Genomic DNA, 450,779 nt, shown 5'->3' on the forward strand with positions numbered 1-450,779 from the left:
TACCTCTCCGGCGGCGAACAGCAGATGCTCGCCATCGGCCGGGCGCTGATGGCCTCGCCGAAGCTCCTGCTGCTGGACGAGCCCTCGCTCGGCCTCGCGCCCAAGCTCGTCGAGCAGGTGCGGGACATCATCGTCGAGATCAACGGCCAGGGCACCAGCGTCCTGCTGGTCGAGCAGAACGCCGTGATGGCGCTGTCGATCGCCGGGTTCGGCTACGTGGTGGAGACCGGGAAGGTCGTCAAGGACGGTCCCGCCGCCGACCTCCTCGCCGACGAGGACATCCGCGAGTTCTACCTCGGCGCCGCCCAGCACGGACAGCGGCGCAGCTTCGCCGAAGTCAAGAGCTACCGGAGGAAGAAGCGATGGAGCGCGTGACCACCAGCGACCCCGCACCCGCCCGGGAGGACGAAGCCGATACCGATCGCCCGATCCTCGAGGTCCGCGACCTGACGCTGCGGTTCGGCGGCGTCACCGCGCTGGACGGCGTCAGCTTCGAGGTCGGCCGTGGTGAGCTGTTCGCCGTGATCGGCCCGAACGGCGCCGGCAAGACGTCGATCTTCAACTGCCTCAACGGCGTCTACCGCCCGCAGGAGGGCTCGATCACGCTCGACGGCCAGCGTCTCGTCGGCCGCCACCCCGCCGCGATCGCCGCGATGGGCGTGGCCCGCACCTTCCAGAACCTCGGCCTGTTCGAGCACCTCACCCTCATCGAGAACCTGATGCTCGGCCGCCACCACCTGATGCGCACCGGCTTCGGCACCGGGATGTTGTGGTGGGGCCGGGCCAAGCGCGAAGAGGTCCGGCACCGCGCGGCCGTCGAGGAGATCGTCGAGCTGCTCGAACTCGAGCCGTACCGCCGGATGCCGGCCGGCCTGCTCCCCTACGGCGTGGCGAAACGCGCCGAACTCGGCCGGGCCCTGGCGATGGAGCCGTCGCTGCTGCTGCTCGACGAGCCGGTCGCCGGCATGAACCTGGAGGAGACCGAGGACACCGCGCGGTACCTGGTCGAGGTCCGGCGGGAGCTGGGCCTGGCGATGATCCTCGTCGAACACGACATGCGCCTGGTCATGGACCTCGCCGACCGGGTGCTCGCGCTGGACTTCGGCGTAGCGATCGCCACCGGCAAGCCGTCGGAGATCCAGAACCACCCCGCCGTGATCGAGGCCTACCTGGGCGGTGCGCGATGAGCACGACACTGGCCGCGCCGGCCGAAGTGAAGACCCTGCCCGCGCGGCTGCTGCAACACGCCCGCACGCTGGGCGACCAGACCGCGATGCGGGAGAAGCACCGCGGCCGCTGGCGCGAGTGGACCTGGGCCGAATACGCCGAGCGGGTCGCCAACGTGGCCGCCGGCCTGCGGGAACTGGGCGTCGAGCCGGGCGACCGGGTCGCCATCCACGCCGAGAACCGGCCGGAGTGGGTGGTCGCCGACCTGGCCGTGCAGGGCATCGGCGCGATCAGCATGGGCGTCTACCCGACCTCGCCGGAGACCGAGGTGGAGTACCTGCTGTCGCACTCCGGCGCGAAGGTGCTGATCGCCGAGGACGAGGAGCAGCTGGACAAGGCGCTGGCCGTGCGCGGCCGGCTGCCCGAGCTGCGGCACCTGGTCGTGATGGACCCACGTGGCGTGCGGGTCGAGGCGCTGCCCGACCTGATGACGTTCGAGCAGCTGGAACGCCCGCGGGACAACGCTCTCCGCGACTACGCGGACGCGGTGGCGCGGCTCGATCCGGCGGCGACCGCGATCCTCGTCTACACCTCGGGCACCACCGGACCGCCCAAGGGCGCGATGATCTCGCACGCCAACCTGGTGGCGGCCGGGCGCACGTTCCTCACCGCGCTCGGCGGCGGGCCGGACGACGAGGTGCTGTCCTACCTGCCGCTGTGCCACATCGCCGAACGGCTGACCTCGGTGATCGACTCGGTGTGGGCCGGTTCGGTGGTCAACTTCGGCGAGGGCGGGCCGTCGTTCCTCAACGACCTGCGCGACGTGCAGCCGACCGTCTTCCTCGGCGTGCCGCGCGTGTGGGAGAAGATGCTGGCCGGCACCGAGATCCGGATGGCCGACGCCTCCCGCCTCAAGCGCGGGCTCTACCGGTTCTGGCTGGCGCAGGGCCGCCGCATCGCGCCGCGGCGGATGACCGGGCGGCTGTCCGCGGCCGACCGGATCCGCCTGTGGCTGGCCGAAGTCCTCGTTTTCCGCGCCCTGCGGGAGAAACTCGGCCTGGTCCGGGTCCGCACCGCGTTGTCCGGCGCCGCGCCGATCGCGCCGCAGGTCCTGGAATACCTGTGGGCCATCGGGGTGCCGGTGCGCGAGGGCTACGGGCAGACCGAGAACACCGCGCTCGCGACACTGACGCCGGAAGGCGACGTGCGGCTCGGCGCGGTCGGCAAACCGCTGGCGGGGGTGGAGGTGCGGATCGCCGGCGACGGCGAGATCCTCACCCGCTCGGCCGGGGTCTTCCAGGGCTACTACCGCAACCCGGAGGCCACCGCGGCGGCGGTCGACGCGGAGGGCTGGCTGCACACCGGCGACGTGGGCGAGATCGACGACGACGGCTTCCTGCGGATCACCGACCGCAAGAAGGACATCATCATCACCGCGGGCGGCAAGAACATCTCGCCGTCGGAGATCGAGAACCGGCTCAAGGTCTCGCCGTTCGTGCGCGAGGCCATCGTGATCGGCGACCGCCGCAAGTTCCTGACGGCGTTGATCGGCATCGAGGCCGAGACGGTCGGCAACTGGGCGACCCGGCGCAACCTGGCGTACACGACGTACGCGGACCTCTCGGCCAAGCCCGAGGTGCGGGCGCTGATCCAGCAGGTGGTCGACGAGACCAACCGGGAGTTCTCGCAGGTCGAGCAGATCAAGCGGTTCTCGTTGATCGGCAAGGAACTCGATCACGAGGACGGCGAGCTGACCGCCACGCAGAAGGTCAAGCGCCGCGCGATCGAGCAGCGGTTCGCCGACGAGATCGAGGCGATGTACCGGTGACGACGTTCCTGCAGAACTGCTTCGCCGGGCTCGCGCTCGGCTCCACCTACGCCCTGGTGGCGCTGGGTTTCGTGGTCATCTACAAGTCGACCGGCGTGATCAACTTCGCCCAGGGCGGGCTGCTCGCGCTGGGCGCCTACCTGGGCTTCACCTTCGCCAACAACCTCGCGATCGCGTTCGCGGTGGCGATCCTGCTGGCGTGCGCGTCGGCCGCGCTGGTCGGCGCCGGGTTCGAGCGGATCGTGTTGCGGCGCATGGTGGGGCAGCCGCCGTTCGCGGTCATCATGATCACCATCGGCCTGCTGTTCGTGCTCGAACCGCTGATCACCGCGATCTGGGGCTTCGAGAACAAGCAGGTGGAAAACCCGTGGAACATCCAGACCGTCGAAGCGGGCGGGATCGTCTTCGGCGTGCGGGACCTGTGGACGATCGGGCTGACCGCGGCGGTGGTCGTCGGGTTCTTCCTCTTCTTCCGCTTCACCTCGCTCGGCCTGGCGATGCGGGCCACCGCGTTCGACCCGGAAGCGGCGCTGGCGCAGGGGATCAGCGCACGCCGGGTGTACGCGGTGTCGTGGGCGATCGCCTCGGCGCTGGCCGCGCTCGCCGGGATCACCATGGCGGCCGGGCCGGGCGGGCTGTCCCCGTCGATCGGGTTCATCGCGCTCGCGGCGTTCCCGGCGATGATCCTCGGCGGGCTCGACTCGCCCGCGGGCGCGGTGCTCGGCGGCATCGTGATCGGGCTGGCCGAGGCGCTCACCCGCGGCTACCAGGACCAGCTGTTCTCCTGGGCGGGCGACAACGTGTCGATCATCGTGCCCTACCTGCTGATGATCGTGATCCTGCTGATCCGGCCGTACGGCCTGCTGGGAACCAAGGACGTCCGGAGGATCTGATGCCCAAGCCGCACCGCAACCTCGTCCGGGACTACGCCCAGGACCTGCGCCTGTTCGGCTCGCCGATGTCGAAGTTCGGGCTGGCGCTGATGATCGCGGTCTTCCTGGTGCTGCCGACGGTGGTGCAGGACGACTTCTGGCTGTCCGTGCTCATCTACGCCGGCATCACAGCGGTCGGCGCGATCGGCCTCAACCTGCTCACCGGCTACTGCGGGCAGATCTCGCTGGGGCACGCGTTCTTCATCGGCGCGGGCGCCTACGTCACGGCGAAGGTCGGCGGCGACTTCGGCCTGCCGTTCCCGTTGTGGCTGCTCGCGGCCGCCGGGATCGGGGCACTGCTGGGCGGGCTGATCGGGCCGTTCACGCTGCGGCTGCGCGGCCACTACCTGGCGATCGTGACGCTCGGGCTGGTGTTCGTCGGCGAGCACCTGTGGCGCAACCTGAAGGACTTCACCGGCGGCAACTCGGGCACCTCGGTGAACGCCGGTGCCGCGATCGGGCCGGTAAACTTCTCCGACCTGTCGATCTTCGGCGAGAGCTACTCGCGCAACCAGGGCTGGTTCTGGCTGGTGTGGGCGCTGGTCGGGCTGGTCGCGCTGCTGGTGAAGAACCTGGCCCGCACCCGCCCCGGCCGCGCATTGCAGGCGGTGCGGGACCGCGACCAGGCCGCCGAGGTGATCGGCGTGCGGGCGGGCCGGTACAAGATCGGCGCGTTCATGATCTCCAGCGGGATCGCGTCGGTGGCCGGCGCGTTGTTCGGGTCCTACCAGCAGTTCGTCAGCCCGGACGAGTGGAACCTGCTGCTGTCCATCCAGTACATCGCGGTGATCATCGTCGGCGGCCTGGGCACGGTCTTCGGATCGGTGCTCGGAGCGCTGTTCGTCGGCGCGCTGCCCGCGTTGATCGACCGCTACAGCGACGTCATACCCGGCGTCCAGACGAGCGTGGGCGATTCGGGGTTCATCAGTGTGTTCGCCCTCAACCAGGCCATCTTCGGGTTGCTGATCGTGCTGTTCCTGGTGCTCGAACCACGCGGGCTCGCGGGCATCTGGCTGCGCGTCAAGACCTACTTCAAGGCCTGGCCCTTCTCCTACTAGTCCTGGAGGCGTCCATGAAGAGAACGCGGACCGCGGCGGTGCTGGCCGCGGCGACACTCGTGCTCGCCGCGTGCGGCGGCGCGGGCGACGACAAAGGCGGGGGCGGCGGGCAGGCCGGCAACCCCGGTGCCACCACGGGGTTCGACGGCACCACGATCAAGCTCGGTGTGCTGTCGCCGCTGTCCGGGCCGGTCGCGGTCATCGGGCAGCCGCTGACCTCGGGCAACAAGGTCTGGTTCGACGCGCTCAACGCCCGCGGCGGCGTCGCCGGCAAGTACAAGGTGGAGCTGGTCCAGGAGGACACCCAGTACAAGCCGGACGTCGCGGTGCAGCAGTACAACAAGGTCAAGGGCGACGTCGTCGCGTTCACCCAGCTGCTGGGCACGCCGTCGACGCTGGCCGTGCTGCCGCAGCTGCGCGCGGACAAGATGCTCGCCGCGCCCGCGTCGCTGGACGCGTTGTGGGTGCGCGAGGAGAACCTGCTGCCGGTCGGCGGGCCGTACCAGGTGCAGGCGATCAACGCGATGGACCACTACCTCACCGAGGGCGGCGGCACCAAGGACTCGAAGATCTGCACGATGATCCAGGACGACGTCTACGGCGAGGCGGGTCAGGCCGGGATCGACTTCGCCGCGAAGAGCTACGGCTTCACCGTGGCGAACACGCAGCGCTTCAAGGCGGGCACGGAGAACTACGCCGGCCAGATCGGCGCGCTCGCCGGCGCCGGCTGCCAGATGGTGTTCCTGACCGCGACCCCGACGGACGCGGCCAAGATCTGGGGCACCGCGGCGCAGGCCCGGTTCGCGCCAAGGTGGTACGGGCAGTCGCCGAGCTACACCTCGGCGTTCGCCAAGTCCGCGATCGCGCCGTACCTGCAGCAGTACGTCACGATCGTCGCCGAGGGCACCGAGTGGGGCGACAACTCCGTGCCGGGCATGGCCGACATGGTCAACCGGAAGAACCAGTTCGCGCCGCAGCAGGAGCCGGACTACTACTTCGCGTTCGGCTACAACCAGGCCCGCGCGATGACCGCGGTGCTGGAGAAGGCCGTCCAGCTGGGCGACCTGTCCCGCGACGGCATCCTCAAGGCGTCCAGCGAGCTGGGCACGGTGTCCTTCGACGGGCTCACCGGCGACTACAAGTACGGCCCGGCCGACACCCGCAACCCGCCGCGGTCGAGCACGCTGTTCAAGGTCGACCCGACGAAGCCCTTCGGCCTGGCCACCCTCAAGTACAACTTCAGTTCACAGGCGGCACAGCAGTACCAGTTCACGAAGGCCAACCTGTAACCGGGTGGCGTGACGCAGGTCACTGCGCACGCCTGGGCGGGCCACCTCCGGAGCGTTCCGCGCGACGGAGGTGGCCCGTCTGTCACTTTCCGGCAGGTGAGCGCGCGCCTGAACGACAGACTGTCGGGGGGTCGTCGTTCGGGCTTCCGAGCGTTTCCCCAGCTCAGGGCCCGCTTTCACAGCAACAAATCAGGCGCGGACCTGCACTCGCGGGCCTGGTTCGTGTCAGGATGTTCCCCGTAAGCCGTCACGGCCGACGGCTGCCGCGCTTCGGACCCGAATCGTCGGTGGCCGCCGGTCAGCCATCAGCGGCCGCCACAAGCGGCCTCGTGGCAGGACACCGAGGAGAACGCGCATGCCGTCCCCCGAACAGTGGACGCACCCGGAGCCCGGCGAAGGACCGGCCGCACAGGCCGCCCAACCATCGCGGGAGCAGGTGATCGCCGGTTTGCGAAACACGGACGCGGGTGGCGCTGAGGTGACTCAGCTGCTCACCCCCGAAGGCGAGCGAATCGCTTCGCCGCAGTTCGACCGCTACATCTCCGACATCGACCCGGAAGCGCTGCGCGGGCTCTACCGCGACATGGTGCTGGTCCGCCGGGCCGACCGGGAAGCCAACGCCATGCAGCGCCAGGGCCAGCTCGGCATCTGGGTCCCGCTGCTGGGCCAGGAGGCCGCGCAGGTCGGCTCCGGCCGCGCGCTGAAGCCGCAGGACATGGCCTTCCCGAGCTACCGGGAACACGGCGTGGCCTACACCCGCGGTGTCGACTTCAAGGAACTGCTGGGCATCTTCCGCTGCACCGACCACGGCGGCTGGGACTTCAAGGCCCACGGCTTCCACCCGTACACCATCGTGATCGGCAACCAGGTCCTCAACGCGGCCGGCTACGCGATGGGCCAGAAGTTCGAGGGGCGGGTAGGCAACACAGACGGTGACGGGAACCCATCGAGCACTGACGAAGCGACCATCGTCTACTTCGGCGACGGCGCCACCTCGCAGGGCGACGTGCACGAGGGCTTCGTGTGGGCCGCGGTGTACGACGCGCCGCTGGTGTTCTTCTGCCAGAACAACCAGTGGGCGATCTCCGAGCCGACCGAACGCCAGTCCCGGCTCCCGCTGTACCAGCGCGCCCGCGGTTACGGCTTCCCCGGCATCCGCGTCGACGGCAACGACGTGCTGGCCTGCCTCGCGGTGACCCGCTGGGCGCTCGAGGAGTGCCGCCACGGCAACGGCCCGGTGCTGATCGAGGCGTTCACCTACCGGATGGACGCGCACACCACCACCGACGACCCGACGCGCTACCGGCTCTCCGAGGAGCTGGAGGTGTGGAAGCACAAGGACCCGATCGAGCGCGTGCGGGTGCACCTGGCCCGCAACGGGTACGCCGACCAGGAGTGGTTCGACCAGATCCAGTCCGAGGCCGACGCCTTCGCCGCGGACCTGCGCGAGTTCTGCTTCAACATGCCGGAACCGCCGCCGGAACGCGTGTTCGCGAACGTCTACGCCGAACCGTCGCCGGTGCTCGACTCCCAGCGCGACGAGTTCCTGTCCTACCTGGCCGGTTTCGTGGAAGCGGGTGAGCGCTGATGGCCGCCCCGGTTCGGTCCCGAGTGGACGGTGAAGTGCCCGCCGTGCAGAAGCTGACCATCGGCAAGGCCCTCAACATGGGCCTGCGCGCCGCGATGGAGGCCGACGACAAGGTCATCATCCTCGGTGAGGACGTCGGCAAGCTCGGCGGCGTCTTCCGCATCACCGACGGGCTGCAGAAGGACTTCGGCGAGCAGCGCGTGCTGGACACGCCGCTGGCCGAGTCCGGCATCATCGGCACCGCGGTCGGCCTGGCCGTGCGCGGGTTCCGGCCGGTGTGCGAGATCCAGTTCGAGGGGTTCATCTTCCCCGGGTTCGACCAGATCTCCTCGCAGCTGGCCAAGCTGCACTACCGGACGCAGGGCAAGATCAAGGTGCCGGTGGTCGTGCGCGTGCCCTTCGGCGGCGGGATCGGCGCGGTCGAGCACCACTCCGAGTCGCCGGAGTCGCTGTTCGCGCACATCCCCGGGCTGAAGGTCGTGTCGTGCTCCAACCCGACCGACGCGTACTGGATGATCCAGCAGGCCATCGCCTGCGACGACCCGGTGCTGTTCTTCGAGCCGAAGCGGCTCTACCACAACGGGCAGCTGAAGTCCGAAGTGGACACCACGACGCCGGGCGGGCCGCTGTTCGCCTCGCGGGTCGTACGTGAGGGCACCGACTGCACGCTGGTCGCCTACGGGCCGTCGGTCAAGGTGTGCCTGGATGCGGCGGCGGCCGCGGCGGAAGAGGGCCGGTCGCTGGAGGTCATCGACCTGCGCACGATCTCGCCGCTGGACCTCGGGCCGGTGTTCGAGTCGGTGCGCCGCACCGGACGGCTGGTCGCGGTCAGCGAGGCGTCGTCGGAGTCGTCGATCACCTCGGAGATCGCCGCGCGCGTGCAGCAGGAGTGCTTCTACTCGCTGGAAGCGCCGGTGCTGCGCGCCACCGGGTTCGACACGCCGTACCCGCCGTCCAAGCTGGAGGAGCACTTCCTGCCGGACCTGGACCGCGTGCTGCACACCGTCGACCGCGCGATGGGCTGGTGAGGCGAGGTGCCCGAGTACAAGCAGTTCCTGCTCGCCGACACCGCCGAAGGCCTGACCGAAGCCGAGATCCTGAACTGGCGCGTCCAGCCGGGTGACGAGGTCAAGGTCAACCAGATCGTCGTCGAGGTGGAGACCGCGAAGGCCGCCGTCGAGCTGCCGATCCCGTGGGCCGGTGTGGTCACCGAGGTGCTGGCCGAGGCCGGCGACACCGTCGAGGTCGGGGCGCCGCTGCTGACCGTGGACGTGGACCCCGGTGGGTCGTCGGCGGCTCCGGCGCAGGCGGTGAACGGTTCGTCCGCTCCCGCTCCGGCCGCCCCGGCGGAGGAGGAGATGAAGCCGCTGGTCGGCTACGGGTCGAAGGCCACCGAGGCCCGGCGGCGGCCGCGCAAGGCCGCTGCTCCGGCGCAGGCGGCACCGGCTCCGACTCCGGCTCCGGTTCCGGCCGCTCCGGCGCCCGCGGCGGCTCGCGGCGGGTACGTGCCGCTGGCGAAACCGCCGGTGCGCAAGCTCGCCAAGGATCTCGGTGTCGACTTGTCGACGCTGACCGGGTCCGCCGAGGGCGGGATCATCACCCGCGAGGACGTGGAGCGGGCGGCGCGCCCGGCCGCTCCCGCGGTGGCCGCCGGTGACCGCGAGCGGCGGGTGCCGATCCGCGGCGTCCGCAAGGCGACCGCGTCGGCGATGGTCTCCAGCGCCTTCACCGCGCCGCACGTCACGGAGTTCCTGACCATCGACGTCACGCCGATGATGGAACTGCGGGAGCGGCTGAAGAAGCACCCCGACTTCGCGGGCGTGAAGCTGACGCCGCTGGCCTTCGCCGCCAAGGCCGTGTGCATGGCGGTGAAGCGGACGCCGGACGTGAACGCGTCGTGGGACGAGGCGGCCGGCGAGATCGTCTACAAGGACTACGTGCACCTGGGCATCGCCGCGGCGACGCCCCGGGGGCTCGTGGTGCCGAAGATCCGGGACGCGGACGCGATGTCGCTGCCGGAGCTGGCGCGGGCGCTGGACGAGCTGACCACGACCGCACGCGAGGGCAAGACCCCGCCGGCGGACATGGTGAACGGGACGATCACGATCACCAACGTCGGCGTGTTCGGCGTCGACACCGGCACGCCGATCATCAATCCGGGCGAGGCCGCGATCCTGGCCTTCGGCGCGATCAAGGACGCGCCGTGGGTGGTCGACGGTCAGCTCGCGGTGCGGAAGGTGCTGCAGCTGTCGCTGAGCTTCGACCACCGGCTGGTCGACGGGCAGCAGGGCTCGCAGTTCCTGGCCGACGTCGGCGCGCTGCTGGCCGATCCGGCCATGGCGATCACGTACTGAGGGCCGGGGCCGCGTCGCGTTGGCGCGGCCCCGTTCTTCACCCGCTTGACGGAGTGAGTGCTCACTCCGCACACTGGAGCGCATGACCGCTCCCCCCAGACGCCGGGCGCCCGGCATGAGCGTCGAAGACCGTCGCGGGATGATCGTGCGGGCCGTGCTGCCGCTGGTCGTCGAGCACGGCGCGGCCGTGACGACCGCGCAGATCGCGCGGGCCGCCGGGATCGGCGAGGGCACGATCTTCCGCGCGTTCACCGACAAGGACGAGCTGATCGACGCGTGCGTCGCCGAAGCGCTCAACCCGGAGGGCGTGCTGCAGGCGATCGCCGAGATCCCGCTCGACCAGCCGCTGCCGGACCGGCTCACCGAAGCCGCCGAGGCGTTGTCGGCCCACCTGGAACGGATGGGCGCGCTGATGTCGGCGTTGCACTCGTCCGGCCGGCTCAAGCGCGGCGGGCACCGGAAGGGCTCGCGGACGGAGTCGTTCACCGTGATGCGCGAGGCGATCACGGAGTTGTTCACCCCTGAGGACCGGTTGCGGCTGCCCGCCGAGAAGCTGGCGGCGGTCTTCATGTCGCTGCTGTTCTCCCGGCGCCGCGACGACCAGGCGGGGTTGTCCACGGCGGAGCTGATCGACGTGTTCCTGCACGGGGCGGTGAGCGCGTGATGCACGGCGCGCCGATCGGCCTGCGACGGCAGATGCGGCGGGCCAGCAGCACGGTCGCGGAGAGCGGGTTGACCGGGCCGGTCGACATCCCGGACCCGGTGCGGGACGAGCCGAAGGACCTGCGGTCGCGCCTGGCGCGGTTCCGGCAGTCGGCGAGCGGCACCGTGCGGGGTCTGCCGCGGGTGGTCCGGCTGGCCTGGCAGGCCAGCCCGATGATCACAATCCTCATCGGACTGTCCACACTGGTCAGCGGACTGCTGCCGACGACCACCGCGTACGTCGCGAAACTGCTGCTGGACGCGGTGGTCGCGGCGGTGCAGGGCCACGGCTCGACGACCCGGATCGTGCAGCTGGCGGCGCTGGAGTTCGGCGTGTTCACCGCGACGGCGATCAGCACGGCCTTGACCAACGCCGCGCAGCAGCTGCTGCAGGAGCGGATGACGTTGAGCATCCGGCACCGCGTGATGGACCACGCGAGCAAGCTGGACCTGCAGTTCTTCGAAGATTCGGAGTCCTACGACCAGCTGCGGCAGGCGTCGCAGGAGGCGCCGCAGCGGCCGGTGGCGATGCTGACCTCGGCGTTGGGGCTGGTGCGGACGTCGATCACGTTCGGGAGCATGGTGGTGCTGCTGGTGTCGGTGAGCCCGCTGCTCGCGGTGGTGGCACTGGCCGCGCCGGTGCCGGCGTTCATCTCGCAGTCGAAGTACGGGTCGCGGGCGTTCATGCTGACGCTGTGGATGTCCCCGATCCGGCGGCGGATGGACTACCTGAACTCGCTGGTCACCACCGACACCTACGCCAAGGAGACCAAGCTGTTCGGGCTCGGGCCGTACCTGGTGGACCGGTTCCGGCGGCTGGGGCAGAACTACTACGCGCGCGAGCGGCGGCTGACCACGCGGCGGAACCTGGTGGGAACGGCGTGGAGTCTGCTGTCCACTTTGGCCGGTTCGGGGATCGCGTTGTACATCGCGCTGGAGGCGGTGGCCGGGCGGTTGTCGATCGGGGACCTGGCGCTGTACACGGCGGCCGCGGCGGCGGTGCAGACGTCGGTGCAGGGGCTGTTCAGCGGGTTCTCCGGGATGTACGAGAACAACCTGTACCTGGACACGCTGTATCAGTTCCTGGCGACCGAGCCGCGGATCGCGGCGCCGGCGGTGGCGCGGCCGGTGCCGGAGCAGGTGCGGGGGCATGTGTCGTTTGAGAACGTGTCGTTCAGCTACCCGGGGGCCGAGGAGAAGGCGCTGGACGGGGTGTCGTTCGAGATCCGGCCGGGTGAGACGGTGGCCGTGGTGGGGCGGAACGGGGCCGGGAAGTCGACGCTGATCAAGCTGCTGTGCCGGCTCTACGACCCGACGGAGGGCCGGATCCTGCTGGACGGGGTCGATTTGCGGGAGTTCGCCCCGGACGAGCTGCGGGCGCGGATCTCGGCGATGTTCCAGGATTACGTGACGTACCAGGGGACGGCGGCGGAGAACATCGGGCTGGGGCAGCTGAGCGGGTTGGACGACCGGGCGCGGATCGAGGAGGCGGCGGAGCGAGCGGGGGTCGCCGGGCGGATTTCCCGGTTGCCGCGGGGGTTCGACAGCCCGCTGGGCCGGTGGTTCGACCAGGGGGTGTCGCTGTCCGGCGGCGAGTGGCAGAAGATCGCGCTGGCGCGGGCGTTCATGCGGGACGCACCGGTGTTGATCCTGGACGAGCCGACGTCCGCACTGGACGCCGCGGCGGAGCACGACCTGTTCACGAGGCTGCGAGCGCTGTCCGAAGGCCGGACGACGCTGTACATCTCGCACCGCTTCTCGACGGTGCGGCAGGCGGAGAAGATCCTGCTGCTCGACCGGGGCCGCCTGGCGGAGGAAGGCACGCACGAGGAGCTGATGTCACAGGGCGGGGACTACGCGTCGCTGTTCACCCTCCAGGCGGCGGCGTACCTGGAGGAGGCCGCGTAGCTGAGTTGTGACAGCGCGGCGCGCCGGACGCGATACCGTTCTGACCGGAGCGAGGGGAGGTCCCATGCCTGAGAACGTGACCAACATCGCGAGCCAGGTGGCAAACGTCTTCGGCGGCGAGCAGCAACTGAACACGATGACCGCAGACGCGAAGCGCATGCTGGCGGACGCGCAGGCGGGCCGCTGGGCCGTGGACGAGGAAACGGGCTCCCACCTGCGTCGCGCGGTGAGCCACATGCAGGATCAGCTGACCGACGTGAGCCGCCGAATCTACTTGCTGAAGCAAGCGCCCAAATTCGGTAATGATGAGTACGCAAAGATGGCCAGCACGCATTTTCTCCATGCCATGAACGGCGATGACCGATCACTTGTCCAGGTGTTCGAGGCTGCACGAGAAATGTTGACGACACTCAATCAGGCCATAGAGATCGCAATCAGCAAGTACGACAGCGCCGACGAGGCGGCTTCACAGGCCCTCGGCAAGTTCAAGGACCAGGGAGCGCGGTGAGCAGCAAAAATCGTACCGCCCTAGTGCTCGCGGGCGTGGCATGCGCGGCCTTGACAACAGCCGCCTGCACCAGCACGGTGAGCGGCACCGCCACCCCCGCCTCCAGCGCGCCGACCACAAGCAGCGCAGATGTGTTCGCCGGCCTCAACGCGTGCCAGGTTCTGGATCAGCTTTACGCCGGGCAGGGGTTCAATCCCGGCGAGAACAAAACTCGACGCAACGAGTGCGGGATTTTGAAACCCCAGTTCGGCTCGTACGGTCTCGCGCTCGACCCCTCGCAAGGGTTGAGCGAGTTCGCTGCCGCGAACACCGAGGTGCAGGACATCTCGATCAACGGACGCAACGCCATGCAAGCGAACATCTTGGGCGGTGGCTGCGCGATTGCCATCGAGGTGACGGAACACGCGCGAGCAATGGTGACGGTGAACATGTCCAACACGACCGACGACCCAAAAGCATGTCCGAATGCCAGAACACTCGCCGAAAAGGTGGAACCTCTGCTGCCGAAGGTCCAGTAGGGGATCGCCTTGATCAGGCGCGTTCATTGCCTCTTGGCAGGTGTGGCATCGGTGGCCCTGGCAGCAGCAGCGTGCACCAACACGGTGAACGGCCTTGAGGCCCCCGCCTCCAGCGTGCCCACCACACGCAGCACGGATGTGTTCAACGGCCTTGACGCTTGCCAACTCCTGGACCAGCTCAACACCGGGCAGGGGTTCAATCACGGCGAGAACAAAAGCGCACGCAACCAATGTGTCGCACTCAAGTCCGGTTTCGCGACCTACGCCCTGGCACTTGATTCTGTGCAAGGCCTGAGCGAGTTCGCCACGACGAACACCGGGGTGGTGGAGACCTCGATCAACGGACGCGATGCGATGCAGGCCAACACTTCGGCCAGTGGGTGCGCAATCGCGATCGGGGTCGGCGAGCACGCGCGTGCCCTCGTGATCGCGACGATGGTTCGCTTCGAAGACAACCAGCAAGCCTGCCCGAACGCGCGATCTCTCGCCGAGAGGGTGGAGCCTCTGCTGCCCAAGGGGTAGGCGGGCGGATCGGACACATCCGCCCCCGCTGGGGGCTTGATCGCGCTATCTTCTCGGTGACGTCCACCGCGCGCAAGTTGACCGAGGAGCCCCGGGATGAGTTGGCAGGATGAGCTGCGCCGTTTGGACGCTGAGCTCGCCAACGGCACCATCACCCAGCACCAGCACCGCAAGATGCGGGACGAGCTGCTCGCCGCCGCGTCTGGGAATGTCGCTCCGGCCTCGGTGTCGTCGCCGCGGGGGCGGGTTGACGGGGCGCCCCAGTGGCAGAGTGCGAATCCGGCCAATCCGGGGTTCGCGCCGCAGCCGGGGCAGGCTCCGTGGCCGGCGCAGGGTCAGGTGACGCAACCCGGAGGCGTGCCGGGGCAGGCGCCGTACGACGGGGTGACTCAGCCGCATGGCGCGCCGGGGCAGGGTCCGGCGCCCGCCGGGCACGGGCAGGCCGGGCAAGGCCAGCCGCAGGGTGGGCAGGGCCCGGCCGGGGCTGCTCAGGGACAGGCGCACGGCGGGCACGAGCAGGTGCACGCCGGGCAAGGTCAGCCGCAGGGTAGGCAGGACCCCGCCGAGGCTGCCCAGGGGCAGCCGCAGGCCGGGCAAGGCCACGCGCAGCCGCAGGGTGGGCAGGGTCCGGTCGGGGCTGCCCAAGGGCAGGCGCCCATCGCGCAGAGCCAGCCGCAGGGTGGGCAGGGTCCCGCCGGGGCTGCCCAAGGGCAGGCGCACGGCGCGCAGGAGCAGGCGCCCATCGTGCAGAGCCAGCCGCAGGGTGGGCAGGGTCCGGCCGGGGCTGCCCAAGGGCAGGCGCACGGCGGGCAGGAGCAGGCGCCCTTCGGGCAGAGCCAGCCGCAGGGTGGGCTGAATCCCGCCGGGGCTGCCCAGGCGCAGGCGCCGGGCCAGGCGGAGCAGGTCGAGACCCCGGCGCAGGCCAGTGCCCTCGCCACCGAGGAGGGCCCCACGCAGAGCATCTCGGCGCAGTTGCTCGCCACCAAGAAGCCCACCAGCGCCCCCAGCCCGGCCGACGAGCGCGCCACCGACTCGATGCGCTTTCCCTCCCTCGAGGACGCGCCCACCGTCATCACCAACCCCGTGCCGCCGCCGGCCCGGGCCCTGCCCAGCATGGCTCCGCCGCCTCCCCTGCACGCGCCCCAGCAAGCGCCACTCCCCTTCGACCCGGCGCCGCGTCTCCAGGCTCCTCCGAAGCGCAGGCCGACCTGGCTGTTCATCACCCTCGGCGTCGTCGTCGTGATCGCGTTGGTCGCCGCCGGCGTGTGGTTCCTGCGCGACCAGAACACCACCACCACGACCGCCCAGCCGACCACCTCCGGCGCCAGCTCGCCGGAGGCCGTCGAGGCTCGGTTGCCGACCCTGCCGGGCACCCCGAGCGCCAACAACGGCACCCTGACCGTCGAACAGGGCATCGACCTCAAGCTGTACTCCCGCGAGGAAGGCCAGCTCTTCAAGGACAACGGCGCCGGCCAGGTAATCTTCCGCGGCTCCGCGCAGGGCCCGCAGGGCTACCTCGTCCTGGTCGTCCCCGCCGGCTCGCCCGCCGCCGCCGCCACGATCACCCGCGGCCTCTACGAGCACTCCCTCACCGCCGGCCTGCAGACCGTCCCCTCCGGCTCCACCGACGCCAAGGCCGTCACCGGCAGCAACTCGGCCGGTCAGATGAGCGGCACGTGGTACACCTCGGGCAGCTACGCCGTCGCGATCTGGGTCTCCCAGGGCCTCGACGGCGACCCGGCCGCCCTGGCCGAACGCCTCGCCCAGACCAAGACCTCCCTGGCCACCGCCCTCCCGCCGAACTAGGGCACCTGGCCGGGCCGCAGCACGTCACCGCACCGGCCGGTCACGGACGCGGCCCGCTCGGCCTCCACCCGCGGCACGGTCACCCGCGCGTACGCGCGCAGGTTCACCAGGTCGTCGCCGTCGAGGGCGTCCAACCGCACCCAGTCGCCGTTCTTGCCCGTCCGGTCCAGCACCACCGCGGCGTAGTCGACGGCCAGGCGCGCGTCCGACGTCAGCCCCGTCAGGTCGCTCCACGGCACGTGCGTGTGGATGAACGTCGGCTTGGCCTCGTCGAACACGTGGTCCCGCAGCCCCGCGAAATCGCCCGCGGACACCAGGTCCGCGATGCGCGCGTCGGCCAGCCCGACCGAGTCCACCACCCGCAACCGGCTGGTCAGCGCGGTTCCGCCGACGTCCGGCAGCAGCACCGAACCCTCGCGCAGGCCGATCGTGTCCGCGTACCCGTTGAACAGCCGCCCGTACCGCTCCGCGATCTGGCACAGCGGCACCACCGGCCCGCTCGCGAAGCCGCGACCGGAATCGGCCAGCGCGGGCGCGCTCGGCACGGCCGCCGCCACCAGCACGACCGCCAGCACCGCCCGCCACCGCACCGACAGCGCCCGCATCACCTCGACCGCCGTCAGCGCCGCGACCAGCGCCGCCATCGTCCACAACGGAGTCGCGAACCGGAACTCGCCGCCCGGCTCCGGGTTGAGCACGCAGTACGCGGCCAGCGCCAGCACCAGCGGCACCAGCCACGCGACCAGCGGCCGCCGCAGCGTCGGGACCAGCCACAACGCCAGCGCCACGGTCACCAGCCCGGCCAGCACCACCGGCCAGCCCAGGTACTCCACCGGCTCCACCACGCGCCCGGCGTTCGCCAGCGACGGCGGCTGCTGGTTCTTCGCCACCGCCGTGTTCGGCACCCACCGCCCGAACTCCGCGTGCCGCCACAGCAGGTAGCCGGCATACGGCACCGCGAACGCCAGCACCGACACCCCAGCCGGCACCAGCACCCGCCACCGCCGCGCGAACACCAGCGCCACCAGCGGGTAGGCCACCACGAAGATCGCGCCGTCCGGCCTGGTCAGCGCCGCCAGCACGGCCAGCAGACCGGCGGCAAGGCCGACCCGCAGGAACTGCACCCGCCTGTCCGCGACGGCCGCGAACAGCAGCGCCGCGAGCCACGCCACTGCCAGCGCATACAGCGGGTTCTCCAACCCGGACAGCGACCAGATCACGAACGACGGGATCGCAGCCAGCAACCCGCCGGCGAACAACGTCACCAGCCAGGCCCACCGCGTGACGCGTTTCACCGCGAAGTGGCACGCCGCGAGAATTCCCGCGCAACACGCCAATCCGAGCGCTTTCGGGAACAGCACGTAATCGGGCACGCCGAAGATCGCGCCCGTGTCGAACAGCCGCAGCACCTTGCCCAGCATCAACAGGACGAGCCAGGCCGGGTTGGAAAACCCCTCGACCGGCTCCGCACCGGGCTGGAGCACCGGCCCCGCGCCGTCGACCAGGTCACGCGCGTACGCGAACGTGATCGCCGCGTCGTCGTTGATCCAGTTCCCGTACGACCACCCGTGCAGGCCGATGAGCGCGGTACCCCCGGCGACCGCGGCCACGGCGGGCCAGCGTGCCGCCATTACGCCCCCTCCTCGATCCAAAAGCCTCGCAGAACAAGGTCACGAAACGACCCTCACCGGCGATGAGCAGGGTAGGCGTGCACAATGTGCGTCGTCACCGTAGCGCTATCCGGCGGACGCGTTCCGCCTCGTCCAGAGCAGATTAGGGGGCTACCGGGTGTCCTGGCAGGAGGAGTTGCGCAAGCTGGACGAAGAGCTTGCCTCGGGACGTCTCTCCGCGGACGACTACCGCATCCGCCGGGACCAGGTGCTCTCGTCCGCGGTGTCCTACAGCGAGAACACACCGCAGCCGCAGCAGCCCCCGCAGCAGGACAACTCCGCCGATTCGACGCAGGTGATCGCGCCGATCAGCCCGCCGCAGGGCACGCCGCAGCAGTCCCAGCCGCAGAACTTCTCCGCCGAGCCGACGCAGGCCGTCTCGCCGAACTGGCAGGCCCGGCCGCCGGCCGACCCGGAGCGCACCCAGTACGTGGCCAACCCGCCCGCGCCGCAGTCGCCGCCCGCGGGCTTCCCGGCCTCGCCGCCGGGCGGTTTCCCGCAGTCCGGTCCGCAGCCGGTGCAGCAGCCGTGGAACGCGCCGGAGTCCGACGTGAGCCCGCCGTGGGGCGGCTCGGACTTCCCGCCGATCAGCCCGGTCGCGCAGGGTCCGGAGGCGTTCGACGACAAGCCGTCCAAGGGCAAGGGCAAGGTCGTCTGGATCTCGCTCGCGGTCGTCGTGGTGCTGGTCGCCGCGGGTCTGACGATCTTCCTCACCACCTCGGGCGGTGACGACGACCAGGCCGGCCCGACGACCACGCAGGCCCCGGCCACCTCCAGCGCCGCGAGCAACTCGCCCAACCAGGCGCTGCTGGACAAGATCCCGCCGACCGAGGGCACCGCGGACGGCCAGAGCGGTCTGCTGCCGGTCACCCGGCTGGTCGACCTGGGGATCATGGACTCCGGCGAGGCCGCGCTGCTCAGCGGCCGCTCGGTGGACGAGGTCGCCTGGCGCGGTTCGCAGCGCCAGCCGGACGCCAGCGGCCCGGGCAACGAGAAGATCTCGGTGACGGTCATCCCGCTGGACAGCTCGGCCACCGCGACCGCGCTCGCCGGCCAGCTGCGCCAGTACTACGTCCGCAACGGCCTGGTGCTGATCAACGACCAGCTGCCGAACATCCCGCCGCAGGTGGTGTTCCACAAGCTGGTCGCCTCGCCGATCGTGTACCGGGGCACCTGGGTGTCGGGCAACAACCTGATCCGCGTCAACGTGACCCAGGGCGACCTGGCCGACGAGGCCGCCCTGTCGGGCGCCTACCAGCGGACCGTCCGCTCGATGCTGCTGCCCTATCCGGCGGGCTGATCGTGGCATGAGCGACCTGGTCGCCGAGATCATCCGCCACGCCGCCGACCACACCGCGCTGTCCGACGAGCTGCACTTCGCGGCGCTGGCGCCGGCCGAGCGGGACCAGCTCGACCACGGCCGGGCGAACGTGCTGCGGGCGCTCCGGTTGCCGCCGGACGCGCACGTGCTCGAGGTGGGCGCGGGGTACGGCGCGGTGACGCGGTACCTCGGTGAGCGGGTGGCGCGGGTCGACGCGGTCGAGACGGACCACGCGGAGGTCGTGCGGGCCCGGACCGCCGATCTGCCGGGCGTGCGGGTGCTCGACGAGGTCCCCGATGAGCGCTACGACCTGGTGGTCGCGTCCGATGTCGAACACGCGGACCGGCTGAAGCCGGGTGGTGTCCTGTGCCTGGTGGTGCCGAACCGACTGGGTCTGAGCCGGCCGGGCGGGCAGTCGCGCCGCCACTGGGAGCGGCAGCTGACCGGGGCCGGGCTGACCGTCCACAAAGTACTCGGCTGCCTGCCCGATCACCGCGTCACGCGTGCTGTGATCACCGCGGAGCTGCTCGAGCGGCATCCGCGGCTGGCGATCGAGCTGGCCGGCCGGGACGAGCGCTGGGCCGAGCTGGTCGAGGGCGGGCTGGGACTGGACACCGTGGACAGTCTGCTGTTCCTCGCCTCGGCGGGGGAGCCCGCCGTCCATCTGTGGCCGGCGGACGTGCTCGCCACCTACTTCAACACCGACCGCGCGGCCCGCTGGTGCACCCGGGCGGACGTGGTCGGCGACGAAATCCACCGCACTCCCCTGCTGCCGCAGGAACCCGGCCCGGTCGCCGTGCGCGAGTGGACGGACGTCGTGGTGGACGCCCCGGCCCTGCCCGAAGTGCTGATCGAGCAGCCGTGGCGCGCGGCGGAGCTGCTGACCGCGTGGGCGGACCTGGTGCGCGCGAACCCGTCGTGGGACCTGGTCCCGGCCAACGTGCTGGCGACCGACCCGCCGCGGGCGATCGACCTGGAGTGGGAGCACGCCGGGACGACCGCCGAGCAGGTGATCGACCGCGGCCTGCTGCTGCTCGCCGACGAGCTGGCCCGGGCGGGCTGGACCGGTGCCGCGCCCGGCACCACGGTGCGGGACCTGGCCGCGTGGCTCGGTGTCCTGCTCGACCGGCCGACCGCGTTCGTCGACGAGGCCGCCGAGCGCGAGGCGGAGTTCCAGGCGATCCGCCGCTGCGGTATCACCGCGGGGCCCGGTCTGGACCACGAGCGGGACGCGATGCGCCTGGCCTGGCGCCGCCGTCTCGCCGAAGAATCCGGGCAACGAGCCGCCGGACCGACCGAACTGGACGCGCAGGTCGCCCGCACGATGGCGCGCGTCGACCGGATCATCGCGCCCGGCGATTCGATGTTCCGCGGCAACACCGAGCACTACTTCGCGGTGGCCGGGCAGGCGTTGCGCGCGTGCCTGCTCGGGCTGCAGGCCGCCGGACGGCCGGCGCCGCGGCGGGTGCTCGACTTCGGCTGCGGCTACGGCCGGGTGCTGCGCACGTTCCGGGCCGCGTTCCCGGACGCCGAACTGGTCGCCTCCGACATCGAACTCGACGGCGTCGAGCACTGCGTGCGGTTCTTCGGCGCGATCGGGCTGCCCGCGTCGGTGCGCATCGAGGAGATCCCGCAGGTCAGCGACATCGACCTGATCTGGTCCGGCTCGGTGCTGACGCACCTGGACATCGCGGCGTGGGACGCGCTGCTCGGCTACTTCGAGCGCGCGCTCGCCCCGGGCGGGGTGGCGGTGGTGACCACGCACGGCCGCCGCGTCGCGTGGCGCATGGGCAACGGCGGCGAATACGGGCTGACGACCGAGGACCACGCTCGCGTCCTGGCGGACTACCGTGACCGCGGGTTCGGCTACGCCGACTACCCCGGCCAGCCCGGGTACGGCATCTCGCTGAGCACGCCGGAGTGGGTGGCCGGGCACGTCCTCACCCCGCGCTTACGCCTGGCCGGGTATGTCGAGGCGGGCTGGGACGGCCACCAGGACGTGCTGATCCTGGTCAAGGACGCCGAAGAGACGTTGAAGGCGGGACGATGAACACAGCGGCCGGGTTGGTGCGGCCGGGACGGCCGGTGGGGCACCTGTTCGAGCTGCGCGGCTGGGTCACCGCGGGCGACGGTGTGACCGTCCACATCGGAGCGTCCGAGGCCGAGGTGCGCCGTCACGACACGGGCACCGAACCGCCGGGCACCACCGGTCTGCTGATCCGCACCCCGGACCCGGTGCCGACCGGACGGCACGAGGTCGTGGTCCGCGCCGTGAACGGTGACGTGCTGACCAGCGCCGTCGTCGAGGTCGGCCGGTTCGGCGACGAGGAACCGCTGCGGCTGTACGAGATCGACACTCCCAAGCACGGCGACAACCCGCAGGGCGACGTGGTGTTCGTGCGCGGCTGGGTGCTGCTCGATTCGCGGGCGCCGTCGCTGGTCGAGGTCCTGGTCGACGGCGGCGAACCGGTCCGCGCGCGCACCCGCCTGCCGCGGCCGGACGTGGCCGACCACCTGCCGGACTTCCCGGACGCCGGGGTCAGCGGGTTCGAGGCGCGCGTGCCGATCGACCTGCCCGCCGGGGAGGACCGCGCGCTGTCGGTGCGGGTGCGCGTCCGGGGCGAGCTGTCCGGCGAGTGGACCTCCGAGGCGCGCGAGGTCGTGCTCTCCAACCCCGCCGCCGAGGACGCCGATGTCAAGCTGGCCGCCCACCTCGCGGAACGCACGCGCAAGGCGCTGACCCGCCCGCGCGGCACCACCGATCCGCGGCACGTGCTGGTGTTCACGCACAGCCTCGCGGTCGGCGGCGGGCAGTTGTGGTTGCAGGAACTGCTGGACCGGCTCGCGACCCGGCACGGCTGGCACATCACCGTGATCACGCAACTGGACGGCGAACTGCGCGCCGACTGCGAGGCGCACGGCATCGACGTGCACCTGACCTCGCCGTACCGGGTGCACGACGTCGCGTCCTACGAAGGGCACATCGCCGAGCTGGCCCAGTTCGCGCGCGGCACCGATGCCTCGGTCGCGCTGGTCAACACGCTCGGCGCGTTCCCCGGCGCGGACGCGGCGATCCGGGCCGGGTTGCCGACCGCGTGGGTGCTGCACGAAAGCTTCGACCTCAACGACTTCTCCTACCAGAACTGGGGTCCGGCCGGGCTGCTGCCGCCGGTGCGCGACCGCTGGGTGCGCACGCTGCGCGAGGCTGACCGGCTGCTGTTCGTCGCCGACGCCACCCGCGAGATGTTCCTGCCGTTCTCCAGCCCGGAGCGCTGCCGCACGATCCGCTACGGCACGCCGATGGTCAGCTACGGCGGCCAGGTGTCCGAACGCGACCGTCGCGCGGCGCGGCGCAAGCTCGGGATTCCGGAGGACACCACGCTGCTGCTCAACGTCGGTGTGCTGGAGCCACGCAAGGGCCAGGGTCTGCTGATCAGCGCGATGGACCGCGTCCGCCGCGCGCACCCGGGGATCCGGTTGAGCATCGTCGGCCACCACCCGTCGCCGTACGGGCTGGCGCTGGCCGAGTTCACCGAGCGGAGCGGGCTGACCGACTGGGTCGACCTGGTGCCGATCCAGCGCGATCCGACACCGTGGTTCGAGGCCGCGGACCTGTTCGTGAACAGCTCCGACGTGGAGTCGCTGCCGCGGTCGATCCTGGAGGCCGTGTGCTGCGGCCTGCCGGTCGTGGCCAGCGACGTGTTCGGCGCACGCGAGATGATCACCGACGGGCACAGCGGCTGGCTGTTCGAGCCCAACGACGCGGACGCGCTCACCGTCGCGCTGCTGCGCGCCCTGGACACCCCGGCGGACCGGCGGCGCGTGATCGCCGCGGCCGCCTACGAGAAGCTGCACGGCTGGCTGGACCCGGCGGGCTACGCCGCCGAGTACGCCGACGTGCTCGCCGAGCTGGTGAAGGAGCGGGGATGACCGACGAGCTGCCCGATGAGCTTCCCGGTGCGGTGCGAGCCGAGCTGACCCGGCTGCGCGCCGAGCGGGTCGCGTTCACCGAGGAGCGCGAACGGTTGCGCACCGAGCTGCGCGAGTCCGAGCTGCAGATCCGTGAGCTGGCCCGGCACCGCGACGAGCTGGTGAAGCAGGTCGAGAAGCTCTCCGGCGTCACCGAACGCGCCGAGCAGGCCGACGCGCTGGCGCGGGACGTGCTGGTCGCGCGCGCCGAACGCGATTCGCTGCGCGCCGAGCTGGCCGAGACCCGCGCCGAGCGGGACCGGCTGCGGCTGCGGCTGCTGGACGCCGAGCTGCAGCTCTCCGGCGCGGTTCCGGCCGAGGCGCCGGTCGCGGAGAGCGGGACGCTCGCCGCCGAGCAGCGGGCCGCCGAGCTGGCGCGGGAACTGGACGCGACGCGGGCGACGGTGAGCTGGCGGGTCACCGCGCCGCTACGGGCCGTGCGGCGGCGGACTTCATGACCGTCCAGCTCTGCTTCGTGTCCGCGACCGGCGGCTCCGGGTTCATGGCCGAGCTGCTGGAGGTGGTCGCCGACGCGGTGCGCCGCGCCGGGTTCCGCGCGACCACGGCGACCGGCCGCTACCCGGACGCGGACGCCGACACCGTCTACGTCGTGGTGCCGCACGAGTACTTCGTGGTGACCCCGGAGGCCGACCAGCCGACCGAGGAGCAGCGCCGCCGCACGATCGCGTTCTGCGTCGAACACCCGGGCACGGCGACGTTCGAGCGCAGCGCGTCGCTGGTGCCGACCCTGGCCGGCGCGGTGGACATCAACCACGACTCCACCGCCGAGCTGCGCCGCCGCGGCATCCCGGTCGAGCACTTCCAGCTCGGCTACTCGCCGCTGTGGGACGCGTGGGGCGGCGACCCGGACAGCGCCCGCGAGATCGACGTGACCTACCTCGGCACGGCCGAGCGGCGCCGGTCGATGCTGCTCGCGTCCTACGCATCGGACCTGGCGGACCTGCGCGTCCGGCTGCTCACCCCGCCGCACGAGCCGATGGGCCCGCAGCGGGTCGACTTCCTGCCCGGCGAGGCGAAGTTCGCGCACCTGGCGAACTCGCGGTTCCTGCTCAACCTGCACCGCGAGCGGTCGCGCGCGCTGGAGTGGGTGCGGGTGCTGGAGGCGCTGTGCAACGGCTGCGTCGTGCTGACCGAGCCGTCGACGGACCTCGCGCCGCTGGTGTCCGGCACGCACCTGGTCGTCACGCGGCCGGAGTCGCTGGGCGCGGCCGCGGCGGCCCTGGCCGCGGACCCGCAGCGGGAGCGCGACCTGCGGATGGCCGCCTACGAGTTCGTGCGCACCGCTCTGGACCCGCTGGCGTCCGCGAAGACGCTGGTCGAGCTGGCCGAACGGGTGCTGACCGCCTCGCCCGGGGTGCCCGCGAGCCCGCCGCCGTCCGAGACCTCCGCGCCGGAGCCGCCGCGGCCGATGGCGATCGACACCCCGTCGTGGGACGTGCGGTTCGCCGGCACCCGGTCGCTCGGCGCCCCGTCGGAGAACCCGCCGCTGGCCACCCGGATGGGTCAGCAGACGGTGGATGCGCGCCGCACGTCCGGGGTGGAATGGCTGCCCGCGGTGGTGCCGACCGTGTTCCCGGACGCCGAGCGGGCCGATGTCGACGTGCTGCTGGTCCGTCGTCCGGGTGAACCGGATCCGGACCCGCTGGTGCGCGACCTGCTCGCCGGCACCGTGCTGCCGCGCCGGATCCTGGTCGGCGAGGACGGCGTCGCACCGCGGCCCGCTCCCCGACCGGCTGACCTGTTGCGCCACGAGCTGCCGCTGGGCCGCGGCTACACCCGCAACCAGCTGCTGGAGCGCTCGTCCGCGCCGTGGCTGCTGGTGCTCGACGGCGGGATGCGGGCCATGCGTCGGCTGCTGGAACGGCTGGTCGCCGCGTCCGCCGACGTCGACGTGGTGCACTGCCCGGTCGCCGACCCGATCGAGGGCCTGGTCGCCGCGCTGCCGCCGGAGGAGCGCCGGCTGGCCGAGCTGCCCTACCTCGGCAGCGGGTACCTGGTGCGCCGCGAGCTGCTCGACTCCTTCGGCGGCTGGACCGAGGATCCGCTGGCCGACGGGCTGGAGGACCACGTCTTCTGGCGGCGGCTGGCCACCCGCGGCGTGCCGACCGCGCTGGTCCAGCAGGTCCTGCTGAGCCGGCTGCGGCCCGATCCGGCGCCCCGCCCGGTGGACCTCGACCCGCACCGCGTCTGGTCGCTGACGCGCATCCTCGCAGGTGAGCCGGTCGCCCCCATCGGGTGAGATCGGCGTGTCACGCAACCTCCTCCCACCCTCGCGCGCCTACTGAGCAGAGCATCGAGGGCGGGAAGGAGGCCCGGGATGTGGATGCAGATCGGCCTCGTCGGCCTGCTCGGCGTGGTGTTCCTGGTGCGGCTGGTGGTGGTGCTGCGTCACCGTGAGCCGCGCGGGGTGACCAAGCCGGACTCGTAGGCGAGCACCACGAGCTGGGCGCGGTCGCGCGCGCCGAGTTTCGTCATGATGCGGCTGACGTGCGTGCGCGCGGTGGCCGGGGAAATCACCAACTGCGCGGCGATCTCGTCGTTGGACAGCCCGCCGGCGACCAGGGCCAGCACCTCGCGTTCCCGGTCGGTGATCTGGCGGACCGCGCCGGTGTCGACGCGCCGGTTCTCCGGGCGGCCGACGAACTCGCTGATCAGGCGGCGGGTGACGGTCGGCGCGAGCAGCGCCTCGCCGGAGGCGACCACCCGCAGCGCGTGGAGCAGTTCGACCGGGTCGGTGTCCTTGAGCAGGAACCCGCTGGCGCCCGCGCGCAACGCCTGGAAGACGTACTCGTCGACGTCGAAGGTGGTCAGGACCAGGACCTTCACGCCTTCCAGCTCCGGGTCGCCGGTGATCTCGCGGGTCGCGGTGAGGCCGTCGACGCCGGGCATCCGGATGTCCATGACGACCACGTCCGGCCGGTGTTCCCGGGCCAGCGCAAGCGCTTGCGCGCCGTCCGCGGCCTCGCCGCAGACCTCGAACCCGTCCTCGGTCTCCAGCAGCACGCGGAACCCGGCGCGCACCAGCGCCTGGTCGTCGGCGAGCACGACCCGGATCATGACTCCTCCAGGGGTAGTTCCGCACGGACCTCGAAGCCGCCGTCGACCACGCGGGCCTCGGCTTTGCCGCCGAGCGTGGCGGCCCGCTCCTGCATGCCGCGCAAGCCGTTGCCGATGGTGGGCGTCTCCGCGCCGCGGCCGTCGTCCCGCACCACGAGGGAGAACCGGCCGTCGTGCCGCGCGAACCGGATGTCGACCGTGCGGGGCTGGTTGGCGTGCCGGACCACGTTGGTCAGCGACTCCTGCAGGATCCGGTAGGCCGCGCCGTCGACCGGGGCGGGCAGGTCGCCGGGCGAGCCGTGGACGCGGACGGTGAGGCCGGTCGCGCGGGTGTGGTCGAGCAGCTCGTCGAGCTGCTGCAGGCTGGGCGCGGGTCCGAGGCCGTGGCCGGAGCGCAGGACGGTGACGGTGGCGCGCAGGTCGGCGAGCGCGGCGGCGCTGGCCTCCTTGATCGCCTGCAACGCGGCGACGGCCTGGTCCGGCCGCCGGTCCGCGACGTGCACCGCGACGCCGGCCTGGACGTTGATCATGGCCAGGCTGTGCGCGACGACGTCGTGCACCTCGCGGGCGATGCGCAGCCGCTCCTGCTCGGCCAGGCGGGACTGCCGCTCGGCCGCCTCCTGCTCGGCCGCGCGTTTGGCCGCGACCCGGTTGCGCACGGCGGTTCCGATGCCGACGACGGCCACCAGCCAGACGACGAACAACCCGGCCCGTGCGTCGAGCACGAGTTCGCCACCGCGGGCGAGGTAGACGACCAACCCGGCGACGATGACGACCGCCCCGGCGACACCCGCGACGAGCGGACCCCGGACGCGGGTGAGCACGAACAACGCGACGGTCGGCACCACGATCGCCGGCCCGCCCGGCTGGTCCGAGCTGTAGTAGACCCAGGTCAGCGCGGCGGTGACGACGAAAACCGGCAACGGATACCGCCGCACGGCGACCAGCGGCAGGGCGGCGGCGGTGAGCCACAGGTAGCCGGGCAGGTCGAGCGGATCGCGCTGGAACCGGCCGGCCACGGTGGTCACCCCGAGGACGAACGCCAGCGGGACAAGGGTGAGCCCCACGTCCACGAAGGCCGGCCACCGGCGCGGATCACGCACGTCCCCGAAGCTACGGCAGACGGCAGCGCGGCGCGTCCGTCGAAAAGCGGCTCTTGGATTACGACTGCGGCGGTACCGAGGCGCGGGCCTCCAGCTTGGCGGCCGTCTCGCTGTCGGCGGGTGTGTAGGTCGTCAGGCGGACCTCCGAGCGGCGGCCGAACCACAGGTGCGTGTAGTCGAAGCTCAGCAGGCCGGCCTCGGGGTGCACGAAGACCTTCGTGAGGTTGCGCATCGGCTGGACGTCGTGCTGGTTCCACAGCGCCTCGAACTCCGGGGACTCCCGGCGCAGCCGCTTGACCAGCTCCTTCCAGCCCGGCTCGGCGATGTGCTCGGCCATCGACGCGCGGAACTGCGCCACCGATCGCGGCATGCCGTCCGCCCAGTCGCGCAACCGCGACCGCCAGCGGGGGTTCGTGAAGACCAGCAGCATCGAGTTGCGCTCCTCGAACGGCACGCTGTCCACGTCCATCAGCCAGTTGTAGGTGCCGTTGTAGGCGAGGATGTCGGTGCGCGCGTTGTGCACCGCCGCGGGGAACGGCTCCAGCTGGTCCAGGATCGCCCTGATCTGCGGCGAGACGACCTTGCAGTCCTTCTCCAAGGGCGGCTCGGGCGCGCCAGCGAGGGTGAACAGGTGGCTGCGCTCGTACGGGTCGAGCTGCAGCGTGCGCGCGATCGCGTTCAGCACCTGTTCCGAGGCGTGGATGTCACGCCCCTGCTCGAGCCACGTGTACCAGGTGACCCCCACACCCGCGAGCTGCGCGACCTCCTCGCGGCGCAGGCCCGGCGTGCGACGGCGGCCGCCCGCCGGCAGGCCGACCTGCTCGGGCGTGATCCGCTCGCGGCGGCTGCGCAGGAACGCTGCCAGCTCGCCGCGGCGGATCTCGTCGGCGGACGCGCGCACAGCGGTGGTCATGCTGCCAGACTGGCACGACCGCGAACCTGTTACCAGGTAGTCCCGATACCTGGATAACCACACACTGGTACCAGGTTCCGCGCGGGCCGACCGTGGGATTCATGACGACAACCCTGGCGCCGGCCGAGACCCGGCCGTCCCTCACCCGCGGTGGCCTGGCCACCGTCCTGCTGGGTGCGGCGCTGGCACCCATCGACCTGTTCATCGTCAACGTCGCACTGCCCACGATCAACGCCGACCTGCACACGACCACCGCCACCCTGGAGTGGATCGTCGCCGGGTACGGCATCGCCTTCGCCCTGCTGCTCGTCATCGGCGGGCGGCTCGGCGACGCGCTCGGCCACCGCCGCGTGTTCTCGCTCGGCCTGGCCGCGTTCACCGTCACCTCGCTGGTCTGCGGCCTCGCGCCGAACGCGACGGTACTCGTCGCCGCCCGCATCGCTCAGGGCGCCGCGGCCGCGCTGATGGTGCCGCAGGTGCTCTCCATCATCCAGGCCACCACGACCGGCGAGCAACGCTCCCGGACGATCGGCTACTACGGCGCGACCGGCGGCATCGCGATGGTCGTCGGCCAGCTCCTCGGCGGGGTCCTGGTGTCCGCCGACCTGGCCGGCAGCGGCTGGCGGCCGATCTTCCTGGTCAACGTGCCGATCGGGCTGCTCGGCCTGGTGCTGGCCCGTCGCCTGCTGCCGGAGACCCGGACGCACAACCCGCTCGGCGTCGACGGCTGGGGCACCGGCCTGCTCGGTCTGGCCCTGCTCACGCTGCTGGTCCCGCTGATGGAGGGCCGCGCGCTGGGCTGGCCCGCGTGGTGCTGGGCGCTGCTCGCCGCGTTCCCGTTCGCCGCGGCGGCGTTCGTGACCGTGGAACGGCGGCTCGAAGCGCGCGGGGTGACGCCGCTGCTGCCGCCATCGCTGGTGCGGATGCCGAGCATGCGCCTCGGGCTGTCCGTCGCCGTGCCGTTCTTCGTCGGCTTCGGCGGGTTCCTGTTCGTCTACGCCCTCGTGCTGCAGGACGGGCTGCACCTCGGCCCGCTCGCCTCGGGCCTGGCGCTCACCCCGATGGCCGTCGCGTTCCTGGTGATGTCCCTGCTCAGCAGCCGGTTCGTGGCGCGGCTCGGCCGCAACGTCATCGTCCTCGGCGTCACCGTGCAGGTGCTCGGGCTGCTCGCGTTGATCGGCGCGGTGCTGCTGTCCTGGCCGGACGTCACCTTTCTCGCCCTCGCCCCCGGCATGCTGGTGACCGGCGCCGGGCAGGGGCTGGCCGGGCCGACGCTGTTCCGGGTCGTGCTGTCCCGCGTTCCGGCGGACAGCGCGGGCGCGGGCAGCGGGATGCTCACCACGACCCAGCAGAGTTCGCTCGCGCTGGGGGTCGCGACGCTGGGCACGTTGTTCGCCGCGCTGACCGGCGCGTGGGGCGTGGAGGGCGCGTTGCTGCTGGTCACCGGCGTGCAGGCGATCATGATGGTGGGCGTGGCGATGAGCGCGCGCCGGTTGCCGGACCCGCGCGGCTGAAAAATCCGCGAAGAGGCGTCGGAACAGTGCCGCCCCGGACGACGATGGGGGTGTGAGCGAACCGCGGGTACGACCGGACCCGGCCTTCGCGCTGCTCGACCTGTACGAGACAGCGCTGCCGGAGGTGTACGGCTACCTGCTCGCGCGCTGCGGCGACCGGGGCGTGGCCGAGGAGCTGACCTCGGAGACGTTCCTCGGCGCCGTCAGCGCGTGCCGCAACCCGGGCGCGCCGCCGGTGAGCACGCCGTGGCTCATCGGGGTCGCCCGGCACAAGCTGGTCGACCACTGGCGTCGGCGGGAACGCGAAGAGCGCGGGCTGCGCGTGGTCCACGAAGCGGAGGCCGATTCGGTGGACCCGTGGGACGCCGAACTGGACGCCCTGCTGGCCCGCGAGGTGCTGGAGTCGCTGGGCGCGCACCACCGGGCCGCGCTGACGTTGCGGTACCTGGACGGGCTGCCGGTGCCGGAGGTCGCCCGGCTGCTGGGCCGCACGGTGCACGCGACCGAGGCGCTGCTGGTCCGGGCGCGATCCGCGTTCCGGGCCGCCTACCGGGAGAAGGAGGTGCGTGATGACTGACCCCTTCGACTCCCTCCGCGCCCCCGTCCAGCCGGTCGACCCGGATCCGCGGTTCGCCGCCGAGCTGCGCGAACGCCTGCGTCGCGCTGTGTTGAACGGAGGAGAGATGACCAGCACGGAAGCACCCGTACGGGCGGAACTGCACTCGCTGACCCCGTATCTCGCCGTGTCCGACGCGCGGCGGGCCCTGGACTTCTACGTGGAGGTGTTCGGCGCGCAGCGCCGCGGCGACCCGATCGTGATGCCGGACGGCCGGATCGGGCACGCCGAGGTCGCGATCGGCGACAGCGTGCTCATGCTCGCCGAGGAATACCCGGAGATCGGCCACGTCGCCGCCGCCGGTGGCGCGACCATCCGGATCGAGGTGTCCGATGTGGACGCCGCGGTGGAACGCGCCGTCGAGCGGGGCGCTCAGGTGCTCGACCCGGTCGACGACCGCGGGCACGGCCGGTCCGGCTCGATCCGCGATCCGTTCGGTCAGCGGTGGCTGCTCGCCCAGGCGCCGGTGCGGGCCAGCGGGCAGGACACCGCGCGGCACGGCCAGGCCATGTACTTCACGTTCCAGGTCCCCGACGACGAGGCCGCGAAGGCGTTCTACGGCAGCGTGCTCGGCTGGCAGTTCTCGCGCGGTTCGGTCGAGGGCGCCTGGCGGTTCGAGGGCCCAGGCCTGGAGGGCGGTTTGTGGGGCGGGCCGCGGCAGGTCGGCTGGAAGCTGATGTACGCCGTGGACGACGTCAACGCCGCGGTGGAGCGGGTCCGCGCCGCCGGCGGCCAGGTGACCGAGGTCGAGCGCAAGCCCTACGGCCTGACCGCCGACTGCGTGGACAACCAGGGCATCGAGTTCTGGCTCTGGCAGCCGTGACTCAGCCCGGCAGGGCGACGCGTGCCGGACGGCGCCGGCCGAGGCCCACATAGGACAGTCCGGCGTCGAGGATGGTCCGCGGTTCCAGCAGGTTCCGCGTGTCCACGACCCCGTCGCCCTGCATCAGGTCCGCCATGTAGCCCCAGTCCAGCTTGGTGAACTCGGCCCACTCGGTGAGCACCACGATCGCGTCGGCGTCCTTGGCCACCTGGTACGGGTCGTCGACCACGGTCATGCCGGGCAACGCCTCGCGCACCGCCGGGTCGTAGGCGGTGACCTCGGCGCCGTGCGCGGCGAGCATCGAGGTGACCGACAGCGCGGGCGAATCGCGGAGGTCATTGGTGCCGGCCTTGAACGCCAGGCCCAGCACGCCGATCCGGGCGGCGGCCAGGCTGCCACCCACCGCACCCGCGATCTTCGCGACGATCCGGTCCCGCTGCGCGATGTTCTCCACGATCGCCGCGGTGAGCAGCGAGAAGTCGAACCCGACGGACTCGGCGACCTGCACCAGCGCGTGCGTGTCCTTGGGCAGGCACGAGCCGCCCCAGCCCGGGCCGGGCTTGAGGAACGACCGGCCGATGCGGCGGTCGTAGCCCATCCCCTCGGTCACCGACACGATGTCCGCGCCCAGCCGCTCGCACAGTTCGGCGATCGCGTTGACGTAGGACAGCTTCATCGCGAGGAAGCAGTTGGCCGCGTACTTGACCAGCTCGGCGCTGGCCGCGTCGGTGATGACGTTCGGCGCGGACAGGTCGCGGTAGAGGCCGGCGATGCGCCGGGCGGCGGCCTCGTCGTCGGAGCCGACGACGATCCGGTCCGGGTGCATGAAGTCGCCGACCGCGGTGCCCTCGCGCAGGAACTCCGGGTTCGCGACCACCGGAATATCGTCGCGGCCGAGCAGGGCGCGGATGCGCTGGGCGGTGCCGACCGGGACGGTCGACTTGGTGACCACCGCGCACCCGGCCGGCAGGACGTCGGCGATCTCGGCGATCACCGCTTCGACGGCCCGCAGGTCGGCGGCGCCGCCCGCGCCCATCGGCGTCGGCACGCACAGGTAGACCGCTTCCGCACCGGCCACGGCGGCACGCGACCCGACGACGAACCGCAGCCTTCTCGCCGCGAGCCCGCGCGTGACCAGTTCCTCCAAGCCGGGTTCCAGGATGTCCACCCGTCCCGCGGCGAGCCGGGCCACCTTGACGTCGTCCACGTCCACGCAGGTCACCTGGTGTCCGAGGGCGGCGAGGCAGGCCCCGGTGGTCAGTCCGACGTATCCGGTGCCGATCACGACGATGCGAGCTCCGCTCATGAGCCGACGGTGACAGCCGGAGTTGACCGCAGTCCTAACGGAAGTCGTCCGCGCCGAATACGTCGCGCGACGGGTGAGGAGGGCCACGCCAGTGCCGCGCGAACGAGCGTTAACCTCGGGGCAGAGCAGAGTGGCCGGCCACGGAAGGAACCGTTCATGCAGATCAAGGACACTGCCGCGATCGTCACCGGTGGCGCGTCGGGCCTCGGCGGGGCGACGGCGAAGGCCCTCGCCGCGCGGGGCGCGCACGTGTTCGCGCTGGACCTCGCCGCCGGGATCGAAAAGGCGGAGAAGGTCGAGGGCATCACCTACGTCGAGGCGGATGTCACCGACGGTGACCAGGTGGCGGCCGCCGTGGAGCAGGCCGCGGGCGGCTCGGTGCCGCTGCGGGTCGTGGTGAACTGCGCCGGGATCGGGCCGTCCGCGCGGATCCTGTCCAAGAAGGGCACCCACGACCTGAACCTGTTCCGCAAGGTCGTCGAGGTCAACCTGATCGGCACCTTCAACGTGACGACCCTGGCCGCCGAGGCGATCGCCAAGACCGAGCCCGTCGAAGACGGCGCGCGCGGCGTCATCATCAACACCGCTTCGGTCGCCGCCTTCGACGGGCAGATCGGGCAGGTCGCGTACTCCGCCTCGAAGGGCGGCGTGGCGGGGATGACCCTGCCCGCCGCGCGCGACCTGGCCTCGCACGGCATCCGGGTCATGACGATCGCGCCGGGCATCATCGACACCCCGATGCTGGCCACGGTCTCCGACGAGTTCCGGGCCGGCCTGGCGGCGGGCGTGCCGTTCCCGAAGCGCCTCGGCCGGCCAGACGAGTACGCCCAGCTCGCGGTGAACATCGTGGAGCACGACTACCTCAACGGCGAGGTCATCCGCATGGACGGCTCCCTGCGGATGGCTCCCCGCTAGCCACGCAACGCCAGGGCCTGGGTGTCGGTGCCGGCGCTGACGTGCAGGATTGCGTCGGCGCCGTCCACCGTGTCCTGGTCCAGCGGGAAGTAACCCTGCATCGGGTTGGTGTCGGTGCGGACGTCCGCGGGCGCGATGTCCCGCGCCGGCACCAAACCCCAGGTGCCGATGCGCCGCTGCAGCAGGCCCTCGAACGTCTCCGGGCGCGGCTCACCCAGCTCGATGGCCCTGCTGCGGCCCAGGCTGCCGACGATCAGCCGGTACCGCTCACCCACCAGCGACGACACGATCGCCCCCGCGCTGGACCAGTTCATGTCCATCGGCCCCATGCGCATGTGGCTCTCGTTGCGCTGCAGGTGGCGGTTCTGCGCGAAGACCAGCACCGGACCGCGCTCGATGTCGCGGATGTCGAGCAGGTTCTGGGCCATCATCGCGTCGCGGAAGGCGCTCATCCGGGTCCACCGCGCGGTGTCGTCGACGGGTTCGGCGGCCTGCCGGTGGTAGCGCAGCAGGCCGAGACCGGCGGTGAGGTGGATCCTGGCCCGGTGCCACGCGGCGCGTGAAGTCGCCGCGATCAGCATCGGCGCGCTCGCGTGGAGGGTGACGAGCATGTCGTCGGCGAGCACGCGGAGCCGGTCGGCCTCCGGTGTGGCGCCGGGCGAGGAGGCCGCGTTCATCACCGCCTCCGTGCGGCTCCACCGTTCGTCGTCGCCGGTGAGGCTCGCGATGTCGTGGTCCAGGCCGAGGTAGTCGCGGGCGTGTTCGAGGTAGGGGCGCGGGCTGGGCGCGTTCATCATCTCGGTGGAGACGTCGAAGCCGTGGAAGGCGAGGGGCCGCTCGGCGGTTTCGTTGTACTCGCGCATCCAGGCGACCAGCCGCCGGTTGGTGTCGAGTTCGCCGAAGCGGTGCGAGAAGCCGTCGCGCAGCACCGCGTCGAGCGTGCCCACGCCGTGCTGGACGTAGTCGTTCACGGTGAGCGCGGCGACGCGATCGGTCTCCAGGGCGATCCCGGCGAACCCAAGATCGGCCAGCTCGGCGAACAGCTCGTTGCGGATCCGGGCGAAGGCCGACTCCAGGTGGGTGGGCTCGCCGAGCGCCAGGAAGTCGACGGCCGGGTTGAGGAGTTCTCGAATATCCATGAGCCTCAATCGTATCTTTGAAACAACGTTTGAGACTTCACCAGCGGTTTCCCCAGAGAAGGTGGGGTAAAGTCTCCAACGTGTGGTCACCTTGAAACCGGCCGACCTCGCGCGCGAGCACGGCATCTCGACCCAGGCGGTCCGCAACTACGAGCGGGACGGGTTCCTCCCGCCCGCCGACCGCACCCCCAGCGGCTACCGCATCTACACCGAGGCGCACGCGGCGGCGCTGCGGGCGTTCCTGGCGCTCGTCCGGGCCTACGGGCACGCGGTGGCGGGGCAGATCATGAACGCGGTCAACGAGGGACGACTCGACCACGCGCTGACACTCGTCGACCGCGGCCACGTCCAGCTGTTGCGCGACCGGGAGACCCTGGATTCGGTGCGCAAGGCGATCGGCCACCTGACCGAGACACCGTCCGTTCCGGACGCGACGACGCGGACGATCGGCGAACTCGCGCGGAGGCTCCGCGTCACGCCGGCGACCCTGCGCAAGTGGGAGGAGGCCGGCATCGTCGCGCCCACCCGGGATCCGGCGACCGGGTACCGCCTCTACCAGGCCGCCGACGTCCGCGACGCCGAGCTGGCGCACCTGCTGCGGCGCGGCGGTTACCTGCTGGAGCACATCGCCGCGGTGGTGCGGCAGATCCGGGCGGCCGGCGGCACCGAGGCACTCGCCGACGCGTTGACGGCGTGGCAAGGGAAGCTGACCGCACAGGGGGTGGCGATGCTGGACGCGGCCACGCACCTCAGCGCTTACCTCCGCGTGGCCGAGGCTTCCGCCTGACGGGGATCGCGCGGCGGGGACGGCGCGGCCCGGGTTGGCGAGCCCACAAGCCGAGACCAGGATGGCGCGCCCCGGGCAGGCGGGCCCGCGAGCTGAGCCGATGACCTCCCGACCAGTGCACGGTCAGCGGCGCCACGGCGCCCGCAGGCGGGTCACCGCCAGGGTCACGCCACCAGGCCGGCGTGCCTACAGGTCGCCCATGAACGGGATGCTGTTCGCGGTGGTGGTCATCCAGTCGCGCAGCGCGTGGGTGGCCCGCACGTCGTCCTCGTTGTAGCGCAGCAGCCGGTCGCGCTGGCTCAGGTCCGGCTCGTCGCCGTCCATGCCGACCGCCTGGCGGTACCAGCGCATCGACGCCTCGCCACCGGCTTCCGGGTCGCGCCAGGTGAACCCGGCCACCGGGGCGACGACCTTCAGGCCCTTGCCGCGCGAGCACAGGAACTGGTCGGACACGCTGCGGAACAGGTCCACCCACTCGTCGGAGTCCACAAAGGACTGGATCTCCTGCTTGGCCGGCATGCCGGGGTAGTCGGCGAACCGCTCGACCGAACCGAAGAGCCAGCGGTTCTCGGCCATCGCGTTGTAGCAGTAGGCCCGGAAGGTCAGACCGGCGGCGAGCGTGCGCTCCCGGACCTCGCGCAACCAGGTCCAGAACTCGGTGAACGACCGCGCCTCGTCGCCGGTCGGCAACGGCTGCCAGGTGACGAACGCGCGGTAGCCCTGCTCGATGCCGATGTCCGCGCCGCTGAGCAGGCAGCCCCACAGGTAGGCGCCCGACTCGCCGAAGGACTCCATGTCGATGTCGACCTCGACGTCCGCGCGGGCCACCTCGACCTCGCGCATGCGGCGCACCATCGTCAGGTCCGCCAGCCACGCCCGCGCCAGGGCCACGGCGTCGGCGAACGGGCCGGACGTCCAGACGATCGGCGGCTCGTCGTCCGGGTCGAGCGCGGCGAGCTTGTCCACTGTGGAAACCCCGGCGCGGCGCAGCTCCATCGCGTCCTCACCGCGGACGACCAGGCTCACGTCCCGCATCGCGGTGAGCTCCGCCTCGCACGTCGGCCACCACGGGCACGTGCGGCACTCCAGCACGCGGGACGGTTCGGCCAGTGCCGGCCCGCCGGAGCGGGCGGCCTCGGCGATCGCCAGCCGGTCGGCGAACCGCAGGTCGTACTCGGTCAGCGCGGTGCGGCCGTTCGGCCAGGTGGCGGCGTTCAGGTCGTGCCAGAGCACCACGTCGGCGTCCAGGCCGATGACGCCACCGACGAGACGGCCGGACGCCACCCCGTGCGCCTCGAGCATGCGGCGCAGGTGGGCCAGGCGCATCAGGTCACGCGGGTGGGAGCGGACCCGGCGCGCCGGGTCGGGAATCGCGTGCCGCGGGTCGAGGTCGTGCGGCGGGGTGGTGACCGCACCCGCGCCCGGGTCGGTGATGCGGTGCCGGACCACCAGCACCGGCAGGTACCCGCCGTCGGCACGAACCAGCAGCTCGGACCCGCCGCGACGGTGCCCGGCGCGGTCGGCGGGCAGCAGCGCGCCCCAGATGTAGTCGGCGCCCTGCGCCATCGCCTGCTGGGTGGCGGCGGCGCGCTCCGGCGGCGGCAGCTCGCGGTCGACGACCACCCAGCTCGCGCCCGGGTTCGCCGCGATCAGCCGCTCCCGGATCTCCACGCGGTGGGCGGCCGCGTCGGCGATGCGCTGCTCGGCCGACGGGTCGGGCGGGGCCAGCGGCACCTCGCGCATCGTCGGGTCGTGTTCGAGGTGCACGCGACGACGGCAGCGGCTCACCGCGCCGGCCTCGAGCAGCACCTCAGGTTCCATGACACCTACTTTAGAGAGGACCACCGACAGTTCCGCGCCGAGTGTGAGCGGCGCATTACGTGTCGGACATGCCCAGGCTCGTGCCTGCCGCTACATTCAGCCCATGGCTCGCAAGAAGACCAGGACGCCGGCCGAGACGGGCATCACGCCGAAGAAGGCCAAGAACGCCGTCGCCGTGGCGAAGATCGTGGTACCCGCGGTGGCCCCCGCGCTGGCACCGCTCGCGGTCAAGGCCGCGAGCGCGGTCCGCGACGCCTACGACCACTACCAGGCACGACGGCTCGGCGTGCCGATCGACCAGCTGTCGGAGTTCACCGGCCGCGGCGCGCACCTGCTGGCCCGGATCGCCGGCACGTCCGAGGCGCTGGCCGAGGTGCGCAAGTCCGAACGCGCCACCGAGGACGACGCCCGGTTCGCGAAGGACTCCCAGGCGACGCTCGAGCAGCTGACCGCCGCGGTCCGCGCGGCCGAGCGCATGCCCGGATCCCGCCGCAAGGCCGCCCACCAGGCGGTCGCGGCCGAGCTGGAGCGGATCGAGGGCCAGCTGCTCAAGCGCCTCGGCGTGTGAGCCCGGCTACTGGATGAAGCCCTTCGAGACCATCCAGTCCCGCGCCACCTCACCGGCGTCGCGGCCGTCCACGTCGACCTGCTTGCACAGTTCGATCATCTGCCGGTTGTCCAGCGCCTTCGCGACGGGTTCCAGCACTTCGCGGACCGCCGGGTGCGCGTCCAGGAACTCCTTCTTCATCGTGACCGCCGCGTTGTACTGCGGGAAGAACCGCTTGTCGTCGGTGAGCACCCGCAGGTTCAGGCCCGCGATGCGGCCGTCCGTCGTGAAGATCTCGCCGAAGTTGCAGGTGCCGCTGGCGACCGCGGAGTAGATCGCGCCGGTGCCGAACGTCTTGACCTCCGTGGCCGGGAAGCCGTAGGTCTTCTGCACGCCCGGCATCCCGTCCTGGCGGCTCGCGAACTCCGTCTCCACGCAGAAGATCGCCTGCTCCGGGTGCTGCTTCAGGAACTCCGTCATGTCCGAATTGGACCGCAGGTTGTGCTGCTGCGCGTACGCCTCGGTGGTGGCGAAGGCGTAGGTGTCGTTCACCGGCGAGTAGTCCAGCCAGGTGATGCCGAACTTCTCCTCGTCCGCCTTCTTAGCCGCGTCGAACTGGGCCTTCTCGTCCGGGATCGGATCGGTGTTGCCCTGGTAGGAGATCCACGCGGTGCCGGTGTACTCCCACGAGATGTCGATCTGCCCGTTGATCAGCGCCTGCCGCGCCGAGTTGGACCCGCTGATGTTGGTCAGGTCGGTGATGTCCGCCCCGGCCGCCGACAACGCCAGCTCGGCCATGTAGCCCAGGATGATGTTCTCGGTGAAGTCCTTCGACCCCACCGCGATGTTCACGCCGGCCAGGCTCGGCACCGGCCGGATCGACCCGGGCTTGACCTCGTACGGCAGCGCCGCGTTCACGTCCAGACCGCACGCGGTCAGCGACGTCGTCAACAACGCGGCGCCCAAGATCGCCTTCAGCCGGTGCTTCACGACAACCCCCTCGGTCCGAAGACGCGTTCCATGACCGCGCCGAGCCAGTCGATCAGCAGCGCCAGGCCGACCGCCAGGATCGCGCCGGTGACCAGCACCGGGACGCGGTTGAGCTTGTACCCGGTGTCGATCAGCTCACCGAGCCCGCCGCCGTTGACGAAGAACGCCAGCGTCGCCGTGCCGACCGCCAGCACCAGCGACGTCCGCAGCCCGGCCAGGATCAGCGGCACCGCCAGCGGCAGCTCGATCCGGAACAGCACCGCCCGGCCGGACATGCCGATCCCGCGGCCGGCGTCGATCAGCGCCGGGTCCACCGAGTTGATGCCGACGATCGTGTTCCGCAGCACCGGCAGCAGCGAGTAGAACGCGATCGGCAGGACCGCGCACCAGAACCCTTCCCAGCTGGTCCAGAGGAAGAACAACACGATCACGCCGAGCGCGGGCGCGGCCTGCCCGATGTTGGCGATCGTCAGGAACACCGGCGCGACCGGCCGCGCCCAGGACCGGGTGAGCACGGCGCCCAGCGGCACCGCGACGCCCACCACGATGATCGCGACCGCGACCGTGATCAGCAGGTGCTGCCAGGTCGCCTCCAGCAGCCGCGACGCGTTCAGGTTCTGCGCCTCGATGGCGTCGTTGTCCCGCAGCAGCGCCCAGGCCACGACCGCGCCGACGACCACCACGACGACCGCGGGCTGCACCAGCAGCCGGGCCCGTTCCGCGCGGCGGGAGCCGGATTCGGTGGTGAACCCCTTGTCGACGGTCGTGGTCACGCCGGTCCCCCGTCGTCGGAGTGCTCCTCGCGCAACCGCTGGATGGTGCCCATGACCGTGTCCAGCTCGATCATCCCGGCGTACTCGCCGCGCGCGCCGGTGACCGGCACGCCGCCGCCCTCGACCAGCATCGCCTCGAGCGCGTCCTGCAGCGTCGACTGGAGGCTCACGTAGTCGCCGATCGGCTTGCCGACCCCCTCCAGTGAGGTCGCGCTGCCCAGGTCGCGGACGTGCACCCAGCGGACCGGGCGGCGGCGGTGGTCGAGCACCAGCGCGTACGTGCGGCGCTGCTCGGTCATCTGCCGCCTCAGCTCGGCGGGCGAATCGCCGATCGTGGCGGTCACCGTGTCCTGCTTCAGCTCGACGTCACGCACCCGCAGCAGCGTGAGCTGCTTGAGCGAGGCGCCGGCGCCGACGAACCCGGCGACCGTGTCGTCAGCCGGGTTGGCCAGGATCGCGTCCGGGGTGTCGTACTGCAGGATCTTCGACTGGTTGCCGAGCACCGCGATCTTGTCGCCGAGCTTCACGGCCTCGTCGAAGTCGTGGGTCACGAACACGATCGTCTTGCCCAGCTCGGACTGCAGCCGGAGCAGTTCGTCCTGCAGGTTGCCGCGGGTGATCGGGTCGACCGCGCCGAACGGCTCGTCCATCAGCAGCACCGGCGGGTCCGCGGCGAGCGCGCGGGCCACCCCGACGCGCTGCTGCTGGCCACCGGAGAGCTGGCGCGGGAACCGGTCGTGGAACTGCGCCGGGTCGAGCCCGACCAGGTCGAGCATCTCGTCGACGCGGTCGGCGATCTTCTTCTTGTCCCAGCCGAGCAGCCCGGGCACGACCGCGACGTTCTGCGCCACGGTGAAGTGCGGGAACAGCCCGGCCTGCTGGATCGCGTAGCCGACCTTGCGGCGCAGCCGGTCCGGGTTGAGGCTCAGCGCGTCCTCACCGCCGATGGTGATCCGGCCGGACGTCGGCTCGATCAGCCGGTTGATCATGCGCATCGTGGTGGTCTTGCCGCAGCCGGACGGGCCGACCAGGATCACGATCTTCCCGGCCGGGATCGTCATGGTGACGTCGTCGACGGCCGGCTGGCGTGAGCCGGGGTAGCGCTTGGTGACGTGCTCGAGCTGGATCTCGACGCCGGACACCGCGCCGGAGTCCGCCTGCGCGGGCGTTTCGATGGTTTCAGACACGGACACCCCTCGGGACGGTGAAACGGGCGATGAGGACGTAGATGCCGTCGAGGATCAGCGCGAGGACGACCACGCCGATCGTGCCGGTGAGGGCCTGGTTCATGGAGTTGGTGCTGCCGGCGTTGGTGAGTCCGGCGAACACCTCGGACCCCAGGCCGGGGCCCTTCGCGTAGGCGGCGATCACCGCGATGCCCATCAGCATCTGGGTCGCGACGCGCATGCCGGCGAGGATCGCGGGCCAGGCCAGGCGCAGCTCGACGCGCGTGAGCACGCCGAACCGGCTCATCCCGATGCCCTTGGCGGCGTCGGTGACCGCGGGATCGACCCCGCTCAGCCCGACGATGGTGTTCCGCACGATCGGCAGCAGCGCGTAGAGCACGAGCGGGATCACGCTCGGCGCGACCCCCAGGCCGACGATCGGGATCAGCAACCCGATCAGCGCGAACGACGGAATGGTGAGGACCGTGCTGGCCAGCGCGGTGGCCAGGGCCGATCCGATGGGGCTGCGGTAGACCGCGACGCCGATCAGGACACCGATGAGGGCGGCGATGATCGTGCACTGCACCACGGCGCTGACGTGGAGCCAGGCCTGCAGCCCGAGCCTGCTCCAGCGATCGGCCACGTACTCGAACAGGTTCATCCCGTGCGGCCGCCTCCTCCCGATCCGTCGTTCACTCGTCCGGCCTACTTACCGTTGCCGAAAAACGTGGAAGTCTCAACCACCGACACCGGCTGACGGCCCGATCGAGGCCGATCCGGCTGGTCGGCGGCGTTCACCACACGGGACACGGTCGCGGTGATCATCAGCTGTCTCATACCCTGGATCGGTGAGCAGACGACCCAGGCGACACGGTGCGTTACGCAGCGTGCGCGGAGTCCTGCTCGCGATCAGCTCCGGCGGCCTGGCCGTCAGCGCGCACGCGCTCGCCCACGGCGGACTGCCGGACACCGCGCTGACGTTGCTGCTCGTCCTGCTCGTCGGCTGGATCGGCACCGCGCTGGCCGACCGCACCCGTGGCCCGCTCGGCGTGCTCACCGTGCTCGGCTCGGCCCAGCTGCTGATACACGTAGTGCTCGACGAGCTGATGCCGCACTCCACGTCGATGCCTGGCGCGATGCTCGCCGCGCACGTCGCCGCCACGCTGCTGACCGGTCTGCTGCTGGCCCACGCCGAAGCGCTGCTGCACGTCGCCGCCGCGCGGCTGGCCCTGCTGCTGCCGGTCCTCTTCGGACCGCTTCCCCCACCGGTCCCGCTGCCCGCCGCGCCCGCTCCGGCGCCAGGCGTGCCGCAGGTGAGGGTGTTGTTGAGCCGCATGCACTCCAGACGCGGACCGCCCGCGTTCGCGACGCACAACCCCCTTCACCTCAGCGCATCGCGCTGACCCACTCTCTTTCTTTCAGGAGCATCATGACGAACAACGCCGTCATCCGGCGCGGCCTCGTGCTGGCCGGCACCGTCGGCATCGCGGGCCTGCTCGGCGCGGGCGTCGCGTCCGCGCACGTCACCGCCAACGTCCTCGGCTCGGAGCCGCAGCAGGGCGGGTACGGGGCGATCACCTTCCGCGTGCCGAACGAGGAGGAGAACGCCGCCACCGTCAAGGTGGAGATCGACTTCAAGCCGGAGTACGCGATCAGCTCGGTGCGGTACCAGCCGATCCCCGGCTGGACCGCGGAGGTCACCAAGACCCCGTTGCCAGCGCCGGTCAAGAACGGCAAGGGACTCGACGTCACCGAGGCGGTCACGAAGATCGTCTTCACCGCTCAGCCGGGCACCAAGATCGGCCCCGGCGAGACCCAGTACCAGGAGTTCGGCATCACCGCGGGCTCGCTGCCCGCGGTCGACGAACTGGTCCTGCCCGCCATCCAGACCTACGACAACGGCTCGGTCGTCGCGTGGGACCAGGTCCAGGCTCCCGGAGCGGAGGAGCCGGAGCACCCGGCGCCGACCGTGACGCTGGCCGCGGCCTCTGGCGACGGGCACTCGCACAGCGCGGTTACCACCTCCGCGACGACAGCCTCCGAGGACTCCACCGACGACACGGCCCGCTGGCTGGGCGGCGCCGGACTGGTCGTCGGCGCGCTCGGCCTCGGCGTGGGCGCCGGAGCGGTCCTGCGCGGCCGGAAGGCGACGAAGTAATGCGCCGCCTGCTCGTCACGATCGCGGCCGCGCTGGTCGCGATGGTCGTCACCGCCACCCCGGCGCTGGCGCACAACGTGCTCGTCTCCTCCGACCCGGCCAAGGACGCCGCGCTCGAGACCGGGCCGTCGCAGGTCACGCTGACCTTCGACGCGCCGGTGCAGGGCGGGAACGTCAACCAGGTCTCGGTCGTCGGTCCCGGCGGCACCCAGTGGGCCGAGGGTGACGTGCGGGTCAGCAGCAACACCGTCACCGTCGCGGTGCGGCCGCTCGGCCCGGCCGGGCAGTACACCATCGGGTTCCGGATCCTGTCCGCCGACGGGCACCCGGTGACCGGCGACGTGCCGTTCACCCTCACCAAGGCCGGCACCGGCACCCCGGCGACGGCCAGTGCCGCGACCGGGTCCGACACGGCGCAGCCCGCCGCGCAGTCCGGCGGCGGGGTCCCGGTGTGGGTGTGGATCGTCGGCGCGGTGGTCCTGCTGGCCATCGGGCTGACCTTGGCGCTGCGGATGGGCAGGGACAGGGCATGACTACGGCGGCCGGGGCCACTTCGCAAGTCCGTTACCAGGCGATCGTCGCGATCGTCACCGCGGCGCTGGCCGGTGCGCTGATCGGCGTCGCGCTGACGGCCACCGCGCCGGTGCCGGGGGTGGCGGAGGTCAGCGAGGTGGTCTCGGCCGCCATCCCGATCGTCCGCGTGCTGCTCGACCTGGCCGCGGTGACGACGATCGGGATCGCCCTGCTGTCCGTGCTGGTCGGCTACGACCGGCCGAACCTGACCGAACCGATCCTGCGGCGCGCCCGGCCGATCGCGCTGGCCGCGTCGCTGGTCTGGACGATGACCGCGCTGGTCACGCTCGTGCTGCAGACCGCCGAGTACCGGCCCCAGGTGCGCACGGTGAGCTTCGCCGACATCTGGGACTACGTGGTGCGGGTCGGCGCGGGCAAGGCGCTGCTCGTCGTCGCCGTGCTCGCGCTGGTCCAGGTCGGGCTCGGGCTGCTGACGCTGCGGCACGGCGAGAAGGTGCCGGCCGAGGTGCGCGTGGGGCTCGGCCTGTTCGCCCTGCTGCCGCTGCCGGTCACCGGGCACGCGGCGAACTGGGACTACCACGACTACACGATGATCTCGATGGAGCTGCACGTCATGGGCGCGGTCGCGTGGACCGGCGGCCTCGGCGCGATGGTCGTGCTGCTCGCCGGCAACCGGACGCTGCTCGCGCACGCGCTGCCGCGGTTTTCCAAGCTGGCCACGCTGTGCCTGGCCCTCACCGTGGCGACCGGCCTGTTCAACGCGGTCGTGGAGATCCTGCTCAACCCGACGATCGGCCTGGTCACCGCGCTGTTCACCACGCCGTACGGGCAGCTCGTCGTGCTGAAGATCGTGTGCGCGGCGGGGATCGGCGTGCTCGGCGCGATGGTCCGGTGGAAGCTGATGCCGCGGATCGTCCGGCACGAGCGGACCGCGCTGGCGACGTGGGCGACGCTCGAGCTGACCGTCATGGGACTGGCCTTCGGCTTCGCCGTCGTGCTCACCCGCGCCCCGGTCAGCTAACCGTCAGTAGCTGCAACTTGCACATGTGGGGGACCGATTAATCCAGGCAGGGTGACTAGCCGGGCCGAATTTCCTACCCCGCGCACATGCCCCCGCACATACGACGAGCGGTCTTCTGCGGTCGGTAAATGTCCCCGTTTTTCCCAGGATGTGGACTAGCGGTAGCGGGCCCACTCGGTGCCGGCGCGGCCCGCGCGCAGGTCGCCCAGGCGCCGCCGCAGCTCGCCGCGCACGTGCGGGTGGCTGCGCAGGATCGGCAGCACGCTGGTCACCAGCTTGAGCTCGCGGGCGGCGCGCAGCACGGCGAACCCGTCCCAGCGGGTGACGTCGAAGCCGTAGACGTCGGCGAGCATGCGGTAGCGGCCCGCGGGGTCCCCGAACCGCTCGCGGCCCACGGCCAGCGGCGTGAGGTCCCATTCCGGCGGCCCGACGCACGAGGAGTCGAAGTCGCACAGCACCGGGCCGTCCGGGCCGACGATCACGTTGCCCGGGTGCGCGTCGCCGTGGATCAGGCTCCGTTCCAGCGGGAAGTCCAGCTCGCCGAGCGCGGCTTCGACCTCGGCGCTGCGGCGCAGCAGGAACCGCCGGTCGTCCGGGTCGAGCTCCTCGGCGTCGGCCACCCGGGCCCGCACGTCCGCCAGCGGCGCCCACTCGCCGACGCCGTCGGGCGCGGGCAGGGCGTGCACGCGGCGCAGCAGTCGGCCCAGGTCGGCGGCCGTTGCGCGGCGCTCGCCGGGCGGCACCCGGACCCACGCGGTGACGACGTGCTCGCCGACGTGGATCGGCTGGTCGACGCCGGGCAGCAGGCGGATCGCGGGCACGTCGTGGGCCTCGAAGTGCCGCGCGACCCGGACGACCTTGGCGACCCGGTGGCGCAGCGCCCGCGACCCGACGATCCGCATCACGACGGGCGCGCCGGCCAGCTCGTAGACGGCGTTGTTGGTGAACCGGAGCAGCTCGGCGCCCCGGTGGTCCAGACCGAGCAGGGCGCACGCCTCGGCCAGCGCGGCGGCCAGTTTCTCCTTGGTGAACCGGCCGCCCAACTCGTCCGCGACGGTGCGCATCTTCCTAGGCGGCGAAGAACGAGCTGATGCGCTCGTCCAAGTCGCGGGCGTCGGGGTTGTTTCGGCGCTTGGCCGCCTCTTCCCGCATCGGCATCATGCGGTCCTTCACGCGGGCCGACTTGAGGCCGTCCGCCGACTCCAGCGCCAGGCGGCCGATCCGGGCGCCGTGGTCGATGTCGCCGTCGATGAGGTGGTTGGTGGCCAGCGCCGCCTGGTTGAACACCTTGCTGCGCTGCATGTCCTCGCCGTAGGCGTCGATCGCCCTGGTCAGCGCCGGGATCGCGTACTGCGTGTGCTTCGGGTCGACCCCGCGCGCCAGTACCGTGTGGACGGTGCCGATCATCGCGTAGACGTCGGTCTCGTTGAAGAACTTCACCCAGTCCTCGGCCTCGGCCACGTTGGCGCGGGCGAACTCGTCCTTGGCCAGGCCGAGCAGCTTGAGCGACTGCTCCTCGTTGCCCATCATCGCGTAGGCCCACGCCTGGTTGGCCGCGAGCACGGAGATCGCCAGCTCGGAGCCCGATTCCTGCGCCGCGATCTGTCCCAGCTGGAACAGCTTGAGCGCGTCGTTGGGCGCCTCCTGGTGCAGGTAGACCCGGCCCATCCGGTACAGGATGTTGGCCACCAGGTGGTCGTTGTTGCCCTGTTTCGCCAGCTCCAGCGCGTTGGCGAAGTGCCCGCGCGCGGAGTCCATCAGTCCACTGTCGAACGACGTCCAACCGGCCAGGCTGTGCAGGTCGGCCAGCGCCACGAACAGGCGCGAGCGGACCGGGGTGGCGGCCGAGGAGTCGAGCATCTGCTGTCCCCAGGACAGCTGCGCCACCACGGCGTCGCGGCAGAACCCGCCGCCGTACTGGTAGTCGAGCGCGCGCAGCGCTCTGGTCGCGGCCTCGACCTGGCGCACATCGGTCATGCCGATGTGGCCGGGTGCCGGCGTCCTCGCGGGGCTCGCCGCCCATGCCCTCGGCGACGATCCCAGGATGGCCGCCCCCATCGTGACCTGGGCGGCGTGCGCGAGGAAGTTCCGCCGCTTCACGGACTCGTCCTCCTCAGCCTGCTGCTCGTCGGCGGCGCCGACGACCTGAATCTCGGTGGCCTCGTCGTAGGCGAGGCCCATGTATCCACGGGGGACACCGAGGCCATCGGCGATCCGGGCGAGCACGTCGTAGGCCATCACCTGGCGGCCCTTGAGGATCTCCGAGACCTCCGACTGGGACTGACCGGTGAGCGCGGCGATCTGGCGCTGGGAGATGCCCTCCTTGCGCAGGTTCCGGTACACGGCACTGATGTTGCGGGCGGCCAGGGCCTCCCTCATCTCCCGCTTCTCCCAGGCATCCGGAGCTATCGGATGTCCCTGGCGGGCATCAGTGTTCTCACCGGCGTCCATTGCGCCCCCTCACCGTCCTGTCCGGGCGTCGATTCGCAGCGTAGGCATACCCATTGAACCCTGGGAAACGTCGTTTCGGGACCCCTGATCGGTCGGGGTGAACTCCGGTGACCGTTCACCGGTCCGCCCGCGCCGGTCGCCGCTGTGACCGCCGTTCGCCTTCTCTTCGGCTGCGGTTCATCGCAATCTAGTTCTCGGGTTCGGCGTGACCGAGCGGATACGCCCAGCGATCACGCAGAGCTACGACGAACACGGACAGCAAGCCCGACAGAGCGGAGACACGCGGTGGAGTTCATGAACTCGATCTCGGCACCACGCGCCCAGGTCCACCGGCGGTCCTTCGCCCCGTCCGGAGCGCCGGTCGCGAGCCGGTCGGCGATGCCGGCCCCGGACCCGCGTGCCGCGCAGCTGCGCCGCTACGAAGGCGGTCAGCTGGTGTGGCGGGTGCAGTGCGGCGACCTGATCAACCGCGACCGCTGCGTCACCGTGCTCGTGCAGGACGACCAGGTGGTCCTCGTCGGACCGCCCGGGGAAACGGCCCGCCTCACCGCGGGTCAGCTCGGCCAGCTCCAGGCGGCGCTGAACGAAGCCGCCAAACTGGCGGAAAGGTGACGGTGAGAGTTCCGTGGATCAGATCCTTGGGCAGGTCCTCCGCAACGCCGTGTGGGAGCGCCTCGACATGCTCGCCGATCTCGCCACCAGGGCGGACGCGCAGTCCCTGGTCTCGGTGGCCCGGTCGGAACTGCCGCGGCTGACCGAGGGCTGGCGCGCGATGCTGACCGCCCACGAGCCCGACGAGCGGGGCGACTGCCCCACCTGCTCCACCCGGTGGCACCGCTGCAAGGCGCCGTGCTCGGTGTGGCAGGTCGCGCACGAGCACCTCGTCGCCGGCGGCCTCGCCCCGCAGCGCGACCTGCGCCGCCCGTGGCGCCGGAAGACCAGCCAGGTTCCGCCCCAGCCGCGCGGTACGACGCCCGGCGAGTCGACCGGTCGCCACGCGCTGATGCCGCAGGTCGCGAACCGCTGACCACTCGGCGATTAATCGAAAAAATTCGGTCACAACCTCTGGCGGAGCACCCCCGTCCCCGCTATGTTGTCGATCATGGTCGAGGCCGCGAACTTGCAGATCGCACCTTGACCGACCCCGCCCCCGGGGCCCCGAAACTCCGCGGACCGGTGCCGTTGCACTCCCCTCCCCCGACCGGCACCGGCCCGCGGGCCCAAAGGTACGGAGCCGAAGGCTCCTCCGGACTCCGGAGGAGCCTTCGGTGATTTCAGCGGACCGAGCGGACACCGAGGACGGACGCGCCGGCCGCGAGCGTCGCGACGGCCGACGCGGTGAACAGCCCCGGGTAGCCGCCCAGTTCGGCGAGGATGACGGTGGCCGCGAGCGGTGCGATCACCTGCGGCAGCGCGTTGGCGATGTTGATGACCCCCAGGTCCTTGGCGCGGTCCTGCGCGGCGGGCAGCACCTCGGTGAGGATGGCCAGCGCGACTGCCCAGTAGGCGCCGAACCCGATCCCGAGCAGCGGGGACGCCGCCAGCGCCGCGGGCCAGGTCTGCCACAGCACCAGCACGACCGCCGCCGCGGCCATCACCACCGCCGCGCCCAGCACGAACGGTTTGCGGCGTCCGCTCCGGTCGGACAGCGGCCCGACCACCAGCCCGCCGATCACCAGCGCGACGCCGTAGAGGCCCATCATGATCAGCAGCCCGGTGTCCGGATCCGGGTAGTGGACCGCGTCGGCGAGGAAGAACAGCAGGAAGAACGTGCCGAGCGCGTTGCCCAGGTTGATCAGGAAGTGGCAGCCCCACGCCCACGCGAAATCCGGGTGCCGGCGCGGCGACACCCACAGCCCGCGCAGGTCCACGCGCCATCCGGTGGACGGCCGGCCGGACGCGACGGCCGTGTGGTCCTTGGTCCGCAGCACGAACGCCCCCGCGCCGAGGACCACGACCACGGCACACGCCAGGTAGCCGCCGGGCAGGCTGGTGACCAGGACCGTCACCAGCACGGCGCCGAGCACGGTGCCCAGCATCTGGCTGATGCCGACCAGCCCGCCGATCCGCGCGCGCTGGTCGACCGGGACCCGGTCCGGCACCGCGGAGGTGAGCGTCGCGAGCATCCCGCCGAGCCCGGCCTGCACCAGGCACCAGCCGGCGACCATGACCACCACGTTCGGCGCCAGCGCCAGCACCACCAAGCCGAGCGCCCCGCACACCGCGCCGGCGAACGTCCACGGGTGCCGTCGCCCGAACCGCGAGCGCGTGCGGTCCGAGGCCAGCCCGACCAGCGGGTTGGTGAGCAGCGCGACCACCGCGCCGACGCCGGTGACGATGCCGAACACCAGTTCCTTGTTCGCGGCGTCCAGGTGCTCGGCCTGCTCGGGCAGCAGCACCTGGATCGGGGCGTAGATGCCCAGCCACAGCCCGACGTTCGCGCCGAAGAGCAGGCTGATCCAGCCGGCTCGGACGGGGACCGTCGGCTCGTCGAGCGCGCCGGGCGTCCGGGTTTCCGTCATGACCGCACCAGCTTCCGGTACCAGAAGAAGGAGTCCTTGAGAGTCCTGCGCTGGGTTTCGTAGTCGACGTGCACCAGGCCGAATCGCGGCGCGTATCCCTTGGACCATTCGAAATTGTCGATCAACGACCAAACGAAATACCCACGGACTTCAACTCCCGCCGTTATCGCAGTGGCGACGGACCGCAGGTGCGCGTCGAGGAAGTCGATGCGTTCCCGATCGTGTATGCCGTCGAAGCTCGCGCCGTTCTCGGTCAGGTACACCGGCGGCAGCTTCTCGCCGTAGCGGTCGCGCAGTCCGACCAGCAGCTCGTGCAGGGCGGCCGGCACGATCGGGGAGTCGTTGGTGGTGCGCGAAAAACCCTCGATCGGGCGAAGTTCGAACGGCAGCGGATTGCCCTCCCCGGGCGCCGCGGCGCCGTGCGGCTCGTAATAGTTGACGCCGTAGAAATCCAGCGGTTGAGCGATGTTCACCAGGTCATCGGCATGTCCGGCGGGAAGGTACGGGACGATTTCCGCGGGATAAGTCCCGAGTAGCACGGGGTCGGAAAAGGTCCGGTTGAGCAACGCGTCCAGCCAGCGCGCGGCATCATGATCAGCTGACGCGTTTGAAGTAGGCCAAACTGGACAATGATGGTTGGCGGTGCCGATGTTCGACGCACCCGCGGCCCGCAGAGCCTGGACCGCGAGGCCATGGGCGAGGTGTTGGTGGTGTGCGGTGGGGAGGGCGTCCAGCAGGAGCGTCCGGCCGGGCGCGTACTCGCCGATCGCGTACCCGAACACCGTCGTCACCATCGGCTCGTTGAGGGGGATCCACATTCGCACGCGATCCGCGAAACGCTCGCCGAGGACCGAGGCGTACTCGGCGAACCGGTACGCCGTGTCCCGGTTCAGCCAGCCGCCGGCGTCCTCGATCGGCTGCGGGGTGTCCCAGTGGTAGACCGTCGCCACCGGCGCGATGCCCGCTTCGCAGAGCGCGTCGACCAGCCGGTCGTAGAAGGCCAGGCCCTTCGGGTTCGGCGCGCCGGACCCCGTCGGCTGGATCCGCGGCCAGGCGAAGGAGAAGCGGTAGGCGCCGACGCCCAGCTCGGTCAGCAGCGCCACGTCCTCCGGCCAGCGGTGGTAGTGGTCGCACGCGACGTCGGCCTGCCCGGGGGCGAAGGTGTCCCAGACCGACGGGCCGCGCCCGTCCGCGCTGGTGGCGCCCTCGATCTGGAAGGCCGAAGTGGACACGCCCCACAGGAACCCGGGCGGGAAGGCGAGGTTCTCCACGATCGAGGTCCCTTCATCGGGGCTAACGTGAAAATCTCTCAAATGCTAGCCCTTCCCTCCGCCGGGGGGAAGCGGTCCGGCGCGCTAAAGTCCCTGTTCAGAGCACCAGAAGGAGCACAACGTGTCGGAGACCCAGGCGACGACGACCCCGCTTCGCCGGCAGCCCGTCCAGCAGCGCAGCGCGAAACGGGTCGAGCAGATGCTGGACGCGAGCGCCGAGCTGATCGACGAGGTCGGTTATGACGCGTTGACCACCACCTTGATCGCCAAGCGCGCCGGGGTCGCCGTCGGCTCGCTCTACCAGTTCTTCCCCGACAAGCGGGCGGTCGTGCGGGCGCTGACGCAGCGCAACCTCGACCGGTTCGTGCACGCGGTGAGCGAGCGCCTGAGCCGCGAGGACCCGCGGCACTGGTGGGACGTGGTCGACTCGGTGCTGGACATCTACCTGGAGATGCACCGGACGGTGCCGGGCTTTTCGAAGGTCCACTTCGGAGACGTGGTGGACCGTCAGCTGCTCGACGACAGCCGGGACAACAACCGGGTGATCGCGGACTCGCTGGCCGACCTCGTGGGGAAGTACATCGACCTGAACACGCCCCGGCTGTCGCTGGCGATGACGGTCGCGATCGAGGCCGCGGACGGGCTGCTGAAGCTCGCCTTCCACCGCGACCCCGACGGCGACGCGGAGATCGTCGGCGAGACCAAGCACCTGATCAAGCTCTACCTGGCCTCGCGCCTCGGGGAGTAGCTCAGGCCTGGAAGTAATGGCCCTCGTCGAGGTCGGCGAGCAGGCCGGGGTGCTCCGGCTTCCAGTCCAGCAGCCGCTGGGTGCGCTCGCTGGACGACGGGTTGTCCATCGCGGCGAACCGGGCCAGGAAGCCGAAGTGGGCCTCGGCCTGCGCGTCGGGGATGCGCTCCGTGGGCACGCCCAGGTGGCGGCCGATGGCCTCGGCGATCTCCCGCATCGGCACACCCTCGTCGCCCACGGCGTGCAGCCGCGAGCCGGCCGGGGCCTTCTCCAGCGCCAGCCGGTAGAGGCGTGCCGCGTCCAGCGTGTGCCCGGCCGGCCAGCGGTTGGCGCCGTCGCCGAGGTAGCCGGACCGGCCCGCCTTTCGCGCGGCGGCGATCAGGACCGGGACGAATCCGTGCTTGTCCAGTGAGCTGTGCACGCTCGGCGGGAGGCGGACGACCGAGGTCCGGATCCCGCGGTCTGCGTAGGCGACAACCTCGTTCTCCGAGTCGATCCGGTAGCCGCCGGGGAGCACGTCGTCCTCGGTGGCGGTGCGATCCAGGCCGAGCCCGGCCAGCATCCCCGTCCCCGACGTGACCACCAGCGGCTTTCCCGTGCCGGCCAGCGCGTCGCCGAACGCCCGCACCGCGGCCAGGTCGGCGTCGCCCGCTGCCGCGAAGTCTCCGGCCACCATGGCTTCGTGGTCGAAGGCGAGGTGGATGACGCCGTCCGCCTCGGCGGCGGCTTCGCGGAGACCGTCGGTGTCCCGCAGGTCACCGCGCCGCACCCGGGCGCCGGCGGCGGTCAGCTTGGCGGCCGATGCGTCCGACCGCGCCAGGCCGACGACCTCGTGACCAGCGGAAAGCAGCTCGGGAACGAGCGCCGAACCGACGTGCCCGGACGCCCCCGTGACGAAAACCCGCATGAGATCCTCCTGAACTCAGTGATGTCACCTGGTGCCATCACCATAGCACTCGATGACACTTGGTGTCATCGCCTAGACTGGGGCCATGGGCCGGTGGGAGCCGAACGCGCACGAGCGACTGTCGCTCGCCGCGCTGGAGCTGTTCACCGAGCGGGGCTACGACAGCACCACGGTCGCGGAGATCGCGGAACGAGCCGGGCTGACGAAGCGCACCTTCTTCCGGCACTTCGCCGACAAGCGCGAGGTCCTGTTCGGTGGTCAGAACACGCTGAGCCGGCTCATCGCCGAAAAGATCACCGGCGCGGACGAATCCGCGTCGCCGCTCGAAGCGATCGGCGTGGCGCTGGAGGCCGTGGACGTGATCTTCAGCCCGGAGCGGCGGCAATGGGCGCAACAGCGTCAGGCCGTGATCGCCGGCAACTCGGAACTACGCGAACGCGAACTGCTCAAGAGCACCACCATCGCCGCCGCCATGGCCGCGGCCCTGCGCGAACGCGGTGTCGGGGACCTCGTCGCGGACCTGGCCGCCGAAGTCGGGAACCTCGCCTTCCGGACCAGCTTCGAGCGGTGGCTCGAACCGGCCAACGAGCAGGGCTTCGCCGAGCTCGTGCGTCAGACGATCAAGGAGTTGCGGGCAGCGGCCATCCACATCTGAGTTGTCCACAGGAGTGTGGACATGTGGACAACTAGCCGAAGTTCTGGCGTTCGCCCCGGTAGGTGGGCACGGTGCGCTCCACCCGGCCGTCCACCACGATGTGGTAGGTGGTGAACCGCTCCGCGAGCTCGCCCGCCTTCGCGTGGCGCATCCACACCCGGTCGCCGACCCGCAGGTCACGCGCTGCTTTTCCGGTCACCGGCGTCTGCACCTCGCCCGCTCCTTCGAAGGGCAGCAGGCGCAGTCCCTCCGGCAGGTGCGGGGACGGCAGGCGGGTCACCGAGGCGGGGCCGGAGGCGACGAAGCCGCCGGAGTAGAGCGTGGCGATGGTGCGGGCCGGCTTGTGGACAACCGGGAGCGCGAACAGCACCGCGGGCTGTGGACGGAAGCGGGAGTACCCGTCGAACAGGGTCGAACCGATCAGCCCCGACCCGGCCGCGACCTCCGTGACCACCCGGTTCGCGCGGGTCAGCTCGATGCTGCCGCTGCCGCCGCCGTTGACGAACTCCAGGTCGGCGACCTCCCGCACCGCGGCAACGGCGGCCGTCCGGCGGCGCGCCAGCTCGGCCGACGACCGGCGCTGCATCCAGCGCACGACGACGTCGTGGACGCGGCTCCCGATGGAGTCGCCCAGTCCGGCGATCTGGCCCTCGTAGGCCATCACGCCGACCAGGCGGAAGCCGGACCGCGCCGCGATCTTGCGTGCCAGCGCTCCGGCCTGCTTCGCGGTGAAGACCGGCGAGCGGCGGGTCCCGACGTGCACGAACGGCAGCGGGCGCCAGGACGCGTCGAGTTCCAGGCACACCCGGATCTCCGGGTGGTCGTGGCCGAGCGCGGCGTCCACCAGGTCCAGGTGCTCGGTGGAGTCGACCATGATCGTGATCGAGTCGCGAGCCCGCTCGTCGGCCGCGAGCGCGCGCAGAGCGCCGAAATCGGCGGTCGGGTAGGCGACCAGGATGTCGTCGCTCGTGCCGAGGCCGGCGTGCCAGAGCGCCTCGGCCAGCGAGTAGCACATCAGCCCGGCGAATCCGTGCGTGCCGAGCGCGCGCTCGATCAGGTAGCGACAGCGCACCGACTTGCTGACCAGCCGGATCGGCGTGCCCGCGGCACGCTGCACCAGATCCGCGGCGTTGGCGTCGAACGCGGCCAGGTCGACGACGGCGAGCGGCGGATCGAGATCCTTCGTCGCCGTGTCGTACGTGGTCGCGGTGGTCGCCATGCTAGGACCGTACGTCAGAAACACTTGAAACGCGAATACCTTTCACCTACGGTTTCGACACTCGACACGGACGGGTGAGCACTTCATGAGCCGGTGGCAGAACTGGGCGGGAACCGCGAGCGCGGACCCGCAGCGCATCCACACCCCGCGCAGCGCGGCGGAGATCGCCGAGGTCGTCACCGGCGTGGCGGTGAACGGCCGTCGCGTCCGCGCGTGGGGCAGCGGGCACTCGTTCACGCCGATCGCGGTGGCCGACTCCGACGCGATCGACCTCCGTGGCTGGACCGGGATCGCCGCGGTCGACGCCGAAACCCACCGCGTCACGGTGCGGTCGGGCACCACGCTCCGGCAGCTCAACGCCGAACTGGACGGGCTGGGCCTGGCGATGACGAACCTCGGCGACATCGACGCGCAGACCATCGCGGGCGCGGTGTCGACCGGGACGCACGGCACCGGCGCGCGGCTGGGCGGCCTGGCCACGCAGATCGTCCAGCTGGAACTGGTGCTCGCCGACGGCTCGGTGGTCACGTGCTCGGCCGACCGGCAGCCGGACCTGTTCGCCGCCGCCCGCGTCGGGCTCGGCGCGCTCGGCGTGATCACGCACGTGACCCTGCAGTGCGAGCCGGCGTTCGCGCTCGCCGCGCAGGAGCGGCCCGAGCCGCTGGAGCAGGTGCTGGAAGGCTTCGACACCTTCGCCGCGGAGAACGACCACTTCGAGTTCTACTGGTTCCCGTACGGGAAGAACGCGCTGGTCAAGCGCAACAACCGGCTGCCGGCGGGCGAGGTGACCCGGCCGCTGAGCCGGGCCAGGGAGTTCTTCGACTACGACATCGTGGAGAACGTCGCGTTCGGCACGTTGTGCCGCATCGGCCGCGCGGTGCCGCGACTGGTGCGGCCGCTCGGCCGGTTCGCCTCGGCGGTGCTGTCCGCGCGCGAGTACTCCGACACCTCGCACCGGGTGTTCGTGACGCACCGCGGGGTGCGGTTCGTGGAGTCGGAGTACGCGGTTCCACGTGAATCAGTGCACGAGGTGCTGCGGGAGCTGCGGGCGCTGGTGCCGCGGCTGGAGAACCCGGTGGCGTTCCCGGTCGAGGTGCGGGTCGCCGCGGCGGACGACATCTGGCTGTCCACGGCGCAGGGCCGCGACTCCGCCTACATCGCCATCCACCAGTTCGCGGGCATGCCCTACCGGGAGTACTTCGCCGGCTTCGAGTCGATCGTCGCGGCGGTCGGCGGGCGCCCGCACTGGGGCAAGATGCACAGCCTGGACGCCGCCGCGCTGCGCGAGCGCTACCCGCACTTCGACGACTTCGTGAAGGTGGCGCACCGCTGCGATCCGGCCGGGGTGTTCCGGAACTCCTATGTGGACCGGGTGCTGGGGCCGCTGCCCTGACCGTCCGGTGTGGACGCTTTACAAGCGGGTGATCGCCTCGTCGATCGGGGTGTTGCCGGTCACCAGTTCCAGGGTGCGGCGGAACGAGCGCGGCTCCTCGAAGAGCGCGATCAGCACCGCGGCCACGTCCTCGCGCGGGATCTCGCCGTAGTCGACGGTGTCGGCCAGGTGGACCTCGCCGGTGGCGGGCTCGTCGGTGAGGCGGCCGGGGCGGAGGATGGTCCAGTCCAGGTCGCGGGCCCGCAGGTCGTCCTCGGCGGCCTTCTTCGCACGCAGGTACGCCGCGAACACCTCGTCGGTGCCGGGGCGGGGCGAGCGGCCGACGCCGAACGAGCCGATCTGGATGTGCCGCCGGACGCCCGCGCGCTCGGCGGCGTCGGCGAACAGCCGCGCGGCGCCGAAATCCACGGTCTCCTTGCGGGCGGCGCCGCTGCCGGGGCCGGCACCCGCGGCGAACACCGCGACGTCCGCGCCCTTCAGCACGTCGGTGACTTCGTCCACCCCGGCGGACTCCAGGTCGAGCACGACCGGATCGGCGCTGAGGTCACGCAGCGCGGGCGCCTGCTCGACGTTGCGGATGATGCCGACCGCCTCGTCCCCCGTACCGGCCAGCAGCCGCTCCAGGTGACGCGCGATCTTCCCGTGCCCTCCGGCGATGACGACTCGCATGGCACCCAGCCTAGGACGAACGGCACCGGGGTGCTCTTCAGAAGCGGCGGAGCCGCTTGCGCCGCCCAAGCAACTGGCACCGCCGCGGGTTCTCAGAGGTCTTCTCGCGAGGACAGCGCCGACGTGGTGAATTGGGCATTCATGAGGAGGCGATCCCGGAGCGAGAAGGCCTCTGAGGTTCCGCTACCCGCACCGGCTCGCAAGCCGCCCCAACTGTCGCCTAGGCCACCGGCAGGTCGTAGGACGCCAGGAGCTGCTCGTAGACCATCTCGTTAACCCAGCGGGACACGGCGTCCTCGGGGAGCAGAATCCGCTCGCGGCGCACGTCGATGTCCAGGTCGACCCGGGCGTCCTCGTCGGCGGTGACCACGGCCACGCCGTAGGAGCGGGCGCGCGGCAGGCAGTTGTCGAGGTAGTCGCGGCTCAGCACGGCCGAGGTCGGCAGCACCATGGCCGCGTCGCCGTAGCGGCTGAACGGCACGGCGGAGGCCATCCCGGTGCGCCAGTGCCGGGCGACGGCCAGGACGCCGACGATCTCGGCGGCGGGGGCCGGCGCGGTCGGCGCGAACTCCGGCCAGGTCCAGGTGGCGACGGTCGCGCGGTCGGTCACCGGTGCGACGCCCATCGCGATCCGCTCGGCGTGGGTGTCGGTGCGCAGCTTCGCCACGACGCAGACGCGGCGGCCGAGCATCGTCACCTCGGGCAGGACGACGCCGTGCCAGCCCAGCTGGGCGGCGGCGTCGCGGGCCAGCTGGCTGACGCTGGCCGGCAGTTCGACGGGCGGCACCACGCGGGTGGGGAACGATCGTCCGCCGGCCACCACCGAGTTTCCGGTGTGCCCTGGTGTAACCGCCACGATCCGCCTCCTCTTACCGCTGATTCCCTACCCGCACCTCGTGAAAAGAGGCACATGGAAAGAGGTACCAGGGGTGGCCCGGTTGATCTGTGGACAACGGGAGCGCCTGCGATCGGCGGCGCTCAACGGTCGGTGACCGGTCGATGAGCGGCATCGGGACTTCAGCCCGACCCTGCTTCCGAATGGGTGATGGACCGCTGAACGACGTCACGCCCAGGGTTTCCGTACCGCCAAACGGAGCAACTTCTTTCACGTTCCACTATGGACAACGCGCGAGTCACGGCAGGAGTTCCCGTCCCAGCGGGGTCATCAGGTCGGCGACCTCGGCGTAGGGCACCACGACCTCGTGGTACCCGCACGCCATCGGATAATTCCGCGCGTCCGTGGCCAGGCCGAACACCACGCCGTCGGCGCGGAAACCGATCTGGAGGGCCGGCACGTCCAGCACACCCCACGGCCGGAGGTCCTGCGGTCCGAGCGGGGTGCGCTCGCCGAACGGTTCGCCGCCGTCGCAGTAGCCGCCGGGCGAGCGGGCGAGGATCCGGGACTCCAGCGCGCTCATCGCGTTCTGGTCGGCGGCGATGCCGTCGAAGACGTCCCCGGCCGTGACCACCTGCCCGGTCGACAGGTCGATGTTGAGCCACATCGTGGCGTAGCCGCCGTGGTTGCCGAACTGGCTCGACTCGACCATGAGGTCGTAGCGCACCGAGACCACCTTCTGGTCCTGTCGCCCGATGGTGGCCGTGTTCCGGATGACCGGGACCTCCGTCGGGTCGACGAGCCCGGACCGCACGTAGGCGATGAAGGCGTCGAGCGGGTGCACGAGCGCGGCGTTGATCCGGTCCTGCAGCGCGCGGTCCGGCACGCCGCTCACCGCGGCGTACTGTGCGTCGACGCGGTACTGCGGGCTGCCGTAGGTGGTCGTGAGCCCCCTGACCCGCACCGCCGTCTGCTGCTCGGCCGGTGGCGCCGCGGCGACCGGCGGCGTGGTCTCGCCGTTGCCGATCACCGCGATCGTGCCGACCACCGCGCCGACCCCGACCGCGACGGCGACCAGCGTGGCGCCGATCTTCGCGCCCAGGCTCAGGCCGGTGCCGACGCCCGCCAGCCCGCCCGCGGCCGCGCCCGGCGCGGCCGCGGTCCCGGCGCCGAGCAGGGCCAGCGGGGACAACGCCAGCAGCGCCCCGGCCCGCTGGGCCAGCCTGCCCAGACCGCGCTGCTCCCAGTCCGGGCCGTACCCGGCGACCGCGGCGGTCTCCAGCTCGGCGACGAACTCGGCCGCCGCCGAGGGCCGCCGGTCCCCGTCCTTGGCCATGCCGCGCGCGATCAGCCCGCGCACCGGTTCCGGCACCGCCTCGACCGGCACCGGCGCGTGCTCGTGCAGGTCCTGCAGCTCACTGGTGGTCGCGCCGTCGTACGGCCGCCGCCCGGTGATGCTCTGGAAGAACACGCAGGTCGCCGCGTACACGTCGGTCGCCGGGGTCGCGGGCGCGCCGCGCCACTGCTCGGGCGCCATGTACGCCGGAGTGCCCGCGGGCACCCCGGGTTGCCCGGCGAGCACGGCGATGCCGAAGTCGACGAGTTTGCTCTCCCGGTCCGGCCCGACCAGCACGTTGGCCGGTTTGTAGTCGCGGTGCACCACACCGGCGCGGTGCGCGTCGGCCAGTCCGAGCAGCGAGCCCTTCAGCACCGCCAGCGCCGATTCGGGCGGGAGCACGCCGTCGTGGCCGAGCACCTCGCGCAGCGAGATGCCGTGGATGGCCTCCATCACAATCGCCGCGCCGTGCGGGCCCTGGTGGAATTCGTACAGCCGGGTGACGTGCGGCGACCGCACGCGGCTGAGAAGCTCGGCCTCGTGCCGGAACGCGGCGAGCCGCGACGGGTCGCCGAGGTGCTGCGTGAACAGGTACTTGATCGCGACGAGCGCGCCGGACGGATCGTGTCTGGCGAGCACGACCTCGCCGAATCCGCCGTCACCCAGTCGCCCGAGTTCGGTGTAGCCCGGCACCACCCAGTTCCGCGTTCGCACGTCACTGTAGAGGTGAGCTTCACCGCAGCGGTTCCCCTAGATTCGTGGTTAGGGTTACCCGCCGGTCACACGAGCCGCCGCCCAAGGGAGGACCGATGCGCTCGCCGAAGGACTTCTTCGCGCCCCTCGCCGTGGGGGCGCCGGATCCCGTTCGCGAGATCCCCGCGCTGCCGTCGCGGATGATCCACTTCTTCGACCCGAGCAACGAGAAGATGGCGGCGAAGGTCCCCGACCTGGCGAAGAAGGTCGACGTCCTGCTCGGCAACCTCGAGGACGCGGTGCGCGCCGACCGCAAGGAGGCCGCGCGCCAGGGCCTGGTGCAGATCGCGAAGGCCCACGACTTCGGCTCCACCCAGCTGTGGACGCGGATCAACAGCCTCGACTCGCCGTGGGTGCTGGACGACCTGATCACGCTCGTCACCGAAATCGGTGACAAGCTGGACGTGATCATGGTGCCGAAGGTCGAGGGCGCGCAGGACATCCACTACGTCGACCGGCTGCTGGCCCAGCTGGAGGCGCGGGCCGGGCTGCGCAAGCCGCTGCTGGTGCACGCGATTCTGGAGACCGCCAGCGGCGTCGCGAACGTCGAGGAGATCGCCGGTGCGAGCCCGCGCATGCAGGGCATTTCGCTCGGCCCGGCCGACCTCGCCGCGAGCCGCCGGATGAAGACCACCCGGGTCGGCGGCGGACACCCCGGTTACCTGGTGCGGACCGACCCGGTCGGCGAGGACCTGCACTCCGGCCGGACGACCTACCAGCAGGACCTGTGGCACTACACGGTCGCGCGGATGGTCGACGCGTGCGCGATGCACGGGATCCTGCCCTACTACGGGCCGTTCGGGGACATCCGCGACGTCGTGGCGTGCGAGGACCAGTTCCGCAACGCGTTCCTGCTCGGCTGCGTCGGCACCTGGACGCTGCACCCGGTGCAGGTGGACATCGCGAAGCGGGTGTTCTCGCCGGAGCCGAAGGACGTCGCGTGGGCGCGGAAGGTGATCGCCGCGATGGGCGACGGCACCGGCGCGGTGATGATCGACGGGAAGATGCAGGACGACGCCTCGGTCAAGCAGTGCCGGGTGGTCGCCGAGCTGGCGGACAAGCTGGCCGAACGCGACCCCGAGCTGAAGCAGGCGTACGACGAGGCGACGAAGGAAGCGCTGGCATGAGTGACGTGAAGCCGCGCCGGTCGGTGCTGTACATGCCCGGCGCGAACGAGCGGGCGCTGGAGAAGGCGAAGACGCTGCCGGCGGACGCGCTGATCCTGGACCTGGAGGACGCGGTCGCCCCGGACGCGAAGGAGGCGGCGCGGGAACGCGTGTGCGCCGCGGTGGGTTCCTACGGCGCCCGCGAGGTGACCATCCGGGTGAACGGCCTGGACACCGAATGGCACGACGCGGACCTGCGGGCGGCGGCCCAGGCCGGCCCGGACGCGGTGGTCGTGCCGAAGGTGAACTCGGCGGCCGAGGTGCACAACATCGAGCGCGCGCTGGAACTCGGTGGGGCGCCGGAGAAGACGAAGATCTGGGCGATGGTCGAGACCCCGGTGGCGATGCTGCACGCGGAGGAGATCGCATCGGCCAGCGAGCGGCTGACGGTGCTCGTGATGGGCACGAACGACCTGGCGAAGGAGCTGCACGCGGAGTTCGTGCCCGGACGGGCGCCACTGCTGGGCGGGCTGTCGCTGTGCCTGCTCGCCGCGCGGGCGACGGGCAAGGTGATCCTGGACGGCGTCTACAACGATGTGAAGGACCTGTCCGGCTTCGAGGCGGAGTGCCTGCAGGGCCGCCAGTTCGGGTTCGACGGCAAGACGCTGATTCATCCGGGCCAGATCGAGCCGTGCAACCGGGTGTTCGCGCCGTCGGAGGACGAGATCGCCCAGGCGCGGAAGATCATCGCCGCGTTCGAGGAGGCCAAGGCCGAGGGCCGCGGCGTGGTGACGGTGGACGGGCGGATGATCGAGAACCTGCACGTGGAGAACGCGCAGCGGATTCTCGCACTGGCAGAGGCCATCACGGCGAAGGGCTGATTCCTTACGCCACAACGCAACCGGCGGCCGACGGGCTACCGAGGCGCGAGCAGCCCATTTTTCCAGGCCCACCAACAAAACGCCGGCCGGCAACGGAAGAAGACCGACTACCCCAACCAGACCTCCCCCGCCCCCGATCCACAGCCGATCTTTGGTCGCCGATCAGGCGTGTCAAGGTACTCTTTCCCGCCTTGACACGCCTGCTCGGCGACCGAAACACAATCAAGGAGCGGGGGCGGGGGTGGTCGTAAGGTGACCTTTGGCGCCGTAAGGCGCTTTTTATCCGCCCGCAGGGCGGACTCTTCGCTTGCCCAAGGGCAAGACTAAAGATCAAGAGATGTCCTCGCCGGACGGGCAGGCTCCGGGATGACGGGGAATGCAGGCACGTCACCTTGTCGAGGTGGGAGCTGGGTGCGAAGCTTGGCGCTGCGCGCTAAAAGGGCTCGTCGTGGAGCCAGTCCAGTGCTTTGCGCGCCGCGTTCGACACTGCGCGGTCGGGGTGGGCCACGACGACCGACTCGAGTACCTCGCGGGCGCTCGGGTGGCCGCAGATCGTCGCGCCGGCCAGGAACAGCAGTTGGTCCGGGCGGGGTTGTGAAGCGAAGTCGGCGAGGGCCTTCTCCCGGCCTTCGGTGCGGATGTCCGCCGCCAGGAGGTCCACCTTGCTGTACGTGCGGTCCCGGCCGGCGACCTCGCTGCGGTCGATCAAGCCCGCGTCGAACAGCCACGTCAGGGCCGCGGGTCCGGCGGCCGAATGGTCGCGCAGCCCGGCGATCGCCGCGACGCCGTCTCCGCCCAGGCGCGCCAGCAGGCGGAACGTCAGCATCCGGTGCTCGAAATCGTCCGTTCGCCGGGCCAGCGCGGACAGCTCGGCGATCGCGCGTTCCGGGTCTCGGGCGCGCAGCCACGTCGCGGCGCCCTCGTCCAGCACCTGCGCGTCCAGCGGCGCCAGACGCGCGAACAGGACCTCCGCCGTCTCGCCCGCCAGGTCCGCCACCGTCAGCACCGGCTCGCCCTCGGCGACCCTCAGCTCGTACGCCGCCTGCACGCCGAGCGGCAGCAGCTGCACGACCTGCCGCTCCTCCTCGGGCACGTCGTCGAGGTAGTCCACCCCGGCGAAGTCCAGCAGGTCCTCCTCGTGCTCCTCGCCCGCCGGGAAGATCTCCACCAACCCGTACTCGGCCAGCCGGGCCACCACCCGCAGGATCGTGCTCCCGTCGCCGCCCAGCATCTCCACCAGCATGGGGATCGTCGCCGGCTCCGAGGCCAGCTCGGTGACCATCTCGGCCGCCAGCGGGTTCGCCAGGATCGACCCGACCGCCGCCCGCCACAGCTCGACCGGATCGGCCAGCCGTCGCGCGGCCTTCTTCACCGGCACCAGCCGTCCGCGGTAGACGCGCACCACCCCGGCGCGCTTGGCCATCGTGACGAACTCGGCCGGCGCGCTGATCTCGGCCAGGTCCCGGCCCTCGCCGACCCACTCGACGAACCGGCGCAGCTGCGGCACGACCGCCGTGACCTCGGCCTCCGCCGCCAGCCGCTCCGCCGAGGCGAGCGGGAACACCGGGGACGGCGCGGCCGCCTCCGCGTCCGGATCGCCCTGGTAGTGGCGGTAGGCCAGGTCGTGCAACAGGGTCTGGTCGACCTCGACCTCGCCCCGCCGCACCCGGTCGATGAACGCCTGCGCCGCCACCTCGTTCAGCGGGTCGATGCCGTGCTCGGCCATCGCGACCGCCCAGAACTTCGCCAGCCCGAAGTTCGACGGCTCGTTCATCGCCGAGTCGAACCGGTCGGCGATCGCGGTCAGGTAGGTCCGCAGCACCGCGGGCTGCTCACTGCGCTCGTCCAGCAGGTCGGCGTCGTCGAAGAAGTCCATCAGCGCCTCGACCGTGGACAGCACTGCCGAGGAGTGCGGGTCGAGCAGCACGACCTTGCGCGGGAACCACACCAGCAGCGCGTTGCGGAGGATGTCGCGCGTCCAGCGGCCGAGCAGGCCGTCCCGTTCGAAGCGGAAGTCCAGCATCGCACCGGCGACCACCGGGTCCACCACCCGTTGCCGCATCTGCGACCACGCGTCCAGCTCGACGAGCAGCCGCTGCCGGGCGTCGATGAACTCTTCCTCGTCCGCTCCGGTGTACACCATCCGCATGGGTCGATCGTCCCCCAGATGGCGCGTAATCACACCCCCGGCGACCGCTGCGGTCCGCGAATTCCTTCGAATGCCGCTACCACCTGCAGCACACCGAGGTCGTCGAACCGCCGTCCGGCGATCTGCAGCCCGACCGGCTGTCCCCCACTCGTATAACCGCAGTTCAACGACACCGCGGGCTGCCCGGACATGTTGTAGGGCACGGTGAACGCGATGTGCTCGAACGGCCGCGCGGGGTCGTTCGTCGGCGAGGCCCACTCGGCGGGCGGGGCGGACACCGGGCAGGTCGGCGACAGGACGAAGTCGTACGGCTCACCGGCGCGCAACGCGGCGACGGCGATCGCGTCCATCTGGGCGAAACCGCGGTAGGCCGCGACGCCGGAGACCTCCGCGCCGCCCTGCGCCCAGGCGGCGATGTAGGGCAGCACCAGCGCCTGCCGTTCCGGCGGCAACGCGCTGATGTCGCACCACGCCCGCACGCGCCAGAAGTCGTCCAGCCCGTCCAGCATTTCCCTGGTCAGGAACGGTTCGACCGGTTCGACGATCGCGCCGGCCGCCTCGAACCGCCGTGCCGCGTCGAGCACCGCGGCCCGCACGTCGTCCTCCACCGGCAACCCGACCCCGGCGTCCAGCTGCAGCCCCAGCCGCAGTCCCGTGACGTCGAAATCCAACTGTGACCAGGCGATTTCCGCCGGGGGCAGGCTCAGGTGGTCCCGGCTGTCCGGAGCGGACAACACACCCATCAGCAACGCCGCGTCGGCGACCGTCCGGGTCATCGGGCCGACGACCCGGCCGGGGAACGGCGGGTGCACCGGCACCCGGCCGAAGCTGGGCTTGAGCCCGACCAGCCCGCACCACCCGGCCGGCAGCCGGATCGAGCCGCCGATGTCGGTGCCGACGTGCAGCGGCCCGTACCCGGCGGCGGCCGCGGCGGCGGCGCCCGCGCTCGACCCGCCGGGCGTGCGCGACAGGTCCCACGGGTTGCGGCTCGCGGTGTGGAAACTCGACAACCCCGAGGTCAGCATCCCGTAGTCGGGCATCGTCGTCTTGCCGAGCAGCACCGCGCCCGCCTCGCGGACGCGGGCGGCGGCGGGCGCGTCGGCCGGGGCCGGGAGCAGTTCGGTCGCCGCGGTGCCCAGCGGCACCGGCGTGCCCCGGGTCGCGATGTTCTCCTTCAACGTGAGCGGCACGCCGTCGAGCGGCCCCGCCTCCCCCGCGGTCCACCGCTGCTCGGACGCCTTCGCCGCGTCCCGCGCCTGTGACGGGTCGTAGGCGTAGAGCGCGTGCAGGGACGGCTCCAGCGCGTCGATGCGGCTCAGCACCGCCTCGGTGACCTCGACCGGGGACAACGTCCCGGCGCGGTAGGCGGCGAGCAGTTCGGTCGCGGACAGGCCGGTCGGCTCCACGGGGTCCCTCCTCATTCCGGCGGTGTGTAGCGGCCGTCGACCGCGGTCCAGCCACCGTCGACGGCCAGCACGGCCCCGGTGACGAAACTCGCGGCATCGGAGGCCAGGTAGACGACGGCACCCGCCAGCTCGGACGCCTTCGCCCAGCGGCCGAGCGCGCTCTTGCCGGCGTAGGCGGCGTACCAGTCGGGGCTGGCCTTGATCTGCTCGGTCAGCGGCGTCTCGACCACGCCCGGCGCGATCGCGTTGACCCGCACCCCGGCCGGCCCGAACTCGGCCGCCGCGGTCCGGAACAGCTGCACGAGCCCGGCCTTCGTCGCCGCGTACGGCCCCTGACCGGGTTCGACGGTCGTGCCGCGGATCGAGGAGAACCCGATGATGCTGCCGCGCCCGCGCTCGACCATGCCCGCCCCGAAGGCCCGGACGACGTCGAACGTGGCGCCGAGGTTGAGCGCGACGACCCGGTCGAACTCCTCGCGCCGGTAGTCCAGCAGCCGTTTGCGCACGTTGGTCGCCGCGGTCAGCACGACGACGTCGACCGCGCCCAGCTCCGCGGCCGCCCGCTCGACGGCCGCCGAGTCGAGCACGTCGATCTCGTAGGCCTCGCCCCGGATCTCGCGGGCGGTCTCCCCGGCCGCGGACGCGTTGCGGTCGGCGCAGATCACCTCGGCGCCGTGCGCGGCCAGGGCGAGCGCCGACTCCCGGCCGATGCCGCTGCCCGCGCCGACCACCACGGCCCGCTTGCCGTCGAGCCGGAACAGCTTCTCGTAGTTCACGCCCGGATCACCGCCATCCGCGTCACGGTCAGCTCCTCGATCGCGAACCGCGGCCCCTCGCGTCCGATACCGGAGTCCTTCACGCCGCCGTAGGGCATGATGTCCGACCGGAACCCGGGCACCTCGTTCACCACGACACCACCGACCTCCAGCTCGTCGATCGCCCGCATGGTCGTGCGCAGCGAGCGGGTGAACACACTCGCGTGCAGGCCGTACCGCGATTCGTTGACCAGCCCGAACGCCGTTTCCACGTCGGGCACCCGGCGCAGGCACACCACCGGCCCGAAGATCTCCTCGTCCCAGCAGTCCACGCCGTCGGGCACGTCGGTCAGCACGGTCGGCCGGACGATCCCGTCGACGGCCTCGCCGCCCGCGGCCACCTTCGCGCCCGCGGCGACCGCGGCGGAGATCCAGTCGAGCACGCGACGGGTGGACCGTTCGTCGATCAGCGCCGACACCCGGGTCTTCTCGTCCCGCGGATCGCCGATGACGACCTCCGGCAACCGGGCCAGCAGGCGCTCGGTGAACTCCTCCGCCACCGCGTCCACGACCAGCAGCCGCTGCACCGAGATGCAGGCCTGCCCGGACGCGTAGAACCCGCCGCGCAGCACGGCGTCCACGGCCGCGTCGAGGTCCGCGTCCTCGGCGACCACCAGCGCGGCGTTCGAGCCCAGCTCCAGCAGCGTCTTGCGGGGCGCGGCGTCCCGCGCGATCCGGTGCCCGACCGCCGCCGAGCCGGTGAACGACACCGCGCCGATCCGCGGGTCGGTGACCAGCGCCGACCCGACCTCGGCGTCCCCGGTGACCAGCTGGACCATCGCCAGCGGCGCGTCGACCGCCGCCGCGGCCTCACGCACGAGGTGCACCAGCCACAGCGTCGACAGCGGGGTCTGCGGCGCCGGCTTCACGATCACCGGACAGCCGGCCGCGATCGCCGGGGCGATCTTGTGCGAGGCGAGCAGCAGCGGGTAGTTGAACCCGGCGATGCCGACCACGACACCGATCGGCTTGCGCACCCAGAACCCGGTCAGCCCCTCACCGGACGGCGCCACGTCCAGCGGCACGGTCTCCCCGTGCAGGCGGGCGACCTCCTCCGCGGCGGCCTGCCAGGTCACCAGCGTGCGGGCCACCTCGACACGGCAGTCGACGAGCGGTTTGCCGGTCTCCACGACCAGCAACCCCTCCAGCTCGTCGCGCCACTCCAGCAGCGACCGGTGCACGCCCAGCAGGACCTCCCGGCGCACGTGCGACGGCAGCTTCGCCACCTGCCGCGCGACCAGCACGGCCTCGTTGACCGCGAGGTGCGCCAGGTCAGGCGTGCCCACCGGCGCCCGCGCCACCACGCAGCCGTCGTAGGGGAACCTGATCTCCGTCGTGTCCGGTGTGGACACCCAGTCGGACCCGATCGGCAGCCCGTCGGGATAGGGGTCGAACATCATCGTCCTCCCTGCAGCCTGGCCAGTTCCGCACGCAGGTTCGGCGCCGCCGCGACGAGTTCCCGCGTGTAGGGATGTCGCGGATCGTCGTAGACCTGTTCCACCTCGCCCAGCTCGACGAGCTCCCCGTGCCGCATCACGGCCACCGTGTCGCAGACCCGGCGTACCACGGCCAGGTCGTGCGAAACGAACACCAGCGTCAGCGCGAAGCGCTCGGTCAGCTCGGCGAGGAGGTCGAGGATCTGCTTGCGCACCGACACGTCCAGCGCACTGACCGGCTCGTCCGCGACCAGCACCCGGGGTCGCGGCGCGAGCGCGCGGGCGATCGAGATCCGCTGCCGCTGCCCGCCGGAGAACTGGTGCGGGTACCGGCCCGCCGCGTCCGCCGGCAGCCCGACCGCGGTCAGCAGCTCCGCGACGCGGTCCGGATCGCGGCGGCCCAGCGGCTCGGAGATGATGTCCCGCACGCGCATCCGCGGGTCGAGCGAGCCCATCGGGTCCTGGAACACCACCTGCAGCGCCTCGCGGAGGAAGCCCAGCTTCCGCTCGGGCAGGCCGTCGATCCGCTTGCCCTCGAAGGAGATTTCGCCGGAGGTGGGCCGGTCCAGCCCGGCCAGCAGGCGCACCAGCGTCGACTTGCCCGAGCCGGACTCGCCGACGATGCCGAACCGCTGCCCGGCCTCGACGGTGAACGACACCCCGCGCAGCGCGTGCACTTCGCGTGGCCGCCGGTAGCGGCGGTGGACGTCCCGCAGTTCGATCACGCCGCCTCCAGGTCCGACGCGGCCAGCAGCTTCTTCGTGTACTCGTGCCGAGGCTGGGTGAGCACGTCCGAAGTGGACCCTTCCTCCACCACCCGGCCCTCGTACATCACGAGCACCCGGGTGCACACCTTCGCCACCACCGCGAGGTCGTGGGTGATGAACAGCAGCGCGGTGTCCCGCTCGGCGACCCCGGTCAGGATCAGGTCGAGCACCTGCGCCTGCACCGTCACGTCCAGCGCGGTCGTCGGCTCGTCGCAGATCAGCAGCGCCGGGTCGTTGGCCAGCGCGATCGCCAGCATCACCCGCTGCCGCTGCCCGCCGGAGAGCTGGTGCGGATACGCCCGCGCGAGCTGCCCCGGATCGGGCAGCTTGACCGCGTCCAGCAACGCCACCGCGGCCTCGTGGGCCGCCCGCCGCGACTTGCCGGTGTGCAGCCGGATCGACTCGGCGACCTGACGGCCGACGCGCATCAGCGGGTTCAACGCGGTCATCGGCTCCTGGAACACCATCGCCAGGTCCTGCCCCCGCCGCCGCGACAGCTCGCGCTCGGACGCGCCCAGCAGCTCTTTGCCGGTCAGCTTCGCCGAACCGGTCGCGCGCAGCCCCTCCGGCAGCAGGCCCATCACCGCGGACGCGGTCAGCGACTTGCCGGACCCGGACTCGCCGATCAGCCCGACCCGCTCACCCCGGCCGACCGTGAACGACACCTCGCGCACCAGCGGCTGCGCGCCGGCGTGCACGGACAGGTCCGACACTTCGAGGGTCATCGCCGCTCCAGACGGGGGTCGAGCCGGTCTCGCAGACCGTCGCCGAGCAGGTTGAACCCGAGCACCGCGATCGCGATCGCCAGCCCGGGGACCAGCGCCAGCCGCGGCTGCACGGTCAGCAGCTCCTGGGACTCCTGCAGCATCCGGCCCCAGGACGGCGTCGGCGGCCGGGTGCCGAACCCGAGGAACGACAGCGCCGCCTCGGCCAGCACCGCGATGCCGAACGACACCGAGCACTGCACGATCACCAGCCCGCCGATGTTGGGCAGCACGTGGCGGCGGGCGATGAAGAACCGCGACCGGCCCGCCGAGCGCGCGGCGAGCACGTATTCGGTGCTCATCACCTGCAGCGTGCCGGAGCGGGCCACCCGCGCGAACGACGGGATGGTCGCCACACCGATGGCGATCATCGCGGTGACCGTGCTCGCGCCGTAGACCGCGCCGAGCATGATCGCCAGCAGCAGCGCGGGAAACGCGAGCACCAGGTCGTTGACGCGCATGACGAACTCGCCGAGCCACCGCTTGGACATCCCGGCGAGGATCCCGAGCGGCGTGCCGACCAGCGCCGCGACACCAACCGCGATCACCCCGACGTACAGCGTGGTGCGTGCGCCGACCAGGATCTGGCTGAACACGTCCCGGCCGAACTTGTCGGTGCCGAACCAGTACTCGCCGGCCGGGCCGAGCAGCCGCGCGGTCGACTCCACCTTCAGCGGGTCGTGCGGCGTCCACACGAACGACACCAGCGCCGCGAGCACCACGAGCCCGACCAGCACCGCGCCGGCGACCAGCGTCGGCGACGTCCGTCCCTTGACCGGTGCACTCATCGCGCCGCCCTCAGCCGGGGGTCGATCACCACGTACAGCAGGTCGACCACGAAGTTGACCACCAGCACCGCGACCACCAGCACGAGCACGATGCCCTGCACCGACAGCAGATCGCGCGCGGACACCGAATCCAGCAGCATGCTGCCCAAGCCGGGCAGCACGAACACCCGCTCCACCACGACCGCGCCGATCAGCAGCGTCGTCAGCTGCAGCCCGAGCACGGTCACCACCGGCACGGCCGCGTTGCGCATGCCGTGCCGCATCAGCGCCGGGTACGGGCGCAGGCCCTTCGAGCGGGCGGTGCGCAGGTAGTCCTGGCCGAGCGTGTCCAGCACCGCCGAGCGCACGTACCTCGTGAGCACCGCGCCCTGCACGATCCCGAGCGACAGCGCGGGCAGGACCAGCCCGCGCAGGAACTCGCCGGTGTTCTGGTTCGGCGGCGTCCACCCGCCCGAGGGCAGCCACCGCAGCTGCACGGCGAAGACCTGCACCAGCAGGATTCCGGCGAGGAACGCCGGCACCGCCACGCCCAGCTGGGACAGGCCGGAGATCGCCGTGCCGCCGAAGCGCCGGTGCCACACTGCGGCGAGCGCGCCGAACGGCACCGCGAGCACGACCGCGACCAGCATCCCGGCCCCCACCAGCCACAACGTCACGCCCAGCCGGTCCACCAGTTGCGGCCCGATCGCCTCGCCGGTCACGTAGGAGCGGCCGAAGTCGCCCTGCAGCACGCCGCCCATCCAGCTCAGGTACTGCTCGACCAGCGGCCGGTCCAGCCCGAAGTCGGCGCGGGTCCTGGCGAGCAGCTCCGGGGTGGCGTTGATGCCGAGCGCGACCTGCGCCGGATCGCCCGGCAACACGGCCATGAACGCGAACACCACGATCGAGGCGACCAGCACGCTGACCACCAGGATCGCCACGCGGCGCAGGATCGCCACTGCCATCAGCCCAGACCTCCCATCAGCCCAGACCCCCCATCAGCCAAGTCCCGTCAGGTCGAAGGACTCGCTGACCTGGTTGGCGGCCAGCCCGGTCACCTTCTTCTTCGCCACCACCACGTTCGGGTACAGGAACAACCAGTCGGCAGCCGCGTCGGCGGTGATGGTGCGGGCGACCTGGCGCATGTTCGCGGCCTGCTCCTCGGGCGTCCCCGCGTCCGCGGCCGCGATCAGCTGCTTGACCTGCGGGTTGTCGTAGCCCCAGTAGTACTTGGGGTTGCCGAAGGTGGTGATGTCGCGGGCCTCGACGTGCTGGACGATCGAGGCGTCGAAGTCGTGGTCGGTGAAGACCTGCTTGAGCCACACCGCCGGGAAGTCCAGTGGCTCGATCGTGACGCGGACGCCGATGTCGGCCAGGTCGGAGGCGACGACCTGCGCGGCGGCCGTGGCGTAGGGCAGGTTCGCGATGCGCAGCCGGATCGACAGGTTCGACTGCCCGGCCTCCGCGAGCAGCGCCTTGGCCCGCGCGGGGTCGTGCGGGTAGTAGCCGGAGAGGTCCTCGTACCAGGGATCGGTGGGCGGCACCATGCTGCCGAGCACCGTGCCGCGGCCGGCCCAGGCGGTGTCCAGCAACGCCTTCCGGTCGATCGCCAGCGTCAGCGCGCGGCGGACGCGCACGTCGTTGAACGGGGCCTTGGCGCCGTTGAAGGAGAGCACGACCTCGCCGTTCGTGGTGCCCTGCAGGACGGTGAAGCGGGTGTCGTTCTCGAACTGCGGGATCGAGTCCGGCGCGGTGATCTGCGCGATGACGTCGATGCCGTTGCTGAGCAACGCGTTGTTCAGGGCGGTCGGATCCTTGATGTACTTGAGGATCACGGTTTTGTAGGCCGGTGACCTGCCCCAGTAGGCGGGGTTCGCGGCGAGGACGATCGAGTCGCCGCGCCGCCGGGACTGGACCTGGTACGGCCCGGTGCCGACCGGCGTGTTCGCCAGGTCCGCGACCCCGGTCGGGCTGAACATCGCGCCGACGCGGCCGGTCATGTCGAACAGCCAGCCGTTGCTGGGTTTCTTCAGCACCACGCGGGCGTGCAGCGGATCGACCACCTCGACGTGGTCCACGACGTCCATCTTGGACTTGATGGAGATCGTCCAGTCGGTCTTGACCCGGTCGATCGAGAACTTCACGTCCGCGGCGGTGAACGGCGCGCCGTTGCTGAACTTCACCCCGGGCTGGAGCTGGAAGTCGTAGGTGCGCCGGTCCTCGCTCACCGTCCAGGACCGGGCCAGCAGCGGCACGATCTTGCCGCTCGAGTCGAGCTTCACCAGGCCCTCGTAGACGTTGTAGAGCAGGGCCTGCGGGATGGCGGTGCCGTCGGTGCGGGTGAAGTCGAAGTTGGCCGGCTCGGCGGTGAACCCGACGGCGAGGGTGTCCGGGCCCGATCCGACCGAGGCCGTGGACCCGGCGGAGCAGGCCGAGATCACCAGCAGAAGCGCCAGTGCCGCGGAAATTCGGACTTTCATCCTCACCCCGAGTCAGTATGCTGGTCCGACCAGTAGCCTAGGTTTGCACCAGACGGGGTGAAGGTCAAGACGACGATGGAGTTCGAGCCGGTCAGCCCGGTCCGCGCGTACGAGCGGATCGTGGAACAGATCGAGCAGGCCGTGCTCACCGGCCGGCTCCGGCCCGGCGAGCGCCTGCCCGGGGAACGCGAGCTGATGGCCCAGTTCGGCGTCAGCCGCTCCACGATCCGGGAGGCGCTGCGGGTGCTGCAGGCCGGCGAGGTGATCCGGTCGCGCCCCGGTGATCCACGCGGGCCGGAAATCCTGCCCGCGTCACCGGCGCGGCTGCGGAAGTCGCTGGACCGGCTGGCGCGCGCGGAGACGCTCGGGCTGGCCGAGCTGCTGCAGTTCCGGATGATCGTGGAGGGTTCGGCCTACCGGCTGGCCGCGGAGCTGCGCACCGAGGAGGACCTGGCGGAGCTGCGTGCGGCGCTGGCGGCGATGACCGAGAGCCTGGACGACTACGCCACCTTCAGCCGCGCCGACGTCGCCTTCCACGACGTGGTCGCGCGGGCGGGCCGGAACACGCTGATCGTGGTGTGCGGCAACGTCGTGCGTGGCGTGGTGCTGGACCTGATCGCGGGCAAGCTGGAGAACTCGTCGAACCGGCAGGCGCTGATGGAGGCGTCGGTCGCGCACCACAAGGAAGTGCTGCGCGCGGTGGAGGACGGCGACGGCCCGCTGGCGGCGCGGCTGGCGCGGCGCGCGTTGTACGACTACTACGCGGAGTATGTGAGCGCCGACGAGCGGATCGTGCTGGAACACCTGCTGGACTGAGAAAATCCGTGGCCCCCGTCGTCGGTTGATCGTTACCGTCCGGGCGTGGCGTACGAACATCCGCTGGCCTACGTCGTCGGGCTGGAAGGCCTGGCGCTGCTGCGATCCTTCCGCGGCGAGCATGACCGCGCGTTCGTCGCGGAACGTCTGGCCGAGATCCAGCACCTGCTGGACGAGTCCCCGGACGGCGTGGAGGTCACGCACATCGATCCCGCCGAGGGCTACGACCTCTGGGCGCCGACGTACGACTCGCCCAATCCGGCTTTCGACTTCGACGAGCCGTTCGTGCGGTCCATCGCCGGTGCGATGTCCCCCGGCGTCGCCCTGGACGCGGCCTGCGGAACCGGTCGTGTGGCCGCGGTGCTCGCTGAGTGCGGGCACCGGGTGATCGGGGTGGACGGCTCGTCCGGGATGCTCGACCAGGCCCGGAAACGCTTGCCGGACGCGGAATTCCACCTCGGGAGCCTCACCGCGCTGCCGGTCGCCGAGGTCGATCTGGTCACGTGCTCGCTCGCGCTGACGCACGTGCCGGACCTGCGCCCGGTGTTCGCGGAGTTCGCCCGCGTGCTGCGGCCGGGCGGACGCCTGGTGATCGCCGACGTGCACCCCGAGCAGGTGGCGCGCGGGCACGTCCCGGCGGTGCGCCGCGCGGACGGTTCCCCGGCCCGGGTCCGTTCGCACTGCCACCGCACCGGCGACTACCTGCGGGCCGCGCTCGCCGCCGGGTTCGACCTGCTCCGGTGTGAGGAACCGGTGGCGCCGTCGCGGGAAATCCCGGCTTCGGAAGCGGGACCGTGGGAGGCGTGGCCGTGGTCGCTGGCCGGACTGGCGCCGGCGGCCGCGCGGGCCGCCGGCGCCGGAGTGCCGTCGATGATCCTCTGGGAGTTCCGGAACTAGTCCTCGGCGAGGATGGCGTCGATCTGGCCCTCGGCGAGCTTCATGCCCTCCTCCATGCCCATCTCGATCAGCTTCTCCAGCTGCTCCAGGCTGTCGAAGGAGTTGACCGTGGTCATCCGGGTGCCGGAGCCGTTCGCCTCGAGGGTGACCGCGCAGTGGATGACCGGCATTTCGCTGTTCGGCTCGCCCTTGTCGTCGGCGAACCCGTCGTCGAACTCCAGCCGGCGCGGGGCGTCGACCGCGGTGATCTCCCACCAGCCGCGGGACTTCGTGCCGTCCGGGCCGGTCATGAAGTAGCGGGAGCGGCCGCCGACCTTGAAGTCGTGCTGCTCGAAGGTCGCCGGCCAGGTCGGCGGGCCCCACCAGCGCTCGAGCTTGCGCGGGTCCTCCCACACGCGCCACACGCGGTCCGGCGCCGCGTCGTACTCGGCGACGATCGTGAGGGTCAACGCCTCGGTGTCCTTGTGCGAGCTGATGACAGTCATTCGTCCTCCTCGGACAGGATGTCCGCGATGGCCTGGGCGCGGTGGCGCCAGATCTGTTCGTATTCGTCGAGCAGGCGGGCCGCCTTGCGCAGGACCTCGGGATTGCCGTGCACGAGCTGCTCCCTCCCGCTCCGCTGCTTGACGACGAGCGACGCCCGCTCGAGCACCGCCACGTGCTTCTGCACGGCGGCGAAACTCATGTCGTACCGCCGGGCCAGCCGCGAGATCGACTCCTCGCTCCGGAGCACCCGGGTGACGATGTCGCGGCGGGTGGCGTCCGCGAGTGCGTGGAAGATCCGGTCGATCTCCGCGTCGTCGAGGTGACTTACAACCACATGGTTGTACGTTAGTGGCTGTGTGGGCGCGTGGCAAGGGGTCCGGAGCCACCAGCTGTGCCGCGACAGCTAGCCGAGCAGCTCCTCGAGGAGGTCGGCCGCCCGGGGCGAACCGCCCTCGGCGCGGGTTTCGTCCCGCAGTCGGGCCGACGCGCGGGCGACCTCGGGGTCGGCGACGAGTTCGGCTGCTCCGCAGCAGGTCGGCCGTCGCGTCCGCGGTGTCGATCCGCCGGGCCACGCCGAGTTCGACCAGGCGGTCGGCGTTCATGAACTGCTCGGCGGCCTGCGGCACAGCGATCATCGGCACGCCGGCGTGCAACCCCTCGGCGCTGCTGCCCATGCCCGCGTGCGTGACGAAAGCGTCGGCCCGCGCCAGGATCGCCGGCTGCGGCACCCAGGACCGGACGTCCACGTTCGCCGGAACGTCCCCGAGGTCGGCCGGGTCGACGTACTTGCCGATCTGCAGCACCACGTGCCACCCGGGCAGGTCCCCGAACGCGGCGAGGCACTCCCGGTAGAACCCGGCCTGCCGCGTGAAGGCCGAGCCGAGCGACACCAGCAGGACCTTCTCGGCGTCCGCGGGCCGCGTCCAGCCGCCCTCGTCCGCGCGGGCGCCGAGGCACGGGCCGACGAAGGTCACGCTGTCGTCCACCCGGTCGGCGCTCGGCTGCATCGCACGGGGGATCAACGCCAATGCCCGCGGCGGACGGCCGGAGAAGACGTCGCTGTCCAAAGTGGTCGCACCGCACCCGGCGAGCCACTCGGCGAACTTCGCCCGGTGCGCGTCGGCGCCCGGCAGTGCCCACAACTGCTTGGCGACCTCCTCTTCGTAGCCGTTCCAGGCCACGAAGGTCGGCGACAACTGCACGAACGGCCGGCCCTGCGATTCGGCCAGGGCACGCGCGGCGTACGCGCCGATGTCGTAGAGGTAGAGATCGGCCGGATCCGCGTCGTAGGCGGCGCGCAGCTGCGGAAGAGCCTGGATCTGGTCGTCGAGGAACACGCCCATCGCGGCGATCGGATCGGACGGCCAGTCGTTGGCGTAGGTGACCCGGTGGCCGCGGGCGACCAGTTCCCGGATGACCTCGAGGCTGGGCAGGACGTGGCTGCGTTGACCTCCAGTTATCTGAAGGTTCTACCGTGGGCTCCATGATCTTCACCGAGCGCGAACGCGCTTACCTGACGAGCCAGCGCCTCGGCCGGATGGGCACCGTCGACGCGAAGGGGCGTCCGCAGGTGCGGCCGCTGGGGTTCCAGCTCAACGACGACGGCACGATCGACATCGGCGGCCCGGACCTCAGCAAGAGCCAGAAGTGGCGCAACCTGGAGCAGAACCCGGAAGTCTCGTTCGTCGTCGACGACATGACGCCGGACGAGCCCGGCGCGATCAAACCCGGCTGGGGGCGGGGCATCGAGATCCGCGGCACGGCCGAACTGATCACCGGCATCGAGCCGCCCGCCTACGGCGGCCCGTGGTTCAGCAACGAGCGGATCCGGATCCACCCGCGTGTCGTGCACGCCTGGCACCTGGACCCGGACCCGCTCGTCCGGCGGGCTCAGGTCAGCGCCTGAGCCAGGTCCCGCCAGAGGTCTTCGGGGTCTTCCAGCCCGACGCTGAACCGCACGAGGCCGGCCGGCACGTGCGCGTCGCCCGGCCACATGGCGCGGCGTTCGACGATGCTTTCCACCCCGCCGAGGCTGGTGGCGTGCCGGATCAGCCGCAGCGACGCGCACAGGCGGTCGGCGGCGGCCGCGTCGGCCAGGTCGAACGCGATCATCGTGCCCTGGCCGGGGTAACGCACCTTCGTCACCGCCGGGTGCTCGCCGAGCCGCTCGGCGAGCAGGGCCGCGGTGCGCGACTGCTCGGCCAGCCGCACCGGCAGCGTCCGCAGCCCGCGCAGCGCGAGCCACGCCTCCAGCGCCCCGGGGGTCGCGCCGTTGCGGGTGCGAGCGTCGCGCAGCTCCTGCGCCACGCCCGCGTCGGCCGCGATGGTCAGGCCGAGCAGCAGGTCGCTGTGCCCGCCGATCAGCTTGGTCGCGCTGTGCACGACGATGTCCGCGCCCAGCGACAGCGGCTGCTGCCCCAGCGGGGTGGCGAACGTGTTGTCCACCACGACCCGCGCGCGCTGCCCGGTCAGCGGCGCGATGTCGATCAGATCGAGCGTCGGGTTGGTCGGCGATTCGACCCACACCACGTCGGCCTCGCGAGCGGCGGCCAGCCAGCCCTCCCGGTCGGACGGCTCGATGCGCCGCACCTTCAGCCGCCCCTTGCCCGCCGCGTGGTCGAGCAGCCCCCGGGTGCCCGCGTAGCTGTAGACCGGCACGGCGACCTCGGCGCCCACGTCCAGCAGGTCCAGCACCGCCGCCGCGGTCGCGATACCGGACGCGAACGCCGTCGCGTGCCCGCCTTCGAGCGCGCCGACGGCCTCCTCCAGCGCCACCCAGGTCGGCGTGCCGTCCTCGCGCGCGTACTTGAAGCCCGCCCCGGCGAGGTAGGTGCTCGCCGGCACCAGCGGCGTGTTCAGCGGCTCACCCGGTTCGTCCGGCCGTCCGGCGGCCACCGCGCGCGTGCGCGGGGCGAGGTCGTCGAGGTTCACGCGTTCTCCCTGATCAGTTTGCGGGCCACCGTGGCGCCCGGGGCCAGCGCGGTCAGCCGCGACACCAGGTCGTCGGCCGCGTCCGACAGCGCGTCCAGCGACATCGGCTCGAGCCGTTCCAGCAGGAACAGACCGCGCTCGCTGTCCTCCCGCAGCCGGGTGCGCACGCACTGGCGGTGGTTCCAGCGACGGCAGGTCACCCCGGCGTCGTCCCGCCACACGACCTCGCCCGCGTCGGCCACCTCGGTGTCCGGCTCGCCGCCCCGAACGGTGTCGAAGGCCTCGTCGCCCCGCGCCCGGACCAGCCGCGGCAACCCAACGTAACAGTCGAGGTCCTCGCCGCCGACCGGCAGCCGGTGCTGCACCGACACCGCGTTGTAGAGGTCGACCACCCGGTTGACCTGCGGCAGCCCGGCACCGGCGCGGCGCAGCAGGGCGTCCACCGAGGGCCGGGTGCGGTTCGGCTTCGCGCCGAACGCGCGGTACGCCTCGCGCCACGCCTCGACGTGCGGATCGTCACCGGCCGATTCGGCCGCGACGGCGAGCGCCTTGGCGGAGTCCTCGTCGCTGGGACCGCTGGGCAGGCCCTCGACCACGACGGCCAGGACCGCGAAGTCCGGCCGCAGCGCGAAGACCTCCGGCGCCACCCGGATCCCGTGCAGAACGTCGCTCATCCGGTCATTCTAACCATCCGTGCGGTGCAGTAGAGTGACCGACCATGACCGAGCCCGCCGCCGTCCTCGCCCGCAACATCCGCGCCCACCGCTCGGCGCGGCAGTGGAGCATGGACGCCCTGGCCGCTCGCGCCGGGCTGAGCAAGGGCGTGGTCGTGGCACTGGAGCAGGGCCGCGGCAACCCGAACCTGGCCACGCTGATCCGGGTCAGCGACGCGCTCGGCGTTTCGCTCACCGCACTGCTCGAAGGCGGCGAACCACCCGCGATCTCGGTCACCGACACCGACACCGTGCTGTGGGAAGGCCCCTCCGGCGGCACCGGCCGCCTGCTGTCCGGCACCGACGCGCCCGCGCCGGCCGAGCTGTGGCGCTGGCACCTCGAACCCGGCGAACGGCACGACAGCGAGGGGCACGCCCCGGGCACCCACGAACTCATCCACGTCCTGTCCGGTGAGCTGCACCTGGGTGTCGGCGACCGGTCCGTCACCGTGCCGGCCGGATCGACCGCCCGGATGACCGCCGACGAGCCGCACAGCTACGCCAACCTGGGCGAAGTGCCGGTCGACTACGTCGGCGTGGTCGTGGTGCCGAGCTGAACATGCGTCCCCCGCGGCCGGTGGGTACCGTGCAGCGACCGCAACGACAGGGAGGAAGACGCATGGCACTCGAACGCCCCGAGGTCGACAAGCCGACCGGGCCGCCCCCGGCCGAGCTGGAGGTCACCGACCTCACCGTCGGCGACGGCGCCGAAGCCGCCGCGGGCAACGTCGTGTCCGTGCACTACGTCGGGGTCTCGCACTCGACCGGCGAGGAGTTCGACGCGTCCTGGAACCGGGGTGAGCCGCTGCGCTTCCCGCTCGGCGCCGGGCACGTCATCCCCGGCTGGGACCAGGGTGTGCAGGGCATGAAGGTCGGCGGCCGCCGACGGCTGGTCATCCCGCCGCACCTGGCCTACGGCGACCGCGGCGCGGGCGGCGTCATCAAGCCGGGCGAGACGCTGGTCTTCGTGGTCGACCTGGTCGGCGTCAACTGAGGCGGGACGCCACCCGCGTCAGCAGGCCGACCACGGCCGAGGTGTGCGCGGCCGGCCGGGGGCGGTGGACCGCGTAGACCTCGCGGTCCAGCGCACTCCCGGCCAGGTCGCGCACCACGATCCCGGCGGCGCCGCGCACCACGCTCGCCGGCACCAGCGCCACGCCCAGCCCGGCGCGCACCAGCGCGAGGATCGCCCCGTAGTCCCGGGTCTCATACGCGATCCGGGGCTCCACCCCGTCCTTGGCGGCCAGCAGGTCCAGGCACGGGCGGTCGGCCGAGATCCAGTCGTCGTCGGCGAGGTCGAGCAGCTTCACCTCGTCTGTCCGCGCCGCCGGGTGGTGGGCGGGCAGCACCAGCCGCAGCCGATCGGCCAGCAGCGGCACCCGGGTCAGGCCGCGCGCCGGCGGTAGTCGCCGCCCCGGGTAGCGGTGGGTGATCAGGAGGTCGAGTTCGCCGGAGACGACGAGGTCGTAACCGTCCGGCGGTTCCAGGTCCACCAGCCGCAGCCGGGTCGCCGGGTGTGCGCGCCGGAACTCCCCCACGACCTGCGGCAACAGCACCTGCCCCGCAGTCGCGAAGGTGCCCACGGTCAACGCGGCGGGCGGCTCGTCGCGCAGGGCCGCAAGCGCTTGCTCCGCCTCCCGCAGCTCCCCGACGATCGCTTCGCCGTGCCGGACGAGCCGCCGCCCGGCCTCGGTGAGCACGGTGCCGGTCGCGCGGCGGTCCAGCAGCGCGCACCCGGCCTCGCGCTCCAGCCGGGCCAGCTGTTGGGACAGCGCGGAGGGGGTGAAGCCCATGTTCCGCGCCGCGGTGGCGATGGATCCGGCGTGGGCGACCTCGACCAGGACGCGCAGCCGTTCGGCGACGAGCATGCCGTAAGTATCGCTAATGCCGGGCAATCGGAAAGCGCTGGCGGCTTACGGCCGGGATGCGCACAGTGGAGACATGACAACCACCGTCGTCCCCGACGTCGCCAGTGCCGCGGAGCGCATCCGCCCGTACGTCCGCCACACCCCGATCCTGCGCGCCGAGGTCGACGGCCGTCCGCTCGTGCTGAAGCTCGAGCACCTGCAGCGCACCGGTTCGTTCAAGCTGCGGGGCGCGCTGAACTCCCTGCTCACGGGCGAGCGGCCGGAACGAGTGGTCACCGCTTCCGGCGGCAACCACGGCATCGGGGTTGCGACGGCTGCGTCGATCCTCGGCCTGCCCGCGACGGTGTTCGTGCCGGAGGGTGTGCCGGCGAGCAAGGCCCGGCGGATCGAGGCGGCCGGTGCCCGGCTGGTGCGGGCGGGCACGCGCTACGCCGAGGCGGCGGCCGCCGCTCACGAAGCCGCCGCCGCTCCCGGCGTGCGTTATGTCGAGGCGTACAACGACCCGGTCGTGGTGGCCGGCCAGGGCACCGTGGCGGCGGAGATCGTCGCCGACGCGCCCGAGGTGGACTCGATCGCGGTGGCCGTGGGCGGCGGCGGGCTGGCGGCCGGTGTGGCGCTCGGCTCCGGCGGGCGGCTGACGGTCGCGGTCGAGCCGGAGCGGTGCTCGTGCCTGCACCAGGCGCTCGCCGCCGGTCACCCGGTGGACGCGGAGGTGGACTCGATCGCCGCGTCCGCGCTGGGCGCGACCCGGGTGGGCGAGGTGCCGTTCGCGGTGCTGTCCGGGCCGGACGTGCGGTCGCTGGTGGTCGGCGAGGCGGAGATCGTCGCGGCGCGGGACCGGCTGTGGGAGGAGTTCCGGCTGGCCGTCGAACCGGCGGCCGCGGTGCCGTTCGCGGCGTGGCTGGCCGGGGCCGTGCCCGGGGAGATGCCGTGCGTTCTGCTCTGCGGCGCCAACGCGGACTGGACGCCGTGACTACGCTGGGATCATGCCGGAACCGATCTTGGTGTCCATCGCCACCGCCGCGGCGACGAAGGCCGTGCAGGGCCTGTACGAGCTGATCAAGCGACGGTTCGCCGACGACCCGGAGGCGACCGCGGTGCTGGAGACCGCCACGCCCGAGGCGCCGGAGACCGTCGAGGTCCTGGCCGAGCGTCTCGACCAGGCCGGCCGGGAGGACCCGCGGTTCGCCGAGGCGCTGCGCGAGGCGTGGAGCCAGCACGGGGACGGGGCGAACAACCAGATCTCCGGGACGGTCCACGGCAACGTCGTGCAGGCGCGGGACGTCCACGGCAACATCAGCTTCTGAGATCACCGGTCGTGTCGGTCGGGTGAAGCAGTGTGCGCACCGTGCTGGCGATCGTGCACAACACCACGGCGGCGACCTGCACAAGGTGAAGGCGCCGCTGATGGTCGTGCCGCACGGCATGGGCTACAACAAGTACTTCGACTCGGAGGGCCGCGGCGGGTGTTCGGCCTGTCGGCGGACTGGCTGAACCACGAAGGACGCGTCGTGCCGTCCGTGATCGTGCTCTCCCACGAGGAACAGCTGGACCGGCCCCGCACGATGACCACGATCGGGCGACCGGTGCGCCGCCCGAGCTTGCGGTCCAGTTGCCGCAGCGGGGACTCGTGGTTGGTGAGCTGGCTGACACCCACGGCGCGGGCCGCGCCCCACCGCGACGAAGAACACCGATCAACAGCAGCCGGACCTGCGCAACGAAAAAACCCGGGCCCTGGAATTCCAGAGCCCGGGTCATCGGGTGGGCGAGGAGGGAGTTGAACCCTCACGTCCTTTCGGACACACGGACCTGAACCGTGCGCGTCTGCCATTCCGCCACTCGCCCGAGTTGCTGCGACAGCGAAAGGAACTTTAGCAGGCCGGTTCGGGGCCCTTCACCGGGGGTCGTGTCGAAGGGCGCGGATCCCGATAGGATCGATGCGAAAGCACATGGTGCGAAGGAGGCGAGGGGTTCGTGGGCCGCGTTGAGCGCTTCGATCGACGCCTGGAATCCCTGGTGGGGAACACCTTCGCACGCATGTTCGGCGGCAACGTCGTCACGCAAGAGGTGGCGCAGGCCCTGGAACGCGAAGGTGAGGACAACGTTCGTGAGCTGGCCGGTGGCAGGCTGCTCGCCCCCAACCACTACACCGTGTCACTGGGGCCGACGGACTACGACCGGATGGCCGGCGATGAGTTGCGCGTCACCCGGGTGCTCACGGAAGCCGTCAAGGAGCACCTCGCCGAACACGGTTGGGACACCTATGGTGACGTCGTAGTTTCGCTCGAGCGCAACGACGCGCTGCATACTGGACAATTCAAGACCCGTTCATCCGTCGACCCCGACGTCAGCGCGCGTAACGTCGCGGGTGCAGGACGGTCAGCACGACCCAGCAACGCAGGAGACCCAGCAATGAGCCAGCCCCCCGGCTACGGCCAAGGCCAATACGACCAGGGTGACCCGTACGGCCAGCAGGGCCAGTACGGCTACGGACAGCAGGGACAGCCCGGTTACGACCAGGGTGGCTATGGCCAGCCGGGTTACGACCAGGGCTACGGCCAGCAGCCCGGGTACGACCAGGGCGGCTACGGGCAGCAGCCGGGCTACGACCAGGGCGGCTACGGCCAGCAGCCGGGTTACGACCAGGGCTACGCGCAGCAGCCCGGCTACGACCAGGGCTACGGCCAGCCCCAGGGCGGGTACGACCAGGGCTACGGGCAGCAGCCCGGCTACGACCAGGGCGGCTACGGCCAGCAGCCGGGTTACGACCAGGGCTACGCGCAGCAGCCGGGCTACGGCACCCCGCCGGGTGGCTACGGGCCTCCGCAGGGCGCGCCGGACCCGTACGCGCAGCAGGGCTACGCCCCGCCGCCGGCCGCTCCGGGCGCCGGCCGTCAGGTCCAGGCGGTCCTGCAGCTCGACGACGGCTCGAACCGGAACTACACCCTCAAGCAGGGCGGCAACGTCATCGGCCGCGGCCAGGACGCGGACTTCCGCCTGCCCGACACCGGGGTCTCCCGCCGCCACCTGGAGATCACCTGGGACGGCCAGAGCGCGACGCTCGCCGACATCGGCTCCACGAACGGCACCACGGTCAACGGCACCCCGGTGCAGACCTGGCAGCTCGCGGACGGCGATGTGATCCGGGTCGGTCACTCCTCGCTGGTGTTCCGCACGCAGGGCTGACACGCGCGCCGGTAACCTGCGCCTGACCGGGTTCGCACCCGAAATCCCGTGTCCCGCAGAATGACTCCTGCGGGACGCCGCGGCGCACGCGTGCCACGGTCGGGAGAACAGAAGGCGGAGACACGTGCCGGAGCTGGTCGTTCAACTCACCAGAGTGGGCTTTCTCGTGCTGCTCTGGCTGTTCGTGCTGGCCGCCCTTCGGGTGGTGCGCTCGGATCTGTACGCCGCGTCGGGCCTCAAGGTGGCGATGCCCGGGCTGCGCCGGGCCAAGGAGCAGAAGAAGCCGCGGGGCGGCGCGAAGACGCCCCGCCAGCTGCTCGTCACCCACGGGGCGCTGGCCGGCACGCGCATCACGCTCGACGGCAGGCCGATCACGATCGGCCGCGCCGACGACTCCACCCTGGTGCTGGACGACGACTACGCCTCGACCCGGCACGCCCGGCTGTCGCTGCGCGGCACGGACTGGTACGTGGAAGATCTGGGATCGACCAACGGCACCTACCTGGACCGGGCTAAGGTCACTGCACCCCTCCGAGTTCCGCTCGGTGTCCCCATCCGGATCGGCAAGACGGTGATCGAGCTTCGCCCATGACACTCGTTCTTCGCTACGCGGCCCGCAGCGACCGTGGCCTGGTGCGGTCCAGCAACCAGGACTCGGTGTACGCGGGTCCCCGCCTGCTCGCACTCGCCGACGGCATGGGTGGCCATGCCGCGGGTGAGGTGGCCAGCAAGGTCGTGATCGCCTCCCTCGCCCCGCTCGACGACGACGAGCCCGGCGACGACCTGCTGACCATGCTCAGAGACGCGGTGGCCGGCGGCAACGCGGCCATCAGCGAGCTGGTGGCGAACGACCCGGACCTCGACGGCATGGGCACCACGCTCACCGCGATGCTGTTCTCCGGCTCGCGCCTGGGCATGGTCCACGTGGGCGACTCGCGGGCCTACCTGTTCCGCAACGGCCAGCTCACGCAGATCACCCGCGACGACAGCTTCGTCAACGAGCTGCTCGAGCAGGGCCGCATCACCGCCGACCAGGCCGCGACCCACCCGCAGCGCTCGCTGCTGCTCAAGGCCCTCACCGGGCACGAGGTCGAGCCGAGCCTGACCGTGCGCGAAGCCCGCGCCGGCGACCGGTACCTGCTGTGCTCCGACGGCCTGTCCGGCATGGTCAGCGACGAGACGCTGGCCGAGGCGATCCGCATCCCGGACCCGCAGGACTGCGCCGACCGCATGATCGAGCTGGCGCTCAAGGGCGGCGGCACCGACAACGTGACGGTCATCGTCGCGGACGTGGTGGACGTCGACTACGGCGAGAACGCCCCGATCGTGGGCGGCGCCGCCGGTGACGGCAGCGACCAGTACGAACTCCAGGGCGACTCCCCCGCGGCCAGGGCCCGCGCGCTGACCCAGCCGCCCCCGCCACCGCCGCCGCAGATGATCGCGCCGCCGGAAGAGCCGAAGAAACGCCGCAAGTGGCGCTGGATCGTCGGCATCCTGCTGGTGCTCGTGGTGCTCGGCGCGGGCGCGATCGCGACCCGCTACTTCGTGCTGAGCCAGTACTACGTCGGCGAGGGCGCCAACCAGGAGGTCGCGATCTTCCGTGGCGTGCCCGGCAGCATCCTCGGCGTCCCGCTGCACCAGCAGGCCGAGGGCTCGTGCCCGTCCGGTGACCAGGTGTGCGACAAGCTGACCGTGCCGCAGCTGCAGCAGGACGCGCAGGCCGCGGTGCGCAACGGCGTGAAGAAGGACAGCCTGGCCGACGCACGCGACTACATCGACAACTTCCTGCGCTACAAGACGCTGCGGGACTGCACCCAGACCACCATTCCCGGCGTCCCCACGGTGCCGAGCGAATCGACGAGCCAGCAGGCGGGGAGGGACTGCGCGACGACGACGGTGCCAGGTGGCGGTGGCTGATGAGCCAGCCATCGCTGTCCGATCCGGCAGCCGCCCTCTACGCGACCAACCCCCCGCGGGACATGCCGACCCGGCGTGGCACGGAACTGGCCATGCTGGGTTTCGCCGCGTTCATCGTCACCTGCGCGTTCGTGCTCGTGCAGGCCAACCAGGAGCAGGAGCTGTCCTGGTCGATCGTCTGGTACGGGCTGGCCTACCTGGGGTTGTTCGCGGTCGCCCACGCGGCCGTGCGCAAGTGGGCGGCCTACGCCGATCCGCTGATCCTGCCGTGCGTGGCCCTGCTCAACGGCCTCGGCCTGGTGATGATCTACCGGATCGACCTGGCCAACGCGGAGAAGGCCACCCAGTCCGGTTCGGACTTCACCGCGGACGCGCCGAAGCAGGTGCTGTTCACCGCGCTCGCGCTGGCGCTGTTCCTGGCCGTGCTGATCATCGTCAAGGACCACCGGACACTGACCCGCTACGGCTACACCGCCGGCCTGGTCGGCATGGTCGCGCTGGCGCTGCCCGCACTGCTGCCCAGCTCGCTGTCCGAGGTCAACGGCGCGAAGGTGTGGCTGAAGCTGCCCGGCTTCTCCATCCAGCCCGCGGAGTTCTCGAAGATCCTGCTGATGATCTTCTTCGCCTCCTTCCTGGTGGCCAAGCGCGACCTGTTCATGATCGCCGGCCGGAAGGTGTTCGGCGTCGAGCTGCCGCGCGCGCGTGACCTGGGCCCGCTGCTCATCGCGGCCGGGGTCTGCCTGCTGGTCCTGGTGTTCGAGAAGGACCTGGGCACCTCGCTGCTGATCTTCGGCATCGTGCTGGTGATGCTCTACGTCGCCACCGAGCGGGCGATCTGGGTGGTCACCGGGCTGAGCTTCTTCATCCTCGGCTGCCTGATCGCCTACCAGCTGTTCACGCACGTCGAGCAGCGCGTGGCGAACTGGATCGACCCGCTGGAGACCTACTCCGACCCGGGCGGCGGCTACCAGATCGCGCAGGGCCTGTTCGGCCTCGGCACCGGCGGGGTCGGCGGCACCGGGCTGGGCGCCGGCCGCCCGGAGATCGTGCCGGAGTCCAACACCGACTTCATCACCGCCGGCCTCGGCGAGGAGCTCGGGTTCGTCGGCCTCGCCGCGATCCTGATGGTCTACCTGCTGCTGGCCACCCGCGGCATGCGCAGCGCGCTGGCGGTGCGGGACACGTTCGGCAAGCTGCTCGGCTGCGGCCTGTCGTTCGCGATCGTCATGCAGGTGTTCGTGATCGTCGGCGGGGTGACGAAGCTGATCCCGATGACCGGTATCACGACGCCGTTCCTGTCCTACGGCGGCTCGTCGCTGCTGGCCAACTACATCCTGATCGCCCTGCTGCTCCGGATCTCGGACGCGGCGCGGCGGCCTGCCCAGAAACCCCGGCCCAAGCAGCCGCAGCAACAGGCTCCGCTGGCCGAGGCGCACACGGTGATGGTGCAGCGGCCGCCGGCCGGGGGCAACGCGACAGGGGAACCGACGGCATGAACAAGCCCATGCGCCGCGTCGGCATCGCCATGATCACCATGGTGGTGCTGCTGCTGGTCAACATCACCTACATCCAGGTGGTGAAGGCCGACGACTACCGCACCGACTCGCGCAACCAGCGCGTGCTGCTGGACCAGTACTCCCGGCAGCGCGGCAGCATCGTGTCCCAGTACGACGGACAGGTGCTGGCCGACGTGGTGGCCACCAACGACAAGCTGAAGTTCGAGCGCCGCTACACCGACGGCCCGATGTACGCGCCGGTCACCGGCTACTACTCGGTGCGCTACGGCTCGGGCGGCCTGGAGCGCGCCGAGGACGAAATCCTCAACGGCGAGGACCCGCGGCTGTTCGTGCGCCGCCTGTCGGACATGGTCACCGGGCGGGACCCGCGCGGCGGCAACGTCCAGCTGACCATCAACCCCGCCGTGCAGTCGGCCCTCTACAACGCGATGACGTCGAAGGGCTACACCGGCGCCGCGGTGGCGATGAACCCGAAGACCGGCGAGATCCTCGCGATGGTCTCCACGCCCTCCTACGACCCGAACGCGCTCGCCTCGCACGACGGGACCGAGCAGCAGGAGGCGTGGACCCGGTTCAACGACGACCCGAAGAACCCGATGCTGAACCGGGCGATCTCGGAGACCTACCCGCCGGGGTCGACGTTCAAGCTGCTGGTCGCGGCGGCCGAGCTGGAGAACGGCGCCACCGCCGACACCCCGGTGAGCAACGCGCCGAACGTCAAGCTGCCGGGCACCAACGTCACGCTGGAAAACTACGGCGGCGCGGCCTGCCCGGGCACCACGTTCAAGGACGCGCTGGCCCACTCCTGCAACGTGCCGTTCGCCACCTTCGCCGGCCAGCTGGGCGCGGACAAGCTGCGTCAGACCGCGGTCAACTTCGGCATCGGCGCGCCGCTGTCGATCCCGATGAACGTGGCGCCCTCCAGCCTGGGCGACCTCGACTCGCAGGCCGCGCTGTACCAGAGCGGCATCGGCCAGCGCGACGTGCGGCTGACCCCGCTTCAGGACCTGATGCTGTCCGCCACGATCGCCAACGGCGGCATGGCGATGAAGCCGCAGCTGATCAAGAAGCTGCTCGCGCCGGACCTGTCCGACCTGGAGACCTTCTCGCCGCAGGAGCTGACCGGCACGCCGGCGCTGTCCGCGGAGAACGCGGCCGTGCTGCGCGACATGATGATCGCCTCCGAGGCCAACACCAAGGGCGGCGGCAAGCGCGGCAACATCCAGATCGCGTCCAAGACCGGTACCGCCGAGCACGGCACCGACCCGAAGGCCACCCCGCCGCACGCCTGGTACACCGCGTTCGCGCCGGCCGCCGACCCGCAGATCGCCGTCGCGGTGATCGTCGAGTCCGGTGGTAACCGCGGCCTGGAGGCCACCGGTGGCACCGTGGCCGCCGAGATCGGCCGTGCCGCGATCAACGCCCAGCTCGGGGGTGGGTAGCGCATGCTGTCCACCGGTCAGCTCCTGGCCGATCGTTACCGGCTCGTCCACCGCATCGCCGTCGGCGGCATGGGCGAGGTGTGGCAGGCCAGCGACACCCGGTTGGACCGGATCGTCGCGGTGAAGGTGCTCAAGGCCGAGCTGTCCCAGGACGCGGAGTTCCTGCACCGCTTCCGCACCGAGGCGCGCACGACGGCCTCGCTGAACCACCCCGGCATCGCGGCGGTGCACGACTACGGCGAGACGGTCGCGGGCGAGCACGCGATCGCCTACCTGGTGATGGAGCACGTCGACGGCGAGCCGCTGGCCGGGATCCTGATGCGCGAGGGCAGGCTGGCGGCCGACCGGACGCTGGACATCCTCGAGCAGGCGGGCAACGCGCTGCAGGCCGCGCACGAACGCGGGCTGGTGCACCGGGACATCAAGCCGGGCAACATCCTGGTCACCCCGAACGGCACGGTGAAGATCACCGACTTCGGCATCGCGAAGGCCGCCGACGCGGCGCCGGTGACCAGGTCCGGCATGGTCATGGGCACCGCGCACTACATCGCGCCGGAGCAGGCGCTCGGCCACGACGCGGAACCGGCGAGCGACGTGTACTCGCTGGCCGTGTGCGGGTACGAGTGCCTGGCCGGGCACCGGCCGTTCCTGTCCGAGAACGCGGTGACGGTCGCGATGATGCACATCCGCGACCTGCCGCCGCCGCTGCCGCCCGACGTGCCACCGCACGCCCGCGCGGTCATCGAGGCGACCCTGGTCAAGGACCCGAGGCAGCGCTACAACAGCGGCGGCGAGTTCGCGGCCGCCATCGCCGCGGTCCGCAACGGGCACGCGTTACCGACGCCGTCCGGACTGGTGCAGACTTATGCCCCGGTCGTCGGCCCGGTGGCAGCCGTCGGCCCGGTTTCGCAGCCGGCGATGCAGCCGGTCAGCCCACCCGGCGTGCCGCACCCGAGCGGGGTGCTGCCGATGCCGGTGCCACCGCGGCGGCGGGTGCCGATCGCCGTGTGGGTGCTGCTGGCCCTGCTGGTGGCCGGGATCGTGGTGGTCCTGCTGGTGCTCCTGCCCGACTGGGGTGGCGGCAGCGGGACCGGCCGGATTCCGGGCGGCCAGGTCGGCACGACCGACATGGTTCCCGGCACGCGGCAACTCCCTCCCCCCGAAGAGACGACCTACGAGGCATGATGAGCACACCTTGGACGGAACGGAACGGCTTTCTCCGATGACTGCACCCAGGATGCTGTCCAACCGCTATGAACTGGGCGACACGCTCGGTTACGGCGGCATGTCCGAGGTCCACCACGGCACCGACGTCCGGCTGGGCCGCGAGGTCGCCGTGAAGATCCTGCGTGCCGACCTCGCCCGCGACCCCCAGTTCCAGGAGCGGTTCCGCCGCGAGGCGCAGAACGCCGCGGCGCTGAACCACCCGGCGATCGTCGCCGTGTACGACACCGGTGAGGCGCAGACCGAGTACGGTCCGCTGCCCTACATCGTGATGGAGTACGTGCGCGGCCGGACGCTGCGCGACATCGTCAAGACCGAGGGGCCGCTGTCGCAGAAGCGGGCCATGGAGGTCATGGCCGACGTCTGCGCCGCGCTGGACTTCTCGCACCGGCACGGCATCGTGCACCGGGACGTGAAGCCGGCCAACGTGATGATCACCGACCAGGGCGCGGTCAAGGTGATGGACTTCGGCATCGCGCGGGCGATGCACGACGGCCAGGCCGCGATGACGCAGACGGCCGCGGTGATCGGCACGGCCCAGTACCTGTCGCCGGAGCAGGCGCGCGGCGAGGGCGTCGACGCGCGCAGCGACGTCTACGCCGCCGGTTGCGTGTTGTTCGAGCTGATCACGGGCGAGCCGCCGTTCACCGGTGACTCGCCGGTCGCGGTGGCCTACCAGCACGTGCGGGAGGACCCGAAGGCGCCGTCGGCGGTGAACCCCGCGGTGTCGCCGGAGCTGGACGCGATCGTGCTGAAAGCGCTGGCCAAGGGCCCGGCCAACCGCTACCAGTCGGCCGCCGAGATGCGCGCCGACCTGGTCCGGACGCTGTCCGGGCAGCGGCCGTCGGCGCCGATGGTGATGACGGCCGACGAGCGTACGCAGGTGATCGGCGGGGCGCCCGGGCACGCGGCCGACTACGACCCCGAGGCGTTCGAAGAGGACGAGAAGCGCCGCAAGCGCAGGCGCGTCACCGCCGCGGTGATCTTCACGCTGATCGCCCTCGGCTTGATCGCGTTCATCATGTGGCTGGCCGGCGTGTTCGAGTCGAAGCCGGAAACCGCGATGATCCCCGACGTCAGCGATCAGCAGCAGGTGCAGGCCGAGCAGACGCTGCGGGACAAGGGCTTCACGAACATCGCGCTCGCGGACAAGCCGTGCTTCCGCCAGCCCAACGGCGTGGAGACCTGCTCGGCCGACCAGATCGGCAAGGCGATCAGCACCGACCCCGCCGCCGGGGTGAGCGTCGCGCTGGACCAGAAGATCACGCTGTTCATCGGCCGGGCGCCGGCGAACGTCGCGGTGCCGAACCTGCTGGGCAAGACCCAGGAGGAGGCCGAGGCGCTGCTCAACCAGGCCGGGCTGCTCCTGGACCCGAACGTGCAGCAGGTCGACGTCGACGACGAGGACCAGTACGGCAAGGTCCAGAGCCAGAACCCGAACGCGAACGCGCAGATCGCGCAGGGCAGCACGGTGGCCATCAAGGTCGGCAAGACGCCGAACATGGTGGAGGTCACCGACTACACCGGCCAGCAGTACGACGTGGCGAAGGCGGGTCTGGAGGCCCTCGGCTTCAAGGTCAGCAAGCAAGAGGCCGACTCCGACCAGCCGGAGGGCCAGGTCCTCAACCAGAAGCCGAACGCGGGCCAGCAGCGTGAGGGTTCGACGGTGACCCTGACCGTGTCGAACGGGTCGCAGCAGAAGATCTCGATGCCGGACCTGCGTGGCCTGACCCAGAACGAGGCGCTGCAGCGGCTGCAGCAGCTCGGCTGGGACGGCCAGGTGAACTACCAGGCCGACAAGCTCTCCGACGAGGACATGGACGGCAAGGTCACCGGCAGCGTGCCGACGGCCGGCACCCAGATCACCAAGAGCGAGACGATCACGCTGCTCATCGGCGAGTCCAACAGCGGTGGCGGTGGTGGCGGCGACAACACGACGTCGCCGACCAGCTCGCCGAGGTTCCCGGGCATCCCGTAAGGCTCGACCGACAAGGGCCCGCTTCCCCACCGGGGAGGCGGGCCCTTCGCTATGCCCGCCGCCGCATCGCCCAGGCGGTGCCCGCGGTGCTCACCGCCAGCAGGAGCACCCCGCCGAGCAGGCCGAGAGCCACCGCGGAGCCCGGCGCGGAACCCAGCAGCCCGCGCAGCATCGGGTTGACCACCGGCACCCACCGGACCAGCAGCACGATCCCGAGCAGCGCGAGCGCGGCGAGCACGGTGTAGCCGACGCGCGGGAGCAGCAGGCGTGAGCACGGCAGTCCGATGGCGACACCGGCCGCGGCGCAGGCGATGTGCGCGACCACCCCGTCGACCAGCACGCCCGCGGAGAAACCGGGGTGCACCAGCGCGGCCCACACCAGCGGGATCACCATCACGCCGGCGCAGCACAGCGCGACCGCGCCGACGATGCCGGAGAGCACAGTGGACAGCCGGCCGGCCTGCACCTGCGTGATCAGGCGTTGCGTGGGGTCCTCGGCGTCGACCAGGGCGATCGTCAGCCAGCACGCCACCACGGTCAGCGCGCCGGAGCTGACCGCGAACAACGGGCGGGCCTGCGAACCGGCGTCGCTGTAGAGGACGCCCAGCAGGATCAGGTAGGCCAGCAGCGGCGGCAGCCAGCGCTGGGAGTGGGCGAGCAACGCGAGCTGGTAGCGGATCACGGGCGCACCGCCGGGGTGTCGACCCGCACCACCGACCAGCCGCAGCTCAGCGCCTTGAGCAGCAGTTCGTCCGTCCGCTCCGCGGCGACGGTCAGTTCGACGTGGTCGCCGTCGCGGTGGGTGGCGAGCACCCCGGGCAGGTCCACCGCGCCGGAGCCGCGCAGCACCACGCGGGCCGCCCGGTCCACCACCCGCAGCACGCCGCCGGTCAGGCGGAAGACCTCGGTGGCGTGGGCGTGGGCGCGCTCGTCGCGGTGCTCGGTGAACACCACGCTCGCCCCGCGGGCGCTGGTTTCGGCGATGATCTCGCCGAGCACCTCGTGCGCGTCCGGGTCGAGCCCCGACCAGGGTTCGTCCAGCACCAGCAGGTCCGGTTCGGTGATCAGCGCCTGGGCCAGGCCGACCTTCTGCGCGTTGCCCTTCGACAGGTGCCGCAGCGGCGCGTTCGGGCCGCCGGCCAGCGCCAGCCGGTCCAGCAGCGCCCGCGGGTCCACTTCGGACGTTCCGGAGATGCGGCCGAGGTGGCGCAGGTAGGCCACGGCGCTCATCCGGGTCGAGGCCGGGAACCGGTCGGGCACGTACCCGACGCGCGGACGGCCGGTGACCGTGCCCGACGAGGGCCGGGACAGCCCGGCGATGATTCGCAGGAGCGTCGACTTGCCGGACCCGTTCGTGCCGACGACGCCGACCACGCTGCCCGGGCGCACCTCGAGGTCCACCCCGGTCAGCACCGGGGCGTCACCATAGCGCTTGCCGACCCCCAGCAGCCGGATCACGCAGCGGCGGCCTTCTGCAACGCTGCGACCTCACGCTCCAGGGCGTCCACCACGAACGGCTCGACCGGGTGACCGGCGGTCGCCATCCAGTTCGCCAGCATCCGGTGCCCGCCCTGGGTCAGCACCGACTCGGGGTGGAACTGCACACCCTCGACCGGCAGCTCGCGGTGCCGCATGCCCATCACCACGCCGGACTCGGTGCGCGCGGTGACCTCGAACTCGGCCGGGATGGTGTCCGGCAGCACGGTCAGCGAGTGGTAGCGGGTCGCGGTGAACGGGTCGGGCAGGCCGGCGAGCACGCCGCCGCCCTGGTGGTGCACCTGGCTGGTCTTGCCGTGCAGCAGCTCGGGCGCGCGGTCGACGGTCGCGTTCCACGCCACACCGATCGCCTGGTGGCCGAGGCACACGCCGAGCATCGGGGTGTGAGTGTCGGCACACTTGTGCACCACGTCGATGCTCTGGCCGGCGCGCTCCGGCGTGCCCGGGCCCGGCGAGACGAGCACGCCGTCGAACTCGGGCACGCGGTCGAGGTCGACGACGTCGTTGCGCCAGACAGTGCATTCGTTGCCGAGCTGGGCCAGGTACTGGACCAGGTTGTAGACGAAGCTGTCGTAGTTGTCGACGACCAATACGCGCATGCCGACCACCCTACCGGCGTCCACATGCTGGACCGCAATTCATATCACAGTGAAAGTAAGGGTCACCTATCTTTACCGTGGCAAGGGTGAGCCGTAGTCCTCTTCGCGTCGCCATCGTGGGCGCCGGCCCCGCCGGCATCTACGCCGCCGACATCCTCGACAAGTCCGACACCGACGTCAGCATCGACATCTTCGAACGCATGCCGGCGCCGTTCGGGCTGATCCGGTACGGCGTCGCCCCCGACCACCCGCGCATCAAGGGCATCGTGACCGCCCTGCACAAGGTGCTCGACCGACCGGGCATCCGGCTGCTCGGCAACGTCGACTACGGCACCGACATCAAGCTCGACGACCTGCGCGAGTTCTACGACGCGGTCATCTTCGCCACCGGCGCGATGAGCGACCGCGCGCTGGACATCCCGGGCATCGACCTGCCCGGCAGCTACGGCGCCGCCGACTTCGTGTCCTGGTACGACGGCCACCCGGACGTCCCGCGCACCTGGCCGCTGGAGGCCACCAGCGTCGCCGTCCTCGGTGTCGGCAACGTCGCGCTCGACGTCGCCCGCGTGCTCGCCAAGACCGCGGACGAGCTGCTGTCCACCGACATCCCGCCGAACGTGTACGAGGGCCTGAAGTCCAGCAAGGTCACCGACGTGCACGTGTTCGGCCGCCGCGGGCCGGCCCAGGCCAAGTTCACCCCGCTCGAGCTGCGCGAGCTGGACCACTCGCCGAACGTCGAGGTCATCGTCTACCCCGAGGACATCGAGTTCGACGACGGCTCGATCGCCGCCATCCGCGCCTCCAAGCAGGTCGACATGGTGGTCAAGACGCTGCAGGAGTGGGCGATCCGCGACCAGGGCGACCGGCCCAAGCGCCTGCACCTGCACTTCTTCCACTCGCCGACGGAGATCCTCGGCGACGAGCGGGTCACCGGCCTGCGCACCGAGCGCACCGAGCTGACCGGCGACGGCAACGTCCGCGGCACCGGCGAGTTCCACGACTGGGACGTCCAGGCCGTGTACCGCGCGGTCGGCTACCTGTCCTCCGAGCTGCCGGAGGTCCCGTTCGACCACGACAGCGGCACGGTGCCGAACGAGGGCGGCCGGGTGCTGGACATCGACGGTGACCACGTGCCCGGCGTGTACGTGACCGGCTGGATCAAGCGCGGCCCGGTCGGCCTGATCGGCCACACCAAGGGCGACGCGGCCGAGACGATCCGCAACCTGCTCGCCGACGCGGACTCGCTGACCGCGCCCAAGCAGGCCGCCCCGGACGCGATCACGTCGTTCCTGGCCGACCGCGGCGTCCCGTTCACGACCTGGGAGGGCTGGGGCAAGCTCGACGCGCACGAACGCGCCCTGGGCGAGCCGCAGGGCCGCGAGCGCGTGAAGGTCGTCGAGCGCGAGGAGATGATCCGCGTTTCGCGCGGCTAGTTCACCGACACCTGGTTGAACGGGAGCATCGGCTCCAGCCAGGGGAACACGACGAACAGCAGCAACGCGATCACGCCGAGCACCAGCACGAGCGCGGTCACCGCCTTGACCCCGGCCGGGCCGGGCAGCCTGCGCCAGATCCAGCCGTACATCACACGCCTCCGATCGCCTGCAGCAGCTGCTCGTAGGTGGCACCCGGGGTCTTCGGGTACTGGTTGGTCAGCACGGCGTGCACGATCAGCCGCTGCTTGTCGGAGAACCGCGGGTGGCACGTGGTCAGCGTGAGCAGGGAGACCTGCTGGGCCGTCGGCAGCACATCGGCGCTGCGGTGCGGCACCGGGGCGACCACCTCGCCCTGGTCCGGCGTGACGATCTCCCGGCCGTAGGTCTTGCCGTACGGGCCGCCGTCCGGCGCGTCGGTGCGCAGGGTGCCCACGTTCGCGCACTGCGGGCGGGCGGCCTTGTCGGCGTTCCAGTTCGCGAGCTCATCGGAGTGCGGCAGGACGCGGTAGACGAAGAAGTCGCTCTGCGTCTCGATCACGATCGCGTCACACGAGGCGAGCAGGTCGAGGTCGTTGAACGGCGCGCCCTTGCCGACGCGGTGCCCGGCGACGGCGAAGTTGCCCGGCTCGCCCGGCAGCGCGGTGCCCTTGTAGTGCCCCGGCCCGACTTCCAGCGCCTTCGCGTCCGTGCCCTCCTGGATCGTGAAGTGGTAGTCCGCGCCGAAGCTCGGGATGTACATCTTCGCGAACGCCTCGCCGTCGATCAGGTCGGCGTGCAGCGTGCGGCCCTGCGCCCAGTCCTGGTCCAGCGCGACGGTGGCGCTGGCCTGCTTGCGCGCGGAGAACAGGTCCGTGATGTACAGCTCGTAGACGACGAACAGGAGCACGACGAGGCCGGCGGTGATCAGCAGTTCGCCGATCGTCCGCACGGTCCTGGCGAAACCGCCACCGGTTTTCCTCGGTGGCGGGGCGTCGAGGACTGCCACGCGCGCTCCTCTCTCGGGGACGCTTACGTTAACGTGTGAACGTAGAGGTGGATGCGCACCACCTGGCCAGAGACGAACACCGCGAGGTTCCGATGCCCAAGTCCAAGGTCCGCAAGAAGACGGCGTACACGCCGCCGGCCGATCGGCGCACGCCGGTCAAGGTGCGCGCCGCGGGGCCGTCCAGCCTGTTCTACAAGATCGTGATGTTCGGGCTGATGGTCCTCGGGCTCGTCTGGCTGGTCGTGAACTACATCGCGGGCGACAAGATCCCGTTCATGGCGGATCTCGGCAACGGCAACTTCGCGGTCGGCTTCGCGCTGATGATCGTCGGTCTGCTCATGACGATGCGCTGGCGCTGAGCGGAAGATCACAACGATTGCCCCGAACAGCCGCTTGACCCGTAATTACAGCACTGTGACTCATCCCCAGTGTGGATAACCACTGTGGATAACTCGTCTCCTCATTGGGCTCCGCGACCTGTTCTGGTCGGAGCCGGTTGTGCCGCGGCCGTTTTCGCCGCGGCCGCGGCGATCCTGGCGAGCGACCGGATGGGCACGGTCCTCTTCGCCGTCGCGGCGGTCGCGCTGACCGCGTTGTCGCTGCACGGTTTGCTCGTGCGCCCGCGCCTCACCGCGGACCCGCGCGGGCTGCGAATCCGCACCACGACCGGGAAACACGACCTGCACTGGCCCGAGGTGACCGCCCGCGTCCGCACCACCCGCCGCCTGGGCCGCGACTCGGCGACGCTGGAAATCGAGGCGGGCGAGGCGCTGTACGTCTTCGGCTGGCTCGAACTCGGCGCCGATCCGCGGGACGTGCTCGACACGCTGACCGCGTTGCGGCCCTAACCGGTCGGCTCGACGCAGACCAGCTCGTCGCCGCGGTACCAGCAGACCAGGTTCGCCAGCTGGGCGTCGCGCACGAACACCAGCACCAGCAACGCGACCAGCAGCACCGCCACCGCGCCGCCCTGCCAGTACTGGCGCCCCTTCGCCGGGGCGTACACCATCGCCGCGGTGACGGCCGCGCCGACGACCAGGCCGCCGAGGTGGCCGAGCAGCGAGATGTTCGGCAGCGACACGGTGATGATCAGGTTCAGCACGATCGTGCCGATCGCGTACGCCGGGTTGAGCCGCAGCCGGATGACGGCGACGAGCATCGCGCCCAGCAGGCCGTAGATCGCGCCGGACGCGCCCGCGGTGCCGCGGTCCACGTCGTCGAACAGGTACACCGCCACCGCGCCGCCCAGCAGCGACACCACGTACAGCGCCGTGAACCGCACGCGGCCCAGCAACGTCTCCATGTCCCGCCCGAGGATCCACAGGGCGAGCATGTTGACCGCCAGGTGGATCGGCCCGTAGTGCAGGAAACCGGACGTGGCGAGCCGCCACCACTCGTCCGCCCCGGCGATCGCGCGCGGCCACAACACGCCGTCGCCGAACAACGGCGCGGTGTCGTTGGCGGTCAGGCTCCCCGACTGCGCCACCGTGACGACGTACGCCAGCACGTTGAGCGCGATGAGGATCGGCGTGACCACCGGCCGGTGCGAGACCTGGGCGCCGGCGACCGTGCGCGGCGTGTACCGCTGGACGTTCTGCTCGCGGCGCCCGGTCTGCACGCAGTCTATGCACTGGTAGCCGACCGACGCCTCACGCAGGCAGTCCGGGCACGCCGGACGGCCGCACCGGACGCAGCTGAGCCCGGTGGGTCGCGACGGGTGCCACCAACAGCCGGGCAGGGCCGACTGCTGGTGCGGCTGTGAGGCAGGCGGGTGCGGAGGCATGTTCACGATGCCTCCAACCTACCCTGGCTCAGCCTTCGCGCTCGATGTCGATCTTCTCGATGACGACGTCCTGCAGCGGCTTGTCGGCGGGCCCGGTCGCGGTGTTCGCGATCGAGTCCACGACGTCGCGCGACTGCTGGTCGGCCACCTCGCCGAAGATCGTGTGCTTGAAGTTCAGGTGCGGCGTCTTGGCCACGGTGATGAAGAACTGCGAGCCGTTGGTGCCCGGGCCCGCGTTCGCCATCGCCAGCAGGTACGGCCGGTCGAACTGCAGTTCGGGGTGGAACTCGTCGCCGAACTGGTAGCCCGGGCCGCCGCGGCCGGTGCCGGTCGGGTCGCCGCCCTGGATCATGAAGCCCGAGATGACGCGGTGGAAGATCGCGCCGTCGTAGAACGGGCCGGAGTTCTCGCCCTTGGCGTTCGGGCGCTGGTACTCCTTCGTGCCCTCCGCGAGGCCGACGAAGTTGGCCACGGTCTTGGGGGCGTGATCAGGGAAAAGGTTGATCCGGATGTCCCCGGCGTTGGTGTGCAGGACGGCGGTCGCCTTCGCACCAACGAGGGATTCACTGCTCTGGGTCACCGCTTCATCGTGCCATCCGCAGCGAGATCGGCCGGAAACGGGCAGGATGGTTACGGGGATGGAACGTGAGACGAAACGATTGACGAGGTGAAAGGCCATGACCCGAGCTGCGGACTCGGTGGGTGAGTCGGTCAAGGCCGGCTTGCTCGGCCTGAGCAAGCGGGCCGTCGAGGTCGGCAAGGCAGGCGCCGAGGTGACCGCTCAGGCCGCCCAGGCGGCCGAGAAGCGGCTTTCCGAGAGCACCGAGGAGGCTCGCAAGGAGGCCGCCAAGCGGGGCCGGCAGGCCCGCAAGGACCTGGCCAGGGCGAGCAAGCAGGCGCGCAAGGAGGCCGCGGCGCGGCTCGCCGAGCTGCGCAAGCCGGGCCGCAAGGCCCGCAAGGCCGCCGTGCAGGCCGCGAAGGCCGCCGGTGAGTCGAAGCGGAAGGCCAAGAAGGACTTCAAGCAGGCCAAGAAGGACTTCCGGGCCGCGCTGGAGGAGGCGAAGCTCGCCGCCAAGGGCACGAAGAAGAGCCGCAAGTGGCCGCTCTTCCTGGTGCTGGGCGTGCTGGCCGCCGCGGGTGCGGCGGTCGCGCTGCGCGGCAAGCAGGAGCCGCCGGTGGCCACCGAGCCGCCGCGGGCCGCGCCGAAGCCGGCCACCCCGGAGTCGACGGCGAACGGCCAGCACGCGCCGAGCCCGTCGCCCGCGGAGAAGCAGAACTAGACACGTTCCACCGGAGGTGCCGCTCGACCGCGAGGCCGAGCGGCACCTCCGCCTGCGCTGACCCGGTCACGCCCGACCCCGCACAGGCGAACGGCCGCTTTCCCAACAGGTACCGATGGGAAAACGGCCGTTCTGCGCGACTGCCTCAGGCGGCGGCCGCGTGCTTGTCGATCAGCTTGCCCAGCCGGGGCAGCGCCTCTTCGACGTTCTTCTTGCCGTTCGGGCGCAGCTTCTCGTAGACCTTCTTGATGCTGTCGCGGCTGCTCTTGGCGGCGCGCGCGTCGGTCACGCTCAGCAGCGCGTCGGCGGCCTCCGAGCCACGGCCGGACAGGTAGGCGCCGAAGTCGCCCCCGCCCTGGCCCTTGAAGTCGGCGTAGAACGGCTCGAGCGCGGCGGTGAAGTCGTCGAGCAGGCTGTCCACGGCGGAGCCGATGATGCCCGGCTTGATCTTCTTGACCGCGGCGAAGCCGGTCTTGATGACGGCGCCGGACACGCCGCCCTTGTCCGAGACCTCTTCGTCGACCAGCGTCTCCAGGTCGGTCACAACGGCCGGACGCCTGCTGGAGTCGAGCAGGATTTCCTTGAGGGTGTCAGCCACGAATGTCTGTCCTTCTTCACATCGAGGTACACGGGGGGCTCTCGCAGCCCGTGGCACGCCGGCCGCAGGTCTCGACCGTCCCGTGCTGGTCCTCCCCGGCTGCGAGGTGCGATCAGGGTAATACAAGATCAACTTGACACTGCACCCCGCCGGTCTTAAAGGTGCGAGATCGCCTGCCGGGCAACGGTTCTCGCCTTCACCGTCTGTTGCTGGTTCGTGGTCACGATGACCGCCGTACCGCCCTTGGCCACGGCATATACCGCGCCGTCCGGTTTCGCTGCGTAACCACCCTGCCACCCTGGCGGCTCGGTCGCGGGGTTGCTCGTGGCCACCGGCGCCGCCTGGTCGACGAGCGCCTTCGCCACCGCCGGATCCCCGGTGTAGACGCGCACGGTCAGCTGGAGCTTGCCGGACAGGGCGTAGAAGAAGCACGTCGGATGCGGCTGGTCGGCGGAGACCTCGACCTTCGACACGCGCTGTCCGTTGGAGTCCGCGACGAACGAGTTCTCCAGGTACGGGCAGGGCGCGGTGCGGGCCGGGGTGGGCTCCGGGGGCAGCTGCACGGCCGTGGTGGCCGGCGCGCTCGAGGACGGCGGCGCCTCCGGTGCCGGCTGGGCGGAGCAGCCGGCCAGCGCGGCGGCCGCGAGCAGTGCGGGCAGGACTCGTCGCATAACCCGATCAGTGAACCACCCGGCCTCCGCCGGGTTGTGGCGGGCGCGCCGCTACAGCAGGGTAGAAGGAACTACTCTACGTGTTCGTCCGGAGGCGAGATGTATTCAAGTCGGGCTGCCGGTGGCGTGCTGGCCCTGCTGACCGGAGCCGCCCTGCTGGCCGGGACCACACCCGCGTCGGCGGTCGCGGCGGACTTCCCGGCCGGCGACGAGGGCTACCACACCTACGCCGAGGTCACGACGGAACTCCAGAAGGCGGCCGCCAACCACCCGGACATCGCGGTGCTGTCCAGCGTGGGCAAGTCCTTCGAGGGCCGCGAGCTGAACCTGGTGAAGATCAGCGACAACGCCGCCGCCGACGAGGGCGAACCCGAGGTGCTGTTCACCTGCAACCAGCACGCGCGCGAGCACCTGACCACCGAGATGTGCCTGCACATCGTGCAGCGCTTCACCGACGGCTACGCGAGCGATCCGAACATCCGGTCGCTGGTGGACGACCACGTGATCTGGGTGATCCCGAACGTCAACCCGGACGGGGCCGAGTACGACATCTCGGGCGCGGACTACAAGTACTGGCGCAAGAACCGCAGGCCGGTCGACGGCGACAAGATCGGCACCGACCTGAACCGCAACTGGGGCTACAAGTGGGGCTGCTGCGACGGCTCCAGCACGCGGCCGGCGTCTGAGACCTACCGCGGTCCGTCGGCGTTCTCCGAGCCCGAGACGCAGGCGGTGTCGCGATTCGTCGACTCGCGCGCGGCCGGTGGGCAGCAGCGGATCAAGACGCACATCGACTTCCACACCTACTCCGAGCTGGTGCTGTGGCCGTTCGGGCACACCGAGGACGACACCGGCGAGGGCATGACGGCCGAGGAGAACGCGCGGTTCCGCGACGTCGGGCAGCGCATGGCCGCCACGAACGGGTACAAGGCCCAGCAGTCCAGCGACCTCTACGTCACCGACGGGGACGTCAACGACTGGATGTGGGGCACGCACAAGATCCTCAGCTTCACCTTCGAGATGTACCCGACCGGCCCGTTCCCCGGCTTCTACCCGCCGGACGAGGACATCGCGCGGGAGACGACGCGCAACGACGCGGCCGTGGACATCCTGATCCGCGAGGCTCGCTAGACAATCGATCCAAGTTCTGTACATCATGCCCAGGTGACCGATGCCGACGCGGTGCTCTCCGCGCTCCGACCCGTGCTCGACGGCCTGGCCGCCACCTTCGGCGGCAACTGCGAGGTCGTCCTGCACGACTACCGGCGGCCGGAGGGCTCCGTGGTCGCGGTCGCCGGCGACGTCACCGGCCGGGCGCCCGGCGGCGCGATGAGCGAGCTCGGCCTGAGCCTGCTCAAGCAGGGCCGGGACGCGCGCGACCAGATCAACTACCTGACGCGCACGCCGGCCGGGCGCGTGATCAAGGCGTCCACGATGCTGTTGCGCGACCGCGACGGCGAGGTGTTCGGGGCGCTGTGCGTGAACGTCGACGTGACCGATCTGCGGCACGCGGCCGTGCTGCTCGGCGAGCTGGCGGCGGTGACCTCGCTGCCCGACGCGACCACGACGTTCACCAACGACGTCGGTCAGCTGATCCGTGCGGTGGTGGCCGAGGAGGAGCTCAAGCTCGGGCGGCCGGTGAGCCGGATGACGCGCGCCGAGCGGCTGGACCTGTTCCGCGCTCTGGACGAGCGCGGGCTGTTCGCGCTGCAGAAGGCCGTGCCGGAGGTGGCCGCCGCGCTGGGGATCTCCCGGGCGTCGGCCTACAACCACCTGGCCGAGATCAGGTCTTAGGCGGCAGGCCGAAGACGTTCCACGGCGGGCGCGGGGTGTCCAGCGCCTCGGCGTCGGTGATCGGCGTGGCGGTGCCGCGGAACCGGTCGAGGTCGGCGCCGCTGGCGACGCGGGCGGGGAACGCCGCGGACGCCGCGCGGCGGCTGATCGCGTCGAGGGGCAGTTCCGCGCGCGAGGCGACCAGCACGAGGTTGCCGAACCGGCGGCCGCGCAGCACGCCGGAGTCGGCGAGCATCACGACGTGCGGGAAGACGGCGCCGATCGTGGCGACGACCCGGCGGGCGAACTTCAGGCCCGGCCCGTCGGCGACGTTGATCAGGTAGGTGCCCGCCGGCCGGAGTACCCGGGCGACGTCGGTGGTGAACTCCAGGGTCGCCACGTCGCCCGGCATCTTCGCGCGCTGGAAGACGTCCGCCACGACGAGATCGGCCGAGGCGTCCCGGCGCGTGGCCACGCCTTCGCGGCCGTCGGAGATGCGCACGCGCAGGTTGGGCACGCCGCGCAGGTCGAGCTGCTCGCGGACGAGGTCGATGAGCTGCTCGTCCGCGTCGAAGACGAGCTGCCTGCTGCCGGGCCGGGTGGCCGCGATGTAGCGCGGAATGGTGCAGCCGGCGCCGCCGAGGTGCAGCGCGTCGACCGGCCCGTCGCCCAGGCAGTCGATCACGTCCCCGATGCGCCGCACGTACTCGAACTCCAGGTGCGTCGGGTCGTCGAGGTCCACATAGGACTGGGCGACCTCGTCGACGGTCAGCAGCCAGGCGTTGGGGCGGTCAGCGTCGGCGAGAAGCTCGGCGAGCCCGAAGCGGACCGGGTAGCGGCCGGGAACCGGACGGGCGGGACCGCGCCGCCGGTTGGTGCCTCTGCCTGCCATCGCCGCAACTCTACGTGAGCACCAGCCACCCGCGGCTCCGTGCCGGTCACCGCCGCAGCCTCGGATCGTGCGAAGGGTCGGCGTACATGGGCGGGCAGCCGTGTTCGATGGCTTCCGGGCGCAGTTCGTAGTGCCAGGGTTCGTTGCGGTAGATCTGGCACAGCCCGTACCCGGCGCCGTGCTCGGACAGCCACGCCCGGGCCTGGGCGGGTCCGATGTCGACCGCGTGCCCGGACACGTGCGGAGACGTGTCCGGGGTGGCCACCCATCGGGCGGCTTCCTCCTCCGAGCCGTACTTCGCGATCGCGTCACGGAGCAGTTGTTCCTGGTACGCCGGGGACCGCCAGCCGCTGTTGACGATGAACTCGACGCCGTCGTGCGCGGCATCCGTCGCGGCTCGGCGCAGGGCGCCGAGCAGATCGGGGTCGAGGTTGGCCACCGCCGGGACGTCATCGAAGACCGTCACACCGCCCGGGACGACGCCATCCGCCTCGCCGACGGCGCGCCGGCTTGCTGGTTCGATGCAGGTCATGCCGGGAAGTCAAGGCGAGGCGCTGTTGCCGGCGCGTATCCGGTTTTCGATATGCCGCGGATATGCTCCGGCTCCTAGGATTCCCCAGTGTGCGTGTGCTGATCGTCGAGGACGAGCCCTACCTGGCCGAGGCCATCCGTGACGGCTTGCGTCTGGAAGCGATCGCCGCCGACATCGCCGGTGACGGTGACACCGCTCTGGAGCTGCTGAGCATCAACTCCTACGACATCGCCGTGCTCGACCGCGACATCCCCGGCCCCTCCGGCGACGAGATCGCCAAACGCATCGTCGCCTCCGGCAGCGGCATGCCGATCCTCATGCTCACCGCCGCCGACCGGATCGACGACAAGGCCTCCGGGTTCGAGCTGGGCGCCGACGACTACCTCACCAAGCCCTTCGAGCTGCGCGAGCTCGTCCTGCGGCTGCGGGCACTGGACCGCAGACGCGCGCACCACCGGCCGCCCGTGCGGGAGATCGCAGGCCTGCGGCTGGACCCGTTCCGACGGGAGGTCTTCCGCGAGGGCCGCTACGTCGCGCTCACCCGGAAGCAGTTCGCGGTGCTCGAAGTCCTCGTCGCGGCCGAGGGCGGGGTGGTCAGCGCCGAAGAGCTCTTGGAGCGGGCCTGGGACGAGAACGCCGACCCGTTCACCAACGCCGTGCGGATCACGGTTTCGGCACTGCGCAAACGCCTCGGCGAGCCGTGGATCATCGCCACCGTGCCCGGCGTCGGCTACCGCATCGACACCGCCGCTGCTCCGTGACCGCGGTGAGCACGTGCCGGGCCAGGACGTCGCCCGCGTCCGGGGCGCCGGCCGCCGAAGCGTGAGCCGACATCGCCGCGATCCGGTCGGAATCGGTGAGCACCGGGATCAGGGTGCGCACGATCCAGGCCGGGTCGAGGTCGGCGTCGTCGACGAGCAGCGCCCCGCCTGCCGCGACGACCGGCTCGGCGTTCAGCCGCTGCTCGCCGCCACGCAACGGGAGCGGGACGTACGCCGCCGGCAGGCCGACAGCGGCCAGTTCGGCGCACGTCATCGCACCCGAGCGGCAGATCACGAAGTCGGCCGCGGCGTAGGCGTACTGCATCTCGTGGACGTAGGGGACGGCGACGTAGGGCGGGTCACCGTCCGGCACCTCGACCGCGTGCCGAGGCCCGGTGATGTGCAACACCTGCACACCGGCCGCCCGCAACGACGCGGCCGCGCCGGACACCGCGGCGTTGATCGTGCGGGCGCCCTGCGAACCGCCGGTCACCATCAGCACGGGGGCGTCGGATCGCAGGCCGAACCGCCGCCGGGCCGCGTCGCGCAGCGCGGCCCGGTCGAGTCCGGTGATCGCCGGCCGCAACGGGATCCCGATGGCGGTGGCGTGCGGTAGCCGGACCCTCGGCGATGCGGTGAACACGTGCCTCGTGATCCGGGCCGCCAGCCGGTTCGCCACGCCGGGCCGGGCGTTCGCCTCGTGCACGACGATCGGCAGGCCCCGCCCGCGGGCGGCGAGGTAGGCCGGCATGGCGACGTAGCCGCCGAAGCCCACCACGACCTCGGCTCGCACGCGGTCGAGCACCGCCCCGGCCGCCCGCACCGACGCGCGCAGCTTGCCCGGTGTCCGCAGCAGGGCCCGGTTCAGGTCACGCGGCAGCGGCACCGGCGGGATGAGTTCGAGCGGGTAGCCGCGGGCCGGGACGAGCGTGGTGTCCAGTCCGCGGACGGTGCCGAGGGCGGTGATCTCGGCCGTGGGCTCCAGCCGGCGCAGCGCGTCGGCGAAGTTCATCGCGGGCTCGATGTGCCCGGCCGAATGGCCGCCGGCGACGACGACGCGCGGTCGCCTAGGCGATGGGGAAGTCAAAATAGGTGTCCGGATGAGGTTCGTCGTTCAGCGTGTAATGCCACCACTCGCGGTCGTACCGGTTGAACCCGCAGGCCTCCATGACGGCACACAGGTTTTCGCGGTTCCTCGCCTCGACCGGCGTGATTCCCGTTGCTCCGTGGTGTGAGACGGGATCCATCAGATCGTGGCCACCACCCATCGGAGCGAGTTCGCCGGTGGCCAAGTAGTAGAGCGTCACGTCGACGGTGCTGCCCCGGCTGTGGCCCGACTTGGCGGCCACATAGCCCTTCTCGAACATCTCGGACCGGTCGATGTTCGGATAGTGCCGTGACTTCGTGCGGCCGTCCTCCGGCTGCGTCGACCAGCGCAGGAAGCAGTCCACGGCGCGTTGCGGACGATAACCGTCCCACAGCAGCAAGCCGAAGCCGAGGGATTCGGCCTTTTCCCGCGCTTCGTCCAGGGCCGCGCACAACGCCCGTGTACCGACGATCCGGTTCACCAGATATCCGTCCACCGGTTTGCCGGTGAAGTTGTCCCAGGTGGCGTACTTGGCGTCCCACCGGATTCCGGGCACCACCTCGTCCACGAAGACAAAGTCCTGGTGCATCGTCATTTCCCCGTCAACGCCAAGGAGACCATCCGGTCGATCACTTCGGCCGGCGGCACTCCGGCGGCCGCCATCATCCTCGGGTAACGGCTGTAGGAGGTCATCCCGGGAAACGTGTTGACCTCGTTGAGCACCACGCCGCCGTCGTCCGTGAGGAACATGTCGACCCGCGCGAGTCCCCGGCATCCCAAGGCGCGATAGATGTCCTTCGCCGTTTCCTGGACCAGCGAGCGCGACTCGGCCGGAATGTCCGCGGGGACGATGAACGTCGAGTTTTCGGATCCGGTTTCCGGGCTTTCTTCCTGATGGATTCGGAAGAAGCCGTGGGACAACGCGACCCGGTCCACCTCGGCGGCGAACAGATCCAGATCGTTGCCCAGGACGGCGCATCCGATTTCACTGCCGGCGACCGCCTCCTCGATCAACACCTTCGAGTCGTACTTCCGTGCGGTTTCCACCGCGCTCGGCAGTTCTTCTTCGCCAGACACCTTGCTGACGCCGAACGACGACCCGGAACGGGCCGGCTTCACGAAGACGGGATAGGTGAGCCCGTCGACGTCGATCTGCTCGTCCGCCGTGAGGGTCCGGAAGTTCGGCGTGGCGATCCCGGCGCTGCGCACGATGGTGTAGGTAAGGGATTTGTCCATGCACAGAGCGGAACTTTGCACATCGCAGCCCACGTACGGGATGCCGGCGAGCTCCAGCAGACCCTGGATCGCACCGTCCTCGCCGAGTTTGCCGTGCAGCACGGGCAACACGACGTCCAAACTGATCGTTCGGTACCGCCCCTGCTCCAGCACGAGCAATCCGCGGACGCTCCGGTCCGGCGACAGCACGACCGGTCGGCGATCGCCGTCTTCCCAGTTCGGGCCGGGACCGTCGCACAGCTGCCAGGCACCGCTCTCGGTGATCCCGATGTAGAACGGCTCGTACTTCCCGGTATCGAGGTTCTTCGCGATCTCCTGCGCGGATTTCACCGAGACGGGATGCTCTTCGGACACGCCGCCGAAAATGATTCCGATCTTCAACCTATCCACGCTGGTTCCCGCTTTCGAATTTCCGGCAGTTGGTGAGGGAGTTTTCCACGGTGTCGCTCAGGGCGTGATCCGTGTAATACGCGGTGTGCGGACTGACCAGGACGTTCGGCAGTTCTTGCAACCGCAGGAGCAGTTTGTGTTCGATGGGCTCGTGCCGTCGGTCGACGTAGAAGATTCCTTCCTCCCCTTCGAGCACGTCCAACGCGGCCCCGCCCAACCTGCCGCTTTCCAACGCCGCGACAAGGGCCTCGGTGTCGACGAGTGGGCCGCGTCCGGTGTTGATGACGAACGCTCCGCGCTTCATCCGCTCGATGCGCCGGCGGTCGAGCAGGTGGTGCGTATCCGCGGTGAGCGGGGTGTGCAGGGTGACGATGTCGCTGCGCTGCACCAACTCGTCGAGCGGCACGTGACCGGGAGCGGACTGCGGACGGATGTCGTGGCACAAGAGGTGGCAGCCAAAACCGCGCAGCCGGGCCATGACCGCGGCGCCGATGCGCCCCGTGCCGACCACCCCGACGGTCAGATCGCGCAGCTCTTTCCCGCGAACCTCGTCCAGCCGGTAGTCATGCACATCCGTACGGCGGATGAGGGATTTGGCGTTTCGCACCGCCATCAGCATCAGCATCAGCGTGTAGTCGGCCACGCTGTCGGGCGAGTAGCCGACGTTCTCCACGAGGATGCCGACGCTCGCCGCGTATTTCACGTCGATGTGGTCGAACCCGACGCTTCTCGTGGAGATGTACCGCACGCCGACTTCTCTGAGCGCGCGAAGGGTGGAATCGGTGAGCCGGGTTTTGTGACCGACGCTGACGCACCGGTTTCCCGATGCCAGTTCCGCGTTGGCTTCGGATACCGCCGCGCCGGTGATGGTCGGCACCACACCGAAGCGAGGCGCCATCTCGCGGAACAAGACGGCCTCGTCCTGGCCGCACCCGTAAATCGTGATTCCCATCGCGGGGACGGCCGATGCGGATGTCATGCCTGCCAGTCAAGACAGGGCGATGTTGCCGGCACGTATGCGGTTTTCGATACGCCGACGATATGTCACCGGCGGAAGGCGGGCATCAAGATCGAGTGGAGGCCGGGGGACCTTGCTCGAACAAGGCGACCACCGACCGGGGTCCGGGGGCTTGCCCCCGGCTGGAGAGTGGGGGCTTGGCCCCCACAGAACACGCGGAACGCGAAAGGCTCGTGCTCTCCGCGAGCACGAGCCTGCCATGCGTGGAGCTGAGGGGAATCGAACCCCTGACCTCTGCCTTGCAAAAGCAGCGCTCTACCAATTGAGCTACAGCCCCGGACGCGGGCCCCCAAGCCCGCGGGAAGTTCAGTTGTTCGTGCCCGCCTCGGCGGTCTTCGCCGGGGCGCTGCCGTTCGTCGAGACCGCGGCCAGCGGACGCTCGGTCGGAGCGGTGGCCTCGCGCCACAGGTCGGCCTCAGCCTTCGCGTCCTTGTTGCGCTTGATCACGAACAGCACCCCACCCGCGACGACTGCGAGCGCCAGCAGCTTCTTCACGTTCCGGCCCCTCTTCGACGGTCCAGCTGACCTCCCGATGCTACTGCACCCGCCAGGGGGAGGTTCGCGCGGTGCGGGCGGCGCCCGGCCGAGTGGTTAGCGACCGGACCGCCCGGGTAGCCGGATTGTGACGAAGACGAAGGAGGGGCAGGAAATGACCGACAAAGAAGACCGCCAGGAAGGCATCAAGGGCGCGGTCGAGGGCCTGAAGGGCAAGGTCAAGGAGACGGCAGGCACCTTCCTCGGCAACGACTCCGCCCAGCGGGAAGGCCGCGCGCAGCAGGAGAAGGCGGACGCGCAGCAGCGGGTCAGCGAGAAGGAAGCCGAAGCCGACCGGGCGCGGGAGGAAGCGGCCCTCGGTGAGGCGCGGCAGCGCAGCGAGCAGTAACCCCACCCCAGACACGGCCAGGTCAGACGCGGCAGCGTTCCCCGTCTGTCCTGGCCGTTCCACGTGGAACAAAGCTTGACCTTGCCCCTGGGGCAACCCCCACAGTCGCTTCCGCCGGGCAACATGCCTGGTACGAGGAGGGTGACATGGGGCTGCTCACGATCGGGGCGTTCGCCCGCGCGGCGGGACTGTCCCCGAAGGCGCTGCGCCTCTACGACGAACTGGGCCTGCTCCCGCCCGCGTCGGTCGATCCGGTGTCCGGGTATCGGCGGTACGCGCCGGATCAGCTGGAGCGGGCCCGGCTGATCGGCCTGCTGCGCCGGACCGGGATGCCGCTGGCGCGGGTCTCCCTGGCGCTGTCCGGGCCCGACCCGGCCGCCGAGGTCCTCGCCTACTGGCGCGAAGTCGAAGCCGACGTCGCGGCACGCGGGCGGCTCGTCGCCTTCCTCGTCGAGCAACTGTCCGGAAAGGACACTGCGATGCCGGGACTCGTCCACGCTGTGCGCGCCGACCGCGGTCTGGTGCGCGAAACGAACCAGGACGCGGCCTACGCCGGGTCGCACCTGCTGGCCGTCGCCGACGGCTTCGGGCCCGGCGGTCACCAGGCGAGCGTCGCCGCGATCGAGGCGGTCAAGCCGTTGGACGCGCTGACCAGCGGTGATCCGCTCGACGCCCTCGGCGAAGCCTTCCGCGTGGCCGGCTCGGCCATCCGGCACCTCGAGGACGCCGGCACCACGCTGACCGCGCTGCTCTGGTCCGGTTCGCGGCTCGACGTCCTGCACGTCGGCGATTCGCGGGCGTACCTGCTGCGCGAGGGCGAGCTGTTCCAGCTGACGCGGGACCACGTGCACGGCACCGCGGTTCCGGCGACGCTGGCCCGGGCTCTGCACCGGCAGCCGGCCGAGCCGGACCTGCTGCTGCACGACGCCCGGGACGGCGACCGGTACCTGTTGTGTTCCGACGGCCTCTACGCCGCGGTGCCCGCCGACACCCTGAGCGGGGAACTGCGGGCCGCCACCACCCCGGGCGACGCCGTTGGCACGCTGGTCGACCTCGCCAACCGGCGCGGCGGACCGGACAACATCGCCTGCGTGGTCGCCGACGTGGCGGCCTAGACGCCCCGCACGGCCTGCACGTCGAGGCGGAGTTCGATCGTCGAGCCGACCACGACCAGGCCCTTCGCCAGCGTCTGCTGCCAGTTGATCGTGAAGTCCTCGCGGTGCAGCTCGGTCTTCGCGATCGCGCCGAGCCGGTCGCCGTTCCACGAGCGCAGGCCGAGGTAGCTCGCGTCCAGGCGCACGCCCCGGCTCGCGCCGCGCAGGTTGAGCGTGCCGTCGATGTGCCAGCGGTCACCTGCCACGCGCTGGGCCCGGTCGCTGAAGAAGTGGATCTTCGGGAAGCGTTCGACGTCGAGGAAGTCGGGCGAGCGCAGGTGCTCGTCCCGCTTCTCGGCCGCGGTGTCGATGCTGGCCGCGTCGATGACGACCTCGATCGAGGAGTTCTCGATCCGCTCCCCGACGTTGATGCTGCCGTGGAAGCGCGTGAAGCGGCCGTGCACGCGGGACAGGCCGATGTGCCGCGCGACGAACCGGATCGACGTGTGGTCCGGGTCGATCACCCAGCGGCCCGGCCCCGGCAGGCGGACGCTCGCGTCCGGGTACAGCTCCACGTCACCGAGCGAGGTGTGGTCGCCGCTGGCGACATCGACGGTGTGGGTGACCTCGCGGTACCCGCCCGCGCCGATCGTGACCTGGTAGGTGCCGGTGGCCGCGGTGACCACCGCCAGCCCGTAGTCGTCGGAGACGGCGCGGAACACGCGCGGGCCGCGTTTGTGTCGGAGGGTCATCTCGGCACCGGCCAGCGGGTTGCCCGCCTCGTCGCGCAGCCGCGCGCTCACCAGGCCGGCCCCGGCCGCGAAGGTGACCGGCTCCCCCTGTCGGCCGTCACGGCGACGCAGGCGGCTGAACATCGGAAACGCTCCCATCGGTCGGTGGTCCGTGGGGGACCCTAACCAGCGGATTCCCGTTTCGTGACCCCGTCGTTACCAGAGTCACCGCACCGATGTGTCCGAATCACCCTTGGCGGGGGTGCCGTGCCAGTCCAGGCAGATCACGCAAGCGTCGTCCTTCGGGTGCCCGCCGGCGGCGTCGACGACGGCCGAGGTCAGCGTCTGCACCACCTCGCGCGGATGCAGCGCGGCGGTCTCCCGCACCAGAAGGCGCACGTCCACCGACGCCGCCTCCCGTTCCAGCATCCCGTCGGTCAGCAGGAACAGCCGGTCTCCCGGCCGCAGGTGCACCGTCTGCACCTCGTGCGGCTTCTCCTGCAGCCCCGTGCCGAACGGGATGTCCCGGTGCAACGGCAACTCCCGTACGGCGCCGTCGCGCAGGAGCAGCGGCAGCGGGTGCCCCGCGTTGACCACGTCGGCACGCCCGTCGGCCAGGGCGATCCGGAACAGCTGCCCGGTCGCGTACGGCGTCTTCGCGTGCTCGCGCACGGCCTGGTCCGCCGCCGCGGCCTGGTCGGCGAGGGGCCGGTTCGCCCGGCGGGCGCCGCGCAGGGCAGCCAGCAGCAGGGTGGCCACCAGGCCGGACTGGACGTCGTGGCCGACCGCGTCGGTGATGGACAGGTTCAGGGTGTCGTGGCCGAGGGCGTAGTCGTAGGTGTCACCGCCCACGTCGTCGGCGGGCACCAGCGCGCAGGCGACCGTGAACTGGGCCGCCTCGCAGCAGGACGCCGTCGGCAGCAGCTGGTGCTGGATCTCGGCCGCGAGGCTGACCCGCGTGGTGCGCTCGCCCCACTGGTAGAGGTCGGTGAAGCGGCGGTCGGTGACGATGAGGTAGGCGAGCGCGAGCGCCACCTCGCAGATCTGCTCCAGGGCCGTGTCGTCGAGCTCCGGAACGGTCATCTCGAGGAGGCCGACGGTGTCGCCGCGGTTGGTGACCGGAACGACAACGTGCCACTGGTCGCGGCGCTCGCGGTAGGGCTCCTGGCTGTACAGGACCTGCTCGTAGACGCTGCCCGCCAGGCTGAGGCGCTCGGCGTCCTTGCCACGCAGCGACTTCCCGCGCGCGGTGAACCGGACGAGCTCGCGGCCCACGAGGTCGACCAGCAGGAAGGAGACGTCGGACGCGGCGAAATGCTCCTCCAGGTACCCGGCGACCACGTCGACCGACTGCACCGGCGCCGCGCGCTCGGCGGCGGTGAGCACCGCGGCGAGACCGGACGGTTGAGCGGACATCCCGGACTCCCCTCAGACACCGCCGATGCGGCCCTGCGCCGCCGGCACCACCCTGCCGATCGTAATGGCGAGTGTGGCTCCGAGGGCGCTGACGCCGGCCAGGGTCAGCCAGATCGCGGCCGCCCCGGCGGACAGCAACCCGGAGAGCGCGGCCGGGGCGACCGCGCCGGCGACGGTCACGGCGAGCTGGTTGAGGGACAGGTACCGGCCGCGGAGGGCGTCCGGGGCGCTCTCCGCGGCGACGGTCGACGTGATGGGGCCGCCGAGGATTTCGCCGAAGGTGTAGCTGCCCGCGCCGAGCAACACGACAACGACCGCGAGGGTGAGCGCCGTCATGCGGTCGGCGGCGAGGAACAGGAGGTAGCCGGCCGCGAAGCAGGCGTGTCCGGCGACGAGGACGCGGCTGCGGATCCGGCCCCTGAGCCACCGGATGACGACGCCCTGGCCGAAGCCGACCATCAGGGTGTTGAGCGTGAACACCGCGCCGGCCGTCCAGCCAGGCAGTCCCAGCACGTCCACCGCGTAGACCGGGATCGCGATGTTGAGGGCGAACAAGGAGATCGCGAAGCACAGTTGGTGCGCCACGAGGGGCCGGAACCGCCGGTCCCGCAGCACGCGCCGCCAGCCTCCGGCGGTGTGCCGGCCCGCCTCCGGGCGGACGTTCGGCACGGCGCGCATCAGCACGAACGCGGTGGCGTAGGACAAGGCGTTGACGACCACGATCGCGGCGTAGACGCCACGAGTGCCGAAACCGACCGCGACGGCGGAGAGCAGCCCGCCGAGTGCGTAGCCGAGGTTGCGCACCGAACCGAGCAGGCCGAACCAGCGCTCGCGTTGGCCGGGCGCGGCCAGCGCCGTGACGGTCACGCCGTAGCAGCCGAAGAACACCGCCCGGCCGGCGCTGTTCAGCCAGGCGCACAGGGCGATCTGCCAGGTCTGGTCCACGACGAGGTACCCGGCGAAGCCGACCGCTTGGGCCAGGTTCGCCGCCTGCAGCACCGGTTTGGCGCCGTACCGGTCGACCAGCCCGCCGACCAGCGGACCCGCCGGGAGCGCCAGCAGCCCGGCCGTCGTCAGCGCCGCGCCCACCTGGACCAGCGTCAGTGAGGTCGTGGCCAGGAAGTACAGCATCGAAACGGGGATGAAGACGCCGGTGCCGATCGAATCGATGACGATCGCCGCGACGAAGCGAATGGACACCGCCCGGACGGTATAGATTCTATACCGGTATCCACAACGCTACCGGGAGGCCGCCATGGGCAAGGCGTACAACGTGATGGCCGCGACCTGTCCCAGCCGCACCGTGCTGCACCGGATCGGGGCGCGCTGGACGGTGTTCGTGGTCAACGCGCTGGACCGCGGCCCGATGCGGTTCACGGAGCTGAAGGCGCACATCCGGGGCATCACACCGAAGGCCCTGACGGAGACGCTGCGCGCGATGGAGTACGACGGGCTGATCTCGCGCACGGAGATCCCGGCGAACCCGCCGCACGTCGAGTACGCGCTCACCGACCTCGGCCAGTCACTGCTGATCCCGCTCCGAGCGGTCCGCGAATGGGCCGAGCGACACGTCCCGGACATCGAACGAGCCCGCGCCCGCGCGGACGCACGAGGGTGACGGCCGCGACCTGGTCGCTGCGAAGGTAGTCGATGATGGCCGTCGCGTCGTTCCGCGCTCAGGCCGAAGCGCCCGAGCGGCAGACGTGGCTAGCGCTTGATCACCCCTTGCCACCAGGGCGCCAAGTCGTCAAACCACAGCACCCACAACGTCACCTCGCACACGAACAACGCGGTCGTGAGGATCGCCGCGACCAGGAGCGCCCGCGCGAAGCCGGGTGAGGTGGCTCGGTCGGCATGGACAAGAGCCTCACACACCCGGTCCCGGTCGCACGGGACCGAACGGAGCAACCGATCATGCTCGCAGCGTGCGTCTCGCTGGGCCTTCGAGCGAGGTTCAGTCGCCGGTGCGCGAACTGCGGCCCCCTCACCTGGGGGATTTTTGCTGCCAGCCTCGCGCCAACCGGTGAGCTGCGAGCGATGCGCAATGACGCAGTTCAGCGAGTTCGACGAGGCGTCGTGCACGGTGGCGGGCGCACCAACTGCCGGGGAATCGACCCGCGCGGCGTCGTAGCACGAAGGCGAGCGCGTTGGTCACCCAAAAGATACATTGCGGTACCGAAGGAGTGACATTGCAACTCGATCCGCGGCGTTCTACACACGTGCCGCAGCGCTACTGACTGTGGCCCGTATCACCTGCGGGCCGGTACCCGCGATCGGGTCGACCGCGTAGGGGGCGCAGCGTGGAGGAGGTATCGGCGGCGAGCAACCCGCAGCCGGGCGCCGGCGACGCGGCCTCGACGTGCACCCGGTGGCTGCTTCGGCTGTTCGTACTGGTCGGCCTGCTGGCCGGTGCCTGGATCGTCGCGAGTGCACAGGCGGACGCGGCCGGGGCCACGCATCCGGTGCGCGTCCTCTCGGCCGATCGAGGGGATGACGCGGCTCCCGACGGGAACGTCCCCGATACCGGCCGACCGACCCTCGACGTGCCGGCGCTGACCGGGTCCGCTCGGCACCTGACCCCCGGGCTCGAATCCCTCGTCGCGCGCACGCCCCGCACCTCTCCCCCTGACGAGAGCCTCGAGCCGCCTGTCCACCCGCTGCCGACAGCCGTCACCGTGACGGAAGCCGCGCGGGGTGCCCTCCAGAACGCTGGCGAGGTGACGGCCGCCGCAGTCGATCCCGCCCTCGGCCTGCAGGTCGACGCGCGCGCCACGGCGCGGCCCGCCTCGGCGGTGGTCCGTGGCCTGCTCCGGCCGGTCACCGCGGCACCCGCCCCGGCGAGAGCAGCACCGGCGGACAGGGCGGGCCTGGCCGCTGGAACCACCGCGCGGGCAGGGGCGGTACGGCTCGGTCCGCCGCCCGGCCGCCCCTCGTTGCCGAGCCACCTCCGTGATGCCGGCGGACGTGCGAGCGCGGCCGGCGCCCACGCGATCGGTGGCAGCCCCCCAGCGGCGGACTCTCCGCGCGGCCCGGGACCGGCGCCGCTCCTCGCGGCCAAGGGCACGCCAGTGTCCGCTCAACCGGGAGGTGGGGGCGCCGGGATCGCCGCGGCGCTTTCTCCCGGCCCGCGGGCGGTGTCGCCGTTCGCTCCGCGCGCGTGGTTGACCGGCAGAGGCGCGGCTCACGTGCGCGCTTGGCCGGAACGGCCGCTCTTCTCCCCCGATTGACGCAACGGTTGCCAGGAACCATGGCTGAACATCCTCCGACTGGAAAGGGATGGCCACCGGCATGCGCTGGAACCTGAGGATGACCGCCGCCCGCCGCGACATCTGGACCGCCACCGAGTTGCGCGCTCGGCTGGCGCAGCACGGGCTCACGGTCTCGGTGGGCAAGATGTCGAAGTGGTGGTCGGGGCAACTGGCCAGCATCAAGCTGGCCGAGCTGGATGTGCTGTGCACTGTTCTCGACTGCGGCGTCGAGGAACTCCTCGCGCCTGACCGCAACACGCGTCCGCGCCTCACGGCGGCGCGAGGCGTGCCCGACCCGCATCGCAGGGCGCGGTGAGTTCACGAAGGATGAAAAATACTCGGGCGAAGCCAACTTTTTTGGGAAATTTGGCGGACGCGGCGAACCGCCCGCTGGCCGGGAGCCGAGAAAGGTCGGTCTCACTGCTTTTTCAGGAAGCGTGAAGAAGCGTCACGGAATAGCCGGAAACAGCTGACGAGGCCGAAACAGGTACCCACGACCAACAGCGAATAACCTGATCGAAAGCGGTGAGTCGGGCCACACGCCGCTTCAGATCCGTATTGCTTGACGAGCTGCCCTTCTGTTGCCGCGCCGCCCCCTTGCCGCGTCCGGGGGCGGATGTTAGAAATTGATTTGTCACACCGAATCCCGCAGATTTCTCGCGAGATATCGGTATGGCGGAAGTGCAACCGAAAGAAAGGGAGCATCATGAACGACCTCAACCTGGCGGACCTGACCGGCGAGGTGTTGCCCGAGCGTGCCGTCCTGGGCGTCGTGGCGACTCCGTTCAGCGGGGGCAGCTCCGCGAGCAGCAGCTCTGCAGCTGCCGCCGGTGGCAACACCGTGATCTACGACGGTGGCAATCACGGTGCCGTGAGCACGTCGGCCTGCCAGGCGACGCACGCGGAGGGCACCCCGGGCCTGGTGGGCTCGCTGGGCCTCGGCTCCAACAACCCGAGTGAGAGCCTGACCTGCGTGCCGGCCTCGACCGCCACGTACTGAGCGGTTCTGCTCAGCTTCACCTCGGCCGGGGAGGGGCTGGTCGGCGTCCAGCCCCTCCACCGGCTCCGGTAGCACCCCGGAGAAACCGGCGCACCGGTCGCGAACTCTACCGTCGCGACGGCGGGTGGCCGCTGCTTGGTTCCCGGCGCCCGGCACGGGCGCTGTCCGATTTCGTTCAGGAAGCGAATGCCGTGGCCACTACCGATGCGTCTACTTTGCACAGTTTTCTGCACGCGCTCGAGGGGGACCTGCTGCCAGAACGGGCGGCGTTGTCCCTGATCACCCCGAACGTCCTGTCTCCCGCCGCCGACGGCGGCACCGGCCCGGCCCCGGCGCCCGACCCCCAGGGATACGTGGTCTCCGACGGGCACGGCGGAACGGTCTACTACGCCTGCCAGACCACGCACACGGACGGCACCGGCGGTGTCCTGGGCGCCGTGGGCGTCGGCCGGCCCGCGTCGACGACCACCACCTGCATGCCGGCAGCCGTCACCAGCCACTGATCCAGCAGGGAGTTCCATGTGCTCACCGCAGGTAGCGCCGTCGCCGGTCAGCCGGGACGCCGGACTGGTCGAAGGCACCGAACTCGTCGGGGCGTTCCGGGGTTCGGGATACCGGGAAGCGCCGCTGCTCGTGCAACGCGCCGACGGTCAGCTGGTCCGGCTGCCGGAACTGCTCTACCTGGTCGTGCGACTGCTGTCCGAGCACGGCGGTGGTCCGGCCCGGGGCGGTGACCTGCTCGCGGTGGTGGCCAGGGACGCGGCGGCGGCGAGCGATCTGCCGCTCGCTCGGAGCCACATCGCTTACCTGCTGGACCACAAGCTGGCCCCGCTCGGGCTCACGACCTACACCGACGGCACCGCACCGGAACTGGCCGTCCACACGCCGTTCCTCGCGCTGAAGGCGCGGCTGCAGCTGCTGGGCCCCGCAGCGACGTGGGTGGTCGGCGGCCTGCTCGGGTGGTTGTTCCACCCGCTCGCGATCGCGGTGGTGCTGGCGGCCACCGGATTCGCGCAGTGGTGGGTGTTCGCCAACCAGAACATCACCCAGGCGATGCAGGACACCCTGGTGGACCCCGCCGGGGTACTGGCCGTGCTGGCCATCGCGGTGGCCTCCACCGCGTTCCACGAATGCGGTCACGCGGCCGGCTGCCGGTACTCCGGCGCCGTTCCCGGAGGCATGGGCTTCGGGATCTACCTCGTCTGGCCCGCCTTCTACACCGACATCACCGACTCGTACCGTCTCGGCCGGGCCGGGCGCCTGCGCACCGACCTCGGTGGGGTGTACTTCAACGCACTGTTCGTCGTTGGCCTCGTCGCCCTCTACGCCGGAACGGGGTGGGCACCGCTGCTCATCGCAGTGCTCTCGGTCAACCTCGAGATCGTGCAGCAACTGCTGCCCACACTCCGGTTCGACGGCTACTACATCGTCGCCGACGCCGTCGGCATCCCCGACCTGTTCCGGTACATCCGCCCGATCCTCGCTCACCGCGTGCTCCGCCGTCCGGCCGACGAGCGGTTGACCGAGCTCAAGCGCTGGCCGCAGATCGTGGTGACCGTCTGGGTACTGGTGATCGTGCCCGTGCTGATCGCGGAACTGGCCTATCTCGCCTGGCAGGTGCCCACCATCCTGCGTGCCGACGTCCAGGAGATCGACCGGCTCTTGGCCGCGGCCGCGGACAGCATGCACCCCGTTCTGGACGGGCTGTCCGCCACAGCGCGCATCCTGCTGCTGCTCCTGCCGGTCGCCGGAATCGGAGCGATGCTCTGGCACCTCGCCCGGCTGGTGTGGCGGCGGGCCGCCCCGCTGCGAACTCCGGTGGCGGCGTTGATCGCGGGGTTCCGCCACCCGGCGCCACGGGTTCGCCACGCGGCCGCGGTGAGTCTGGCCGTCCTGGCGGGTCTCACCTTCGTCGGCGCCGCCTGGGCGGTCACGGCCCGCGTCCCGGAGCCCGGCCGCACCGCGGCGGCCGCGCTACCAGCGCCACGCCCCGCGGCGGTCCTCCCCGAGCCGCTGCCCGCACCGCCCCCGCCGGCCACCTCCGCCGCGCCGACGAGCGGAACGGGCGGACGAACGGCCGGCGGCCACGAAGAGTCCGCTGATGACGCGGTGGCCACCGAAGACCGGAAGCCGACATCCACGCGGCCTCGCCCCAGGCCGGCCGCGCCGACCTCCACCAACGGCGTCACACCTCCGCCCCCGGCCACACCCGGCCCGCCGACGGAGGCACCACCGCCAACCTCCCAACCCAGCACTCCGACGTGCACGCTGCTGGGAATCCTGTTCGGCTGCCCGTAGAGCCTGTGGCCGGCCTCAATCCAGCGGCTCAGTCAGGCACTCAGACAACAGGCCCCGCCTCCCTGGTTCGGGAGACGGGGCCTGCTCGCTCGCCGCCGCGAAGCGGAATCGGATCAGGAAAGGCGGGTTCGAGTCAGCGGACGAGGCGTGGGAGAAGATGGCCGAAGCACAGGCCAAGCTGCGGGAGCGTCCGAGCGCTGGCTCAGGAAGTCGGCGTAACCCACGATGCGGCCTACTTGAGCAGGAAGACCGTGCACTCAGTGCACATCATGCTCAGGTCGGCGTTCGCCGACGCCGTGACATGGAAGTACGTGTCCACGAACCCCGTTGCGGCCGTGACGGCTCCGCCGCTGGAGAGCCGCGACGACCTCTACACCGCTGACATCCCAGCGCTCGACCGGGCAGCAGCTCAGGAAATCAGCAACCTGTTCCGCGGCAGCCCGGGCTTCGGAACGGATGCGATGGAGGTCACATTGGAAGCCGCGTGAGCCCCGCTCCGGAGGCGCAAAGCGGGCTGTTTGGCCACGACATTGGCCACAAGTCCGGCGCGCGCCCACTAGAACCACAAAACCCCGGTGGCGCTGTTTTGCCTGATCAGCGCTACCGGGGTGGTGGTGGGCCCAGGAGGACTTGAACCTCCGACCTCTTCGTTATCAGGCCAAGATCAAGACTTTTCTAGCTCACCCGGAATCGCATTCATGCAGGTCAGAAGCGTCCACGCATGTCGGCTGACGTCCGCCCGTGTACGGGACGGTTGTCACTCAGTTTGTCACCCTGCGGCAGCGCTCTGACCAGGAGAAAGAGGCTGAACCATTGGGGGCAGCACCCCCTATGTTCCAGCCTCAGTGACCCTGTGACAGGAAATTAGTGTGGGGACTACTGTCACACCCCCACTGTCACTCCCCTGTCACTCCTGTTTCCGCAGCTCAGGGCCTGTCGAGTGACAGAGTGACAGGTGTGACAGCGATGAGGTACCGGTGTCACACCCTCAGCTACCCCGCTGCTCATCGAGCGCAGCGAGGCACCGGAGCGTCGCCTCCCTGAACTGGTTGATCAACTCGAAGGAGTTCGGGCGATTCAGCCCTCGACTGGAGGCGGGACCAGGCCGGGCGCGAAGTGGTTGCTCAGGTCGTCGAGGAACTCGACGAACAGTCTGGGATCGACCGTGGTCCAGGTGGCCTTCTTGCCGTGCAGGTCTGGAGTGAGGACTAGTTCTCGGCAGGCCGCCCGGGCCCTGGGTTCGCCCCTGGCGAAGTGCCAGCGGTCGCCGTGAGCACACGCGTTGCGGAAATGCCGGGCGAACTCCAGCAAGGGAACGTCGCGGTTGCGGAGGCCACCTTGAATGATCATGTCTCCGAGTTGGATAGCGGCCACGAACATTCCCGACGCCGTCAGGTCGACGATGATCTCGCCCCGCAGGGTCGCCGCAGCGGCCATAATCCGCGAGCTAGAAAAGGACAGCACCGTGTCGGGGTCACGGCTCCCGCGCACCTCCAACGGCAGGTCCTCGCCAGCGGGAGTCCCAGTTACCGCACGCATAACCTGGAGAAGGGGAAGACCCGGGTGCAACATCGCCACTAGAGCCTGCTGCTGCGCCAGGTAGGCGAGTTTGAACTCTTGGGCACGGATCGCGATCTGTTCACCGGTCAAGTCAGCCACTCGAGGTCGTCCTTTCATGGTCAGCGGGTCTGAGCTTCTGGTGGCTTAGACAGCTACCAGGGGGTCCAGTCCAACCAGGTAGCGATGGCGACCCCCAGACCGAGCACAGTCGCGATGCTCACGGCGATGCCGCGGTTTCGCCAGCGTGCGAACCAGCCTTCCTTCTTCGGCTCGTCCTCCTTGGCCATTCCAAAGTTGACGGTGTTCTTTCCGCCCTCGCCGGCCTGCTGTGGGCTGTAGTTGATGACGGATCGGTCGCCGTTGATCACGAACTGGATCGCCTGATCTGCGGCCCCCTTAGCCGGTACCTCCTGCCCCTCGGGGGTTCGAGAGATCAACTCGGAGACCAGCTCGGTGAGCGCCGTGCGGATGCGGGTCAAGGTGCCCTCGATCCCGGATACAGGTACTTCCCAGTACAGCGTCGCGACGCGAGTGTTCGGTGATGTGTTGGCGTGGTTCAGGATCTCAACCATGTGCCCGGCCCACGCCGGGCTCAGCTTCACCGAGTTGTCCTCGGCCCGCGCGATCATCGCTTCGAGGTCCCCCACGCTGGAGTCGAGCGGGATCTGCTCCCAGTCGACCTTCTGCTCGCGGAGGAAGTTCTGGATCTGTTCCGACAGGTCGTTCAAGAAGAGCTGTTGGCTGAAACCGTGGTACCCCGCCGCGTTGGTCACCCGGGCGAAGATCGGAGCCGCCACCTTCCTGTAGTTGGGCGGCTCCTGGCCGGCGTAGCCGTTCAGCTCGCGACGAGCCCACTCGCGAAGCTTCTCCGAGCCCGAGCGCCCGCCAAGGATGATGCACTTCTGCAACAAGGTTGTGAGCGAGGTTCCGTCAATGATCCCCGCCTCGATGTCGGCCAGCAGGCCGTCGCGTCTACCAGACATGTTGAACAGTGTGATGGGCGGCACCGACACAATCCGCACTGCCCTCCTGCAAGGAGCTGACCGGCGTTCGTACGTCTTCCCGCGGTACCGGCCAGTCATGACGGCCGTGGCCGCTAAGATCGCTCAATGGCAGTAGCGATAGACAATCCCGCCGGACGCCTGCATGCCGTCTTCAGGGAGTTCTCCGAGCAACAGGAGAATCTCTCGCTTGACCAGGCGTGGGCGAACACCATCGGCTGCTCTGAAGCTGATCGACGAACGATGAGCGAGCACCTCACGGAGATCGCTGCGCTGTTGCACGAGTGCCGCGCTGCTGCCCAGAGCATTGAGACCGACGTCGAAGAGTCCGACCTGCTCTATCACTTTCCAGAGTGGGGAGGCGCCATCTTCGGTTTTAGCCACCACCGAGCTGGTCAAATTAAGCCAAAGGCGATAATGCCACCCGCAGCGCTGAGTTCACTCGGCACTCTTGCCCGACTTCTTCATCTACATGTTCCGGAGTGGTCGTGGGACCCCACCAAATATTCCCAAGAAGCACTATCGGAAGCTCGATCCACCCTTGAAGGACTTATAGAAGAAATCAACGGGGACGACAGCATTCCCGAAGCAATGCGTGCGCGAATATCTCGCAGAGTCGGCGAGGCGGTAGACTCCATCAAATTCGTTCGGTATCGAGGAGTCGAACGCCTTCGCGAAGACCTCGCAATCGCCAATAATGCATTGCATCTTCAGCCCCAATCTCGCGACATGTGCTCCCCCGGCGTACTGCAACGTATCGACAACTTCGCTCATAGAATGGAAGTCGTAGCCAGCCGGGTATGGGCGATGATCTCTCCACCCGTTGGAGCTATATACATTCTTCACTCAGGAGACGTAATGGGCGGAGCGGCCATAATGGCCTCCAACCCCCGGGTTTCCGGCATGATGCAGCAACTTATTTCGAGTTACAAATCAAGCCACGAGCTTCAAAATTCTCGCGGCGTTGACAACGAAGGCAACCCTAAACAGATTGAATCGTAGTCCGAACTGGGCCCCTGTTACGCATTATGCTCGTCCAGTTGCGCTCGCGGGCACTTCAGTACGCCACGCATCGCTGCGGAACGACTGCCTGTCCCACAGCGTTGATATGCGAGACTATGCCTGCCGTCAACCACGGAGGTTCATCGGCGTGAATGCACGCGACGCTAGGTCGGAAGAACACATCCTCCGCAACAACGCCCGCGGGGAGAACGAACGATGGATCGTGCACGGCGAGCGTCCTGTCTATGAGACGGAGTGGGTCAAAGTCGGCTTGGCCGACATCTCACAGCCGTCAGGCCAGCGTTTTGAGCACCATACTGTGTGGTTCCCGCCAGTTGCCATGGCGATCGTCTTCGACAACGCCAACGATCGCGTCTTGATGGCCTGGCGACACAGGTTCGCACCGGACATCTGGAGCTGGGAGGTCCCTGGCGGCATCATCGACGGCGACGAGTCGCCGGAGGAGACCGTCGTGCGCGAGATCGAGGAAGAGACCGGCTACCGGCCGCGGTCGATCGAGCCGCTGATCACGTTTGAGCCCGCGGTCGGCATGCTGCGCAACCCGAACCACCTTTTCGTCGTTCGAGGCGTGGAGCGGGTCGCGGAACCGACCGAGCAAAACGAAGGCACCTTCCAGTGGGTGCCCTTCCGCGAGGTTCCCGACCTCATCCGAGCAGGTCAGGTCGGGAACTCAGGCGCTCTGATCGGCCTGCTTCACGTCCTCGCGCTAGGCGGCAAGTAGCTCCGCGATCCGGGCTCGCTGCCGGGCTGAGCCTGTTGTGCCGGCCAGCTCGGCGGCTTGTCGGGCCTGCACGCGCGACTCGTCCAGGTCGCCGCGCTTCCGCAGGGCAAGCGCGAGGTCCACACGAAGCCCCGCCTCTGCTCGCCGTGAGGTGAGCGTGGTGAGCCCATCGAGCGCGGCCGTCAGGTCCTCGATCGCCTGGTCTTCGCCGAGCCGCGCCAAGCAGTTGCCCCGCCACCGGGCGAGGTGCGCGCCGTTCAGCATCAGGTACGGCAACTCAGGGTCGTTGTCGCCATCTGGCAGCACGTCGGCCGCCTGATCGAGCCGCCGCATCGCGCCGGATCGGTCCCCCGCCGCGGCCAGGAACTCGGCGTGCGCCGCGGCCAACCACGACCGAAGGCGTGCGGGGACCCGTCCGAGCAGGCCGGGTTCGCTCGCGTACTCGACCAGCTCCACCGCGTCGGCGGCCCGGCCGGCATCGAGCAGCACGTAAGCCTGCTGCGCCGTGACGTGCGCGAGCACGGCTGGGTTCTCCCCCTGCCGTGCTGCGGACTTCGCGATGTCGTGCAGGTCCCACGCTTTCCGGAGATCACCCGCATCGAGCGCTTGCCAACCGGCGAGCGCAGCCGCCTCAGCGAGCGTCACCGCCGCTGTCGGAAGGTGGCCGCTCGGCAGCGCATTTCGCAGCATCTGCTCAAGGTTGCGGACGTGGGCTTCGGTCTGCGGAATGATCGCCGCCCCCAGCAGCCGGTCCTGCAGCCGGTAGAAGTTCGTCTGCTGGTCTAGCAGCGAAATCACCGCTGGGTCGAGCCGGACCACCTCGAATGCGCTCGGGAGGTCGAGCGCAGGTGGCGGTGTGGTCTCGACCAACCCGAGCGCTGCCGGTGGAAGCTCGAATACCTCGCACAGTTCGTCCCGCCAGTCCGTCGGGATCACCGCGCCGGTCTCCCAGGACGTGTACATCCGCTTCAAGCTGGCTTCCTTCGGGGGCATCTTGCCCCGGCGACGGCGAGCCTGCGTGAGCTTGGCCCGGACCTCGCCTTGCGTCATCCCGGCGGCAAGGCGAGCACGGCGAAGCTTGCTCTCGGTTGCCCCGCTGTCCCCCACGGTCACCTCCCTTGCGGGCATTGTGCCTGGTCAGCCCCTGGTGAGTCGAGCGAATCACCAACGACTCACCAGGGACTCATCTCCCCAAGAAGCCGGAACCAGACGAATCTTGAGGCATGGCAACGGAAACCGCCGAGCCACAGAACCTGGGAGGTAGCGATGGGCAAGAAGGGCAACATGATTCCGGTCCCGACTGGTGGGAGCGGGCTGCTGCCGAAGGTGCTGGGCGCCCTGATCGCGCTCGCGCTACTGGTCTTCGTTGTGAAGCACCCGACCGATGCGGCGAACTGGGCCAAGGCACTCGCCGCGGGCATCGGCAGCATCATCGACGGGATTGCCGCCTTCACCCGGCAGCTCGCCGCATAGCCGAGCCTGTTGACTCGTCACGAGCCGAGACGCCCCAGGGCAGCAGACAACCGAAGCTCCAGGTCTTCGAACTGGTGCCTGATCGTGCGGACTTCGTCGCGAAGTTCCAGCAGCTCAGTCCGAGCGTCAGCAAGCCGGGACTCTGGCGTCTTCCCGGCATCCTCGGGAGCGAGCACAACCGCGGCACTCTTCTCCCTCAGGGCGACAAGACCTTCCGCAGCGAGCAGCCGAAGTGCCTGATTCGCCGTGGTGCGAGAACCGCCGTGCTGCGCGACCAGCTCGCGAGTGCTGGGCAACCGCTCCCCCGGCTTGAGATCACCCGCAAGGATGCGCTCACGTAGCTGACCGGCGATGTCTTCCCTGGTCACGACCATCGAATCCCCTTCCGCAGCGCACCCAGTCTAGCGCTGTCCTAGGCCAGACCCTTGACAAGCACATCTGTCCTACTTACTGTCTCACTCAGGCCAACTGGCCTAGGACAGAAGTCCTCGAAGTTCAACGAACAGGAGAGCAATGAAGTTCGCACGGATCACCAGCCCCGCGGCCGTCGACGCGCTGTTTCCGCTGGTCGATGAGGACATTGCCGCTGTGGCGCGGGATGAGGCGATGGCGGCTGAGGTCGCCGAGATCGAAGCGCTGATCGAGGAGGCGGAGCGCGAATGGGCCGCCGCGGAGCGGGTCGAGGCGTTCCGGGTGTCGCGAGAGCTGACCGACGTGGTGAGCGCGCGCCGGGCGACGCGTCGGGCGACCCGTGAGGCCCTGCGGTCCCGCGTCCGGATCAACGGCGTGGCGGCGGCCTGATGAGCGTGGCACCCGTTTCGGCTGACCCCGGCACGGCGGCTCACTCCGCCAAGAACGCGCACGCCGCGCCGGGACTCCCCAACCACTCGCGTAACGACTCGAAGGGAAGGACCCCGATGGTAGGCAAGGCCCGCGCCCGGATCAGCACCGCGGCCGCCCGGCTGGCTCTAGCGATCGACGATGAGCTGGTCACCTACACCCCGCAGGCGCTCAACGAACTGATCTCGACGGTGGTGGCCCGGGAGGTCGCCGGACGGCTGCGCGAGCGGGCCGCCTGGCACCGGGAGCAGGCCGCCAAGCAGGCCGAGATCACTCGCCAGGTTCCGCTGGGCGCCTCGCAGCCTTCGTTCCTGCGCAGCCGGGATCACCACCGCGAGGCCGACGCCCTCGAGGCGCTGGCGCTGCGCGAGCTGGACGGGATCGGGCGGGGTGAGTCCTGATGTCGATGTTCGAGGTTCTGCGCCGGTTCGGGACGTTCGCGCTGCTGGTGTTCACCGGGTCGGTGCTGCTGTTCCTGGTGCTGCACCTGGTCCGGATTCCGCTGGTGCTGATCGCGAAGGTGCTGGAGATCAGCATGCGCCGCTTGGACGCGTTCGTGACGCGGCACGCGAGCAAGCCGCCGACCGGCCCGGTCAACCAGTTCTTCCACCCCACCCCCGTCTCGCGAGAGGAGGCCATCAATGTCCACGCCTGAGCACAAGCCCAATGCCGGCCACAGCGGACAGACGACCGATGTCGAGGCGCGCCGCGCGGCTGACCTGGCGATCTACAACAACGCCACCAACCCGACCCGCACTACCCGGGCGGTGTCCTGGATCGGTTGGCATGCCATCGAGTTCGCCGGTGTCGCCGTGCCGCTGGGGCTCGCCCTGACTGTGTGGGACGGCTTCTACGCCGTGTCCGGCCTGGCCGCGCTCGGCTGGGCGGCTAACGAACTGCGTCTGCGCCGCCAGCAGATCAGCGGGTCCGATGAGGACGGTGAGGCGTGATGAGCTGGGCCGAAGAGCGCCGCGCCAACAAGCTCGTCGACGCGCAGATTCAGCGCGAGCAGGCTGCCGCGGCGGCGCAGGTGCGGATCGCCGAGCGGGCCGCGCTCGCGCAGCAGCGCCGGGAGGACCAGGCCGCTGCCGCTGAGCAGGCGCGGATCGAGCGGGAGCAGCGGGCGGCTCGCCGGAAGGCCGCGTGGCGGGCGCTGGGTTCCTGGTGTGGGGCGAACGTGGTGGAGCTGCTGATCTACCCGATCGCGCTGCTGTCCTTCGTGCTGGCCGCCCCGGCGATGGCCGCCTACGGCCACGACGTCTACCGGTCCGGGCTGGGGGTGCTGCTGCCCGGCATCACCGAGCTGGGTATGTGGGCCTTCGCGGTGGCGGTGCTGGTCGCCCGCCGTCGGCACCCGGGCCGCCCGGTGGGCTGGTTGCAGGTGGGGGTTTGGACCTTCGCCGGGTTCGCCTTCGCCTCGAACCTGCTGCACGGCCTGACCACGGCGTGGGAGTCCGGGGTGGTGATGGGCTTGGTGTCGGTCTCCGGGGTGGTGGCGCACCAGCTCACCCTGGCTGCGCCGCCGCGGTCGCGGGCGGAGCGGCAGACCGCGCGGATCGAGCGGGCCGCGGCGCGCAAGATCGGCCGTGTTCGCAAGGCTGCGGTCCGGCAGGCCGTTGCCGAGATCGACGCGGACGGGTCCGCCCGGCTGGTGTACGCCCCCGGCCGCTACGTCATCACTCGCTGGCGCCGGTTGGAGACCGCGGTCGTGCCCGGCCTGCCGGTCACGGAGTCGGCCGACTGGGACCGCGAGCTGGCCGACCTGCTCGCCACCACGGCGGCCGGTGCACGGCCCGTGGGCGAGCCGGACCCGACGCCGCGGGACTCGATCGAGGGCGGGACGGTCGCGACCCTCGACCACGGCCCTGACCTGCGTGAGTCGAGGCCGAATCGACCGGTGATCGACCGCAAGCCCGGTCGCTCGCTCGACCAGCTCCGCGCCGAGCTGGGCGCCGCGATCGAGGCCGGGCAGGTGGACCCGACGTCGGCGGAGTCGATCCGCAAGACCTTGAAGATCGGCGCGGCGCGCGCCCGCCAGCTCCGTGACGACTACAAGCGAGGTGAGGCCCGATGACCACCAACCACGAGCAGGACGCCGAGCTGGCCCGCGTGCACTACCTGCCGACTCACCGCCCCGACTCCGACCCCGTGGAGTCCGGCACGGAGGTGCTGGAGGGCGAGATCATCACCGATGCCGACTACCGCGCGCTCCAGCGCGAGAAGGCCAAGCAGCGCTACGCCCTCTACCGGCAGGACGCGTTGACCGTCTACCGCGGGGTGAAGACGGCCGCCACGCACCAGGTCACCAAGTCGGCCGGCAAAGCCGTCCTGGCCGCCGGGGTGACCACGGTGCAGGGCGTGGAGTCGTGGGCCAAGCGCGCCTGGGACGCCTCCACCATGGGTGTCTACCGGCGGCAGATCAAGGCCGCGGAGGCGATGGGCGACCGTGAGGCCCTGGCGGAGTGGACCGAGCGCAAGGAGGCCGCCGCCGAGCGCCGTCACCAGCGGCTCAAGGACCTGCCCGGCGTGGCGTTCGGGGTGGCGAAGGTGCTGCTCGGCAGCCTGGCCGGGTGTGTGGCGCTGACGCTGCTGGTCGGCATCTTCGTGCAGCTGTCGGGGTCGGGCGCGTTCATCGACGTCATCACCGGGGTCCTGTCCGCGATCCGGTGGATCTTCACCGCGATCGCCGTGGCGTGGACGCCGTTTTTGATGGCGCTGCCGGTGTTCGTGCTGCTCGCGGCTTACCGGGAGGGCCGCAAGCGCGGGCAGTCCCCGGCCTGGCTCGCCACCGCTCGCGAGGCCGACCTGGACGCCGCGATCGACGAAACCACCATCGCCCGGGCGCTGGAGGCGCTGCGGATTCCGCAGATCACCGCCTACCTCAAGCAGGGCCTGCCGCTCCAGTACCTCACCACCGCCCGGGCGGACGGGCGCGGCACGCACGCCGTGATCCGGCTCCCGGCCGGGGTCACCGCGGAGAAGATCGCCCGCCGCCGCGCCGACCTGGCGACCGGGCTGCACCGGCTGGCGAAGGAGGTCTGGCCCACCACCGGCAGCGAGGCCGGGATTCTGGACCTGTGGGTGGCGGACAAGGGCGCCCTGGCGGAGGGTGCGGGACCGTATCCGCTGCTCAGCGACGGTCTGGTGGACGTGTTCAAGGGGGTGCCGTTCGGCAAGACCCTGCGCGGCACGCCGATCAGCGCCCCGCTGATGGAGCGCAACACCATCACCGGCGGCATGCCCGGCCAGGGCAAGTCCTCCGCGGCCCGGGTCATCATGGCCGGTGCCGCCCTCGATCCCACGGCTGAGCTGCGGATCTACGTGCCGGACGCGAACTTCGACTTCGAGGCGTTCAAGCCGCGCTGCTCCCGCTACGTGATGGGCGCCGAGGACGAGAAGATCGAGCAGATCCTGGCTGACCTGCGGCAACTGCACGCCGAAGTGCAGGCCCGCGGTGAACTGCTGATCAAGTTCGAGGTCCCCGCGGTCACCCGGGAGCTGGCGTCCAAGAACGTCGGGTTGCACCCGCTGTTCTGCCTGCTCGAAGAGGCCCACGTCGCCATCCAGCACCCCAAGCACGGCAAGGAGATCTCCAAGCTGCTGGTGGACATCGTGCGGCTGGGCCGCAAGCGCGGCATCCACATGCTGGTCTCCACCCAGGCCCCGACCAAGGACTCCATGCCCCGCGACGTGACCCGCAACTGCTCCAACGGCATCGCCTTCGCCGTCGGTGACCACGTCGCCAACGACGCGCTGCTGGGGCAGGGCGCCTACGCGGCCGGCCACCGCGCCACCGAGCTCATCCCCGGCACGGACAAGGGGACCGCCGTGGTGAAGGGCTTCACCGGCGAGCGCAGCGACATCGTGCAGGTCTACTTCCTGGACGTGTCCCGCGACAACGACCAGGTGACCCCGATCATCGAGCGCGCGATGGCCGCGATCGAGCAGGACGGCCGCGGCCTGCCCGGTGGCGACCGGCCCGCCCCGCAGATCGAGGCGCCGGTGTCCCGCGACCTGCTCGAAGACCTCGACGAAGTCCTGGGGGACGACCCGATCCCGGCCGCGAAGGTGGCGCCGCTGCTGTCCGCGCTGGCCCCGGACTGGCCGCCCTACCAGGGCCTCACCGGCACCCGGCTGTGCGCCGAGCTGGCCAAGGTCGGGGTCAAGGTGCCCAGCTCGAAGAACCGCTACCCCATCGATCCGGTCACTATCCGTGAAGCTCTCGCCGCCGCAGCCATCGAAGACCTGGACGAGAACGAGTAACCGACCACCCGGGTTAGACCCGGCCGCACCCCTGCCGAAGCCCACGAAATCCGGCCCGAAACCCGGGTCTGGGAGCTGACCTAACCCGCCTAACCCGCCTAACTTCCCGCAGCTCACCGCTGGTCCAGGCCATCTAACCCGCCGGGTTAGAAACCTAACCCGCTCTCGATGACCTAACCCCGCAACCTAACCCGCCCGACGACACCAACCGGAGGTGATCGCCGTGACCTCTCACGCCCTCATGTCATCACTCACAGTGACTTTCGGAGGACCGTTGACCACCCGCCTCGCTCGCCTGATCGCCCGGTTCGTCGCCACCTGCTCCGACTGCGGCGCCCGCATCCCCGCCGACCAGGTCATGTGCTCGATCTGCGCCAACAAGTAGACCCACCGTCGCGAAAGGACACACCACCGATGGCAAGCAACAAGCCGCTCGTGCACCGCGGAACCAAGTCCTGGTGGACCGGCGACGTGAAGACCCTCTGCGGACTCACCATCCCCGGCCGGGACGCGAAGTCGCCGTGGTTCACCAGCCCCGCCTGCCCGGAGTGCGAGGCCAAGCACAAGGCCCGCAAGGGCAAGTAACACGCCGAACCCTGCCGGGCCGCCCGTCCGACACGCCTCCGGGCGGCCCGGCAGCACCAAGCCACCTCATCCCGAAAGGGCTCTCGATGACCACCCGCACCGCTGACGCTCTGCTCGCCGCCGCCCTGGACGCCGCGTCCCGCGGCTGGCACGTCTTCCCGCTCGCTCCCGGCCGCAAGTACCCCGCCCTGCATGGCGCCACCGACTGCCCAGGCACCGGCGCCTGCGCCGGAGGGCACCTCGGTTGGGAGCAGCGCGCCACCACCGACCCCGACCGCATCCGCGCCGCCTGGTCCCGCGCCCCGTACAACATCGGCGTCGCGACCGGCCCGTCTGGGCTGTGCGTGATCGACCTCGACACGCTCAAGCCCGGCGAGACCGAAGCCGACATCCCAGAACCGTGGCGCTCCAACGGTGACCGCTCCGGTGAGGACGCGCTCGCCAATCTCGCGGTGCGCGCCGGGGAGGAGCTGCCCGGCGACACCCTGACCGTCCGCACCCCCTCGGAGGGCCTACACCTGTACTACGCCGCGCCGGACGGGGTCGAGCTGCGCAACACCGAAGGGGACCGCGGCCGCGGGCTGGGCTGGAAGATCGACACCCGCGCCTGGGGCGGCTACGTCGTCGGCCCCGGCTCGCTCATCACCGGCCGCGCCTACGAGTTCATCTACAACGGGCACGTGGCTCCGCTCCCGGAGTGGCTGGCGGACCGGCTCACCCCCGCGCCGCTGCCGGCCGCGCCCGTGACACCGATCCGGCCGAAGGCGTCGCGACCGCGCTACCTGGAGGCCGCGATCCGCGCCGAGTGCGCCAAGGTCCACCAGGCCCCGAAGAACCAGCGCAACGCCACGCTCTTCGCCGCCGCGGTCGCGCTCGGACAACTGGTCGCCGGTGGCGCGCTGTCCGCGGAGGAACACGAAACCGCGCTGCTCACGGCAGCCGGGCGGCACGTTGCCGAAGGCGCCTACACCGAGCGGCAGGCCCGCAAGACCATCGCGTCCGGCCTGAGGACCGGCCACAACCGGCCGCGCCGCATCGCCTGACCCTCACCCCTGCACCACTGGAGGTCCGTCACTCATGGCTGCACCCCGCCCGCTGTCCTCCGTGCCCGACCAGCCCGCACGCAAGACCCGGTGGACCGACGCCGAACTCATGGCCGTCGACTTCCCGGAGCCGCGGTGGGCCGTGCCCGGCCTGCTCTGCGAAGGGCTCAACCTGCTCGCCGGGGCGCCGAAGCTCGGCAAGTCCTGGCTGTCCCTCGGGCTCGGCGCGGACATCGCCAACGGCGATCCGGTCCTGGGCGGCATCGAGGTCGAGCGCGGGCCGGTGCTCTACTGCGCCCTGGAGGACACCGGACGGCGGTTGCAGCGCCGCCGCCGTCAGATGCTCGCCGCGGGTGGCCGGGCCGCGCCGCTGCTCACCCTGGAGACCGCGTGCCCGACGATGGCTCACGGCGGTGAGGCGCTGCTGTGCGAGTGGCTGGACGCGAACCCGCACGCCCGCCTGGTCATCATCGACACCTTCGCCAAGATGCGCGGCGCGGACCCGGCCGGCATGTCCGCCTACGCCGCGGACTACGCCGCCGCCGTCCGGTTCAAGACCCTCGCCGACCACTACGGCGTGCCGTTCCTGCTCATCCACCACGTCCGCAAGCAGAGCGCGGAGGACTTCCAGGACACCGTGTCCGGCACCAACGGCCTGACCGGAGCCGTGGACGCCACGCTGGTGCTCAAGCGCGCCCGCGGCCAGGCGGACGGGGTGCTGCACGTGACCGGCCGCGACGTCGAAGAGGCCGAGTACGCCATGAGCTTCGACGCCACGTCCGGCGCCTGGACCAAGCTGGACGGCCCGGCCGCGGACTACCAGATGCACGACACCCGCGCCCAGATCAAGCGGTTCGTCCGCGACTACCCCGGCCAGAAGCCCGCAGCGATCGCCGACGCGTTGCAGCTCAACCCGAACACCGTCCGTCAGACCTGCACCCGCATGGCCAAGGACGGGCAGCTCCGCGCCGCCCCGGGCGGCACGTACTACCCCGCCGAACCCGCGAGTGACAGTGACAGCACCCCGGAGCTGTCACACCTGTCACTCCGTCACTCAACCGCCCCTGACCAGCAAGAACAGGAGTGACACCACCAGTGACACCCGCCGCCGCTGTCACTCAGCCCGGCAGTGACAGCCACAGGACCACCCCAACCTGTCACAGCTGTCACTCTGTCACTCAACCACGTCTGACCTGCGAGAACAGGAGTGACAGCAGGTGTGACACCCCGACCGGCTGTCACACCACCCCGGCCCTGACCACCCGCGCGAAGGAGGAATGCGATGGACACGCCACCGGTGCCTGAGCGGCAGCTCTACCGCATCACCGAGGCCATGCGCCTGCTCTCGATGAGCCGATCCGTCATCTACGAGCAGATTCGCGCGGGACGCCTCCGCTCGGTCAAACAGGGTCGGGCCCGGCTCATCCCCGCCCAGGCCATCAGCGACTACGTCCAACTCCTCATCAACGAATCGGAGGGCATGAATGACCAAGCGGCGTAGCCGCGGTGACGGCAGCATCTACTGGGAGGAGTCGCGCCAGCGCTACGTAGCGGAAGTCACCGTCGGGTACACCCCGGCCGGCAAGCGCCGGACGCGGAAACGGTTCGCGAAGACCAAGACCGACGCCAAGGAACTGCTCAAGGAGTTGCAGCGCGAACTTGAGGACGGCGTCACCGAGGATCGGAAGTACACCGTCGCCCACGCCGTTCGCGACTTCCTCGAGTACGGCCTGCCGCGGCGCAGCAAGAGCACGGTCGACAAGCTGACGACCTTGGCGGAAACACACATCATCCCCCGCCTGGGTGCCCGGAAGCTCCGCGAGCTGACGGCCGACGACGTGGATCGATGGTTGAGCGAACGAGCACAGGTGCTGTCTACCCGCTCGCTCCGGGAGGTCCTGTCGCTGCTCAGGCGCAGCATCGAGCGGGCGCAGAAACGAGAGAAGGTGCGGCGCAACGTCGTGCTTCTCTGCGAGGTTCCTGAGGGCCGTGCTGGGCGCCCCTCGAAGTCCTTGACCTTCGAGCAGGCAGAAGCGGTGCTGCGGGCCGCTGAGGGCACTCCAATGCGCGCCTACGTCGTGGTGTCCTTGCTCACCGGCGCACGGACGGAGGAGATGCGGGCGCTCACCTGGTCCCACGTCGATCTCGTCGGGCGGCCGGATGCAAGTCCGCCGATTCCGCCGCACATGATGGTGTGGCGCTCGGTCCGCGAGCATGGCGACACCAAGACACGGAAGTCGCGCCGCTCGCTCGCCCTGCCGAAGCGCTGCGTGGAGGCCCTGCGGGCGCATCAGGTCAAGCAGGACTACATGCGGACGCTGGCGCGCGAGCGGTGGCAGGAGACCGGCCTGGTGTTCTCCTCAGCCGTGGGGACCGAGCTGGACGCGGCCAACGTCCGCCGGGCGTTCCGGAAGGTGGTCGAGAAAGCGGGACTGGAGGCCAAGGACTGGACACCCCGTGAGCTACGGCACAGCTTCGTCTCGCTGCTCTCGGACAGCGGCGTACCGATCGAGCAGATCTCGCGCCTGATGGGCCACAACGGGACGGCCGTCACCGAGCTGGTCTACCGGCACCAGCTCCGGCCAGTGATCGAGCACGGCGCCGAAGCAATGGATCGGATCTTCCTCGCCCACGGCTGACAGAGGCACCTTTGATCGGGCGGCCCGGTTGCACGAGAGGCCCGGGCCGCTCATTTATGTCGACGTGGCGTAGATCACTGAGGAAAATACGCTCGTGCCCAGTCCATCCCCGGCAACTATCCGGTCCCTAAAGCGTCTGCAGGCTTTGGTTAGGAAGCCCTCGACGGGTGAGCCCTCTGTGCTGAGGAAGCGTCTTCCCGCAGGCATCGACGCCGACAACAAGATGCTCGCCTACACGCAGCGCGAGGTAGAGGCGGTGAAAGCCACCTCCTCCCAGGTCTCCTCAGACCTGTGCTTTGAACATCTCACCAACCCCGAGAGCGTGGTGTGGGACTTCGCGGCAGAATGCTGGGCTGACCGGCACACTGATCACGTCAAGAGGTTCGTCAATGCTCACGCGATCGAACCGAGAACGAGCGTCTGCCGCGTCTCAATCGATCACTTGTCAGTCGAGGAACCCCTCGACTTCATGGGCATCCGACTTGCACCCCTAGACGTCGATCTGGCCTCCGAGGACGAGTGGCCCACAGCCGGGGATGCAGCCTGCTGTCAGGCAGAGGTGACAGTACGAGGTACCAACCACCGACGGATGGCTGAGCGAGCCCGTAGGCAGGTTGCACGGGTGTTGCGAGCTATTCGAGTAGTGATCGAGGATGAGCGGAGCGCAACGGCCCTGCAGCTGCGGTTCCAGCTCGGCCGCCTCGCTGTCCCCGAAGAGGGGGTCAGGGTCTGGACACCGCCATCCGGCGATGCCGGCACTCTGACGCTTCGGGGGGAGGACCTGGATGTCCTGCAGAATCACCCAGTCGCCCAGCTCAGCCGAGAGCCGTCGGATGACATCGAGCGGAAGGCGGACGTCGCTCTGCGCTGGATCGAGCGATCGACGCTCGCGACAGAGCCGTTGGTGTCGCTGCTCTACCTGTTCTTCGCCCTCGAAGCCCTGCTCGGAGACAGATCTGAGGGGCTGAAGGGTCCCCACCTAGCGTTTCGTCGGGCAATGCTCGGCCACATGGTCACCGAGCAGTTCGAGTTCCCGACAAGAACCCTTTGGCTGTACAGCGACGTGCGAAGCCACGCGGTGCACGGCGCCAGCATGCCAGAGGTCGACCAGACCACGCTGCGCGGCTTTGCATTCGACGTCCGCCTTGCGCTGCGGGAGTACCTCACGCTCGCGCGGACGCTTGGCGTCACCAAGCGGAGCAAGCTACTGGCCGCGATCGACAACCATCCCGACCGCGCCGAACTCATTGATCTGCTTGAGCGCTTCGGTGGGGATCGGTGGAGTGACTACCTCGCGAAGGAAGGTCCTCCGACCGACACGACCGCGCCTGGCTGAGGTCGGCGCTTAGTCACCCACTTAGTCACTCAGGCCCCGCCTCCCTGGTCCGGGATACGGGGCCTGACCTGTTGTGGGCCCAGGAGGACTTGAACCTCCGACCTCTTCGTTATCAGCGAAGCGCTCTAACCGCCTGAGCTATGGGCCCTCGAACGGAGAGAAGACTACAACATGCCTTCTACTCGCGTTCCGACAGGGTCACCTCTAGGCCTCCGGCCAGGTCGGCGGACACGTTGTAGATGAACGCGCTCACCGTGGCCAGCGCCGAGATCAGCACGATGTTGATCGCGCCGAGGATGGCCGCTATGCCGAACACCCGGCCGGCGCTGATGAGCGGCTCGTTGGTCACCCCGGCGCCCTCGCCGGACACCAGGGACGAGTACGTGCCGTTCAGCTTGTCCCAGACGCCCATGCCGTCCAGCACCGTGTACAGCACGCCGACGGCCACCAGCCACACGAAGAACAGCGCGACACCGAGAACCAGCGACAGCTTCAGCACCGACCACGGGTCGAACCGCTTGATCTGCAGGCTCGCCCGGCGTGGGCCGCGGCCGGGGCGGCGCAGTGCGCTGGGCGCCGAACGTCCCTTGGTGCCGGCACTGGCCACGCTCACCGTCTCCTGCCCCCTCAACCCTGCCAACGCGTCGTCGCGCGCCGCAGGGTTGCCGAACAGACCCTGCGCCGCCGAACCGCTGACGACCGGCTTGTCGTCACCGTTCGAGTACAACACAGTTTTCTCGGCCTGGCCTTCCGACGACCACCCGTCGCGGTAACCGCCGCTCGACTCGGTGGTCGTGCCCTGGCCGGCGTCACGGCTCAGCCGCTGCCAGGGCGGCGTGCCCGCGTCACCGGTCTGCGCACCGTGCTGTTCGGGGTTCTCCGGTGTCGTCACTTAGCTCTCTTCCGAGACGGGTTCTTCGGTTCCTCCGTTGCCTTCACCATTACCGACGCCCGAGGGCTCATCAGCGTTGCGTGCCACCGCGAGAAGAGTCGTCCCCTCGCCGAGGTTGATCAGCCGCACACCCTTCGTCTGCCGGCCCGCCTTGCGCACCTGGTCCGCCGGCGTGCGGATGACCCCACCGCTGGAGGTGATGGCGTAGAGCTCGTCGTCGGCGTCGACGATGAGCGCCCCCACCAGCCTGCCACGCTTGCGGTCGTGCTGGATGGTCAGCACACCCTTGCCGCCGCGGCCCTGCACCGGGTAGTCCTCGATCGGCGTCCGCTTGGCGTAGCCGCCGTCGGTCGCGACCAGCAGGAACTTGTCCGGCTTGACCACGTTCAGGGCGAGCAGCTCGTCGCCGTCGTTGAACCGCATGCCGAGCACACCCGAGGTCGGGCGGCCCATCGGGCGCAGCGTCTCGTCGGTGGCGTGGAACCGGATCGACTGGCCCTCGGCCGACACCAGCAGCAGGTCGTCCTCCGGCCCGGCCAGCACCGCGCCGACCAGCTCGTCGCCCTCGCGCAGGTTGATGCCGATCAGGCCGCCGGAGCGGTTCGAGTCGAACTCGCTCAGCCGCGTCTTCTTGACCAGGCCCTTCTTCGTGGCCAGCACCAGGTACGGCGCGACCTCGTAGTTCGGGATCTCGATGATCTGCGCGATCGTCTCGTCCGGCTGGAACGCGAGCAGGTTCGCCACGTGCTGACCACGCGCGGCGCGGTTCGCCTCGGGCAGCTCGTAGGCCTTCGCGCGGTAGACGCGGCCCTTGTTCGTGAAGAACAGGATCCAGTCGTGCGTCGAGCACACGAAGAAGTGCTGGACGATGTCGTCCTGCTTGAGCTGCGCGCCCTGCACGCCCTTGCCGCCGCGGCGCTGTGAGCGGTACAGGTCGGTCTTGGTCCGCTTCGCGTAGCCGGTGCGCGTGATGGTGACCACCACGTCCTCGACCGCGATCAGGTCCTCGACCGAGACGTCGCCGTCGAACGGGATGATCTGGGTGCGCCGGTCGTCGCCGAACTTGTCGACGATCTCGGTCAGCTCGTCCTTGACGATCTGCCGCTGACGCTCCGGCTTGTCCAGGATGTCCTGCAGGTCGGCGATCTTCAGCTCGATCTCGGCCAGTTCGTCGACGATCTTCTGACGCTCCAGGGCAGCCAGGCGGCGCAGCTGCATGTCCAGGATCGCGGTGGCCTGGATCTCGTCGATGTCCAGCAGCTCGATCAGGCCGGTGCGCGCCTCGTCGACCGTCGGCGAGCGGCGGATCAACGCGATGACCTCGTCCAGCTGGTCCAGTGCCTTGACCAGACCACGCAGGATGTGGGCGCGTTCCTCGGCCTTGCGCAGGCGGAACCGGGTCCGCCGGACGATGACCTCGATCTGGTGCTTGACGTAGTGCCGGACGACCTGGTCCAGCCGCAGCGTGCGCGGCACCCCATCGACCAGGGCCAGCATGTTGACGCCGAAGTTGTACTGCAGCTGGGTGTGCTTGTAGAGGTTGTTCAGCACGACCTTGGCGACCGCGTCCCGCTTGAGGGTGACCACGATCCGCATGCCGCGACGGCTGTTGGACTCGTCGGCGATGTCGGCGATGCCGGTCAGCTTCCCGTCGCGCACCAGGCTGGCGATGTTCTCCACCAGGTTGTCCGGGTTGACCTGGTACGGCAGCTCGGTGACGACCAGGGTGGTGCGGCCGCGGGAGTCATCCTCGACCTCGACCACCGCGCGCATCCGGATCGAACCGCGCCCGGTCCGGTAGGCCTCCTCGATGCCGGAGGTGCCCAGGATCAGGCCCTTCGTCGGGAAGTCCGGGCCCTTGATGCGCTGCATCAGGGCGGCCAGCGTCTCGTCGTCGCCGGCCTCCCAGTTGTCCAGCGCCCACACGACGCCGTCGGCGACCTCGCGCAGGTTGTGCGGCGGGATGTTGGTCGCCATGCCGACCGCGATGCCCGACGTGCCGTTGACCAGCAAGTTCGGGATCCGCGCCGGCAGGACGTCCGGCTCCTGCGTGCGCCCGTCGTAGTTGGGCGAGAAGTCGACGGTCTCCTCTTCGATGTCCCGCAGCATCTCCATGGCCAGCGGGTCGAGGCGCGACTCGGTGTACCGCATGGCCGCCGCGGGGTCGTTGCCCGGCGAGCCGAAGTTGCCCTGGCCGTCGATCAGCGGGTAGCGCATCGACCACGGCTGGGCCAGTCGCACGAGCGCGTCGTAGATCGCCGAGTCGCCGTGCGGGTGGTAGTTGCCCATCACGTCGCCGACCACGCGCGAGCACTTGTTGTACCCGCGGTCCGGCCGGAACCCGGAGTCGTACATCGAGTAGAGGACGCGGCGGTGCACCGGCTTGAGGCCGTCCCGCACGTCCGGCAGCGCTCGCGACACGATCACGCTCATCGCGTACTCGATGTACGAGCGCTGCATCTCCTGCTGGATGTCGACCGGCTCGGTGCGGTCGTGTTCCGGCGGCATGGTTTCCGTCATGGGGTCCTTCTACTGACGAATCGGAAATCGGAGGCGGGGCGCGCTACACGTCGAGGAAGCGGACGTCCTTGGCGTTGCGGGTGATGAACGAGCGCCGGGCTTCGACGTCCTCGCCCATCAGGACGCTGAACAGCTCGTCCGCCGCCGCGGCGTCGTCCAGCGTGACCTGCAGCAGCAGCCGGCGGGACGGGTCCATCGTGGTTTCCCACAGCTCTTCGGCGTTCATCTCGCCGAGACCCTTGTACCGCTGGATGCCGTCTTCCTTCGGCAGCTTCCGCCCGGCTTCGACGCCGGCGGCGAGCAGGCCGTCGCGCTCCTTGTCCGAGTACGCGTACTCCGGCTCCGACCGCGGCCACTTGATCTTGTAGAGCGGCGGCTGCGCGAGGTAGACGTGGCCGTGCTCGATCAGCGGGCGCATGAACCGGAACAGCAGCGTCAGCAGCAGGGTGCGGATGTGCTGGCCGTCGACGTCGGCGTCGGCCATCAGCACGATCTTGTGATACCGCAGCTTGGACAGGTCGAAGTCGTCGTGGATGCCGGTGCCCAGCGCGGTGATCAGCGACTGGACCTCGTTGTTCTTGAGCACCCGGTCGATGCGGGCCTTCTCCACGTTGATGATCTTGCCCCGGATCGGCAGGATCGCCTGGAACCGCGACTCCCGCCCCTCCTTGGCCGACCCGCCCGCGGAGTCACCCTCCACGATGTAGAGCTCGCACTCCTCCGGGTTGGTCGACTGGCAGTCCTTGAGCTTGCCGGGCAGGCCGCCGATCTCCAGCGCGCCCTTGCGGCGAACCAGGTCGCGGGCCCGGCGGGCGGCCATCCGCGCCTGCGCGCTGGACAGCGCCTTGTTGATGATCGTCTTGGCTTCGCTCGGGTTGCGCTCGAACCAGTCGGACAGCCACTCGTTCGTCTTGGACTGGACGAACGACTTGGCCTCGCTGTTGCCCAGCTTGGTCTTGGTCTGGCCTTCGAACTGCGGCTCGGCCAGCTTGATCGAGATGATCGCGGTCAGGCCCTCGCGCACGTCGTCGCCGGAAAGGTTCTCGTCCTTCTCCTTGAGGAGTTTCTTGTCCCGCGCATACGCGTTGACCACCCGGGTCAGCGCGGCGCGGAAGCCCTCCTCGTGGGTGCCGCCCTCATGGGTGTTGATCGTGTTGGCGAAGGTGTGCACCGACGGCGTGAACGAGTTGTTCCACTGCATCGCGACCTCGACCTCGAGGCCGTCGCCCTTGGCGTCGAAGCAGATGATGCTCGAGTGGATCGGGTCCTTCGAGCCGTTGATGTGCTTGACGAAGTCCTCGAGCCCGCCCGGGTAGTGGTAGACGCGCTCCTTGACCCGCGCCTGCTTGCCGTCCGCGTCGGCCTCGGTCTCCTCCTCGGTGACCCGCTCGTCGCGCAGCGTGATGCTCAGGCCCTTGTTCAGGAAGGCCATCTCCTGCAGGCGGCGCGAGACCGTTTCCATGTTGTAGGTGGTGGTCTCGAAGATCTCCGGGTCGGCCCAGAACGTGGTGCAGGTGCCGGTGCCCTCGGCGGGGCCGACCTCCTGCAGCTGGCCGGGCTTGGAGTGGTCGTAGTGCTGGCGCCACTTCTTGCCGTCGCGGGAGACCTCCACGTCGAGCGCCCTGGACAGCGCGTTCACCACGGAGACGCCGACGCCGTGCAGGCCGCCGGACACCGCGTAGCTCTCGCTGTCGAACTTGCCGCCGGCGTGCAGCACGGTGTGCACGATCTCCAGCGTCGACTTCTTGTGGACCGGGTGCTCCTCGACCGGGATGCCGCGGCCGTCGTCGACGACGCGGACGCCGCCGTCGGCCAGGAGCGTGACCTCGACCTTCGTCGCGTAGCCGGCCATGGCCTCGTCGACCGAGTTGTCCACGACCTCCCAGATCAGGTGGTGCAGGCCGCGTTCACCGGTGGAACCGATGTACATGCCGGGTCGCTTGCGGACCGCCTCGAGACCCTCGAGCACCGTGATGGAGGACGCGTTGTAGTCGTTCTGCTGAGCTGCCACGGGCCTGCTTTCTCCTCAGTCTTGCCCAAGGGACTCCCCACTCGCTTCCATCCTACTTGGCCAGCTCCGCTGACATGCCGCAAGGACACCCCTGATTTCGTCACAGAGGCCCGAACGCGAGCGAGGACGGGTCCGGTGCTATCCGGCGCGGGTCGGGCCGCGATACGACGCGCTCAGTCACCCATAGGTGTCGCGCGGCCCGCGGCCGGGCACGTGCCGTGGGCCCTTCCGCCAGCTCGGGGCGGTCGGACCGTGGATGCGCATCCGCTTGACCACGCCGTGACCGACCCCGGCCGCGATCTTGGCGATGAGCTGACCCTGCAGCAGGCGCAGCTGCGTGGCCCAGGCGGTCGAGTCGGCGCGGACGGTGAGTTCGCCATCCTTCAACGTCACCGGCTGGGCGTGCTCGGCGACGTCCTCACCGACCAGGCGCGCCCACTCGCCGAAGACACGGCTGCTGGTCACGCGCTCCTGCCAGCCGCGCTCGGAGACCAGCCTGCCGACGAGTCGGCCGAGCGGCTGCGGGTCGCGGGCGTCCGGGCCCGGCCCCGACCAGCGGCGGCGGCGCGGGTTCTGGCCGGTCAGCTCGAACTTGCGACGGCCCGGCTCGGTGCCCCGGGCGTCGGCCTTCGCGCGAGCGGCGGCCAGGGCGGAGCGGACGAGGTCACGTCCGGTAGTGTTCCCGTTCGGCCCAGCCGGGCCTTCACCGTCTGTATCCGATCCACTCTTCTGGGGAGTTCGCGCAGCTTCTGGCGCGGTTGAAGATCGCTCGTTCGGCCGCTTGGTCACGCGGGGCGATAACGCGTTCACCGTGTTATCCACACTATCCACAGAGTTGTCCCCAGATCGGTGGGTAACTCCTGTGGTCCCGGTCACTCGCCGTTGCTCATCAGGCACGCTTGACCTCCCCGTCGGCGACGGTGAACCGGACCCCGGCCAGTTCCCCGGGCACGTCCTCGTCCACCGCCGCGGTGACCAGCACCTGTTCGGCACCGGCGGCCACCTCGGCCAGCCGCGACCGGCGCCGCCGGTCCAGCTCGGCGAACACGTCGTCGAGCAGGAGCACCGGTTCCCCCGCTTCCCGCCGCAGCAGCTCGTAGGAGGCCAACCGCAGCGCGAGGGCGAACGACCAGGATTCCCCATGGCTCGCGTAGCCCTTCGCCGGGGCCTCCCCCAGGATGATCTCGAGCTCGTCCCGGTGCGGGCCGACCAGGCTGATCCCCCGCTCCAGCTCCTGCTGCCGCACCTGCGCCATCGCCTCGACGAGGATACCGGTCAGCACCTCCGGTTCCGCGCGTTTGCCGTCCGGCACCCCGTAGCCCTCGGGCAGCGCGGCGCCCAGGCTCGACCGGTAGGAGATCGTCGCCGGCCGCGAGTCGGGCGCCACCCCGGCGTAGGCCGCGGTGGTGTGCGGCCCGAGGTCGGCGACCAGGTCGAGCCGCGCGGCGAGCAGCTGGGCACCGACCACCGAGAGGTGGTTGTCCCACACCTCGAGCGTCGACAGCGCGTACGGGTCGTCCCGCGCGCCACCTTTCTTCTTGCCCGCCGTCTTCAACAGCGCGTTGCGCTGCTTGAGGATCCGCTCGTAGTCGGCGCGCACCCCCGCGTACCGGGGCGCGCGCTGCACCAGCAGGTCGTCCATGAACCGGCGGCGCTCACCCGGGTCGCCGCGCACCAGCGCCAGGTCCTCCGGGGAGAACAGCACGGTGCGCAGGATCCCGAGGATGTCGCGCGGCTTGCCGACCGCGCCGCGGTTGACCCGGGCGCGGTTCGCCCGGCCGGGGTTGATCTCCAGCTCGACGGTCAGCTCGCGGTCCTCGTTGACCACGGCCGCCCGCACGAGTGCCCGCTCACAGCCGTGCCGCACCAGCGGGGCGTCGGTCGCGACCCGGTGCGACCCGAGGGTCGCCAGGTAACCGATCGCCTCGAGCAGGTTGGTCTTCCCGCGGCCGTTCTGGCCGACGAGCACCGTCGGGCCGGGTGTGAGCGGCAGGTCCGCGTGCTCCCAGGAGCGGAAGTCGGTGACCTGCAGGTGCCGTACGTGCACGGCGCAGTGCCTACTCGCCGACCTTCTTCACGGCGTGACCGCCGAACTGGTTGCGCAGCGCGGCGACCGCCCGCATCGCGGACGAGTCCTTCCGCCGGGAGGCGAACCGCGCGAACAGGGCGGCCGAGATGACCGGCGCCGGCACCGCGTGGTTGATGGCCTCCTCCAGCGTCCAGCGGCCCTCGCCGGAGTCCTCGACGTAACCCTCGAGGTCGTCCAGCTCCGGGTCCTCGTCCAGCGCGCGCACCAGCAGGTCGAGCAGCCAGGACCGGACGACTGTGCCGCGCTGCCAGCCCTTGATCACGGCCGGCACGTCCTCGACGACCTTCGCCGCCTCGAGCAGCTCGAAGCCCTCGGCGTAGGCCTGCATCAGGCCGTACTCGATGCCGTTGTGGATCATCTTCGCGTAGTGACCGGCGCCGACCGAGCCGGCGTGCGAGAAGCCCTCCTCGCGCGGGCCGTCCGGGCGCAGAGCGTCGAAGATCGGCATGGCGCGCTCGACGAGCTCCTTGTCGCCGCCGACCATCAGGCCGTAGCCGTTCTCCTTGCCCCACACGCCACCGGAGACACCGCAGTCGAGGTAGCCGATGCCCTTCGCGGACAGCACTTCGGCGTTGTGCGTGTCGTCGGTGAACCGGGAGTTGCCGCCGTCGATCACCAGATCGCCCTCGGCGAGCAGCTCACCCAGCTGCGCCACCGTCTCGCGGGTCGGCCCGCCTGCCGGGACCATCACCCAGACGGTGCGCGGCGCGTCCAGTTTGGACACCATGTCGGCGAGCGAGGTCGAGTCCGAGACCGCCTCGTTGCGGTCGTAGCCGACCACCTCGTGCCCGGCGGCGCGCAGCCGCTCGCGCATGTTGAAGCCCATCCGGCCGAGGCCGACCAGTCCCAGCTGAACCATGGAACTCCCCTTCGTGCTTTCTCCGTCGCGGTCAGCCGGGTAGGCGGACCGGCATCAGTAGATAGAGGTAACCAGGAACGACCTGGCCCTGCTCGTCGGCCGGCTTGATCAAAGCCGGACGGTTCGGGGTGGTGAAGGTCAGCTCGGCCCGGTCGTGGTGCAGCGCGCCCAGGCCGTCGACGAGGTAACCCGGGTTGAACGCGATCGTGACCGGCTCGCCTTCGTACTCCACCGGCAGCTCCTCTTCGGCGCTGCCCTCGTCGTCGCCGCCGGCCGACAGGCGCAGCGAGTTGTCACCGAACTCCAGCCGGACCTGGGTACCCCGCTCGGCCACCAGCGACACACGTTTGATCGCCTCGGAGAGCGGGGACACCTCGATCACCGCGCGGGAAGAGTGCTGGTTCGGGAGGAGCTGCCGGTATGGCGGGAACTCGGCGTCGAGCAGCCGGGTCGTCGTGTAGCGGCCGTTGCCGGACAGGCCGAGCAGGCCCTCGCCGCTGGCGAGGCCCACCGAAACCTTGTTGCCCGCGGTGCCGAGCGACTTGGCCGCCTCGGCGAGGGTGCGCGCCGGGACCAGGACCGCGGCGTCGGCCAGCCCCTCGGCCGGCTCCCACGCGAACTCGCGCATCGCCAGCCGGAAGCGGTCGGTGGCCACGAGGGTGAGCGAGTTGCCGGAGATCTCCAGCCGCATGCCGGTCAGCATCGGCAGGGTGTCGTCCTTGCCTGCCGCGACGGCGACCTGGGTGACGGCCTGGCCGAAGGCCTCGCCGGCGACCTCACCGGCGAACGTCGGCTGGGCCGGCAGCTGCGGGTAGTCCTCGACGGGCATGGTCGGCAGGCTGAACCGGGCGCTGCCGCAGGTGATGGAGGCGCGGGAGCCGTCGACGGAGATCTCGACCGGCTGGGCCGGGAGCGCCTTGGTGATGTCGGCGAGTAGCCGCCCGGACACCAGGAGTCGTCCGCCGTCGGCGATCGTCGCCGGGACGCCGACCGTCGCGGAGACCTCGTAGTCGAAGCCGGAGACGGTGAGCGCGTCGGTCGAGCCGTCCGATCCGGCGTCGAGCAGCACACCGCCCAGGACCGGGACCGGTGGCCTCGACGGCAGGCTGCGTGCCACCCACGCGACGGCGTCCGCGAGCCCGTCGCGCTCGACGCGGATCTTCATGTGCCCATCCTTTCGACAGCCGAGCCCCTCATCGCGGCCCGAGAAGATCGACAAACGTCCCCGGGCAGGCCTCGAGCAGCGCGCTGACCAGGGATCTCGCAGTGTGGTGTGGCCCGGTGCCGATGTCGCCAACGACGTGCGGGCTGGGTGTGGATACCCACGTTAGAACGTGGACGGCACCGCCGTCACTCGGGGCACGCCATCGATTTGTCGACAAGACGATCTCGTCCGGAGCTTTGTCCCCATGTCCACAGCCCCCTGTTTTTCTCCGAAGGACTTCTTGAGAAAAAACCAAGGGCAGTGACAGTAATAGGGGCTGTGGATTCTGGGGACTACTGCCATCGCCGCAGGTCCGTTCGCGTGGCGGGGTGTGGACAGCTGTGGAGTACTTCCGGTGGACAACTCGGGCCCTCCGTGGACAACTTCGGGCGCTCCCCAGATGATCCACAGTTGTCCCCAGCTGTCCACAGAACTGTCCCCAGTTGTGGGGATGTTCGTCCCCATGGCCGCGCACAGACGCGGTCGCCGCAGAACCCACCCAGTGGGTGACCGGGGTCGCGGCGATCGATGCGTTCTCGTTACTGGGATCACAGATTCCGCGTCGCAGCGCGGCCCGCCGCGGCCGCACTCGCTGTCACACAAGCGATTCCGGCCCACGCGGCGAACGACAGCCGCTCGCCGAGCACGAGCGCGCCGGCCACGCCGGCCACCGCCGCTTCGAGGCTCTCCAGCACCGCGACCGTCCGCGGTGGAACCCGGCGCAGCGCGGCGAGATCGAGCGAGTACGGGATCACGGCCGACAGCACCGCGACGCCGAATCCCGCCAGCAGCAAGGAAGGCCGCCACACCGGTGCGGTCACGCCGAACGGCAGCGCGAGCACCGCGGCCACTGTCACGGCGAGCGCGAGCATCGATCCATCCGGGACACTCGTGCCGACTTTCCGGCTCAGCACCAGGTATCCGCCCATCGACGCGGCGGACAGCAGAGCGAGTGCCACACCGGCCGCCGGAAGCGTCGTCCCGGACGGCGAATGGAACAGCCACACCCCGAAGGCGGCGACGAGCGCGAAGCCGATGTCGCGCGCGCGGCGTGCGGAGACCACCGCGACCGTCAGCGGGCCGAGCAACTGCAACGCGCTCGCCACACCCATCGGCAGAAAACTCAGCGCCGGGTAGATCAGGTTCATCCCGGCGATCGCGGCGCCGAAACCGAGCACCGGCGGCAGCTCCCGCCACGACGGCCACGCCGGGCGGTGGATCGCCAGCAGGACGAGCGCGGCGAAGGCGAGCCGCAGCGCGACCACCCCGCCCGGCCCGGCCGCGGCGAAGAGCTGCTTGCCGAACGCCTGCCCGGTCTGCACGCTGACGACGCTGCCGAGGACGAGAAGTGCGGCTCCCATGTCTTCCGAGTCTTGGCGCGGAACCGGTGAAGATCCATCGAGACTTCGTGCACGCGACTCTTTAGCCTCGACTACATGATCGACCTCCGGCGCCTGAGCGTCCTCCGGGTCCTGGCCGAGCACGGCACCGTCACGGCCGCCGCCGACGCGCTGCACCTGACCCCGTCGGCGGTCTCACAGCAACTCCGGTTGCTCGCCAAGGAGGTCGGCGTCGAACTGCTGCGCCGCGAGGGACGCCGCGTCCGGTTGACCCCCGCCGCGGTGGTGCTGCTCGAGCACGCCGATTCGCTGTTCGCGCAATGGGAACGGGCACGCGCCGACCTGACCGCCGGCGAAGAGGTCGGCGCCGTGCGCATGTGCGGTGTCTCTTCGGCGGTCGCCGCGTTGCTGGGGCCGGCGGTCACGCGTCTGCGCGCGGAGCACCCGCGGCTGACGGTGCGCGTAATAGAAGAGGAAAGCGCTGACTGCTACGAGCTGCTGCTCGCCGAGGCGGCCGACATCGCCGTCGTGCTGCCCACGCCCCGAGCGCCGCCCGCCGACGACCCGCGCTTCACGCAGTGGCCGTTGCTCGACGACCCGCAGGATCTCCTTGTCCCAGCGGGACATCCACTGACGCGGCAGGACGCGGTCGAACTCGCCGACGCCGCGCGCGAGCCGTGGATCGTCAAACCGCGGCACAACGACACGTACGCGGTCCTGCAAGTCGCCTGCGCCGCCGCCGGTTTCACGCCGCGCATCGCGCACGAGGCCAAGGAGTGGTTCGCGGTGTCCGCGCTCGTCGCCGCCGGGCTCGGCGTGTGCCTCGTGCCGCGGCTCGCTCCCCTGCCACCGCAGCACGAGGTGGTGCGCCTTCCCTTGCGCGGCAACCCGCGTCCGTCACGGCGCTTCGTCGGCTGCGTCCGGCGCGGCAGCGAAGAGCAGTGGCCGATCGCCCGCGCGATCGCGGCCGTCGAAGCGGAGTGCGCGGAGCGGGCTACTGGCGGGCGCGCTGTTTGATGCGCGCGGTGAGTTCCTGGACCTGGTCGTAGATCCGCCGCCGCTCGGCCATCTCCTTGCGGATCTTCTTGTCCGCGTGCATGACCGTCGTGTGGTCGCGGCCGCCGAACGTCTGCCCGATCTTCGGCAATGACATGTCCGTCAGCTCGCGGCACAGGTACATCGCGATCTGCCGCGCCGTGGCAAGCGCTTTCGTCTTGCCGGGGCCGCACAGGTCGTCGACCGTCACGTCGAAGAACTCGGCCGTGGTCGCCATGATCGTCGGCGCGCTGATCTCCGGCGCCTGCGAGTCCGGGATCAGGTCGCGCAGCACGATCTCCGCGAGGCCGACGTCCACCGGCTGCTGGTTCAGCGAGGCGAACGCGGTGACGCGGATGAGCGCGCCTTCGAGTTCGCGGATGTTCGCCTCGACGCGCGAGGCGATGAACTCGAGCACGTCACCCGGCACGGCCAGCCGGTCCTGCGCCGCCTTCTTGCGGAGGATCGCGATGCGCGTCTCCAGTTCGGGCGGCTGGATGTCGGTGATCAGGCCCCACTCGAACCGTGTGCGCAGCCGGTCCTCCAGGGTCTCCAGCCGCTTCGGCGGCCGGTCCGAGGACACCACGATCTGCTTGTTCGAGTTGTGCAGCGTGTTGAAGGTGTGGAAGAACTCCTCCTGAGTACCTTCCTTGCCCTCCAGGAACTGGATGTCGTCGACGAGCAGGATGTCGATGTCCCGGTAGCGCCGCTGGAACGCCACCTTCCGGTCGTCGCGCAGCGAGTTGATGAAGTCGTTGGTGAACTCTTCGGTCGAGACGTAGCGGACGCGCATGCCCGGGAAGAGCCGCTGCGCGTAGTGCCCGACGGCGTGCAGCAGGTGCGTCTTGCCCAGCCCCGACTCGCCCCAGATGAACAGCGGGTTGTACGCGCGGGACGGTGCTTCGGCGACGGCGAACGCGGCCGCGTGCGCGAAGCGGTTGGACGCGCCGATGACGAAGGTGTCGAACGTGTACTTCTCGTTGAGCCGCGTCTTCGACGTCTCCGGCTGGGCCGGGGCGGTGTAGGGCTGGCCGGCGCTCGGCTGGCCGGAGAACATCGGCCAGATCTCGTGCGCGGCGGCCAGGGCCTCGCCCTCTTCGTCGACTTCCTCGTCGCCGTCGTCCTCGGGCAGGACGGGCTTCACCGGTTCCGGTGGGTGGGACCGCACGCGGCGCAGCGGCGGCAGCATGCCGTCGTCGAGCGGTGGCATCTTCGGCGGCATCACCGGCACCTCGGTGGCGGCGGGCGCCGGTTCCACCCGGGTGGGTGACGGGTACGGGGCCGGCGGCGGAGGCGGCGGGCTGACTTCGGCGGTGTCGACCTTCACGGCCAGCGAGACGGGGCGGCCGAGGCGGCGCGAGAGCGCGTGCGTGATCGGGTCCCGCAGGGCGCGCTCGATCGCTTCCTTGGCGAAGTCACTCGGAGCGGCGAGCAGGGCCGTGCCGTCGAGCAGGCCGATCGGGCGGGTGACTCGCATCCAGGCCCGCTGCTGCGGCGACAGAGTGCCGTCCGACAGCTCCCGGACCACCTGGTCCCAGACCACGCCCAGATTCAACTGGTGCTCGGACACCTACTTCGTCCCCTCCCCTCGTCACCCCAGAAGACCCCACCGACCTGCGGAAATCACCGAGGCGGGCGGTCGGCTCACCCCGTCGAGCGGTATCGCGCGGGCCCCCTGGTCACCGCGCGCAGCAAGTATCCACAGAGTTGTCCACAACTGTGTACTAATGTACGGCGGCCCGCAGTCACTCCACCTGCGGGTGCGAACCTACGCCAGCCAGAGCCTCCACACCTTCCGACGGCGGCGCCGAGCACCTCGAACGGTGACTCAAGAGGAGACACGCTAACAAAGGCCCGTGCCGTCCCACAAGGCACCGTGCAGGCAAGGATTCCATGCCTCACGCGGCGTCGCCACTCGGTCCCCCGGAGTGGTTCCGGGGGCCGGTTGCCGGGCCTCCGAGCGGGGTGCGTACTCTCGATAGGTCTCCCGTGCGCGACGGGTTTGTTCGCATGCGCGCGATTCGAGACACCCCCGAGCTGATCGGTGGCTCCAGCTTGCCGCCGAGTATGTCGAGACCAGGAGTAAGCAGTGAGCAAGGGTAAGCGCACCTTCCAGCCGAACAACCGTCGACGCGCCCGGACCCACGGCTTCCGGCTGCGGATGCGTACCCGTGCCGGTCGCGCGATCCTGTCGGCCCGCCGTCGCAAGGGCCGCGAGAAGCTGTCCGCCTGATCGCGCCGCTTCGAGGCGCGTCGTGCTGCCCCGTGCCGCCCGGTTGCGGCGCAGTGAGGACTTCCGCGAGATCATGCGCAGGGGTGCTCGGGCAGGCCGGCGTCGCCTCGTGGTGCACGCGGTGCAGTCCACCGACCCGTCCGCGGGAACGCCGCGGGCGGGTTTTGTGGTGAGCAAGGCCGTGGGCAACTCCGTGGTGCGCCATCGCGTCAGCCGGCGCCTGCGGCATCTCGTCCTGCAGCGCCTCGGAACCGTGCCGCCCGGCAGTTCGTTGGTCGTGAGGGCCCTGCCGCCGGCGGCCACCGCGTCCAGCGCCGAACTCGGCGCCGATCTGGACGCGGCGCTGAAACGGCTGAGCCTGCTCCCGGGCCGCCCGTCCGACGGCCCGGCGACACCCCGGCCGGGGACGGCCGCGGAGACGAGGGGCCACGCCGGTGAATGACGCCACCACCGATGCATCGCAGAAGGTCGAGCGCCCCGGGCCGGTCGCCCAGGTCCTGCTGCTCCCGCTGCGGTTCTACCGCCGTTTCATCTCGCCCTACCTCCCGCCGAGCTGCCGCTTCTACCCCAGCTGCAGCACGTACGCGGTCGAGGCCCTGACCCGTTTCGGCGCCGCGAAGGGCAGTTACCTGGCCCTCCGCCGGCTGCTGCGCTGCGGCCCGTGGACCATGCCCGGCCGCGATCCGGTGCCTGAGGTGTTCTCGTGGCGCCACCAGAGACCTGGTTTGTCAACCGAGGAGTAGCTCAGTGCTCGACTTCATCTACTACCCCGTGTCCTTCATCCTGTGGTGTTGGCACAAGGTCTTCGGGTTCGTCTTCGGGGCCGACAACGCGATCACCTGGCTCCTGGCGATCATCTTCCTGACCTTCACGGTTCGCGGCATCATGTTCAAGCCGTTCGTGAACCAGGTCCGGTCGATGAAGAAGATGCAGGAGTTCGCGCCGGAACTGAAGAAGATTCAGAAGAAGTACGCGAACGACCGCCAGCGCCAAGCCGCGGAGATGCAGAAGCTCCAGAAGGAGCACGGCGTCAACCCGCTGGGCAGCTGCCTGCCGATGCTGCTGCAGATCCCGGTGTTCATCGGTCTGAACTGGGTCCTGCGTGCCTTCTCCATCCAGCCCGCGGACGGCAGCCCCAAGACGGAGAACTACTTCTTCGACCAGGCGGGCGTCGAGTCGTACGTGCACGCGAAGCTGTTCGGCGTCAACATCGGTGACGCCATCCACAACGCTTCGATGCTGGGCGGCCAGGGCGGCGGCTGGCACTGGCACGTCGCGCCGGTCGCGATCCCGCTGATGATCCTCGCGTCGGTCCTGACCCACCTGACCGCGCGGCACTCGGCGCAGCGGCAGAACCTGAACCCCGAGGCGATCACGCCGCAGACGCAGATGATGCAGCGGCTGACGATGTACATCTTCCCGCTCGGTGTGCTGGTGTTCGGTGCGTTCTTCCCGATCGGTCTGCTCGTCTACTGGCTGGCGAACAACGGCTGGACCCTGATGCAGCAGCGCCTGGTCTACACGCGGATCGACAAGGAAGAGGCGCAGAAGAAGGCCGAGGCGGCCGAGAAGCGCAACTCGCTGGCGCCGCGCCCGGGTGCGAAGCCGAAGCCGGGCCAGAAGCCGGTGCAGCAGAAGAAGGCGGACGACGGTGACGGCGCGGCCGACAAGCCGGCTGCCGACGGCAAGGCGAGCGGGCAGAAGCCGTCTTCGAAGGCCGGCTCGCCGCACCGCTTCCCGCAGCAGGGACAACGCCCGCAGAACGGCTCCGCGCAGAAGCGCAAGAAGCCGGCGCAGGGCGGCAAGAACTCAGGACAGAAGGGCTCGGGGCAGAAGCGCCGCTGAGCGCTGGAGCCCGGTGAAAGGAGATGACGATGGCGGAGACGGTCGAAGCGATCGACGCTGACGACGAGGCGCCCGCTGCGGAGGCGACGGGTTCGTCGACGGAGGACTTGCTGGTTCGCGAAGGCGACATCGCGGGCGACTACCTGGAGCGGCTGCTCGACCTGCTCGACTACGACGGGGACATCGACCTCGACGTGGAGAGCGGTCGCGCGATCGTGAGCATCGACGGCGGTGACGACCTGGAGAAGCTGGTCGGTGGACGCGGCCAGGTGCTCGAGGCGCTGCAGGAACTGACGCGGCTGGCGGTGCAGCAGGAGACCGGCACGCGGAGTCGGCTGATGCTCGACATCGCGGGCTGGCGGGCCGGCCGGCGCGCCGAGCTGACCGAGCTGGGCCGCACGACGGCCGAGACGGTCAAGGCGACCGGCGAGAAGGTGCGCCTGCAGCCGATGAGCCCGTTCGAGCGCAAGGTCGTGCACGACGCGGTCGCCGCCGTGGGCGGGGTCAAGAGCGAAAGCGAGGGCGAAGAGCCCAAGCGGCGCGTGGTGGTGATGCCGGACGCGTAGGCGCTCCGGTTGAGGAGGCGGCCCACTTCGGTGGGCCGCCTTTTTCTTTGCCCTGCGGGAGGGAGGCCGGCTGGCGGCGGTTGCCGCGGTGGCGAGACGGGCCCGAGAGGGAGATGGCGGACGCGCGCGCGGCTGCTTGATGGGCGGGCCGCTTCGGCGGCCGCGGGGACGCGAGACCGGCCCCCGCCGGCCCCCGCTTGATGGGCGGGCCGCTTCGGCGTCCGTGTTCTGGTTGCCCGAGAGGTGAGGGCGGCTGCCCCCGTCGCGTCCGCGCTGTGTTTCACGTGGAACCACATCCACTCCTCGTAGTTTCACGTGAAACCGTCCACAGTTGTGGTCTGCCTCCCCGTGTTGATGTTCTCGTCGTGGAGAATTGGGGGCGTTGGTCGTTTCACGTGAAACCCGAGGAGTGGCGAGTGGTGCCGGTGCCCGAGGTGGCGGGGCGAGTGTTCGGGGACGGGCTGGAGCGGGCCGTCCAGTTCGCCGAAATGCTCGAGCGGTACGGGGTCGAGCGGGGGCTCATCGGGCCGCGGGAGGTCGAGCGGCTCTGGGATCGGCATCTGTTGAACTCCGCCGTTATCGGTGAACACATCGACGCAGGGGCGCGGGTCATCGACGTCGGGTCTGGGGCCGGCTTCCCGGGTGTGCCGCTCGCGATCGCGCGGCCGGATCTCGACGTCGTTCTCGTCGAGCCGATGGCTCGGCGGGCCGACTGGTTGAACGAAGTCGCCGAGAGCATCAAACTGGACGTCACCGTCGCGCGTGGCCGCGCCGAAGAACGGGCGCTCCGGGAGCGGGTCGGCGCGGCCGATGTGGTCACTTCGCGTGCCGTGGCTCCCCTCGCGCGATTGGCGGGCTGGTGCCTCCCCCTCGTTCGGGAGGGTGGCATGATGCTCGCAGTCAAGGGAGCTAGCGCCCGGGACGAAATTGCCCGTGATGCGAAGGCGGTTGCCCGCGTCGGTGGGGGTGCTCCAACGGTCTCTGAGTGCGGGGTCGGCGTGCTCGAAACGCCGACGACCGTGGTGCGGGTGGAGCGCGTACGAAGTGCCCGTCGCCCGCGCCGTGCGGGATGACAGGATGGCTTGGAGAGGCCAGATCAGCATGATGCGACTCATGTTCCACGTGAAACCAACAGCGTCGATTGCGGAAAGGTGGCTCGGCCGGTGACCCCGCCTGCGTCAGACTGGACCCCCATTGCCGAAGAGGCCGAGCGTGCCGCCCGCGTGCTGCACCCGGACCCCAACTCCCTCCCCCGCCCAGATCAACGCCGCGTCCTGACCGTCGCCAACCAGAAGGGCGGCGTCGGCAAGACGACCAGCGCCGTGAACCTCGCCGCGGCCCTCGCGGTGCACGGGCTCAAGACCCTCGTGATCGACCTCGACCCGCAGGGCAACGCCAGCACCGCGCTCAACGTGGACCACCGCTCCGGCACCCCCTCCATCTACGACGTCCTCCTCGGCGACCTCCCCCTCGGCGAGGCGATGGCCGTCAGCGAGCAGTCCCCCAACCTGTTCTGCGTCCCCGCCACGATCGACCTCGCCGGTGCCGAGATCGAACTCGTCGAGATGCCCTCCCGCGAATCGCGGCTCAAGGAGGCGCTCGCCGGTGACGTGGTCGACCAGCTCGGCATGGACTACGTCTTCATCGACTGCCCGCCCTCGCTCGGCCTCCTCACGGTCAACGCCATGGTCGCCGCCCGCGAGGTGCTCATCCCGATCCAGTGCGAGTACTACGCGCTCGAAGGTCTCGGTCAGCTGCTCAGCAACATCGAGCTGGTGCAGAAGCACCTCAACCCCGCGCTGGCCGTCTCCACGATCCTGCTCACCATGTACGACGGCCGCACCAAGCTGGCCGACCAGGTGACCGCCGAGGTGCGCGACCACTTCGGCGACGTCGTCCTCAAGACCGTCATCCCCCGCAACGTGAAGGTGTCCGAGGCGCCCAGCTACGGCCAGACTGTGCTGGCGTACGACCCGGGCTCGCGGGGAGCGATGAGTTACGTCGACGCCGCACGTGAGCTGGCCGAGCGCGGCAGCAGCAACGGATCGAGGAGGGGCACGTTATGACCGAACGCAGGGGTGGCCTCGGGCGCGGCCTGGCCGCGCTGATCCCGACTGGACCGCCCGCCGGCGAGAACGCCCCCAGCCCGGCCCGCCCGGAGACGCCGTCCCGCAACGGCGACAAGGACTGGTTCGCGGCCAACAGCGAGGTCGTCCCGAGCGGCGAAGTGGCCGGCGCCGTTTACCGCGAGATCCCGACCAGCGCGGTCAAGCCCAACCCGAAGCAGCCGCGGCAGGTCTTCGACGAGGACGCCCTCGCCGAGCTGGAGCACTCGATCCGCGAGTTCGGCCTCATGCAGCCGATCGTGGTCCGCGAGCTCGGCGGCGGTGAGTACGAGCTCGTCATGGGCGAGCGCCGGCTGCGTGCGTCCCAGCGCGCCGAGCTGGAGAACATCCCGGCCATCGTCCGGCAGACCGCCGACGAGGCGATGCTGCGGGACGCCCTCCTGGAGAACATCCACCGCGTCCAGCTGAACCCGCTCGAAGAGGCGGCCGCCTACCAGCAGCTGCTCGACGAGTTCGAGGTGACGCACGAGGAGCTGGCCTCACGCATCGGCCGCAGCCGTCCGGTCATCACCAACACCATCCGCCTGCTCAAGCTCCCCCTCGCCGTGCAGCGTCGCGTCGCGGCCGGGGTCCTCTCCGCCGGGCACGCCCGCGCGCTGCTCTCCCTCGAAGACCCCGAGGCGCAGGAGGAGCTGGCGACCCGCATCGTCGCCGAGGGGCTCTCGGTCCGCGCGACCGAGGAGGCGGTGACCCTCAAGAAGAGCGAGGCGCCGGCCAAGCCGAAGGCCGCTCCCCGCAAGCCGATGCAGGCGCCCGGTCTCCAGGATCTGGCGAACCGGCTGTCCGACACCTTCGACACCCGCGTGAAGGTCGACCTCGGCCGCCGCAAGGGACGCATCGTCGTCGAGTTCGGTTCGATCGACGATCTGGAGCGGATCGTCTCGATCATGGACCCGAATCGGGCAAATCAGGCGCTGAAAACCGATGAGGAATGACCCCAGGTCGTTTCGTCACGGTGATGATTTGATCTGACAACACTGAGGGCCACCTCCCGCTCGGGAAGGTGGCCCTCAGTGGTTTCCGGAAGCGTCTCAGCCGGACCGGCGGATCGCCCGCGCGACGAGATCGGCGAACACCGCGCCGAGCGACGTGCCCGCGGTCTCGATCGCCATCGGCACGATCGACGTCTCGGTGAGACCCGGCGAGGAGTTCACTTCGAGGAACTGGACCGTGCCGTCGGCGGCCACGATCGCGTCGGTCCGCGAGATGTCGCGCAGACCGAGCAGCTTGTGCGCGGCGACGGCCAGCTCGCCGACCGCCTTCGCGGACTCCTCCGGCAGCCGCGCCGGGGCGAAGAAGTCGGTCAGCCCGGCCGTGTAGCGCGAGGTGTAGTCGTAGACCCCGCTCTCCGGCACGATCTCCACCGCGGGCAGCGCCTCCGGCTCCCCGTCCCGCTCGACGACCCCAACCGCGACCTCGACACCCTCGACCAGCCGCTCGGCCAGCACGGTGTCGCCGTAGGCGAAGCACCCGACCATCGCGGCGGGCAGCTCGGCGGCGTCCCGCACGACCTGGGCGCCCAGCGCGGACCCGCCCTGGTCGGGCTTGAGGATCAGCGGCAGGCCCAGGTGGTCGACGATCGCGTCCAGCACGCCCTGCGCGCCCAGCTCCCGGAACGTGCTGTGCGGCAGCACGACCCAGTCCGGTGTCGCGTACCCGGCGGCGGACAGCACGGCCTTCGCGGTCGGCTTGTCCCACGCCCGGCGGCACCCGCGCGAGCTGGTGCCCACGTAGGGCACCCTCAGCATCTCCAGGACGGTCTGCACCGACCCGTTCTCCCCCTGACCACCGTGCAGCGCCACGACGGCCGCGTCGGGCCGCTGGGACCGCAACCGGTCGAGCAGGCCCGCGTCGGTGTCCCACTCCTCGACGGTCAGTCCCTGCTCCCGCAGCGCGGCGGACAGCCTGCGGCCGGACCGCAGCGAGACATCGCGCTCATGCGAAAGCCCGCCCGCGAGAACGGCGACGGTCGGCATAACCACGCCGGCACTCTCCTCAATCGACAGTCTAAACAGGACTCAGCAGCGCGGCGATCAGGCCGTGTCCGGCGACGGCGTCTCCAGCCCGGGAATCGCGCGCATGCTGACGTTACCGAACGTGCGCACCAGGTCCATTTCGGACTCGAGCACCGCGGCCAGGCGCCGCACGCCCTCCTTGATCCGCTCCGGCGTCGGGTAGCAGTACGACAACCGCATCTGCCTGCTGCCGAAACCGTCGGCGTAGAAACCGGTCCCGGACGCGTACGCGACCCGGGCCGTGACGGCGCGCGGCAGCATCGCCTTGGTGTCGACGCCCTCCGGCACCGTCACCCACACGTAGAACCCGCCGTCCGGGTTCGTCCAGCTGCAGCCAGCCGGCAGGTGCTGCTCCAGGGCGGACAGCATCGCGTCCCGCCGCTCCCGGTAGTTCTCGCGGAAGGTCTTGATCTGGCCCTTCCAGTCGTGCGTGGCGAGGTACCGCGACACGATCAACTGGTTGAACGTCGGCGGGCACAGCGTGGCCGACTCGGCGGCCAGCACCAGCTTCTCCCGCACCGCGTGCGGCGCCAGGACCCAGCCGACCCGCAGGCCGGAGGCGAACGTCTTGGAGAACGAGCCCAGGTACACGACGTTGTCCGGGTCCAGCGACCGCAGCGCCGGGTAGGTCTGGCCGTCGAAGCCGAGCAGCCCGTACGGGTTGTCCTCGACCACCAGCACCCCGTGCGCGCGGCAAATCGCGAGGATCTCGGCCCGCCGCTCGACCGCCAGCGTGACGCCGGCCGGGTTGTGGAAGTTCGGGATCGTGTACAGGAACTTGACCCGCTGGCCGGCCTTCTCGGCCTGCGCGAGGGCTTCCCGCAGCGCCTCCGGCACCAGCCCCTGGTCGTCCATCACGACGTGCACGACCTTCGCCTGGTAGGCGGCGAACGAGCCGAGCGCGCCCACGTAGGAGGGCCCCTCGGCGAGCACGATGTCGCCCGGGTCGCAGAACAGCCGGGTGACCATGTCCAGGCCCATCTGGGAGCCGACGGTCACCACGACGTCGTCGGGGTGCGCCGTGATGCCCTCCATCGCCATGACTTCGCAGATCTGCTCCCGCAGCACGGGCACGCCCTGCGCGGAGCCGTACTGCAGGGCGACCAGGCCGTCTTCCGCGATGATCTCCCCGACCTGCGAGGACAGGCTGTCCAGCGGGAGCGCGGCGAGGTTCGGCATGCCGCCGGCGAGCGAGACCACCTCCGGGCGGCTGGCCACCGCGAAGAGAGCTCGGATCTCCGACGCCGTCATGCCGGCCGTGCGGGCGGCGTAACGGGCGAGGTGGGGATCGAGGTCTCGGCGGCCAGTGTGCTCGGGTGGGTTCGCAGTCATCGCACTTCGCTCTGTCGGATGGTCAGTTTCCCGAGTGTAACCACTCGTCCTTGTGATATTCCCGGCCTTTCGGCGTGGGTCACAGGCGCCTATCCTCGGATGCGGCCGAGCAGGCTGTGGCGATCCGCCACGCCCTGCCTCACCTCAGGCCGGCCGCCGCGAATCCGGGGAGGGGATCAGGTGTCGCGTCGAGTCGTGGGCGTCACCCTCGACAACCTGGAACACCTGCCCAAGAACTGCCGCCGGTGCGTGTACTGGGAGCTCGCGCCGCACCTGCGCGCGCAGGCGGAGGAGTTCGGCCAGACCGAGGTCGAGAAGGAGGCCTGGGTCTCCTCGGTGCTGCTGGAGTGGGGCTCCTGCGGCCGGATCATCTACAGCGACTCGCTGCCCGTCGGGTTCGTGCTGTACGCGCCGCCGAACCTGGTGCCGCGCTCGGTCGCGTTCCCCACCTCGCCGCCCAGCGCGGACGCGGTGCTGCTGACGAGCTTCCAGGTGCTGCCGGAGTTCCGCGGCGGCGGGCTGGGCCGCACGCTGGTCCAGGCGGTCGTCAAGGACATGACGCGCCGCGGTGTGCGGGCGATCGAGGCCTTCGGCGACGCGAGCCCGGACGACGCCGACAACGAGCTGCTGGGGCACACCTGCGTGGTCCCCGCCGACTTCCTCACCGCGGTCGGGTTCAAGACCGTGCGGCCGCACCCCAAGTGGCCGCGGCTGCGCCTGGAGATCCGCTCGGCGCTGTCCTGGAAGGAAGACGTCGAAGCGGCCCTCGAACGGCTCCTCGGCCAGGTCACCATCACCACGGCGGAACCGAGCCCGGCACGCGCCTGAGCCGAGTTATCCACAGAAACCGTCCACAAGGCAGGGGTTGTCCACAGCTTCCTGTGGACAACCCCTATGGCCCGGTGACTATTCGGCCTTGGCGAGCTCGTGCGCGAGCACGTCGGCGAACGTGAAGGTGCCCGTCGGCTGGTCGCCCTCGCCGAGCAGGTACAACCGCTTTACGGCGATCAGGATGCCCTCGGCGACGATGTCGCGGAACGCCGGGTCGGACAGCTTCGCGCGGTCGCCCGGGTTGCTTAAGTAGCCGATCTCCATCCGCACCGCGGGGCACCGGGTCAGCCGCAGGATGTCCCAGGTCTTGGCGTGCGTCCGGCAGTCCAGCAGGCCGGTGCGGGCGGCCACCTCGCGCTGCAGGTAGCCGGCCAGCAGCTCACCCACGGTGGACGTGGTGCCCAGACCGTTGCCCCAGTGGAACGACGCGACGCCCTGCGCGTGCGGCGAGGAGTTGCGGTCGCAGTGCAGCGACAGGAACAGGTCGGCACCCGCGTTGTTGGCGAACGCGGCGCGCTCGGCCTCGGCCGGGCCGTGGTCCGGGCCGCGCGAGATCAGCGCCTCCATGCCGGTGGCCTTCATCCGGCCCTCGAGACGGCGCGCCAGGTCCCACACGATGTCGGCCTCGCGGAGGCCGCCGATCTCCACCCCGGGGTCCGCGCCGCCGTGACCGGGGTCGATGACGATGCGCTTGCCCCGCAGCCGCGGACCGGACTGACGGACCTGCTCCTGCTCACGCAGCAGCACCGGACGGCCGCCACGGGCCCGCGGCGAGAGCTGCCGCAGCGCGCGGACCGTCGCCGGGCCGCAGATGCCGTCGATGACCAGGCCGTAGTCGCGCTGGAAGCTGCGCAGCGCCTGCTCGGTCTTCGGGCCGAACATGCCGTCCGGCCGCCCCGCGTCGTAGCCCAGCTCGGTCAGGCGGTCCTGCAGCGCGAACACGTCGTCGCCGTGCACCGGCGAGGAGATCAGGTACGCCAGCGGGCGGCTGCCCAGGTGGAAGGTCGCGCCGCGCAGCACGTGGTAGGTGGCCGGGCCCACGACACCGTCGATGAGCAGACCCCGGCGCTGCTGGAAGCCGCGGACGGCCCGTTCGACCTCGTGGTCGAACAGGTTTCCGGCGTCCGGCCGGAGCAGTCCGATCGAGGCCAGCATCGACCTGATCTCAGCGACGTCGTCCCCGACGTCGCCGCGGCGGAGCACCCGCATGCACTCCTCGCTCTTTCCTTGGGCATCGATCGAAAACCGATGCGGCACAAACAGATATCGGGCTAGCCTCGGGTACCCATTCTGCCCTGAGAACTCTCCGTGACCGCGTAGGGCCGGTCGGTGCGTCATCCGGGCGGGTGGCATGGAAAAACCCGGGGGCCCGTCTGTAGAAGACGTTCACCCCCGGGTCGAGGTTGCCTCGGTCAGGCGAGCACGTCGGACAGGTCCGACAGCAGCGCGGCCTTCGGCTTGGCGCCGACGATCTGCTTCACCGGCTTGCCGCCCTGGAACAGGATCAGCGTCGGGATCGACATGACCTGGTAGTCGCGGGCGGTGCCCGGGTTCTCGTCGATGTCCAGCTTCGCGACGGTCAGCTTGTCCTTGTGCTCGGCGGCGATCTCCTCGAGCACCGGGGCGACCATCTTGCACGGCCCGCACCAGGTCGCCCAGAAGTCGACGAGGACCGGCTTGTCGCTGGTCAGCACGTCGTCGGCGAAGGACTGGTCGGTCACCTTGACGGTGTCGGACATTTCATCTCCCTAGTTCGGTACGGGCTTGCGGTCGGTCAGTTCGCGGAGCCGTAGCCGCCGCCCACCAGCTCGGGCGCGACCTCGGCGTTCGGGTTTCCGGCGTGCTCGGCCAGCCAGCGCTCGGCGTCGATGGCCGCGGAGCAGCCCGAGCCGGCGGCGGTGATGGCCTGCCGGTAGGTGTGGTCGACCAGGTCACCGGCGGCGAACACGCCCGGCAGGTTGGTGTAGGAGGTGCGGCCCTTGGTCAGGACGTAACCCTCCGCGTCCAGCTCGACCTGGCCCTTGACCAGGTCGCTGCGCGGGTCGTGGCCGATCGCGACGAAGAACCCGGTGACGTCGAGCACCGACTCCTCGCCGGTGACGGTGTCCGCCAGCTTCAGCCCGGAGACGGTGGTGTCGCCCAGCACCTCGACGACCTGCTTGTTCAGCGCCCACTTGATCTTCTTGTTGGCGCGGGCGCGTTCGAGCATGATCTTGGAGGCGCGGAACTCCTCGCGCCGGTGCACGATCGTCACCGATCGGGCGAACTTGGTCAGGAAGGTGGCCTCCTCCATCGCGGAGTCGCCACCGCCGAGCACGGCGATGTCCTGGTCGCGGAAGAAGAAGCCGTCACAGGTGGCGCACGCGGAGACACCGCGGCCGAGCAGCTCCTGCTCACCGGGCACGTGCAGGTAGCGCGCCGCCGAGCCCATGGCGAGGATGACGGCCTTGGCCGCGTAGCGCGTGCCGTGGGCGGTGACGTACTTGACGTCGCCCTCCAGCTCGAGCTTCTCCACGTCCTCGGCGCGCAGCTCCGCGCCGAAGCGCTCGGCCTGCTTGCGCATCTCCTCCATCAGGTCGGGGCCCTGGATGCCGTCCCGGAAGCCCGGGTAGTTCTCGACCTCGGTGGTGGTCATCAGCGCGCCGCCGAACTGGGAACCCTCGAACACCAGCGGTTCCAGCTGGGCGCGCGCGGCGTACACCGCCGCCGTGTACCCGGCCGGACCCGACCCCACGATGATGAGGTTCCGAACGTTTTCCGCTGCCACCCGTAGACCTCCGCTCGTCGTGACCTGCGTACCAGGCTCAACACGATCGTAGGGTCCGGTGTTCCCGGAGTGACACGGCTCGCCCGTGTCACGGAACGCGGCTAGCCGATCACCTTGTCCATGAGCACTCCGGCGTCGTTCGCGCCGCAGGTCGGGGCGAACGCGACCAGCCGGAACTTCGCCAGCTGGCCCGTGGTCAGCAGGGTCAGCACGGCCGGCTGCCCGTCGATCGAGCCCTGGCGGACCCCGATCGGCTTGGCGGTGTCGGCGAAGCCGGCGGCGCGCAGGCACGCCTGCAGCGCGTCGGCGTTGCCCAGCGGCCCGTAGTCGAACGTGCCCTGCAGCTGGCCCACCGCGCTCGCGGTCTGGTCGCTGCGCAGGTTCAGCGGCGGCTGTGCGGCGGTCTGGCTCGGCGCGGCCACGTTGCCGCCCGGGGACGGCGACGTGCCGCTCGGGATGGCGATCGCGACGGCGGCCACCGCGGCGGCGGCCACGGCCACCACCCCGCTGATCCAGCCGATGCGCTTGTTCCGGCGACGGCGGGCCGCGTCCAGGCTCACCACCGGCGCCAACCCGGGTTGCTGCTGCGGGAACGCCCGGCGGGCCTCCTCGGCGAGCGCGGCGTCCAGGCGGGCGACGTACTCGGCGGGCATCGGCGGGACGTCCGCGCTCAGCCCGGCCAGGTCGGCGGTGGTCGCCTCCAGGGCCTCGATGATCGCGCGCGCCTCGGGATCGGCCTGCACCAGCGGCCACAACCGGGCGGCTTCGTCGTCGTCCAGGACGCCGGCGTGCAGGTCCGCGAGCAGGTCGACAGACCAGGGCGGGCCGGCGGCCTCGATCCCCCGACTCTCGTCCGTCATCGTCCCTCCCTCTCGCGCTGTGCCCCAGACCGGCCGCCGCGCTCCCGTTTGCTTTCGGAAGTTGGGACGTTCGCTATTGCATCCGGGTTCCGGAGATGGCCGAGAACTTTGGCGAGTTTGGCGCGGCCCCGCGCGCACCGGCTCTTCACCGTGCCTTCGGCGATCCCGAGCATCCGCGCGGTCTCGCTGACCGAGTACCCCTCGACGTCGACCAGCACGATCGGCATCCGCTGGTCCTCCGGCAGCTGCGCCAGCGCCTCCTTGATCACCAGCCGGGTCTCCCGGTCGGCCATCGAATCGCGCGGGGTCGCCGGCTCGTTCACCCCGGTCTCGGGCAACGGCACCGTCGGGCGGGCCTGCCTGCGCCGCACCCGGTCCAGGCACGCGTTCACCACGATCCGGTGCAACCAGGTGGTGACCTGGGATTCCGCGCGGAAGTTCCCGGCGGCGCGGAAGGCGGAGATGAAGGCGTCCTGCAGGGCGTCGGCGGCTTCCTCGGGGTCGCGCAGGGTGCGCAGGGCCACCGCCCACATGCGGTCCCGATGCCGCCGGACCAGTTCGCTGAACGCGTGCGGGTCACCCGACGCGTGCGCCGCGATGAGGTCGGCGTCCGTTGGTGCAGCTGCGGTCACCCGCAGCACACTACTGGGCGGGGAGGAAGGTCAATTCGCCGATCTGGGACTGGTAGCCCTTGTCCGTGTCACTCAGCTGAGCGATCCAGATGATCACGTACTGCGCCTGCTGGGGCTGCGGAAGGGTGATGTCGGTGGTCTGCCCGTTCAGCGTGGCCGTGCCGACCACCCGGGTGTCGGCGAGCTCGGGGTTGCGCGAGTCGGCCACCCGGACCTCGATCGAGGTGCCCGGGCTGTCCGCGGCCACCGTGATCTTCGCCAGGTTGATCGGCTTGTCGAAGCTCGCGAGCAGCCCGACGCCCTCCTTGATGGCCGGGAACTGCTGCCGGTACTGGTCGGTGCGCCAGATCGTGCCCGGGTCGCCGTCCACCGTGTTGCGGGCGCGGCTGGTGTTGTCGCCGTTGCCGTCCGGGTTGTAGACCGTCACGCTCTCCGGCCCGACCGCCGCGCCGATCTGCGCCTGCCCGCCGGTGGACGGGGGCGGGTTCGGCGACGGGTTGACCGGCGCCGACGCGGACGCCGTCGGGGTCGGGTTGGCCACGTTGATCGGCGGGCCGCCCGAGCTCGGGTCGTCCTGGAAGAAGCTGATCGCGAGCATGCCGAGCCAGGCCAGGATGGCGACCGCCGCGACGACCAGCACGGTGACGCCGAGCGCGAGCTTGCGGCGCCGCGCGCGGTCCTTGACCGGCTTCTTCGTCGTCCAGATCGTGCCGTCGCCGTCGGCCTCCATCTGGGCCTTGATCAGCTGCGTGCGCTCCTCGGCCTCGGCGGCCATCTCCAGCGCGCGCACGATCGCCGCGCTGGTGCGGATGCCGCCCGGGCCGCCGTCCTCGACGGTGCGCACCGCCAGCGACGACAGCTCCTGCGGCACCGACGGCTGCAGCGAACGCGGCGGCACCAGCCGTCCGTTCGGGGCGTGCGGCGCGGCCGGGATCGCGGCCGGCCCGCCCGGCAGCGGCCAGCGTCCGGTGAGCAGCAGGTACAGGATGCCGCCGATGGCCTTCACGTCGTCGCGCAGCGTCGCGTCCGGCAGCGGGCCGGGGAACGCCAGGCGCAGCGAGCCCTCGGTGGTCAGGCGCAGGCGCTGCGGGTGGTCCAGGCCGAGCACGAGACCGGAGTGGTGGGCCCGCTCCACGGCCTCGGCGAGCCGCTGCACCATCCGCGCCGCGGCGAGCGGCTGGACCGGCCGGTCGGCGACCAGGTCGATCAGGTCGGTGCCCTTGGTCCACTCGGTGACCACCACGCCCAGCAGGCCCTCACCGGAGGTGATGCCGTTGCCGAGCGTGAGCACGTCCAGCACGCGGGCGACCGCTTCGTGGTCGAACTTGGCGGCGTGGGTGGCGCGCTCCAGCGTCTTGCGGGCCTGACGTGCGGCTTCGGCGTCCGCGGGGTCGCCGACGAGCAGCGTCAGCGCGACGTCCCGCCGCAGCTGGCCGTCGCGCGCACGCCACAGGTGGGCGCCCGCCCGCTCGTCGATGCCGAACTGGGCGAGCAACCGGTACCGGCCGTCTCCGACGACGCTGCCCGGCGCGAGGGAGCCTCCCCTCGCGCGGACACCCGTCCGGATCGGACCGGACTGCTCGCTCCGCTTCTCGTTCACCCCACGCTCTCTTTCCCGCGCCTGAGGTCGAGGGTACGTGAACACACGGGGTGAGACAGGGTTATCCGTGAGTGGTTCGTTACCCGCGCTTGATCAAACGGGTGATTCTCTTCGTGGCCGGCGCCAGCTCGTCCACCTTGAGCAGCGCGAGTACGCCGAAGGACACACCGAGGCCGACGATGCCCTGCAGGATCAGCTTGATCCACGCGGTCAGCCGCTCGCCGAAGTCCGGGACCACCCAGCCGATCGCGACCGCGGCCAGCACGCCCAGCCCGCTCGCCACGACGGTGAACAGGATGACCCCGAGCACGCGCCTGCTGCGCAGGTTGCCCAGGCTCACCCACAGCCAGACCTGGCCCATGATCGCGCCGACCACGAACGTCAGCGAGTTCACCATCATCGCGCCGAGCACGATGTTCTGGTCCGACAGCAGCACCGGGCACAGGTACAGCAAGGGGATCTTGACCAGGGTCATCACGACCATGATCAGCGTCGGCGTGCGGGCGTCCTTCATCGCGTAGAACACCCGCAGCTGCAGCATGACCAGCGCGTACGGCAGCAGGCCGAACGCCGAGATGGCCAGCGCCTCGCCCAGCCGCGACGCGTCCGTGGTGGAGTTCTCCCCGCCGCTGAACAACGCGACACCGACCGAGGTGCCGATCACCGACATCACCGCGGCGATCGGCACGAGCATCACCGTGGAGATGCGCGAGGCGTAGGACAGGTCGGCGACCACCTTGCGGGTGTCGCCATCGGCCGCGTTGCGCGACAGCCGCGGCATGATCGCGGTCAGCAGCGAGACGCCGATGACGCCGTACGGCAGCTGGAACAGCAGCCAGGCGTTGGAGTAGATCGTCACACCGCCCGGGTCACCGCTGGTCAGCACGCGCGTGTTGACGGTGAAACCGATCTGGCTGACCGCGACGTACCCGAGGATCCACAGCGCGAGCCCGCCGAACTCCTTCATGCGCTTGTCGATGCCCCAGCGCCACTTGAACCGGAACCCGCTGCGCAGCAGTGGCGGCACCAGCATGATCGCCTGCACGACGATGCCCATGGTCACGCCGATGCCGAGCAGCAGCAGCTTCGGCTGGCTCATCTCGACCGGGTTGAAGGTGATCTCGCCCGGGGTGAGCATGAACACGGCCAGCGTGAAGATCACGACCAGGTTGTTCACCACCGGCGCCCAGGCCGGCGGGCCGAAGACCTGCTTGGCGTTGAGGATCGCCGACAGCAGCGCGAACAGGCCGTAGAACAGGATCTCCGGCAGCAGCAGCCGCGCGAACGCCGTGGTCAGCTCCGGGCTGGTCTTGCCCGGTGTGCCGTCCAGGTACAGCGAGGTCAGCCACGGCGCGGCGGCCACCGCGGCCACCGAGCCGATCACCAGCAGCACGAACGCCACGGTCAGCATCCGCTGCGTGTAGGCCAGGCCGCCGTCCTTGTCGTCCTGCGACCGCACCAGCAGCGGCACCACGACACTGCTCAGCACGCCGCCGAGCAGCAGCTCGAAGACGATGTTGGGCAGCGTGTTGGCGATGTTGAACGAGTCGTTCACCACGCCGGTGCCCACGGCCCAGACCAGCATGATCTTCCAGAGGAACCCGGTGATCCGGCTGATCAGGGACGCGATCGCGATCCGGCTGCTGGACTTCGCCAGCGACGGCGCGGCCGGCTTCTCCGGCGCCTCGACCGGCGCGTGGAACCCGGTGGCGTCCAGCCCCGGCCCCTCGCCGAACGAGGTCGACGGCGACGCCGTGATCCGCGGCATCATCCGCGTCGCGAGCGCGTCGTACGGGCGCAGCACGTCCGGGTCGGCCACCGGCCAGCGGTTGCCGCCCTGCACGCCGCTGATCCGCGGGATCAGCATCGTCGCGTCCGGGTCGTTCGGCGGCAGCGGCGGCGCACCGAACGGCATGCTGTCCTGGTGGCGCGGCCGCTCCTGCCGCCACGGGCGCACCGGCTGGCGGCGGTCGGGCGGGGTCTGGCGGCCGGTCGGCGGCGGTTGCCTGCGATCCGGTTGCGGTGGCTGGCGGCGCGGCGGCTGCGGCGGTGGCAGCCGGTCCGGCGGCAACTGGCCCTGCTGGCGGTTCACCTGCCGCGGCCGTGGCTTGCCGTTCGTCGCGGGCGGGATCCGGCGGGTCTGCTCCTGCCGACCGGGATCCGGCGGCGGGCGCCGTGGTCCGCGGTCGGCGGGACGCTCGGGTGGCCACCCCGGGTCTCTGTCCAACGCGCGCCCAATCCTCGCCGGTCCGGTTCTGGCACCCCAGAGTAGTCGGTCAGGCCTTGCGGGCCCGGACGCGACGGTAGATCTGGCGCGCGGAGAGCAGCACCAGGGCCGCGGCGCCGGCGATCGTGAGGACCAGCGTGACCACGCCGTACTCGTTGGAGCGCAGCTCGAAGCGCGCCGGCTGGCCCAGCGGCGTGCCGCCGGGGGTGGTCAGCGAGACGGTCACGTTGAACACACCGGCGCGCAGCGCCTCGGCCGGGATCCGCTCACTGCCGGCGAGGCCTGCCGGGAGCAGGCGGTCCGGCACCTGCTCGACACGCAGGCCGGGCGTGTTGTTCAGCTGGATCCGCACCGCGATCTGCACCGGCAGCCGGTTGTCGAACGACACCGGCAGCGGAGCGGACCCGGACGCCATCGAAATGGGCACGGGCGGGGTGTCCACGGTGACGCGGCCGAGCAGGTTGTCCAGTTCGGTGCGGGCGTCGGCGGCGGCCGCGTCCGCGGCGCCCCGCTGCGCGCGCCAGGCCCCCGACGTGCTGCGGACCAGCGCGAACCGCAGCGGCTCGAGCAGCTCGGCCGGTTCCACCTGGGCGGCCGGGTCGATCTGCATCGCGCCCTGCAGGTCGGTCATCGTGGTCTCGATCGAGGACATCTCGTCGGTGACCGACGCCGGGGTCGCGGTGGCGAGGTCCTCGGAGTCGTAGCTCATCCGGGCGCTGCCCGTGCTCGCGGTGGCCAGCAGCGCGGGTAGCGACTGCGGGGTCAGCATGTTGCGGTCCACGAAGTCGCCGACGTTGCGCAGGAAGCCGGTGAGCTCGTCCTGCGTCGCCGTCCACCGGCGGGGCGGCGCGACCAGCACCGGGCGGGACGTGCCACCGGCCAGCCCACCGCGGAAGGCGAGCGCGGCCAGGCCGTTCTGGGTCGCGATGTCCGGGTCGTCCACCGGCGTCGCGGTGGTCACCTCGGTGCTGCCGGACGTACCGGCCAGGCCGGACAGGACCAGCGAGTCGACCTGCTGGGCACGCAGCGTGGTGCCGTCCAGCGTGACCGCGCCGGCGGACTGGCTGCCGGTCGACGAATCGACCGGGTCGGTGATCAGGGTGCGCACCCTGGCCCCGCTGAGCGCGGCCAGCGTGCTCTGGTCCAGCGCGCCGTCGGCCCACAGCACGCCGTTCTGCGGCGTCACGCCGAGCAGCTCCTGCACCCGGGCGCCGGTGTCCAGCGCGAACGGCAGCAGATCGCCGCCGCGGACCTTGGTCAGCGCCGTCAGGTCGGCGTCGGCGTAGGGCAGCTGGACCAGGCACTGCCCGGTGACCAGCTCCCGCAGCGACCCCAGCCAGGCCTTCGCCGCCTCCGCGCCGGTCCCGCCGACGGTGCCGGTCGCGGTGCGGACCTGGTAGCCGCGGGACATCGCGTCGACCGTGTCCAGCAGGTCGGGGTCGATGGCGTAGCAGAGCGCGCGGCTCACCTGCGGGTCGTCGCGGACCGCGCTCGCCGACTCGACCAGCCCGTACAGGCGGCCGCCGGGACGCAGCTCGGCCGCCAGGACGTCGTCGGACAGCACCGCGGTGCCACCCAGGGGCGCGGCCACGATCCGCGGCCGGGTGTCGGCGATCGGCCACAACATCGTGAACGGGGCAGGCGAGGTGTTCTGGCCGGTCACGCTCTTGCCCGGGGCGGACAGGACGGGCAGCAGCATGCTCATCGACGCCAGCCGGGCCGCGCCGCCGTAGGCCGGGGTGCCGTTGACGTTGACCAGCAGCGGGTACAGGCCCGCGCTGTTCACGCGCAGGTTGCCGCGCGTGCCGTCGAGCCGCACCGTGACGCTGAGCTGGGCGCTCTCCCCCGGCTCCAGCGTGGCGGGCTCGACGTCGACCCAGTCGGTGCTCGACGCGGCGGCCGCGGCCGCGCCGCTCATCGCGGTGCGCACCTGGCGCTCGGTGGTGAGCCGCTCGCCCAGCTCGAGCCGGACCTGGAGGTCGCTGATCCGCCGGTCGCCGACGTTGGTCACGGTGCCGGTGACGTTGAGGGTCACCGAGTTCGTGGTGATCACCCGCGGGTTGAGCTGCGTCACGTCGAGCCGGAGCCGACTGGGCGCCTCGGTCTGGGCACTCGCCGTGACCGGGACGAACATCGCGAGGAGGAACGCAACCAACCCGGTGGCGGCGAACCGCTTCACTCCGACGCTCCTTCTGTCGCTCGCGTGTCGTCGTCGAACAGTTCCCGCGCCTTGCGCACCAGGGACCGCTCGTCGGTGTAGGCGAGCCGGGTCTCCAGATCGGCGATCGGCACCCAGGCCACCTCGGTGACCTCCGAGTCCTCGTCGGACAGCTCGCCGCCGGTGGCTTCCAGGAGGAAATGATGCACCGTCTTGTGCACCCGCCGTCGCTCGGCCACGAACCAGTAGTCGATCGTGCCCAGCGGCCGCAGCACGTCCGCGGAGATCCCGGTCTCCTCCTTCACCTCGCGCACCGCAGTCTGCTCGATCGTCTCGCCGTCCTCGATGTGGCCCTTGGGCAGCGACCACAGCAGCTTGCCGTGGCGGTCCAGCCTGCCGATGAGCACGGCGTTCTCCCTGGCGGGATCGACCACCAGGCCGCCGGCGGAGGTCTCCACGGAGGTCGTCATCCGCCGGCCGCGGCGGCGTCGCGACCGGCGTCGCGGCTTACCCCCGCCGGAGCGACCGGCCGATCCAGACATGCTGCGATGCTAGTGCGTGGTGGCCGATTCCGGCCGCTACTGCGTAGTTGACTGTTCACTCCTGGTCGATGGGTAGGCTGGTTCCTCGTGTCTGTCATGGTTGAGTGGACCCCTGAGGCGGTTCGATCCCGGTGAACGAACTGACCGCGAAGCGGAACGCGGTGACCGAGCTGATGCGGATCTCGCCGCTGGCTGACGAGCTGGCCGCGCGGTTCGCGACGGCCGGGCACCGGCTGTACCTGGTGGGCGGCAGCGTGCGGGACGCGCTGCTCGGCCGCCTGTCCGCCGACCTCGACTTCACCACCGACGCGCGCCCGGAGCAGATCCTGAAGATCGTCCGCGGCTGGGCCGACGGGGTGTGGGAGGCGGGTATCGCCTTCGGCACCGTCGGCGTCACCAAGCGCGGATCGACGCTGGAGATCACGACGTTCCGGGCGGACGTCTACGACCGGGTCAGCCGCAACCCGGAGGTGACCTTCGGGGATTCGATCGAGGGCGACCTCAAGCGCCGCGACTTCACGGTCAACGCGATGGCGATCGACTTGTCGACCAAGCAGTTCGTCGACCCGCACGACGGGATGGACGCGCTGCGGCGGAAGGTGCTCGACACGCCCGCGACCCCGGAGGAGTCCTTCGCCGACGACCCGCTGCGCATGCTGCGGGCCGCGCGGTTCGCCGCCCAGCTCGGGTTCGAGCCGGCGCCGCGCGTGGTCACCGCGATGACCGAGATGGCGGGCGAGATCCAGCGGATCACCGCCGAGCGGGTGCAGACCGAGCTGTCGAAGCTGCTGCTCGGCCGGTTCCCGCGGCGCGGGCTCGAGCTGATGGTCGACACCGGCCTGGCCGAGCACGTGATCCCGGAGGTGCCCGGCATGCGCCTGGCGATCGACGAGCACCACCAGCACAAGGACGTCTACCAGCACTCGCTGACCGTGCTGGAGCAGGCGATCGCGCTGGAGCGCCGGGACGACCCGGAGGCCGAGCCGGACCTCGTGCTGCGTCTGGCCGCGCTGCTGCACGACATCGGCAAGCCGGCCACCCGCCGGTTCGAGCCGGGCGGCGGGGTGAGCTTCCACCACCACGAGGTGGTCGGCGCCAAGATGGCCCGCAAGCGTTTGCGCGCCCTGAAGTACCCGAAGCAGATCATCGAGGACGTCGGCCAGCTGGTGTTCCTCCACCTGCGGTTCCACGGCTACGGCAAGGGCGAGTGGACCGATTCGGCCGTGCGCCGGTACGTGACCGACGCCGGTGAGCTGCTGCCGCGGCTGCACAAGCTGGTCCGCGCCGACTGCACCACGCGCAACAAGCGCAAGGCGGCCGCGCTGCAGCGCACCTACGACGAGCTCGAGGAGCGGATCGCGCGCATCCAGGCCGAGGAGGACCTGGCGAAGGTGCGGCCCGACCTGGACGGCAACGAGATCATGAGGATCCTCGGCCTGGCGCCCGGCCCGATGGTCGGCAAGGCGTGGAAGCACCTGAAGGAGCTGCGCCTGGACCGCGGGCCGCTCGACCACGACGAGGCCGTCGCCGAGTTGCGCCGCTGGGCCGCGGAGAACGGGCTGTAACTTCAGGGGTCGTCGAGACGACCGGGAGGTCGTGATGTCCCCACCGCGTGCGGCGAGTTACCTGGGCACCCTGCTGCGGCGCGGCGCGCCCGCGATGGCCGGGGCGACCGGCGGGCTGGACGACGAGATCGCCGATCCGGCGCCGGTGTCATCGCTGGCGCGGTTGCGGCGGATGGCCGGGCCGGTCGACCTCGCGGCGCGCGACAACCTGCTGCTCCGCGCCACGCGGTACGTCGCGATGGTCCCGCTGGTCTACCGCGTGCTGGCGGTGGCCGGGTCGCTGGTGGCGTTCCTCGTCCGCGGGCACGGCGGGGTGGCGCCGGTGGTGGCGGTCGCGGTGTGCTCGATCGCGCTGAATCTGTACGGGCTGCGGTGGCTGGTCCGGTCGGCGCCGTTCCACGGTCATGGTGCGGCGCGGCTGCTGGTGCTCGACGTGGTGTTCACGATCGCGGCCAACCTGGTGGTTGCGGCGACGGTGCCGTCTCCGGCCTTCGCGGCGGCGATGGCGGTGCCGGGCAAGCACCTGCTCGGCGGGGTGGCGCTGCTGACGCTGGCGCTGGGACTCGGGTACGGGCTCGCGTTGACGGTGCTGAGCGTGCCGCTCGCCGGGGTGGCGTGGTGGCTCAGCAGTGGCGTGTTCAACGTGAAACAAGCGTTCGCCGGGGTCGGGACGATCGTCGGTGTCCTGGTGACGGCGACCGGCGCGCTGGTGCTGCTCGGCCTCGGCACCCGGTTGGCCTTGGCGTACGGCATCCGCCACGGGCGGGAGGCCGAGCGCGCGCGGCAGCACCGGATGCTGCACGACACGGTGCTGCAGACGCTGGAGACGATCGCGCTGCCCGGCTCCGGCAGCAGCGAACACCAGCTGAGCGAGATGCGACGGCTGGCCCGCGCGCAGGCGATCGAGGTGCGGCAGACGATCGAAGGCGCGGAAGGCAGCGGCCCCCTCGGCGAGAAACTGGCGGCCCTGGCCGCGGAAATGGCCCGCGACGGCCTGCGCGCCCAGCTGGTCATAGCGGAGCTGGACGCGGACACCCTGACGGAGGTCCGGCAGGTCGCGATCCGCGACGCCGCCCGCGAGGCGCTGCGGAACACGCTGAAGCACTCCGGAACCGACCGGGTGGTCGTGCGAGCCGAGGAACGGGACGGCGGGGTGGCGGTGATCATCCGCGACCACGGGGCCGGCTTCGACGAGTCGGACCGCCCACCGGGCTTCGGCATCAGCGAGTCGATCACGGCCCGCCTGGCCGAAGCCGGCGGAGAGGCACGGGTGGAGTCGAGCCCGGGCAGCGGAACTCGCGTGACACTCTGGATGCCGCGGTAGACCGCGTTCGCGGTCCGGGCCACACGCGGGGGAAGAATTGCCCGCCTGGAGCGCAAGATCGACGAGGGTCTCGCTTCGATCGCTGCCGACCTGGCGCGGATCGTCGCGTTGTTGAAGTTGCGCGGCTAAAGCCGCTCCAGCCCGCCAACCTCCACGTGGTGCCCGACGGGGTGCGGCAGGAAGTACGCCACCGCCCCGCCGGGCATTCCTCCCCAGGGTTGTGTCACGCCGGTCAGCGCGCGAACCGGGCGCGTCACCCGGTACCGCGCGCGCTGCCCCTCCCGCTCGGGTAGCAGCGACGTCTCCGGGAACCGCGCCGCCTCCTCGTGCACCAGGTTTCCGCCCTCGCCGCCGAAGCGGATCAACACCGTTCCCGCGGGCAGCGTGATCAGCCGCTTCGCGCGGTAGAACGTCAGGGGCGGCTCTCCGCGTAGCGGCGCGATCGGCCAGTCGCCCTCGTCGTCGACCACCCGCACCGGGTACAGCAGCAGCGACCCCAGCAGGAAGCGCGCCGCCTCCTCGACCCGCGCGAACGCCGCCGGCTCCGCGCCGTCCGGGCCGGTGACCTCCCAGCTCGACTCCGTCCGCCGCAGGCTCCACGCCCCCTCCGCCCGCGCGCCGATCCGGTACGCCGACGGCGCGATCCCGTACTCCGCCAGCCGCCGCTCCAGCACGGTCAGCACCTCCGACGCCCGCAGCCCGTACGGCGGGTCGCCACCGCGGTCGGTCAGCGTGACCGCGTCCACCTCGCCGGCCTCGGGCTGCGGCGGCAGCGGCCGGCCCAGCAGCTCCGCCTCCGCCGCGGCGAGCACGTGCGACGGCACGGCGGGCACCCGGTAGCCCCGCGCCCGCACGTGCTCGGCCAGCTCCGGCTGCGGCGGCAGACCGTATTTCCGCAGGTAGTGCGGCACGGCGGCGGCCCAGATCCAGGTGCCGTCGGTGTGGAAGGCGTCCGGCACGTCCGGCGGGGCCGCCGGCGCGAACAGGTCGGGCAGGCGGTTCGGCCTGGCCACCACGACCGGCGCCCGGTAGAGGTAGTCGAACAACGCGCGGGCCTCTTCCGGCGGCAGCGCCTGCCGGTTCACGACGGGCGGCTCGCCGGGCCCGTCGACGACGGCCGCGTGCCGGAACGCCACGTCCACCGGCAGCCCGGCCTTCGCGGCGAGCCAGTCCGGGACCTGCTCGCGGTCGCGCGGGAAGTGCTCCAGCTCCGCTTCGTACGCCCGCGCGGTCGGACGGCCCGCCGGCGACTGGCGCCAGTTCGGCTCGGCGGCGGAGTCGTAGTCGAAGGTGAACTCGGCGGGCGCGACCAGCGTCAACGTGCCCTTGAACCACGTCCCGGCACCCGGCTGGTACATCGCGGCCCGCAGGTCGCTGAACAGCTGCCCGAGCCGCGGCGACGCGGGCAGCGACACCGACTCGCCTTCGCCCACCGCGCGGATCTCGATCTCGGCGTAGTCCCCGACCTGCCGGAACTGCGCGGCGATCCGCTCCCAGCCGTCGGGTACGACGTCGCGCAGCAGCCGGGCGATCTCACGCACCAGCTCCTGCGGATCCCCGGCGCCGAGCTGCCGCACACCGACGGCGAAGTCGTGCCGCTCCTGCCAGATCGCGGTGATCTCGGCTTCGGTGGCCTCGACGCTGAAGTCGTGCAGGCCGAGCTGCTGCGCGCGCACCTCGTCGGTGCCGTTCCAGCGCAGCGTCAGCCCCTTGCCCGGCGCGACGCGGTAGATGTCGTCGTCGAACAGGCAGTGCGTCTGGAGGCTGAACATCGCCGCGACCTCGGCCTCCAGCAGGACCTTCGCCGGCCGCCCGGAGAACTCCTCGTCGAAGTCCGGCGGCGCGTCCTCCCCGGACGGGGTCACGAGCAGGACGGTGCCGTCCGCGCTGGAGCGTTGCGCCGGGAAGACGCGCCCCTGCCACACGGCGTACAGCCCGTCCGGGCGCTCCGCCAACTCCACTCGATACCGCACGACATCCCCCTGCGTCCGGAAAGCAGCCCGTCAAACTTAACCGGGCGGGTAGCGCTGGGGCCACGCATCCTGCAGAGACCGGCTCCGCGCGACGCCGTACAGGTTGAAGTACAGGTAGACGTCGCCGGCGAGGTTGTCCAGCAGCCCCAGCGGCGTCAGCGCTCCGACCAGGTCCGCGGGCAGCCCGGGCACGCCGGCGCGGGCGCCGATCAGCGCCCCGGTGAGCGCGGCGGCCAGCGGCGGCTCGGCCGACTGCAGGCCGGCGACCTGGATCGCGGCGAACGGGTCGTAGTGCCGCTTGGCGGCGGCGAACACCGCCCGCCCGGCCACCGCCAGCGGGCTCGCCGGGTCGCCGAGCGTTTCGATCTGCTCGGCGTCCGGGATGTCGCGGCCGTCGCGCAGCGCGAGGACGATCGCGGCGATCTCGTCGAACGGCGCCTGCCCGGACTTCCGCAGGTCGCCCAGGACGGCGTGGAACGGCCACGGCGGCTCGCCGTTGACCAGCACCTTCGTGAGGATCCGCACGAGGAGTTCGATCGCGGTGGCGGTCTCGCCGTCGGCGCCGGTCAGTGCTCGCGCCACCGCCATCTGGTACGGCAGACCGGTGCTCTCCAGCTCCAGACCGCCGGTCATGGTCGCGGCGAGCACGGCGGTCAGCGCGTTCGGCGGCGCCTCCGGTCCGGCGCCCAGCGCGACCGAGAGCCAGCTGTCCGGCTTCGGCGCGGGCGGGAACCCGGGCGGCAGGTCGCCCGTGGTGTTCATGAACGGCAGGCCGCGCAGGACGGTTTCGGTGTGCCGCAGCATCTGCCGGGTCATCGGGCCGAGTGCGTCGCCGTTGCCCAGGGCGAGGCACTCGCCGACGGCGAACCCGACGTAGGCGCCGACGACGCGGTGCCAGGCGAAGAGCCCCGAGGGCGTGCCGGTGTCCTGGAACTTGCCCATGGTCCACGGCCGCGGGGCGGGCCGTCCGCTGTCGTCGTAGTGGTTGACCAGGCCGTTCCCGGCGAGGTCGGCGGGCCACTCGACCGGCCGGCCGTCGTGGCGCAGCCGCAGGTTGCGCACCCACCGGGCGTATCCGCGGGCGTAGCGCTCGCACTCGTCGGCGCTGAGTTCGTACCCGTTCTTCCGCGCCCAGCCGGCGACCGCCGTGAGCCGCTGCGTGACCAGCTCGCCGCCCAGCTCGAACTCGGCGCCGAGGCGGGTGGCCAGCTCGGTGATGTGCGGCGAGACCTCGGGCGCGACCTCGTCGACATATCGGCCTGGCTCGGGCTCGACGCTGGTGATCTCCTCCGCCAGATCGACCGCCATGGACAGGGCGTGCCCGGGGTCCAGGTCCACCCGGGACTCCCCCGATCCGGGCCGCAGCAGGTCACGGGGCCGGATCCGGCGCCACCGGTGGATGCCGGCCGGGATCGTGACCGTCGCGCTGTATGCCGGGATGACGACCCGGCCGTCGCGGGTGCGGCTGCGGACCGGCTCGCCGTCCGCGCCCAGCGGAACGAGGACCTCGCAGTCCAGCAGCTGCCGCCGCAGGGCCGCGTCGTCGATCCAGCCGACGCGGCGCATGCCCATCAGCTTGGCCACGGGCGTGGTGGCCTTCGGGCCGCCGAACCACTCCGGACCGGGCCGGTGCGCGGGGTTCTCCCGGACGTTGCCGGTCGGCTGCTCGCGCTCGTCGACCTCGATCCACCGCACGATCGCCGGCTCCGGCGTGGCGAGCCCGGGGAACTCGTTGCGCCGGAACTCGGGGTCCAGCACGGCCTTCCAGTCGGTGAAGTGCTGTGCCGTCACGGCCGGATCGCCGGATAGCGCCGAAGCCATCGCTGTCCTTCCTCCCCCTCCGGGATCCCCTCGAACCGGCGGGCGACGTCGGTGACGACCCGCTCGATCAGCGGTTTGAGCTCGAGCTGGTCCACCCACTTCGGCGGCAGGCCGGGCACGCCGTTGCGGGCGCCGGCCAGCGCACCGGCGATCGCGCCGGTCAGCGCGCTGCGGCCGGAGTGGTTCACCGCGCGCAACAGCGCGGCCTCGGGGTTGTTCTCGAACCCGGTCACCGCGGCGAGCGCGCGGCCCAGGACGGACGGGGTGTCCAGGCCGTCGCCGATCTCCTCCGGGTCGGGCAGGTGGTACATCCCCTGCTCCGGGATGGCGATCAGCGACCGCCCGGCCAGCTCACGCACCGCGTCCCAGCCGGGGCCCTCCCGGTCCCGCAGCACCGCGCCGGCCGACACCCACAGCGCCGGGCTGAACTCGCGCTCCAGCGAACGCTCGAACAGCAGGCCGAGGAAGACGGCGAACGTCAGGTCGCTCTCGTCCGACTCCGGCAGCGCCGCGAAGGTCCGGACCGCCGCCTCGGACGCGCCGAAGGGCACCTCGCCCCGGCCGCCGATGGTGAGCACCCCGGGCAGGGCGCCGAGCAGGACCGCCGGGCCGGAGCGGAGGTCGGCCGGGTCGGGGTCGCGCACCGAGTGCAATTCGCGCAGGTTCGGCAGCCACCCGTCGATGCCCGGCACCGTCTCGCCCTGCGTGTGCCGCCACCGGGTGATCGCCTCGTGAGCCGCGTCGCCGCCGCCGCGCAGGACGGCCTCGGTGAGGAACAGCAGTCGTTGGGTGAGCGGGCCGATCTGCCCTGGCGCGGAAAGGTCGGTCACCTGGTCCGGGCCGTGCGCGCGCACGATCTCCTCGCGGCTGAGCCGGTCGACCGGCGCGCCGAGCGCCTCGCCGAGCGCGAAGCCGACGTACGCGCCGAGCAGCCGCTGCCAGCTGAAGTTGGTGTTCTGCCCGACGTCGGCGAACTTGCCGAAGGAATCGACGCGCACCGCGGGTTCGCCGTCGTCGTCGTAACCGGGCGTGAGGCCGAACGCGGCGGGGTCGTACGGCGGCCGCGGCGGCAGAGCCATCGCCATGCGCCGCACCCACGAGCGTCCGGTGACCACCCGGTAGCACTCGTCCGCGGTCAGCTCGAAGCCGTGGGCGCGGGCGCTGTCCCCCGCGTCGACCGGCGGCTCGATGGGCTCGGGCAGGCCGATGCGCGCCGCGGTGTCCGCCGCGAAGCGCCTGAGGTCCGCCGACGCTTCCACGCATTCGCCGGTGACCTCGATCTTGTCGCTGTAGCGCGGGAACTCGGCGTGCGCCGCGCGGATCTCCTCGGTGGTGACCTCGACCGGCAGCTGCCAGGGGCCGTGGATGATCAGGTCGGCTTCCGGCACGTGGTCGAGGAGGGTGACCGGGTCGAGCCAGAACCATTCCCGGCTGCCGGGCGGGAAGAAGCGCGTCGACGTCCACAGCTCGACGGTCCGGCGACCGTCCTTCGTGGACTGGTGCCGCACGCGACCGTCGGTCAGCGGCACCAGCACGCTCTCCTCGAGCAGGCCGAGAACGAACTTCCGCTGGTCCAGCCAGCCGATGTGGCGGAACTCGACGAGGGAGTCGAGCGTGGTCGACGGCATCGGGTAGCCCCGGCGGCTCGGACCCGTCCGGTACTCCGGGTTGGACCGGGTTTCGTCGGTCTCCGTGCCGTCCGGCAGGTAGCGCCGCCAGCCCATGATCGCCGGGAGCGGCACGCCGAGGCGGCCGAGGCCGGAGTCGGCGTACTCGGGGTCGACCATTTCGGCCCAGTGGTCGCGGCCCGGGTACTGGGCGGGGACGCTGAGCCCGCCGAAGACCGGGGACGCGTGGCGCAGGTCGCCCTCGGGGTCCCGCACGATCAGGGCCGGGGGCGGGACGATCCGCTCGCCGAGGTCGCCGCCGTCGAGGAACGCGGCCGAGTTGTAGGGGACGTACCAGCCTTCCGGGCGCCGGACGAGGTTCGCCTGGTCGACGCGCAGGTCGGTGCCCGGCCCGTGGACCTCGCGCAGCCACTGCTCGACCTTCGCGACCGCTTCTGCCGCTTCCACTACTCGATCCTTTCCAGGCTTGCGTCGGCCACGTGCTCGCTCAGCGGTTTCGGCAGGACGTACGCGACGCCGCCACCGGGCAGGTTCGCCCAGGGGATCGCCACGCCGATCACGACCGCGAGCGTGCGCCGGAGCCGGTAGCGCCGCTCCTCGCGATCCCGCTCGATGGGCAGCGAGGTCGCCGGGAAGCGGGTTTCGTCGTGGTGGACCAGGTTGCCTGTCTCGTCGCCGAAGCGCAGCACGACCGTGCCGGCAGGCAGGCGGACCACGCGTTTGTTGCGCAGCAGGGTCAGCGGCGGGTCGCCCTCGGCGGGCTGGATCGGCCAGTCCGCCAGCTCGGCGGAGGTCTCCAGCGGCGTTTCGGCGCCGCCCGTCATCCGCGCCGGGTGCAGCAGCAGGGCGCCGAGCAGGTGCTGCGCCGCGTCCTCGGCGCGCTCGAAGTACTGCGGCCGCACCGGAACTCCACCGGCGTAGCGCGCGACTTCCCAGCCGCGGTCGGTCGGGTTGAGGCACCACGCGCCGTCGGCCCGCGAGGCCAGCCGGTAGGCCGCGGGCCAGATGCCGTGCTCGGCCAGCCGCTGCGCCAGCACGACAAGCAGTGCCGGGTCCTCCAGCGCCGGATCGGTGCGGGTTTCCAGCTCGGCGGCGATGTCCCCGGTGGTCGGCAGCGCCTCGTCGGGATCGGCCTTGGGACGGGACCGCCCGAGCAGGTCCGCGGCCGCGGTGCGACGGGTCAGTTTGTCGACGTACGGCGGCTGGAAGTCCTGGTCGCGGATGTGCGCGAGGAAGTCCGGCTCGGGTGGCGTGCCGTACTTGCGTAGGTAGTGCGGCACCGACGCGTGCCAGATCCAGGTGCCGTCGGTGTGGTAGCTCTCCGGCACGTCGGATTCCGTGCCGCCGCTGAAGATGTCCGGGCCCAGACCGCTGCCGACCAGCACCGCGGGCTGGCGTTCGAGGTAGCGCAGGAGGGCGGGCACCTCGTCCTCGGGCACCGGCGGACGGCCCATGACCGGCGCGTCACCGTCGGCGTAGGAGTCGACCACGCGGGCGTGCCGGAACTTCGTGCCCAGCGGCAGGCCGGCGGCGCGGCGCCACCAGTCCGGCAGGTGCTCCGGGTCGCGGGGAAACGCTTTCAGCTCGGCTTCGAGCGCGGCCGCGAGGTCGTCCGGCGGGGTCTGCCACCACGGTCGCGTCGTGGTGCTGACGTCCAGGTCGAACTCGCCGGACGGGTGCAGCGCGTAGCGGGCCTGCAGCCAGGCGCCGGCGCCCGGCTCGTACATGGCCTCCCGCAGTTCGCCGAACAGCGCGGTCAGCCCGGCCGGTGCCGGGTAGACGCGGCCGGAGCCGCGCGTGAACGCGATCGGCTCCAGCTCGGTGTGGTCGCCGACCTGGCGGAAGTGCAGCTCGATCCGTTCCCATCCGGACGGCGCGTCGGCCCGGGCGAGCGTGCCGATGCGCACGAGCAACGGACGGTGCGGCTCCATGGTCGCCGTTGCCTCCCTGCGCGTCTCCGTAGTGCCGCTCACTGTAACCAGCTCACGCGAGGATGGAGGTGCACGGGAAACCAGCGGGCTGCGCCTCCCACATGCCGAAGGTGCGCCGCTGCACCGAGGCGATGAAGGACTCCTCCTGGGCGGTCAGCGCGCGGCCCTCTTCCTTGGCCTGCTTGCGCATCCCGTCGACGGTGGCGTACAGCGCGAACACCGTGCCCTCGCCCCGCAGGTAGAAGGCGCGCTCCCGCTCGGTTTCCGCGATGAACTCCGCCTCGGTGAGCGTGCGGAAGTTCGACGGCAGCTCGTCCTGGAGGACCTTCTCCAGGTGCGCGCTGTTCTCCTCGAACTGGCCGGTGCGCACGTTGAGCAGGAAGCCGGTGAGGTTGCCCTCGCCGTCCCGGTCGACCTTGTAGGTCTTGTTGAAGCACTTGAAGTACTGCGGCGTGGGCACCTCGGCCACGTCCTCGACCAGGGGTTGCTGCGGGCCGTCGAGCTTGCGGTGCCGACCGCCCCGGCTCGCGCCGCCACCGGCGCCCGGCGCGGGCATGCCCGGCAGCGGCGGCATCATGCTCACCGCGCCGACCGTGCCGTCCGAGGTGCGGACCTGCATGTCCAGTGGGCCACCCTGGGCGAGGCGGTCGTCGGCGGAGACGACCTCCAGGCCCGGGGTGCCGGCGAGTTGTGCGGCGGCGCGGTAGGCGTCGTCCGCGCTGCCGACCTGCATGCCCGCCGACGCCAGCCCGGTCAGGCGGGAGGCGTCACCGTCGAAGCCGGCGAGGTCGCGCCGGAGCTCGTCCCAGCTGGGCGAGGACGCGGGGACGGGGGTGCCCCCGACGGCGTTGGCGATCCCGCCGAGCGCGGAGTCCAGCTCCTGCCGCGCGGCCGTGGCCCGCGCGAGCTGATCGCGCAGGTAGGCGTCGGAGTAGGCGGGATCGGCGGCGCGCGAGTGGTCGAAGCCGGGATGCGACTGGTCGCCGATGCCGGCGGTGTTGGGGGTGCTCGCGGTGCTCGGGTAGCCGGCCGGCTGGGGCTGTTGCGGCTGGGGCTGTTGCGACTGGTCTTGGGGCGGGATGCCGAAGTCGGCCTGGACGTGGTCCGGGATGTTCGGCATCGGCAGCTGTTCGTCCCAGGCTTCCTGGACCACCGGGATCGCGTCCGGATAGGTGATCAGGTTGACGAGGAGGCCCAGGTTGGTGAGCAGCAGGCGCCGGAAGCCCGGGTTGTTGTCGACGGCGTCACGGAGCTCGGGGTGCTCGTCCAGCAGCCGCCGGAACGCGTCGTCGATCCGCATGGTCTGCCCATCGACGACGACGGTGTCATCCCCGGGCGCCAGATCGTCGGAGGTCCGGTTTTGGTCCGGTTCGTCCCCGCGCCGTTCCGGTTCGGAGGTGCCGTCCCGCGACGGCTCCGGCTCGGCGGGGCTGTCGTCGCGGGCGCGTTCGGGTTCCGCGGGGGTGTCGTCACGCGGCCGTTCCGGTTCGGCCGGTGCGTCCTCGCGGGACGGTTCTCGCTCGACGGATGCCTCGTCACGGGCGCGTTCGGGGGTGGCTGTTGTCTCCTCGCGGGCGCGCGCGGGCTCGGCGGGGGTGTCGTCGCGGGGCCGTTCTGATTCCGCCGGCGTCTCGTCGCGCCGAAGCTGCGGTATCTCCCGGCCCTCGCGGCCCGGAAGCCCGTCTTCCGGAAGCCCCGCCGCCCGGCCAGGCGCCTGCGGATGCTGCGGCCCGACAGGCACATCCGGCGCCGTGACCTGCGACGACTGCCCATAGGCCACCCGCGGATCAACCGGAGCCTGCGGCGATCGCGTGTACGCCACGCGCGGGTCAACGGGCGCCTGGCCCTGCTGCACAGGCTGCTGAACCGGCGGCTGCTGATGGACAGGAGCCTGCGGCGGCTGCTGCTGAACCGGCGGCTGTTGGTGCACCGGCGCCTGCGGCGCCTGCTGAACCGGCGGTTGCTGCTGTACCGGCGCCTGCGGCGCGTGCTGAACCGGCGGCTGCTGCTGCACCGGAGGTTGCGGGACCTGCTGCTGAACCGGAGCCTGGTGCACCGGCGCCTGCTGAACCGGCGGCTGCTGGTGCACCGGAGGTTGCGGGACCTGCTGCTGGACCGGAGCCTGCGGTACCTGTTGCACGGGCGGCTGTGGCGGCTGCTGCTGGACCGGCGGCTGTTGCTGTACCGGCGCCTGCGGCACCTGCTGCTGAACCGGCGCCTGCTGCACGGGCGGCTGCTGCACAGGCGCCTGCTGCTGCACCGGCGGCTGCTGGTGCACCGGCGAGAACGGCCCCACCGTGACCGGCGTGGTCGGCGTCGGCGAGCCGTGCTGCAACGGCGTCGTCGGCGTGTGGTGGACCTGCGGGATCTGCTGCACCGGCGTGTTCGGCACGTGCGGGGCAGGCGTGTGCGGCGCCTGCGACTGCCCGTACGGCAACGCCATCTGCGGGTTCGCCGCGATCCCGTTGCTGGTGGCGAGCGACCCGAACGGCAGGAGGCTGACGCTCGTCGGCTTGGTCGGCAGCCTCATCAGCCCGCCGTTCTGCGGGTCGATGAACGCGACGCCTTCGGGCGTGTTCACGGCCAGGGCCACGTGCGCGGCGTCTGTACCGTCCGGCTGCTTGAACGACACGTAGATCACGCTGTGGTCGCCGTGCGGCATGTTCGAAACGTGGGCGATCGCGTTGTCGTACGTGCCGATCCCGTGCACCCACTTGGCGCCGAGCTGGTTCTCCAGCCACTTCATCCGGTCGAACGCGCCGAGGTCCTTCGGCAGGACCGGATCGGCCTGCGAGTCGATCCCGATCAGCCGCTGCGCGTAGGCCACGACACAGCGGGTGCAGTTGTGCCAGTAGCCCTTGTCGACAGCGTTCGGCACGTTGCGGTTCGGGTTGACGTTCGGCAGCTCCGGGTGCCGCGCCGCGACGTAGGCGCCCTCGTGCGGGCCGGTCGTGCCGGCGTGGATGGCGGGCAGGCTGTGCAGCCCCGGGGTCGTGCCGGCCATGTTCGACCACGGCGCCGGCTGGTTCTGCACCAACGGCACGCCCTGGTGCGCCAGCGGGCCGGGGTGCTGCTGGAACGGCCCTTGCTGCTGCTGGGGCCAGCCGTGCTGCTGCGGCGGCGGCGCGGGCTGCTGGTACGGGTTGTGCACCGGCGGCTGCTGGTGCGGCCCGCCCTGCTGGTACTGCCCGTGCTGGACCGGCGGCCCCTGATTGGGGTGCGTGGGCGCGGGCTGCAGGTAGGGGTTGTTGGGGACCGGCGCCTGCTGCTGGGGCCAGCCGTGCTGGACCGGCGGCCCCTGGTTCGGGTGTGTCGGCGCGGGCTGCTGATACGGGTTGTTGGGGACCGGTCCCTGCTGCTGCCAGCCGTGTTGAACCGGCGGTCCCTGGTTCGGGTGCGTGGGCGCGGGCTGCTGATACGGGTTGTTGGGGACCGGTCCCTGCTGCTGCCAGCCGTGCTGCGGCGGCGCGGGCTGCTGGTAGGGGTTGTGGACCGGCGGCTGCTGGTGCGGCGCGCCGTACTGCCCGTGCTGAACCGGCGGCCCCTGGTTCGGGTGCGTGGGCGCGGGCTGCTGGTACGGGTTGTGCACCGGCGGCTGCTGGTGCGGCGCACCCTGCTGGTACTGCCCGTGCTGGACCGGCGGCCCCTGGTGCACGGGTCCGCCCTGGTGCGGCGGCTGCTGCTGGTGCCCGTGCGTCGCGGGGGGTTGTTCCGACCGGCGGAACGGGTTCCAGCCGCCGGGCTGCGGCATTTCGCCGTCCAGCCGGTTCCGCAACGCGCTGCCGTCGGCGGCGTTCCAGACCGGCTCACTGCGCTCGGGACCCCCGCCGAGCAGCTCGCTGATCCGGGTGCTGGCCGGCGGCTCCGGCTGGGCGGCCGGGGTCGGCTCGCTCCGGTTGGCCAGCGGTGTGCCGTCCCCGGTGTGGGTCGGCATCAGGTGCACACCGGACGGGTTCGGCGGCAGGTCGGCGAGCCGGTTCGTCATCGGGTCGACCAACGCCACGCCGTGCTCGGTGTTGACCACGCTGAAGGCGCGCTGCCCATCCGGCGTGTCGACCGACAGCACGGCCCGCGAGCCGACCGGCTGCCCGGCCATCTCGCGCACCACGCTGTTGTAGTCCGGCACCTGGTGGAACTCGCCACCGAGCTGCCGGGACAGGAAGTCCCTGCCGCGCGGATCGTCCAGCTTGCCCGGTTGCGCCTCGACCTGGAGGCCGTCCATCCGCATCTCGAACGCGAGCACGGACTCGGCCGAGTTGTTCCGGTAGGCCTCCGGCATGCCGTCGGCGTAGTAGCCGCGGGTGTTGACGTCCGCGATCTCCGGCAGGTGCTCGCGGAGGAACCGCACCTCCTGGTGGGCGTTGCGGGTCGGGGCGCTGGGGCCGGTGCTCTGGACGCTCGCGTCCACGGGGTCGGTGCTGCGCGCGTGAATCGCCGGCTCGCCGACGACGTCGGACGACCGGCGGATGTCGCCCCAGCCGTTCACCGGCTCGCCGATCTTCCGGGGTTCCGGCGTCTCCGTCTTGGGGCCGGTGTCCGGTTCGGACTTCGGCGGGAGGTCGGCCACCGCGGCCTCGCCGCCGAACGCCCGCGCGAAGTCGCGCCTGGTCGCGTCCGCGATCTCCGCTTCCTGGACGTCGGCCAGATCGCGGTTGCGGTCCATCTGCTGCTTGGCGGCCTCCGGCGGGAGGTAGCGCGGGTCGTCCGGGGTGATCTCTTCGAGCCGGATCACCCACTTCTTGCCGCCGCCGGGGGTCTCGACCTCGATCTTTTCCTTGACGACCAGCTGGGTGCCGGGCTTGTACAGGACCTCGTGTTCCGCCTTGTTCGAGGCCAGCGACTCGATGTACCGACCGGTCTTGCCCTCGATGATCATCTCGACGTCGCCGGGCCACTTCGCCGAACCGAGGTCGGCGCGGCTCGAGCTGAGGAACTGCGACTCGACCACGACCGCACCGGGCTCGTACCGGCCGGCGACGATGGCCGCCGCCTCGCCGCGCACGTTCACCCGGCGCACCGTCTCGCCCTGGTAGGTGGGCATCTCGTTCAGCCCGGACGCGAGCGCACGGACCATCGGCATGACCTCGTCGAGGCTCCGGCCGGTGCGCAGCGCCTCGTTGATCTGGTCGAAGACCGCGCTCGAGGTGTAGCTGTGCACGGCGTAGGCGCCCTGGTCGCTCATGTGCCGCAGGGCCGCGTCCAGGTCGCGCATCGCCAGCGCTTCGAGGAACTCGTGCTCGTGGGTCAGCCGGCCCGTGCGCTCGTCGACGATGCCGGTCTCGAGCTGGGCCTCGCCGAGGGCGTCGAAGTCGGCGCGGTCGTAGGTGCGGAAGTTCGGGTCCGCGATGTACGGCTCGTCGACCACCGGACGGTCGCGCTGGGGCGCCGCGTCGTCCGGGGCCCGCTCCGGCTGGGGTGCGCTGTCGTGGGGCGGGCTCTGGTCGGTGGACGGTGTCTCGTCGCGGACGGGGCTGGGTGTCTCCTCCGTGCGGGGAGGCGCCTCGTCGAACGGGCTCCGCTCGGAGGTGGGAGCCTCGTCACGAACGGGGGTTGCGCTGTCCCGCGCGGGGTCGAACGGGGTCCGCTCGGCGGTGGGAGCCTCTTCGCGGCGTGGGGTGGCCGTGTCTTCCGCGGGGTCGAACGGACTGCGTTCGGTGGTGGGTGCTTCCTCGCGCGCCGGGGTGGCCGTGTCTTCCGTCGGGTCGAACGGGCTGCGTTCGGTGGCGGATGGCTCCTCGCGGCGTGGCGTCGCGGCGTCTTCGGCCGGGTCGAACGGGCTCCGCTCCGAGGTGGGGGTCTCGTCGCGGACCGGGGTGGCCGTGTCCTGCGCGGGATCGAACGGGGTCCGTTCGGCGGCAGGCGCCTCCTCGCGGCGTGGGCCCACGTCGAACGGGCTGCCTTCGGTCGCGGGCGTCTGCTGGGTGGTGGGGGTGCGCTCGGCGGGCGGGCCCGCCTGGTGCACCGGCGCCGGCTGCTCCGGCGGGCGCGCCAGCATCCAGCGCGGATCGACGGGCGCGCCAGGACGGCCACCGTGCGGCGGCTGTTGCGTCGGCGGGCCGTACCCACCCTGCGGCGGACGTTGCGTCGGAGGCCCGTACGCCGGCGGCTGCCCACCTCGCGGCGGCGGTTGCTGCGGCGGCGGACCGTAGCCGCCCTGCGGCGGTCGCGGCGGACCACCGTTCGGCGGCGCACCCATCGGGCCGCGCGGGCCCTGCGGCGGCTGACCTTGGAACGGCGCCCCCTGGATGGGGCCGCCTTGGGACGGGCGGTTCGGCCCGCCCTGGACGGGGCCTTGAGGTGGTTGCGCCGGGCCGCCCTGCACGGGGCCGCCTTGGAAGGGACCGCTCTGGAGCGGCCGGTTGGGTGCGCCTTGTGTGGGGTTGCCTTGGAAGGGCGTGCCCTGGGTGGGGCCGCTTTGCGTGGGGTTGCCTTGGAACGGGCCACCCTGGACGGGGCCGCCCTGCGGCCGGTTGGGTGCGCCTTGTGTGGGGTTGCTTTGGAACGGTGTGCCCTGGGTGGGGCCGCCTTGCGGTGGCCGGCTCGGGCCGCCTTGGAAGGGGCCGCCCTGGGGTGGCCGGTTGGGTGCGCCTTGTGTGGGGTTGCTTTGGAACGGTGCGCCCTGGGGCGGGCCGTACTGAGGGGCGCGCGGTGGCTGTCCGCCCGGGCCGTAGCCCTGCGGTGCGCCCCCGGGATAGCCCTGCATCGGCGCGGCGGGAGGCGTCTGCGGCGACGGCTGCTGGGGCCCTCGATCGCCCGGGTGGGGGGCGCCGGTCGGGCCGAAGCCGCCGGGGGTGTAGCCGGCGGCGGTCACGCCGTCCGGACGCGTCGGCGGCGGGTCGTTCGGCCCGAACCCGCTGCCCGGCTGCAGCGGACTCGCGCCCGCCGGGACCGGCATCCGGTCCGCGCCGCTCACCGGGGCGCCATCCGACCCCGCGGCCGAACCACGAGACGACCCAGCGGAGGACGCGGAACCAGCCGACGAACCCACCGGCGATCCGGCGGAGCCCAGCGAGGAACCGCTGCCGATCGAGGAACCGGCCGCGCCAGCCGAGGAACCCGCCGAACCGGCAGAGGAACCGGCCGAAGAGGAGCCCGCGGAGCTGGCTGCGCCTGCCGAAGAGCCCGCCGAGCCAGCCGAACCGGCTGACGAACCCGCGGAGCTGGCTGCGCCTGCCGAGGAACCGGCCGAACCGGCCGAAGAGCTCGGCGAGCCCGCCGAGGATCCTGCCGAGCCCGCCGACGAACCTGCAGAGCCGGCTGCGCCGGCAGAGGAACCGGCCGAGGAGCTGGCTGCGCCTGCGGAGGAGCCTGTGGAACCGGCCGAACCGGCCGAACCGGCCGACGAGCCTGCCGAACCGGCCGACGAGCCTGCTGAACCGGCCGACGAGGCAGCCGAGCCCGCCGACGAGCCTGCCGAACCGGCCGACGAGGCAGCCGAGCCCGCCGGTGAACCAGCCGACCCGGCCGGTGAACCGGTCGACGAAACGCCCGCCGTCGCCGCTGGGGAACCGCCGGCCTGGTTCGACGCCGCGGCCGGCGCCGCTGTCGCGGGGGGCTGGCTGCCCTGGTGCGTGGCGCCACCGTCCGAAGTGGACCTTGGTGCGTCCGTCGTTGCGGTGGCCGGGCGGTCCGCCACCACGGCGGACTGGCCGCTCACCCGGTCGTTCGCGATCGCGTTCGAGACCGAGCCCGACGAACCGTCCGAGTGGGACGACGACGCGCCCGCCAGCGCCGGCTCGCGGCCACCCGACGAGCCACCCGAAGACGAACCAGACGAACCCGACGAAGAACCGGAGTCCGAGCGCGACGAACCGCCCGAATCCGACGAACCCGACGACGACCCACCGGAATCCGACGAGCCCGAATCCACCGGCGACCCGTCGACCTTGATGTTCCCCGCCCGCACGTCGGCGTTGAAGCTCTTGATCTCGTTGATCTGGTCCTTGGCGCCCCCGGTCGCGCGGTCCACGGCCCCCGCGGACGCGCCCATCGCCAGGTCCTGCATCTTCAGGTTGCCGAGGTCACCGGTCAGCGCGGCCTGCCCGACCGTCGTGGCCACGCCCTCGACCGCGCCACGCGCACCCTCGCGCACCGCCCGGTCCGCGATCTGCCCCGCGACGCTGTCCTGCAGCCCCTTGGTCGCACCCTTCGGAATGGCGTGCCCGGCCGCGCCGGCGACACCGCCCGCCACACCGCTGGCCAGCGCACCGGTGGTCTTGTTGAAGTCCCAGTCCTCGAGCTTGCGATCGCCCTTGGCGACCTGCAGCCCCTGGATCCCCACGTCCAGCGCCAGGTTCATCGCGACGTTCATCGCGACTTCCTTGGCCAGCCGCTTGAGCACCTGCAGCGCGACCTTGCGGAAGCCCTCCTGCAGCATCTTCTGCACGAGCTGCTTGAAGACCATCTGCACGGTCATCCGCGTGGCCATCTGCGCCGGCACGATGCCCGCGGTCGACCCGCCGAACGTCACCACCGCGGCCGCGATCATCGCCGCGATCTGGATCGCCAGGATGATCAGCGACGCGATGATCATGTACTTCGTGTACTCGACGTCCAGCGCCGTCGAGTCCGCCGACTTCGCCAGCGCCTCGCACGCCTTGGTCAGGTTGACGAAGTACGCCTCGTCGCCGGTGACGAACTTGTCCCACATCTTCTGGAACTCGATCGCCGGCTGGCCGGTCCAGGTGCTCAGCACCTCCGAGGCGGCCCCGTTGGCCTTGTCGACGATCGGCCCGAGCGCGTCCCGCGCGGCCAGCCACGCGTCGCGCACCTCGCGCAGCTTGTCCTCGTCGCCCTCCGGCCAGTGCTCGCCCACGACGATGGGCAGCAGCCACTTGACGTTCTCGGGGAACTCCATCCCCATGGCTAGGCCTGACCCGCGGCGTTCCGCACGGCCTTCCCGGCCTCCGTGTGCGTGCCCTCGGTGGCGTCCGCGGCCGACTTGACGGCCTTCGCCACGTCCTTCAGCGCCTTGTCGAGGCTGCCGAACGCCTCCACGCAGTTCTTCGCCGCCGGTTCGTAGTCCTTGGCGAACGCCTGGCCGGACTCGTCGTTGCCCCAGCAGGCGCCCTGCGCCGCGAGCGCGGCCTTGAGCGCGTCGCCGGCCGCCTTGAGGTCGTCACCGGCAGGCGGGAACTTCCCCGCGCCGCTGCGGACCGTGTCCGGGTCCATGTCATGGCCGGTGCCAGGTCCGGTCATCGGTCACCCCGCGTCATCCAGGTGTCGGGCATTTCGTCGTCGTCGGCGGTTGGACGCGGGCGGCGCGCCACCGGTTTCGGTGCGGGCGGAGGAGCCGGCACATCCCGGCGCATGATCGACTGCGACTCCGGGTCCGGCGCGGGTTCCGGCTCCGGCTCGGGTTCGAGGAAGTCCGGGATGTCCGGCATCAGGCCGGCCAGCGACGGTGCGCCCTCGATGAACTCGGACAGGTCCGGCAGGTCCGCGGTCAGCGGCCGGAACAGCTCGGCCTGCTGCTGCTTGACCTCCAGCATCCCGCGGCGCACCAGGTCGCTGATCGTCCGCGCGAGCACCTCCGGCCGGGTGCGGTCGAACGTGGTCGGGGCGAGCTTGAGGTCGGCGAGCGTGCCCTGGGCGTCGATGGTGACCTTGACCAGACCGTCCGGCGAGGACAGTTCCGCGGTCAGCGCGGACGCGGCCTGTTGCGCCTCCCGCAGCTGGGCCGTCTGCTGGTTGAACTTGTCCATCAGCTGGTCGACGGTCTCACGCATCGCCGCGTTGCGGGCTTCCTTCTGCGCGCGGTCGTCCCCCGGGGTGCTCACCCGGGCCACTCTAGTGGGCCGTCTTCGTCCGGTCGGCGTAATCGGGCAAATTCCGTCACTCGGTACGCCTGCGCCGCGCGATCACCAGGTATCCGGCAGCGCCGAACAGGTACAACGCGGTGGCGACGAGCAGCAGCGGCACCGACCGCCCGCTCAGCGGCACGATCGTGGCGGCGAGTGAGACGGCGATCACCTGCGTGATGTTGAACAGCGTGTCGTACAGCGAGAACACCCGGCCGCGGGCCTCGTCGCGCACGTCGTGCTGGATCGAGGAGTCCACGCACAGCTTCACGACCTGACCGGCGGCGGTGATCACGAACGACGCGACCAGCACGGTCGGCAGCTCCATCGGCAGGCCCAGCCCGGCCTGAGCGACCGCCGCGATCACCAGCGCGCCCGGGATCGCGCGGCGGCGGCCGAGGCGGCGCACGAGCCGCGGCGTGAGGAACCCGGCGAACAGGATCCCGGCGCCGGCCATCGCGGCCAGCTGTCCCAGCCCGGGCAGCCCGGCCCGGAGCAGTCCGTGGTCGGTGAAGCTGAACCGCAGCAGCAACACGGTGATCAGCAGCGAGATGCCGTAGGACGCCCGGTGGGCGAGCAGCGCGACGAACCCGGCGACGACGCTCGGCGCGTCCAGCGCGGCCTTGGCCCCGTCGACCAGGCCGCGGGCCACGGCGAGGAACGCGTCGCTGGGCTCGTCGACCGAATCCGGTCCCAGCGCGCCGCGGGCGAACCGGCGGGCGATCGCGGCCGACACCAGCGTGCCGAGCATCGCGACGGCCGTCGTCCAGCCGGACCCGCTGTTCCCGGCGCCGATCAGCGCCCGCACCCCGATCGCGACACCGCCGCCGAGGACCGCGACCAGCGAGCCGAGCGTGGTCGCCAGCGCGTTGGCGGTGACCAGCGTGCCCGGCGGCACGACGTGCGGCAGCGACGCGGACAGCCCGGAGCCGACGAACCGGGAGATGCCCTCCACGATCAGCGCGAGCACGAACAGTTCGAGCCCGGCGAACCCGAGCCCGACCGCGACGGCCGTCGCGACGATCGCCGTGCCGCGCAGCAGGTTCGCCGCGATCAGCACGCGGCGCCGGTCCCACCGGTCCAGCAGGGCGCCGGCGAACGGCCCGATGAACGAGTACGGCAGCAGCAGGACGGCGAACCCGCCGGCGATGGTCAGCGGATCGGCGCCCCGCTCGGGGTTGAACAGCACCGCCCCGGCCAGCCCGGCGCGGAACATGCCGTCGGAGAACTGGGCGGCGAAGCGGGTGAACAGCAGCGTCCGGAAGCCCGCCATCGCGAAGAACGCGCGCGGTGACACCTTCTGGACCGGCTGTGCACTCGCTGTCACGGCTCACCAGCTTACGGTGCCGAACCGCTGCGCAGGAGGGGAAGATTTGGAGGCCGGCGCACTTGGTCGCCTCTCGGCGGCATCGCGCAGTGTGGCTCCTGCCGAACGGTATTCCACAAAGGCTTTTCTTCAGTGAGCCCGGGGGACACGGAGTGCGCCGGCCACCCAGTCCAACGGGCGGGGCCCCCGCCTTGTTCCCGGCGATGCGGTCCGGTTTCGCGGCGAGTGGGATCATGGGGTCGTGCCAGCGGACGCCGAGGTTGAACCGGGATCGCTCCTGGTCGCCGCTCCTACGATGTTCGATCCCAACTTCCGCCGCACGGTGGTGTTCATCATCGACCACCGGGAGGAGGGAACGCTCGGGGTCGTCCTGAACCGGCCGAGCGACGTGCCGGTCGACGACGTGCTGCCCAGCTGGGGACGGCACGTGGTGGAACCCCAGTCGGTGTTCGTCGGCGGCCCGGTGGAGAAGAAGACCGCGTTGTGCCTGGCCGCGCTGCGCGCCGGGGAAACCGCGGCGGGCGTGCCCGGGCTGATCGGCGTGCGCGGCCCGGTGGCGCTGGTGGACCTGGACGCCGATCCGGACGCGCTGGTGCCGAAGGTGCGCGGGCTGCGGGTGTTCGCCGGTTACGCGGGCTGGGACTCCGGCCAGCTGGACGGCGAGATCGAGCGCGGTGACTGGCTCATCGTCCCGGCGCTGCCCAGCGACGTGCTGGCCACGCCGGAGCGTGATCTGTGGGGCCAGGTCCTCCGCCGTCAGGGTGTGCCGACAGCGTTGCTGGCCACCCACCCCGGTGATCTCCAGCGAAATTAAGCGCGCTGCACCGCGCAACCGCCACAAGCGCAGCCGGAGCAGCCGGCCGGCGCGGCGGGCGCGGGCGGCGGCACGGCCGCCGCGGCGCGGTGACCCAGCACGCCACCGCCGGCGACCAGCGCGAACATGCCGGCCAGGCCGATCGCGGTGGCGGTCAGGACACCCGCGGTGCCGGGCATGAGCAGGCCGGCGATCCCGGCGACGATCCCGACCACCCCGGCCACCATCGTGGGCAGCCCGGCGACCCGGTTCGCCAGCCGGAAGGCTTCGTCGGAACGCAGCGTCGCAACGGTGCGCACGCCGGCGCCGCGGTCGCGCGGCAGCTTCTCCCGCCAGCCGAGCAGGCCACCCCAGCCGACGACGACACCGAGCACCAGGGGAATCAACGCGACAACGAACACGCTCCCGAGAATAAGCGTGATGTTCGCGCTACCTACTGGACACCCGTATCCGCTGTGCTGCACGCCATGTCCAAGCGACTCCTCACCGGCGCCATCGCCGGGTGCCTCCTCCTGACCGCGGTCCCCGCCGAGGCCGCCCCGTCCCCGGTCCGGTTCCTCGGCGAGCAGCACGTGCCGCACGCGCTCGCCTTCGACGGGACGACCGTCGGCGGGCTGTCGAGCATCGACTACGACCCGCGCACCGGCCAGTACGTGTTCCTCAGCGACGACCGCTCGGCGTTGCAGCCGGCCCGCTTCTACACCGCGCGGTTCGACGTCACCGCATCCGGCGTCGGCCCGGTGACCGTCACCGCCACGCACCCGCTGCGCCGCGCCGACGGCACCACCTACCCGGCGCAGAGCGTCGACCCCGAAGAACTGCGCGCCGACCCGTGGACCGGCGACTACTTCTGGAGCCAGGAGGGCGACCGCACCGCGACCGTGCTGGCCGACCCGTCGATCCGGGTGGCGCAGCCGGACGGCGACTACGTCCGCGACCTGCCGATCCCGGACAACGAGCGGATGCTGCCGGACTCCGGTCCGCGGCAGAACCTGGTGCTCGAAGGCCTGACCTTCGCCGCGGGCGGCACGCTGGTGGTCAGTGCGCTGGAGGGCCCGCTGCTGCAGGACGGCCCGGTGCCCACGGCCGAGCAGGGCGCGCTCTCCCGGATCACCGTGCAGACCCGCGGCGGCACGGTCCTCGCCCAGTACGCCTACCCGCAGGAGCCGGTGTTCGCGCCGGGCGCGGGCGGCAGCACCGGAGTCTCCTCGATCCTCGCCGCCGACCCGCTCGACCCGTCGCGCTACCTGGTGATGGAGCGCGCGTTCGTCTCCGGGGTCGGCAACAAGGTGCGGATCTACGAGATCGACACCCGCGGCGCGACCAACGTCCTGCACACCGCTTCGCTGCAGGGCGCGAAGGTCCAGCCGGTCCGCAAGAAGCTGTTGCTCGACCTGTCGGACCACCCGCTGTCCAAGGTCGACAACGTCGAGGGCATGACCTGGGGGCCGCGCCTGCCCAGCGGTGAACGCACCCTGGTGCTGGTCAGCGACGACAACTTCTCGGCGAACCAGATCACGCAGGTCATCGCATTCGCGGTGCGCCGATAGGCGGGTCGGCCGGGCCGCTTACCATGGTTGGGTGAGTGAAGCAATCGAGGAAACGCCCGGCCACCGGTACAACGCCGACCTGGCCGGTCGGGTCGAGCTGCGCTGGCAGAACTACTGGGCCGATCACGGCACCTTCCACGCACCGAACCCGGCCGGCTCGCTGGCGACCGACTCCAGCGTTCCCTCGGACAAGCTCTTCGTGCAGGACATGTTCCCCTACCCGTCGGGGGCCGGCCTGCACGTGGGGCATCCGCTGGGCTTCATCGCCACCGACGTCTACGCCCGCTACCACCGCATGATCGGGCGCAACGTCCTGCACACCATGGGCTTCGACGCCTTCGGCCTGCCCGCCGAGCAGTACGCGGTGCAGACCGGGCAGCACCCGCGCAAGACCACCGAGCAGAACATGGAGACCTACCTGCGGCAGATCCGCAGGCTGGGCCTTGGCCACGACGAGCGCCGCCGGATCGCGACGATCGACCCGGACTACTACAAGTGGACCCAGTGGATCTTCCTGAAGATCTACAACTCCTGGTACGACGAGAAGCAGGGCAAGGCCCGGCCCATCGTCGAGCTGGAGGCCGAGTACGCGCAGGACAAGCGCCGCACGCCCGACGGCCGCGGCTGGTGCGAGCTGACCCGCGCCGAGCAGCTGAAGATCCTGGACGAGCACCGGCTGGCCTACATCTCCGAGGCGCCGGTGAACTGGTGCCCCGGTCTGGGCACCGTGCTGTCCAACGAGGAGGTCACCCCGGACGGCCGCAGCGAGCGCGGCAACTTCCCGGTGTTCCGCCGCAACCTGCGCCAGTGGATGATGCGCATCACCGCCTACGCCGACCGCCTGGTCGACGACCTGGACCGGCTGGAGTGGCCGGAGAAGGTCAAGTCGATGCAGCGCAACTGGATCGGCCGGTCGCACGGTGCGCGCGTCAACTTCGCCGCCGGTCAGCACAAGATCGAGGTCTTCACCACCCGGCCGGACACCCTGTTCGGCGCCACCTACATGGTGCTGGCGCCCGAGCACCCGCTGGTCGACGAGCTGACCACCGACGCGTGGCCGTCCGATGTGGACGAGCGCTGGACCGGTGGCGCCGCCACCCCGGCCGAGGCGGTCGCGGCCTACCGCCGCGCCGCGTCCCGCAAGTCCGAACTGGACCGCCAGGAGAGCAAGGACAAGACGGGCGTCTTCGTCGGCTCGTACGCGGTGAACCCGGTCAACGGCAAGCAGATCCCGGTCTTCATCGCCGACTACGTGCTGATGGGCTACGGCACCGGCGCGATCATGGCGGTGCCCGCCCAGGACCAGCGCGACTGGGACTTCGCGGAGAAGTTCGGGCTGGAGATCGTCCGCACGGTCCAGCCGAGCGAGGGCTTCGACGGCAAGGCCTACACCGGTGACGGGGTGGCGATCAACAGTCGCCAAGAAAACGGACTCAGCCTGGACGGCCTGAACGTCGACGACGCCAAGAAGACGATCATCGCCTGGCTGGAGGAGAACGGCCACGGCGCCGGCACCGTGCAGTACAAGCTGCGCGACTGGCTGTTCTCGCGGCAGCGGTACTGGGGCGAGCCGTTCCCGATCGTCTACGACGAGGACGGCCAGGCGCACGCGATCCCGGAGCACCTGCTGCCGGTCGAGCTGCCCGAGGTGGACGACTACTCGCCGCGGACCTTCGACCCGGAGGACGCCGACAGCGAGCCGTCGCCGCCGCTGTCCCGCGCGAGCGACTGGGTCGAGGTCGAGCTGGACCTGGGCGATGGCAAGAAGACCTACCGCCGCGACACCAACACGATGCCCAACTGGGCCGGCTCGTGCTGGTACCAGCTGCGGTACATCGACCCGGACAACGCCGAGCGGTTCGTCGACGCCGGCAACGAGCAGTACTGGATGGGCCCGCGCCCCGGCGAGCACGGCGTGAACGACCCCGGCGGCGTCGACCTGTACGTCGGCGGCGTCGAGCACGCGGTGCTGCACCTGCTGTACTCGCGGTTCTGGCAGAAGGTGCTGTTCGACCTGGGCTACGTCAGCGCCGAGGAGCCGTACCGGCGGCTGTTCAACCAGGGCTACATCCAGGCCTACGCCTACACCGACGAGCGCGGCTTCTACGTCCCGGCCGAGGAGGTCGAGGAGAAGGACGGAAAGTTCTTCCACCAGGGCAAGGAAGTCAAGCAAGAGTACGGGAAGATGGGCAAGAGCCTGAAGAACGTGGTCACGCCCGACCAGATGGCGGCGGACTACGGGGCCGACACCTTCCGGTTCTACGAGATGTCGATGGGCCCGCTGGCCGACTCCCGGCCGTGGGCGACCAAGGACGTCGTCGGCGCCCACCGGTTCCTGCAGCGCGTGTGGCGCCTGGTGGTTTCGGAGCAGACCGGTGAGCTGCGCGTGTCGGCGGCCGAGGCGACGGACGAGGACCGCCGGATCCTGCACAAGACCATCGCCGGTGTCCGCGACGACTACTCCGGCCTGCGGTTCAACACCGCCGGCGCGAAGCTGATCGAGTACAACAACCACCTGACCAAGGTCTACGGCGCCGCCGAGTCGACGCCGCGCGAGCTGGTCGAGCCGCTGGTGCTGATGCTGGCGCCGCTGTGCCCGCACATCGCCGAGGAGCTGTGGCACCGGCTGGGCCACGAGGGCTCGCTGGCGCACGGCCCGTTCCCGGTCGCCGACGAGAAGTTCCTGGTCGAAGACACGGTGGAGTACCCGATCCAGGTCAACGGCAAGGTCCGCGCGCGGATCCAGGTGCCCGCCGACGCGGGCAAGGACGCGGTCGAGGCCGCAGCCCTGGCCGACGAGAAGATCGTGGCGTTGCTGAACGGCGGCACGCCGCGCAAGGTCATCGTCGTGCCGGGCCGCCTGGTGAACGTGGTCCTCTAGGAGGCGTCGAGGCCGATCTCGCGCGCGAGATCGGCCAGCAGCGCGTCGAACACGGCGTCCGGCTTGGACATCGGGATCGGGTAGTTGCCGAACACCTCGAGCGTCACGTGCCCGTAGAGCCGCGCCCAGAACTGGATCATCACGTACGTGGTGCCCAGGTCGAGCTTCTCCGGCGGGAAGTCGACACCCGATTCGCGCAGGACGGCCAGCAGGTCGTCCTGGAACGCGGTCAGGTCGTCGTGCAGCTCGACCGGCACCGCCTCGGCCGGCGGGATCTCCAGCTGGAAGTTGGCCAGCAGGTGCCCGGCGGCGGTGAGGAAGATCCGGCCGAACGGCTCGTTGGCCCGGTTCAGGGTCGCCACGCTGCCCGCCGCCGAGCCGACCTCGCCGGTCGGCGACGCGAACACGAGCGTGAACTCCTTGGTGTGCGTGAGCGCCCAGCGCCGGAAACCGCGGCAGATCGCGAAGAGCTGCACCGCGCCGTCGTCGGGCAGGCCGGAGATTTCCTCGGTGAGTTCGGCGGCCAGGTCGGCGACGACGTCGAGGCGCAGGTGCTCGACGAGGTCGTCGCGTGAGCCGTAGTACCGGTAGAGGGCGGGTGCGGTGATGCCGAGTTCACGGGCGATGGCCCGCAACGTCACGGCTTCCGGTCCGCGCTCGACGAGGAGCTTGCGCGCGGTGCGGCGGATGTCCTGATCGGTCGCCGCGCGCTCGCGACCCCGTCGGGTCGGCTTGTCCATTCCGGCATTCTAGAAGGTGACCACGGCATTTCCGACGGAATCGGGCGCCGCCGGTACCGATCGCTCGGGGGGCTACGCGATCGGTACCAGCGACCCGATGCCCGGCCTCCGGTGGCGCAACCGGGTGCCGGACGCCAAGTGAGAGCCCGCGTGAACCCTGGCGGGACGCCCCGATGTCGAGATTGCCCCAATCGGGTGAACGCCGCGGACGCTCACCCTAGTGTCGCACCGTTCGCCCCAGAAGTTACAAGAAACTTCACGTTTGCATAGAGAAGAATGCCCGGATGGCTTGCGACGTTCTGGTGGTCGGCTCCGCCAACGCTGATCTCGTGGTCCCCGCCGAGCGCCGGCCCGGGCCCGGCGAGACCGTGCTGGGCGGCGACACGGTGGTCTCCCCCGGCGGCAAGGGGGCGAACACCGCGGTCGCGGCGGCCCGGCTCGGCGCCGGGGTCGCCCTGCTCGGCGCGGTCGGTGAGGACCCCTACGGCGATCTGCTGCTCGATTCGCTGCGCGACGCCGGTGTCCGCACCGATCTGGTGCGGCGGGTGGCCCGGCCGACCGGCATCGCCTACATCACCGTGACGCCGGACGGCGAGAACTCGATCCTGGTCTCCCCCGGCGCGAACACCGCGCTCGAACCGTCCGTGGTGGACAGCGCGCTGGACGGGGCGAAGGTGGTGGTCGCGTCGATGGAGATCCCGCTCGCGACGGTCGAGCGGACGGTCGCGGCCGCCGCCGAGAAGGGCGTCTGCAGCCTGCTCAACCTGTCCCCGGTCGCCGCGGTGAGCGCGGAGACCCTCGCCGCGCTCGACGTGCTGCTGGTCAACGAGCACGAGGCCGCGTGGCTGCTCGGCGACGGGGTGCCGCCGGAGCGGCTGCTCGACCTCGGGCCGTCCGCGGCGGTCGTGACACTGGGCGCGCGCGGGGCGCTGGTGCTGACCGGCGACGGGGCCACCGAGGTCGCGGCGCCGAAGGTGACGCCCGTGGACACCACCGGCGCGGGCGACGGGTTCGCCGGTGCGCTGGCCGCGGCGATCGCGGAGGGCAAGCACCTGGAGACGGCGGCGCGACGGGCGGCGCAGGTCGCCGCGATCTCGGTCACCCGGCCCGGCGCGCAGCCCTCTTATCCGACCGCTGCGGAAGTCGCGGGTTCGTGAAACGCTGGTCCGGAACGGATCCGGAGAGGGTATGGTCTAGACCATGTCGGAAACGAGGCTGTCCGGAGTACCGGTGAGCCCGGGGCGCGCGAGCGGTCCGGTCGTCGCCGTGGCCGAACCCGCCGCCGCGCCCGCGAGCGGGCCGGCGCCGTCCGATCCGCAGGCCGAGGCCGCGCGGATCGCGCCCGCCGCACAGGCGGTCGCCGCGCGGCTGGAAGCGCTTGCCGGGCAGGCGACCGGTGACGCCGCGACGATCCTGCTGACCACCGCGGCGATGGCCGGTGACCCGGCGCTGGTCAGCGAGGCGGAACGGCTGGTCGTCGCGGAGGGCAGGCCGGCCCCGCGGGCGGTGTACGAGGCGGCGAACGGCTTCGCGAAAGCGCTTGCAGCCGCTGGCGGGTACATGGCCGAGCGCGTGCGCGATGTCGAGGACATCCGGGACCGCGTGATCGCCGAACTGCAGGGCGTGACGCCGCCCGGGGTGCCGGAGCTGACCGGCCCGAGTGTGCTGGTCGCGCGGGACCTGGCGCCTGCCGACACGGCGGGCCTCGACCCGGCGCGGGTGCTGGCATTGGTGACCGAGGAGGGCGGGCCGACCAGCCACACCGCGATCCTGGCCCGGTCGCTCGGGATCCCGGCGGTCGTGGCGGTGCGCGGGGTCTTGGCGGTGGGCGCGGAGGCGCTGCTCGTGGACGGCGACACCGGCGTGGTGGAGGTCGTCGCGGCGGACGCGCCGGTGGTGGCCGCGGTGCGCGAGGGCGCGGCGGAGTGGAACGGCGTCGGCGCGACGGCGGACGGTCACCGGGTCAAGGTGCTCGGCAACGTCGGTTCACCCGCGGACGCGACCGCCGCGGCGGAGGCGGGGGCCGAGGGCGTCGGCCTGTTCCGCACGGAGTTCTGCTACCTGGACGCCCCGGCCGAGCCTTCCGTGGACGAGCAACGCGCGGCGTACGCCGCGGTGCTGGCGCCGTTCGCCGGGAAGCCGGTGATCGTGCGGACGCTGGACGCGGGGGCGGACAAGCCGCTGGCGTTCCTGTCCCCGGAGGCGGAACCGAACCCGGCGCTCGGCGTGCGCGGTGTGCGTGTGGCGTTCGACCGGCCGGACGTGCTGGACCGGCAGCTGGAGGCGATCGCGGGCGCGGCGGCGGATTCGGGCGCCGAGGTGTCGGTGATGGCGCCGATGGTGGCGACCGCGACGGAGGCGGCGTGGTTCGCCGAACGCGTCAGGGCCGCGGGAATCGCGCGGGCCGGGGTGATGATCGAGGTGCCGGCGGCGGCGCTGGCGGCGGAGGAGATCCTGGCGGCGGTCGACTTCGTGTCGGTGGGCACGAACGACCTGGCGCAGTACACGTTCGCCGCCGACCGGCAGCTGGGCGCGGTGGCGGCGTTGAACGACCCGTGGCAACCCGCGCTGCTGAGGCTGATCGCGCTGATCGGCCGAGCCGCCGCGGCGACCGGCAAACCGGCGGGCGTCTGCGGCGAGGCGGCGGCGGACCCCCTGCTGGCCCGCGTGCTGACGGGCCTGGGAATGACCAGCCTGTCGATGAACGCGAGCGCGATCCGCGCGGTGGGAGCCGGCCTGGCACAGGCGACGCTGGCGGACTGCGAAGCGGCGGCCGAGGCAGCCCTGGCGACCCAATCCCCAGCCGAGGCGCGCAGCGCCGCAAGAGGCTGACAGGCGGGGCCGCCCCACCGACGGCGATCTCCCACCGCCGCGCCGCTGAGCGGCGCACCCGCCCCGCACTGACGGCCGGCTCGCGCCGCCGCGCGGGGCGACGGGCGACCCCGCACCGCCCCCGGCGGCAGCCCTTAATGCCCGAAGAACCCCCGCCGCGGGTGGCGGATCACCAGCGAACCTCCGTGCAACCGGCCCGCGAACACCAGCCGTGGGTTGCCGGGCTTGCCGTCCGAGCCCGTCTTGTCCTGCAGCGAGCCGTACTTGATCTCGGTGATCGCGTTCAGGTCGACCGCCGCGTGGTCCGGGATGATCACCTCGACCGAGCCCCACTTGCAGTCCAGCTCGACGCGCACCACCGGGGCCGTCACCTGCGCGTCGCTGAAATCGAGCTTCGTGGAGCCGTACCGGTTGCGCACCACCACCTCGGGCGGGACCAGCCACCGGCCGTTGCGCACCAGCGCCGAGTACTTCGCGTTCAGCTCGAGCCGCTGGTCCGGCGCGTACGACACCGTCGGCGCCGCCGGGTACACCTCCGGGTGCACCAGCCCGGGCAGGTCCGCGAGCACCGCGTTCAGCTCACCCCGCGTGCGCGCCGCCAGCGCCGTGTCGGTCCGCTCGGTGAACTCGTCCAAGTCGATCATGCCGCGGCCGATCGCCTTCTGCAGCACCTCGACGACGTGCTCGCGCTCCGCGTCCGACACCCGCAGGTCGCGCGGGCTCATCGGCTTGGTCCCGGTCTCCTCGCCCATGCCACCACGCTACGACCGGAGACCCCGGGACGAGATCCGGGAAAATCCCTAGTCTTCGTCCAGCCCGTGCTCGATCGCGTAGCGCGCCAGCTCCACCCGGTTGTGCAGCTGCAGCTTCCGCAGCGTCGACTGCACGTGGTTCTCCACCGTCCGGTGCGACAACACCAGCCGCTCGGCGATCTGCCGCGCGGTGAGGCCCTTCGCGACCAGCCGCAGCACGTCGGTCTCCCGCTCGGTCAGCCGCGGCGGCGCCACCCCGCCCGCCGGCGCGTCCGCCATCCGGCGGTACTCGCCCAGCACCAGGCCGGCCAGGCCGGGCGTGAACACCGGGTCGCCCTCCGCGGTCCGCCGCACCGCCTCGACCAGCTCCCGCACCGACGCCGACTTCACCAGGTACCCGGACGCCCCGGCCTTGACCGCCTCCAGCACGTCGCTGTGCTCGCCGCTGGCCGACAGCACCAGCACCCGGGTGTCCGGCAGCGACGTGGTGATCTCGCGCGTCGCGTCGACCCCGGAGGTGTTGCCCAGGTTCATGTCCATCAGCACGACGTCCGGCCGCACCGCGGTCGCGATGCGCACCGCGGCGGTGGCGTCCGGCGCGGTCGCCCGCACGTCGAACCCGTTCTCGGTCAGGTCGCGGGCCACACCGTCCCGCCAGATCGGGTGGTCGTCGACGACCATCACGCTGATCATGTCCTCGGCACCCGGATCTCCCATTCGGTCCCCTGTCCTGGCGCGGTCTCCAGGGAGATCGTGCCACCGAGTTCGGCCACGCGTCCCCGCATCGAGCGAACAACGCCCATCCGGCCCTCACTCTCCGCGTCCGCGAGCCGTCCCTCGGGGATGCCCGGACCGTCGTCCCGCACGGTCACCACGACCTCGCGGCCGACGTCCTCCAGCAGCACCCACGCCTTCGCCGCCGGGCCCGCGTGCTTGTCGACGTTGGACAGGGCCTCGCGGACCACGGCGACCAGCTCCGCGGTCGTCTCGGACGGCAGGTTCACCTCGCCCGCCGGCGCCGCGACCTGCACCTTCGACGATCCGAGCAGCTGCAGCGCGGCCCGCAGATCGGTCTCGCCGGTGCTGTGCCGCCGCGGCCCGGAGGAAACCAGCGCGCGCAGCGCGATCTCCTGTTCACCGGCCAGTTCGGCGAGCTCGGCAGCCTCCCCGCCCAGTTCCGCGCCGCGCCGCCGGACGCGGGCCAGCACCTGCAGGACGCTGTCGTGGATGTCGCGCGCCAGCCGTTCCCGCTCGGCGTTGGCGACCTCGGTGCGCAGCGCCTCGGCGAGCACGGCCGCCGACTTGCGCGCGGTCGACGCGCTCATGCCGATCAGCAGCCCGCTCGCGACCAGCAGCACGCCGTCGCGCGCCACATCGAGGGTGAACCCCTGCCGGGCGACGCCCGTCGCGGCCGCGATCACCAGCCCGGCCGCGACGCCGCCCACCCCGCCGAACCGGGTGCCCGCCGCGACCGGCGCGCCGGCCACCCACACCGTCGTGATCAGCGGAGCCACCGCCGCGTTCTGCTCGTCGGTCAGGATCCACGGCGAGGTCAGCATCAGGGCGCACGTGACCAGCACATCCGCGAAGACGAACCACCGCCACCGCCACCGCAGCGCCTCGCGCGCGTAGACCAGAGCGGTCGCGACCGTCCACAGTGTCATCCCGCCGAGCACCGCCCACGCCAGCCACGGCCGCTGGTAGCCGTCGCTGTGCACGATCACCGCGCCCACCGCGAACAGCAGCGTCAGCACCCGCAGGCCGATCGTGCCCCACCACAGCGGGGTGGCCGGTTCGCGCGCGGTGGGCCCGAACCGGCGGCTCACGACTTGTCCGGTTCGCCGGGCTCCTCGTCCGACTCGGCGGGGTCGGCGTTGGGCACGGCCTCGATGTCGTGCAACACGTCGACGTCCGCGGGGTCCGGATCGACCTCGTGCAGCAGCGACCGCACACCGGCGTTGACGATCGACATCAGCGGCACCGCGAGCAGCGCGCCCGGGATGCCGTAGATGACCAGGCCCGCGGCGATGCCCAGCACGACGGCCAGCGGGTGCAGCTTGACCGCGCGGCCGAGCAGCAGCGGCTGCAGGATGTGGCTCTCCAGCTGCATGACCGCGATCAGGATGGCCAGCACGATCAGCGCGGTCACGAAACCCTTGGTGACCAGCGCGACCAGCACCGCGACCGCGCCGGTGATCACCGCGCCGAAGATCGGGATGAACGCGCCGAGGAACACCAGCGTGGACAGCGGGATCGCGAGCGGGACGCCGAGGATCGCCAGCCCGATCCCGACACCGACCGCGTCCACCACGGCGACCGCGGCGGTGGCGCGGACGAACGCGACCAGCGAGGCGAAGCCGCGCCGCCCGGCGACGTCCACGCGCTGCCGGACCTGGCCCGGGATGCCCAGCATCAGCCAGCTCCAGATCTTCTCGCCGCCGGCGAGGAAGAAGATCGTGACGAACAGCGTCAGCACGAAGCCGGTGAGGATCTCGCCGACCGTGGTCGCGGTGGTGACCGCGCTGCTGGTGAACGCCGCCTGGTTGTCCTGCAGGAAGCTGATCGAGTTGTCCAGGAACTGCTGGATCTGTTCCTGCTTGAGGTGCAGGTCGTTGATCAGCCAGTCCCGGATCTGGTTGAGGCTGTTGTTGACCTGGCTGGTCAGCGCCGGCAGGCCGTCGGTGACGTTGATGACGACGAACGCCAGCATCCCGCCCAGCACCGCCAGCCCGCCGACCAGCACGATCGCGGTCGCCAGCCCACGCGGCACCCGGACCTGCACGAGCCGCGCCACCGCCGGGGCGAGCAGGGCCGCGAGCAGCAGCGCGATCGCCACCGGGATCACCACGACCGACAGGAAGGCGAGCAACCGCAGGATGAGGTAGCCGGCCGCGGCCACCACCAGCAACCGCCAGCTGAACGCGGCGCTGACCCGGAGCCCGCGCGGGACGACCGAGTCGTCGCTGAGGAATCCGTACTTCGGAGGCTGCGGCTCACTCACGGATCCACCCTATCGAGCCGGACGAATACGGCAGCGCAACGCGCGCGAACCGCGGCCGCGGGGGCACGGTCACCCGATCAGGCGCAAGTGCCGTCATCGAGTCAGCGCAAGTTCCGGCGGTATGTCAATCTTCAACCAAGATCGACACTGCGTGATCGCGCCGCCCACCCAGCGCGACGAGAGGACGTGGCAGCTTCTCCATGACGCGACCGACCACGGCCGGGAACATCCTGGTCCGCGTACTGCTCGGCATCGCCGGGGCGTTCGCGGTCACCCTGGTGTCCTGGCTCGTCGCGTCGTCGGCGTCGGCGGACGAGGCGCCGGATCCGCTGTCGCCGTTGCTCGGCCTGGTCGGTGAGACGACCGAGCCGGTGCACGAGGTCGTGCGGCAGGTCACCGAGGTCGTCGTGCCGCCGCTGCGGACCGACCGGATCGTCGCTTCGCTGACCGGCACCGCGCCGGTGTTCGCGGAACCGGTGCGGCACCGGGCCACCGGAACCACCCGCGCGAGCGCTCCGAAGCCACCGGCCGTGCCCGACCGCCGGGCGACCGCGGTGGCGCCGCGACCGCCGGAGCCGCAACCGGTTCCGGCGAAGGTCACGTCACCCGCGCCGCGGAAAGCCGCGCTGGTCTCGCTTCCCGAGCGCGTGCCGGATCCCGTTCCGGCCGAGCCCGCATCCGACAAACCCAAGCCGGATGAGCCCAGACCGGACGCACCCGAACCGGCGGCGCCCGTGCCGCCGGAGCACGGCGTCTGCGTGGCTCCGGGGCACGCCACGGACACGGCCGCCGCGTGCCCGGCGCGTCCGGCGCCGCCGCCGATACCTTTCGCCGTGGTCGCCGAATCCCGTTCCGTCGTCGCCGGATTCTTCCGGGCCGAGCGCGCCCAGGTGTCTCCCGACTGATTCGCCGGCACGTCCGCGCGACTTTTCCAATTGTTTTTCCTCGTGTCCTGTTCAGCCGCTCTGACCAGCAGTGGAGCGGCTTTTCGTGCTACCCGAAAACGCGTTCTTCACACTTCCGGGTAATCGATCTGGTGAATTCTTCCATTCCACGTTTAACGTCATTTGCGACGGGAGTGCGTGGAACTTCCGGCTGAATGAAGAAGGAGTGCACTGACGATGTTCAGCAAATTCCGCAAGACGACGGCCGCGGCGGTGCTGGTGGGGGCCGGCCTGCTCGCGATGGGTGTCTCCGGTGGGACGGCGTCGGCGGCGACCGGCGCGGAACCGTCCGGCCTGACCTGCCCCGCGCAGGTGCCCGCGTACCCGACCGGCGCCGACTACGTGAACGCGTGGAACCAGTCCGGGGCGTGTTTCGGCGCCGGTGCCGCGGGTCTGGTCAGCTCGGCCTGGGCCGGCGCCATCCCCTCGATCGTGCAGGGCGCGGCTGGTTCGGTCAGCGGCCGGGACGACAGCGGGCTGAGCGCGCCGGTGGTCGTCCCGTCCGACCCGACGGGCGCGGACTACGTGAACGCCTGGAACGAGTCCGGCGCGCTGGCCGGTGCGGGTGCCGCGGGCCTCGTCAGCTCGGCGTGGGCGGGCGCCATCCCGTCGATCGTCCAGGGCGCGCTCGGATAGCGCTTTCACCCATCCCACAACGCAAGGAGTGCACGTCATGCGCAAGACCCTGATCCGCGGCACCGCCGCTTTCGCTCTCGCCCTCGGCGCGTTCGCTTTCGCCGGAACGGCGTCGGCCGACGAGCTGACCGCTCCGGTGGTGGTGCCGTCGCACCCGACCGGCGCGGACTACGTCAACGCCTGGAACGAGTCCGGCGCGCTCGCCGGCGCGGGTGCCGCCGGTCTCGTCAGCTCTGCCTGGGCGGGCGCGATCCCGTCCATCGTGCAGGGCGCGCTGGGCTGATTTTCCTTGGTGCGCCCAGGATCTCTCGCATCCTGGGCGCACCGTGGCCCGGTCACCTCCCGTGAGGCCCGACCACACCCACGGTTCTTCACACGATCGTGCGATCAAGTCGTGTCGAAGGTGCGAGGGCCACCCGAGTTTTGGTTATCTCGACAGCGCAAGCGATCACCGCATCAATGCGAGCACGTTTCGGACACGGCTCGGCGGGGAAATCGCGATCAACTTCTTCGACAGGAGACGGTGTTGCAGGCGAACGCGGCCATGGGACGGGGTACGGCTTCGGCCGTGCGCTGGCTCGTCCGCGCCCTGCTCGTGATCGCCGGTGCCGCCCTCGGCACCGCGGCCGCCTGGCTGATCGGCGACGCCACCGCCTCCGCCACCCAGCTCGCGCCCGCCCCGGCGGACACGCGCACCAGCGGTGACGAGGCGACCCCGGTCACCGACCGCGTGGTCACCGCCACCGACGACCTCACCTGGGGCGCCTCCGACCTGGTCGGCAACGCCACCGCCACCGTGCTGAAGTACGGCATGGCCGGCGGCCCGGTCGACCCGGCCCGTGGCGAGGCGGCCGCGGCGGACCTGCGGCAGACGGTCCACTCGTTCACCCGGGACGCGGTGCTGCGTCCGGTCGAGCGCACCCTCGGCACCGCCGAGCACATCAGCCGCAAGCCGCAGGACGCGCCGCAGGTGATCGGCAAGGCGCTGACCCCGCCGCCGTCGGTCGCGCAGTTCGGCGACAAGGTGTGGGGTTTCCTGCACCCGGCGGGCAAGAGCCTGATCAAGCTGCCGGGCCTGGGTGGCTCGGACGACGCCGAGCACGCGGTCGCGGTCCCCGCGGCCGATGTCCTGCTTGCCCCCGCCGCCGACACCGTGATGGGTCCGGTGGCGAAGGCGGTGCCGGAACGCCCGCACGGCTCGGCGGCCGGAGCCGGTCAGCACGACCGGGACGCCGACCGTTCCTCCGGCGACCAGCGGGACCAGTTCCCGTACTCGCCGCTGCGCGGACCGCTCGCACCCGCGGGTGTTCCGTTCGCCCCCGGTGGCGCTGTCACCGGTGGTCACATCGACGGCCTGCTGTTCGGCGTTCCCGCCGGCGGCCCGGCCGTGCGTGGTGTGGACGACCGCAGTGCCGTCCGCATCGTTTCCCGGCACACGCCGGTTCAGCCGGGCGAGCAGCCCGGTGTCACTCCTGACTGATTTTCGCGCGGGGTAGCTCGAAGCGCCGCCCTGTTCGCCGTGCCCTCTTCTTCGGACCGGCGTCGCGCGCACAGCCAGAGCACCCCGCTTTTCCAGCCCTCGCGGGCTTCCTCACCCATGCCCGCGATCCCCGGTGCTCTGTCAGTGCACCGACCTCAAGCCCCGCAAGGGAACCCGAAGAAAAGGAGAAACCCTCGATGCAGACCTGGGCAAAGCGCGGATTCCAGACCGCGCTGGTCACGGGTGGCTTGCTGATGCTGGGTACCGGCATCGCATCTGCCGACGAGAACGTCAACCCGGACAGTCCTGCCGGGCCGCTGGACATCCACCTGAGCGTGCCGGTCGACATCCAGGACAACGCCCTGGGCACCTTGGGCAAGCAGGTCAACCTGCCTGAGTTCCACAAGGAGATCAGCACCACGCCGGTCACCGACGCGGCGAACAAGGCCGCGGCCCCGGTCACCAAGACCGGCGCCCTGAAGCCCGCCGCCCCGGCCACGAGCGCCGCCAACGGCGTCGTCGCCAAGGCCACCGACGCCGCCAGCGGTGTGGCGCAGCGCGTCGGCCAGGCGACCCACCCCGGTTCGCAGCGCGCCACCGTCGCCCAGGACGCCGCCCCCTCGGTGCAGGACAACGGCGACCCGTTCCACGGCAACAAGGTCTCGGGCAACATCGCCGTGCCGATCTTGATCAGCGGCAACGCCCTCGGTGTGCTGGGTGACGCGGCCGTCGAGTCGGACGCCACGCAGACCTACGAGCACAACTCGGACGTCAACACCGACGGTTCGCACGGCGGTCTCGCCGGCAACGTCGTCGCGCTGGACTGGGCCGCGCCCATCCAGATCTCGGGCAACGCGCTCGGCCTGGTCGGCAGCGGTCACAGCTCCGGCAGCGCGACGCAGGAAGCGTCGACCACCGGTGACATCGTCACCGACGGCACCAACGGTGGCCTCGCCGGCAACGTCGTCGCCCCGCAGGGTGCGACCCCGCTGCAGGTGTCGGGCAACGCGCTGGGCTGGTTCCTCGGCCACGCCGAGACCGACTTCGAAGGCTCCAGCGAGGCGGAGTCCGGCGGCTCGATCGAGACGCACGGTTCGAAGGGTGCGGGCACCGGTAACGTCGCCGGCGTCCCGGTGGCCCTGCCCGCCAAGGTGTCCGGCAACGCCGTCTCCTGGGGTGGCGACGCCGACGTCCCGGCCGGCTCGTACGACGCCGAGGCCGAGGCCGGCGACACCGCCGACGGCCCGCGTGGCCCGAGCTACATCCAGACCGACGGTGACGACTCGTTCCTGGCGGGCAACGTCGCGCAGCCGCAGCCCGCGGTGCCGGCGACCGTCGCGGGCAACGCCGCGGCCTGGATCGGCAACTCGCTCGTCGGCGGCGGCGCGGACCGCCAGTCCGGTGGCGTGGACCTCGGCAGTGAGGCCACCTCGGGTGGGACCACCAGCACCAGCGGTGAGAACGCGGCCGGCTCCGGCAACATCGCCGACGCGCCCGTCGCCCTGCCCGTCGAGGCGTTCTGCGTCGGTGGCACGTGGATCGGCAACGCGCACGCCAACGGCTGCGACAACGAGACCGAGGCGCAGGCCGGTTCGGACACCTTCACCTCCGGCAACGGCAGCTTCCTCGGCGGCAACAGCGTTTCGGCTCCGCCGGCCGGCACCGTCGAGGTGTTCGGTGTGGGTGGTTCGTGGATCGGCAACGCCTCGGGCAGCGCGACCGAGACGAAGGACGTCAAGGCCGGTGGCTACACCGGGACGCTGGGCAACGACTCGGCGGGCTCCGGCAACGCCGTGCAGGTCCCGGTGGCTGTGCCCGCCGAGGTCTTCGGCGTCGGCGGCTCGTGGATCGGTCAGGGGGCCGGGGAGGCTTCCGAGACCAAGACCGTGACCTCCGGTGGGGACGGCAACACCCAGGACGACAACGCCGCGGCCTCCGCGAACCTGGTCCAGGTTCCGGTGTCGGCCCCGGTTCAGGCGTTCGGCATCGGTGGCGCGTGGATCGGCCAGGGCTCCGGCGCGGCCACCACTGACACCACCTCGACCGCGGGTGGCGACGGCAAGGCGACCGGCAAGGGCGGCTTCGCGGCGGGGAACATCGGCGCGGTGCCGGTGTCGCTCCCGGCGCAGGTGCACGGCCTCGGCGCCGCGTGGATCGGCAACGGCTTCGGCGAGTCGGAGAACGTGACCGACTCGACCGCGGGCGGTGACCTGAACACCACCGGTGAGGGCGGCTCCGTCGCCGGCAACATCATCGAGGCGCCGGTCGGCGCCGTGGCCACCGTCTTCGGTGACGCCGCGGTGTGGGGCGGCGTGGTCAAGGGCGACGCGTCCAACGACGTCGTCTCGACCGCGGGCGGCGACGCCACGACCAACGGTGACGGCGGCTCGATCGCCGGCGACGTGATCGCGGCGCAGGCCCTGCCGGTGGCCCAGGTGTTCGGCAACGCGGCCAGCCTGGTCGGTGTCGCGCACGCGGCCGGCCTCAACAGCACCGAGGCCAACTCGGGTGGAGACATCACCACCTCGGGCGAGGGCGGCGCGCTGTCCGGCGACATCTTCGACGTCCCGGCCGCGGCCGTGGCGCAGGTGTTCGGCAACGCCGTCTCGCTGGGCGGTGTCGCGCACGCGATCGCCGACAACACCACCAACGGGACCGTGGGCGGCACGGACACCACGTCCGGCCCGACCAAGGCCCTGTCCGGGATCAGCAAGCAGGTTCCGGTCGGTGTCGTCGCCCAGGTCTACGACATCCCGCTGGGCCTGATCGCGGTCACCAGCACGACGGTCAGCAACGCGACGGACATCTCGGTCGCCGGCAAGGAGCCGCAGATCGACCTGCCGATCACGATGCCGGAGATGGGCGCCACCGCCCTGCCGACGCTGCCCGCGCTGCCCGCCCGCTCGGAGCGCTCCGCGCTGCCGCAGGTGAACACGCTGCCGGTCGAGCTGCCGGGTGCGGGTCTGCCCGAGCTGCCGGAGCTGCCGACGAGCGTCGAGGGCGTCCTGCCCACCGGCGACGTCCCGGCCATCGCGCAGCTGGACAGCAACCCGACCGCCGTCTTCGAGCAGGTCAGCGACCTGGTCAGCGGCAAGGGGATCAACATCCGGGGCTGACGCCCTGATCTGAAGCGGGCCCGGGAGCGTGTGCTCCCGGGCCCGTTTTTCGTGTGTGGATCAGCCGATCTGCACGGATCGCTTCGCCAGGCCGTACCAGTAACCGTCGATGACGGTCTCCGGCTCGGTGTCCGCGGAGCCGGCGCCGAGGCTGACGAACAGCGGCGCGAAGTGCTCGATGCGCGGGTGCGCGAGCGTGGCGGCGGGCGCCTTGTGGCGGAAGTCGAGCAACGCGTCGATGTCGTTGGCCCGCAGCGTTTCCGCACCCCACTGGTCGAACTCGGCGGACCACCGCGGCGGGGTGCCGTCCACGCCGACGCCCATCGCGGAGAGGTTGTGCGTGAAGAACCCGCTGCCGATGATCAGCACGCCTTCGTCCCGCAGCGGCCGCAGCTTGCGGCCCAGCTCGAACAGCTTCCGCGGGTCGAGCGTGGGCATGGACATCTGCAGCACCGGCACGTCCGCGTCCGGGTACATCTCGACGAGCGGCACGTAGGCGCCGTGGTCGAGGCCGCGGTCGGGGGCCTCGTGCACTTCGGTGCCCGGGCCGGTCAGCAGCTTGCGCACCTTCGCGGCCAGCTCGGGCGCGCCGGGCGCCGGGTAGGTGACGGTGTAGTAGTGGTCGGGGAAGCCCCAGAAGTCGTAGACCAGCGGAACCGTCGTGGTCGCGCCGACGGTCACCGGCGCCTCCTCCCAGTGCGCCGAGACGACGAGGATCGCCTTGGGCTTGGGCAGGTTCGCCGACCAGTCGGCCAGCTGGCGGGTCCACAACGCGTCATCGGCGAGCGGCGGCGCGCCGTGGCTCAGGTAGAGCACGGGAGTCGCACTCATCGCAGCCTCCATGTTTGAAAGTTCAACTACTACGGTACCTGACGCTCCGCGGGCGCGCAGTATTCCCGGGCGCGGAACCGGTACAGACTGGCTCGGGGTGGCGGGCGCGCGCCTATCCTGAGCCATGGTGGTGAACGTGGCGATCTACCTGGTCGTGTGTGCCACGCCGCCCGTGTTGTTCTGGCTCGCGAGCAAGACACCCGCGGCGGTCGCCGCCCTCCGCCGCCGCCGCGAACCGGAGCCGGCCGGCCCGCCGATCGAGCGGCTGGCCGCGGACCTGCGCCGCGTGCACCGGTGCCTGGCGGACCTCGCGCCGGACGCGCCGATGCTGCGCCGCCGCGCGACCCACCAGGCGTACGACGCGCTGCTGGTCCAGGCGTGCGCGGCGCTCGGCCTGCCGCACTGGCTGGACGAACTGCCGGAGGGCGTGGAACGCGACATCGAGCGGCTGCGCGTGGAAGAGGCGCTCCGGCGGGCCGGCCTAGCGGTCCCCTGACAGCCGGGCCAGGTGCCGCCCGGTCTTCGACCCCGGCTGACGCGCGAGCTCGGCGGGCGGCCCCTGGAACAGCACCCGCCCGCCGTGCCGTCCGGCGCCCGGGCCCAGGTCGACGATCCAGTCGGCGCGGGCGATCACGTCGAGGTTGTGCTCGATGACCACGACCGTCGACCCGGCCTCGACCAGCCGGTCGAACAACCCGACCAGCCCCGCGACGTCGGAGGGGTGCAGCCCCGTGGTGGGTTCGTCGAACACGTAGGTCCGGCCCGGACGCGAAAGCTCGACGGCGAGCTTGAGGCGCTGGCGTTCCCCGCCGGACAACGTGTTCAGCGGCTGGCCCAGCGACAGGTATCCGAGGCCGACGTCGACCAGCCGGTCCAGCATCGGCTCGTCCGGGAACACACCCCGTGCGTCCCGCGCGGACAGGTCGAGCACCTCGCTGATCGTGTGCCCGCGGTAGGTGTAGCGCAGGACGTCCTCGACGAAGCGGCGTCCCTGGCACTCCTCGCACGTGGAGACCATCGGGTCGAGGAAGGCCAGGTCGGTGTAGATCACGCCGAGGCCGTTGCAGCGCGGGCAGGCCCCCTCCGAGTTGGCGCTGAACAGCGACGGGCTCACCCCGTTCGCCGTGGCGAACCGCTGCCGGATGCCGTCGAGCATCCCGGTGAACGTGGCCGGGCTGGACCGGCGCGATCCGCGGATCGGACTCTGGTCGACCGACACCGCGTCCGGGACGAACCCGTGCACCAGCGTGCTCTTGCCGGACCCGGCCACACCGGTGACGACGGTCAGCACCCCCAACGGGATGTCCGCGTCGACTCCACGCAGGTTGTGCCGAGTCGCGCCGCGGATCTCCAGGAACCCGTGCGCCGGCCGCGCGGTCTCCTTGATCCGCGGACGGTGCCGCAGGTAGCGGCCGGTCGGCGTGTCCGCGAGCCCGGCCACGGTGCCCTGGTAGACCACCCGGCCGCCGTCCTGCCCGGCGCCGGGGCCCAGGTCGATCACGTGGTCGGCCGCGGCGATCACGTCCGGGTCGTGCTCCACCACCAGCACGGTGTTCCCCTTGTCGCGCAGGCTCTTGAGCAGGGCGACCAGCTGCGTCACGTCGTCCGGGTGCAGGCCGACGCTCGGCTCGTCGAAGACGTAGAGCATGTCGGTGAGGCTGCTGCCGAGGTGGCGCACCATCTTCACGCGCTGCGATTCACCGCCGGACAGGGTCGAGGTCGCGCGGTCCATCGTGAGGTACCCGAGCCCGATCGACACGAGCCGCTCCAGCTGCGCGACCAGCCCGGCGACCACCGGCTCCGGTTCGGTCAGCGTGCGCACGAAGGCCAGCAGGTCCTCGGCCTCCATGGCGGCGCACTCGGCGATCGAGCGTCCGGCCACTGTGGACGCCAGCGCCTCCGGGGACAGGCGGGCGCCGTGGCACTTCGGGCAGGTCTCCTGGGTCACCACGCGTTCGAACGCTTCACGGGTGCGGCCTTTCAGCGAGTCGACGTCCTTGGGCAGCCAAATGCGTTCGAAGCGCGGCAGCAGGCCTTCGTGATCCGGCGAGCCGTGCAGGAACGCGTCCCATTCCGCCGGCGTGTAGTCGGCGAGCGGTTTGTCCAGGTCGAACAGGCCGGAGTCGGCGAAGGTGCGCCACATCCAGCCGCCCGGCTGGAACGTGGGGAACCGGATCGCGCCCTCGTTCAGCGAGCGGCCGCGGTCGACCAGCTCGTCGACGACGATCGTCCGTGCGGTGCCCAGGCCGGTGCAGCGCGGGCACATCCCCTGCGGATCGTTGAAGGAGAACGCGTTCGAGTACCCGGCGAACGGCCGCCCGGCCCGCGACCACAGCAGCCGCATCAGCGAGTAGATGTCGGTGACGGTGCCGACCGTGGACCGCGGGCCGCCGCCGAGGCGTTTCTGGTCCACCACGATCGCGGCGGACAGGTTCTCGATGGAGTCCACGTCGGGCTGGCCGTAGCGGGGCAGCCGGTTGCGCACGAAGGTGGTGAACGTTTCGTTGAGCTGCCGCTGGGACTCGGCCGCGATGGTGTCGAACACCAGCGAGGACTTGCCCGATCCGGAAACCCCGGTGACCACGGTGAACGCGTGCTTCGGCAGCGCGACGGTGACGTTGCGGAGGTTGTGCTCGCGGGCGCCCACGACCCGTAGTTCTGTCATGCCACCGACGCTAGGGAGAATCGCGGCCACATCCTGGCCGCGATTCCTGCCACCATCGAACCCGTGCACGGACCGAGCGCGCGGATGCTGGAGCTGCTGTCGTTGCTGCAGACCGGCCGCACCTGGAGTGGTGCCGACCTGACCGGACGGCTGGGCGTCTCGCCGCGCACCCTGCGCCGGGACGTGGAACGGCTGCGTGAGCTGGGCTTCCCGGTCGAATCGGTGTCCGGCCCCGGCGGCCGCTACCAGCTCGTCGCCGGCCGCGCGATGCCGCCGCTGCTGCTGACCGACGAGGAGGCGGTGGCCACGGTCGTCGGCCTCCGGTTCGCGGCCCTGGCCCAGGTCGACGGCGCCACCGGTGCGGCCGAGGGCGCGCTGCGGAAGCTGGAACAGGTGCTGCCGTCGCGCCTGCGGTACCGGATCGCGGCGGTGCTGGCCTCGACGGAGGCGATGTCCCGGGCGGCGGGCCTGCTCGACCTGCGGGTGCTCCAGCAGCTCGCCACGGCCGCCCACGCCCACCAGGACGTGCGGTTCGGCTACACCACGCGCGCCGGGGAGCGGAGCGAGCGCCGGGTCGAGCCGTACCGCCAGGTGCTGCTCGGCAAGCGGTGGTACCTGCTGGCCTGGGACGTCGACCGGCGGGACTGGCGCACCTTCCGGATCGACCGGATCAGCGGCCTGGCCGTGCCGGGCACGACGTTCGTCCCGCGGCCGCTGCCGCCGGACCCGGTGAGCTTCGTGCAGTCCAGCGCGAACCTCCCGCTCAGCAGGCACCGCGGGGTCGTCCGCTTCGAGGCGCCGGCTTCGGTGGTCGCCGAACGGCTGATGACCGAGGCCGGCACGCTGGAGCCGCTCGACGAGCACAGCTGCCGGTTCGTCACGCCGGTCGACTCGTGGGAGTGGCTGGCGATGACCTTGCCGATGATCGGCGTGCCGTACACCATCGAAGGCCCACCGGAACTCGTCGAGCGATCCCGCGAACTCGCCGACCGAATCCGCGCCGCGACGGAAGGCTGAGGCGGGAGCGCCCGCCGCGGGACGGCCGCGCAAGCGTTTGCGCTGCTGGTGGCGGCACGCCCTCGACCCAACCGGTGAGTCCACGCGGGCGGCCCGGCTGGAGCTGCTCGGCCTATGCGGTGAGGAACTCGCCGATGGCGTGGCCGAGTTCGGGTTGCGCGACCGCGCTGAGGTGGTTGCCCGGCACGCTGACGTACCGCCCGTGCGGCAGCACCTCGGCGAGGTCGGGCGCCGTCTTGTCGTGCGGGTCCTCGGTCCCGGCGACCACCAGCGTCGGCGTGTCGAGGTGCTCCAGCGCGCCGCGGGGTGTGTCGACCGAGGTGTTCAGCACCTGCAGCAGCGGGTCGCGGTCCCCGCCGATCTGCTTGAAGAACGCCTCCGCCCGCCACTCCGGCGTGCCGCGCTCGAAGGTGCCCAGGCCGGTCAGCACCTTGCGGAAATGGGCGTTGCCACCGCTGGTGTGCTCGATGCCGTGCAACCCCATCCCGGCGACGACCGCGCGTCGCGGGCGGGCGCCGCGCACCAGCATGCGGATGGTCGTCCGCCCGCCGAGCGAGTAGCCGCCCAGGTCGTAGTCGCTGAGCCCGAGGTGCTCGACCAGGTCGAACCCGTCGTCGGTGAGCACGTCCGGCGGGTAGGCGGCCGGGTCGTGCGGCTTCGCGCTCTCCCCGTGGCCGCGCAGGTCCGGCATGATCACGCGGAACCCGAGCCCCGCCAGGTGCTCGGCGTGGCCGTAGGTGATCCAGTTGACCCGCGAGGTGGAGAAGTAGCCGTGGATCAGCACGAGCGGCCGCCCGGCCCCGACCTCCCGGTAGGCCAGCTCGGCCCCGTCCCGGGCGGTGAAGTATCCGAGCATCAGCCTTGGGCGAGGTCGGCGAACCGGCTGTAGTGCAGCTGGTGCGCGACCACGATCGTGCTGGTCGGGCCCGCACGGTGCTTCGCCAGGATCAGGTCCGCCTCACCGGCGCGCGGGTCGTCCCGCTCCCACGCGTCCGGGCGGTTGATCAGGATGACCATGTCCGCGTCCTGTTCCAGCGAACCGGACTCACGCAGGTCGGACAGCATCGGGCGCTTGTCGGTGCGCTGTTCCGGACCACGGTTCAGCTGGCTGATCGCCACCACCGGCACCTCGAGCTCCTTCGCCAGCAGCTTGAGCTGCCGGGAGAACTCCGAGACCTCCTGCTGCCGCGACTCGACGCGCTTGCCGGAGGTCATCAGCTGCATGTAGTCGACCACGACGAGCTTGAGGTCGTTGCGCTGCTTGAGCCGCCGGGCCTTGGCGCGGATCTCCATCATCGTCATGTTCGGCGAGTCGTCGATGAACAGCGGCGCCTCGCTGATCTCGCTCATCCGCCGCGCCAGCCGCGTCCAGTCGTCGTCGGACATGCGGCCGCTGCGCATGTCCGCGAGCCGGATCCGGGCTTCCGCGGACAGCATGCGCATCACGATCTCGATGCGGCTCATTTCCAGCGAGAAGATGACGCTGCTCATGCCGTGCTTGATGGAGCACGACCGCGCGAAGTCCAGCCCCAGGGTCGACTTGCCGACACCGGGCCGCGCCGCGACGATGATCATCTGACCTGGGTGCAGGCCGTTGGTCACCTCGTCGAGGTCGGCGAAGCCGGTCGGCACACCCTGGGACACGCCGCCGCGCGAGGCGATCGCGTCGATCTCGTCCATGGTCGGCTGGAGCAGTTCCTCCAGCGCCACGTAGTCCTCGCTGGTGCGCCGCTCGGTGACGTCGTAGATGGCGGCCTGCGCGCGGTCGACGACCTCGTTGATGTCGCCGCCGTCGTTCGCGGCGCCGTAGCCGTACTGCACGATCCGCGTGCCGGCCTCGACCAGCCGCCGCAGGATGGCCTTCTCCCCGACGATCTGCGCGTAGTAGCCGGCGTTCGCGGCGGTCGGCACGGTCGCGATCAGCGTGTGCAGGTAGGGCGCGCCGCCCACCCGGGCGAGTTCACCGCGTCGTTCCAGTTCCGCGGAGACGGTGATCGGGTCGGCCGGTTCGCCCCGCGCGTAGAGGTCGAGGACGCAGTCGTAGACCGCCTGGTGCTTGGGCAGGTAGAAGTCGTTGGGCGAGAGCACCTCGACGACGTCGGCGATGGCGTCCTTGGACAGCAGCATGCCGCCCAGCACGGACTGTTCGGCCGGGATGTCCTGCGGCGGCTGACGGTCGAACTCGCCGTACCGCGGCCCCGGGTCCTCGGGGCCGGGATCGGACGGATAAGCCGGACCACGGTCGTCAGTCAGCGCCACCGCGCGGATACCTCCCAGACAGCGAACACCAGTTCGATTATGCCGGATCTCCGGCCGGAGCGTGGGACCCCGCCGCACCGGCGAACCGTGTCTTGCGGCCACTGAGTGCGACTACTCCCGCGGGAACCGTAGATCGCTCGGACGGAGCAGTGCAAACCTGCTTGGGGACCGCTCTGTGGACAGCTTGTGGAGGAGCGGGGCGAACCAGTCACAGGCAGGCCTTTGGCTGTGGACAACCTGGGGGCAACTCATACGACCGCCAGGAAAACCGCAGTTCAAACCCTGTGGGTAAGCTGTGGAGAACTCCGTTGAAAAAACTTCGGCGTGTCGCCGCGAACCCGATCTTCGGCGTGTCGCGCCACTCGGCAGGCTTCGACCTGTGGATGAAGGCTACGGACAGTAGAAGACCCCCCGCTCGGCCGAGCGGGGGGTCCGGTGAGCTGATCAGCCCAGTGCGCGCATCGCGTTGTGTAGTCGTTCGCCGATCGCCTGGGGCGTACCCGGAGTGAGCACGATGAGCGACTCGCCCGTGCCCGGTCGCTCCTCCAGCAGCCAGCGGCCGTCCGGGGTGTCGATGAAGTTCAGCGCGCGGTCGCACCGCTTGCGCGTGCCGGCCCGGGTGCGCGCGGCCGCGTACAGGCTGCCGGCCGCCACCCGCGGCCCCTCGAGGATGCGCTTGATCTCCTTGCCCGGCTCGGCCACCGACCGGCCGCCGCCACCACGCATGATCGACATGTCCTCGCCCGCCGGCCGTCGGGCACCGCCGTAGACCTCGCTCTTCGGCGCCACCAGCGGGCTGCTGCCGCCCGGCGGCACCCGCGGGATCTGGTCCACGAACGCCGGGAGCAGCTGGTCCGGCCGCTGCGGACGCATCACCACCACATCCTCCTTGATGTGGCGGGCGAGCACGAACCCGCCACCGGCGCCGCTGCCGGCCAGCACCGTGAAGTTCTGCGGCGCGTCGTCCGGGAACGTGCCCTCGAACCAGCCGTAGAACTCCACGTTCGGCCGGGCGATCGACTCGATCATCGCGGCGAACTCGCGGTCCATGCCCCGCGGCCCCATCAGGCCGTGGTGCGTCAGCACCGCGTTGACCTGCTGGTCGATGATCCGCTGGGCCGTCTCGTCGTACCAGGTCGCGGTGGGCGAGAGCGTGTTGTGCGGCTCGGCACCCCGGCGCTGCAGCAGGTTCAGCAGCGTCGGGGTGGTGATCGTCAGCGGCCGGCTCACCGGCATCGTCCCGGGCCTCATTCGCCGATGACGGGCGGAGCCGTCAGCTCGTCGGTGCCGAACAGCTCGTTCGGGTCGTCACCCACCATGTACTTGTTCTCGTGCTCTTCGTCGTCCTCGCCGTTGGCGTGACCACCGCGGCCGCCCATGCCCGGCGCCCCGGCCATGCCGGCGCGGCCCGCACCGCGCCCGGCCCGTCCGCCCGCGCCACCGGCGCCCGTGCCGCCTGCTCCGGCACCCGTGCCGGCCGTCGCACCGGTACCGATTCCCGCGCCCGGGCCGAACCCGGCGCCGAACCCGGAGGCGCCCACACCGCCGCCACCGGCACCGGCACCGGCACCGCCGCCGGCACCGAAGCCGGCCCCGCCACCGGGGCCGAACCCGCTGGTGGAGGTCGGCGTGTACCCGGCCGCGGTGGTCGCGTCGAAGGCCGGGTTGTACGCGCCCGAACCGGTGCCCGGCGTGTACCCGGTGCCGGTGGGGGGCTTCGGCAGGTTGGCCGACGGGTCGGTGGCGCTGAACTGCGGCAGGTTGCCGGTGCTGGCCGGCTTGAAGTCACCGGGCATGCCGGACGCGCTGGGCATGTTCCCGGTGCCGCCGACGCCGCCGGGCACCCCGCCCGGCACCCCGCCGTTGGAGAAGACGTTGCCCTGCCAGGCCGTGTACTGCGGCATCCCGCCCGCGTTGGTCATGCTGGCCTGGTAGTAGTTGTTGAACGCGTCGACGTTCGCCTTGCCGCGCTGGTTGTACTGCTCGATCTGATCGTCCACGTCGGACATCGGGTTGATGCCGTCGAGGAAGTTGCCGTCCGGCGGCTGGGCGGGCACTTCCTGGACCTTGGACTTGACCGTGGCGAACGCGCTGGCCTGGTCGTTGAGGTAGGTCTCGCTCTTGCCCAGGTTGGTGGCCGAGTCCTGCAGCCAGATGCCCAGCGGGTGCGCGCCCGCCTGCGCCTGACCCGAGGCCATGCCCTTCCAGGCGTTGTCCATCAGGTCGTTGATCTGCTGGATGAGCCGTCCGCGTTCCTCGTGCACGCTCTTGAGGCTCTTCGCGGCGTTGGCGCCGGACACGAGCGAGGACGCGTCACCCGGGCTGATCTGCTCCCAGATCTTGCGCGCGTCGATCGTGCGGCCACTGATGTTCGCCTCGTGGTGCTCGGCCTCGGGCGTGCTCATCAGGCCGACGAGACCGCCCACCACGGCGCCGCCGACGGCCCCCACCGCCGTGCCGACACCCGGGACGACCGACCCGATCGCCGCACCGACAGCCGCGCCGGTCGCGACGCGTCCCGCTGTGTAGTCGTCAACCATGGCTCAACCCCTCCTGCTGCCGAATCTGATCTGGACGTGCATCACGCGGCCCCCTTCAGGTGCCGCACCATCGCGACGGCGACCTCTTCGACGATGGGACACGGGTCGGTGGCGTTCGGGCCGACGAGGATGCTCGAGGTGACCCCGACCGCCAGCTGGTCGGTGACCCCGACCCACAGCGCGCACGAGCCGTTGGGCCGGAGGTCGGCGTTGTCCGCGTAGACGGCCGGGTAGCCGTCGACGGTCGTGGGTTCGAAGTACTTCGCCGTTCCCCTGGTGGCGTACACGCCGCTGAGGCCGTTCCGCGCGACCGCGAGCGGCGAGATGAAGATCTTGTTCGCGTCGTGCGCCGCCGACTGCCACTGGCACCTGGATCCGGTCTGGCCCGGGATCACCTCACCCGGGGTGGCGAGCCCGATGGCCGTCGCCTGCGCGTCCGCCAGCCCGGCGCACGGGTTGCCGGCGAGCGCGTCCGCGGCCAGCGGTGCCGGCACCCGCAGCGACGGATCGATCGAGGGTGCCGTGCTCGACGGCGCGGCGCCCTCGCCGGTCGACGAGCACGCGGTGAGGAGCGCCGCGGCGGTCAGGGTGACGCCCAGCAGCGACGTGCGGATCATGCTCAGACTTCCCGGTACCGGCCAACCGCCTGGTGGGTGTCGGCCTCGTGCTCCTCGACGATGCCCGCGGCCTTCTGCAGCGCCTCGATGTAGTTCTGCACGTAGTCGACCATGCGCTGGTGCTGGAGCAGGAGGGTCTCGCCGGAGACCTTGGCCGCCCGGTTGACGAAGTCACCGCTGGCGAACTCCCGACCGGGAGGCGCGACACGCGCGACCGCCTGGGCGTTCGCCAGGTCCGTCTGGAGGTCGTCGCGCAGCTCTTTCCACTTGCTGATCACGCCGCGCACCTCGTCCGGGGAGAACTGGTACCCGCCGGGGCTGCCGTTGCCGCCCACCTGGATCGGCGCTGGCGGCGGTACCTCCGTGAGCCTGTCGGTCGGCTTCTCACCGGTCATGGCCAGGAACCCCCTACGTTCTCGCCTCGGCGTTGATCGCCCGCTTGGATGCTAGCGCAGGGCCGCCGGTTCCCGCGGCCGAACAGCAAAAACCGGGCAGGCCCCGCGAGCTGCGGAAACCTGCCCGGTTGGTACTGCGTGACGACCTACTGGCCGGCCTTCACCTCGAGGCGGACCGAGGCCTGCACCTCGGGGTGCAGGCGCGCGTTCACCGCGTGCTTGCCGACGGTCTTGATGTGCCCGTCGGTCTCCAGGACGCGCTTGTCGAGCAGCGGGCCGCCGGCCGCCTTGATCGCGTTCGCGATGTCGGCGGTGGTGACCGAACCGAAGAGCTTCTTCGAGCCCGCGGCGGCCTTGGCGGTCAGCTCGACGGTGCCGAGACCCTCCAGCGCGGCCTTGACCTCACGAGCGTGGTCGAGGTCGCGGATGCGGCGGGACTCCTGCGCGCGGCGGATGGTCTGCACGTTCTTCTCGGCGCCCTTGGTGGCCTGGATGGCGTAGCCGCGGGGCAGCAGGAAGTTGCGCGCGTAACCGTCCTTGACCTCGACGATGTCGCCGGGGCCGCCGAGGTTCGCCACGTCAGTGGTGAGGATGATCTTCGCCATGATGTGGTCCCTCCTCAGCGCGCGGTCGAGGTGTAGGGCAGCAGCGCCATCTCGCGGGAGTTCTTGACCGCGGTGGCGATGTCGCGCTGGTGCTGGCTGCAGTTGCCGGTGACCCGGCGGGCACGGATCTTGCCGCGGTCGGAGATGTACTTCCGCAGCAGGTTGGTGTCCTTGTAGTCGATGAGTTCCGGGTGGCCCTTCTGCTCGGCCTTGCAGAACACGCAGACCTTCTTCTTGGGCTTGCGGATGGGTGGCTTGGCCACGGTGATGCTCCTGGGAATTCAGTACGAGTGGTTGGTCAGAAGGGGGGCTCGTCGGCGAAACCGCCGCTGTCGCCTGCCGGCGGGGCGGAACCCCACGGGTCGTCGGCGGGGGCACCACCGCCGCTGCCGCCGCCGTAGCCGCCGCCACCGCCGCCGCTGCCGCGGCTGACCTTGTTCACCTTGGCGGTGGCGTAGCGCAGCGAGGGACCGATCTCGTCGACCTCGAGCTCGACGACGGTCCGCTTCTCGCCTTCCTTGGTCTCGAACGACCGCTGCTTGAGGCGGCCCTGCACGACCACGCGGGCACCGCGCGTCAGGCTCTCCGCGACGTTCTCCGCCGCCTGCCGCCAGATGTTGCAGCGCAGGAACAGCGCCTCGCCGTCCTTCCACTCGCCGGTCTGGCGGTCGAAGGTGCGCGGCGTGGACGCGACGGTGAAGTTGGCGACGGCGGCGCCGGACGGGGTGAACCGCAGTTCGGGGTCGGACGTGAGGTTGCCGACCACGGTGATGACGGTGTCTCCAGCCATGGGCTATTCGCCTCAGGCCTTCGCCGCGGCCTTGGCGGCCTTGCGCGGGACCGGCTTGCGGACGACCTTGGTGCGGAGCACGGTCTCCTGCAGCGACAGCTGCCGGTCGAGCTCCTTCACCGCGTCGGGCTCGCTGTTGAGGTCGAGCACGGCGTAGATGCCCTCGGCGTGCTTCTTGATCTCGTAGGAGAGCCGGCGACGGCCCCACACGTCGACCTTCTCCACGCTTCCGCCGGACGTGCGGATGACGTTGAGGAAGGTGTCCAGGGTCGGGGCGACCTTACGCTCGTCGAGCGTGGGGTCGAGGATGACCATTACCTCGTAATGGCGCGACACAACCACTCACCTCCTGTGGGCTCGCGGCCACGGGCTTTCCGTGGCAGGAGGGTTTGTCAACGGCCGAGTCTACTTGGCGGCTACGACAGTTTGCGCAGCACCCAGGTCCGCACCAGCGCGGCGCTCACGCCGGCCAGCGCGACGACCGCCAGCAGCATCGGCAGCTGGACGTTTCCGGACGCCGGTTCGCCGGCGATCGCGCTGGCGTTGCCCGCGTTGCGGACGTCGGCCTGGCCGCCGGCCGAGGTGGACTGGCCGCCCAGCACGCCGACCTGCGGCAGCGCCTGGTCGGGGAGCGTCGCGGAGGACGGGTAGAGCGCGCCGGGCGGCACCGCGACGCCGGCCACGCCCGGCACGGCGGCCGGGATGTTGCCGTAGTTGCGCGGCGGGGCGGTGGCCGAACCGGTGCCTGCGATGCCCGGGCTGGTCGTGGCCGGCGAGGTGCCGGGCGCGGGGGTGGCGGTGCCGGGCTGCTGCGTCGTGGGCAGGCCGGGCTGGGTGTAGTTGTTCGCGTAGGTGGTCAGCCCGCAGTTGCCGGAGACCTTGTGGGAGATCGCGTCGAGGGTCTTCTTCTGCTGGTCGGCGCCGATGCCGAGGCCGACGGCGTACGGGTCGCCCGCGTTCTTCAGCGTGGTCGCGACGGCGGTGGCGATGGCGTCGCCGGCGATCGTGCCGCTGGCCGCGTTCGCCGGGATCTGCCCGACCGTGATCGCGCCGGCCTTGCTGACCGTGTCCGCGACCTTCTGCGGGTCCACGCCGTTGAGGTGCAGGAACCACTCCTGCTCCTGCGCACCGGCCTTGACCACGCCCGCGAGGTCCTTGCCCTGCACGGCGACGCTGTCGCTGAGCGCGCCGATCACGGTGCCGGTGCAGGCCTGCGACAGCACGGTGCTCGCCGACGCGGTCCCCGCCGAGAGGAGCGAGCCGCCGGCGATGGCCGCGGCGACGGCGGTGACGGTCAGCGCTCTACGGGTGGTCTTCATCAGGCCGGTGTTGCGCACGAGCGCGGTCCTCCAGTGATCGCAGGCGTGTCCCCGGAAGGGATTAACGACGAGCGGACCCGAAGGATACTAAGCGGTAGCTCCCCGTAAGACCCACGCGCGTACGAGACCGGCGCTGACACCCGACAGAGCGACAACGGCGATGAGCATTGGTAGCGCCACGTTGCCGCCACCGCCCGAGCCGCTCGGAAGCGCCTCCGCCCGGCCCGCGTTCTGCACCGACTGGCCGGACTGCGCGGGCTGGCCGAGCGCGCCGTACTGGGGCGCGTACCCGGGGATCTGCCCGCCGTACTTCAGCCCCGGCGAGGGCGCCCACAGCGCGGACACCGCGAACGGCAACCCGGCGTAGTTGCGCATCGGCGCGTACGCGCTGCCCGACCCGAACGGCAGGAGGCTGAAGGTCGCCGGGTCACCGCCCAGGACGGGGCTGGTCGATCCGGGGATCGCGGCGGGGGCGACGCCGCCGGTGCGGCCGGGCGTGCTGCCGGGTGGGGTCTGTTGGTTGCCGCCGCTGCTGGGCGGGTTCTGCGGCTGCGGCTGAGCCGCGCCACCTCCGCTGAGCGCCCGGCCCGCCTGGTCGACCGTGCTGGTGAGGCCGTTCGTGGTGCCCGTGACGGCGCCGTTGACCGCGCTCGCGGCCGGGGCGCCGACGGCGGGCAGCGGCTCGACGACCGTGTCCACGACCTTGACGGTGATCTGGCACAGCCCGCCGAGCAGGCCGCCGACGATCGAGGTGAGCCCGTCGGTGACGGTCTTCAGGCCGAGCGGGGTCTTGATGACGTCGCCGGGCTTGGCCGTGACGGTGTCGCCGCACTGGGCGGTGAGCGTTTCCGCGCTCGCGGTCGCGGGGAGGGCGAGCGCGGCCGATCCGGCCAGTACGAAGGCGGCGGCGCCCGCCGCGGCGGTCCTGCGTGTCCGACCCTGCATGTTCGTCCTCCAGCGCGTCGCTACTGGTTCAACGAAGCTAGGGCAGGTGCGTGACGCGCGCACGCCGGAAAGTAGCCGTCAGGCGCGGCGCATCCAGGCGCGGGTGAGCGCGGCGGCCACGATCGCGAGCGCGAACACCGCGATGATCAGCGGCAACCGGTCCGGAACGGACGACGACGGCATCGCCTCGGCGGTCCCGGAATTCTGCGTGACCAGCGGCGGCTCCGTCCCAGCCGGTGGGACGAGCGCGGGTGCCGCGGGCGGGACGACGCCGGGCTGGATCAGCGCGGACAGCGGCGTGGTCGACGGGATGATCCCGGATCCGATGAGGAAGCCGCCCGTGACGAACGAGGCGGGCACGATCCCGCCGGTCGCGCCGGGGGCCGGGGTGCCGGGAGTTCCGGGTGCCGGGGTCTGCTCGCCGGGCTGCGGTTCGCCGGGCGACGGGTCGCCGGTGGACGGCGGGTCGAGCGGCTTGCCGGAGACGAGGCTCTGGGTGGCCGCGGACAGCGTGTTCACCGTGCCCTGCACGCCGGGGCACAGCTGCTCGGTCGCCAGGTCGCCGACGACCGGCGCGTCACCCAGGTTCAGCGCCTTCGCCAGGTCGGCCACCGGCAGCGGCAGCAGCGGGCCACGCTGGTCCGGGCCGGTGGGCGCGGACTCGCTGCCGGTGCCGACGGTGAGCACGCCGGGCTGGTCGAGCGGGGCGCCCGCGTCGAGGGTGAGCGCCTTGCCCGGTTCGTCGCGCAGGGTGGCGTCGCAGCTGCCGGCCAGCGCGGGGTCGGCCTCCTCGGCGAACGCGGCCGGCGCGGTCAGCGTGGCCGACAGCGCCAGCACGAACCCGGCCACTCCGGCGCGGCGCGCGGTCTTCCCCATGCGTCCCCCAGCACTCAGGTGTGTCACGGACCGCGCTCACGGTACTTCATAGCGTCGGTGCGGTTGGGGAGAACCGAGGCGATTCCGCCGGTAGCGTGGCCCCCATGCAGATCGGTGCGCACGTCCGTGACGACGACCCGCTGACCGCGGCCAAGGAACGCTCGGCCGACGTGGTGCAGTTCTTCCTCGCCGACCCGCAGGGCTGGAAGAAACCCGTGGCGCAACCGCCGCGGGCGGACATCGAAGCGGCCGGGGTGGAGGTGTTCATCCACTCCCCCTACATCGTCAACGTCGCCTCGCTGAACAACCGGATCCGCATCCCGTCGCGCAAGCTCGCCGCCCAGCACGCGGCGGCCGCGGCGGAGATCGGCGCGAAGGGCCTGATCGTGCACGGCGGCCACGTCGGACGGGGCGAGGACGTGGCGGAGGGCCTGGCGAACTGGCGCAAGCTGTTCGAACGGCAGGCGGCCGACGGCGGTTTCGCGGTGCCGATCCTGATCGAGAACACCGCGGGCGGCGACGGCGCGATGGCGCGGGAGATGGACGTGCTGGCGCGGCTGTGGGACGAGGTGGCCGAGTTCGGCGCCGGGTTCTGCCTGGACACCTGCCACGCGTTCGCCGCGGGCTGGGAGCTGGACGACGTGGTCGACAAGGTGCTGGCGATCACCGGCCGCATAGACCTGGTGCACCTGAACAACTCACGCGACGAGTTCGCCTCGGGACGCGACCGCCACGCGAACGTGGTGCACGGCGGCGGCACGATCGACCCGGAGGCACTGGTGGCCGTCGCAGCGGCCGCGGGAGCGCCCGTGGTGGTCGAAACCCCGGCCGACGGCCAGGCCCAGGACATCGCCTACCTGCGGGAGAAGCTCGGCTGACCGCTGCCGGCCGCTCGCGTTCGAGGGGATGGTGGCTTCGGCAGCCGGTGGTGGTCGAACACCCTGTGTGACGGGCAGCCCCGGACATCACTTCCCCGCGGAGCAAGCTGGGCTGCCCCCGCCGGCCACGCGCGTGATCGAGCGGGATGGTACGGAGGCGCTGGTGGCCGCGGCAGCCCCGAGGTGGTCGAAACACCGGCCGTCCGACGTGCGGACCTGGTCGAAGGCGGACAAGGAGCGGTTCGCCAACGATGACCGCTGCTGCGGAACTGCCGACTCAGACCGCGTGCCGGGCCCGGCGGCGCTGCCACACCACCACGTCCCGGGCCCGGTCCAGCACCCCGCCGGCGGGGTCGTCGTCGCCGGAAACCCGCACCAGGTCCTCGGCCGGGCGGTAGATCTCGCGCACCACCAGCACGCACAGCCCGATCACGGCCAGGTCCCGCAGCGCGACGAACCCGAGGAACCAGTCCGGCGGCAGCCCCTTGTGGTCGGTGCCCAGGTAGTAGAACATCCGCGGCACCCACACCAGCGCGTCCAGCAGCATCCAGCCCAGCAGCAGCCGCCAGCGCGGGATCGCCAGCACCGCGAGCGGCACCAGCCACAGCGAGTACTGCGGGCTCCACACCTTGTTGGTCAGCAGGAACGCCGCCACCACCAGGAAGCACAGCTGCGCCAGCCGCGGCCGCACCGGCGCGGACAGCCCGACGTAGGCGATCCCGGCGCAGCAGGCCAGGAACAGCGCCCCGCTGACGATGTTCAGCCAGGTCGGCGTCTGCCCGGCGGCGAGCGGCCCGTCGAAGCCGGCCCAGCCGGTGAAGTACGAGATCACGTTGTAGATCGAGTCCGGGTCCATCCCGCGTTGCGCGTTGAGCCGGAAGAACTCCTGCCAGCCCTCGTTCAGCGTGAGCGCGATCGGCAGGTTCACCGCCAGCCAGGTGCCGACCGCGGTGCCCGCCGTGACCGCCCACGGGCGCAGCTTCCCGGCCCGGACGCACAGGATGAGCAGGGGCCCGAGCAGGAACAACGGGTACAGCTTCGCCGCCGCGCCGAGCCCGATCAGCAGCCCCGCGAGCACCGGTTTCCGCCTCGCCCAGGCCAGCAGGCCGGTCGCGGCGAACGCCGTCGCCAGTGCGTCGAAGTTGGTGAACGCGTGCACCAGCACCAGCGGTGAGATCGCCGCCAGGCACGCGTCCCACGGTCTACGGTTCGCGGTGCGGCCCACCGCCCACACGGTGACCAGCCAGGCGAGCGCGAGCCAGAACGCGGTGATGTTGAAGTAGATCGCCACCGGCAGCGCGCCGGGCAGCCAGCCGGTGTCCGAGATCGCCTTCCAGCCCTGCGCGAGTTTCGCGTTCGCCCACTGGAACAGCCCGGTCAGCACCGGGTACTCCATGTACCGGACGTGCGCGTTCGGCGTGCCGGCGTCGTCGATCCAGCTCGTCCGGTACGGGAACGTGCCGGGCTGGTCCAGCCGCTCGGCGCTGAACAGCGGGACGACGTCGGAGTAGCACATCGCCACGTACGGGCGCCCGGATCGCCAGTCCAGCTGGGTCTGCCCGTTGTCGTCGACGTACTGCTGGATGCAGCTGGCCTTGCCGAACCAGCACAGCATCAGCGCCAGCGTGGCCAGCGCCAGCCCGACCCGCTGCGGCGTCCAGAACCAGTGCCGCCCGACCGCCGCGTGCTCGCCGAGCGGGCCGCCGAGCGGTCTGCTCGCGGCCGCGACCAGCGGCTCGGTCCGGGACGGCGCGACCCGCTGACCGGCGTCGAGTGACGCCGGCGCGGGTTCGGCCGAGGTGGTCTCGTCGGTCGGGCTGGACACCCGCGCGATGTTACGGCTTGCCGCGTGAGCCGGGGATCAGCCGCCGTTGCGTGTGCTCGTCGGTCCGAAGTTGTCGCCGCCCGGGATCGTGAAGGTGGGCGTGTTCCGGGTCTTGGTGGGCGAGGTCTCGGTCGACTCCGGGGTGCTGGTCGGCGTCGACGGCGGGGTCGACGGCGGCGTGTTCGAGCTCGACGTGTTCGGCCGGCTGCTCGGCGGCTTCGTCGAGGACGACGCGTCGTCACCGGCGGTCGCGGTCTTGCCGATCGGCGAGACCGTCGGGAACTTCTCGCTCGGCTTGCCCTTGAGGTAGTCGTTCATGAACTGCTGCCAGATCTTCGCGGGCAGACCGGTGGACGAGATCGACTTGCCGTCCTTGTCGTGCAGCGGCTGGTTGCTGCCGGTGCCGACCCAGGCCGCCGCCGAGACCGACGGCGTGTACCCGACCATCCACACCTGCGAGTTGTCCTTCGAGGTGCCGCTGGCGTTGGCGCCGCTGGCGTCGTACTGCTGCGTACCGGTCTTGCCCGCGCACTCGTGTCCGCTCGGGCAGCTCAGCTTCGAGAACTCGATGACCGGCTTGAGCGCGTTGGTCACGTTGCCCGCGATCTGCTTGCTCTTATTCGCGTCGCCCTCGGCGAAGGCCGGCTTCGGGTTGCTCGACGGCTGGTACACCACGTCCCCGCCGGGGGTGGTCACCTTCTGCACGAAGTGCCGGTCCAGGTAGGTGCCGTTGTCGGCGAAGGTCGCGTACCCGGCAGCCATGTCGAGCGGCGTGACCTCGGTCGTGCCACCACCGAGCGAGATGTTGTTGTCGACGGCCTTCAGCGACGTGACACCGGCCTCCTGGGCCGCGTCGGCGACGGCCTGCGGGCCGGTCACGTTGGCGACCATGTCGAAGAACACGGTGTTGGTCGAGCGCATCATTGCCTCGGCGACCGTGCACTCCTTGGAGCAGCTGTTGGCGTCGCCCGCGTTGTTGATGTATCGCGGATTGCCGTTGGGCAGCACGCCGAACTGGCGGTGGGTGGACCCGTCGAAGGTCTCGCCGAGCCCCTTGCCCATCTTGAGGAACGCGGCCAGGTCGAACGGCTTGAACGACGACCCCGGGTTGCGCTTGGTGTTGGCCCAGTCGCGCTGGTCGGCCTTGTTGTTCGGGCCGCCGTAGTAGGCGATCACGCCGCGCGTCTTGGGGTCGACCGCGACCAGCGCCTCCTTGAGCGTGTCGGGCTGGCCCTGCATGACGTCGTTGACCGCCTTCTCCGCCAGACGCTGGGCGTTCGGGTCGATCGTCGTGTAGACGTTGTAGCCGTTGGCCTGGATCTTCTCCTTGGAGTAGCCCGCGGCTTCCAGCTCGGCCTCGACCTGGCCCTGGATGAACGCGTTCGGCCCGGTGATCGCCTGCGGCTTGGTCTGGTCCTTGGGCAACGGCGCCGGGTACTGGGCGGACTGGCGATCGGCCTCGGTCATCCACTTGTACTTGACCATCTGGTCCATCACGTAGTTCCAGCGCCACGTGGTGTACTCGGCGTTCTCCGACTTGCCGGGGCCCTGGATCAGACCGGCCAGCAGCGCAGCCTCGGACTGGGTCAGCTCCGCCGCGGTCTTGTTGAAGTACGCGTGCGAGGCGGCCTCGATGCCGTAGGCGCCACGTCCGAAGTAGACGATGTTCAGGTAGGCCGTGATGATGTCCTCTTTGGACTGCGTCTGGTTCATCTTGAACGACTTGACCAGCTCGGTCGCCTTGCGGGTGAGCGTGGGCGCCTCGTTCTCGGTGGCCTTCTTGATGTACTGCTGGGAGATGGTCGAACCACCGCCGGAGCCACCGGTCAGGTTGTTGTAGACGGCGCCCAGGATGCCCATCACGTCGAACCCGTTGTTGGTCTCGAAGGTCGCGTCCTCGGCCGCGTACACGGCGTGCTTGACGGTCTCCGGGATCTGGCCGGGCTTGAGGATCTGGCGGTTCCCGCTGTCCGGGATCTCCTTGCCCATCACCGTGCCGTCGCTGTAGTAGAAGGTCACCACCTGGTCCTGCTGGGCCAGGACCTCCTCCGGTGTCGGCACGTCGACCAGGAAGTAGGCGATCGTGAACGCGATCGCCGGCAGCACCACGAACACACCGAAGAAGGCGTACAGGGTGCGCCGGATGATCTTCCACCGCCGCTTCTTGCGCTGCTTCGGCGTCAGGGCCGCCTTGCCCTTCTTCCCCTGGCCGGTCTCCTCGGGAGCGTCGTCGTCCTCGGGGCCGGAGTCGTTCAGGGGCTCGTCGACGTAGTCGTCGTAGTCGTCGTCGTACCCGCTGGCGCGCAGCTCGGCGTGGGTGAGCAGGCCCGGCTCGGAGTCACCCATCCCGGGACGGCGGCCGGCGGCGCCCGCGGCGGCACCGGCACCCGCCGCCGCGGCGGCCGGGCCGGCGGGCGGGCGGTAGCGGCCACGCATCGGCCGGTCGCCGGCGTTCGTCGGACCACCGTTCTGCGGACCACCGTTCTGGGGACCGGGGTTCTGGGGGCCGGGCGGCGGCCCCGGACGGCGCGGCGGCGGCGGAGGCACTCGGTTGCCCGCGGGCGGGACGCGGCGGGCGCCACGGGGCGCGTCCGGGTCCTGACCACCTGGCCAGCCCGGACCACCGCCCTCGCCCGGCCACTGCGGGCTCTGGGGGCCCTGCGGACCACGGGCCTGCGGGCGCTGGGGAGGCGCGGGACGTCGTGGCGGTTCGTCACCGCTCGGCCAGGCCGGGCCGCCGCCCTCGCGCGGCCACTGGGCACGACGGGGTTCGTCAGGCTCCTGACCAGGCCAGGAGCGATTGCGGTGGTCGTTCACGAGTGAGCCTCCCAGACCGGCGGTACACCGGGCGCCGTTCTGTGATCGAGTGCCAGCGCTGCGCTACGTCCCCTCACTGCCCGGCCGTCCTCCGGGACGGGCCGTGCGGGGTTCCGTTGCCCGAGACGTACGAACGCACCAGGTGGTTCCACCGGCACGTCCGGCACACCTCCACCACATGGACGTTGAACTCCCCGACCAGGTTGGCCAGGCGGGCCAGTTCCACCGGTGTCCGCGCCGAGCCGGAGACGTGCCTGAGCTGTTCGCCGAACACCCAGGACACGTTCGTCAGGCCGTCCTTCCCGCACAGCGGGCAGGGGGCCCCGCTCGGTTCACCGTGGAACCGCGCAGCTCTGAGCAGGTACGGATCGGCGTCGCAGACGTCGCGCGTGCCGACACGACCGGAGCGGACGCCGGCGAGCAGCGCGCGGCGCTGCAGGGCGTAGTCCACCACCTGTCGCTGGTTCTGCACGGTGACAGAGTACGTGTCCGCCGTGTGTCCGCCATGAGCTGTGCGGACTAACGGTCTGGACCGCGTGCGCGACACGCCGACCGTTCCATAACGCTCTGGTGAACTTCACGGGTGTGGTTCAGGTCGCATTGGGTGATCATTGGTGTTGGCTACACCACTTCGATGTATCGGCCCGATATAATCGGGCGTTAGGTTGCCGGAGTGTCGTGGGAGTCTGGGAATCCTCGGAAGGGGGTGCACCGTGCTGGAGTTCGCCATCCTGGGGCTGCTGCACGAGGCACCGATGCACGGCTACGTGCTGCGCAAACGGCTGCACGACACGCTCGGCATGTTCCGCACCTTCTCGTACGGTTCGCTGTATCCGACCCTGCGCCGGCTGCAACGGGCGGGGTTCATCGAAGAGGCCGACAGTGACGTCGGAGGAGCCGGGGAGCCCGTCAAGGGCTGGGGCCGGCGGGCTCGGACGGTGTACAAGCTCACAGCGGAGGGAAAAGAGCACTTCGCGAAGCTGCTCGCCGACGCCGGGCCCCAGACCTGGGAGGACGAAGGGTTCGGGGTCCACCTGGCCTTCTTCTCCCGGACACCGGCTGATGTCAGGATGCGGATCCTGGAGGGCCGGCGCCGCCGGGTCGAGGAACGCCGTGAAGGGCTGCGGGCGGCGCTCGCCCGTGCCGAGGAGAAGATCGACCGCTACACGCGTGAGCTGCACCGCCTCGGGCTGGAGAGCAGCGAGCGCGAGGTGCGCTGGCTGAACGAACTGATCGCGCACGAGCAGGACGAGCAGAACCGCGGGCTTCAGAGCTGAGACCGCATCCGAAATCGGGAAGACATCACTGAACGAAGGAGAAACCGGCATGGGCGACAACAGCGGCCGCGTACGGGTGGCCATCGTTGGCGTCGGAAACTGTGCGGCGTCGCTGGTGCAGGGGGTGCACTACTACCGCGACGCCGACCCGGCCTCGCGGGTGCCCGGCCTGATGCACGTGCGGTTCGGCCAGTACCACGTCGGTGACGTGGACTTCGTGGCCGCGTTCGACGTCGACGCCAAGAAGGTCGGCCAGGACCTGTCGTCCGCGATCCTCGCCAGCGAGAACAACACCATCAAGATCACCGACGTGCCGCCGCTGGGTGTGCCGGTTCTCCGTGGCCCGACCATGGACGGTCTCGGCCGCTTCTACCAGGAGACCATCGAGGAGTCCGACGAGGAGCCGGTGGACGTCGTCGCCGCGCTGCGCGAGGCCGAGGTCGACGTGATGGTCTCGTACCTGCCGGTCGGCTCGGAGGAGGCCCAGAAGTTCTACGCCCAGTGCGCCATCGACGCCGGCGTGGCCTTCGTCAACGCGATCCCGGTGTTCATCGCCTCGAACCCGGAGTGGGCGCAGAAGTTCACCGACGCGGGTGTCCCGATCGTCGGTGACGACATCAAGTCCCAGGTCGGCGCCACGATCACGCACCGCGTGCTGGCGAAGCTGTTCGAGGACCGCGGGGTCCAGCTCGACCGCACCATGCAGCTGAACGTGGGCGGCAACATGGACTTCAAGAACATGAAGGAACTGGAGCGCCTGGAGTCCAAGAAGGTCTCCAAGACCCAGGCCGTCACCTCGCAGATCGACCGCGACCTCGGCAAGGCCAACGTCCACGTGGGCCCGTCGGACTACGTGCAGTGGCTGGAGGACCGCAAGTGGGCCTACGTCCGCCTGGAGGGCCGCGCCTTCGGTGACGTGCCGCTGAACCTGGAGTACAAGCTCGAGGTGTGGGACTCGCCGAACTCGGCGGGCATCATCATCGACGCGGTGCGCGCCGCGAAGATCGCCCTGGACCGCGGCATCGGCGGCCCGCTGCTGTCGGCGTCGTCCTACTTCATGAAGTCGCCGCCGGAGCAGTACGACGACTCGACCGCGCGCGACTCGGTGGAGAAGTTCATCGCGGGCGAGATCGAGCGCTGAGTTTTCCCGGAAGGCCGAACCGCTCCCCGGGGCTGGAGCGCGGGGAGCGGTTTCGTGCCTGAGATGTCCCGTCGTTCCACCTCATTGCGGACGGGATGTGTCCTGATCTCTTCTTACGGTGCTGATCCTGAGCCGATGAAGGGAAGGGATCGCACCACATGTCGTCCATCGTCCGCACCGGATCCGGTCTGCCACGCGGGGAGCGCACGCTCAATCCGTTCGCCATCGTCGACGGGGCAGCCGGCCTGATCACGTTCGTCGAGGAGGTCTTCGACGGCGAGGAACGCGTGGCGGCGCGCACACCGCTGCCCTCGGGTTCGCTGATCCACGCCGAGGTGGCGCTCGGCGACTCGGTACTCCTGGTGGCCGACAGGCAGCCGGGCTGGCCGGTCATGCCTGCCCTGCTGCAGGTCTACGTGCACGACGCGCGGCAGGTTCTCGACCGTGCCACCGCACGAGGTGCCGTGGTAGTCACCAAGGTGACGCCGTTCTACGGCGGCGAGGATCTGGCGCGGATGCGCGACCCGTGGGGCAATTTCTGGTGGTTGTACGCGCCGGCTCAGGGCGCGGGAGCCGTGCCGTCGTGGGAGGGGGGTTCGGCCTACGTGTTCGACTCCCTCGACACGGCGTTGCGCGCCCGCACCGGCTGACCGCTCGTCGAAGGCGCGGCCGGATGAGGCCACGCGGTGCTCACGCCTGGAGCGCGGCGGGCAGGTCGGCGACGGTGTCCAGCACCCGGTGCGCCCGCTCGAGCACGGCCGGATCCGGCGGGAAGTGCGGGTTGGGCACGGCGTAGACGGTCATGCCCGCGGCCATCGCCGACTTGAGCCCGTTCGTGGTGTCCTCGACCGCCGCGCACTTCGCCGGGTCGACGCCCAGCCGGCGGGCGGCTTCCAGGTAGACGTCCGGCGCCGGCTTGCCCGCGGCGACCTGCTCGCTGGAGATCGCCACCTCGACCAGCCCGGTCAGGTCGGTGGCCTCCAGGAACGCCGTGATCAGCACCGGTGGGGACGAGCTGGCGATCGCCACCGGGTACCGCTCGCCGACCGCGCGCACGGCCTCCGCGGCGCCGGGCAGCACCGGCGGGCCGCTCGCGTAGCGCCGGGCCATCCCCTCGATCACGACCTCGGCGATCCGCTCCGGCGTGAGCCGCGCGCCGAGGTGATCAACCAGGTAGCGCGCCCATTCCGGGGTGCTCATCCCCTGCATCGCGCGGGTGGCCGTGGCGGTCCAGCTGCCGCCGTACTCGGCGACGACCACCCGGCGCACCTCGTCCCAGGTCTGCTCGGAGTCGACGAGCACCCCGTCGAGGTCGAAAACCACCGCGTCCATGCCCGTGACCGTACCTACTCCTCCGCCGCCAGGCGCAGGATCGGGTCGAGCAGGCCGGGGAAGCGTTCGCCCAGGTCGTCGGTGCGGACCTGGACCCGGCGGTGCCTGCCGTCGACCGTCATGGTGATCACCCCGGCCTCGCGCAGGATCCGCCAGTGGTTGGTCAGCGTCGACATCGGCACGTCCAGGCCGTCGGCGAGCACCGCGCACGTCGATCCGGGGTCGTCGGAGGCGCGTCGCACCAGCTCCAGGCGGACCGGATCGCCCAGCGCGTGCAGCACCGGCGCGAGGGCCAGCGACTCGCGCGCGGGATGGGGTAGCGATCGCATGCCCCGAGCCTAGCAAACAGTTCGACAGTTCGGGATTATCGAACTATCTTTCCTGGCATGACGAAGACCGAAACTCCCGCCGTGAGCCGGGCGGCGTTGCTCACCCTGACCTGCCTCGGCCAGTTCATGGTGCTGCTGGACAGCACCATCGTCGGGGCCGCGCTGCCCGACATGCAGGAACGGCTGCACGTCCAGCTCAGCGGGCTGCAGTGGATCGTGGACGCCTACGTGCTGCTGGTGGCCATGCTGTTGCTGTCCGGCGGGGTCTTCGCCGACCGGTTCGGCCGCAAGCGGGTGTTCCTGGCCGGTGTCGCGGTGTTCACGGTCGCGTCCGTGGTGTGTGCCGCCGCGCCGTCGATCGGCTGGCTGATCGCCGGGCGGGTGCTGCAGGGCGTCGGGGCCGCGGCGCTGAGCCCCGCGTCGCTGGCCCTGCTCAGCGCCGCGTACCCGGTGCCGGCCGAGCGGGTCCGGGCGATCGGGCTGTGGGCCGGGTTCAGCGGGATCGGCCTGGCCGCGGGACCGCTGGCCGGCGGCATCCTGGTCGAGGCGTTCTCCTGGCCGGCCATCTTCCTGGTGAACGTGCCCGTCGGCGCGGTCCTGCTGGTGGCCGGCGTGCGTGTCCTGGGCGAGTCCCGCCACCCGGACGCGCCGGCGATCGACGTGCCGGGCACGGTCCTGTCGGTCGTGGGGGTCGGCGCGCTGACCTACGGCCTGATCGAGGGCGGGTCGCGTGGCTGGACCTCGCCGGTGATCCTCGGCAGCTTCGCGGTCGCGGTGGTGGTGCTCGCCGGGTTCGTCGCCGTGGAAGCCCGCCGGGCGGCGCCGATGCTGGCATTGCGGCTGTTCCGGGAGCGCCTGTTCACGGTGTCGAACACGGCGATGGTCGTGGTCGGTTTCGCGCTGATGGGTTCGTCCTTCTTCTTCTCCCAGTTCTTCGTGCACGTCCAGGGCAGCTCGATCCTGGTGGCCGGCCTGCGGACCCTGCCCGCGTCGCTCGGCATGGTGATCGTGAGCCCGTTCGCCGGCCGGCTCGCCGCGCGGCACGGGTTCCGGGTGGTGGTCACCAGCGGACTGGTGCTGGCCGGGCTGGGCCTGCTGGTGCTGGGGTTCGTGGACGCCGGCACCGGCTACGGGAACGTGTGGTGGCGGCTGGCCGTGGTGGGCGTCGGGTTCGCGCTGGCCATGTCTCCGCTGACCGGGGCCGCGATCCAGGCGGTGAGCCCGCGGGAGGGCGGGCTGGCGTCCGGGATCAGCAGCACGACCCGGCAGATCGGCGCGGTGCTCGGGGTGGCGGTGCTGGGAGCGGTGGTCCAGACCGGCGCGGGCCTCGGCAGCGCCTTCGTCGTGGCCGGGGCGGTCACCCTGGCGGGCGCCGTGCTGACCGGACTGTGGCTGGTGAAGTCCGGGACGCGGTGATCGCGGGTCAGCCGACCTGCTCGGCCAGGGCGAGGAAGATGCCGGCGGGGCCGCGCAGGTAGGCGAGCCGGTGGCTGTTCCCGTACCGCACCACCTCGCCGACGAGTTCGGCGCCGTGCGGCTTCAGGCGGTCGATGACGTCCTCGATGTCGTGGACGGCGAACATGACGCGGTGCGCGCCCAGCGCGTGCACCGGCTGGTCGCCGCCCGGGCTCGCCGGCGAGTGGTACTTGGTCAGCTCGATCCGCCCGGAGCCGTCCGGGGCGCGCATCATCGCGATGTCGGTGCGCACCCCGTCGAGGCCGATGAGGCGGTCCACCAGGCTGCCCTCCGTCGTCGCCTCGCCCTCCAGCTCCAGCCCGAGTTCGAGGAAGAACGCCTTCGCGGCGGCGAGGTCGTCCACGACGATGGCGACGTTGTCCATCCGCTGGAGGGCGCCGCCCTGGTCGGTGTGGGTCATGCGTCTTCCTCCGCGATCGTGTGAGCCGTTTAACTTAGACTACCTAAGTAAAAAAGCTTAGGATAGCTAAGTGAATCCAGGAGTTGCCGAGCTCGCGCACGAGCTGCGCCCGCTGGTCTTCCGCCTGTACTACATGGTCCGGAGGCTGACCCCGCAGCACCAGCTCACCCTGACCCAGGGCTCGGTGCTGAGCGAGCTGGTCCACGGCGGACCACGGCGGATGAGCGTCCTCGCCGAGCTGGAGGGTGTGCGCCAGCCGTCCATGACGGACCTGGTCCGCCGGCTCGAGCGGCTCGGCCTGGTCAGCAGGCGTGCCGATCCGGACGACCGGCGCGCGGTGCTGATCGAGGCGACCGAGTCGGGCACGCGGTACGTGACCGCGCTGATCACGGCCCGCGAGGAGTTCTTGCGCGAGCGCCTGGCCGCCCTGGATCCGGCCGACCGCGACGCGATCGACGCGGCGCTGCCGGCCCTGCGGAGGCTCATCGATCCGGTCAAGAAGGAGGAGTTGCTCGCATGAGCAACCAACACGGGAGCCTGCTGGACGCGCTGAAGAACCAGCCCAAGCAGGTGTGGATCACGGCGTTCGCCGCGGTCATCGCGTTCATGGGGATCGGGCTGGTGGACCCGATCCTGCTGTCCATCGCCGAAGGGCTGCACGCCACGCCGTCCCAGGTGACCCTGCTGTTCTCGTCCTACCTGGGCGTCCAGGTGATCGCGATGCTGGTCACCGGCGCGGCGAGCGCGAAGTTCGGTCCGAAGCGGACGGTCCTCACCGGGCTGACGCTGATCGTCGTCGCGACCGCCCTGTGCGCCGCGGCTGGGTCGATCGAACAGCTCGTCGCGCTGCGCGCGGTGTGGGGCCTGGGCAACGCGTTCTTCATCGCCACCGCGCTGTCGGTGATCGTCGGCGCCGCCACTGGCGGTCAGGCCGGCGCGATCCTGCTCTACGAGGCCGCGCTCGGCGTCGGCCTCGCGGTCGGGCCGCTGCTCGGCGCCCTGCTCGGCAGCATCTCGTGGCGCGGCCCGTTCGTCGGCACCGCCGTGCTGATGGCCGCCGCACTGGTGCTGTGCTCGATCTTCCTGGCGAGCGACAACCACGAGAAGCGGGACCCGATCCGGCTGCTTGACCCGCTGCGGGCGCTGAAGCACCCCGGCCTGCTGCGCACTTCGATCGGCTCGGCGTTCTACACCGCCGCGTTCTTCACCGTGCTGGCCTGGACCCCCTTCGTGCTGGACTGGAGCGCGGTCGCGGTCGGGCTGATCTTCTGCGGCTGGGGCCTGTGCGTCGCGGTCGCCGGGGTGGTGCTCGCGCCGAAACTGGCCGGACGGCTCGGCGAGCGGCACGCGACCGTGGTGTCGGTGCTCGGGTACGCGGTACTGATGGTGGTGCTCGTGGTGCCGAGCAAGCCGGTGATCGTGGTCGGCGTGATCGCCTCCGGGCTGGTCTCCGGCCTGCTGAACACCCTGTTCACCGGCACCGCGATGTCGATCAGCGGCGCACCGCGCCCGGTGGCGAGCGCGGGTTACAACTTCTGCCGCTGGCTCGGCGGCGCCGTGGCCGCCACCCTCGTCGGGCACGTCGCCGAGTGGCTCGGCTCGGAGCACGCCCCGTTCGTCATCGCCGCGGTCCTGTGCCTGCTGGCCGGCGGGCTCCTCGCGATCCGGACGAACAGCCCGGATCCGCACCGGGTGCCGCGTGAGGCAGCTCTCGTCGGGGAAGAGCTTTGACTGCCGTTCACCTGTAGTTTGAGGACACCTGGCCTCCGTCGCTTAACGTCACCAGCGTTTCCCCTGACTGAGTGACTGGAGACCAGGTGTCCTTCACCCCCGGGCGGCTGCTGCCCCTCCTTACCCACACGAGCGGCAGAGCCGCGACCACGTGCATCTACCGTTGCGGCAACCAGTGTGCTCACGAGGCGCCCAACGAGTCGTCGAACGAGTACTTCGGTGACGTCGTCAAGGGCATGTCCCGGCGCGGCGTCTTCAAGGCCAGTGCCGTCATGGCCGCCGCGGCGGGCGGGTTCGCCGCGCTGAACGCCGGTGCCACCGCCTCCGCCGCCGTCCCGCCCGCGCTGGCCGGCAACCGGCCCGGGCGCCCCGTGCCCGGCACGGACTTCACCCCCGTCGCGCCGAACAAGGCCGACGCCGTCGTCATCCCGGACGGCTGGGAGCAGAACGTCGTGATCCGCTGGGGCGACCCGGTGGTCACCGGCGCGCCGGAGTTCGACATCGCGAAGCAGACCGCGGCCGCGCAGGCGAAGCAGTTCGGCTACAACAACGACTTCGTCGGGCTGATCCCGCAGGACCCGCAGGGCAAGCGCTTCCTGATGGTCGTGAACCACGAGTACACGACCGAGACGCAGATGTTCCCGGCCGGCCAGTACGACGCGGCCAACCCCACCGAGGAGCAGGTCAAGATCGGCTGGGCGGCCCACGGCCTGTCCGTCGTGCTCGTGGAGAAGCAGCGCGACGGCGGCCTCGAGGTCGTGCCGAGCCACTACGGGCGCCGCATCACGCTGGACACGATCTTCGAGGTGCGTGGCCCGGCCGCCGGGTCGAAGTACCTGAAGACCTCCGCCGACCCGACCGGCACCAAGGTGCGCGGCACCCAGAACAACTGCTCGGGCGGCGTCACGCCGTGGGGCACGGTGCTCTCCGGCGAGGAGAACTTCCACCAGTACTTCGCCAACTCGGAGAAGGTCACCGACCCCGTCGTGCAGACGCGGCTGACCCGCTACGGCATCGGCAAGGGCACCACGACCCGCAAGTGGGAGCGCTTCGACAAGCGCTGGGACGTGCCGCAGGAGCCCAACGAGGTCAACCGGTTCGGCTGGGTCGTCGAGATCGACCCGAACGACCCGAACTCGACGCCGATCAAGCACACCGCGCTCGGCCGCTTCAAGCACGAGGCCGCCACCGTCAAGATCACCAAGGACGGCCGGGTCGCGGTCTACTCCGGTGACGACGAGCGCTTCGAGTACATCTACAAGTTCGTGTCGAAGGGCAAGTACAAGCCTGGCACCAGCGCCCACGCCCGCCGCCACAACTCGGCACTGCTCGACGAGGGCACGCTGTACGTCGCGAAGTTCACCGGCGACAGCCCGGCGAGCCAGATCGACGGCACCGGCAAGCTGCCGTCCGACGGCGAGTTCGACGGCCGCGGCGAGTGGATCCCGCTGGTAAGCGGCGACAAGTCCTTCGTGGACGGGTTCACCGCCGAGGAGGTCTACGTCTTCACGCGCCAGGCCGCGGACAAGGCCGGCGCGACCAAGATGGACCGCCCGGAGGACATCGAGCCGAACCCGGTCAACGGCCGCATCTACGCCGCGCTGACCAACAACAGCGACCGCGGCGCGGCGGGCAAGGCCGGTGTCGACGAGGCGAACCCGCGCGTCGGCAACAAGAACGGCCACGTGCTGGAGTGGGAGGAGGACCGCGGCGACGCGGCCTCGACGACGTTCTCCTGGCGGCTGCTGCTGGTCTGCGGTGACCCGGCCACGGCCGACACCTACTTCGGCGGGTTCCCGAAGGACCAGGTCAGCCCGATCTCCTGCCCGGACAACGTGGCGTTCGACCCGTACGGCAACCTGTGGATCTCCACCGACGGCAACGCGCTCGGCATGAACGACGGCCTGTTCGCGGTGCCGGTCGACGGCCCGAACCGCGGCCAGGTCAAGCAGTTCCTCACGGTGCCGATCGGCGCGGAAACCTGCGGCCCCAACGTGACGAGCGACTTCGTCACGGTCGCGGTGCAGCACCCCGGCGAGGGCGGCACCGTGACGAACCCGCAGTCGCACTGGCCGGACGGCGGCAACAACCTGCCCCGCCCCGCCGTCGTCTCGGTGTGGCGTAAGCGCTAACGGCTCGACCGCGGACGGGCACCCAGCGCGAGGGCGACGCAGGCGCCGGCGACCATGCATGCGCCGACGACCCACAGCCCGCTGCGCTGGGTGCCCGTCAGGTCCCGCAGCCATCCCGTCACGTACGGCGCCGCGAAGCCGGAGATGTTGCCCAGCGAGTTGATCAGCGCGATGCCCCCGGCGGCGGCCGTGCCGGACAGGAACGTCGACGGCAGCGTCCAGAACGTCGGTAACGCGGCACACACGCCCACGGCGCAGATCGTCACCGCGACCATCGCGGCGTACGGGTTGCCGAGGTACAGCGCGATCGGGATGGCCACCCCGCCGACGATCATCGGCAGCGCCACGTGCCACTTCCGCTCGCGCGTGCGGTCGCCGTGCCGCGCCCAGAACACCATCACCACAGCGGCCACGACGTACGGGATCGCGGTCACCAGACCGGCCTGCACGGTCGACAGCTTCGTCCCGAACTGCTGCCCGAACCCGGCGATGATCGTCGGCAGGAAGAACCCCAGCGCGTAGAGGCCGTAGGCGATCGCGAAGTACACGAACGCGAGCCCGAGGATGCGCGGATGCGTCAGGGCCTTGCGCAGCGGCCAGTGGTGCTCGGCCTCGGTCGCCTTCCGCTCGTTGTCCAGCTCGGTGGCCAGCCAGCGGCGTTCGTCGTCGGTGAGCCACTTCGCCTGCGCCGGCCGGTCGGTCAGGTAGAACCAGGTCACGAACCCGAGCAGGATCGCGGGGATGCCCTCGACGAGGAACATGAACCGCCACCCGGACAGTCCGAGCGCGCCGTGCCCGTGCGCGATCAGCAGGCTGGACACGGTCGACCCGATCGCCGAGGACACCGGCACGGCGACCATGAACAACGCGATCGCCTTGGCCCGCTGCGCCGCCGGGAACCAGTACGTCAGGTACAGGATGATGCCGGGGAAGAAGCCCGCCTCGGCGACGCCGAGCAGGAACCGCATGATCACCAGCGTCGTCGGGTTGGGCACGAACGCCAGCACGGTCGCGACGATGCCCCAGGTGACCATGATCCGCGCCAGCCACCGCCGCGCGCCGAACCGGTGCAGCGCGAGGTTGCTGGGCACCTCGAGCGTCAGGTAGCCGAGGAAGAAGATCCCGGAGGCGAACCCGAACGCGGTCGCGGACAGGCCGAGCTCGGTGTTCATCCCGTTCGGCCCCGCGAAGCCGATGTTGACGCGGTCCAGGTAGTTCACGAAGTACAGCAGGGCCAGGAACGGCATGATCCGCAGCGCGACCTTGCGCAGGATCCGGTCACCCTCGGCGATCGTCCTCGTCGACATCCCCGCATTGCATGCCACTTACGGGTGGTTCGTCAAGATCAGTCCAGAAGGTGCTCGATCACGTTGCGCGGATACGGCGCTCTCCGGGTCTCGGTGTGCAGGCGGAAGTAGAAGTCGTTGACCACGGCGGCGACCGGGGCGTGCCGTCGCACGACATCTGCCGCCGCGGGCGGCAGCGCGGGGAGGTCGCCGGTGCGGATGGCCGCGTTGCGCCACTGGACGTCGGAGATGCCGCCCAGTTCGCGCACGATCCAGTTGACCAGGTGGGTGAGCACGTAGCTGCGATCGTGGGTGGCGTGGTCGGCGAGGAAGCGCCGCTCGTCGCCGGTGAGGTCGAAGCGCGGACTGGACGCCAGGCCGAAGTCGGTGAGGTAGAGCCGCTCGCCGTCGGTGAGGGTGTTGCCGAAGTGCGCGTCGAAGTGCCACAACCCGACACGGCTCAGCGCCCCGGCGATGGCCGTCAGCTCGCGCTCGGCCATCTCGCACGCGTCCTCGTGCATCCAGGTGAGCAGGTCGTGCGGCATGTGCTCGAGGAACACCACAAGGTCCGCCGGCGCCGCGCCGAGCGCCTCCAGCCTCTGCCGCACGCCCGGGTGGCCGTGCCAGAACGCGATCGACTCCTCCCGCTCGGCCGCGGTCATCGCCGGTCGCGCGCCGCTTCCGAGGATCCGCCAGTGGTGCAGCAGCAAGAAGTTCTCGCTGCCGCCCGCCAGCACGTCGTCGCTGGTCAGGACGTGCGCGGCCAGCTCACGCCAGGCGCCGCCGCCCGGCGAGCCGACCCCGTAGTGCGACCAGACCGGCAGACCGAAGAGGTCGGCGGTCGAGCGCGGGTGCGCCAGCTCCACCTCGGTGACCGGCACCCGCTTCACGAACACCGGCACGCCCTCGACGTCGGCCAGCCAGGTCGTGCCGCCGATGCCGGTGCCCAGCGGACGGGCGGCGGCCAGGAGCGCGGCGAGACTCGAAGCGCTGAGCTGGGACAACGCCGCGGACACCCGACCGTGGCGGGCCCGCCGCGCCGCGAGTGACTGCCTCATCGGGATCTCCTCCAGCCGGCCGGGAACAACCGCCTAACGTAGGGGCATGCCGGAAAGTCCCCTCGCTCTCGTCACCGGTGCCTCCCGCGGGATCGGTGCCGCCGTCGCCCGCGCGCTCGCCCCCACCCACCGCGTTCTGCTCGGCGGCCGGGACGTCGACGCGCTCGCCGAGCAGGCCGCCGAGTCGGCGAACGCCGAGCCGTGGCCAGTGGACCTGAGCGACCTCGACGGCGTGCGCGCGGCGGTCGCCGGTATCGACCGGCTGGACGTCCTGGTCCACTCCGCCGGCACGGCCGAGCTGGGCACCGTCGAGCAGTCCGCGCCCGCCGCGTGGCGGAAGAACTTCGAGGTCAACGTCGTCGCCGTGGCGGAGCTGACCCGGCTGCTGCTGCCCGCCCTGCGCGCCGCGAACGGGCACGTCGTGATCATCAACTCCGGCCAGGGCCTGTCCGCCCGCGCCGGCTGGGGCCCCTACGCGGCGAGCAAGCACGCGGTGCGCGCGTTCGCCGACGCGCTGCGCGATGAGGAGCCGGGCATCCGCGTCACCTCGGTTTACCCGGGTCGCACCGACACCGAGATGCAGCAGGCGATCATCGCGGGCGAGGGCAAGGAGTACGCCCCCGCGGAGTACCTGCGGCCGGACTCGGTCGGTGCGGCGGTGCTCTCCGCCGTCACCGCGAGCGCCGACGCGCACGTCACCGACATCACCGTCCGGCCCCGCCCGCACTAGACGTCGGGGCCGAGCGAGCCGACGAACTCCCGGAAGTCGCCGGCCAGCGCGTCGAACTCGGCCCGGGTGCAGGTCAGCACCGCGCGGACGACGGCGCGCTGACCCGCCCCCTCGCCCATCGCGAGGTACACCTCGCTGCGCACGAACGTCTCGTCGCTGACCGTGAACCGCAGCTCCTGCACGAAACCGCCGCCGCCGATCTCCTCGCCGCTGAGCACGGTCACCTCGTCGGCGGTGTCGCGCAGGTCCGCCGCGGACTCGGCGGCCACCTCGCGCAACGGCACCGCCCGCGGCCACACCCCGCCGGTCAGCATGATCCCCGCGGTGTCCGACCGCACCGCGGCGAACGCGGCGTCCCGCGCGGGCACCGGCTCCCAGCCGTCCGGTAGTCCGAAGTGGACGGAAACGGGCAGTGTCATCCGAACAACCCCTTGAGCGACTTGCCGACGTCGGTGACGTCCTCGCCGAAGTCCTTGATGCCTTCGCCGGCCGCCTCGATGCCGTCGCCGATCGCGTTCGTCGCCGACTTCGCGGTCTCGGCGACCTTGTGGCCGTCGACCTGCAGGTCGAACCCGAGCTCGCCGCCGAGCCCGAGCGCCAGGCCGGCGTTGCCCTTGATGTGGAACTTGCCGTCCTCGCCCTTGCCGACGGTGAACCCGGCCTCCGCGCCGAGACCGGCCCAGCCCTCCGCGGTCCCGCCGGCCCCGACACCACCGACGTCGACCGCGCCGCGCACGCTGCCGCGCGCCCCGGCGAACACCCCGGCCTTGGCTTCGAGCACCTCCTTGGTGGCCTTGAGCCCGGCCCGGCCGCGGACGCCGAACATGGCCTCCGCCTTGCCGTCCAGACCGAGGACGCCGTAGTCGACGCGGCCGGTCGCGGTGCTCTTGATGCCGTCGATCGTCTCCAGTTCGAGGATGAGGCCCTTCTTGTTCAGCGCCGCCTGGAAGTTGCTCTCGATGCCGACCATCGTTTCCAGCTTGCCGGTAAGGGTGAGATCGCCCTTCTGGAGCTTGCCCTCGGCGACCTGGTGCAGCAGGTAGGCGTAGTAGCGGTAGCGGCCAAGCTTGCCGTGCTCGGGCGGGATGTACTTGTTGCCGTACTCCCAGGTTTTGATCGACGAGCTGCCGCTGGCGTCCCAGCCGCTGGTGATCGCGTCGACGAGCCCGCCGATAGCGCTGCCGGTCGCGGCCTCGATCGTGCCGATGACCCGCGCGGCGTCGGCGGCCTGGCGTTCCAGCTGCTCACGGGCGCGGTCGAGGACGTCCCGCGCCTGCTGCTGGAGTTGCTCGCCCTGCTGCCGCAGCTGCTCGGCCTGCCGCACCGCCTCCTCGGCGGCGTCCTCGACGGCCTGCTCGGCGGCCCGGTCGAGGGCGCGGCGGCCGGAGTCCCACAGCTCGATCGCCTCCTGGGCCTGCTCCTGGGCCCAGCGCAGCGTGTCGGCGTAGTGGTTCAGACCGCCGGCGGCGGCGGCGAGGCTGTCGGCCGCCTTCAGCCACTGCGGGGGCAGCCAGTCGACCAGCTCGCCGAATGCGTCGGAGGCCGCGCCCTGCCAGCCGGGGACGCTGAACCCGGCGAGCTTCGACCCGACGCCTTCGAATTGTTTCGCCTGGTCGAGCAGGGTCCGGACGTGCTCGACGATGGTCTCCGGCGATCCGGGAACCAGCGCGCGGGGGTCGTTGGTGGAGCCGAGCTCCGCGCTCACCGCCCGGCCCGGCGGATGGCGGCCTCGTTGTCGAGCTCCATCTCGCGGAACAACGCGGCCGTGTCCAGCAGCGCGGTGCCCGTCAGGTCGACCCGCTCCTGCAGCACACGCGCGGCGATGCGCGCCAGACCGGCGAACTCGCCGAGCTTGCTCGCCAGGCCGGCGTCACCGTAGACGTCCGCGGTCGGCACGATCCCGGCGAGCGCCTTGTTGTCCAATTTGGTCAGTAAGTCACCGATGTGACTTGCGGCTTTGTCGAGTCCCGCAGGCTCGGCGTCGAGAACTCCCCACACGTGTCCCGATGTAAGACACCGCGCGGGAACGCGAGGTGAACGAACGCGTGAGAGCCGGTTAAGCGGCCACGAAGATCATGATCGACCGTCGTGCCACCCGCTAGGCGCGCAACCGCGCAGCGGAGTCGCGCGCGGTGGATTGGGCCTTGCTGCGCTCGACGCGCACCGTTTCGCCGTCGGTGACCACCTGTTCGCCGGCCACCCACACGTCCCGCACCTGCCGGGAGCCCGACGCCCACACCAGGTTCGAGATCACCTGCTCGTCCGGCTCGTCCAGCCCGGTGGCGAAGGCCGGGCCGTCCGGGTCGACGTGCACGAAGTCGGCCCAGCGGCCGGGCTCCAGCGCGCCGAGGTCGTCGCGGCCCAGTGCGTCCGCGCCGCCGCGGGTGGCCATCAGCAGCGCGTCCTTCGCCCGCAGCGCGGTCGAGTCCTTCGTGGACAGCCGGGCGAGCATCGCGGAGAGCTGGATCTCCTCCCACAGGTCGAGGTCGTCGTTGCTGGCCGGGCCGTCCGTGCCGAGCCCGACCGCGACCGCGGCCGCCCGCAGGTCGGTCAGCCGCGCGATGCCGGACGCCAGTTTCGCGTTCGACCCCGGGCAGTGCGCCACCCCGGTCCCCCGCGCGGCGAACAACGCGATGTCCTCATCGGACAGGTGCACCGCGTGCGCGGCGAGCACCCGCCCGCGCAGCATGCCGATCTCCTCCAGCAGCCGCGGCACCGAACCGAACTCCGCGCGCTGCCGGGCGTCCTCGTCCGCCGCCTCGGCGACGTGGATCTGCACCAGCGCACCCCGCGCCGCGGCCGATTCGGCCACCTGCCGCAGCGCCTCGACCGGCAGCATGTACGCCGAATGCGCCGCGTACGACAGCTCGATCCGCTCGCCGGGGCCGAACCGCAGCCCGTCGGTGTCGATCCAGCGGTCCGCCACCTCGATCATGCGCCGCCAGTCGACGCCGGGCAGGTCGATGATCGGCCCGCCGAGCACCGCGCGCGCGCCGGTCTCCAGCACCGCCTCGGCCATCTGCTCGGCGAAGAAGTACATCTCCGCGCTGGTCGTCACGCCGTGCCGGAGCATCTCCACCGACCCGAGCAGCATGCCGGCACGCACGTCCTCGGCCCGCAGCTTCGCCTCGGCCGGCCAGATGATCTCGTGCAGCCAGCGCAGCAGCGGCAGGTCGCCGCCCATCCCGCGCAGCAGCGTCATCGGGCTGTGCGCGTGCGCGTTGATCAGGCCGGGCAGCAGGATCCCGGTCAGCTCGGTGACCGGCAGATCGCCGGGCGCTTCGGCGGCGGGGCCGCAGAACGTGATCCGCCCGTCGTCGCCGACATCGACCACGCCGTCGCGGATGACGGAACAGTCCGGATCGCAGGGCAGGACGACGGGGGCACGAAAGCGCTGCGGCATTCCGGGATTCTAGGTCTCCTGCCGGGAGGTCGCGGCGAGCGACCCGAGCAGGGCGAGTGCCGCGCTGCTCGGTGAGCCCGGTTCGGCGTGGTAGACGACCAGCTCCTGCCCCGGACTGGACCGCACGTCGAAGGTCTGCATGGTCAGCGTCAGCGGACCGACCTCGCGGTGCACGAACTCCTTGTGCGCCAGGCTCTTGCCGCGGGCGTCCTGACCGGTCCACAGCTCGGTGAACTCGGGGCTGCGCTCGAGCAGCTCGGCGAGGACCTGCCGGACCCGCGGATCGTCCGGGTTCTTGCCGTAGCCGAGCCGGAAACCGGCGACCGAGTTGCGTGCGACCTCGTGCCAGTCCCGGTAGAACGTGCGCGCCGCCGGATCGGTGAACACGACGTGCATCAGGTTGCGCGAGTGCGCCCAGTCGTGGAACAGCGCGTCGGCGATCGCGTTGGAGGCGAGCACGTCGTAGGCGAGGTTGTAGACGATCGCGGGGTTGTCCGGCCAGGCGCTCATCAGCTGCAGCAGGCTCGGGTCGACCCTGGCGGGCACCGCGGCGAGCCGGGTCCGCGGGCCGAGCCCGGCGAGGCGGAACAGGTGCTCGCGGCCGTCCTCGGCGAGCCGGAGCGCGGCCGCCAGCGCGTCGACCACCTGCGCCGACGGGGTGCGCTCGCGGCCCTGCTCCAGGCGCACGTAGTAGTCCACGCTGACGCCGGCCAGCAGCGCCACCTCCTCGCGCCGCAGGCCGGGCACCCGGCGCTGCCCGGTGCTGGGGAGGTTGACCTCGTCCGGGCGCACCTGGGACCGCCGGGCGGCGAGGAAGTCGCCGAGTTCGGACCGTGCCATGCCGCGATCGTAAGCCGCCGGCGGCGGCGCTACCTGGGTGCGGCGCTCCCAGGAAGACCGTGCCCTGCCACGTCCCGCTCCGGGAGGCCACCGTCGGTGGCATGAACAACTTCGATCTCACCGGACGGGTCGCCGTCGTCACCGGCGCCGCCCGCGGCATCGGCCGTGCGTGTGCCGAGCTGCTGCGTGTGCGGGGCGCCCGCCTCGTCGTCACCGACCTGCGGGAGTCCGTGCACGAGCTGGCCGCCGACGACGTGGCCGTGCTGACCGGTGACGTCGCCGACGAGGAGCTGGCCGCGGCGACGATGACGTTGGCGGTGGAGCGGTTCGGGCGGCTGGACGTGCTGGTCAACAACGCCGGCCGGACGCTGAACAAGCCGATCACCGAGACCAGCGTGGCGGACTTCGAGGCGATCCTGCGGGTCAACGCGCGCGGCAACTTCGTGCAGGCGCGGGAGGCGTTCCGGGTGATGGCGGCCGCGGGTGGCGGCTCGATCGTCTCGATCGCGTCGGTGTCGTCGGTGGTCGCGTTCGAGACGCAGACCGCCTACGCCGCGTCGAAGGGCGCGCTCGCCCAGATGACCCGTGTGCTGGCGATCGAAGGCGGGCCGGCCGGGATCCGCTCGAACGCCGTCCTGCCGGGCGTCATCGACACCGACATCATGGACGGCGTGGTCGACAACGGACGCGAGATGCTCGCCTCGTTCGGCCCCGCCCACCCGATCGGCCGCATCGGCCGCCCCGCCGAGGTCGCCGAAGCGGTCGCGTTCCTGGCCTCCGACGCGGCGAGCTTCGTCACCGGCGCCCTGCTCCCCGTCGACGGCGGCTGGACGGCGCAGTGACTCACCGCGGCAGCAGCGGTTCCAGGCTCGTCGCCAGGTCTTCGGCCGCGGCGCACGCTTCGTCCTGCAGATCGCCGGAGAGCAACACGACGGTCGTCGCGGCGCGGGCGTGTTCGGTCACCTCGAGCACGACCTCGCACGTCCCGGGGCCGGTGAACTGGCCGATCAGCGCCTTGCGGCCGTTGACCTCGAGCGGTGTCCCCGGGGCGTCCGCCCGCTCCGGATCCAGCGCGATGCTCACCGTGCCGTAGCCGGGTTTCGTCGCGCCGCACTCGTTCCCGGCGCCGATCCGCTGGCCGGGTGTGAACCCCTGCCCCGCGAGCAACTGGTCGAGCACGGCGCACGCGTCCAGCGAATCCAGCGGGGTGGGTGCCTGGCTCGTGGTCCGCGGCGCCGGCGTCGGCCTGCCGCTGACCGTGGTCGAGCAGGCGGCGAGACCGGTTGTCACGACGACCGCGGCCACCAGCGCCGCACTGCGCTTCACGGTCGCCAGCCTGCACCCCGCGCGGCTAGTCCATCAACCCGCTGCGCCACGCCCAGGCTGCGACTTCGACGCGGTTGCGCGCCCCGACCTTGCCCTGCACCGCGGCCAGGTGCGTTTTCACCGTGGACAGGGACATGTACAGCTCGGCGCCGATCTCGGTGTTCGTCAGGCCCCGCGCCGCCGCCTTGACCACGTCCAGCTCGCGCGCGGTCAGCGGTTCCTTCGGCGGCTTCGCCGACCGCCGGGCGGACGCGCCTTCGAAGTGCTTCAGCAGCCGCACCGTCACCTGCGGCGACACCAGCGCGTCCCCGCGGTGGGCGGCCCGGATCGCCTCGATCAGCAGCGCCGGGCCGGCGTCCTTGAGCAGGAAACCGCTCGCGCCGTTGCGCAGAGCCGTGTGCACGTACTCGTCCAGGTCGAACGTGGTCACCACGACCACCTTCAGCGGATCGGCCACGTCCGGCCCGGCCAGCTGGCGCGTCACCTCCAGGCCGTCCAGCCCGGGCATCCGGATGTCCAGCAGGCACACGTCCGGCCGCAGTTCGCGTGCCTTCGTCACCGCCGCCACGCCGTCCTCGACGTCGGCGACCACCTCGATGTCGTCCTGGGCGTCGAGGATCATCCGGAACCCCATCCGCACCATGCTCTGGTCGTCGGCGATCAGTACGCGAATCAAGCTTCTTCCTCCACCGGCAACCACGCCTCCACGACCCAGCCCCCGTCCGGCGCCGGGCCCGCGGCGAGCCGGCCGTGCAGCAGCTCGACCCGCTCGCGCATCCCGACGAGACCGTAGCCGCCCGATCCTCCCGCCGGTCGCGCCGCCACCTGGCGGCCGTCGTCGGCCACCCGGATGTGCAGCTCGCCGTCGCGGACCTCGGCCAGCAGGCACGCCCGCGTCGCACCGGCCGCGTGCTTGCCGATGTTCGTCAGCGACTCCTGGACCAGCCTCAGCGCCGATCGGGCCACCTCCTGCGGCAGGTCCCTGGGCACCCGCACGTCGGCCCGCACCGGGACCCCGTGGTGCCCGGACTCCACCAGCCGCCGCAGGTCCGCGTCCAGGTCCATGGTGGCGTGGTCGGTGACCGCGTCCGCGCCGGCGCGCATGCTGCCCACCAGCCGCCGCATCGCGGTCATCGCCTCGGTGCCCGCCGCCTCGATGCGTTCGATGACCTCCAGCGCGACCTTCGGGTTCTGGTCGGCGATCACCTTCGCCGCCTGCGCCTGCACGATGATGCCGGTGACGTGGTGCGCCACCAGGTCGTGCAGTTCCCGCGCCAGCGCCATGCGCTCGGAGTTCTGCGCGTCGGCGACCGCGGCCTCGACCACCTTGCGCCGCTCGGAGTCGCGTGCCCGCAGGTACAGCCCGGCGGCCACCGCGATGCCCAGCACGAGCACCGCGGCGATGACGGCGTCCCGCAGGTCGGCCATGTTCATCCGGCCGCGACCGCTGGCCAGGTTCGTCAGCGTGGTGAACGCGACCGCGGCCGACATCAGCGTGATCGCGCCCCACGCCCGCTTCGGCTCGACCGAGCGGACCAGCAGGACCACGATGATGATCCCGGCGATGACCTCGGTGAGCGGCAGCGCGCCGTAGCCCACCAGGTACTGCCGCGGCGCGACCCACAGCGCCGCCGACGTGACGAAGATGATCCCGGCGAGCAGCAGTCCCGCCCGCAGCGGGCGCCGGGTCGCGTACACGGTCGTGGCGGCCGCGGCGAGCGAGCAGGCCAGGGCGGGAAGCGCGCGGACGTCGCTGTCCAGCGCCTGGTACAGCTCCAGGAACACGGGCAGGCTGAGCCCGCCGATCAGCGGCCACTGCTCGCGCACCAGGTCGCGCATCGGGCTTTCCGCGCGCGGGGCATCGCCGCGCCGGAAGTGCAGCGCCGCGAGCACCGTGGCGACCAGCAGCACCATCCCGAGCAGCAGCGTCTCGCCCAGGCTGCGGCTGCCCGAGCCGGTGCGCTGGAAGGCCGCGAACAACCCGGCGAGCACCAGCGTGCCGGTGCCGATGAGGGATTCCGCCCACCGCACCCGCCGGACGCAGAAGAACACCAGCTCGAGGCCGGCGACGGTCTCGCTCAGCGACACGTTGCTCAGCAGCGTGGTGTAGGCCGCCGCGTCGGTCACGCGGATCAGGAACGTCGACGCGAACACAGTGGCGGCGCCGGCGAACACCGCGACCGCGGGCCGGGTCCGGGCCCACAGCGCGCACGCGCCCAGCACGATCATCCCGGGCAGCAGCAGGAGGTCCCGCCCGCGTGGCCCGGCCAAGTCGACACTGGCCGGCAGCACGACGGCCAGATCGCACACGAAGGCGGCGACCAGTAGAACGCCTTCGAGCCCCAGCCATCGCCAGGCCGAGGTCACGCGATCGGAGAACGGCACAACCGAACGGTAGCGGCTGCGCCCGCCCGCGCACCTTGGCCGCCCGGCCACCCGGTATCGGCCGATCGGCCGATCCGGGCACCCCGCCCGGCCTGTGAACCTGCTCTGCGGGAACACCGAAAGGGGATACGTTCATGACTCCACAAGGGAGCGTCGTGCTGTCCGGGCGGGGGCTCGTCAAGCGGTACGGCGAGCAGGTCGCGCTGGCCGGGGTGGACATCGACATCCACGCCGGGGAGGCGCTCGCGGTCGTCGGCCCGTCCGGATCGGGCAAGACGTCGCTGCTGCACGTGCTGGCCGGGATCCTGCGGCCGGACGGCGGCCAGATCACGCTGAACGGTCAGCGCATCGAGCAGCTGTCCGAAACGAAGCGCAGCGAGCTGCGGCGCACCGAGTTCGGGTTCGTGTTCCAGCAGGGGATGCTCGTCGCCGAACTGTCCGCCGAGGAGAACGTGGCGCTGCCGATGCTGCTCGGGGGCGCCAAGCGGCGGGACGCGATCGGCGCGGCGCGGGAGTGGCTGGGCCGGCTCGGGCTGCGGGGCCGGGAGGGGTCCCGCCCCGGCGAGCTGTCCGGCGGCCAGGCCCAGCGCGTGGCGATCGCCCGCGCGCTCACCCACCGGCCGAAGGTGATCTTCGCCGACGAGCCGACCGGTGCGCTGGACACCCGCACCGGCAAGGACACCATGGACGCCCTGCTGGTCGCGGCCTCGGACGCGGGCACTTCGGTGGTCATCGTGACGCACGACGTGGAACTGGCCGCGTCGCTGCCGCGCACGGTGACCATCCGGGACGGGCGGATCGCGGAGCAGGTGGGGGTGCTTTCGTGAACCCGGTCCAGCTGGCGTTCAAGGTGCTGCGGGCCGACCGCCGGACCCGGACCGCCACCCTGCTCACCGCGGTGGGGGTCGCGGTGGCCACGGGTCTGGTGCTCCTGCTGCTGAGCCTGCCCTTCGCCACGCAGGCGCGCGCCGAACGCGCGGTGTGGCAGGAGGCGTACGGCTCGCGCGTCGACGGCGCGCCGACCCTGTCGATCTCGACCAGCACCGACTTCTTCGACGGCAGGCAGATCGACCGGGTCGACGTGGCCCAGCTCGCCGGCGGGGTGAGCCTGCCGGCCGGGGTGCCGAAGTTCCCGGCGCCCGGTGAGGTGCTGGTGTCGCCGGAGCTGTTCCAGGCGATGCACCGGCTCCCGGCGTCGCAGCTGGCCGACCGGTTCCCGGGCAAGGTGGTCGGCACCCTCACCGAGGACGCCCTGCGTTACCCGGACCAGCTCGTCGCGCTCGTCGGGCACACGCCGGAGACGATGCCGGTGTCCGCGAACCAGCGGAACGGGTTCGTCCCGCCTTCCGACGCGCAGGTGGACGGCCTGCTGACCCTGCTCGCCGGCGTCGGTGTCGTGGTGCTGCTGGTGCCGAGCCTCGTGCTGGTGGCCTCCTCGGCGCGGCTGATCGCGGCCCGGCGGGAGCGGCGGCTGGCCGCCCTGCGCCTGGCGGGGGCGACGCCGGGGCAGGTCGTGTCGATCACCGCGGCCGAGACCGGGATCGCGGCCGTCGCGGGTGCGTTGATCGGCTGGGCGATCAGCCCGTTGCTGTGGTCGCTGGCCCGGCTCGTGCCGTGGGACGGCGGCACGTGGCTGGCGGGCGACTTCCGCGTGCCGATCGGGCTGACCGTGTTCGTGCTGGTCGCGGTGCCGGCGCTGGTGCTGCTGGCCGCCGTGTTCGGGCTGCGGCGCGTGGTGAGCAACCCGGTCGGGGCGGTCGTGCAGCACACGCCGAAACCGCTGCGGTGGTGGCGGCTGCTCTCGTTGCCCGCGACCGCGCTGTTCTTCTTCGTCGCCATCGAGCAGGGCCACGACGTCAACCTGATCCTGCTCGGCCTCGGGCTGATGATCGCCTCGGCGATGCTGGTCGGGCCGTACGTCACGGCGGTGATCGGCGGGTTCTTCGTCAGCCGGTGGCGCAAGCCGTCCGCGCTGCTGGCCGGCCGCCGGCTGCGCAACGACCCACGCGGCGCCTACCGCGCCTCGGCCGGGGTCGTGCTCGCCGTGTTCACCGGATCGATGGCGCTGACCCTGATGCCCAGCTTCGACGCGATGACCGGCGGCGGCGGGACCTTCCGCGACTCGGTGCTGTCGGTGGACGCCTCCGGTGAACGGTCCGTGGCGATCGCCGGCCAGGCCAACGCCACGCTCGAGCGGTACAACCTGCCCGCCCGCGTGGTGTCGATGCCGGAGGTGACGCTGAAGTCGGTGAACGGATCCAGCTACACGGGCGTGGTCGTCTCCTGCGCCGACGGGGTCAAGCTGTACCGCCTCTCGGCCACCTGCACCGGGCCGGGGATCTACAGCACCTACGAGCTGGAACTGGGCGGCTTCCAGGTGTCGGGCACCTACGACGCCCCTGGCGTGCCGTTCGCGCGGGGCACCACGGTCAAGCCGGTCATGCGGAACGACGGCGACGGGTGGGCGCCGGTGCTGATCGACCCGGCCGTGATGCCGGCCGGGATCGTGCCGGAGTACTCGAAGATCGCCGTCGACACCACCCCGGCCGACCGGGAGATGGTGCGGACCGCGCTGGTCGGCGCGGCCGGCGGGGAGGACGTGTACAGCCGGGAGCTGTACCTGGACGGACAGCGCGACCAGCTGGACGACCTGCGTCGCGTCACGGTCATCGGGGTGACCGTCGCGGCGATCCTGGCCGGGTGCAGCGCGGCGATCGCGACCGCCGGATCGGTGATGGACCGCCGCCGCACGTTCGGGGCGCTGATGGCGGCGGGCACGCCGACCCGGGTGCTCGCCAGGGCGCTGCGGATGGAGGCCGCGCTGCCCGCGCTGGTCGCCACGATCGGGTCCGGGGTGCTGGGAATGATCGCGGGGCTCGGGTTGTTCTCGATCATTCAGGAATCCCGGAACGCCTCGGCGGTGATCAGCCCCTGGCTGGCCGCGCCGGTGGTGCTCGGGTTCGCCGTGGCCGTGCTCGCCGCGTCGGTCTGCACGCCGGCCCTGAACCGGGTGCGCGCGGAACCGCTCGCCGACGAATGAGCGCCTCCGGCCGCCCCTTCGTCGGGGGAGGGGCGGCCGGTCAGCCCACGCGTTCGAAGATCAGGTCGCGGCTGATCCGGCCCTCCTGGTCGGCCCGCTGCTCGAACTTCGTCACCGGACGCCAGCCCGGCCGCGGCGCCCAGTCGTCGAACCGGTTGCGCAACGCGGGCTCGGCCGAGCACACCTCGAGCATTTGCTCGGCGTAGTGCTCCCAGTCGGTGGCCAGGTGCAGGATCCCGCCGGGCGCGAGCCGCGACGCGACCAGCTTGACGAAGTCCGGCTGCACCAGGCGGCGCTTGTGGTGGCGCTTCTTCGGCCACGGGTCGGGGAAGAAGATCCGCACGCCGGACAGCGAATCCGGCGCGATGTGCTCGGTCAGCGCGATCACCGCGTCACCGTGCAGCAGGCGCAGGTTCTCCAGGCCGAGGCGTTCGGCCCGCAGCATCAGCTGGCCGAGACCCGCCTCGTATACCTCGACGGCGACGTAGTTGACCTCCGGCTCGGCGGCCGCGAGCTGCGCGGTGGTCTCCCCCATGCCGGAGCCGATCTCCAGCAGCACCGGCGCCGGGCGGCCGAACCACTCGGCGAAGTCGATCGGACCGGGCGGCAGCTCGGCCACCTTGCGCCCCATGTCCGCCCACTGGCGTTCCCAGGCGCGCTGCTGGCCGACCGTCATCCGGCCGCCACGCTGCACGTAGCTGACGACACTCCGCAGGCGGGGTTGCTGCTCGCTCTCCACCCGCCCAAATTAGCTGGCCTAGCGGACCGCCTCGAACTCCCCCAAGCGGGAGCGCAGGCCGCCGACCCCGGCGACCGCGATCGGCGACGGCGTGGTGCCCGTGTGCGCCGGCAGCACGTCGATCCACCCGTCGTGGCGGCTGGTGTTGAGGATCGTGGTCGGGATCTTGTGCCCGGAGCGGCCGTTCTCCGACGGCATGAACTCCCAGTACCCGGACTCGCCGTCGGCGGCCCACGGCACGTACTCCCAGCCCGGGCGGCGGGACAGCAGCTGCGCGATCCGGTCCTCGATGCGGAAACCGGTCTCCCGCGAATCCAGCCTGCCCTCGGCGAGCGCCCGCAGCCACCACGGCGCCGGGATCATCTCGCCCCGGGCACTCACGGCGCGGAACAGCGCGAGCACTTCACCCTCGGCGGCGCGGTGGATCCACGCGCGCCGGATCTCGGCCGGTCTGGTCGCGGTGGCCGCGATCCGGGGCAGCTCCACCGCCTGCGACCACTCGAGCGCGTCGAGCGGTTCCAGAGCGGGCGGATACGCAGCGGTGCGCGGGGCGGCGATTTCGGCATCAATATCCACCGTCAAGGGTCACCTCCGTGGAGTCGCCTGACGTGGTATTTCCAGAATGCCTGGTCAGAGGCGGTGCGTCCGCTTCCTGTGAGGCCGACCACAGCAGCTTTACGCGGTATTAACCCAGCGGTGGTAACGGCATCATCCGATTAATCGATTCGACCTTTCCGGCGGTCACCGGATGCGGTAACGGCGAAGGCCCGGGCCACCCCCCGAAACTCGGTGGCCCGGGCCGTTCTCTTTCCCCGTGCTCCGGTCCCCACCGGAGCTTTCCCTGTGGTGGTCTGTCCGTCTCAGGCGTCGCGTCGTCGGGCGGTGCCGATCGCGATGGCGAGCAGCGCCACGGCGACCGCCGCGAAGTAGGCCAGCGACCAGCCCTGCGACAGCACGGCGGTGGACATCGGCGCGCCCGCCTCGGCGTTGCGGCCCATGTTCGACAAGCCGTCGCCGGTGAGGAACTTGTTCGCCACGTTGAATGGCAGCCACTGGTAGATGTCGTCGCCGATGCCCGGGATCAGCCGGATCAGGTCCTCGACCGCGAGCGCGTAGATCAGCAGCAGCGCGATGGCGCCGGCGCTGTGGCGGAGCAGGATGCCCACGGCCACCGCGATCACCGCGGCGAGCGCGTAGACCGCGCCGACCCCGGCCACGTTGATCCAGTCCGCGCCGGTGTCCAGCGCGAGCGGGGCGTTCGGCTTGAGCACCAGCGCCAGCGCCCACGAGCCGAACGCGCTCAGCTCGCCGATGGCCAGGGCGACCAGCGCGACCACGGTGGTCTTCGCGAGCAGCGCGGCGGCGCGGTTGGGCACCGCCTGGAAGGTCGTGCGGATCGTGCCGAAGCGGTACTCGGTGGTGACCGCGAGCGCGGCCAGCACCATGATCACGGCCATGCCGAAGCTGTAGCCGAACTGGGTCGAGGCGACGGTGGCGGTGAACTCCCCGCCGTCGTCGGCGTTGCCGACGATCAGGGCGGAGAACCCGATCGTGGTGGCCAGCGCCACCAGGGCGCACCACCACGGCGATCGGGTGGTGAACAGTTTCATCCGTTCCACGGCAAGCAAAGTCATGATGTTCGCGTCTCCCCTAGTTCGCCGGCTCGAGAGCGTGCCGGGCCGCGGTCTCCAGACCGGTGTGGTACTCCACGGAATCGCCCGTGATCTGCATGAACGCCTGCTCCAGCGAACCCGTCTGCGGGCTCAGCTCGTGCAGCACGATGCCGTTGCCGGCGGCCAGCTCGCCGATCTTCTCGCTGTCCAACCCGGACACCAGGATGCCGTCGTCGGTGTCGGTGGCGCTGTCGGCGGGCAGCAGCGAACGCAGCTTGTCCAGCTGCGGGCTGCGCACCTTGACGGTGTTCTCGCTGGCCCGGGCCACGAACTCCTTGGTGGTGCTCTGCGAGATCAGCTTGCCCTTGCCGATGACCACCAGGTTGGAGGCGGTCAGCGCCATCTCCGACAGCAGGTGGCTGGAGACGAAGACGGTGCGGCCCTCGTCGGCCAGGCGGTGCATGAACTTGCGGATCCAGAGGATGCCTTCCGGGTCGAGGCCGTTGACCGGCTCGTCGAACAGCAGCACCTCCGGGTCGCCGAGCAGGGCCGCGGCGATCCCCAGCCGCTGCGACATGCCCAGCGAGAACCCGCCCGCGCGCTTGCCGGCCACGCTGGTCAGGCCGACGATCTCGAGCACCTCGTCCACCCGGCGCATCGGCAGGTGGTTGGACTTCGCCATCCAGGCCAGGTGGGCGCGTGCCGAGCGGTTCGGGTGCACCCACTTGGCGTCGAGCAGCGCGCCGACGGTCCGAAGTGGATTCTTCAGTTCCGTGTAACGTTTCCCGCCGATGGTCACCTGGCCGCTGGTCGGATTGTCCAGGCCCAGGATCATCCGCATGGTCGTCGATTTCCCGGCACCGTTGGGACCGAGGAAACCGGTCACCTCGCCGGGGGCGACGTCGAATGACAGATCGTTGACGGCGAGCGTTTTGCCGTAGCGTTTCGTGAGGCCGCGTGCCTCGATCATGGTTGCTCCCCTGCTGGTCAAAGCCTGTTGTTTCCCCGTGCGGCTCTCATGCTGACCGATCGGGGTACGCGTGCGCGTCATCCTGTGGTTGCAACTTCCCACCCGACTGCGGTAGTAGCCTCCCGCGATTTCCGCGCGCGGGGGATCGGTGATGACCCTGAATCGCCCCTGAGCTTCGGCACCCGTTTCGTCGGGGTCGGGCGGGCGCGTACGTCCGGTGACGTACACCGTCGCGCCGCGGTGCGGCCTCAGGCTTGGCCCGGCCGGATCAACCCCGTCTCATACGCCAGCACTACCGCCTGCACCCGGTCCCGCAGCCCGAGCTTCGCCAGGATCCGGCCCACGTGCGTCTTCACCGTCGCCTCCGACAGGAAGAGCTTCTCCGCGATCTCCACATTGGACAGGCCCTTCGCGATGAGCACCAGCACCTCGCGCTCCCGCTCGGTCAGCGCGTTCAGCTCCGCCTCGTCGCGCAGCGGGCCGCCGCCGCTCATGAACCGGTCCAGCAGCCGCCGCGTCACCGACGGCGACACCACCGCGTCCCCGGACGCCACCGACCGCAGCGCCGACACCAGGTGGTCCGGCGGCGTGTCCTTCAGCAGGAACCCGCTCGCCCCGTTCTGCAGCGCCGCGTACACGTACTCGTCCAGGTCGAACGTCGTCATCACCAGCACCCGCGACGTCCCGGCCTCGACGATCCGCTTCGTCGCCTCGACGCCGTCCATCACCGGCATCCGCACGTCCATCAGCACCACGTCCGGCCGCAGCGACCCGGCCAGCGACACCGCGTCCGACCCGTTCCCGGCCTCGCCGACCAGGTCGATGTCCTCCTGCGCGCCCAGCACCATGCGGAACCCGACCCGCATCAGCTCCTGGTCGTCGACCACCACCACGCGGATCACGGGTCGAGCCTCACCGGGAAGCTCGCGTGCACCCGCCACCCGCCCCCGGGCCGCGGCCCCACCTGCAGGATCCCGCCGAACAGGTGCGCCCGCTCGCGCATCCCGATCACCCCGTTGCCTCCCGGCAGATCCGGCCCGGGCACCAGCGCCCTGGCCTTGCCCGCCCCGTCGTCCACGATCTCCACGTCCACCAGGTTCTCAGTCCGCCGCACCCGCACCCGCGCCCGCGCCCCCGGCCCGGCGTGCTTGAGCGTGTTCGTCAGCGACTCCTGCACGATCCGGTACACCCCGAGCGAAACCCCGGCCGGCAGCCCGGCCAGCTCGCCGTCGATCGACAACTCCACCGGCACCCCCGCCGCCCGCACCCGGTCCGCCAGGTCCGCCATCGATTCCGCCGTCGGCTGCGGGATCCGCGGCTCCCCGTCCACCTCTTCGTTGCGCAGCACCTGCAGCAGCCGCCGCAGCTCGGTCAGCGCCTGCCGGCCCGTCTCCGAGATCGTGCGGACCGCCCGCTCCGCCTGCTCCGGGTTCGACCGCAACGCGTACGACGCCCCGTCGGCCTGCACCACGATCACGCTCACCGCGTGCGCCACCACGTCGTGCAGTTCCCGCGCGATCCGCCCGCGTTCCTCGGCCACCGCGATCCGCCCGGCCTGGTCGCGCTCGGTCTCCAGCAGGTGCAGCCGCGCCTCCACCTCCGCGTGGTAGGCCCGCCGCGCGCCGACGAACTCGCCGAGCACCCAGCACAACGCGAAGGTCAGCCCGATGAACACCAGCGGCGCCCACCCCTGCGGCGACCAGCCGGCCCACATCTGCAGCAGGCTGACCACGGCCTGCGCGACCAGGTACAGCGCCGCCTGCTTCCGCCCTACGTAGACGACCACCGTGTACAACGCGACGCAGCTCGCCGTCGCGCTGCCGACCCCCAGCTCCAGCGCACTGTGCGGCCCCGTGATCGCGAGGATCACGTAGGCCGTCACGAGCGGGTACTTCCGCCGGAACGCCACCGGCGCGACCATCGCGACGTCCAGCGGGATCGCCACGTACCACGGCTGGCCCTCGTCCCGGTTCGCCTGCGCGACCAGCATCAGCAGGTCCAGGAACAGCAGCAACAGCGTGAGCAGGACGTCCCCGACCATCGGGTGCGCCCGCATCCACAAGCTCAGTCGCCGCACGCCGTTCACCCTAGGTCGGCGGGGGTCCACTCCGCGTCATCCCGGGGTATCACCGGACGTGGGACTTGGGGCCGAGCTTCATGGCAGGATTCGAGGGCACAACCGCAGGCACCGGAGGGGGCGACGTGACGGCGACGACGGATCAGGGCCGACTGGCCGGTCCGCTGTCGGTGTCGGTGGCCAACCTCTGCCGCCGCCTGCAGCCGCAGGTCTCCGCCCGCACCGCCGCCGGGTTCGCCGAGGTGCTGCGCCGCCTGGGCGCCCCGCTGCAGGTCGCGGTCGCCGGGCGCATCAAGTCCGGCAAGTCGACACTGGTCAACGCGCTGATCGGGCGACGGGTCGCGCCGACCGACGTGGGCGAGTGCACCCGCCTGGTGACCCGCTTCCAGTACGGCACGGTCGACCGCATCGAGGTCGTGTTCGCCGGTGGTCACAAGCAGGTGCTGCCGTTCGCGCCGGACGGGTCGATCCCGGCCGAGCTGGGCGTGGACATCAGCAAGGTCTCGCACATCGAGGCGTACCTGACCAGCGCGGTCCTGCAGGACATGACGGTGATCGACACCCCGGGTCTCGGCTCGCTGGACGCCGCCTCGGTGTCCCGCACCGAGCAGCTGCTCGGCGCCGCGCGAGCCGAAGAAGGCGGCGACGAGCTGGACGAGACCTCGCGCAACGCGGTCGCCGGCGCCGAGGCCGTGCTCTACGTCGTCACGCAGGGCGTGCGCGCCGACGACCAGCAGGCGCTCGCCGCGTTCACCGCCGCCACCGCGAGCCGCGAGGCGGGTCCGGTCAACGCGATCGCGGTGCTGAACAAGGCCGACACCATCCCGCCGGAGTCCGTCGAGGGCTCCGACGGTGACGTGTGGAAGGCCGCGTCGATCCTCGCCGAGAAGCAGGGCCTGCTGCTCAAGCCACGGGTCGCCGACGTGCTGCCGGTGATCGGGCTGATCGCCGAGTCCGCCGAGTCGGGCAACTTCACCTCCGCCGACGCCGACGCGCTGCGCCAGCTGGCCGCGCTGGACGACGCGACGCTGGAGACCATGCTGATGGCGGCCGACATCTTCACCAGCTGGGACTGCGATGTCCCGGCCGGCACCCGGTTGCGGCTGCTGGAGAAGCTCGACCTGTACGGCATCCGCCGGGCCATCGACGCGATCCGCGCCGACGGGACGATCACCGCGGGCGCGCTGCGCAGGCTGCTGCTCGCCGCCTCCGGTCTGGACGCCGTCCGCGCCCGCCTGAACAAGGTCTTCGCGGCCCGCGCCGACGGGATCAAGGCCGCCGCCGCGCTCGCGTCGGTCACCGCGCTGGCCCACGCGTCCGGCGATCCGGCGGAGCGGCAGCGCGTGCACGACGCCATCGAGGTGCTGCTGGCCAAGCCCGAGGCGCACCAGCTGCGGCTGCTGGAGGCGCTCACCCTGGTCGTCGCCGGCGCGGTCGACATGCCCGAGGACCTGGCCGAGGAGGTCCTGCGGGTGGGCAGCAACGCCGACATCGACGAGCAGCTGGGCCTGCCCGGCGCGTCCCGGCCGGAACTCGCCGCGCACGCACTGGAACGCGCCGGCTGGTGGCGGTCGTTCGCGTCCTTCGGCGCGACGCCCGCGCAGAGCCGCGTCGCGCACGTCGTGCACCGGGCGTACTTCCTCATCTGGCAGCAGCTGAGATGACACCGATCAGGAGGGGGTGAGGAGCGTGGCTTCCTGGTTCCGGCGCCGGTCCGCGGACGACTCCCCGACCGGGCAGATCCCCGGCGCGCAACTGGCGAAGATCATCGACGAGGTCGAGGGAACCACAGCGGCGCAACCCCCGTCCAACACCGATGTGAACCGTGTATCCGATCTGGCCGCCGCCGGCCCGGAAGCGCTCGAACAGGCGCGGGCCGACCGGCAGGAGCTGATCCAGCTCTGCCTCTACGCCCTCGACCGGGCGCGCAGCGGAGGCGTGGTCGAGCGCCTCGAACAAGGGCTGGCCCGCGTCGGGGTGGAGGCGGTGCGGCCGGACGGGCAGCGGTTCGACCCGTCGGTGCACGAGGCCGGCGGCGCGATCAAGACCGACGACCCGGCGCTGGACGGTGTGGTCGCCGAGACCGAGGTGGTCGGGTTCACCGACGGTGGCCGCCTGCTGCGCGCGCCCGTCGTGACGGTCTACACGAAGCGCTAAGGTCCGCTGGTGACCGCTCCGCCGCTTTCGTCACTGCCCAACCAGGTCAAGCAGGCCCGCGAAACGCTGCTGGCCCTGCTGCGGGAGAGCGATCCGAAGGCCGCGGCCTGGGTCGAGGAGGTCCGCCGGTCCCGGCCGAAGAAGCCGCAGGTGGTGGTGGTCGGCGAGACCAACCGCGGCAAGAGTTCCCTGGTCAACGCCCTGCTGGCCACGCCGGGCCTGTCCCCGGTGGACGCCGAGGTCGCCACCGCCGGCTACCTCGTCTTCGACCACGCCCAGGAGTGGGGCGCGCAGGCCTGCTACCCCGGTCAGCTCGCGCCGGTCGCCGTGCCGTTGCCCGAGCTGGTCCGCTGGGTCTCGGCCGCGCACGAGCTGCCCGACGGCCAGCTGCCGCCGCGGTACGTCGAGGTCACCGGCCCGGTCCCGATCCTGGAGCGGCTCTCGCTGGTGGACACCCCGGGCGTCGGCGGGCTCGACTCGATGCACGGTGAGCTGGCCGCCGAGGCCGCGGCCAACGCGACCGCGCTGTTGTTCGTGGTCGACGCCTCGGCCCCGTTCACCGCCGGTGAGCTGGAGTTCCTGCGCCGCGTCGGCGGCCGCGTGGAGACCGTCGTGTTCGCACTGTCCAAAACGGACGCCTTCCGCGGCTGGCGGGAGGTGCTGGAGGCCGACCGGCGGCTGCTGGCCGAGCACGCGCCGCGCTTCGCGGACGCGGTGTTCCACCCGGTGTCGGCACGCATGTTCGAGATGGCCGCGAAGGCGCCCAACGAGCAGGCCGCGGTGATGCTGCGGGAGCGGTCCGGCGTGATCGAACTGCAGGCCGCGCTGCAGGAACTCGTGGTCGGCCGGTCCGCGATGCTCGGCGAGGCCAACACGCTGCGAGCGCTGTCCAGCGCGCTGGGCGAGGTGCACGCCGGCCTGCTGGCCGAGCAGCGGGCCCTGTCCTCCGGCGAGGCCGAGGCCGAGCGGCTGCGCGAGCGCCGCGACGAGCTGGCCGCCGAGCGCAAGACGTCCACCCGCGGCTGGCAGCTCAAGCTGCGCGGCGAGATCCAGCGCGCCCGCGTCGACCTCGGTCACGAGACCAGCAGGCAGGTCCGCGACGCGCAGTCCTACTTCCGCGCCCAGATCGACAACGCCAAGCGCGACCAGCTGGCCCAGCTGCCGCAGCAGGTGGACGCGGCGCTGCAGATGATCTCCCAGCGGGTGTCGGCGACCATGGCGCAGCGGCTGAACCGCGTCACCGAGATCGCGCTCGCCGAGCTGTTCGCGCCCGAGGAACTGGACGTGATCCGCGCCCAGTTCCTGCGCGCCGGCGGCCCGCCGGTGGTGCTGCGGCCGCCGGACCGCAAACCGTCCACGCCCGAGGACAAGCTGCTGATCTTCATGGGCATCTCCGGCGGGGTCGGCGCGGGTAAGATCGCCGCGCTGCCGCTGGCCGGGGTCGCCCTGCTCAACCCGGTGGTGCTGCCCGCGACGATCGTCGTCGGCCTGGGCGCGGGCTGGTGGATGGCCCGCACCCGGCGGCACGCCGCGGACAAGCAGCACCTCAAGCAGTGGCTGGTCGAGTCGATCGCCGAGGCGCGCTCGATCCTCGACCAGCTGGTGGCCGAGCAGCTGATCGAGGCCGAGCAGCAGCTCTCGCTGGCGCTGGACGAGGCCCTGTCCCGGCGGATCGACGCGATCGAGTCCGAGCTCAAGCAGGTCGACAAGTCGATCAAAATGGGCGCGCAGGAGCGGGCGAAGAAGCTGGCCGCGGTGAGCCGGAAGCTCAAGGAGGTCGGCGACGGCCGTGATCGCGCCGAGACCCTCCTCGGGCGCATCCGCACGCTGCGTGAGCAGGGCTGACGTGCTCGGTTGTGCCGGGGAACCGAACGGGAATAACGTGAGTCGAACTGTGTGACCGTAGTGGTACGAGACTTGGGAGTTCGGCGTGTGGATCGATGAGACCGGCGGGGTTGAGCCCACCGACGCCACGACCTCCGACGGTGACCTGGAGATCACGGTCGAGGGGCAGACCTACACGGCCGAAGAGAACATGGACCTCAACCACGACGGGGTGAACGAGACGGTCCGCCTGGACAACGCCGACGGCACGATCACCGCGTACGTCGACACCGACGACGACGGGCACGCCGACCAGTACGTGCACACCGACACCGAGGGCAACGTCGTCGAGCTGGCGCGCTACGACGAGACCACCGGCGACTGGGTGGCCGACCACGACTCCGACGCGGGCGAGCCGGACGCCACCGAGACCGGGCGCGCCGGCGAGATCACCGCGGACATGTCCGACGGCACGGTCGAGGTCGGCCCCGCCACGGTGGACAGCGACAACGACGGCACCGCCGACAGCGCGGTCGTGACCGACGACCAGGGCAACACCCGGGTGTTCACCGACGTGGACGGCGACGGCCGGGCCGACGTGCAGACGATCATCACGCCGGACGGCGAGACGACCACCTACCAGCACACCGGTCCCGGCGAGTGGACCGAGACCACGAGCGGCTTCACCGCCGAGGTGCCGCCGGACAGCGACCAGCTCTGGGGCGGCAGCGGCGCCCAGGCGGTCGAGGGGGTCGCCAAGATCGACTCCGGCACCGGGCAGTGGATCTCCCAGAACTGAACTTCCCAGAACTGAACGGAATCGGGCCCCGGTCGTCCCCCGCGGACGGCCGGGGCCCGACCGCGTTTCCGGGCAAATCGCCCACCCCCGGATATCAGCAAGATCACGGGCGAGCCGAAGAACTTTCTCCGCTACGCCGGTTCAGCGATATCTGAATCGATTCCCTGATCGTTCTTGTGAGAGAACCGACAGGTCAGGCCTCGGTTACCTGCCGTCCATCCGGCTACCCTCGGGGAATCCCAGTATTTCCAGCACACCGGTAGGGCAGCCGGTGTGCGAAGCCATTCGGTCGCCGGCGACGGAGCGCTTTCCCGGACGAGATTCCGGGCGGGCGTTCCTGCCGTCGAAGTCAGGAGAAGGAATGACTGCAGTAGCCATCCCGGGACTGGACAAGGCGCCGACGTCGCACAGCGGTGTGCTTGCGTGGGTACGGGAGGTCGCCGAGCTGACCACCCCTGACCGAGTGGTGTGGTGCGACGGCTCCGACGAGGAAGCCGAGCGCATCAACAACGAGCTGGTCGAGGCCGGCACGTTCGTCCCGTTGACGGCGAAGCCGAACTCCTTCTGGGCCGCTTCGGACCCCAGCGACGTCGCGCGGGTCGAGGAGCGGACCTTCATCTGTTCCGAAAAGGAAGAAGACGCCGGGCCGACCAACAACTGGATGCACCCGGACGAGATGAAGGCGACCATGACCGAGCTCTACCGGGGCTGCATGCGTGGTCGGACGATGTACGTCATCCCGTTCTGCATGGGCCCGCTCGGCGACGAGAACCCCAAGCTGGGCATCGAGGTCACCGACTTCGCCTACGTCGTGGCGTCGATGCGGGTGATGACCCGCATGGGCACCAAGGCGCTGGAGAAGTTCGTCACCGAGGACGGCACGGAGCGCGAGTTCGTGCCCGCCCTGCACTCGGTCGGCAAGCCGCTGGAGCCGGGCGAGAAGGACGTGCCGTGGCCGTGCAACGACACGAAGTACATCTCGCACTTCCCGGAGAGCCGGACGATCTGGAGCTACGGCTCGGGCTACGGCGGCAACTCGCTGCTGGGCAAGAAGTGCTACTCGCTGCGCATCGCCTCCGTCATGGCCCGTGACGAAGGCTGGCTCGCCGAGCACATGCTGATCCTCAAGCTGATCTCGCCGGAGAACAAGGCCTACTACGTGGCGGCCGCGTTCCCGAGCGCGTGCGGCAAGACCAACCTCGCGATGCTGCAGCCGACCATCCCGGGCTGGCGCGCCGAGACCATCGGTGACGACATCGCGTGGATGCGGTTCGGCGAGGACGGCCGCCTGTACGCGATCAACCCCGAGTTCGGCCTGTTCGGTGTCGCGCCCGGCACCGGCGAGAAGACCAACCCGGTGGCGATGAAGACCATCGAGGCGGGCAACACCGTCTTCACCAACGTCGCGCTGACCGACGACGGCGACGTGTGGTGGGAGGGCATGACCAAGGAGCCGCCGGCGCACCTGACCGACTGGAAGGGCCGCGACTGGACCCCCGAGTCGGACGAGCCGGCCGCGCACCCGAACTCGCGGTTCTGCACCCCGATCGCGCAGGTCCCGACGCTGGCGCCGGAGTGGGACGACCCGAAGGGCGTGCCGATCTCGGCCATCCTGTTCGGTGGCCGCCGCGCCACCACGGTCCCGCTGGTGACCGAGGCCCGCGACTGGCAGCACGGCGTGTTCATGGGCGCCACCATGTCGTCGGAGAAGACCGCGGCCGCGGCAGGCAAGGTCGGCGAGGTGCGCCGCGACCCGATGGCGATGCTGCCGTTCCTCGGCTACCACGCCGGTGCGTACTTCCAGCACTGGCTGGACACCGGCAAGAACGCCGACGCCGGCAAGCTGCCGCGGATCTTCTACGTGAACTGGTTCCGCCGCGGCGACGACAAGCGGTTCCTGTGGCCGGGCTTCGGTGAGAACTCGCGGGTGCTCAAGTGGATCGTCGAGCGCCTCGAGGGCAAGGCCGGTGCCGTGGAGACCCCGGTCGGCCTGGTGCCGCGCGCCGAGGACCTCGACCTCGAGGGCATCGCCGAGCCGATCGAGGACGTCCAGGAGTCGCTCGCGGTCAAGCCCGAGGAGTGGCGCCAGGAGATCCCGCTGATCGAGGAGTGGTTCGCCAAGATCGGCGACCGGGTGCCCTCCAGCCTGCACGACGAGCTGGCGGCGCTGAAGCAGCGTCTCGGCTGATCGCCTGACGCGAACACGGGAGGCCACCCCTGGCGAGGGGGTGGCCTCCCGTGCTTTTGTCGGACCATGCTGGGGATGCGGTTCGGCGTGAACATGATGGAGCCCGGGACGCGGGCGGAGTTCGTGGACAAGGTCCGGCGGGCCGAGGATCTCGGGTTCGACGTCGTGACCGTGGCCGACCACCTGGGGATGCCGGCGCCGTTCCCGGCGCTGGCGCTCGCGGCGGAGGCGACTTCCCGAGTGCGGCTGGGCACCTTCGTGCTCAACGCGCCCTTCTACCACCCCGCCGTGCTGGCGCGGGACGTCGCGACCACCGACCAGTACTGCGACGGCCGTCTGGAACTCGGCCTCGGCGCGGGGTACGTGCGCGAGGAGTTCGAGGCGGCCGGGCTGCCGTGGCCCGGGCGCCGGATCGACCACGTCGAGCGGACGGTCGTGGAGCTGCGCAAGCTGTTCGCCGACCCGGAGTACCAGCCGCGGCCGGCGCAGGACGGCGGACCGCCGCTGCTGCTGGGTGGCTGGGGTGACCGGATGTTGACGCTGGCCGCCGAGTACGCCGACACGATCGCGTTGACCGGGGCGCCCGCGGCGAAGGAGGGCGGGCTGGTCGGACTCGCCGACGCGGACGCGTTCGCGGAGCGGGTGGCGTTCGTGCGCTCCCGGCTGGGCGCGCGCGAAGCGGAGCTCAACGTGCTGGTGCAGCTGGTCGTGGTGACCGACGACCGGCCCGCGGCGCTGGCCGACCTGCAGCGGTTCGCGCCGGAGATGCCTGTCGAGGCGATCGGTGAGCTGCCGACCCTGCTGGTGGGCTCGGTGCCGGAGATCGTCGCCCAGATCGAGCGGATCCGCGACCGGTTCGGGATCACGTACGTGTCGATCCTGGAGCGCAGCATGGCCGATTTCGCGCCAGTGCTGGAGCAGCTGAAGTAACCGCGAGTCCCACCCTCCGCGCCGCGAGTCCCCCGCTCCGCCGCGTGAGTCCCGCGCTCAGCCGGTCGGTACGCCGGTGATCGCGTCCCGCAGGGCGTCCAGTGGTAGTCCGACCGCGTCCGCTAGCGCGACCACCGTGAAGAACGCCGGCGTGGGAATCCGGCCGGTTTCGATCTTCCGCAGCGTTTCCACCGAGACCCCGGCTTCCAGCGCCACCTCGGCCATGCTGCGCGAACCCCGCGCGGCTCGCAGTGCGGCACCGAGACGCTCGCCGCGTTCGCGTTCGGCTTCGGTCAGCGGGACTCGCACCATGTCCACAGTCTATCCGCCCACCTGTCCCCAGCCTGTGGACAACTCTGTGCACAGGCTGGGGACTACCAGAGAAAGTGGGCATGAAAACCGCCGGACCGGCAACTCTTCCGCTGTGTCGCACGTCTCAGTGGGTACCTGGCAGAGAGGAGGTCGTGATGTTGCTGGCCGGCGGACTGATGTTCGTGTTGACCCTGGTCTACCTGGTCCTGTGCACCTGCACGGGCCGGTTCCGCGAACTCACCGAAGAACTGGAGAACCCCGCCGAGAACGAGCCCGGCGGGGTCCTCGAGACGAAGAACTAGGCGGTCGGGTCGGGCAGCGGCATACCAGGCAGCGTCTGGTCCCGCGGCACCACCCCGTCCACGAGGAAGTCCTCCACAACCTTGTCCACCGCCGCGTTGCCCCCGGCGTAGATCCCGTGGTCGCCCTCGCCGGTCACGGTGATCATGCGAGAACCCTGGAACGCGCGGTGCGCGCGCTCGGCGCCCTCGATCGGCGTCGCCGGGTCGTGCGTCGACTGCACCATCAGCACCGGCGGGACACCCCGCCCGTCGAGGACCGGCAGCGGCTCCGGCTTGTTCTTCCAGAAGATGCACGGCTGGATCAGCCAGCCCCAGCCCAGCAGCGGGTACTGCGGCCCCAGCTGCGCGGACTGCCGCACCGCCGTGTTCCGGTTGCCGAACCACGGCCCCTCGTTGCAGGGGATCGTCCAGAAGCTCGCGTCGTAGGCGTCGTCGTAGTCGCTCGGCACCATCAGCGGCTGCGGTCCGACCGCGTCGGTCACGGCCTTCACCTGGTCCAGCAGTGCCGTCCGCTGCTGCGCCGACGCGGTGCCCTGGGTCAGGTTCCGCACGTTGACCAGGTAGTCGGCCAGCTCCGGGAAGTACCGCTTGTTGTACAGCTCGGAGGCGATGAACGAGTCCAGCGCGTTGGCCGACAGCTTGATGCCGTCGACCTCCACCGGGTTCCGCGTCAGCGCGTACCGCACCTGCTCATACGTCTGCCGGGCCATCTCGGCGGTCGTGCCGAAGTGGTAGCGGCTGTCGTAGGACGCCATCCACGGCAGGAAGTCCTCGCGCCAGCGCCGCTCGAAGCCCAGCGGCTGCCAGTCGAACGACTTCTGCCAGGTGGTGGTGAACTCGGTGTTCGAGTCGAGCACGAACTTGCCGGTCCGGTTCGGGAAGGCCTGCGCGTAGTGCGCGCCCATCCAGGTGCCCGCCGAGTACCCGACCCAGTTGATCTTCTGCCGCTTCAGCAGCACGCGCAGCAGGTCGAGGTCGTTGATCGTCTGCCGGGTGTTGATGAACGGCCCGAGCTCGCCCGACTTCACCTGGCACGAGTCGGCCGCGTACTCGGTGGCGTCCAGGATCAGCTTCAGGTTCTCCCGGCTGCGGTCCCGCGGGTCCAGGTCGCCGCCGGTGCCGATCGCTCCACCGCAGGTGATGTTCGTGCTCTTGCCGGTGCCGCGCGGGTCGAACCCGATGATGTCCTGGTGCTCCCGCACCCGGGTCTGGTTGCGCAGCCGCGCGGCGAACATCCGGCCTGGCGCACCCGGCCCGCCCGGGTTCACGAACGTGCTTTCCGTCGCCTCGCCGGTCGCCTTGAGCCGGCTGACCGCGATCGTCACGTCGATGCCCTGGTTGGGCGCCGACCAGTCGCGCGGCGAGGAGTAGGTCGCGCATTCGATGCCCTCGGCGCCGGCCGGCGGGGTCTGCCCCGACAGCTCGTCCGTGGTGCAGGTGTGCCAGTCCAGCGTCTGCTGCGCGTAGCGATCCGGGATGCCGGTCGAGTTCAGCGCGGGTGCGGCCGGTGCCGCGATCGCTGGTGTGCCCGCCGCCAGCAGGGTGCCGGCCAGAGCCGGGATCACCACCGCCCAGCGCGTCCGTGTCATGCTCGCCCCTTCGTCACTGCCCGCAACCGCGTGCGTACGCCGCGGCGGCTCATTCATATCGGTCGCACCGAACGCCGGGCAACCTGCCTTCGTCGGGTGTCGCCGGCGATCAAATCGATATAGAGGGAGCGTGACGACCGGTGGTCCAGGACTTAAGGTCAACCCGCCCTATCCCGTTCAAGTGAGGTCACATGTCTGGCAAAGCCGCCGGGAAGGTCACCGGGCTCCAGATCAGCCCGTGGAACCTGGTCCTGCTGATACCGCTGCTGATGCTCGTCACGCCGTGGTTCAACTTCGACAAGCCGAGAGTGCTGGGGCTGCCGTTCTTCTACTGGTACCAGTTCCTCTTCGTGTTCGTCGGTGTGATCTCCGTGGCGATCGTCTACGTCATGACCAAGGACAAGCCCGTCGTGAAGGGCAAGCCGGACCGGCTCGCCGCCGAGGAGCTGGACGAGGGTGAGAAGCGATGACTCTGGCACAGGCGCCCGGCAGCGGTCTGCAGTGGACCGAGCTGAGCATCTTCATCGTGCTGTTCCTGCTGGTCAGCGTGATGGGTTTCGTCGCGTCCCGCTGGCGGGCGGCGGCCTCGCTGGACCACCTCGACGAGTGGGGTCTGGGCGGCCGCAAGTTCGGCTCGTGGATCACCTGGTTCCTCGTCGGTGGTGACCTGTACACCGCCTACACGTTCGTGGCCGTGCCCGCGCTGGTGTTCGGCGCCGGCGCGCTGGGCTTCTACGCCCTGCCCTACACCGTGATCCTGTACCCGATCGTCTTCCTGCCCGCGCTGCGGATGTGGTCGGTGTCCCGCTCGCGTGGCTACGTGACGCCGGCCGACTTCGTGCGCGGCCGCTACGGCTCGCCGACCCTGGCGCTGCTGATCGCGATCACCGGCATCGTCGCGACCATGCCCTACATCGCCCTGCAGCTGGTCGGCCTGGAAGCGGTGCTGCGGACGATGGGTCTCAACGGCGGTGGCATCGCCGGTCACCTGCCGCTGCTGATCGCGTTCCTGGTGCTCGCGCTCTACACCTACCAGTCCGGCCTCCGGGCGCCGGCGTTGATCGCGTTCGTCAAGGACGGCCTGATCTACATCGTCATCCTGGTCGCGGTGTTCTACCTGCCGTCCAAGCTGGGCGGCTGGTCGCACATCTTCGACACCAGCGCGCAGGCGCTGTCGCAGCCGAACCCGAACACGGGGAAGCCGAAGGGCTCGATCGTGCTGACCGGGACCAACCAGCTGCAGTACATCACCCTGGCGCTGGGCTCGGCGCTGGCGCTGTTCCTGTACCCGCACTCGCTCACGGGTGTGCTCGCCTCGCGCGGCCGCAACGTGATCAAGCGGAACATGATCGCGCTGCCCGCCTACTCACTGCTGCTGGGCCTGCTCGCGTTGCTCGGCTACGTCGCGCTGACCGCGGGCGTCAAGCCGATCACCAACGCGGCCACCGGCAACGCCGACTCCAACACCGTGGTGCCGGTGCTGTTCGACACGCAGTTCCCGTCGTGGTTCGCGGGCATCGCGTTCGCCGCGATCGGCATCGGGGCGCTGGTGCCCGCCGCGATCATGTCGATCGCCGCGGCGAACCTGTGGACCCGCAACATCTACAAGGAGTACCTGAAGCGGGACGCCAGCCCGGCGCAGGAGGCCAAGCAGGCCAAGATCGCGTCGCTGGTCGTGAAGTTCGGCGCGGTCGCGTTCATCCTGTTCATCGACCCGCAGTTCTCGATCGACCTGCAGCTGATCGGCGGTGTGCTGATCCTGCAGACGCTGCCGGCGGTGGCGATCGCCCTGTACACGCGGTGGTTCCACCGGATCGGCCTGATCGCGGGCTGGGCCGTCGGCATGGTGTGGGGCATCATCATGCTCTACAACATCCCGAACCCGAACACCAAGCGCGCTCACTTCGGTGGTTCGGCCCTGCCGCTGGACAAGCTGTCGATCTTCGGCTGGCACCCGTTCTCCGGCTCGGCGATCCAGATCTACCCCGGGTTCGTGGCGCTGATCGCGAACCTCGTGGTAGCCGTGATCGTGACGATCATCGCCCGCAGCCTAAAGGTGTTCAACGGAACCGACGACACCGAGGGCACCGACTACCACGCCGACGAGCACGACAAGGACCTGCGCCCGATCGGCGCGGCACACTAGGAGGAAACCGTGGACAGCCGGTTCGGTGTCACCGAGCTCGAAGACCTGCCCGAGGACCTGCGCGAGCGCATCGGCGTGATCGCGGAGAAATCGGGGTTCGTGCCGAACGTCTTCCGGGCGCTGGGGCACCGGCCGGCTGAACTGCGGGCCTTCCTCGACTACCACGACGCGCTCATGGAACGCACCGACGGCCTGAGCAAGGCCGAGCGGGAGCTGGTCGTGGTGGCGACGTCGGGGGCGAACCACTGCACCTACTGCGTGGTCGCCCACGGCGCGATCCTGCGGATCCGCAGCAAGGACCCGCAGCTGGCCGACCGGGTCGCCACGAACCCGTGGCAGGTCGAGCTGGACGAGCGGGGCCGCGCGATCGTCGACCTGGCGCTCGCGCTGGCCCGCGAGCCCGAGATGTTCGGCGAAGCCGATCTCGAAGCCGCGCGCAAGGCGGGGCTGACCGAGGACGAGATCTGGGACGTCGGCGCGATCACCGCGTTGTTCGCGATGTCCAACCGGCTGGCGCACCTGACCGCGCTGCGGCCGAACCCGGAGTTCTACACGATGGGCCGCGATCAGAAGCGGTAGAGCGATTCGTGCAGGTCGCGCTGGATCTCGTACTTGCGGAGCAGGCGGCCGAGCAGCCGGGCCCACCACTTCGCCGGGTGCCGGTAGGCGCGCACCCACAGCGGCGGGATCCGGTCCGGGATGCGTGGATCGGCCTTCGGGCGGAACTTGTCGCCGGTGAGGACGACGGTCGGGTGCCCGCGCGGGCAGGCGGTGGTCACCGAGATGACGCCGGGCATCAGGTTGTGCACCCACTCCACCTCGTCGATGCCCATCAGGGTCCGGGTGTCGCAGGTTTCGCAGTAGACGACGAACATCGGGTCACAGCTCCCGCCGCCAGGTTTCGCCGACGAGGTCGTGTCCGAAGCTGTGGTGGGGTTGCGAGTCGACGAGTTCGAACCCCGCCCGCCGGTAGATGTGCCGCGCGGCGACCAGGACGTCGTTGGTCCACAGTTCCATCGCGGTGTAGCCGTGCGCCCGCGCGAAGGCCAGGCACTCGTCCACCAGGCGCTTGCCGACGCCGTGACCGCGGGCGTGCGGTTCGACGAGCAGCAGGCGCAGTTTCGCGGTCTTCTCGTCCGGGCCGCGCACGCAGAACACGCAGCCGACGCGTTCCCCGCCCAGCTCGGCGATCCACCCGGCCTCGCGGGCCGGGTCGTGGTGGTCGACGTAGTCGGCGATGATCCGGGCGACGAGGGCTTCGTAGGTGGCGTCCCAGCCGTACTCCTGGGCGTAGATCGCGCCGTTGCGCTGCACGACCCAGCCGAAGTCGCCGGGCCGCGGCGGGCGCAGCACGAGGGCCGGGGCGGGCTGGCGGTCGCCGACGAGGTGGCTGATCGTGCGCATGGACGTGACCAGGCGGTGCTGGTCGTCGTCGGTGAGGCGGCTCAGCAGCTCGCCGATCTGCTCGGTGGTGCGGTCCTCGAGGACCTGCTGCTCGGCCCGGCCGGCGTCGGTGAGCCGCACCAGCTGACGGCGGCCGTCGGTCTCGTGCCGCTCCCGGACGAGCAGGCCGCGACCTTCGAGGCGCGCGAGCAGGCGGCTGGCGTACCCCGGGTCCAGATCGAGGCGGCGTCGCAGCTCGGCGACCTCCGTGACGCCCTCCTGGGCGAGCTCGTAGAGCACCCGGGCCTCGCCGAGGCTGTAGTCGCTGCCGACGAGCCCTTCTTCGAGGACCCCGATGAGACCGGTGTAGAGCCGGTTGAAGGCCCGAACCTGTGTGACGCGGTCCCGGAGTGCCTGGTCGCTCATTGACCACCTCAACAAACTCGTTGACTGAGTCAAACGCTACTCACACCGGAGGTGGGCGCAAGTGGTTTTTGGAGGTGGTCGGCCCGAGGCACTCGCTCCGCGGCTGCGGGCAGCCCGGGAAATTGGAAACCCCGTGATGCTGCCAGGTCGGGGGTCCGCCAGCATCACGGGGTCATCTGGGGTATCGCCACTTCCCCTGGTGGCGTTACAACCTGATCTATTTGTGGCCTAGCTCACGCGTCAGCGCAAGTTGGACTGCCGCGCCTGGGCGATGGCGATCAGCTCCTGGCGGACCGTCACGGAGCCGGCGGTGTCGATCGCGCGGCTCAGCGCCCGGCGGGTGCGCGCCTCGGCGCGGCGGGCTCGGAGCTTGGCGGCGATGTTGCTCATCGGTGTTCGCATCCCTCGTGCATCTCGGTGGCTGTGCTTCTAGTATGCACCTTTTTTCACAAGGTCGCCAACGATTGTCCGGTGACGTAGGGCACTGGCCTACGAATCATCGGCCACAGCTCGATCTCGCGGAAGATCGCCATTTCTAGCTTGATCACTAGAAAGCGGTAGAGAAGGACAGATGCGGCTGCCCGGGGGTCGTACCCGGCGCCCCGCGGGCTGGTGCGGTGTGCGAAGGACGCGACGACCCGGCTCATCGGGCCACCCGCAGTCCGAACGCGCTGATCAACGCGGCCACCGCGGCGGCCGCGATCGGCACCGCCAGCGCCGTCCGGTAGCCGTCCACACCCGCCGCCGCCCCGGTCAGCACCGCCGTGCTGGCGGCGAGCCCGAGCGCGGCGCCGAACTGGAAGGACGTGTACAGCAACCCGCCGGCCAGCCCCTGCTCGCTCTCCCCGACCCCGTCGGTGGCGCTGATCGTCAGCGGGCCGTAGGCCAGGGCGAACGCCACCCCGATCACGATCATCGTCGGGAACATCGCCAGGTACACCGTGTCCGTGCCGATCGGCAGGAACAACGCGTACGACACCACGGCGAGCACCAGTCCGGCCACGATGACCTTCGCGTTGCCGAACCGCTCGACCAGCCGCGGGGTAAGGGTCGGGGCGAGGACGGCGTCCGCGCCGATCGCCAGCATCGTGAAGCTGGTCTGCAGCGAACTCCAGCCCCGCAGTTCCTGCAGGTACAGCACGGCGATGAACTGGAACCCGAAGAACGCCGCGGCGAACAGCAGCCCGGCCAGGTTGGCGCGCACCAGCGCCCCGGACCGGAGCAGGCCCAGCCGCACCAGCGGGGCGCCGGACCGGCGCTCGACCAGGACGAAGACGGCGGCGAGCACGAGCCCGGCGGCGACGGTCGCCGTGGTCCAGCCCGCGGAGACGTGCGTGGAACGCTCGACGCCGAGCACCAGCAGCACGATGGCGGCCGTGATGGTCACCGCGCCGAGCACGTCGATCCGCCGGTCGGTGGTGCGCTCCCGGGCCGTGGCGGGGATGAACGCGACCCCCAGCACCAGGATGACCAGCGCCAGCGCGGCGGGCACGAACAACACCAGCCGCCAGTCCAGCGCGCTGAGCAGCCCGCCGAGCACCAGCCCGAGCGAGAAGCCGCCCGCGGCGGTGCCCGAGTAGACCAGCAGGGCCCGGTTCCGCTGCGGGCCCTCCTCGAAGGTGGTCGTGATGATCGACAGGCCGGCCGGGGTCATCACCGCCGCGGCGACACCCGCCACGAACCGGGCGACGATGAGCAGCCAGCCCTCGCCGGCGAGCCCGCCCACGGCGGAGACGACCAGGAACACCGCCAGCCAGACCAGGAACATCCGGCGCCTGCCGAACAGGTCGGCGGCCCGGCCGCCGGCCAGCATGAACCCGCCGTAACCGAGCACGTAGGCGCTGACCACCCACTGCAGCTCACCGGTGGACAGGCCGAGGTCGGCCCGGATGGCCGGCAGCGCGACGTTCAGCATCGCGACGTCGATGCCCTCCAGGAAGATCGCGCCGCACAGGACGAACAGCATTCCCCAGGTCCGGGGTGTGAAGCGCGGTCGCGCTCGGTTACTGCACGGGAACCGAGGACGACCAGGTCAGGCAGTGGGACACCCGCGCGGAGTGCGAAGTCCGGCACATCCTGGACCGGGTGGCGGACAAGTGGTCGCTGCTCGTGATCGCGTTGCTCGACCGGCACACGATGCGGTTCTCCGAGCTGCGGCGCGCGATCGACGGGGTCAGCCAGCGGATGCTCACCGTGACGCTGCGGCACCTGGAGCGGGACGGGATCATCAGCCGGACGGTCTACCCGGTGGTTCCGCCGCGGGTGGACTACGAGCTGACCCCGCTGGGCATGTCGCTGCACCAGGTGATCAAGTCCCTGGTGACCTGGACCGAGGAGCACCAGCAGGAGATCGCCGCGGCGCACGCCGCCTACGACGAGCGGGTCGCCCGGGAGGAGCCGGAGCTGGTCAGTCCACGGCGCGGCTGAGCAGGTAGTGCCCGAAGTGCGGCACGGTGAAGGCGATGTGCCCGCGCTCCGCGGAGTACACCAGCCCCTTCTTCATCAGCGAATCCCGTGCCGGGGACAGTGACGAGGGCTTGCGGCCCAGGTAGACCGCCACATCCGAGGTGCCCGCGCTCTCGTCCCGGCCCTGGGTCAGCTCCGCCATCGCCCGCAGGTACTCGCGCTCGGCCGGGGTGGCGCGTTCGTAGCGGGACCCGAAGAAACCGACCGCGAGTTCCTGCTCGGCCTCCGGCGCGGCGACCTGCACGTCCTGCACGGTGATCGGGTCGTCCGGCGCGGCGTCCCAGGCCGCCTTCGCGTAGGCCTGGATGAAGTACGGGTAGCCGCCGGAGGCGTCGAACAACGCGTCCAGCGCCTCGGCCTCGATGCCGGCGTCCTCGCGCTCGATCGGCGCCAGCACCGCGCGGTCGGCCTCCTCGCGGTTGAGCCGGTCGATGCGCACGTACCGGAACAGCCGCTCGGAGTAGGACTTCGAGGCCGACAGCACCGCGGGCACGTGCGGCAGCCCGGCGCCGACCACGACCAGCGGCGCTCCGGACTGGGACAGCTCGTGGCACGCCGCGCACAGCGCCGACACGTCGTCGGGCTGCAGGTCCTGGATCTCGTCGATCAGCAGCGCCACGCCGGTGCCGACGTCCGCGGCCAGCTCGGCCACGTCAGTGAACAGCTCGACCAGGTCGATCTCGATGTCCCCGGAGTCGGCGCGGCCCTGCGCGGCGGGCACGTCGATGCCCGGCTGCCACCGGTCCCGCAGCTTCGCGTCGGCCTTGTTCGACCGCAGCGCAAACGCTTTCAGCACGCCGAGGACCTCTTCGACCCGGTCCGGCGCGCGGTGCCGCACCGCCAGGTCGCGGATCGCGCGGTGCAGGGCCGCCGACAACGGCCGGCGCAGCTCCGCATCCGGTCTCGCTTCGATCTTGCCCGCGCCCCACTTGTGCTTCACGGCCATCGACCGCAGCTCGCCGAGCAGCACGGTCTTCCCGACGCCTCGCAGGCCGGTCAGCACGAGACTGCGTTCCGGGCGGCCGCGGGCGACCCGCTGCAACACCACCTCGAACGCGGTCAGCTCGCGTTCGCGGCCTGCCAGCTCCGGCGGCCGTTGCCCGGCGCCCGGCGCGAAGGGGTTGCGGATCGGGTCCACTCTGCCAACGTATCGGCGTGTCTAGGGCGACCCCGATATTTGCGGAGATTCGGGTATCGGCGTGTCGCTATCTCTCTATAAGGCTCTATAGCCTCTCAGCTAGAAAAGCTTAGGGATGAAGAGACGCGGGAATGGGTAGATCCTCGACGTGACATGTCGCATCCGAGGAAGGCGAGGATCGTGATCTTGCGTCGACTGGCCCGCCCCATGCTGGCGAGCATCTTCATCTACGGCGGTATCAACGCCCTGAAGCAGCCCGAGGGGCACGCCGAGGCGGTCAAGCCCGTGCTCGACAAGGTCGGTGAGCAGCGGGACAAGCTGCCCGACGCGGTCCCCACCGACCCGGTGAGCCTGGTCAAGATCGACGCGGGGGTGAAGATCGCGGCCGGGACACTGTTCGCGCTCGGCAAGTTCCCGCGGCTGTCCGCGCTGGCGCTGCTGGGCAGCCTGGTGCCGACCACGGTCGCCGGGCACCCGTTCTGGGAAGCCAAGGACCCGCAGGAGAAGCAGCAGCAGCTGATCCAGCTGCTCAAGAACGCCGGTCTGGCCGGCGGGCTGATGATCGCGGCCGCCGACACCGAGGGCAAGCCGTCGCTGGGCTGGCGCGCCCGCCGCGCCGCCGACAAGGCCAGCAGGCGGGCCCACAAGGCGACGGAGAAGGCGAGCAAGCAGGCGCACAAGGCGACCAAGCAGATCCAGTCGACGGCCGCGTCCGCCCGCGACGTCCTGCCGGTCTAACCGAGCAGGCGGATCACCAGGTCCCGGCGGCTGCGCACGCCGACCTTGTCGAACACGGCCTTGAGGTGGTCCTGCACGGTGTGTGCGGAGATGTGCAGCTCGTCGCTGATCGCGCGGGTCGGCAGGCCACGCAGGACCAGCGTGGCGACGTCGGCCTCGCGCGTGGTCAGGCCGTGCGCGGCCAGCACCAGCGGAGCCGCCGCACGCGCGTCGGCCGGTTCGACCACCACGGCCAGCTGCCGGGTACCGGTGAGCCGGGAGGCGTGCAGCGTGAGCCACGAGCCGTCGGCGCCGCGCACCCGGGCACTCGGCAAGGCGCTACCGGACCGCAACGCGGCCGCGACCGCGTACACCGGCAGGGGCAGCGGAGCGCCGGGCGGCAGCAGGGCCAACAGCTGCTCGGCGTCGGGGGTGAGCGAGACGAGCCGCAGGTCGTCGGTCAGCAGCACCACGCCGGGACGGTGACTCGCGGCGGCCGGGCTGTCCACGAGTGCCGCCGTGCGGATGGCATGCGCGAGATGCGGGGCGAGACGGGCGAGCGTGGTCTTCTCGGTGGCGGTGAAGCCGAGCAGGCCGTCCTCGCGGTGCAGGCACAGGTAACCCCAGCAACGCCCGCCGGCGACGAGCGCCGCGCGCATCTCGTCACCGAGCCCGAGCGGGCGCATGATCTCGCGGTAGCGCTCGCTGGCCCAGCGATCCCGTCCGGTGGCGCCGTCCAGGGTGGCGACCGGCCTGCCGGAGGTGACCAGTCCGGCGAAGGTGTTCACGTCGCCGCCGCCGAACTCGTTGTCCAGGAAGAGCGGTGCGGCGGTGTCCAGCGGCGGGTCCGGCCAGGCGCCGGTGAACAGCAGGGTGTCCGGATCGGCGGTCGCGAAGAACGTCGCGTCCGAAGGCACCACGCGGCGCAGCGCCCGCAGCACCTCCCGCCGGACGCCGGTGGTGTCCAGGCCGCTGTGCGACAGGCGGATCACGTCGTGCTCGGCGCGGACCGCACTGGGCGATCGCCGCATGTGCCCAGTGTGCGCCCCGGCCGTGTCCCACGGAAATCCCAGACGCGTGGGATGGTCCGGGGGTCATCGCCGCCGCAGGATCACCGCATGACCACTGACCAGCTCAGCAGCAACAAGCAACTCGTCGAGGACTTCATCCAGGACCTGTTCACCAAGGGCGACTCCGACGCCGTCGACCGCTACCTCGACCCCGCGTTCGTCAACCACGACCCGCCGTTCCCGGGTGCTCCCGATGGTCCGGACGGCATGCGCGCGGCCGCCATGATGTTCCGGCAGGCCATGCCCGACTGGCACAGCGACGTCGAGCGGCTCGTCGCCGAAGGTGACATCGTGGTGGAGGTGTTCACCGCGCGCGGCACCCACCGGGGCGAGCTGATGGGCGTGCCCGGCACGGGCGAAACGATCACCCTGCGCGGGATCAACGTGTTCCGCGTCCAGGGCGATCGCATCGTCGAGCGCTGGGGCAGCCTCGACCAACTCGGCCTGCTCCAGCAGCTCGGGCTCACTTCTCCAGGATCGCCGTGATGCCCTGGCCACCCGCCGCGCAGATCGAGATCAGGCCCCGGCCCGAGCCCTTCTCGTGCAGCAGCTTCGCCAGCGTCGCCACGATGCGGCCGCCGGTCGCCGCGAACGGGTGCCCGGCGGCCAGCGACGAGCCGTTCACGTTCAGCTTCGACCGGTCGATCGGCCCCAGCGGCTGGTCGAGCCCCAGCTTCTCCTTGGCGAAGGCCGGGCTCTCCCACGCCTTCAACGTCGCGAGCACCTGGGACGCGAACGCCTCGTGGATCTCGTAGAAGTCGAAGTCCTGCAGCGTCAGGCCCGCCTTCGCCAGCATTCGCGGCACCGCGTAGGCGGGGGCCATCAGCAGGCCCTCGCCGCCGTGCACGTAGTCCACCGCCGCGGTCTCCGAGAACGTCAGGTACGCCAGGACCGGCAGCTTCCGCTCGGCGGCCCACTCCTCGGTCGCCAGCAGGACCGTCGACGCGCCGTCGGTCAGCGGGGTCGAGTTGCCCGCCGTCATGGTGCCGTCCGGGCCGCCGAACACCGGCTTGAGCTTGGCCAGCTTCTCCGCGGTCGAGTCCGGCCGCAGGTTCTGGTCGCGGGACAGGCCCAGGTAGGGCGTCACCAGGTCGTCGAAGAACCCGCGCTCGTAGGCGGCGGCCAGGCGCTGGTGGCTGGTCGCGGCCAGCACGTCCTGCTCCTCGCGCGAGATCTCCCACTCCTTGGCCGTCAGCGACGCGTGCTCGCCCATCGACAGCCCGGTGCGCGGCTCGGCGTTGCGCGGGATCTCCGGCACGATCTGGCCCGGACGCAGCTTGGTCAGCAGCTTGAGCCGCTGGCCGAGCGTCTTCGCGGAGTTGAGCTGCACCAGGATCCGGCGCAGGTCGTCGTTCACCGCGAGAGGGGCGTCCGAGGTGGTGTCGACGCCGCCGGCGATCGCCGAGTCGATCTGGCCGAGCGCGATCTTGTTGGCGACGTTGACGATCGCCTGCAGACCGGTGCCGCACGCCATCTGGACGTCCGCGGCCGGCGTCTCCGGCGAGAGCTTGCTGCCCAGCACGCTCTCCCGGGCCAGGTTGAAGTCCCGCGCGTGCTTGAGCACCGCGCCCGCGGCGACCTCACCGATGCGCTCGCCCTGCAGCGCGAAGCGGCTCACCAGGCCGTCCAGGGCGGCGGTGAGCATGTCCTGGTTGGACGCGTTGGCGTAGCGGCCGTTCGACCGCGCGAACGGGATGCGGTTGCCGCCGACGATGGCGACGCGACGAACGTCCATCAATTCCTCCCACTGCGGTGGTGAGCCTCGGATGACAGTGTAACCTACTCGTGAGTAGGTAAGCTCGGTAAGGAGGCACGTGATGGCCGACCGGTATCAGCAGTTCACCAAGACGCCGATCGGGAAGTTCCTGGTGCCCAAGCTCGGGCTGCCCAACCCGCCGGTGCTGCGCCGGTACCGCCCTGGCCAGCCACCGCTCGATGGTCCCGCACTTTTCGGCTCCGCGCCCGGTGGGCGGCTGGAGAAGACCGTGCCGAACCAGCTCGCGGCCGCCGGGATCGAGGTGCTCACCGAGCAGGCGGGCGGCGACCAGCGCTACGGCGGCCTGGTGTTCGACGCCACCGGCATCACCGACCCGGCGCAGCTGCGTGAGGTGTACCTGTTCTTCCACCCGGTGATCCGCAAGATCGGCTACTGCGGCCGGGTCGTCGTGCTCGGCACCCCGCCCGAGCTGGTGGACGGCCGGGAGCGGATCGCCCAGCGCGCGCTCGAGGGGTTCGTCCGCTCGGTCGGCAAGGAGCTCAAGCGCGGTGCGACCGCCCAGCTCGTCTACGTCGCGCCCGGCGCCGAAGAGGCCGCCGAGTCGACGCTGCGGTTCGTGCTGTCCGCGAAGTCGGCGTTCGTCGACGCCCAGGTGATCCGCGTCGGCGCCACCGGCACCCCGGCGGTACCCGCGATCGAGAACTGGGAAAAGCCCCTCGACGGCAAGGTCGCCCTGGTCACCGGCGCCTCGCGGGGTATCGGCGCGGCGATCGCCGAGGTGCTCGCCCGCGACGGCGCGCACGTGATCGGGTTGGACATCCCGGCGCAGGGCGGGGACCTGTCCGCGGTCGCGAACAAGGTCGGCGGCTCGGCGCTGCAGCTGGACATCACCGCCGCGGACGCGCCGGACAAGCTCGCGTCCTACCTCAAGGAGCGGCACGGCGGCGTGGACATCGTCGTGCACAACGCCGGCATCACCCGCGACAAGACGCTCGGCAACCTCACCGAGGGCGCGTGGGACGCGGTGCTCACCGTCAACCTGGTCGCGCAGCTCGCCGTCAACGACAAGCTGCTGAGCGAGAAGGTGCTCCGCGAAAACGGCCGCATCATCGGCGTCTCGTCGATCGCCGGCATCGCGGGCAACGTGGGCCAGACCAACTACGGCACCAGCAAGGCGGGCGTGATCGGCATGGTGGCCGACGGTGCGCCGAAGCTCGCCGAGTACGGCGCCACCATCAACGCCGTCGCGCCCGGGTTCATCGAGACGCAGATGACCGCGGCGGTCCCGCTGTTCATCCGCGAGGCCGGGCGGCGGCTGTCCAGCCTGGGCCAGGGCGGGCTGCCGGTCGACGTCGCCGAGACGATCGCCTGGTACGCCAATCCGGCGTCGGCCGCGGTGAACGGCAACGTGGTCCGCGTGTGCGGCCAGGCTCTGCTGGGGGCGTGATGACGGTCAAGGAAATTCGCGAGGCGCCGAAGCTGGCGCCGTTGTACGCCAAGGCGTTGCTGCCGCACAGCGGTGGCGGCGGCCTGCCGGACACCGAATACGTGCGCGCGGGCATCGAGTTCGACCCGGCGCACGTGGCGGCCTACAACCAGGTCTGCGGGTTCCGGCTGGGCGACGAGCTGCCGGTGACCTACCCGCACATGCTCGCGTTCGGATTGCAGATGGCCCTGATGACGCAGCCGGACTTCCCGTTCCCGCTGCTGGGCATGGTGCACGTCGCCAACCGCATCACGCAGCGCCGCCCGGTGCGGCTGACCGACACCGGCACGATGCGGGTGCGCGCGGAGAACCTGCGGCCGCACGAAAAGGGCCGCCAGTTCGACGTGATCAGCGAGTACACCACCGCCGACGGTCCGATTTGGACAGAGGTGAGCACGTACCTGCGGCGCGGTGGCGGCGAGGGCGGCGGCAAGCGCGAGCAGCTCGCCGCACCCGCGCCCAAGGCGATCTGGCGCGTGCCTGCCGACATCGGGCGCCGCTACGCGGAGGTGTCCGGTGACCGCAACCCGATCCACCTGCACCCGCTGACCGCGAAGCTGTTCGGCTTCCCGTCGGCCATCGCGCACGGCATGTGGACCAAGGCGCGGGTGCTGGCCGCGTTCGAGGGCAGGCTGCCGGACGCTTACACGGTCGACGTGAAGTTCAAACTGCCCGTGCTGCTGCCGGCGAAGGTCGCGTTCACGTCGTGGCAGACGGGCGACGGGTGGGCTTTCGAGCTGTGGGCGGCGAAGAAACCGAAGCCGCACCTGGAGGGGACGATCACTCCTCCGGACGCCACACCGAACCCTCGATGAGGTCGTTGAACCCCAGCCACACCAGGTTCATCAGCCACGACGCGAGCACTCCGTCGGATACCTCGGAGTGATCGAGCCACCAGTCGGCCAGCGACTCGGCGGCGCCGACGAGCGCCACGGCGAGGGCCGGGCCGGAGAACTCGGCCCGGTCCCCCAGGCCCTTCTTCATGCCCGCGGTGACCACGAGCGCGGTGACCACCTCGATGGCCCGCGAGCGCAGCATGGTGATCTCGTCGGCGAACCGGCCGCCGACGGTCAGCGCCTGGCGGTGCAGCACCGTCCACGAGTCCCGGTACTCGGCGACGAAGCGGTAGAACGAGCGCAGGCCGTGCCACAGCTGCATGTCCGGCGGCAGTTCCGAGCGCAGGCCGTCGCGGACCGCCTCCAGCAGCCGGCCCGCCTCACGGCGGATGCACTTGGCGAACAGGTCCTCCTTGGCGCCCAGGTAGGAGTAGATCATCGGCTTGGAGACGCCGGCGACCTCGGAGATCTCGTCCATCGACGCGGAGTGGTAGCCGTGCCGCGAGAACACCTCGACGGCGGCGTCCAGGATCTGCCGTTCCCGCACGGCCCTGGGCAACCGCCGCGAACGCGGGGCCTTCACGTCTTCCGTCACGCCGAAACGCTACCTCTTCACCCGTTCGCCGGTAGAATCTCCGCCTGTGTCCGGCACAGTCGTCGACGCGTTCGCCCGCCAGATCGATCTGAGCAGGTTGTCCGCGGAGCAGTTCATCCAGCTGCTGGAAACCCTGCACATGCTGGGCTCGGCCGGGACCGGGGTGCACCTGAGCGGGCTGTCCACCGAAACCCTCGCCGACGTCGTGCGCCGCGCGTCGAAGGAGCAGCTCCGGGCGATCGCCGAGCACCCCGAGCTGCGGATGGTGTTCCTGGAGGAGATCTTCCGCCGGATGTCGGACCACTTCCTGGCGGAGAAGGCGCGGTACTCGAGCCTCGTGGTGTGCTGGCGGTTCCCGGGTGGTTCCGGGATCGGCGGGTACGACCGGTTCCAGACGGTCATCGAGGACGGCCGGTGCCACTCGGGGAAGGACCTGGGGCGCGAGCCGGACACGACGATCACGATCGCGCCGGACGACTTCTTCCGCGTGGCGACCGGCAACGCCGCGGTGGCGGCGATGTTCGTGACCGGGAAGGTCAAGGTGAAGGGCGAGTACGCGCCCGCGGTGCGGCTGTCGGGTTACTTCGATATACCGAAACCTGCTTAGCCTTCGATGATCGGGCGGTTGGTGGTCTCCTTGTCGACCACCTCGCTGTCGACGACGATCAGCCGGTTCGGCATGCGGCGTTCGGCGCGCTTGAGCCAGGCGCGGCGGACGACGCCACGGGTGGGCGGCAGCAGCAGGGCCAGCCCGGCGAGGTCGGAGAGGAAGCCCGGGATCATGATGAGCAACCCGCCGAACGCGACGAGCATGCCGTCGGTGATCTCGGCGTGCGGGGACCGGCCGGCCCGCGCGGTGGCGAGGAACGCCTGAGCGGCGCGCGCCCCTTCCCGCCGGGCGAGCCACGAGCCGAGGAACGCCCCGACGACGAGCAGCCCGAGCGTGCCCAGGAAGCCGATGAGCGAGCTGACCGCCCAGACGGCAGCCACCTCGGCGACGATGTACAGCAGCAACACGACAGCCATACCGGTTCAACGTCCGGAACCGGCGGATTTCTCCCGCCCAGGGCGGCCTCGACGGGGGTAGTGCCGGAGGTTCCAGATCCAGGCGGAGAACGCCAGGTCGAGGTGTTCCGGGCAGCCCGGCGCAGGCCGTCTGGCCGGGCCGGTTCAGCATCACGACGGTGTCCGCGGCGGCGAGCCGGATCGGGCTGCCGCCGTGCTCCCGCGGCGTGCCCCGAACCTAGCCGACCTGCCGTAGCACGGCCGCCAGTTCCGCCGGCGGCGTCAGGAACGGGTGGTGCCCGCACGTCATCTCGACCACCGCGCCCGCCCGTTTCGCCTGTTCGCGCTGCACCTCCGGCGGGGTCGCCGGGTCGTCGGTCACCACTCCGCCATAGGAGTGCCCGCACACCACCGCGGGGCCGTCGTCCAGCGCCGCCCGCACCGCCGCGACGTCCGCGTACAGGTCACCCCCGCCGCCGCAGCTGGGCAGCTCCACCGCGACGCTCTCGGGCAGCAGCGGAGCCATCCGGCTCCACCACCACGCGGCGTCACCGACCAGGGCGCCGTGCACGAACACCACCCGCATGTCCCCAACCTGGCACCGCCCGGCGACCGCCGGAAGCGTGTTCGCTCAGGGCTTGCGGGCCACGCCCCCGATGACGCGCGACTCCGAGGGCGTCCGCTGGAACAGGGTGTTCCGGTCCGGGTGCCACGACGGCGCGTACACCAGCCCCGGCTCGAGCAGCTCCCAGTCGCCGAAGAAGCGGGCGAACTCGGCGCTCGTGCGCAGCTGGCCGGGGTTGGTGGTGCCCTCGTAGTACTCCACCAGGTCGGCCAGTGCCTGCCGCTCCTCGTCGCTGCGCGGGTTCTCGTTCGTCATCTGCGACAGGACCAGCAGCGATCCCGGCGCGAGGCGGCTCCGGAAGTACGCCACGCGGCTGTCCGGGTCGTCGGCGTCCTTGATGAAGTGCAGCACCGCGTTGACGACCAGCGCGACCGGCTGCCGCGCGTCGATCACGCCGGTATCCAGCACCCGTTCCCACAGGTCCTCGGCCTGCATGAAGTCCGCCGCGATCGCCACGTGCCGCGCGGGGTCGGCGGTGTCGGCCAGCAGCAGCTGGGAGTGCGCGAGCGCGACCGGCTCGTTGTCGACGTACACGACCCGGCTGTCCTTCTGCGGGCGCGCCTCGTCGGCGACGTCGTGCACGTTGCCGGCCGTCGGCAGGCCCGAGCCGATGTCGACGAACTGCCGGACCCCCAGCCGCGCGCACTCCCGCACCGCGCGGCCCAGGAACTGCCTGCTGGTCTTCATGTACTCGCCGATCAACGGCAGCCTGCGGCGGATCTTCTGCGCGAACTCCCGGTCGATCGCGTAGTTCGTCGTCCCGCCGATGAAGTAGTCGTAGACGCGCGCCGCGGACGGGCGGTCCAGACTGTTCTCGACCGCGCGCAACGCCTCGTCCATGCACCTCATGGTAGTGATCAACGAAGTGTGGATGTAGCTCGCGATGAATTGTCTGATTGGACTCTGATGAGTGATTTCGTCCTGGTGCACAGCCCGCTCGTGGGGCCTTCGACCTGGCAGCGGGTCGCGGCCGAACTGCGCTCGCGGGGTCACCGGGTCGCCACGCCGTCGCTGCTCGGTGCGCTGGACGGACCGGGCCCGTACTACCCGAGGCTCTTCGACGCGGCCGCCGAACCGGGCATCCTCGTCGCGCACAGCGGCGCCGGAGCGCTGGTGCCCGGCATCGCCGCACGGACGCACGCGCCACGCGCGATCTTCGTCGACGCCCTGCTGCCGCACCCCGGCCGCGGCTGGTTCGACACCGCACCGCCCGAGCTGGCCGAGCGCCTGCGCGACCTGGCGACCGACGGCCGGCTCCCGCCGTGGCACGAGTGGTTCCCACCGGGCACGATCACGGACCTGCTGCCCGACCAGCGAATCCGCGAGGAGTTCCTGGCCGAGCTCCCGCGCGTCCCGGTGGCCTACTTCGCCGAACCCGCGCCCGAGGCCGGCCTGCCGCCCAGCGCCTACCTCCAGCTCAGCGCCGCCTACGACGAGGAGGCCGGACAAGCCGCCGAGCGCGGCTGGCCGGTCGAACGGCTGGATGCCCACCACCTCGTGCCGCTCACAGAGCCGGCGGCTGTCGCTGACGCCCTGGAACGGTTTGAGTAGAAGCACTCAAGATTTCCGGATCGCCACGCGCGATTGTTGGGTCCATGACGACGAAGACCACCACTTCGCCAACCACGGGCGCGTTCTTCGCGCAGTCGGCGATCTCGTTCGGCATCTCCCTCGCCGCGGTCGCGGTGGGCGTCGCCTACCTTCCGGTCAACGGCTGGGTCCGCGCTTTCCTCGCGATCGCGATGCTCTACGCCATCACCTCGGCGTTCACGCTGGCGAAAGTCGTGCGCGACCGGCAGGAGAGCAGCTACCTGATGAGCCGGGTCGACCAGGCTCGGCTGGAGAAGCTGCTCGCCGAGCACGACCCGTACCGGGAGCCGGCGTTGTGAGATTCCACATCGTGGACCATGGGAACAACCGGATTCGCGCAGGTCGTTGAACCGTTGCGTGGCATCAGAGCAACGCCAGGCGCGCGTGCGCGCGCCCGAACTCGCCGGGGACGTGTGGCTGAACACCGGCGGCGAAACCGTCACCCTGGCGCAGCTGCGCGGCAAGATCGTGCTGCTCGACTTCTGGACCTCGGGCTGCATCAACTGCCTGCACGTCCTCGACGAGCTGCGCCCGCTGGAGGAGGAGTTCGCCGACGTGCTCGTCACGATCGGCGTGCACTCGCCGAAGTTCCTGCACGAGGGCGAGGCCGCGGCCATCGAGGCGGCCGTGCGCCGCTACGAGGTGCACCACCCGGTGCTCAACGACCCGGAGATGACCACCTGGTCGCAGTACGCCGTGAAGGCCTGGCCGACGCTGGTGATCGTCGACCCGCAGGGCTACGTCGTGCACACCGCCGCCGGTGAGGGGCACGCCGAGGCGCTGCGCCGGGTCATCGCCGAGCTGGTCGAGACCCACGACGCGCAGGGCACGCTGCGCCGCGGCGGCAACCCGTACGTGCCGGTCGAGGAGCAGCCCGCCGACCTGCGCTTCCCGAGCAAGGCCGTAGCCACCGCCGAAGGCCGCATCCTGGTCGCCGACACCGGCAACCACTCGATCGCCGAGTTCGCCTCCGACGGCGAAACCCTGATCCGCCGCTTCGGCAGCGGCACCCGCGGCCGCGCCGACGGCGCCTTCGACGTGGCGAGCTTCGCCGAGCCGTCCGGCCTGGCCCTGCTGCCCGCCGAGGTCGCCGACCAGGCCGGCTACCACCTGCTCGTCGCCGACACGGCCAACCACCTGCTGCGCGGCGTCGACCTGGTCACCGGCGAGGTCACCACCGTGGCCGGCACCGGGAACCAATGGCGCGACGGCGAAACCGACGGCGACGCCCTGTCCATCGACCTGACCAGCCCGTGGGACGTGATCTGGTGGGAGCCAGCGGGCGGCGCGGTCGTCGCGATGGCGGGCAACCACACCCTCGGCCTGTTCGACCCGCGCACCGGCCGCATCTCCCGCTTCGCCGGCACGACCGTCGAGGGCCTGCGCGACGGCAAGCTCGCCGAATCCTTCTTCGCGCAGACCTCCGGCTTGGCCGTGCAGGGCGACCGCCTCTGGCTCGCCGACGCCGAAACCTCCGCGCTGCGCTACGTCGAGGACGGCGAAGTGCACACCGCGATCGGCACCGACCTCTTCTCCTTCGGCCACCGCGACGGCGACGCCGCGGACGCGCTGCTGCAGCACCCGCTCGGCGTCGCGGTACTGGCCGACGGCACGATCGCGATCGCCGACACCTACAACGGCGCGGTCCGCCACTACGACCCGGCGAGCGGCAAGGTCGCCACGCTCGCGGAGAACCTCGCCGAGCCGTCCGGCCTGCTGGTCACCGGCGAGGCGCTGCTGGTGGTCGAGTCGGCCGCGCACCGCCTGACCGCGCTGCCGCCGACCGCGGACGGCCGGCAGGTCGCCGGTGGCGCGCTCGCCGTGCGCCGCCCGCCGACCGAGCTGGCCGCGGGCACCGTCGAGTTCTCCGTGGTCTTCACGCCGCCGCCGGGCGAGAAGCTCGACGACCGGTTCGGCCCGTCGACGCGCCTGCAGGTGACCGCCGCGCCGCCCGAGCTGCTGGCCGAGGGCGAGGGCACCGGCACCGGGCTGACCCGCACGCTGAAGATCGCCGAGGGGCACACCGAGGGCGTGCTGCAGGTCGTCGCCCAGGCGGCGAGCTGCGACTCGGACGCCGAACACCCGGTGTGCCGGGTGACCCGCCAGGACTGGGGCGTGCCGATCCGGATCACGCCGGACGGCTCGGACCGCCTTCAGCTGATCCTCGCGGGGGCGTGAAGGCGCCCGCAAGCACGTCCATGGCCTGGTGGAACAACGTGACCAGGTCCGGATCCGAACCGGGCTGCCAGCACCCGATGGCGGCCCGGTTCGCGCCGATCGCGGCCGCGGCCGTGGTCCGCACGTACAGGTCGTCCACCGCCAGCCCGGTACGCGTGGCCAGAGCCTCCGCCACGGCTTCTTCCAGCGCGCGGTTCGCCTGCGCCACGCGCGGCATCAGCTCCGGGTGCTCGCGCAGCAGCAGCGTCCGCTCGGTCCACACGTCGGTGGCGGCCAGCTCGGCGAACCGCCCGGCGAACACCTCCCGCAACGCCGTCAGCGGCGGCTCGTCCGCGGGCCGATCGATGATGCGCTGCCTCAGCCTGGCGGCCGCGATGTCCAGCGACAACACGGCCTCGTCCTTGGTCGCGAAGTAGTTGAAGAACGTCCGCGGCGACACGCCGGCGGCCGCGCAGATGTCCTCGACCGTCACCCCGTCCGGCCCGTGCCGGCGGTACAGCGTGACGGCAGCGTGGCGCAGGGCTTCGCGGGTGGCTTCCTTCTTGCGCTCGCGCAGACCGGTGGGCGGGCTCACGATTCTTACAGTACTGCATTTTTGCAGCGGGTGCAAAAAGTGATAAGATGACAGCATGGCGGAACATGTCGAAACCTCGGAACGAGTGGCGGAACTCGAAGAACCCGGAAAGATCCGCACCCTCGCCGAGAGCCTGTGGTTCCCCGTCTTCTTCGCCCTCGGTTTCGTGTTCTGCTACCTGCTCGCGTTCCACTCGCCCGCCCCGCACCACATCGAGGTCGCGGTTGCCGACGAGACCGCCGCGGCGCGCATCGGGACGGCGCTGAACCACGCGAGCCCGGGCGCGTTCGACATCCAGCCGGTCGCCACCGCCGACCAGGCCCGCCAGGCGGTGCTCGACCGCGACGCCACCGCCGCCTACTCCGCAGACCCGGCCCACCCGACGCTGTTCGTCGCCAAGGCCGACGGTTACCTGCTCGAATCGGTCCTCAACCAGGCGTTCGCCCCGGTCGCCGCGCAGACCGGGCACGCGCTCACGGTCATCGACCTCGCGCCCACCGAGCCCGGCGACGCGATGGGCACCGGCATGTTCTACCTGGTGCTGATCTGGAACATCCCCAGCTACATCGTCGTGATGATGTTGCTGCGTGCGGTCACGCTGAGCCGCCGCGCGAAGGTCGCCACGCTGGTCGGCTTCGGCGCCCTGCTCACCCTCATCGGCTACGCCGGGGGCGTGGCGATGGACGTCATCCCGAACGACCCGGTCGCGATCCCGGTGGCGTTCCTGCTCACCCAGGCGGTCTCGCTCACCTCGTTCGGCCTGGTGCCGCTGGTCAAGCAGTGGTTCCCGGGTGTGGCGATGGGCCTGTTCGTGCTGCTGTCGATGCCCTCCAGCGGCGGCGCGGTGCCGATCCAGATGGTGCCCGGGTTCTTCCGCGCGCTGCACCCGATCTTCCCGATGGGCAACCTCATCGAGGCCCTGCGCGGCCTGTTCTACTTCGACGGCGAGGGCGTCCTGCGGCCGATCCTGGTGCTGTGCGCGTGGGTCCTGCTCGGCGTCGTCCTGATCGCCGGGCACAGCCTCCTGCAGCGCCGCAAGGCCGGCGTGGTCGAGGAGTCGCCGGTCGAGGACCCGGCCCTGGAAATGCCGCGCCCGACCGCGATCCCGGTGCACGACCGGCACTTCGGTGAGCCGGTGCCGACGCTGACCGGTGCGGTCCACGCCGACGACGGGCGGCCGGTGCCGGGTGCCGCGGTGACGGTGATGGACGGCCGCGGGCACCAGCTCGTCCGCACGACAACCGACGGCGAGGGCCGCTACGCGGTCGCCGGGCTGCCCGAGCAGTTCGTCGATCTGGTGGTTTCCGCGCCCGGTTTCGAGGCGACCGCGAGCCGCGCGCTCGTGCGCGAGGGCGGGACCGCGCACCGGGACTTCACGCTGCGTGGACGGCAACCGCTGATCTCCGCGGCTCGCTGAAGGCACGTAGCATTACCGGCGTGTCGGAAGCCAAGAACTTGCCGGACGACGCGGCGAAGCTGGAAATCCAGATGCTGCACGACCGCGTCCTCGTCCGGGTCTCCGCGGAGGAGGGTGAGCGCCGCAGCAGCGGTGGCATCGTGATTCCGGCGACGGCCCAGGTGGCGCGCCGTCTCGCGTGGGGCGACGTACTGGGGGTAGGCAGTAATGTGCGTAACGTGAAGGTCGGCGACCGCGTGCTGTTCAACCCCGAGGACCAGCTCGAGGTCGAGGTCCAGGGTGAGGCTTACCTGGTGATGCGGGAGCGCGACATCCACGCCGTGGCCACCGAGCGCACGGAGCACGGGACGGGCCTGTACTTGTAACGCGTCCGGGAGGAAGCGTGAGGCGGGAGGACCAGTACTGGCCGGAGCGGGACCCCGATTCCCTCCGGGACGCCGAGACCGCGGTCGGCCCGCGTCCGCCCGCCGAGTTCCTGCTGGACGAACCGCTCGACGCGACCGAGGACGCCCTGGTCGGGGAGCTGCTCGAGGTCGGTGACGCGCCCGCCGCGCCGCCGTCGCCGGGCAAGCGCTTCCTGGCGCGCGCGTTCATGGTGGCGGGCTGCCTGCTGGGTGTCGGGGTCGTCCTCTACGCCGCGGACCTGATCGTCAGCGCCGGGGACGTGCCGCGCGGGGTCACGGTCGCCGGGGTCGAGGTCGGCGGGCTGAGCCGCGAGGACGCCGAGGCGAAGCTGCGCCGCGAGCTGGGCCCGCGGCTGAACGCACCGGTGCCCGTCGAAGCCGGCGACGTGCGCACCACGCTCGACCCGGCGCGGTCCGGCTTGTCCGTCGACTGGTCCTCGACGGTGGCGCAGGCCGGGCGCCAGCCGCTCGACCCGCTGGACCGGATCACCTCGTTCTTCCGCACCCGCGAGGTCGGGGTGGCCACGTCGACCGATCCGGACAAGCTGCACCAGTCGATCGCGCGGCTGGCCGCCGAGCGCATCAACCACCCGCCGACCGAGGGCAGCATCGGGTTCGTCACGCTACCCGGCACGGACGGCGGCGTGCAGCCGTACCCGATCGAGCCGCGCGACGGGCAGGACCTGGTCGACGTCAAGGGCGCCGGGGACATCCTGCGCGCGACCTGGCTGGACAAGAGCGGCGTCCGGTTGCCGGTCGTGCTCACGCCGGTCAAGGTCACTTCGGCCGGGGTCCACTCGGCGCTGGAGCGGTTGGTGGTGCCCGCGGTCGCGAAGCCGGTCACGCTGCACGGCGAGGGCGCCGACGCGGTGCTCAAGCCCAGCGCGATCGCCGCCGCCCTGAAGTTCAGCCCGGCCGACGGCGGTGCGCTCCGGGTCGAGGCCGATCCGGTGAAGCTGCAGCAGGCGGTGCGCGATCCGCTGGCGGTCACGGAAAAGCGCGGCAAGGACGCGCAGATCGTGTTCGCCGGTGGCGTGCCCGCGGTCCAGCCGTCCGAGGACGCGCGGCGGATCGACTGGAACCGGACGTTCCACCCGCTGATGGACGTCCTCGCCAAGCCGGACGGCCGGGACCTGGCGGTGCGCTACCAGACGACCCGGCCGGAGACGACCACCGAGGACGCGAACGCGCTGGGCGTCAAGGAGGTCATCGGCGAGTTCAGCACCGGCGGCCTGTCCGGTCCGGCCGCGACGAACGCGCGGGTCATGGCGGAGAAGGTCAACGGCACGATCCTCCGGCCCGGCGAGACGTTCAGCCTCAACGCCCACGCCGGCGCGCGCAGCCAGTCGCAGGGCTACGTGCCGGCGCCGGTGCACGAGGACGGGTCCGGGCCGGAGGTGATCGGCGGCGGCTCGTCGCAGCTCGCCACGACCCTCTACAACGCGGCGTACTTCGCCGGCCTGACCGACGCCGGGCACACCGAGCACCCCTACTACCTGGACCGTTACCCCGCCGGCCGGGACGCGGTCGCGATCACCGCGGACGGGTCGGCGGTGGACCTGAAATTCACCGACAACCTGCGCAGCGGGGTGGCGATCCAGGCGTCGGTGTCCGGCGGCAGCGTCACGGTGAAGATCTGGGGCACCAGGCAGTACCGGGTGGAGTCCTCGACCGGCTCGTACTCGGACCTCCGGCCGCCCCCGCTGGAGCCCGGCGGCCCCGACTGCCGCCCGTCCAGCGGCCGCCCCGGCTTCACCACGAGCGACACCCGGGTGCTCTACGACGTGACCACCGGCGCCGAGGTCCGCCGCGACACGCGGACCGTCACCTACGCCCCGAAACCGGCCGTGATCTGCGGGTTCGGGGTGAGTTCCGAGCCGGGGGACGCGACAACTCGGTAGCGGTGACGCCGGGGGCGATGCCAGCATCCGGCGGCATGGAGATCTTCGGTCCGGTGCTGGACGTGCGGCCGCTGTTCGGCCGCGAGCGCCACGAGTTGCTGACGTTGCTGGAATCGCTGAGCGCGCAGGAGTGGTCGGCGCCGACGGTGTGCCCCGGCTGGACCGTGCACGACATCGCCGGGCACATCCTGAACGACTACATGCGGCGGTTGTCGGGTAGCCGCGACGGCTTCGCCGGCGCGAAGTTCGCCAACGACGAGACCCTGCCCGCCTACCTGGCCCGGGTCAACGACGAGTTCGTCCGGGCGATGCGCCAGTGCAGCCCCCAGTTGATCGTGCAGCTGCTCACCGTCCTCGGCCCGGAGCTGGACCGGCTTTGGGCGACCTTCGACCTGACCGCTCCGGCGGCTCTGGACGTGTCCTGGGCCGGGGACGGCCCGAGCCCGGCGTGGCTGGACATCGCGCGCGAGTACACCGAGTTCTGGGTGCATCAGCAGCAGATCCGGGACGCGGTGGGACGTCCCGGCGCCGACCAGCTGGAGCTGGCCGGTCCGGTGCTCGACGCGTTCATGCGCGCACTGCCCCACACGCTGCGCGACGTGGTTCGCCCGGAGGGCACCGCGGTCCGGGTCACCCTCGACGGCGCCGGTACCTGGCACGCGCGGTCCGACGGCCACCGGTGGCGGATGGCCGCCGAGGGCGAGCCCGCGGCCACGGTGACCATGCGCCCCGGCGACTTCTGGCGCCTCGCCACACGCGGCATCTCCCCCGACGAGGCCCGCCGCCGAGCGACCACCACCGGCGACCCCGAACTCGCCGAGGCCGTGACCAGCCTCGTGGCCGTGGTCGCCTGAACTAGCGCAGCACGAGGCAGTCGTCGAGGTCGTTCAGCCACGGCGGGGTCTCCAGCCACCGGTTCCAGCGCAGGTCGAGCTTCACCAGTGGCAGCTCGGCGAGCCCGTCCGGCAGCGTGCGCAGCTCGTTCTCCCGCAGGTCCAGGTACCGCAGGTCGCGCAGCTTGCCGATCGAGGCGGGCAGCTCGGTCAGGTGGTTGCCGCGCAGGTGCAGCTCGCGCAGCGCGCTCAGCTCGCCGATGCTGTCCGGCAGCTCGTGCAGGTCGTTGCGGTACAGCCGCAGTTCGCGCAGCTCACGCAGGCCGGACAGGTCCTCCGGCAGGGCGGTCAGGCCGTTGTCGGTCGCGCTCAGGTACCGCAGGCGGCCGAGCCGGGTCAGCTCGTCCGGCAGCCTGGTCAGGCGGTTGTCCGAGAGGTACAGGTACTCGGTCAGGTTCGGCAGGTCGCCCAGTTCGGCGGGCAGCTCCGTGAGCTGGTTGTGGCCGAGGTCGAGCGTGTGCAACGCGGTCAGTCGCGCGATCGCGGCCGGGATCGAGGTCAGCCGGTTCGCGGCGAGGTTGAGCACGCCCAGCCGGTCGAGGCCCCACAACTCGTCCGGCAGCTCGGTCAGCTCGTTGTCGTAGGCGCTCAGGTACTCCAGGCCCGCGGGCAGCGGGGGCAGCCGGGTGAGGCCCTGGTGGTCGAGGTCCATCGACGGAACATACCCGCGCGATCACTCCGCGTACGTTCCGATACCCTCCGTCACCGTTCTCGAGAGAGGGAGGATCTCAATGAAGAAGTCCCTGGCCGTTTTGGTGGCGGCCACGGCGATGGTGGTGTTGCCCGGGACGGCGGTGGCCGCCGAGGGCGAACCGGCGCTGGTGCACGCCTCGCCGCAGAACAGCTGCAAGCTGAACATCCGCGCCGGCGCGGATGTCGGCTCGGCCCTGCTGCACACGCTGACCTGCACGAACTACACGACGTGCGTGCACACGCCCGAGCGGGAGCTGCCGTGCGGGCAGGTCGTCACGGGCGGCACGTACACCTGCGTCGGGTCCGATGGCAAGCAGCTGACCGACAACCGGTGGGCCGAGGTGCTGTGGCGCTCGCCCCAGCAGTCGTTCGTGGCCGTGGGCTGCGCCGCGTTCCGGTCCTGAACACGAACGTGCCCCGGGAGGGCGGACCTTCCCGGGGCACACGTCCGTGTGCGTTACCTACTCAGTTTCCGCCGGCCGTACATGCCACTGACCAGCGAGACCCCGATCGCCGCGATGACCACCTGGGTGATCAGCTCGAGCCAGTCGAAGCCCTTGGTGTCGGCGTAGCCGATGCCCCGCGCGATCGCGGTGCCGATGAACGCGGCGACGATACCGACGATGATCGTGAGCCAGATCGGGATGCCCTGCTTGCCGGGTGCGATCAGCCGACCCAGCGCGCCGATGATCAGACCCACGACGATCGCGCTGATGATTCCACCGATTGTCATCGCAACTCCTTCAGCTTCGGTGTGCTCAGGGAGTACCTTCCCGCGCCGCTTTCAAACCCGCATATTTGCGCACGCTTATATACGTTTCGTGTGATACTTCGCAGGTGGACGTGTTCGAAGCGGTGGCCGAGCCCAGCCGGCGTACGCTGCTGGACCTTCTGGCCCACGGCGAGCGGCCCGCGGGCGATCTGGTCGCGGCGCTGCCCGGCCTGACCCAGCCGGCCGTGTCCCGCCACCTGCGCATCCTGCGGGAGGCCGGCCTGGTCGAAGTTCGCCCGGACGGGCAACGCCGGATCTACGCGTTGCGCCCGGAGGGCCTGTCCGACATCGACAAGTGGCTCGCCCGCTACCGCCGCTACTGGGCGCGCCACCTCGACTCCCTCGAGCGCCACCTGGCGCGCAACCAGGAAGGACACCAGGAGTGAGTTCCGAACCCGGCACCATCGAAACCGACGGTGAGACGGCGGTCATCCGCTTCGAGCGCCACCTGCCGTACCCGATCAAGGACGTGTGGGCCGCGATCACCGATCCCGCGCGGCGCCGCGCGTGGTTCGGCGAAACGGTGCTCGACATCGAGGCCGGCACCATCGAGATGCTGCCCGAGGACCCGCCGGCCGCCCCGGACGCCAAGCGCATGACCGGCCGCATCCTGGTCTGGGACCCGCCGCGCGTGTTCGAGCACGAGTGGCGCCAGCGGATCGTCGAAGACGGCGTGGTCCGGTACGAGCTGTCCGAAACCGCGACCGGCACGCTGCTCGCGTTCACCCACCGGGGGCTGTCCGTGCGCAACGCCCGCGGGTTCATCCCGGGCACGCACGCCTTCTTCGACCGCCTCGACGCGCACCTGGCGGGTGCCGAGCCGCCCGCGTGGTCGGAGCGCTACACGGCCGTCGCCCCGGCCTACCCGTCCTGGTCCTGACGCGGTGCCCGTGCGTCCGAACGGTCATTCGTGGCAGGGGGCGACATTGGGCTGGGGGCCCAGGAACGGGCGCACCTCCAGCCATTCGTGGATCGGCTTGCCACCCGCTCCGGGCGCGGCCGACAACTGCCCGGCCAGCTCCAGTGCCCGGTCGTAGCTGTCCACGTCGATCACCATCCAGCCGGCGATCAGGTCCTTGGTCTCCGGGAACGGGCCATCGGTCACCGGCGGGCGCCCCTCCCCGTCGTAGCGCACCCACGTCCCCTCCGCGGCCAGCGCCTGACCGTCGACGAACTCCCCGGTCTCCTCCAGCCGCGCCGCGAAATCCCGCATGTACTGCACGTGCGCCGTGATCTCCTCCGGCGACCACTGATCCATCGGCACGTCGTTGACCGCCGCCGGAGCGCCCCGGTAGTGCTTGAGCAACAGGTACTTCGCCATCGTGAACTCCTCGCCCTTGTGCGACCCATTCTGATCGCGATCACCCCCGGGACGGAGCCGTTCACCGGATCTCGACACGACCGCCGGACTTTTTTCTCCCGAACACGCGAAAGGCCCCCTCACACGGCGCGAGGGGGCCTTCCACAGGGGATTGCGGGGAGATCAGAACGCCGACTCCGGGACCTCCATGAGGTCGTTGTCGGCGGCCTCGACGACCGCGCGGCGCGCGGTCAGCTCGGGCAGCACCTGCTTGGCGAAGAACGACGCCACCGCGATCTTGCCCTGGTAGAACGCCTGGTCCCGGGCCGAGGCGCCGTCCAGCTTGGTCAGCGCGACCTCGGCTTGGCGCAGCAGCTGCCAGCCCACCAGCAGGTCACCGGCCGACATCAGGAACCGGACGGTGTGCTGGCCGACCTTGTACAGGTTCTTGACGTCCTCCTGCGAGGAGGTCAGGTAGCCGATCATCGCGCCGAGCATGCCCTGCACGTCCTCCAGGGCGCGCTTGAGCAGCTCCCGCTCGTTCTTCAGCCGGCCGTTGCCCGCCTCGGACTCGATGAACTTGGTGATCTCGCTCGCGATGTAGCCCAGCGCCTGGCCCTTGTCGCGGACGATCTTCCGGAAGAAGAAGTCCTGCGACTGGATGGCCGTGGTGCCCTCGTACAGCGAGTCGATCTTCGCGTCGCGGATGTACTGCTCGATCGGGTAGTCCTGCAGGAAGCCGGAGCCGCCCAGGGTCTGCAGCGACTGCACGAGCTGCTCGGTGGCGCGCTCGGAGCCGACGCCCTTGACGATCGGCAGCAGCAGGTCGTTGACCCGCTCGGCCAGCTTCAGCGAGTTCTCGTCACCCTCGCCGGTCCACACCTGGTCCTGGAAGGACGCGGTGTAGAGGTAGACGGCGCGCAGGCCCTCGGCGTAGGCCTTCTGCAGCATCAGCGACCGGCGCACGTCCGGGTGGTGCGTGATGGTGACCCGCGGCGCGGTCTTGTCGGTCATCTGGGTCAGGTCCGCGCCCTGCACGCGCTCCTTGGCGTACTCCAGCGCGTTCAGGTAGCCGGTGGACAGCGTGGCGATCGCCTTGGTGCCGACCATCATCCGGGCGTACTCGATGACCTGGAACATCTGCGCGATGCCGTCGTGCACCTCGCCCAGCAGCCAGCCCTTGGCCGGGGTGCCGTGCTGGCCGAAGGTCAGCTCGCAGGTGGTGGAGACCTTCAGGCCCATCTTGTGCTCGACGTTGGTGACGAACACGCCGTTGCGCTCACCGAGCTCGCCGGTGTTGGTGTCGAAGTGGAACTTCGGCACGAGGAACAGCGACAGGCCCTTGGTGCCCGGCTTGGCCTCGATGCCGGGGCCCTCGGGGCGGGCCAGCACCAGGTGCATGATGTTCTCGGTCATGTCCTGGTCGGCGGAGGTGATGAACCGCTTCACGCCGTCCAGGTGCCAGCTGCCGTCCTCCTGCAGCACGGCCTTGGTGCGGCCGGCGCCGACGTCCGAACCGGCGTCCGGCTCGGTGAGGACCATCGTGGCGCCCCACGCGCGGTCGATCATGATCCGCGCCCAGCGCTTCTGCTCCTCGGTGCCGTTGCGGTCGAGGATCATCGCGAAGTTCGGGCCCGCCATGTACATGAACAGGGCCGGGTTGGCGCCGAGGATCAGCTCGGCGGCCGCCCACTGCACGGTCGGCGGCAGGCCGAGGCCGCCCAGGTCGTTGGTCAGGCCCAGCCGCCACCACTCGCCGTCCCAGAGCTGCTGGTAGCTCTTCTTGAACGACTCCGGCAGCTTGGCCGAGAACGTCTTGGGGTCGTACACCGGCGGGTTGCGGTCGGCGTCGGCGAAGGACTCGGCCAGCGGGCCGACCGCCAGGTTGTTGAGTTCCTGCAGCGCGCCGCGCGCGGTCTCCTCGTCGGAGTCCGCGAGGACCCCCTTGCCGAGGCGCTCCTGGACGTTCAGCACCTCGAACAGGTTGAACTCGAGGTCTCGCACGTTGGACTTGTAGTGGCCCATGTCGTCGCTCCGTTGTCGATCGGGTTTCCGGCTGGGCGCATGCTGGTCCCCTACTGGCCGGTAACATCAGGATATTACCTGTGGGTAACCGCGGCAAGCGAATCCAGCCGGTTGTGACGCACGGATCGCGCTATCGGGAGCGGTATTTGACCACCCCGGGGGCCGACGAACCGGGCGTGAGCCGCTGCTCGGGGCCGTCGTCGGGCTGGGCCACGAGGATCCCGGCGCGGAAGGCGATCGTCACGGCGTGGGTGCGGTCGCGGGCGGACAGCTTGCGCAGGATGCTCTTCACGTGCGTGCGCACGGTTTCCACGGACAGGTAGAGGACCTTGGCGATGCCCGCGTTCTCCAGGCCCTCGGCCACGAGCTGCAGCACCTGGTACTCGCGGCGGGACAGCGGCATCTGGGCGCGGCGCACCGCGGCGGCGCTGGCGGACTGGCGGGCCGCGGAGACCAGCGTCGCCAGCGACGGGTCCACGTAGCGGCGGTCCAGGTAGGCGCGGCGGATGCCCTCGACGAGCCGCCGCGACTCGGCCGAGCGCGGGATCGCGGCGTGCACACCGGCCGCGATGGCGTCGTGCAGGAAGGCGGGTGTGCGGTTGGCCTCACGGACCAGGGCGATCACGATGAGTGCCGGATCACCGGCGATGAGCAGCTTGCTGAGGTGACCGTGCGGGTCGAGCCCGGAGTCGACGAGGATGACGTCGGGGTGGATCTGCTCAGCCAGCTGCAGCGCCCCGTGCGGGTTGATGGCCTGCCCCGCCCAGTGCATCCCCTGCGTGCGCTGCACGAGCCCGGAGAGTCCCTCGCGGTAGATGGGCACCGGGTCGACCGCCGCGACACCCACACTGCGGCCGGCCGATGGTCCCTGCGGCACCCGTGTGGGGTCGTTACTGCGCGTCATCACAAAACTCCGTCTCGGCAAGGCCGGTCGTGGGAGCACGCACGGCCCGGGCGACCCGCCCCCCTCGACGTCCGCCCGGGCTCACTGTGGCGCCTCGACCCGATCCTCCCTGCTGGAACCGGCCACGACCGACACCCGTCAATTGTGTGACCCGCCGGGGCCGTCCGCGTGACGCGGGTTCACCCGCTTGTGTCGCGAACTACTCTGAGTAAACCGCGTGGCGCAGGTCGGCGAAGGCTTCCGCGAGCGTCGTCGGCGTCCAGTGTGCGTTCAGACCACTCGGATTGGGCAGCACCCACAAGCGTGTTTCACCGAGCGAATGCGGCTGCCGGCCCACCGCCGCGCGCGGACGGCCGAACGCCGTCCGGTAGGCGGTGATCCCGACGACCGCGAGCCAGCGCGGCCGGTACCGCGCGGCCTTCTCGGCGAGCCGGAGGCCGCCGGCGCGGAGTTCGTCTCCGGTCAGCTCGTCGGCGCGCGCGGTGGCCCGGTTGACGACGTTGGTGATGCCGAGACCCAGTGCGAGCAGTTCGTGCTGCTCGCTCGGGTCGAAGCGGCGCGGCGTGAAGCCGGACGCGTGCAGCGCCGGCCAGAAGCGGTTACCGGGGCGGGCGAAGTGGTACCCGGTGGCGCCGGAGTAGAGGCCGGGGTTGATCCCGCAGAACAGCACGTCGAGGCCGGGTTCGATCACGTCCGGGATCGTCGTCCCCGCTGCTGCGGCGAGTTGTTCTCTGGTGGGCCGGGAGGAAACCATGCGAAGCCGGATACTAGCCGTCGCCGTGGACTGCCACGACGCCGAATCGCTCGCGCGGTTCTGGTCGCGCGCGCTGGGCTACGAGGAGATCCGGCGCTGGCAGGACGACAAGGGCGTCGAGTACGTCAACGTCGGGACCGACGAGGTGTGCATGCTGGTGTTCCAGCCGGTCGGCGAGGACAAGGTGGTGAAGAACCGGCTGCACCTGGACCTGGCGCCGGAGGACGGGACCCAGGCCGACGAGGTCGCGCGGCTGACCGAGCTGGGCGCGCGCGTGCTCTCGGACGATCCGGACCTGCCGTGGGTGGTGCTGGCCGACCCCGAGGGCAACGAATTCTGCGTGCTCCCGCCGCGGGAGGTGGGCTAGGCTGCGGGCGTGTTCTGCGTGTGCGTGGCCCTGGACTGGTGGGCGCCGTCCGAGTGACGGCCGTTGTGAACCCCACTTCGAGCCGTCTTCGGACGGCCGTGCGTTCGAAGACGGCTCCCCGCACTGGAGCCTCTCGTGGAACCCCCGATCGAAGTCGGCGCCGACCTGCGCCCTGAAGTCGCCATCCGGCTCGCCTCGCAAGGCGTCCGTCTGTTGTGGCGCGACGATTTCGTGGCCGCGCGCCGCCTGCTCGCCGCGATGGGCAAGCGGTTGCCCGCGCGGGCGCCGGATTTCTACCGCTACCGCCAGTCCCGCCGGAACCGGGCGCGCGTGCTCGGCATGCTGCTGGTCGAGGTCGGCCCGGACCTGCGCGTCGACCTGCCGCGGGCGCCGGACGTGCGGGCGGCGGTCCGTGCCGCCGGTGGTGAGCCGGGCCTGGTGCCGCTGACCGAGCTGCTCGGGATGCTCAGCGCGTACGAGTGGCGGGTGAAAGGCGTGCCGGTCGAGGCGCTGGGCGCGCGGATCCACCCGCACTACGGCGTGTTCGCCCCGACCCGGCAGGACTACGTGTCACTGGTGGCCCGCGCGCCGCTGTCCGGCGTCCGGAGGGCGTTCGACATCGGGACGGGCACCGGGGTCCTGGCCGCGGTCCTGGCGCGCCGCGGGGTGCCGGAGGTGGTGGCGACGGACATCGCCCCGGCCGCGGTGGCGTGTGCCCGGGAGAACGTCCGGCGGCTCGGATTGCCGCAGGTCAGGGTGGTGGAGGCGGACCTGTTCCCGCCGGGCCGCGCGGACCTGGTGGTGTGCAACCCACCGTGGCTCCCCGGCGCGGCGCGTTCGGCGCTGGACGCCGCGGTGTTCGACCCGGGCTCCCGGATGCTGGCGGGTTTCCTCACCGGAGCGGCCGCGCACCTGGCCGGTGGCGGTGAGGTGTGGCTGATCCTGTCCGACCTGGCGGAGCTGGTCGGCCTGCGCACGCGGTCGGAGCTGCTGGCTCGCTTCGCGGCGGCCGGCCTGACGGTGGCGGACCGCCTGGACGCACCCCGCCGGCGGCACCCCGGGGCGGACCCACTCGCGAAGGCCCGCTCGCAGGAGGTGGTGTCGCTCTGGCGCCTGCACCCCTGACCGGCGACCCGTCATGGCGCCGACGATTCTGCCGAGATGCCGACGCACATCGACGGCGCCGAGACGGTCCCCGCCCGCGTCGAGGAGTTCGACCTCGGGCGGGGCTTTCCGCCCCGGAGAGCCGTGTCTGAGTGTCCCCACCGGCACCACCACCAGGAAGGCCGCACGGCCACGCCTCCCGCCCCAGGAGCGCATCTGACCGAGGTGGCAGCCGGGCAAGGCCCGCACCGTCAGCCGGCCCGAGCCGCGCCAATCGGGCGAAGGTGGCGGATTCACCACGACCCGGGTACGGTATGTGATCTGCCACACAAGCACGACGCCAAAGGAGGCGGCGTGGAGTTCGCGATCGTCCTCGGGCTCGTCGTCCTGGTCTTCCTGACCGCCGGCGTGGTCGTCACCTGGGAGGACCGCCGGGCGGCCCGGCGCAAGGCCCAGCAGCGGGCCGCGGCTCTAGCGCGCCTCGGTGAGGTGGGCCCGCTCGCGCCGCGCCGGCTCGCCGACCGGCTGGACGGCTGACCGCAGCACGAGGAACAGCGTCGCGGCGATCCAGCCGAGCGCGGCGCCCGTCGTGTTGGTGATCAGGTCGTCGACGTCGAAGATCCGGTACTGGAACGGCGCGGTCCCGAAGTTCGCGGTCAGCTGCGTGATCTCCACGGCCAGCGAGATCCCGAAGCCGAGCAGCACCGCCCCGGTGAACCCCCGCTTCCACAGCAGCCGCGCGAACAACCCCAGCGGCACGAACAACAGCACGTTCAGCGTCATCTGCTCGAACGCCGTCGTGGACAGCGCGTTGATCCCGTCCTCGACGGCCTCCCGCCGCGCGTCGGCGATCCACTGGAACGGCTCCAGCTGGATGGTCTGGGCCAGCCGCCGCCCGCCGGCGCTGGGCAGCGGCAGGAACGTCACGGCCAGCGCGAACGACGCGTAGGCGATCACCGTGGCGGTCGTCACGACCCGTCCCGGCCGGACCCGCCCGAACCGGGCGTGCTGCAGCGCCAGCTGCGGGACCAGCACGGTCCCCCAGATGGCGAGGAACCCGATCAGTCCGAAGTGGAGGGCGGTGACCTGCGCTGTCGTCATGCTTCGACGCTATGGCGGTGACCCGGTCCGCCGAATCGGCCGAGAAGCCCGCCCGCGATCACCGCCCTCGGCCGAATGGCCGATCAGGTGCCCGACTTTTAACCGGGCTTCCACCTTTCGGGCCTGGTGAGCGTTGCGCGGCGGAGGTTAGATCGCGCCGGTATGCCCCTTACCGGAGGAACGATGTCCCCTTCATCTCGCGTGCTGCGACGCTGCGTAGCGGTCACCGCCGCGACGCTGGCCGCTGTCACGGTCACGGCCGCGCCCGCGTCCGCCGCCCAGCCGTCCGGCACCACCGACGTCCGGCTGATCACCTTCAACGACTTCCACGGCAACCTCGAACCGCCGACCGGCTCGTCGGGCCGCGTCACCCTGCCCGACGGCTCCACGGTGAACGCCGGCGGCGCGGCGTACCTGGCCACGCACGTCAAGCAGCTGGAGAGCGAGGTCCGCAACTCGGTCCTGCTGTCCGCGGGTGACAACGTCGGCGCTTCGCCGGTGGCCTCCGCGCTGTTCCACGACGAGCCGACCGTCGAGTTCCTCAACGAGATGGGCGTGCGGGCCTCCGTCGTCGGCAACCACGAGTTCGACGAGGGCTACCGGGAGCTGCAGCGCATGCAGTTCGGCGGCTGCCACCCCACCGACGGCTGCCAGTTCCGGGACGATTACCCGGGCGCGGACTTCCCGTTCCTCGGCTCCAACGTGTACTTCGACAACGGCGCGCCCGCGCTGCTGCCGTTCACCGTGGAGTTCTCCGGCGGCCAGCCGATCGGCGTCATCGGCGCCACGCTGAAGGACCTGCCCACGGTCGTCTCGGCCGAGGCGATCAAGGGCCTGGAGTTCGGCGACGAGGTCGAGGCCATCAACCGCACCTCCGGCTGGCTCGACCGCCTCGGCATCAAGGCCCAGGTCGTGCTGCTGCACCAGGGCGACGAGACGCGAGGCGGCGGCCCGGACTCGTGCACCGTGAAGCCCGGCCCGGCCGGCCAGATCGCCCAGCGCGTTTCGGCGAGCGTCGACGCGATCTTCACCGGCCACAGCCACCAGCAGTACAACTGCTCGATCGCCGACCCGGCGGGCAACCCGCGCCCGGTGATCCAGGGGCTGTCGTTCGGCCGTCTGCTGTCGGTCGTCGACCTCAAGATCGACAAGAAGACGCGGGACGTCGTGCGCAGCGCCACCGTCGCGCACAACCACCTCGTCACCCGCGACGTCACCCCCGACCCGGCCGTGGTCAAGCTGGTCGACGAGGCGGTGACCAAGGCCGCGCCCATCGCCAACCAGCGGATCGGCTCCATCACCGGTGACCTGAAGGCGGCCGGCGCCCCGTCCGGTGAATCCACCCTGGGCGACGTCATCGCCGACGCGCAGCTGGAGGCGACCGCCGCCAACGGCGCGCAGATCGCGATCACCAACCCGGGCGGCATCCGCGCCGACCTCAACTACGCGTCCTCGACCGCCGGTGAAGGCGACGGCGTGGTCACCTACGGCGAAGCGTTCACCGTGCAGCCGTTCGGGAACATCATGCAGACGATCACGCTGACCGGCGCGAACCTGAAGAACGTGCTCGAGCAGCAGTGGACCGCGAGCAGCACGCGGATCCTGCAGATCTCTTCGACGCTGCACTACACCTACTCGGCGTCCGCGCCGATCGGGTCGAAGGTGCAGAACATCACGGTCGGCGGCGTCCCGGTCGACCCGGCGGCGACCTACCGGGTGTCGGTGAACAACTTCCTCGCCGGCGGCGGGGACGGCTTCACCGAGTTCACCAAGGGCACCGACCTGGCCGGCGGCCCGGTGGACCTGGACGCGCTGATCGCGTACTTCGGCGCGCACTCGCCGATCGCGCCGCCCGCGGCCGACCGGATCACCGTCGTCGCGTAGTTCCCGGTGTGCGGCCCGGTTTTCCGGGCCGCACACCGGTCACGCTCCGCGGGCCGGTTCCAGCCGCGCGCGGTCGATGTCCGGGCTGCGGTAGAAGCTTTCCGGGATCTGCGCCAGTTCCGATCGGCGCAGTTTCCCGCCAAGGCCGTAGAACTCCTGGAAGCTCATGATCAGCGGCCGCCACCGGTCCGGGTCGATGCGGTCGGTGGTGCCGGGCATGCGGATTTCGTCGTGCACGTGGACTTTCCGCACCCGCAGCTCGAAGCACAGGATGTTGCCGCACTGCTGTTCGTCGTCCGCCGCGACCGGGTGGATCGCCTCGACCACGGCCTCCATGGCGACCGGGCATTCCGCGACGCGCGGGGGCGCCACCGTCGACGACGGCGCCGGGGTCAGCCCGGAGACGCCGAACTTGTCCGGCTCGTAGCGGTATCCGCGCCGCAGCTTGGATTCCGGGACCTCGGCGGTGCCGGTGGTGCGGGCGAGCCGGTCGACCGCGTCGACCTCGTGCACGGACGGCAGGTTCAGCACGCATTCCCCGGTGCGCCGCAGGTTCCGCGCGGTCTGCGAGCGGGCGCCGATGCCGATGATCGCGCGCCAGCCGAGCCAGAACGCCGACGAGATCGGGGCGAGGTTCACGGTGTCGCCCGCCGTGCTGACGAGCACCACCGGCGTGCCGAAGTACAGGATGTTCGGCTCGATTTCCACGTGTGTCACACGTTCAGCTTCACGATCAGCCGACCGTGCCGCTGGCGGAAAACAGACGCGTCGTTCGGCCGCCCGGACGACCCGACCGCCACGGAGAGCGATCCCTGGTCGTCCCATTGAGCGATATTCGTGTTGGCCCGTATCGATTGCTCAAGGCGCACCTCTAACCAGACGACAAGACTGGAATGACGGAGGTGGAACGGGTGACCTCGGAGCGGGCGCGGCCGGACGAGACCGACCTGCTGAGCCTGCACGAGGGTATCGCGGAACTGCACGCCTCGCAGGGCGACTTCCGCACGGCCTACGAGCACCTGAGGACGGCGCTGGGCATCGCGCGCACCGCCCGGCCGACGATCCCGGAGCAGTTGCGCCGCGAGTTCGACCGTCTCCGCCGGGAGCGCGCCCAGGCCCGCGAGGAGAGCCTGCGTGACGCGCTGACCGCCGTCTACAACCGCCGTTATCTGGACAGCAGGCTCGCCGACCTGCTCGGCGACGCGCGCACCCCGCTGGCCGTGGCGTTGATCGACATCGATTTGTTCAAACGTGTCAACGACACGTTCGGTCACCTCATCGGTGACCAGGTGTTGCGACGGGTCGCCGAGTTGTTGCGCGAAGGCGTGCCGGCGCCGGGATTCTGCGCGCGCTACGGCGGTGAAGAATTCATGCTCGTGCTGCCGGAGGTCCAGCCGGGGACGGCGCTGCGGATCGCCGAGCACGCCCGGCGGCGGGTGGCGCAACACGCCTGGTCAGAGATCTGTCCGGGACTGGGCGTGACCATCAGCGTGGGGCTGTCGCACGAACCGGTGAGCGGGCCGGAGCAGCTGCGGATGGCCGACGACCTCCTTTACGCCGCGAAGCACGCCGGGCGCAACCGGGTGGCGTACCGGGAACGCGGTGGTGTCCGCGTGCTCGAGCACTGTCAGTAATTGCGACGGGGCGATTCCCCGTTTTGCCGGTGTGCGGCATCACCCCGTTTGTCGCACTCGGCCCGCTTTGGCGCACGCTATGTAAAAAAATCAGCAGGAGGGTGTCGTCAGGACCGGCGAGTATCTCTACGATAACGATGCTCGCCGTCCCGGCGATGATCACTGAGACGGTCCCCTCCCGGCGGGCCGCCGTGACCCGAGAGAGAGGAGACCGGGTGCCAGACGACCACGCCGCAGGCCCCGGTCACAGAGCCGACGACGGCTCCACCTCGAACGGCCGGCGACGCCGACGCTCACTGGACACGCACGGCGGCATCAACGTTTCGGACCTGGTCGCGCAGCACACGGGGTACCGCCCCCGGTTCGACGGCGCCCGGTCGAGCGCCCACACGGCCCCGCCGGAGCAGGTCCCGCCGGTATCGCGCCGCACGGCGCCCCCGGCTCGCCCGGAGCCCCGCGCGCCCGAGCCGCCGCCCCAACGCCGCTCCCCAGCCACGGGACGCACGCCCGCGGCGCCGGTACCGCCCACACAACAACCCCGACGAGCCGTCCCCCCACGCCGACCCGCGGCACCGGAGCCGCCGACCAGCGCCGGTTTCGGGGAGGCGCCGCAGCCGTCGAACGGAGCCGCGCACCCGAGCGGCAACCGCGCCGAGCCTCGCCACCCGAGTGGGTTCGCGGAGGCGCCCGAGCCGTCGAACGGAGCCGCGCACCCGAGTGGATTTGCCGCCCCCACTCGCGCCGAGTCCCGCCACGCGAGCGGTTTCGCGGAAGCGCCGGAGCCATCGAACGGTGCCCCGCACCCGAGTGGTTTCACCAAGGCCCCCATCCGCGCGGACTCTCGCCACGCGAGCGGTTCCGCGGCGGCACCCGAAACATCGAACGGAGCCGCGCACCCCAGCGGTTTCGCCAAGGCGCCCAACGGTGCCGAGCGCCCGAGCGGCCCCCACGCCGAGTCCCGCCACGCGAGCGGCCTCGCGGCGCCGCCAGAGACCTCCAGCCGAGCCGCGGCGCCCGGCCGTCACGCGACCGGTTTCGCCGAGGCGCAGCCCTCCAACCGAGCAGACGCGCCGGCCCGCCACGCCGACGCACCCCACCTGAACGGCGCCGAGGCACCAGCGCGTCCCGCAGGCCCCCCACAGCCGTCGGCCCGCCCCGAGGCCCGCCACCCCAGCGGCTTCGCGGAAGCGCCCCAGCCCAACGGTGCCCGCCGTGCGGGCGCGCCCGCTGACGTGCCACGCCACCCCAGCAGCTTCCTGGAAGCACCGCAGCCCTCGACCCCCGCCGAGGCACCCCACCACCCGAGTGGCTTCACCGACGCACCGAACGGCGCCGTTCCCGCCCGCCGCGCTGGCGCTCCCCAGCCGTCCAGCCGCGCAGAACCGCGCCCCGCGAGTGGCTTCGCGGAGGCGCCGCAGCCTTCGGGTCGTGCCGAGGCGCCCCGCCACCCGAGTGGTTTCGCCGAGGTACCGCAGCCTTCGGGCCGTGCCGAGGCGCCCCGCCACCCCAGTGGTTTCGCCGAGGTACCGCAGCCTTCGAGCCGTGCTGAGGCGCCCCGGCATCCGAGTGGTTTCGCGGAGGCGCCGCAGCCCTCGGGCCGCCCGGAGGCGCCCCGCCACCCCGGCAGCTTCGCCGAGGTTCCGCCGCTGAACGGCGCCGATGCCTCCCGCCACCCCACTGGCTTCGCGGAGGCGCCGCAGCCCTCCAGCCGTGCCGAGGCGTCCCGCCACCCGAGTGGTTTCGCCGAGGCGCCGCAGCCTTCGGGTCGTGCCGAGGCGTCCCGCCACCCCAGTGGCTTCGCCGAGGTGCCGCAGCCGGACGGGGCCGACGCTCCGCCCCGGCCCGGGCCGGCCACGCCCCCGCCCGCCAGCCGTCAAGGCGTCGAGCCGTCCGCGAGCCATCCCGAGGCCGCCGCCACCCAGCTCCGCGAACCCGTCGAACGGCCCGGTGGCCCGCGCCGTCCGCCGCGGGCTCGGCCCGTTGCCCCCGCGGATCGGCTCACCATGACCGACGAGCTGGAGCCCGTCGGCGATCACACCAAGGTCCGCCGCAAGATCGACAACACCCTGGCGCGCTTCGCGGCCGCCCACGAGGAACTCGCCGCCGAGGAGGCCAAGCGCCAGGAGCGCCGCGAGCGGTTCATCGCCCGCCCGGTCGCCCTCATCGAGCAGACCCGTACCCGCCTGCAGCGCGTCGTCGCTCCGGTGAAGTCCGACGGCGACGGCGAGAAGGCCGCGCCGCAGACCCGCCTGCAGGAGAAGAAACAGCGCCGCAGCGACCGCTCCATCCGCATCACCCGGATCACCTGCGCCGTCCTCGCCGGCCTGATCTTCCTCGCCACCGGCGCCCTCTGGGGCACCAAGACCTGGTTCAACAGCAAGTTCACCGAGATCGCCGCCCTCGACGAGAACTCCTCCGACATCCAGAACGCGGCCGGCCAGACCGGTGACGAGAACTTCCTCATCGTCGGCTCCGACACCCGCGCCGGCGCCACCGCCGAGGAGAACGTGGGCGACGCGGACGCGGTCGGCGGCGCCCGCTCGGACACCGTGATGCTGGCGCACGTGCCGGCCGACCGGAAACGCGCCGTCGTCGTCTCCTTCCCGCGCGACCTGGAGATCTCCCGGCCCGCGTGCGAGCGCTACGACGCCAACACCGGGCAGTACTCCAGCGAGGTCGTCGCCGCCGCCACGAAGGTCAAGCTCAACACCGCCTACGCGATCGGCGGCCCTAAGTGCCTCACCAAGTGGGTGCAGCAGCTGACCGGCCTGCGGGTGAACCACTTCGTGGGCATCGACTTCGGCGGGTTCAAGGACATGGTCGACGCCGTGCACGGCGTCACCGTGCACGTGGACAAACCGATCAAGGACTCCGTGCTCGGCATGGTGATCGCGGAGACCGGTGACGTGACGATCTCCGGTGACCAGGCCCTCAGCTACGTCCGAGCCCGGCACGTGCAGGGCGACCCGACGTCGGACTACGGCCGGATCAAGCGGCAGCAGGAGTTCCTCACCGCCCTGCTGCAGAAGGCCATGTCGCAGGGCGTCATCACCGACCCCACCCAGCTCACGAACTTCGTCACCGCCTTCGCGCGCGCCACCTTCGGCGACAACATCGGCGTCGACCAGATGCTCACGCTGGCCCAGTCGATGAAGGGCATGGACACCACCAAGCTCAAGTTCCTCACCGTGCCGACCACCGGCGAGTCGAACTCCCGCGGCAACGAGGTGCTCCTGGAGACCAAGTCCAAAGAGCTGTTCCAGGCCATGATCGACAACACCCCGCTGCCCGGGACGCCCGAGTACGAGGCGGCGCAGGCGGCGTCCAGCGCGGCCCAGACCCCGCCGCCGAGCATGTCGAAGAAGTCGAGTTCGGACTCGTGACAACTCGTTAGCCCCGGTTCATTCCCGGTTCACTTCGCGATGCGGCGATCGCCCCGAACGGGTCGTAGAGTGAGGCCATGCGCGAGGCTTACCACGTCGAACTCGAAGACCTGGCCGCGAACCTGGCGGACATGTCGCTCCAGGCCGCGGCCGCCATGAAGAAGGCGACGCAGGCGCTGCTCGAAGCGGATCTGTCGCTGGCCGAGCAGGTGATCGGCGACGACCAGAAGATCGACGACGCTCGTGCCGAGAGCGAGGAGAAGGCCTACGCCCTCCTGGCGCTGCAGGCTCCGGTCGCGACCGACCTGCGGACCGTGCTCGCCGTGATCCACGCCGCCGAAAGCCTGGAGCGGATGGGCGACCTGGCCCTGCACGTCGCCAAGGCGGCGCGCCGCCGCCACCCGCAGGCCACGCTGCCCGAGCCGGTGCGGAACTACTTCGCCGAGATGGGCGAGCTCGACGTCCGCCTGGCGGAGAAGGTCGCCGACGTCATCAAGAGCCGCGACGTGGAGGCTGCCCGTGCGCTCGAGGAGGAGGACGACCGCGTCGACGAGATCCACCGCCACCTGTTCACGGTGATCATGGACCCGGACTGGAAGCACGGGGTGGCCGCCGCCGTCGACATCACCCTGCTCGGCCGGTTCTACGAGCGGTTCGCCGACCACGCGGTGTCCGTCGGCAAGCGCATGGTGTTCGTGGCCACCGGCAAGATGCCCGGCTACGCCCACGACGAGGACCTCTGAGGCAGAGCTAGGACTGACCGCCCTGCAGGCGCTGGTGCAGGGCGGTCATCCGCGCGTCCAGGTCGGCGGCGGTCTCCGCGGCGGCGCGCAGCTCGTCGGCGAAGTCGGCCGGCGCGGTGCCGGCGTACTTGTAGAACAGCTTGTGCTCAACCGCCGCCCAGAAGTCCATCCCGACCGTGCGCATCTGGATCTCCACCTTGACCCGCTCGACCCGGTCGGACAGGAACACCGGGATCCGCACGATCAGGTGCAGGCTGCGGTAGCCGTTCGGCTTGGGCGCGGCGATGTAGTCCTTGGTGCGGACGATCTCGACGTCGTCCTGGCGACCGAGCATCTCGGCGACCAGGTAGACGTCCGGCACGAACGGGCACACGACGCGGATGCCGGCGACGTCCTCGATGTGCTCGCGGATCGCCTCGATGCTCGGTTCGATGCCCTTGCGGGCGAGCTTGTCGAGGATCGCCTCGGGCGACTTGACGCGGCTCGCCAGGTGCTCGATCGGGTCGTGCTGGTTGGCGAAGTCGAACTCCTCGGACAGGATCCGCAGCTTGGTCATCAGCTCGTCGATGCCGAACTTGTAGACCATGAGTTCGCGCTGGAGCGTCCGAAGCAGCGCAGCTGAGTGGCTGACTTCGTCGAGCACGGTCATGCGACCAGCCTACCGAGACCGATCAGGGCGCATCGCGCACCGAACGGGTCGCCCCGATCGAGGCCGCCACCACGCAGCAGATCGCCAGCCACTGCAGCGGGTGCAGGGCCTCACCCAGCACCAGCAGCCCGGACAGCGCCGCGACGGCCGGTTCGAGGCTCATCAGGATGCCGAACACCCGCGGCGGGATCTTGCGCAGCGCCTCCAGCTCGAGCGAGTACGGGACGACCGACGACAGCAGCGCCACCGCGAGACCGATCAGCAGCACCCACGGCGACAGCAGGTTCGTGCCGCTGTCGATCACGCCCGCCGGCATCGCCGCGACCGCCGCGACGGCCATGCCCAGCGCGAGGCCCTTGCCCTCCTCGGTGCGCTTGCCCAGGGACGCGCTGAGCAGGATGTAGAGCCCCCAGCAGGCGCCCGCGATCAGCGCGAACACGATGCCGAGCAGCGACAGGTCGCCCCGCGTCTCGGCGAGCAGAACGACGCCGCCCGCGGCGACCACCGCCCACAGCACGTCGAGCCAGCGCCGCGACCCGGCCAGCGCGACCGCCAGCGGCCCGAGGAACTCGATGGTGACCGCGATGCCCTGCGGAATCCGGGCGAGCGCCTGGTAGAAGGTCAGGTTCATGGTGCCGAGCACGACGCCGTAGGCGAGGACCACCGGCAGCGCCCGGCGGCCCAAGCGCAGCACCGGACGCCACACGAGCAGCAGCACGAGCGCGGCGAAGAACAACCGCAGCGTGACCGTGCCCGCCGGCCCGGTGACCGCGAACAGCTGTTTGGCGAGCGAGGCGCCCACCTGCACGCTGACGATCCCGATCAGCACCTGCAGCGGCGGCGGGATGACGCCCAGGGCACGCCCGGCCGCGGCGAGCACCCGGGGCTTGGGCAACCGCCCGCCGACACCGTCCACGAAAACCTGAACCACGACCCCGACGCTAGCGGCACCCACCGACAGTTCCCACCGGATTTGCCTCACGTGCCGGCGAACCAGTCGCGGAGCACTCGATCAGCCGATGCCGGTTAGCCGGTGCGGTTGGTGGAGGGCGGCGCGGTGGGCCCACTCCGCCTGGGGGCTTGCGGGTGCCGGTTGGGCTGGTAGCTCAGGCAGCTTCACGTGCCGGGGAACCGCCCGCGGAGCACTCGATCAGTCGATGCCGGTTAGCCGGCGCAGGGTGGTCGAGTGCGGCGCGGTCGGCTCACTCCGCCTGGGGTCTTGCGGGTGCCGGTTGGGCTGGGAGCCCAGGCAGCCTCACGCGCCGGGAGACCGCCGGTGAGAACTCGTTCAGGCCACATCGGTCAGCCAGCGCAGGCTGAACGGCTCGGCGACGACCTCCTCCAGGCCCGTGCGCCGTGCTCGAAGTGTGGCGGTGACTGGTGGAGGGCGGCGCTGTCGGCCGGCCGCGGGACGGTGATCATGCGGCTGCGTTGTTCTCACTCGCCACGTCGGTCAGCCGGCGCAGGGTGAACGGCTCGGCGAGGATCTCGTCCAGGACCCGCGCCACGTGCTCGAAGTGCGGCAGCGAGAAGTGGTGGTCGAGCGCGGCGCTGTCGGCCCACTCCTCGACGATGATCATCCGGCTGGGGTCCTCCGGGTGCGGGTAGGGCTGGTAGCCCAGGCAGCCGTCCTCGGCCAGCGACGGCTCGATCATCGCGGTCAGCTCGTCCCGCAGGCGCTGCTCGTGCCCGGGCTTGGCGGTGAACCCGGCGATGATGGTGAGGGTGTTCGACATGGCGGAAACTCCTGATCGTCGTTGGCTGGACGTGATCCATCCTGCGGCGCCGGCCCGGCCGGGCCCAGGGCTCCGGTCGGCCGAGGTTCGCCCAGCCTGGGTCTGACGGAACCAGGCACCGCGGCGCCGTCTTCGCGAATACTGGGCCACATGGACCGCGCACAGCAGCTCACCGAGTTCCTGCGGACGCGCCGCGCCCGCCTGAGCCCGGACGACGCCGGTGCCGCCACCTTCGGCGGACGACGGCGGGTACCGGGCCTGCGCCGGGAGGAACTGGCGCTGCTCGCCGGCGTGAGCGTCGACTACTACACCCGCCTGGAACAGGGCCGCGCCCGCAACGTGTCCGCCGACATCCTGGACGCCGTAGCCCGCGCGCTCCGCCTCGACGCGGACGAAACCGCCCACCTGCACAACCTCGCCCAGCCCACTGCCCGGAAACGCCCCGCCCGGCGCCAGCAGGTCGGCCCCGAGATGCGCCAGGCGCTGGACGCCCTGACCACCGTCCCCGCCTACCTCATCGGACGCCGCCTGGACGTGCTGGCCTGGAACGAGCTGGCCCGCGTCCTGGTCGCGGACTTCCCCGCCCTGCGCGCGGCCGAGCGGAACATGGCCCGGCTGGTCTTCCTCGACGACGCGGCCCGCGACCTCTACCCCGACTGGGAGAGCAAGGCGCGTGACACCGTCGCGAACCTCCGCTTCGACGCCGGACGCCACCCGGACGATCCCCTGCTGGCCGAGCTGGTGGGCGAACTCTCCCTGCACAGCGCCGACTTCCGCCGCCTGTGGGCCGGGCACGGGGTGCGGGGCAAGACCCGCGGCCGCAAGCGGTTCGCCCACCCCCGGGTCGGCGAGCTCGCGCTCGACTACGTGGCGATGAGCGCCCCGGACGATCCCGACCTGACCATGATGATCTACAGCGCGCCCGCGGGCTCCGACGCCGCGACCGCGCTCCAGCTCCTGGCCGGCCTCACCGCGCCCGGCTCGCGGCCGGTGGCGCGGACGCCCTGAAAACGACGAGACCCCCACGGCGCGCAGCCGAGGGGGTCCACCGAAACCGCGGGATCAGCCGAACCGGCCCGAGATGTAGTCCTCGGTCGCCTTCTCGTTCGGGTTCGAGAAGATCTTCTCGGTGTCGTTGATCTCCACGAGCCGCCCCGGCTGCCCGACGCCGGCCAGGTTGAAGAACGCCGTCTGGTCCGACACCCGCGCCGCCTGCTGCATGTTGTGCGTGACGATCACGATGGTGTAGTCCTTCTTCAGCTCGGCGATCAGGTCCTCGATCGCGAGCGTCGAGATCGGGTCCAGCGCCGAGCACGGCTCGTCCATCAGCAGCACGTCCGGGCGCACGGCGATGGCCCGCGCGATGCACAGGCGCTGCTGCTGACCACCGGAGAGGCTGCCGCCCGGCTTGCCCAGCCGGTCCTTGACCTCGTTCCACAGGTTCGCGCCGCGCAGGGCTCGCTCGGCGATCTCGTCGAGCTTCTTCTTGTTCTTCGTGCCCGCCAGCCGCAGCCCGGCCACCACGTTGTCCCGGATGGACATCGTCGGGAACGGGTTGGGCCGCTGGAACACCATGCCGATGGTGCGGCGGACCTGCACCGGGTCCACCGAGGACGCGTAGATGTCCTCGCCGTCGAGCAGGACCTGCCCGTCCACCCGGGCACCCGGGATGACCTCGTGCATCCGGTTCAGCGTGCGCAGCACAGTGGACTTGCCGCAGCCCGACGGGCCGATGAAGGCCGTGACGTTCCGCGGCGGCACGGACAGCGTGACGCTGTCGACGGCGTGGAACTTGCCGTAGTAGATGTCGAGGTCCTTGACGTCGATTCGCTTGGCCATTGCGGAACGCTCACTTCTTCTTCGGGGCGACCAGGCGGGAGACCACCGTGGCGATCAGGTTGATGAGGGCGATGATGAGGACGAGGGTCAGCGCGGCCCCCCAGATGCGGTCGAAACCGACGCTACCCGGTTCCATCGAGTTCGTGGCCCGCTCGGTGTTCATCAGCAGCGGCAACGAGGCCTGGTTGTTGTAGAACAGGTCCCAGTTGACGTACGCCGAGTAACCGACCAGCACCAGCAGCGGCGCGGTCTCGCCCATGACGCGGGCCAGCGCCATCATGACGCCGCTGATGATGCCGGACAGGGCCGTCGGCAGCACGATCTTCATGATCGTCTTCCACTTCGGCACGCCCAGCGCGTAGGAGGCCTCGCGCAGGTCGTCCGGCACGATCCGCAGCATCTCCTCCGACGACCGCACCACGACCGGGATCATCAGCAGCACCAGGGCCAGCGACACGGCGAACCCGCTGCGCGGCAGGCCGAGCGTGGTGATCCACAGCGCGTAGATGAACAGCGCGGCCACGATCGAGGGGACGCCGGAGAGGATGTCCACCATGAACGTGGTGACCTTGGCCAGCCGGCTGTTCCGCCCGTACTCGACCAGGTAGATGGCGACCAGCAGGCCCAGCGGCACCGAGATGATCGCGCACATCAGGCCCTGCTCGAGCGTGCCGATGATGGCGTGCAGGACACCACCGCCGACCTCGTCGGACAGCACCGACCCGAAGTCCTGGTTCCACCAGTTGCTGTACGGGATGCGCTTGATGCCGTTCGCGATCACCGTGTAGAGCACCCACACCAGCGGCGCGACGGCGATCAGGAACGACAGCCACACCAGCACGGTGGCGAGCGCGTTCTTGGCCTTGCGGCCCGTGCTGACCTGCTGGAACGCCGGCGGCGATGCCAGCCGGTCGGTCTCGGACAACGTTGTGGTCATCAGTTCGCCTTCCGCTCGCCGATGATCGACCGGGCCGCGAAGTTCACCGCGAAGGTCAGGACGAACAGCACCAGACCGGCCGCGATGTAGGCACCGGCGGACGTGGGGTTGTTGAACTCGGCGTAGTTCGCGGCGATCTGCGACGCGAAGGTCGCGCCGCCGTCGAACACGCTCCAGTCGAAGAACTGCCCGCGCGGGATGTAGAGGATGACGGCCAGCGCGATGGTCTCGCCGAGGGCGCGGCCGAGGCCGAGCATCGACGCGCCGATGTAGCCCGCCTTGCCGAACGGCAGCACCGTCGTCCGGATGACCTCCCAGCGGGTGGCGCCGAGCGCGAGCGCGCCTTCGATGTGCGCGGTCGGCGTGCGCTCGAACACCTCGCGGGACAGCGACGTGATGATCGGCAGCAGCATCACGGCGAGCACCACGCCCGCGGTGAAGATCGTGCCCGAGTAGTTCGGGAACACGTTGCCGGTGCCGAAGATCGGGATGAAGCCCAGCGTCTCGTTCAGCCACTGCGACACCGGCGCCATCGCCGGCGCGAGCACGAGGATGCCCCACAGGCCGAAGATGATCGAGGGCACCGCGGCCAGCAGATCGACGACGTAGGCGAACGGCCGCGCCAGCCGCTTCGGGGCGTACTGGGTCAGGAACAGTGCGATGCCCAGCGAGATCGGCATCGCGATGATCAGGGCCACCAGCGAGGTGTAGATGGTGACCAGCAGCAGGTCCAGGATGCCGAACCGCAGGTGGTTCGGGTCGCCGGTCTCCCAGATCCGGGAGGTGAGGAAGTTGACCTCGTTCGCGCCCAGTGCGGGAATCGCCTGCACCAGCAGGAAGATCCCGATCAGCGCGATGAGCGCGACGACGAAGATGCCCGCGCCGGTGCTCAGGTTCTTGAAGATGCGGTCACCCGGCCGCACCTTCGCGGTCTTGTTCGGTGGGGCCAGTGAGGGGGTTCGCTCAGTGGCCGGTGGTTGCGCCGTAATCGGGGGCCTCCGGGAGTGGTCTAGACGCAAGCGGACGCCCACCGGTGTCGCCGGTGGGCGTCCGCCTTCGCGAGTGACTCGCTCATCAGTTACTCAGTGCAAACCGATCTGGGGATCGCGGCAAGCGTCAGGAGATCGCCTTGATCGAGGTCAGCACCTTCTCCTGCAGGGACTGCGGGAGCGGCACGAACCCCTTCTCGGCGATCGGCTGCTGGGCGGTGGTGGCCGCCACGGTCAGGAACGCCTTGATCGCCTTGGCGGTGTCGGCGTCGTAGCCCTTCGAGCAGACGATCTCGTACGTGGTCAGCAGCAGCGGGTAGGCACCCGGGGTGTTGCTGGCGTAGATCTTCTTCAGGTCCATGGCCAGGTCGTTGCTGCCCGGGGTGCGGAACGAGGCCGCGTCCAGGGCCTTGGCCACGTTCTCCGGGGTCAGCTCGACGGCGCCGGAGCCGCTGTCCAGCTTGGCGGCGCTCAGGCCGTCCTTGACGTAGGACGACTCGATGTAGCCGATGGCGCCGTCGGCGGCCCGGATGCCCGAGGCGACGCCGTTGGAGCCCTGGGCGCCGTTGCCGACGCCGCCCTTGAAGGCCTTGCCGGTGCCCTGCGTCCAGGCGCCCTTCGAGGCGGCCTCGAGGTAGGTCTGGAAGTTGTCGGTGGTGCCCGACTCGTCCGACCGCGAGAACACCTGGATCGGCTTGTCCGGCAGGTTGACGCCCGCGTTGAGGGCGGCGATGGCCGGGTCGTTCCACTTGGTGATCTGGCCGTTGAAGATCTTGGCCGCGACCTCGCCGTTCAGCGTGAGCGAGGAGACTCCGTCCAGCTTGTAGGCGATGGCCACCGGGCCGACGACCAGCGGCAGGTTCCACGCCTCGCCACCGGCGCAGCGCTCGTTGGCCTTGGTCTGCTCGTCACCGGTCTTCAGCGGCGAGTCCGAGCCGCCGAAGTCGACCTGCTTCGCGGTGAACTGCTTGACGCCCGAGCCGGAGCCGGTCGCGTTGTAGTTCACGATCTGGCCGGCGCAGGCCTTGGTGTACTGCTGGGCGAAGATGTCCACCGCGGTCTTCTGGGCCGTCGAACCCTCGCCGGTCAGCGGCGACTTGCCGCCGCACTCGACGTTCGCGGTCGCGGTCGGCGCGGTCGCCGCACCCGAGGTCTGGGTGTTGCCGGTCGAGGCCGGGTCCGTGCCACAGGCCGCGAGCACGAGGGCAGCGCTCGCTGCGATGCCGAGAGCACCCATCGGCCGCATGATCTTCACTTCATGTCCTCCAGCTATTGAAAGCCATTCGTCGCAACCGGACATTAGGCAGCACGGGTGGACGCGCGCCTCTGTACAGATGAACGCAAAGTGAACAAGGCCGCCAATGTGAGCGGGACAACGTCACTCGAACGGGCGTCGTGTCCGGCCCGTGACCTGCGGGTACGCGATCCGTGACGGAAGGTTGGCGCAGGGTTAACGTAACGGAACAGTGATCACCGTTCGTACTGGACGTCGACCTCGTGCCGGGTGAACCCGAGCCGCGAGTAGACGGCGATCGCGGGCGCGTTGTCACCCTCCACGTACAGGATCACCTGCGGCAGGCCGCGGTCCCGGAGGTAGCGCAGGCCGGCCAGGGTCAGCGCCCTGCCCAGCCCGCCGCCCTGGGCGCCCGGGTCGACGCCGACGACGTAGACCTCGCCGGTCTCCCGCCCGCCGAAGCGGTGCGGGTTGGCCGGGTGGACCTTCGTCCAGTGGAAGCCGAGCAGCTTGCCCGCGCTGTCCTCGGCCAGGAAGAACCCGTCCGCGTCGAACCAGTCCGCGGCCTCTTCGGCCCGCAGGTCGTCGACGGTGAGCCGGCCCTGCTCCGGGTGCCAGTCGAAGGCACGCGCGTTGACCTCGATGACGGCCTGCTCGTCCCGGCCGGGCACGAAGGTGCGCAGCGAGACGCCCTCGGGCAGCCGGGGTTCGGGCCAGTCCGGGTCGACCGGGGTGTGCATGACCAGCAGTTCGCGGGCGCGCGAGAAGCCCGCTCGTTCGGCCAGGGCCGCGGCACCCGGGTGGTCGCCGTGCGCCCAGATCCGGAAGGGCGCGTCGCCGGCGCGGTCGGCGAGCGCGGACAGCATTTCGGTGCCCACGCCCCGGCGCCGGTGGTCCGGTCGCACGATCAGTTCGGCCACCTGGCGGCCGAAGGCGTCACCGGAGACGTCCAGGTGGGCGTACCCGGCCAGCACGCCGTCGGCGCGGGCGAGCAGGTGCGGCCCGGACGCGAACTCCCCGGGCAACGGTTCGCCGGGGGACACGTCCGGCCGTCCGTCCACCTCGCGGGCGGCGAGCAGCAACTCGCGCACCTCGCGGGTGGTCCGCTCGTCCAGTTCCTCGACCCACACCACGGTCAGCACGAAGCCACGCTCTCCCGGATCAGGGGGTGGAGAACTCGGAGGACAGCTCGCTCGGGTCGAAGTTGAGCGAGGTCACGCCGGGCTTGGCGCCGGACTTGGCCGGGCGCTCGAACTTGTAGCCGACGTTGCGCACGGTGCCGATCATCTGCTCGTGCTCGGGGCCGAGCTTGGCGCGCAGCCGCCGGACGTGCACGTCGACCGTGCGGGTGCCACCGAAGAAGTCGTAGCCCCAGACCTCCTGCAGCAGCTGGGCGCGGGTGAAGACCCGGCCGGCGTGCTGGGCGAGGTACTTGAGCAGCTCGAACTCCTTGTAGGTGAGCTCGAGGGTGCGGCGGCGCAGGCGCGCGGTGTAGGTCGCCTCGTCGATCACCAGGTCGCCGACCCGCAGCTCGGTGTCCACCTGGGTGGCGCCGCCGTCGCGGGTGGTCGCCAGCCGCAGCCGGGCGTCGACCTCGGCCGGGCCCGCGGTGGGCAGCAGGATGTCGTCGGTGCGCCACTCGGCGCTGACCGCGACCAGGCCGCCTTCGCCGATGACCGCGATGATCGGGGTGCTGCCCTCGTCCTCGCCGGTGCCCTTGAGCAGGCGGCAGAGGCTCTTCGCGGACGCGAGGTCGGTGCGCGCGTCGAGCAGGATGACGTCCCGGTGTCCCGCGTCGAGGAGCGCGGTGACCTCCGGCGCGCGGACGCGTACCGTGTGCGGAAGCAGGTCAAGGGCTGGAAGGACGGCAGTGGCCTCCGCCTCGGAAGTGAGTACGAGCAGGTCCAGGCTCATCGCCACACCGCCTTCTTGCTAGTCCGTAGCCTTGAGCGCCCCTGGTCTTAGCGGACAAGACTAGCGGGTGAACAGGGAGAAACCACCTGCTCTGCAGCCTCCGTCACACTGACGTCACACTGGTGCCCCATAGCCTCGGGCTGTCCAGGACCCGGATACAAGACAGATCGGACACCAAGAGTGAGCAGACCTGCGACCCAGGATCGAGCCGTGCCACCAGCGGGATCGCGCCGCCGTGGACGCCGTGCCCGGCGCATCGTCATCAGTCTCGTCGTGTTGCTCGCGCTGCTGGTCGGGGCCGATTTCGGGCTCGCCGCGTTCGCCGAGCACACGGTGTCGCAGAAGGCCCGCGAGCAGCTGAAGCTGACCGACGACCCGTCCGTGACGATCCACGGCTTCCCGTTCACCACCCAGGCGATCGGCGGCGACTACGGCCACATCTCGCTGTCCGCGTCCGGGGTGCCGATCAAGGACCTGCAGGACGTCGGCGTGACGGCCGATCTCTACGACGTCGCCGCGCCGCTGTCGGACCTGGTGAACGGCAACACCGACGCGATCAACATCGGCCGCCTCGAGGCGCAGGTGACGATCAAGGCCAGCGACATCAACAAGGTGGACCCGCTGACCAAGGTCGAGGACCTGCGGATCGAGCCGTCGAGCATCGAGTACGTGGAGACCGGCCAGGACGCCGAGAGCGGCACCGACAGCGGCTCCGGCGACCAGCAGGGCCAGGACGGCACCTCCGAGGAGGAGCAGCAGGACCAGTCGAAGGCCGGTATCCGGATCTCCGGGTACGTGCAGATCGCCGGTCAGCGCATCGAGATCTTCTGCTTCGCCATGATCGAGCTGCACGGCACCGCGATCGACATCGTCCCGAAGCGGCTGCAGTACGGGAATGACAAGGAGACGACCGTTGTTCCCGAAGCAGTGCAGCAGGCCCTGCTGCCGAACTTCAAGGCCACGATCGACACCGGCAACCTCCCGTTCGAGGTCACCCCGACGGCGGTACAGGTGAACAGCGGTTCGGTCACCATCAAGGGTGAGGCCAAGAACGTGACGTTCAGCGGGGCGACCAGCTCAACCGGAGGGTGAGGCGCTGATGACGGGCGTGTGGGTCGTGCTCAGCACGCTGGTGGTCGCGGCCGTAGCCGGCGGGCTGCTCAAGGCGCGCAACGGGCGCGTCCGGGCAGCTCACCGCGCGCCGGCGGCCGGTCTGCCCGCGCCCGTCGCCGCGGCGCTGGACACCGGCGCCGAGGTCACCCTGGTGCAGATCTCCACCACGTTCTGCACCCCGTGCCGGCACACCCGCGCCCTGCTCGGCCCGCTGGCCGAGCGCACCGACGGCCTGGCCCACGTCGACCTCGACGTGACGAACCAGCCGGAGGTCGCGCAGGCGCTGGGTGTGCTGCGCACGCCCACCACGATCGCCTACCGCGCCGACGGCACCGAGCTGCTGCGCGTCGGGGGCGTCCCGAAGGCCCCCGCGCTGCTCGAGGCGCTGCGGCCGCACCTGGCCTCGCGGGTGACGGACTAGCCGGGGACTTGCCGCTGGTCCGCCACGGGCGCGTAATCGGGGTGAGCGGTGGCCCGCGCACATCGAAAGCTGGGCTGCATCGACCGTCGCTGCCGCGGTCGCACTTGGCCGTCGCGGGTGACGGACTAGCCGAGGGCTTGCCGCTGGTCCGCCAGGGGCGCGTGATCCGGGCGTGCGGTGGCCCGCGCACATCGAAAAGCTGGGCAGCATCCCTGCCAGACGCGGCTTGCCGCGGGCTGCGGCACCGTCGCTGCCGCGGTCGCACTTGGCCGTCGCGGGTGACGGACTAGCCGAGGGCCTGCCGCTGGTCCGCCAGGGGCGCGCGATCCGGGTGAGCGGTGGCCCGCACATCGAAGAGCTGGGCAGCGTCCCTGCCAGACGCGGCTTGCCGCTGGTTGCGCCACCGTCGCTGCGGCGGTCGCACTTGGCCGTCGCGGGCGCCGGACTAGCCGAGGGTTTGCCGCTGGTCCGCCATGGGCGCGTGATCCGGGTGAGCGGTGGCCCGCGCACATCGAAAGTGGGCAGCGTCCCTGCCAGACGCGGCCTGCCGCTGGCTGCGCCACCTTCACCGCCGCACTCGGCCCGACCAGCACTCAGCCCGGCCAGTCGACCCCGCCAGCGGCGATGCCCCACCTGCCGGACCGCCGGAACTAGAACGTGTTCCAGTCGCCCCCGGCGCCTCTCCCGGCGGCCTCACCTCGGCTGAGCAGGGCGGAATTATTTTCTTGGATCGTGGGAATGCTCTCAGTGGGTGGACACCCCTCCCACTTTCAGGGACGTCCGGGTAGCCTGACGCTCGTGTGCAGGCTGCCACTAACTCTGCTGACGCAACGTCGCGCGGTCGACTTCTGCCGCGTGCGCAGCAGCCTGTGTCTGCTCTAGCGGGTCCGCCTCAGCCGTACCCGCACTCCCCCCGCCGGAAAAATCCAGTTCCGACGCGCGCTCACGCGCGCCCCGCCAGGGAGGTGACATGTCAGCAGGCCCAGCCGTAGACCCCCGTGGACCGCGCTTCGCGGCCGTCATCACGACCGTCGTGCTCGCGGTGGTCCTGATCACGGGGTGGTGGCCGTTGCTGGCCGTCCAGACGGTCGTGTTCGCGATCGGCGCGTTCATCGGGCTCAAGCCGGCCCCGTACTCGCTGATCTACCGCTACCTCGTGGCGCCCCGGCTCGCGCCGACGTCCGAGCGGGAGGACGCGGCGCCGCTGCGGTTCGCCCAGGCGGTCGGGTTCGCGTTCGCGCTGGTCGGCACCATCGGCTACGCCACCGGGGTCACCGCGCTCGGCATCGTCGCGACGGCGTTCGCGCTGTTCGCGGCCTTCCTCAACGCGGCCTTCAACTTCTGCCTCGGCTGCGAGATGTACCTCCTGATCCGGCGCGTGGCGCCGAGCCAGGCTTCCTGACAAGTCCACCCACGAGAAGAAGAAAGCGAGTAGTGCTCTCATGAGCCGTGAAGACGTCCTGGTCACCACGCAGTGGGCCGAGGAGAACCTGAACACCCCCGGCGTGGTCTTCGCCGAGGTGGACGAGGACACCACCGCCTACGACGGCGGCCACATCCGCGGTGCGGTCAAGATCGACTGGAAGACCGAGCTGCAGGACCCGGTCCGCCGCGACTTCGTCGACAAGGCCGGGTTCGAGGCCCTGCTGTCGGAGAAGGGCATCTCCAACGACGACCTCGTCGTCCTGTACGGCGGCAACAACAACTGGTTCGCCGCCTACGCCTACTGGTACTTCAAGCTGTACGGCCACGACAAGGTCAAGCTGCTCGACGGCGGCCGCAAGAAGTGGGAGCTGGACGGCCGCGAGCTGACCTCCGAGGAGGTCAAGCGCGAGCGCACCAACTACGTCGCCAAGGAGCCGGACACCTCCATCCGCGCCTTCCGTGACGAGGTCGTCGACGCGATCGGCGCCAAGAACCTGGTCGACGTCCGCTCGCCCGACGAGTTCTCCGGCAAGCTGCTGGCCCCGGCGCACCTGCCGCAGGAGTCGGCGCAGCGCGGCGGCCACATCCCGACGGCGCTGAACGTGCCGTGGGCCAAGACCGCGAACGAGGACGGCACCTTCAAGACCGCCGAGGAGCTCAAGGAGCTCTACGCGGAGGCCGGCCTGGACACGTCCAAGGCGACCATCGCCTACTGCCGCATCGGCGAGCGCTCCAGCCACACCTGGTTCGCGCTGCACGAGCTGATCGGGCTCGAGGACGTGAAGAACTACGACGGTTCGTGGACCGAGTACGGCTCGCTGGTCGGCGTGCCGATCGAAACCGGAACGGGGAAGTGACGATGAGTGCTGACGGTTGCGGCGCGCCGGTGCAGACGGCGACGCCCGCGGACATCGACACGAACGGGCAGGTCGTGGTGGCCGGCAAGGTCACCGGCAGCGACGGCCCGATCGGCGGTGCCTACGTGCGCCTGCTGAACGGTGACGGCGACTTCGCGGGCGAGGTCCAGGCCTCCCCCGAGGGCGACTTCCGGTTCTACGCCGCGCCCGGCGCCTGGACGGTGCGCGCCCTGCACCGCTCGGGCAACGGCGAGGCCTCGGTGACCGCCGAGGGCCCCGGCCTGCACCAGGTCGCCATCTCGGTCGGCTGACGATTTCCGGCAACGGCCACCCCCGCGCACGCCGCGGGGGTGGCCGTCGTCTTGTCCGGACGAACGCGGCGCCGGGCGTGGTGCTCGCCACGCGGGTGCGGGGCGAGTGAACGCCCTGGCAGCGGCTATCCTGCTGGACGTGGAGATCCTGTTTACGACGCTGTTGGTGCTCGCCGCCATCGCGATCCTCTGGTTCACCGTGTACGTCGTCTACCGGCTGTACGCCGACCAGCGCTGACCGATGACGTCCGGCGATGACGCCGTCGCGGCCGCCGCCGAGCGGGCCGAGTCGACGCGCGGACGCAACCTCCCGCAGTTCGACGACCTGCCGATCCCGGTGGACACCGCGAACCTGCGTGAGGGCGCGAACCTGAACGACGCCTGCCTGGCGCTGCTGCCGCTCGTCGGCGTGTGGCGCGGGGAGGGCGAGGTCAACTACCCGACCATCGAGGGTCCCCGCCGGATCGCCCAGCAGCTCACCATCGCGCACGACGGCCGCCCGTTCCTCTACCACGAGGCCCGCTCGTGGCTGCTCGACGACGACGGCAACGTGATCCGCGCCGCCGCCCGCGAGGTCGGCTGGTGGCGCCCGCAGGCCGACGACACGCTCGAACTGCTGCTGGCCCACAACACCGGCATCATCGAGGTCTTCTACGGCAAGCCGCGCACCCAGACGTCCTGGGAGCTGGGCACCGACGCGGTCGTGCGCACCTCCACGGCCAAGGAGGTCACCGGCGCGCAGCGGCTCTACGGCCTGGTCAACAACGGCGACCTCGGCTACGTCGAGGAGCGCGCCATGGTCGGCGAGCCCATGCAGCCCCACGTCTCGTTGTACCTCAAGCGCGTAGTGGGCTAGCGCCCGTGCGCTGGCTGCGCTACGGCCCGGACGCCGCGCTCGTCGAGTGCGAGTCGCTCGCCGAGATGAGCGCCGTCCGCGCCGCCGTGGTCGCCGCGGGCCTGCCCGATCTCGTCGAGGTCGTGCCCGGCGCGCGCACCGTCCTCATCGCCGCGCGTCCCGGCTCCACTGGGCTCGCCCAGGCGCGCGAGCTCGTCGAATCGGCCGACCTCGACGCCACCGACGGCGGCGAGTCGCGGGAGATCACCATCGACGTGCGCTACGACGGCGAGGACCTCGACCTGGTCGCCCGCACCGCGGGCGTCAGCGCCGACGAGGTGGTCGAGCTGCACACCGGCGCCACCTACACCGTCGCGTTCACCGGGTTCGCCCCCGGCTTCGGCTACCTCACCGGACTGCCCGAACCGCTCCGGCAGTCGCGTTTGGACACTCCACGCACGCGAGTGCCGGCCGGGTCGGTCGCGATCGCCGGCGAGTTCACCGGCGTCTACCCGCGCTCGTCGCCCGGCGGGTGGCGCCTGCTCGGGCACACCGACGCCGTCCTGTTCGACAGCCGCGCGCCGCGGCCCGCGCTGCTCGCGCCCGGCGACCGGGTCCGGTTCCGGAGCATCCGGTGAGCCGCGCGCTGGAGGTCGTCGCGACCGGTCCGCTCGCGCTCGTGCAGGACCTGGGCCGCCCCGGACACGCCCACCTCGGCGTCCCGCCGTCCGGCGCGCTCGACGTCCCGGCGCTGCGGCTGGCGAACCGACTGGCCGGCAACCCGGAGGACGCGGCCGGGATCGAGGCGCTGCTCGGCGGCCTCGCTGTGACGGCCCGCTCGTCCTGCACGGTCGCGGTCACCGGCCCGGCGGTCGCGGTCACCGTGGACGGCCGCCCGGCCGGCTCGCACGTGCCGGTCCACCTCACCGCCGGGCAGACCCTGACCATCGGGCGGCCGGACACCGGGCTGCGCTGTTACCTCGCGGTCTCCGGCGGCATCGACGTCGAACCCGAGCTGGGCAGCCGGTCGCGGGACGTGCTGTCCGAGATCGGCCCGCCGCCGCTGGAGCCGGGCACCGTGCTGCCGCTGGGCGAGCCCAGCGGGATCCCGGACGGCGCCGACACCGTCACTGCCCCGCCGAACCCGTCCGACCTGGTGGTCCCGGTCGTCCTCGGCCCGCGCGACGACTGGTTCGGCGACGCCGCCCACCAGCTGTCGGCGCCGTGGACGGTCACCAGCGAGTCCAACCGCGTCGGCCTCCGCCTGGACGGTCCCGCGCTGCGGCGCACGGACGCGTGCGAGGGCGCGGAGCTGCCCAGCGAGGGCGTCATCACCGGCGCGATCCAGGTGCCGCCCAACGGCCTGCCGGTCGTGTTCCTCGCCGACCACCCGACCACCGGCGGCTACCCGGTGATCGCCGTCGTCGTGCCACGGGCGCTGCCCGCGCTCGCGCAGGCCCGGCCGGGCACGACGATCCGCTTCCGCCCCTACGCGTAGAGGTCTTCGTAGGCGCGGGCCAGCTCGGCGTGGATCGCCGAGGAGTCGCGCAGCGGCTGGTGGTCCAGGGTGTGCACGCGGGTCAGCTTCCGCACCGAGGACGCGAGGAACACGCCGTCGGCGCTGTGCAGGTCGGGGGTCGAGATCATCTCGATCTTGGTCGACCAGCCGGCCCGCTCGGCGGCGCGGAACACCGCGGCCTGCGTGGTCCCGGGCAGGATGCCGATCCCGGCAGGCGGCGTGTAGAGCGTGCCGCCGCGCGCCACGATCACGTTCGAGGTCGGGCCCTCCAGCACCGAGCTGAAGTCGCTGGCGGTGAAGATGACGTCGTCCGCGCCGCGGCGGGCCGCCTCCCGCACGGCGGCCATGTTGACCGCGTAGGACAGGGACTTCGCGCCCAGCAGCAGCCACGGCGCGCGCTCGGCCAGCCCCGGGTCGATGCCGCGCTCCAGGGTCACCACCGCGACCCCGTCTTCGCGGGCACGCAACACCTTCGGGTCGATTTCGATCCCGAGCGCGAAGGCCGTCGGTTCACCCTCCGGGTCGACCCCGCGCGTGTAGACGAGCTTCAGCGCGAACTCGCGGCTGCCGGACCAGTTGTCGATCACCGTCCGCGCGGCCCGCTGCCAGGCCGCGTCGTCCGGCTCCGGCAGGTCCAGCATCGACGCCGACCGGGCCATCCGGTCCAGGTGCGGGCGCAGCTCGCGCGCCTTGCCGTCGGCGACCAGGATCGTTTCGAAGACGCCGTCGCCGCGCATCAGGCCGAGGTCTTCCACCCGGATGTGCGGTTCGTCGGGATCGGCCAGTGACCCGTCCAGAAAAGCGAGTACGCGCATGGGCCAACCGTACTCACCTAACATCGGGGTATGCCGCTCGTTTCTCCGCTCCTCGCCGCGCCGGGCGCCATCGCGCCGCCGGACGACCACCCCGAGCAGGGCGTGCCCTGGCACTGGGGCGACCCGTTCGCCGAGCAGCGCACCGCCGCGCGCAGCGTGGCCGTGGTCGACCGCTCGCACCGCGAGGTGCTGAAGGTGACCGGCCCCGAGCGCCTGTCCTGGCTGCACCTGGTGATCTCCCAGCACGTCACGGAGCTGGCCGGGGGCAGCGGCACCGAGGCGCTGGTGCTGGACAGCCAGGGGCACGTCGACACGCACATGGTCCTCGCGCACACCGGCGAAGCCGTGTACCTGGACAGCGATCCGGGGGCGGAGGCCACCAGCGCGCTGCCCAAGGGCGGCAAGCAGACGCTGCGCGAGTACCTCGAGGCGATGAAGTTCTGGTCGCAGGTGGAGATCACCGATGTCAGCGACGAACTGGCGATCCTCACCGTGCTGGGACCGGAGGCCGACCGGGTGCTGTCCGCTTTGGACATTTCGCTCGGCGCGGAGCCGTACTCCGTCGTGCCGCTGGGCGCCGGCTTCGCCCGCCGGATGCCGTGGCCGGGCCGGTCCAGCGTCGACCTGGCCGTGCCGCGCGACGAGCTGGCTGACTGGTGGCGCCGCCTCACCGACGCGGGCGCCCGCCCGGCCGGCACCTGGGCGTTCGACGCGCTGCGGGTCGAGTCGCTGCGCCCGCGGCTGGGCGTGGACACCGACGCCAAGACGATCCCGCACGAGGTGAACTGGATCGGCAGCGCCGCGCACGTCGCCAAGGGCTGCTACCGCGGGCAGGAGACGGTGGCGAAGGTGTTCAACGTCGGCCGCCCGCCGCGCCGCATGGTGCTGCTGCACCTGGACGGCTCGCCGGAGATCTACCCGGAGACCGGGGACCCGGTGAAACTCGGCGAGAAGGTCGTCGGCCGGGTCGGCAGCGTCGCGCAGCACCACGAGCTGGGGCCGATCGCGCTGGCCCTGCTCAAGCGGTCCACGCCGGTGGACGCCGAGCTGCTCGCCGGGGACGAGGACCGGGTGGTGCAGGCGGCGGTCGACCCCGATTCGGTGCCCGCCGAGGGTGCCGCACCGGGCCGGGAGGCCGCGGCTCGCCTGCGCGGGTGATACCGCACCCGGCCTGGCGCCGGGGCCCGGCATGGAGCACTATGTCCCGGTGATCGAAGTCCGGCCGGGCGGACGCCGTCGCATCGACCGTGTCCTGGACCCCGGCTACGTGCAGGGTCTCGCCGGCCTGTCGCTCGAGCAGCTGCGCGAGCGCCGGGACGAGGCTGCCCAGGAGGAGACCGATCTCTCCTACCTGCGGCGGCTGCTGCACGCGCGGATCGACATCGTGCGGGCCGAGCAGGAGCGGCGGCGCTCCGGCGGCGGCAGCATCGTCGACCAGCTCGCCACGATCCTGTCCGACAACGCGCTGCGCCCGGCCCGCGGCTCGGGGCGGTACCAGCAGCTGGAGCCCTCGCGAGCCGGCGAGTACCGCCGCCAGGCCGAGGCGCTGGTGGGCAACGCGGACCTGACCGACGTGGGCGCCCTCTCCGACGAGAAGCTGGCCGCGACCCTCGACGACTACCGGGGCGAGGAGGCGTCGGTGTCGCAGCGCCGGCGCGAGGTGCAGGCCGTGGTCGACCGGCTGAACGCCGAGATCGCCGCCCGCTACGCGAAGGGCTCGGCCTCCGTGGACGACCTGCTGGCCGCCGAACGCGCCGACGACGCCTGACGTCGCCCTGGTCACCGGCGAGTCCCGCAGTCTCGGCGCGGCCGTGGCCCGGCGCCTGGCCAGCGACGGGTTCGCCGTCGCGGTGAATTACCGCAGCGACCACGACGGCGCCGGCAAGGTGGTCGCTGAGATCACCGAGGCCGGTGGTCGCGCCGCGGCCTTCGCCGCCGACGTGACGGACCCCGCCGGAGTCGACCGGCTGATCGGCGCGGTCGAGCGCGAGCTGGGCCCGGTCGCCGCGCTCGTCTGCAACGCCACCGGGCCGCAGCCGGACACCCCGGTGTCCGACCCGGACTGGCCGGACTACCTCGCCCACCTGGAGTTCTTCGTCAAGAGCCCGGTCCTGTTGCAGCGCCGCGCTGCCGGGGACGAAGGCCGCGGTGGGGCCGGATCATCCACATCGGAGCCGAGTCGGAACGGACGGCGCCGCCCGGGTTGGCCCGGGCCGCGGCCAAGGGGCTGGTCGCGTGGCAGATCACCGTGAACACCGTGGCGCCCGGCTGGTGCCGGTCGAGCGGCACGCCGGGATGGACCGTGTCGGCTGCCGCTGGGGCGGCTCGGCAAGCCGGACGACGTGGCCGCCGCCGTGTCCTACCTGGCCTCCGCGGACGCCTGGTTCGTCACCGCCGTGCGGTTTGTCCGCCAGCGGTGGCGCGGTCACCGACTGATCAGTTGAAGTGCTCCCGCGCCGCCAGCTCGCTCCAGTAGTCGCGCAGGTCGGTGAACAGCTCGGCGATCTGCTCGACGTCGCCGGAGCGCAGGGCGTCCATGATGCTGTGCACCTCCTCCGCGCTGGTGTCCGACTCCAGGATCGGGTCGGCGATCAGCTGCACCAGCCCGCCGTAGTCCAGCTCCACCGCCGACGCCGGGTCGAAGTTCGTCAGCCACCGGGCGGTCTCGGCCAGGATGCGCGCCGGGCCGGAGTCGCCGAGGGTCTCCTCGACCAGCTCCCGCGCCTCGGCCACCCGCTGGGTCGCGTCGCCCATCGCGACGCGCCAGGAGACCTCGCGCTCGGGGTCGTCCGGGCCCGAGCCCAGGTTCAGCCTGCGGTGCTTCGGGTCGACCAGCGCGAACCACGGCAGCGGCACGGTCCAGGTGGTGGACAGGACGTGCACGGCGGCCTGCGGCAGATCACCGAGCGCGGAGCTGGCCCTGGCCTTCAGCTTCTCCTCGGTCACCCCGGTCGAGTCGATCACCGCGGCGTGCAGCGACGGGTGCGCGTCGCCGAGGAAGCTCACCAGCGCCGCGGCCGAGCGGGCCCGCACCTCCAGCGGGCACACGAGCGGGCCGGGCCCGACCTTCGCGCCGGTGTCGGTCGGGACGTCGGCCGGATCGAGCACCAGCACGTCGGAGTTCGGCAGTGCCCGCCCGCCGGGCAACTCGCCCGGCAGCAGCCGGACCGGCGTCGTGGTCTGTGACTTCAACCACATGAGCTGCTCCCGCTCGGCGGCCGCCGCGCGGGTCAGCTGGGCCCGCTCGACGGCTTCGCGCAGCTCCGCGGGGGGAGGGTCGCCGAACGCGGACAGGGGCTCATACACCCGGAGGTAGGCCACGAACGGTCGGAGCACCGTTGAATCGTGGCACGTCGCCGCCCGCTCGCGACCACCGACCGGCGCAATCGCCGACACTGTCGTGACAAGCACACGAAGCCACGTCGCATTGGACCCCTCGGACAGGGTACGGTGTCACCAGGAACCAATTGTCGAGACGATGCGGGGCCGCCGATTCCCCCGGCCGCCCCGTTCCCTGTGCGAGGGGGTCGAGCCATGGGGCGCGGCCGGGCCAAGGCCAAGCAGACGAAGGTGGCGCGAGAGCTCAAGTACAGCACTCCCGACACAGATTTCGCTGCGCTTCAGCGCGAGCTGTCAGGACAGTCCTCCAATTCTCATCCTCGGGAAGAGGACGAGAAGTACGAGGACCCGTACGACCCGTACGCCGACGAGTACGACGACTACCGTCGTTGACGTCTGACCAGCACACGAGGGTGGGTCCGGTCGTGACCGGAACCCGCCCTCGTGTGTTGTGTCATGCGTCGTCGAGCGCCGGAACTGGAGAGGTGCGATGGCGGACATCCAGCGAGTAGGCGTGGTCGGAGCCGGGTTGATGGGCTCCGGGATCGCGGAGGTGCACGCCCGCGCCGGTGCGGACGTGACGGTCACCGAGGTGAACCAGCCCGCGCTGGACGCCGGACGTGCCCGCATCGAGAAGTCGCTGCAGCGCGCGGTGAAGGCGGGCAAGCTGACCGCCGACGACGCCGAGGCGGCGCTCGGGCGGCTCACGTTCACCACCGACATCGCCTCCTTCGCCGACCGCGACCTCGTGATCGAGGCCGTGATCGAGCAGGAGCAGGCCAAGGTCGAGGTGTTCCGCTCGCTCGACAAGATCGTCGAGCGGCCGGACGCGGTCTTCGCCTCCAACACCTCCTCCATCCCGATCATGAAGCTGGGCATGGCGACGAGCCGTCCGCAGCAGGTGATCGGCATCCACTTCTTCAACCCGGTCCCGGTGCTCCCGCTGGTCGAGCTGGTGCCGTCGCTGCTGACCGGGGAAGACACGATCAAGCGCGCGGACGAGCACGTCACCGGCTCGCTGGGCAAGACGGTGATCCGGTCGCAGGACCGCGCCGGGTTCATCGTGAACGCGCTCCTCGTGCCGTACCTGCTGTCGGCGATCCGGATGATCGAGTCGGGCTTCGCCTCGGCCGAGGACATCGACCGCGGCATGGAGCTGGGCACCGCGCACCCGATGGGTCCGCTGCGCCTGTCCGACCTGATCGGCCTGGACACCATCAAGGCGATCGCGGAGTCGATGTACGAGGAGTTCAAGGAGCCCCTCTACTCGCCGCCGCCGCTGCTGCTGCGCATGGTCGACGCCGGGCTGCTGGGCAAGAAGAGCGGCCGCGGCTTCTACTCCTACGGCTGATCGTGGACGAGCCACTGCGCGTCGGGCTGGTCGGCGCGGGTCCGTGGGCCCGCACCGTGCACGCGCCCGGCCTGGCCGACCACCCCTCGACCCGGCTGAGTGCGGTGTTCACCCGCCGCGCGGAGGCCGGCCGTGAGCTGGCCGAGCCCTACGACGCCGAGGTGTGCGCGAGCCTGGACGAGCTGCTCGGCCAGGTCGACGCCGTCGCCTTCGCGGTGCCGCCGGCCACGCAGGCCGAGCTGGCGGTCGAGGCGGCCAAGGCCGGCAAGCACGTGATCCTGGAGAAGCCGATCGCCGCGGACGTCGCGGGCGCCGAGCGGCTGGCCGACGCCGTGTCCGGCGCTGGGGTGGTGAGCCTGGTGATGCTGACCCTGCGCTACGCGACCGCGACCCGGGACTGGCTGGCCGGTCTCGCCGCGGCCGGGAGCTGGAGCGGCGGTGGCGTGCGGTGGCTGTCGGGCGGTCTGCTCGGCGGTCCGTACTCGGCCTCGCCGTGGCGGCAGGCGGACGGCGGCACCCTGGCCGACGTCGGGCCGCACGCCTTCGACCTGCTCGACGCCGCGCTCGGCACGATCGAGCGGGTGCGGTCGGCGCACCGCGGGCCCCACGACCTGTGGCACGTCGTGTTCGAGCACGAGAGCGGCGCGCTCAGTTCGGCGACCTTGTCGCTGCGGCTGCCGCTGCGGCCGACGGTGGTCGAGTTCGCCGTGTACGGCGAGCACGGGTACCGCACGCTGGGCCGCAAGGAGGGCGGCGCGAGCCAGTCCTACACCGCGATGCTGGACGACTTCGCGGCGATGATCGACACCGGCACGACGTCCCACCCGTGCGACGTCCACCGCGGCCTGCACATCCAGCGGCTGCTGGAGAGCGCGTTGTCACTCGCCCACTGACGGCTGGTCATCCTCCTCGGGTGGCCATCGCGGCGACGCGTTCGGCGAGCCGGGCCGCGGCCTCGCGCAGCTCCGGCGGTTCGAGGATCTCCGCCTCGTAGCCCAGCCGGGCCACGTGCACGGCCAGCCAGTCCAGCTGGTCACCGCCCGCGACGAGCAGGCACCACCCGTCGCGGTCCTCCTCGACCCGCCCGATCTGCGGCGGCACCAGGTCCCGCACCTCCTCGGCGCTGGCCCGTAGCCGCACCTTGGCGAGGTAGCGGTAGGGCGCCGCGGAGACCGACCGCTGCACGTACGCCACCGGGTCGGGGTGCTCCCGCGGTCGGAAGCGCCAGGTCGTCGCCGCCACCTCGCGCATCCGGTCCAGCCGGAACGTGCGCCAGTCGTCGCGGTCGAGGTCCCACGCCATCAGGTACCAGCGGCGGTTGGTGGCGACCATGCGCACCGGCTCGACGGTGCGTTCGCGGTCCTCGCTGCCCCGGCTGGCGTACCGGAACCGCACGCGCACCGCGTCCCGGCACGCCCGGGCGAGGGTGACCAGCAGTTCCGCGTCGATCTCGACGCCGGCGACCAGCGTCTCGGTGGCGCCGTGCACCGCCCGCACCTCGGCACGCAGCCGCGGCGGCATGACCTGGTCGAGCTTCGCGAGCGCCCGCAGCGCCGCTTCTCCGGCTCCGGCGACCGTGCCGCCGGAGGCCAGCCGCAGCGAGACCGCCGTCGCGATCGCCTCCTCGTCGTCGAGGAGCAGCGGTGGCAACCGCGTGCCCGCACCGAGCTGGTAGCCACCGCCGACGCCCGCCGTGGCCTGCACCGGGTAGCCGACCGCGCGCAGCCGCTCCACGTCGCGGCGCACCGACCGGTCGGTGACGCCCAGCTCGGCGGCGAGTTCGGCCGCGGTCCAGGACGGCCGCCGCTGCAGCAGCGCCAGCAGCCGCAGCACCCGCTCGATGGTGGCTTCCACGCTCATGGGTGAAATGGTTCCACAGATCGCGGAACGAACCTGTCCGCTATTCGTTGCATGCTGTCGCCATGAACCTCAACCCGCTGCTCCGAGACCAGATCGACTGGCACTGGACCCACCAGCTGCGTGACCGCCTCGCGGGGCTCACCGACGACGAGTACTTCTGGGAGCCGGCCCCGGGCAGCTGGAACGTGCGACCGCGCGGCACGAGCACCGCGCCGGTGCAGGGTGGCTCCGGGGCGATGACCATCGACTTCGCGTTCCCCGAGCCCGACCCGGCCCCGATCACGACGATCTCCTGGCGGCTCGGGCACGTGATCGTCGGTGTGCTCGCGACGCGCAACGCCGCCCACTTCGGCCGGACCCCCACCGACTACCAGTCGTTCGAGTACGCGCCGACCGCCGCCGAGGCGCTGGCCCAGCTCGACGCCGAGTACGCGATGTGGATGAAGGGCGTGGAGTCGCTCGGCGAAGAGGCCCTCGCGCGCCCGTGCGGCGAGGCCGAGGGCCCGTTCGCGGAGTGGCCGATGGCCGCGCTGGTCCTGCACATCAACCGCGAGCTGATCCACCATTTGTCCGAGGTGTGCCTGCTGCGCGACCTCCACCTGCACACCCGGATCCGACAGGAGGCGAGCTGACATGGCCCGCGAAATCCAGATCACCTTCGACTGCGCCGACCCGGCGGCGCTGTCCGCGTTCTGGGCCGAGGCCCTCGGCTACCAGCTGCAGGCCCCGCCCGCCGGTTTCGAGTCCTGGGAGCAGGCGCTCGAGGCGATGGGCGTGCCACCCGAGCGGCGCAACGACGCCTCCGCCGTGGTCGACCCGGACGGCACCGGCCCGCGGCTGTTCTTCCAGAAGGTGCCGGAGGGCAAGACGGCGAAGAACCGCGTGCACCTCGACGTGCGCGCCGGGCCGGGTCTCCAGGGCGACGAGCGGATGGCGGCACTGGAAGCGGAAGCCGAACGGCTGACCACCCACGGCGCGAAGCGGCTCGAACGCCACGAGCCCAGCCCGCCGCTCGCGTTCGGCCACATCATCATGGCCGACCCCGAGGGCAACGAGTTCTGCCTGGACTGAGTGCTGGAGGAGTTCGCCCGGGCCGGCGGGTGCTCGCGGTCGCCGGCCGCCGGGTGCCCGTGCCTGGGACGGGCGAGCTGGACCCTAGTCCTCGAAGCGGCCGCCGCGGCCGCGCTTCACGTCGCCGCGGCGCTTCTTCTCGGCCAACCGCCGCTCCTTCGCGCCGCGCGACGGCTTGGTCGGGCGCCGGGGCGGTGGCGGCGGCGCGGCCGCCGACCGCAGGACCGCGACCAGCCGCTCCCGCGCGGCCTCGCGGTTGGCGAGCTGGGCCCGGTGCTCGCTGGCCGCGATCGTCAGCACCCCGTCGACCAGGCGCGACCGCAGCCGCTCCAGGAGCCGCGGCCGCAGGTCGTCCGGGATCGACGGGGACCGGGCCACGTCGAAGGACAGCTCGACCCGCGAGTCCGTGGTGTTCACGCCCTGGCCGCCGGGCCCGGACGAGCGCGAGAAGCGTTCACGCAGCTCGGCGGCCGGGATCACCAGCCGCCGGGAAACCTGCAGGTCAGAACCGGGGGTGGTCACCGGCCAGCACCGCGCGCGGGGCGTCGGCGTCCTCGGTCGTGCGGATCTCGCCCAGCACCCACGCCGGCACGTGCCGGGCGGTCAGCACGGCCAGCGCCCGGTCGACGTCCTCGGACCCGACCACCGCGACCATGCCGACGCCCATGTTGAACGTCTTCTCCATCTCGGCCCGCTCGACCTTGCCGCGCTGCTGGATCAGCGCGAACACCGGCGCCGGCGTCCACGTGCTGCGCTCCAGCTCGGCGCGCAGCCCGGCCGGGATGACCCGCGCCAGGTTGGCCTCCAGCCCACCGCCGGTGATGTGCGCGAACGTGCGCACGTCGGCCTCGGCGGCCAGCGCCAGGCAGTCCTTGGCGTAGATCCGGGTCGGCTCGAGCATCTCCTCACCGAGGGTGCGGCCGAACTCCTCGACGTGCCCCTCCAGCGGCATCCGCGCGATCTCCAGCAGCACGTGCCGGGCCAGCGAGTAGCCGTTGGAGTGCAGGCCGGACGCGCCCATGCCGATGACCACGTCACCCGGGCGGACCCGCTCCGGGCCGAGCACCTCGGACGCCTCGACCACGCCCACCCCGGTGGCCGAGATGTCGTAGTCGTGCTCGCCCATCAGGCCCGGGTGCTCGGCGGTCTCCCCGCCCAGCAACGCGCAACCCGCCTGGACGCAGCCCTCGGCGATGCCCGCGACCAGGGCGGCGATCTTCTCCGGCACGACCCGGCCGACGGCGATGTAGTCCTGCAGGAACAGCGGCTCGGCGCCGGTGACCACCAGGTCGTCCACGACCATCGCGACGAGATCGATGCCGACCGTGTCGTGCTTGTCCAGCGCCTGCGCGACCGCGATCTTCGTGCCCACCCCGTCGGTCGAAGAAGCGAGCACCGGCTCCTTCCACCGGTCGAGCTTGAGCGAGAACAACCCGGCGAACCCGCCGACCCCGCCCAGCACCTCGGGCCTGCTCGCGCGCTCGGCGTGCGGCTTCAGCAGCTCGACTGCCTGGTCACCGGCTTCGATGTCGACGCCGGCTGCGGCATAGGTGGCGCTCGTGGACTCGCTCACGGCAAGCGGACTCCTGAACTCGACTGAACTCACGGACGCCGGACGGCATCCTCAGCACCGTACCCGGCCTGGGTGACGGTCCGGGCATCCGCCGGGTCCAGCCCTTCCAGCACGTACTTGCCGATGAGGGCGTCGTCGGGTAGCTCGATCGGGTACTGGCCGTCGAAGCAGGCCGTGCACAGCCGCGTCTTCGGCTGCTCGGACGCGGCGACCAGGCTGTCCAGCGACACGTAGCCGAGCGAGTCGGCGCCGATCAGGCGGCGGATGCCCTCCAGGTCGGCCCCGTTGGCCACCAGCTCGGCGCGCGAGGCGAAGTCGATGCCGTAGAAGCACGGCCAGCGCACCGGCGGCGACGCGATCCGGACGTGCACCTCGACCGCGCCGGCCTCGCGCAGCATCCGCACCAGGGCGCGCTGGGTGTTGCCGCGGACGATCGAGTCGTCCACCACGACCAGCCGCTTCCCGCGGATCACGTCGCGCAGCGGGTTCAGCTTGAGCCGGATGCCCAGCTGCCGGATGGTCTGCGAGGGCTGGATGAAGGTGCGGCCGACGTAGCCGTTCTTGACCAGACCCTGCCCGTACGGGATGCCGGACGCCTGGGCGTAGCCGATCGCGGCGGGCGTGCCGGACTCCGGCACCGGGATGACCAGGTCCGCCTCGGCCGGCTGCTCGGCGGCCAGCCGCTTGCCGATCTCCACGCGGGTGGCGTGCACGCTGCGGCCGGCGATGGAGGTGTCCGGCCGGGCCAGGTAGACGTACTCGAAGACGCAGCCCTTGGGCTCCGGGCTGGCGAAGCGCGAGGACCGCAGGCCCTCGGCGTCGATGGCGATCAGCTCGCCGGGCTCGACCTCGCGGACGAACGACGCGCCCACGATGTCCAGCGCCGCGGTCTCGCTCGCGACCACCCAGCCGCGCTCCAGTCTGCCGAGCACCAGCGGGCGCACGCCGTGCGGGTCGCGGGCCGCGTAGAGGGTGGACTCGTCGGCGAAGACCAGGCAGAACGCGCCGCGCAGGGTGGGCAGCAGCTCCAGTGCGGCCGCCTCGGTGCCCCGGTCCGCGGCGGCCTCCGCGAGCAGCCCGACGACCAGGTCGGAGTCGCTGGAGGAGCCGGTCAGCTCGCGGTGCGGCTTGAGGCCCGCGGCGCGGGTGCGGTCCCGCAGCTCGGCGGTGTTGACCAGGTTGCCGTTGTGGGCGAAGGAGATGCCGCTGCCGGTCGCCGTGTGGCGGAACATCGGCTGGGCGTTCTCCCAGGTCGAGGACCCGGTGGTGGAGTACCGGCAGTGCCCGACCGCGATGTGCCCCTGCAGCGAGGAGAGCACCTGCTCGTCGAACACCTGGCTGACCAGGCCGAGGTCCTTGAAGACCACGATCTGCTTGCCGTCCGAGACGGAGATGCCGGCGGCTTCTTGCCCTCGGTGCTGGAGCGCGTACAGGCCGTAGTAGGCCATCTTGGCGACTTCTTCACCGGGGGCCCAGACGCCGAAGACGCCGCACTCTTCTCGCGGCTCGCGTTCGGGCTGGTCGTCGGTGTGGTGGGAAACCACGAAAGTGCTCCCTGGAGACGAGGGCAGGCCTACTCAAGTGTAGGTCGTGGACGATCGAAGTGACGCCCCGTGGTCAGTGGCGCTGGCCACTGACCACGGGGCGCCGACTCCCCCTCGTGGGAGCGGCTCGGTCAGCTCGCGGCGAGCCACGTGGCGCGGCCGCTGCCGGTCGGGACCCAGCAGCCGCCGCGGGCGGGCGTCCCGCGCTCCGGGGCCGCGGTGGCGTCCGGCAGCGCGAGGAGCTGGTCCAGGACCGGCGCGGCCTCGCCGGTGGTTCGCCACAGCACGGTCTTGGGCTCGAGGATGTCCTCCTCGTCGCCGGGCATCCGCGTGGCGACCACGTCGTCCTCGGCGTTGAGCCGGACGACGTCGATCACCGCGTCGTGGGCGCGGACGCCGACCACCGCGATCACAGCGCCCTTCGCGTCGCGCGGGTGCACGAACTGGTAGCCGCGGGAGATGAGGTCCTGGAGCCGGTCGTCGACGGTCTTGGCGGCGTCAGTTGAGGACATCGTCGAACTCGCCGTCCTTCGCCCCCGCGACGAACGCGGCCAGTTCGGCGCGGGTGTAGATGAGCGCGGGCCCTTCGGGGAAGCGGGAGTTTCTGACCGCGTACTGGCCCGTGGGCAGCTGGGCGAACTCGACGCAATTGCCGTTGGCGCCGCTGCGCGCGCTCTTGCGCCAGGAAGCGCCAGCGAGGGCGCCGGCGGGCATGCCGTTCACGAAGTGCTCAGCCATACTTCCCCAACCTTCCGGGTCAGTGCATCTGCGCGGTGCAAATGCACGTGCACTGGCCTTGTGGCGATCAAGCTACCACCGGTGACTGCACGCGTAAATGCACGTGCACGGCTGAGACTAATCCCAGATCGGAGGGTGAGGAATGGCGCGGGGCGAGTAATTCGATCGGGTGACAAGAACCGGCCTTGTTGGCCTTGTTCCGACTACTCCTCGTCACTCATTTCGCCTAGAGCTCTTCGCGCTTCTTCACCAGCATCTGACGCGTCCGATCGGGTGTTTCCGCGTCCACGGCCAGGCGATCGAACGCGCGGCCGTATACCTCCAGGTCCTCCGGCTTCTCCAGGTACTGCGCGCCGTTGAGGTGCTCCACGTAGGCGATGTTCGGCAGGTCCGGCTCGGCGAACTGCAGCAGCGAGAATGCGCTTTCCGCGGCGAACCCGCTCATGTCGAACGGGATCACCTGGATCGTGATGTGCGGCATCTCGATCAGCTCCAGCAGGTGGCTGATCTGCTCCTTGAGCACGCCGGCGCCGCCGAACGGGCGCTCCAGCACGGCCTCGTCGATGACCGCCCACAGCCGCGGCGGCTTCGGCCCGTTGAGCAGCTTCTGGCGCCGCATCCGCAGGCCCACCTTGCGCTCGACGCCCTCGTCCCGGCTGTCCGGGTCGCCGTGGCTGATCACCGCTCGCGCGTAGCGCTCGGTCTGCAGCAGGCCGGGCACGAACATCAGCTCGTAGGTGCGGATCCGGGACGCCGCCTCCTCCAGGCCGATGTAGTTGTCGAACCAGCTGGGGACGAGGTCGTTGTAGGGGTGCCACCAGCCGGGCTGGTTGGACTCCTTGACCATCTTGACGGCCCACTCGCGCTCCGTCGGGTCGTGGACGCCGTACATGGTCAGCAGGTCGGTGACGTCGCGTTCCTTGAAGCCGACGCGGCCCAGCTCCATGCGGCTGATCTTCGACTCGGACGCGCGGATCTCCCACGCCGCCTTGGCGCGCGTGATGCCCGCCTTCTCGCGCAGGCGGCGGAGCTGGGTACCGAGGATCATCCGGCGAGCCGTCGGGCCGGTGGGCTGTTCGGAGCCGGGGAGGTCGATGGGAGCCATCAAAGACCCTTCCTCGCAGAAATCACCAGCCATCCAACTTACAGCGCGGTGTGCCGCAGTCAAGTGCGGTGTGGATTTACGGGGCGCGGCACGCCCCCTACCCTACGGGGGTCCGACAATTTCATTCGTATTCGATATGCCCGGGAGACCGCGATGTCCGGTGCCACCGCTCCCTATCCGAGTGCAGTCCCCGTAGGTGTGGACCCGACCAGGGCGAGCATCGCGCGCGTGTACGACGCCGCGCTCAACGGCAAGGACAACTACGAGATCGACCGCCAGGTGCTGGCGCAGGTCCGCACCGTGGCGCCCCAGGTGAACGACCTCGCCTGGGCCAACCGCGACTTCCTGATCCGCTCCTGCCGCTTCCTGGCCATGCAGGCCGGCATCGACCAGTTCCTCGACCTCGGCTCCGGCCTGCCCACGGCGGAGAACACCCACCAGGTCGTGCAGCGGGTCAACCCCGAGGCCAAGGTGCTCTACGTCGACAACGACCCGGTGGTGCTCGCGCACGGCCGGGCGCTGCTCGAGGAGAACGAGAACACCCACTTCGTCGCGGCGGACATCTTCCAGCCCGAGCAGATCCTCGAGCACCCGGAGATCCGCGACTTCCTCGACTTCTCGCGGCCCATCGCGCTGCTGCAGGTCGGCACCTGGCACCACTACCTGGGCGACGACGGCGGTGCGAAGATGGCCACCTACATCGACGCGCTCGCGTCCGGCTCGTACGTGTCCATCGCGCACTTCTACAACCCGGGCACGCCGGAGCACGCCGAGCTGGCCGCCAAGATGGAGGAGAAGTTCATCCACAGCCCGATGGGCAGTGGCCGGTTCCGCTCCAGGGAGGAGATCCAGGCGCTGTTCCCGGGCCTGGAGATGGTCGAGCCGGGCCTGGTCCTGTGCGACGACTGGTGGCCGGACGGCCCGCGGCTCCAGCCCCTCAACCTCGTCCGCCAGTGCATCGCGGCCGGTGTCGGCCGCAAACCCTAGAGGCGGACGATCGGCAGCCAGTGCGAGAGGTCGGCCCGGGTCCCGGACGCGGTGACCCGGCCCTCCCGCACGGCGTCCGTCCACTCCAGACGGCCGGTGGCCAGCTCCAGCCACGTCCGCGGGTCGGTCTCCACGACGTTCGGCGGGGTGCCGCGGGTGTGCCGGAGCCCCTCCACGCACTGCACGGCCGCGAACGGCGGCACCCGCACCTCGACACTCCGGCCGGGGGCGTCCTGCGCCAGCGTGCGCAGGCTCAGCCGGACGGCCGCGGCGAGCTCGGGCCGGGCCGGCTGGTCGGCTTCTCCGCTCAACCAAGCCGAAACGGCCTGCAGCGCGGCTCTCAACTCCACGGGGTCAACCGGACGCGGTGCGGGCATGGTCAAACAGTAGAGTGCACAGCAGCAGACGTGAGCACGGCGACGCGGAAACACGGGGTTCGCACATGGCGCAGCGGGACGAAGCGGATCGGCTTCTACCCAATCCTCAGCCCGAGCACAAGCCGGGCAAGCCCAAGATCACCGAGGAGATGCGCGCCAACGCCAGGGCCAACCCGAACAGCTGGCTCTACGTGATCGACGAGGCGTTCGACCCCAACGGGCCGGTGCCGTCGTGGGCGGTGGTCGGCGCCTACCCGGTCAACGGCAGCGGCGACATCGTGGAGGACTTCCACCCCAACGACCGTTACCGGCCCTCGCCCAAGGCGCTCGGGTTCCCGGAGCCGCGCAACGACCTGGAGCGGCTGCTCCAGCTGGTCCGGACCAACCACCGTCCGGCCAGCGACCTGCCGCCGGTGATCCTGGACGCCACCCTGTTCGTCTACGCGCTCGCCCCGATGCAGCGCACGGTCATCGGGTTCCACAACACCGACGGCCGCGTCCTGGTGCCGGCCTACACGTCGAAGTCGCTGGTGCCGCCGGAGTGGCCGCACGCGCGCGCCGTGCTCGGCCGCGACATGGTGCCGCTGCTCGCGGGCCACGCGGTGGCGATCAACCCGCACGACGTGGTGACCGCGGTGGTGCCGGCCGAGCACCTCGTGGCGGCGCTCGAGCAGGAGCAAAAAGACTAAACATTCCGCTCGGTTAAGCCAGTTACATCACGCTTTCGAGGTAAGCCGACTCGCAAAAAGCGCTCCATCGAGGCATGGTGACGACCATCGGAGGATGGGAGTCGCCGTGCAATTGTGGAGTTCGAAGCTGCGCCTGGGCACGCTGCTCGTGTCCGTGGCACTGGGGACGACGGCCGTGTGCGGCGCGGCGTCGTCCGCCGCGTCCACACCGGACTACTCGAAGGCGGAAAGCACTTTCGCCGGGTCGCAGATCGCCGCCGTCGAGGGCACCGGCGATCCGCCCCGGTTCACCGCGGACGCCGGTGCGCTGGGGCACGACGTGAGCGGGCACCAGGGGGACGTGAACTGGCCGGGCGCCTGGGGGGCGGGCGGCCGGTTCGTCTACGTCAAGGCCACCGAGGGCACCGGGTTCATCAACAAGCGTTTCGCCCAGCAGTACAACGGTTCCTACCAGATCGGGATGATCCGCGGCGCCTACCACTTCGCGCGCCCGGACGTCTCCGGCGGGCGGCAGCAGGCCGAGTACTTCCTCGCCCACGGGGGCGGCTGGTCGCCGGACGGGCGGACCCTGCCCGGCGCGCTCGACGTGGAGTACAACCCGTACGGCGAGGCCTGCTACGGCCTCGACCCGGTGCGGATGGGCGAGTGGATCCGGGACTTCTCCAACACCTACCGCGAGCGCACGGGCCGGTTCCCGGTCATCTACACCTCGACGAACTGGTGGAACAAGTGCACCGGGAACAACGCCGGGTTCGCCCAGAACAATCCTCTGTGGATAGCCCGCTACCAGCCGACCGTGGGCCCACTGCCCGCCGGGTGGTCGCGCCAGTTCATCTGGCAGTTCGCCGACTCGGGCGTGCTGCCCGGCGACCAGAACCTGTTCAACGGGCCGTTGGAGCAGGTCAAGGGGTTCGCCTCGAACAACTGACGTAGTAATCCGGTCGAGTTACTACGAAAGTCGGTCCGTCGCGAGCGACATGCGCAAATCACCCACCTGTCATCGGAAATTCACGGGATTCGGTGACAAAGCCGCAGGTCGTCATCAAGAATCACGGCCTGGACGGTCTCCCTGCAAACCAGACCGTCCTCCGCGAGGGCAATGGAAGGGACTCCGGTCATGTCTGCTCCACGCAAGAGATGGTGGCGGTTCGCCACGTCCGCCACCGCCGCGTCGGTCGCCGTGCTCGTGCTCGGCGCACTGGCGCCGGCCGGCGCGGCCACCGTCGGCGGAACGTCGGTCGACGACTACGTCGCTCGTTACGATCACCCGATGGGTTCGCAGATCGCGCGGGTCGAGGGCGACCACTCGACGGCGCAGACGCAGGCCATCGCCGCCGGGGACGTCAACGCGGCGGCGTCGGTCGAGGGCATCGACGTCAGCGGCCACCAGGGCAACGTCGACTGGGCGAACTACTGGGGCCAGGGCAAGCGCTTCGCCTACGTCAAGGCGACCGAGGGCACCTACTACACCAACCCGTACTTCGCGCAGCAGTACAACGGCTCCTACAACATCGGCATGATCCGCGGCGCCTACCACTTCGCCACCCCGGACACCGCCTCCGGCGCCGCGCAGGCGAACTACTTCGTCGACCACGGCGGGGGCTGGTCGGCGGACGGCAAGACGCTGCCGGGTGCGCTCGACATGGAGTACAACCCGTACGGCTCCACCTGTTACGGGTTGTCGAAGAGCGCGATGACCGCGTGGATCAAGGACTTCAGTGACACCTACCACGCCCGCACCGGGCGGTACCCGGTGATCTACACGAGCACGAACTGGTGGAGCCAGTGCGTCGACGGGTCGTTCGCGGCGACGAACCCGCTGTGGATCGCGCGCTACGCCGCGAGTGCGGGAACGCTGCCGTTCAACTGGAGCTTCTACACGTTCTGGCAGTACTCGTCGAGCCCGATCGACCAGAACACCTTCAACGGGGCCTACGACCGGCTGCAGGTGCTGGCGACCTCGAAGGGCTGAGCGGAGGAGGGACTCCCGCCCGTCCGTGGTGGGAGTCTCCTTCGCTTTTGTCGGGGTCGCCAGGCACAATGCCCGTGATCAGTGCGATGTCCGGGCGTGGGGGAACCAGGTTCGGCGCCGATACGTCCGAGCAGGGCGTAGCGATCCAGGAAGGGCGACGTCGATGACCTACCCACCGCAGCCGGGACAGCCGGATTACGGCCAGCAACCAGATCCGTACGGCCAGCAGCCGGGCGGCCCCCAGTCCGGGGGTTTTCCGCAGCAGGGTGGGCAGTACGGCCAGCAGTACCCGGGCCAGCAGCCCTACGGCCAGCCCGAGTACGGCCAGCAGCCCGGGTATGGGCAGCAGCAGCCGGGCTACGGTCAGCAGTACCCGGGTTACGACCCGAACTACCCGCAGACGGCGCAGTTCGGCTACGGCGCGCCGCCGCCCGGGGGTGGCGGCAGCAAGAAGGGCCTGTGGATCGGTCTGTCGGTCGGTCTGGTCGTCGTGCTCGCGGCGCTGGGCATCACCGGGTTCTGGGTGCCGGGCTTCTTCCTCGGTGACAAGGAGGAGGGGCCCCAGGCGGTCGCCCAGCAGGTGATCGACGGGATCAAGAACCACGACAAGAACGCGCTCAACGCGCTGAAATGCGCGGACGCCGACCGTTCGGTGACCTCGGCGATCGAGGACGTCAACGACGTCGACAGCATCACGATCGGGCAGGTCAAGGAGAACGGCGACACCGCGACGGTCGACTTCACCGCCAGGGCCGGCGGCGAGGAGGGCACCGGCACCGGCACGCTGGCCAAGCAGAACGGCAAGTGGTGCTGGAAGGACCTGGAGACCCGGGCGTCCGGCAGCGGCACCTCGACCCGCACGTCCACCTCACGCTCGACGAGCACCCGCACGTCGACGTCGTCCAGCTCGTCCTCCACCGGCGGCACCGGCGGCAGCAACGGCAAGGCGATGGTCGAGGACTTCCTGGCGAAGATGGCCGCGGGCGACGTCGCCGGCGTGAGCTCGCTGGTCTGCTCCGACGCGACGCAGGACAACAAGGACGACGCGCGGGAGGCCGCCGAGAAGCGCGCCAACGTGACGCCGACCTACGACAGCGCCACGGACACGATGGTGTCGGGCGACCTCACCGGCACCCAGCAGGGCGAGCAGGTCACCGGCCTGTTCTTCGCGGAGAACTTCGACGGCGAGGGCTTCTGCGTCTCGGTGTTCGGCGTGTTCTAACCGGATCGGCGGCCCAGGCCGGGGCGCCTGGGCCGCATGATCAGCGCCGCGACGTAGTAGGTGCAGGGCGTCGCGGCGCGGTTGGCGTAGGAGAGGGTGACATCCGCCGGGAGGTAGAGGCTGTCACCCTCTTCCAGTTCCAGGGTTTCCTCGTCGATCGTCAGGGTGAGGACGCCCTCCTGCACGAAGATGAACTCGTGCGAGCCCGCCGCGTAGGGCGGGTAGGTGCCGGCCTCGCAGTCCGGCGGTAGCGTCGAGCGGATCCACTCGAAGTTCACCCCGGGCACGACGGGCGTGAGGATGGTCCGCCGCCACCCGCCCGGCTCGTCGACCACGTCCTGGTCCGCGGCCCGGCGCACCACCATCCGCACCGGCTCGGTGAGCAGGTCCGCCAGCGGCAGCCCGAGCCCGTCGGCGATCCGGTCCAGCACGACGACCGTCGGCGCCTTCGAGCCGCGTTCGACGGCGGACAACATGCTCACGCTGACCCCCGACCGCTCCGCGAGCGCCTGCAGGGTCATGCCGCGGTCGGTTCGAGCGGCCTGAACGCGCCGGCCCAGCGCCCCGAGATCCATGTATCCTATAGTAGTGGTTGATTCTCCTATAGTGAAACCGGCTACGGTGGCCGACCTCCCGGCGATCGCCGCGATCTACGACGGGTACGTGCGCACCAGCACCGCGACGTTCGAGCTGGAGCCGCCCGACCTGGCCGAATGGACCCGTCGCTTCACGGCGATCGTGGACGCGGGCCTGCCGTTCCTGGTGGCCGAGGTGGACGGCCGCGTCGCCGGCTACGCGTACTGCTCGCCGTGGAAGACGCGCCCGGCCTACCGCCGCACCGCGGAGAACTCGATCTACCTCGCGCCGTGGTCGACCGGCCGGGGCGTGGGCGGCGTGCTGCTGGACGCGCTGCTGTCCCGCTGCCGGGAGACCGGGATCCGCGAGGTCATCGCGGTGATCGCGGACCCGGAGCGCAACCCGGCCTCGCCCGCGCTCCACCGCCGCCGCGGCTTCGCCGATGTCGGGGTGCTCCGCAACGTCGGCTACAAGCACGATCGCTGGCTGGACACGCTGCTGCTGCAGAAGAGTTTGATCTAAGGTTCCCGGCATGTCCGATCGCCGGGGGCCGCTGTTCGTCACCATCGTGGTCGCGGTGGGCTTGCTGATCGCCGTGAGCGCCTGGCTGCTGACCGACCCCGCGACCAGCCGGGCGGACGCGCTGCGCACCGGCGGCCTGGCCAGCGGCGCGGTGATCGCGCTGTACGCGCTGTGGCTCAACGACCGGCGCCGCCGCGTGGAGGAGAGCCGTCAGCGCACCGAACAGGAGCGGCACGAGCTGGAGCTGCTCCGCGCCGAACGCGACCGCGAGCGCGTCACGGACGAACGCTTCGCCAAGTCGGTGGAACTCCTGGGCCACGACGCCGACCAGGTCCGGGTCGGCGCGCTGCACGCACTGGCCGGCCTGGCGCGCAGCAACCCCGAGTACACCCAGACGGTCCTCGACGTGCTCTGCTCCTACCTCCGGCGCCCCTTCGCCCACCCCGACTACGGCGACGACACCGACGAGGCCGAAGCGAGCCGCGAACAGCAGGTGCGTCTGACGGCCAAGCGGCTGATCAGACAGCTGCTCCCGCACGTCTCCACGCCGGACGCGCCGGTCTACGACCTGGATCTGACGGGCGCGCGGGTGACGCGGCTCAACCTGTCCGAGCGCGTGGTGGGGCAGGTACTGCTGGAGAACGCGGAGCTGCTGCACGTCGCCCAGTTCATCGGCACCCAGTTCCGCAAGCGCGCCTATTTCACCCATCTTCGCCCGGGCGGCGGGATGTACCTGAGCGCAGCGGAGTTCTCCGAGCCGGTGGTGTTCGCCGGCCTGCGTTCCGAGCACGACCTCGATCTGGAGCGGGCCTGTTTCCACCGTGAGGTCAGTTTCGCCAATGCCGAGCTGGGCGGACGCGTGTCGTTGCACGACGCGGTCATCGAGGGCGCCCTCTACCTGACCGGTGCTCAGTTGACGGGGAGTCTGGACTTCCGGCTGGCACGCGGCCCGTCCGCGACGCACTGCGCGGACGCGGAGGTCGACCAGGCGCGGGACGTGCGACTTCCCGCGGCCTGGTCGCTCGAACCGCTCGACTCCGGGCGCGCCCGGATCCGCGCCCGAGGCTGAACGCTCAGTCGAACAGCTTCGGCAGCGTGCTTTCGAACGCGTCGCGCAGTTCCTCGAAACCGAAGGTCGCCACGCCCTGGATCTCCAGGCCGCCCGTCTCCGGGTCCACCACGCCCGCCTTGCGCCACGGCAGGCCGCGGGCGGTGCACATCTCGGTGAACCGCAGCTCCTCGGTCCGCGGCACCGCCACCAGCACCCGCCCGGTGGACTCCGAGAACAGCTGCACGAACGGGTCGGCGTCCTCGTCGAGCAGGGCCCGCGCGCCGCACTGGCCGATCAGCACCATCTCCACCAGCGCCTGCGCCAGACCGCCGTCGGACAGGTCGTGCGCGGCCGAGATCATGCCGTCCCGCGAACCGGCGACCAGGATCTCCGCCAGCAGCCGCTCGCGCTCCAGGTCCACCTTCGGCGGCAGCCCGCCCAGGTGCCCGTGGATCACGTGCGCCCACGCCGAACCGCCGAACTCGTCGTGCGTTTCGCCCAGCAGCAGCAGCGTCTCGCCCGCCTCGGCGCCGATCCCGGTCGGGATGCGCCGCCGCACGTCGTCGATCACGCCGAGCACACCGACCACCGGCGTGGGCAGGATGGCCGTCTCGCCGGTCTGGTTGTAGAAGCTCACGTTGCCGCCGGTCACCGGGATGCCCAGCTGCGCGCACCCGTCGGCGATCCCGTGCACGGCCTGCTCGAACTGCCACATCACGCCCGGGTCGGTGGGGGCGCCGAAGTTCAGGCAGTCGGTCACGGCCAGCGGGGTGGCACCGGTGGTCGCCACGTTCCGGTAGGCCTCGGCCAGCGCGATCTGCGCGCCCGCGTACGGGTCGAGGTAGACGAACCGGCTGTTGCAGTCGGTCGACACCGCGACGCCGCGGCCGGTCTCCTCGTCGATCCGGATCATGCCGCCGTCCGACGGCTGCGACAGCACGGTGTTGCCGCGCACGTACCGGTCGTACTGGTCGGTCACCCACTCCTTGGACGCCTGGTTCGGCGAGGAGATCACCTTCAGCAGCGTCTCCCGCAGCTCGTCCGGAGTGGACGGACGACGCAGCGTGTCCGGCGTGTCCGCCTGCAGCGCGTCCTGAGTGGACGGACGAGCGACCGGCCGGTCGTACACCGGGCCCTGGTGCGCCACGGTGCGCGGCGGCACGTCCACCACGGTCTCGCCGTGCCAGGTCACCACCAGGCGGTCACCGTCGGTGACCTCGCCGATGACCGTGGCGATGACGTCCCACTTCGCGCACACCGCGAGGAAGGCGTCCACCTTGGACGGTTCGACGACCGCGCACATCCGCTCCTGCGACTCGCTGGAGAGGATCTCGGCCGGGGTCATGCCCTCGGCGCGCAGCGGCACCTTGTCCAGTTCGACGCGCATGCCGCCGTCACCGGCCGCGGCCAGCTCCGAGGTCGCGCAGGACAGCCCGGCGCCGCCGAGGTCCTGGATGCCGACGACGAGCTTCTGCTGGAACAGCTCGAGGCAGCACTCGATGAGCACCTTCTCGGTGAACGGGTCGCCGACCTGGACGCTCGGCAGCTTCTTGCGGCCACCGGAGTTCTCGTCGCCGGAGAACGTGTCGCTGGCCAGCACCGACACCCCACCGATGCCGTCCAGACCGGTCCGCGCGCCGAACAGGATGATCTTGTTACCGGTGCCCGACGCGAACGCCAGGTGCAGGTCCTCGGTGCGCATCGCGCCCACGCACAGCGCGTTGACCAGCGGGTTGCCCGCGTAGCTGGCGTCGAAGGCGACCTCGCCGCCGATGTTGGGCAGGCCGAGGCAGTTGCCGTACCCGGCGACGCCGGCCACGACACCCGGCAGCACGCGGCGGGTGTCCGGCGCGTCGGCCGGGCCGAAGCGCAGCGAGTCGGCCACCGCGAGCGGCCGCGCGCCCATCGCGAGGATGTCGCGCACGATGCCGCCGACGCCCGTCGCAGCGCCCTGGTAGGGCTCCACATAGGACGGATGGTTGTGGCTTTCGACCTTGAAGGTGACCGCCCAGCCGTCGCCGATGTCGACGACACCGGCGTTCTCGCCGATCCCGGCGAGCATCTTCGAGCGCATCTCCTCGGTGGTGGTCTCGCCGAAGTAGCGCAGGTGCTTCTTCGACGACTTGTACGAGCAGTGCTCGCTCCACATCACCGAGTACATGGCCAGTTCGGCGTCCGTCGGCCGCCTGCCCAGGATCTCGCGGATGCGCGCGTACTCGTCTTCGGCGAGCCCGAGCTCGCGGTAGGGCTGCGGGAGGTCCGGCGTTTCCGCGGCCCGCTCGGTCGTGTCGATGGCCAGGGTGTCGGTCACGGCTTCCAGGGTACTTGCAGGGCTCTGACCGGCAGAAAATCGGTCGCGTGAGGTGAGCTGGGGCACTTACCGTCTGTTGTCATGCGCCTCCCGTCCCGGCTCACGCCACTGCGGTTCCTCGGTGCGCTCCTGCGGGAGCGGCCGTGGCTCGCCGTGTCCGCGTGCGTCCTGGGCGCCCTGTGGTTGCTGCCAGGCGCGCTGCTGCCGCTCGTGATCGGCGGGGTGGTCGAGGACATCCGCGCGGGCGAGCCGCTGCTCGGCGGTGTCGGGCTGGTGGTGCTGCTCGGCGTGGCGCAGGCGGTGTGCGGCGGCGCGTTGATCTTCGCCGTGCACACCATGTGGATCCACGGCGCGGCGGCGACGCAGCGAGCGGTCGTCGAGCACACCGCCCGGCTCGGGGCGTCGCTGCGGCCGCAGGCCGAGACCGGTGACGTGATGGCGGTGTCGTCCTCGGACATCAACCACATCGGCAACGTGTTCGAGGTGACCGGTCGGCTGTTCGGCTCGGTGGTGGCCTTCCTCACCGTCAGCCTGGTGCTGATCGGCATGTCGCCGCTGCTGGGCACGATCGCCCTGGTCGGGGTCCCGCTCGCGACGCTGAGCATGGGCAAGCTGGTCGCGCCGCTGCAGCGCCGCAAGGGCGCGCAGCGCGAGGAGCTGTCCAGCGTGAACGCGCTGGCCGCGGACATCGTGTCGGGCCTGCGGATCCTCCGCGGGGTCGGCGGCGAGCAGCAGTTCCTCGGCCGGTTCCGCGACGCGAGCCAGCGGGTCCGGCGGGCCGGGGTCGAGGTGGCGCGCAGCGAGTCGTGGCTGGTCGGCGCCGAGGTGTTGCTGCCCGGGCTGGTCACGGTGGCCATCACCTGGCTCGGCGCGCGATTCGTCGCGGCGGGCACGATCAGCGTGGGCGAGCTGGTGGCGTTCTACTCGTCGTCGGTGTTCCTGGTGGTGCCGGTGAGCACGGCGACCGAGTTCACCGCCGCGTTCTCCTCGGCGCTGGTGTCGGCGAAGAAGGTCTGCGGGGTGCTGAGCCTGCGGCCGCTGCTGTCCGAGCCGTCCGCGCCGGTCGCGCTGCCGGACGGGCCGCTCGAGCTGCACGACACCACGTCCGGGTTCACCGCGGTGGCCGGCAAGCTGACCGTCGTGGACGCCGGGCCGGAGGCCGAGGCGCTGGCCGAGCGGCTGGCCCGGTTCGCCGACCCCGAACCCGGTGAGCGGGTGCTGGTGTCCGGCGTGCCCGCCGACCACGTCGCGCTGGCGGAACTGCGGTCCCGGGTGGTCTACGCGCACAACCAGGACCTGTGGTTCTCCGGCATCCTGCGGGACCAGCTGGTCCCGGCCGAACGGGCGGAGATCGCGTTGCGGGCCGCCGACGCCGAGGACATCGTCGAGGGCCTGCCGAACGGGCTGGACGAGCTCATCGGCGAGCGGGGCCGCGAGGTCTCCGGCGGTCAGCGGCAGCGGCTGAACCTGGCCCGCGCGCTGGCGCTGGACGCCGACACCCTGCTGCTCGACGAACCGACCTCGGCCGTCGACGCGCACACCGAGGCCCGCATCACCGAGCGGGTCACCGAGCTGCGCCGCGGCCGCACGACCGTCGTGTTCACGGAAAGTCCACTGTGGAAAGCGGTGGCGGACGAGGTGATCACATGCGCTTCAAGCTAGTCCTGGCGACCGGCGCCGAGGCCCGGCGCTGGGCGCGGGACCTGCTGCGCACCAACCGCCGCGAGTTCGGCCTCGTGATCGGGCTGTTCGGCCTGGCCGCGATCGCCGGGCTGGCCGGCCCGCAGATCCTCGGCCACCTGGTGGACCTCGCCGCGGCCGGCGACGGCCGGCTCGATCTGCTCGCGCTGGCGTTCGTGGTGATCCTGGTGGTGCAGGCGGTGCTCAAGCGGCTGGCGCGCTTCCGCGCCGGGATGCTCGGCGAGCGCGTGCTGGCCGAGACCCGGGAGGGCTTCGTCGAGCGCGCGCTGCGGCTGCCGCTGGGCACGGTCGAGGCGGCCGGCACCGGCGACCTGATCAGCCGGGCGACCACGGACGCCGAGCGGATCGACTTCTCGGTCCGCAACGCGGTCCCGGAGATCTCGATCGCGCTGATCACGATCGTGCTGACGGTGACGGGGATGATCATCACCTCGCCGCTGCTGTCGCTCGGGCTGCTGGTCGCGGTGCCGATCCTGGTGTTCACCATGCGCTGGTACGTCCGGCGCGCGCCGCGGATCGTGGAGGAGATGCTCGACCAGTGGTCGGAGGTGCAGTCGAGCCTGCACGAGACCACGGAGGGCGCGCGGACCGCGGAGGCGCTCGGGCTGACCGGGCGGCGGATCGCGCTCGGGCACCGCACGCTCGGCGCGGCGATCCGCGGGGAGCAGCGGCTGCGCGGGGTGACGGTCGGCTGGATCCCGTGGCTGCAGATCGCGCAGGTCACGCCGGTGGCGGCGATGCTGCTGCTCGGCGGCTGGGCCTACGGCGAGGGGCTGGCCGGACTGGGCACGATCACCACGATGGTGGTCTACGTCCAGGCGCTGGCCGGGCCGCTCGAGGAGGCGATGTGGTGGGTCGAGGACCTGCAGGTCTCCGGCACCGCGCTGCGCCGGGTTCTGGGAGTGCGGGGCGAGGCGGAGCGGATCGGCGGGCCGGAGCCGAAGGGCCAGGAGATCGTGGTGCGCGACGTGCACTACGGCTACTCGGCCGGCCGCGAGGTGCTGCACGGCATCGACCTGCGGATCCCGCCGGGCCAGCGGCTGGCGATCGTCGGCCCGTCCGGCGCGGGCAAGTCGACGCTGGGCAGGTTGCTGGCCGGGGTCGCCGCACCCGGTGCGGGTTCGGTGACGATCGGTGGTGCCGAGGTGTCCGAGCTGGCCGAGGACGTGCTGCGCGGTGAGGTGCTGTTGTTGACCCAGGAGCACCACGTGTTCGCCGGGACGCTGCGGGAGAACCTGACGCTGCCGGCGGGTTCCTGGGCGGACGAGGAGCTGGTTCGGGCGCTGACCGCGGTCGGCCTGCGGGATTGGTTCGACGGGCTGCCGGACGGCCTGGCGACGAAGCTGGGTTCGGGCGCACTGGCCGTGCCGGCGGCGATCGCGCAGCAGCTCGCGCTGGCGCGGGTGGTGCTGGCGGACCCGCACACGGTGGTGCTCGACGAGGCGACCTCGCTGCTGGACACCTCGTCGGCGCGCCACCTGGAGCGGTCGCTGAGCGGGGTGCTGGAAGGGCGGACCGTGATCGCGATCGCGCACCGCCTCCACACGGCGGCGGCCGCCGACCGGGTGGCGGTGCTGGAGGCCGGGCGGATCACCGAGCTGGGCACGCACGCCGAACTCCTCGCCGCGGACGGCCCCTACTCCCGGCTGGTCACGGCCGCCCACGTGGGCTGAGGGTTCCCCTGGGCTGCGGGTTGTGGCGCTGAGCGGCCGCACTCCCGAGGGCGCACGCTACTCGTGGACGGCCGCGGGCTGGGTTCCTCCGGCGGCCGGGCGCCGCCGGAGGAATCCGCCAGGATCAGGCCTTGACCAGGCTGTCGACCACGCTGAGGAACATCCCCAGCCCGTCGTCGCTCGGGCCGGTCAGTGCGTCGATCGCGTGCTCGGGGTGCGGCATCAGGCCGACCACGCGGCCGTTGGCGCTGCAGATGCCCGCGATGTCGTCGCGCGAGCCGTTCGGGTTCTCGCCCACGTAGCGGAACACCACGCGGCCCTCGCCCTCCAGCTCGTCCAAAGTGGACTGGTCGGCGACGTAACCGCCCTCGCCGGACTTGAGCGGCACCAGCACCTCGGCGCCGGCCTCGTACCGGGTCGTCCACGCCGTCGTGTTGTTCTCCACGCGCAGCCACTGGTCGCGGCACACGAAGTGCAGCTTCTTGTTCCGCACCAGCGCGCCCGGCAGCAGCCCGGCCTCGCACAGGATCTGGAAGCCGTTGCAGATGCCGAGCACCGGCATGCCGCCCTTGGCCGCGTCGATGACCGACGTCATGACCGGGGCGAAGCGCGCGATCGCACCGCAGCGCAGGTAGTCGCCGTAGGAGAAGCCGCCGGGGACGATCACCGCGTCGACGCCGCGCAGGTCCTCGTCGCCGTGCCACAGGTTCACGGCCTCCGCGTCGGCGTATCGGGCGGCGCGGACCGCGTCCACGTCGTCCAGCGAGCCGGGGAAGGTGATGACACCGATCTTCACGGGAGCCTCCGCACGGTCCACTCCTCGATCACCGGGTTGGCGAGGAAGCCCTCGGCGATCTTGGCGAGCGTCTCGTCGTCGACCGAGTCGTCGACCTCCAGCTCGAAGTGCTTGCCCTGGCGCACCGAGGTGACCCCGGTGAAGCCCAGCCGCGGCAGCGCCCCGGCGACGGCTTGACCTTGCGGGTCGAGGATCTCGGGCTTGGGCATGACGTCAACCACCACACGGGCCACGGCGGGTCGCTCCAGTAATCGCAGGTCGGCGGTACTCCCCGAGTGTAACGGCGTCCTGGGCCCCCGCCGCCCAGGGTGGCGGCGGGTGTGACCTGGCTACCTTCTGCGCATGGGAATGACCCTGGACTACATCGAGCTGACCCCGCGGCAGCTCGCCGACGTCATGGTCGACGGCGAGAAGGCCGAAGAGCTCTACGACGAGATCACCGAGGACGAGACCATCCTGACCGGGTTCGTGGAGAAGGCCTGGGACGGCCTCCAGTACCTGCTCGACCGCGCGGGGGTCGGTGTCGACCTGCGCATGGACGGCGATCCCATCGACCACGACGGCGAGGAGTTCACGGGCTTCCCGCCGGAGCTGGTCAAGAGCATCGCCGAGTCGCTGAACGCCGTGCCGTTCGAGCGGCTCGCCGCGCACTACGACCCCGCCGACATGATGGCCCGCGACGTGTACCCCCGGATCTGGGACAGTCACGCGGAGGACGAGCTGGAGTACCTCCGCGTGAACTACGCCACCCTGCGCACCTTCTTCGACACCATCGCCCGCAACGGCAACGCCGCCCTCGCTTGTTTCTCGTTCTAGTGCGTGACCGGCGTCGGTGACTGCGCGGCCGCCGCGCGGCGGTGCAGCACCCGGCGCAGTCCGTACGTCCCGGCCAGGCCGAGCACGGACACCGCGATCAGGAAGTACAGCCCGGTCGCGGCCGAGCCGGTGGCGTCCACGATCGCCGCGATGCCCATCGGGCCGAAACCGCCGCCGAGGTTGCCGATGCCGTTGATCGCGGCGATCCCGGCGGCCGCGGTCGCCCCGGCGAGGAACTTCGGCACCAGGCCCCACATCACCGGCTGGGCCGCGTAACCGCCGATCGAGGCGACGCAGAGGCCGATCATCTGCAGCCACGGCGCGCTGGCGGTCGCCGCCACGAGGAACCCGGCGATCGAGAAGCCGAGCATCAGCGCGAGCCAGCCGAAGGGCGCTTCACGCCGGTTCGCCAGCCGCGGCACCACGAGGAGTCCGATCGCGACGCACACGTACGGGATGGCCGACACCGCCCCGACGCCGAAGCCGGACAGGCCGCCGAAGCCCTTCACGATGGTCGGCAGCCAGAACGCCAGGCCGTAGGTCGCCAGTGGGAAGCACAGAAAGAACAACGCCATCGCCAGCACGCGCGAATCCTTGAGCACGGCCCACGGGCTGTGCGGCTGGGCGCCGGCGGCCTCGGCCTCGCGGCGCAGCTCGCCGGTCAGCCAGGTGCGCTCGTCGTCGCTCAGCCACTTGGCGGTTTCGGGCGACTTCGGCAGGACCCACAGCACGATCGGCGTCAGCAGAACGGCCGGCACGCCGGTCGCGACGAAGATCCACTGCCAGCCCTCCAGGCCGAGGACGCCGTGCAGGTCGTTGAGCGCGCCCATCGCCGGGTTGCCGATGATGAACGACACCGGCCCGGCCAGCATGAACAGCCCGATGGCCTTGCTGCGGTGGCTCTCCGGGAACCAGCGGGTCAGGTAGTAGATGACGCCGGGGAAGAACCCGGCCTCGGCCGCGCCGAGCGCGAACCGCGCCAGGTAGAACTGCCAGGTGGTGGACACCAGCGCGGTCGCGACGGTGACCAGGCCCCAGGTGAGCATGATCCGCGCGATCCAGCGGTTCGCGCCGTAGCGGTGCAGGGCGAGGTTGCTCGGCACCTCCAGCAGCGCGTAGGCGACGAAGAAGAACACCTGGCCGAGCGTGTAGACGGTCGCCGACAGGCCCAGTTCGGACTGCAGGGTCAGCTTCGCGAACCCGACGTTGGACCGGTCGATGTAGGCGATCACGTACAGCAGCCCGAGGAAGGGCAGCAGGCGCAGGGTGATCTTGCGCAGGGTGATCCTGGGCACGGCATTGCTGTCCGGGGTGGTGGGCGTGGCTGGGGACACGGTGACTCCGTTGTCTGCTCGTCCGATATCTCGGATGACGTTCGGCTCGTCGAACCTAAAGTCGGTCTCCGGGTGATGTCAACCGTCTTGACCGCAGGCCGGGCGGAGCCTAACGTCGTCTGGGATTACGTAACGCATCCGAAATTTCGAACAACGGTGGTGAACCGTGGACAGAACCCGCGACTTCCTGCGCACCCTGGGCCTGCCGTCCGGCGACCCGGGTGAGCTGCCGACGAGCACCAAGCGCTTCCCGGACGGGGCCCAGTACCGGGTCGAGATCCCGAGCGTCGAGGGCCCCGAGGCGCTGGAGGCCGTCTACGCCGAGGCCGACGCGCGTGGCGTCGTGGTGCACCGCGTGTCGCAGGGCAGCGGCGGCATGCTGCTCACGCAGGCCGAGCTGGCCGCGATGGCCGGGTTCGCGCGGGCCCGCGAGGTGGAGGTGAGCCTGTTCGCGCGCCCGGTGGCGGCGTGGGACACCGGCGCGGCGCACCTCGCGTCCGGCGGCGGACCGTTCGGCCCGCAGGCGCGCGGCACCGAGCAGCTGGTCCACGTGCTGGAGGACATCCGCCGCTCCGCCGAGGCCGGGATCCGCAGCGTGCTGGTCACCGACCTGGGCGTGCTCACGGTGGCCGACCGGATGCGCGCGGCGGGCGAGCTGCCGGTCGACATGCGGTTCAAGGTCAGCGTGCAGATGGGCCTGGCGAACCCGGCGTCGATCCGGCTCGCCGAACAGGCCGGGGCCACCACGTACAACGTGCCGACCGATCTGAGCCTGGCCCAGCTCGCCGCGATCCGGGCCGCCGTCGACCTGCCGCTGGACGTCTACATCGAGGCGCCGGACGACCTCGGCGGGTTCGTCCGGCACTTCGAGATCGCCGAGATCGTGCGGGTCGCCGCCCCGGTCTACCTCAAGTTCGGGCTGCGCAACGCGCCGAACATCTACCCCAGCGGCACCCACCTGACGCCGACCGCGGTAGCGCTGGTGCGCGAGCGGGTCCGTCGTGCGGAGATCGGCCTGGAACTGCTGCACCGGCACGCGCCGGACGCCGTCGGTTCGGCCCTGCCCGCCGCCGACCTGGCCGTGCCCGGCCCGCTGACCATCGAGGAGCTGACCCGATGACCTTGGACGACACGCTCGACGCCGCCGTCCGCGCGGCCCGGTCCTGGGCCCGCGCCGACCGCGCGGCGGCGCTGGAGAAGATCGCGGACGAGATCGACGCCGCCGCCGACGAGCTGGTGCCGATCGCGCACGCGGAGACCCGCATCGCCGAGGCCCGGCTGCGGGGCGAGGTCACCCGCACCACCTTCCAGCTCCGGTTCCTCGCCAAGGAGGTCCGGCCGCGCGCGGTGGTCGACGAGGCGGACCCGCAGTGGCCGCCCGCGCCCCGGCCGAAGCTGGTGCTGGCCCGCCGTCCGATCGGCCCGGTGCTGGTGTTCGCGGCCTCCAACTTCCCGTTCGCCTTCTCGGTCGCGGGCGGGGACACCGCGTCGGCTCTCGCGGCCGGCTGTCCGGTCGTGCTCAAGGCGCACCCCGGGCACCCGCGGCTGTCCGCCGCCACCGGCGAGATCGTGCGGTCCGCGCTGCCGGAGGGTGTGTTCGCGCTGATCCAGAGCGAGGAGGACGGCCGGGCCGCGCTGACCGACCCGCGCATCCGGGCGGCGGCCTTCACCGGTTCGCCCACGGCCGGACGAGCCCTCTACGACCTGGCGGTCTCGCGGCCCGAGCCGATCCCGTTCTACGGCGAGCTGGGCAGCGTGAACCCGGTGTTCGTGACGGAGGCGGCCGCGCGGGCACGGGGCGCCGAGATCGCGGCCGGGTACGTGGATTCGTTCACCATGGCCGCCGGTCAGCTGTGCACGAAGCCCGGCCTGTTCGTGGTCCCGGCCGGGTCCGGGCTCGGCGAGCTGGCCGCCGAACGGGTGCGCCAGGTGGCCGCCGCGCCGCTGCTGAACGACAAGATCGCCGGTGGGTACGCCGCCACCCTGGGCAGGCTCGCCGGGCACGAGGAAGTGCGCACGCTGGTCGACGGCGGCGAGGCGCCCACGCTGCTCGCGACGACCGCGGCGGCCGTGCTGAAGTACGGCGAGGCGCTGCGGACCGAGTGCTTCGGCCCGGCTTCGCTGGTGGTGGAGTACTCGTCGGAATCCGAAATGCTGGACGTGGTCCGGACGCTCGACGGGCAGCTCACCGGAACGGTGCAGGCCGAGGACGGCGACCCGGTCGCGGCCGAGCTGGTCGAGGAGCTGGCGGACCACGTCGGGCGCGTGGTGTGGAACGGCTGGCCCACCGGGGTGGCGGTGACGCACGCGATGCACCACGGCGGCCCGTACCCGGCGACCACGTCGCCGCTGCACACGTCGGTCGGCGCGGCGGCGGTGGACCGGTTCCTGCGCCCGGTGGCGTTCCAGAACGTGCCGGAGGAGCTGCTGGCGCTCTAGCCGGCGCTGACCTCGAGAACGCCCCGCCGGGGACGTCCCGGCGGGGCGGACTGCTGTCTGTGTCAGGTGGCGTTTCGGGACGTGCCGTGGCTGCGGGGGTGATGGCCGTGGCGGCGGCGCTGGCCTTGAGGATGCCCCGCCGGGGACATCCCGGCGGCCCAGGACCCGCTCCCTGCGCCCGGCGGCTTTCCCAAATGTCGCGCTACAGCTCCGGAGGGCGGCCGCCGAGGCGCTGGGACAGCTCGGCGGCTCCCTCGCGCACCAGCTTCTCCCAACGGCGCCACGCCTGGTCGTCGTGGCGCGAGGTGGGGATCGAGATGCTCATCGCGGCCACCCACTCCCCCCGCGAGTCGACCACCGGCGCGGCCACGCAGCCGGCGTCCGGGTTGGACTCGCTGCGCTCGTGAGCCACGCCCGTCACCCGGACCGCGTCCAGCTGGGCGAGCAGCTCCGACCGGGACGTGATGCTGTGCTCGGTGAGCGCGGGCAGCCGGTGCCCCTTCAGGCGCCGGGCGACCTCCTCCCGCGACAGCCCGGCCAGCAGGACCTTCCCCACGGCCGTGCAGTTGGCCGGCAGCCGTCGGCCGACCGCGGAAATGAGCCGCACCGAGTGCGTGGAGTCTATTTTGGACACGTACACGACCTCGAGCCCGTCCAGCACCGCGACGTGCACGGTCTCGTCGCACTGCGCCGCGACCCGCCGTGCCACCGCGTCCGCCTCGACGCCGAACTCCAGCCGCTGCTGGTAGCGCGCCCCCAGTTCGAGCAGCTTCGGCCCGAGCCGGTACATGGTCTCCTCGCCGGCCTGGCGGTCCAGGTACTTCCGCGCGACGAGGGTGGTCAGCAGCTCGTGCGTGGTGGAGCGGGGCAGGCCCAGGCGCTCGACGATCTCGGTCGCCGACAGCTGGACCCGCTCGTCGAGGAACAGTTCCAGGATGTCCGCGGCCCGGAGCACGGCCGGTACGAGACGGGGCATGCTCGCACGATACCCCGCCCCGTCCGAAATACCGGACTCAGTTCACCACCTCGACCACGTCACCCGTGCGCAGCGTCTGGTAGAAGGCCAGCGCGTCGGCGTGCGACAGATGCACGCACCCGTGCGACTGCTGGCGCAGGCTGCCCTCGTGGAACGCCACCCCGGTGGTCGTGAAGAACACCGAGTACGGCATCGGGGCGTCGTAGGCCTTGCTGTAGTGGTCGCTGTCGCGGTACTGCACCCGGAACGAGCCCGTCGGCGTCTCGTACCCGGGTTTGCCCACGGTGACCGGAACCGGCCCGCGGGTCACCCGACCGTTGTTCGTCAGCCAGGCCTGGTTGGTGTGCAGCCGCAGACAGGCCTTCGCCTTCGCGCTGCACGGGGTTTCCGCTGCTTGCGCGGCGGGAGCGGCGATCCCGATCGTGCCCAGGAGCGCCGCTCCGGCCGCGATACCGATGATCTTTCGCATACGGATGGTTACCCGCTGGCGAAGAGTTCACGCGGTCCGGCGACAAATACCCGCGGTTTCCGCTCAGCGCTTGCGGCCGTACAACCCGGTGACGAGCTTGCTCACCAGCTTGTCCGTCTTCTCGGTGCGGGCGAACGTGGTGAGCTTGATCGGCACCGCGAACCGCTGCCGGGCGACCGCCTTCGAGCGGGCGAACTCGCGCAGGCCTTCCGGGCCGTGGATGCGCCCGAAACCGGAGTCGCCGACGCCGCCGAACGGCAGCGACGCGGTCCCGGCGAACGAGAACGGCGCGTTGATCGAGATCATCCCGGCCTTGAGCCGCTGGGCCAGTCGTGCGGCGTTGCGGCGCGAGAACACCGTCGAGCCCAGCCCGTAGACCGTGGCGTTGGCCTTCTCGACCGCCTCGTCCATGTCGCGCACCTTGGCGATGGTCATGGTCGGGCCGAACGTCTCCTCCCGCACCGCCGCGGAGTCCTCCGGCACGTCGACCAGGACGGTCGGCTCGACGAACCGGTCGCCGACCGCGTCCGCGCCGCCGGTCAGCGCCCGTCCGCCGCGGGCCAGCGCGTCGGCGATGTGCCTGCGCACCACGTCCAGCTGCGACGGCATCGTCATCGGGCCGTACTGCTCGCCCGGCTTGACGCGCCGGGTCAACGCGACCACCTTGTCCACGAAGGTGTCGTAGACCTGCTCGTGCACGTACACCCGCTCCACGCCGATGCAGGTCTGCCCGGAGTTGGAGAACGCGCCCCACACGGCGGCGTCGGCGGCCGCGTCCAGGTCGGCGTCGGAGTCGACGATCAGCGGGTCCTTGCCGCCGGCCTCGATGACGACCGGTGTCAGCGTCTCGGCGGCCGCGGCCATGATCTTCTTGCCGGTCGCGGTCGAGCCGGTGAACGCGATCTTGTCCACGCCGGCGCCCACGAGCGCCGCGCCGGTCGCGCCGAAGCCGGTGACCAGCTGCAGCACCGGGTACTCCGGCACCACCTCGGCGAACGTGTCGACCAGCCACTTCCCGACGCCCGGGGTGTACTCGCTCGGCTTGAACACCACGGCGTTGCCCGCCGCGAGGGCGTAGGTGATCGAGCCCAGCGGCGTGTAGACGGGGTAGTTCCACGGCCCGATCACGCCGACCACGCCCAGCGGCTGGTACTCGACGCTCGCGGTGTGGTTGGACAGCAGCAGGCCGGCCGGGCGGCGCTTGCGGCCGAGCACCTTGCGCGCGTTGCGGGCGGCCCAGTGGATGTGCTCGATCGCGAGCACGGCCTCCAGTTGCGCGTCGCCGGCGGGCTTGCCGGTCTCCTCGCTGACGACTTCGCACAGCTCGGCGAGGCGGTGGGTGATGATCCCGTTCCAGCGGTGCAGGCGCTCGGCGCGGCCCTGGAAGCCGAGGCCCGCCCACCAGCCGGCGGCGGCCCGCGCAGCGGCGACGGCGGCCCGGACGTCCTCCGCGGTGTGCACCGGATAGGTCCCGACGACCTCGTCGGTGGCCGGGTTCAGCGAGTCGAACGTGTCCTGGACGGCCGGCTTCGGCTCCACGGCGGTCATCGTTGGCCTCCTAACTACTGTTCAGTAACGCCAGCATGACACACGCGGTGGCCGAGCTCACTACCCCGAGCGCGGGTGCCCGTCCGCCGGCTCTTCGGCGATCTTGGCGACGCGCTTCTGACCGGCCTAGGCTGGAGCTGAATTCATGCGGAGGAGCACATATGCGAATCGTCCATTTCGGACACGCCTGTGTCCTGCTGGAGACGGACAACGCGCGGATCCTGCTCGATCCCGGCGCGTTCTCGGAGGGGTTCGAGGGCGAGCGCGAGCTGGACGCGGTCCTGATCACCCACCAGCACTTCGACCACATCGACAGCGAGAAGCTGCCCAAGCTGCTCGAGGCCAACCCGGGCGCGAAGCTGGTCGTCGACCCCGGTTCGGCGGAGACCGTGCAGAAACTCGGCCTGGAGTACGAGGTCGTCCACCCCGGTGACGCGTTCCAGGCGGGTGGCGCGGCGGTCAACGTCGTCGGCGGGCAGCACGCCGTGATCCACTCCGACATCCCGGTCATCCCGAACGTCGGCTACGTCGTCGACCATGGCGCGTTCTACCACCCCGGCGACTCGTTCTTCGTCCCCGAGCAGCGGGTCGACGTGCTCGGCCTGCCCACCGGCGCGCCGTGGCTCAAGGCCGGGGAGGCGGTCGACTACCTGCGGGCCGTCGCGCCGCGGGTCGCCGTGCCGATCCACGAGGCGGTGCTCGCGAACCCGGCCATGCACTACGGCCTGTTCACCAACCTGGCGCCGGAGGGCACCGAGGTGCGGGTGCCGACGCGCGGCGAGGACGTCAAGCTCCCGTAGGTGGTGCCGAAGGCCCGGTTCTCCAGCGCCACGTCGACCGCGTCGAGGAAGGCGTGCCGGAGACCGGGCCGGGCCAGGTCGGTCGCGTCGATCCCGAGGCGCACGAGACCACCACGTCGTGCGGCCCGCGCCGAGGCGAGCACCAGCGCGAACGCCCGCACGGTCTCGGTGCGGTGGTGGTGCGCGGCGAAGGACTGCACCCGCGCGCGGTGGACGGTGCGGGTGCGCAGGTCGTGCACCGCGGCGAGGTCGGCGCACAGCGCGAAGTGCTCCGCGGCCGCGGCCAGCGTGCCCGGCGAGGCGAGCCACCGCGGCGGCGCGAACCCGTCCGCGGTGAGTTCGAGCTTCTCCAGGGCGGCCTTGGCGGCGATCATCCGCAGCCGCGCCTCGTGCGCGGGCAGGCCGGCGAACTCGGCCTTGCGGTGCAGGCTCACCGCGCGGTGGCTGGGCGGGACGCGGTGGTCGTAGCCGTGCAGCAGGAGGCCGTCGCCCCGGCGGGTGCGCTCCCGCACCCAGGTGGTGACGGCCGGCGACCCTTCGGTGCGCGGCGCGAAGAGGAGGGACAGGGGGACGTTTCGGCGGTCCAGCTCGGCCGCGAGTTCGGCGCAGCGGTGCAGCGTCCGGGGACCGATGCCGGACAGCGAGACCAGCAGACGGGCGTCCATGTCACCCACCGCACCAGATCGTCATGACCAGCCCCTTACCCGCGGGTGACGGCAACCATGACGGGAACTGACAGGGTTCACCAGCACGGTGGACGCATGAGCAACGAACTGAGTGGGAAGGTCGCGCTGGTCGCGGGCGGCACGCGCGGGGCGAGCCGGGCGATCGCGGTCGAGCTGGGGCGCCGGGGCGCGTTCGTGTACGTCACCGGGCGGACCTCCGGGGCGCACCGGTCCGAGGTGAACCGGCCGGAGACGATCGAGGGCACGCTGGAGCGGATCACCGAGGCGGGCGGCACGGGCGCGGCGATCCGGGTCGACCACCTCGACCCGGACCAGGTGCGGGCGCTGGCCGAGCGGGTGGACCGCGAGCAGGGACGGCTGGACATCCTGGTCGACGGCATCTGGGGCGGCGACGAGTACATCGGCTGGGGCAAGACGGTGTGGGAGCTGCCGCTGGACCACGCGCTGCGGTCGGTCCGGCTGGGCATCGACGCGCACATCATCACCAGCCACTTCCTGCTGCCGCTGGTGATCCGCGAGCGCGGCGGGCTGGTGGTGGAGATGACCGACGGGACCGAGGAGTACAACTCGCGGTACCGGGCGGGCACGTCGATCGGGTTCTACGTGGCGAAGGCGGCGTCGCACAGCATCGTCAAGGCCGAGGCGCACGACCTGGCCCCGCACGGCGTGACGGCGGTGGCGATGACGCCGGGTTGGCTGCGGTCGGAGGCGATGCTGGACCACTTCGGCGTGACCGAGGAGACCTGGCGGGACGCGCTGGTGAAGGAGCCGCACTTCGGCATCTCGGAGTCGCCGGTGTTCGTCGGCCGGGCGGTGGCGTCGCTGGCGGCGGACCCCGAGCGGCACCGGTTCCACGGGCAGACGTTGAACAGCGGGCAGTTGGCGAAGATCTACGGGTTCGACGACGTGGACGGCAGCCGGCCGGACGCCTGGCGGTACGTCGTGGAGGTCCAGGACGCGGGCAAGCCGGCGAACCCGGGCGCTTACCGGTGAGGGTCGGTTGCTGGTGATGGCCGGTTACTGGTGACGGTGGGCCATCCGCCGTGCGGCGTCGGCGAACGCGGCCCGCACGGCGGGTGGTTCGAGGACCTCGACATCGGGGCCGAGGCCGAGCAGCATGCTCGCCGCGATGTCCGGTTCTTCCAGGTCGACGGTGACCTCGACCCAGCCCTCGTCGTCCGGCGGACCGGCCGCGTCGAGGGCGGCGAGGGCCAGGTCGGGGTCGACGACCTGCGGTAGGCGTTTGGTGCCCCAGCGGGACAGGCGCAACCGGACGGGGTGTCGGTGCAGGGAGCGCTCGAACTGGGTGGAGGAGCGTTGCCACCAGCGGGCGAGGTCGAAGTCCGCGGGCCGCTCGAAGCGCTCGTCGGTGAGGTCGACGGCGGTGATCCGGCTGACCCGGTAGGTGCGGGTGGCGTCGTCGATCCGGGCGACGAGGTACCAGACACCGGCCTTGAGGACGAGGCCGAGCGGTTCGAGGAGGCGTTCGACGGGGTGGTCGCCGCGCCGGTAGGTGACGGCGGCGCGGCGCTGCTCCCACACGGCCTGCGCGATGGCCGCGAGGTGCTCGGCGTCTTCTTCGGACTTGAACCAGGCGGGCGCGTCGAGGTGGAAGCGTTGGGCGAGGTGCTGGGCCTGGTCGCGCAACGGGGCGGGGAGGGTGGCCTTGACCTTGGCGTGGGCGGCGGAGACGGCGGTGCCGAGCCCCAGCTCGGCCAGCGCGCGGGGCACCCCCATGGCGAAGATGGCGACGGCCTCGCGCGAGGTGAGCCCGTCCAGCCGGGTCCGCCACCCTTCGACCAGCCGGACACCGCCGTACCGCCCGGTCTCCGTCCACAGTGGAACACCGGCGGCCTGGAGCGCGGCGATGTCGCGGTGCATGGTCCGCTCCGAGACGCCGAGGGTCTTGGCCAGCTCGGGCACGGTCGCGCTACGCCTGCTCTGCAGGGTGAAGAGCAGGGCCACGAGACGTTCGGCGCGCATGGCTCCAGATGATGCCGCAGGTGCGGCGCGTTGGGTGGGGCCGCGCCGCGAGTGGGCGTCTCGTGGGCGTGCGAGGTGTCGCTTTCGTGTGGCGGTGAATGGACCGTTCATGCGGCCGCGCCACGGGTGGGGGTCTTGTGGGCGTGCGAGGTGTCGCTTTGGTGTGGCGGTGAATGGACCGTTCATGCCGCTGTGCCGCGGGTGGGCATCTCGTGACCGCGCGAGGTGTCACTGTCGCGTGGCGGTGAATGGACCGTTCATGCGGCCGCGCCACCAGCGGGCATCTCGTGAGCGCGCGAGGTGCCCTCTCGTGTTGCGATGAACGGACCGTTCACGCGGCCGCGCCACCAGCGGGCATCCCGTGAGCGCGCGAGGTGCACCTTCGTGCGGGGATGAATGGACCGTTCACGCTGCCGCACCGCCAGTGGGGCTCAGCGAGAGCCCCTCGCCCGCCTCAGAAACCCCCACCCAGCTCAGAGGATCCCAGCTCCGAGGACCCCAGCTCAGAGGATCGGCTGCGGCACGTACTTCGACGCCTCCGGGAACCGCGTCAGCACGTCCTCCACGCGCTCCACCACCGAAGCCACCTGAGCCGGCGCCACCCCGGTGAACGAGATCCGGTCCGCCAGCAGCCGGTCCAGCGCCTTCCGGTCCAGGGGCAGCCGGGAGTCCGACGCCAGCCGGTCCAGCAGGTCGTTGTCGGCGCCCTTCTCGCGCATCGCCAGCGCCACCCCGACCGCGTGCTCCTTGATCGCCTCGTGGGCGGTTTCCCGGCCCACCCCGCCGCGCACCGACGCCATCAGCACCTTCGTCGTCGCCAGGAAAGGCAAGTACCGCTCCAGCTCGCGCGCCACCACCGCCGGGAACGCGCCGAACTCGTCGAGCACCGTGAGGAACGTCTCCAGCAGCCCGTCCAGCGCGAAGAACGCGTCCGGCAGCGCGACCCGCCGCACCACCGAATCCGACACGTCCCCCTCGTTCCACTGGTCGCCCGCCAGCTCGCCGATCATCGACAGGTAGCCACGCAGCACCACGGCCAGCCCGTTGACCCGCTCGCACGACCGCGTGTTCATCTTGTGCGGCATCGCCGACGAGCCGACCTGCCCGGGCTTGAACCCCTCGGTCACCAGCTCGTGCCCGGCCATCAACCGGATCGTCTTCGCCAGGCTCGACGGCGCCGCCGCCACCTGGACCAGCGCCGACAGCACGTCGAAGTCCAGCGACCGCGGGTACACCTGCCCGACGCTGGTGAACGTCCGCGAGAACCCGAGGTGCGCGGCGATCCGCTGCTCCAGCTCGGCCAGCGTCTCCGCGGACCCCAGCAGGTCCAGCATGTCCTGCGCCGTCCCCACCGGGCCCTTGATCCCCCGCAGCGGGTACCGCCCGATCAGGTCGTCCAGCCGGTCGAACGCCACCAGCAGCTCGTCGGCCGCCGTCGCGAAGCGCTTGCCCAGCGTCGTCGCCTGGGCGGCCACGTTGTGTGACCGGCCGGCCATCACCAGCTCCGTGTGCTCGGCGGCCAGCGCGGCCAGCCGGGCCAGCACCGCGGCCACCCGCGAGCGCAACAGCTCCAGCGACCGCCGGACCTGCAGCTGCTCGACGTTCTCGGTCAGGTCCCGCGACGTCATGCCCTTGTGCACGTGCTCGTGCCCGGCCAGCGCGTTGAACTCCTCGATGCGCGCCTTCACGTCGTGCCGGGTGACCCGCTCCCGCTCGGCGATGCTGTCCAGGTCGACCTGGTCCAGCACCCGCTGGTAGTCCTCGACGACGCCGTCCGGCACCTCGACACCGAGGTCCCGCTGCGCGCGCAGCACCGCGATCCACAGCTCGCGCTCGAGCTTCACCTTGTTCTCCGGCGACCACAGCGAGACCAGCTCGGGAGAGGCGTAGCGACCGGCGAGGACGTTCGGGATCCGCGGTTTCGTCACGACCCAAGCTTAGATAGCGCCCGCGCCAGCCTCGCCCGCGCCACCGCCCGCGGATCCGGATCCACCTCGATCAAGGCGTTGACCACGGCACCGTCGACGAGCGCGATCAGCTCCTCCAGCCGGTCCCGCTCGATCACCACCCCGGACCGGGCGAAGATCTCGGTCAGCAGTTCCCGCAGCTCCGCGCCGAGCGCCCGCATCAACGGCCGCAGGTACGGCCGCCGCCCGGTCGCCACCAGCCGCTCGTACCGCAGCAGCACCGCCTCGTACCCCGGGTCCTCGCCGAGCAGCTGGTCCAGCACCAGCTCGACGACGCTGTCGATGCCGCGCGGCGCGGTCGGCAGCTCGTCCAGCTGCGCGTGCCCCTTCGCCAGCTCGGCGCGGCCGTGGTGCTCGGCGGCGGCGCTGATGAGGTCGTCGAGCGAGTCGAAGTAGTACGTCGTGGACGCCAGCGGCAACCCCGCCCGCTCGGCGACCGCGCGGTGCCGGATCGCGTCGAAGCCGCCCTCGACCAGCAGCTCGGCCGCGGCCTCGATGAGGGCCGCCCGCCTGCGCTCACCCTTCGGCGTGCTCGCTCCGGACGTCATGGCCGCCCATCTAACCAGCTAGAACCTCTGCGCGAGCGCGGTGGCGATCTTCGGGACGTCCTCGGCCAGCGGTGCGGCGCTGCCCGGGTCCGGCACGCTCAGCACGATTACCGTCCCGCCGCCCGCGGTCAGACGCTGGTCGACGACCGCGCCGTCGGCGAGCTTCGCGAGCTGGACGTTGACCCCCGGCGGCAGCACGGTCGCCGACACCGAACCGGTGCGGCCGTTCTCCGCCACGCCGTAACTGGCCGTCCGCGAGCCCGGCGTGCACACGTCTCCGGCGCGCGGCCCGGTGATCCCGGTGGCCGGGAGCTCGCCAGCGAGGGCGGTGGCGAGCTCCCGGTCCACCTTGTCGCACCCGGAGGTGCTGTCGGCCCGCGGGCCGTTCTCCCCGGCGCCCTCTCCTCCCTGCATGGCGGAGGGACCGGAAAGCTGTGGCACAGCGGACGGGAGACGCCCCGGGGCGTTCGCCGGTTGCTCCTGCCCCTGGACTTGAGTCGATTGGGTGGTCCGGGACTGGACGAATCCGGCGATTCCGGCGCCGAACAGGGCGAACACCACGCAGAGTGACGCCACTGCGAGCGTCGTGCGCCGCCGCGCGGTGACCCGCGCCGAGGCCGCCCGCACGTCCCGCACGTCGAAGCCCGCCGGAGGCGGCTCACCGGGCGCGGACCGGAACAACTCCGTCAGCTCGTGCTCATCCACCGGCTTCCACCTCCTCGCCCAGCGCGTCGCGCAGGTTCGCCAGCCCCCGCGCGGTCTGGCTCTTCACGTTTCCCTCGCTGCAGCCGAGGACCTTCGCCACCCCGGCCACGTCCAGCCCCTCGAAGTACCGCAGGACCAGCACGGCCCGCTGCTTCGGCGGCACCGCGCGCAACCCGGCCAGCAGGTCCGCGCGCGTGGCGACCTGCTCGTCCAGCCGCGATCCGGCGGGCTCGGGCTCGGGCAGCTCCGCCACGTGCCGCTCCCTCCGCCAGGGCCGTCTCGACTCGTCGATCGACGCCCGGACCAGCGTCCGCCGCACGTAGGCGTCGGTCGCGGCGCGGTCCCGGATGCGGTTCCACTTCCGGTGCAGCGCCACGAACGCCGTCTGCGCGAGGTCGTCCGCGCGGTGCCAGTCGCCGCAGAGCAGGTACGCGGTCCGGCGCACGGAGTCGCGCTTGGCCGCGAAGTACTCCGCGAAGTCCTGCTCGTCGCGTTCGTCCACGCGTTTAGGCTCTCCGCTCCTCGGTCTCGGCGTAAAGACGGAAGTGCCCACCCGGCGGGTTGCACCTTCTTGAAGATCATCTGAACGGTGTGATGTGATCTGACTGTGACCTCAGCAGCCACCCAGTTGATCGACTTCCGTTCGGACACCGTCACCCGTCCGGATGAGCAGATGCGCAGAGCGATGGCGTCCGCTGAGGTCGGCGACAACGTGATCGACGTCGACCCCACCGTCCGCGAACTGGAGGAGCGCGCCGCCGCGGTCCTCGGCATGCCGGCCGCGCTGTGGACGCCCAGCGGCACGATGGCCAACCTCATCGCCCTGTCCATCCACCTCCAGCGGGGCGACCGGTTCCTCGCGCCGAACAACGCGCACGTCCTGAACAACGAGCTGGGCTCGGCCGCCTGGCTCGCCGGCGGCATGCCCGAGGCGCTGCCGCACGACGGCGGCCCCGGGCGGCCCAAGCCGGAGACGGTCGCGGCGGCCATCGGGTCCCGCAGCGGCCCGTACTACGCGCTGCGCACCACGCTGCTGTGCCTGGAGAACACCCACAACGCGGCCGGTGGCGCGGTCATCCCGCCGCACGAGCACGCGCAGCTGCTGTCCACCGCGCGACAGGCCGGGCTGCAGGTCCACCTCGACGGCGCCCGCGTCTGGCACGCCGCGGTCGCGCTCGGCCTGCCGCCCGCCGCGCTGACCGTCGGCGTGGACAGCGTGTCCGCGTGCTTCAGCAAGGGCCTCGGCGCGCCGGCCGGGTCGGTCGTCGCGGGCAGCCGCGAGTTCGTCGAGCGGGCGCGCCGGATGCGGCAGATGCTCGGTGGCGGCATGCGGCAGATCGGCGTGCTCGCCGCGGCCTGCCTGGTCGCGCTGGACCGGGTCCCGGACCTCGCCGCGGAGCACGACAAGGCCCGCCGGCTGGCCGACGGGCTGCGTGAGCTGGGCTGGCAGGCCGACACCCCGGAGACCAACATCGTGCTCGCGCCGGTCACCGACATCGCCGTGACGCTGGAGTCGCTGCAGGCGCAGGGCGTGCTCGCGCTGCCGATGGCCGGCAAGGTGCGGTTCGTGCTGCACCGGGACGTCTCGGCCGCCGACGTGGACGAGGCGCTGCGCCGCATCAAGGCCGGTGGTCACCCGTGACCGGCTGGGTGGTGTTCGACTACGGCGAGGTGATCTGCGGCCGGACGACCGCGCTGCCGGAGCTGGCCGCCACGCTGGGCGTGCCGCTGGCGGAGTTCGAGCCGCAGTACTGGCGGCTGCGGGACGCCTACGACCGGGGCAGTTCGGATCTTGAGTACTGGGGCGGGGTCGGTGAGGCGCTCGGCGTGCCGGTCGACGAGTCCACATCGGACCGGCTCACCGAGATCGACATCCGCGGCTGGTCGGACGTGCGGGAATCGTCGCTGGAGCTGCTGGCCGGGCTGAGTGAAGCCGGGGTGCCGCTGGCGCTGCTGTCCAACGCGCCGTCATCGTTCGCCCGGTTCGCCGAGCGGCAGGACTGGATGCGGCACTTCCGGGTCCGGGTGTTCTCCGGTGACGTGGGCGTGGCCAAGCCGGACGCGGAGATCTTCGAACTGCTCGTCGCCCGCCTCGGCGTGCCGGCGGGCGACTGCGTCTTCTTCGACGACCGCCAGTCCAATGTGGATGGCGCGCGGGCGGCCGGCCTGCGCGCGCACGTCTGGGACGGCGCCGAGGCGGCGCGGGCGCTGCTCTAGGGCCGGATCTGCTTGCGCTCCTTGTTGTTCTTGATCGCGTTGTAGGCGGCGGCACCCAGGAAGCCGACGCCACCGATCACGGCGATCCACAGGACGGCCTTGAACACGAACCCGATCACCGAGCCGATCACCATGAACGCGAGCCAGGCGACGATCAGCGCGCCGACGATCTTCCAGAACATGGCATTCCCCTCCGGTTGTGCCACGCGGGCTCGTTCGGCCCGCTACGAGCAGCCTCGCACGGGTTCGTGCCGGGATGCCCGTGTTCTGGTCAACGTTCAGGGAAAACTGGGGGTTCCCCCGGAGAGCCACCGGCCCAGCCGCGCGACGCCCTCGGTGACGTCGGACTCGGATCCGGCGAAGGAGAACCGGACGAACTTGCCGCCGTCGACCGGATCGAAGTCGATGCCCGGGGTGATCGCGACGCCGGTGTCGGCGAGCAGCCGCTGGCACCAGCTGAGGCTGTCCGTGGTGTGCTCGGAGACGTCGACGTAGGCGTAGAAGGCGCCGTCGACCGGGGCGACGCGGGTCAGCCCGATGCCCGCCAGGCCGTCCAGCAGCAGGTCGCGGTTGCGGCGGTAGTGCGCGACGTGCCCGTCCAGCTCGGCGTAGGAGTCCGGCTCGAACGCGGCGACGGCGGCGTGCTGCGCGAGCGCCGGGGCGCAGATGTTGAGGTTGCCGGTGAGCACGTCGATCGCGCGGTGCAGGCGCTTCGGGGCGAGCATCCAGCCCAGGCGCCAGCCGGTCATGGCGAAGTACTTGGAGAACGAGCCCAGCACGATCGATTCGGTGGTGGACTGCCACGCGCAGCCGAGTTCGGTGCCGTAGGAGATGCCGTGGTAGATCTCGTCGCTGATCAGCTGCACCCCGCGGGCCGAACACCAGCCCGCGATGGCGGCGAGCTCGCCCGGCGGCAGCGCGGTGCCGGCCGGGTTGGTCGGGCTCGCCACGATCAGCCCGTCGATCGGACCGAGCTCGTCGAGCAGGTCGACGGTCGGCTGGAAGCGGGTGCGCTCGTCGGTGGCGAACTCGACGACCTCGCAACCGAGGGCGGACAGCAGGTTGCGGTAGGCCGGATAGCCGGGCCGGGCCATCGCGACGCGGGCGCCCGCGTCGAAGGCGGAGAGGAACGACAGCATGAAGCCGCCGGAGGACCCGGTCGTGACGATGACGTCCTCCGGGCTGACCGTCATGCCGTAGCGGCGGTCGTAGTGCCCGGCGATGGCTTCACGCAGCTCGGGGATGCCGAGCTGGACGGTGTAGCCGAGGTTCTGTTCGTTGAGCGCCCGGGCGGCCGCCTCGAGCACCGGCTTCGGCGCGCCCGCGCTCGGCTGCCCCGCGGCGAGGCTGACGACGTCACCGTGGGTGCGCTGCCGTGCGGCCGCCGCGGAGAGAACCTCCATGACGTGAAAGGGCGCGACGTCCGCCCGCTTGGCCGGACCGGGGAATGAGGCTGAGGCGACCATGGGGCCAGCCTAGGTCGGGCCCAGGAGTGGGGGGTGGGGGTGGGGCGGCCTGCCGGGGCGGAGACCCGCACCCCCCTCACCAACCGGCGCCCGGCAACCGCGGGGACCGGGACCAACCCGGGCCGCACCCAGCCATGAACCGCAAGCCGGCAACGGCAGTGGAGCGAGCCGGCCAGGGCCACACCCCCTCACCAACCGCCGGCCGGCAACGCAAAAAGACCGACTACCCCAACCAGACCTCCCCCGCCCCCGATCCACAGCCTGCTTTTGGTCGCCGATCAGGCGTGTCAAGGTACTCTTTCCCGCCTTGACACGCCTGCTCGGCGACTGAAACACAATCAGGCATCGGGGGCGGGGGTGGTCGTAAGGTGACCTTTCGGCGCCGTAGGCGCTCTTTGGAACCCGCCCGTAGGGCGGGCTCTTCGCCTGCCGAAGGCAGCGCGGCTTTAAAGATCAAAAGATGTCCTCGCCGGACGGGCAGGCTCCGGGATGACGGGGACCCGTTGTCGGCTCACCTCGGGTGGGTGGGAGCTGGGTGGTCATCCCGTCGCCTGCGGTTTGTGCATATCACCTTGAGCCAGGGCCGCAAGGTTGGCATGTCAACTCACCACCCAGCGAGGGTTGCGGCCCTGGCTCAAGGTGATCGTCACGTGTCAGGCGACGGGATGACCACCCAGCTCCGCTTGTGTGCAAAGCCCCGGCTTCGCCTAATAGCCCTGGTAGCCGCCGCCCGAGGCCATGGACTTGAGGCCGGGGTGGCCGGCGAAACCGCCGTACCGGTCGAACGTGTACCGCACCCCGGCGATGATGTTGTCCACCGGGTTGTAGATGTCGTCGTGCCCGGGGAGCTTGTGCGCGTTGAACGTCGAGTCGATGCACTGCATCAGGCCCTTCGACGGGTGTCCCGCCTTGGCGTTGCTGTCCCACAGGTTGATGGCGTTGGGGTTGCCGCCCGACTCCTTCTCGATGATCGTCCAGATCTTGTCGATGTCGGCCTCGGTGACCGGGATGCCCGCCGCCTGCAGGATGCGGATCGCCTCTTCGATCCACTGCCGCACGTTGCCCGGCGGCTGGCTGCTCGGCGGGCCGCCGCTCGGGCCGAGGCCACCGCCGCCACCACCGCCCCCGCCGCCGCCGCCCGAGCCGCCGCCGGACCGCAGCCCGCCGGTGCTCTTCATCGTCTTCGGCTTGCCGCCCAGCGGGGGCACCGACGCGTACCCGCCCTCGACGTCCTTCTTCACCAGGGCCATCACCCGGTTGATCTGCTCGTTCGCCCCGTTGAGCAAGCCCTGGATCTGGTCCCGCGCGCCCGCCGCGATACCACTGGTCTTCTGCGCGTTCGCGGACATGATCTCGGCCGACGTCGGCGAGGGCATCGTGGCGCCCTCCTTGCCCTCGCGCACCTCGCGTTCCATCGCCTCGGCCGCGTTCGCGTTGGTCACCGCGTCGCTGTTGGCCTTCTCGATGTCGCTCTGCGCCTGCTGCTTGATCGTCTCGATGCGGCCCTTGACGTCGGCCAGCGACGTCTGCAGGTTCGACAGCTCCCGCGCGACCTCGTCCAGGTGGTCGTTGACCTTCTTGCCCGCGTCGCCGATCTGCTTGACGTAGGCGAAGAACGCGTCGGCCGCCGGCCCGGTCCAGGTGCCGCCGCCCAGGGCCGCCGTCGCGTTGCGCAGCGCCGCCGAATGGTCCGCCGAGTCCTTCGACGCCTGCGTGAACTGGTCCGCGACGGCCTGGATCCCCGCCGGGTTCAGCTTCTCGACTTGCTGCGCGCGGGTCTGCACGTCGTTCCATTCGGGCGGCATGCCCGGTGCGGCCACCATGTCAGACCTGCAGGCTTCCGTCCTTGACGGTGACGCTGTCCCGCGCCGCGTCGTCGGTCTCGCGCAGCGCCCGCGCCGCGTCGCGCAGGGCGCTGCCGGTCGACGTCATCAGCTCGGCGGCCGCGTCGAACTGCTTGTGCACGCCGTCGCGGAACGTCCCCAGCGCGTTCACCATGCCGTCCGACGGGTGCTCGCCCGGCTCCAGCTCGTCCGGGTGCTTGATGGCGCCGAACGGGTTGTCCCCGGTCACGCCCGTGACCTTGTCCTTGGCTTTCTTGAAGTGCTCGTGGATGGCCTCGACCTGCCCGGCCACATACTCCAACGAGTCCGGATCGCTTTCAGGCACGTCGCTCACTGTAGGACGAACGTCGCGGCACGTACGCGGTTTCCGCCAAGTTCCACCATCGGGTGGTTCACACCTCGTCGAGCAGCTCCGCGACCCGGCTGATGAGCAGCTGGTTGTCGGCCGGCGCGACCGTCGCCCAGTCCTGCCCGCCCATCTGCAGCAGGTACCGGCCCGCGTCGGTGTCGTAGAACGCGACCACCCGGCCCGCGCGCCGCCCCTGCCGCTCGACGCCGAACTGCCCGCGCGTGGTCATCCCGACCAGCATGCCGGCCAGTTCCTGCGCCTCCCACAGCTCGACGCCACGGTCCTCCAACGCGGTGACCAGCGATTTCGGGTCGCCCTTCGCGTCCGCGTCGGCGGCGCGCAGTGCGCTGTGGGGCAGGCTCACCGAGTGCCCGACCCCGGCCGGCTGCTCACCGGCCACCGACACCGCCGACTCGGCCAGCGCGTTCGGCCGCGCCGGGATGAGCCACACCTCGCCCGAGTCCACCACCGCCAGCAGCGCCTGGTTGCCGTTGCTGGCCGCGAGGCCGCGGATCTCCCGGTCGGTCCACACCCACACGTCGATCGAGACCTGCGGGTTCGCCAGCAGGGTCGCCATGTCGACGATCTCGCCGACGGCGCGCTGCCCGCGGGCGAGCCCCCGGTCGGCGAGCATGTCCCAGGCGCGGTCCTCCAGCCGCCGCCGCTCGGTGTGGGTGGGCCCGGTGCTGGGCACCCGCAGGGCCGGGTGCGCGCGCGGCAGGCGCAGGCTCTGCCACAGGACGTCGAACTCGAGCGTCGTCAGGACGAGGCTCATCGGTCGCCGATCGTGTCCGGTGAGACGTCCCGCCGGTCGGTGAACAGGTCGTTGTCGTCGACGCCGAAGCGCCGGACGTCCTCCTCGCCGTCGCGCGGTGCGGCGGGTTCGAGGATCGAGCGGGTGGCCGCCGGGCCGGGGGTGTGGCCGCCGCGCCGGGCCAGGCGGGCTTCCTCCTCCTCGGGCAGGTCGGCCGCGGGGATCTGGTGGACGCGGTGACCGGCGGTGTTCCGCCCGACGCGGCTCTGCCGTTCACCCTCACCGGCGAGCGCGCCGCCCGCCCCGGCCGCACCGAGCGCCGGGGCGGCCTCGGAGAGGCCACTGAGCCCCGAGGGGGCGCGCACGGCAGCGAACCCGGGCCCGACGGCGGTGGGGGTCGTGGCGGAGGGCGGCATGGCACCGGCGGAGCGCCCCTTGGCGAGGGCTTCGTCGGCGGGGGTGGCTGTGCTTCCGGCTCCGGCGCCTGGTCCGCCTCCCGCGCCTGGGCCGCTTCCGGCGCCTGCGCCGCTTCCGGCGGCTGGCCCGCCTCCCGCGCCCGCGCCACTTCCGGCGCCTGCGCTGCTTCCCGCGGCTGGCCCGCCTCCCGCGCCACTCCCGATCGCGGCGCCCGGCCCGCTTCCGATGCCTGCGCCGAGGCTGCCGCCGCCGGCACCACCGCCGGGCGTACCGGCCGCGAAGCGGCCCCCAGCGCCGTGGCCCTGCCCGGTGTAGCCGGGCGCACCGGGGCGGGAGGCGCCGGACTCCCCGCTGAAGCTGGCGCGGCCGCTGCCCGCGGCACCGGCGCCGTGCTGTCCGGAGGAGCCGGACGCCCGGCGGTCGCGGTCGCCCGCGAACCCGGCCGCGCGCCCACCGGCCACGCCGGAAGCGGAAGCCCCTGCTGCGCCGGGCCGCCCGGCGGCTCCACCCGCACTGGCCGCGCCGGCGCCGGCCGTGCCGGGGCGTCCGGTCGTCCCGCTGCCCGTGCCGGGCCGGGCGGTGCCCGTCGGGCCGGTCGCCCCGGCAACCGAAGTCGCGCCCCCCGCGGCACCCGCGGCCGGAGCCGCCCCCGCGGCGGGGAGGCCCATCGCCGGGGTGTCCAGCCCGGCCGGCGTCATGTCCTTCGTCCCCTGGGCTTGTGTCGCCGTGGTGTCCGGCAGCGCCGCCGGACCACCGATCCCCGAAACCACCCCGGTCCCTGGCGCCGACAGCAGCGAAACCGGCGCCGGAGCATCCACAGTGGACGTCGAGCCCAGGTAGTGCCCGGTGTCGTGGGCGTAGGCGTTCAGCGCGTCCACCGCCTGGGCCTTGGCCTCCTCGGCGGTGCGCACGTCGGCGGCGTGGTCGGTCTCGAACCCGAACAGGCTGAACACCGTGTCCCCGAAGGTGTAGCCGCCCGCCTTGCGCAGGTCCTCCGGCGCGGGCAGCTTGTTCCGCGTCCGGGTGAACGCCTCGGCCTGCTCGAACAGCATCTGCGCGGCGTGCTCGACCTTCGCCGTCGCCTCACCGGAGAACCCGGCCTCGCGCGCGACCACGGCCGACGCCTGCCCGCCCGCGCGGCTCTGCCACTCCACACCGAGCGCCTTCAGCTGGGTCCGCAGCGCATCCTCGGTGTCGGCGAGCGCGCCGGCGATCGACTTCAGCGCCTCCACCGCCCCGGTGATGCCGGACGGCCCCGCGCCGTCGCGGAACTTCTCCACGACCTGCGCCAGCTGCTCCGGCTGGTAGCCGTCGAACCGCTGGTCGCGCAGCTTCGCGACGAGCGTCGGGATGTCGTACTTGCTGCTGTCGAACGTGGCCACGCCAGACCTCACTTCAGCGCTTCGGGCGGTTGGACAGCGCGGCGACCTTCTCCTCCTCGCCGGCCTGGTACGCCTGCGCGGCCTGCCGCAGCTGCGCGGCCAGGTCGCGCAGGTTGCGGACGTAGGCCTGCACCCGCGCCGCGTAGGAGTCGTCGCCGCGGGCCACCAGCCGGTTCCACGCGTCGGCCGCCGTGGTGCTGATGACGTCCTGGGCAGGCGCGCTGATGTCGAGGTCGGCCAGCTTCTGCCGGATGCGCTCGTCGAGGACGTCCGCCTGCTCGCTGATCACCTGCGCGACCAGCAGCATCTTGTCCGGGTCCACCCGCAGGTCGTGGGGCACCGACGGCACGCCGAGCGTGGGCGCGAGGCCCTGGCCGGCGCCACGCAGGTCGTCCTCTGCCATAACGCTCTCTCCCGGGTACGGACGGTAACCGACCAGTTCCGGTAGGAAGGCTACCAACCCCGGTGTCAGCTCGGGCTGGAATTCGCCGAAGCGCCCGGCACCGTGATCTCGCCGCGAGCGGCCTTGAGCCCGATGTCGGTGCGGTGGTGCGAGCCGGACAGGTGCACCTTCGCGACCCGCTCGTAGGCCTGGGCGCGGGCCGCGTCGAGGTCCTCGCCGACGCCGACCACGGACAGCACGCGGCCACCGTGCGACACCACGGCGCCGTCGTCGCGGCGGCGGGTGCCGGCGTGCAGCACGCCCTCCGCCTCCGCGCCGGTGATCACGTCACCCGCGCGCGGCACGCCCGGGTAGCCGTCGGCGGCGATCACGACGGTCACCGCGGAGCCCGGGTGCCACTCCAGCGGCGGCTGCTCGGCGAGGGTGCCGGTCGCGGTCGCGTGCAGCAGCCGGGCCAGCGGGGTGGCCAGCAGCGCGAGCACGACCTGCGTCTCCGGGTCGCCGAAGCGGCAGTTGAACTCGATGACCTGCGGGCCGTCGGAGGTGATCGCGAGGCCGGCGTAGAGCAGGCCGGAGAACTCGGCGCCGCGGGCGGCCATCTCGTCGACCACCGGCTGGACGATGTCGCGCACGATGTCGTCGACCAGGCCCGCGGGCGCCCACGGCAGCGGCGCGTAGGCGCCCATGCCGCCGGTGTTCGGCCCGGTGTCGCCGTCGCCGACGCGCTTGAAGTCCTGCGCGGGCAGCAGCGGCACCACGGTCCGGCCGTCGACCAGGCAGAACAGTGACACCTCAGGCCCGTCGAGGAACGACTCCAGCAGCACCGGGTGGCCGCCGTCGAGCAGCTTCATCGCGTGCGCGCGGGCCGCGTCGCGGTCCGCGGTGACGACGACGCCCTTGCCCGCGGCCAGGCCGTCGTCCTTGACCACCCAGGTCGGGCCGAAACGGGAGAGCGCCTCGTCGAGCTTGGCCGGGTTGTCCACGATCTCGCTGCGCGCGGTGGGCACCTTCGCGGCGGCCATCACGTCCTTGGCGAACGCCTTCGAGCCCTCGATGCGGGCCGCGGCGGCGGACGGGCCGAAGACCGGGATGCCGGCCTTGCGCACGGCGTCGGCCGCGCCGGCGACCAGCGGCACCTCGGGCCCGATCACCACGAGGTCGGCCTGCCAGCTCTTGGCCAGCTCGGCGACCGCCTCCGGGTCCGCCACGTCGACACCGTGCTGCTCGGCCAGTGCCGCGGTGCCGGCGTTGCCGGGCGCGCAGGCGAGCGCGGTGACGGCCGGGTCGTGGGACGCGGCGAGGAGCAGGGCATGTTCGCGGGCACCGGACCCGATCACGAGGACGCGCACAGGTCCTCAGCGTAGACGCTGACCTGCGGCACGCTCCGTTTACCCGCCCGCCAGCCACCCGACCACCCTCCGTCCGGTAGCCGTAGTGCTCGCCGGTGAGAGTGGGCCGGAGATCCCCATCGTCCCCCCAGGAGGTTCACGTGCGGAGAAGACTCGCCGCCCTGGCGCTGTCCGGCCTGTTCCTGGTCGGCGCCGCCGGCGCCACCAGCGCGAGCCAAGCCGCCCCCGCTGACGAGGAGCGTGCCGAACCAGTGGTCGTCGGACACCGAGGCGCGCCCGGCTACCGGCCGGAGCACACGCTGGCCTCCTACGAGCTGGCCTACCGCCAGGGCGCCGACTGGGTCGACGTCGACCTCGTGCCCACCAAGGACGGCCAGCTGGTCGCCCGGCACGAGAACGAGATCGGCGGCACCACCGACGTCGCCGCGCACCCCGAGTTCGCGAGCCGCAAAACCACCAAGGTCATCGACGGTGTCCCGCTCACCGGCTGGTTCACCGAGGACTTCACCCTCGCGGAGCTGAAGACGCTGCGCGCCACCGAGCGCATCCCGGACATCCGCCCGGACAACAAGATTTACAACGGCCGCTGGCAGATCGCGACCTACCAGGAGGTGCTGGACCTCACCAAGCGTCTCGGCCGCGAGCTGCACCGCACGCTGGGCACCTACCCGGAGATCAAGCACTCCACCTACTTCGCGTCGATCGGCAACCCGACCGAGCCGAAGCTGGTCGACCTGCTGGGCCGCAACGGGCTGAACAAGCGGAACGCGCCGGTGATCATCCAGTCGTTCGAGGTGGCCAACCTCAAGGCGCTGAGCAAGCAGGTGAAGGTGCCGCTGGTGCAGCTCACCTCGGCCACCGGCGCGCCGGCCGACTTCGTCGCGAGCGGGGACAAGCGCACCTACGCCGACCTGGCGACGCCGGCCGGGCTCAAGGAGATCTCCACCTACGCCGACTTCCTCGGCCCGGAGAAGGCGCAGATCATCCCGCGCACCGCGGCCGGCACGCTCGGCACGCCGACCACGCTGGTGAAGGACGCGCACGACGCCGGTCTGAAGGTCGTGCCCTACACCTTCCGCAACGAGAACAGCTTCCTGCCCACCAACCTGCGCTCGTCGGCCGATCCGTCGGACTGGGGGAACGCGTTCGCCGAGCTGGACGCGTTCCTCGCCACCGGCATCGACGGCCTGTTCGCCGATCAGCCGGACACCGCGCTCGTCGCCGTCCGGTCCTGAGTGGACGCGGGCACGGCCACGCGCCGTGCCCGCGTTTTCGCTGTGCGCTGAAGTGATCCCGGCCACGTGAAAAGTCTTCGCGTCATAGCCTGTCGCCCGGCTAGTCTTGATGGAGACTGAGGGGGATTTGCGTGCTTTCCATCGAGGTTTCCTCCTGCGGTCGATCCTGCCCACGAGCCTGATCACCTGGACGGACACCACTTCATGACCACAGCTTCGGAACCAAGACCCGCGGACGCCGGCAAACTCGACAGCGCGGTGCTCAAGGTCGCCGCCGTCGTCGTGCTCGGCAGCGTGATGGCGATCCTCGACACCACCGTCGTCAACGTCGCGCTCCAGGCGCTGACGCTGGAGTTCGAGACCTCCTTCGACACCATCCAGTGGATCGCGACCGGCTACATGCTGGCGCTGGCCACGGTCATCCCGGTCACCGGCTGGGCGTGCGACCGGTTCGGCACCAAGCGGCTGTACATGCTGGCGATCACGTTGTTCCTGGCCGGCTCGGCGCTGGCCGGCGCCGCGTGGGACATCGAGTCGCTGATCGTGTTCCGGGTCCTGCAGGGCCTGGGCGGCGGCATGCTGATGCCCGCCGGCATGACGATCCTGACCAAGACCGCGGGCCCGCACCGGGTCGGCCGCGTGATGGCCGTGCTCGGCGTGCCGATGCTGCTCGGCCCGATCGGCGGCCCGATCCTGGGCGGCTGGCTGGTCGACTCGGTGAGCTGGCGCTGGATCTTCTACATCAACGTGCCGATCGGCGTGGTCGCGATCCTGCTGGCGTGGAAGCTGCTGCCCAAGGACGAGCCTCGCCCGGCGGAGAAGTTCGACTTCGCCGGCATGCTGATGCTCTCGCCGGGCCTCGCGGCGCTGATCTACGGCGTGTCGAACATCCCGCACCACGGCGGGATCGGCGCGACCAACGTGTGGCTGCCGGGGATCATCGGGATCGTCCTGATCGTGGCGTTCATCATGCGTGCGCTGAAGGTCGCCAACCCGCTGGTCGACCTGACCCTGTTCCGCAACCGGACGTTCAGCATCGCGATGGTGACCATGACGTTGTTCATGATCGCCTTCCTCGGGTCGATGCTGATCCTGCCGACGTACTTCGTGCTGGTGCGCGGCGAAAGCGCGCTGCAGGCCGGTCTGCTGCTGGCACCGCAGGGCATCGGCGCGATGATCACCATGCCGATCGCGGGCAGGCTGGTCGACAAGATCGGCGCGGGCAAGGTCGTGCTGCCCGGGATCCTGCTGATCATCGCGAGCGTCGCGGTGTTCACCCAGGTCGGCGCGGACACGTCGTACCTGCTGCTGATGGGCGCGTTGTTCGTGATGGGCCTCGGGATGGGCATGAGCATGATGCCGATCAGCACCGCGGCGCTGCAGACGCTGACGCAGCGCACGGTGGCGCGCGCGTCGACGGCGATGAACATCGTGCAGCAGACCGCGGGCGCCGTCGGGTCGGCGATCGTGTCGATCATCCTGGCGAGCCTGCTCGCCGGGAAGTTCGGCGTGGCGACCAGCGAGGGCCAGCTCGCGGCGACGGCCGCGCTGATGAACCCGGCCACGCACGAAACCGCGGCGGTGGCGAGCGCGGACGCCTTCGCCTCGACGTTCACCTGGACGCTGGTGCTGGTGGCGCTGTGCCTGATCCCCGCGCTGTTCCTGCCGAAGAAGCCGGCGCTGCCGCCGGAGGAGGACGCGGCCGAGGGCGCCCCGCCCGCGGTGATGATGCACTGAGGTTTTTGTCGAGGAAGGGCCCGGGCTTGGTTGCCCGGGCCCTTGTTCGTGCGCGAGTCCCACGCTCCTGCGCGCGAGTTCGGCGCTCGGGCCCGCCAGGCGTCCGTCACTCACCGGGTGGAGCGCGGCTCGCTGGGTAAGGATCAGGTATGGAGCTGCTGACCTTGATGGGCGTGCTCGCCGGTGCGCTCGGTCTCACCGCGATCGCCCGTCGGTTCAACCTGTCGGCGCCCCTGCTGGTCGTCGTGGTGGCGTTGGCCGTCTCGTTCATCCCGGGCGTGCCGCGGGTGCAGATGGAGCCGGAGCTGATCCTCACCCTGGTCCTGCCGCCGCTGCTGTACTCCACGGCCCGGGAGAGCTCGTTCGCCCAGTTCAAGGCCGCCGCCCGGCCGATCATCGGGCTCGGGGTGGTGCTCGTCGTCGTCACGGCGCTCGTCGTCGGGTTCGTCGTGCACCTGCTGCTGCCCGACCTGCCGCTGGCCTCGGCGTTCGTGCTGGGCGCCGTGGTCGCCCCGCCGGACGCCGTCACCGCCGCCGCGATCGGCCGCCGCCAGCGCCTCCCGCGCCGCCTGATGACCGTCCTCACCGGGGAGAGCCTGGTCAACGACGCCGCCGCGCTGACGCTCTACAAGATCGGTCTCGCCGCGGTGCTCGGCGCCGCCGGGTCGCTCGGCCACGGGTTCCTGGTGTTCCTCGTCGCCGCGGTGCTCGGGATCGGCGTCGGCCTCGGGGCGGCGGTGCTCGTCGCCTACATCCGGCGCAAGCTCGACGATCCGCTGATGGAATCGGCGTTCGGCATCATCGTGCCGTTCGCGGTGTACGTGGTCGCCGAGCACCTGCACCCGTTCTCCGCGGACTTCAGCGGTTCCGGCGTACTCGCGGTGGTCGCCGCCGGTCTGTACCTCGGCGACCGCTCCCTGTACGCGGGCCCGGCGACGCGTGTGCAGGACTCGTCCGTGTGGGCGTCGTTCGACGTGCTGCTCGAAGCGCTCGTGTTCGCGTTGATGGGCCTGCAGCTGCCGTTCGTGCTGGAGAGCGCGAACGAGAACGCGCGCGACAACTGGCAGCTGTTCCTGTCCGCGATCGCCGTGCTCGTGGTCACCATCGCCATCCGCATCCCGTACGTGTTCCTCAACGCCTACCTGCCGCACGCCCTCCGGTTGTTCGGCCGCGAACGAGAACGCCCGCCGTCGCGGAACCTGCTCGTGCTGTCCTGGGCGGGCATGCGCGGTGTGGTGTCGCTCGCCGCCGCGGCCGGTGTGCCACTGGTGACCCACTCGGGTGCGCCGTTTCCCGGGCGGGCCGAGATCCAGCTGTTCGCGTTCGTCGTCGCGATCGGGACGGTGCTCATCCAGGGGCTCACGCTGCCCGCGGTGATCCGCAAGCTCGACGTGCACGACAAGGACGACGCCGAGCAGGACGCGGAGGAAGAGATGGCGGCCCGCGAGGCGGCGATGCACGCGGCGCTGACCCGCCTGGACCAGCTCACGCCCGAGCTGTGCGACCGGCTGGACATCCCGCGGGAGAAGGCCGAACGGCTCGTCAACCGGCTGCGCGCGCTGGTCGAAACGCGTTACCGCGGGGCGGTCGCGGCGATCTCGCTCAGCGCCGAGGAACGCGAGTCGAGCCCGCACGCCGCGTTCGTGCAGGCCCGCCGCGAACTGCTGCTCGTCCAGCGCGAAGCGATGCTGGCGGAACGAGCCGAGGGCAAGCTCGACGACGAGGTGCTGCGCAAGGTCCTGCGCGAGCTCGACCTCGAAGAGCTGGCCCTGTCCGACACCCTCACCGCACGGTTGTCGTGACCTGCCCGGCCAGTTCGCCCAGCAGCTTCCAGGTGCGCCGCTGGTCCTCGGCGCTGCCCAGGTCGGTCTGGGTGAACACCACCTCGGTGGCGCCGGCGTCGAAGTAGCGCCGGACCTCGGCCGCGACGGTCTCCTCGTCCCCGATGACCGCCAGCTCACCGGCCCGCGTGGCGCCTTCGAGACCGATGACGCGCTGGTAGGACGGGATCCGCTCGTAGAACGCCAGCTGCTCGACGGCGTTCGCGCGCACCCGCTCGACGTCGGAGGTGACCACGCCGGCGACGAACGCGATGACCCGCGGCTGCCCGCTCGCGGCGGCGGTGATGGCCGGGACGATCTCGTTGGCCAGCACCTTCGGCCCGGCCAGGTACGGCAGGGTGCCATCGGCGAGTTCCCCGGTGGCCCGCAACGCCTGCGGCCCCATCGCGGCGACCAGCAGCGGCACCGGATCTGCGCCGGCGACCGTGGTAGGCAGCGGTGGCGCGGCCGTGAGGACCTCGCCGTGGAAGTCGGCGGTGCCGGTGGTGAACAGCTCGCGCAGCACGGTCAGGAACTCGCGCAGCCGGGCCACCGGCCGCTCGTAGGTGAGGCCGAAACTGCCTTCCAGCAGGTTCTTCGCGCCCAGCGCGAGACCGAGCTGGAACCGCCCGTGCGTGGCGGCCTGCGCGGTCTGCGCCTGGCTGGAGATCAGCAACGGGTGCCGCCCGAAGATCGGGATCGCCGAGGTGCCGACGAACACCTCGGGCACCTCGCGCCCGACGACGGTGGCGAGCGCGGCCGCGTCGTAGTCGAACCGCTGCCCGAACCACACCGATTTCAGCCCGTCGGCCGCCACCTGCTTCGCCTGGGCCACGATCGCGTCGACGTAGTTGGTCTCGTCCGCGGCGGCCAGCGCCACTCCGATGCTCATGATCATTCGCAACCGCGATCGGCCCGCGTGGATTCCGCGTCCCAGCTTCTGGGAGCCCTCGCCCCGGACGGTCCGCTCACGTCACCGTGATGGCCATGTCGCTCACCGATGTCATCGAGGGAACCCGCCAGGCCGTCTCGGCCGATCCCGCCAACGCCGCCGTCTCGTTCACCGTCGACCACCAGCTGGTCACCGGCACCCAGGTCGACGTGAAGGTCCGCGACCACGCCTTCCGCGTCGACGAACCCGCCCCGCTGGGTGGCACGGACACCGCCGCCAACCCGGTCGAGTACGCGCTGGCCGCGCTCGGCTCGTGCCAGGTGATCACGTACCAGTTCTGGGCTGCCAAGCTCGGCGTGCCGCTGACCTCGGTGAAGGTCACCGTCGAGGGCGATCTCGACCTGCACGGCTTCTTCGGCTTCAACGAGACCCGCCCCGGCTTCACCGACGTGCGGGTCACGGTCGACCTGGACGGCCCGGCGAGCCCCGAGGCCTACGAGGACCTCAAGCGCCAGGTCGACGAGCACTGCCCGGTCCTGGACCTCTTCCGCAACCCGACGCCGACGAAGACGTCGCTGGCCTAGAGGAACTGGTGGCGGACGATGGTCTGTTCGCGGCCCGGGCCGACGCCGATGGCCGACACCCGGGCCTGCGACAGCTCCTCGATCCGCTCCACGTACGCCTGCGCGTTCGCCGGCAGCTCCTCGAACGTCCGGCAGTGCGAGATGTCCTCCCACCAGCCGGGCAGCTCCTCGTAGATCGGCACGGCGTGGTGCACGTCGGTCTGCGTCATCGGCATGTCCTCCGTGCGGAAGCCGTCCACCTCGTACCCGACGCAGATCGGCACCCGCTCCAGGCCGGACAGCACGTCCAGCTTGGTGAGGAAGTAGTCGGTGATCCCGTTGACCCGCGTGGCGTACCGGGCGATCACCGCGTCGAACCAGCCGGTGCGGCGCGACCGGCCGGTGGTGACGCCGAACTCGCCGCCCGCCTTGCGCAGGTGCTCGCCCATCGCGTCGTTCAGCTCGGTCGGGAACGGGCCCGAACCGACGCGCGTGGTGTAGGCCTTGAGGATGCCGAGCACGGTCGTGATGCGGCCCGGCCCGATGCCGGACCCGGCGCTCGCCCCGCCGGCGGTCGGGTTCGACGAGGTCACGAACGGGTAGGTGCCGTGGTCGACGTCGAGCAGCGTGCCCTGCGAGCCCTCCAGCAGGATCGTCTCGCCCGCTTCGAGCGCCTTGTTGAGCTGCAGCCGGGTGTCGGCGATGCGGTGCGCGAACTTCTCGCCCGCGGCCAGCACCTCGTCGGCCACCTGGTCGGCGTCCAGCGCCTTGCGGTTGTAGACCTTGACCAGCACCTGGTTCTTGAACTCCAGGGCCGCCTCGACCTTCTGGCGGAAGATCTTCTCGTCCAGCAGGTCCTGCACGCGCACGCCGACGCGGGCGATCTTGTCCTGGTAGCACGGCCCGATGCCGCGGCCGGTGGTGCCGATCTTGCGGCTGCCGAGGTAACGCTCGGTGACCTTATCGATCGCCACGTGGTAGGGCATGATCAGGTGCGCGTCGGCGGAGAGCAGCAGGCGGCTGGTGTCCACGCCGCGCTTCTCCAGGCCGTCCAGCTCGTCGAGCAGCACACCCGGGTCGACCACCACGCCGTTGCCGATCACGTTGGTCACACCCGGCGTGAGGATCCCGGACGGGATGAGGTGCAGGGCGAAGTTCTCCCCGTTCGGGAGGACGACCGTGTGACCGGCGTTGTTGCCGCCCTGGTAGCGGACGACCCACTGGACACGGTCGCCGAGCAGGTCGGTGGCCTTGCCCTTGCCTTCATCGCCCCACTGGGCACCGATGAGCACGATGGCCGGCATGTGACACTCCAGGTATTCGGCAACAGGAAATTCAGCGCAGGCAAATGCCGGTGCATGAGCGTAACGGAGGACCCGGTGTCGCGGGGAACGGTGCTGGCTTGCGGGTCTGGTTCGTCACTCGTTGGCAACGAGCCAGGGGTGCGGGAAGTGCCCGAGCGGCCCGGCCGGAACGACGTGGATCCCCTGCTCGAGGCCACTTCCGGGGAGCCGCTGATCGTCGTGGGCACGGACGCGGACCTGGCCGCGGTGGTGGTGCGGATCATGCGGAAGAACCGGTTGGGCGACACGCCGGTGGGATACGTCCCGGTCGATCCGGGCTCGCCCGCGGCGCGGCTGTGGGGGCTGCCCGCGGACCCGTCGGAGGCCCTCGCGCTCGCCCGGAAGGGTGAGCCGCGGCCGCGCGTGCTCGTGCGCGACGACAGCGGCGGGGTCCTGCTGGGTGAAGCAACGATCGGCCCGGTGACCGGTGAGGCTTACTGTGACGACACGGTCGCGTTGCGTGGCTCGGCGCGGTCGTTCGTGGTCCGGCCCGGGGACCAGGGCGTGGACGTGCGCGTGGTCCGGGGCCTGTTCCGGCGGGTCACCGAGGTGTCCGGCCGGGCCTGCCAGCTCGGCTGCCAGCCGGCGGACGTCGTGCAGAACGGCGTCACGCACCCGCGGCCGGTGACGCGCTGGACCTGGTACCGGCACACCGAAGACCTGCTGGCGATCACTGATAGTTAACCGACTGTCGTCGGTAAATCACCCACAGGTATTGCGTTCGCCATCTTCATGTCCGACCTTCGGGAGGTCCTCACCGATCACCCGAAGGCGGCACCATGCGCATCGCCCGAAACTCGCTGATCGTCCTCGGCCTCTCGGCCCTGCTCACCACCGGTATCGCGACCGGCACCGCGGTCGCCGAACCGCCGAACATCCCGTCCGAGACCACCGCCCGCTCCGAGCTGGCGGCACTGACCGTCAAGGCGGACGGGACCTCCACCGGCTACTCGCGCGACAAGTTCCCGCACTGGGACGACCAGGGCGGCAGCTGCAACACCCGCGAGGTCGTGCTCAAGCGGGACGGCACGAACGTCGTCACCGACTCCAGCTGTGCGGCCACCTCCGGCACGTGGAAGAGCCCGTACGACGGCGCCACCTGGACCGCCGCGTCCGACGTCGACATCGACCACGTCGTGCCGCTCGCCGCCGCGTGGCGAACGGGCGCGTCGGCGTGGACCACCGCCAAGCGCGAGGCGTTCGCCAACGACCTGACCAACCCGCAGCTGATCGCCGTCACCGACAACGTGAACCAGGAGAAGGGCGACAAATCGCCCGACGAGTGGAAGCCGCCGCTGACCACCTATTGGTGCACCTACGCCAAGATGTGGATCGACGTGAAGTACGAGTGGCAGCTGACGATCGACAGCGCGGAGAAGACCGCGCTGTCCGAGATGCTGGATCGCTGCTGAGTCAAGGGATCCGCGGATTCGCCCACGGGCTGGGAAGCACGGTTCAACCGCTGGAATCGTGCCTAGCGTTGATCTCGTGTCTCCCAGCCTCCCCGCGAAAACCCTGCCCCTCGCCGCTGCCGCCGCCCTGCTCGTCGCCGGATGCTCGTCCGGTTCGACGGCGGCGGACGCGGGACCGCCCCAGCCCGGCGGCACGCTGACCATCGCCGTCGGCTCCAACCCCGACTGCATCGACCCGCAGCAGGCCGCGACCAACGTGAGCCTCAATGTGGGCCGCCAGCTCGTCGACTCCCTCACCGACCAGGACCCGGCCACCGGCGAGATCAAGCCGTGGCTCGCGCAGCGGTGGGAGAGCAACGCCGATTCCACGAGCTTCACCTTCCACCTGCGCACCGGCGCGACCTTCTCCGACGGGACACCGGTCGACGCCGCCGCGGTGAAGACCAGCTTCGACGGCATCAAGGCCCTCGGGGCGAAGGCCCAGCTCGGTTCCGGTTACCTCGCGGCGTACGCCGGCGCCACGGTGGTGGACCCGCAGACCGTGCGCCTCGACTTCTCCGCGCCGAGCGCCCAGTTCCTGCAGGCCAGCTCGACGATGTCGCTCGGCATCCTGGCTCCCGCCGCGTACGCGAAGACGCCGGACCAGCGCTGCCAGGGCGACGGGCTGATCGGGTCCGGGCCGTTCGTCTTCGAAAGCTTCAAGCAGAACGCCGACATCGTCATCGCCAAGCGTCCCGGCTACAACTGGGGCTCGTCGCTGTGGCAGCACCCGGGTGAGGCCTACCTCGACAAGGTCGACTACAAGATCGTGCCCGAGCCCGGTGTGCGCACCGGCCGCCTGCTGTCCGGCCAGCTCAAGGCGACCACCGAGGTGCAGCCGGTGGACGAGGCGCAGTTCCAGGGCGGCGGGTTCAGCACGCAGACCCGGCCCAACCCGGGCATCGTGTTCAACCTGCACGCCAACGTGACCCGCGGTGTGCTTGGCGACGAGGCGGTGCGCCAGGCGGCGACCAAGGGCGTGAACCGGCAGGAGGTCGTCGACACAGTCCTGTCGCCGAACTACAAGCCGGCCACCAGCATCCTGGCCTCGACCACCCCGCTGCACGCCGACCTGTCCGCGCAGCTCGCGTACGACCCGGCGGGCGCGGCGCGGCTGCTCGACGCCGACGGCTGGGTCCCCGGCCCGGACGGCATCCGCGTCAAGAACGGGCAGCGGCTCGCGGCGAAGGTCGTGTACGCGCAGGTGTTCAACCAGAGCCAGAGCGTGCTGGAACTGCTGCAGCAGCAGCTCCGCAAGATCGGCTTCGACCTCCAGTTGGAGCCGCACACCAGCGCCGAGACGCTGCAGCTCCAGCAGTCCGGGAACTACGACTTCCTCTGGTACAACGTGACCCGCGCCGACCCGGACATCCTGCGCAACACCTTCTCCACGAAGGCGGGCAACCGCAGCAAGCTGCAGCCGGGAAACCCGCTCGACGCCGCTTTGGACGCGCAGGCCGCCACCGTGGACCCGGCGGTGCGCAAGCCGGCGGCGGTGGAGGCGCAGCGGCTCATCGTCGGCCACGCGTACTCGATCCCGGTGTTCGAACTGACCCAGGTGGTGGCGCTCGGGCCGGACGCGCACGCGGTGAACTTCGAGGCGTCGTCCCGGTTGCAGCTGTTCGACACCTGGGTCTCGGGGTCATGAGACGGCACCTGCTGCGCCGGGCCGGCCAGGCGGTGGTCGTGCTGTGGGCGGCGTTCACCGTGTCGTTCGTGATCCTCTACCTGCTGCCGGGCGACGCGGTGCTCGCCAAGCTCGGCGGCGGGGAGGCCGGCGCCACGGTCACCGCCGAGCAGCTGGCCCAGGCGCAGGCCGAGTACGGGCTGGACGACCCGTGGCCGGTGCAGTACGGAAAGCGCTTGCTCGCGGCGCTGCACGGTGACTTCGGCACGTCCATCACCACTGGCGACAGCGCCACGCACATGGTGTTGTCCGCGCTGCCGCCGACGCTCGCGGTGGCCGGGCTCGGGCTGCTGCTGGCGGTCCTGTTCGGCGGTGGCGCCGCGCTGGCCGGCACCTACACGCGGCACCGGTGGCTGGGCAACCTGCTGCTCTCGCTGCCGCCGCTGGGGATTTCGCTGCCGGTGTTCTGGGTGGGCCTGGTGCTGATCCAGATCTTCTCGTTCCAGCTGCGGGTGCTGCCCGCGCTGGGCAACCAGGGTGTGCAGTCGCTGTTCCTGCCCGCGATCACGCTGGCGCTGCCCACCGGCGCGATCATCGGGCAGGTGCTGGCGAAGAGCCTGCGCACGCAGCTGGCCGAGCCGTACGTGGAGATTGTCCGGGCCCGTGGCGCCGGTCGCGCGCGGGTCCACTTCGGACACGCGTTGCGCAACGCGGCGATCCCGGCGCTGACCATGCTCGGTGTGGTTACCGGGCAGTTGCTGGCCGGGTCGGTGGTGACGGAGACGGTGTTCTCCCGGGACGGTGTCGGACGCGTCACCACGGCGGCGGTCAACGGGCAGGACATCCCGGTGGTGCAGGCGGTGATCGTGCTGGCCGCGTTCTTCTTCGTGGTGATCAACCTGGCGGTCGATCTGCTGTATCCGCTGCTGGATCCGCGCGTCCGGAAGGAGGCGGCCCGTGTCTGAGGTCCTCGCCGTGCGGGCGGGTTTCTGGGTGCGGCGGCCCGGGCTGGTGCTGTCCGTGGTGGTGCTCGCGGTGGCCGTGCTGTGGGCGGTGGTGCCGTCGGCGTTCACCAGCTACGACCCGCTGGCCGGGGTGCCGCGGGAGAAGTTGCGGGGGCCGTCGGCGGCGCACCTGTTCGGCACCGACGAGACCGGGCGGGACGTGTTCGCCCGCGTGGTGCACGGAGCCGGGCTGTCGTTGCGGGCGACGCTGCTGGCGGTGCTGATCGCGCTGGTGGTGGGTTCGGTGCTCGGCCTGATCGCCGGGGCTCGCGGCGGGTGGCTCGACTCGGTGCTGATGCGGGTGATGGACGTGCTGCTCGCGATCCCGCCGATCCTGCTGTCGCTGGCGCTGGTCACCGCGCTCGGGTTCGGCACGACGAAGGTCGCGATCGCGGTCGGGGTGGCGAACGTGGCGAACTTCGCGCGGCTGATGCGGGCGGAGGTGATCCGCGTGCGGACCGGCGTGTACGTCGAAGCCGCGCGGGCGAGCGGCGTTCGGTGGTTCGGGGTGCTGACGCGGCACATCCTGCCGAACGCGCTCGGGCCGGTGGTGGTGCTGGCGGTGCTGACCTTCGGGACCGCGGTGCTGGAGATCTCCGCGCTGAGCTTCCTCGGCTACGGCGCGACGCCGCCGTCGCCGGAGTGGGGGTCGCTGGTGTCGGCGGGGCGCGCGTACCTGGCGAGCGCCTGGTGGATGACGACGTTGCCCGGGCTGGTGATCGCCGCGGTGGTGCTGGCCGCGAACCGGTTGTCGCGGGCGCTGGACGGAGAACGGGATGAGTGAGCTGCTGGTCGTACGCGATCTCGCCGTGTCGTACCGCGGGGTGCCCGCGGTGCGGTCGGTGGACCTGACCGTGCGAAGTGGACAGACGGTGGCGGTCGTCGGCGAATCCGGTTCGGGCAAGTCGACGACCGCGCACGCGGTGATCGGGCTGCTGCCGCGGGGCGGGCGGATCGTCGGCGGGTCGATCACGTTCGACGGGCGTGAGCTGACTTCGTTGTCCGCTCGGGCGTGGCGGGGCGTTCGCGGCCGGGAGATCGCGTTGATCCCGCAGGATCCGACGGTGTCGCTGAACCCGGTCAAGCGGATCGGGGAGCAGGTCGGGGAGGCGCTGGTGATCCACGGACTGGCGACGCGGCGGACGGCGGCCGCGGAGGCGGCAGAGTTGCTGGCGCGGGCGGGGGTTTCGCAACCGGAGTTGCGGGCGCGGCAGTACCCGCACGAGTTGTCCGGCGGGTTGCGGCAGCGGGCGCTGATCGCGGCGGCGCTGGCCGGCAAGCCGCGGTTGATCATCGCGGACGAGCCGACGAGCGCGCTGGACGTGACGGTGCAGCGGCGGATCCTCGACCACCTGGCGGAGTTGGCGGCGGCGGAGAACCTGGCGTTGTTGCTGATCACGCACGACCTCGGGGTGGCGGCGGACCGGGCGGACGAGATCGCGGTGATGTCGCAGGGGCGGCTGGTGGAGCGGGCACCGAGTGCGGAACTGCTGGCGGCGCCGACGCAGGACTACACGCGCCGGTTGCTGGCGGCGGCGCCGAGTTTGTCGACGACGCCGCTGCGTTCCCGTCGGCCGGCGGGTCCGGCGCTGGTGTCGGTTTCCGGGCTGCGCAAGGACTTCGCCGGGTTGCGGGCGGTGGACGACGTGTCGTTCGACATCCCGCGCGGGCAGACGCTGGCCCTGGTCGGCGAATCGGGTTCGGGCAAGTCGACGACGGCGCGGTTGGTGTTGCGCCTGGCGGACCCGTCCGCGGGTTCGGTGGTTTTCGACGGTGTTGACGTGACCGGTGTGCGCGGTGCGGAGCTGCGGAGGTTGCGGCGGCGGATGCAGCTGGTGTACCAGAACCCGTACGCGTCGCTGAACCCGAAGCTGACGGTGGGCCAGATCGTGTCCGAGCCGCTGCGGGCGTTCCGGGCGCCCGGCGATCCGGCGGAGTTGCTGGAGCAGGTCGCGCTACCGGCGTCCATGCTGAGGCGCAAGCCGGCCGAACTGTCCGGCGGACAACGCCAACGGGTGGCGATCGCGCGGGCCCTGGCGCTGCGCCCGGACCTGGTGGTACTCGACGAGCCGGTGTCGGCTTTGGACGTTTCCGTGCAGGCGCAGATCTTGGAGTTGCTGGTCGATCTGCAGGACGAGCTGGGTCTGACGTACCTGTTCATCTCCCACGACCTGGCCGTGGTGCGACAGGTGGCCGACCAGGTCGCGGTGATGCGCGCCGGAGAGGTGGTGGAGAGCGGCCCCGTGGACGAGGTGCTGCAGAGCCCCGAACACGCCTACACAAAGGAACTCCTGGCGGCGATCCCAGGCCGGGTAGCGGAGCGAACCTGAGCGCGGTCTCACCCCTCCGGGGCGGCCGGTTAGACCTCGGCTGGCCCGTCGCGGGTCGGCTCGTGCCATCGCGGTTGGCTGGTTCCACCAGGGGGAGGCCGGTCGCATTTCGGTTGGCTCGTGCCACCCTGGTTGGTTCATTCCACCGAGGGCTGGCCGTCGCACCTCGGTTGGCTCGTGCCCCCAACCGGGGCCCGGCCCGCCCCCGGGTGGCTCGGGCGGCCGGGGGTGCGACCGGCCGCGGCGAGGTTGACCCGTACCGCGGCAGGAAGCGCCCCGCCCACCGGCGTCTTTCGGCGCCGTTGGATGCTGGGGGTGCCGGCTCCGGATTGCAACCGGGACGTTCACACCCGGAGCCGGCAGGCGGGCCGTCGGCCGCAGGTACCCGGTGGGCGGCCCGCCGCAACTCTGCCGTGGGCGTAATGCCGCGGTAGGAAGCGCCCCACGCAACGGCGTCTTTTTGGCGCCGTTGGATGCTGGGGGTGCCGGCTCCGGTCTGCAACCGGGACGTTCACACCCGGAGCCGGTAGGCGGGCCGTCGATCGCAGGTACCCGGTCGGCGGCCCGCCGCAACTCCACTTCGGGCGAGATGAAAACGGCGGCGCCAAGCGGTCGAACAGCGTCCGTCAACCCCCGCGCACCAAGCGCAGTATCTCCCGCGCCGCGGCGTCGTTTTGCCGGAACGACGGGCCGTTCGTCCGGGGGCGGGTGAACGCTGCCGCTGAGCGGGCGCTCGTGTGCGGGCCCAGGGCGAACCGCCGGGAGTGGGGGCGTCCGGCGGCGTCCAGCAGTCGCCCATCGGTCACCCGCGTCGCGATGCGGCCCGACGGTTGCTCCCGCACGTGCTCCTCCGCCAGCTCGCCCGCGCCCAGCAACTGCGCCAGCAACCCGTCCGAAGCCCGCGACACACTGGGCGACGGCAGCCGTGCCTCGATCAGCGTCCGGGCCGTCACGGAACCCGGGAAACTGCCCGACGACGCCACGAACCCGGACGGATCAAGGGAAATCCGCACATCCGCCCCGAGGAACGACACCACCCCGGCCTCGTGCAGCGCCAGCAGCTCCTGCAACCGCCGCGGCGGGGGACCGCTCGCATAATACGAGAAGAACCCGTGCCACCAACCATCCACATCGGACACATCCAGCGCGCCTGACGCCATCAACGCGGGCATCTGCTGGTACGCCGACAACAACGCCATGAACGCACCCAGATCCGCCGAATGAGCCGGATCCGCCCGCCGCGCCAGGTCCGCCTCCACGTACGACCTCAGGTACTTCCCGAACTCCTCCGCCGTCTCGAACCGCAGACCCGCCAGCGGCCGGTCCAGCCGCTCCAGGTCGAGCCGGTCCTCCTCGGCCGGCACCGCCCGCCGCACCAGCGCCCGCATCTCCGCGCTGTCCCAGGAGAACTCCGCGAAACACCGGGAAAAATCCGCGAACGACATCCGCACCCGCGACGGATGCGCGGTGAACAGCTCGCTGTAGTACCCCCACGCCAGCTCCTTCGCCACGTGCGGCCACACGTCGGCGCGGAAATCGAGCTGCCGGTCCCGCGCCAGCAGCTCCGAAACCCGCTCCGGCCCGAAGAACCGCGGCAACCGCAGGGGCGAACCCTGCAACCGGTAACCGGGCTTCGCGTGGTACGGCACTCCGCGCCGGGATCCGATGTGCAGCACCGGTTCCGCGCCGCTCGGGTGGTACACCAGCCCGCCCGCGTGCTCGGCGAACCGCCCGCCGCGCCCCTCGGTCAGCAACAGCATCAGGTCCACGAACGCCAGCCCGAACCCGCGCACCAGCACCGGCTCACCCGGTGCGACGTGCTGGTAGTCGACGTCCGCCGTGTACCCGGCCGGGTAGTACGCCAGCCCGTGCGCGGCCGCGAACTCCGCCAGTTCCCGCTCACCCGAACCCGGTTCGGCGTCCAGGTGCCCGACCGCCAGCACGATCGCGTCCACGTCCAGCGGCTCGTCCACCCCCGCCAGCCACACCCGCGTCTCGTCGATCCGCGTCGCCCGCGTCCGGTGCTCGACCACCTCGATGCCCGGCGCCAGCCCGGCCAGCACGTGCCGGTACACCCAGTCCAGGTACGCGCTCGCCAGCCGGCGCGTCGGGAACGACGTGCCGCGCAACGCCGAAAGCTCCTCCCGCAGGTCCTCGGGCACGTCGTAGCGGATCCGCCCCGCGCGCACCTCCTGCGCCCACTGCCACAGCGACGGCCCCGTCCGCACCGGGCCCTCCATCGTCACCGTGTCGTCGGTGAACATCGTGACGTCCTCGGCCATCGAGTTCATCCGCAGCAACGGCGACTGCTCGTACCGCCAGATCCGGCCCGCGCCCGGCGGGAACGGGTCGATCAGGTGCACCACCAGCCCCGCGGGCCCCAGCAACTCGGCCGCGTTCGCCGACAACCGCTCCAGCACGCCGACCCCGCGCGGCCCCGCCCCCACGATCGCGAGCTGAGACGGCGCCATGCCTTCGAAGCTACGGAAAGATCCCCGGCCCCCGCCCCGGTTCCCGCATCCTGGACACCTACCGCACGCGCGCGATGACCTCGGGCGTCTGGCTGTACAGCCGCAGCACGCCACCGATGGTGAACTCGGTCAGCAGGTCGATCAGCGCGTCGCGATCCGGCGCGTCCCCGTTCCAGTTCAGCCCGACCAGCGATTCGACCATCGCGAAGTACATGGTGACCAACGCGGTGTCGGCCCGGCCCGGTTCGACACCGAACTCCGCCCACCGCTGCCCGCTCGCCTCGGTGTAGACGCGGGCCAGCCGCTTCCGCAGCCGGGACAGCGCGGGATTGCCGGCGCGCTCGGCCTCCTGGAACAGCGGCAGCGCGTCCGGGTGCGCGGCGGCGAAGTCGAACAGGTTCGCGTAGTTCTTGCGCGCCCAGCTCTTCAGGTCCAGGTCGGCGTCGCTCGCCCCGGCCGCCGCGATCGCCGCGTACGCCTGTTCCTCCGCCTGCTCGACCACGGCCGCGAACAACGCGTTCTTGTCGCCGTACAGCTCGTACACCGCCTGCCGGGTCAGGCCGGCCTCCCGGGCGATGTGTTCGATCGTGGCGCCCTGCAGGCCGTTCGTGGCGAAGACGTGCGCGGCCGCGGCGAGCACGACGGCGCGCTGCTCGGCGACCGGCAGCTTCCGGGGCCTGCCGGGGCCACGCTTTCGGGGCATTGACATGCCTGCCACCTCACCACAATCCTTTTCCGACATAGCTGTCGGAAAATAGCTCACCGGGGAGCGTTCATGCGCCTTTCGAATCGCCGGCTCGCGGCGATCGTGACCGCGGCGGTCGCCGCACTGTCGATGACGACCGCGCCCGCCGGCGCCGCGACCTCCTCCGACTTCTACGACCCGCCGGCAACCCTGCCGAGTGACAACGGCGCCATCATCCGTCACGAGCCGAGCGAGTTCTTCCTCGACCCGGTGAAACTGCTCCGCGCCCCCGCCGACGTCCAGCGGATCATGTACCGCAGCACGGACACCCACGGTGACGCCATCGCCGTCACCGGAACCGTGCTCATGCCGAAGACGCCGTGGTACGGCGCGGGCGAGCGGCCGCTCATCGCCTACGCCCCCGGCACGCAGGGTCTCGGCGACCAGTGCGCGCCGTCCAAGGCGCTGGCCGCGGGCGGGGAGTACGAGGGCCCGTTCATCGCCGGCTTGCTGGCCCGCGGCTACTCGGTGGTCGTCACCGACTACGAGGGCCTGGGCACGCCCGGCGTGCACACCTACGTCAACCGCAAGGCCGAGGCCCACGCGGTCCTCGACTCGATCCGCGCGGCCCAGCAGCTCCCCGGCGTGCCGTCCGACGGGCCGGTCGCGATCGCCGGCTACTCCCAGGGCGGTGGCGCCTCCGCCGCGGCCGCCGAGCTGCAGCCGTCCTACGCGCCGGAGCTGGACCTCAAGGGCGCCTACGCGGGGGCGGTCCCGGCCGACCTGGCCGCGGTCGGCCGCAGCCTGGACGGCGCCTACGCGGTGGGCTTCCTGATGTTCGCCGTCGCGAGCGTCAACCACGCCTATCCCGAGCTGCGGATCACCGACGTCCTCAACGACAGGGGCAAGGCCCTCGTGGACCGGGTCGAGCACGAGTGCACGGTCGACTCGATCGCGAACCACGCGTTCACCCGCACCGCGGACCTGACCGTCGACGGCCGCTCCATCAGCGACTACCTGGCCGAGGAGCCGTACGCGTCCGTGGTCGAGGAGCAGCGGATCGGGACGCTCGAACCGGAGGTGCCGGTCTACGTGGTGCACAGCGCGCTGGACGACATCGTCCCCTACCAGCAGGGCCAGACGATGGCCCGGAGCTGGTGCGGCGAGGGCGCCACCGTGCGGTTCGACACCCTCGCGGTGCCGACCCACGTCGGTGGCGCCGTCGCCGGCTACCCGGCCGCCTTCGCCTGGCTGGAAGGCCGGTTCGCGGGCAAGGCAGCACCGACCAACTGCGGGGAGTTCTGAAGATGGTCCGGATCTACTGGAGCCCGGTCGCCGCGGCGGCCGCCGGGTCGGAGTCGGCGATGAACTTGCGGCACCGCTCGTACTCGTCGGTCTCCCCGAGGCGCTGGGCGGCCTTCGCGAGGGCCGCCAGCGCACGCAGGAAGCCCTGGTTCGGCCGGTGGTCCCAGGGGATCGGGCCGAAGCCCTTCCAGCCGGCGCGGCGCAGCTGATCCAGGCCCCGGTGGTAGCCGGTGCGGGCGAAGGCGTAGGCGGGGACGAACTCGTTCGCCTCCAGCGCCCGCTCGGCCAGCGCCGCCCAGGCCTCGCTGAAGTCGGGGTGCTCGGCGGCCACGTCGGACGGGTCGGTGCCGGCGTCCATCGCGGCCTGCGCGTCCACGCGCTCGGGCAGGCGGGTGGGGTCGGGTTCCAGCAGGTTCGTCATGCTGCCCAGTATCGGTGGCCTAGACGAACAGGCTGGCGAGGACCCCGCTCCCGAGGAGGACGAGGGCGGCGATCAGGACCGCGGCGACGAAGCGTTTCGGCATCACGGGCGGACACGATGCCCGCCGCCCCGCCCCGGACGCAAGCGGGTCACGCCTCAGGGTGAACCCTGAAATTCGGGCATCTCGCTCCGCCCGACACCGCCGACCGTGGATGATGTTCGCATGACGAAGGCGCTCGAGGGGGCCGCCGAGGGTGTCGCCGTGCCGCGCGGACCCATCGGCAAGACCAAGCTGTTCTTCGCCACCCACTGGGTGCGCGGGGTTCCGGGGCGGCCGGCGCCCGAATGGGTGCTGCGGTTCGCCTACGGCATGTGGCTGGTCGCGTTCACCTTCAAGGTGATCGGCTCGTCGTGGGACATGTCGTGGCACTTCAAGTTCATCCGCGACGACTTCGCCCCGCCGCACCTGATCAACACGGTCGGCACCGGGATCGTCATCGTGCTGGTCGCGATCCACAGCTACACCGGTTTGGGCTGCGACCGCCGCTCGCTGCGGCTGATGCAGGCCGGGCTGGTGATGTTCCTGATCGCCGCGCCGCTGGACGTCATCAACCACCGGATCAGCGGCCTCGACCTGACCGCGTGGAGCCCCACGCACATGCTGCTCTACATCGGCACCGGCGTGATGCTCGCCGGCGTCATCGACGGCTGGATGAAGTCCGCGCCGCCGGGCCGGTTCCGCACCCTGGTGCTGACCGGGCTGTGGGTGTTCTTCCTGGAGAACACGTTCTTCCCGAACGGTCAGCAGGAGTACGGCATCCTCAGCCTGCGGGCGTGGGAGCGCGGCGCGCCGGAGGCCGAGCCGTCGCTGCTGAGCTTCGCCGCCGAGCAGATCGGGCACCCGGTCGACCGGACCGCCGTGCTGCACTTCGCGATGCCGATCGCGGACTGGGTCTACCCGCTGTGGGGCATCGGGGTGTCGGCGCTGGTCCTGGCGCTGGCGCGGCACACGATCGGCCGCTCCTGGGCGGCGACCGCGGTGGCCGGCGCGTACGTGGCCTACCGCGCGATCATCTGGCCGCTGCTGGTGGTGGGCACGTTCCCGGCCTCGGCGATCCCGTTCTACCTGCTCGCCGTCGGGCTCGCGGTGGACCTGGCGTTCCGCGTCGGCCGGGCGCACCGGGTGCTGACGCCGCTGGCCGGCGGGCTGCTGGTGACCGCGTTCGGGTACGGCGCGCTGTGGCTGCAGTCGCAGCTGCGGCCGTGGCTGCTCGGCGACGCGCACACCGAGTCCGCGCCGCCGTTCGCCTACTGGCCCGCGCTGGTCGTGCTCGTGGGCCTGCCCGTCCTCTGGTGGGCCCTCACGCGCGTGAGGACCCACCGGGAGGTCGTGGTCAGCTGATCTTCTGGCCGGCCGACTTGAGGTGCTCGGCGGCCTCGACGATGCGCTTGGCCATCGACTGCTCGGCCTGCTTGAGGTAGCTGCGCGGGTCGTAGGTCTTCTTGTTGCCGACCTCGCCGTCGATCTTCAGGACGCCGTCGTAGTTCTTGAAGAAGTGGTCGGCGATCGGGCGGGAGAAGGCGTACTGGGTGTCGGTGTCGATGTTCATCTTCACCACGCCGTAGGACACCGCCTCGTGGATCTCCGACAGCAGCGAGCCGGAGCCGCCGTGGAAGACCAGCTCGAACGGCTTGCTGCCCTCGGCCAGGCCCAGCTTCTCGGCGGCGACCTGCTGGCCGCGCTTGAGCACCTCCGGGCGCAGCTTGACCGCGCCCGGCTTGTAGGCGCCGTGCACGTTGCCGAACGTCGCCGCCAGCAGGTAGCGGCCCTTCTCGCCGGTGCCCAGCGCGTCGACGGTCTTCACGAAGTCGCCCTCGGCGGTGTACAGCTTCTCGTTGATGTCGTTCGAGACGCCGTCCTCCTCACCGCCGACGACGCCGATCTCCACCTCGAGGATGATCTTCGCGGCGGCCGCCTTCGCGAGCAGCTCGGTGGCGATCTCCAGGTTCTCGTCCAGGTCGATCGCCGAGCCGTCCCACATGTGCGACTGGAACAGCGGGTTCTGGCCCTTGTTGACGCGCTCCTGGGACAGGGCGATCAGCGGGCGGACGAAGCCGTCCAGCTTGTCCTTGGGGCAGTGGTCGGTGTGCAGGGCGATGTTGACCGGGTACTTCTCGGCGACGACGTGCGCGAACTCGGCGAGCGCGGTCGCGCCGGTCACCATGTCCTTGACCCGGGTGCCGGAGGCGAACTCGGCACCACCGGTCGAGATCTGGATGATCCCGTCGCTCTCCGCGTCGGCGAACCCGCGCAGGGCGGCGTTGAGGGTCTCCGACGAGGTCACGTTGATCGCCGGGTACGCGAACTCGCCCGCCTTGGCCCGGTCCAGCATCTCCGCGTAGACCTCGGGGGTGGCGATGGGCATCGTGGGTCCTCCTAGCTGTGGTTCGCCTTCGTTGCCCGAATCGTACGAGGTCGGCGGTGGGAGGACAGTGTGCTGGCTCTCTGCGGTGCAGGTCGGGAACGATCAAGTGACAAAAGCCGCTCCGCCCCGGGGTGGGGGCGGAGCGGCTGGGGCGGTCAGGACAGCAGGGCGGCGGCCACGGCGCGGTAGCCGGGCAGCGGGTCGTCGCCGAGGACCTGGACGCAGACGTGGTCCGCGCCGGCGTCGAGGTGGGCGGTGATGCCCGCGGCGATCGAGTCGATGTCGCCGTGCAGGGCGAGGGCGTCGATCAGCGCGTCGCTGCCGCCGTTGTCCAGGTCGGCTTCGGTCCAGCCGTGGCGGAGCAGGTTGGTGCGGTAGTTGACCAGGTTGAGGTAGGGGTGCTGGATCGTCGGGCGGGCGATGGCGCGGGCCTTCTCCGGATCGGTCTCCAGCACGATCTTCTGCTCCGGGGCGAGCAGCACGCCGTCACCGAGGACCTGCCGGGCCTCCTTGGTGTGCTCCGGCGTGGTCAGGTACGGGTGCGCGCCCGCGGTGCGCTCGGCGGAGAGCTTGAGCACCTTCGGGCCGAGCGCGGCCAGCGCGCGAGCGGCGACCGGCACGCCGGCTTCATCCAGGCCGTCGAGGTAGTCGACGATCTTGTCGTAGGGCTTCTGGTACTCCTGGGTGGCCTCCGGGTGGCCGATGCCGACGCCGAGCAGGAAGCGGCCGGGGTGCTTGGCCTCGATGCGGTGCCAGGACGCGCCGACCGTGGCCGCGTCGTCCTTCCACATGTTGACAATGCCGGTGGCGACCTTGATGTGGTCGGTCGCGTCCAGCAGCTCGTCGACGATCGCCAGCTGCCCGTCGGGGGAGCCGCCGATCCAGATCGCGCCGAAGCCGAGGCGTTCGGCTTCGCGCGCCAGGTCCGCGTTCAGCTGGTGCCAGCCCCGCCAGATACCGATCTTGCCGAGTTCGATAGCCATGCCTGTCCCAACTCCGGCGGGTGGCGTGTGCATTCCTCTACGTTGGGATCATGGCGAAAATCGGTGATCTCGAGGTGTTCCCGCTCAACCTCGGGGGCAATGTGTTCGGCTGGACGGCCGACGAGGAGCAGTCCTTCGCCGTGCTGGACGCGTACGCGGCAGCCGGCGGCAACTTCATCGACACCGCGGACGTGTACATGGCCCGCATTCCGGGCAATTCGGGCGGCGAGTCGGAGACGATCATCGGGAAGTGGCTGGAACGCCGCGGCCGCCGCGATGACATCGTGATCGCGACGAAGGTGGGTGCCTGGCCGGCGCGGCCGGGGGTGAGCGCGAAGAACATCCGCGAGGCGGTGGAGGACTCGCTGCGACGGCTGCAGACCGACTACATCGACTTGTACTACGCGCACAAAGATGTCGCGGACGTGCCGCTGGAGGAGACGCTCGGCGCGTTCGACGAGTTGGTGCGGGCCGGGAAGGTGCGGTACCTCGGCGCGTCGAACTACAGCGCGGACCGCTTGGCCGAGGCGCTGTCCATTTCGGACCGTGAGGGGTTCGCCCGGTACGTGGCGGTGCAGCCGCAGTACAACCTGGTGGAGCGCGGGTACGAGGAGGAGCTGGCCCCGCTCGTGGCTAAGGAGGGCCTGGCGGCGCTGCCGTACTACGGGCTGGCGCGGGGCTTCCTGACGGGCAAGTACCGGTCCCGCGAGGCCGGCGGCAGCCCGCGGGCCGAGGGGGCGGTGGCGTACCTGGACCACCGGGGTGAGCGGGTGCTGGAGGCGCTGGACGAGATCTCGGCCGCGCACGGGACCTCCCCGGCCGCGGTGGCGCTGGCGTGGCTGGCCGCGCAACCGACGGTCGCCGCGCCCATCGCGAGTGCGCGGAACGTGGCGCAGTTGTCCGATCTGCTGGCCTCGGTGGAGCTGCGGCTGAGCGAGGGGGAGCTGGCCGCGCTGGACGACGCTTCGCGGTAGCTGCTGGGCGGGACAGCGGACTGGCAAGCTGGTCCGCATGCGCGCGAGCAGACTGGTCTCCGCCCTGTTGCTGCTCCAGACCCGGGGGCGGATGACCGCGCGGCAGCTGGCCGACGAACTGGAGGTCTCCGTCCGGACGATCTACCGGGACATGGACGCGCTGTCCGCGGCGGGCATCCCCCTCTTCGCCGACGCCGGCCACGACGGCGGCTACCAGCTCCTCGACGGCTACCGCACCAGGCTCACCGGCTTGACCACGGACGAGGCCGAGGCGCTGTTCCTGTCCGGGTTGCCCGGGGCCGCCGCGGATCTCGGGCTGGGCGCCGTGCTGGCCACCGCCCAGCTCAAGCTGATGGCCGCGCTGCCCGAGGAGCTGCGGGACCGCGCCGGCCAGCTCCAGCAGCGCTTCCACCTGGACACCTCGGGCTGGTACGCCGACCCGGAGCCCACCCCGCACCTGGCCGCGGTGGTGCGGGCGACCTGGAACCAGTTCCGGGTCCGGGTGAAGTACCGCAGGTGGGCAGCCCCGTGCGAGGTGACCCGGGTCGTCGAGCCGTACGGCGTGGTGCTCAAGGCCGGCCGGTGGTACCTGGTGGGGAACAGTTCCGGGTGCGTCCGGACGTACCGGGTCTCCCGGATCCTCCGCCTGCAGCCGCTGGCCGAGCGGTTCTCGCGGCCGCCGGAGTTCGACCTGGGGCGGCATTGGGACAGCTACCTCGAGGAGTTCGACGCCCGCCGGTACGTGGGTGAGGCGACGGTCCGCATGACGACCTCGGTGTTCGACCGGCTCCCGCACCTGCTCGAGCCCGACCTGGTGCGCGCGGCGCGGGAACGGGCCGAGCCGGACACGGCGGGCTGGATCCGCACCGTCATCCCGATCGAGTCCTCGGACCACACCGCCGGGTTGCTGCTCCGGCTCGGCGCCGAGGCGGAGGTCCTCGCACCGGACTCGCTGCGGCAGCGACTGGCCACGACCGCCGCGGCGCTCGCCGAGCTGTACGGCGGCTCGTGATTCGTGGTCTTCGCTGACACGGGATGTCAGTGGAGCGCCGTTAGCGTCCGGATCACCCGGGCCCGTCGCCCGGCGTGACCAGCGAAGGACGAGAAATGATCCCCGAGCACGAGACGTTCGACGGAACCTGGCCGTTCCCGGCCCGCTACTGCGAGGCCGCGGGGTTCCGGCAGCACTACGTGGACGAAGGACCACGGCGAGGCGGGGAAACCCTGGTGCTGCTCCACGGCGAGCCGACATGGGGTTACCTGTGGCGGCACCTCATCGGCCCCCTGTCCGGGCAGCACCGGGTGGTCGTGCCCGACCACATGGGCTTCGGCAAGAGCGAGACGCCGCCCGACCGCGGCTACCTCGCCGACGAGCACGTGGACAACCTGGAGAGGTTGCTCGTCGGCGAACTCGACCTGCGCGGGATCACGCTGGTGCTGCACGACTGGGGCGGCCCCATCGGCACCGGTTTCGCCCTCCGGCACCCGGATCGGGTCAGCCGCATCCTGGCCACCAACACCGTCCTGCCCCTGGGACTGCCGGGCTACGCGGAACTGATGCGGGACAACATGGCGGACAGCTCGTGGTTCCGCTGGGCGCGGGCCGCGCACGCCGACGGTTCCCTGGAGGTGCTGCTGGGCAACGCCGGTCACACGATCACCCACCTGATGCTCGCGCTGCAGACCATCACCCGGCCGCAGATCGTCACCCCGGCGTGGATCCGTGCCTACTCGGCGCACTTCACAAGCCCGGCGCAGTGCCGCGGCGTGATCCGGTTCCCCCAGCAGCTCGTGGCTCCCGATCCGGACACCGCGCCGGCACCGCCCGACCCGGCCGCGGTCGCCGCGCTGCAGGGGAAACCCGCGCTGCTCGTGCAGGGGATGCGGGACACCGCGCTGTTGCCGCGCTACACGGTGCCCGCGTTCCGGCTCGGCTATCCGGCCGCCCCGGTCGTCGAACTGGCCGACGCCGGTCACTTCACGCCCGAGGACGCACCGGAGACCCTGCTGGCCCTGGTGGAGCTGTTCCTCCAGTCCACCTGATCCGCGCCCGGCGGAGAGGTGCTGACCGCATGGTTGCTGGTGTGGGGTGGCCGCGGTCGGCGGCAATGCCGTGCGCGCGCGCCGCGGACGAGTACCCGCCGGCTTGGCCGGCCGTGGTCAGCACGGGCGGGGCTCACCCTCGCGTTGACCGGTTTCGAGGTGCTCGCCTCGCTCCGGGGCAGAGACGTGGGCAGAAAGACCGCGACTTCACCTACTCGGTAGTAGTTTACTCCCGGTAGGTTGGTATATGGTCCGACCATGGCGAACGTAAATGGCAAGGTCGTGCTCATCACCGGAGCTGCGCGCGGCATTGGCGCCGGGCTCGCCGAGCGGCTCGCCGCTCGCGGGGCCAAGGTTGCCCTCGTCGGGCTCGAGGCCGACGAGCAGCGCAAGGTCGCCGAACGCATCGGGCCCTCCGCGAAGGCCTGGGAAGCCGACGTGACCGACTGGGACGCCCTCGAGAAAGCCACCGCGGGCGTCGTCGACCACTTCGGTGGCATCGACATCGTCATCGCCAACGCGGGGATCGCCACCACCGGCTTCGTCCGCTCCGTCGACCGCGCCGCGTTCGAAAAGGTCATCGAGGTCGACCTGCTCGGCGTGTGGCGCACCTTCCGCGTCACCCTGCCCCACGTCATCGAGCGCAAGGGCTACCTGCTCGCGATCTCCTCCCTCGCCGCGATCACCCACGCCCCCGGCATGGCCAACTACGCCGCCGCGAAGGCCGGCGTCGAAGCCTTCTCCAACAGCCTCCGCGCCGAGGTCGCCCACCTGGGCGTCAAGGTCGGCGTCGCCCACCCGACGTGGATCCGAACGGACCTGGTGGAAAGCGCCGACGCGCACCCGGTCTTCGGCAAGCTCCGCGCCGGCATGCCCGGCCTGCTCGGCAAGACATACCCGCTGAACGTGGCCCTCGACCAGCTCGAAGCCGGCGTCCTCAAGCGCGCCCGCGTCATCCACGTCCCCAAGTGGGTCGGCGTGCTCAAGGCCATCCGTGCGTTCCTGCCGCCGATCGTGGAACTCGGGGCGCGGACCCGGGTGCCCGCCGCGGACCGGGCCGCGCTCGAGGACATCAAGGCACGCGGCGCGCGCGAAGCCGCCATCACCGGGCATGGTGGACGGGCCGCTACCCGCTGAGGAGGCCCCCATGTCCCGCCGCGACCTGATCCGGATGACCCCCGACGAGGTCCTCGCGTTCCTCGCCGAACAAAAGGTCATCAACGTGGCCACGATCAACCCCAACGGCCGCCCGCACCTCGCCCCGCTCTGGTACGTGCCGCGCGGCGACGGTGTCGCGACCTGGACCTACCGCAAGTCGCAGAAGGTCGCCAACCTGCGGCGCCTGCCGCAGGCCACCGTGCTCGTCGAGACCGGCGACACCTACGACAAGCTGCGCGGCGTCCAGTTCGAGGCCGACGTGGAGATCGTCGAGGACACCCCCGCGGTGGCGGAGATCGGCGCGGCCATGGCGGAGCGCTACGGCGGCGGCTCACTGGCCGCCGACGTGGTCGCCGCGCAGGCGGCCAAGCGCGTAGGGCTGGTGTTCACGCCGACGAAGGTCGTCAGCTGGGACCACACCAAGCTCGGCGGCGTCTACTGAACCCAGGCACCCAGCGTCGGCTTGAACTCCCGCACCGTGAAGCTCTCCAGTGCGCCCTCGACGACGTACGGATCGGCGTCGAGGATCGCCTGCAGGGCGTCGGCGTCCGCGGCCTGGATCAGGAACGCCCCGCCCGAGTCGTCGGCGAACGGCCCGGCCACCGCGACCGTACCCTCGGCGGCGAGCTTGGCGAGGTACTCCCGGTGGCGGGGCCGGACCTCCCCGTACTTCCCCTGGTCGTAGACCGTCTGCACCAGGAACCAGGCCATGCGCACCTCCGTTTGCGTACCTGCTCCGCACGCTACCGGGTGAAGTGAATCAACCGATACGCTGGTTCGCGCGTGTACAGCACGTGGACAACGGTCAGGCCGAGGACAGGCGGGAGTACATGCCGGACGGCAGCGCGGAGCGCAGCGTCGAACGCACGCTCGGGCACTTGCGCACCATGGACGGGGTCGGTGCCGCGTCGGCCCAGCCGGCCGGCCCGCTGACCCTGGAGGATCTGTACAAGATCCACCGGATGCGCCTGGTCCGGCTCGCGATCCTGCTGGTCGACGAACCGGCCACGGCCGAGGACGTCGTGCAGGAGGCGTTCACCGGGCTTTACCGGAACTGGGGGAAGCTGCGGGACGCCGCGGCCGCGGTCGCCTACCTGCGCACCGCGGTGGTCAACGGCTCGCGCAGCGTGCTGCGCCGGCGCAAGACCGCGCGTGAGTACGTCCCGCCGCACGCGGTGAACGCCCGGTCCGCGGAGAGCCTGGCGATGCTGTCCAGCGAGCACCAGTCGGTGGTCAACGCGCTGTCGAAGCTGCCGCCGCGGCAGCGGGAGGTGCTCGTCCTGCGCTACTACGGCGGCCTCTCCGAGGCGGAGATCTCCGAGGTCGCGGGCATTTCGAAGGGCACCGTGAAGTCCACGGCGAGCCGGGCGCTGGAGGCTCTCCAGAAGGCCATGAGTGCTTGAGTTGGTTTAGACCAATATGCTGGAGCCTGTGACGGGTTTCGTGCTGACGGGTGGCAGGCTCGCCCTCCCCGAGGGTGTGGTGGACGACGGGTGGCTCGCGGTGTCCGGCGGGGCGATCGCGGGCATCGGCACCGGGACGCCCCCACCGGGTGACCAGGTGGACGTCGCCGGGTGCTACGTGGTGCCCGGGTTCGTCGACGCGCACTGCCACGGCGGCGGGGGCGGGTCGTTCTCCAGCGGCGACGCGAAGGAGATCGTCGCCGCGATCAAGGCCCACCGCAGGCACGGCACGACCACGATGCTCGCCAGCCTGGTGTCCGACCCGGTGCGCACGCTGGTGGACCAGATGGCCGTGCTGCGCGAGCTCGTCGAGGACGGCGAGCTGGCCGGCATCCACCTGGAGGGCCCGTTCATCGCCTCGGCGCGCTGCGGCGCACACGACCCGGCGGTGCTGCGGGAACCCGACGCGGCCACCGTCGACGCCCTGCTGCGGGCCGGCCGCGGCGCGGTCCGCATGGTGACGCTGGCGCCGGAGCTGAACGGCGGCGTCCGGGCGGTCCGGCAGCTGGCCGAGTCCGGCGTGATCGCCGCGATCGGGCACACCGACGGCACCGAGGAGCAGATCCGCCCGGCCATCGACGCCGGCGCGACCGTCGCGACGCACCTGTTCAACGGCATGCGCCCGCTGCACCACCGGGAACCCGGCCCGATCGGCGTCCTGCTCGACGACGAGCGCGTCACGGTCGAGCTGATCTGCGACCTGGTCCACGTGCACCCCACGGTGCTGCGGATGGCGGCCCGGTACGCCGGCCGCGGCCGCACCACGCTCATCACGGACGCCATGTCGGCCACCGACGCCGCCGACGGCCGCTACCACCTGGGCCGGCTGGAGGTCGACGTCCGGGACGGGGTGGCGACCCTGGCGGACACCGGCTCGCTGGCCGGAAGCACGCTGACCATGGACGCGGCGTTCCGCAACCTGGTCAAGGGCGCCGGGCTGTCCATCCCGGACGCGGTGCGCGCGACCTCGGGACGCCCGGCCGAGCTCCTGGGTCTGGCCGACCGGCTCGGTTCGCTGCGCACCGGCCTGGCCGCCGACCTGGTGGTGCTGGACGCCGACCTCCGGCCCCAGCGCGTGCTGCGGCAGGGCGCCTGGATCGCGTGATCAGCCGGCCGGTGGCTGGACGTGCTCCACGTAGAGCGGCGTCGCGGCCAGCGTCATGCCCGACGGCGTGGGGACCCGCGCGGTGATACGCGCGTAGCCGGCGACCCAGGCCGCGGTGTAGCGCGGCTGGAACTCCCTGGTCAGCCACCGCAGCGCCTGCCGCAGCCAACCTTCGAACAGACGGTCGTCGTCGAGAGTGCTCCGGCCGTTGTCGGCCTCCGCTTCCCGCAGTGCGATGGTGAAGTGCAGCCACAGCGAATGGGTCATCTCCGGGTCGGGGTCGTGCGTGGCGAAGCCGGACCCGACGAGGTGCGAGCGCGAGCCGTGCAGGAGCAGGCGCAGCTGGCCGCCGGTCGGGTAGCCGGGGACGGGTTCGTCGACGTCCAGGAAGGTGGCCGCGCCGGCGACCACGCCGTAGCTCATCGGCGCCTCGAAGTGCACCCAGTCCCCGGGCCGCACCTCCGGATCGGCGAACCACTTCGGCGCCCGCGAGGACGCCTCCAGCGCCGCGACCGCCTGGGCCAGCCCCGGCTGGGCCTCGCGCGCCGCCTTGCCCACCTTGACGCCGCCGACCGGGGTGGTCACCTCGGCCTCCACGTCCCGCAGGGCGCCGGCGCGCTTCGGCAGGTCGGGGACGAGCTGCCGGAGCTTCGCCGCCGAGACGTAGATCAGCTCACGCATGCCGCCATCGTGCCCGACCTGGCGCGGTTCCGTCTTCAGCGGACATCCGCGGTTGATTACGCTGTGCAGGGTGAGCGAGCCGAAGGACCCGGAACGGCTGCTGGCCGAGGCGCTGAAGGCGCAGGCCCGCAGCGCGCCGCACCCCGGCCCGCCCTCGGGTGGGTGGCCGCGGTTCGGCCTGCTGTCCGGCGCCGACGCCAGCCCGCTGGAACGCGAGCGCGCCGCTCTGGAACGACCGGCGAGTCCCCCCGCCCCCGCCCCGCAGGCGCCGCGCCGCAACGCCGTGCGTCACCTGCCCGCCTACTGGATCCTCGGCCTGGCCGTTCTGCTCGGTCTCGCCACCGGCGCGGTCATCGGTCTCATCACTCTCCTGTGAGCCCACATACTGCACACAGGGTCACCCTGTACCGTTTTGTGCTGTGATTCTCGCCGAGACCGCGACCACGCTCGCTCTCATGCCGAAGTGGTTCAACCCGGAGTACCTGCTGACCGAGTTCGGCGCGTACGTGATCCTCGGGCTGTGCCTGATCATCTTCATCGAGAGCAGCATCTTCCCGGTGCTCCCCGGTGACTCGCTGCTGTTCACCGCGGGCCTGTTCGTCGCGCAGGGCTCGATCCAGGCGCCGCTGTGGCTGGTGTGCACCCTGGTGACCGTCGCGGCGCTGCTGGGCAACGTGGTCGGCTACGCCATCGGCTGGAAGGCGGGGCCGGCGCTGTTCAAGCGCCCGGACTCGCGTTTCTTCAAGCAGGAGTACGTCGACAAGACGCACGCCTTCCTGGAGAAGCACGGCCCGAAGGCGGTCGTGCTGGCGCGGTTCGTGCCGTTCGTGCGGACGTTCATCACCTGGATCGCCGGCATCGGCCGCATGGACCCCAAGAAGTACTTCACCTACACGGTGATCGGCGGCATCCTGTGGGCCGGCGGCATCACCGCGCTGGGGCACCTGCTCGGCAACATCTCGTTCATCAAGAACAACATCGAGGCCATCTTCATCCTGATCGTGCTGGTCTCGGTGGTGCCGATCGTCATCGAGTGGGCGAAGTCCCGCCGCGAGAAGAAGCTGGCGGCCGCCCGGGGCGCGACCGCCGAGTCCGACGCCGAGGTCACGCAGCGGATCCCGCGCATCGAGCGCTGACTGCCGTACGAAGGCCGCCGCACCGGAAACGGGTGCGGCGGCCTTTTTCGCGTCTCAGATGGGCGCGATCGCCGGTAGTCCCATCGACCGGGCGCAGATCGGGCAACCGGTAGCTCGCCGCGACGAGTTCCGGCTCGGTCCGCAGCAACGCCCTGGGTAGTACACCAGCCGATGCGGCAGCGTCAGGTCATCGAGAACATCGATCCCGGGTTGAACAGGTTCTCCGGGTCCAGCGCCTGCTTGATCTGCCGGTGCACGCGCATGCCCACCGGCCCGATCTCGCGCTCCAGCCACTCCTTCTTGATCTTCCCGACGCCGTGCTCGCCGGTAACCGTGCCGCCCAGCTTCAGGCCCACCTCGAGGATCTCGTCGAACGCGCGCCGCGCACGGGCGAACTCGTCCTCGTTGCCCGGCTGGTAGACGATCGTCGGGTGCATGTTGCCGTCGCCGGCGTGCCCGACCACCGCGATGCGCAGCCCGACCTCCTCGCTGATCCGCTGGCACCCGGCGATCAGCTCGGCGATCCGCGTCCGCGGCACGGACACGTCGTCGGTCAGCCACACGCCGTACTGCTCCAGCGCGCTCAGCACGACCCGCCGCGCCTGCATCAGCATCCGGCCCTCTTCGAGGTCGTCCGTCGCGTACGTCATGGTCGCGCCGCTGTCGGCGCAGATCTGCTCCAGCGCGGCCAGCTCGCGCCGCGCCACCTCGCCGCCCGAGTCGGACTGGCACAGCAGCAGCGCCTGGCAGTCGGAACCGGCGCCGAGGTCGGTCTTGAGGTAGGTCTCGGCCGCCTTGATCGAGCTGGCGTCCATGATCTCCATGAGTGAGGGAACCAGGCCCTCGCGCACGGTCCGCGCCACCGCGGTCCCGGCGGCCTCGGTGGTGTCGAAACCGGCGACCAGCGTGCCCGGCGCCTGCGGCAGCGGCTTGAGCGCCACGGTGGCCTGCGTGATCACCCCGAGGGTGCCCTCGCTGCCGACGAACAGCCGGGCCAGGTCGTAACCGGCCACGCCCTTCACGGTCCGGCGGCCGGTCTTGAGCAGTGATCCGTCGGCCAGCACGACCTCGAGGCCGAGCACCGAGTCGGTGGTCACGCCGTACTTCACGCAGCACAGCCCGCCCGCGTTGGTGGACAGGTTGCCGCCGATCGTGCACCAGTCGTAGCTGGACGGGTCCGGCGGGTAGAACAGCCCGTGCTTCTCCACGGCGTTGCGGAAGTCCAGGTTGACCACGCCGGGCTGCACCACGGCGAGCCGGTTGCCCGCGTCGATCTCCAGGATCTGGTCGAGCTTGGTCATCACGAGCACGACACAGCCGTCGATGGCGTTCGCCGCGCCGGACAGCCCGCTGCCCGCGCCACGCGGCACGATCGGCACCTTCGCCTCCGCGCACGCGCGGACCACCGCCTGCACCCCCTCGACGTCCGAGGGCAGCACCACCGCCAACGGCCGGCCCGAGGGAGCCAGCGGCATCATGTCGCGGGAGTAGCTCCCGGTGACGTCCGCATCGGTCAGAACAGCGTCCTTGCCCAGCTCGGCGCGCAGTTTCGTCAGCAAAGCGTCGGTGCTCATGCATCTATGGTAAGGCCGATCGCCTCCGCACTGCGGAAAAAATTTTCCGCAATGTTCTCCCGACAAACCAGTTGCCTGTGGCAACTAAAGTGTCATCGACCACAGACGGGTTATTTGAGTGGCGCAACCAACTATCGCGGGTGCATCCTTGACACGAGCAACTAGTTGCTTCGGTCAAATAAGACATCCCGTACGAAGAGAGTGATCCGGCCATGCCATCTCCCGTAGAGGAAGCGGCCTTCACGGACACCGAGCTCGACATCGCCGACGAGCTCGGTGTGCAGCTCGTCCGGTTCATGCGGCTGCTCACCAAGGCCAAGTCGCAGGTCGCGAAGCTCGGACCGGACGGGATCGAACGCGCCGCCTACGCGATCCTGTTCCAGCTCGTCCACGACGGGCCGCAGCGCACCAGCAAGCTCGCCGAGGCGCTGCACGCCGAGATCTCCACGATCAGCAGGCAGAGCAGCTCCCTGGTGCAGCACGGCCTGGTCGAACGCCTCGCCGACCCCGAGGACGGACGGGCCTGCCTGCTCGCGCCGACCAGCGAGGGGCTGCGCGTGTTCGAGGAGAACCGCAGGCAACGCAACCGGTGGCTGGCCGAGGTGCTCGCCGAGTGGCCGGAGGAGGAGCGCCGCCTCCTGAACCGGCTCCTCGACCGGCTGAACACGGGGATCGAAGCACACGCTCCACAACTCGCCGACCAGATCTCGGCGCGCAGCAAGGGGGAAAGCGCATGACACGCTCCACACGAGAACAACCGGCGCCCGCCGGGGGCGCCGTCGCGGACGAGGGTCCGCGCCTGACGCACAAACAGATCCTGACCATCCTCAGTGGACTCCTGCTGGGGATGTTCCTGGCGGCGCTGGACCAGAACATCGTCAGCGTCGCGATCGTCAAGATCGCCAACGACCTGCACGGCTTCGACGAGCAGGCGTGGGCGACCACGGCGTACCTGATCACCGCGACCATCGCGACACCGCTGTACGGCAAGCTGTCCGACATCTACGGGCGCAAGCCGTTCTACCTGACCGCGATCGCGTTGTTCGTGATCGGCTCGGCCGCCTGCACGTTCGCCACCTCGATGTACGAGCTGGCCGCGTTCCGGGCGTTCCAGGGCCTTGGCGCAGGCGGCCTGATGTCGCTGGCCATGACGATCATCGGTGACGTGGTGCCGGCCCGGGAACGGGTCAAGTACCAGGGCTACTTCATGATGGTCTTCGGCAGCGCGACCGTGCTCGGCCCGGTGCTGGGCGGCCTCTTCTCCGGTTTCGAGAGCCTGGCCGGCTTCGACGGCTGGCGCTGGATCTTCCTGATCAACGTCCCGATCGGCGTCCTGGCGCTGGCGGTTGTCGCCAAGGTGCTGAACGTGCCGCACCAGCGGCAGGACCACCGCATCGACTGGTTCGGCGCGATCTCGCTGGCCATCGCCGTGGTGCCGCTGCTGCTGGTCGCCGAGCAGGGCCGTACCTGGGGCTGGGGCTCCACCACGTCGGTGATCTGCTACGCCGTCGCGGCGTTCGGCATCGTGCTGTTCCTCTTCGTCGAGTACGTGATGAAGGACGAGGCGCTGATCCCGCTGCGGCTGTTCCGCAACTCGACGTTCAGCGTCGCGATCGGCGGCGGCACCCTCGTCGGTATCGGCATGTTCGGCTCGATCAGCATGATCCCGCTGTACTTCCAGGTCGTGCGGGGCTACTCGCCGACCGAGGCGGGCCTGCTGATGCTGCCGCTGGTGCTGGGCATCATGACCGGCTCGCAGATCTCCGGCCGGATCACCGCCAAGACCGGGCACTACAAGATCCTGCCGGTGATCGGCACGGTCCTGATCGCCGCGGGCGCCGCGCTCTACGCGCAGGTGCACTACGACAGCCCGCTGTGGCAGCCGCTGCTCATCGCCCTGCTCATCGGCCTCGGCCTCGGTGGCTGCATGCAGACGCTGATCATCGCCGCGCAGAACGCCGGCCCGCGCCGCGACATGGGTGTGTCGACCGCGTCGGCGACGTTCTTCCGGCAGATGGGCGGCACCCTGGGTGTCGCGGTCTTCCTGACGATCCTGTTCAACCTGCTGCCGGGCAGGATCGCCGACGCCTTCGGCGGGAACCTGCCCGCCGGCTTCGACCAGAACCAGCTGAGCGCGCTGCAGGCGGACACCAGCGGCCTGCACAACCTGCCCGACGCGGTGAAGGTCCCGATCCTGACCGGGTTCACCAACTCGATGCACGGCGTCTTCTACGTCGCCGGCGGCGTCGCGCTGCTCGCCGCGATCGTGCTCGCGTTCATGCGGGAGATCCCGCTGGCCGGCGGCCCGGCGGTGCCCGCACCGCCGGTCGAGGGCGGCGAGGCGCTGCTGCCGGACGAGAAGGCGAAGGCGGAGGCGGAGGCGGACACCTGGGCGGACGCGGACGCCGCGTTCGAACAGGACCGGGAACCCGTGCTGGTCGGTGGGAGGCATGCGTTGAGCGACAACGGACACGGCGAGTACCAGCTCGCCGCGCAGACCGCGCCGATCACGAACGCGGTCGCGAGCGCCGGGACGGACCACGCCCTGGGCACCGGCGGTCAGCCGATCACCGGCACCGTCCGGCGCCAGGACGGCACGTCGGTCGGCGGCGCCGCCCTGACCCTGATCGACCAGCGGGGCCGTCAGGTCTCGCGGGCGACCGGTGGCGGTGACGGCGGCTACCGCATCGGCGCGCCGGGCAACGGCACGTACGTGCTGATCGTGTCGGCGGCGGGGCACCAGCCGCAGGCGGCCAGCGTGGTCGTCGCGGACGGCCCGGCGCGGCTGGACCTCACGCTCATCGGATCGGGCGAGCTGAGCGGTGTGGTCCGGGTGGCGGGCAGCGGGTCCCCGCTGGCCGGGGCCACCGTGACGCTGACCGACTCGCGCGGTGAGGTCACCGGGGCCGCGATCAGCGACGCCGAGGGCGGCTACGTGTTCCACGGCGTCAGCTCCGGCACCTACACGCTGGTCGCGAGTGCCGAGAAGATGCGCCCGGTCGCGTCGCTGATCACCGTGCCGGACAGCGGGGTGCTGCGGCAGGACATCGAGGTCGCGCCCGCCGTGCTGCTGGCCGGGACCGCCCGCACCGACGGCGGCCGCCCGGTGCCGGACGCGCGGATCACCGTCCTGGATGCCGAGGGCAACGTCGCCGCGGTCGCGCGGACCGACGAGAACGGCGAGTACGTCGTCAGCGACCTGCCCGAGGGTGACTACACCGTGGTCGCCAGCGGGTACCCGCCGGCGACGAGCCAGGTGAACCTGCCGGGTGGCGGCGACGTCCAGCACGACGTCCGGCTGGGCTACGAGCAGGTGCTCGACCAGCTCGGCGACCCGGCGAGCAACGGGGTGGAGCACTCATGAGCGGGTTGCGCGCACAGATCCGCACGGCCGAGGGCTGGGCGGTGGAGAACGCGGTCCTGACGGTGACGGACATGAGCGGCCAGCAGGTCGCGCGCGCCGTCGCCGACGCCACGGGAGCGGTGGTCACCCCACCGCTGCCCGCGGGCATCTACACCGCGGTCCTCACCGCCGCCGGGCACGCCCCGGTGGCGCGGACCGCGCAGATCGGCTCGGACGGGTCCGGCTCGCTCGGCGACCTCGTGGTGACCCCGATGGCCGGCGCGGTCGAGCTGCCGCCCGCGGGGCCGTGGACGATCGACCCGGTGCACTCCAGCGCCGTGGCGACCGCGCGGCACCTGGGCATCGCCAGCATCAAGGCGCGGTTCTCCGACATCAGCGGCCGCATCGACATCGGCCGCCCGGTCGAGCAGTCGCGGGTCGAGGCCGAGATCAAGGCCGCGAGCATCGACACCGGCATCAAGATGCGCGACGACCACCTGCGGTCGCCGGAGTTCCTGGACGTCGAGTCCTACCCGGTGATCGGGTTCGTCAGCACCGGGTTGCGGCAGCGCGGCACGGACACCTGGACGCTGGCCGGGGAGCTGACGCTGCACGGCGAGCGCAAGGCGGTTGAGCTGGACCTGACCTACGGCGGCTACGGGCCGGACCCGTGGGGCGGTGTGCGGGTCGCGTTCCACGCCGAAACGCAGTTGCACCGGAACGATTTCGCGATCAATTACAACGCGATGGTGCGTGCCGGGGTCGCCGCGATCGGGTCGAACATCAAGATCGAACTCGACATCGAGGCTGTTCAGGGCGAGTCACTGCCGCAGATGTGAGGCGGAAACGCGGTCGCACATTCCGTTCGGTGTGCGACCGCGTTCCGTAACGATCACCTGTTTTCCGCCGATCGGCTGACTGGTGGTTGCGTGCGGCACGTACGCTTTCCGGGTGACTTTCGACTTCGCCGCGTCCGAAGCCGTCGGCGTCGGCTGGTTGAACACGGCCGGCCCGCTGCTGGTCTGGGTCATCGTGCTCAGCTTCGTGTTCATCGAGTGCGCCCTCATCATCGGGCTGTTCCTGCCCGGTGACTCGCTGCTGTTCGCGGCCGGGGTCGTGCTCGCCTCGCACGGGGCGCACGCGAGCGCCTGGCTGTTGTCGGGGGCCGCGCTGGTCGTCGCGGTGGTCGGCAACCAGGTCGGCTACTACATCGGCCAGCAGACCGGGGTCAGGTTCATCGCCCGGCGCGGGGGCAAGGTGCTGAACCGGGCGAACCTGGAACGGGCGCGGGAGTTCCTGGACCGCAAGGGGTTCTTCGCGATCGTCGCCGCCCGGTGGATCCCGTGGGTGCGCACGCTGGCACCGCTGATCGCGGGTGCGGCGCGGATGGACCCGCGGCGGTTCATGTTCGCCACGGCACTCGGCGGTGTGTTCTGGGTGCCGACGCTGGTGCTGATCGGCTACTACGGCGCCGGCCTGCTGGACGCGATCCCGTGGGTCAAGACCGTGCTGGTGTGGCTGTCGATCGCGTTCTTCGTCTTCGGCACCGGGTACGGCTTCTTCCGGTACCGGCAGGAGATGCGCCGCCCGGTCGACGAGGAGCCGGACAACGAGTACCCGGCGGCGGCCTAGTCCCAGGCGCCGCGGGCCCGCGGGGTGAACCGCAGCCGGAAGCTGGTCGCGTCGTGTTTGCGGGCGTGGCTGTCGATCCAGCCGAAGCACAGGGCCTGCTCGATGGCCTCGCCGTAGCCGACGCTGGGCAGCGGGCTGTCCTTGTGCTGGATGACCAGCCAGATCTCCTGTTCGGTGCCACTGTGCGCGGCGAGCCAGTCCCGCCAGTCCGCCGCGGTGGGCGCGCTGAGGGTGGTCATCGCAGCACGTCCAGGTAGTGCTGGTTGAACATCACGCCGAGCACGTTGCCGAACGGGTCGACCACGGAGGCGGTGACGAACCCGGGGCCGCGTTCGACGGGCTTCTCGTGCTCGGACGCGCCCAGGTCGAGCAGGCGCTGGTAGGCGGCCTCGACGTCGTCGACGTGCCAGTAGACGATCACGCCGTTCGGGCCCGGCTGTTCCGGCGCGTAGCGGCTGTCAATCAGGCCGAGTTCGTGCTGGTAGTCGCCGATCCGGAACTCCAGGTAGGCAGCCGGGCCCTCGACCGGGCGGCGGAAGTACGGCTCGGCGCCGAGAACCTCGCTGTACCAGCGGCCGGCGGCCTCGACGTCGTCGGCGTAGTAGGTGACGGTGGTGAGTCCTCGCAGCATTTCGGGTCCTTTCTCCGGTGACAGGACCCATGCTCGCGCCTAAAGTGCTCACCAACTGAGCACTTTGCGGAGGAAATCGTGCGCGCTGACCGGTTGATTTCCGCGGTGCTGCTGATGCAGGCCCGCGGCCGGGTGACGGCCGCGGAGCTGGCGGCCGAGCTGGAGGTTTCGGTCGCCACCGCGCGGCGGGATCTGGAGGCGTTGTCCACAGCCGGGATCCCGGTTTATCCACAACCGGGCCGCGGCGGTGGGTGGTCGCTCGTCGGGGGTGCGCGGACGGATCTGAGCGGGCTGTCGGCGGCGGAGGCGCGGGCGTTGTTCCTGCTCGCGGGCCCGGTGGCGGAGTCGGACGAGGCGAAGGCGGCGATGCGCAAGCTGGTGCGAGCGCTTCCGGGACCGTTCCGGGCCGAGGCCGAAGCCGCGGCGAACGCGACGATGATCGACCCCGCGCGCTGGGGCGAGCGCGACAGGACCCGTCCGGAACTGGTGGACCGGCTGCAGGCCGCCGTCATCGGGCGCCGGAAGGTGCGGCTGACGTACTCGAACGCGAAGCGGGAGCGGTCGGAGCGGCTGGTCGACCCGTGGGGGCTGGTCGACAAGGACGAGGTCTGGTACCTGGTGGCCGGCACCGAGCGGGGCAGGCGGACGTTCCGGGTCGACCGGATCGTGCGCGCCGAGCCGACGGACGAGCCGGCTTCGCGGCCCGACGACTTCACCCTGGCGGCGGCGTGGGACGAGGTGGTCGGTGAGGTGGAGCGGCGGCGGTCGCGCACCTGGGCGACCGTGCGCATCGAGACGAGGTTCGTGCCGGTGCTGCGGGGCCAGTTCGGGCGGCACTGCGAGGTGGTCGCCGAGGAGGCCGCCCACAGCCGGGTCCGCCTGGCGGCGCCGACCCCGCTCGACGTGGCCCGCAACCTGGCCGGCTGGGGCGGCCTGATCGAGGTGCTGGACCCCGAGCCGGTCCGCGCGGAGCTGGCGAGGATCGGCGCGGAGCTGCTGGCTCAGTACAGCTGAGCGGCGAGGTGCGGGTGGGACGGTACCCGGTGTCAGGACTCGATGTCCGCCCAGACCTCCAGCTGGATGCCGTCCGGGTCGCGGAACACGATCACCGCCGAGCCGGGCAGGGTGCGCGACCGCTTGGCGGGGCTGTACTCCACCCCGTAGTCCGCCAGCCGCTGCTCCCACTGCTTCAGCTCGTCGAAGGTCGGCACGGTGAAGGCGACGTGGTCCAGCCCGGTCCGCCGCTCGTCGAACGGGCCGCGCTCGGTGTCCGGGTGCTGCAGCAGCACCACCGAGAACGCGTCGCCGGGGGCTTGGAGCACGACCTTCCGCAGGCCGGTCTCGGGGTCCTCCCGCCGTCCGGTCTCCCTCAGGTCGAGCACCCGCTCGTACCAGGGCACACTCCGGTCGACGTCAGTCACCGTGAGGGCCAGGTGGTGCACTCCGGTCAGCTTCGACATGCAGTTCCTTCTCACCCGATCGTGCCCCCTCACGAGTACAACGTCCCGTTCGGGTTCCCGGTTTCCACGGGTGTACCTGTGGACAACTCGAAGATTCATCCACAGGCTGTGGGCAAGTCAGCGACCGCCGCCGACCGGCAGGATCGCCCCCACCGCGTAGGACGCCGCAGGCGAAAGCATCCACAGGACCGCCTCGGCGATCTCCGCCGGCTGCCCGGGCCGCGCCAGCGGGATCCCCGGTGCGAGACGGTCGATCCGGTCCGGCAACCCGGCCACGGCGTGCAGGCCCGTGTCCACCAGGCCGGGCGCCACGGCGTTGACGCGCACGCCCTCGCGCGCGACCTCCTGCGCCAGGCCCCAGGTCAGCGTCTCGACCGCCGCCTTCGTCGCGGCGTAGTGCGTCCACTCGCCCGGCGAGCCGGTGCGCGCGGCTGTGGACGAGATGTTCACCACCGCACCACCGGACCCGCCCGCCCGTCGCCCACCACCACCCTCAACGGAGGCGCTGCGCGCCGCGGCCACATTCACGCGTCGACATGCGCCGCACGGCCTCCCGGCAGCACAGGAACACCCCGGTCACGTTCACGTCCAGCACGCGGCGCACGGTCGCGACGTCCTGGGAGTCCAGCCGACCGGGCGTGTTGCCGGTGATCGCCGCGTTGTTCACCACCGCGGTGACCGGGCCCAGGCCGGCTGCCGCGTCGAACAACGCGATCACGTCGTCCTCGGACGCCACATCGCCCCGGACGGCCAGTGCCTTCCGCCCCGACTCGCGCACCCGCGAGACGACCTCCTCGGCCGCCGCCGAGTCGGTCGCGTAGTTGATCAACACGTCGTACCCGCGTACGGCGCCCAGCGTCGCGACGGCCGCGCCGATGCCCCGGCTGCCCCCGGTGACGACGAGGACGCCGCTCATATCACGAAGTTCTGCAGCGGCAGGTTCTCCAGCACCAGGTCGGCCCGGCTCGCCGTGGTCTCGATCAGGTCCGCGTTGCGCTGGTCGCTGCCCAGCGCCCTGGCCCGCGCCTCCACCAGCGTGCGGCCGTACCGGCGGTGCCGGGTGACCAGCCGCTCGATCCGTTCCTTCTCGTCCGGCCGCAGGTACCACACCTCGTCGGCCAGGCCACGCACGTCGCTCCACGGCTCGTCGTCGACCAGCAGGTAGTTGCCCTCGGTGATGACCAACGGCACGTCCGGCGGCACGCACACCGCGCCGGCGATCGGCTCCTCGATCTCGCGCCGGAACAGCGGCGCGTACACCGTCTCCTTGGTCTCCTTGATGCGGCGCAGCAGGCTCACGTACCCGTAGGCGTCGAACGTGTCCGGCGCACCCTTGCGCTCGGTCCGGCCCAGCCGCTGCAGCTCGACCTGCGCCAGGTGGTACCCGTCCATCCCGACCACGACCGCGCGGTTGCCGAGCGCGTCGGCCAGCCCGCGGGCCAGGGTGGTCTTGCCGGCCGCGGGCGCGCCCACGATCCCCAGGATGGACCGCCGCCCCCGCGCCACCAGGCTCTCCGCCCTGGCCAGCAGCTCGTCGAACGTCGGACTCGTCGCCGTCATCGCACTCCCAACTTCCCTACCTCCGAAACCCACGCCCGGGGTCCGGCGTGCCGCACCTTCTCCGCGGCCACTTCGTTGGCGAACCGGATCAGCTCCGGCAGCCGAAACCTCTCGACGCCGTAGACCAGCGCCCCATGCCACACGTCCCCGGCGCCCAGTGTGTCCACCGCGCGCACCGCGGGCACCTCGATCTCACCAGCTTCACCGCCCGATTCCCAGCGCACCGGCCGGGGACCGTTCGTCACGATCACCGTCGGCACCCCGCGTTCCCGCAGGTCCGGCCCGGGTGCGCGGAAGTGCGCCGAGCAGGCCGCGATGTCGACCAGCGGTAGCAGCTCGTCCATCACCGGTTTCCAGCTGCCCGCGTCCAGCACGACCGGGATGCCCCGCGACCGGGCCCAGCGCGCGACGCCCACCGCCAGCCGCGGCAGGTGCCCGTCGACCAGCACCGCTCGGACGCCGTCCGGCAGTTCGGACGGCATGGCACCGGGATTCGTCCCGGCGTTGCGCGAGACGACGGTCCGTTCGCCGTCGCGGTCGCGGACCGCGACGGCACTCACCGCGGGTGGTTCGTCCTGCTCGGGGGCGGTGTCGACGACCCGCACGCCGTGCGCGGCCAGGTCGGCGCGGGCCAGCCCGGCGAGCGGGTGCCTGCCCAGTGCCGTCACCAGGACGGCCGCCTCGCCGAGGGCCGCGACCGTCACGGCGGCGTTCGTCGCCGGTCCGCCCGCGGCCACCTCGACGCTCGACGACTGCACCTTCTCGCCGGGCGACGGCAGCTCCGCCACCCGCTGCACGAGATCGACCGTGCACAGCCCCGCGAGCAGGACGGTCACGCGGACAACCCCGTCCGGACCGCCGACTCGACTTCCTCCACCTGCCCGTCCGCCCCGACGCGCAGCGCGCCGGTGATCAGCCCGACCACCTGGTTCATGCTGGTCGTCTTCGGCGACACCACTCCGACGCGCTTGCCCAGCCGGTGCACGTGGATGCGGTCCGCGATCTCGAACACGTGCGGCATGTTGTGGCTGATCAGCACGACCGGCAGCCCGCGCTGCCGGATCCGGTCGATCAGCTGGAGCACCTTCGACGACTCGGCCACGCCGAGCGCCGCGGTCGGCTCGTCCATGATCACGGCCTTGGTGCCGAACGCCGCCGCACGCGCCACCGCGACGCCCTGCCGCTGACCACCGGAGAGCGTCTCGACCGGCTGCGTGATCGACTTGATCTTGATGTCCAGCTCGTCGAGCACCCGCTGGGCCTCGGCACGCATCTTCGCCGTGTCCAGCTTGCGGACCAGCCCGAACACGCCGCCGCGCCGGATCTCCCGGCCCAGGAACATGTTGGTCGCGATGTCCTGCGCCGGCGCCAGCGCGAGGTCCTGGTAGACGGTCTCGATGCCGCAGCGGCGGGCGTCCAGCGGCGTGCGGAAGTGCACCGGCTCGCCGTCGACGAAGATCTCGCCCGCGTCCGGCACCAGCGCGCCGGACAGCGCCTTGATCAGGCTCGACTTGCCGGCGCCGTTGTCGCCGACCACGGCGAGCACCTCGCCCGGTTCGAGGTCGAAGTCCGCGCCGTCGATGGCGGTCACCCGGCCGAAGCGCTTGACCAGGCCGCGCGCCGAGAGTGTCGGGGTCATTTCTGCCTCCTGGCCAGCCGGTCCACGGCCACCGCGGCGATCACCAGCGCACCGGTGGCGACGTCCTGGTAGAGCGAGTCGACGCCGAGCTGGGTCAGCCCGGAGCGCAGCACCGTCACGATCAGCGCACCCATCATCGTCCCGAACACCGACCCGCGTCCGCCGAACAGGCTGGTGCCGCCGAGCACGACCGCGGTGATCGAGTCGAGGTTGCCGAGCTGGTAGGCGTTCGGGTCGGCGTTGGGCACCCGGCCCAGCGCCTGCCACGCGGCGATCCCGAAGATCAGCCCGGCCACCAGGTACACCGACACGATCGTCCGGTTGACCTTGATGCCGCTCAGCCGCGCGGCTTCCGGCGCGTTGCCCACCGCGTACACGTGCTTGCCCCACGCGGTCCTGGTCAGCGCGTACCAGAGCACGAGGTACATCACCAGCGCGAGCGTCATGCCGTAGGTGACCGGGATGCCGCCGAACAGGTAGCGCCGGGTGCCCAGCCAGGCGAGCAGCGAGTCCGGCGCGATCGGCACCGCCTGGCCGTCGGCGACCAGCTTGCCCGCCGCGGTGAGCATCGTGAACAGGCCCAGCGTGACGATGAACGGCGGCAGCTTGACCCGCGTCACCAGCGAGCCGGTGACCAGCCCGAGCACGGTGGCGACCAGCACGCCGAGGATGAGCGCGAAGATCCCGGGCACCCCGCCGACCAGCAGTTTCGCCATCAGCAGGGTCGCCAGGACCATCGCCGCCGCGTTCGACAGGTCGATGCCCGCGGTGAGGATGATCAGCGTCTGGCCGAGCGCGAGCGTGCCGACCACGAGCGACTGCTCGACCACCAGCGACAGGTTGTCCAGCTCCAAGAAGGTGCTGGTGGACACCGAGAACACCACGACCGCGACGACCAGCGCGAGCGCGGGTCCGATCGCCGGGGCGCGCAGGAAGAACTCACCGAGCGATTCGCGCCTGTCCACAGTGGTCGCTGTCATTTCGTCCCCCAGCAGTTCTGCAGGCCCCACGTGGTGTCCTGGCTGGGCACGCCGGGCATCGGGCGGTCGGTGATGACCACGGATCCGGTGTCGATGAACCCGCTCGGCTTCTGCCCGGTCCGCGCGTACTTGACGGCGGCGGTGACGCCCTCCTCGGCCATCTTGCGCGGGAACTGCATGACCGTCGCCGCGTACAGGCCGTCGCGCACGTTCTGCACGCCCTGGCAGCCGCCGTCGATCGAGCCCATCAGGATCCGCAGGCCGCGCGCCTGCAGCGCCGCGTACGCGCCGCGGGCGGTCGGCTCGTTCATCGTGTAGACGGCGTTGATGTCGGTGGTGCGCTGGAGCAGGTTCTCCATCTTCTGCTGGGCGATGGACTGGTCGCCGTTGGCGTTGTCCCGTCCCACGATCGCCGGGTCGCCGTCCTTCAGGCCGATGCCCTCGAGGAACCCGTTGTGCCGGTAGGTGTCCACGGTGCTGCCCGCGGTGCCGTCGATCATGATCACCTTCGGCGCGGTGGCGCCGAGCGCGGCCTTGACGTAGGCGCCCTGCTGGCGGCCGGCCGCGACGTTGTCCGTCGCGTAGGTGGCGTCGACGGCGTCGGCCGGCTCGGTCGCGGTGTCCAGCGCGATCACCATGACCCCGGCCTGACGCGCCCGCTCGATCGCGGCGAGCACGCCGGTCGAGGAGTTCGGGGTGATCAGGATGGTGGTGACGCCCTGCTGGACCATGTTCTCGATGGCCCGGACCTGGCCGTCGTTGTCGCCGTCGAACTGCCCGGCCAGCGCCATGAACTCGGCACCCTGGGCCCGCGCGGCGGCGCTCGCCGCGTTGCGCAGCTCCACGAAGTACGGGTTCGTTTCGGTCTTCGTCACCAGGCCGACCTTGGCCTGGCCACTGCCCGCCGGGGCCGAACCGCCACCCCAGTGGCGTTCGACGGTGCACCCGCTGACGGCCAGCAAGCCGGCCGTGACGAGGCACAGGAGACTCCGGTGTCTCACGCTGCCCTCCCCATCGAGGCTGATCGTTTGCCGACGGGGACGGTAGGAGGGCTTACACTACTCCGGCAAGCGTTTGCGCAAACGCTTGCGGATCGCCCGTGCTCGTTGGAGAACTCTGATGCCGTCCAGGCCCACCCAGAAGGACGTCGCCGATCTGGCGGGCGTCTCGATCACCACCGTCTCACACGTGGTGAACGGGACCCGCGCGGTGGCCCCGGAAACCAAGGCCGCGGTGCTGCGCGCCATCGAGGAAACCGGGTACACCGGCGACGCGATCGCCCGCTCGCTGGTCACCGGCGGCACGCGGCAGATCGGGGTCGCGATCTCGCTGCTGGCCAACCCGTACTTCGCGGCGCTGATGCAGGCGATCGAGCGGGAGGCGGCCGCGGCCGGGTACACGGTGCTGCTCGCCGACACCCACGACACCGTGAAGACCGAGCAGGAGACGGTCCGGACGCTGCGGTCCCGGCGGGTCGAGGGCATGCTGCTGACGCCGGCGGCGGGGGACGGCCGGGTGATCAGCGAACTGGTGTCGCTGGGGCTGCCGACCGTGCTGATCGACCGGCTGACCATGCGGACCGACGTCGACCAGGTCGGGTCGGAGAACATCCAGTCCACGTCGGCGCTGACCGAGCACCTGGCCTCGCTGGGGCACCGGCGGATCGGGTTCGTCAGCGGAATGCCCGGGCTGACCACGTCGGAGGAGCGCACACTCGGGTACCGGCTCGGGCTCGGGCGCGGCGGGTTGTCGTGGAACCCGGAGCTGGTGGTGTCCGGGCACTCCTCGCGCGAGGGCGGCGCGGCGGCGACGGCGAAGCTGCTGTCCTTGCCCGACCGGCCGACGGCGCTCGTGGTGGCGAACGACTCGATGATGGTCGGCGTGCTGCACGAGATCCGCCGCCGGGGGTTGCGGGCCGGCGCGGACCTGGCGCTCGCCGGGTTCGACGACGTCGAGTGGTCGGACCTGGTCGAGCCGCCGCTGACCACGATGGCCCAGCCGATCGAGGAGATCGGCCGCCGCGCGGTGCGGTTGCTGCTGGCGCGGATCCAGGAGCCGGACCGGCCACACGAGACGGTCCGGCTACCGCCACGGCTGATGCACCGCGCCTCCTGCGGCTGCGGTCTCTAGAGCGTCGCCGCTGCCTCCAGGAGCATCCACGCGCCCAGCTGCACCGAGAGGTCCCGTGCCGGATGGCCTTTCGGCAGCGGCGGTGTCGGCGCCGGCTCGCTCCACTCCGGACTGAACAGCGGGCCGCCATAGGCGTCGGCCGCGCCGGTCCACGCCGCTTCCGCGGAAGCGAGCACCAGGTCGCGTGCCGCGTCGACCTCCGGGCCCGGCGGCAACCTGTGCACGGCCAGCGCCAGGTACCGCGCCAGGATCCCCGCGAACAGGCCACCATCACCGCCACCCTGACCCCGGAGCACCCCGCCCGGTGCGCAGTTCGCCGCCACCGCCCGGATCGTCCGCGCCGCCCGGTCCATTTCGGACATCTCCAGGCACGCGCCGAGGAAGACGCCCTGGCAGTACGTGTAGATCTCCTGGACCAGGTCGGCACTGTCCACCCGCAACCCGTCCCACACCAGGCCGCTGTCGGGGTCGACGAGCGTCTTCTCCATCCAGTCCAGCAGTTCCCGCGCCCGCTCCACGTCACCGGCCCTGGCGAACAGGATCGCCGCCGGGCCGTTCGACGGCGCGTTCTTGAACCGGTCGCCGCGCCGCCACCAGATGCCGCCGCCGCCCTCCGTCGTCCACCCGGACCGCAGCTCGCCGAGGAAGAAGCTCACGTCCCGGCCGGTGCGCTGCAACGCGAGCCCAAGCCACGCCAGGTCGTCGTAGTAGTCGTTGCGCCAGCTGCCGAAGTTCCGCAACCGCATCGACGACACGAACCGGTCGATCGCCGCCTCCCGCGCGGGCGTCGGGTCCCGCAGTTGCGCGTCGGCGAGGCAGTCCAGGAAGTGCGCCTGCCACCAGTAGTTCCAGTGCCGGTGCAGCCGCTGATCGGGGGTCGCCGGCCAGCCGCTCCGGGCGAGCAGCGTGCCCGGCAGTCCCCAGACCCGGCGCAGGTGCCGGGTGACGATCGCCCGTTCCGCGGCGGCGGCCCAGTCGCTGTGCATGAACCCATCATGGATTGGCCCTCGACATGCCGCTGGGTTCCGTCGACGATCAGGGGATGGCAACGGCGCATGTCACATGTCCGCTCTGTGAGGCCACCTGCGGCCTGACCGTCACCTTCGACGGCAGCCAGGTCACCGAGGTGCGCGGGGACGCCGAGGACGTCTTCTCCCACGGCTTCATCTGCCCCAAGGGCGCGTCGCTGGGGGCGCTGCACCACGACCCGGACCGCCTGCGCACCCCGCTCGTCAAGCGCGACGGCAAGCACGTCCCCGTCTCCTGGGACGAGGCCTTCGCCGAGATCGACGCCCGCCTGCTGCCGATCATGGAGGCGCACGGACGCGACGCCGTAGCCGTGTACGCGGGCAACCCGAGCGTGCACAACCTGTCCACCGCGCTCTACGGCCGCGTCTTCTTCAAGGCGCTGGGCACCAAGAACTTCTACACCGCGGGCAGCGTCGACCAGCTGCCCAAGCACTACTCCAGCGGCTACCTGTTCGGCGACGGCATGACGATCCCGGTGCCGGACGTCGACCGCACCCGGCACCTGCTGGTGCTCGGCGCGAACCCGCTGGTCTCCAACGGCAGCCTGATGACCGCGCCGGACATGCGCGGCCGTCTCCGGGCGATCCGGGAGCGCGGCGGCAAGGTGGTCGTGGTCGATCCGCGCCGCACCCGCACCGCCCTGGTCGCCGACGAGCACCACGCGATCCGGCCGGGCACCGACGCGCTCCTGCTGTTCGCGCTGGTCAACGTGCTGTTCGCGGAGAACTTGACGGACTTGGGGAACCTCGCCGGGCACGTGATCGGCGTCGAGGACGTCGCCGAACTGGCCCGCGACTTCCCGCCCGAGGCGGTCGCCCCGGTCACCGGCATCCCGGCCGGCGAGATCCGCCGGATGGCCCGCGAGCTGGCCACCGCCGAGTCCGCCGCGGTTTACGGTCGGATCGGAACTACCACGCAGGCGTTCGGCACCCTCACCAGCTGGCTGGTCGACGTGCTCAACGTGCTCACCGGCAACCTGGACCGGCCCGGTGGCGTGATGTTCCCGCTCGCCGCCGCCGGACAGGCGAACAGCGCGCCCGGCAAGCGCCGCCCGTTCCGGCACGGCCGCTGGCGCACCCGCGTGCGCGGGCTGCCGGAGGTGCTCGGCGAGGTGCCGGTCGCGACGCTGGCCGACGAGATCCTCACCCCCGGCGACGGCCAGGTCCGCGCGTTGATCACGGTCAGCGGCAACCCGTGCCTGAGCACCCCGAACGCCGGACGGCTCGCGGAAGCCCTGGCGCGGCTGGACTTCATGGTGTCGCTGGACATCTACCGCAACGAGACCACCCGGCACGCCGACGTCATCCTGCCCGGCCCCACCCCGCTGGAGCGCGCGCACTACGACGTCGCGCTGTACCAGCTGGCCGTGCGCAACGTGGCGAACTGGACCCCGGCCGCGATGCCCAGCGACCTGCCGCCGGAGTGGGTGACCATGCTGCGGCTCACCAGCATCGTCACCGGACAGGGCCCGGATCCGGACGTCGAGGCGCTGGACGCGTTCGTCGCCACCCAGATCGCCCAGCGGTCCGGGCTCGACCCGGCCGTCGCCGGCGACCGCCGCGGGCCGGAGCGCCTGATCGACCTGATGCTGCGCGCCGGCCCGTACGACCTCACCCTGGCCGACCTCGAAGCCGCCCCGCACGGCGTCGACCTCGGGCCGCTGCGGCCGCGGGTGCCGGAGGTCCTGTCCACGGCGAGCGGGAAGATCGAGCTGGCGCCGGAGGCCATCACCGCCGACGTGCCGCGCCTGGCCGCGGAACTCGCGCACGTGCCGGACGGCGAACTGGTGCTCATCGGGCGGCGGCAGCTGTCGTCGAACAACTCGTGGATGCACAACCTGGAACCGTTGGTGCGCGGCAAGAACCGGTGCACCGTGCAGGTCCACCCGGCCGACGCGGCGCGACTCGGGCTGGCCGACGGCGAACCCGCGCTGGTCAGCTCGAAGGCCGGCAAGATCGAGGTGCCGGTCGAGGTGACCGAGGAGATCCGGCCGGGCGTGGTCAGCATCCCGCACGGCTGGGGCCACGGCGGGCCGGGCACGCAGACCGCGGTCGCCGCGGCGCACGCGGGCGTGAACAGCAACCTGGTGGCCGACGAGACCCTGCTGGACGCGCTGTCCGGAACCGCGGTGCTGAACGGGATCCCGGTCGAGGTGACGCCTACCAGGCCGCCGACAGGTCCGCGTGCTGCCTGATCCAGGCGTGCATCACGATGCCGGCGGCGACCCCGGCGTTGATCGACCGCGTGGACCCGAACTGCGCGATCGACACGACCATCGCCGCCGCGTCGTGCGCCTCGGCGGACAGGCCGGGGCCCTCCTGGCCGAACAGCAGCACGCACTCACGGGGCAGTTCGGCGGTTTCCACCCGCTGCGAGCCGGGGGTGTTGTCCACGGCGACGATCGCGATGCCGCGCTCGGCCGCGTAGGCGGCCAATGACGCCACGTCCGGGTGGTGCTCGAGGTGCTGGTACCGGTCGGTGACCATCGCGCCACGCCGGTTCCACCGCCGCCGCCCGACGATGTGCACCGCGGCCGCGGCGAAGGCGTTCGCGGTGCGCACCACGGTGCCGATGTTGTGGTCGTGCTGGAAGTTCTCGATCGCGACGTGGAACGGGTGCCGTCGTCGGTCGATGTCGGCGACGATCGCCTCGCGCCGCCAGTACCGGTAGGCGTCCACGACGTTGCGGCGGTCGCCCTCGGCCAGCAGCTCCGGGTCGTAGCGCTCGTCGGCGGGCCATTCGCCCTCCCACGGGCCGACGCCCACCGGTTCCCGGGCGGTCCATTCGGTCGGGCCGGTCTCCTCGCTCATCGGAGCCGCCCGGCCAGGTCGGCGAGCAGGTCCGCGGTCGCGATCGTCAGGTCCTGCTGGGTCATCTCGCCGGGGAACACGGCCGCGAGGTGCTCGCCGGTGAAGAACAGGGTCTGCGTGGTGAGCCGCTGTGCCAAGTCGGCCGGGAGATGGGCGTCAGCGTCCTGGGCTCGTACGGTGAGCGATGGTCCGGGCACGGGCCGTGGCACGAGGATCATGGTGGCGGCGCGCGTGGTCGAAACGTACTCGGTGCGGTAGCGCAACTGGAGGACGCGCACCGGCACGCCACGCCAGTCACCGGCGAGCTGCAGGTTCACCGCGATGCCGTGGTGGTTGCTGGACCCGAGGACGTCGTTGAGCGTCACGAACGTCGCCTGCAGCGGCGGCACCGGGGTGCGATCGGGCCGCCACCCGGTGCGCGCGGCAAGCGCTCGCACCCCGTCGGCGAAGGTGTCCTGCGCGGCGCGCTCCCGTGGGCGCATGATCAACCCGGCGACCAGGCCACAGAGGACGATGCCGAGCAGGATCAGGACGACGACCACACTCGAATTGTGTCCTAGGCCTGCGGCATGGCGTGCGGCGACGGGTGCTCGCGGTGCTTCCAGCGCAGGTAGGCGCCCGCGTAGGAGAAGACGACCAGCGCCAGCGCGACCACGGCGACCACCGGCAGCATCGAGCGCGGGAACACCGTGTCGTAGAGGTAGTAGGCGTTGAACCCGCCCGGGAGCGGGCCCAGCCCCTGCAGGCCGCGGAAGTAGTCCTCCAGCGCGGTCAGCGGGCAGGGGATCGGGAAGACGTTGACCGCGACACCCCAGATAGCGAAAAAGACATGCACGAAAACGCTGCGTGGCCAACGCCACGCGAGAAACCCGCCGAGGCCGATGTAAAGCAAGGCCAGAATGTGCACTCCGACCGTTATGTCGGCCAGCACCCCAGCGATCGTCACGCCGCCCCCTTCCCGCGATTCCCCTGGTATCGAGGTTACTCCTGATCAAGGCAGGAATGTCGACTCGAATTCCGGAGATCACTTCGGGGTTTACCCCTAGGGGGCGGCGTGAATCGGCTACAGGCCGAGGTCGTCGAGGTCGAGCAGATACCGGTAGGTGAGGCCTTCCTTCTCGATGGCCTCCCGCGCGCCGGTGTTCCGGTCGACGACGGTCGCGACGCCGACCACGGTCGCGCCGGCCTCGTTGAGCGCCTCGACGGCGGTCAGCACGCTGCCGCCGGTGGTCGAGGTGTCCTCCACCGCGAGCACCCGCTGCCCGGCGACCTCGATGCCCTCGATGCGGCGCTGCATGCCGTGCGACTTGGTGGCCTTGCGCACCACGAACGCGTCGAGCACCTTCCCGTCCGCCGACGCCGAGTGCAGCATCGCGGTCGCGACCGGGTCCGCGCCGAGGGTGAGCCCGCCCACGGCCACGTAGTCCCAGTCCGCGGTGAGCTGCCGCATGAGCCGGCCGATGAGGGGGGCCGCCGCGTGGTGCAGCGTGGCCCGCCGCAGGTCGATGTAGTAGTCGGCCTCCTTGCCGGAGGCCAGCGTCACCTTGCCGTGCACCACCGACAGCTCGGTGATGAGACGTGCCAGTTCGAACTTCGCTGCCTGATCCAACCCGGGGTTCGCCACGACGGGAAGTCTTACACACGGCTACGACGGTCTACCGGGCGATCGCCCGCGCCACCTCGTCCACCACCGCGCGCGTCGAGGGCTGCCACACCAGCCACGTCACCAGTTCCAGCGCCGGCTCGACCACCGGCCGCCACGGCCAGCCCGGCAGCAGGCGCGTCGCGGAGTGTTCGGTCAGCAGGACGGCGTCCGACTTCGTCGCCTCGGCGCAGGCTCGCGCGTGCTCGGAGAACTGCGCGAACTGCCACAGCGGCACCACCCCCGCGTCGTGGGCCGCGACCACCAGGCGGTCGTGCGCGACCGGCACCTGCTGCCTGCCGTGGGCGAGGATCCGCACCCCGTCGAGGTCGCGCAGCCGGCACGCGGCACCGTCGGCGAGCGGGTGCCCGGGGCGGACCGCGACCCCGAACGGCTGGTCGAACAACCGCGCGCCCCGCAGGCTGCCGACCGGTTGCTCGTGCACCAGTCCCAGGTCGAGCCGGCCTTCGCGGACCATCCGGAGCTGGTCGGTGCTGCTCGCCTCGGTGAGCGTGACCGCCGCGTGCGGCACCGCCGAATCGAGCGCCGCCAGCGTGTCCAGCAGCCACCCGGCGGACAGCCCGGGCGGGATCCCGATCTCCACGACCTCCCGCGTCCGGCGCGCGGCCGCGTGCGTGGTTTCCCGCGTCGCGTCGGCCAGGCGCAGCAGGAGCACCGCGTGCGAGTGCAGCGCGACACCCGCCGGGGTGAGCGTCGTGCCGGTCGCCCCGCGCTCCAGCAGCGGCGCCCCGATGTCCCGCTCGAGCTGCCGGATCTGACGGCTCAGCGACGGCTGCGTGAGGTGCAGCCGTTCCGCCGCGCGGGTGAGCGAGCCCTCGGCCGCGACCGCGACGAAGTACCGCAGGTGCCGCAGCTCCACGCGCCCTCCCCTGCCTGACAGGCATGACCGGCCTGATTAACCGGCATTGGACAGGCACGTGTCAAGCCACGTGTACTACTCCCTGCCTCTCAGGCAGGACATCGAAGGAGAAGGGACGCTCAACGATGAGTCGAACTCCCGGCCGGGACCCGTACCGCTGGGTGGTGCTGGTGCTGTCCTGGGCCGCGTTCACCATGACCTCGGTGGACCGGTCGACGTGGGGACCGGCGTCGGTCGCGGTGGGCGAGCACCTGGGGGTCTCGCTCGCCGGGCTGGGCGTCTTCGCCACCGGCTACTACGTCGGTTACGTCATCTCGAACGCGGCCGGCGGCGTGCTCACCGACTGGCTGGGCGCACGCGTCGTGATGGGCGCGTCGCTGTTGCTCGCCGGCGGGTTCATGATCGCCTTCGGCGAGACCGACTCCGTGCCGGTCGGCATCGCCTTCCAGGCCGCGGTCGGGGTCTTCGCCGGCTGCGACTACTCGGCCGGCGTGAAGCTGATCGCGCAGTGGTTCACGCCGAAGGACCGCGGGTTCGCGATGGGCGTGTTCATGACGGCGACCTCGCTGGGGACCGTGATCGCCAACGCGGTGGTGCCGCGCCTGCTCGAGTCCGCCGGGTGGCAGACCTCCTACCACGTCTTCGGCGGCGCCTCGATGGTGATCGCGGTGCTGTGCCTGCTGCTGGTGCGCACGCGGAAGGAAGACACGGCCGAGCGCGCGGTGCCGGACCTGCGCCCGCTGGCCCGCTCGCGCGACCTGTGGCTGCTCGGGCTGGCCGGGTTCGGCGGGCTGTGGGGCACCTACGGGTTCATCACCTGGTCCAACGCCCTGATGGTCAAGGGCATAGGCCTGACCGGGGTGCAGGCGGGCGGCGTGGTCGCGATCTTCGGGATCACCGCGATCGCCGCGAAACCGTGCATCGGGTTCGTCTCCGACCTGCTCGGTGGCAGGCGGAAAGCGCTCACCGTGGTCGTGCTGGGCGCGTTCGTGGTGGCGCTGCTGGTGTTCGGCACGCGGGACAGCCTGACCGGGTTCCTGTGGGTGGCGCCGTTCCTGGGTGTGGCGGCCTACGTCTACAGCCCGCTGATGGTCGCGATGATCCCGCGGATCGCAGGAGTGGGGCTGGCCGGTTCGGCGGCGGGCGCGACCAACGCGTTCTGGCAGCTGGGCAGCACGGTCGTGCCGGTGGTGCTGGGCGCGGTGTTCCAGGCGACCCATTCGTTCTTCGCGGCGTTCGCCACGCTGGCCGCCGGCCCGCTCGTGGGAGCGCTGCTCATGCTCGGCGTCCGGGAACAGCGCACGGCGCCGGATCGCGAGAAGGAGACCGTGTGAACTACGACGTGATCGTCGCCGGTGGTGGCTCGGCCGGGATCGCCGCGGCGGTCGGTGCGCGGCGGGCCGGGGCCCGGACGCTGCTGATCGAGCGCGGCCCCTGCCTCGGCGGGGCGGCGACGCTGCGGAACGTGGTGACCTACTGCGGCCTGTTCACCCGCGACGACCGCGAGCAGGTGGTGTTCGGTGTCGCCGGGGAGGTGCTCGACGGGCTGCGCGAGTTGGGGGCGGTGAGCGAGCCGACGCGGTTCACCGCGGTGGCCGTGGTGTTCGATCCCGAGGCGGTGAAACGGGTCGCCGACGACCTGTGCGACGCCGCCGGGGTGGACGTGCTGCTGCACTCGCACCTGCTCGGCGCGTCCAGAGTGGACGATCGCGTGCACGCGGTGCGGGTGGCCGACCACTCCGGCGTGCACGAGTACACGGCGGAGGTGTTCGTGGACGCTACCGGCGAGGCCGACCTGGCGCAGCACGCCGGCGCCGAGGTGCGGTACGGCAACGACGGCTGGGTGCAGAACGGCACGCTGGGCGTGCGCTTCGGCGGCATCCCGGCGGACGCGGAGGTCACCCGCGAGGCCGTGCGCGAGGCGGTCCGGGCGGCGAAGGCACGCGGCGTCCCCGGTCTGACCGCGGAAACCGGGCTGATCGCCCGGATGCCGGTGTCCGGCGACCTGATCACCTACCTCGCCGACGAGGGCTACGACGCCCGCGACGCCGCCGACACCAGCCGGGCCGAACGCAGCGCCCGCCGTCAGGCCGCCGCGTACCTGCGGGTGATCAGGACGCTGCCGGGATGCGCGGAGGCCTACATCGTCAGCACCGGCCCGGAACTGGGCACGCGCGAGTCGCGGCACCTCGTCGGGCGGGTTCAGCTGACTGAGAAGGACGTGCTCTCGCCGGGCCCGGTGGACGACGCGGTGGCGGTCGGCGCCTGGCCGATCGAGTACCACCCGGGGGTGGGCGTGCCGTCGGAGTGGCGGTTCATCGGCGAGCCGGGCTACTACGGCATCCCGCTCGGAGTGCTGTGGAGCCGGAACACGCCGAACCTGTTCTGCGCCGGCCGGACGGTGGACGGCGACCGCGGCGCGGGCGCGTCGCTGCGCGCCATGGGCACCGCCTTCGCGACCGGCCACGCGGCGGGCGTCGCGGCCGCGCTGAGTGCCCGGGGTGAGGTAAGCGCTTCCGCCGTGCGTGCGGAGCTGCAGCGGCAGGGCGCCCGGCTGCCGGACTGAGCGGGATGCCGCCCGCGCAGCGGCGCCCGCCTCGCGGATTGAGCCGCGCGGCTACCTGCCTCCTCCGCGCGGCGCGAGCATCTCCGCCACCGCTCGGGCCGACGCGTCGAGGTCGCCGGTCACCTCGGGCGGCATCGCGCCGCTGAGCCACAGCGTCGCGAAGCCGTGCACGATCGACCACGCCGCCACCTGCGCCAGCTGTCCTTCGGACACGGCATCCGCCATCACCGTCCACGCGCGCTCCCGGGCCGCTGTCAACTCACCGTCGCCGGGGTGGTGCAAGTCCGGCCGGAACATGACGTCGAAGTGCGCCCGGTGCCCCACCGCGAACCGCACGTACGCCACCCCGATCTCCACCAGCCCCTGGTCCCGCGCCGCGGTGAGGGCGTCGGCCAGCAGTTCGAACCCCTCGGTCGCCAGCGCGGTCACCACGCCCGCCTTGTCCCCGAAGTGGTGGACCGGCGCCGCGTGCGACACCCCGGCCCGCCGTGCCACATCGCGCAGGCTCAGTGCCGCCGCGCCGTGCTCGCCGATGGCCTCGGCCGCGGCGGTCAGGATCGCGCGCCGGAGGTCGCCGTGGTGGTAGGAGCTCTTCGCCATGCGGCCAGCATATCTTTCCATTGACAAGATGCGTGCGGCGAGGCATCTTGTCAGTGGAAAGATTCGAGGAGGAGATCATGGCACCGCTCGTCATCCTGATCGCCGTCACGCTGGTCCTCGCGCTCGCCGGCGCGGCGGGAGTCCGATGGCTCAGACCCTGGCCGATGGCCGTGCGCGGTGGCGTCGCGGCGATGTTCACCGCCACCGGCGTCGCGCACTTCGTCGGCATGCGGGAACAACTCGTCAGCATGGTCCCGCCGGCGCTGCCCGAGCCGGCGCTGCTGGTGACCGTCACCGGCGTCCTGGAACTCGCCGGGGCCCTCGGCGTGCTGTGGCCGCGCACCGCGACTTGGGCCGCGGCCGGGCTCAGCGCCATGCTCGTGCTCATGTTCCCGGCGAACGTCTACGCGGTGCAGAGCGGCGTCCTCACCGCGTGGGACGACCAGATCGTGCCGCGCACCCTCATGCAGGTCGTGTTCCTGGCCGCCACCCTGACGGTCTTCGTGCACGCACGCCGGGGTCAGGCCCGGCTGAACCGCCCGGCCCACTCGCGCAGCTGATCACGCAGCTCGGCCGGTTCCACGACCCGGAAGTTGGCGCCGAGCGAGCCCAGTGCCAGCGCCGGCCAGTCCAGCGAGGCGGCCGTCATCCGCACCCGGCACCGGCCGGCGTTGACCTCCTCGATCGTCGCCCACCGGCCGATCCGTTCGCGCGCGGCGGCCGCCGGGATGTCGACGAGAACCTCCACCTCGTGCGGCTGCGGCACCGCGCCGAGCGAGTTGCGGACGAATTCGGCCGCGTCGGCGGCGGGCAGCTCGCGGGGCCGGAACCGGGCGCCGGTGCCCGTCGGCTCGCTGAGCCGGTCGATGCGGAAGTTGCGCCACGCGTGCCGGGTGAGGTCGTAGGCGACCAGGTACCACTGGCGCCCGAACGGGACCAGCCGTAGCGGCTCGACCTCCCGCGCCGACTCGCGGCCGGCGGCGTCGGTGTAGGCGAAGCGGATCCGTTCGCTGTCCCGGCACGCCAGGGCGATCGTGGTGAGCAGGCTGGGGTCTATGCGGGGCGCCGCCGCGCCGGGCCACACCGCGGGCACGGTCATCGCGCGCAGCGCGTCCACCCGGCGGCGCAGCCGGGCCGGCATCACCTGCACCACCTTCGCCAGCACCCGCACCGACGACTCGGCGATGCCCTCGACCGAACTCTGCGCGGCGGTCTGCAGCCCGACGGTCAGCGCGACCGCCTCTTCGTCGTCGACCACGAGCGGCGGCAGCGACGCGCCCGCGGCGAGCTGGTAGCCGCCGTCCACACCGCGCTGAGCCTCCACCGGATAACCCAGCTCGCGCAGGCGGTCGATGTCCCGGCGCAGCGTCCGCGGCGAGACGCCCAGCCGCTCGGCCAGTTCAGTGCCCGGCCAGTACCGGTGGGTCTGCAGCAGGGACAGCAACCGCAGCGTCCGCGAGCTCGTGTTCGCCATGTTTCCGATTCTCCCGCAATTGCGGTCAGAAAGTGGCCGCTATGCCTTCTACGTTGGTTTCAACGACGACGAAGGGACATTCCGATGACCACCACCGAGACCGTCACCGGCGAGCGCGCGGACCTGCTGGCGATGCTGGCCAAGCACCGCTTCTTCCTGACCTTCACCACCCGCGGCCTCACCGACGACCAGGCCCGGCAGCGCACCACGAAGAGCGAGCTGTGCCTGGGCGGGCTGATCAAGCACGTGACCTCGGTCGAGCGGAACTGGGCGACCTTCATCGTGGAAGGCGCTTCCGCGATGCCGAACTTCGAGGAGATGACCGAGGCGGACTTCGCGCAGCGGGAGAACGAGTTCAAGCTGCTGCCGGACGAGACGCTGGCCGGGGTGATCGCCGAGTACGAGGCGGTCGCGCGCCGCACGGACGAGCTGGTCGCCACCGTGGACCTGGACGTGGCGCGGGAGCTGCCCAAGGCCCCGTGGTTCACCGACACGGCGTGGTCCGCGCGCCGGGTGATCATGCACATCATCGCCGAGACCGCCCAGCACGCCGGCCACGCCGACATCATCCGCGAGTCCCTGGACGGCCAGAAGAGCATGGGCTGACCGTGTCAGCGACGGCGTCAGCGCGGTGGCGGGCCGGTGTCAGCGCCTCCGGCGAAAGTTGTCCTCAACAGCAGGAACAACGAGCACAGGAGAGCACGATGCAGAACTTCGACACCCCCGCCCCGATCGCCGCCGTGGTCGACATCCCCGCCGGCAGCCTCCGGTTCGTGGCCGCCGACCGGACCGACACCACGGTCGAGGTCAGGCCGGCGGACGCCTCGAAGCGGCGCGACGTGAAGGTCGCGGAGCAGACCACGGTGGCCTACGCCGACGGCGTGCTGCGGATCGCGGCCCCGGCGGGCAACCAGATCCTCGGCAGCTCCGGCTTCATCGAGGTGACGGTCCACCTGCCCGCCGGATCCGGCGTCGAGGCCAAGGCGGCCAGCGCGGAGGTGCGCGGCGTCGGACAGCTCGGCGCGGTCACCATCGAGGGCGCGCACGGCCAGATCGAACTCGACGAGGCCGCGAGCGTCCGCGTCACCACGCAGGCCGGCGACGTCACGGTCGGCCGCCTCACCGGCTCCGCGCGGATCACCACGGGCAAGGGCGACATCCGCATCGCCGAGGCCGAGCGCGGCGAGGTCGTGCTCCGCGCCGAGGCCGGCGACGTGTCGATCGCTGCCGCCGCCGGGGTATCCGCGACGCTGGACGCGGGGACCGACTACGGCCGCATCCACAACGCGCTCCGGAACACCGGCAACCACGGGCTCACCATCTACGCGACCACGGCCTACGGCGACATCAGCGCCCGCAGCCTGTGAAGTGTCAGGTGCGGTCCCGCCCCGCGACCAGGCTGCTGATCCGCCGCAGCAGGCCGCGGGGCAACAGGCCGCCGATCGCCACGATCGCCTTGTACTGCGGGGACGGGATGGAGATGACCTTGCCGCGCCGCAGGTCCGCCAGGCCCTCGGCGACCACGCGGTCGGCGGAGAGCCAGAACGCCTTCGGCCCCGGCTTCTCCAGCCCGGCGCGCTCGTGGAACTCGGTTTCGGTGAATCCCGGGCACAGCGCGGTCATCCGGATGCCGGGCGGCAGCGCGGCGGCGATGCCCTCGGTGAACGAGGTGACCCAGTTCTTGCTCGCCGTGTACGTCGATCCGCGGCCGGAGAAGAAACCGGCCACGCTCGAGACGTTGATGATGTCGCCGTGGCCCCGCTCGATCATCCCGGGCAGGGCCGCGCGCGTCAGGCGCAGCACGGCGGTCACGTTCACGTCCAACTGCGCCTGCAGCTCGTCGACCGGCGCCGTCCAGAACTCCCCGGCCAGGCCGAACCCGGCGTTGTTGACCAGCAGGTCGACCGGCTCCGCGGCCAGCCGCGCCTCGACCGCCGCCCGGCCCTCCGCGGAAGCGAGGTCCGCGGGCAACGACACCGCCTTGATCCGGTGCCGCTGCGACAGCTCCCCGGCAAGCGCTTCCAGCCGCTGCGCGTTCCGGGCAACGAGGACCAGGTCGTAGCCCTCCTCGGCGAGGCGGCGGGCGAACGCGGCGCCGATCCCGGCCGTCGCGCCGGTGACGAGCGCGGTGCTCACTGGGCCGGCCCGGCCGGCGGCGGCGTGCTCAGGCCCGGCTGCTCGGACTGGCCGGGCTGCCAGTGCCGGCCCGCCGCGCCGGCGTCGTACTCATCGTCGAAAGGGTCCACGATGTCGGCGATCTCGCCGAGGTCGCGCAGCAGGCGCTCCAGCCGGGACGGCCCGGCCTGCGGCGCGACGCTGGCGAGCACCCACTCGTTCTCCAGCCACGCCACGCCGACGTCCCCGCCGAGCGCGTCGGCGGCGTCCACGAGTTCCTGGGTGATGACCGCGCGGGCGCCCTCCGGATCGTCGGCGAAGGCGTAGCGCTGGCCCACCGGGCCGAGCAGCTCCGGCATGTCCGCGCGCTGGAACGGCACGCTCGCCAGCCACAGTTCGACGAGCACCGGGTGCACGCGGTTGCAGCGCACGGCGACCACGACGGCCGGGATCTGGCCGTCGGCCTCGATGTCGAACACGAACACCGGGCGGCGGCCGTCGGCGGTGAAGGTCGAGCCGACGACGACGTTGACGGCCGTCTCCGCGCGGAAGTACCCGAGCGCGCCGCCGGACCACTGCCGGACCAGCCGCTCGTCCTCCTCCACGAACTGCCATCCGCGCAGGTCGGACCAGCGCATCCGCTCCCGGTTGCGGGAGCCCTCCCTGGTCCGGTCCACGGCGAGCAGCAGCAGCCCCGCCACCAGTGCGACGGCGGCGATGACGAACCAGACCCACGCCGGAATACCCACGAGGGTGAGGGTAGCGCGCCGGGCCGCTGAACCAAGGTCAGCGGCCCGTGTCGCAACCCGTTAGTCCGCCCGGGTGACCACGAGCGTGTCACCGGTGTCCAGATCCGGGACGTCCACGCGCACCGTGTCACCGTCCCGGACCTCGCCGGACAGCAGCTTCTTCGCCAGCTGGTCGCCGATCGCCGACTGCACCAGCCGGCGCAGCGGCCGGGCGCCGTAGATCGGGTCGAACCCGTTCAGCGCGAGCCAGTCGCGGGCGCCCGGGGTGACGTCCAGCGTCAGCCGGCGCTGGGCCAGCCGGGCCGCCAGCTTCGCCACCTGGATGTCCACAATGGACGTCAGCTGTTCGGTGTCGAGCGAGTGGAACACCACGATGTCGTCCAGCCGGTTCAGGAACTCCGGCTTGAAGTGCCGCTGCACCGTGGACAGCACCGCGTCCCGCCGCTGCCGCTCGTCGAGCGCGGCGTCCGCGATGGCCTGCGAACCGAGGTTCGAGGTCAGGATCAGGATCGTGTTGCGGAAGTCCACCGTGCGGCCCTGGCCGTCGGTCAGCCGCCCGTCGTCGAGCACCTGCAGCAGCACGTCGAACACGTCCGGGTGCGCCTTCTCGACCTCGTCCAGCAGCACCACCGAGTACGGTCGCCGCCGGACGGCCTCGGTCAGCTGGCCGCCCTGGTCATAGCCGACGTACCCGGGGGGAGCGCCGACCAGCCGCGCGACGCTGTGCTTCTCGCTGTACTCGCTCATGTCGATGCGGGTCATCGCGCGTTCGTCGTCGAACAGGAACTCCGCCAGCGCCTTGGCCAGCTCGGTCTTGCCGACACCGGTCGGGCCGAGGAACAGGAACGAGCCGGTCGGCCGGTCCGGGTCGGCGACCCCGGCGCGCGTGCGGCGCACCGCGTCCGCGACCGCTGTCACGGCTTCGCGCTGGCCGACGACCCGCTTGCCCAGCTCCTCCTCCATCCGGAGCAGCTTGCCGGTCTCGCCCTCCAGCAGCCGGCCGGCCGGGATGCCGGTCCAGGCGCTCACCACGTCGGCCACGTCGTCCGCGCCGACCTCTTCCTTGAGCATGACGTCCGCGCCGGACGAGCTGTTCGCGGTGTTGCGCTGCGCGGCCTCCAGCTCCTTCTCCAGCGCCGGGATCTTGCCGTAGCGCAGCTCGGCGGCCCGGCCCAGATCGGCGTCGCGCTCGGCGCGGTCGGCCTCGCCACGCAGCTGTTCCAGCTGCTCCTTCAGCTCGCGGACCTTCTCGATCGAGCCCTTCTCGTTCTGCCACCGGGCGGTCAGCGCGGACAGCTCCTCGCGCTTCTCGGCCAGCTCGGCGCGCAGCGCGGCCAGCCGCTCGATCGAGGCCGGGTCCTCCTCCTTGGACAGCGCCATCTCCTCGATCTCCAGGCGCCGCACGGCGCGCTCGACCTCGTCGATCTCGACGGGCCGGGAGTCGATCTCCATGCGCAGCCGGGAGGCGGCCTCGTCGACCAGGTCGATCGCCTTGTCCGGGAGGAAGCGCGCGGTGATGTAACGGTCGGACAGCGTCGCGGCCGACACCAGGGCGGCGTCGGTGATGCGGACACCGTGGTGCACCTCGTAGCGCTCCTTGAGGCCGCGCAGGATGCCGATGGTGTCCTCCACCGACGGCTCACCGACCAGCACCTGCTGGAAGCGCCGCTCCAGGGCGGCGTCCTTTTCGATGTGCTGGCGGTACTCGTCGAGCGTGGTCGCGCCGACCATGCGCAGCTCACCGCGGGCGAGCATCGGCTTGATCATGTTGCCCGCGTCCATCGCGCCCTCACCGGTGGCGCCCGCGCCGACGATCGTGTGCAGCTCGTCGATGAAGGTGATGACCTGCCCGGCCGACTCGGTGATCTCCTTCAGGACGGCCTTCAGCCGCTCCTCGAACTCACCGCGGTACTTCGCGCCGGCGACCATCGAACCGAGGTCCAGCGCCACGACCCGCTTGCCGCGCAACGACTCCGGCACGTCACCGGCCACGATCCGCTGGGCCAGCCCCTCGACGATCGCGGTCTTTCCGACGCCCGGCTCGCCGATGAGAACGGGGTTGTTCTTCGTGCGCCGCGACAGCACCTGGACCACGCGGCGGATCTCCGCGTCGCGGCCGATCACCGGGTCCAGCTCGCCCTTGCGGGCGCGGTCGGTCAGGTCGACGCCGTACTTTTCCAGCGCCTTGAACGTGCCCTCCGGATCGGGGCTGGTGATGCGGGCCGAGCCGCGCACCTTGGTGAACGCCTCACGCAGCGCGTCCGGGGTGGCGCCGTGCCGCTTCAGCAGATCGGCCACCTGACCGCCCTCCGCGGCGAGGCCCACCATCAGGTGCTCGGTGGAGACGTACTCGTCGCCGAGCTCGGTCGCCAGCTTCTGGGCGTGCGTGAGCGACTTGACCGCCGGCGGGTCGAACTGCGGTGTGGACACGGTGGCGCCGGTCGCCGAGGGCAGCCCCTGCGTGATCGGCTCCAGCTCCTTGTGCACCTGCCGCGGATCGGCCCCGACCGCCGTCAGCAGGGGACCGGCCAGCCCGTCACCCTGCGCCAGCAGCGCGCCGAGCAGGTGTGCGGCGGTGACGTGGGGGTTGCCCGCCACGGTCGCCGCCTGCGCCGCCGACGAGATCGCCTGCTGGGTCTTCGTCGTCGGGTTGAAAGCGTCCATCCCACACTCCATGTCGCATGCCTGCCGGAGACCTTCCTCCAGGTCCCTCGACAGGTACAACGTCAACAAACTTGAGTGTGTTCCGCTCAACCCTGATTTTTCCGAAAAGCACGAAGACCGCCTCCCGGGGGATTGAGGCGGTCTTCGCGGGTCTGTTTTCGCGGGTCTGTGTTCGCGGGTCTGGGGGCCTCAGCGCGGGTGCGTCAGCTCCACGTCGCGGGACGCCGGGGCGCCGGCGACGACCTCCAGCGGCGCGGCCACCGGGGCGTAACCGCTGGTCACCAGCGTGTAGTCGCCCGCGGGGAGGTCGGTGAAGCTGTACCGGCCCTCCTCGTCGGTCAGCGTCATCGCGACCACCTCGCCGTGTTCGTCGAGCAGCGTCACCTGGGCCTCGGCGACCGGCCGGTCGTAGCGGCCGGCCCGGACGACCCCGCCGAGCCGGGCGGTGAGCCCGAGCTCGACGTCGTGCGTTGCCTCCTCGCCCTCGACGGTGCTCAGTGGCACCGCGGCCGGCTGGTGACCGGCGGCCGTGACCGTCAGCGTGTACGCACCGCCCGGCACGTCGTCGAAGTGGTACCACCCGTCGCCGCCGGTGACGACCGACGCGACCACCTCGCCGCGGTCGTCGGTCAGCACCAGGGTCGCGCCGCCGACCGGCTGGCCGCCGCGCGAGCGCACCACGCCGCTGACGCCACCGGCGCCGGCCATCTCGACGTCCCGCCGCACCGGCTGCCCGTTGACGGTGACCATCACCGCGCTCGGCTGGAACCGGGCCGCCGAGGCGATCAGCAGGTAGATGGCGTTCGGCGGAGCAGGCAGCCGGTAGGTGCCGTCGGCCGCGGTCAGCGTCCGCGCCACCTGCTGCCCCGACGAGTCGGTCAGCGTCAGCGCGGCCCCTGCCAGCGGACGTCCCGACGGGCCGGTCACCGCGCCGTGGACCGCGGAACCGGTGACCGGCGCGGCTTCGGTGTTCTCGGTCAGGTCGATGCTGCGGCGCAGCGGGACCTCCTTGATGAACAGCACCGCGATCAGCGTGGCGATCGCGATGATCCCGCCCGCCAGGAAGACCGAGCCGATGCTGTCGCCGTACGCGGCCCGCACGATCGACTGGAACGGCTCCGGCAGCGCGGCCAGGTTCAGGCTCCTGCCCGCGCCGCTCGACCCGGCGTCGATGCCCATCGCGGACAACGCGCTCGACACGTGGCTGCTCACCTTCGCCGCGAGCAGCGCGCCCAGCGCGGACACCCCGGCCGAACCGCCCAGCGTGCGGAAGAAGGTGACCACCGACGACGAGGACCCCATGTCCGCCATCGACACGGTGTTCTGCACGACCAGCACCAGGTTCTGCATCAGCGCGCCGACGCCGAGGCCGAGCAGCGCCAGGTAGCCGCCCATCAGCACCAGGTTGGTCTGGTGGTCGATCGTGCTGAGCAGGAACAGGCTCGCGACCAGCAGCACCGCGCCGCCGACCATCCACGACTTCGTCTTGCCGGTGCGGGAGATGACCTGCCCGGCGACGGTCGAGGACAGGAACAGCCCCAGCATCATCGGGATGGTCATCAGGCCGGCGTGCGTGGGCGAGTAGCCGCGGGCCAGCTGGTAGTACTGCCCGAGGAACACCGCGCCACCGAACATCGCGGTGCCGACCGACAGGCTGCCGATCACCGCGAGCGTGAAGGTGCGGTTGCGGAACAGCCGCAGCGGGACCACCGGCTCGGCGACCTTCGTCTCGACGAACACCGCCAGCGCCAGCGCGACCAGGCCGCCGAGCACGTAGAACAGGGTCGACCAGGACCACCAGGCGAAGCTGCCGCCCGCCAGCGAGACCCAGATCAGCAGCAGCGAGACACCACCGACGAGCAGGGTCGCGCCCATCCAGTCGATCTTGACCTGCTTCTTGAAGACCGGCAGGTGCAGGGTCTTGCCGAGCACGATGAAGGCGGCCACCGCGACCGGGACGGTGACCCAGAAGTTCCAGCGCCAGCCCAGCGGCGAGTCCACGATCAGGCCACCGAGCAGCGGGCCGGCGACCGTCGCCAGCGCCATCACCGCGCCGATGTAACCGCTGTAGCGCCCGCGTTCGCGCGGCGAGATCATCGCCGCGATCACGACCTGGACCAGCGCCTGCATGCCACCGAGGCCGAGGCCCTGTACCGCGCGGAACGCGATCAGCTCGGGCATGGACTGCGAGATGCCGCCGAGCACCGAGCCGGCCGTGAAGATCACGATCGACAGCTGGTACAGCATCTTCTTGCTGAACAGGTCCGACAGCTTGCCCCAGATCGGGGTGCTCGCCGTGGACGCGAGCAGGGTGGCGGTGACCACCCAGGTGTACTGACTCTGCGAGCCGTCGAGGTCGGCCAGGATCGTCGGGAGTGCGTTCGAGACGATCGTGGAGGACAGCATGGCGACCAGCAGCGCCAGGAGCAGGCCGACGAACGCGCGCCCGACCTGACGCGGCGTCATCGCCTCCTGGTTCGCTGTCGTGCTCACTTCGGGATCACTTCCTCTTCTCCGCCGCCTGAGCCGGCGGGCAGGTGACCGGCGCCTGGCCGAGGGCCTCGCGCAGTCCGTGGTTCATCAGGGTCAACCGGGTGGTGAGTGCTTCGACCTCGTCGTCGGTCCAGTCCGCGAGCGCGCGCTGGATGAAGTCGACGTGCAGCAGCCGCCAGCGCTCGAGCTCGGCGCGGCCGGTGTCGGACAGGCTGATCAGGCTGGCGCGCCCGTCCTCGGGCGCGGGCCTGCGCTCGACGAGCCCGGCGGCGGTCAGCTGGGCGATCTGCCTGCTGATCACCGAGACGTCGACCATCTTGCGTTTCGCGAGGTCCGAGGGACGGCTCTCGCCGTGCGCGTGCAGGTCCGACAGCAGCATGGCGGCCGCGGGGTGCAGGCCGTCGTGCTCGCGCTGCCAGGACTGGTTGATCCAGGCGTGCTGCAGCTGGCCCGCCGCGCGCAGCTCACGCATGAGCTGGACGGCCTTCTCGTCGCGGTCCCCCATGGACCCACCTCCTGGTTGGTTGTCACATACAACTATAGAGGCAGTAGTTGTATGCCACAACTATCTAAGTTGGTGACTTGTCCCACTGGTGGAGGGGATCTCCGAACCACCCGGAAGGAGCAACTTCGCGAGGATCGCGGCGGCGGCGGCTACCCTGCGACGAATCAGGTTCGTATTTCCCGGGGACGATTGACCGGACAGGGTGGATTATTCATGATCTTTTCACACGCTCACCGGCTGTTGCGTGTTCATGAATAATCGACGGCGAGCATGAACGCGCACCACGGAGCAGCCCCGAACCCATGACAGCCGACCCCGTCAGCCCCGTACCCCGGTCCGTGCACCGGGAGGCGCCGCCTGCCGTCACCGCGATGGTGCGCCTGATCCGGGACTCCTGGGCCAAGGCCGAGCCGTACCTGCCCGAGGTGACGCAGTTCTTCTACGGGATGTTGTTCACGCTCGCGCCCGCGACGCGGGACTTCTTCCCGATCAACATGGAGGTCCAGCGCAACCGGATGGTGCGCGCGCTGGTGCACGTCGTGCAGATGGTGGACCAGCCCGACGACCTGGTGCCGTTCCTGCGGCAACTGGGGCGCGACCACCGCAAGTTCGGTGTGGTGACGGGCCACTACGAGGCGGTCGGCACCGCGTTGCTGGCGGCGATGAAGACGCAGCTCGGGCCGGACTGGACCGCGGACGTGGAGCGCGCGTGGGCCGAGGCGTTCACGATCATCGCGCGGCAGATGCAGGAGGCCGCGGCCACCGACACCAACCCGCCGAACTGGTCGGCGCGGGTGGCCGAGCACCGGCGGCTGAGCTGGGACCTGGCGATGATCCGGCTGGAGCCCGAGCAGCACATCCCGTACCGGCCGGGGCAGTACCTGAGCGTCGAGGTGCCGCAGCGGCCGCGGCTGTGGCGGTACCTGTCGCCGGCGAACGCGCCGCGCCCGGACGGCTCGCTGGAGTTCCACATCCGCGCGATCGAGGGCGGCTGGGTCTCGCGGGCGATCGTCAGCCACACCCAGCCGGGTGATGTGTGGCGGTTCGGGCCGCCGCTAGGGACGCTGGGCGTGGACCGGGAAAGCGGCCGGGACGTGCTGATGGTCGCGGGCGGCACGGGGGTCGCGCCGATGCAGGCGATGCTCGACGAGCTGGGCCAGTGGGGCGAGAACCCGAAGGTGCACCTGTTCTACGGCGGGCGGACCCGCGAGGACCTCTACGCCCTGGAGGGGTTGCGGATGCTCGCGTCGTGCAACCCGTGGCTGACGGTCACGCCGGTGGTGGAGAACGGGCCGGGGCTGGCCAGTGGCGAGCAGGGCACGCTGGCCGACGTGGTGACCCGGTACGGCGCGTGGCCCGGTCACGACGTGCTGGTGTCCGGCTCGCCGGCGATGATCCGGGCGACGGTGTCCCGGATGCTGGTGGCCGGAACGGCACTCGATCAGATCAGGTACGACCCGTTCACCATCGACTAGCCTGCGACGGATGGACATCCCTGTCGCGGACGGAACCATTCGCGGTTATCTGGCCACCCCGCAGAAGGAGGTCTCGGGGGAGCCGCCCTGGCCCGGGGTCGTGATCGTGCACGACGCGGTCGGCCTGTCGCAGGACGCGCGGAACATCACGGACCGGTTCGCCACCGCCGGATATGTGGCGTTGTCGCCGGACCTGTACTCGCGGGGCGGTTTCGTCCGGTGCGTGAAGTCGGTGTTCAAGGAGCTGACGGCCGGGAAGGGCCGGGCGTTCGAGGACCTGGACGCGGCGCGCTCGCTGCTGGCGTCGAGGTCGGATTGCACCGGCCGGGTCGGGATCGTCGGGTTCTGCATGGGCGGGGGTTTCGCCCTGGTGGCCGCGTCGCGGGGGTTCGACGCGTCGGCGCCGTACTACGGTCAGCTGCCCAAGGACCTGTCCGTCTTGGACGGTGCCTGCCCGATTGTCGCTTCGTACGGGAAGAAGGACTTCTCGCTGCGAGGTGCGGCGGACAAGCTGGAGCGCGAGTTGTCGGCGCGGGGCGTGCCGCACGACGTCAAGGAGTACCCGACGGTCGGGCACAGCTTCGCGAACCAGTTCCACGGGCCGGTCAACGTGCTGCTGAAGATCGCCGGAATGAGCTACGACCGCGACGCGAGTGAGGACGCCTGGCGAAGGGTACTGGCCTTCTTCGCAGAACACCTAGGCCGCAAAGCGGCCTAACACAGGTGAGCTTTGGTCTTGCGCCTGACACGGCGAAGAGTCCGCCCTGCGGGCGGTGAAAGCGCCTTACGGCGCCGAACGGTCACCTTACGACCACCCCCGCCCCCGATGCCTGATTGTGTTTCGGTCGCCGAGCAGGGTTGTCAAGGCGGGAAAGAGTACCTTGACAACCCTGATCGGCGACCAAAGATCGGCTGTGGATCGGGGGCGGGGGAGGTCTGGTTGGGGTAGTCGGTCTTTTTGCGTTGCCGGCCGGCGGTTTGTTGTGCCGCGTGAAAAGAAAAGGGCCCCCGCCTTTGGCGAGGGGCCCTTCGCTGGTCTTGTCTATCGCCGTCGGCGTGGTTTCCACACCACCAGCGCGGTTTCCTGCTTCATCGGCACCAGGTCCTTCCGGTAGGACCGGTGCACGGCCGCCGCGGCTTGTTCGGCCGCTGCGTATGCCGTGGCGAGCTCCTCGGTCAGTTCGGCGATCCGGGACTGCAGCGCCTCGACCTGGTTTTCCAGCTCGATGATCCGCTTGATGCCCGCCAGGTTGACGCCCTCTTCCTGGGACAGGCGCTGCACCTCACGCAGCAGCGCGATGTCCCGCATGGAATACCGCCGCCCGCCGCCCGCCGTCCGACCCGGCGACACCAGGCCCATCCGGTCGTAGGACCGCAGGGTCTGGGCGTGCAGACCGGACAGCTGTGCGGCCACGGAGATCACGAAGACCGGGGTCTCCTCGTCGGCCCCGTGCGGCAACCCGCCGAACACCTCGATCAACTCCTCTCACGGAGCAGTTTCGTGATCTCCGGACGCGGGTCGTGCTTCTCGGCGATCTTCGCGTACGCCTCGAGCGCTTCCCGCTCCGAAGACTCCAACCGCGACGGCACGGCCACCTGCAGCGTGACGAGCAGGTCGCCCTGCGAACCGTCCCGCTTCTTGATGCCCTTGCCGCGCACCCGCAGGACCCGGCCGCTGCCGGTCCCTTCGGGCACCTTCACCGAAACCTTCCCGTCCAGCGTCGGCACGGTGATCGTCGCACCGAGGGCCAGTTCGGGGTAGCTCACCGGGACCGTGATCGTCAGATCATTACCCGAACGGCCGAACACCGGGTCCGGGTTCACGTGCACCCGGACGTACAGGTCCCCGGCCGCCGCGCCGCCCCGGCCGGGCTCGCCCTGGCCGGCCAGCCGGATCCGCTGGTTGTCGTCCACCCCCGCCGGCACCCGCACGGTCAGCGTCCGCGTCTGGGTGCTGACGCCTTCGCCACCGCATTCGGGGCACGGGTCGTCGATGATCCGGCCGCGGCCACGGCAGTCCGGGCACGGCTCGGAGAACGCGAACGCCCCCTGGCTCCGGCTCACCAGCCCGGCCCCCTTGCAGGTCGGGCAGGTGCGCGGCGAGGTGCCCGGGCGGGCGCCGTTGCCGTGGCACGTCGAACACGTCGCCGGGCTGGACAGCCGCAGCGGCAGGGTCGCGCCCTTCACCGCCTCGGCGAAGTCGATCCGCACGTCCGTCTCGACGTCGGCGCCGCGCTGGCCCCGGGTGCCGGTGCTCTGCTGGCCCCGGCGGCCGAACAGGCCACCCAGGATGTCGCCCAGGCCACCGAAACCGCCCTGCGCGCCCGCGCCCGCGGTCTGGCCGAAGATGTCGCCGAAGTCGAAGCCGCCCGTGCCGCCGGCGCCCGGGAAGCCGAAGCCACCGGGCCCGCCGCCCGAACCGAACAGCCGCCGCGCCTCGTCGTACTCCTTGCGCTTGGCCGGGTCCGACAGGACGCCGTAGGCCTCCGAGACGGCCTTGAACTTCTGCTCGGCCTCCGTGTTGCCCGGGTTGGCGTCCGGGTGGTTCTCCCTGGCCAGCTTGCGGTAGGCCTTCTTGATCTCGTCCTGCGAAGCGTCGGAGGAGACGCCCAGCTCACGGTAGAAGTCCTTACCGATCCACTCCCGTGCACTCACCGGACGTCTCCTCCTCTCGCGTGCGTGTTACTGCTGTGCGTTCTCATCCGACAACTGCTCGACCGGTAGCTCACCCTCGACCGGGGCCTCGCCCGGCTCGTGGTCGGTGACGCCCACCAGCGCGGCCCGCAGCGTCCGGTCGCCGAACCGGTAACCCCGGCGCAGCACCGTCGTCACCGTCGGCCCGGACACGTCCGGCGAGGTGTTGTGCTGCACGGCCTCGTGCACGCTCGGGTCGAAGGCATCGCCCTCCGCGCCGAACGGCTCGAGCCCGATCCGCTGCAGGCTCGCGACCAGCTTGTCGGCGACCGCCTTGAACGCGCCGGTGAGGTCGCCGTGCTGCTCGGCCCGCTCGAAGTCGTCGAGCAGCGGCAGCAGGTCGTTCACCACCGACGCCTTCGCCGCGGTGACCACGGCCTCGCGGTCGCGGTCCACGCGCTTGCGGTAGTTCGCGAACTCCGCCTGCAGGCGCTGCAGGTCGGCGGTGCGCTCCGCGAGCTCCTTCTCGACGTCCGACGGAGCCGCCACCGCGTCGTCCACGATGGACTCGCCGAGCGACGGCCCGGCGTGGGCCGCCGGAGCTTCCGCGGCGGGCGCCTCGGCAGCCTCCGGCTGGGTCCGCACCTGGCCGGTCTCGGGGTCGATCTTGCGCCGGTCCCGCACGACCAGGGGCTCGGTGACCGGCTCCTGCTCGTCGATCTCGTTCGAGTGGCGTCCCGTCACTTCTTCTCGTCCTCGTCCACGATCTCGGCGTCCACCACGTCGTCCGCGCCCTTGTTGTCGGACGCGCCCGCCGCACCCGAGTCAGCGCCCGGGTTGGCGCCACCGGCCTGCTGCGCGTTGGCGTACAGGGCGGTGCCCAGCTCCTGCGACGCGGTGTTCAGCTTCTCGATGGCTTCCTTGATCTTGGCCGTGTCGGTGCCCTTGAGCGCCTCGTTGGCCTCGTCGATCGCGGTCTTGACCTTGCCCTTGAGGTCCTCGGGCAGCTTGTCGTCGTTGTCCTTGACGAACTTCTCGGTCTGGTAGACCAGCGTCTCGGCCTGGTTGCGGGTCTCGGCCTCCTCGCGGCGCTTGCGGTCCTCCTCCGCGTGCGCCTCGGCGTCCTTGACCATCCGCTCGATGTCCTCCTTCGGCAGCGCGGAGCCACCGGTGATGGTCATCGACTGTTCCTTGTTGGTGCCCAGGTCCTTCGCCGTGACGTGCACGATGCCGTTCGCGTCGATGTCGAAGGTGACCTCGATCTGCGGCACACCGCGCGGCGCCGGCGGGATGCCGGTCAGCTCGAACATGCCGAGCTTCTTGTTGTGCGCGGCGATCTCGCGCTCGCCCTGGAAGACCTGGATCTGCACCGACGGCTGGTTGTCGTCCGCCGTGGAGAAGATCTCCGACCGCTTGGTCGGGATGGTCGTGTTGCGCTCGATGAGCTTGGTGAACACGCCGCCCTTGGTCTCGATGCCCAGCGACAGCGGGGTCACGTCGAGCAGCAGGACGTCCTTGACCTCACCCTTGAGCACACCGGCCTGCAGGGCGGCGCCGACGGCGACGACCTCGTCCGGGTTCACGCCCTTGTTCGGCTCCTTGCCGCCGGTCAGCTCCTTGACCAGGTCGGAAACGGCCGGCATGCGGGTGGAACCACCGACGAGCACCACGTGGTCGATCTGGCCGACCGAGATGCCCGCGTCGCGGATGACGTTGTTGAACGGCGCCTTGGTGCGGTCCAGCAGGTCGGAGGTGATCCGCTGGAACTCCGCCCGGGACAGGGTCTCGTCCAGGAACAGCGGGTTCTTGTCCGCGTCGACCGTGATGTAGGGCAGGTTGATGTTGGCGCTGCTCGAGCTGGACAGCTCGATCTTCGCCTTCTCCGCCGCCTCGCGGATGCGCTGCAGCGCCATCCGGTCCTTGGTCAGGTCGATGCCGTGGCTGGCCTTGAACTTGTCCACCAGCCAGTCGACGATCCGCTGGTCCCAGTCGTCACCACCGAGGTGGTTGTCACCGCTGGTGGCGCGCACCTCGACGACACCCTCGCCGATCTCCAGCAGCGACACGTCGAAGGTGCCGCCACCGAGGTCGAAGACCAGGATGGTCTGCTCCTTCTCGCCCTTGTCCAGGCCGTAGGCCAGTGCGGCCGCGGTGGGCTCGTTGACGATGCGGAGCACGTTCAGGCCGGCGATCTGCCCGGCCTCCTTGGTGGCCTGCCGCTGGGCGTCCTCGAAGTAGGCGGGGACGGTGATGACCGCGTCGGTGATCTCCTCACCGAGGTAGGCCTCGGCGTCGCGCTTGAGCTTCATCAGCACGCGCGCGCTGATCTCCTGCGCCGTGTAGGCCTTGCCGTCGATCTCGGTCTTCCAGTCGGTGCCGATGTGCCGCTTCACGGACCGGATGGTCCGGTCGACGTTCGTCACGGCCTGGTTCTTCGCCGGCTGACCCGTCAGCACCTCGCCGTTCTTGGCGAACGCGACGATCGACGGGGTCGTGCGGGAGCCTTCCGAGTTGGCGATGACCGTCGGCTCGCCGCCCTCCAGGACAGCGACGACCGAGTTGGTCGTGCCGAGGTCGATGCCGACCGCTCGCGCCATGGTGTGTTCCCTCCTGGTCAGTCCTTGTGCGCAGCCCCTGCGAGCTGCGGTTTCGCGCCCGCGTTGAGCGGGTTCTACTCAAGTTCTATCTCGGGCGCGCATCGGGCGTCAATCAGACTTGAGTGATGCTCGCTCAACCTTTCTGACAGGGTAACGAGCGGGTTGGCGGGCTTGTTCCCGGGCGTACCCGAAATCAGGTACGCGGCTTCGTGGCGACGCACACAGGCGGAGTTGTAGGGGCCGGTGTGGCCGTCGCCGTCGTGGACGAGCAGCGTGCTCCCGCCAGGTGAGCACCGCGGACGGAGGCGGTCCGCGCACGGGCTCGCGGCGGCCGCCCGGCGCTGTACGTCAGGTGCGAGCCTCGCCGGCCATCGCGGCCCAGCCTTCCCACGCGCTCGGATACCGCGGCGCCCAGCCGCTCGCCTCGCGCAACCTGGCGTTGCTCACCCTGAGCGAGCGGGTCAGCGAAGTTGTCCGCGAGCCGAGCAGCAGCGCGGCGCTCCCCGGGCCGCGCACCCACATCCGCGCCCCGGCCGCCTGCGTCAGCGCCCGCGTGAACTCACGCTTCGTGAGGGGCTTGTCGTCCACCACGTTGTACGTCCCGGCCGGGACCGTCAGTGCCGCGACCACCGCGGTCGCCGCGTCGGCCACGTGGATCGCCGACAGGTAGCCGCCGGGCGGGCCGAGCATCATGCCCACGTGATGCCGCGCGGCGGCCAGCATCTGCTCCGCGTGCGCCGCGCCCGGGCCGTAGAACCAGCCGAACCGCAGCACCACTCCGGCGCCCCCGGCTTCGGTGAAGCGCCGCGCGTTGGACTCGGCCGCGTGGTTGCCGAGGGCCATCGGGAAGTGGTCGACCGGGCAGTTCTCGTCGACCCACTCGGCTCCGCGGTCCCGGTAGAGCATGCTGACCGACTCCTGCAGGAGGCGTCCGACACCCGCATCGAGCGCGGCGTCCACCACGGTCGCCGAGCCCTGGGTGCGGATCCGGAGGTTGTCCCGGTGCGCGGCCCGCGACGTGAACTTCGACATCGGCGGCAGCGCCGTCGCCAGGTTCACCACGGCGTCGTGCCCGGACATCACCTCCGCCAAGGCGGGGCGGTCGAACAAGTCGACCCTCACCGGCTTCGCACCCTGCCGTTCGAGAACGGCGTCCTTGGCGACACTGCGCGACAGCGCGGTGACCACATGACCTGCTTCGACCAGCGCGGGAACGGTGTGCCCACCGATCGCGCCGGTTCCCCCTGTGACGAAGACCCTCATGAGGACACTCTGGCCTGGCCGAGGTCCTCGCGAAACCCCCGGCAAGCGCTTGCGGGTCGGCGACGTGCCCAGCCGATCCGGGCAGTCGCGAAGCGCGCGGTGAACGAGCTGACGAGCTCGTCTACCCGGCGGCCGGCGCGGATCTCGATCGCGCACTGCAGGCGCCGGGCGGCCTGCGGGGTGGCGCAATCGTGCCAGTTCAAACTGAGTGTGGCGACGGGGGTGACGAGCAGGGTGGTGGCGAGGGTCAGCGCCGGGATCATGCGTGGGTCACCGTCGCGTCGCCGCTGGAGGTGGTGACGTCGAGCAGGTACGGCGCGGACGGGTCCTGGACGACGTCGATGGACCGGTCACCGCTGTTGGTCTCGCCGGTGACGCGGTAGCGGTCGGCGGGCACGACGACGCGGACGTCGCCGCTCTGGGCCTCGGCGATGACGTTCTGCGCGGTGGCCAGGTCGATCTCGATCCGGCCGGATCTGGTGCGGGCCGTGATCGGGCCGGTGGCGTTCTCGACGTGGATGTCGCCGGAGCTGGCGGACAGGTCGACCGAGGCGGCGCCGTAGACGGTGAGGTCGCCGGAGCGGACTTCGCCGGTCACGGTGGTCCCGCGCGGCACGACGACCTCGTAGTCCGCGGTGCAGTCGTCGCCGCAGCCGTCGAGGACGAGCTGGTCGCCGGTGAGCCGGAAGGCCTGGCCGGGCTGGTCGCCGTCGTAGTGCAGGACCTGGTTGACCGAGGTCGTGGTGGTGTCCTCGACGCGGATCCGCACGTCGCCGGAGTTGTTGTCGACGCGGACGGACGAGACCGGCTGCGTGACGGTGCTGGTGACCTCGGCGCGTTC

448 protein-coding genes, 3 tRNA genes and 2 pseudogenes (2 of these 453 only partly in view) are annotated in these 450,779 nt (G+C 71.2%); 219 read left to right on the top strand and 234 right to left on the bottom strand.

Going from position 1 to position 450,779, the window contains the following annotated elements; translation table 11 throughout:
* The 15 genes from IE290_RS24130 to IE290_RS24200 form a co-directional block, all read left to right on the top strand.
* On the top strand, nt 1-375 hold the end of the coding sequence (locus tag IE290_RS24130; RefSeq protein ID WP_191247409.1) for an ABC transporter ATP-binding protein. Its footprint begins 417 nt before the window's first position; 375 of the gene's 792 nt are visible here — the last part of the coding sequence; the start codon falls outside the window, past its left edge; it ends in the stop codon at nt 373-375.
* Entirely contained in the window at nt 363-1,187 is an 825-nt protein-coding gene (locus IE290_RS24135) for an ABC transporter ATP-binding protein (protein ID WP_191246977.1), read from the top strand. The genes IE290_RS24130 and IE290_RS24135 overlap by 13 nt, the downstream gene beginning before the upstream one ends.
* Nucleotides 1,184-2,995 carry an AMP-dependent synthetase/ligase gene (locus IE290_RS24140; protein WP_191246978.1) on the top strand — a complete coding sequence of 604 codons (1,812 nt, stop codon included), beginning with the start codon at nt 1,184-1,186 and terminating at the stop codon, nt 2,993-2,995. Before IE290_RS24135 ends, IE290_RS24140 begins: the two co-directional genes overlap by 4 nt.
* A complete protein-coding gene (locus IE290_RS24145) occupies nt 2,992-3,888 on the top strand; it encodes a branched-chain amino acid ABC transporter permease (protein ID WP_191246979.1) in 897 nt (298 codons plus the stop codon). Before IE290_RS24140 ends, IE290_RS24145 begins: the two co-directional genes overlap by 4 nt.
* Nucleotides 3,888-4,985, top strand: a complete 1,098-nt coding sequence (locus tag IE290_RS24150) for a branched-chain amino acid ABC transporter permease (protein WP_191246980.1) — start codon at nt 3,888-3,890, stop codon at nt 4,983-4,985. The genes IE290_RS24145 and IE290_RS24150 overlap by 1 nt, the downstream gene beginning before the upstream one ends.
* 14 nt (nt 4,986-4,999) lie before the next feature.
* Nucleotides 5,000-6,274: an ABC transporter substrate-binding protein gene (locus IE290_RS24155; RefSeq protein WP_191246981.1), complete on the top strand. Its 1,275-nt coding sequence runs from the start codon at nt 5,000-5,002 to the stop codon at nt 6,272-6,274.
* 355 nt (nt 6,275-6,629) lie between these two features.
* Nucleotides 6,630-7,862: a pyruvate dehydrogenase (acetyl-transferring) E1 component subunit alpha gene (gene pdhA, locus IE290_RS24160; protein ID WP_191246982.1), complete on the top strand. Its 1,233-nt coding sequence runs from the start codon at nt 6,630-6,632 to the stop codon at nt 7,860-7,862.
* Complete coding sequence (locus IE290_RS24165; protein WP_191246983.1) at nt 7,862-8,890, top strand: alpha-ketoacid dehydrogenase subunit beta; 1,029 nt, start codon at nt 7,862-7,864, stop codon at nt 8,888-8,890. The genes pdhA and IE290_RS24165 overlap by 1 nt, the downstream gene beginning before the upstream one ends.
* Before the next feature lie 6 nt (nt 8,891-8,896).
* Nucleotides 8,897-10,216 (top strand): dihydrolipoamide acetyltransferase family protein, encoded by a 1,320-nt coding sequence (locus IE290_RS24170; protein ID WP_191246984.1) that lies wholly within the window; start codon nt 8,897-8,899, stop codon nt 10,214-10,216.
* A gap of 115 nt (nt 10,217-10,331) precedes the next feature.
* Nucleotides 10,332-10,880, top strand: a complete 549-nt coding sequence (locus IE290_RS24175; RefSeq protein WP_191247411.1) for a TetR/AcrR family transcriptional regulator — start codon at nt 10,332-10,334, stop codon at nt 10,878-10,880.
* Nucleotides 10,880-12,826: an ABC transporter ATP-binding protein gene (locus tag IE290_RS24180; RefSeq protein ID WP_191247410.1), complete on the top strand. Its 1,947-nt coding sequence runs from the start codon at nt 10,880-10,882 to the stop codon at nt 12,824-12,826. Before IE290_RS24175 ends, IE290_RS24180 begins: the two co-directional genes overlap by 1 nt.
* A 64-nt stretch (nt 12,827-12,890) precedes the next feature.
* Nucleotides 12,891-13,334, top strand: coding sequence for a hypothetical protein (locus tag IE290_RS24185; RefSeq protein ID WP_191246985.1), 444 nt, complete (start codon nt 12,891-12,893; stop codon nt 13,332-13,334).
* Nucleotides 13,331-13,852, top strand: coding sequence for a DUF3558 family protein (locus IE290_RS24190; protein ID WP_191246986.1), 522 nt, complete (start codon nt 13,331-13,333; stop codon nt 13,850-13,852). The genes IE290_RS24185 and IE290_RS24190 overlap by 4 nt, the downstream gene beginning before the upstream one ends.
* Nucleotides 13,853-13,903: 51 nt before the next feature.
* Nucleotides 13,904-14,374 (top strand): DUF3558 domain-containing protein, encoded by a 471-nt coding sequence (locus IE290_RS24195; protein WP_229874685.1) that lies wholly within the window; start codon nt 13,904-13,906, stop codon nt 14,372-14,374.
* Between the two features lie 96 nt (nt 14,375-14,470).
* Nucleotides 14,471-16,180: a hypothetical protein gene (locus IE290_RS24200; protein WP_191246987.1), complete on the top strand. Its 1,710-nt coding sequence runs from the start codon at nt 14,471-14,473 to the stop codon at nt 16,178-16,180.
* On the opposite strand, the gene IE290_RS24205 is transcribed toward IE290_RS24200, so the two are convergent.
* The gene (locus IE290_RS24205) at nt 16,177-17,811 is read right to left on the bottom strand and encodes a hypothetical protein (RefSeq protein WP_191246988.1); all 1,635 of its coding nucleotides are present in this window, start codon (nt 17,809-17,811) and stop codon (nt 16,177-16,179) included. The genes IE290_RS24200 and IE290_RS24205 overlap by 4 nt on opposite strands.
* Before the next feature lie 175 nt (nt 17,812-17,986).
* On the opposite strand from IE290_RS24205, the gene IE290_RS24210 reads away from it, so the two are divergent.
* The 5 genes from IE290_RS24210 to IE290_RS24230 are packed head-to-tail and all read left to right on the top strand — an operon-like array spanning nt 17,987 to nt 25,400.
* The gene (locus IE290_RS24210) at nt 17,987-19,150 is read left to right on the top strand and encodes a hypothetical protein (RefSeq protein ID WP_191247413.1); all 1,164 of its coding nucleotides are present in this window, start codon (nt 17,987-17,989) and stop codon (nt 19,148-19,150) included.
* Between the two features lie 7 nt (nt 19,151-19,157).
* Entirely contained in the window at nt 19,158-21,221 is a 2,064-nt protein-coding gene (locus IE290_RS24215; protein WP_191246989.1) for a class I SAM-dependent methyltransferase, read from the top strand.
* The gene (locus IE290_RS24220) at nt 21,218-23,101 is read left to right on the top strand and encodes a glycosyltransferase family 4 protein (RefSeq protein ID WP_191246990.1); all 1,884 of its coding nucleotides are present in this window, start codon (nt 21,218-21,220) and stop codon (nt 23,099-23,101) included. Before IE290_RS24215 ends, IE290_RS24220 begins: the two co-directional genes overlap by 4 nt.
* Nucleotides 23,098-23,598, top strand: coding sequence for a hypothetical protein (locus IE290_RS24225; protein ID WP_191246991.1), 501 nt, complete (start codon nt 23,098-23,100; stop codon nt 23,596-23,598). Before IE290_RS24220 ends, IE290_RS24225 begins: the two co-directional genes overlap by 4 nt.
* A complete protein-coding gene (locus IE290_RS24230) occupies nt 23,595-25,400 on the top strand; it encodes a glycosyltransferase family protein (protein ID WP_191246992.1) in 1,806 nt (601 codons plus the stop codon). The genes IE290_RS24225 and IE290_RS24230 overlap by 4 nt, the downstream gene beginning before the upstream one ends.
* 149 nt (nt 25,401-25,549) lie before the next feature.
* Here IE290_RS24230 and IE290_RS24235 read toward each other — a convergent pair whose 3' ends face one another.
* The 3 genes from IE290_RS24235 to IE290_RS24245 all read right to left on the bottom strand — a co-directional run bounded on the left by IE290_RS24235 (nt 25,550) and on the right by IE290_RS24245 (nt 28,234).
* Nucleotides 25,550-26,218 (bottom strand): response regulator, encoded by a 669-nt coding sequence (locus IE290_RS24235; protein ID WP_191246993.1) that lies wholly within the window; start codon nt 26,216-26,218, stop codon nt 25,550-25,552.
* A complete protein-coding gene (locus IE290_RS24240) occupies nt 26,215-27,291 on the bottom strand; it encodes a sensor histidine kinase (protein ID WP_191247414.1) in 1,077 nt (358 codons plus the stop codon). Before IE290_RS24240 ends, IE290_RS24235 begins: the two co-directional genes overlap by 4 nt.
* 88 nt (nt 27,292-27,379) lie before the next feature.
* Complete coding sequence (locus IE290_RS24245; RefSeq protein ID WP_191246994.1) at nt 27,380-28,234, bottom strand: helix-turn-helix transcriptional regulator; 855 nt, start codon at nt 28,232-28,234, stop codon at nt 27,380-27,382.
* Nucleotides 28,235-28,335: 101 nt separating this feature from the next.
* On the opposite strand from IE290_RS24245, the gene IE290_RS24250 reads away from it, so the two are divergent.
* The 3 genes from IE290_RS24250 to IE290_RS24260 are packed head-to-tail and all read left to right on the top strand — an operon-like array spanning nt 28,336 to nt 31,187.
* Entirely contained in the window at nt 28,336-29,748 is a 1,413-nt protein-coding gene (locus IE290_RS24250; protein WP_191246995.1) for an MFS transporter, read from the top strand.
* 52 nt (nt 29,749-29,800) lie between these two features.
* Nucleotides 29,801-30,325, top strand: coding sequence for an RNA polymerase sigma factor (locus IE290_RS24255; protein WP_191246996.1), 525 nt, complete (start codon nt 29,801-29,803; stop codon nt 30,323-30,325).
* Nucleotides 30,318-31,187, top strand: coding sequence for a VOC family protein (locus tag IE290_RS24260; protein WP_191246997.1), 870 nt, complete (start codon nt 30,318-30,320; stop codon nt 31,185-31,187). Before IE290_RS24255 ends, IE290_RS24260 begins: the two co-directional genes overlap by 8 nt.
* Nucleotide 31,188: 1 nt before the next feature.
* On the opposite strand, the gene IE290_RS24265 is transcribed toward IE290_RS24260, so the two are convergent.
* On the bottom strand, nt 31,189-32,493 hold the full coding sequence (locus tag IE290_RS24265; RefSeq protein WP_191246998.1) for a UDP-glucose dehydrogenase family protein: 1,305 nt from the start codon (nt 32,491-32,493) through the stop codon (nt 31,189-31,191).
* Nucleotides 32,494-32,649: 156 nt separating this feature from the next.
* On the opposite strand from IE290_RS24265, the gene IE290_RS24270 reads away from it, so the two are divergent.
* Nucleotides 32,650-33,408, top strand: coding sequence for an SDR family NAD(P)-dependent oxidoreductase (locus tag IE290_RS24270; RefSeq protein ID WP_191246999.1), 759 nt, complete (start codon nt 32,650-32,652; stop codon nt 33,406-33,408).
* Here the strand turns inward: IE290_RS24270 and IE290_RS24275 are convergent.
* Nucleotides 33,405-34,547 carry an erythromycin esterase family protein gene (locus IE290_RS24275; protein ID WP_191247000.1) on the bottom strand — a complete coding sequence of 381 codons (1,143 nt, stop codon included), beginning with the start codon at nt 34,545-34,547 and terminating at the stop codon, nt 33,405-33,407. The genes IE290_RS24270 and IE290_RS24275 overlap by 4 nt on opposite strands.
* A gap of 82 nt (nt 34,548-34,629) precedes the next feature.
* Here IE290_RS24275 and IE290_RS24280 point away from each other — a divergent pair, with 82 nt between their 5' ends.
* A complete protein-coding gene (locus IE290_RS24280; protein ID WP_191247001.1) occupies nt 34,630-35,334 on the top strand; it encodes a TioE family transcriptional regulator in 705 nt (234 codons plus the stop codon).
* A gap of 186 nt (nt 35,335-35,520) precedes the next feature.
* Here IE290_RS24280 and IE290_RS24285 read toward each other — a convergent pair whose 3' ends face one another.
* Complete coding sequence (locus tag IE290_RS24285) at nt 35,521-37,155, bottom strand: TM0106 family RecB-like putative nuclease (RefSeq protein ID WP_191247002.1); 1,635 nt, start codon at nt 37,153-37,155, stop codon at nt 35,521-35,523.
* Between the two features lie 103 nt (nt 37,156-37,258).
* Here IE290_RS24285 and IE290_RS24290 point away from each other — a divergent pair, with 103 nt between their 5' ends.
* Nucleotides 37,259-37,723, top strand: a complete 465-nt coding sequence (locus tag IE290_RS24290) for a DUF6474 family protein (RefSeq protein ID WP_191247003.1) — start codon at nt 37,259-37,261, stop codon at nt 37,721-37,723.
* 6 nt (nt 37,724-37,729) lie between these two features.
* On the opposite strand, the gene IE290_RS24295 is transcribed toward IE290_RS24290, so the two are convergent.
* Genes IE290_RS24295 through IE290_RS24310 form a run of 4 tightly spaced genes read right to left on the bottom strand, consistent with a single transcriptional unit; the run spans nt 37,730 to nt 41,292 of the window.
* Entirely contained in the window at nt 37,730-38,692 is a 963-nt protein-coding gene (locus tag IE290_RS24295; RefSeq protein ID WP_191247004.1) for a glycine betaine ABC transporter substrate-binding protein, read from the bottom strand.
* The gene (locus IE290_RS24300) at nt 38,689-39,465 is read right to left on the bottom strand and encodes an ABC transporter permease (protein ID WP_191247005.1); all 777 of its coding nucleotides are present in this window, start codon (nt 39,463-39,465) and stop codon (nt 38,689-38,691) included. Before IE290_RS24300 ends, IE290_RS24295 begins: the two co-directional genes overlap by 4 nt.
* The gene (locus IE290_RS24305) at nt 39,462-40,658 is read right to left on the bottom strand and encodes an ATP-binding cassette domain-containing protein (RefSeq protein ID WP_373300507.1); all 1,197 of its coding nucleotides are present in this window, start codon (nt 40,656-40,658) and stop codon (nt 39,462-39,464) included. The genes IE290_RS24300 and IE290_RS24305 overlap by 4 nt, the downstream gene beginning before the upstream one ends.
* The gene (locus tag IE290_RS24310; protein ID WP_191247006.1) at nt 40,645-41,292 is read right to left on the bottom strand and encodes an ABC transporter permease; all 648 of its coding nucleotides are present in this window, start codon (nt 41,290-41,292) and stop codon (nt 40,645-40,647) included. Before IE290_RS24310 ends, IE290_RS24305 begins: the two co-directional genes overlap by 14 nt.
* 226 nt (nt 41,293-41,518) lie before the next feature.
* On the opposite strand from IE290_RS24310, the gene IE290_RS24315 reads away from it, so the two are divergent.
* From IE290_RS24315 to IE290_RS24330, 4 genes are read left to right on the top strand one after another with little or no spacing between them, the layout of a single operon-like run.
* Nucleotides 41,519-42,034, top strand: coding sequence for a hypothetical protein (locus tag IE290_RS24315; protein ID WP_191247007.1), 516 nt, complete (start codon nt 41,519-41,521; stop codon nt 42,032-42,034).
* Between the two features lie 26 nt (nt 42,035-42,060).
* Nucleotides 42,061-42,789 carry a YcnI family copper-binding membrane protein gene (locus IE290_RS24320; protein WP_191247008.1) on the top strand — a complete coding sequence of 243 codons (729 nt, stop codon included), beginning with the start codon at nt 42,061-42,063 and terminating at the stop codon, nt 42,787-42,789.
* Nucleotides 42,789-43,322 carry a copper resistance CopC family protein gene (locus tag IE290_RS24325; protein ID WP_191247009.1) on the top strand — a complete coding sequence of 178 codons (534 nt, stop codon included), beginning with the start codon at nt 42,789-42,791 and terminating at the stop codon, nt 43,320-43,322. The genes IE290_RS24320 and IE290_RS24325 overlap by 1 nt, the downstream gene beginning before the upstream one ends.
* Nucleotides 43,319-44,344, top strand: a complete 1,026-nt coding sequence (locus IE290_RS24330) for a CopD family protein (protein WP_191247010.1) — start codon at nt 43,319-43,321, stop codon at nt 44,342-44,344. Before IE290_RS24325 ends, IE290_RS24330 begins: the two co-directional genes overlap by 4 nt.
* Nucleotides 44,345-44,499: 155 nt before the next feature.
* Here the strand turns inward: IE290_RS24330 and IE290_RS24335 are convergent, their stop codons facing one another.
* Nucleotides 44,500-45,408, bottom strand: a complete 909-nt coding sequence (locus IE290_RS24335) for a phosphotransferase family protein (RefSeq protein ID WP_229874687.1) — start codon at nt 45,406-45,408, stop codon at nt 44,500-44,502.
* Nucleotides 45,409-45,412: 4 nt separating this feature from the next.
* Nucleotides 45,413-46,795: a helix-turn-helix domain-containing protein gene (locus IE290_RS24340; protein WP_191247011.1), complete on the bottom strand. Its 1,383-nt coding sequence runs from the start codon at nt 46,793-46,795 to the stop codon at nt 45,413-45,415.
* A 285-nt stretch (nt 46,796-47,080) separates the two neighbouring features.
* On the opposite strand from IE290_RS24340, the gene IE290_RS24345 reads away from it, so the two are divergent.
* Together IE290_RS24345 and IE290_RS24350 are read left to right on the top strand one after the other, a co-directional pair.
* Nucleotides 47,081-47,407, top strand: coding sequence for a hypothetical protein (locus IE290_RS24345; protein ID WP_191247012.1), 327 nt, complete (start codon nt 47,081-47,083; stop codon nt 47,405-47,407).
* Between the two features lie 13 nt (nt 47,408-47,420).
* Nucleotides 47,421-47,822: a hypothetical protein gene (locus IE290_RS24350; protein ID WP_191247013.1), complete on the top strand. Its 402-nt coding sequence runs from the start codon at nt 47,421-47,423 to the stop codon at nt 47,820-47,822.
* 247 nt (nt 47,823-48,069) lie between these two features.
* Here IE290_RS24350 and IE290_RS24355 read toward each other — a convergent pair whose 3' ends face one another.
* Nucleotides 48,070-49,317 (bottom strand): MFS transporter, encoded by a 1,248-nt coding sequence (locus tag IE290_RS24355; RefSeq protein WP_191247014.1) that lies wholly within the window; start codon nt 49,315-49,317, stop codon nt 48,070-48,072.
* A complete protein-coding gene (locus IE290_RS24360; RefSeq protein WP_191247015.1) occupies nt 49,314-50,588 on the bottom strand; it encodes a GH1 family beta-glucosidase in 1,275 nt (424 codons plus the stop codon). The genes IE290_RS24355 and IE290_RS24360 overlap by 4 nt, the downstream gene beginning before the upstream one ends.
* A gap of 121 nt (nt 50,589-50,709) precedes the next feature.
* Here IE290_RS24360 and IE290_RS24365 point away from each other — a divergent pair, with 121 nt between their 5' ends.
* On the top strand, nt 50,710-51,336 hold the full coding sequence (locus IE290_RS24365) for a TetR/AcrR family transcriptional regulator (protein WP_094003420.1): 627 nt from the start codon (nt 50,710-50,712) through the stop codon (nt 51,334-51,336).
* Nucleotide 51,337: 1 nt separating this feature from the next.
* Here the strand turns inward: IE290_RS24365 and IE290_RS24370 are convergent, their stop codons facing one another.
* Nucleotides 51,338-52,243: an SDR family oxidoreductase gene (locus tag IE290_RS24370; RefSeq protein ID WP_191247016.1), complete on the bottom strand. Its 906-nt coding sequence runs from the start codon at nt 52,241-52,243 to the stop codon at nt 51,338-51,340.
* An 85-nt stretch (nt 52,244-52,328) separates the two neighbouring features.
* Here IE290_RS24370 and IE290_RS24375 point away from each other — a divergent pair, with 85 nt between their 5' ends.
* The gene (locus IE290_RS24375) at nt 52,329-52,898 is read left to right on the top strand and encodes a TetR/AcrR family transcriptional regulator (protein WP_191247017.1); all 570 of its coding nucleotides are present in this window, start codon (nt 52,329-52,331) and stop codon (nt 52,896-52,898) included.
* A gap of 31 nt (nt 52,899-52,929) precedes the next feature.
* Here the strand turns inward: IE290_RS24375 and IE290_RS24380 are convergent, their stop codons facing one another.
* Complete coding sequence (locus IE290_RS24380) at nt 52,930-54,117, bottom strand: alanine racemase (RefSeq protein WP_191247018.1); 1,188 nt, start codon at nt 54,115-54,117, stop codon at nt 52,930-52,932.
* Nucleotides 54,118-54,202: 85 nt separating this feature from the next.
* Between IE290_RS24380 and IE290_RS24385 the strand changes: the two genes are divergently transcribed.
* The gene (locus IE290_RS24385) at nt 54,203-55,510 is read left to right on the top strand and encodes a D-arabinono-1,4-lactone oxidase (RefSeq protein ID WP_191247019.1); all 1,308 of its coding nucleotides are present in this window, start codon (nt 54,203-54,205) and stop codon (nt 55,508-55,510) included.
* 18 nt (nt 55,511-55,528) lie between these two features.
* Here IE290_RS24385 and IE290_RS24390 read toward each other — a convergent pair whose 3' ends face one another.
* The 3 genes from IE290_RS24390 to IE290_RS24400 all read right to left on the bottom strand — a co-directional run bounded on the left by IE290_RS24390 (nt 55,529) and on the right by IE290_RS24400 (nt 59,064).
* Entirely contained in the window at nt 55,529-56,179 is a 651-nt protein-coding gene (locus IE290_RS24390; protein WP_191247020.1) for an SDR family oxidoreductase, read from the bottom strand.
* Nucleotides 56,180-56,399: 220 nt separating this feature from the next.
* Complete coding sequence (locus IE290_RS24395; RefSeq protein ID WP_191247021.1) at nt 56,400-57,035, bottom strand: hypothetical protein; 636 nt, start codon at nt 57,033-57,035, stop codon at nt 56,400-56,402.
* A 277-nt stretch (nt 57,036-57,312) separates the two neighbouring features.
* Nucleotides 57,313-59,064, bottom strand: a complete 1,752-nt coding sequence (locus IE290_RS24400; RefSeq protein WP_191247022.1) for a serine/threonine-protein kinase — start codon at nt 59,062-59,064, stop codon at nt 57,313-57,315.
* Nucleotides 59,065-59,159: 95 nt separating this feature from the next.
* On the opposite strand from IE290_RS24400, the gene IE290_RS24405 reads away from it, so the two are divergent.
* Nucleotides 59,160-60,230: an HpcH/HpaI aldolase/citrate lyase family protein gene (locus tag IE290_RS24405; RefSeq protein ID WP_191247023.1), complete on the top strand. Its 1,071-nt coding sequence runs from the start codon at nt 59,160-59,162 to the stop codon at nt 60,228-60,230.
* On the top strand, nt 60,227-61,090 hold the full coding sequence (locus IE290_RS24410; protein ID WP_191247024.1) for an HpcH/HpaI aldolase/citrate lyase family protein: 864 nt from the start codon (nt 60,227-60,229) through the stop codon (nt 61,088-61,090). The genes IE290_RS24405 and IE290_RS24410 overlap by 4 nt, the downstream gene beginning before the upstream one ends.
* A gap of 433 nt (nt 61,091-61,523) precedes the next feature.
* Here the strand turns inward: IE290_RS24410 and IE290_RS24415 are convergent, their stop codons facing one another.
* The 9 genes from IE290_RS24415 to IE290_RS24455 are packed head-to-tail and all read right to left on the bottom strand — an operon-like array spanning nt 61,524 to nt 71,674.
* On the bottom strand, nt 61,524-63,239 hold the full coding sequence (locus IE290_RS24415) for a hypothetical protein (protein WP_191247025.1): 1,716 nt from the start codon (nt 63,237-63,239) through the stop codon (nt 61,524-61,526).
* Nucleotides 63,240-63,268: 29 nt separating this feature from the next.
* Nucleotides 63,269-64,660, bottom strand: a complete 1,392-nt coding sequence (locus IE290_RS24420) for an amidase (protein WP_191247026.1) — start codon at nt 64,658-64,660, stop codon at nt 63,269-63,271.
* Nucleotides 64,657-65,421, bottom strand: a complete 765-nt coding sequence (locus IE290_RS24425) for an SDR family NAD(P)-dependent oxidoreductase (RefSeq protein WP_191247027.1) — start codon at nt 65,419-65,421, stop codon at nt 64,657-64,659. The genes IE290_RS24420 and IE290_RS24425 overlap by 4 nt, the downstream gene beginning before the upstream one ends.
* On the bottom strand, nt 65,418-66,857 hold the full coding sequence (locus tag IE290_RS24430) for an aldehyde dehydrogenase family protein (protein ID WP_191247417.1): 1,440 nt from the start codon (nt 66,855-66,857) through the stop codon (nt 65,418-65,420). The genes IE290_RS24425 and IE290_RS24430 overlap by 4 nt, the downstream gene beginning before the upstream one ends.
* Nucleotides 66,857-67,621: an ABC transporter ATP-binding protein gene (locus IE290_RS24435; RefSeq protein ID WP_191247028.1), complete on the bottom strand. Its 765-nt coding sequence runs from the start codon at nt 67,619-67,621 to the stop codon at nt 66,857-66,859. The genes IE290_RS24430 and IE290_RS24435 overlap by 1 nt, the downstream gene beginning before the upstream one ends.
* On the bottom strand, nt 67,618-68,388 hold the full coding sequence (locus tag IE290_RS24440; protein ID WP_191247029.1) for an ABC transporter ATP-binding protein: 771 nt from the start codon (nt 68,386-68,388) through the stop codon (nt 67,618-67,620). Before IE290_RS24440 ends, IE290_RS24435 begins: the two co-directional genes overlap by 4 nt.
* The gene (locus tag IE290_RS24445; RefSeq protein ID WP_191247030.1) at nt 68,385-69,215 is read right to left on the bottom strand and encodes an ABC transporter permease; all 831 of its coding nucleotides are present in this window, start codon (nt 69,213-69,215) and stop codon (nt 68,385-68,387) included. The genes IE290_RS24440 and IE290_RS24445 overlap by 4 nt, the downstream gene beginning before the upstream one ends.
* Nucleotides 69,212-70,159 (bottom strand): ABC transporter permease, encoded by a 948-nt coding sequence (locus tag IE290_RS24450; protein WP_191247031.1) that lies wholly within the window; start codon nt 70,157-70,159, stop codon nt 69,212-69,214. The genes IE290_RS24445 and IE290_RS24450 overlap by 4 nt, the downstream gene beginning before the upstream one ends.
* A 33-nt stretch (nt 70,160-70,192) precedes the next feature.
* Complete coding sequence (locus tag IE290_RS24455) at nt 70,193-71,674, bottom strand: ABC transporter substrate-binding protein (protein WP_191247418.1); 1,482 nt, start codon at nt 71,672-71,674, stop codon at nt 70,193-70,195.
* Between the two features lie 75 nt (nt 71,675-71,749).
* On the opposite strand from IE290_RS24455, the gene IE290_RS24460 reads away from it, so the two are divergent.
* Together IE290_RS24460 and IE290_RS24465 are read left to right on the top strand one after the other, a co-directional pair.
* Nucleotides 71,750-72,490 (top strand): FadR/GntR family transcriptional regulator, encoded by a 741-nt coding sequence (locus tag IE290_RS24460; protein ID WP_191247419.1) that lies wholly within the window; start codon nt 71,750-71,752, stop codon nt 72,488-72,490.
* Between the two features lie 45 nt (nt 72,491-72,535).
* Complete coding sequence (locus IE290_RS24465) at nt 72,536-73,387, top strand: class I SAM-dependent methyltransferase (RefSeq protein ID WP_191247032.1); 852 nt, start codon at nt 72,536-72,538, stop codon at nt 73,385-73,387.
* On the opposite strand, the gene IE290_RS24470 is transcribed toward IE290_RS24465, so the two are convergent.
* The 3 genes and pseudogenes from IE290_RS24470 to IE290_RS24480 all read right to left on the bottom strand — a co-directional run.
* Entirely contained in the window at nt 73,384-73,872 is a 489-nt protein-coding gene (locus IE290_RS24470) for an SRPBCC family protein (protein ID WP_191247033.1), read from the bottom strand. The two genes, IE290_RS24465 and IE290_RS24470, sit on opposite strands and share 4 nt — an antisense overlap.
* A complete protein-coding gene (locus IE290_RS24475; protein ID WP_191247034.1) occupies nt 73,869-74,207 on the bottom strand; it encodes an ArsR/SmtB family transcription factor in 339 nt (112 codons plus the stop codon). The genes IE290_RS24470 and IE290_RS24475 overlap by 4 nt, the downstream gene beginning before the upstream one ends.
* A 238-nt stretch (nt 74,208-74,445) precedes the next feature.
* A pseudogene (locus IE290_RS24480) lies at nt 74,446-75,216 on the bottom strand (macrolide family glycosyltransferase); the annotation flags it as partial.
* 140 nt (nt 75,217-75,356) lie between these two features.
* On the opposite strand from IE290_RS24480, the gene IE290_RS24485 reads away from it, so the two are divergent.
* Nucleotides 75,357-75,779, top strand: coding sequence for a PPOX class F420-dependent oxidoreductase (locus IE290_RS24485; RefSeq protein WP_191247035.1), 423 nt, complete (start codon nt 75,357-75,359; stop codon nt 75,777-75,779).
* On the opposite strand, the gene IE290_RS24490 is transcribed toward IE290_RS24485, so the two are convergent.
* A complete protein-coding gene (locus tag IE290_RS24490) occupies nt 75,764-76,804 on the bottom strand; it encodes a trans-sulfuration enzyme family protein (protein WP_191247036.1) in 1,041 nt (346 codons plus the stop codon). The genes IE290_RS24485 and IE290_RS24490 overlap by 16 nt on opposite strands.
* Complete coding sequence (locus IE290_RS24495; RefSeq protein ID WP_191247037.1) at nt 76,801-77,478, bottom strand: B3/B4 domain-containing protein; 678 nt, start codon at nt 77,476-77,478, stop codon at nt 76,801-76,803. The genes IE290_RS24490 and IE290_RS24495 overlap by 4 nt, the downstream gene beginning before the upstream one ends.
* A 44-nt stretch (nt 77,479-77,522) precedes the next feature.
* Between IE290_RS24495 and IE290_RS24500 the strand changes: the two genes are divergently transcribed.
* Nucleotides 77,523-78,074, top strand: a complete 552-nt coding sequence (locus tag IE290_RS24500; protein ID WP_191247038.1) for a helix-turn-helix domain-containing protein — start codon at nt 77,523-77,525, stop codon at nt 78,072-78,074.
* 62 nt (nt 78,075-78,136) lie between these two features.
* Nucleotides 78,137-78,511, top strand: coding sequence for an FKBP-type peptidyl-prolyl cis-trans isomerase (locus IE290_RS24505; RefSeq protein ID WP_191247039.1), 375 nt, complete (start codon nt 78,137-78,139; stop codon nt 78,509-78,511).
* Here IE290_RS24505 and IE290_RS24510 read toward each other — a convergent pair.
* Nucleotides 78,504-79,385 carry a LysR family transcriptional regulator gene (locus IE290_RS24510; RefSeq protein ID WP_191247040.1) on the bottom strand — a complete coding sequence of 294 codons (882 nt, stop codon included), beginning with the start codon at nt 79,383-79,385 and terminating at the stop codon, nt 78,504-78,506. The two genes, IE290_RS24505 and IE290_RS24510, sit on opposite strands and share 8 nt — an antisense overlap.
* 73 nt (nt 79,386-79,458) lie before the next feature.
* Between IE290_RS24510 and IE290_RS24515 the strand changes: the two genes are divergently transcribed.
* Both IE290_RS24515 and IE290_RS24520 read left to right on the top strand, forming a co-directional pair.
* Complete coding sequence (locus IE290_RS24515) at nt 79,459-80,358, top strand: serine/threonine dehydratase (RefSeq protein ID WP_191247041.1); 900 nt, start codon at nt 79,459-79,461, stop codon at nt 80,356-80,358.
* Between the two features lie 13 nt (nt 80,359-80,371).
* A complete protein-coding gene (locus IE290_RS24520; protein ID WP_191247042.1) occupies nt 80,372-80,692 on the top strand; it encodes a hypothetical protein in 321 nt (106 codons plus the stop codon).
* A gap of 455 nt (nt 80,693-81,147) precedes the next feature.
* On the opposite strand, the gene IE290_RS24525 is transcribed toward IE290_RS24520, so the two are convergent.
* Nucleotides 81,148-81,230, bottom strand: a tRNA-Leu gene (locus IE290_RS24525).
* A 129-nt stretch (nt 81,231-81,359) separates the two neighbouring features.
* Between IE290_RS24525 and IE290_RS24530 the strand changes: the two genes are divergently transcribed.
* From IE290_RS24530 to pknB, 7 genes are all read left to right on the top strand, one after another.
* Nucleotides 81,360-82,571, top strand: coding sequence for an FHA domain-containing protein (locus tag IE290_RS24530; protein WP_191247043.1), 1,212 nt, complete (start codon nt 81,360-81,362; stop codon nt 82,569-82,571).
* Between the two features lie 124 nt (nt 82,572-82,695).
* Nucleotides 82,696-83,163, top strand: coding sequence for an FHA domain-containing protein FhaB/FipA (locus IE290_RS24535; protein WP_191247044.1), 468 nt, complete (start codon nt 82,696-82,698; stop codon nt 83,161-83,163).
* Entirely contained in the window at nt 83,160-84,488 is a 1,329-nt protein-coding gene (locus IE290_RS24540; RefSeq protein ID WP_191247045.1) for a PP2C family protein-serine/threonine phosphatase, read from the top strand. The genes IE290_RS24535 and IE290_RS24540 overlap by 4 nt, the downstream gene beginning before the upstream one ends.
* Nucleotides 84,488-85,984 (top strand): FtsW/RodA/SpoVE family cell cycle protein, encoded by a 1,497-nt coding sequence (locus IE290_RS24545; RefSeq protein WP_191247046.1) that lies wholly within the window; start codon nt 84,488-84,490, stop codon nt 85,982-85,984. The genes IE290_RS24540 and IE290_RS24545 overlap by 1 nt, the downstream gene beginning before the upstream one ends.
* Nucleotides 85,981-87,447: a peptidoglycan D,D-transpeptidase FtsI family protein gene (locus IE290_RS24550; protein ID WP_191247047.1), complete on the top strand. Its 1,467-nt coding sequence runs from the start codon at nt 85,981-85,983 to the stop codon at nt 87,445-87,447. Before IE290_RS24545 ends, IE290_RS24550 begins: the two co-directional genes overlap by 4 nt.
* 3 nt (nt 87,448-87,450) lie before the next feature.
* Entirely contained in the window at nt 87,451-88,632 is a 1,182-nt protein-coding gene (locus tag IE290_RS24555; RefSeq protein WP_191247048.1) for a serine/threonine-protein kinase, read from the top strand.
* Between the two features lie 37 nt (nt 88,633-88,669).
* Complete coding sequence (gene pknB, locus IE290_RS24560) at nt 88,670-90,649, top strand: Stk1 family PASTA domain-containing Ser/Thr kinase (RefSeq protein ID WP_191247049.1); 1,980 nt, start codon at nt 88,670-88,672, stop codon at nt 90,647-90,649.
* A 49-nt stretch (nt 90,650-90,698) separates the two neighbouring features.
* Here the strand turns inward: pknB and IE290_RS24565 are convergent, their stop codons facing one another.
* The 3 genes from IE290_RS24565 to IE290_RS24575 are packed head-to-tail and all read right to left on the bottom strand — an operon-like array spanning nt 90,699 to nt 92,745.
* Nucleotides 90,699-91,331 (bottom strand): hypothetical protein, encoded by a 633-nt coding sequence (locus IE290_RS24565; protein ID WP_191247050.1) that lies wholly within the window; start codon nt 91,329-91,331, stop codon nt 90,699-90,701.
* Complete coding sequence (locus tag IE290_RS24570) at nt 91,328-92,107, bottom strand: ABC transporter ATP-binding protein (protein WP_191247051.1); 780 nt, start codon at nt 92,105-92,107, stop codon at nt 91,328-91,330. Before IE290_RS24570 ends, IE290_RS24565 begins: the two co-directional genes overlap by 4 nt.
* Entirely contained in the window at nt 92,104-92,745 is a 642-nt protein-coding gene (locus IE290_RS24575; protein ID WP_191247052.1) for an aminodeoxychorismate/anthranilate synthase component II, read from the bottom strand. The genes IE290_RS24570 and IE290_RS24575 overlap by 4 nt, the downstream gene beginning before the upstream one ends.
* 116 nt (nt 92,746-92,861) lie before the next feature.
* Between IE290_RS24575 and IE290_RS24580 the strand changes: the two genes are divergently transcribed.
* Entirely contained in the window at nt 92,862-94,178 is a 1,317-nt protein-coding gene (locus tag IE290_RS24580) for an FAD-dependent oxidoreductase (protein WP_191247420.1), read from the top strand.
* On the opposite strand, the gene IE290_RS24585 is transcribed toward IE290_RS24580, so the two are convergent.
* Together IE290_RS24585 and IE290_RS24590 are read right to left on the bottom strand one after the other, a co-directional pair.
* Nucleotides 94,175-94,330, bottom strand: coding sequence for a hypothetical protein (locus tag IE290_RS24585; RefSeq protein ID WP_191247053.1), 156 nt, complete (start codon nt 94,328-94,330; stop codon nt 94,175-94,177). The genes IE290_RS24580 and IE290_RS24585 overlap by 4 nt on opposite strands.
* Entirely contained in the window at nt 94,330-95,166 is an 837-nt protein-coding gene (locus IE290_RS24590) for a class E sortase (RefSeq protein WP_191247054.1), read from the bottom strand. The genes IE290_RS24585 and IE290_RS24590 overlap by 1 nt, the downstream gene beginning before the upstream one ends.
* A 92-nt stretch (nt 95,167-95,258) precedes the next feature.
* Between IE290_RS24590 and crgA the strand changes: the two genes are divergently transcribed.
* Nucleotides 95,259-95,525 carry a cell division protein CrgA gene (gene crgA / locus IE290_RS24595; RefSeq protein ID WP_191247055.1) on the top strand — a complete coding sequence of 89 codons (267 nt, stop codon included), beginning with the start codon at nt 95,259-95,261 and terminating at the stop codon, nt 95,523-95,525.
* Nucleotides 95,526-95,714: 189 nt separating this feature from the next.
* Nucleotides 95,715-96,014: a PH domain-containing protein gene (locus IE290_RS24600; protein ID WP_191247056.1), complete on the top strand. Its 300-nt coding sequence runs from the start codon at nt 95,715-95,717 to the stop codon at nt 96,012-96,014.
* Here IE290_RS24600 and IE290_RS24605 read toward each other — a convergent pair.
* Both IE290_RS24605 and IE290_RS24610 read right to left on the bottom strand, forming a co-directional pair.
* Nucleotides 96,011-96,784 (bottom strand): rhomboid family intramembrane serine protease, encoded by a 774-nt coding sequence (locus IE290_RS24605; RefSeq protein WP_308431376.1) that lies wholly within the window; start codon nt 96,782-96,784, stop codon nt 96,011-96,013. The two genes, IE290_RS24600 and IE290_RS24605, sit on opposite strands and share 4 nt — an antisense overlap.
* 193 nt (nt 96,785-96,977) lie before the next feature.
* Entirely contained in the window at nt 96,978-97,529 is a 552-nt protein-coding gene (locus IE290_RS24610; protein ID WP_094003360.1) for a peptidylprolyl isomerase, read from the bottom strand.
* 97 nt (nt 97,530-97,626) lie between these two features.
* Between IE290_RS24610 and IE290_RS24615 the strand changes: the two genes are divergently transcribed.
* Nucleotides 97,627-98,229 (top strand): ATP synthase subunit B family protein, encoded by a 603-nt coding sequence (locus IE290_RS24615; protein ID WP_229874689.1) that lies wholly within the window; start codon nt 97,627-97,629, stop codon nt 98,227-98,229.
* Between the two features lie 145 nt (nt 98,230-98,374).
* Here the strand turns inward: IE290_RS24615 and IE290_RS24620 are convergent, their stop codons facing one another.
* Together IE290_RS24620 and IE290_RS24625 are read right to left on the bottom strand one after the other, a co-directional pair.
* Entirely contained in the window at nt 98,375-98,827 is a 453-nt protein-coding gene (locus IE290_RS24620) for a DUF6918 family protein (protein WP_191247058.1), read from the bottom strand.
* 155 nt (nt 98,828-98,982) lie between these two features.
* The gene (locus tag IE290_RS24625) at nt 98,983-99,498 is read right to left on the bottom strand and encodes a DUF2020 domain-containing protein (protein ID WP_191247059.1); all 516 of its coding nucleotides are present in this window, start codon (nt 99,496-99,498) and stop codon (nt 98,983-98,985) included.
* A 126-nt stretch (nt 99,499-99,624) separates the two neighbouring features.
* On the opposite strand from IE290_RS24625, the gene IE290_RS24630 reads away from it, so the two are divergent.
* Both IE290_RS24630 and IE290_RS24635 read left to right on the top strand, forming a co-directional pair.
* Nucleotides 99,625-100,629: a M14 family metallopeptidase gene (locus IE290_RS24630; RefSeq protein WP_191247422.1), complete on the top strand. Its 1,005-nt coding sequence runs from the start codon at nt 99,625-99,627 to the stop codon at nt 100,627-100,629.
* A 33-nt stretch (nt 100,630-100,662) separates the two neighbouring features.
* Entirely contained in the window at nt 100,663-101,292 is a 630-nt protein-coding gene (locus IE290_RS24635; RefSeq protein ID WP_191247060.1) for a helix-turn-helix transcriptional regulator, read from the top strand.
* Here the strand turns inward: IE290_RS24635 and IE290_RS24640 are convergent.
* Both IE290_RS24640 and IE290_RS24645 read right to left on the bottom strand, forming a co-directional pair.
* Nucleotides 101,282-102,163 (bottom strand): spermidine synthase, encoded by an 882-nt coding sequence (locus tag IE290_RS24640; RefSeq protein ID WP_191247061.1) that lies wholly within the window; start codon nt 102,161-102,163, stop codon nt 101,282-101,284. The genes IE290_RS24635 and IE290_RS24640 overlap by 11 nt on opposite strands.
* Before the next feature lie 46 nt (nt 102,164-102,209).
* Nucleotides 102,210-102,695, bottom strand: coding sequence for a M15 family metallopeptidase (locus IE290_RS24645; RefSeq protein WP_191247062.1), 486 nt, complete (start codon nt 102,693-102,695; stop codon nt 102,210-102,212).
* An 89-nt stretch (nt 102,696-102,784) separates the two neighbouring features.
* Between IE290_RS24645 and vanR-Sc the strand changes: the two genes are divergently transcribed.
* On the top strand, nt 102,785-103,456 hold the full coding sequence (gene vanR-Sc, locus IE290_RS24650; RefSeq protein WP_191247063.1) for a VanSc-type vancomycin resistance response regulator transcription factor VanR: 672 nt from the start codon (nt 102,785-102,787) through the stop codon (nt 103,454-103,456).
* Here vanR-Sc and IE290_RS24655 read toward each other — a convergent pair.
* The 6 genes from IE290_RS24655 to IE290_RS24680 form a co-directional block, all read right to left on the bottom strand.
* A complete protein-coding gene (locus IE290_RS24655) occupies nt 103,401-104,546 on the bottom strand; it encodes a UDP-N-acetylglucosamine--N-acetylmuramyl-(pentapeptide) pyrophosphoryl-undecaprenol N-acetylglucosamine transferase (protein WP_308431381.1) in 1,146 nt (381 codons plus the stop codon). The two genes, vanR-Sc and IE290_RS24655, sit on opposite strands and share 56 nt — an antisense overlap.
* Nucleotides 104,524-105,132 (bottom strand): D-Ala-D-Ala dipeptidase VanX, encoded by a 609-nt coding sequence (vanX, locus tag IE290_RS24660; RefSeq protein WP_191247423.1) that lies wholly within the window; start codon nt 105,130-105,132, stop codon nt 104,524-104,526. The genes IE290_RS24655 and vanX overlap by 23 nt, the downstream gene beginning before the upstream one ends.
* Nucleotides 105,133-105,134: 2 nt before the next feature.
* Nucleotides 105,135-106,169, bottom strand: a complete 1,035-nt coding sequence (gene vanA, locus IE290_RS24665) for a D-alanine--(R)-lactate ligase (protein WP_191247065.1) — start codon at nt 106,167-106,169, stop codon at nt 105,135-105,137.
* Nucleotides 106,162-107,148, bottom strand: a complete 987-nt coding sequence (locus IE290_RS24670; protein ID WP_191247066.1) for a D-isomer specific 2-hydroxyacid dehydrogenase family protein — start codon at nt 107,146-107,148, stop codon at nt 106,162-106,164. The genes vanA and IE290_RS24670 overlap by 8 nt, the downstream gene beginning before the upstream one ends.
* Nucleotides 107,149-107,391: 243 nt before the next feature.
* Nucleotides 107,392-107,464: transfer RNA gene (locus IE290_RS24675), tRNA-Ala, on the bottom strand.
* Between the two features lie 29 nt (nt 107,465-107,493).
* Nucleotides 107,494-107,682, bottom strand: a complete 189-nt coding sequence (locus tag IE290_RS24680) for a DLW-39 family protein (protein WP_094003354.1) — start codon at nt 107,680-107,682, stop codon at nt 107,494-107,496.
* Between the two features lie 154 nt (nt 107,683-107,836).
* Here IE290_RS24680 and mbp1 point away from each other — a divergent pair, with 154 nt between their 5' ends.
* Nucleotides 107,837-108,070, top strand: a complete 234-nt coding sequence (gene mbp1, locus IE290_RS24685; protein ID WP_020416244.1) for a microaggregate-binding protein 1 — start codon at nt 107,837-107,839, stop codon at nt 108,068-108,070.
* Nucleotides 108,071-108,216: 146 nt separating this feature from the next.
* On the top strand, nt 108,217-109,185 hold the full coding sequence (locus IE290_RS24690; protein ID WP_191247067.1) for a MerR family transcriptional regulator: 969 nt from the start codon (nt 108,217-108,219) through the stop codon (nt 109,183-109,185).
* Here the strand turns inward: IE290_RS24690 and IE290_RS24695 are convergent.
* The 3 genes from IE290_RS24695 to IE290_RS24705 all read right to left on the bottom strand — a co-directional run bounded on the left by IE290_RS24695 (nt 109,182) and on the right by IE290_RS24705 (nt 112,511).
* The gene (locus IE290_RS24695; protein WP_191247068.1) at nt 109,182-110,039 is read right to left on the bottom strand and encodes a YceI family protein; all 858 of its coding nucleotides are present in this window, start codon (nt 110,037-110,039) and stop codon (nt 109,182-109,184) included. The two genes, IE290_RS24690 and IE290_RS24695, sit on opposite strands and share 4 nt — an antisense overlap.
* A gap of 81 nt (nt 110,040-110,120) precedes the next feature.
* On the bottom strand, nt 110,121-111,311 hold the full coding sequence (locus IE290_RS24700) for a PP2C family protein-serine/threonine phosphatase (protein WP_191247069.1): 1,191 nt from the start codon (nt 111,309-111,311) through the stop codon (nt 110,121-110,123).
* A 12-nt stretch (nt 111,312-111,323) separates the two neighbouring features.
* Nucleotides 111,324-112,511, bottom strand: a complete 1,188-nt coding sequence (locus tag IE290_RS24705) for an MFS transporter (RefSeq protein ID WP_229874691.1) — start codon at nt 112,509-112,511, stop codon at nt 111,324-111,326.
* Between the two features lie 55 nt (nt 112,512-112,566).
* On the opposite strand from IE290_RS24705, the gene IE290_RS24710 reads away from it, so the two are divergent.
* The 7 genes from IE290_RS24710 to IE290_RS24740 all read left to right on the top strand — a co-directional run bounded on the left by IE290_RS24710 (nt 112,567) and on the right by IE290_RS24740 (nt 118,345).
* The gene (locus IE290_RS24710; RefSeq protein WP_191247070.1) at nt 112,567-112,929 is read left to right on the top strand and encodes a winged helix-turn-helix transcriptional regulator; all 363 of its coding nucleotides are present in this window, start codon (nt 112,567-112,569) and stop codon (nt 112,927-112,929) included.
* Nucleotides 112,930-113,611: 682 nt separating this feature from the next.
* Nucleotides 113,612-114,538, top strand: a complete 927-nt coding sequence (locus IE290_RS24715; protein WP_191247071.1) for a hypothetical protein — start codon at nt 113,612-113,614, stop codon at nt 114,536-114,538.
* A 61-nt stretch (nt 114,539-114,599) separates the two neighbouring features.
* Nucleotides 114,600-114,875, top strand: a complete 276-nt coding sequence (locus IE290_RS24720; protein ID WP_191247072.1) for a helix-turn-helix domain-containing protein — start codon at nt 114,600-114,602, stop codon at nt 114,873-114,875.
* Nucleotides 114,876-115,265: 390 nt separating this feature from the next.
* Nucleotides 115,266-115,559: a hypothetical protein gene (locus IE290_RS24725; RefSeq protein ID WP_191247073.1), complete on the top strand. Its 294-nt coding sequence runs from the start codon at nt 115,266-115,268 to the stop codon at nt 115,557-115,559.
* A 191-nt stretch (nt 115,560-115,750) separates the two neighbouring features.
* Nucleotides 115,751-116,062 carry a hypothetical protein gene (locus IE290_RS24730; protein ID WP_191247074.1) on the top strand — a complete coding sequence of 104 codons (312 nt, stop codon included), beginning with the start codon at nt 115,751-115,753 and terminating at the stop codon, nt 116,060-116,062.
* A gap of 16 nt (nt 116,063-116,078) precedes the next feature.
* A complete protein-coding gene (locus tag IE290_RS24735; RefSeq protein ID WP_191247075.1) occupies nt 116,079-117,857 on the top strand; it encodes a hypothetical protein in 1,779 nt (592 codons plus the stop codon).
* Between the two features lie 260 nt (nt 117,858-118,117).
* Nucleotides 118,118-118,345, top strand: a complete 228-nt coding sequence (locus tag IE290_RS24740) for a hypothetical protein (protein WP_191247076.1) — start codon at nt 118,118-118,120, stop codon at nt 118,343-118,345.
* A gap of 589 nt (nt 118,346-118,934) precedes the next feature.
* On the opposite strand, the gene IE290_RS24745 is transcribed toward IE290_RS24740, so the two are convergent.
* Together IE290_RS24745 and IE290_RS24750 are read right to left on the bottom strand one after the other, a co-directional pair.
* On the bottom strand, nt 118,935-119,516 hold the full coding sequence (locus IE290_RS24745; protein WP_191247077.1) for a hypothetical protein: 582 nt from the start codon (nt 119,514-119,516) through the stop codon (nt 118,935-118,937).
* A gap of 53 nt (nt 119,517-119,569) precedes the next feature.
* Nucleotides 119,570-120,439, bottom strand: a complete 870-nt coding sequence (locus tag IE290_RS24750) for an AbiTii domain-containing protein (RefSeq protein ID WP_191247078.1) — start codon at nt 120,437-120,439, stop codon at nt 119,570-119,572.
* A gap of 87 nt (nt 120,440-120,526) precedes the next feature.
* On the opposite strand from IE290_RS24750, the gene IE290_RS24755 reads away from it, so the two are divergent.
* Complete coding sequence (locus IE290_RS24755; protein ID WP_191247079.1) at nt 120,527-121,420, top strand: hypothetical protein; 894 nt, start codon at nt 120,527-120,529, stop codon at nt 121,418-121,420.
* A gap of 148 nt (nt 121,421-121,568) precedes the next feature.
* Nucleotides 121,569-122,162, top strand: coding sequence for an NUDIX hydrolase (locus tag IE290_RS24760; protein ID WP_229874692.1), 594 nt, complete (start codon nt 121,569-121,571; stop codon nt 122,160-122,162).
* On the opposite strand, the gene IE290_RS24765 is transcribed toward IE290_RS24760, so the two are convergent.
* Nucleotides 122,148-123,275 carry an NsdA family TPR-like regulatory protein gene (locus IE290_RS24765; RefSeq protein WP_229874693.1) on the bottom strand — a complete coding sequence of 376 codons (1,128 nt, stop codon included), beginning with the start codon at nt 123,273-123,275 and terminating at the stop codon, nt 122,148-122,150. The two genes, IE290_RS24760 and IE290_RS24765, sit on opposite strands and share 15 nt — an antisense overlap.
* Nucleotides 123,276-123,428: 153 nt before the next feature.
* Between IE290_RS24765 and IE290_RS24770 the strand changes: the two genes are divergently transcribed.
* Entirely contained in the window at nt 123,429-123,635 is a 207-nt protein-coding gene (locus tag IE290_RS24770) for a hypothetical protein (protein WP_017985974.1), read from the top strand.
* A 17-nt stretch (nt 123,636-123,652) separates the two neighbouring features.
* On the opposite strand, the gene IE290_RS24775 is transcribed toward IE290_RS24770, so the two are convergent.
* Nucleotides 123,653-124,003 (bottom strand): winged helix-turn-helix domain-containing protein, encoded by a 351-nt coding sequence (locus IE290_RS24775; RefSeq protein WP_191247081.1) that lies wholly within the window; start codon nt 124,001-124,003, stop codon nt 123,653-123,655.
* 145 nt (nt 124,004-124,148) lie between these two features.
* On the opposite strand from IE290_RS24775, the gene IE290_RS24780 reads away from it, so the two are divergent.
* The 12 genes from IE290_RS24780 (at nt 124,149) to IE290_RS24835 (ending at nt 134,341) form a co-directional block, all read left to right on the top strand.
* Nucleotides 124,149-124,436, top strand: coding sequence for a hypothetical protein (locus IE290_RS24780; protein WP_191247082.1), 288 nt, complete (start codon nt 124,149-124,151; stop codon nt 124,434-124,436).
* A gap of 116 nt (nt 124,437-124,552) precedes the next feature.
* Complete coding sequence (locus IE290_RS24785) at nt 124,553-124,876, top strand: hypothetical protein (protein WP_191247083.1); 324 nt, start codon at nt 124,553-124,555, stop codon at nt 124,874-124,876.
* Nucleotides 124,876-125,130, top strand: coding sequence for a hypothetical protein (locus tag IE290_RS24790; protein ID WP_191247084.1), 255 nt, complete (start codon nt 124,876-124,878; stop codon nt 125,128-125,130). Before IE290_RS24785 ends, IE290_RS24790 begins: the two co-directional genes overlap by 1 nt.
* Nucleotides 125,117-125,425: a hypothetical protein gene (locus tag IE290_RS24795; protein ID WP_191247085.1), complete on the top strand. Its 309-nt coding sequence runs from the start codon at nt 125,117-125,119 to the stop codon at nt 125,423-125,425. Before IE290_RS24790 ends, IE290_RS24795 begins: the two co-directional genes overlap by 14 nt.
* Nucleotides 125,425-126,549, top strand: coding sequence for a hypothetical protein (locus IE290_RS24800; protein WP_191247086.1), 1,125 nt, complete (start codon nt 125,425-125,427; stop codon nt 126,547-126,549). Before IE290_RS24795 ends, IE290_RS24800 begins: the two co-directional genes overlap by 1 nt.
* Nucleotides 126,546-128,738, top strand: coding sequence for an FtsK/SpoIIIE domain-containing protein (locus tag IE290_RS24805; RefSeq protein WP_191247087.1), 2,193 nt, complete (start codon nt 126,546-126,548; stop codon nt 128,736-128,738). Before IE290_RS24800 ends, IE290_RS24805 begins: the two co-directional genes overlap by 4 nt.
* A gap of 414 nt (nt 128,739-129,152) precedes the next feature.
* Nucleotides 129,153-129,323 carry a hypothetical protein gene (locus IE290_RS24810; RefSeq protein ID WP_191247088.1) on the top strand — a complete coding sequence of 57 codons (171 nt, stop codon included), beginning with the start codon at nt 129,153-129,155 and terminating at the stop codon, nt 129,321-129,323.
* A gap of 86 nt (nt 129,324-129,409) precedes the next feature.
* On the top strand, nt 129,410-130,366 hold the full coding sequence (locus tag IE290_RS24815; RefSeq protein ID WP_191247089.1) for a bifunctional DNA primase/polymerase: 957 nt from the start codon (nt 129,410-129,412) through the stop codon (nt 130,364-130,366).
* Between the two features lie 34 nt (nt 130,367-130,400).
* On the top strand, nt 130,401-131,453 hold the full coding sequence (locus IE290_RS24820; RefSeq protein ID WP_191247090.1) for an AAA family ATPase: 1,053 nt from the start codon (nt 130,401-130,403) through the stop codon (nt 131,451-131,453).
* A 195-nt stretch (nt 131,454-131,648) separates the two neighbouring features.
* Nucleotides 131,649-131,867, top strand: coding sequence for a helix-turn-helix domain-containing protein (locus IE290_RS24825; protein ID WP_191247091.1), 219 nt, complete (start codon nt 131,649-131,651; stop codon nt 131,865-131,867).
* Nucleotides 131,851-133,005 (top strand): site-specific integrase, encoded by a 1,155-nt coding sequence (locus IE290_RS24830; RefSeq protein ID WP_191247092.1) that lies wholly within the window; start codon nt 131,851-131,853, stop codon nt 133,003-133,005. Before IE290_RS24825 ends, IE290_RS24830 begins: the two co-directional genes overlap by 17 nt.
* A gap of 178 nt (nt 133,006-133,183) precedes the next feature.
* Nucleotides 133,184-134,341 (top strand): hypothetical protein, encoded by a 1,158-nt coding sequence (locus IE290_RS24835; RefSeq protein WP_191247093.1) that lies wholly within the window; start codon nt 133,184-133,186, stop codon nt 134,339-134,341.
* A gap of 74 nt (nt 134,342-134,415) precedes the next feature.
* On the opposite strand, the gene IE290_RS24840 is transcribed toward IE290_RS24835, so the two are convergent.
* From IE290_RS24840 to IE290_RS24880, 9 genes are all read right to left on the bottom strand, one after another.
* Nucleotides 134,416-134,489: transfer RNA gene (locus tag IE290_RS24840), tRNA-Ile, on the bottom strand.
* 30 nt (nt 134,490-134,519) lie between these two features.
* A complete protein-coding gene (locus IE290_RS24845) occupies nt 134,520-135,233 on the bottom strand; it encodes a DUF3566 domain-containing protein (RefSeq protein WP_191247094.1) in 714 nt (237 codons plus the stop codon).
* Nucleotides 135,234-137,753, bottom strand: a complete 2,520-nt coding sequence (gyrA, locus tag IE290_RS24850) for a DNA gyrase subunit A (protein ID WP_191247095.1) — start codon at nt 137,751-137,753, stop codon at nt 135,234-135,236.
* A gap of 43 nt (nt 137,754-137,796) precedes the next feature.
* Nucleotides 137,797-139,764: a DNA topoisomerase (ATP-hydrolyzing) subunit B gene (gyrB, locus tag IE290_RS24855; RefSeq protein WP_191247096.1), complete on the bottom strand. Its 1,968-nt coding sequence runs from the start codon at nt 139,762-139,764 to the stop codon at nt 137,797-137,799.
* Between the two features lie 177 nt (nt 139,765-139,941).
* Nucleotides 139,942-140,553, bottom strand: coding sequence for a DciA family protein (locus IE290_RS24860; protein WP_373300508.1), 612 nt, complete (start codon nt 140,551-140,553; stop codon nt 139,942-139,944).
* Between the two features lie 100 nt (nt 140,554-140,653).
* Nucleotides 140,654-141,811, bottom strand: a complete 1,158-nt coding sequence (gene recF, locus IE290_RS24865; protein ID WP_191247097.1) for a DNA replication/repair protein RecF — start codon at nt 141,809-141,811, stop codon at nt 140,654-140,656.
* A 10-nt stretch (nt 141,812-141,821) separates the two neighbouring features.
* The gene (gene gnd / locus IE290_RS24870; RefSeq protein WP_191247098.1) at nt 141,822-142,712 is read right to left on the bottom strand and encodes a phosphogluconate dehydrogenase (NAD(+)-dependent, decarboxylating); all 891 of its coding nucleotides are present in this window, start codon (nt 142,710-142,712) and stop codon (nt 141,822-141,824) included.
* A gap of 31 nt (nt 142,713-142,743) precedes the next feature.
* Nucleotides 142,744-143,877: a DNA polymerase III subunit beta gene (gene dnaN, locus IE290_RS24875; RefSeq protein ID WP_167102022.1), complete on the bottom strand. Its 1,134-nt coding sequence runs from the start codon at nt 143,875-143,877 to the stop codon at nt 142,744-142,746.
* Nucleotides 143,878-144,464: 587 nt separating this feature from the next.
* Entirely contained in the window at nt 144,465-145,277 is an 813-nt protein-coding gene (locus IE290_RS24880) for an EamA family transporter (protein WP_191247099.1), read from the bottom strand.
* A 75-nt stretch (nt 145,278-145,352) separates the two neighbouring features.
* On the opposite strand from IE290_RS24880, the gene IE290_RS24885 reads away from it, so the two are divergent.
* Entirely contained in the window at nt 145,353-146,273 is a 921-nt protein-coding gene (locus IE290_RS24885; protein ID WP_191247100.1) for a LysR family transcriptional regulator, read from the top strand.
* Here the strand turns inward: IE290_RS24885 and dnaA are convergent.
* Nucleotides 146,251-147,861, bottom strand: coding sequence for a chromosomal replication initiator protein DnaA (gene dnaA / locus IE290_RS24890; protein WP_191247101.1), 1,611 nt, complete (start codon nt 147,859-147,861; stop codon nt 146,251-146,253). The two genes, IE290_RS24885 and dnaA, sit on opposite strands and share 23 nt — an antisense overlap.
* A 519-nt stretch (nt 147,862-148,380) precedes the next feature.
* Between dnaA and rpmH the strand changes: the two genes are divergently transcribed.
* The 8 genes from rpmH (at nt 148,381) to IE290_RS24930 (ending at nt 153,996) form a co-directional block, all read left to right on the top strand.
* Nucleotides 148,381-148,524 (top strand): 50S ribosomal protein L34, encoded by a 144-nt coding sequence (rpmH, locus tag IE290_RS24895; RefSeq protein WP_017985946.1) that lies wholly within the window; start codon nt 148,381-148,383, stop codon nt 148,522-148,524.
* Nucleotides 148,525-148,546: 22 nt separating this feature from the next.
* Nucleotides 148,547-148,966 (top strand): ribonuclease P protein component, encoded by a 420-nt coding sequence (gene rnpA / locus IE290_RS24900; RefSeq protein WP_191247102.1) that lies wholly within the window; start codon nt 148,547-148,549, stop codon nt 148,964-148,966.
* The gene (gene yidD, locus IE290_RS24905; protein WP_191247103.1) at nt 148,959-149,267 is read left to right on the top strand and encodes a membrane protein insertion efficiency factor YidD; all 309 of its coding nucleotides are present in this window, start codon (nt 148,959-148,961) and stop codon (nt 149,265-149,267) included. Before rnpA ends, yidD begins: the two co-directional genes overlap by 8 nt.
* A gap of 4 nt (nt 149,268-149,271) precedes the next feature.
* Nucleotides 149,272-150,369, top strand: a complete 1,098-nt coding sequence (yidC, locus tag IE290_RS24910; protein ID WP_191247104.1) for a membrane protein insertase YidC — start codon at nt 149,272-149,274, stop codon at nt 150,367-150,369.
* 29 nt (nt 150,370-150,398) lie between these two features.
* Nucleotides 150,399-150,935, top strand: a complete 537-nt coding sequence (locus tag IE290_RS24915) for a Jag family protein (RefSeq protein WP_017985942.1) — start codon at nt 150,399-150,401, stop codon at nt 150,933-150,935.
* Between the two features lie 416 nt (nt 150,936-151,351).
* Complete coding sequence (rsmG, locus tag IE290_RS24920; RefSeq protein ID WP_191247427.1) at nt 151,352-152,008, top strand: 16S rRNA (guanine(527)-N(7))-methyltransferase RsmG; 657 nt, start codon at nt 151,352-151,354, stop codon at nt 152,006-152,008.
* Nucleotides 152,009-152,098: 90 nt separating this feature from the next.
* The gene (locus IE290_RS24925) at nt 152,099-153,001 is read left to right on the top strand and encodes a ParA family protein (RefSeq protein WP_162830490.1); all 903 of its coding nucleotides are present in this window, start codon (nt 152,099-152,101) and stop codon (nt 152,999-153,001) included.
* Nucleotides 152,998-153,996 carry a ParB/RepB/Spo0J family partition protein gene (locus IE290_RS24930; protein WP_191247105.1) on the top strand — a complete coding sequence of 333 codons (999 nt, stop codon included), beginning with the start codon at nt 152,998-153,000 and terminating at the stop codon, nt 153,994-153,996. The genes IE290_RS24925 and IE290_RS24930 overlap by 4 nt, the downstream gene beginning before the upstream one ends.
* 96 nt (nt 153,997-154,092) lie before the next feature.
* On the opposite strand, the gene IE290_RS24935 is transcribed toward IE290_RS24930, so the two are convergent.
* Nucleotides 154,093-155,043 carry a D-alanine--D-alanine ligase family protein gene (locus IE290_RS24935; RefSeq protein WP_191247106.1) on the bottom strand — a complete coding sequence of 317 codons (951 nt, stop codon included), beginning with the start codon at nt 155,041-155,043 and terminating at the stop codon, nt 154,093-154,095.
* Nucleotides 155,044-155,094: 51 nt separating this feature from the next.
* On the bottom strand, nt 155,095-156,408 hold the full coding sequence (locus tag IE290_RS24940; protein WP_191247107.1) for an aminotransferase-like domain-containing protein: 1,314 nt from the start codon (nt 156,406-156,408) through the stop codon (nt 155,095-155,097).
* Between the two features lie 180 nt (nt 156,409-156,588).
* Between IE290_RS24940 and IE290_RS24945 the strand changes: the two genes are divergently transcribed.
* Nucleotides 156,589-157,236, top strand: coding sequence for a GNAT family N-acetyltransferase (locus IE290_RS24945; RefSeq protein ID WP_191247108.1), 648 nt, complete (start codon nt 156,589-156,591; stop codon nt 157,234-157,236).
* 78 nt (nt 157,237-157,314) lie between these two features.
* On the opposite strand, the gene IE290_RS24950 is transcribed toward IE290_RS24945, so the two are convergent.
* The 9 genes from IE290_RS24950 to IE290_RS24990 all read right to left on the bottom strand — a co-directional run bounded on the left by IE290_RS24950 (nt 157,315) and on the right by IE290_RS24990 (nt 168,025).
* Nucleotides 157,315-158,448, bottom strand: a complete 1,134-nt coding sequence (locus tag IE290_RS24950; protein WP_191247109.1) for an N-acetylmuramoyl-L-alanine amidase — start codon at nt 158,446-158,448, stop codon at nt 157,315-157,317.
* A gap of 203 nt (nt 158,449-158,651) precedes the next feature.
* Nucleotides 158,652-158,978, bottom strand: a complete 327-nt coding sequence (gene trxA / locus IE290_RS24955) for a thioredoxin (RefSeq protein WP_094003312.1) — start codon at nt 158,976-158,978, stop codon at nt 158,652-158,654.
* 35 nt (nt 158,979-159,013) lie between these two features.
* Entirely contained in the window at nt 159,014-160,006 is a 993-nt protein-coding gene (gene trxB / locus IE290_RS24960) for a thioredoxin-disulfide reductase (RefSeq protein ID WP_191247110.1), read from the bottom strand.
* Nucleotides 160,007-160,107: 101 nt separating this feature from the next.
* Nucleotides 160,108-160,866 carry an RsmA family anti-sigma factor gene (locus IE290_RS24965; protein WP_191247111.1) on the bottom strand — a complete coding sequence of 253 codons (759 nt, stop codon included), beginning with the start codon at nt 160,864-160,866 and terminating at the stop codon, nt 160,108-160,110.
* The gene (gene sigM / locus IE290_RS24970; protein WP_191247112.1) at nt 160,863-161,498 is read right to left on the bottom strand and encodes an RNA polymerase sigma factor SigM; all 636 of its coding nucleotides are present in this window, start codon (nt 161,496-161,498) and stop codon (nt 160,863-160,865) included. Before sigM ends, IE290_RS24965 begins: the two co-directional genes overlap by 4 nt.
* Before the next feature lie 10 nt (nt 161,499-161,508).
* Nucleotides 161,509-163,098 (bottom strand): protein kinase family protein, encoded by a 1,590-nt coding sequence (locus IE290_RS24975; protein WP_191247113.1) that lies wholly within the window; start codon nt 163,096-163,098, stop codon nt 161,509-161,511.
* Between the two features lie 79 nt (nt 163,099-163,177).
* Nucleotides 163,178-165,055: a murein biosynthesis integral membrane protein MurJ gene (murJ, locus tag IE290_RS24980; protein ID WP_373300517.1), complete on the bottom strand. Its 1,878-nt coding sequence runs from the start codon at nt 165,053-165,055 to the stop codon at nt 163,178-163,180.
* 319 nt (nt 165,056-165,374) lie between these two features.
* A complete protein-coding gene (locus IE290_RS24985; protein ID WP_191247114.1) occupies nt 165,375-167,504 on the bottom strand; it encodes a hypothetical protein in 2,130 nt (709 codons plus the stop codon).
* Entirely contained in the window at nt 167,501-168,025 is a 525-nt protein-coding gene (locus IE290_RS24990; RefSeq protein ID WP_162830491.1) for an NUDIX hydrolase, read from the bottom strand. Before IE290_RS24990 ends, IE290_RS24985 begins: the two co-directional genes overlap by 4 nt.
* Nucleotides 168,026-168,156: 131 nt before the next feature.
* On the opposite strand from IE290_RS24990, the gene IE290_RS24995 reads away from it, so the two are divergent.
* Together IE290_RS24995 and IE290_RS25000 are read left to right on the top strand one after the other, a co-directional pair.
* On the top strand, nt 168,157-169,590 hold the full coding sequence (locus IE290_RS24995) for a CCA tRNA nucleotidyltransferase (protein WP_191247115.1): 1,434 nt from the start codon (nt 168,157-168,159) through the stop codon (nt 169,588-169,590).
* A 34-nt stretch (nt 169,591-169,624) separates the two neighbouring features.
* Entirely contained in the window at nt 169,625-170,914 is a 1,290-nt protein-coding gene (locus IE290_RS25000; protein WP_191247116.1) for a sensor histidine kinase, read from the top strand.
* Nucleotides 170,915-171,039: 125 nt separating this feature from the next.
* On the opposite strand, the gene IE290_RS25005 is transcribed toward IE290_RS25000, so the two are convergent.
* The 8 genes from IE290_RS25005 to IE290_RS25040 are packed head-to-tail and all read right to left on the bottom strand — an operon-like array spanning nt 171,040 to nt 189,340.
* Nucleotides 171,040-172,887 carry a TNT domain-containing protein gene (locus IE290_RS25005; protein WP_229874694.1) on the bottom strand — a complete coding sequence of 616 codons (1,848 nt, stop codon included), beginning with the start codon at nt 172,885-172,887 and terminating at the stop codon, nt 171,040-171,042.
* A 36-nt stretch (nt 172,888-172,923) separates the two neighbouring features.
* Nucleotides 172,924-174,708: a hypothetical protein gene (locus tag IE290_RS25010; protein ID WP_191247117.1), complete on the bottom strand. Its 1,785-nt coding sequence runs from the start codon at nt 174,706-174,708 to the stop codon at nt 172,924-172,926.
* On the bottom strand, nt 174,675-176,783 hold the full coding sequence (locus IE290_RS25015; protein ID WP_191247118.1) for an ADP-ribosylglycohydrolase family protein: 2,109 nt from the start codon (nt 176,781-176,783) through the stop codon (nt 174,675-174,677). The genes IE290_RS25010 and IE290_RS25015 overlap by 34 nt, the downstream gene beginning before the upstream one ends.
* Nucleotides 176,783-178,267 carry a TNT domain-containing protein gene (locus IE290_RS25020; protein ID WP_191247119.1) on the bottom strand — a complete coding sequence of 495 codons (1,485 nt, stop codon included), beginning with the start codon at nt 178,265-178,267 and terminating at the stop codon, nt 176,783-176,785. Before IE290_RS25020 ends, IE290_RS25015 begins: the two co-directional genes overlap by 1 nt.
* A gap of 52 nt (nt 178,268-178,319) precedes the next feature.
* A complete protein-coding gene (locus IE290_RS25025) occupies nt 178,320-187,130 on the bottom strand; it encodes a WXG100-like domain-containing protein (protein ID WP_191247120.1) in 8,811 nt (2,936 codons plus the stop codon).
* A gap of 2 nt (nt 187,131-187,132) precedes the next feature.
* Nucleotides 187,133-187,465 (bottom strand): hypothetical protein, encoded by a 333-nt coding sequence (locus IE290_RS25030; RefSeq protein ID WP_191247121.1) that lies wholly within the window; start codon nt 187,463-187,465, stop codon nt 187,133-187,135.
* Entirely contained in the window at nt 187,462-188,046 is a 585-nt protein-coding gene (locus IE290_RS25035) for a YbaB/EbfC family nucleoid-associated protein (RefSeq protein WP_191247122.1), read from the bottom strand. The genes IE290_RS25030 and IE290_RS25035 overlap by 4 nt, the downstream gene beginning before the upstream one ends.
* A gap of 55 nt (nt 188,047-188,101) precedes the next feature.
* On the bottom strand, nt 188,102-189,340 hold the full coding sequence (locus tag IE290_RS25040) for an MFS transporter (protein WP_191247431.1): 1,239 nt from the start codon (nt 189,338-189,340) through the stop codon (nt 188,102-188,104).
* Nucleotides 189,341-189,635: 295 nt separating this feature from the next.
* Here IE290_RS25040 and IE290_RS25045 point away from each other — a divergent pair, with 295 nt between their 5' ends.
* A complete protein-coding gene (locus IE290_RS25045) occupies nt 189,636-190,208 on the top strand; it encodes a YqgE/AlgH family protein (protein WP_191247123.1) in 573 nt (190 codons plus the stop codon).
* Here IE290_RS25045 and IE290_RS25050 read toward each other — a convergent pair.
* On the bottom strand, nt 190,205-190,609 hold the full coding sequence (locus IE290_RS25050) for an SdpI family protein (RefSeq protein ID WP_191247124.1): 405 nt from the start codon (nt 190,607-190,609) through the stop codon (nt 190,205-190,207). The two genes, IE290_RS25045 and IE290_RS25050, sit on opposite strands and share 4 nt — an antisense overlap.
* 66 nt (nt 190,610-190,675) lie before the next feature.
* On the opposite strand from IE290_RS25050, the gene IE290_RS25055 reads away from it, so the two are divergent.
* Both IE290_RS25055 and leuS read left to right on the top strand, forming a co-directional pair.
* On the top strand, nt 190,676-191,758 hold the full coding sequence (locus IE290_RS25055; RefSeq protein ID WP_191247125.1) for an esterase-like activity of phytase family protein: 1,083 nt from the start codon (nt 190,676-190,678) through the stop codon (nt 191,756-191,758).
* A gap of 31 nt (nt 191,759-191,789) precedes the next feature.
* Entirely contained in the window at nt 191,790-194,639 is a 2,850-nt protein-coding gene (gene leuS, locus IE290_RS25060) for a leucine--tRNA ligase (RefSeq protein WP_191247126.1), read from the top strand.
* On the opposite strand, the gene IE290_RS25065 is transcribed toward leuS, so the two are convergent.
* On the bottom strand, nt 194,636-195,379 hold the full coding sequence (locus IE290_RS25065) for a TetR/AcrR family transcriptional regulator (RefSeq protein WP_191247127.1): 744 nt from the start codon (nt 195,377-195,379) through the stop codon (nt 194,636-194,638). The genes leuS and IE290_RS25065 overlap by 4 nt on opposite strands.
* 284 nt (nt 195,380-195,663) lie before the next feature.
* Between IE290_RS25065 and IE290_RS25070 the strand changes: the two genes are divergently transcribed.
* Nucleotides 195,664-196,536, top strand: a complete 873-nt coding sequence (locus IE290_RS25070) for a ribokinase (protein WP_191247128.1) — start codon at nt 195,664-195,666, stop codon at nt 196,534-196,536.
* A 43-nt stretch (nt 196,537-196,579) separates the two neighbouring features.
* Nucleotides 196,580-198,211 carry a phosphoenolpyruvate--protein phosphotransferase gene (gene ptsP, locus IE290_RS25075; protein WP_191247129.1) on the top strand — a complete coding sequence of 544 codons (1,632 nt, stop codon included), beginning with the start codon at nt 196,580-196,582 and terminating at the stop codon, nt 198,209-198,211.
* Nucleotides 198,212-198,345: 134 nt separating this feature from the next.
* Here ptsP and IE290_RS25080 read toward each other — a convergent pair whose 3' ends face one another.
* From IE290_RS25080 to IE290_RS25095, 4 genes are read right to left on the bottom strand one after another with little or no spacing between them, the layout of a single operon-like run.
* A complete protein-coding gene (locus tag IE290_RS25080) occupies nt 198,346-198,963 on the bottom strand; it encodes a DUF1707 SHOCT-like domain-containing protein (RefSeq protein ID WP_191247130.1) in 618 nt (205 codons plus the stop codon).
* Nucleotides 198,964-199,011: 48 nt separating this feature from the next.
* Complete coding sequence (locus tag IE290_RS25085) at nt 199,012-199,656, bottom strand: response regulator (protein WP_373300518.1); 645 nt, start codon at nt 199,654-199,656, stop codon at nt 199,012-199,014.
* Nucleotides 199,653-200,789 (bottom strand): MacS family sensor histidine kinase, encoded by a 1,137-nt coding sequence (macS, locus tag IE290_RS25090; protein WP_191247132.1) that lies wholly within the window; start codon nt 200,787-200,789, stop codon nt 199,653-199,655. Before macS ends, IE290_RS25085 begins: the two co-directional genes overlap by 4 nt.
* Nucleotides 200,786-201,964, bottom strand: coding sequence for an AI-2E family transporter (locus IE290_RS25095; protein ID WP_191247133.1), 1,179 nt, complete (start codon nt 201,962-201,964; stop codon nt 200,786-200,788). Before IE290_RS25095 ends, macS begins: the two co-directional genes overlap by 4 nt.
* Nucleotides 201,965-202,164: 200 nt before the next feature.
* Here IE290_RS25095 and IE290_RS25100 point away from each other — a divergent pair, with 200 nt between their 5' ends.
* The 5 genes from IE290_RS25100 (at nt 202,165) to IE290_RS25120 (ending at nt 208,140) form a co-directional block, all read left to right on the top strand.
* Nucleotides 202,165-202,869 carry a hypothetical protein gene (locus tag IE290_RS25100; protein WP_191247134.1) on the top strand — a complete coding sequence of 235 codons (705 nt, stop codon included), beginning with the start codon at nt 202,165-202,167 and terminating at the stop codon, nt 202,867-202,869.
* A 216-nt stretch (nt 202,870-203,085) separates the two neighbouring features.
* Nucleotides 203,086-203,544, top strand: a complete 459-nt coding sequence (locus IE290_RS25105; protein ID WP_191247135.1) for a hypothetical protein — start codon at nt 203,086-203,088, stop codon at nt 203,542-203,544.
* A gap of 37 nt (nt 203,545-203,581) precedes the next feature.
* The gene (locus tag IE290_RS25110) at nt 203,582-203,827 is read left to right on the top strand and encodes a hypothetical protein (protein WP_191247136.1); all 246 of its coding nucleotides are present in this window, start codon (nt 203,582-203,584) and stop codon (nt 203,825-203,827) included.
* Between the two features lie 285 nt (nt 203,828-204,112).
* Nucleotides 204,113-205,024: a hypothetical protein gene (locus tag IE290_RS25115; RefSeq protein WP_191247137.1), complete on the top strand. Its 912-nt coding sequence runs from the start codon at nt 204,113-204,115 to the stop codon at nt 205,022-205,024.
* A 197-nt stretch (nt 205,025-205,221) separates the two neighbouring features.
* On the top strand, nt 205,222-208,140 hold the full coding sequence (locus IE290_RS25120) for a beta strand repeat-containing protein (RefSeq protein ID WP_191247138.1): 2,919 nt from the start codon (nt 205,222-205,224) through the stop codon (nt 208,138-208,140).
* A 60-nt stretch (nt 208,141-208,200) separates the two neighbouring features.
* On the opposite strand, the gene IE290_RS25125 is transcribed toward IE290_RS25120, so the two are convergent.
* Nucleotides 208,201-208,971 carry a dioxygenase family protein gene (locus IE290_RS25125; protein ID WP_191247139.1) on the bottom strand — a complete coding sequence of 257 codons (771 nt, stop codon included), beginning with the start codon at nt 208,969-208,971 and terminating at the stop codon, nt 208,201-208,203.
* 124 nt (nt 208,972-209,095) lie between these two features.
* On the opposite strand from IE290_RS25125, the gene IE290_RS25130 reads away from it, so the two are divergent.
* On the top strand, nt 209,096-209,467 hold the full coding sequence (locus IE290_RS25130) for a hypothetical protein (protein WP_191247140.1): 372 nt from the start codon (nt 209,096-209,098) through the stop codon (nt 209,465-209,467).
* Here the strand turns inward: IE290_RS25130 and IE290_RS25135 are convergent.
* On the bottom strand, nt 209,453-211,636 hold the full coding sequence (locus tag IE290_RS25135; protein WP_191247141.1) for an excinuclease ABC subunit UvrA: 2,184 nt from the start codon (nt 211,634-211,636) through the stop codon (nt 209,453-209,455). The two genes, IE290_RS25130 and IE290_RS25135, sit on opposite strands and share 15 nt — an antisense overlap.
* Nucleotides 211,637-211,699: 63 nt before the next feature.
* Here IE290_RS25135 and IE290_RS25140 point away from each other — a divergent pair, with 63 nt between their 5' ends.
* Nucleotides 211,700-212,653: a helix-turn-helix transcriptional regulator gene (locus tag IE290_RS25140; RefSeq protein ID WP_229874695.1), complete on the top strand. Its 954-nt coding sequence runs from the start codon at nt 211,700-211,702 to the stop codon at nt 212,651-212,653.
* A 112-nt stretch (nt 212,654-212,765) separates the two neighbouring features.
* On the opposite strand, the gene IE290_RS25145 is transcribed toward IE290_RS25140, so the two are convergent.
* The 13 genes from IE290_RS25145 to IE290_RS25205 form a co-directional block, all read right to left on the bottom strand.
* Nucleotides 212,766-213,509: an alpha/beta fold hydrolase gene (locus IE290_RS25145; RefSeq protein WP_191247142.1), complete on the bottom strand. Its 744-nt coding sequence runs from the start codon at nt 213,507-213,509 to the stop codon at nt 212,766-212,768.
* On the bottom strand, nt 213,509-214,912 hold the full coding sequence (gene dnaB, locus IE290_RS25150; RefSeq protein WP_191247143.1) for a replicative DNA helicase: 1,404 nt from the start codon (nt 214,910-214,912) through the stop codon (nt 213,509-213,511). The genes IE290_RS25145 and dnaB overlap by 1 nt, the downstream gene beginning before the upstream one ends.
* A 444-nt stretch (nt 214,913-215,356) precedes the next feature.
* A complete protein-coding gene (locus IE290_RS25155) occupies nt 215,357-216,148 on the bottom strand; it encodes an ESX secretion-associated protein EspG (protein WP_191247144.1) in 792 nt (263 codons plus the stop codon).
* An 11-nt stretch (nt 216,149-216,159) separates the two neighbouring features.
* Nucleotides 216,160-217,452, bottom strand: coding sequence for a glycine zipper domain-containing protein (locus IE290_RS25160; protein WP_191247145.1), 1,293 nt, complete (start codon nt 217,450-217,452; stop codon nt 216,160-216,162).
* A gap of 41 nt (nt 217,453-217,493) precedes the next feature.
* The gene (locus IE290_RS25165; protein ID WP_191247146.1) at nt 217,494-218,069 is read right to left on the bottom strand and encodes a DUF3558 domain-containing protein; all 576 of its coding nucleotides are present in this window, start codon (nt 218,067-218,069) and stop codon (nt 217,494-217,496) included.
* Between the two features lie 2 nt (nt 218,070-218,071).
* A complete protein-coding gene (locus IE290_RS25170; protein WP_191247147.1) occupies nt 218,072-218,464 on the bottom strand; it encodes a hypothetical protein in 393 nt (130 codons plus the stop codon).
* 146 nt (nt 218,465-218,610) lie between these two features.
* Nucleotides 218,611-219,069 carry a 50S ribosomal protein L9 gene (gene rplI / locus IE290_RS25175; protein ID WP_191247148.1) on the bottom strand — a complete coding sequence of 153 codons (459 nt, stop codon included), beginning with the start codon at nt 219,067-219,069 and terminating at the stop codon, nt 218,611-218,613.
* Between the two features lie 14 nt (nt 219,070-219,083).
* On the bottom strand, nt 219,084-219,332 hold the full coding sequence (gene rpsR / locus IE290_RS25180; RefSeq protein ID WP_020423407.1) for a 30S ribosomal protein S18: 249 nt from the start codon (nt 219,330-219,332) through the stop codon (nt 219,084-219,086).
* 35 nt (nt 219,333-219,367) lie between these two features.
* A complete protein-coding gene (locus tag IE290_RS25185; RefSeq protein ID WP_191247149.1) occupies nt 219,368-219,859 on the bottom strand; it encodes a single-stranded DNA-binding protein in 492 nt (163 codons plus the stop codon).
* Nucleotides 219,860-219,871: 12 nt separating this feature from the next.
* Nucleotides 219,872-220,195 (bottom strand): 30S ribosomal protein S6, encoded by a 324-nt coding sequence (gene rpsF, locus IE290_RS25190; RefSeq protein ID WP_020423406.1) that lies wholly within the window; start codon nt 220,193-220,195, stop codon nt 219,872-219,874.
* Between the two features lie 80 nt (nt 220,196-220,275).
* The gene (locus IE290_RS25195) at nt 220,276-221,196 is read right to left on the bottom strand and encodes a hypothetical protein (RefSeq protein WP_191247150.1); all 921 of its coding nucleotides are present in this window, start codon (nt 221,194-221,196) and stop codon (nt 220,276-220,278) included.
* A 69-nt stretch (nt 221,197-221,265) separates the two neighbouring features.
* On the bottom strand, nt 221,266-222,123 hold the full coding sequence (locus IE290_RS25200) for a hypothetical protein (RefSeq protein WP_191247151.1): 858 nt from the start codon (nt 222,121-222,123) through the stop codon (nt 221,266-221,268).
* Between the two features lie 78 nt (nt 222,124-222,201).
* Nucleotides 222,202-222,999: a hypothetical protein gene (locus IE290_RS25205; protein ID WP_191247152.1), complete on the bottom strand. Its 798-nt coding sequence runs from the start codon at nt 222,997-222,999 to the stop codon at nt 222,202-222,204.
* A 104-nt stretch (nt 223,000-223,103) separates the two neighbouring features.
* Between IE290_RS25205 and IE290_RS25210 the strand changes: the two genes are divergently transcribed.
* Nucleotides 223,104-223,877: a deoxyribonuclease IV gene (locus IE290_RS25210; RefSeq protein WP_191247153.1), complete on the top strand. Its 774-nt coding sequence runs from the start codon at nt 223,104-223,106 to the stop codon at nt 223,875-223,877.
* A gap of 277 nt (nt 223,878-224,154) precedes the next feature.
* On the opposite strand, the gene IE290_RS25215 is transcribed toward IE290_RS25210, so the two are convergent.
* From IE290_RS25215 to IE290_RS25225, 3 genes are all read right to left on the bottom strand, one after another.
* Complete coding sequence (locus tag IE290_RS25215) at nt 224,155-225,702, bottom strand: glycosyltransferase family 87 protein (RefSeq protein ID WP_191247154.1); 1,548 nt, start codon at nt 225,700-225,702, stop codon at nt 224,155-224,157.
* 36 nt (nt 225,703-225,738) lie between these two features.
* Entirely contained in the window at nt 225,739-228,138 is a 2,400-nt protein-coding gene (locus IE290_RS25220) for a transglycosylase domain-containing protein (RefSeq protein ID WP_191247155.1), read from the bottom strand.
* 454 nt (nt 228,139-228,592) lie between these two features.
* Nucleotides 228,593-228,991 carry a DUF5318 family protein gene (locus IE290_RS25225; RefSeq protein WP_191247156.1) on the bottom strand — a complete coding sequence of 133 codons (399 nt, stop codon included), beginning with the start codon at nt 228,989-228,991 and terminating at the stop codon, nt 228,593-228,595.
* Between the two features lie 241 nt (nt 228,992-229,232).
* Here IE290_RS25225 and IE290_RS25230 point away from each other — a divergent pair, with 241 nt between their 5' ends.
* The 3 genes from IE290_RS25230 to IE290_RS25240 all read left to right on the top strand — a co-directional run bounded on the left by IE290_RS25230 (nt 229,233) and on the right by IE290_RS25240 (nt 231,587).
* Complete coding sequence (locus IE290_RS25230; RefSeq protein WP_094003258.1) at nt 229,233-229,796, top strand: PadR family transcriptional regulator; 564 nt, start codon at nt 229,233-229,235, stop codon at nt 229,794-229,796.
* Nucleotides 229,797-229,845: 49 nt separating this feature from the next.
* The gene (locus IE290_RS25235; protein WP_191247157.1) at nt 229,846-230,937 is read left to right on the top strand and encodes an inositol-3-phosphate synthase; all 1,092 of its coding nucleotides are present in this window, start codon (nt 229,846-229,848) and stop codon (nt 230,935-230,937) included.
* A 158-nt stretch (nt 230,938-231,095) separates the two neighbouring features.
* On the top strand, nt 231,096-231,587 hold the full coding sequence (locus tag IE290_RS25240; protein WP_191247158.1) for a VOC family protein: 492 nt from the start codon (nt 231,096-231,098) through the stop codon (nt 231,585-231,587).
* A gap of 40 nt (nt 231,588-231,627) precedes the next feature.
* On the opposite strand, the gene IE290_RS25245 is transcribed toward IE290_RS25240, so the two are convergent.
* Entirely contained in the window at nt 231,628-232,269 is a 642-nt protein-coding gene (locus tag IE290_RS25245) for an HAD family hydrolase (RefSeq protein ID WP_191247159.1), read from the bottom strand.
* Nucleotides 232,270-232,283: 14 nt separating this feature from the next.
* Nucleotides 232,284-232,598, bottom strand: a complete 315-nt coding sequence (locus IE290_RS25250) for an ArsR/SmtB family transcription factor (RefSeq protein ID WP_191247160.1) — start codon at nt 232,596-232,598, stop codon at nt 232,284-232,286.
* 57 nt (nt 232,599-232,655) lie between these two features.
* Between IE290_RS25250 and IE290_RS25255 the strand changes: the two genes are divergently transcribed.
* On the top strand, nt 232,656-234,014 hold the full coding sequence (locus IE290_RS25255) for a DHA2 family efflux MFS transporter permease subunit (protein ID WP_191247161.1): 1,359 nt from the start codon (nt 232,656-232,658) through the stop codon (nt 234,012-234,014).
* Nucleotides 234,015-234,021: 7 nt separating this feature from the next.
* Here IE290_RS25255 and IE290_RS25260 read toward each other — a convergent pair whose 3' ends face one another.
* Complete coding sequence (locus tag IE290_RS25260; protein ID WP_229874696.1) at nt 234,022-234,474, bottom strand: VOC family protein; 453 nt, start codon at nt 234,472-234,474, stop codon at nt 234,022-234,024.
* A gap of 133 nt (nt 234,475-234,607) precedes the next feature.
* On the opposite strand from IE290_RS25260, the gene IE290_RS25265 reads away from it, so the two are divergent.
* The 3 genes from IE290_RS25265 (at nt 234,608) to IE290_RS25275 (ending at nt 238,337) form a co-directional block, all read left to right on the top strand.
* Nucleotides 234,608-234,994, top strand: a complete 387-nt coding sequence (locus tag IE290_RS25265; protein WP_373300519.1) for a MarR family winged helix-turn-helix transcriptional regulator — start codon at nt 234,608-234,610, stop codon at nt 234,992-234,994.
* Nucleotides 234,991-236,205, top strand: a complete 1,215-nt coding sequence (locus IE290_RS25270) for an MFS transporter (RefSeq protein WP_191247163.1) — start codon at nt 234,991-234,993, stop codon at nt 236,203-236,205. Before IE290_RS25265 ends, IE290_RS25270 begins: the two co-directional genes overlap by 4 nt.
* 86 nt (nt 236,206-236,291) lie before the next feature.
* A complete protein-coding gene (locus IE290_RS25275) occupies nt 236,292-238,337 on the top strand; it encodes a PhoX family protein (protein WP_191247434.1) in 2,046 nt (681 codons plus the stop codon).
* On the opposite strand, the gene IE290_RS25280 is transcribed toward IE290_RS25275, so the two are convergent.
* Together IE290_RS25280 and IE290_RS25285 are read right to left on the bottom strand one after the other, a co-directional pair.
* Nucleotides 238,334-239,644 (bottom strand): MFS transporter, encoded by a 1,311-nt coding sequence (locus IE290_RS25280; RefSeq protein ID WP_191247164.1) that lies wholly within the window; start codon nt 239,642-239,644, stop codon nt 238,334-238,336. The genes IE290_RS25275 and IE290_RS25280 overlap by 4 nt on opposite strands.
* A 38-nt stretch (nt 239,645-239,682) precedes the next feature.
* Complete coding sequence (locus IE290_RS25285) at nt 239,683-240,681, bottom strand: hypothetical protein (RefSeq protein ID WP_191247165.1); 999 nt, start codon at nt 240,679-240,681, stop codon at nt 239,683-239,685.
* A 46-nt stretch (nt 240,682-240,727) separates the two neighbouring features.
* Between IE290_RS25285 and IE290_RS25290 the strand changes: the two genes are divergently transcribed.
* Nucleotides 240,728-241,411, top strand: coding sequence for an SDR family oxidoreductase (locus IE290_RS25290; RefSeq protein WP_191247166.1), 684 nt, complete (start codon nt 240,728-240,730; stop codon nt 241,409-241,411).
* On the opposite strand, the gene IE290_RS25295 is transcribed toward IE290_RS25290, so the two are convergent.
* From IE290_RS25295 to IE290_RS25315, 5 genes are all read right to left on the bottom strand, one after another.
* Nucleotides 241,408-241,830 carry a hypothetical protein gene (locus IE290_RS25295; protein ID WP_191247167.1) on the bottom strand — a complete coding sequence of 141 codons (423 nt, stop codon included), beginning with the start codon at nt 241,828-241,830 and terminating at the stop codon, nt 241,408-241,410. The two genes, IE290_RS25290 and IE290_RS25295, sit on opposite strands and share 4 nt — an antisense overlap.
* Nucleotides 241,827-243,116 (bottom strand): putative T7SS-secreted protein, encoded by a 1,290-nt coding sequence (locus tag IE290_RS25300; protein ID WP_191247168.1) that lies wholly within the window; start codon nt 243,114-243,116, stop codon nt 241,827-241,829. The genes IE290_RS25295 and IE290_RS25300 overlap by 4 nt, the downstream gene beginning before the upstream one ends.
* A complete protein-coding gene (locus IE290_RS25305) occupies nt 243,113-243,334 on the bottom strand; it encodes a hypothetical protein (protein ID WP_191247169.1) in 222 nt (73 codons plus the stop codon). Before IE290_RS25305 ends, IE290_RS25300 begins: the two co-directional genes overlap by 4 nt.
* 175 nt (nt 243,335-243,509) lie before the next feature.
* The gene (locus tag IE290_RS25310) at nt 243,510-244,814 is read right to left on the bottom strand and encodes an amidohydrolase family protein (protein ID WP_191247170.1); all 1,305 of its coding nucleotides are present in this window, start codon (nt 244,812-244,814) and stop codon (nt 243,510-243,512) included.
* A gap of 9 nt (nt 244,815-244,823) precedes the next feature.
* Entirely contained in the window at nt 244,824-245,654 is an 831-nt protein-coding gene (locus IE290_RS25315) for a helix-turn-helix domain-containing protein (protein WP_191247171.1), read from the bottom strand.
* Nucleotides 245,655-245,755: 101 nt separating this feature from the next.
* Here IE290_RS25315 and IE290_RS25320 point away from each other — a divergent pair, with 101 nt between their 5' ends.
* Nucleotides 245,756-246,496, top strand: a complete 741-nt coding sequence (locus IE290_RS25320; RefSeq protein WP_191247172.1) for an SDR family NAD(P)-dependent oxidoreductase — start codon at nt 245,756-245,758, stop codon at nt 246,494-246,496.
* 1 nt (nt 246,497) lies between these two features.
* Here the strand turns inward: IE290_RS25320 and IE290_RS25325 are convergent, their stop codons facing one another.
* The 3 genes from IE290_RS25325 to IE290_RS25335 are packed head-to-tail and all read right to left on the bottom strand — an operon-like array spanning nt 246,498 to nt 249,365.
* Complete coding sequence (locus IE290_RS25325; RefSeq protein WP_191247173.1) at nt 246,498-246,980, bottom strand: DUF3558 family protein; 483 nt, start codon at nt 246,978-246,980, stop codon at nt 246,498-246,500.
* 25 nt (nt 246,981-247,005) lie between these two features.
* Nucleotides 247,006-247,656, bottom strand: coding sequence for a response regulator (locus IE290_RS25330; RefSeq protein WP_191247174.1), 651 nt, complete (start codon nt 247,654-247,656; stop codon nt 247,006-247,008).
* Nucleotides 247,653-249,365: a sensor histidine kinase gene (locus IE290_RS25335; protein WP_191247175.1), complete on the bottom strand. Its 1,713-nt coding sequence runs from the start codon at nt 249,363-249,365 to the stop codon at nt 247,653-247,655. Before IE290_RS25335 ends, IE290_RS25330 begins: the two co-directional genes overlap by 4 nt.
* Before the next feature lie 134 nt (nt 249,366-249,499).
* On the opposite strand from IE290_RS25335, the gene IE290_RS25340 reads away from it, so the two are divergent.
* Nucleotides 249,500-250,192 carry an ABC transporter ATP-binding protein gene (locus IE290_RS25340; RefSeq protein ID WP_191247176.1) on the top strand — a complete coding sequence of 231 codons (693 nt, stop codon included), beginning with the start codon at nt 249,500-249,502 and terminating at the stop codon, nt 250,190-250,192.
* The gene (locus tag IE290_RS25345) at nt 250,189-252,405 is read left to right on the top strand and encodes an FtsX-like permease family protein (RefSeq protein ID WP_191247177.1); all 2,217 of its coding nucleotides are present in this window, start codon (nt 250,189-250,191) and stop codon (nt 252,403-252,405) included. Before IE290_RS25340 ends, IE290_RS25345 begins: the two co-directional genes overlap by 4 nt.
* A 40-nt stretch (nt 252,406-252,445) precedes the next feature.
* Here the strand turns inward: IE290_RS25345 and trmB are convergent, their stop codons facing one another.
* From trmB to IE290_RS25375, 6 genes are all read right to left on the bottom strand, one after another.
* A complete protein-coding gene (gene trmB, locus IE290_RS25350; RefSeq protein ID WP_191247178.1) occupies nt 252,446-253,144 on the bottom strand; it encodes a tRNA (guanosine(46)-N7)-methyltransferase TrmB in 699 nt (232 codons plus the stop codon).
* A gap of 18 nt (nt 253,145-253,162) precedes the next feature.
* Nucleotides 253,163-253,726, bottom strand: a complete 564-nt coding sequence (locus IE290_RS25355; protein WP_191247179.1) for a hypothetical protein — start codon at nt 253,724-253,726, stop codon at nt 253,163-253,165.
* Nucleotides 253,727-254,004: 278 nt separating this feature from the next.
* Complete coding sequence (locus tag IE290_RS25360; protein WP_191247180.1) at nt 254,005-254,778, bottom strand: ABC transporter permease; 774 nt, start codon at nt 254,776-254,778, stop codon at nt 254,005-254,007.
* 16 nt (nt 254,779-254,794) lie between these two features.
* Nucleotides 254,795-255,727: an ABC transporter ATP-binding protein gene (locus IE290_RS25365; protein WP_191247181.1), complete on the bottom strand. Its 933-nt coding sequence runs from the start codon at nt 255,725-255,727 to the stop codon at nt 254,795-254,797.
* A 248-nt stretch (nt 255,728-255,975) separates the two neighbouring features.
* Nucleotides 255,976-256,629, bottom strand: coding sequence for a response regulator (locus IE290_RS25370; protein WP_191247182.1), 654 nt, complete (start codon nt 256,627-256,629; stop codon nt 255,976-255,978).
* A complete protein-coding gene (locus IE290_RS25375; protein WP_444541896.1) occupies nt 256,626-257,783 on the bottom strand; it encodes a sensor histidine kinase in 1,158 nt (385 codons plus the stop codon). Before IE290_RS25375 ends, IE290_RS25370 begins: the two co-directional genes overlap by 4 nt.
* A 101-nt stretch (nt 257,784-257,884) precedes the next feature.
* On the opposite strand from IE290_RS25375, the gene IE290_RS25380 reads away from it, so the two are divergent.
* From IE290_RS25380 to IE290_RS25405, 6 genes are all read left to right on the top strand, one after another.
* On the top strand, nt 257,885-259,468 hold the full coding sequence (locus IE290_RS25380; RefSeq protein ID WP_191247183.1) for a dynamin family protein: 1,584 nt from the start codon (nt 257,885-257,887) through the stop codon (nt 259,466-259,468).
* Between the two features lie 16 nt (nt 259,469-259,484).
* Complete coding sequence (gene grpE / locus IE290_RS25385) at nt 259,485-259,961, top strand: nucleotide exchange factor GrpE (RefSeq protein WP_191247184.1); 477 nt, start codon at nt 259,485-259,487, stop codon at nt 259,959-259,961.
* Nucleotides 259,962-259,970: 9 nt separating this feature from the next.
* Nucleotides 259,971-261,806: a dynamin family protein gene (locus IE290_RS25390; RefSeq protein ID WP_191247185.1), complete on the top strand. Its 1,836-nt coding sequence runs from the start codon at nt 259,971-259,973 to the stop codon at nt 261,804-261,806.
* A gap of 85 nt (nt 261,807-261,891) precedes the next feature.
* A complete protein-coding gene (locus IE290_RS25395; RefSeq protein WP_191247186.1) occupies nt 261,892-262,584 on the top strand; it encodes a DUF6802 family protein in 693 nt (230 codons plus the stop codon).
* A 361-nt stretch (nt 262,585-262,945) separates the two neighbouring features.
* Nucleotides 262,946-264,772: a phosphoenolpyruvate carboxykinase (GTP) gene (locus IE290_RS25400; protein WP_191247187.1), complete on the top strand. Its 1,827-nt coding sequence runs from the start codon at nt 262,946-262,948 to the stop codon at nt 264,770-264,772.
* A gap of 66 nt (nt 264,773-264,838) precedes the next feature.
* A complete protein-coding gene (locus IE290_RS25405) occupies nt 264,839-265,702 on the top strand; it encodes a TIGR03621 family F420-dependent LLM class oxidoreductase (RefSeq protein WP_191247188.1) in 864 nt (287 codons plus the stop codon).
* Between the two features lie 57 nt (nt 265,703-265,759).
* Here the strand turns inward: IE290_RS25405 and IE290_RS25410 are convergent, their stop codons facing one another.
* Nucleotides 265,760-266,014: a helix-turn-helix domain-containing protein gene (locus IE290_RS25410; protein WP_020422263.1), complete on the bottom strand. Its 255-nt coding sequence runs from the start codon at nt 266,012-266,014 to the stop codon at nt 265,760-265,762.
* 155 nt (nt 266,015-266,169) lie between these two features.
* On the opposite strand from IE290_RS25410, the gene IE290_RS25415 reads away from it, so the two are divergent.
* The gene (locus tag IE290_RS25415; RefSeq protein ID WP_191247189.1) at nt 266,170-266,316 is read left to right on the top strand and encodes a hypothetical protein; all 147 of its coding nucleotides are present in this window, start codon (nt 266,170-266,172) and stop codon (nt 266,314-266,316) included.
* On the opposite strand, the gene IE290_RS25420 is transcribed toward IE290_RS25415, so the two are convergent.
* Nucleotides 266,313-267,905 (bottom strand): alpha/beta hydrolase, encoded by a 1,593-nt coding sequence (locus IE290_RS25420; protein ID WP_191247190.1) that lies wholly within the window; start codon nt 267,903-267,905, stop codon nt 266,313-266,315. The genes IE290_RS25415 and IE290_RS25420 overlap by 4 nt on opposite strands.
* Before the next feature lie 191 nt (nt 267,906-268,096).
* Here IE290_RS25420 and IE290_RS25425 point away from each other — a divergent pair, with 191 nt between their 5' ends.
* From IE290_RS25425 to IE290_RS25435, 3 genes are read left to right on the top strand one after another with little or no spacing between them, the layout of a single operon-like run.
* Complete coding sequence (locus IE290_RS25425) at nt 268,097-268,375, top strand: DUF3311 domain-containing protein (protein ID WP_191247191.1); 279 nt, start codon at nt 268,097-268,099, stop codon at nt 268,373-268,375.
* The gene (mctP, locus tag IE290_RS25430) at nt 268,372-270,051 is read left to right on the top strand and encodes a monocarboxylate uptake permease MctP (RefSeq protein WP_191247192.1); all 1,680 of its coding nucleotides are present in this window, start codon (nt 268,372-268,374) and stop codon (nt 270,049-270,051) included. Before IE290_RS25425 ends, mctP begins: the two co-directional genes overlap by 4 nt.
* Before the next feature lie 9 nt (nt 270,052-270,060).
* Nucleotides 270,061-270,630 carry a peroxidase-related enzyme gene (locus IE290_RS25435; protein ID WP_191247193.1) on the top strand — a complete coding sequence of 190 codons (570 nt, stop codon included), beginning with the start codon at nt 270,061-270,063 and terminating at the stop codon, nt 270,628-270,630.
* Here IE290_RS25435 and IE290_RS25440 read toward each other — a convergent pair.
* From IE290_RS25440 to IE290_RS25455, 4 genes are all read right to left on the bottom strand, one after another.
* Nucleotides 270,618-270,926 (bottom strand): hypothetical protein, encoded by a 309-nt coding sequence (locus tag IE290_RS25440; RefSeq protein WP_191247194.1) that lies wholly within the window; start codon nt 270,924-270,926, stop codon nt 270,618-270,620. The genes IE290_RS25435 and IE290_RS25440 overlap by 13 nt on opposite strands.
* Nucleotides 270,927-270,930: 4 nt before the next feature.
* Nucleotides 270,931-271,860 (bottom strand): bifunctional helix-turn-helix transcriptional regulator/GNAT family N-acetyltransferase, encoded by a 930-nt coding sequence (locus IE290_RS25445; protein WP_191247195.1) that lies wholly within the window; start codon nt 271,858-271,860, stop codon nt 270,931-270,933.
* A gap of 240 nt (nt 271,861-272,100) precedes the next feature.
* On the bottom strand, nt 272,101-272,250 hold the full coding sequence (locus IE290_RS25450; protein ID WP_017985832.1) for a hypothetical protein: 150 nt from the start codon (nt 272,248-272,250) through the stop codon (nt 272,101-272,103).
* 253 nt (nt 272,251-272,503) lie between these two features.
* On the bottom strand, nt 272,504-273,826 hold the full coding sequence (locus IE290_RS25455; RefSeq protein ID WP_191247196.1) for an MFS transporter: 1,323 nt from the start codon (nt 273,824-273,826) through the stop codon (nt 272,504-272,506).
* Between the two features lie 119 nt (nt 273,827-273,945).
* On the opposite strand from IE290_RS25455, the gene IE290_RS25460 reads away from it, so the two are divergent.
* Entirely contained in the window at nt 273,946-274,287 is a 342-nt protein-coding gene (locus IE290_RS25460) for a winged helix-turn-helix transcriptional regulator (protein WP_308431378.1), read from the top strand.
* On the opposite strand, the gene IE290_RS25465 is transcribed toward IE290_RS25460, so the two are convergent.
* A complete protein-coding gene (locus IE290_RS25465; RefSeq protein ID WP_191247197.1) occupies nt 274,268-275,464 on the bottom strand; it encodes an ATP-binding protein in 1,197 nt (398 codons plus the stop codon). The two genes, IE290_RS25460 and IE290_RS25465, sit on opposite strands and share 20 nt — an antisense overlap.
* A 207-nt stretch (nt 275,465-275,671) precedes the next feature.
* Between IE290_RS25465 and IE290_RS25470 the strand changes: the two genes are divergently transcribed.
* Nucleotides 275,672-276,202, top strand: a complete 531-nt coding sequence (locus tag IE290_RS25470) for a DoxX family protein (RefSeq protein ID WP_191247437.1) — start codon at nt 275,672-275,674, stop codon at nt 276,200-276,202.
* Here IE290_RS25470 and IE290_RS25475 read toward each other — a convergent pair.
* Nucleotides 276,199-277,212, bottom strand: a complete 1,014-nt coding sequence (locus IE290_RS25475) for a LuxR C-terminal-related transcriptional regulator (RefSeq protein WP_229874698.1) — start codon at nt 277,210-277,212, stop codon at nt 276,199-276,201. The two genes, IE290_RS25470 and IE290_RS25475, sit on opposite strands and share 4 nt — an antisense overlap.
* Before the next feature lie 87 nt (nt 277,213-277,299).
* Between IE290_RS25475 and IE290_RS25480 the strand changes: the two genes are divergently transcribed.
* The gene (locus IE290_RS25480) at nt 277,300-277,737 is read left to right on the top strand and encodes an ester cyclase (protein WP_191247198.1); all 438 of its coding nucleotides are present in this window, start codon (nt 277,300-277,302) and stop codon (nt 277,735-277,737) included.
* On the opposite strand, the gene IE290_RS25485 is transcribed toward IE290_RS25480, so the two are convergent.
* Complete coding sequence (locus tag IE290_RS25485; RefSeq protein WP_191247199.1) at nt 277,715-278,986, bottom strand: acetyl-CoA C-acetyltransferase; 1,272 nt, start codon at nt 278,984-278,986, stop codon at nt 277,715-277,717. The two genes, IE290_RS25480 and IE290_RS25485, sit on opposite strands and share 23 nt — an antisense overlap.
* Before the next feature lie 82 nt (nt 278,987-279,068).
* On the opposite strand from IE290_RS25485, the gene IE290_RS25490 reads away from it, so the two are divergent.
* On the top strand, nt 279,069-280,415 hold the full coding sequence (locus tag IE290_RS25490) for a 3-oxoacyl-ACP reductase (RefSeq protein ID WP_191247200.1): 1,347 nt from the start codon (nt 279,069-279,071) through the stop codon (nt 280,413-280,415).
* Nucleotides 280,415-281,269 carry a MaoC family dehydratase gene (locus IE290_RS25495; protein WP_191247201.1) on the top strand — a complete coding sequence of 285 codons (855 nt, stop codon included), beginning with the start codon at nt 280,415-280,417 and terminating at the stop codon, nt 281,267-281,269. Before IE290_RS25490 ends, IE290_RS25495 begins: the two co-directional genes overlap by 1 nt.
* Here IE290_RS25495 and IE290_RS25500 read toward each other — a convergent pair.
* A complete protein-coding gene (locus IE290_RS25500) occupies nt 281,235-281,885 on the bottom strand; it encodes a TetR/AcrR family transcriptional regulator (RefSeq protein ID WP_191247202.1) in 651 nt (216 codons plus the stop codon). The genes IE290_RS25495 and IE290_RS25500 overlap by 35 nt on opposite strands.
* A gap of 46 nt (nt 281,886-281,931) precedes the next feature.
* Here IE290_RS25500 and IE290_RS25505 point away from each other — a divergent pair, with 46 nt between their 5' ends.
* On the top strand, nt 281,932-282,492 hold the full coding sequence (locus IE290_RS25505) for an SCP2 sterol-binding domain-containing protein (RefSeq protein WP_191247203.1): 561 nt from the start codon (nt 281,932-281,934) through the stop codon (nt 282,490-282,492).
* Here IE290_RS25505 and IE290_RS25510 read toward each other — a convergent pair.
* From IE290_RS25510 to IE290_RS25520, 3 genes are all read right to left on the bottom strand, one after another.
* Complete coding sequence (locus IE290_RS25510) at nt 282,489-282,911, bottom strand: FxsA family protein (protein ID WP_191247204.1); 423 nt, start codon at nt 282,909-282,911, stop codon at nt 282,489-282,491. The two genes, IE290_RS25505 and IE290_RS25510, sit on opposite strands and share 4 nt — an antisense overlap.
* A gap of 217 nt (nt 282,912-283,128) precedes the next feature.
* Complete coding sequence (locus IE290_RS25515; protein ID WP_191247205.1) at nt 283,129-283,476, bottom strand: alpha/beta fold hydrolase; 348 nt, start codon at nt 283,474-283,476, stop codon at nt 283,129-283,131.
* 45 nt (nt 283,477-283,521) lie between these two features.
* Nucleotides 283,522-284,364, bottom strand: coding sequence for an SAM-dependent methyltransferase (locus tag IE290_RS25520; RefSeq protein ID WP_191247206.1), 843 nt, complete (start codon nt 284,362-284,364; stop codon nt 283,522-283,524).
* A 57-nt stretch (nt 284,365-284,421) separates the two neighbouring features.
* Between IE290_RS25520 and IE290_RS25525 the strand changes: the two genes are divergently transcribed.
* From IE290_RS25525 to IE290_RS25535, 3 genes are all read left to right on the top strand, one after another.
* Nucleotides 284,422-285,066, top strand: a complete 645-nt coding sequence (locus tag IE290_RS25525) for an alpha/beta fold hydrolase (RefSeq protein WP_191247207.1) — start codon at nt 284,422-284,424, stop codon at nt 285,064-285,066.
* A gap of 44 nt (nt 285,067-285,110) precedes the next feature.
* Nucleotides 285,111-285,404, top strand: a complete 294-nt coding sequence (locus IE290_RS25530) for a YiaA/YiaB family inner membrane protein (protein WP_191247208.1) — start codon at nt 285,111-285,113, stop codon at nt 285,402-285,404.
* A gap of 85 nt (nt 285,405-285,489) precedes the next feature.
* Nucleotides 285,490-287,283 carry an NHL domain-containing thioredoxin family protein gene (locus tag IE290_RS25535; RefSeq protein ID WP_191247439.1) on the top strand — a complete coding sequence of 598 codons (1,794 nt, stop codon included), beginning with the start codon at nt 285,490-285,492 and terminating at the stop codon, nt 287,281-287,283.
* Here the strand turns inward: IE290_RS25535 and IE290_RS25540 are convergent.
* Nucleotides 287,234-287,857 (bottom strand): TetR/AcrR family transcriptional regulator, encoded by a 624-nt coding sequence (locus tag IE290_RS25540; RefSeq protein WP_191247209.1) that lies wholly within the window; start codon nt 287,855-287,857, stop codon nt 287,234-287,236. The two genes, IE290_RS25535 and IE290_RS25540, sit on opposite strands and share 50 nt — an antisense overlap.
* 55 nt (nt 287,858-287,912) lie before the next feature.
* Here IE290_RS25540 and IE290_RS25545 point away from each other — a divergent pair, with 55 nt between their 5' ends.
* From IE290_RS25545 to IE290_RS25560, 4 genes are all read left to right on the top strand, one after another.
* Nucleotides 287,913-289,274 (top strand): carboxypeptidase regulatory-like domain-containing protein, encoded by a 1,362-nt coding sequence (locus IE290_RS25545; protein ID WP_191247210.1) that lies wholly within the window; start codon nt 287,913-287,915, stop codon nt 289,272-289,274.
* Nucleotides 289,275-289,345: 71 nt separating this feature from the next.
* Entirely contained in the window at nt 289,346-289,639 is a 294-nt protein-coding gene (locus IE290_RS25550; RefSeq protein ID WP_051079572.1) for a GroES family chaperonin, read from the top strand.
* Nucleotides 289,640-289,656: 17 nt separating this feature from the next.
* Complete coding sequence (locus IE290_RS25555) at nt 289,657-291,579, top strand: VanW family protein (protein ID WP_191247211.1); 1,923 nt, start codon at nt 289,657-289,659, stop codon at nt 291,577-291,579.
* Between the two features lie 35 nt (nt 291,580-291,614).
* Nucleotides 291,615-292,433 carry a maleylpyruvate isomerase family mycothiol-dependent enzyme gene (locus IE290_RS25560; RefSeq protein ID WP_191247212.1) on the top strand — a complete coding sequence of 273 codons (819 nt, stop codon included), beginning with the start codon at nt 291,615-291,617 and terminating at the stop codon, nt 292,431-292,433.
* A gap of 1 nt (nt 292,434) precedes the next feature.
* On the opposite strand, the gene IE290_RS25565 is transcribed toward IE290_RS25560, so the two are convergent.
* Nucleotides 292,435-293,124, bottom strand: coding sequence for a leucine-rich repeat domain-containing protein (locus tag IE290_RS25565; RefSeq protein ID WP_191247213.1), 690 nt, complete (start codon nt 293,122-293,124; stop codon nt 292,435-292,437).
* A gap of 79 nt (nt 293,125-293,203) precedes the next feature.
* Between IE290_RS25565 and IE290_RS25570 the strand changes: the two genes are divergently transcribed.
* Nucleotides 293,204-293,569 (top strand): hypothetical protein, encoded by a 366-nt coding sequence (locus tag IE290_RS25570; protein ID WP_191247214.1) that lies wholly within the window; start codon nt 293,204-293,206, stop codon nt 293,567-293,569.
* A gap of 53 nt (nt 293,570-293,622) precedes the next feature.
* Here IE290_RS25570 and IE290_RS25575 read toward each other — a convergent pair whose 3' ends face one another.
* Nucleotides 293,623-293,898, bottom strand: coding sequence for a GlsB/YeaQ/YmgE family stress response membrane protein (locus IE290_RS25575; protein ID WP_191247215.1), 276 nt, complete (start codon nt 293,896-293,898; stop codon nt 293,623-293,625).
* Between the two features lie 104 nt (nt 293,899-294,002).
* Here IE290_RS25575 and IE290_RS25580 point away from each other — a divergent pair, with 104 nt between their 5' ends.
* On the top strand, nt 294,003-294,323 hold the full coding sequence (locus IE290_RS25580; RefSeq protein ID WP_191247216.1) for an ArsR/SmtB family transcription factor: 321 nt from the start codon (nt 294,003-294,005) through the stop codon (nt 294,321-294,323).
* Nucleotides 294,320-294,817 (top strand): SRPBCC family protein, encoded by a 498-nt coding sequence (locus tag IE290_RS25585; protein WP_191247217.1) that lies wholly within the window; start codon nt 294,320-294,322, stop codon nt 294,815-294,817. Before IE290_RS25580 ends, IE290_RS25585 begins: the two co-directional genes overlap by 4 nt.
* A gap of 24 nt (nt 294,818-294,841) precedes the next feature.
* Here the strand turns inward: IE290_RS25585 and IE290_RS25590 are convergent, their stop codons facing one another.
* The 4 genes from IE290_RS25590 to mug all read right to left on the bottom strand — a co-directional run bounded on the left by IE290_RS25590 (nt 294,842) and on the right by mug (nt 298,920).
* A complete protein-coding gene (locus IE290_RS25590; RefSeq protein WP_191247218.1) occupies nt 294,842-295,258 on the bottom strand; it encodes a YciI family protein in 417 nt (138 codons plus the stop codon).
* Nucleotides 295,259-295,420: 162 nt separating this feature from the next.
* Entirely contained in the window at nt 295,421-297,262 is a 1,842-nt protein-coding gene (locus IE290_RS25595; protein WP_191247219.1) for an acyl-CoA dehydrogenase, read from the bottom strand.
* A 130-nt stretch (nt 297,263-297,392) separates the two neighbouring features.
* Entirely contained in the window at nt 297,393-298,166 is a 774-nt protein-coding gene (locus IE290_RS25600) for a response regulator transcription factor (protein ID WP_191247220.1), read from the bottom strand.
* Nucleotides 298,167-298,365: 199 nt separating this feature from the next.
* On the bottom strand, nt 298,366-298,920 hold the full coding sequence (gene mug, locus IE290_RS25605; RefSeq protein WP_191247221.1) for a G/U mismatch-specific DNA glycosylase: 555 nt from the start codon (nt 298,918-298,920) through the stop codon (nt 298,366-298,368).
* Here mug and IE290_RS25610 point away from each other — a divergent pair.
* From IE290_RS25610 to IE290_RS25620, 3 genes are all read left to right on the top strand, one after another.
* Entirely contained in the window at nt 298,919-299,287 is a 369-nt protein-coding gene (locus tag IE290_RS25610) for a VOC family protein (protein WP_191247222.1), read from the top strand. The two genes, mug and IE290_RS25610, sit on opposite strands and share 2 nt — an antisense overlap.
* Before the next feature lie 135 nt (nt 299,288-299,422).
* A complete protein-coding gene (locus IE290_RS25615) occupies nt 299,423-300,412 on the top strand; it encodes a N5-glutamine methyltransferase family protein (RefSeq protein ID WP_229874699.1) in 990 nt (329 codons plus the stop codon).
* Nucleotides 300,413-300,745: 333 nt separating this feature from the next.
* Nucleotides 300,746-300,928, top strand: a complete 183-nt coding sequence (locus IE290_RS25620) for a hypothetical protein (RefSeq protein ID WP_191247223.1) — start codon at nt 300,746-300,748, stop codon at nt 300,926-300,928.
* On the opposite strand, the gene IE290_RS25625 is transcribed toward IE290_RS25620, so the two are convergent.
* Entirely contained in the window at nt 300,863-301,492 is a 630-nt protein-coding gene (locus tag IE290_RS25625; protein WP_191247224.1) for a VanZ family protein, read from the bottom strand. The genes IE290_RS25620 and IE290_RS25625 overlap by 66 nt on opposite strands.
* A 183-nt stretch (nt 301,493-301,675) precedes the next feature.
* Here IE290_RS25625 and IE290_RS25630 point away from each other — a divergent pair, with 183 nt between their 5' ends.
* Nucleotides 301,676-303,376, top strand: coding sequence for a bifunctional metallophosphatase/5'-nucleotidase (locus IE290_RS25630; protein WP_191247225.1), 1,701 nt, complete (start codon nt 301,676-301,678; stop codon nt 303,374-303,376).
* Between the two features lie 39 nt (nt 303,377-303,415).
* Here IE290_RS25630 and IE290_RS25635 read toward each other — a convergent pair whose 3' ends face one another.
* Nucleotides 303,416-304,093, bottom strand: coding sequence for a flavin reductase family protein (locus IE290_RS25635; protein WP_229874700.1), 678 nt, complete (start codon nt 304,091-304,093; stop codon nt 303,416-303,418).
* 176 nt (nt 304,094-304,269) lie between these two features.
* Between IE290_RS25635 and IE290_RS25640 the strand changes: the two genes are divergently transcribed.
* The 3 genes from IE290_RS25640 (at nt 304,270) to phoU (ending at nt 309,136) form a co-directional block, all read left to right on the top strand.
* Nucleotides 304,270-305,010: a GGDEF domain-containing protein gene (locus IE290_RS25640; RefSeq protein ID WP_191247227.1), complete on the top strand. Its 741-nt coding sequence runs from the start codon at nt 304,270-304,272 to the stop codon at nt 305,008-305,010.
* A gap of 2,003 nt (nt 305,011-307,013) precedes the next feature.
* Entirely contained in the window at nt 307,014-308,393 is a 1,380-nt protein-coding gene (locus tag IE290_RS25645) for an LCP family protein (protein WP_191247228.1), read from the top strand.
* Nucleotides 308,394-308,470: 77 nt separating this feature from the next.
* Nucleotides 308,471-309,136, top strand: a complete 666-nt coding sequence (gene phoU, locus IE290_RS25650) for a phosphate signaling complex protein PhoU (protein WP_191247229.1) — start codon at nt 308,471-308,473, stop codon at nt 309,134-309,136.
* A 7-nt stretch (nt 309,137-309,143) separates the two neighbouring features.
* On the opposite strand, the gene IE290_RS25655 is transcribed toward phoU, so the two are convergent.
* The 3 genes from IE290_RS25655 to IE290_RS25665 all read right to left on the bottom strand — a co-directional run bounded on the left by IE290_RS25655 (nt 309,144) and on the right by IE290_RS25665 (nt 311,521).
* Nucleotides 309,144-309,785 carry a GTP pyrophosphokinase gene (locus tag IE290_RS25655; protein ID WP_191247230.1) on the bottom strand — a complete coding sequence of 214 codons (642 nt, stop codon included), beginning with the start codon at nt 309,783-309,785 and terminating at the stop codon, nt 309,144-309,146.
* Nucleotides 309,786-309,807: 22 nt separating this feature from the next.
* The gene (locus tag IE290_RS25660) at nt 309,808-310,716 is read right to left on the bottom strand and encodes an EamA family transporter (protein ID WP_373300511.1); all 909 of its coding nucleotides are present in this window, start codon (nt 310,714-310,716) and stop codon (nt 309,808-309,810) included.
* Between the two features lie 487 nt (nt 310,717-311,203).
* Nucleotides 311,204-311,521, bottom strand: a complete 318-nt coding sequence (locus tag IE290_RS25665; RefSeq protein WP_191247231.1) for a putative quinol monooxygenase — start codon at nt 311,519-311,521, stop codon at nt 311,204-311,206.
* Between the two features lie 150 nt (nt 311,522-311,671).
* Between IE290_RS25665 and IE290_RS25670 the strand changes: the two genes are divergently transcribed.
* Entirely contained in the window at nt 311,672-312,529 is an 858-nt protein-coding gene (locus IE290_RS25670) for a helix-turn-helix domain-containing protein (RefSeq protein WP_191247232.1), read from the top strand.
* A gap of 54 nt (nt 312,530-312,583) precedes the next feature.
* On the opposite strand, the gene pstB is transcribed toward IE290_RS25670, so the two are convergent.
* The 6 genes from pstB to IE290_RS25700 all read right to left on the bottom strand — a co-directional run bounded on the left by pstB (nt 312,584) and on the right by IE290_RS25700 (nt 318,434).
* On the bottom strand, nt 312,584-313,360 hold the full coding sequence (gene pstB / locus IE290_RS25675) for a phosphate ABC transporter ATP-binding protein PstB (RefSeq protein ID WP_191247233.1): 777 nt from the start codon (nt 313,358-313,360) through the stop codon (nt 312,584-312,586).
* Between the two features lie 10 nt (nt 313,361-313,370).
* Nucleotides 313,371-314,297, bottom strand: coding sequence for a phosphate ABC transporter permease PstA (pstA, locus tag IE290_RS25680; RefSeq protein ID WP_191247234.1), 927 nt, complete (start codon nt 314,295-314,297; stop codon nt 313,371-313,373).
* A complete protein-coding gene (gene pstC / locus IE290_RS25685; protein ID WP_191247235.1) occupies nt 314,297-315,220 on the bottom strand; it encodes a phosphate ABC transporter permease subunit PstC in 924 nt (307 codons plus the stop codon). Before pstC ends, pstA begins: the two co-directional genes overlap by 1 nt.
* Nucleotides 315,221-315,413: 193 nt before the next feature.
* Nucleotides 315,414-316,541, bottom strand: coding sequence for a phosphate ABC transporter substrate-binding protein PstS (gene pstS, locus IE290_RS25690; RefSeq protein ID WP_191247236.1), 1,128 nt, complete (start codon nt 316,539-316,541; stop codon nt 315,414-315,416).
* Nucleotides 316,542-316,756: 215 nt separating this feature from the next.
* Nucleotides 316,757-317,662, bottom strand: coding sequence for a mycothiol synthase (gene mshD, locus IE290_RS25695; RefSeq protein WP_191247237.1), 906 nt, complete (start codon nt 317,660-317,662; stop codon nt 316,757-316,759).
* 19 nt (nt 317,663-317,681) lie between these two features.
* Nucleotides 317,682-318,434: a winged helix-turn-helix transcriptional regulator gene (locus tag IE290_RS25700; RefSeq protein WP_191247238.1), complete on the bottom strand. Its 753-nt coding sequence runs from the start codon at nt 318,432-318,434 to the stop codon at nt 317,682-317,684.
* Between the two features lie 210 nt (nt 318,435-318,644).
* On the opposite strand from IE290_RS25700, the gene IE290_RS25705 reads away from it, so the two are divergent.
* From IE290_RS25705 to IE290_RS25740, 8 genes are all read left to right on the top strand, one after another.
* Nucleotides 318,645-319,526, top strand: a complete 882-nt coding sequence (locus IE290_RS25705) for an LmeA family phospholipid-binding protein (protein WP_229874701.1) — start codon at nt 318,645-318,647, stop codon at nt 319,524-319,526.
* Nucleotides 319,527-319,533: 7 nt separating this feature from the next.
* Nucleotides 319,534-319,968 (top strand): TlpA family protein disulfide reductase, encoded by a 435-nt coding sequence (locus IE290_RS25710; RefSeq protein ID WP_191247240.1) that lies wholly within the window; start codon nt 319,534-319,536, stop codon nt 319,966-319,968.
* A gap of 970 nt (nt 319,969-320,938) precedes the next feature.
* The gene (locus IE290_RS25715; RefSeq protein ID WP_191247241.1) at nt 320,939-321,370 is read left to right on the top strand and encodes a DUF4395 domain-containing protein; all 432 of its coding nucleotides are present in this window, start codon (nt 320,939-320,941) and stop codon (nt 321,368-321,370) included.
* A 40-nt stretch (nt 321,371-321,410) separates the two neighbouring features.
* Nucleotides 321,411-322,250: a sulfurtransferase gene (locus tag IE290_RS25720; RefSeq protein ID WP_191247242.1), complete on the top strand. Its 840-nt coding sequence runs from the start codon at nt 321,411-321,413 to the stop codon at nt 322,248-322,250.
* A gap of 2 nt (nt 322,251-322,252) precedes the next feature.
* Nucleotides 322,253-322,561 carry a DUF1416 domain-containing protein gene (locus tag IE290_RS25725; RefSeq protein ID WP_094003170.1) on the top strand — a complete coding sequence of 103 codons (309 nt, stop codon included), beginning with the start codon at nt 322,253-322,255 and terminating at the stop codon, nt 322,559-322,561.
* A 241-nt stretch (nt 322,562-322,802) separates the two neighbouring features.
* Nucleotides 322,803-323,417 carry a heme-binding beta-barrel domain-containing protein gene (locus tag IE290_RS25730; protein ID WP_191247243.1) on the top strand — a complete coding sequence of 205 codons (615 nt, stop codon included), beginning with the start codon at nt 322,803-322,805 and terminating at the stop codon, nt 323,415-323,417.
* Nucleotides 323,418-323,422: 5 nt separating this feature from the next.
* The gene (pxpB, locus tag IE290_RS25735) at nt 323,423-324,034 is read left to right on the top strand and encodes a 5-oxoprolinase subunit PxpB (RefSeq protein WP_191247244.1); all 612 of its coding nucleotides are present in this window, start codon (nt 323,423-323,425) and stop codon (nt 324,032-324,034) included.
* Complete coding sequence (locus tag IE290_RS25740) at nt 324,031-324,894, top strand: 5-oxoprolinase subunit C family protein (RefSeq protein WP_191247245.1); 864 nt, start codon at nt 324,031-324,033, stop codon at nt 324,892-324,894. The genes pxpB and IE290_RS25740 overlap by 4 nt, the downstream gene beginning before the upstream one ends.
* On the opposite strand, the gene IE290_RS25745 is transcribed toward IE290_RS25740, so the two are convergent.
* A complete protein-coding gene (locus IE290_RS25745; protein WP_191247246.1) occupies nt 324,885-325,730 on the bottom strand; it encodes an aminodeoxychorismate lyase in 846 nt (281 codons plus the stop codon). The two genes, IE290_RS25740 and IE290_RS25745, sit on opposite strands and share 10 nt — an antisense overlap.
* Before the next feature lie 30 nt (nt 325,731-325,760).
* On the opposite strand from IE290_RS25745, the gene ygfZ reads away from it, so the two are divergent.
* Genes ygfZ through IE290_RS25760 form a run of 3 tightly spaced genes read left to right on the top strand, consistent with a single transcriptional unit; the run spans nt 325,761 to nt 327,982 of the window.
* Entirely contained in the window at nt 325,761-326,888 is a 1,128-nt protein-coding gene (ygfZ, locus tag IE290_RS25750; RefSeq protein ID WP_191247247.1) for a CAF17-like 4Fe-4S cluster assembly/insertion protein YgfZ, read from the top strand.
* A 49-nt stretch (nt 326,889-326,937) separates the two neighbouring features.
* Nucleotides 326,938-327,498 carry an RsiG family protein gene (locus tag IE290_RS25755; protein WP_191247248.1) on the top strand — a complete coding sequence of 187 codons (561 nt, stop codon included), beginning with the start codon at nt 326,938-326,940 and terminating at the stop codon, nt 327,496-327,498.
* 7 nt (nt 327,499-327,505) lie between these two features.
* On the top strand, nt 327,506-327,982 hold the full coding sequence (locus IE290_RS25760; protein WP_268246400.1) for an SDR family NAD(P)-dependent oxidoreductase: 477 nt from the start codon (nt 327,506-327,508) through the stop codon (nt 327,980-327,982).
* A gap of 184 nt (nt 327,983-328,166) precedes the next feature.
* On the opposite strand, the gene IE290_RS25765 is transcribed toward IE290_RS25760, so the two are convergent.
* Nucleotides 328,167-329,066 (bottom strand): DUF8083 family protein, encoded by a 900-nt coding sequence (locus IE290_RS25765; RefSeq protein WP_191247249.1) that lies wholly within the window; start codon nt 329,064-329,066, stop codon nt 328,167-328,169.
* A 198-nt stretch (nt 329,067-329,264) separates the two neighbouring features.
* Here IE290_RS25765 and IE290_RS25770 point away from each other — a divergent pair, with 198 nt between their 5' ends.
* The 3 genes from IE290_RS25770 to IE290_RS25780 all read left to right on the top strand — a co-directional run bounded on the left by IE290_RS25770 (nt 329,265) and on the right by IE290_RS25780 (nt 331,313).
* Nucleotides 329,265-329,462 (top strand): DUF3073 domain-containing protein, encoded by a 198-nt coding sequence (locus tag IE290_RS25770; RefSeq protein WP_017985773.1) that lies wholly within the window; start codon nt 329,265-329,267, stop codon nt 329,460-329,462.
* Nucleotides 329,463-329,559: 97 nt separating this feature from the next.
* Nucleotides 329,560-330,420 (top strand): 3-hydroxybutyryl-CoA dehydrogenase, encoded by an 861-nt coding sequence (locus tag IE290_RS25775; protein ID WP_191247250.1) that lies wholly within the window; start codon nt 329,560-329,562, stop codon nt 330,418-330,420.
* A gap of 2 nt (nt 330,421-330,422) precedes the next feature.
* Nucleotides 330,423-331,313: a Gfo/Idh/MocA family protein gene (locus tag IE290_RS25780; protein ID WP_191247251.1), complete on the top strand. Its 891-nt coding sequence runs from the start codon at nt 330,423-330,425 to the stop codon at nt 331,311-331,313.
* Nucleotides 331,314-331,320: 7 nt separating this feature from the next.
* On the opposite strand, the gene IE290_RS25785 is transcribed toward IE290_RS25780, so the two are convergent.
* A complete protein-coding gene (locus tag IE290_RS25785; RefSeq protein ID WP_191247252.1) occupies nt 331,321-332,280 on the bottom strand; it encodes a helix-turn-helix transcriptional regulator in 960 nt (319 codons plus the stop codon).
* A 62-nt stretch (nt 332,281-332,342) separates the two neighbouring features.
* Here IE290_RS25785 and IE290_RS25790 point away from each other — a divergent pair, with 62 nt between their 5' ends.
* Together IE290_RS25790 and IE290_RS25795 are read left to right on the top strand one after the other, a co-directional pair.
* Entirely contained in the window at nt 332,343-332,912 is a 570-nt protein-coding gene (locus IE290_RS25790; RefSeq protein WP_191247253.1) for a DinB family protein, read from the top strand.
* Between the two features lies 1 nt (nt 332,913).
* Nucleotides 332,914-333,351: a VOC family protein gene (locus IE290_RS25795; RefSeq protein WP_191247254.1), complete on the top strand. Its 438-nt coding sequence runs from the start codon at nt 332,914-332,916 to the stop codon at nt 333,349-333,351.
* A gap of 84 nt (nt 333,352-333,435) precedes the next feature.
* On the opposite strand, the gene arfB is transcribed toward IE290_RS25795, so the two are convergent.
* From arfB to IE290_RS25825, 6 genes are all read right to left on the bottom strand, one after another.
* On the bottom strand, nt 333,436-333,873 hold the full coding sequence (arfB, locus tag IE290_RS25800) for an alternative ribosome rescue aminoacyl-tRNA hydrolase ArfB (protein WP_191247255.1): 438 nt from the start codon (nt 333,871-333,873) through the stop codon (nt 333,436-333,438).
* Nucleotides 333,854-334,924, bottom strand: coding sequence for a phosphoribosylformylglycinamidine cyclo-ligase (purM, locus tag IE290_RS25805; RefSeq protein ID WP_191247256.1), 1,071 nt, complete (start codon nt 334,922-334,924; stop codon nt 333,854-333,856). Before purM ends, arfB begins: the two co-directional genes overlap by 20 nt.
* A 29-nt stretch (nt 334,925-334,953) precedes the next feature.
* Complete coding sequence (gene purF, locus IE290_RS25810; protein ID WP_191247257.1) at nt 334,954-336,468, bottom strand: amidophosphoribosyltransferase; 1,515 nt, start codon at nt 336,466-336,468, stop codon at nt 334,954-334,956.
* 131 nt (nt 336,469-336,599) lie between these two features.
* Nucleotides 336,600-336,980 carry a hypothetical protein gene (locus IE290_RS25815; RefSeq protein ID WP_191247258.1) on the bottom strand — a complete coding sequence of 127 codons (381 nt, stop codon included), beginning with the start codon at nt 336,978-336,980 and terminating at the stop codon, nt 336,600-336,602.
* Nucleotides 336,967-337,206 (bottom strand): DUF397 domain-containing protein, encoded by a 240-nt coding sequence (locus IE290_RS25820; protein ID WP_191247259.1) that lies wholly within the window; start codon nt 337,204-337,206, stop codon nt 336,967-336,969. Before IE290_RS25820 ends, IE290_RS25815 begins: the two co-directional genes overlap by 14 nt.
* A 226-nt stretch (nt 337,207-337,432) precedes the next feature.
* Nucleotides 337,433-338,311, bottom strand: coding sequence for a Sco1979 family transcriptional regulator (locus tag IE290_RS25825; RefSeq protein ID WP_191247260.1), 879 nt, complete (start codon nt 338,309-338,311; stop codon nt 337,433-337,435).
* 153 nt (nt 338,312-338,464) lie between these two features.
* Here IE290_RS25825 and IE290_RS25830 point away from each other — a divergent pair, with 153 nt between their 5' ends.
* Nucleotides 338,465-339,298, top strand: coding sequence for an SAM-dependent methyltransferase (locus tag IE290_RS25830; RefSeq protein ID WP_191247261.1), 834 nt, complete (start codon nt 338,465-338,467; stop codon nt 339,296-339,298).
* Here IE290_RS25830 and IE290_RS25835 read toward each other — a convergent pair.
* Nucleotides 339,295-339,675, bottom strand: coding sequence for a sterol carrier family protein (locus IE290_RS25835; RefSeq protein WP_191247262.1), 381 nt, complete (start codon nt 339,673-339,675; stop codon nt 339,295-339,297). The two genes, IE290_RS25830 and IE290_RS25835, sit on opposite strands and share 4 nt — an antisense overlap.
* A 65-nt stretch (nt 339,676-339,740) precedes the next feature.
* On the opposite strand from IE290_RS25835, the gene IE290_RS25840 reads away from it, so the two are divergent.
* From IE290_RS25840 to IE290_RS25855, 4 genes are all read left to right on the top strand, one after another.
* Entirely contained in the window at nt 339,741-340,364 is a 624-nt protein-coding gene (locus IE290_RS25840) for a type VII secretion system-associated protein (protein ID WP_191247263.1), read from the top strand.
* Nucleotides 340,365-340,458: 94 nt separating this feature from the next.
* The gene (locus IE290_RS25845) at nt 340,459-341,292 is read left to right on the top strand and encodes a lysozyme (protein ID WP_229874703.1); all 834 of its coding nucleotides are present in this window, start codon (nt 340,459-340,461) and stop codon (nt 341,290-341,292) included.
* 189 nt (nt 341,293-341,481) lie between these two features.
* Complete coding sequence (locus tag IE290_RS25850) at nt 341,482-342,336, top strand: lysozyme (RefSeq protein ID WP_191247264.1); 855 nt, start codon at nt 341,482-341,484, stop codon at nt 342,334-342,336.
* A 163-nt stretch (nt 342,337-342,499) separates the two neighbouring features.
* Nucleotides 342,500-343,558, top strand: coding sequence for a hypothetical protein (locus IE290_RS25855; RefSeq protein WP_191247265.1), 1,059 nt, complete (start codon nt 342,500-342,502; stop codon nt 343,556-343,558).
* Here IE290_RS25855 and IE290_RS25860 read toward each other — a convergent pair.
* Nucleotides 343,555-344,133 (bottom strand): helix-turn-helix domain-containing protein, encoded by a 579-nt coding sequence (locus IE290_RS25860; RefSeq protein WP_191247266.1) that lies wholly within the window; start codon nt 344,131-344,133, stop codon nt 343,555-343,557. The genes IE290_RS25855 and IE290_RS25860 overlap by 4 nt on opposite strands.
* A 46-nt stretch (nt 344,134-344,179) precedes the next feature.
* On the opposite strand from IE290_RS25860, the gene IE290_RS25865 reads away from it, so the two are divergent.
* Both IE290_RS25865 and IE290_RS25870 read left to right on the top strand, forming a co-directional pair.
* Nucleotides 344,180-344,656, top strand: coding sequence for a GNAT family N-acetyltransferase (locus tag IE290_RS25865; RefSeq protein WP_191247267.1), 477 nt, complete (start codon nt 344,180-344,182; stop codon nt 344,654-344,656).
* Between the two features lie 10 nt (nt 344,657-344,666).
* Nucleotides 344,667-345,725, top strand: a complete 1,059-nt coding sequence (locus tag IE290_RS25870; RefSeq protein ID WP_191247268.1) for a hypothetical protein — start codon at nt 344,667-344,669, stop codon at nt 345,723-345,725.
* Between the two features lie 4 nt (nt 345,726-345,729).
* Here IE290_RS25870 and purL read toward each other — a convergent pair whose 3' ends face one another.
* Nucleotides 345,730-348,018 carry a phosphoribosylformylglycinamidine synthase subunit PurL gene (gene purL / locus IE290_RS25875; RefSeq protein ID WP_191247269.1) on the bottom strand — a complete coding sequence of 763 codons (2,289 nt, stop codon included), beginning with the start codon at nt 348,016-348,018 and terminating at the stop codon, nt 345,730-345,732.
* An 81-nt stretch (nt 348,019-348,099) separates the two neighbouring features.
* Here purL and IE290_RS25880 point away from each other — a divergent pair, with 81 nt between their 5' ends.
* Nucleotides 348,100-349,680 carry an ABC transporter transmembrane domain-containing protein gene (locus IE290_RS25880; protein ID WP_191247270.1) on the top strand — a complete coding sequence of 527 codons (1,581 nt, stop codon included), beginning with the start codon at nt 348,100-348,102 and terminating at the stop codon, nt 349,678-349,680.
* Nucleotides 349,665-351,392, top strand: coding sequence for an ABC transporter ATP-binding protein (locus IE290_RS25885; protein WP_191247271.1), 1,728 nt, complete (start codon nt 349,665-349,667; stop codon nt 351,390-351,392). Before IE290_RS25880 ends, IE290_RS25885 begins: the two co-directional genes overlap by 16 nt.
* 124 nt (nt 351,393-351,516) lie before the next feature.
* Here IE290_RS25885 and purQ read toward each other — a convergent pair whose 3' ends face one another.
* Nucleotides 351,517-352,188 (bottom strand): phosphoribosylformylglycinamidine synthase subunit PurQ, encoded by a 672-nt coding sequence (purQ, locus tag IE290_RS25890; RefSeq protein WP_191247272.1) that lies wholly within the window; start codon nt 352,186-352,188, stop codon nt 351,517-351,519.
* Nucleotides 352,185-352,421 carry a phosphoribosylformylglycinamidine synthase subunit PurS gene (gene purS / locus IE290_RS25895; protein ID WP_017985747.1) on the bottom strand — a complete coding sequence of 79 codons (237 nt, stop codon included), beginning with the start codon at nt 352,419-352,421 and terminating at the stop codon, nt 352,185-352,187. Before purS ends, purQ begins: the two co-directional genes overlap by 4 nt.
* 109 nt (nt 352,422-352,530) lie before the next feature.
* On the opposite strand from purS, the gene IE290_RS25900 reads away from it, so the two are divergent.
* Entirely contained in the window at nt 352,531-353,004 is a 474-nt protein-coding gene (locus IE290_RS25900; protein WP_191247273.1) for a YfbM family protein, read from the top strand.
* Here IE290_RS25900 and IE290_RS25905 read toward each other — a convergent pair.
* The gene (locus tag IE290_RS25905) at nt 353,001-354,338 is read right to left on the bottom strand and encodes an MFS transporter (protein WP_229874704.1); all 1,338 of its coding nucleotides are present in this window, start codon (nt 354,336-354,338) and stop codon (nt 353,001-353,003) included. The two genes, IE290_RS25900 and IE290_RS25905, sit on opposite strands and share 4 nt — an antisense overlap.
* A 166-nt stretch (nt 354,339-354,504) precedes the next feature.
* Between IE290_RS25905 and IE290_RS25910 the strand changes: the two genes are divergently transcribed.
* Together IE290_RS25910 and IE290_RS25915 are read left to right on the top strand one after the other, a co-directional pair.
* On the top strand, nt 354,505-355,458 hold the full coding sequence (locus IE290_RS25910) for a U32 family peptidase (RefSeq protein WP_191247274.1): 954 nt from the start codon (nt 354,505-354,507) through the stop codon (nt 355,456-355,458).
* Nucleotides 355,455-356,777, top strand: a complete 1,323-nt coding sequence (locus IE290_RS25915) for an aldehyde dehydrogenase (NADP(+)) (protein WP_191247275.1) — start codon at nt 355,455-355,457, stop codon at nt 356,775-356,777. Before IE290_RS25910 ends, IE290_RS25915 begins: the two co-directional genes overlap by 4 nt.
* Before the next feature lie 202 nt (nt 356,778-356,979).
* Here the strand turns inward: IE290_RS25915 and IE290_RS25920 are convergent, their stop codons facing one another.
* The 3 genes from IE290_RS25920 to IE290_RS25930 all read right to left on the bottom strand — a co-directional run bounded on the left by IE290_RS25920 (nt 356,980) and on the right by IE290_RS25930 (nt 359,770).
* A complete protein-coding gene (locus IE290_RS25920; protein WP_191247276.1) occupies nt 356,980-357,753 on the bottom strand; it encodes an IclR family transcriptional regulator in 774 nt (257 codons plus the stop codon).
* 37 nt (nt 357,754-357,790) lie between these two features.
* Nucleotides 357,791-358,222 (bottom strand): L,D-transpeptidase, encoded by a 432-nt coding sequence (locus IE290_RS25925; protein ID WP_191247277.1) that lies wholly within the window; start codon nt 358,220-358,222, stop codon nt 357,791-357,793.
* A gap of 63 nt (nt 358,223-358,285) precedes the next feature.
* Entirely contained in the window at nt 358,286-359,770 is a 1,485-nt protein-coding gene (locus tag IE290_RS25930; RefSeq protein ID WP_191247278.1) for an aldehyde dehydrogenase family protein, read from the bottom strand.
* 161 nt (nt 359,771-359,931) lie between these two features.
* Here IE290_RS25930 and IE290_RS25935 point away from each other — a divergent pair, with 161 nt between their 5' ends.
* Nucleotides 359,932-360,570: an MBL fold metallo-hydrolase gene (locus IE290_RS25935; RefSeq protein ID WP_191247279.1), complete on the top strand. Its 639-nt coding sequence runs from the start codon at nt 359,932-359,934 to the stop codon at nt 360,568-360,570.
* Here the strand turns inward: IE290_RS25935 and IE290_RS25940 are convergent.
* On the bottom strand, nt 360,489-361,235 hold the full coding sequence (locus IE290_RS25940) for a DUF2334 domain-containing protein (protein ID WP_191247280.1): 747 nt from the start codon (nt 361,233-361,235) through the stop codon (nt 360,489-360,491). The two genes, IE290_RS25935 and IE290_RS25940, sit on opposite strands and share 82 nt — an antisense overlap.
* Before the next feature lie 96 nt (nt 361,236-361,331).
* On the opposite strand from IE290_RS25940, the gene IE290_RS25945 reads away from it, so the two are divergent.
* Nucleotides 361,332-362,249 carry an SDR family oxidoreductase gene (locus IE290_RS25945; RefSeq protein ID WP_191247281.1) on the top strand — a complete coding sequence of 306 codons (918 nt, stop codon included), beginning with the start codon at nt 361,332-361,334 and terminating at the stop codon, nt 362,247-362,249.
* Between the two features lie 24 nt (nt 362,250-362,273).
* Here the strand turns inward: IE290_RS25945 and IE290_RS25950 are convergent, their stop codons facing one another.
* The 5 genes from IE290_RS25950 to IE290_RS25970 all read right to left on the bottom strand — a co-directional run bounded on the left by IE290_RS25950 (nt 362,274) and on the right by IE290_RS25970 (nt 366,961).
* Nucleotides 362,274-363,239, bottom strand: coding sequence for a helix-turn-helix transcriptional regulator (locus IE290_RS25950; protein ID WP_191247282.1), 966 nt, complete (start codon nt 363,237-363,239; stop codon nt 362,274-362,276).
* Nucleotides 363,240-363,742: 503 nt separating this feature from the next.
* Complete coding sequence (gene purB, locus IE290_RS25955) at nt 363,743-365,167, bottom strand: adenylosuccinate lyase (protein WP_191247283.1); 1,425 nt, start codon at nt 365,165-365,167, stop codon at nt 363,743-363,745.
* A complete protein-coding gene (locus IE290_RS25960) occupies nt 365,164-365,754 on the bottom strand; it encodes a TetR/AcrR family transcriptional regulator (RefSeq protein ID WP_191247284.1) in 591 nt (196 codons plus the stop codon). Before IE290_RS25960 ends, purB begins: the two co-directional genes overlap by 4 nt.
* Before the next feature lie 18 nt (nt 365,755-365,772).
* A complete protein-coding gene (locus IE290_RS25965; protein WP_191247285.1) occupies nt 365,773-366,459 on the bottom strand; it encodes a hypothetical protein in 687 nt (228 codons plus the stop codon).
* Nucleotides 366,452-366,961 (bottom strand): SigE family RNA polymerase sigma factor, encoded by a 510-nt coding sequence (locus tag IE290_RS25970; protein ID WP_191247286.1) that lies wholly within the window; start codon nt 366,959-366,961, stop codon nt 366,452-366,454. The genes IE290_RS25965 and IE290_RS25970 overlap by 8 nt, the downstream gene beginning before the upstream one ends.
* Before the next feature lie 99 nt (nt 366,962-367,060).
* On the opposite strand from IE290_RS25970, the gene IE290_RS25975 reads away from it, so the two are divergent.
* Both IE290_RS25975 and IE290_RS25980 read left to right on the top strand, forming a co-directional pair.
* Nucleotides 367,061-368,101 (top strand): threonine aldolase family protein, encoded by a 1,041-nt coding sequence (locus tag IE290_RS25975; protein WP_191247444.1) that lies wholly within the window; start codon nt 367,061-367,063, stop codon nt 368,099-368,101.
* Nucleotides 368,098-368,676 carry an HAD family hydrolase gene (locus tag IE290_RS25980; RefSeq protein ID WP_191247287.1) on the top strand — a complete coding sequence of 193 codons (579 nt, stop codon included), beginning with the start codon at nt 368,098-368,100 and terminating at the stop codon, nt 368,674-368,676. The genes IE290_RS25975 and IE290_RS25980 overlap by 4 nt, the downstream gene beginning before the upstream one ends.
* Here the strand turns inward: IE290_RS25980 and IE290_RS25985 are convergent.
* The 8 genes from IE290_RS25985 to purD form a co-directional block, all read right to left on the bottom strand.
* Nucleotides 368,673-368,858 (bottom strand): hypothetical protein, encoded by a 186-nt coding sequence (locus IE290_RS25985; RefSeq protein ID WP_191247445.1) that lies wholly within the window; start codon nt 368,856-368,858, stop codon nt 368,673-368,675. The genes IE290_RS25980 and IE290_RS25985 overlap by 4 nt on opposite strands.
* Nucleotides 368,859-368,954: 96 nt before the next feature.
* A complete protein-coding gene (locus tag IE290_RS25990) occupies nt 368,955-370,142 on the bottom strand; it encodes a pyridoxal phosphate-dependent aminotransferase (protein ID WP_191247288.1) in 1,188 nt (395 codons plus the stop codon).
* A gap of 707 nt (nt 370,143-370,849) precedes the next feature.
* Nucleotides 370,850-371,947, bottom strand: coding sequence for a transglycosylase SLT domain-containing protein (locus IE290_RS25995; RefSeq protein WP_229874705.1), 1,098 nt, complete (start codon nt 371,945-371,947; stop codon nt 370,850-370,852).
* Between the two features lie 19 nt (nt 371,948-371,966).
* A complete protein-coding gene (locus IE290_RS26000; RefSeq protein WP_229874706.1) occupies nt 371,967-372,311 on the bottom strand; it encodes a hypothetical protein in 345 nt (114 codons plus the stop codon).
* Nucleotides 372,312-372,378: 67 nt separating this feature from the next.
* Nucleotides 372,379-373,110, bottom strand: a complete 732-nt coding sequence (locus IE290_RS26005; RefSeq protein ID WP_191247291.1) for an ESX secretion-associated protein EspG — start codon at nt 373,108-373,110, stop codon at nt 372,379-372,381.
* Entirely contained in the window at nt 373,107-374,888 is a 1,782-nt protein-coding gene (locus IE290_RS26010) for a PPE domain-containing protein (RefSeq protein ID WP_191247292.1), read from the bottom strand. The genes IE290_RS26005 and IE290_RS26010 overlap by 4 nt, the downstream gene beginning before the upstream one ends.
* Before the next feature lie 13 nt (nt 374,889-374,901).
* Complete coding sequence (locus IE290_RS26015) at nt 374,902-375,291, bottom strand: PE domain-containing protein (RefSeq protein ID WP_191247293.1); 390 nt, start codon at nt 375,289-375,291, stop codon at nt 374,902-374,904.
* A gap of 65 nt (nt 375,292-375,356) precedes the next feature.
* Nucleotides 375,357-376,640: a phosphoribosylamine--glycine ligase gene (gene purD, locus IE290_RS26020; RefSeq protein WP_191247294.1), complete on the bottom strand. Its 1,284-nt coding sequence runs from the start codon at nt 376,638-376,640 to the stop codon at nt 375,357-375,359.
* Nucleotides 376,641-376,780: 140 nt separating this feature from the next.
* On the opposite strand from purD, the gene IE290_RS26025 reads away from it, so the two are divergent.
* From IE290_RS26025 to IE290_RS26035, 3 genes are all read left to right on the top strand, one after another.
* On the top strand, nt 376,781-377,875 hold the full coding sequence (locus IE290_RS26025; RefSeq protein ID WP_229874707.1) for a glycerophosphodiester phosphodiesterase: 1,095 nt from the start codon (nt 376,781-376,783) through the stop codon (nt 377,873-377,875).
* A 204-nt stretch (nt 377,876-378,079) separates the two neighbouring features.
* Nucleotides 378,080-379,612 carry a DHA2 family efflux MFS transporter permease subunit gene (locus IE290_RS26030; protein WP_191247295.1) on the top strand — a complete coding sequence of 511 codons (1,533 nt, stop codon included), beginning with the start codon at nt 378,080-378,082 and terminating at the stop codon, nt 379,610-379,612.
* Nucleotides 379,613-379,761: 149 nt separating this feature from the next.
* Entirely contained in the window at nt 379,762-381,414 is a 1,653-nt protein-coding gene (locus IE290_RS26035; protein ID WP_191247296.1) for a Na+/H+ antiporter, read from the top strand.
* Here the strand turns inward: IE290_RS26035 and IE290_RS26040 are convergent.
* Nucleotides 381,395-382,324, bottom strand: coding sequence for an LLM class F420-dependent oxidoreductase (locus IE290_RS26040; RefSeq protein WP_191247297.1), 930 nt, complete (start codon nt 382,322-382,324; stop codon nt 381,395-381,397). The genes IE290_RS26035 and IE290_RS26040 overlap by 20 nt on opposite strands.
* A gap of 95 nt (nt 382,325-382,419) precedes the next feature.
* Between IE290_RS26040 and IE290_RS26045 the strand changes: the two genes are divergently transcribed.
* Nucleotides 382,420-382,908 (top strand): OsmC family protein, encoded by a 489-nt coding sequence (locus IE290_RS26045; protein WP_191247298.1) that lies wholly within the window; start codon nt 382,420-382,422, stop codon nt 382,906-382,908.
* On the opposite strand, the gene IE290_RS26050 is transcribed toward IE290_RS26045, so the two are convergent.
* Nucleotides 382,905-384,191, bottom strand: coding sequence for an adenylosuccinate synthase (locus IE290_RS26050; protein WP_191247299.1), 1,287 nt, complete (start codon nt 384,189-384,191; stop codon nt 382,905-382,907). The two genes, IE290_RS26045 and IE290_RS26050, sit on opposite strands and share 4 nt — an antisense overlap.
* A 138-nt stretch (nt 384,192-384,329) precedes the next feature.
* Here IE290_RS26050 and IE290_RS26055 point away from each other — a divergent pair, with 138 nt between their 5' ends.
* The 6 genes from IE290_RS26055 to IE290_RS26080 all read left to right on the top strand — a co-directional run bounded on the left by IE290_RS26055 (nt 384,330) and on the right by IE290_RS26080 (nt 390,642).
* Nucleotides 384,330-384,914, top strand: coding sequence for a hypothetical protein (locus IE290_RS26055; protein WP_373300516.1), 585 nt, complete (start codon nt 384,330-384,332; stop codon nt 384,912-384,914).
* A gap of 95 nt (nt 384,915-385,009) precedes the next feature.
* Nucleotides 385,010-385,642 carry an HNH endonuclease family protein gene (locus IE290_RS26060; RefSeq protein WP_191247301.1) on the top strand — a complete coding sequence of 211 codons (633 nt, stop codon included), beginning with the start codon at nt 385,010-385,012 and terminating at the stop codon, nt 385,640-385,642.
* A gap of 76 nt (nt 385,643-385,718) precedes the next feature.
* The gene (locus IE290_RS26065; RefSeq protein WP_229874708.1) at nt 385,719-387,329 is read left to right on the top strand and encodes an ABC transporter substrate-binding protein; all 1,611 of its coding nucleotides are present in this window, start codon (nt 385,719-385,721) and stop codon (nt 387,327-387,329) included.
* Nucleotides 387,326-388,273, top strand: coding sequence for an ABC transporter permease (locus IE290_RS26070; RefSeq protein ID WP_191247302.1), 948 nt, complete (start codon nt 387,326-387,328; stop codon nt 388,271-388,273). The genes IE290_RS26065 and IE290_RS26070 overlap by 4 nt, the downstream gene beginning before the upstream one ends.
* Nucleotides 388,266-389,096: an ABC transporter permease gene (locus IE290_RS26075; protein WP_229874709.1), complete on the top strand. Its 831-nt coding sequence runs from the start codon at nt 388,266-388,268 to the stop codon at nt 389,094-389,096. Before IE290_RS26070 ends, IE290_RS26075 begins: the two co-directional genes overlap by 8 nt.
* On the top strand, nt 389,089-390,642 hold the full coding sequence (locus tag IE290_RS26080) for a dipeptide ABC transporter ATP-binding protein (RefSeq protein WP_191247303.1): 1,554 nt from the start codon (nt 389,089-389,091) through the stop codon (nt 390,640-390,642). Before IE290_RS26075 ends, IE290_RS26080 begins: the two co-directional genes overlap by 8 nt.
* Before the next feature lie 626 nt (nt 390,643-391,268).
* Here IE290_RS26080 and IE290_RS26085 read toward each other — a convergent pair.
* On the bottom strand, nt 391,269-393,113 hold the full coding sequence (locus tag IE290_RS26085) for an FAD/NAD(P)-binding protein (RefSeq protein ID WP_191247304.1): 1,845 nt from the start codon (nt 393,111-393,113) through the stop codon (nt 391,269-391,271).
* A 58-nt stretch (nt 393,114-393,171) separates the two neighbouring features.
* Complete coding sequence (locus tag IE290_RS26090; RefSeq protein WP_229874710.1) at nt 393,172-393,822, bottom strand: TetR/AcrR family transcriptional regulator; 651 nt, start codon at nt 393,820-393,822, stop codon at nt 393,172-393,174.
* Between the two features lie 66 nt (nt 393,823-393,888).
* Here IE290_RS26090 and IE290_RS26095 point away from each other — a divergent pair, with 66 nt between their 5' ends.
* Complete coding sequence (locus tag IE290_RS26095) at nt 393,889-395,103, top strand: lipase family protein (protein WP_191247305.1); 1,215 nt, start codon at nt 393,889-393,891, stop codon at nt 395,101-395,103.
* Nucleotides 395,104-395,116: 13 nt separating this feature from the next.
* Here IE290_RS26095 and IE290_RS26100 read toward each other — a convergent pair whose 3' ends face one another.
* Nucleotides 395,117-395,524, bottom strand: a complete 408-nt coding sequence (locus IE290_RS26100; RefSeq protein ID WP_191247306.1) for a DUF3151 domain-containing protein — start codon at nt 395,522-395,524, stop codon at nt 395,117-395,119.
* 223 nt (nt 395,525-395,747) lie between these two features.
* Between IE290_RS26100 and IE290_RS26105 the strand changes: the two genes are divergently transcribed.
* Nucleotides 395,748-396,926, top strand: coding sequence for a hypothetical protein (locus tag IE290_RS26105; protein WP_191247307.1), 1,179 nt, complete (start codon nt 395,748-395,750; stop codon nt 396,924-396,926).
* Here the strand turns inward: IE290_RS26105 and fbaA are convergent.
* Together fbaA and IE290_RS26115 are read right to left on the bottom strand one after the other, a co-directional pair.
* Nucleotides 396,919-397,950 carry a class II fructose-bisphosphate aldolase gene (gene fbaA, locus IE290_RS26110; RefSeq protein ID WP_191247308.1) on the bottom strand — a complete coding sequence of 344 codons (1,032 nt, stop codon included), beginning with the start codon at nt 397,948-397,950 and terminating at the stop codon, nt 396,919-396,921. The genes IE290_RS26105 and fbaA overlap by 8 nt on opposite strands.
* Nucleotides 397,951-398,105: 155 nt before the next feature.
* Nucleotides 398,106-398,933, bottom strand: a complete 828-nt coding sequence (locus IE290_RS26115) for an LLM class F420-dependent oxidoreductase (RefSeq protein WP_191247309.1) — start codon at nt 398,931-398,933, stop codon at nt 398,106-398,108.
* A gap of 50 nt (nt 398,934-398,983) precedes the next feature.
* Here IE290_RS26115 and IE290_RS26120 point away from each other — a divergent pair, with 50 nt between their 5' ends.
* From IE290_RS26120 to IE290_RS26140, 5 genes are all read left to right on the top strand, one after another.
* Nucleotides 398,984-399,907, top strand: a complete 924-nt coding sequence (locus IE290_RS26120; protein WP_191247310.1) for an aldo/keto reductase — start codon at nt 398,984-398,986, stop codon at nt 399,905-399,907.
* A 37-nt stretch (nt 399,908-399,944) separates the two neighbouring features.
* Nucleotides 399,945-400,919 (top strand): helix-turn-helix transcriptional regulator, encoded by a 975-nt coding sequence (locus tag IE290_RS26125; protein WP_191247311.1) that lies wholly within the window; start codon nt 399,945-399,947, stop codon nt 400,917-400,919.
* A gap of 95 nt (nt 400,920-401,014) precedes the next feature.
* On the top strand, nt 401,015-401,950 hold the full coding sequence (locus tag IE290_RS26130; RefSeq protein WP_191247312.1) for an alpha/beta fold hydrolase: 936 nt from the start codon (nt 401,015-401,017) through the stop codon (nt 401,948-401,950).
* 258 nt (nt 401,951-402,208) lie between these two features.
* Nucleotides 402,209-403,087, top strand: a complete 879-nt coding sequence (locus tag IE290_RS26135) for an SDR family oxidoreductase (RefSeq protein WP_191247313.1) — start codon at nt 402,209-402,211, stop codon at nt 403,085-403,087.
* A 10-nt stretch (nt 403,088-403,097) separates the two neighbouring features.
* Nucleotides 403,098-403,550: a pyridoxamine 5'-phosphate oxidase family protein gene (locus IE290_RS26140; RefSeq protein WP_191247314.1), complete on the top strand. Its 453-nt coding sequence runs from the start codon at nt 403,098-403,100 to the stop codon at nt 403,548-403,550.
* On the opposite strand, the gene IE290_RS26145 is transcribed toward IE290_RS26140, so the two are convergent.
* On the bottom strand, nt 403,544-403,819 hold the full coding sequence (locus IE290_RS26145; protein WP_094006511.1) for a YciI family protein: 276 nt from the start codon (nt 403,817-403,819) through the stop codon (nt 403,544-403,546). The two genes, IE290_RS26140 and IE290_RS26145, sit on opposite strands and share 7 nt — an antisense overlap.
* A gap of 119 nt (nt 403,820-403,938) precedes the next feature.
* Between IE290_RS26145 and IE290_RS26150 the strand changes: the two genes are divergently transcribed.
* Nucleotides 403,939-404,511 (top strand): SigE family RNA polymerase sigma factor, encoded by a 573-nt coding sequence (locus tag IE290_RS26150; protein ID WP_191247450.1) that lies wholly within the window; start codon nt 403,939-403,941, stop codon nt 404,509-404,511.
* Nucleotides 404,512-404,551: 40 nt separating this feature from the next.
* Nucleotides 404,552-405,676 carry an N-acetylglucosamine-6-phosphate deacetylase gene (nagA, locus tag IE290_RS26155; RefSeq protein ID WP_191247451.1) on the top strand — a complete coding sequence of 375 codons (1,125 nt, stop codon included), beginning with the start codon at nt 404,552-404,554 and terminating at the stop codon, nt 405,674-405,676.
* Here nagA and IE290_RS26160 read toward each other — a convergent pair whose 3' ends face one another.
* Entirely contained in the window at nt 405,677-406,357 is a 681-nt protein-coding gene (locus IE290_RS26160) for an SAVMC3_10250 family protein (RefSeq protein WP_191247315.1), read from the bottom strand.
* Nucleotides 406,358-406,427: 70 nt separating this feature from the next.
* Between IE290_RS26160 and IE290_RS26165 the strand changes: the two genes are divergently transcribed.
* Together IE290_RS26165 and IE290_RS26170 are read left to right on the top strand one after the other, a co-directional pair.
* Nucleotides 406,428-406,733 carry a hypothetical protein gene (locus IE290_RS26165; protein ID WP_191247316.1) on the top strand — a complete coding sequence of 102 codons (306 nt, stop codon included), beginning with the start codon at nt 406,428-406,430 and terminating at the stop codon, nt 406,731-406,733.
* Nucleotides 406,734-406,776: 43 nt separating this feature from the next.
* Nucleotides 406,777-407,493: a DedA family protein gene (locus tag IE290_RS26170; protein WP_191247317.1), complete on the top strand. Its 717-nt coding sequence runs from the start codon at nt 406,777-406,779 to the stop codon at nt 407,491-407,493.
* Nucleotides 407,494-407,675: 182 nt separating this feature from the next.
* Here IE290_RS26170 and IE290_RS26175 read toward each other — a convergent pair whose 3' ends face one another.
* Nucleotides 407,676-409,067: an FAD-binding oxidoreductase gene (locus IE290_RS26175; RefSeq protein ID WP_191247318.1), complete on the bottom strand. Its 1,392-nt coding sequence runs from the start codon at nt 409,065-409,067 to the stop codon at nt 407,676-407,678.
* 212 nt (nt 409,068-409,279) lie between these two features.
* Here IE290_RS26175 and IE290_RS26180 point away from each other — a divergent pair, with 212 nt between their 5' ends.
* The 4 genes from IE290_RS26180 (at nt 409,280) to IE290_RS26195 (ending at nt 414,042) form a co-directional block, all read left to right on the top strand.
* Nucleotides 409,280-409,804: a MarR family winged helix-turn-helix transcriptional regulator gene (locus IE290_RS26180; RefSeq protein WP_094006507.1), complete on the top strand. Its 525-nt coding sequence runs from the start codon at nt 409,280-409,282 to the stop codon at nt 409,802-409,804.
* Nucleotides 409,801-412,431, top strand: a complete 2,631-nt coding sequence (locus IE290_RS26185) for an MFS transporter (RefSeq protein WP_191247319.1) — start codon at nt 409,801-409,803, stop codon at nt 412,429-412,431. The genes IE290_RS26180 and IE290_RS26185 overlap by 4 nt, the downstream gene beginning before the upstream one ends.
* Nucleotides 412,428-413,249: a YceI family protein gene (locus IE290_RS26190; RefSeq protein WP_191247320.1), complete on the top strand. Its 822-nt coding sequence runs from the start codon at nt 412,428-412,430 to the stop codon at nt 413,247-413,249. The genes IE290_RS26185 and IE290_RS26190 overlap by 4 nt, the downstream gene beginning before the upstream one ends.
* 112 nt (nt 413,250-413,361) lie before the next feature.
* On the top strand, nt 413,362-414,042 hold the full coding sequence (locus IE290_RS26195; protein WP_191247321.1) for a DedA family protein: 681 nt from the start codon (nt 413,362-413,364) through the stop codon (nt 414,040-414,042).
* Here IE290_RS26195 and IE290_RS26200 read toward each other — a convergent pair.
* On the bottom strand, nt 414,039-414,281 hold the full coding sequence (locus IE290_RS26200; RefSeq protein ID WP_191247322.1) for a YdeI/OmpD-associated family protein: 243 nt from the start codon (nt 414,279-414,281) through the stop codon (nt 414,039-414,041). The genes IE290_RS26195 and IE290_RS26200 overlap by 4 nt on opposite strands.
* Nucleotides 414,278-414,673 (bottom strand): VOC family protein, encoded by a 396-nt coding sequence (locus tag IE290_RS26205; protein WP_191247323.1) that lies wholly within the window; start codon nt 414,671-414,673, stop codon nt 414,278-414,280. Before IE290_RS26205 ends, IE290_RS26200 begins: the two co-directional genes overlap by 4 nt.
* 78 nt (nt 414,674-414,751) lie before the next feature.
* Here IE290_RS26205 and IE290_RS26210 point away from each other — a divergent pair, with 78 nt between their 5' ends.
* Entirely contained in the window at nt 414,752-415,687 is a 936-nt protein-coding gene (locus IE290_RS26210) for a helix-turn-helix transcriptional regulator (RefSeq protein WP_191247324.1), read from the top strand.
* Nucleotides 415,688-415,719: 32 nt separating this feature from the next.
* On the opposite strand, the gene IE290_RS26215 is transcribed toward IE290_RS26210, so the two are convergent.
* The 7 genes and pseudogenes from IE290_RS26215 to IE290_RS26245 all read right to left on the bottom strand — a co-directional run bounded on the left by IE290_RS26215 (nt 415,720) and on the right by IE290_RS26245 (nt 421,313).
* Entirely contained in the window at nt 415,720-416,133 is a 414-nt protein-coding gene (locus tag IE290_RS26215) for a VOC family protein (protein WP_191247325.1), read from the bottom strand.
* A 117-nt stretch (nt 416,134-416,250) separates the two neighbouring features.
* Nucleotides 416,251-417,049, bottom strand: a pseudogene (locus IE290_RS26220) (SDR family oxidoreductase).
* A complete protein-coding gene (locus tag IE290_RS26225) occupies nt 417,046-417,693 on the bottom strand; it encodes a nucleoside/nucleotide kinase family protein (protein WP_191247326.1) in 648 nt (215 codons plus the stop codon). The pseudogene IE290_RS26220 and the gene IE290_RS26225 overlap by 4 nt, the downstream one beginning before the upstream one ends.
* Nucleotides 417,690-418,529: a PfkB family carbohydrate kinase gene (locus tag IE290_RS26230; protein ID WP_191247327.1), complete on the bottom strand. Its 840-nt coding sequence runs from the start codon at nt 418,527-418,529 to the stop codon at nt 417,690-417,692. The genes IE290_RS26225 and IE290_RS26230 overlap by 4 nt, the downstream gene beginning before the upstream one ends.
* Nucleotides 418,526-419,332, bottom strand: coding sequence for an ATP-binding cassette domain-containing protein (locus IE290_RS26235; protein WP_191247328.1), 807 nt, complete (start codon nt 419,330-419,332; stop codon nt 418,526-418,528). The genes IE290_RS26230 and IE290_RS26235 overlap by 4 nt, the downstream gene beginning before the upstream one ends.
* The gene (locus tag IE290_RS26240) at nt 419,329-420,312 is read right to left on the bottom strand and encodes an ABC transporter permease (protein ID WP_191247329.1); all 984 of its coding nucleotides are present in this window, start codon (nt 420,310-420,312) and stop codon (nt 419,329-419,331) included. Before IE290_RS26240 ends, IE290_RS26235 begins: the two co-directional genes overlap by 4 nt.
* Nucleotides 420,309-421,313, bottom strand: a complete 1,005-nt coding sequence (locus IE290_RS26245; RefSeq protein WP_191247330.1) for a substrate-binding domain-containing protein — start codon at nt 421,311-421,313, stop codon at nt 420,309-420,311. The genes IE290_RS26240 and IE290_RS26245 overlap by 4 nt, the downstream gene beginning before the upstream one ends.
* Before the next feature lie 118 nt (nt 421,314-421,431).
* Here IE290_RS26245 and IE290_RS26250 point away from each other — a divergent pair, with 118 nt between their 5' ends.
* On the top strand, nt 421,432-422,442 hold the full coding sequence (locus IE290_RS26250) for a LacI family DNA-binding transcriptional regulator (protein ID WP_191247331.1): 1,011 nt from the start codon (nt 421,432-421,434) through the stop codon (nt 422,440-422,442).
* Here IE290_RS26250 and IE290_RS26255 read toward each other — a convergent pair.
* A complete protein-coding gene (locus tag IE290_RS26255) occupies nt 422,439-423,428 on the bottom strand; it encodes a glycoside hydrolase family 76 protein (RefSeq protein ID WP_191247332.1) in 990 nt (329 codons plus the stop codon). The genes IE290_RS26250 and IE290_RS26255 overlap by 4 nt on opposite strands.
* 56 nt (nt 423,429-423,484) lie before the next feature.
* Between IE290_RS26255 and IE290_RS26260 the strand changes: the two genes are divergently transcribed.
* Nucleotides 423,485-425,665 (top strand): molybdopterin-dependent oxidoreductase, encoded by a 2,181-nt coding sequence (locus IE290_RS26260; RefSeq protein ID WP_191247333.1) that lies wholly within the window; start codon nt 423,485-423,487, stop codon nt 425,663-425,665.
* Here the strand turns inward: IE290_RS26260 and IE290_RS26265 are convergent.
* The 5 genes from IE290_RS26265 to IE290_RS26285 form a co-directional block, all read right to left on the bottom strand.
* The gene (locus IE290_RS26265) at nt 425,631-426,281 is read right to left on the bottom strand and encodes a TrmH family RNA methyltransferase (protein ID WP_191247334.1); all 651 of its coding nucleotides are present in this window, start codon (nt 426,279-426,281) and stop codon (nt 425,631-425,633) included. The genes IE290_RS26260 and IE290_RS26265 overlap by 35 nt on opposite strands.
* The gene (locus tag IE290_RS26270) at nt 426,278-426,823 is read right to left on the bottom strand and encodes a hypothetical protein (protein WP_191247335.1); all 546 of its coding nucleotides are present in this window, start codon (nt 426,821-426,823) and stop codon (nt 426,278-426,280) included. The genes IE290_RS26265 and IE290_RS26270 overlap by 4 nt, the downstream gene beginning before the upstream one ends.
* Nucleotides 426,824-426,837: 14 nt before the next feature.
* Entirely contained in the window at nt 426,838-427,221 is a 384-nt protein-coding gene (locus IE290_RS26275) for a DUF2784 domain-containing protein (protein WP_191247452.1), read from the bottom strand.
* A 123-nt stretch (nt 427,222-427,344) separates the two neighbouring features.
* Complete coding sequence (gene pyrE, locus IE290_RS26280) at nt 427,345-427,905, bottom strand: orotate phosphoribosyltransferase (RefSeq protein WP_191247336.1); 561 nt, start codon at nt 427,903-427,905, stop codon at nt 427,345-427,347.
* A gap of 31 nt (nt 427,906-427,936) precedes the next feature.
* Nucleotides 427,937-428,803, bottom strand: coding sequence for a LysR family transcriptional regulator (locus tag IE290_RS26285; protein WP_191247337.1), 867 nt, complete (start codon nt 428,801-428,803; stop codon nt 427,937-427,939).
* A 125-nt stretch (nt 428,804-428,928) separates the two neighbouring features.
* Between IE290_RS26285 and IE290_RS26290 the strand changes: the two genes are divergently transcribed.
* Together IE290_RS26290 and IE290_RS26295 are read left to right on the top strand one after the other, a co-directional pair.
* Nucleotides 428,929-430,137, top strand: coding sequence for an MFS transporter (locus tag IE290_RS26290; RefSeq protein ID WP_229874711.1), 1,209 nt, complete (start codon nt 428,929-428,931; stop codon nt 430,135-430,137).
* Entirely contained in the window at nt 430,134-431,369 is a 1,236-nt protein-coding gene (locus tag IE290_RS26295; RefSeq protein WP_191247338.1) for an FAD-dependent oxidoreductase, read from the top strand. Before IE290_RS26290 ends, IE290_RS26295 begins: the two co-directional genes overlap by 4 nt.
* Before the next feature lie 51 nt (nt 431,370-431,420).
* On the opposite strand, the gene IE290_RS26300 is transcribed toward IE290_RS26295, so the two are convergent.
* Nucleotides 431,421-431,969, bottom strand: a complete 549-nt coding sequence (locus IE290_RS26300) for a TetR/AcrR family transcriptional regulator (protein ID WP_191247339.1) — start codon at nt 431,967-431,969, stop codon at nt 431,421-431,423.
* Between the two features lie 77 nt (nt 431,970-432,046).
* On the opposite strand from IE290_RS26300, the gene IE290_RS26305 reads away from it, so the two are divergent.
* Nucleotides 432,047-432,529, top strand: coding sequence for a DoxX family protein (locus tag IE290_RS26305; protein ID WP_191247340.1), 483 nt, complete (start codon nt 432,047-432,049; stop codon nt 432,527-432,529).
* On the opposite strand, the gene IE290_RS26310 is transcribed toward IE290_RS26305, so the two are convergent.
* Nucleotides 432,490-433,443 carry a helix-turn-helix transcriptional regulator gene (locus IE290_RS26310; RefSeq protein ID WP_191247341.1) on the bottom strand — a complete coding sequence of 318 codons (954 nt, stop codon included), beginning with the start codon at nt 433,441-433,443 and terminating at the stop codon, nt 432,490-432,492. The two genes, IE290_RS26305 and IE290_RS26310, sit on opposite strands and share 40 nt — an antisense overlap.
* 84 nt (nt 433,444-433,527) lie before the next feature.
* Between IE290_RS26310 and IE290_RS26315 the strand changes: the two genes are divergently transcribed.
* Both IE290_RS26315 and IE290_RS26320 read left to right on the top strand, forming a co-directional pair.
* Entirely contained in the window at nt 433,528-434,049 is a 522-nt protein-coding gene (locus IE290_RS26315) for a DinB family protein (protein WP_191247342.1), read from the top strand.
* A gap of 98 nt (nt 434,050-434,147) precedes the next feature.
* On the top strand, nt 434,148-434,810 hold the full coding sequence (locus tag IE290_RS26320; RefSeq protein WP_191247343.1) for a DUF4097 family beta strand repeat-containing protein: 663 nt from the start codon (nt 434,148-434,150) through the stop codon (nt 434,808-434,810).
* A gap of 4 nt (nt 434,811-434,814) precedes the next feature.
* Here IE290_RS26320 and IE290_RS26325 read toward each other — a convergent pair whose 3' ends face one another.
* The 5 genes from IE290_RS26325 to IE290_RS26345 all read right to left on the bottom strand — a co-directional run bounded on the left by IE290_RS26325 (nt 434,815) and on the right by IE290_RS26345 (nt 441,969).
* Nucleotides 434,815-435,579, bottom strand: coding sequence for an SDR family NAD(P)-dependent oxidoreductase (locus tag IE290_RS26325; protein ID WP_191247344.1), 765 nt, complete (start codon nt 435,577-435,579; stop codon nt 434,815-434,817).
* Nucleotides 435,576-436,307, bottom strand: a complete 732-nt coding sequence (locus IE290_RS26330) for a TtfA family protein (protein ID WP_191247345.1) — start codon at nt 436,305-436,307, stop codon at nt 435,576-435,578. The genes IE290_RS26325 and IE290_RS26330 overlap by 4 nt, the downstream gene beginning before the upstream one ends.
* Before the next feature lie 60 nt (nt 436,308-436,367).
* Nucleotides 436,368-438,971 (bottom strand): ATP-dependent chaperone ClpB, encoded by a 2,604-nt coding sequence (clpB, locus tag IE290_RS26335; RefSeq protein ID WP_191247346.1) that lies wholly within the window; start codon nt 438,969-438,971, stop codon nt 436,368-436,370.
* 189 nt (nt 438,972-439,160) lie between these two features.
* Nucleotides 439,161-441,437, bottom strand: a complete 2,277-nt coding sequence (locus IE290_RS26340; RefSeq protein ID WP_191247454.1) for an MFS transporter — start codon at nt 441,435-441,437, stop codon at nt 439,161-439,163.
* Nucleotides 441,438-441,471: 34 nt separating this feature from the next.
* A complete protein-coding gene (locus tag IE290_RS26345) occupies nt 441,472-441,969 on the bottom strand; it encodes a MarR family winged helix-turn-helix transcriptional regulator (RefSeq protein WP_191247347.1) in 498 nt (165 codons plus the stop codon).
* Nucleotides 441,970-442,271: 302 nt separating this feature from the next.
* On the opposite strand from IE290_RS26345, the gene IE290_RS26350 reads away from it, so the two are divergent.
* Both IE290_RS26350 and IE290_RS26355 read left to right on the top strand, forming a co-directional pair.
* A complete protein-coding gene (locus tag IE290_RS26350) occupies nt 442,272-443,444 on the top strand; it encodes a globin domain-containing protein (protein WP_191247348.1) in 1,173 nt (390 codons plus the stop codon).
* A 10-nt stretch (nt 443,445-443,454) separates the two neighbouring features.
* Nucleotides 443,455-444,162: a dienelactone hydrolase family protein gene (locus IE290_RS26355; protein WP_191247349.1), complete on the top strand. Its 708-nt coding sequence runs from the start codon at nt 443,455-443,457 to the stop codon at nt 444,160-444,162.
* Nucleotides 444,163-444,486: 324 nt separating this feature from the next.
* On the opposite strand, the gene IE290_RS26360 is transcribed toward IE290_RS26355, so the two are convergent.
* The 7 genes from IE290_RS26360 to IE290_RS26390 all read right to left on the bottom strand — a co-directional run.
* Nucleotides 444,487-444,924, bottom strand: a complete 438-nt coding sequence (locus IE290_RS26360) for a heat shock protein transcriptional repressor HspR (protein WP_094006474.1) — start codon at nt 444,922-444,924, stop codon at nt 444,487-444,489.
* Nucleotides 444,921-446,099, bottom strand: coding sequence for a molecular chaperone DnaJ (dnaJ, locus tag IE290_RS26365; RefSeq protein WP_191247350.1), 1,179 nt, complete (start codon nt 446,097-446,099; stop codon nt 444,921-444,923). Before dnaJ ends, IE290_RS26360 begins: the two co-directional genes overlap by 4 nt.
* A gap of 27 nt (nt 446,100-446,126) precedes the next feature.
* On the bottom strand, nt 446,127-446,822 hold the full coding sequence (gene grpE, locus IE290_RS26370) for a nucleotide exchange factor GrpE (protein WP_191247351.1): 696 nt from the start codon (nt 446,820-446,822) through the stop codon (nt 446,127-446,129).
* Entirely contained in the window at nt 446,819-448,675 is a 1,857-nt protein-coding gene (gene dnaK, locus IE290_RS26375; protein WP_191247352.1) for a molecular chaperone DnaK, read from the bottom strand. The genes grpE (IE290_RS26370) and dnaK overlap by 4 nt, the downstream gene beginning before the upstream one ends.
* 348 nt (nt 448,676-449,023) lie before the next feature.
* Nucleotides 449,024-449,938: an NAD-dependent epimerase/dehydratase family protein gene (locus IE290_RS26380; RefSeq protein WP_191247353.1), complete on the bottom strand. Its 915-nt coding sequence runs from the start codon at nt 449,936-449,938 to the stop codon at nt 449,024-449,026.
* Nucleotides 449,935-450,201, bottom strand: a complete 267-nt coding sequence (locus tag IE290_RS26385) for a hypothetical protein (RefSeq protein WP_191247354.1) — start codon at nt 450,199-450,201, stop codon at nt 449,935-449,937. Before IE290_RS26385 ends, IE290_RS26380 begins: the two co-directional genes overlap by 4 nt.
* A protein-coding gene (locus IE290_RS26390; protein WP_191247355.1) for a DUF4097 family beta strand repeat-containing protein crosses the window boundary here: on the bottom strand, nt 450,198-450,779 show its 3' portion. The gene runs 96 nt beyond the window's last position; 582 of the gene's 678 nt are visible here — the last part of the coding sequence; its start codon lies off the right edge, out of view; the stop codon is at nt 450,198-450,200. The genes IE290_RS26385 and IE290_RS26390 overlap by 4 nt, the downstream gene beginning before the upstream one ends.

Source organism: Amycolatopsis deserti, from assembly GCF_014653945.1.
GTDB lineage: Bacteria > Actinomycetota > Actinomycetes > Mycobacteriales > Pseudonocardiaceae > Amycolatopsis_E > Amycolatopsis_E deserti.

Bases quoted from the DNA above. Each gene is read 5' to 3' on its own strand.
- IE290_RS24260 (WP_191246997.1), top strand. From the start codon at position 30,318: ATGACTGACCCCTTCGACTCCCTCCGCGCCCCCGTCCAGCCGGTCGAC.
- IE290_RS25070 (WP_191247128.1), top strand. From the start codon at position 195,664: ATGGCTTGCGACGTTCTGGTGGTCGGCTCCGCCAACGCTGATCTCGTG.
- IE290_RS24555 (WP_191247048.1), top strand. From the start codon at position 87,451: ATGCTGTCCACCGGTCAGCTCCTGGCCGATCGTTACCGGCTCGTCCAC.
- IE290_RS26310 (WP_191247341.1), bottom strand. From the start codon at position 433,443: ATGGCGAACACGAGCTCGCGGACGCTGCGGTTGCTGTCCCTGCTGCAG.
- IE290_RS26045 (WP_191247298.1), top strand. From the start codon at position 382,420: ATGTCGCTCACCGATGTCATCGAGGGAACCCGCCAGGCCGTCTCGGCC.
- IE290_RS24180 (WP_191247410.1), top strand. From the start codon at position 10,880: ATGCACGGCGCGCCGATCGGCCTGCGACGGCAGATGCGGCGGGCCAGC.
- IE290_RS24415 (WP_191247025.1), bottom strand. From the start codon at position 63,239: ATGCGGATGGTGTACACCGGAGCGGACGAGGAAGAGTTCATCGACGCC.
- trxA (WP_094003312.1), bottom strand. From the start codon at position 158,978: ATGTCCGACACCGTCAAGGTGACCGACCAGTCCTTCGCCGACGACGTG.
- IE290_RS24290 (WP_191247003.1), top strand. From the start codon at position 37,259: ATGGCTCGCAAGAAGACCAGGACGCCGGCCGAGACGGGCATCACGCCG.
- IE290_RS25830 (WP_191247261.1), top strand. From the start codon at position 338,465: ATGTCCGGTGCCACCGCTCCCTATCCGAGTGCAGTCCCCGTAGGTGTG.
- IE290_RS25360 (WP_191247180.1), bottom strand. From the start codon at position 254,778: ATGACTTTGCTTGCCGTGGAACGGATGAAACTGTTCACCACCCGATCG.
- IE290_RS25710 (WP_191247240.1), top strand. From the start codon at position 319,534: ATGACGGGCGTGTGGGTCGTGCTCAGCACGCTGGTGGTCGCGGCCGTA.
- IE290_RS25475 (WP_229874698.1), bottom strand. From the start codon at position 277,212: ATGCGGCGATCGCCCAGTGCGGTCCGCGCCGAGCACGACGTGATCCGC.
- IE290_RS25080 (WP_191247130.1), bottom strand. From the start codon at position 198,963: ATGGGCGAGGAGACCGGGACCAAGCCGATGAGCCCGCGCGACCTGCGG.
- IE290_RS24470 (WP_191247033.1), bottom strand. From the start codon at position 73,872: ATGACTGTCATCAGCTCGCACAAGGACACCGAGGCGTTGACCCTCACG.
- IE290_RS26190 (WP_191247320.1), top strand. From the start codon at position 412,428: ATGAGCGGGTTGCGCGCACAGATCCGCACGGCCGAGGGCTGGGCGGTG.
- IE290_RS24405 (WP_191247023.1), top strand. From the start codon at position 59,160: ATGCGCTCGCCGAAGGACTTCTTCGCGCCCCTCGCCGTGGGGGCGCCG.
- IE290_RS25845 (WP_229874703.1), top strand. From the start codon at position 340,459: ATGGGAGTCGCCGTGCAATTGTGGAGTTCGAAGCTGCGCCTGGGCACG.
- IE290_RS25575 (WP_191247215.1), bottom strand. From the start codon at position 293,898: ATGACAATCGGTGGAATCATCAGCGCGATCGTCGTGGGTCTGATCATC.
- IE290_RS24455 (WP_191247418.1), bottom strand. From the start codon at position 71,674: ATGAAAGTCCGAATTTCCGCGGCACTGGCGCTTCTGCTGGTGATCTCG.
- IE290_RS25485 (WP_191247199.1), bottom strand. From the start codon at position 278,986: ATGGACGTTCGTCGCGTCGCCATCGTCGGCGGCAACCGCATCCCGTTC.
- IE290_RS25135 (WP_191247141.1), bottom strand. From the start codon at position 211,636: ATGACAGAACTACGGGTCGTGGGCGCCCGCGAGCACAACCTCCGCAAC.
- IE290_RS25055 (WP_191247125.1), top strand. From the start codon at position 190,676: ATGTCCAAGCGACTCCTCACCGGCGCCATCGCCGGGTGCCTCCTCCTG.
- IE290_RS25220 (WP_191247155.1), bottom strand. From the start codon at position 228,138: ATGCGTGGCCGCTACCGCCCGCCCGCCGGCCCGGCCGCCGCGGCGGCG.
- IE290_RS25880 (WP_191247270.1), top strand. From the start codon at position 348,100: ATGCGCCTCCCGTCCCGGCTCACGCCACTGCGGTTCCTCGGTGCGCTC.
- IE290_RS25665 (WP_191247231.1), bottom strand. From the start codon at position 311,521: ATGTCGAACACCCTCACCATCATCGCCGGGTTCACCGCCAAGCCCGGG.
- IE290_RS25930 (WP_191247278.1), bottom strand. From the start codon at position 359,770: ATGACCGCCGTGGAGCCGAAGCCGGCCGTCCAGGACACGTTCGACTCG.
- IE290_RS25545 (WP_191247210.1), top strand. From the start codon at position 287,913: ATGGCGGAACATGTCGAAACCTCGGAACGAGTGGCGGAACTCGAAGAA.
- IE290_RS24325 (WP_191247009.1), top strand. From the start codon at position 42,789: ATGCGCCGCCTGCTCGTCACGATCGCGGCCGCGCTGGTCGCGATGGTC.
- IE290_RS25565 (WP_191247213.1), bottom strand. From the start codon at position 293,124: ATGGACCTCGACCACCAGGGCCTCACCCGGCTGCCCCCGCTGCCCGCG.
- IE290_RS25770 (WP_017985773.1), top strand. From the start codon at position 329,265: ATGGGGCGCGGCCGGGCCAAGGCCAAGCAGACGAAGGTGGCGCGAGAG.
- IE290_RS24695 (WP_191247068.1), bottom strand. From the start codon at position 110,039: ATGTTCAGCCGCCTGCGTCGCCGTGACGGCCGACAGGGGGAGCCGGTC.
- vanX (WP_191247423.1), bottom strand. From the start codon at position 105,132: ATGCACCAGGACTTTGTCTTCGTGGACGAGGTGGTGCCCGGAATCCGG.
- IE290_RS25855 (WP_191247265.1), top strand. From the start codon at position 342,500: ATGACCTACCCACCGCAGCCGGGACAGCCGGATTACGGCCAGCAACCA.
- IE290_RS25885 (WP_191247271.1), top strand. From the start codon at position 349,665: ATGCGCTTCAAGCTAGTCCTGGCGACCGGCGCCGAGGCCCGGCGCTGG.
- IE290_RS24330 (WP_191247010.1), top strand. From the start codon at position 43,319: ATGACTACGGCGGCCGGGGCCACTTCGCAAGTCCGTTACCAGGCGATC.
- dnaK (WP_191247352.1), bottom strand. From the start codon at position 448,675: ATGGCGCGAGCGGTCGGCATCGACCTCGGCACGACCAACTCGGTCGTC.
- IE290_RS25320 (WP_191247172.1), top strand. From the start codon at position 245,756: ATGAACAACTTCGATCTCACCGGACGGGTCGCCGTCGTCACCGGCGCC.
- IE290_RS25515 (WP_191247205.1), bottom strand. From the start codon at position 283,476: ATGCGGGTGGTGTTCGTGCACGGCGCCCTGGTCGGTGACGCCGCGTGG.
- IE290_RS25530 (WP_191247208.1), top strand. From the start codon at position 285,111: ATGACGACGAAGACCACCACTTCGCCAACCACGGGCGCGTTCTTCGCG.
- IE290_RS26130 (WP_191247312.1), top strand. From the start codon at position 401,015: ATGATCCCCGAGCACGAGACGTTCGACGGAACCTGGCCGTTCCCGGCC.
- IE290_RS26225 (WP_191247326.1), bottom strand. From the start codon at position 417,693: ATGACGGCGACGAGTCCGACGTTCGACGAGCTGCTGGCCAGGGCGGAG.
- IE290_RS24380 (WP_191247018.1), bottom strand. From the start codon at position 54,117: ATGGCGACCACCGCGACCACGTACGACACGGCGACGAAGGATCTCGAT.
- IE290_RS25040 (WP_191247431.1), bottom strand. From the start codon at position 189,340: ATGGCGGGCTTCCGGACGCTGCTGTTCACCCGCTTCGCCGCCCAGTTC.
- IE290_RS25835 (WP_191247262.1), bottom strand. From the start codon at position 339,675: ATGCCCGCACCGCGTCCGGTTGACCCCGTGGAGTTGAGAGCCGCGCTG.
- IE290_RS26380 (WP_191247353.1), bottom strand. From the start codon at position 449,938: ATGAGGGTCTTCGTCACAGGGGGAACCGGCGCGATCGGTGGGCACACC.
- IE290_RS26125 (WP_191247311.1), top strand. From the start codon at position 399,945: ATGCGCGCGAGCAGACTGGTCTCCGCCCTGTTGCTGCTCCAGACCCGG.
- IE290_RS25240 (WP_191247158.1), top strand. From the start codon at position 231,096: ATGTCGTCCATCGTCCGCACCGGATCCGGTCTGCCACGCGGGGAGCGC.
- IE290_RS24215 (WP_191246989.1), top strand. From the start codon at position 19,158: ATGAGCGACCTGGTCGCCGAGATCATCCGCCACGCCGCCGACCACACC.
- IE290_RS26105 (WP_191247307.1), top strand. From the start codon at position 395,748: ATGACGAAGGCGCTCGAGGGGGCCGCCGAGGGTGTCGCCGTGCCGCGC.
- gnd (WP_191247098.1), bottom strand. From the start codon at position 142,712: ATGGTTCAGCTGGGACTGGTCGGCCTCGGCCGGATGGGCTTCAACATG.
- IE290_RS24155 (WP_191246981.1), top strand. From the start codon at position 5,000: ATGAAGAGAACGCGGACCGCGGCGGTGCTGGCCGCGGCGACACTCGTG.
- IE290_RS24880 (WP_191247099.1), bottom strand. From the start codon at position 145,277: ATGGGAGCCGCACTTCTCGTCCTCGGCAGCGTCGTCAGCGTGCAGACC.
- IE290_RS24225 (WP_191246991.1), top strand. From the start codon at position 23,098: ATGACCGACGAGCTGCCCGATGAGCTTCCCGGTGCGGTGCGAGCCGAG.
- pknB (WP_191247049.1), top strand. From the start codon at position 88,670: ATGACTGCACCCAGGATGCTGTCCAACCGCTATGAACTGGGCGACACG.
- IE290_RS25120 (WP_191247138.1), top strand. From the start codon at position 205,222: ATGCAGACCTGGGCAAAGCGCGGATTCCAGACCGCGCTGGTCACGGGT.
- IE290_RS25850 (WP_191247264.1), top strand. From the start codon at position 341,482: ATGTCTGCTCCACGCAAGAGATGGTGGCGGTTCGCCACGTCCGCCACC.
- IE290_RS26070 (WP_191247302.1), top strand. From the start codon at position 387,326: ATGAGACGGCACCTGCTGCGCCGGGCCGGCCAGGCGGTGGTCGTGCTG.
- IE290_RS25405 (WP_191247188.1), top strand. From the start codon at position 264,839: ATGCTGGGGATGCGGTTCGGCGTGAACATGATGGAGCCCGGGACGCGG.
- IE290_RS24670 (WP_191247066.1), bottom strand. From the start codon at position 107,148: ATGACATCCGCATCGGCCGTCCCCGCGATGGGAATCACGATTTACGGG.
- clpB (WP_191247346.1), bottom strand. From the start codon at position 438,971: ATGGACGCTTTCAACCCGACGACGAAGACCCAGCAGGCGATCTCGTCG.
- IE290_RS25260 (WP_229874696.1), bottom strand. From the start codon at position 234,474: ATGACCCACACCGACCAGGGCGGCGCCCTCCAGCGGATGGACAACGTC.
- IE290_RS25455 (WP_191247196.1), bottom strand. From the start codon at position 273,826: ATGCTGTTCGTCCTGTGCGGCGCGATCTTCCTGGAGGGCATCGACGTC.
- IE290_RS25100 (WP_191247134.1), top strand. From the start codon at position 202,165: ATGACGCGACCGACCACGGCCGGGAACATCCTGGTCCGCGTACTGCTC.
- IE290_RS25525 (WP_191247207.1), top strand. From the start codon at position 284,422: ATGAGTGATTTCGTCCTGGTGCACAGCCCGCTCGTGGGGCCTTCGACC.
- IE290_RS24915 (WP_017985942.1), top strand. From the start codon at position 150,399: ATGGCGGAGACGGTCGAAGCGATCGACGCTGACGACGAGGCGCCCGCT.
- IE290_RS25815 (WP_191247258.1), bottom strand. From the start codon at position 336,980: ATGTCCTCAACTGACGCCGCCAAGACCGTCGACGACCGGCTCCAGGAC.
- IE290_RS24950 (WP_191247109.1), bottom strand. From the start codon at position 158,448: ATGCGGGTGCTCCGCCGCGGCGACGTCGGGGACGACGTCGCTGAGATC.
- IE290_RS24375 (WP_191247017.1), top strand. From the start codon at position 52,329: ATGGGCCGGTGGGAGCCGAACGCGCACGAGCGACTGTCGCTCGCCGCG.
- IE290_RS25785 (WP_191247252.1), bottom strand. From the start codon at position 332,280: ATGAGCGTGGAAGCCACCATCGAGCGGGTGCTGCGGCTGCTGGCGCTG.
- rplI (WP_191247148.1), bottom strand. From the start codon at position 219,069: ATGGCGAAGATCATCCTCACCACTGACGTGGCGAACCTCGGCGGCCCC.
- IE290_RS25795 (WP_191247254.1), top strand. From the start codon at position 332,914: ATGGCCCGCGAAATCCAGATCACCTTCGACTGCGCCGACCCGGCGGCG.
- IE290_RS24185 (WP_191246985.1), top strand. From the start codon at position 12,891: ATGCCTGAGAACGTGACCAACATCGCGAGCCAGGTGGCAAACGTCTTC.
- IE290_RS24495 (WP_191247037.1), bottom strand. From the start codon at position 77,478: ATGAGCGACGTTCTGCACGGGATCCGGGTGGCGCCGGAGGTCTTCGCG.
- IE290_RS24320 (WP_191247008.1), top strand. From the start codon at position 42,061: ATGACGAACAACGCCGTCATCCGGCGCGGCCTCGTGCTGGCCGGCACC.
- IE290_RS24710 (WP_191247070.1), top strand. From the start codon at position 112,567: ATGGGCAAGGCGTACAACGTGATGGCCGCGACCTGTCCCAGCCGCACC.
- IE290_RS26085 (WP_191247304.1), bottom strand. From the start codon at position 393,113: ATGGCGCCGTCTCAGCTCGCGATCGTGGGGGCGGGGCCGCGCGGGGTC.
- IE290_RS25065 (WP_191247127.1), bottom strand. From the start codon at position 195,379: ATGGACAAGCCGACCCGACGGGGTCGCGAGCGCGCGGCGACCGATCAG.
- IE290_RS24820 (WP_191247090.1), top strand. From the start codon at position 130,401: ATGGCTGCACCCCGCCCGCTGTCCTCCGTGCCCGACCAGCCCGCACGC.
- IE290_RS25915 (WP_191247275.1), top strand. From the start codon at position 355,455: ATGACCTTGGACGACACGCTCGACGCCGCCGTCCGCGCGGCCCGGTCC.
- IE290_RS25870 (WP_191247268.1), top strand. From the start codon at position 344,667: ATGTCCGATCGCCGGGGGCCGCTGTTCGTCACCATCGTGGTCGCGGTG.
- IE290_RS25775 (WP_191247250.1), top strand. From the start codon at position 329,560: ATGGCGGACATCCAGCGAGTAGGCGTGGTCGGAGCCGGGTTGATGGGC.
- IE290_RS25700 (WP_191247238.1), bottom strand. From the start codon at position 318,434: ATGAGCCTGGACCTGCTCGTACTCACTTCCGAGGCGGAGGCCACTGCC.
- IE290_RS25820 (WP_191247259.1), bottom strand. From the start codon at position 337,206: ATGGCTGAGCACTTCGTGAACGGCATGCCCGCCGGCGCCCTCGCTGGC.
- IE290_RS25985 (WP_191247445.1), bottom strand. From the start codon at position 368,858: ATGTTCTGGAAGATCGTCGGCGCGCTGATCGTCGCCTGGCTCGCGTTC.
- IE290_RS25375 (WP_444541896.1), bottom strand. From the start codon at position 257,783: ATGCGGGCGCACCCGATGGTCGGGGACGTCCTGCTCACGCTGTTGCTG.
- IE290_RS25995 (WP_229874705.1), bottom strand. From the start codon at position 371,947: ATGCCGCCCGAATGGAACGACGTGCAGACCCGCGCGCAGCAAGTCGAG.
- IE290_RS24785 (WP_191247083.1), top strand. From the start codon at position 124,553: ATGGTAGGCAAGGCCCGCGCCCGGATCAGCACCGCGGCCGCCCGGCTG.
- IE290_RS24815 (WP_191247089.1), top strand. From the start codon at position 129,410: ATGACCACCCGCACCGCTGACGCTCTGCTCGCCGCCGCCCTGGACGCC.
- IE290_RS24200 (WP_191246987.1), top strand. From the start codon at position 14,471: ATGAGTTGGCAGGATGAGCTGCGCCGTTTGGACGCTGAGCTCGCCAAC.
- IE290_RS26340 (WP_191247454.1), bottom strand. From the start codon at position 441,437: ATGACGCCGCGTCAGGTCGGGCGCGCGTTCGTCGGCCTGCTCCTGGCG.
- IE290_RS25380 (WP_191247183.1), top strand. From the start codon at position 257,885: ATGGCAGGATTCGAGGGCACAACCGCAGGCACCGGAGGGGGCGACGTG.
- IE290_RS24575 (WP_191247052.1), bottom strand. From the start codon at position 92,745: ATGCGCGTATTGGTCGTCGACAACTACGACAGCTTCGTCTACAACCTG.
- IE290_RS25900 (WP_191247273.1), top strand. From the start codon at position 352,531: ATGGGAATGACCCTGGACTACATCGAGCTGACCCCGCGGCAGCTCGCC.
- IE290_RS24540 (WP_191247045.1), top strand. From the start codon at position 83,160: ATGACACTCGTTCTTCGCTACGCGGCCCGCAGCGACCGTGGCCTGGTG.
- IE290_RS25165 (WP_191247146.1), bottom strand. From the start codon at position 218,069: ATGATCCGCACGTCGCTGCTGGGCGTCACCCTGACCGCCGCGGCGCTC.
- IE290_RS24690 (WP_191247067.1), top strand. From the start codon at position 108,217: ATGGGGCTGCTCACGATCGGGGCGTTCGCCCGCGCGGCGGGACTGTCC.
- IE290_RS25560 (WP_191247212.1), top strand. From the start codon at position 291,615: ATGGAGATCTTCGGTCCGGTGCTGGACGTGCGGCCGCTGTTCGGCCGC.
- IE290_RS24135 (WP_191246977.1), top strand. From the start codon at position 363: ATGGAGCGCGTGACCACCAGCGACCCCGCACCCGCCCGGGAGGACGAA.
- pdhA (WP_191246982.1), top strand. From the start codon at position 6,630: ATGCCGTCCCCCGAACAGTGGACGCACCCGGAGCCCGGCGAAGGACCG.
- IE290_RS26035 (WP_191247296.1), top strand. From the start codon at position 379,762: ATGGAGCTGCTGACCTTGATGGGCGTGCTCGCCGGTGCGCTCGGTCTC.
- IE290_RS25450 (WP_017985832.1), bottom strand. From the start codon at position 272,250: ATGAGCAACATCGCCGCCAAGCTCCGAGCCCGCCGCGCCGAGGCGCGC.
- IE290_RS26355 (WP_191247349.1), top strand. From the start codon at position 443,455: ATGGACATCCCTGTCGCGGACGGAACCATTCGCGGTTATCTGGCCACC.
- IE290_RS26095 (WP_191247305.1), top strand. From the start codon at position 393,889: ATGCGCCTTTCGAATCGCCGGCTCGCGGCGATCGTGACCGCGGCGGTC.
- IE290_RS25520 (WP_191247206.1), bottom strand. From the start codon at position 284,364: ATGAGGTGCATGGACGAGGCGTTGCGCGCGGTCGAGAACAGTCTGGAC.
- IE290_RS24175 (WP_191247411.1), top strand. From the start codon at position 10,332: ATGAGCGTCGAAGACCGTCGCGGGATGATCGTGCGGGCCGTGCTGCCG.
- IE290_RS26040 (WP_191247297.1), bottom strand. From the start codon at position 382,324: ATGAGCATCGGAGTGGCGCTGGCCGCCGCGGACGAGACCAACTACGTC.
- mctP (WP_191247192.1), top strand. From the start codon at position 268,372: ATGACTCTGGCACAGGCGCCCGGCAGCGGTCTGCAGTGGACCGAGCTG.
- pstB (WP_191247233.1), bottom strand. From the start codon at position 313,360: ATGGCCAAGCGAATCGACGTCAAGGACCTCGACATCTACTACGGCAAG.
- IE290_RS25550 (WP_051079572.1), top strand. From the start codon at position 289,346: ATGCTGCACGACCGCGTCCTCGTCCGGGTCTCCGCGGAGGAGGGTGAG.
- IE290_RS26250 (WP_191247331.1), top strand. From the start codon at position 421,432: ATGCCGTCCAGGCCCACCCAGAAGGACGTCGCCGATCTGGCGGGCGTC.
- IE290_RS24515 (WP_191247041.1), top strand. From the start codon at position 79,459: ATGACAACCACCGTCGTCCCCGACGTCGCCAGTGCCGCGGAGCGCATC.
- IE290_RS24800 (WP_191247086.1), top strand. From the start codon at position 125,425: ATGAGCTGGGCCGAAGAGCGCCGCGCCAACAAGCTCGTCGACGCGCAG.
- IE290_RS25000 (WP_191247116.1), top strand. From the start codon at position 169,625: ATGTCCCCACCGCGTGCGGCGAGTTACCTGGGCACCCTGCTGCGGCGC.
- mbp1 (WP_020416244.1), top strand. From the start codon at position 107,837: ATGACCGACAAAGAAGACCGCCAGGAAGGCATCAAGGGCGCGGTCGAG.
- IE290_RS26240 (WP_191247329.1), bottom strand. From the start codon at position 420,312: ATGACAGCGACCACTGTGGACAGGCGCGAATCGCTCGGTGAGTTCTTC.
- IE290_RS24340 (WP_191247011.1), bottom strand. From the start codon at position 46,795: ATGGACGCCGGTGAGAACACTGATGCCCGCCAGGGACATCCGATAGCT.
- IE290_RS25310 (WP_191247170.1), bottom strand. From the start codon at position 244,814: ATGCCGCAGCGCTTTCGTGCCCCCGTCGTCCTGCCCTGCGATCCGGAC.
- IE290_RS24390 (WP_191247020.1), bottom strand. From the start codon at position 56,179: ATGCGAGTCGTCATCGCCGGAGGGCACGGGAAGATCGCGCGTCACCTG.
- IE290_RS24790 (WP_191247084.1), top strand. From the start codon at position 124,876: ATGTCGATGTTCGAGGTTCTGCGCCGGTTCGGGACGTTCGCGCTGCTG.
- IE290_RS25935 (WP_191247279.1), top strand. From the start codon at position 359,932: ATGCGAATCGTCCATTTCGGACACGCCTGTGTCCTGCTGGAGACGGAC.
- IE290_RS26260 (WP_191247333.1), top strand. From the start codon at position 423,485: ATGGCAACGGCGCATGTCACATGTCCGCTCTGTGAGGCCACCTGCGGC.
- IE290_RS26100 (WP_191247306.1), bottom strand. From the start codon at position 395,524: ATGACGAACCTGCTGGAACCCGACCCCACCCGCCTGCCCGAGCGCGTG.
- IE290_RS24810 (WP_191247088.1), top strand. From the start codon at position 129,153: ATGGCAAGCAACAAGCCGCTCGTGCACCGCGGAACCAAGTCCTGGTGG.
- IE290_RS25945 (WP_191247281.1), top strand. From the start codon at position 361,332: ATGAGCAACGAACTGAGTGGGAAGGTCGCGCTGGTCGCGGGCGGCACG.
- IE290_RS25155 (WP_191247144.1), bottom strand. From the start codon at position 216,148: ATGCCGGTGAGCCGGCCGCTGACGATCACCACCCCGACGCTGCTGAAC.
- IE290_RS24235 (WP_191246993.1), bottom strand. From the start codon at position 26,218: ATGATCCGGGTCGTGCTCGCCGACGACCAGGCGCTGGTGCGCGCCGGG.
- IE290_RS24275 (WP_191247000.1), bottom strand. From the start codon at position 34,547: ATGGATATTCGAGAACTCCTCAACCCGGCCGTCGACTTCCTGGCGCTC.
- IE290_RS26150 (WP_191247450.1), top strand. From the start codon at position 403,939: ATGCCGGACGGCAGCGCGGAGCGCAGCGTCGAACGCACGCTCGGGCAC.
- IE290_RS26300 (WP_191247339.1), bottom strand. From the start codon at position 431,969: ATGGCGAAGAGCTCCTACCACCACGGCGACCTCCGGCGCGCGATCCTG.
- IE290_RS25595 (WP_191247219.1), bottom strand. From the start codon at position 297,262: ATGGGCCACTACAAGTCCAACGTGCGAGACCTCGAGTTCAACCTGTTC.
- IE290_RS25145 (WP_191247142.1), bottom strand. From the start codon at position 213,509: ATGCTCGGATACTTCACCGCCCGGGACGGGGCCGAGCTGGCCTACCGG.
- IE290_RS25210 (WP_191247153.1), top strand. From the start codon at position 223,104: ATGCAGATCGGTGCGCACGTCCGTGACGACGACCCGCTGACCGCGGCC.
- IE290_RS25290 (WP_191247166.1), top strand. From the start codon at position 240,728: ATGCCGGAAAGTCCCCTCGCTCTCGTCACCGGTGCCTCCCGCGGGATC.
- IE290_RS24625 (WP_191247059.1), bottom strand. From the start codon at position 99,498: ATGCGACGAGTCCTGCCCGCACTGCTCGCGGCCGCCGCGCTGGCCGGC.
- IE290_RS24520 (WP_191247042.1), top strand. From the start codon at position 80,372: ATGCCGGAACCGATCTTGGTGTCCATCGCCACCGCCGCGGCGACGAAG.
- IE290_RS25570 (WP_191247214.1), top strand. From the start codon at position 293,204: ATGAAGAAGTCCCTGGCCGTTTTGGTGGCGGCCACGGCGATGGTGGTG.
- IE290_RS24755 (WP_191247079.1), top strand. From the start codon at position 120,527: ATGGCAGTAGCGATAGACAATCCCGCCGGACGCCTGCATGCCGTCTTC.
- IE290_RS25200 (WP_191247151.1), bottom strand. From the start codon at position 222,123: ATGCAGGGTCGGACACGCAGGACCGCCGCGGCGGGCGCCGCCGCCTTC.
- IE290_RS25925 (WP_191247277.1), bottom strand. From the start codon at position 358,222: ATGCGAAAGATCATCGGTATCGCGGCCGGAGCGGCGCTCCTGGGCACG.
- IE290_RS24795 (WP_191247085.1), top strand. From the start codon at position 125,117: ATGTCCACGCCTGAGCACAAGCCCAATGCCGGCCACAGCGGACAGACG.
- IE290_RS24150 (WP_191246980.1), top strand. From the start codon at position 3,888: ATGCCCAAGCCGCACCGCAACCTCGTCCGGGACTACGCCCAGGACCTG.
- IE290_RS24335 (WP_229874687.1), bottom strand. From the start codon at position 45,408: ATGCGCACCGTCGCGGACGAGTTGGGCGGCCGGTTCACCAAGGAGAAA.
- IE290_RS24250 (WP_191246995.1), top strand. From the start codon at position 28,336: ATGACGACAACCCTGGCGCCGGCCGAGACCCGGCCGTCCCTCACCCGC.
- IE290_RS24310 (WP_191247006.1), bottom strand. From the start codon at position 41,292: ATGAACCTGTTCGAGTACGTGGCCGATCGCTGGAGCAGGCTCGGGCTG.
- IE290_RS25480 (WP_191247198.1), top strand. From the start codon at position 277,300: ATGACCACTGACCAGCTCAGCAGCAACAAGCAACTCGTCGAGGACTTC.
- IE290_RS24720 (WP_191247072.1), top strand. From the start codon at position 114,600: ATGCGCTGGAACCTGAGGATGACCGCCGCCCGCCGCGACATCTGGACC.
- IE290_RS25825 (WP_191247260.1), bottom strand. From the start codon at position 338,311: ATGGCTCCCATCGACCTCCCCGGCTCCGAACAGCCCACCGGCCCGACG.
- IE290_RS25950 (WP_191247282.1), bottom strand. From the start codon at position 363,239: ATGCGCGCCGAACGTCTCGTGGCCCTGCTCTTCACCCTGCAGAGCAGG.
- IE290_RS24370 (WP_191247016.1), bottom strand. From the start codon at position 52,243: ATGCGGGTTTTCGTCACGGGGGCGTCCGGGCACGTCGGTTCGGCGCTC.
- IE290_RS24510 (WP_191247040.1), bottom strand. From the start codon at position 79,385: ATGCTCGTCGCCGAACGGCTGCGCGTCCTGGTCGAGGTCGCCCACGCC.
- IE290_RS24940 (WP_191247107.1), bottom strand. From the start codon at position 156,408: ATGACTGCGAACCCACCCGAGCACACTGGCCGCCGAGACCTCGATCCC.
- IE290_RS25105 (WP_191247135.1), top strand. From the start codon at position 203,086: ATGTTCAGCAAATTCCGCAAGACGACGGCCGCGGCGGTGCTGGTGGGG.
- IE290_RS24410 (WP_191247024.1), top strand. From the start codon at position 60,227: ATGAGTGACGTGAAGCCGCGCCGGTCGGTGCTGTACATGCCCGGCGCG.
- IE290_RS24830 (WP_191247092.1), top strand. From the start codon at position 131,851: ATGACCAAGCGGCGTAGCCGCGGTGACGGCAGCATCTACTGGGAGGAG.
- IE290_RS25415 (WP_191247189.1), top strand. From the start codon at position 266,170: ATGTTGCTGGCCGGCGGACTGATGTTCGTGTTGACCCTGGTCTACCTG.
- IE290_RS25130 (WP_191247140.1), top strand. From the start codon at position 209,096: ATGGTGGTGAACGTGGCGATCTACCTGGTCGTGTGTGCCACGCCGCCC.
- IE290_RS26385 (WP_191247354.1), bottom strand. From the start codon at position 450,201: ATGATCCCGGCGCTGACCCTCGCCACCACCCTGCTCGTCACCCCCGTC.
- IE290_RS25590 (WP_191247218.1), bottom strand. From the start codon at position 295,258: ATGGCGAAGTACCTGTTGCTCAAGCACTACCGGGGCGCTCCGGCGGCG.
- IE290_RS26320 (WP_191247343.1), top strand. From the start codon at position 434,148: ATGCAGAACTTCGACACCCCCGCCCCGATCGCCGCCGTGGTCGACATC.
- IE290_RS25425 (WP_191247191.1), top strand. From the start codon at position 268,097: ATGTCTGGCAAAGCCGCCGGGAAGGTCACCGGGCTCCAGATCAGCCCG.
- IE290_RS25840 (WP_191247263.1), top strand. From the start codon at position 339,741: ATGGCGCAGCGGGACGAAGCGGATCGGCTTCTACCCAATCCTCAGCCC.
- IE290_RS24990 (WP_162830491.1), bottom strand. From the start codon at position 168,025: ATGTCTGGATCGGCCGGTCGCTCCGGCGGGGGTAAGCCGCGACGCCGG.
- IE290_RS24585 (WP_191247053.1), bottom strand. From the start codon at position 94,330: ATGTACGGCTGGATCTGGCGCAGGCTGCCCGGCCCGGCCGGGGTCAAG.
- IE290_RS24445 (WP_191247030.1), bottom strand. From the start codon at position 69,215: ATGAGTGCACCGGTCAAGGGACGGACGTCGCCGACGCTGGTCGCCGGC.
- IE290_RS25400 (WP_191247187.1), top strand. From the start codon at position 262,946: ATGACTGCAGTAGCCATCCCGGGACTGGACAAGGCGCCGACGTCGCAC.
- IE290_RS25920 (WP_191247276.1), bottom strand. From the start codon at position 357,753: ATGCCCCGTCTCGTACCGGCCGTGCTCCGGGCCGCGGACATCCTGGAA.
- IE290_RS25205 (WP_191247152.1), bottom strand. From the start codon at position 222,999: ATGGGGAAGACCGCGCGCCGCGCCGGAGTGGCCGGGTTCGTGCTGGCG.
- IE290_RS24285 (WP_191247002.1), bottom strand. From the start codon at position 37,155: ATGGAACCTGAGGTGCTGCTCGAGGCCGGCGCGGTGAGCCGCTGCCGT.
- IE290_RS24825 (WP_191247091.1), top strand. From the start codon at position 131,649: ATGGACACGCCACCGGTGCCTGAGCGGCAGCTCTACCGCATCACCGAG.
- IE290_RS24505 (WP_191247039.1), top strand. From the start codon at position 78,137: ATGGCACTCGAACGCCCCGAGGTCGACAAGCCGACCGGGCCGCCCCCG.
- IE290_RS24440 (WP_191247029.1), bottom strand. From the start codon at position 68,388: ATGACCCTCGAAGTGTCGGACCTGTCCGTGCACGCCGGCGCGCAGCCG.
- IE290_RS25125 (WP_191247139.1), bottom strand. From the start codon at position 208,971: ATGAGTGCGACTCCCGTGCTCTACCTGAGCCACGGCGCGCCGCCGCTC.
- IE290_RS26215 (WP_191247325.1), bottom strand. From the start codon at position 416,133: ATGTCGAAGCTGACCGGAGTGCACCACCTGGCCCTCACGGTGACTGAC.
- IE290_RS25295 (WP_191247167.1), bottom strand. From the start codon at position 241,830: ATGACACTGCCCGTTTCCGTCCACTTCGGACTACCGGACGGCTGGGAG.
- IE290_RS25020 (WP_191247119.1), bottom strand. From the start codon at position 178,267: ATGGAGCCGCACCGTCCGTTGCTCGTGCGCATCGGCACGCTCGCCCGG.
- IE290_RS24770 (WP_017985974.1), top strand. From the start codon at position 123,429: ATGGGCAAGAAGGGCAACATGATTCCGGTCCCGACTGGTGGGAGCGGG.
- IE290_RS26115 (WP_191247309.1), bottom strand. From the start codon at position 398,933: ATGGCTATCGAACTCGGCAAGATCGGTATCTGGCGGGGCTGGCACCAG.
- IE290_RS25940 (WP_191247280.1), bottom strand. From the start codon at position 361,235: ATGGACGCCCGTCTGCTGGTCTCGCTGTCCGGCATCGGTCCCCGGACG.
- IE290_RS25340 (WP_191247176.1), top strand. From the start codon at position 249,500: ATGACTCCACAAGGGAGCGTCGTGCTGTCCGGGCGGGGGCTCGTCAAG.
- IE290_RS26350 (WP_191247348.1), top strand. From the start codon at position 442,272: ATGACAGCCGACCCCGTCAGCCCCGTACCCCGGTCCGTGCACCGGGAG.
- IE290_RS25645 (WP_191247228.1), top strand. From the start codon at position 307,014: ATGACCGACGAGCTGGAGCCCGTCGGCGATCACACCAAGGTCCGCCGC.
- IE290_RS26030 (WP_191247295.1), top strand. From the start codon at position 378,080: ATGACCACAGCTTCGGAACCAAGACCCGCGGACGCCGGCAAACTCGAC.
- IE290_RS25440 (WP_191247194.1), bottom strand. From the start codon at position 270,926: ATGTTCGTCGTCTACTGCGAAACCTGCGACACCCGGACCCTGATGGGC.
- IE290_RS26265 (WP_191247334.1), bottom strand. From the start codon at position 426,281: ATGAGCGAGGAGACCGGCCCGACCGAATGGACCGCCCGGGAACCGGTG.
- IE290_RS25285 (WP_191247165.1), bottom strand. From the start codon at position 240,681: ATGAGGCAGTCACTCGCGGCGCGGCGGGCCCGCCACGGTCGGGTGTCC.
- IE290_RS25255 (WP_191247161.1), top strand. From the start codon at position 232,656: ATGACGAAGACCGAAACTCCCGCCGTGAGCCGGGCGGCGTTGCTCACC.
- IE290_RS24615 (WP_229874689.1), top strand. From the start codon at position 97,627: ATGACCCGAGCTGCGGACTCGGTGGGTGAGTCGGTCAAGGCCGGCTTG.
- IE290_RS26235 (WP_191247328.1), bottom strand. From the start codon at position 419,332: ATGACCCCGACACTCTCGGCGCGCGGCCTGGTCAAGCGCTTCGGCCGG.
- IE290_RS24230 (WP_191246992.1), top strand. From the start codon at position 23,595: ATGACCGTCCAGCTCTGCTTCGTGTCCGCGACCGGCGGCTCCGGGTTC.
- phoU (WP_191247229.1), top strand. From the start codon at position 308,471: ATGCGCGAGGCTTACCACGTCGAACTCGAAGACCTGGCCGCGAACCTG.
- IE290_RS25470 (WP_191247437.1), top strand. From the start codon at position 275,672: ATGCTGGCGAGCATCTTCATCTACGGCGGTATCAACGCCCTGAAGCAG.
- IE290_RS24205 (WP_191246988.1), bottom strand. From the start codon at position 17,811: ATGGCGGCACGCTGGCCCGCCGTGGCCGCGGTCGCCGGGGGTACCGCG.
- IE290_RS24735 (WP_191247075.1), top strand. From the start codon at position 116,079: ATGTGCTCACCGCAGGTAGCGCCGTCGCCGGTCAGCCGGGACGCCGGA.
- IE290_RS25110 (WP_191247136.1), top strand. From the start codon at position 203,582: ATGCGCAAGACCCTGATCCGCGGCACCGCCGCTTTCGCTCTCGCCCTC.
- IE290_RS26080 (WP_191247303.1), top strand. From the start codon at position 389,089: ATGAGTGAGCTGCTGGTCGTACGCGATCTCGCCGTGTCGTACCGCGGG.
- IE290_RS26200 (WP_191247322.1), bottom strand. From the start codon at position 414,281: ATGACCACCCTCAGCGCGCCCACCGCGGCGGACTGGCGGGACTGGCTC.
- IE290_RS24550 (WP_191247047.1), top strand. From the start codon at position 85,981: ATGAACAAGCCCATGCGCCGCGTCGGCATCGCCATGATCACCATGGTG.
- IE290_RS26160 (WP_191247315.1), bottom strand. From the start codon at position 406,357: ATGCGTGAGCTGATCTACGTCTCGGCGGCGAAGCTCCGGCAGCTCGTC.
- pstA (WP_191247234.1), bottom strand. From the start codon at position 314,297: ATGACCACAACGTTGTCCGAGACCGACCGGCTGGCATCGCCGCCGGCG.
- IE290_RS25510 (WP_191247204.1), bottom strand. From the start codon at position 282,911: ATGGCTGTCGTGTTGCTGCTGTACATCGTCGCCGAGGTGGCTGCCGTC.
- IE290_RS25715 (WP_191247241.1), top strand. From the start codon at position 320,939: ATGTCAGCAGGCCCAGCCGTAGACCCCCGTGGACCGCGCTTCGCGGCC.
- IE290_RS25990 (WP_191247288.1), bottom strand. From the start codon at position 370,142: ATGGTCGCCTCAGCCTCATTCCCCGGTCCGGCCAAGCGGGCGGACGTC.
- crgA (WP_191247055.1), top strand. From the start codon at position 95,259: ATGCCCAAGTCCAAGGTCCGCAAGAAGACGGCGTACACGCCGCCGGCC.
- IE290_RS24780 (WP_191247082.1), top strand. From the start codon at position 124,149: ATGAAGTTCGCACGGATCACCAGCCCCGCGGCCGTCGACGCGCTGTTT.
- IE290_RS26205 (WP_191247323.1), bottom strand. From the start codon at position 414,673: ATGCTGCGAGGACTCACCACCGTCACCTACTACGCCGACGACGTCGAG.
- IE290_RS24385 (WP_191247019.1), top strand. From the start codon at position 54,203: ATGAGCCGGTGGCAGAACTGGGCGGGAACCGCGAGCGCGGACCCGCAG.
- IE290_RS24265 (WP_191246998.1), bottom strand. From the start codon at position 32,493: ATGAGCGGAGCTCGCATCGTCGTGATCGGCACCGGATACGTCGGACTG.
- IE290_RS26185 (WP_191247319.1), top strand. From the start codon at position 409,801: ATGACACGCTCCACACGAGAACAACCGGCGCCCGCCGGGGGCGCCGTC.
- IE290_RS25280 (WP_191247164.1), bottom strand. From the start codon at position 239,644: ATGTCGACGAGGACGATCGCCGAGGGTGACCGGATCCTGCGCAAGGTC.
- IE290_RS26345 (WP_191247347.1), bottom strand. From the start codon at position 441,969: ATGGGGGACCGCGACGAGAAGGCCGTCCAGCTCATGCGTGAGCTGCGC.
- IE290_RS25495 (WP_191247201.1), top strand. From the start codon at position 280,415: ATGACGGTCAAGGAAATTCGCGAGGCGCCGAAGCTGGCGCCGTTGTAC.
- IE290_RS25025 (WP_191247120.1), bottom strand. From the start codon at position 187,130: ATGGGGATGGAGTTCCCCGAGAACGTCAAGTGGCTGCTGCCCATCGTC.
- IE290_RS24885 (WP_191247100.1), top strand. From the start codon at position 145,353: ATGATCGACCTCCGGCGCCTGAGCGTCCTCCGGGTCCTGGCCGAGCAC.
- IE290_RS24220 (WP_191246990.1), top strand. From the start codon at position 21,218: ATGAACACAGCGGCCGGGTTGGTGCGGCCGGGACGGCCGGTGGGGCAC.
- IE290_RS25410 (WP_020422263.1), bottom strand. From the start codon at position 266,014: ATGGTGCGAGTCCCGCTGACCGAAGCCGAACGCGAACGCGGCGAGCGT.
- IE290_RS25640 (WP_191247227.1), top strand. From the start codon at position 304,270: ATGACGGAGGTGGAACGGGTGACCTCGGAGCGGGCGCGGCCGGACGAG.
- IE290_RS24270 (WP_191246999.1), top strand. From the start codon at position 32,650: ATGCAGATCAAGGACACTGCCGCGATCGTCACCGGTGGCGCGTCGGGC.
- IE290_RS24640 (WP_191247061.1), bottom strand. From the start codon at position 102,163: ATGGCAGGCAGAGGCACCAACCGGCGGCGCGGTCCCGCCCGTCCGGTT.
- IE290_RS25030 (WP_191247121.1), bottom strand. From the start codon at position 187,465: ATGACCGGACCTGGCACCGGCCATGACATGGACCCGGACACGGTCCGC.
- IE290_RS25790 (WP_191247253.1), top strand. From the start codon at position 332,343: ATGAACCTCAACCCGCTGCTCCGAGACCAGATCGACTGGCACTGGACC.
- IE290_RS25600 (WP_191247220.1), bottom strand. From the start codon at position 298,166: ATGACGCGCAGTAACGACCCCACACGGGTGCCGCAGGGACCATCGGCC.
- IE290_RS25720 (WP_191247242.1), top strand. From the start codon at position 321,411: ATGAGCCGTGAAGACGTCCTGGTCACCACGCAGTGGGCCGAGGAGAAC.
- gyrA (WP_191247095.1), bottom strand. From the start codon at position 137,753: ATGACGGAAACCATGCCGCCGGAACACGACCGCACCGAGCCGGTCGAC.
- IE290_RS25960 (WP_191247284.1), bottom strand. From the start codon at position 365,754: ATGACGTCCGGAGCGAGCACGCCGAAGGGTGAGCGCAGGCGGGCGGCC.
- IE290_RS25010 (WP_191247117.1), bottom strand. From the start codon at position 174,708: ATGGCTTCGGCGCTATCCGGCGATCCGGCCGTGACGGCACAGCACTTC.
- IE290_RS24600 (WP_191247056.1), top strand. From the start codon at position 95,715: ATGGGCACGGTCCTCTTCGCCGTCGCGGCGGTCGCGCTGACCGCGTTG.
- IE290_RS26180 (WP_094006507.1), top strand. From the start codon at position 409,280: ATGCCATCTCCCGTAGAGGAAGCGGCCTTCACGGACACCGAGCTCGAC.
- IE290_RS26120 (WP_191247310.1), top strand. From the start codon at position 398,984: ATGGCGAAAATCGGTGATCTCGAGGTGTTCCCGCTCAACCTCGGGGGC.
- IE290_RS25185 (WP_191247149.1), bottom strand. From the start codon at position 219,859: ATGGCTGGAGACACCGTCATCACCGTGGTCGGCAACCTCACGTCCGAC.
- IE290_RS25250 (WP_191247160.1), bottom strand. From the start codon at position 232,598: ATGCGATCGCTACCCCATCCCGCGCGCGAGTCGCTGGCCCTCGCGCCG.
- IE290_RS24485 (WP_191247035.1), top strand. From the start codon at position 75,357: ATGATCTTCACCGAGCGCGAACGCGCTTACCTGACGAGCCAGCGCCTC.
- dnaN (WP_167102022.1), bottom strand. From the start codon at position 143,877: ATGAAGATCCGCGTCGAGCGCGACGGGCTCGCGGACGCCGTCGCGTGG.
- IE290_RS25245 (WP_191247159.1), bottom strand. From the start codon at position 232,269: ATGGACGCGGTGGTTTTCGACCTCGACGGGGTGCTCGTCGACTCCGAG.
- IE290_RS24645 (WP_191247062.1), bottom strand. From the start codon at position 102,695: ATGACCTGCATCGAACCAGCAAGCCGGCGCGCCGTCGGCGAGGCGGAT.
- IE290_RS25085 (WP_373300518.1), bottom strand. From the start codon at position 199,656: ATGATCAGCGTGATGGTCGTCGACGACCACCCGATCTGGCGGGACGGT.
- IE290_RS26060 (WP_191247301.1), top strand. From the start codon at position 385,010: ATGCGCATCGCCCGAAACTCGCTGATCGTCCTCGGCCTCTCGGCCCTG.
- IE290_RS24140 (WP_191246978.1), top strand. From the start codon at position 1,184: ATGAGCACGACACTGGCCGCGCCGGCCGAAGTGAAGACCCTGCCCGCG.
- IE290_RS24355 (WP_191247014.1), bottom strand. From the start codon at position 49,317: ATGACGGAAACCCGGACGCCCGGCGCGCTCGACGAGCCGACGGTCCCC.
- IE290_RS25365 (WP_191247181.1), bottom strand. From the start codon at position 255,727: ATGATCGAGGCACGCGGCCTCACGAAACGCTACGGCAAAACGCTCGCC.
- ygfZ (WP_191247247.1), top strand. From the start codon at position 325,761: ATGCCGCTCGTTTCTCCGCTCCTCGCCGCGCCGGGCGCCATCGCGCCG.
- IE290_RS25630 (WP_191247225.1), top strand. From the start codon at position 301,676: ATGTCCCCTTCATCTCGCGTGCTGCGACGCTGCGTAGCGGTCACCGCC.
- IE290_RS25725 (WP_094003170.1), top strand. From the start codon at position 322,253: ATGAGTGCTGACGGTTGCGGCGCGCCGGTGCAGACGGCGACGCCCGCG.
- IE290_RS25235 (WP_191247157.1), top strand. From the start codon at position 229,846: ATGGGCGACAACAGCGGCCGCGTACGGGTGGCCATCGTTGGCGTCGGA.
- IE290_RS26135 (WP_191247313.1), top strand. From the start codon at position 402,209: ATGGCGAACGTAAATGGCAAGGTCGTGCTCATCACCGGAGCTGCGCGC.
- IE290_RS25445 (WP_191247195.1), bottom strand. From the start codon at position 271,860: ATGAGCGACCAGGCACTCCGGGACCGCGTCACACAGGTTCGGGCCTTC.
- IE290_RS26015 (WP_191247293.1), bottom strand. From the start codon at position 375,291: ATGGCAGAGGACGACCTGCGTGGCGCCGGCCAGGGCCTCGCGCCCACG.
- IE290_RS24420 (WP_191247026.1), bottom strand. From the start codon at position 64,660: ATGAGGAGGGACCCCGTGGAGCCGACCGGCCTGTCCGCGACCGAACTG.
- ptsP (WP_191247129.1), top strand. From the start codon at position 196,580: ATGTCGGAAACGAGGCTGTCCGGAGTACCGGTGAGCCCGGGGCGCGCG.
- IE290_RS26140 (WP_191247314.1), top strand. From the start codon at position 403,098: ATGTCCCGCCGCGACCTGATCCGGATGACCCCCGACGAGGTCCTCGCG.
- IE290_RS26175 (WP_191247318.1), bottom strand. From the start codon at position 409,067: ATGAGCACCGACGCTTTGCTGACGAAACTGCGCGCCGAGCTGGGCAAG.
- IE290_RS25420 (WP_191247190.1), bottom strand. From the start codon at position 267,905: ATGACACGGACGCGCTGGGCGGTGGTGATCCCGGCTCTGGCCGGCACC.
- IE290_RS26305 (WP_191247340.1), top strand. From the start codon at position 432,047: ATGGCACCGCTCGTCATCCTGATCGCCGTCACGCTGGTCCTCGCGCTC.
- IE290_RS24450 (WP_191247031.1), bottom strand. From the start codon at position 70,159: ATGGCAGTGGCGATCCTGCGCCGCGTGGCGATCCTGGTGGTCAGCGTG.
- IE290_RS26255 (WP_191247332.1), bottom strand. From the start codon at position 423,428: ATGCACAGCGACTGGGCCGCCGCCGCGGAACGGGCGATCGTCACCCGG.
- IE290_RS25160 (WP_191247145.1), bottom strand. From the start codon at position 217,452: ATGGTTGACGACTACACAGCGGGACGCGTCGCGACCGGCGCGGCTGTC.
- IE290_RS24700 (WP_191247069.1), bottom strand. From the start codon at position 111,311: ATGTCCGCTCAACCGTCCGGTCTCGCCGCGGTGCTCACCGCCGCCGAG.
- IE290_RS24725 (WP_191247073.1), top strand. From the start codon at position 115,266: ATGAACGACCTCAACCTGGCGGACCTGACCGGCGAGGTGTTGCCCGAG.
- IE290_RS25670 (WP_191247232.1), top strand. From the start codon at position 311,672: ATGGACCGCGCACAGCAGCTCACCGAGTTCCTGCGGACGCGCCGCGCC.
- IE290_RS25730 (WP_191247243.1), top strand. From the start codon at position 322,803: ATGACGTCCGGCGATGACGCCGTCGCGGCCGCCGCCGAGCGGGCCGAG.
- IE290_RS24165 (WP_191246983.1), top strand. From the start codon at position 7,862: ATGGCCGCCCCGGTTCGGTCCCGAGTGGACGGTGAAGTGCCCGCCGTG.
- IE290_RS25265 (WP_373300519.1), top strand. From the start codon at position 234,608: ATGGTCCGGAGGCTGACCCCGCAGCACCAGCTCACCCTGACCCAGGGC.
- IE290_RS24430 (WP_191247417.1), bottom strand. From the start codon at position 66,857: ATGTTCGACCCCTATCCCGACGGGCTGCCGATCGGGTCCGACTGGGTG.
- IE290_RS24965 (WP_191247111.1), bottom strand. From the start codon at position 160,866: ATGACGGACGAGAGTCGGGGGATCGAGGCCGCCGGCCCGCCCTGGTCT.
- IE290_RS25625 (WP_191247224.1), bottom strand. From the start codon at position 301,492: ATGACGACAGCGCAGGTCACCGCCCTCCACTTCGGACTGATCGGGTTC.
- IE290_RS24805 (WP_191247087.1), top strand. From the start codon at position 126,546: ATGACCACCAACCACGAGCAGGACGCCGAGCTGGCCCGCGTGCACTAC.
- IE290_RS24930 (WP_191247105.1), top strand. From the start codon at position 152,998: ATGACCGAACGCAGGGGTGGCCTCGGGCGCGGCCTGGCCGCGCTGATC.
- IE290_RS25315 (WP_191247171.1), bottom strand. From the start codon at position 245,654: ATGGCACGGTCCGAACTCGGCGACTTCCTCGCCGCCCGGCGGTCCCAG.
- IE290_RS25610 (WP_191247222.1), top strand. From the start codon at position 298,919: ATGCGAAGCCGGATACTAGCCGTCGCCGTGGACTGCCACGACGCCGAA.
- fbaA (WP_191247308.1), bottom strand. From the start codon at position 397,950: ATGCCCATCGCCACCCCCGAGGTCTACGCGGAGATGCTGGACCGGGCC.
- mug (WP_191247221.1), bottom strand. From the start codon at position 298,920: ATGGTTTCCTCCCGGCCCACCAGAGAACAACTCGCCGCAGCAGCGGGG.
- IE290_RS25860 (WP_191247266.1), bottom strand. From the start codon at position 344,133: ATGGATCTCGGGGCGCTGGGCCGGCGCGTTCAGGCCGCTCGAACCGAC.
- IE290_RS25655 (WP_191247230.1), bottom strand. From the start codon at position 309,785: ATGACCGTGCTCGACGAAGTCAGCCACTCAGCTGCGCTGCTTCGGACG.
- IE290_RS26090 (WP_229874710.1), bottom strand. From the start codon at position 393,822: ATGTCAATGCCCCGAAAGCGTGGCCCCGGCAGGCCCCGGAAGCTGCCG.
- IE290_RS26290 (WP_229874711.1), top strand. From the start codon at position 428,929: ATGAGTCGAACTCCCGGCCGGGACCCGTACCGCTGGGTGGTGCTGGTG.
- IE290_RS24245 (WP_191246994.1), bottom strand. From the start codon at position 28,234: ATGACCACCGCTGTGCGCGCGTCCGCCGACGAGATCCGCCGCGGCGAG.
- IE290_RS26005 (WP_191247291.1), bottom strand. From the start codon at position 373,110: ATGAGCCTCGTCCTGACGACGCTCGAGTTCGACGTCCTGTGGCAGAGC.
- IE290_RS25270 (WP_191247163.1), top strand. From the start codon at position 234,991: ATGAGCAACCAACACGGGAGCCTGCTGGACGCGCTGAAGAACCAGCCC.
- IE290_RS24500 (WP_191247038.1), top strand. From the start codon at position 77,523: ATGACCGAGCCCGCCGCCGTCCTCGCCCGCAACATCCGCGCCCACCGC.
- IE290_RS25170 (WP_191247147.1), bottom strand. From the start codon at position 218,464: ATGACCGGTGAGAAGCCGACCGACAGGCTCACGGAGGTACCGCCGCCA.
- IE290_RS26315 (WP_191247342.1), top strand. From the start codon at position 433,528: ATGACCACCACCGAGACCGTCACCGGCGAGCGCGCGGACCTGCTGGCG.
- IE290_RS24545 (WP_191247046.1), top strand. From the start codon at position 84,488: ATGAGCCAGCCATCGCTGTCCGATCCGGCAGCCGCCCTCTACGCGACC.
- IE290_RS24460 (WP_191247419.1), top strand. From the start codon at position 71,750: ATGGAGTTCGAGCCGGTCAGCCCGGTCCGCGCGTACGAGCGGATCGTG.
- IE290_RS25490 (WP_191247200.1), top strand. From the start codon at position 279,069: ATGGCCGACCGGTATCAGCAGTTCACCAAGACGCCGATCGGGAAGTTC.
- IE290_RS25745 (WP_191247246.1), bottom strand. From the start codon at position 325,730: ATGCGCGTACTCGCTTTTCTGGACGGGTCACTGGCCGATCCCGACGAA.
- IE290_RS26050 (WP_191247299.1), bottom strand. From the start codon at position 384,191: ATGCCGGCCATCGTGCTCATCGGTGCCCAGTGGGGCGATGAAGGCAAG.
- IE290_RS26145 (WP_094006511.1), bottom strand. From the start codon at position 403,819: ATGGCCTGGTTCCTGGTGCAGACGGTCTACGACCAGGGGAAGTACGGG.